Here is a 457,599-nt window from a genome sequence, read left to right on the forward strand (position 1 = left end):
GAAACTGCCCCGCTACAGCACAATTTCCTGCTACGAGTCGCATGGCACGCAGATCTTCATCTCGCTCACTCATTGCATGCGGACTTATCGCACAAACCAGCATGGCTAAGAGCTCTAAGAATCTTAGATCGACGTCCTCACCCTTCGGTGCACTCATGAGAATCATCCGGACAAGATAGCGGATCGTTTTGTCGGGATGAGGTACCAATTCCGCAGGTAGGACGGTCACCCCGTACTCTGCAGCACCATGGGCTCCCAGCCACTTCAGTCCACTCTCGATAGACGCTTTAATTTCGTTCTCGTCCGGTTCGACGATGCCCCCCTTATCGCGATCTGGCGTATGCGCCTCTTCATCAAATGTGGCAAGCCTCGCACCGTCCTCGGCGATATCCAACATCGTTGTGGCAACCATGGGAATACCGATATCTCCGCAGGAGTCCACAGAGAGCAGCCGTGAAAGTTGAGATCTTATGCTTCCGTCCTCTGGATGGAGGGCCAGGAAACGTATCGCCGCCTGCAGTGGGGCACGATAATAATCTCGGTCGTTCCGACTAACCTGTTCCTTCAGCATCAAGGAACGTACCGACCACAGTACAACCTGAGTGGCTTGGCGACCGTACAGATCAGAAGTTGTAATTTGCCTCGCAATGTCAGCCGCATACCGGGACTGGCCGATGCTCCACGCATGCACGGAACAGCAGATTGCAGCGAGTTCCAACCAGTCCGCGCCCCATTCCCTAGCCTGCTCTATGATCCGCTCGTAGTCTGGATTCTGAGACAAAACGGCGCTCAGTATTCCCAGGTGTTTTTCAGTGAAGCCAGCTGTAGTAAAGGCCAGCCCCTCTTCCTCTGTTTTTGAGGAGCAGTTCCACAGCAATCGGCGATCACGATTCTCTCGTAAGCGATCCGAACCTGGATACATCTGGGCGAGACGTGCGTCGTAACGCTCGATCAGATGGCTATCCTCAATAACCGTCGCTAACTCAAGTCCTTGCTCGATCCAAATGACGCTAGATACGAGCTCAGCATCGTCGGGCAAGAATTTCAGTGCGAGCGAGTCGTCCCCGCTCTTGTGAGCTAACCACGCCAACTGGACAAGGCTCGATGAATCCAAGGCCGAAATATGTGGCAGTAGCTGTGTGATTGCGGCGATTGCATCCTCATGTAATGCCGCCCGAGAAAACAGCTGAGCACGCACGTGGTACCGATTTATCTCAGACAACTGAAGGCTATCGATCTCAGTGATAGCTACCGAAATATCCCCGCCCAGCGCGAGGGCAAGCCACCTATGTGCACGACGACCAACCTCTTCCTTTTCATCATGATCGATTGCTAAGCAAGCGACGTAGCAACCATCAATGGCAACTAGCTGCTCAGTATTGTGCGGCCGAGTGGCAGGGGGCTCTTCAACATGAATTAAGGCATATCCGTCCATGCCCTTCACAGCAGCCACGCACCGCCGACATAGAGAAGCTACATGAGGAACCCAAAGATCCTCTGATGTCAGAACAGCTGAAAGCCCAAACGCGCCTGGGGACTCGATGTCCAGGTCTCGATAAATACTGGCTGAGGCAACCGCCACTAGCCGCCGCGCCCCCTCCCTCAGGACTAACGCTTCAAGATCGGCCGTATCAAGAGTCGGGCAATTCAGGATGCGTACTCCCCGCCTCAAGTACTCGAGTTCCTGCGCACTTGGTTCAGAACCACGCAGAGATTTAGTACCAGCAGCCAGAGCATCAAAGACAGATACGTCATTCAAGCTGGTCGCCGAGGCAGGCGGCAAAATGACAGTGACACCAGAAAACGGTCTTTTGCCGTTTGCATCGGTCAGACCCATCAAGAGAGCGATGACTGTTCTCCCAATTACCTCTGAAAACGAGCCTCCTTGTATGAGGTCTGCGGTCCCGAGTTTAAAGCCTCTGGCGAATAGCTCTCTAGGGTCATATCCCTGGACGTTTGTTGCCTGTGACATGTCCGACTCATCCATAACCTGCTTCCTTGATACGTAACCGTCTGGGCAACACATCTTCCTGATGCCATCGCTTAAGGCGATGGTGTCCACCTAAATTTAAGTGGACACCATTTTTTAGCCTTTTTAAGCGGACGCCCATGCCACAAGAACGTCGTTCCTATTCCAAATCCTTCAAGGCCCAAGTCATTGCCGAATGTGCGCAGCCTGACACCTCGATTGCCAATGTCGCTTTGACCCACAACCTCAACGCCAATCTAGTCCATAAATGGATTCGGGTGCATGCGCAGAAAACTCTGGCGCTGCAAACCGCCTTCATCCCGGTCAAGGCAGCGCCAGCGGTGCATCAAGTCCTTTCTGCCACGATTAGGATCGAAGTGCCTCATTCAAAAGGCGTAGTTGTGGTGAGTTGGCCGACAGAAAATGCAGCGTCGTGTTCCGCTTTCCTACGAGACCTGCTTCGATGATCCGCGTCGACTCCATCTGGCTCGCCACCGAGCCCATGGACATGCGCGCCGGCACTGAAACCGCGCTGGCGCGAGTTGTCGCGGTGTTCGGTGCGGCGAAGCCGCACTGTGCCTATCTGTTCGCCAACCGCCGCGCCAATCGCATGAAAGTGCTGGTGCATGACGGCGTGGGGATTTGGCTTGCCGCCCGGCGTTTGAATCAAGGACGCTTCTTCTGGCCGGGTGTGCGACACGGCTCAGAAGTTGAGTTGGATGCCGAGCAACTTCAGGCCCTGGTGCTCGGTTTACCTTGGCAGCGCGTCGGTGCAGGCGGAATCATCTCGATGCTTTAAGACCTGCCATGGCGCGCTTGCCAGCGCAATTGGCCCATCAGTCTGTCGCAGCCATGTGCCCTCTCTGGCAAAATCGGCGGTATGACTTCGCATCCGAATCTCGATCAATTAAACCCTGAAGAACTGCGAGCCTTGGCGGCGCAGTTGATCCAGCGCGTCGAGACGATGGACAAGCAAATTACTCATCACAAGTCGGTCAACGAGAAGCTGGCCCACGAGATCGCGCTGCTCAAACGCTTCAAGTTTGCCAAGCGCAGCGAGCAGCTAAGTCCGGATCAAGCCAGCTTGCTCGACGACTTGATCGACACCGATATCGCCGCCATCGAAGCTGAGCTTGAAGCACTGCAACCCGTGTCTGTCGAAGCCAAAATGCGCCAGCAGCCCAAGCGCGCTGCGCTGCCACCGCAGTTCCCTCGCACTCTGATCCATCACGAACCGGAAAACAGCCACTGCCAATGCGGCTGCGCCCTCAAGCGTATCGGCGAAGATGCCAGCGAAAAGCTCGACTACACACCGGGCGTTTTCACGGTCGAGCGCCATATCCGTGGAAAATGGGCCTGCGAGCAGTGCGAAACACTGATCCAGGCGCCGGTACCGGCGCACGTCATCGACAAAGGCATCCCGACGGCGGGCCTGCTGGCCCACGTCATGGTGGCCAAGTTTGCCGACCATCTGCCGCTGTATCGGCAGGAGAAAATCTTCGGCCGCGCCGGACTGCCTATTGCTCGCTCGACCTTGGCGCAATGGGTGGGCAACTGCGGCGTGCAATTACAGCCGCTGGTTGATGCGCTGCGCGAAGCCGTGCTGACGCACGGCGTCGTCCACGCCGACGAGACGCCGGTACAAATGCTGATGCCTGGCGCTAAGAAAACTCACCGCGCTTATGTCTGGGCCTATGCCACCAGCCAGTTCTGCGATCTGGCAGCAGTCGTTTATGACTTCAGTCCGAGCCGTGCTGGCGAACATGCCCGAGCCTTCCTTGGCCACTGGAACGGCAAGCTAGTCTGCGACGACTTCGCTGGCTACAAGGCAGGCTTTGAACTGGGCGTCACGGAGATCGGCTGCATGGCCCATGCACGCCGCAAGTTCTTCGACTTGCACGCGACCAACAAAAGCCAGATCGCCGAAAAAGCGCTGCACTACATCGGGGCCTTGTACGAAGTAGAACGAGAAGTCCGCGAGCTGGAACCGGGTGTCCGACAGCGAATACGGCAGGAAAAAGCAGCGCCTATTATCGACGCACTTCATACCTGGATGATCGCCCAGAGGCAGCTTGTGCCTGAGGGATCGGCCATCGCCAAGGCATTGGATTACAGCCTCAAACGCTGGATAGCGCTAACGCGTTATCTCGATGACGGTGCTGTACCCATCGATAATAACTGGTGCGAGAATCAAATTCGGCCGTGGGCTCTTGGTCGCTCGAACTGGCTGTTCGCGGGCTCGTTACGCAGTGGTAAACGTGCCGCAGCGATCATGAGTTTGATCCAGTCGGCGCGGCTCAACGGGCATGATCCGTATGCGTATTTGAAGGATGTTCTTACACGCCTGCCGACGCAGCGGGCGAGTGAGATTACCGAGCTGTTGCCGCACAGGTGGGTGCCCGTTTAATCACGCAAGGTGTGTTGGGCGGACGCTTACCTTGATACGACGATGCAGAGCATTAATACTGATCCCAGTTAATGCAATCAACCACATGACTTCGAGATATTTAATGGCTGCTTTTGGCCGTAAGCGGCCTCTCAGCAACGACCGCTCTCGGCCAAAAGCGGACGTTTCGAGTAGGGGATCAATTTAACCAAACGACCGTCGGCGTTTGTCAGAAGCCCGGCTTCGGCCCTATCCTAGCCGCAAGATCAGGATAAGCAGAGCATGCGCATGGAAGATAGAGAGCAGCTGTACTCACTGCTGGCCCAAAAAGACTGGGAAGCGATTGGTAAAAGCATCTACAAGCACAAGAAGGCTAGGACGCAAGATCCCTTCTTGGCGCAGGTCACTGCGTTCTTTGAGGCTGAGTTCTTTACCTTCGCAGAGCCTTTGCCGGCTGGCGAGCGCGCAAAGCAGTTTGAGTTCACTAACTTGATCATCGAGCTAGGTCAACACGGCTTTAGCCAAAATTTCGTAGATCGATTTGTGGATGAGCGTTTGAAGCTGATGCAGGAAACCAAGCACTCTGCACTCCTCAGCTACGCGCAGTCGTATCAACATCGCCCACTGGCCAAGCAGATCATCCAGTCATTTTTGCAGACAAAGCCAGAAGCGGTTGCCGCCAGTCTGCGTGAGCACATGACTATTCACGCGACAGAAGTGCGGGGCGGCGAGGCCAAAACCATTCGCCTGTTCAAGTCCAAGCAGGAAGAACACTTTTATGAGGCGGTGCGCAAGGTTTTCCCGACTTATCATCCTTACCCAAATGTTGCGTTAAGTTGTGTATTGGATTACCAAGCCATCAAAGATCAGTTGTCGGAGAAGGCCAAATCATATTTCTTCCAAGCCATCATCGACAGTGTGGTGTTTGATGTGGGAAGTGGATATGAGCCTAGATACTTCATTGAGCTAGATAGTAGCTTCCATGATGGGGCTAAAGCCCAGGCCAATGACCAGCTAAAGGACTCTATTTTCAGGGCGGCGAACACTAAACTTATTCGCATCCGCCCCTTGAATGCCAAGGCATCCTCGGTCGAAGAGTTTGTAAAAGTGGTGCGTGAGGTGATGCGCTAGCTTTAAACGCCGGACTAGCCAGCCATTACACAGGTATCCGACGAGAAGCAACGGCAAGGGGCTCTATTGTCATCCGCTCTAGCCGTAAATCGGAGGCGTCCACGAAACCAGAGGCGATCATTCAGCCCGACAAACGGGGTACTGCAGAGCATTTTGGAGGCTTAACGCTGCACTCGTTTCTATGATCGATCTCGACAACTTGGTCCCTTGAGACCCAACATATCACTCCACCGGATCTGCGCAAAAAATCGCGCAGAGCCGCTGAACAGACGTTAGGTAAACAATAAGCATGAAGCCGCCGTCCTATTCGCCACCATACGACAGCCCGCTAGAAAACGACTTCGCGTATCAAGCCGTGAAGCATCTTGACGAGTCCGTTGATTTGCAGGCTCAGTACCACGTCAAAACAATCTGCGGCTTATTTATCGTCGACTTTGTTGCGGTATCCAGGTCCGGTCGTCATGTGGGGTTCGAGTGCGATGGAAAGGAGTTTCACAACACCTCGAGGGATGAATGGCGCGATGCAATGATTCTTGGCTCGGAGGAGTTGGATGCAATTTACAGACTCCGAGGAGCGGACATCGCTTTTCAATTGGACAACATTTTGTTCCTGCTCTCTCGCTGCGAAACAGAGTTGTTTTCGGAGCGAGGCCGTCAAAACTTGATCTCTCTAGCTCATCCCGAAGTCCGGAATTTTGAGTTCAACCCCGAGGAAACAAATTTTCACGTTGCATTTGGCGATGACGATTTCAGTCCCATTAACCGAATTCACCTTGAGCTACGCCACCGTGAAATTTCAGCCGGTCGTCGGCAGTTTTGGCAAACGGCTTACCAGTTCGCTGCCAGCATCGGTGGTGGGTCGCTAGATGCGGTTATTGCGGAATATCGGCGTGACACCTAACAAACGATTGCACTCGGAGGTTCCAGCCGGCGCTTCGCAACAGTCGGGCTGCGGGTGAGCCGGGGCTTTAGTGAGCGCTTTTGGCCGCTTTTTGCCTGCCGTAACAAACCGAGATCGGCCAATAGCGGACACTGCACTAAGTCCGCTTTCGATCAAGAGTGGACGTTCGGCGGTGCCTACGAAATGGGTCGGCGATTCAATTACCTATCGGCCTGATACCGACCGAGCAACGACTGCTTACAGTCAAGTTGGAAGGCCCGGCCACGGTATCAGGGGACTCCGCATGGTTCGCCAATGTGATCAAATCACATCCTAGGATCTTCCCACGGATACTCTTCAACACCAAATTCGATGCCACCACCCAAGCCTTTTACATGCAAAACAAATTCATCATTAATGAATTCACCTTCATCGGCTTCAAAAGACAAATCTAATTCTATAGAAAATTCTTTTTCTTCTTCCTCTTGCCGCTCAATAGAATCAAACGTATAGAGGACGCCATCCTCCTTATCGTAATGACCATTCGCAGTGTCTGGGCCGCTGACATTTACTAGGAACTTCACAGTTACGTCGAATACGACCTTGCAGCTTTCATCATCCAAATGAACTATTTGAGGTTCAAAATCTTCAATTTCAGCCACTTCGAAAGTATCTACTTCAGCGTCTTCCCACGTAGACGAGTTATAGCTTTCGGCGTCTTCTAGCTGAGACTTTATTTGCTCTATGATTTCTTGCTTCTTGAGGTTCAAAAACTGCTCAACGAACTGAGATCTATCGTCGTTGTGTTTATTATATATGTCTAGTAGTCCACTAAGAGTTTCAATGTTTACGAACCTCTCATTACCCTCGCAAAATGCTTTGTGGTCAGGATCCGCCGAAATAACGTAGACCTTTTCTTGCCCTTCCAAAGCAGAGCGTATAGCAAGGAGAGAGAACGCATCACGAAATTCGTTAGGCTTTTGAGTGCTAAATGGACTGACGTGATTAAAGAACATGTCAATAATCTCATTTCCATCTACGCGACTCATGTCAACGACAGTAGCATTCGAAGCTTCAATAAAATCCTCAAATGCTTTTAGCGCTTTTGTCTCTAGATCGCCTTCATTGATTTCCGTAAAAAGGCTTTTTATACTTTCGTCATCATACTCTTTAAGGACGGCGGCTTTTCGTCGGAAATTCTTAATGCCTTTGAGTGCGTCTTTGATGTGATCAACAATCTTTCGTCGCACTTCATTAACTACGATTGTGCTAGTGATGTGGTTCAGTTGATTATCGCTGCACAATTCCTCAAAGGACTTTATTGTACTAGAGTTGAAATCAAGATTTGCTTTGATAAAGAATTCCGTATCTATAAATACCTTGCGCGTGACTAACGGCATCTTCCTGTACTCCTTCAGGTCCATTGCGCTACTTTCGCACCGGCACGAAAAAAAGTCGATAGTGACCGCTCGGCTGAGTAGGAGGTGGCTGAGGAGCCTTCACAACAAGTGGCACACCAAGGGCAGAATGTCACCAGTACCTCTGCGAGCACACCTGCTCTCTGCTGGCAGTAATCCACCAATCTCTTAGAAATGAATGACTGCTATTGGCCCAGAGCGTGTAAAAACTCTTCACCAAAAATGAAGTGTGCGCGTCTGCGCTAAATCTGAAATTTATCGGCACGTCAGCAGATGTGGATTTCGCGTAGAAGCGCGACTTCCAGTCCAGTTTTTGAGTACCTGTCGCGCTCAAAAACGTTTTTACACACCCTCGGCCGGTAGCGGCCTGTCACACCAGCGGGCTAATAGCTAATAGCTGCTGACGCCTAGCAAAGTGCTCATACCTAACTGTCAATCGTTGCTGATGGGCAAACGAGAGTTCGACAAGAGCTTCTTTCCAATTTTATGGGTCTACTTCAGACCTCTGAAGCGTTACACCAGTTGGCTTAGTAACACTCCTAAAAAGTTCATGCTCAAACACAGTGTTACGCCAATAATATCCAATAAATACAGTCAGTTATCGACAACCGTTACACCAGTAACGTTCGTAACACTGTTTTTCAGAAGGATACGTATTCCCCGCTCCCCGGAAGCCTCAATGCCACCAGCGAACGTCAGAAGCAGTTACAAATTTTGCCGGGGGCCCTGAGGTTTCTTTAAGACACGGGGTCGGAAACCCGCGTGATCGTGTTAGCGAAAAAGTGCACAGCTTAGTGAACAGGTGAACTGGTGGTTCACCTGTTCATTTGCCCTATCGCTTGGTGGCTCGCCGGGGACCCTGGGCATTTCGAATGGGTACGAGGCAAAGAACCCGCCGCATCTTGTTAGCGACTGAGTTCTCTACGTCGGTTGACAGGTTGACGTGGTTGACAGCATCCCCAAGGTTGACCGGGTTCAACCGTTCGCTATCAACAACACAATGGCTCACCTTTACCGTTGCGGTAACGATCCCCTTTTTTCGTCAGGATCCTTTCAATTTCAACGTTGAAATTTCAGTAAGCTGCAATCTCTGTCGCTACCAAGATCCCGCGGGTTTCCGACCCCGTGAGAAAAAGAAACTCTCAGGGGCCCTGGCAGATTTCTGTCGGGGTGACGTAGCTCAGCTATCGTTATTAACGATTTGGCTGATTGGCCGTTAACATGACTCACCGGGGAGGAGCAGAGTGCAAGGCAATCTTTTTCGGACGCTACAGCAGGAGGCCCACGTAATTCGTTCATGCCTGACCATAGGCCTTACGGAGCTTAGAAACGCTGACCTAAATGAAAAGGGCCGTTACTATACAGCCTTCTTTCAACTCGCCATAGGAATTGAGCGGCTGGCGAAACTCGCCCTCATCCTTGACCACATGGCACAGAACAACCTGAAAGCTCCAGGCCAAACCGTCGTCAAAGGTTATGGGCACGACCTACTAACTCTGGTTTCAAAGGTCTCAGACGTAGTCACCGCTCGTGGATACATCGTATCCAGTGACTTTCCAACCGATCCCATTTGCCTGCGCGCACTGGCATTTCTATCCGATTTTGCAAAAGGTATGCGGTACGCCAATCTCGATGCCCTAGCCTCTGGCAATCAGCAGCGCGATCCCTTGAATGAGTGGAATAAGATCCTTCAGAACGTTGCTGCTACGAAAGTTGGCGCTGCTGCGAAACGCAAAATAAATACCCTGGCGGCAGTGGCCACTCAGGTCCTTGCGGATAGGGTCGCAGTATTTGCAAGCGACCTTACGGGTAAACCGCTTACTTTGAGTAGCGCATTTTCAGAGCCGTCAATTCTGGATGCCGCCTCAAAATACATGGTGTGGGAAATTCTCACTCTGCTGGCCCCGTTGAGGGACGTTGTCATCGAGGCAGGGGACGCGGCAGACGCAATAGCATCGTCAGTAGACCCCAACGGCAACCGCGTACCAGATCTTAGCGAGTTCTTTGATTTCATTTTGCTAGATCGGACGTACGTCTTGAGAAAAAAGAGATGGCCTTAGGGTGCGACAGAATCTGACTGAGACTGGAGGCACGGTCCTTCTGGATTACTGTTATTCGTACCATTCGGCTACCAAGACAGGCGACCATGTATGCCTGCATGTATGCCCAAAAATACAATCTACAAAAAACCTTTAAAAACATATAATTAATAATCAGGTTCAAATGACTGTGTACCACCAAGTACTAAAAACGGCTTATCGAAAGATAAGCCGTTTTTTTATGCCTCGAGAAAAGTAACTGCCCGCCCGGGCCCTTTGATTCACTGTGCTGATTTGCACCGCTCGCCTCGCATCGCTACAGTCGGCCTCTATACCCCTGGCCCACGGATGGAGCGACACGTGCCTACATATCTGAAACCAAACCTGCATCGCCTGTCAGCCATTTCGCTGCTGGCTGTCGCCCTGGCTCTTGTGGCCTGTAAGGCCCCGCCCGCCTCCACCACCACTGCATTACCAGCCCCACCGGAAAATACCTCCGGCTACCGCACCGACTTGCAGACCCGTCATGCCAGCAAACATATGGCTGCCGCGGCCAATCCGTTGGCGGCCGAGGCCGGGCGGGAGATGTTGCGGCGTGGCGGCTCGGCCATCGACGCGGCAATTGCAATGCAGGCGGTGCTGACCCTGGTGGAGCCACAGTCTTCCGGCATCGGCGGCGGCGCGTTCATCGTCCTATGGGATGGCGAGGCGGTGCGCACTTATGACGGCCGCGAAACCGCACCGGCCGGCGCCACCGAGAGACTTTTCCTGCAAGCCGACGGCAAACCCATGCCATTTACTGCCGCACAGATTGGCGGCCGTTCTGTAGGCACGCCCGGCGTATTGCGTGCATTGGAGCTGGCCCACCGCAAGCACGGTCGCCTGAAATGGGCGACGCTGTTCGAACCGGCCATCGCCTTGGCGGAACAAGGCTTCGCCATCTCGCCCCGCCTGCATTCACTGATCGCGAGCGACCCGTCCCTCCCAGGCGCGCCAGACATGGCCACGTATTTCCTGAACGCTGATGGCAGCCCGAAAGCCGTTGGCACGACGCTGAAAAATCCGGCCTTGGCCGGTGTGCTCAAGCGCATCGGCGCTGAGGGCCCCGATGCGCTATACAAAGGGCCCGTGGCCGAGGAAATCGTCGCCAAGGTGCAGGGCCACACCAATGCCGGCAGCCTTTCATTGAACGACCTCAAGGGTTATGCCGCTCGGGAGCGTGCACCGTTGTGCACCGATTACAAGCGCTGGCAAGTCTGTGGCATGGCACCTCCCTCTTCGGGCGGGATCGCCGTGGCGCAGATCCTCGGCACCTTGCAGGCCTTGGAACAGCGCGACAGCCGCCTGGCCCTCGCCCCGTTGCTACCGCGCAAGACCGATAAGCCGGCGGGCATCGAACCTGCGCCTGAAGCGGCGCACCTGATCGCCGAAGCAGAACGCCTAGCTTACGCCGACCGCGCCCAATACGTCGCGGACTCGGACTTTGTCCCTGTGCCGGTCAAGGGCTTGGTCGATTCTGGTTATCTGGCCAGCCGCGCCAGCCTGATCGGCCCGCGCAGCATGGGCGTTGCCAAGCCCGGAACGCCACCTGGTATCCAGGTCGCCTACGCGCCGGACCGATCACCGCTGCGCATTTCCACCTCGCAAGTGGTGGCGGTGGATGACCAGGGTGGCGCCGTGTCCATGACCACCACAGTGGAGTCGGCATTTGGCTCGCACCTGATGGTCCAGGGATTCATGCTCAACAATCAGATGACCGATTTCTCGTTCATCCCCGAAGAGAACGGGCAGAAAGTCGCCAACCGCGTCGAACCCGGTAAACGCCCCCGTTCGTCCATGGCCCCGACGCTGATCTTCGATCGCAAGACAGGCGAGTTGCTGGCCGCTGTCGGCTCACCAGGGGGCTCACAAATCATCGAGTACGTCGCCAAGTCAGTGATCGGCCTACTCGATTGGAACCTCGACCCGCAAACCGCCATCAACCTTCCAAACTTCGGCAGCCGCAACGGCCCCACCGAACTGGAACAGGGGCAATTCAGCCCGGCGCTGATCCAGGCGTTGAAGGAAAAAGGTCATGCGGTGAGCGAGATCGATATGAACAGCGGCACCCAGGCCATCGTCCGGGTGCGTGATGCGCAAGGGAAAGCGTCACTGGCTGGTGGCGCGGACCCGCGGCGCGAAGGTCAGGCGCTAGGTGATTGATCGAGTTCACTCTGCGGTTGGTAGACCAGCAGATCGGCGGGCTGGCATTGAAAGTAGTTGCAAATGGCTTCGAGGGTCGCCAAGCGTATGCCCTTGACCTTTCCTTGCTTGAGCAGGGAAAGGTTGGCTTCGGTAATGCCTATGGCGGCGGCGAGGTCCTTGGATTTGACCTTGCGCGTCGCCAGCATCACGTCGAGTTGAATCAGGATAGGCATGGGTGTCTCAAATGAAAGTTCGGTTTTCTGAATCGACTTCACTGGCCTGGGTCAGGATCCGGGCAATGATCGCGATACAGGCGGCAAGAAACAATGCGACAAAGGACGGGGCGGTGATGCTCAGCGTCAGCAATCGCTGGCCGATTGGTGCGTTGATGGTCATCAATAGGCTGAGAAACGGCTCACATAGGAAATCCAGCAATACCCACAACGCGACCGCACGGCCGACCTTACCTAAATAAGCCGCCGCTTCGCTGGAAAAATATTGGCCCTGGGCATACCGCTTGAACAGCTGCCGCAAGTTGGCCAACCCGGCCGCTAGCGCCAGCAAAGGGATGCTCGACAGCAGGATGCCGCCGAGAGACTGCCAGCCAGTCAAGTTCATCGCCTCTCCAGACAAACTCGACAGTTGCCGGTCGGTCAGGGCGAACCCCAAACCGTATGCTGCCGTAACGTCAGGAAAGAACCAGGCGGCGGCATTGACCGTCATCATCGTAACAATGAAAACAAGCGTGATGGCAGCCATGCGCTGGCTGTACAAGGCGAGGCGATTCGTACGCATGTGGGGCTCCAGCAGAATGAAAGGAGCCCGAAACATAGCCATTAAATTATCTTAGGACAATAATTAATGTGTAAAAAACAATAATAGAAGACGCTTAGCTCGACAGCTGATTGGCAAACTGACTCACCGCATCGACCACTTTCTTCGCCCCGTCCTGAATCTCGACGATGACTGTACCCGCCTCGGCAGCCAGGGCCAGGCCTTGTTCGGCCTGGTGTTGGCCGTCGGTCATCAGGGCGACGGCGTTGCGGGCCATGTCCTGGTTCTGGCGAACCACGCCGACAATTTCGTCGGTCGCCTGGCTGGTGCGCGATGCCAGTTGCCGCACTTCGTCGGCCACCACGGCAAAGCCACGGCCCTGTTCGCCGGCGCGAGCGGCTTCGATCGCGGCGTTGAGCGCCAGCAGGTTGGTTTGTTCGGCGATGCCGCTGATGGTCTTGACGATGGTGCCGATTACCAGGGATTGCTCATTCAACGCCTCGATGCCTTGGCCGGCGGTCTGCATGTGCCGGGCGAGATCACGCATCACATCCACCGCCTGGGTCACCACCGTGGTGCCGCGCTGTGCGCTGTTATCGGTTTGCAGGGAGGTGCTGTAGGCAATGTTGGCTGCTTGTGCAACAGCCTTTTCCTGGTTGACCTGATCGGTGATGTTAGTGGCGAACTTGACCACCTTATAGAGCCGATCATTGGCATCAACCACAGGGTTGTAGGACGCCTCCAGCCAAACCTCACGGCCATTGCTATCCAGGCGCTTGAAGCGACCCGCGACGAATTCGCCACTGTTGAGGCGTTTCCAGAATTGCTGGTAGGCCGGGCTGTTGTACTCGTCAGCCTCACAGAATGTGCGGTGGTGCTTGCCCTTGATCTGCGCCAGGCTATAACCCATGGCCTGGAGGAAGCGGTCATTGGCCGTCAGCACGTGACCGCTCAAGTCGAACTCGATCACTGCCGTTGAACGCACCAACGCGCCGATGAGGTTTTCATGCTCGCGAGAGGCCTCGATGGTGCGGGTCAGGTCATTGGAGTACATCGAAAAGTAGCGGATCCGCCCGTCAGCGTTCCGTACCGGCTGAAGGACTGAGCGTAGCCAGGCTTCCTGGCCATTGCCTCGCAACAGCCGCACGGCACCGGAAAAATGCTCGCCACGGCTGATCGCCGACTTGAAACGAATCTGGAATTCGTTGGTTTTCAAGTAGCCAGGAACAAACTCTTCCAAGGTCCGACCGATCAGGTCCTGGCTCTTGTAGTGCATAGTGTCCAGGAAATTCTGGTTGACCGTTTGTATCCGCCCCTCGGCATCCAGCGTAACGGCCAGCATCTCGCGGTCCAGGCTTTCTTTTACTTGCATGAGGCTGGACAGTTCTTGGCGAAGAGCCGACAGCTCCTGCTTCAAGCGGTTGTTGAACATGGGGCATGCTCCGAAGGCAGGAGAGAAATGTGGCGTGTCTCTTAGCCATCGGCCCGGCGATTTTTTTCTAAAGAGCATGGCGGGCCGAACCTGAAAAATAATCGGCGGCACCCTCGAACCCTGATCAACCTGCCATGGTCAGTGGTTTGACCTATTGTTGGCACTGGGCCGCCGAAGCCATGCCGCCACGAATACCCATAACCATAAAAACGAGGTAATTGCCGTGACCACCGACATAGAAGACAGCCGTTCCGCTCGCTTCGCCTTGCGCTGCTCCAGTTTCGCCGAGCGCTGGTTCCCCGATTCCTGGGTTTTCGCCGCACTGGCGGTGCTGGTCGTCGCGCTGGCGACGCAATTGATCGGCGCCACGCCCACGGCCGCCGCCATGGCATTCGGCGACGGTTTCTGGAGCCTGATCCCGTTCACCATGCAAATGGCCTTCGTGGTGATCGGCGGATACGTGGTCGCCAGCTCGCCACCGGCCGTCAGGTTGATCGATCGTCTGGCACGCATTCCCAAGAACGGCCGCTCCGCGGTGGCCTGGGTGGCGTTGATTTCCATGGTCGCATCACTGCTCAATTGGGGCCTGTCGCTGGTGTTCGGCGGCTTGCTGGTACGCGCCCTCGCCCGGCGTACCGATCTGAAGATGGACTATCGCGCCGCCGGTGCCGCCGCCTATCTGGGCCTCGGCGCGGTGTGGGCCCTGGGGCTGTCCTCGTCAGCGGCGCAATTGCAGGCCAACCCGGCGAGCCTGCCGCCTTCGATCCTGTCGATCACCGGCGTCATTCCTTTCACCCAGACCATTTTCCTCTGGCAGTCCGGGGTGATGTTACTGGCGCTGATCGTGATCTCGTTGATTGTCGCCTATGCCACCGCCCCTGGGCCGAACAGCGCCCGCGATGCCGCCGCCTGCGGCATCGACCCGAGCTTCAGCATGCCGGCGTTGCAGCCACGCACCCGTCCAGGGGAATGGCTGGAGCACAGCCCGCTGCTGACCATTGCCCTGGTGCTGTTGGCAGCCGGCTGGCTGTTCCATGAGTTTTCGACGAAACCCGCGATCAGCGCCATCTCCGGGCTCAACACGTACAATTTCCTGTTCCTGATGCTCGGTGCATTGTTGCACTGGCGCCCGCGTAGTTTCCTCGACGCCGTCTCCCGGGCGGTGCCGACCACCACCGGCGTCCTGATCCAGTTTCCGCTGTACGGCTCGATCGCCGCCCTGCTGACCACCGTGAAGGGCAGCGACGCCCAGACACTGGCCCACCACATCTCGACCTTTTTCGTACAGATCGCCTCCCACGACACCTACGCGTTGTTGATGGGCGTCTATTCGGCGGTACTGGGCTTCTTCATTCCCTCGGGCGGTGGCAAATGGATTATCGAGGCGCCCTATGTCATGCAGGTGGCCAATGACCTGAACTATCACCTGGGCTGGGCCGTGCAGATCTACAACGCCGCCGAAGCGCTGCCGAACCTCATCAACCCGTTCTACATGCTCCCGTTGCTGGGTGTGCTGGGGCTGAAGGCCAGGGATCTGATCGGGTTTTCCTTCGTACAGTTGCTGGTCCACACGCCGCTGGTGCTGTTGCTGCTGTGGGCGCTGGGGACGACATTGAGTTATTTGCCGCCAGTGATGCCATAAAGCCATAAACAGGGCCGATATTTTCATCGGCCCACTTCTTCTTCGCCTCGGTCTGTTTCAGTATGGAGACACCCTGTTTCGAGGGGTCCACACGCTGAAAAGGATCTGAGCATGTCCAGACTTGCCGTATTTTCACTTGCCGCCCTAGCCTTCAGTGCCGCCGCCAACGCCGCCGACATCGACGTGCAACTTGGCAGCACTGAACGCGTCACCCGCCTCTTCGCCTTCCCCAACAACTGCAACGTCATTTGCTTTCGCAACTGGACCCTGGAACAGACTGTCGAGCATTACCTGACCCAAAGCGTCCAGCGCGACGGCTACAGCGCGGCCAAGGTCAGCGTCAAAAACAAAAAAGGCGTTATTCATGCCCACTTCAGCGGCGTGCCCAAGAGCTACGGCCAACCGCTGACCGCGCTGCTCAATGCTGGGGATTTGGCGTACAACGGGGCCAGCAAGCTCAACAGCGACAAGAAATGGTCCTATAACTGGTATTTGTTCCTGCCGCTGGGCATGGCGCTGGAAAACCGCAAGAGCGTCGAACTGCTGCACTTCCCGCCGGATTACTCCCTGACCCAGGCTCAGGATTATCTGGAATCGGCTACCACTGACCGCTGGGCCACGCTGCTGACCATCAACGGCATTGCCGCTGACCAGACGCCGGCCTACCAGACCATCATCGACATCGCACCTATCGCGGCGCCGTCCAATGCTGGCCAGACGCTGGAGGGGCTCTACGGCTACTTCAACGATTACCAGACCACCATGGTCAAGCAAGTCACCCAGGGCACCAGCGGGACCGCGCTACCGATGGTGGCCTTCGGCGCCCCAGTGCGCAATTGGATCAAGACCCAGTACGGCCAGACCGTGGGCGTGCTCGGCCTGGCGACCATCACGCCGACACCAGGGGTCAAGGTGCCGGTGCTGGGCTCCAACCACCCGAGCTATATCTGGTACGCCGCGGACAAGGAAAACTACGACGGTGACGAAGCCAAGGCGGATGCCGCAGGCCTGAAAGTCATGGGCCAGGACCTCAGCGCTGCGTGCTGGCAAGCGGGCATGGGCAGCAAGCCCGGCACCGATCCGACCACGTTGTTGAACCAGTGCACGCAGACCTGGCAGGTCACGCAGAAGGAGAAAACCTGCGAGCTGTTCTACACCTCGGTTCGCAAGCTGACGCCAGAGGAAGCGACCAAGACATGCGAGACACCCGCGATCAAGTCGCAGCTGCCGCAATTGAAAGTGCCGATGCCGTTACCGGCTGAAGCGGTGTAAACCGACGGGTGCCTCACCGCGCCAGCCGGTGCTGATGCGAGGAGGCACCCATCGATTCGCGGTTTCATTTCAGATGGGAAAAGCCGTCGCCCTGGATAAATGTCATCGCGCCTGGCTACTTGGACTCAGGGCGCGCCGACCGGACGCAGCCGATACTGCGGCGGCAGCTGTTCAAAACCGCTGATCGTGGTGTCCAGGCTTTTCCAGCGTCCGTCCTTGATGCCGTAGATGCAGCCATGGATCGACAGTTTCTGGCCGCGATGCCAGGCATTCTGGACGATGCTGGTATGGCCGACGTTCGCCACCTGCTGGATCACGTTGAGTTCGCACAAGCGATCCACACGTTCCTCTTCGGTCGGCAACTGGCCCAATGCCTCGCGATGCTCGTAGTACAGGTCGCGAATGGAGCGCAACCAGCCGTCGATCAGGCCCAGTTGGCGGTCTTGCATCGAGGCGCGCACACCGCCACAGCCGTAGTGACCGGTGACCAGGATGTGTTTGACCTTGAGCACATCCACGGCGTACTGGATCACCGAGAGGCAGTTGAGGTCGGTGTGCAGCACCACGTTGGCTACGTTGCGGTGCACAAACAGATCGCCCGGCAGCATACCGACGATCTCGTTGGCCGGCACCCGCGCATCGGAACAACCGATCCACAAGTATTCCGGGGTTTGCTGACGAGCCAGCTTGGCGAAGAAGTCAGGATCCTCCTGCTTGATCGCATCGGCCCAGCGCGCGTTGTTATCAATCAGATCTTGTAATTCGTTCATGCTGTCCAGCCTCGATAGAGAGTGCGCAACTGTGACAGACGACCCTCCGTCCAGGTCACGTCGACAATGCATTGGAATTCCTGGCTGCCCTGCCGGTCGACAACAGTAAGGCCCACAGTATGAGGAATTGCCATGAATGATTCACGACGTCCTTTCGATGCGGCGCAACCGGAACCCATCGACGACAACGAAGACCGCATGGGCTCGATGCACGAACTGGAATTCGACGAGGACCAGCCCAGCGCGAAAATCGGCGACGAATTGCCGGAAGACGAACGGGAAAAACTGATGCCGGGTGAACGGGTCCGCGAAGCAGGCATGACCGGCGCGTCCACGGATGATCATCAGCCGACCGACGACGACCTGAGCCCCGAAACCCTGATCCGCGACGACGGCGCCCGCGACGCCCACGAAGCCGGCGAGGACGAACAGGCCGACTGGGACCTGAGCGTGGTAGGTGAAAATGATATCGGCGGCGGCGACGGGCTGGATGAGGCGGAAATGGCGGACATCGATCCGCTGGATGGCAAGCGTTGATCGGAGCAGCTCAGGCACTGCTTAGCGGCTGAACGCGAAGGTCACGTACGCCACAGATCCCCTGTGGGAGCGAGCTTGCTCGCGAAGGCGGCGGTACGTTCAACATCGATGCAAGCTGAACCAACGCTTTCGCGAGCAAGCTCGCTCCCACATTGGATCTGCTGTGGATAGGAAGTTGTGTTGCGGGCTCGCAGCCGCCTCAATCAACGAGGGTGCAGGCCATGACCACCGCGTCCTCACGCCCACCGACCGCCGGGTAATAATCCCGGCGCCGGCCGATCTCGTTGAAGCCATAGCGCTCGTACAGCCGGAACGCCGTGCGATTGCTGTCGCGCACTTCCAGGAAGCACTCCCGGGCCTCAGCCTTATAGGCGATGCACATGAGGTGCTCCAGCAGGCACAAGCCCAGGCCACGGCCTTGGTTTTCCGGCTTGACGGTGATGTTGAGCAGGTGGGCTTCATCCAGGATGATCTGCACCACACCGTGGCCCACTTGCTGCTGGCCTTCGAACATCAGCCAGATCTGATACTTGCCCAACCCATCGAGAAATATGCCTCGCGTCCACGGATGGCTGTAGGCCGCGTATTCGATTTTCAGCACAGCGTCGAGGTCCGCCTCGGTCATCGGGCGGAACGATACAGCGTCACTCATTCGATTCTTTCCAGCGCGCCATCAGCCGGCGCATGGCTTGCCAGACATCAGCCTTGCGCTGTGGCGTTTCCATTAACAGTTCCAGCCCGGGCAACGCCCAGGCCGAGCCCAGGCCTTCGACCTGCAATTCGCGATTGAACGCTTCGGCATCCGCCTCGCCGGCAAACTTCACCGCCGGCAGGCCGATCAGCCAGAGGCATACACACGGCTCATCTTCGAGCCGCGCCGAGACAAAACCCTGGACGAAATCCCGTGCTGCTTCCGGTCCCTGGTCCATGGTCCCGCGGGACAACAGCGGCCAGCGCACCGGTTCGCCAATGATCTGTGGCGCATCGGGCAAGCCGGCGGCGCGGAGCATGTCCTTGAGCAGCAGGTATGCCGGATCGCGGCTCTGGAAGGGTTCGCCCGTGGGCAGCTCGACGAGTAACAGGCAACGCCCCGCCCGCAGCAACTGAAGGGCGAAGCGCGGCGGTGCGACGTAGGGTGCCTTGGCTGGGGCCGGGGTGTCATCGACCGCCTCAACCGGCTTGGCGTTGGTGCGGGTCGAGGCCAGGCTCGGACGCGGCACCTCGATTTTCGGCCGTTCGACGGCAGGTGCCACTGGCTCGGCAACCGTCTTGGCCTCAGGCGCGATCACGACCGGCGCGATGTACTCGGGCTCGGGCGCTTCCAGCAGCTCGGGCCGCGACGGGGCGGCGAACGGCAATTCGGTGCGCGGCAGCCAATTGACCACCTGCATGGCGGTCAGATAGGCGCGGCGACGGGACTCGATAAGCAAGGGTCGGCCACTTGTGGATGACGGAAAGTGGTGGGATTCTACCGCCCTTCGACGCAGATCGCTTCCCTGTTGCATCAATAGTTGCTCGATCCGAACGACAGTCCGTCTCAGGGGTGAATCGCAACCGGCCCGATGCAGTACAATCGCCGCTTTTAATTGCCAACCCGACGGCCATTGCGATGATCGAACCCAAGCGCGTCTTGCGCGCCCTCGCTGAACACTGGGCATTGCTGGAACCTTTGTGCGAGCACTTCGACCAGGGCACCCTGAGCCTCAACGAATTGCGTTCACAGCTGGCCGCCCAACAACTGGACAGCACGCCCCAGGACATCACCAGCCTGCTGGACGTGTGGATCCGCCTGGACATTCTCGTGCCGGTGGCGAAAAGCCCGAACCGCTTCGAGCTCAACGCCCAGATCCATGATTTCCTCGCCTACCTGCGCCGCGAACACCGCCTGGGCCTGTGCCTGGAAATCGAAGCCTACCTGCGCCACCTCGAGCGCCTGGCCGGCTACATCCAGGACGCTTTCGACGTGCGCGACGGCAACGACCTGGCCCGCCAGCTGCGCCTGCTGGACATGCGCGTGCGCGATGTTCTCAAGAAACTCGCCAACGACGAGCAGGCCTTGGTGGCCGTGGCCGAACGCGCCAAGACCAGCGACCGGCAGATCCCGTTGCGCCAGCGCTACGCCGAAGTACTGGCGACCTGGGACGAATATGTCGAGCCGATGATTCAACTGGTGAACGCCGACGGGGCGTTCGAGCAAGGCGTGCGCAAAGTCGAGAACGTGCTGTTGCGCATGCTCACCGAACAGCAGCGCCTCGGCCACCTGGTGGACGACGACATGCTGCTGCGCACCCACGCGCGCATCCTTGAAATGCAGACCAGCGCCCAGTTGACGCTGCGTCACGCCCGGGAACTGCTGCTGCCATTGCGTGAAGAGGCTCGCCGCCATAACGCCGTGACCCGTGGCGCGGCTCTGGCCCTGTCTGCCATTCGCCGCAAAGGCATCGATGCCGTGCCGCAAGCCGCCATGCCGCTGTTCACCCGGCCGCAAAGTACCTTCCTGGGCAGTGCGAGCCAGGTCGAAGCTTATGTCTATGCCTTGGCTCGTTTCGAACCGAAACCGGCACGCTTCCCCAAGTCCCACAAGACCCACAAGGGCGGCGAGGCACCGCGTGCGCCACGCACCGTGCGCGAGATGGTCGAGCGCTGCGAAGACGCCTTGCCGATGCCGGACCTGATGACCTGGCTGCTGGAGCAGGAGCCGGACGGCGCCACCGACGAATTGCTGTATTGGTTCTCGCGCCTGTCGCGGGAAAAACGTTTCAAGCGCGAGCGTCTGGAACGCCGCGATTACCACACTCACGAGCATCAGGTCAGCCTGCGCTCCTTCGCCCTGCTCTCGGCCCGCGACACCGCCGCCGAGGATTCTGCGAGCATTCCCCATGCATCTTGATCTATCCGAACTGTCCCAGCTGGCGCCGATCTTTCGCGAGCTGTTCAAGGGCTACCACGTCAGCCGCCGCGACCCGGAGCTGTACGCGCAACTGTCCAACTTCCAGGACCAGTACCGCACGCTGTTCAAGGCCCTGGGCTTCGAACTGGTGTGCGACACCCGTGGCTTCTATTACTTCGTGCCGGACCTGGCCGCCGCGGCAGTGAACAAGACCGCCCAGCGCCTGGCCCTGTTCACCTTCATCCTGGTCGAACATCTGGCCGACCAGGGCCGCGACCCGATCGCCGTGCTCGACGGCGGCAGCCTGGGCCGCGATGAATTGCCTTCGCTGCTGGAGAAGTACCGCGACCTGTTCATCCAGGCCGAAGTGCAGACCCAGGAAGAGCTGGAAGAAAAAATCATGCGCCGCATGACCCAACTGGGCTTTGCCGGCGAAGAAAACGGCATCTACCGCTTCCTGCCACCGATGCACCGTTTCCTCGATGTCTGCCTGTCGGTCCAGCAGGATCGCGACCTGGCGGCCAGCCTGCACAGCGTGCTGCCATTGCCCGCGCCGGTATTGATCGACGAGGACAGCGACGAAAAACTGCTACAGACCGACGATCCGCTCGACCTGAGCCCCTTTGACGGCGAAGAAAGCGAAGACGACGCACTGGCCCGCGCCATTGCCGAAGAACAGGAGACCGACGCATGAGCAAGGAACGCTACGGCATCCGCCGCTTTGCCCTATTGAACACCGCCGGCTACAGCCTCGGCCTGTTCCCGCTGGAAGAACCGTTGTCGGTGTACGGCGCGAACAACCTCGGCAAATCCGCTTCGATCAACGCCCTGCAGTTCCCGATCCTGGCGCGCATGTCGGACATGAGCTTCGGCAAGTACAGCCTGGAGCAGTCCCGGCGTTTCTACTTTGCCTCGGACACCAGCTACATCCTGGTGGAAGTCGCCCTGCCCCACGGCCCGCACGTGATCGGCGTGGTCGGTCGCGGCCCTGGCGGCGGTTTCGGTCATCAGTTTTTTGCCTACGCCGGCAAGCTGGACCTGGCTCACTACCAGAAAGACGACACCTGCCTGCGTCAGAAAGAGCTGTTCACCAACCTGGAGCGCGAAGGCCTCAAGGCCTACGAACTCAAACCGGATGAACTGCGGCGCCTGCTGGTGGGTGGGCACACATCGATCCCACTGGACCTGACGCTGATCCCGCTGCGTTCCACCAGCGAGCAAAGCCTAAAGACCTTCCGCGCGCTGTTCATCAACCTGCTGCACATGCGCGAAATCACAGCGGCCAAGCTCAAGCAACTGTTCCTCGACGCGTTCGAACACAGCCTGCGTTCCGGTAGCGTGGATTACATCGCCGCGTGCGAAGAAGCCTTCCGCGATGTACGACGCATGGAGCAGGACTACAACTCCCTGGTAGCGGCCGGCCCGTTGGTCGAAGCCCTGGCCAATGGCGTGAAGCAGCGCGACATTTTGCGCGGCAAACTGCATCGCCTCTCCCCCTTGCTCGACTCGTTGCTGGGCACTTGGTCGGACTATGCCAGCGCGCGCAAGGAAGAGCTGACGATCCAGGCCGAACATTACCGCAACGAACAGGATTCGCTGCAGAACGACCAACGCGGCGGCACTCAGGAGCTGATGCGCTTGGAGCGGGAGATCAGCGGCATCCAGCGCTGGATCGGCGAATTGTCGGTGCTCAAGAACCGCTTCGCCCTGGTGGATGACGTCAAGGTCTTGGAGCAGCAGTTGCTCGCCGCCAAGGACGCCCACGATGAACTGGCCGGCGCCCTGGCCCAGTCGCGGCAGTTCAGCGCCGAAGATTTGGAAGAGCGCCTGCGGGATCTGGAAAAACGCCTGAAATCGGTCAAGCAGCAACTCGATCACGCCGACAACAACAGCTACGCCCGCCTGCGGGAAGAGTTCTCGCAGCAGGACGTCGAGCGCCTGATGCGCCTGTTCAACAGTGCCCTTTTCAGCCTGCCGCTGGGCGAACACGGCATCGCGCTGGACGAGAACGGCGAGTGGGTCAAATCCATGGAAGTGATCCTCGACGGCTTCAAGGGTGAACGTTTCGAAGTGCCGGGCCTGTCCATCGACCTGTCCCACATCGAACCGCCAGCCCTGCAAGCCCTGGCCGACCGCGCGGCGTTGCGTGACCAGAAAGAACGCCTGGAAAAAGAACTCAAGCAGCTCAAAACCCAACAAGCCGTGGCGGCCGACCGTGCAGCGAGCAAGACCCAGACCGAAGCGTTGTATCAACAGGTCCTGGACGCGCAAAAAGCCCTGGAAGATTTCCGCCGGACCCAGACCCTGAGCGCCGAAGAAGGCGAGAAGCTTGAACAGCTGGCGCAGATGGAAGCGGCCCAGGACGAACTCAAGCGTTCCAGCGACGCCTTCACCGAGCGCGTCCAGCAGTTGTCCGCCAAGTTGCAACTGGTGGGCCGGCAGATCGCCGACATGGAAGCCAAGCAGCGCACCCTCGACGACGCCCTGCGCCGCCGTCAATTGCTGCCGGCGGACCTGCCGTTCGGCACGCCGTTCATGGACCCGGTCGACGACTCCATGGACAACCTGCTGCCGCTGCTCAACGACTATCAGGACAGCTGGCAAGGTCTGTTGCGGGTCGACGGCCAGATCGAAGCGCTGTATGCCCAAGTACGTCTCAAGGGCGTGGCCAAGTTCGACAGCGAAGACGACATGGAGCGGCGCCTGCAATTGCTGATCAACGCCTATGCCCACCGCACCGACGAGGCCCTGACCCTGGGCAAGGCGCGCCGTGCGGCCGTGACCGATATCGCCCGTACCCTGCGCAACATCCGCAGCGACTACGACAGCCTCGAACACCAACTGGCGCTGTTCAACCGCGAGATCAACAAGCGCCAGGTGTCCAACCTGCAGAGCTTCCGGATCGTGCTGGCGCCGAACAAGGAAGCGCTCAAGCACATCGACCAGATCATCCACAGCGCCGGCCAGTACGAGGAAGGCGAGACCCTGTCAGTGTTCGACCTCAGCCAGAGCGCCGAGCAGGACAACAAGAACGAAGAGGCCAAGGAATACCTCGCGCGCCTGGTGGCCGCTAACCACAACCAACTCGGGCTCAAGGACCTGTTCGAGCTGGCGTTCGAGATCACTAAGGTCAACGGCCAGCCGGTGATCCACACCGACATCGACGGCGCGGCATCCAACGGCACCACCATGACTATCAAGGCGCTGACCAACATGTACTTGTTGCTGCACTTGATGGACCGTGAACAAGCTGGTCGCGTGCGCCTGCCGTACTACTTGGACGAAGCAGCGGACATCGATGAGAAGAACCAGGCAGCGCTGCTGGAAACCAGCTTGCAGTTGGGCTTCGTGCCGATCCTGGCCAGCGTTAAGCCGCAAGTGTGCGCCAGTGTCGCCATCGACCTGGAGGGCGGCAGCGGCCCGAACGGTATCTATATCGACGAAGCGGACTGGAAATACATCCGTCGCCACGATGCCGTGAAGGCCACGGTGAATGTACAGGCCGATGAGCCGGAGCTGGATCCGGTGTGATGTGATTATCCGGATATGAAAAAGGCCGCGATCCATTGGATCGCGGCCTTTTTCATATCGCGAGCAAACTCGCTCACGCAGGGGGGGTGCGGTGTTTACGGCATCGAGATCCACCGCCCCTCCAATGGGGGCGAGCTTGCTCGCGATGGCGTCAACACAGACAACGCCGAGCTTGTTATTTGCCGAGACTGATCTTCGGCGCCCAGGACAGCCATTCATCTTCAAACTTATCGAACAGCGGGAAGGTCTGCTCCGGTCGCGCCGGGTTACCCATCTTCTCGCCGTCCGGTGTCGCGAACGCAATGCCGCCCTGTACCAATGTCTCCAGCGACTCGGTCCGCACCGTCGCGCCCTTGAACAAACCGAAGTCCAGGCCAAAGCCGCTGCTGTTCCAGAACCGCGTGCCGCTACGGACCAGTGGCGCATATTTGGGTTCGATCAGGATATGGATCAGCACGCGATCCGCCGTCTGGCCCAATTCATAACCGGTGACTTTGCCCACCGTGATCTCGCGATAGGTCACCGGCACGCCGGTTTTCAACGAACCGCGACGGGCCGCACTCAACACCAGGCTCAGGCCGGCTTCAGGTACGACGCTTTCCGGTGGATTGGCCAGCGCGACGAAGCTTTTTTGCGGCCCAACGCTTTTTGCAGAAGGCTGCACCTCAATGTATTGGCCTGTCACCAGCGTTTCCAGGTTGGACGTCTTCATCAAGCCCAACTCAGGCTTGACCACCCAAAACTGCGTACCGGTCCGGGCGATACGCTCCGGCACTTCGGTGATCCGCGCGGTGAGCAGCACCGATTGCATATCGGCACTGAGATCCACATTCTCGATCTTGCCCACGTCCAGCCCCTTGAAACGAATCGGCGTACCGATGCGCAGGCCGTCGGCACGGTCAACCTTGATCGTTACCTCGGTGCCCCGCTGTTGCGCGGCTTCATGGTCTGCAAACAGCCGGAACCGTGGGATGCGTCTTTTGAGCGGCACATTGGGTTCCGGTGTCTCGAAGGAAATCCCCCCGGCCATCAGGCTTTGCAGGGACTCACTCTTGACCTGTATCCCGCCCGTCAAACCGCCGGTGAGGGTAATGCCGCTGGCGTTCCAGAACCGTGTCGAGCCGTTGACCAGCCCTTCGTATTCCTTCTCGATGTGCACACCAATGATCAACTGCTTTTTCTTGCGGGAGAATTGATAGCTCTGTACCGATCCGACCTTCACCTGCTTGTAGAGGATCGGGCTGCCGACCTCCAGCGATCCGAGGTTTTCGGTGAGCAACACCAAGTGCAGTCCCGGTGAACGCAAGTCCAGCGGTGGCGCTTTCGCCCGGGCTTCGAATTCGCGCTGCGGCGCGCCGCCCTTGTCACCCGGTCGCACAGCAATGTAGTTACCCTTGACCAACGCTTCCAGGCCGGTAATCCCTGCCAGGGAGATCGATGGCTTGACGACCCAGAACTGAGTGCCAGTCACCAGGTAGTCTTCGGCCAACGGGTCCAGCGTCAACTCGGCGGTGGCGCTGGACAGGTCCGGATCGACTTTGAGGGTCTTCAGGCTGCCGACCTCGATGCCTTTGTACATCACCGGCGTGCGGCCAGCCTGCAAGCCCTCGAAATCGCTGAGCTTGACCTTCACCCGGATACCCGCTGCGGCGGCATCAAAATCTTCGTAGAGGCGAAACGGCAGGCTCGGATCCGTGGGCGGACTGTCCTTGCGGTTCTCAGGCGTAGCGAAGGCGATCCCCCCGGCGACGATGCTGGCCAGGCTTTCACTGCGTACCTTGACGCCCGACAGGTTGGCATCGATGCTGATGCCGCTGGCGTTCCAGAAACGCGTGTGCTTGCGCACCAGGCTGGCATAAGTCGGTTCGATGAAAACCTTGATCTCAACTTTGCTCTGGTCTTCGGACAGCAAATAACTCTTTACTTGGCCGACCTGGATTTGTTTGTAGAACACCGGGCTGCCACGATTCAACGAGCCCAACCGGTCAGCCTTGATGGTCAGGTGCAAACCCGGTTTGGTGTCGGACAATGGAGGCTCTTCGACCAACGCCTTGAATTTACGTGTCGACTCTCCTTCACCAGGGCTGATGGCGACGTAGTTACCTGATACCAAGGTTTCCAGACCAGTAATCCCGGCCAGGGTCACGCTCGGCTTGACCAGCCAGAAACGTGTTCCGGTCTTCAGGTACTGCTCGACGTCCTTGTTCATCTCGATGGTCACGATCACGCCTTTCGAGCTGCCTTCGTCATCGAGGGTCAAGGTCTTCACTTTGCCGACTGACATGCCTTTGTAGACGACTTCAGTCTTGTTGACCTGAATGCCTTCGCCACTCTCAAAGCGCACATTGATTTCGATGCCGGTGTCGTTATAGGCGCGCCAGCCGAGCCAGCCGCCGATGATCAATGCTATCAGCGGCAAGATCCAGATGGCCGACCAGTTCGAAGCCGGTCGGGTTTTAGCGGTAGGCAAATCAGTCATGGTCGTCATCCGACTCCGTGTTATCCCAAATCAGTCGGGGATCGAAAGTTACTGCGGCAATCATTGTCAAAATCACTACGCTGGCAAAGGCAATCGCGCCGAGACCGGCTTCGACACTGGCGAGCCGGCCAAAATTCACGACGGCCACCAGAATGGCGATCACGAAAATATCCAGCATCGACCAGCGGCCGATGAACTCGATGAAGCGGTACATCAGGATGCGTTGCCGGGCCGACATGGGCTGGTGCCGCTGCACGGAAAACAGCAACAAGGCGATACCGACCAATTTAAAGGTGGGGACCACGATACTGGCGATGAATACCACGGCGGCGATAGGAATCATGCCGTGATGCACCAGCTCGATGACGCCGGCCATGATAGTGCTCGGGGCTCCTTGGCCCAGCGAGTTGATCGTCATGATCGGCAACAAATTGGCCGGGATATAAAGGATCGCGGCAGTGAGCAATAAGGCCCAGGTCCGCATCAGGCTGTTTGGGCGACGGGGATGAACCCGTGCGCCGCAACGAGTACAGGTCTGGTTGTCGGCCTCGGCATCCTGCCGATTCAATTCATGGCATTCAGTACAGATCAGTATCCCTGCATCAATCGCCCGCATGGGCATCTTCTCCTGATAACGCTTGCCAGATCTGATGCGGTGACATCACCACCTCCAGCCAGACCTGGACCAGCAACAGACTGATGAAACACACCAGGCCAAGGCCTACGGTAATAGCTGCCATGTCTGCCAGCTTGACGATGGCCACCAGTACGCCCATGAGGTAGACCTCAAGCATGCCCCAGTCGCGTAAGTGGTGATAAATGCGATACAGCAACAACCCGTAGCCACGACCAACATTCAAGCGGATGGTCAGCAGCACAACCAACTGGCAAAGCAACTTGAGCAGCGGAATACCCATGCTGCATAGGAACACCACCATCGATATGCCTTGCATGCCCGTGTCGAACAGGCCGACCACGCCACTCCAAACGGTATCCTGCGCAGACTGCCCGAGCAGATTGAGTTGCATGATGGGTAAAAAGTTGGCCGGCACATATAACAGCAGCGCGGCGATCACCAAGGCAAGACTGCGTTCGACCACATTGTGTCGGTGAGCATAAAGTTCATATCCACAACGGGGGCACTCGGCTTTTTCGCCATGGGCCAATTGCGGTTTTTTCATCAAGAAGTCGCATTCATGGCACGCTACCAGATCCTCCAGGGGTAGATCTGACAACCTCTCAGTGTCTGACGGATCGGGCATAAAGAGCTCTGGCTCAGCTAAGGTGGGGCTATTCTAGTGCTCAGGCTCGAAAATAACTGTGCAAATTTATTCCGAGCTTTCCAAGACTTTTATTACGTGCAAAACAAAACCCCTACCTGCGTCAGCAGATAGGGGTTTCGGAATTTAATCTTGACGATGACCTACTCTCACATGGGGAAACCCCACACTACCATCGGCGATGCATCGTTTCACTGCTGAGTTCGGGATGGGATCAGGTGGTTCCAATGCTCTATGGTCGTCAAGAAATTCGGTAGCCAGCGCGTGCCTTGCGGTCACGTTCCAGCGAATGGGTATGTGATAGCTTTTCGGTGTTTTGTGACGTTCGAACTTTCGGTTCGTTTCGTCTTCACACACCGCAATCTGGTGCTCGTTCGCTTTTCAGCTCGAAGCAAGCAAATTGCTTGGGTGTTATATGGTCAAGCCTCACGGGCAATTAGTACAGGTTAGCTCAACGCCTCACAGCGCTTACACACCCTGCCTATCAACGTCGTAGTCTTCGACGGCCCTTCAGGGGACTCAAGGTCCCAGTGAGATCTCATCTTGAGGCAAGTTTCCCGCTTAGATGCTTTCAGCGGTTATCTTTCCCGAACATAGCTACCCGGCAATGCCACTGGCGTGACAACCGGAACACCAGAGGTTCGTCCACTCCGGTCCTCTCGTACTAGGAGCAGCCCCTCTCAAATCTCAAACGTCCACGGCAGATAGGGACCGAACTGTCTCACGACGTTCTAAACCCAGCTCGCGTACCACTTTAAATGGCGAACAGCCATACCCTTGGGACCGGCTTCAGCCCCAGGATGTGATGAGCCGACATCGAGGTGCCAAACACCGCCGTCGATATGAACTCTTGGGCGGTATCAGCCTGTTATCCCCGGAGTACCTTTTATCCGTTGAGCGATGGCCCTTCCATACAGAACCACCGGATCACTAAGACCTACTTTCGTACCTGCTCGACGTGTCTGTCTCGCAGTCAAGCGCGCTTTTGCCTTTATACTCTACGACCGATTTCCGACCGGTCTGAGCGCACCTTCGTACTCCTCCGTTACTCTTTAGGAGGAGACCGCCCCAGTCAAACTACCCACCATACACTGTCCTCGATCCGGATAACGGACCTGAGTTAGAACCTCAAAGTTGCCAGGGTGGTATTTCAAGGATGGCTCCACGCGAACTGGCGTCCACGCTTCAAAGCCTCCCACCTATCCTACACAAGCAAATTCAAAGTCCAGTGCAAAGCTATAGTAAAGGTTCACGGGGTCTTTCCGTCTAGCCGCGGATACACTGCATCTTCACAGCGATTTCAATTTCACTGAGTCTCGGGTGGAGACAGCGCCGCCATCGTTACGCCATTCGTGCAGGTCGGAACTTACCCGACAAGGAATTTCGCTACCTTAGGACCGTTATAGTTACGGCCGCCGTTTACCGGGGCTTCGATCAAGAGCTTCGCGTTAGCTAACCCCATCAATTAACCTTCCGGCACCGGGCAGGCGTCACACCCTATACGTCCACTTTCGTGTTTGCAGAGTGCTGTGTTTTTAATAAACAGTCGCAGCGGCCTGGTATCTTCGACCGGCGTGGGCTTACGCAGCAAGTGCTTCACCCTCACCGGCGCACCTTCTCCCGAAGTTACGGTGCCATTTTGCCTAGTTCCTTCACCCGAGTTCTCTCAAGCGCCTTGGTATTCTCTACCCAACCACCTGTGTCGGTTTGGGGTACGGTTCCTGGTTACCTGAAGCTTAGAAGCTTTTCTTGGAAGCATGGCATCAACCACTTCGTCACCCAAAGGGTAACTCGTCATCAGCTCTCGGCCTTAGAATCCCGGATTTACCTAAGATTCCAGCCTACCACCTTAAACTTGGACAACCAACGCCAAGCTGGCCTAGCCTTCTCCGTCCCTCCATCGCAATAACCAGAAGTACAGGAATATTAACCTGTTTTCCATCGACTACGCTTTTCAGCCTCGCCTTAGGGACCGACTAACCCTGCGTCGATTAACGTTGCGCAGGAAACCTTGGTCTTTCGGCGTGGGTGTTTTTCACACCCATTGTCGTTACTCATGTCAGCATTCGCACTTCTGATACCTCCAGCAAGCTTCTCAACTCACCTTCACAGGCTTACAGAACGCTCCTCTACCGCATCACCTAAGTGATACCCGTAGCTTCGGTGTATGGTTTGAGCCCCGTTACATCTTCCGCGCAGGCCGACTCGACTAGTGAGCTATTACGCTTTCTTTAAAGGGTGGCTGCTTCTAAGCCAACCTCCTAGCTGTCTAAGCCTTCCCACATCGTTTCCCACTTAACCATAACTTTGGGACCTTAGCTGACGGTCTGGGTTGTTTCCCTTTTCACGACGGACGTTAGCACCCGCCGTGTGTCTCCCATGCTCGGCACTTGTAGGTATTCGGAGTTTGCATCGGTTTGGTAAGTCGGGATGACCCCCTAGCCGAAACAGTGCTCTACCCCCTACAGTGATACATGAGGCGCTACCTAAATAGCTTTCGAGGAGAACCAGCTATCTCCGAGCTTGATTAGCCTTTCACTCCGATCCACAGGTCATCCGCTAACTTTTCAACGGTAGTCGGTTCGGTCCTCCAGTTAGTGTTACCCAACCTTCAACCTGCCCATGGATAGATCGCCCGGTTTCGGGTCTATTCCCAGCGACTAGACGCCCTATTAAGACTCGCTTTCGCTACGCCTCCCCTATTCGGTTAAGCTCGCCACTGAAAATAAGTCGCTGACCCATTATACAAAAGGTACGCAGTCACCCAACAAAGTGGGCTCCCACTGCTTGTACGCATACGGTTTCAGGATCTATTTCACTCCCCTCTCCGGGGTTCTTTTCGCCTTTCCCTCACGGTACTAGTTCACTATCGGTCAGTCAGTAGTATTTAGCCTTGGAGGATGGTCCCCCCATATTCAGACAAAGTTTCTCGTGCTCCGTCCTACTCGATTTCACTTCTAAGATCCTTTCGCGTACAGGGCTATCACCCACTATGGCCGCACTTTCCAGAGCGTTCCGCTAAAATCAAAGAAGCTTAAGGGCTAGTCCCCGTTCGCTCGCCACTACTAAGGGAATCTCGGTTGATTTCTTTTCCTCAGGGTACTTAGATGTTTCAGTTCCCCTGGTTCGCCTCTTGCACCTATGTATTCAGTACAAGATAACCATCTTATGATGGCTGGGTTCCCCCATTCAGACATCTCCGGATCAAAGTCTGTTTGCCGACTCCCCGAAGCTTTTCGCAGGCTACCACGTCTTTCATCGCCTCTGACTGCCAAGGCATCCACCGTATGCGCTTCTTCACTTGACCATATAACCCCAAGCAATCTGGTTATACTATGAAGACGACATTCGCCGAAAATTCGAATTTCTCAACTAAGAGAACTCACAAATTTTACCTTAGCCTGATCCGTTACCAGTGAAAGTAACGTCCAGTCTATCTTTCTATCACATACCCAAATTTTTAAAGAACGAACTAGTCAAAGACTAGAAATCAACATTCATCATCACCGTGATGGAATGCTCATTTCTAAGCTTTCAGAAGCAGTTTATGGTGGAGCCAAGCGGGATCGAACCGCTGACCTCCTGCGTGCAAGGCAGGCGCTCTCCCAGCTGAGCTATGGCCCCATAACAAAATTGGTGGGTCTGGGCAGATTCGAACTGCCGACCTCACCCTTATCAGGGGTGCGCTCTAACCAACTGAGCTACAGACCCAATTTCGAGCTTGTAACTGTTAGCGTGAGCTATCAGCTTGGAGCTTAAAGCTGCTTCTATCGTCTTCTTCAATGAATCAAGCAATTCGTGTGGGAGCTCATGAAGCAGCTGCGGTCGTCGATTAAGGAGGTGATCCAGCCGCAGGTTCCCCTACGGCTACCTTGTTACGACTTCACCCCAGTCATGAATCACACCGTGGTAACCGTCCTCCCGAAGGTTAGACTAGCTACTTCTGGTGCAACCCACTCCCATGGTGTGACGGGCGGTGTGTACAAGGCCCGGGAACGTATTCACCGCGACATTCTGATTCGCGATTACTAGCGATTCCGACTTCACGCAGTCGAGTTGCAGACTGCGATCCGGACTACGATCGGTTTTGTGGGATTAGCTCCACCTCGCGGCTTGGCAACCCTCTGTACCGACCATTGTAGCACGTGTGTAGCCCAGGCCGTAAGGGCCATGATGACTTGACGTCATCCCCACCTTCCTCCGGTTTGTCACCGGCAGTCTCCTTAGAGTGCCCACCATAACGTGCTGGTAACTAAGGACAAGGGTTGCGCTCGTTACGGGACTTAACCCAACATCTCACGACACGAGCTGACGACAGCCATGCAGCACCTGTCTCAATGTTCCCGAAGGCACCCATCCATCTCTGGAAAGTTCATTGGATGTCAAGGCCTGGTAAGGTTCTTCGCGTTGCTTCGAATTAAACCACATGCTCCACCGCTTGTGCGGGCCCCCGTCAATTCATTTGAGTTTTAACCTTGCGGCCGTACTCCCCAGGCGGTCAACTTAATGCGTTAGCTGCGCCACTAAGAGCTCAAGGCTCCCAACGGCTAGTTGACATCGTTTACGGCGTGGACTACCAGGGTATCTAATCCTGTTTGCTCCCCACGCTTTCGCACCTCAGTGTCAGTATCAGTCCAGGTGGTCGCCTTCGCCACTGGTGTTCCTTCCTATATCTACGCATTTCACCGCTACACAGGAAATTCCACCACCCTCTACCATACTCTAGCTCGACAGTTTTGAATGCAGTTCCCAGGTTGAGCCCGGGGATTTCACATCCAACTTAACGAACCACCTACGCGCGCTTTACGCCCAGTAATTCCGATTAACGCTTGCACCCTCTGTATTACCGCGGCTGCTGGCACAGAGTTAGCCGGTGCTTATTCTGTCGGTAACGTCAAAACACTAACGTATTAGGTTAATGCCCTTCCTCCCAACTTAAAGTGCTTTACAATCCGAAGACCTTCTTCACACACGCGGCATGGCTGGATCAGGCTTTCGCCCATTGTCCAATATTCCCCACTGCTGCCTCCCGTAGGAGTCTGGACCGTGTCTCAGTTCCAGTGTGACTGATCATCCTCTCAGACCAGTTACGGATCGTCGCCTTGGTGAGCCATTACCCCACCAACTAGCTAATCCGACCTAGGCTCATCTGATAGCGCAAGGCCCGAAGGTCCCCTGCTTTCTCCCGTAGGACGTATGCGGTATTAGCGTCCGTTTCCGAGCGTTATCCCCCACTACCAGGCAGATTCCTAGGCATTACTCACCCGTCCGCCGCTCTCAAGAGGTGCAAGCACCTCTCTACCGCTCGACTTGCATGTGTTAGGCCTGCCGCCAGCGTTCAATCTGAGCCATGATCAAACTCTTCAGTTCAAACATCTTTGGTTTGAGAAACCCTAACTTGGCTCAGCAATCGTTGGTTACATCTTTGATTTCTCGCGGAGTAACTTGTGATGCTGATAATCTGTTGACTAGCAGTCTGACTCCACAAGCACCCACACGAATTGCTTGATTCAGTTGTTAAAGAGCGGTGGGTTGATTCTTTCGTCTCAACCGAGGCGCGCATTCTACAGCGCCTGGTGTTGCTGTCAAGCGGTTATTTTCAGAAGTTTTCAAAGTTTCGCTTCGGAAACATCAACAACTTCAACCACTTGCGCTTCCGATCTCTCGTTAGCGGGAGGCGAATTCTACAGCGTTACTCGCTGCTGTCAACACCTCTTTTTCACCGCTTTCGACCGAGAAGATCGAACCGTCAACAGAGCCTTACAACACCGCCCCATCAACTCCTTCCGGACCTCGATGAACTGAAGCCCTGCACCTTCGAAACCTACTTAATTCATTGAATATCAAGGAGTTTTCCGTTTCGACTGCGCCGGAAGTGGGGCGAATTATAGACGTCTGAATTTTACCGTCAACCCTTAATTACGCTTTTGTTGCAGTCGAGACCTTCCGCCCCAACAAACGCGGGATTCGGCGCATAAGCGGTGGGATCCTGAGCATCAACAGAACGGCCCCTATAAAGGCGTAGATCGACCATTCCTTCAGATCCGCCCGAACAATCCAGAGCATATGCAGCAACCCAAGCCCCAGAATCAGATAAACCACGCGGTGCAGCTTCTTCCAGCGCACACCAAGACGCCGCTGACTGTAGCGATTGGAGGTAACCGCCAGAGCCAACAAACCGAGGAACCCAACCGCCCCGACAATAATGTAAGGCCGCTTGCTGAGTTCGACACCCAACTGCGACCAGTCGAAGCCCAAGATAAAAGCCGCATATCCACTCAGATGCATCACCACGTAGGCAAAACACCACAACCCCAGCTGCCGTCTGACGGCAATCCACCCCGCCCACCCCGTCAATTTCTGCAAGGGCGTCATGCTCAACGTAATCAATAGCAACACCAGCGTTCCCAGCCCGAGCCGATCCACCAGCACCTTGCCCGGGTCGGGACCCAACGAGTTCACTAACGCCTCGTAGAGCCAGAGCAGCGGCCAGAGCGCCGCCGCAACGAAAACGCTGATCCGCCACGCTGGAAAACGCATCAGTAATCCTTCCTCAGGTCCATCCCTGCATATAAAGACGCCACTTCATCTTGATAGCCGTTGAACATCAGCGTATCGCGCACATTGGGACTGAACAGGCCACTCGGCAGACGCCGCTCATGGGCTTGGGTCCAGCGTGGGTGATCGACCGTGGGATTGACGTTGGCATAGAAGCCGTATTCATCGGACGCAATACTCTGCCAGGTGGTCTTCGGCTGCTCGCTGACCAAGCTGATGCGCACAATGGACTTCACGCTTTTGAAACCGTACTTCCACGGCACCACCAGCCGCAACGGCGCGCCGTTCTGGTTAGCCAGCTCCCGCCCGTACATGCCTACCGCCAGAATCGCCAACGGATTCATCGCTTCATCCAACCGCAAGCCCTCGACATAAGGCCAATCGATCAAGGCGAAACCGGAGCGCTGCCCAGGCATGACCTTGGGATCCTGCAAGGTTTCGAAGCGAATGTACTTAGCCTTGGAAGTCGGCTCGACTTGTTTGAGCAATGCGGAGATTGGAAAACCGATCCAGGGAATGACCATCGACCAGGCCTCGACACAGCGCAGTCGGTAAATCCGCTCCTCCATCTGATAAGGCTTCATGAAGTCTTCCAACCCATAGCGCCCCGGCTTACCCACCTCCCCGTCCACGACCACACTCCAAGGCTCGGTTTTCAAAGATCCGGCATTGGCTGCCGGATCACCCTTGTCGGTGCCGAACTCATAAAAGTTGTTGTAATGAGTGGCGTCCTTGAACGGGGTAATGGACTCGTCCTTGACGGTCACTGCTCCCCATCGGGTAGAAGGCAGCTTCTCGGCAAACCAGGACGGCGCCTTGCCCGGCTCGACATCGGCATAACGCGCCGCATCGGCAGCATTGGCCCATTGTGGCAAGCTGCTCACGGCGAGGCCGGCCATGGTGGCGCCCAGCATTTGACGACGGGAGAGGTAAAGGGATTCTGGCGTGACGTCCGATTCACGGCAGTCGGACGTCTTGGGGGTCTTGATCAGCATGACAACTCCGCAGTATTGGAAGGCAGGTGCACCAATAGACTGCGGAGTATGGGCGAAATTACATTAAGGCAACGTTTAGTGTCGGCGAAGACGCAGTAAATATTGCACCGGCCCGGAAGCGGCATAAGCAAGGAACACCAGCAGCAGGATACGCGGCGGATCACTGAAGACCACCGCGAACACCAGCACCACCGCCAGAATCGCAACGAACGGGACGCGCCCCTTCAGGTCCAGCTCTTTGAAGCTGTTGTACTTGATGTTGCTGACCATCAGCATCCCCGCGGCTGCGACCAGCAATGCCACCAGGAACGACATCTTCGAACCCTGGATGCCGTAGTCGCTGAATGCCCAGACGACACCCGCCACAACACCCGCCGCCGCCGGACTGGCCAGGCCGATGAAGTAGCGCTTGTCAGCCTTGCCTACTTGCGTGTTGAAACGCGCCAGGCGCAACGCAGCACCCGCCACATAAATGAAGGCAACCATCCAGCCGACCTTGCCCATGTCTCCCAGTGCCCAGCCGAACGCCAGCAAGGCAGGGGCCACACCGAAGGCGACCATGTCGGACAGCGAATCATATTCAGCGCCGAACGCACTTTGGGTATTGGTCATGCGGGCCACACGCCCGTCCAGACCGTCGAGCACCATGGCGACAAAGATCGCAATGGCAGCGAAGGCAAAATAGCGACTCGCCCCCGCGCTATCACCGGCGCTCAACGCGGCCTGGGCACTCATGGAGTTGATGATGGAATAGAAACCGGCGAACAGGTTCGCGGTGGTGAACAGGTTCGGCAGCAGATAGATGCCACGATGCCGGACCTTACGGCCTTCAGCGTCATGGCCTTCTTCGACGTGTTCATCGATGGGCAGCAGGCTTTCGGCGTCAGGAGCCTGGTTTGGCTCGTCGGGACGTTCGCTCATGGACAGTACCTTGCAACGGTGTGAAAAAATTCGACAGGTGTCTGGGACGACGGTTCGGCCGCAAACGATGCAGCTTTATACCAGAAGCCATCGCCCAAACGAAAAAACGCGGCCAGGGCCGCGTTTTTCGATCAAGCTCGCGACTTAGTTCTTGGCTTTGTCGACGATCTTGTTGGCACCGATCCACGGCATCATCGAGCGCAGTTGCTCGCCGATGATTTCGATACCGTGAGCGGCGTTGTTGCGACGCTTGGCGGTCATCGAAGGATAGCCGGTAGCACCTTCGCTGATGAACATCTTGGCGTATTCACCGTCCTGAATACGTTTCAGGGCGTTGCGCATGGCCTGGCGGGACTCGGCGTTGATGACTTCCGGGCCGGTCACGTACTCGCCGTATTCGGCGTTGTTGGAGATCGAGTAGTTCATGTTGGCGATACCGCCTTCGTACATGAGGTCAACGATCAGCTTCAGTTCGTGCAGGCATTCGAAGTAAGCCATTTCTGGCGCGTAGCCGGCTTCAACCAGGGTTTCGAAACCGGCTTTCACCAGCTCGACGGTACCGCCGCACAGAACGGCTTGCTCGCCGAACAGGTCGGTTTCGGTCTCGTCCTTGAAGGTGGTTTCGATGATGCCGGTACGACCGCCGCCAACACCAGCAGCGTAGGACAGGGCAACGTTCTTGGCATTGCCGGACGCATCCTGGTAGATCGCGATCAGGTCAGGGATACCGCCGCCTTTCACGAACTCGGAACGCACGGTGTGGCCCGGGGCTTTCGGCGCGATCATGATCACGTCGAGGTCGGCACGCGGTACAACCTGGTTGTAGTGAATCGCGAAGCCGTGGGAGAAGGCCAGGGTGGCGCCTTTCTTGATGTTCGGCTCGATTTCGTTCTTGTACAGCGCAGACTGGAACTCGTCCGGGGTCAGGATCATGACCAGGTCGGCTGCGGCAACAGCGGAAGCCACGTCGGTAACTTTCAGGCCGTGGGCCTCGGCCTTGGCAACGGTGGCCGAGCCTTTACGCAGGCCGACGGTCACGTCAACGCCGGAGTCTTTCAGGTTGCAGGCCTGGGCGTGACCCTGGGAGCCGTAACCGATGATGGCGACTTTCTTGCCTTGGATGATCGACAGGTCGCAATCTTTATCGTAGAAAACTTTCATGAATTTCCTCTCTATCCGGCCATTCAGGCCATTCGCTAATTTGGTTTAGATGCTCAGTACTTTGTCGCCACGGGCAATCCCGGTGACGCCACTGCGTACGGTTTCCAGAATCGAGGCAGTGCCGATCGATTGAATGAAGCTGTCGAGCTTGTCGCTGGTACCGGTCAACTGAACGGTATAGACGCTGGCGCTGACATCGACGATCTGCCCACGATAAATATCGGTAGTGCGTTTGATCTCGGCGCGCTGGGCGCCGGTGGCCTTGACCTTGACCAGCATCAGCTCGCGCTCGATGTGAGCGCTTTCCGACAGATCCACCAGCTTGACCACCTCGATCAGCTTGTTCAGGTTTTTGGTGATCTGCTCGATGACTTCATCATGGCCCACGGTGGTCAGCGTCAGACGCGACAACGTCGGATCTTCGGTTGGCGCCACGGTCAGGCTTTCGATGTTGTAGTTGCGCTGCGAGAACAGGCCCACTACGCGAGACAGGGCACCCGGTTCGTTTTCCAGAAGCAAGGAAATAATGTGTCGCATGATTAGGTACGCTCCGTCTTGCTCAGCCACATATCGCGCATGGAGCCGTCTTTGATCTGCATCGGATAGACGTGCTCGCTGGTGTCGACCGCAATATCGATCACCACCAGGCGATCCTTCATGGCGAACGCTTCCTCCATCTTCGACTTCAAATCCTTCGATTCGGTGATGCGCACGCCGACGTGACCATAAGCCTCCGCCAGCTTGACGAAATCAGGCAGCGATTCCATGTAGGAATGCGAGTGACGGCTACCATAGCTCATGTCCTGCCACTGGCGAACCATGCCCAGCACACCGTTGTTCAGGATCACGATCTTCACCGGCAGGCCGTACTGCAGGCAGGTGGACAGCTCCTGGATGTTCATCTGGATGCTGCCCTCGCCCGTGACGCAGGCAACGTCAGCTTCCGGGAAGCTCAACTTGATGCCCATGGCCGCCGGAAAACCGAAGCCCATGGTGCCCAGGCCACCGGAGTTGATCCAGCGGTTGGGCTTGTCGAACTTGTAGTATTGCGCAGCAAACATCTGGTGCTGACCCACATCGGAAGTCACAAAGGCATCGCCCTTGGTCACTTCGCACAGGGTCTCGATCACCGTCTGCGGTTTGATCACGCTGCCGTCGCCCTTGTCATAAGGAAACAGGCCGCGATCGCCGCGCCATTCATCGACTTGCTTCCACCAACTGGCCACGGACTCCTTATTAGGGGTCTCGCCGATTTCCTTGAGGATGGCGACCATTTCGGTCAGCACGCTCTCTACAGGACCGACAATTGGCACGTCTGCCTTGATGGTCTTGGAGATGGACGCGGGGTCGATGTCGATGTGGATGATCTTGGCATTCGGGCAGAACTTTGCCGCACCGTTGATGACACGGTCGTCGAAGCGCGCGCCGACGGCCAGGATCACATCGGCGTGGTGCATCGCCAGGTTGGCGGTGTAGCTGCCGTGCATGCCGAGCATGCCGATGAACTGACGGTCGGAGCCCGGGTAGGCGCCCAGGCCCATCAGGGTATTGGTGACCGGCAAGTTGAGCATTTTCGCCAGTTCGGTCAACGGCGCGGAGCCATTGCCCAGGATCACGCCGCCCCCCGAGTACAACACCGGACGCTTGGCCGCCAACAGCATTTCAGCTGCCTTGCGGATTTGCCCGGAGTGACCGCGTACGGCCGGGCTGTAGGAACGCAGCTTGGCTTTTTTCGGGAAGACATATTCGAACTTCTCGGCCGGGTTGGTCATGTCTTTCGGGACATCGACCACGACCGGGCCCGGACGACCGGACTCAGCCAGGTAGAAAGCCTTCTTCATGACTTCCGGGATTTCCGACGCGTGCTTGATCATGAAGCTGTGCTTCACGATCGGCCGGGAGATACCGATCATGTCGGTTTCCTGGAACGCATCGGTGCCGACCATGGTGCTGGGCACCTGGCCGGAAATGATCACCATCGGGATGGAGTCCATGTACGCGGTGGCGATACCGGTGATGGCGTTCGTGGCGCCAGGCCCGGAAGTCACCAATACCACGCCGGCCTTACCGGTGGCGCGGGCATAGCCGTCGGCCATGTGGGTCGCCGCCTGCTCGTGACGAACCAGGATGTGGGTCACTTCCGGTTCTTTGAACAGGGCATCATAGACATGAAGAAGAGCACCACCGGGGTACCCGTAGATATATTTGACGCCTTCGTCACGCAAAAAGCGGACGAGCATCTCACCGCCAGATAAAAGCTCCACGTTGTTCACCTCTAAAACGCCAGAATACCGACCCACACAAGGGGACGGGTCTTAATAGGTTTACTTCTCGGCAGAGCATGAGCGACGGTGGTCGCCGACTACGTCAGCACTGACTGAGCAAGTATTGGGATCGTCCCAAGTGTTGCGGGCCTTTCCCACCCAGCGCGAGGTAACGCGTTGCGGGTGTAACAGGTCGGCGCGGATGTGCGCCTCATGATCTGCCGAGTGGGTCTGCTTCTGGCAGTCCCTCTACAGCGGACTTTGGATTCTTCTGTTTCGCTTCCTTCAAGTCAAGTCGTCTATGTGCTTTATTCGAAGTAAGCGCATGAGAACGCAAGAAAAAACCTTTAAACGGCAACTGTGTTAGCTTCAATTGCGCAACCCACGACAAGGAAACAGCATGCGAATGTTCTTCTTGACGGCCAGCCTGCTGGTTGGCCTGAGCCCAATGTGCATGGCCGGTCAGGTCTATAAATGGGTGGATGCCCAAGGCGTGACCCATTTCGGGGCCCAGCCGCCTCAGGACGCAGAGGCCACGACGGTGATCAAGTCCGCCCCGTCAGCCGCCAAGCCGCCAGCGCCCCCGTCCGGTGGCGTCATTGGCGATCAGAAAGCCATCGATCGACAAGTCAGGAAACAGGTTGCCGAACAGCAAGCCCAGCTCAAGGTGTTCTGCGAGCAGGCCAGGACCAACCTGGCACAACTGCAAAACAACCCGAGGGTACGCGAGGACGTGGACGGCGAAATGCGGCGCTTGACCGAAGAACAGCGCAAGGACCGCATCACCGAGTCACAGAGACAGATTGCCGAGAACTGCCAGTAGAACACTGGCAGTGGCAGTTCAGCGGGAGGCGGTGATCAGCAGGTCAAACTCTTTGAGCAGAACCTGCAATTGCCGATCCCTGCCCTGCACATCGCGGGCAGCAAAGACCATTTCGGCCATTTCCTGAATCCCGGACGCGTTCGGCAAGGGTAGATCCTGCTCGAGGATGGCTTTCATCCGTGGCAGAAAAATCCACTGCAACCACTGTTCGAAGTCCAGGGTGTCGACCGCGAACGGTTCGACACTGGCCAGCGCTTCGGGTGACGGCGAAACATCGCTCCACCAACCCTGCACCCGCAATTCCCGCTCAATAAGCAGCAATTGGTCGGCGATGCGCGGAAAACGCGTATCCATCAGAGCGAGACCTTGGCTTTCTGGCGCGCCAGTGCCGCGCCGGCGGAATCACCTTGTTTCTCACGGGCCTGGGCAATCAACTCCCACAGGCTGGCCTGGAGTGCCGGACGACCGCTGGTGAAGGTCAGGCCACGCCGGGCAAGCTGTTCGGCTTGCGGGGCATCGCCCTGGGCCATGCGCACCTGCGCCAGGCGGTAAAGCACCTGGGGTTCGCGAGGAGCGACGCGCTGGGCCCGCTCCAGGCTCGAAGACGCTCCGTTGAGGTCACCACCGGCTTGCTGCTGCTGCGCAGTGGTCAGCAGGGCGAGTACCGGGCCGTCCAGTTGCTCATCGGCGGACAAGCCGCCCGAACCGGCCGACGGGATGCTGCCGGATGTCGAAGGCATGCTGTAGCTGCCCTGGTCGATTGGCGAAGTTTCGATCGGCCCCGGCGTGATGGGACCGGGCGTGATCGGCGTGCTGCTGATCGGTGCCGAAGTCGCTGCACCACCGCCGGGCACCATCACGACGACACCGGAGTCGCCCTGCGGGATTGCCTGGGTCTGGCCTTGTGCCGGGCGCTTCACCGTCGTCTGGCGGAAACCGCCATTGGCCGAGATCCGCTCGCTGTTGGAAACAGCGGTGCCGGAGTCAACGACCGGAATCGAACCGCGCTGTACGGTAGAGCAACCACTGAGCAAAGCTACGGCCGTTACCGCTGGAATCAACCACTTGTTCACTTGAAACCCTCTTTGCTTAATTCATCCAGTCCTTGACCCAATCCATCACCGATTCGGCGGGATTCTGAGTACCGCAGCCTGCGCCGGGCGGTGGCTCGCTGCCGCGAATATACGGCATCTGCACCGCCCCCGGGCAATTGGCATCGGAGCCCTGTCCAGTACGCGAATCGACCCAGGCCTGGACGATGTTGTCCGGTTGCGGCATGTCCAGCGGCAACGGATCGGCCTTGCGCATGAAACTGGTCCAGACCTGCAACGCGCCAGTCGCACCGGTGAATGGAGTCTTGCCGTTGTCGTCACGGCCAAGCCAGACCACCGCCAGCAGATCCTGGCTGAAACCGGCGAACCAACTGTCACGCGAATCGTTGCTGGTACCGGTCTTGCCGGCCAGGGTCAGGGTCCGCGGCAGCACGTTATAGACCGAGCTGCCGGTGCCTTCACGCATGACTCGCTGCATGGCGTTCTGGATCAGATAAATGGAAGCCGGATCGAAACGCTGCTGGATCTGGAACGGGTAACGCTTGAGCGGCTCGCCATCGGCGGTCAGCACACTACGGATCCCGCGCATCGGCGTATTGAAACCGCCGTTGGCCAGCGTCTGGTACATCGCCGCGACTTCGATTGGCGTAAGGCCACCGGCACCGAGCAGCATCGACGGGAACGCCGGCAACTCGCGGCTGACACCCAGGCGCGCCACCGTCTTGAGTACGTTTGGCACCCCGACTTCCAGTCCGAGGCGAGCGGTCGACAGGTTGTAGGAATGCGCCAGCCCCTGATAAAGGAATACCGTACCGTGGGAACGGCGGTCATAGTTTTGCGGTTTCCAGACCTGGCCATCCGCGCCCTTGACCGAGAACGTCTCGTCCGACAGCCAGCTTGTAAGGGTGTACTGGCTCGGTTTTTCCAGGGCGGTGAGGTACACCGCCGGCTTGATCAGCGAGCCGATCGGGCGTACCGCATCCAGGGCCCGGTTGAAACCGGCAAAGCTGGCCTGGCGACTGCCGATCATGGCCTGGACTTCACCGGTTTCCGGATTGGTCACCACCATGGCGGCTTCGACGTCCTCGGCGCCTTTGCGCCCGCCCAGCCGCTTGAAGGTATCTTCGACCGAGGCTTCGGCCTTCATCTGCAGGATCGGGTCGAAACTGGTGAAGATGCGCAAGCCTTCTTCGGTCAAGTCTTCGTCGCGATAGTCTTCTCGCAACTGACGCTTGACCAGGTCCATGAAGCCAGGGAAAGAGCTGTCCGCCAGGCTGCCGCGCTTGGTCACGCCCAGCGGCATCTTTTTCGCCGCCTCGACTTGCTCGGCCGTCGCGACCCCTTGTTGTTGAAGCAGGTCCAGTACCAAGTTGCGCCGTTCGAGGGCGCGCTCTGGATTGCGACGCGGGTTATAAGAAGACGGTCCCTTGACCATGCCCACCAGCAAGGCCACTTGGTGCAGCTTGAGCTCGGACAACGGTTGGCTGAAGAAGAACTGGCTGGCCAGGCCGAAACCGTGCACCGCCCGCTGACCGTCCTGGCCAATGAAGACCTCGTTGAGGTACGCCTCGAGGATTTCCCGCTTGTCGTAGTGCAGCTCCAGCAACAGCGCCATCATGGCTTCGGTGAGCTTGCGCGTAAGACTGCGCTCGTTGGTCAGGTAGAAGTTCTTGACCAGTTGTTGCGTCAGGGTACTACCGCCCTGGCGCATATGGCCCGAGGAGGTGTTGACCCAGACCGCCCGGGCAATCGACTTGGGCGAGACGCCGAAGTGATGGTAGAAGTCGCGGTCTTCGACGGCGATCAGGGTATCGAGCAGGTACGGCGGAACCTGGTCGATCTTGATCAGGATCCGGTCTTCGAGGTTCTTGGGGTACAGGCCACCGATCAACAGCGGCTCGAGGCGCACCACCGACAGGCTCGCGTTGTTGGCGCCGGTCAATGCCGCCACGTAGTCGCCGGAAAAACGCACCCGCACGGCCTGCGCCTGCTCCATGCCTTCATAAAACTGGAAGCCACGGGTATTGAGGTCAACGGTATTGCCGTTGACCGAGGCCGCACCCGGGCCGTTGGCCACGCTTTCGCGGCGATAGCCCAAGGCATCGAGTTCAGTCAGGAAGTCGTCCCGGCTCAGCTTTTGTCCGACGAACAGCTCCAACGGCCGAGCATAGACCTTGGCCGGAATGGTCCAGCGCTTGCCGGAGAACTTTTCCTGGACCACGGCATCGAGATAGACCGCAAAACCGGCGAGCACGACAAGGCCAACCAGGCTGAGTTTAAGGGCCCAGCCCAGCCAGGGCCGGAGGCGGCTGGCGGGTGGTTTCTTGGGGGTACGGGGGGATCGGGTACGAGTCATGGCGGCGGATTATACGCACTTTGCTGCGGTTCAACATGAGCCCTGCTACACGGGCCATCCGGTTTGCGTTAGCGCGGCTTGCCGCCATAATGACGGCCTCGAATTTCCCAGACTCTGAAGGATCGCCCGTGAGCCAGTCCCTGATCGCCGCCCTGCAAAACCCGGCCCTTTACCCACATCCCGTCGAAGGGTTCCAGGTCATCGAAACGCACATTTCCTGGGTATTGCTCACCGGGCCCTACGCCTACAAATTGAAAAAACCGATGAATTTCGGCTTCCTCGACTTCACCACCCTCCAGGCACGCGAGCACTTTTGTGGCGAAGAGTTGCGCCTGAACCAGCGCCTGACCCAGGATCTGTACCTGGAAGTGCTGCCGATCACCGGCAGCGCCGAAGCGCCCCTGCTGGGTGGCGACGGCCCGGCCATCGAATACGCCCTCAAGATGCGCCAATTCCCGCAGAGCCAACTGCTCAGCACCCTGCAGGCCAACGGTGAGCTGACCACCGCACACGTCGACGAGATGGCCGCGCAGATCGCCCAGTTCCATCTTTCCACGCCAAAAGTACCCGCCGAAAATGACGCAGGCACTCCGACCAGCGTAATGGCGCCGGTGCTGCAGAACTTCGAACAGATCCGCCCGTTCCTCAGCGACAAGGCTGACCTGTTGCAACTCGAAGCGCTGCAAGCCTGGGCCGAAAGCAGCTTCGAACGCCTCCAGCCACTGTTCGCTCAACGCAAGGCCGAAGGCTTCATCCGCGAATGCCACGGCGACATCCACCTGGGCAACGCCACCGTGATCGACGGCAAGGTGGTGATTTTCGACTGCATCGAGTTCAACGAACCGTTCCGCTTCACCGACGTCTACGCCGACACTGCATTCCTGGCGATGGACCTCGAGGACCGTGGCCTCAAGTCGCTGGCCCGACGTTTTGTCAGCCAATACCTGGAGCTGACCGGTGACTATCAGGGCCTGCAATTGCTGAATTTCTACAAAGCCTACCGTGCGCTCGTCCGGGCCAAGGTCGCGCTGTTCAGCATGCCGGCCGAAGCCGATCCGGTGCAGCGCGCCACGACCCTGCGCCAATACCGCAACTACGCCAACCTGGCCGAAAGCTACAGCACCATACCGTCGCGATTCCTGGCCATCACCCATGGTGTTTCGGCCGTAGGGAAAAGCCACGTCGCGATGCGCCTGGTAGAAGCGTTGGGCGCGATTCGCCTGCGGTCGGACGTCGAGCGCAAGCGCCTGTTCGGTGAGCAACAGGTGCCTAACGATCCACAAGCCGGCATTTATAGCAGCGACGCCAGCAACACCACCTATGCCCGCCTGCACGAAATTGCCGACGTGATCCTGCGCGCGGGGTTCCCGGTCGTGATCGATGCCACGTACCTCAAGCGCGACCAACGCGACGCAGCGGCGAAGATCGCCGAAGCCACGGGCGCTCCGTTCCTGATCCTCGATTGCAACGCGCCCCAAGCCGTGATCGAGACCTGGCTGGCCCAGCGCCAAGCGGACCGGAACGATCCGTCCGATGCCAACTTGGCCATCATCGCAGCGCAGCAGGCCAGCCGCGAAACCCTTACGCCGACGGAAATCCTGTGCAGCAAAAGGGTCCAAACCAATGAGAGCGGCACGCTCGATATCGTGGTCGCGCAAATTCGCCAACGGCTGCCAGGCCTGTAGATAACTATTTAGGCCGTGGAGCGATGCACCGGCTTCACGGCCGCCAGGTAGTGGCACTATACTGGCGCCATAAAACCAACAGGTGATATGAAATGAGCCTTCCCAAGCTTCTCAACACCCCGCTTTATGCCTTGCTGCGCAAAGACGATATCGCCGGCTTCAACAAGGAACGCCTTCAAGGCCCGATCGACATGCGCGGCGGCGATTTCCGTGGCCTTGACCTGCGCGAGCTGAACGCCGACGACGTCGATTTCAGTGACGCCTACTTCCGCTCCGCCGATCTGCGCGGCATCGATTTTCGCAAGTCCTCATTGGAAGGCGCGAGCCTGGCCCATGCGCAGATCTCCGGCGCCTACTTTCCTGCCGAGCTGTCCGCCGACGAAATCCTCATGTCGATGAACTTCGGCACGCGACTGCGCTACCGCACCCGCTGACACTCGCCGCGCAGGCAACGACCTGCTGGCCGCGCCCGAACAGATCTCCAGCGCCCCCGCCCGCGCTGGATGATGGACCTTGCCGACTATCTTCGCCTCATCGTGCGTAATGCCTTAGAAGCTTTTGCGCCGAATCCCGCCAAACAATCACGCTTTTCCTACTGAACGCTACACTGCTCAGAAGCTTGCCCACTGCACCAGTCGGCCGTCGCAAGGAGGCTCGATGAATGATGAACTGCAACACCTGAAAAACCTGGGCAAGACCTCAGCCCAATGGTTGCATGCCGTGGGCATCCACAGCGCCTCGGACTTGCGCCGGCTTGGCGCGGTGGACGCCTATCGCGCCGTGCGTACTCGCGGCTTCCGGGCCTCCAAGGTATTGCTGTACGCGATTGAAGGCGCGTTGATGGACGTGCACTGGAACGATATTCCCCCCGAACGCAAAGAAGCCCTGAACCAACAGCTGGACGCTATTTCGGCGCGTCACAAGGCCTGAGGGCATTTCCTGCACGACGCCCAGCGCCGCCGCGAAATATTCGACTCATCGCAAAAACAATGTTTGACATGGTAATGAGAATCGCTATGATTAACACATCCGGTCGCGAGACTGGTCGATATTTGAACAGCCCTTGGTTCGGACTCTCAGATATCTCCTCATCAGGCTAATCACGGTTATTTGACCCGGCTCTTGCCGGGTCTTTTTTTGCTTGCTGTAAATCATGTCCCGGTCTGTTCACGCATTTGCGCGCAATAATCCTGCGGCGGCCTGGCTGGCGTGTACCAGACGTAATCCGCCATCGCCGAGGTCACCTCGCTGCCCTCTTCGGCCAGCAACAGGACCATCGGCACTTCGTCGGCTGCCAGATCCGATATATGCAGCGGCACACCGACATCCTTGCGGCCATGCCAGGCGCCGACCAACAACAACGCAGGCGTTGGCGCCTGCAATAGACGCTCGGCCATGCGCCGATCCCGCTGTTGCTGCACGGCCAGCATCGCTGGCATCTGGGATTCGGGTAACAGACCGCAGTGGGACTCACGGATCTGCCCCAACAGCAGCTCCTGCATGTTGGCTGCAGTGGAGTGGCTACCCGTCAGGGTCGGCGGTTGCCGATAGAAACGCTGGATCTCGGCAACGTCCAGATTGGCGGCCAGCACCGGGTAGCCTTGGGCCAAGGCAAACTTGACGACAGGTCCATACAAGCGCCAGTCCCAGCCCGGCGACCAGCCCAGGGCACCGGCCAGGTCGTCCGGCAGCACAGGGGACCGGCGGACCGCGTCGACCCGGGCCTGTTGGGAGGGCGTCAGCATTTCCAGCAGCAAGCTACCCTGGGGCCGCTGCCCGGCGAGCGCTCGCAGCAACCAGGCCTGCAGCACATGATGATCCGGATTGTCGTGTTGCTCGCCTATCACGGTCCGAGGCGCCTTCGCCAAGCGCTCGACCAACGCCTGGGGCGTCATCGCCTGGCCACTGTGCATGCCACGAATTCGTCCGGCCAACGGAGGCGGCGCAACGCTCTGACAGGCCGTCAGCACACTCAATGCCAGGATCAGGATCAGGCGCACGTCTACATCCTCACGAAACCCTCAGCGGGCAATGATCAATGGATGCCCGCGCTCCGGATGGTCTTGCACCAGCACGTCGAGGCCAAACACCGCCTTGAGCGGCTCCGGGCGCAGCACGTGCCGAGGCGTGTCCAGGGCCACCGGCCGACCGGATGCGAGCAGCAACAGGCGATCACAGTAACGCGCCGCCAGGTTCAGGTCATGCAGGATGACCAGCACCGCAGCGCCACGATCCGCAAACTCGCGCACCGCCTGCAAAATAGTGTGTTGATGCAGCGGATCGAGCATCGACGTCGGCTCGTCCAACAGCAAGGTCTGCCCCGCCTCACCCGGCCACAACTGCGCCAGCACCCGGGCAAGGTGCACCCGCTGGCGTTCACCGCCGGACAACGCCAAGTAGCTGCGCCCGTGCAGATGCGCCGCATCGGCGGCTTGCAGCGCGGCAGCGACGATTTGCTCGTCGCGCACACGGCCACTGTGGTGAGGCAGGCGGCCCATGCCGACGACCTCCTCGACACGGAAGGCAAAATCCAGCGTCGACGATTGTGGCAAGACCGCCAGGCGACGGGCGCGCTCGGCAGCGTCCCATTGCGCCAGTGGTCGGTCATCGAGCCAGACCTGTCCCTGGGCCGCGGGCATTTGCCCGCACAGGCCCCCCAGCAGAGTACTTTTACCGGCACCGTTGGGACCGAGCACCCCGAGCACTTCGCCGGGACTGAGCGCCAGATCGATGTCCGCCAACACGGTTTTCCGGCCCCGGTGGATGTGCAGGTTCTGCGCTCGCAACATCAGGTGCGTCCTCGCAGCAACAAGTAGAGGAAGAACGGCGCGCCGATGAAGGCCGTGACGATGCCAATCGGCAATTCCGCCGGAGCCAGCGCGAGGCGTGCCACCAGGTCAGCGAACAGCAACAGGCTAGCCCCCGCCAGCACGGAGGCCGGCAGCAACACGCGATGATCGGGACCGGCCATCAGTCGCACCAGATGCGGCACCACCAACCCGACGAAACCGATCATGCCGGCCGCCGCCACCGCCGCCCCAACGCCCAAGGCTGTGCAGAACACCAATTCACGCTTGAGCCGTTCGACGTCAATGCCCAGGTGGGCGGCCTCGGACTCACCCAGCAACAGCGCGTTGAGCGCCCGGGCCCGACGCGGCAACCACAGCGCCACGCCGGCGCTGACCAGCAACAGCGGCCACAACCGCGCATAGCTGGCACCGTTGAGACTGCCAAGATTCCAGAACGTCAGGGTGCGCAGGGTCGCGTCATCCGCCAGGTAGGTGAACAGGCCCACTGCCGAACCGGACAGTGCAGTCAGGGCGATACCGGCCAGGAGCATGGTCGCGACGTGGGTCTGGCCATTACGTCGACCGAGACGGTAGACCAGCGCCGTGACCCCAAGACCACCGAGAAACGCACATAACGACAATACATAGGGACCGACCGCGTCGGGCAGACCGCCCAGTGCCGAACCGCCCACGATCGCAAACGCCGCGCCCAGTGCCGCGCCGCTGGACACGCCCACCAGCCCCGGGTCTGCCAACGGGTTGCGAAACAGCCCCTGCATTGCCACGCCGGACAGCGCCAACACCCCGCCCACCGCCAAGCCCAGCAAGGTGCGTGGCAAACGGATCTGGCCAACGATCAGGTCGGCTTGCTCCAGACCATCGGCGGCCACCGGCAAGCCCAACAGGCGCAACGCGGCGCACAGGGTGTCCAGCAGCGGCAAGCTCACCGGCCCCAGCGCCAGGGACAGCCACGTCGCCAGCAGACACAGCAGGCCCAGGCCGATGAACAAGGTGCGCGGTTTGACCAATGAGGTCATGGCGCCATGGCCAACGCGGCCGGATAGAAGCCTGCCGTCAGTTTCACCAGGCTCTGCGGTAACCGCGGCCCCAGTCCGCCTACCAGCAGCGTCGGGTCCAGTTCAATGACCCGCCCGTCCTTGGCGGCGCGGGTCGAGGACAGGATCGGGTTTTCCTTGAACAACGCCGCGCGCGCTTGCTCACCGCTCAGGGCACGGTCGGCAAAGACCAATACTTGGGGATCCAGGCCGGCCAACGCTTCGACGGAAAAGGGCTTATAGCCGCTATGGGTCGCCAGGTTGCGGCCACCGGCCTGCTGCAACAGCCAATCGGCGGAAGTGCCCTTGCCAGCGACCAGTGGCTTGCCGCCGGAACTGCCCACCAGCAGCAATACGCCTGGAGCCTCCTGTTTGCGCTGGGCCTCGGTCACCCGGACGTTTTGCTGGGCGAGTTGTTTTTGGTAACTGTCAAACATCTGCTGCGCCTCCGCCTCGGCCCCCAGCAGTTGACCCAAGTGATGCAAATTGCCTTGCAGGGTCGGCAGGTCCGGCGTGGCCGAGAACAGTTCGACCTGAACACCGGCGCTGCGAATCTGCGCCAGCACGGGTGGCGGCCCCATTTCCTCGGTGCCCACCAGGATCTGCGGACGCAGGCTCAACACGCCTTCTGCGGATAATTGTCGCTGATAACCGACGCTGGGCAGGGTGCGCAAGGATTCGGGATGCTGGCTCGTGGTGTCCACGCCGACCAGTTTCGACTCGCCCCCCAATGCACTGATCCACTCCGACAAGGCGCCACCGGCGCTGACCCAACGCTGCGGCAAGTCGGCCGCGGTGGCCCCCTGACAGACCAACAGTGCGACACAGAGCGCAACAACGCGGATGTTCAAGCGCATCAGCCAGCTTCCTCAAAGAAGTTTTTCGCCGGATCGGCCAGGGCAAAGTATCCTCAGCCACCTGCGAAGGAAGCGCCATTTGATAATTGTTTTCATTTGACCGTCAAGCAGGGATCTATTGCCACATGAATCCCTGAAGGGCTTCATTCAGACCGCTATATAGAGACACACATGAAGTTTCTTTGTACCACCGCCGAACTGCCCGACAACGCCAGTCGCGGTTTCGAACTCGATGGCCGCAAGGTGCTGGCCGTGCGGCGTGCCGGCCAGGTGTATGTCTATCTCAACCGCTGCCCGCACCGTGGTGTGCCGCTGGAATGGCAACCCGATCAGTTTCTCGATGCCAGCGCGAGCCTGATCCAATGCGCCACTCACGGCGCGCTGTTTCTGATCGAGAGCGGTGAATGCGTGGCCGGCCCCTGCGCCGGTCAGTTCCTGGGCGCGCTAGACAGCCGGGAGGACAAGCAAGGCATCTGGGTCGATCTGTAGCGGTTCGAGCAGTACTGGCAACGCACGGTCCACCCACATCTGCTCGGGCGTCAGCGTAACTCCATAGGCCAGCACCTCGACCCCTGCCGTCACCGCATCACGCAGGGCAGCGGCGTACACCGGGTCGATTTCCTGCGCCGGTCGCACGGCTTCGATACCACTCAGGTTCACGCAATACAGCTGCACCGCCCGCACGCCCTCCCGGGCCAGACAGGCGAGCTCGCGCAGATGCTTGGCCCCCCGTACGGTCACCGCATCGGGAAATGCCGCCACATTCGTGCCATCGAAACCCAATGTGACGCTTTTGACTTCAACCCAGGCCGAGCGGTTTTCATAGTCCAGCCTGAAATCGATACGGCTGTTCTCCTGTCCATAAGCCACTTCGCGCTTGAGTCCGGTAAACCCGTTCAACTCGCTGATGACCCCGGCGCGCAGGGCTTCTTCGACCAAGGCGTTGGCCCGCGCCGTATTGATGCAGGCTAGCCGTCCCTGTGGGGTCTCGCCGATTTCCCACGTACCGGGCAGCTTGCGCTTGGGGTCGCTGGAACGACTGAACCAGACACGCGCGCCCGGCGCCATGCAATTGAGCATCGAGCCGGTGTTCGGACAGTGAATAGTCAGCAGTTCGCCATGAACGGTCTCGATATCGGCGAGAAAACGCTTGTAACGGCGAATCAGGCGACCTTCTTCCAACGCAGGGGAAAAAAACATCAGCCTTGCCAGCTCCGCAGCCCACGTGCGATTCGCTCTACCGCTTCCTGAAGCCGCGGCAGGCTCTGCGTATAGGCAAAACGCACATGGTGGCCGGCCTGATGGCGGCCGAAATCCAAGCCTGGGGTAAAGGCCACGTGCTCGGTTTCGAGGAAGTGCTGGCAGAACCCGAAGGCATCGCCGCCGAACGCGCTGATATCGGCATACAGGTAAAACGCCCCTTCCGGCTCCACCGCAATGCCGAAGCCCAACTCACGCAGGGCCGGCAGGAGGAAGTCGCGACGCAGCGCGAACTCGGCCCGACGCTGTTCGAAGATTTCGATGGTGGCCGGTTCGAAACAGGCCAGGGCCGCATACTGGGCCATGCTTGGCGCGCTGATGTAGAGGTTCTGCGCGAGCTTTTCCAGCTCGCTCACAGCGGCCGAAGGCGCCACCAACCAGCCAAGCCGCCAGCCGGTCATGCCGAAATACTTGGAAAAACTGTTCAAGACAAAAGCATCGTCGTCGACCTCCAGCACGCTGGCGGCGTCGGTGCCGTAGGTCAGGCCGTGATAGATCTCGTCGACCACCAAATGGCCGTTGTGCCCCTTGATCGCCTTCGACAACCCCGCCAGCTCGTCGCGGGAGAGGATCGTACCGGTAGGGTTGGCCGGCGAGGCGACCACCGCGCCGACGCTGTCCTGGTCCCAATAACGGTTCACCAGGTCCGGCGTCAGTTGGTAACGCACGTCCGGGCCCACCGGCACCAATTGCGCGGCGCCCTCCACCAGCCGCAAGAAATGGCGATTGCACGGGTAACCGGGGTCGGCCAGCAGCCAATGCTTGCCCGGGTCCACCAGCAAGGCGCTGGTCAGCAGCAACGCGCCGGACCCACCCGGGGTCACCAGGATGCGCCGGGGGTCGATGTCCACCCCGTAGCGCTGCTGGTAGAAACCGGCGATGGCTTCACGCAGCTCGGGAATGCCACGGGCCGCGGTGTAACGGGTCTTGCCCGCCGCCAGTGCCGCCTGGCCGGCCTGGATGATCGGCTCGGCGGTGGTGAAATCCGGCTCGCCGATTTCCAGATGGATGACGTCGTGCCCAGCGGCCTGCAATTCATTGGCACGGGCCAGTAGCGCCATCACATGGAAAGGTTCGATGGCGCGACTGCGCGCACTGTATGGCTGAGCCATTAGCCTTCCTTCAGGTAAAAAAGAACCGATTCTACCCAACTCGAGACACGTACGGGAACGAGCGAGAACCTGAAGCGGTCTGAGCCCGTGGATCGCTGGAAATGTCTTCGGCGATCGGCCCAGGCTTGACTAGAATCAAGCATTGAGCAGGATTGACTCTGCACCGGACCGAACCCGACCACGCCTTACAAAGCCCCGGTGGCCGCAGGCTCGACAACCGGGAGTAGCGCGGCCCGATTTGATCTGGTAAGTTCGCCCGCTTGCAGCCGCAGGGCCGGCAGGTGTCGGTGATGGAGCAATCCTGCGTAGTGGATTACAAGAGTAGAGGCGGTCCATTCATGCCCACCCAAGCAAAGCAGAATCAAAATCAGACGCTCAGCGGGTTTGAGCCTTACGTCCCGCAAGCCGGCGAAGAGTACATGGGCGCCCCCATGCGCGCGCACTTCACCAAGATCCTGAACAAGTGGAAACAGGACTTGATGCAGGAAGTCGACCGCACCGTGGATCACATGAAAGACGAAGCGGCCAACTTCCCTGACCCGGCCGACCGTGCCAGCCAGGAAGAAGAGTTCAGCCTCGAACTGCGCGCCCGTGATCGTGAGCGCAAGCTGATCAAGAAAATCGACAAGACCCTGCAACTGATCGAAGACGAAGAATACGGCTGGTGCGAGTCCTGCGGCATCGAGATCGGTATTCGTCGCCTGGAAGCCCGACCGACCGCCGACCTGTGCATCGATTGCAAGACCCTGGCGGAAATCAAGGAAAAACAGGTCGGCAAGTAATTGCACGGGCTGTAACCGAAAACGGAGCGTTCGCACGCTCCGTTTTTTTATTGCTGAAGCTTTCCCAGATCCGACGAAACCCTGTGGGAGAGGGCTTGCTCGCGAAGACGATAGATCATTCAGCTATATCGAAACTGACACACCGCCTTCGCGAGCAAGCCCGCTCCCACAAGGGACATCGTGATCGCAAGGCATGTGTTCCTGCCTGACCAGACCCAGTAACATTCGCCTATGACTGCCACCACCGCCTACATTGGCCGCTTCGCCCCCACCCCGAGCGGCCACCTGCACTTCGGCTCGCTGGTCGCCGCCCTGGCCTCGTACCTCGATGCCCGCGCCGTGGGTGGGCGCTGGTTGTTGCGCATGGAAGACCTCGACCCGCCCCGGGAAGAACCGGGCGCACAAGCGGCGATCCTGAAGGCACTGGAAAGCTACGGGTTCGAATGGGACGGCGAGATGGTTCGCCAGAGCGACCGGCACGAAGCCTACGATCTGGTCATCCAGCGCTTGTTCAGCCAAGGCCTGGCCTACGCCTGCACCTGTTCGCGCAAACAATTGGAGCAACATCAGGGCGTTTATCCGGGACTGTGCCGCAACGCCGGCCACGGCACCGAAAACGCTGCTATCCGTGTGCGCGTCCCTGAGCTTGAGTATCACTTCACCGACCGGGTCCAGGGCGAGTTCCGCCAGCACCTGGGCCGCGAGGTCGGGGATTTCGTCATTCGCCGGCGCGACGGGCTCTACGCCTATCAATTGGCCGTGGTGCTGGACGACGCCTGGCAAGGCGTGACCGATATCGTGCGCGGCGCCGACCTGCTGGATTCCACGCCGCGCCAGTTGTACCTGCAAGAGTTGCTCGGACTGCCACAGCCACGCTATTTGCACGTGCCGCTGATCACCCAGCCGGACGGACACAAGCTCGGAAAATCCTATCGCTCGCCACCCTTGGCAGCCAATCAGGCCACGCCGCTGCTGTTGCGGGCACTGCGCGCGCTGGGCCAGCCGGCGGGCGCCGAACTGGCCGATGCCAGCCCTCGGGAACTGCTGGCCTGGGGCATTCGCCACTGGGACGCAGGCCGGATCCCGCGCACACTGAGCATCCCCGAAGCGCAAATACGTTGACGGCCCTTGCAGCTTGGCGCCCATCCGTTACCATCGCCGCACGTTTTCGGGCACGCACATAAAGAGGAGAGGCTGGGATGTACATCTATCGCTTGGTCCTGCTCCTGGTAGTGGGGATCTATCTGTTCTCCCCGGCCATCATGGACTGGTGGATCGACGCCACGGGTGCCTGGTATCGGCCGTATCTACTCTGGCTGATCCTGATTGTCGTGACCTTCATCCTGCAGAGCCAAAAAGATGCCGATGAGCTTTAGCCTGACCCAGATGATCCTGATCAGCGCCGCCTACCTTGCGGTGCTGTTCAGCGTGGCCTGGATCAGCGAACGGGGCATGATCCCCCGGGCGATCATCCGCCACCCACTGACCTACACTCTGTCGCTGGGCGTCTATGCCAGCGCCTGGGCGTTTTATGGCACGGTGGGGCTGGCCTACCAGTATGGCTATGGTTTCTTGTCCAGCTACCTCGGTGTGTCGGGGGCATTCCTGCTGGCGCCGGTGTTGCTCTACCCGATCCTGAAAATCACCCGCACCTACCAGTTGTCCTCCCTGGCCGACCTGTTCGCCTTTCGGTTTCGCAGCACCTGGGCCGGCGCACTGACGACGATTTTCATGCTGGTTGGCGTTCTGCCGCTGCTGGCCCTGCAAATCCAGGCCGTGGCCGACTCCATCAGCATCCTGACGCGCGAACCGGTGCAACATCGGGTTGCCCTGAGTTTCTGCGCGCTGATCATCCTGTTCACGATTTTCTTCGGCTCCCGGCATATCGCCACGCGGGAAAAACATGAAGGCCTGGTGTTCGCTATCGCTTTCGAATCGGTGATCAAACTGATCGCCATCGGCGGCGTCGGCCTCTATGCCTTGTACGGCGTGTTCGATGGCCCGCAACAACTGGAAGTGTGGCTGCTGCAGAACCAGACCGCCCTCGCCGCCTTGCATACCCCTTTGCAGGAAGGCCCGTGGCGGACGTTGCTGCTGGTGTTCTTTGCATCGGCGATCGTCATGCCACACATGTACCACATGACGTTTACCGAAAACCTCAACCCGCGCTCGCTGGTGAGCGCCAGTTGGGGCCTGCCGTTGTTCCTGCTGCTGATGAGCCTGGCGGTGCCGCTGATCCTGTGGGCTGGCTTGAAGCTGGGGGCCAGTACCAATCCGGAATATTTCACCCTCGGCATCGGCATCGCCGCCAACAACAAGGCCTTGGCGTTGCTGGCGTACGTTGGCGGCCTGTCGGCGGCCAGCGGCCTGATTATCGTCACCACCCTGGCGCTGTCGGGGATGGCCCTCAACCACCTGGTGCTGCCGCTTTATCAGCCACCGGCTGAAGGCAACATCTACCGCTGGCTGAAATGGACGCGTCGGGCGTTAATTGTCGCAATCATCATGGCCGGCTACGGTTTCTACCTGATGCTCGGTGATGGCCAGGACCTGGCCAACCTGGGCATCGTCGCGTTCGTCGCCACGTTGCAGTTCCTGCCGGGCGTGCTGTCGGTCCTCTATTGGCCGACCGCCAACCGCCGCGGCTTCATCGCCGGGTTGCTGGCCGGGATCCTCGTGTGGCTGGTCGCGATGTTGTTGCCCCTGCTGGGCAACCTGCAGGGCTTCTATATTCCGCTGTTGAACATGATCTACGTGCTCGACGACACCAGTTGGCACATGGCAGCCATCGCCTCCCTGGCGGCGAACGTGCTGATGTTCACCCTGATTTCACTGTTCACCAACGCCAGCAGCGAAGAGGCCAGCGCCGCCGAAGCCTGCGCGGTGGACAACGTCCGCCGGCCGCAGCGCCGCGAGCTGCACGCCGCCTCCCCCCAGGAATTCGCCACGCAACTGGCCAAGCCCCTGGGCGCCAAGGCAGCGCAGAAGGAAGTTGAACAGGCCCTGCGCGACCTCTACCTGCCGTTCGATGAACGCCGCCCGTACGCCTTGCGCCGCCTGCGGGACCGGATCGAAGCCAACCTCTCCGGCCTGATGGGCCCGAGCGTGGCCCAGGACATGGTCGAGACGTTCCTGCCGTACAAGGCCGGCGGCGAAAACTATGTCACCGAAGACATCCATTTCATCGAAAGCCGCCTCGAGGACTACCACTCGCGCCTCACCGGCCTGGCAGCCGAGCTGGACGCCCTGCGTCGTTACCATCGCCAGACCCTGCAGGAACTGCCGATGGGCGTGTGCTCCCTGGCCAAGGACCAGGAAATCCTCATGTGGAACAAGGCCATGGAAGAACTCACCGGGATCGCCGCCCAGCGCGTGGTCGGCTCACGCCTGAGCACCCTGGGCGAGCCCTGGAAAGGCTTGCTCCAAGGCTTCATCGATCTGCCGGACGAACACTTGCACAAACAGCACCTGGCGCTGGACGGCCAGACCCGCTGGCTGAACCTGCACAAGGCCGCCATCGACGAGCCGCTCGCACCGGGTAACAGCGGCCTGGTGCTGCTGGTGGAAGACCTGACCGACACGCAGATGCTCGAAGACAAACTGGTCCATTCCGAGCGACTGGCCAGCATTGGCCGACTGGCCGCCGGGGTGGCTCACGAGATCGGCAACCCGATCACTGGTATTGCGTGCCTGGCGCAGAACCTGCGCGAAGAGCGCGAGGACGACAGCGAGCTGACGGAAATCAGCGGCCAGATCCTGGAGCAGACCAAGCGTGTGTCGCGCATCGTCCAGTCGCTGATGAGCTTCGCCCATGCCGGCGGTCACCAGCACAATGACGAGCCCGTCTGCCTGGCGGAAGTGGCCCAGGATGCCATTGGCCTGCTGGCCCTCAACCGGCGCAACTTCGAAGTGCAATTGTTCAACCTGTGCGATCCGGACCACTGGGTCGACGGCGATCCCCAGCGGCTCGCCCAGGTATTGATCAACCTGCTGTCCAACGCGCGCGACGCCTCACCGGCCGGCAGCGCGGTGCGGGTCAAGAGCGAAGCTTTCGAACACACGGTCGACCTGATCGTCGAGGACGAAGGCAGCGGTATCCCACAGAACATCATGGACCGATTGTTCGAACCCTTCTTCACCACCAAGGATCCTGGCGAGGGCACCGGTCTGGGCCTCGCACTGGTCTATTCCATCGTTGAAGAGCATTATGGACAAATCACCATCGACAGCCCGGCTGATGTACAGAGCCAACGCGGTACCCGTATCCGGGTGACCTTGCCGCGTCATGTCGAAGCGACGTCCGCTGTGAACTGAGACCGTCGAGAGAATCGAATCAATGCCGCACATTTTGATCGTCGAAGACGAAACAATTATCCGCTCCGCCTTGCGCCGCCTGCTGGAACGCAACCAGTACCAGGTCAGCGAAGCCGGTTCAGTGCAGGAAGCACAAGAGCGTTTCAGCATCCCGACATTTGACCTGATCGTCAGCGACCTGCGCCTGCCTGGCGCTCCCGGCACCGAGCTGATCAAGCTCGGCCAGGGCACGCCGGTGCTGATCATGACCAGCTATGCCAGCCTGCGCTCGGCAGTGGACTCCATGAAAATGGGCGCGGTGGACTACATCGCCAAACCGTTCGATCACGACGAGATGCTCCAGGCCGTGGCCCGCATCCTGCGCGACCGACAAGCGGCGACCAGCAGCCCGTCGGAGCCGGTCGGCAAGGCCAGCACTTCCGCCAAAGCCGGTGCCAGCAACAGTAACGGCGAAATCGGCATCATTGGTTCCTGCCCGCCCATGCAGGACCTGTACAGCAAGATCCGCAAAGTCGCACCGACCGATTCCAACGTCCTGATCCAGGGCGAGTCCGGTACCGGCAAGGAGCTGGTGGCTCGCGCCCTGCATAACCTGTCGCGCCGGGCCAAGGCGCCGATGATCTCGGTGAACTGCGCGGCGATTCCGGAAAGCCTGATCGAATCCGAACTGTTCGGCCACGAGAAAGGCGCGTTCACCGGTGCCAGTGCCGGGCGTGCCGGCCTGGTAGAAGCTGCCGATGGTGGCACGCTGTTCCTCGATGAAATCGGCGAACTGCCCCTCGAAGCCCAGGCGCGCTTGCTGCGGGTGCTTCAGGAGGGCGAAATCCGCCGAGTCGGGTCGGTGCAATCGCAGAAGGTCGATGTACGCCTGATCGCGGCCACTCACCGGGACCTCAAGAGCCTGGCGAAAATCGGCCAGTTCCGCGAAGACTTGTACTACCGCCTGCACGTGATTGCCTTGAAACTGCCGGCCCTGCGCGAGCGTGGCGCGGACGTCAATGAAATCGCCCAGGCTTTCCTTGCCCGGCAGAGCGCGCGGGTCAACCGCACCGATCTGAAGTTCGCCCCGGACGCCGAGCAGGCCATTCGTCATTACGCCTGGCCGGGTAACGTCCGAGAACTGGAAAATGCCGTCGAGCGTGCGGTGATCCTCTGTGAGAGCCCGGAAATTTCCGCTGATCTGCTGGGCATCGACATCGAACTGAGCGACCTGGACGATGAAGAGTTCATCGGTTTGGCCCCGCAACAGGGCGGCGCTGCCAGCAATACCAGCCATGAGCCCACCGAGGACCTGTCCTTGGAGGATTACTTCCAGCATTTCGTCCTGGAACACCAGGACCACATGACCGAGACCGAACTGGCCCGCAAGCTGGGTGTCAGCCGCAAGTGCCTGTGGGAACGTCGCCAACGCCTGGGAATCCCACGGCGCAAGACTGGGGTAGCCAGCGAAAGCTGAGTGGGGCAGGCTTGCCCCACAGAGGGCAGGCTTGATATCGAGGAATGTGAAAAAACTGTTACCTCAGTTTTTTCACGTAACAGAAGCCGGGGTTTACGGTAACGAAACCCCGGCTTTTTTTCGCCCCGAAAAAATGGGTATAAGCATAGAACCCCCGTTTTTCCTGGGCTTTGCAAAAGTTGGCACGCACCCTGCTATAGCTTTGGTACAAGAACAATAACAAGCAATGCAAAAGACAATAAAAATAAGACGAATCGACTCACGCACAATAAAAACAAGACGGCGAGAGGCGCAGCTAACTGATTCTTTTGGAGAGGCGTTGTATTTGGGGCTTGCCCCACAACCAGGCCGAGAACAATAAAACTGTCTTGAGACAGGTGCCTGAACTGGTTGGATCGATTGATCACTGCAACACAGCGACCAAAGCAATCCGTTTGCTCTTGGCTCCCGATTGGGAGGGTCACGAAGGGAAACCTCGTGACGCGGGCACTCAACAAAAACAAGAAGCCCGAAACCAATAATAAAAATAGAGCACGTAACTAATTCTGGGGGAGCTTCGGCTCCCCTTGTGGTTTCTGTCGTTCAGCCTTCTCCGCAGCCTACAAGGCTTGTCGCTTGAGCTTGCAGCTCAAAACGCCTGCGTCCTACACCATCCCTCGACTAAATGCTAGAATCCCGGCCCATCGTGCGGTCACTCTTCGTTTTTGGCCGAATATTCCTTCAAACAGTGCATCCCATGCTGAAGAAGCTGTTCCAGTCATTCCGTTCTCCCTTGCGTCGTACGCAACACATTCGCAGCACGCCTGAAGTGCTCAACAGCGGCCAGCATTCCCTGCAAAAGGCCCAGTTCAGCCGTTATGCGGTGAACATCGTCGAACGCCTGCAGAGCGCCGGCTACCAGGCTTACCTGGTCGGCGGTTGCGTGCGCGACATGCTGCTCAACATCACGCCCAAGGATTTCGACGTCGCCACCAGCGCCACGCCGGAACAGATACGGGCCGAATTTCGCAACGCACGGATCATCGGCCGGCGCTTCAAGCTGGTCCACATCCACTTCGGTCGCGAAATCATTGAAGTGGCGACATTCCGCGCCAATCACCCGCAAAACGATGAGGAAGAAGACAGCAACCAGTCTTCTCGCAACGAGAGCGGGCGCATCCTGCGCGACAACGTCTACGGCACCCTGGAAGAAGACGCGCAACGCCGTGACTTCACCATCAACGCCCTCTATTACGATCCGGTCAGCGAGCGCATTCTCGATTACGCCAACGGTGTTCACGACATCCGCAATCGGCTGATCCGCCTGATCGGCGATCCCAAGCAGCGGTACCAGGAAGACCCTGTGCGGATGCTGCGGGCCGTGCGTTTCGCCGCCAAGCTGGACTTCGGCATCGAAAAACACAGCGCCACGCCGATTCGCGAGTTGGCGCCGATGCTGCGCGAAATCCCTTCGGCGCGGTTGTTCGAGGAAGTGCTCAAGCTGTTCCTTTCAGGCAACGCAGCGGACACCTTCGAAATGCTGGTGGACCTGCAACTGTTCGATCCGCTGTTTCCAGCCAGCGCCGAAGCCTTGGAACACAACCCGACCTACACCCACACGCTGATCAGCGAAGCGCTGGCCAACACCGACCTGCGCATCAAGCAGAACAAGCCGGTGACCCCAGCGTTCCTGTTTGCCGCCCTGCTCTGGCCTGCCCTGCCCGCCCGCGTGCTGCGCCTGCAAGACCGCGGCATGCCGCCGATCCCGGCGATGCAGGAAGCAGCCCATGAGCTGATCGCCGAACAGTGCCAGCGTATCGCGATTCCAAAACGCTTCACGATGCCGATCCGAGAGATCTGGGACATGCAGGAACGCCTGCCACGGCGTAGCGGCAAACGTGCCGACCTGCTGTTGGACAATCCGCGTTTCCGCGCCGGCTACGACTTCCTGTTGCTGCGCGAAAGCGCCGGCGAACAGACCGATGGCCTGGGCGAATGGTGGACTGATTACCAGGACGCCAACGAGAGCGAGCGCCGCGACATGATTCGTGACCTCAGCGGCAAGGAAGACGGCGCCAGTGGCCCGCGCAAACGTCGTCGCAGCAGCGGCGCCAAGCGTAAACGCGCCGGTGTGCCGAGCGATTCGGGCGAATAGTCGATTGGAACGCATCTACATCGGCATGGGCAGCAACCTGGCCGAACCCGCCGGACAATTGCGCAGCGCCCTCCAGGCCCTGGCGCAATTACCGGGCACCCGGCTTGCCGGGGTCTCGGCGTTTTATCAAAGCGACTCCCTGCTGCCCGGCCAACCGCGCTATACCAATGCGGTGGCTGCATTGGACAGCAGCCTGGCGCCGCTGGAGCTGCTCGATGCGCTGCAAGCCATCGAAACCGGCCAGGGTCGCGAGCGCCTGGAGCGCTGGGGCCCGCGCACCCTCGACCTGGACATCCTGCTGTTTGGCGACCGCCTGATCGACGAGCCCCGCCTCAAAGTCCCCCATTACCATATGCAGGCCCGGGCCTTCGTGTTGTATCCGCTTGCCGAGTTGGCCCCCGCCGACCTGCGCCTGGCCGATGGCCGCCTGCTCAAGGACCTGCTTGCAGCGTGCCCGTTTATCGGCCTGGAACGCCTGCACTCCCACTGACGAAAACCATTCCTTGTGAGCGAGCTTGCTCGCGATAACGGTGTGCCCATCAACATCCATGCTGGCTGATCCGACGCTATCGCGAGCAAGCTCGCTCCAACAGGTGCCAGTACCGAACAGTCATTGCGGGACTGTCCTCCTGGCTGAAACGCATCAGTCACCGCGGTAACACCCGCCGGTAACACATCCAATTGACTTCCCGAGAGCTCCTCACGACTATAGGCGTCCCGTAGCCGCCAACGCGGCGTTTAAGGGCGCTATCCGGGCCTTACAAGCACCACGCATAGAGGGTGCGCCTGTATCGAGCGCCTAATGAGGACTTTTTTCATGCCAGCTATTACCCTGACCACGCTGCAAGGTCTCAAGCAAAAAGGTGAGAAAATCGCCATGCTGACCTGCTATGACGCAACCTTCGCCCACGCCTGCAACGAGGCCGGTATCGAAGTGCTGTTGGTGGGCGATTCCCTCGGCATGGTGTTGCAAGGTCACGACAGCACGCTGCCGGTGACCACCGCCGACATGGCCTATCACGTGGCCGCCGTTAAGCGCGGTAACACCGACGCGCTGATCCTCGCCGACCTGCCCTTCATGGCCTACGCCACCCTCGAACAAACCATGACCAACAGCGCCCAGTTGATGCAAGCCGGCGCGCACATGGTCAAGATCGAAGGTGCGTTGTGGCTGGCCGATTCGATTCGACTGCTGGCCGAGCGGGGCATTCCAGTGTGTGCGCACCTGGGCTTGACGCCACAAGCGGTGAACATCCTCGGTGGCTACAAGGTCCAGGGTCGCAATGAAAACCAGGCACGGCAGATGCGCGCCGATGCGATAGCGTTGGAGCAGGCCGGCGCGGCGATGCTGCTGCTCGAATGCGTGCCCAGCGAGCTGGCGGAAGAAATCACCCAGGCTGTGAAGATCCCGGTCATCGGGATTGGCGCCGGCAGCGCCACCGACGGCCAGGTGCTGGTACTGCACGACATGCTCGGGTTGTCGATCACTGGCCGTGTGCCCAAGTTCGTGAAGAATTTCATGGCCGGGCACACCACCATCCAGGCTGCCCTTGGCGCCTACGTGGCCGAAGTCAAGGCTGTGACCTTTCCCGGCGTCGAACACGGATTCAGCGCATGAACACCGTCAAAACCGTACGCGAACTGCGGGCCGCCGTGGCCCGAGCCCGCGGCGAAGGCAAGCGCATTGCCTTCGTGCCGACCATGGGCAACCTGCACAGCGGGCATGTGGCGCTGGTGACCAAGGCTGCACAACGAGCCGATTTCGTGGTGGCGAGCATTTTCGTCAACCCGCTGCAATTCGGTGCCGGCGAAGACCTGGACAAATATCCTCGCACCTTGGCGGCCGACCAGGAGAAACTGCTCCAGGCCGGCTGCCATCTGCTGTTCGCTCCCAACGTCGAAGAGATGTACCCCGACGGCATGGCCGGACAGACCCGGGTCAGCGTCCCGCAATTGTCCGAAGGCCTGTGCGGTGCCAGCCGTCCCGGGCACTTCGAAGGCGTCGCGACGGTGGTCAGCAAGCTGTTCAACATGGTCCAGCCCGACATCGCGGTGTTTGGCCAAAAGGATTTCCAGCAACTGGCAGTCATCCGCGCCTTGGTCCATGACCTGAACATGCCGATCCAGATCATTGGCGAGCCCACCGTGCGTGCCGAGGACGGCTTGGCGCTGTCGTCGCGCAACGGCTTCCTCAGCCCGGACCAACGCGCCGTCGCACCCGTGGTCTATCGCGGCCTGAGCCAGATTGCCGAAGCGATTCGCCAGGGGCAGCGGGATTTCCCGGCGTTGGTTGCCGAGCAGATCAAGCACCTGGAAGCCGCCGGCCTGCGTCCCGATTACCTTGAGATTCGCCAGGCCCGGACCTTGCGCCCGGCCACGAGCGAGGACCGCGACCTGGTGATACTGGCTGCGGCATTCCTGGGAACGACGCGCCTGATCGACAATCTGCACCTGGATCTCGATACCCCAGCCTGACCCCATCGATCCAGTGTGGGAGCAGGCTTGCTCGGGAAAGGGCCAGCCCGTTCAACATTAGTGGCGCAGACACACCGCATTCGCGAGCAAGCCCGCTCCCACATGAGCCCTTCAACCCGTCAGCTGTCATCACACCTCCGTCTGTCGGACCGCTCCCGCCCCTGCTGTATAAAAAAGTACCGGGGACGGGTCTGACAAAGTCAAGACAGATCGCCACGCGAGGTTTACTGTAGTCGCCCTGCGTCCGGCGATCGTGTCGATGCAGCGTCCGGACGCCCGTCTCGAGCCGCGCCGGAATATTTCGTGTACAAAAGGTCGTTCAAGTAAAAAGGAAACCCGCAGCGATGGCGTATTACCGAACCCCTCATGACGTGACCGCTCTGCCTGCCTGGCAAGCGCTGAATGACCACCGCAAAGCCATGCAGGATTTCAGCATGCGCGAAGCGTTCAATGCCGACCCGCAACGTTTCAGCCAATTCACTTTGTCGAGCTGCGGCCTGTTTCTCGACTACTCGAAAAACCTGATCAACGCCCAGACCCGCGACCTGCTGGTGGACCTGGCCAACGAAGTCGACCTCAAGGGCGCAATCAAGGCCCTGTTCGAAGGCGAGATCGTCAATTCCTCCGAAAAGCGCCCCGCCCTGCACACCGCACTGCGTCGCCCGGTTGGCGACAAGTTGCAGGTCAACGGCGTCAACGTGATGCCGGACGTGCACAAGGTGCTGAACCAGATCACTGATCTGGTCGGCCGCATCCACGACGGCCTTTGGCGTGGCTACACCGAGAAGCCGATCACCGACGTGGTGAACATCGGCATCGGTGGCTCCTTCCTCGGGCCGGAGCTGGTCTCCGAAGCACTGCTGTCCTATGCGCAGAAAGGCGTTCGCTGCCACTACCTGGCCAACATCGACGGCAGTGAATTCCACGAGCTGACCATGAAGCTGCGCGCCGAGACCACGCTGTTCATCGTCTCGTCGAAATCCTTCAACACCCTCGAAACCCTGAAGAATGCCCAGGCCGCGCGCGCCTGGTACCTGGCCCAGGGCGGCTCCGAAGCGGAGCTGTATCGCCATTTCATCGCGGTATCGAGCAACAATGCGGCCGCGGTGGCCTTTGGTATCCGCGAAGAAAACATCTTCCCGATGTGGGATTGGGTCGGCGGGCGCTACTCGCTGTGGTCGGCCATTGGCCTGCCGATTGCCCTGGCCATCGGCATGTCGAACTTCAAGGAACTGCTGTCCGGCGCCTATTCAATGGACCAGCACTTCCAGAGCGCACCGTTCGAACAGAACATGCCGGTGCTGTTGGCCCTGCTGGGCGTGTGGTACGGCAACTTCTGGGGCGCGCAAAGCCACGCGATCCTGCCGTATGACCATTACCTGCGTAACATCACCAAGCATTTGCAGCAGCTGGACATGGAATCCAACGGCAAAAGCGTCCGCCAGGACGGCACGCCGGTGTCCACCGACACGGGTCCGGTAATATGGGGCGGCGTCGGCGCCAACGGCCAGCACGCCTACCATCAGTTGCTGCACCAAGGCACCCAGTTGATCCCAGCTGATTTCATCGTGCCGATCGTCAGCTTCAACCCGGTCTCCGACCACCACCAGTGGCTGTACGCCAACTGCCTGTCCCAGAGCCAGGCGCTGATGCTGGGCAAGACCCGCGCCGAAGCCGAAGCCGAGCTGCGTGACAAGGGGGCGAGCGAAGAAGAGGTACAGAAACTGGCCGCCCACAAAGTGATCCCGGGCAACCGTCCGAGCAACACCTTGGTGGTCGAACGCATCAGCCCCCGTCGCCTCGGCGCCCTGGTGGCGCTGTATGAACACAAGGTGTTCGTGCAGAGCGTGGTGTGGGGCATCAATGCCTTTGACCAATGGGGCGTGGAGTTGGGCAAAGAGCTGGGCAAGGGCGTCTACAACCGCCTGGTGGGCAGCGAAGAAAGCCTGGCCGAAGACGCTTCGACCCAAGGCTTGATCAACTACTTCCGTGGGCGTCATCGCGGCTGATTGCATCTCGCTCCTGCGTACCCCTGTGGGAGCGAGATCGCTCGCGAAGGCGGCGTGTCAGACACATTGATGTCAACTGACACATCGCCTTCACGAGCAAGCCCGCTCCCACAGTTGTTTGTGCATGACTTGAACCCTCCGGCTACTCGGCGCATCTTTATGACTTGTCGCAAGAACAAGAATAAGGAACCGTCATGTTCGATATCAGCCAGTACCCCCAAGCCGATGCCGTCCGCCGGGCTGCGCAACTGAGTCAGGACGAGTACCAGCGGCTCTATAAAGAATCCATCGAACACCCCAGCGCCTTCTGGGCCGAGCAGGCCACGCGCTTTCTCGACTGGATGACGCCCTGGCAAACCGTCCAGCGCTATGACCTCAAGAATGGTGACGCCAGCTGGTTCGCCGGTGGCAAGCTCAACGTCAGCGCCAACTGCATCGACCGCCACCTGGACAGCCGTGGCGACCAGATAGCGATTATCTGGGAAGGCGACAACCCCGCCGAATCGGCGCAAATCACTTACCGAAAACTGCACAACCATGTTTGCCGCCTGGCCAACGTGCTGAAAAGCCGTGGCGTGAAGAAAGGCGACCGGGTCTGCATCTACATGCCGATGATCCCGGAGGCCGCCTACGCCATGCTCGCCTGTACCCGGATCGGCGCGGTGCATTCGGTGGTGTTCGGCGGCTTCTCGCCGGATTCCCTGCGCGACCGGATTCTCGACGCCGATTGCCGCACCGTGATCACCGCCGACGAAGGCGTGCGCGGCGGGCGCTTCATACCGCTCAAGCGCAACGTCGACAAGGCGCTGGAAAGCTGCCCGAACGTCAGCACCGTGCTGGTGGTCGAGCGCACCCAAGGCGAAGTGAACTGGGTCGAAGGCCGTGACCTCTGGTATCACCAGGCCATGCACGAGATGAGCGACGACTGCTCGCCCGAGCCGATGGATGCCGAGGATCCGCTGTTCATCCTCTATACCTCCGGCAGCACCGGCAAGCCCAAAGGCGTGCTGCACACCACCGGCGGCTACCTGCTGCAAGCAGCGATGACCTTCAAGTACGTGCTCGACTACCGCGACAACGAAGTGTTCTGGTGTACCGCCGACGTCGGCTGGGTCACCGGCCACAGCTACATCGTCTACGGTCCGCTGGCCAACGGCGCCACCACGCTGATTTTCGAAGGGGTGCCGAGCCATCCCAGCAGCGCGCGCTTCTGGCAGGTCATCGACAAGCATCAGGTCAATATTTTCTACACCGCGCCGACTGCCCTGCGCGCGCTGATGCGCGAAGGGGCCGGACCGTTGCAGGAGACGTCGCGCAAAAGCCTGCGCTTGCTCGGCAGTGTCGGTGAGCCGATCAACCCGGAGGCGTGGGAATGGTATTTCAACGTGGTTGGCGAACAGCGCTGCCCGATTGTCGATACTTGGTGGCAGACCGAAACCGGCGGCATCATGCTCAGCCCGCTGGTGAGTGCACCGCGGCTCAAGCCGGGCTGCGCCACGCGGCCGATGTTCGGCGTGCAGCCAGTACTGCTGGATGAAGTGGGCAAGGAAATCCACGGTGCCGGCAGCGGCGTGCTGGCGATCAAGTCCAGTTGGCCAGCGCAGATTCGCAGCGTCTATGGCGATCATCAACGCATGGTCGACACCTACTTCAAGCCCTACCCCGGTTATTACTTCACCGGCGATGGTGCCCGTCGCGACGAAGACGGCGATTACTGGATCACCGGGCGCATCGACGATGTGATCAACGTCTCCGGGCATCGCATCGGCACTGCGGAGGTGGAAAGCGCCCTGGTATTGCACGACAACATCGCCGAAGCGGCAGTGGTTGGCTACCCCCACGACCTCAAGGGCCAGGGCATCTATGCCTTCGTCACCCCAATGGACGGTGTGGAAGCCAACGATGAGTTGAAAAAGGAACTGCTTGCCCATGTCAGCAAGGAAATCGGCAGCTTCGCCAAACCGGAACTGATCCAGTGGGCTCCGGCGCTGCCCAAGACCCGTTCGGGCAAGATCATGCGGCGCATCCTGCGCAAGATCGCCTGCAACGAGCTCGACAGCCTCGGCGACACCTCGACCTTGGCCGATCCAAGTGTGGTGGAGGGGCTGATCGATAAGCGCCTGAATCGTTAGAAAGGCAACGCAATACACCCGTGGCGAGGGAGCTTGCTCCCGCTGGAGTGCGTAGCGCTCCCAAAAATGATGGGGCCGCTGCGCAGCCCAGCGGGAGCAAGCTCCCTCGCCACAGGTCGGTGCTCGGCTTCACATGCGTATGCAATCCCCAACCCGGGTTTGCATAACTGTTAAACTCCCGCGCCTCATTTCTCTAAGGCGCGCCCGGCATGTCTTCCTTGAATCAGGCGCTGCGCGCCGCCCTCGATCAGCGTCAGGACCTGCTTGGCCAATTGCACCAGCAAGGCACCGACTGCTATCGCCTGTTCCACGGTAGCCAGGAAGGCGCGCCCGGCCTGACCGTCGACCGCTACGGCCCGCAACTGCTGGTTCAAAGCTTCCACCAATCGCTGGAGCGCGAGGCCTTGTTGCAACTGCACGGCATCGTCAATGAATGCCTGGGCCTGGACACCTTGCTGGTCTACAACGACCGTGCCCGGGGCAATTCGCGCATCGACCGCCAGGACACCGTCTACCAGGCCGACGAAGCCGCCCTGCAAGACCTGGTCGGCCATGAATGGGGTTTGAACTACCGGGTACGTGGACGCCACGCCGGGCAGGACCCGCTGTTGTTTCTTGACCTGCGCAACGCTCGCGGCTGGGTCAAGCAACACAGCCGCAACAAGAGCGTCCTGAATCTGTTTGCCTACACCTGCGGCGTCGGCTTGAGCGCGGCGGCCGGCGGCGCGCGGGAAGTGTGCAACCTGGACTTCGCCGAAGGCAACCTGGCGGTGGGTCGTGAAAACGGCCTGCTCAACCCCGATTTGCCGCCCATGGCGTTCGTGCAATCGGATTACTTCCCGGCGATCTGCCAACTGGCCGGCCTGCCCATCAGCCAGCGACGCGGGCAAAAACTGCCCAGCTATGTGCGTCTGGAGCAACGCCAATACGACTTGGTGCTGCTCGATCCGCCAGCCTGGGCCAAGAGCGCTTTCGGCACTGTCGACCTGCTGCGCGATTATCAGAGCCTGCTCAAGCCGGCACTGCTCACCACGGCGCAGGACGGTGTGCTGATCTGCTGCAACAACCTGGCAAAAGTCTCCATGGACGACTGGCGCGAGCAAGTGTTGCGTTGCGCCGAAAAGGCCGGCCGCCCGGTACGCGAATGGAGCGTGTTGACACCCGGCAGTGATTTCCCCTCTTTGGACCAACAGCCGCCACTCAAGACTTTGGTGCTTCAGCTCTAAGCCAGCCTCAGAACTCCTACGCGGAAAACGGACAAATCTGTTAAATCACAGTGGCTTCGGAACCGTAAACGCGTGCCATACTCCAAGGCATTCCGAATTCACATTAGATGAAGCCGCACATGCCCAAAGGATTGATTCGCGCTTTTGCCGCCCTGTTGACCGCACTGGCCCTCTACAGCCTGCTGGGCTTTCTGATATTACCGGGCGTTGCCTTGCGGATCGCCAATCAGCAACTGGCCGAGCGTGCCAACGTGCCGGCCCACATCCAGCGCATCGAACTCAATCCGTTCAGCCTTGAAGTCACGCTCTGGGGCCTGAATATAGGCGAACCGGGCAAGGAACAGGTCGGCTTCGAACGCCTGTACGCCAACCTGCAGCTCAACAGCCTGTGGTCCGGGGCCCTGCACCTGGCCGACATCGAACTGGACAAACCCAAGACCGACGTGGTGTTCGCCAAGGACGGTCAGTTGAATCTGTTGGGCCTGTTCAAATTGCCGGCCAGCGAACCGACTCCCGCCGATCCAGAAACCAAGCCGTTCCCGCTGCGGGTCGATCGAATCAAGCTGGCCGGCGGGTATGTGCATTTCGAGGACCTGCGCCCCAGCGAGCCCATCGAATTTCTTTACGACACCCTCGATTTCGAGCTGAAGAACCTCAGCACACTGCCTGACGACAACGCCGACATGACCCTTGTGGCCGTAGGCCCTCAAGGTGGGCAGATCGACTGGACCGGCAACTTCAGCCTTTCGCCGATCGCTTCCGAGGGCAAGCTCAAGATTACCGACGGCCAGATGAAAGCCTGGTGGCCCTACGTGCGCGATGCGGTGCCGTTGGTGTTGGAGAATGGCGTGCTGAACCTCAGCACCGACTACAAGCTCAACCTGGCCAAGGGCACTGAACTGCTGCTCAGCAACGCGGCGGTCAGCGTCGCGCCTTTTGCCATGAAGGCCCCGGATGGCCGCCCCTTGGTGAAACTCGAACGCCTGGATGTGAGCGAAACCACGGTCGACCTCGCCAAGCAACAAGTGGTAGTGGGCAAGATCCGCAGCCAGAAACTTGAAACCTGGGCAGCTCTTGAGGCCGATGGGCAACTGGACTGGCAAAAGCTTTTCGCCAGCCAACCGACCAAACCGCAGGCCAAGGCCGAACCGGCATCAGCCCCGGCAGTCGCCGACTCGCCTAAAGCCAAACCCGAAACAGCCAGTAAACCGTGGCAGGTGTTGTTGAAGGATGTGCAACTGCGCAATTACCAGGTGCACCTGGCCGACCGAAAGGCGCAGCCGGCCGTGGCGTTGGAAGTGGGTCCGCTGAACCTCGACCTGCAGAACTACGACACCCTCAATGGCTCGCCCTTTACGCTCAAGCTGGATACCGGAGTGGGTAAACAGGGCAAGCTCCTGGCCGACGGCGAGGTCAACCTGAACCCGATCACCGCTCGGCTCAAGGTCAAGACCCAGGACATCGACCTGCGCGTCGCCCAGTCGTACATCAACCCGTTCATTCGCCTGGAACTGCGCTCCGGTATGCTCGGCAGCGACCTGGTGGTCGATCTCAAGAGCACCGAGCCGCTGGCCTTTGCCGTCACCGGCCGCGCCCAGGTCGATCAGTTGCACACCCTCGATACTTTAAAGACTCGCGACTTCCTCAAGTGGCAGAGCCTGGTCCTCGAGGGCCTCAATTATCAGCACGGCGACAGCCTGTCCATCGACAAGGTCAACCTGTTCCAGCCTTATGCGCGCTTCATGATCAACGACGACCGCACCACCAACGTCGATGACCTGCTGATCCCACAACCGGCCGACGCCGCCTCGAAACCCGCCGCGGCGAAACCTGCATCCCAGGAAAAACCGCTGGGTATCCACGTCGGCGGCATCGCCATCAATGACGGTTCGGCCAACTTTGCCGACTTCAGCCTGACGCCCAACTTCGCCACGGCCATCCAACAGCTCAACGGCCAGATCGGTACCATCGACAGCCGCCAGGCCAAACCGGCCACCGTCGACGTGAAGGGCAAGGTCGACCGCTACGCACCTGTCACCATCAAGGGCGCCGTGAACCCCTTCGATCCGATGGCCAGCCTCGATATCGCCACCAGTTTCAAACGGGTCGAGCTCACCACCCTGACGCCCTACTCCGGCAAATTCGCTGGCTATCGCATCCGCAAGGGCCGGCTCAACCTCGATCTGCATTACCGCATCACCAAGGGCCAGCTCCAGGCGGAAAACAAAGTCGTGGTCGAACAGCTGCAACTGGGGGAAAAGGTCGACAGCCCGGACGCCGTGAGCCTGCCCCTGAAACTGGCCGTCGCGCTGCTCAAGGATTCCGAGGGCAAGATTTCCATCGAACTGCCGGTGACCGGCAACCTCAACGACCCGCAATTCAGCGTGATGCCAATTGTCTGGCAGACCCTGCGCAACCTTTTGGTACGAGCGGCCGAGGCGCCGTTCAAACTCATCGGCGGGCTGGTGTCTGGCGGCGGTTCCGAGGATTTGGGTAGCGTGGCGTTCGCCCCGGGTTCCAGCGACCTGAGCAAGGACAACGAAGGCGTGCTGCTCAAGCTGTCCGAGGCCTTGGGCAAACGCCCCGAACTGCGCCTGGAGATCGAAGGCACCGCCGCTGCAAGTAGTGACGGTCCACTGCTCGCCGCCCAGCGCCTGGAGCGTGAGTACCAGTACAACTACTACAAAATGCTGCAGCGCCGAGGCGATAAGGTCCCGGCCAAGGCTTCGCTGCTCGAAGTACCGGAGGATGAAAAGGCTCCGCTGCTGGAAGGCATCTACCGCACTCGCTTGAAAAACCAGCCACCGGCCGAATGGACGCAACTGGATAAGAAGGCCCGTATCGAGAAACTGCGTGAAGGGGTCATCAAGTTCTGGAGCGGCAGTGATGTGCTGCTGCGCGAACTGGGCCAGGAGCGAGCCAGCAGCATCAAGGATTTCCTGGTGGACAAGGGCAAGCTGGCCGACGACCGCGTGTACTTCATCGATGCCAGCCTCGGCGAGGCCGAAAGCGACGGGCGTGTGATTACGCCACTGCATCTGGATGCGGAATAATGAAAGGCTTGTATGGGCTTTGCCTGGGCCTGACGCTCGTTGCGGGCCAGGCAGTTGCCGCCGATACCCTGCGCTGCGGCAGCCAGTTGATCAGCGTTGGTGACCGCTCCAGCGAGGTGCTGCAAAAATGCGGACAGCCCGTGGCGCGGGATGACCTGGGCTACAAGCGCAGCGTCAATCGCCGGGAAGAATACCCGGTGGAGGAATGGACCTACGGGCCCAACAGCGGCATGTACCAGTACCTGCGTTTCGAAGGGAATCGGCTGGTGCAGATCACCAGCAAGCGCGGGCGCTAATCCTCACCCAAGCCATCCGGTGACCGCAGCGCCGCCTTCGCGAGCAAGCTCGCTCCCACAGTAGACCGGGTTCATTCAGGCAGAACGCGATCAACTGTGGGAGTAGTCCGGGTTCGTTCAGGAAGAATGCGATTACTGTGGGAGCGAGCTTGCTCGCGAAAGAGGCAACTCGGTTTGCGAGCATGCCGCCGCTCAGGTCTTTGCATCCCGGAATAGAACAGGCCCCCGGCACGAATGCAGGGGGCCTGTAATGGCCACGTCCGTATGGCCTTTCGCATGAACTCCAAAGCAACGGCAAACGTATGACTCAGCCCGCTTGCCGTGCCTTCTCCCGGTCCAGGCGAGAAGTCTTGAGCCTTATTCGGCTTTCAGGCCGTCAGCCGATACGGCTTTCACGCCTTTGATCTTCTTGGCGATTGCCACGGCAGTGGTCTTTTGCGCCTGAGTCACGGCAACAGTGGACGACAAGGACACAACGCCTTTGTTGGTTTCGACTTTGATATCGGTACCTGGGATGCCTTTTTCGGTAACCAGGTCAGCCTTGACCTTGGTGGTGATCCAGGTATCGGAGGTTTCTTCCTTGGCCTTGGTCACTTCGCCCGCAGCCAGCATCATTGGCGCCTGAGTTGCTTGAGTGGTCTCGGCGAATGCGCTAGCCATGGTCAGGGTCAGTGCGGTAGCAGCGGCGGCAGTGATAGCGAACTTCTTCATACGAGTAACTCCTGTTTTTCTCAGAAACTGCCGGCAGTGCTTCCCGGCAGGGTTATCAGGAGTAGTGCGAAGGCTGTGCCAGTTTTTTAACAGGTATTAAATACTTTAAAATCAATAAGTTAAGCGAAGCGGCAATTTCCATCATCGTGCAATATGCATGAAGCGGTCATTTGGGACATGCAACTTGCGGGTTTTGGCGTCGCACTAAGCCTATGAATTTTGGTGATTTATATTAATGAGGGAGCATGCTCCCTCATTCTTATCGAATATCAGACACCGGGGCACCCGGCCGGCAAGAATTCCTTGGGTGCATTAGAGGCACACGTCCAGGCGCCATTGGCATCACGACTGAGCGTGATGGTTTTACCCGTGACGGCAGCAGGTGCATTCGCCAGGGTGCAAACGATGGTGCCTGTTCCCGCCGCAGCGGTACCCGTCACTGCTATTGCGCAGTTACTGGTGGGCGTCGTTATGTTCATATTTGCCGCTGTTGGGCTAGTTCCCTGGTTCATCATGTCCTCGTAGGGCACTTTCAACGCCGAAATTTCCCCCAGCCCCGCAGTAGCCTTCGCCCGCGCCTGATACTTGGAATACTGCGGCAACGCAAAAGTCGCCAGAATGCCAATGATCGCCACGACGATCAGCAGCTCGATCAGGGTAAAACCATTTTGCTTGCTCATAGACATCTCCATAGCATGAGGCGAAATCTCATGACTTGAAGCGAGCTTTGCATGGCATGTGCCAACCTTCTCGCCCCCTGTCGACAGGGCTTGAAGCGGCCAGGAGCCCAACGTCCTCCCCCCACAACCGCACTATCTGACACTTTTTGTCACCCCACCCCGCTGGTTTGGCGCCGATGCTTGACTAGGCTATAAGTCATGAACTGTCTGCGTCCGGTATCCACATGAATGACATCGCCCTCAGCGGCTTGGCCAAGCAATTGGTATTGGCCGAACTGATCACCGAACAAACTGCGCAACAGGCCTACCAGCAGGCTCAACGCAATCGCGTGCCCCTGGTCAGTTACTTGGTACAGAACAAAATGGTCCAGAGCCGCCGGATCGCCGAAGTCGCCTCGGAACACTTCGGCGTAGCCCTCATGGACCTCAACAGCCTGGACAAGGAAGCCCAGCCCACTGGCCTGATCAGTGAAAAACTGATGCGCCAGCATCACGCCTTGCCGTTGTGGCGACGCGGCAACAAGTTATTCGTCGGCATCTGCGACCCGTCGAACGACCAGGCCATCAAGGACATTCAATTCAGCACCGGCCTGACCACCGAAGCGATCCTGGTGGAGGCCGACAAGCTCAGCGACGCCATCGACCGGTTCTTCGAATCCAGCAGCACGGGCCTTGAAGGCATGGGCGATGTCGATCTCGACGGCCTGGACATCGAGTCCGACGACGATCGCAAGCAGGACGCCATAGGGGGCCTGGACACTGACGACGCGCCGGTGGTGCGCTTCGTCAACAAGATGCTGCTGGATGCAATCAAGGGCGGTTCCTCCGACCTGCATTTCGAGCCTTACGAAAAAAGCTACCGGGTACGGGTGCGCACTGACGGTATGCTCCGGGAAGTGGCCAAGCCGCCGATCCAGTTGGCCACCCGTATCGCGGCCCGTCTCAAAGTCATGGCCAGCCTGGATATTTCCGAACGACGCAAACCCCAGGACGGCCGGCTGAAGATGCGCCTGTCGAAAACCAAATCCATCGATTTCCGGGTCAACACTCTACCTACGTTGTGGGGCGAAAAAGTCGTGATCCGGATCCTCGACCCATCCAGCGCGCAAATGGGCATCGATGCCCTGGGTTACGAACCGGACCAGAAAGACCTGTACATGGCCGCCCTCAAACAGCCACAAGGGCTGATCCTGGTCACCGGCCCGACCGGCTCGGGCAAGACCGTCTCGCTCTACACCGGCCTGAACATCCTCAACACCGTCGACATCAATATTTCCACCGCCGAAGACCCGGTGGAAATCAATATGGAAGGGATCAACCAGGTCAACGTGAACCCGCGCCAGGGCCTGGATTTCGCCCAAGCCCTGCGCTCGTTCCTGCGCCAGGACCCGGATGTGATCATGGTCGGGGAAATCCGCGACCTGGAAACCGCCGAAATCGCCATCAAGGCTGCCCAGACCGGTCACCTGGTACTTTCCACGCTGCACACCAACAGCGCCGCCGAAACCCTGATCCGTCTGCAGAACATGGGCATCCCGGGCTTCAACATCGCCACGGCGGTGCATCTGATCATCGCCCAACGGCTGGCCCGCAAGCTGTGCACCCATTGCAAGAAGACTATCGAGGTTCCCGAGGAAACCCTGCTCAAGGAAAGTTTCCCCCGGGAACGCATCGGCACATTCACGATCTATGAGCCGGTCGGTTGTGAACAGTGCAACCACGGCTACAAAGGGCGGGTGGGCGTCTACGAAGTGGTCAAGAACACGCCTGAACTGCAACGATTGATCATGGCCGAGGGCAACTCGCTGGAGATCGACCTGCAAATGCGCAAGGACGGCTTCAATGACCTGCGCACGTCGGGGCTGGTCAAAGTGATGCAGGGCGTCACCAGCCTGGAAGAAATCAACCGAGTCACCAAGGATTGAACATGGCCGTCAAGGCAGTCAAAACCGATGTCTACACGTGGGAAGGCAAGGACCGCAAAGGCACGAAAATGACTGGCGAGCTGACGGGCCAGAGCCCGGCCCTGGTCAAGGCACAACTGCGTAAGCAAGGCATCAATCCACAAAAGGTCCGCAAGAAATCCACCTCGATATTCAGCAAGGGCAAGCGCATCAAGCCGCTGGACATCGCTCTTTTCACTCGCCAGATGGCAACGATGCTCAAGGCCGGCGTGCCGTTGCTGCAAGCGTTCGACATCATCGGCGAAGGCTTCGATAACGCCAACATGCGCAAACTGGTGGACGAAGTGAAACAGGAAGTCGCCGCCGGCAACAGTTTCGCCGCGTCGCTGCGCAAATGCCCGCAATATTTCGATGATCTCTACTGCAACCTGGTGGACGCCGGTGAGCAGGCCGGCGCCCTGGATACGCTGCTGGATCGGGTCGCGACCTACAAGGAAAAGAGCGAGGCGCTGAAGGCCAAGATCAAGAAAGCCATGACCTACCCAGCGGCCGTGGTGGTGGTCGCGGCGGTGGTCACCGGCATCCTGCTGGTCAAAGTGGTGCCCCAATTCGAATCGGTCTTTTCAGGGTTCGGTGCACAACTGCCGGCCTTCACGGTGATGGTCATCGGCCTGTCGGAGTTCTTGCAGGAGTGGTGGTGGGTGGTGCTTGGCGGATTCGTGGGTACGTTTTTTGGGGTGAGATACGCCCTCAGACGCTCCCAGGCCTTTCGTGACTGGCGCGATAAATGGTTGCTCAAGCTGCCGCTGATTGGTGCCTTGATGTACAAATCCGCCGTGGCCCGCTATGCCCGCACGCTTTCCACCACCTTCGCCGCCGGCGTGCCGCTGGTGGAGGCGCTGGATTCAGTGTCGGGGGCCACCGGCAACGTGGTATTCAAACGCGCGGTACAACGCATTCGCCAAGATGTCTCGACCGGCATGCAGTTGAATTTTTCCATGCGTGCCTCGGGCATCTTTCCGAACCTGGCGATCCAGATGACCGCCATCGGCGAGGAATCCGGCGCACTGGACGACATGCTCGACAAGGTGGCGAGCTTTTATGAGGCCGAGGTGGACAATCTGGTGGACAACCTCACCAGCCTGATGGAACCCTTCATCATGGTGGTCCTGGGGGTGGTCGTCGGCGGCCTGGTGGTTGCCATGTACCTGCCCATCTTTCAACTCGGCTCTGCGATCTGACATGCCCCTGAGCGAATTCTTCCTGCTGTATCCCCTGGCTTTCGTACTCGTTGCGGCATTGCTCGGCCTGATCATCGGCAGCTTCCTCAACGTGGTGGTGTGGCGCCTGCCTAAGATGCTCAACCGCGAATGGCGCCTGCAAGCCCAAGACCTGCTGGGCCTGCCGGCCGAGACCCCTGGCCCGGTCTATAACCTGATGCTGCCGCATTCCCAATGCCCCCACTGCAACCATCGCATCCGGGCCTGGGAGAATATCCCGGTACTCAGCTACCTGCTGCTGCGCGGCCGTTGCTCCAGCTGCGCGGCGCCTATCGGCAGACGTTACCCGCTGACCGAGCTGGCCTGCGGCGCGCTGTCGGCGTTCGTTGCCTGGCATTTCGGCTTTGGCTGGCAAGCCGCGATGGTGATGGTGCTGACCTGGGGCCTGCTGGGGATGAGCCTGATCGACGCCGAGCATCAATTGCTGCCCGACGCACTGGTACTGCCGCTGTTGTGGCTAGGCTTGATCATCAACAGCTTCGGGCTGTTCGTCTCCCTGGACCAGGCCCTGTGGGGCGCGGTGGCCGGCTACCTGGCGCTGTGGTCGGTGTTCTGGGTGTTCAAGCTGATCACCGGCAAGGAAGGCATGGGCTATGGAGATTTCAAGCTGCTGGCAATGCTGGGCGCCTGGGGCGGCTGGCAGATCCTGCCGCTGACGTTGCTGTTGTCATCGTTGGTGGGCGCCGTAGTCGGGGTCATTGTGCTGCGCCTGCGCGACGCTCCAGGGTCGACCCAAATCCCCTTCGGACCCTATCTGGCCATTGCCGGCTGGATTGCCTTGCTCTGGGGTGGTCAAATAAGCCACTTCTATTGGCAGTCTGTCGGTTTCTAATGTCGATCCTTTATGAATAACCGTGTGGAACAACCCTGGATTCTCGGTCTGACCGGTGGCATCGGCAGCGGCAAGAGCGCGGCGGCCCAGCACTTCATCGACCTGGGCGTGCACGTTGTCGACGCCGATCATGCGGCGCGCTGGGTCGTCGAGCCGGGCCGTCCGGCGTTGGCTGAAATAGCCGGACACTTCGGTCCAGGTGTGTTGCAGGCCGACGGCACGCTGGACCGAGCGGCCCTGCGTAAACTGATCTTCGAAGATGCCGAGGAGCGTCGCTGGCTCGAAGCACTGTTGCATCCGCTGATCGCCGAGGAAATCGCTCACCATCTGGCCCAGGCACAATCACCCTACGCGATCCTGGTGTCGCCGCTGTTGATCGAGTCGGGGCAGTACGCCATGGCCCAGCGGATCCTGGTGATCGATGCGCCGGAACAATTGCAGATCAAGCGCACCTTGCAGCGCGACCAGACCAGCGAGCAGCAGGTCCAGGCGATCCTCAAGGCCCAATCCAGTCGCCAGGATCGCTTGAGCCACGCCGACGATGTGGTGGTCAATGACCGCGACCTCGCCTGGCTGCACAGCGAGGTCGAGCGCCTGCATCACTTTTACCTTACTTTGCGTGGAGGCCAATCATGAGCCAAACCCCAACCGTCGATTGCCCTACCTGTGGCGCCCCTGTGGAATGGAGCCCGGAGAACAAGTTCCGGCCGTTCTGCTCCGATCGCTGCAAACTGATCGACCTGGGCGCCTGGGCGTCGGAGGAACACAAGATTCCAGTCAGTCCCGACGCCGAGGATGAGCTGTTCAGCGAAGATTTCGAGCCTCGCCATTAAGGCCGCATGAAACCGTAGTCCTGTTCATCATCGAGATTTTCCGCCAGGAAACTCAACTCATCGGCCAGGTCTTCAACACTGCGTACTGTCTTGCTCTGCTGCACGATTGCGCTGAGCAAGGCACGCAGGCTCAAGCCCGGATCGAAACCGATCTCCATTGCCGCATCGTGGCTACGCCTGATTTCTTGCCTGGCCCATTCATAAACACTCATGGCTGTGCTCCTGGAAATTTTCCAGAGCATGAAGGGCGCCTGCCCGGCCAGCCTTGACGTGAATCAAGGCTTGTCGTCATCGTTCCAGGGCGCCGACAAGTAGCGCGTGCGGTTGAAGGTCTCCAGCCATTCGGGGCTGAATACCACCAGCGCGCTGATCACCATGCCGTTGATGAACGCTTCGGGAAAAATGATCAGCCAGAGATAACCGACGAAATCCTCCAGCCAATAAGGCATGGCGAATATGCCGTCGTACCACAGCAAGCCAAGCCCCAGCAGCAGGCAGGCCAACGCCGAAAGTGCGGCGGCGAGAAACCCGGAACAGAAGATATACACAAACAGATTACGCGGCTGGGCGCGCTCTACCAGGATCGCGCAGCACTCGGTGATCAGTACCGGCAACAGGATCAGCAGCGCGCCATTGACGCCTATCGCCGCCATGTCCTGGCGCCCCAGCAACACCAACGCAAGCTGGGCACAAAATCCACCGAGGATCGCCAGCGGCCAGTCCAGCAGCAACGTCACGGCCGTCATGCCAATGAAATGATACGAGACGCCCGTGTCGAAGTCCCGTCGCACCAGCCACAACATGAACAGTGCCAGCACGGTGCCGAACAACAAGTGCTGGCGACGGCCGTCGGTGAACAACTCGACCCACGGCGCCCGCCATACGGCCCAGGCCAGCACCGGCACATAAACCAGCCAGCCGGCCGCCAGGGTCTGGGGTGAGAGCAGTTCGGCGCCGATCATGAAACAACTCCTTTCGTTTGTCGTTGCATCAACCTTCCGTGGCGAGGGAGCTTGCTCCCGTGGGGTTGCGAAGCAGCCCTAAAGAATTTGCGACCGCTTCGCGCTCGAGCGGGAGCAAGCTCCCTCGCCACGGTCACTTCAAGCCAGCAGTCTACACCCCACCCTAAAGTCTCAATAATCAACGCAATGCTTTCAGCTTGTCGCAATAGAACGCTAAGCTTGGGTTCATGGATGATTCCGACTACTTACGCCTGCTGACCATCGCGGCCGAGCAAGCCAACGCCTTTCTCTCCAATGCCCGCAAATGGGAGCGTGAGCGTTGGGTCTGCCAGCGTCTGCTGCAAGGCTTGAACGTGCCGTACCGTGCCGACGAGTTCGCCCCTGCGGGAGAGCCGCCGGACGTGTTGTTTCGCGATGCCAATTTCGAGGTGTTTTTCGTGCTTGACGAGGGCCGTCGCCTCAATGACGAATGGCGCGACGAACTGCAACGGCGTCGCAGCGCATTTTCATTGAGCCAACTGGTGCGCCGCGAAGCCAAGCCACGCCGGATCCCGGCCAATGAGTTCCTGCTCCGGCTGGCCCCGACCCTGCGCAAGAAAGCCCACAACTACACCGAACGCGGCATGGACCTGGGGGAGTTGGACATCATTGCGTTCGCCAGCCTCAAGCGTGAAGTGCTGGACCTCAACAGCCACTTTCCGCCGCCCACCGAGTACCTGCGCCAGGGTTGGCGCTCACTGTCGCTGGTGGGGCCGACGTTTGCCCGGGTGCTGTTCGCCCACCCCGACGCACCGGATTTCCTGCGAGGCAACCTGGGCCGCAGCATCGTCTTCGATGTGGGGATCAGTCTTTGAGCCCCCTGCAGGAATTGATTGGCGCAGTGCCGCAGCAGGGCTGCGTGCGCTGGATCGGCGTACGCCCCGAGGGGCACGCACCGATGATCGAACTGGACGCCGTGGAGGCGCGCCTGGAAGCAGGACTGACTGGCGATCATGCCCGTCCGGGAGTGCGCAATGCGCGACAGGTGACGTTGATCCAGTGGGAACACCTGGCCGTCATCGGCTCGCTGATGGGCCGCCCGGCGGATCGTCCCGTACTGCCGCAAGAGTTGCGCCGCAACATCGCCGTCAGCGGCATCAATCTGTTCAGCCTCAAGGGCCGACGCTTTCGCATCGGCCAGGCCATCTTCGAAACCACCGGCTGGTGCCAGCCCTGCGCACGCTTGGAGCGCAACTTGGGTGAAGGTACGTTTCAGGCCGTGCGCGGCCATGGTGGAATCACCGCACGAGTGTTAAAAAGTGGAATCATTCGCCTGGACGACCGCTTGAGCGTCGAGCCCGTCCCGGCGAGCGGCTACGCTGCTTTCAATGCCGGATAGCTGGACGCTGTAGCGTCCAAACAATTCGCAACGTCTACCTGACGAGGCCTTTATGACCAGCCGCCTGAACCCAGATGACCAGAAGCATGTCGAAGAGTACCTGCAACTGTCCCAGCACCGAGTCGAGCGCCGGCCTTTCCGGCCGTGGATGCTCCTGGTGGTGGTGCTGGCCGTGACCATCGGCCTGGGCCTGTTGAGCCGACTGATCAGTTACCTGACGCTATGAGCCGCATCGCGCTCGCTCGGGTAACGGCACCGATTTCCTTTAGCCTTGCGAGATATCCCCATGACTCATCGTATTGTCATCGTTGGCGGCGGCGCCGGCGGCCTGGAGTTGGCGACCCGCCTGGGTAAGACTCTGGGCAAGCGTGGCACGGCCAGTGTGATGCTGGTCGACGCGAACCTGACCCACATCTGGAAACCCCTGCTGCACGAAGTGGCTGCCGGTTCGCTAAACTCCTCCGAAGACGAACTCAACTATGTCGCCCAGGCAAAATGGAACCACTTCGAGTTCCAGTTGGGGCGCATGAGTGGCCTGGACCGTGAACTGAAGAAAATCCAACTGGCCGCTACCTATGACGAGGCGGGTGTGGAGCTGTTGCCGGCCCGGGAACTGGGCTACGACACTTTGGTCATCGCGGTTGGCAGCACCACCAATGACTTCGGCACCGAAGGCGCGGCGCAGCATTGCCTGTTCCTCGACACGCGCAAGCAGGCCGAGCGCTTCCACCAGCAATTGCTCAACCATTACCTGCGCGCCCATGCCGGCCAGACCGATGTGGTCGAGCGTATCAGCGTCGCCATCGTCGGCGCCGGTGCGACCGGCGTCGAACTGGCCGCCGAGCTGCACAATGCCGCCCATGAGCTGGCGGCCTACGGCCTGGACCGAATCAAGCCGGAAAACATGCACATCACCCTGATCGAAGCCGGGCCACGCGTGCTTCCAGCCTTGCCCGAGCGCATCAGCGGTCCGGTGCACAAGACCCTGGAAAAACTCGGGGTCAACGTCATGACCAACGCCGCCGTCAGCCAAGTGACCGCCGATAGCCTGATCACTGCCGATGGCAAAGTGATCGATGCCAGCCTCAAAGTCTGGGCCGCCGGCATCCGCGCGCCGGGTTTTCTCAAGGACATCGATGGACTGGAAACCAACCGGATCAATCAGCTACAAGTCCTGCCGACACTCCAGACCAGCCGCGACGAGAACATCTTTGCCTTCGGCGACTGCGCGGCCTGCCCGCAACCGGGCAGCGACCGCAACGTCCCGCCCCGCGCCCAGGCCGCGCACCAGCAGGCCTCGCTGCTGGCCAAGTCGTTGAAGCTGCGGATCGAAGGCAAGGCCCTGCCCGAATACAAATACACCGACTACGGCTCGCTGATCTCGCTGTCGCGTTTCTCGGCGGTGGGCAACCTGATGGGCAACCTGACCGGTAGCGTGATGCTCGAAGGTTGGCTGGCGCGGATGTTCTACGTGTCGCTGTACCGCATGCACCAGATGGCGCTGTACGGCATGTTCCGCACGGCGATGCTGATGCTGGGTAGCAAGATTGGGCGTGGGACGGAGCCGCGGCTCAAGTTGCACTGAGGCTAAGCTTCTTACAGCAGCGGCGAACTTTAAAACTCCGTCGTCGCAACTATAGCCTTCGCGAGCAAGCCCGCTCCCACACGAGACTCGGTACAGCATATGTACGCGATTAACTGCGGGAGCGGGCTTGCTCGCTAAGACGGTAGCGCAGTCGACACCCATCCATCTAGCGGGTGGTTGAGCGCCGACTCCGTTCTTCAATCAAACCTGAAACCGCTGCACCATCGTGCGCAACGAATTCGCCAGTTGCGACAATTCATGGCTGGACGCGCTGGTCTGGTCCGCGCCGGTGGCCGAGCGCACCGACAGGTCCCGGATATTCACCAGGTTGCGGTCAACCTCACGGGCGACCTGTGCCTGTTCTTCGGCAGCGCTGGCGATCACCAGGTTGCGTTCGTGGATTTCATTTACCGATGCGGTGATGGTCTGCAACGCCTCGCCTGCCCGCTCCGCCATCGCCAGGGTGCTGGCCGCCCGGGTGGAACTGGCTTGCATGGAATCCAGCGCTTGGGTGGCGCCGCTGCGCATGCCCTGGACCATCTGCTCGATCTCTTGGGTCGATTGCTGCGTGCGGTAAGCCAGCGCCCGTACCTCGTCGGCCACTACCGCAAAACCGCGACCGCTCTCGCCCGCACGGGCCGCTTCGATGGCAGCATTGAGGGCCAGCAGGTTGGTTTGCTCGGCAATGGCCCGGATCACATCCAGGACCTTGCCGATATCCTGCGACTGGTTGGCCAGGGACTGCACCAGGCCGCCGGTCACCTGCACATCGCTGGCGAGGGCACCAATGGCGTCCACTGTGTCACTGACCCGTTGCTGACCCATTGACGCCGACTCACTGGACTGACGCGTGGCGTCGGAAGTGGAAACCGCGTTGCGCGCGACCTCTTCCACGGCGGTGGTCATTTCGGTGACTGCAGTGGCCGCCTGTTCGATTTCATTGTTCTGCTGTTGCAGGCTCTGAGTACTGTCGAGGGTCACCGCGTTGAGTTCGTCGGCAGCCGTTGCCAACTGCGTCGCCGAGCCACTGATGTTCTGCAACGTCTCGCGCAGGTTCTGCTGCATGGTTGCCAGCGCCTTGAGCAGGCGGCTCACTTCGTCGTTGCCGTGGGTTTCAATCGGACGGGTCAGGTCACCACGGGCGACGTTTTCCGCAGCGTCCAGCGCCTCGCTCAAGGGCTTGACGATACTGCGCGTCAGCAACATGGCCAGGGCCACCGTGGCCAATGCAGCCAGCACGATGAACAGGCTGACGATCATGCGCGAATTGGCGTAGTGCTCCTGGGACTTCTGGCTCTCGATCGTCACTTGCTTGGAAAACAGCTCTGCCAGGTCGTTGAGCTGTTTGCCGGAGCCGTCCACCACGGTTTTCATGTCCACCAGCAACAGCTTGATCAAGTCGTCACGGCGCCCCTGCTCCGCCAGGGTGAAAGACTGGGCGATGCCCGCACGGTACGCGGCGAAGGTTTGCTTGAATTGTTCGTAGAGCGCCTTGCCCTCGGGCGTGACGACAAGTTTTTCGTAGCTGGCGATTTTTTCGCTCAGCTCCTTGTCACGGGTGTCCATTTGACCGCGGTATACCGAGGTGTTCTTCGGGTCCTGATCCAAGGCCATGCGCAAGGAAATGGTGCGAATACGCAGCATCAATTCGCGGATTTCGTCACCGCCGCGAATACTGGGCAACCACTGGGTTTCCACCGCCACTTCGCTGTCACGGATGCTCGACATCTGCCCCAGCGCAAACACCCCGAGCAATGCGACCAGAAAGGCGATCAAGGCGAAACCCAACGCCGCGCGGGGGGCGATATTCAGCTGACGAAGAAACATAGTGGAGTGCCTTTTTTATTGTTGGCCTGGTGTGGGGCCATGCCCCTGTCGGCGGGTTATCGGCAAGTTGTACGACAACTTGAAGGCTTGCGGTTTTTCGCACGCAAAAAAAAATCCCCGTAACTTTCGATACGAGGATTTTTAATATGGTCGGGGTAAGGGGATTCGAACTCCTGACATCCTGCTCCCAAAGCAGGCGCGCTACCGGACTGCGCTATACCCCGGTAAAAAAAAGGCGACCTTTGCAAGTCGCCTTCCTCGATCAGCGCTTTTGGCTTCTGATCTTAAGATTCGATTCCAGCGAACTGGTTTCAAAAATGGTGGGTCGTGTGGGATTCGAACCTACGACCAATTGGTTAAAAGCCAACTGCTCTACCAACTGAGCTAACGACCCAAAAATGGTCGGGGTAAGGGGATTCGAACTCCTGACATCCTGCTCCCAAAGCAGGCGCGCTACCGGACTGCGCTATACCCCGATTGAAATGGCTCCGTGACCAGGACTCGAACCTGGGACCCAATGATTAACAGTCATTTGCTCTACCGACTGAGCTATCACGGAACTGATATTTCAAGTTACTGCATTGAAGCTAGCTTCAACCTCTTCTACCCGTCTGCATCGCTGCGTTCGTGTGTCTGAGGCGCGCTATTCTACAATTTTCAGAACCTCTGTCAACCCCTTAAATTGCTTTCAAGACAATGATTTGCAACTTATTTTGGATTCCTTCTCAGGGAGAAGTCTTCCTGGGGGTGACGTACTGCGGGGCGCACTTTACAAGCCTTTTCCTTTGAGTTCAACGGCCTGATGAAAAAATGGCCTCGTCAGGCGAGGCCATTTCAACAGCGGGCTATACCGGCTTTCAGTTGAAGATGATTTCGTCGTTCTCCACCGTACCGGTCACGGTTTCGCCCGGCATGAAGCGGCCGGACAAAATCAACTGCGCCAACGGGTTTTCGATCCAGCGCTGGATTGCCCGCTTCAGCGGCCGCGCGCCGTAGACCGGGTCGTAACCCACGGCAATCAACTTATCCAAGGCTTCGTCGCTCAGTTGCAGCTTGAGCTCGCGCTCGGTGAGGCGGCTGCGCAGGCGTCCCAGCTGGATTTCGGTGATACCGGCAATCTGGTCACGTGCCAGCGGCTCGAAGATCACCACTTCGTCGACACGGTTGATGAATTCCGGGCGGAAATGGGTAGAGATCGCGTCCATCACCGCAGCGCGTTGCGCTTCGCGATCCCCTACCAATTCCTGAATCTGCGTCGAGCCCAGGTTGGAGGTCATCACGATGACAGTGTTGCGAAAGTCCACCGTGCGCCCGTGGCTGTCAGTCAAGCGACCGTCTTCCAGCACTTGCAGCAGGATGTTGAACACATCCGGGTGAGCCTTCTCGACCTCGTCGAGCAAGATGACCGAATACGGCTTGCGACGCACAGCCTCGGTCAGGTAACCGCCCTCTTCATAGCCGACATAGCCCGGAGGGGCGCCGATCAGCCGTGCCACGGAGTGTTTCTCCATGAACTCGGACATGTCGATGCGCACCATGGCCTCTTCCGTGTCGAACAGGAACTCGGCCAGCGCCTTGCACAGCTCGGTTTTACCGACACCGGTCGGGCCGAGGAACATGAACGAGCCGCTCGGCCGGTTAGGGTCCGACAACCCGGCACGGGACCGGCGCACGGCGTTGGACACCGCCACCACCGCTTCTTCCTGGCCGATCACGCGCTGGTGCAGCAGGCTTTCCATCTTCAGCAGCTTGTCGCGCTCGCCTTCAAGCATCTTCGAGACCGGAATGCCGGTCCACTTGGAGACCACTTCGGCAATCTCTTCCTCGGTGACCTTGCTGCGCAGCAGTTGGTTTTCGCTCTTGCCGTGCTGGTCGACCATTTGCAGGCTGCGCTCCAGATCCGGGATCACCCCGTACTGCAGCTCCGCCATGCGGTTGAGGTCGCCTTTGCGGCGCGCCGCCTCCAGCTCCTGACGAGACTGTTCGATCTTCTGCTGGATCTGCGCCGAACCCTGGACTTCGGCTTTCTCCGAATTCCAGATCTCCTCGAGATCGGAATACTCGCGCTCATGGCGAAGGATTTCTTCCTGCAATCTTTCCAGGCGCTTCTTCGCCGCTTCGTCGCTTTCTTTCTTCAAGGCCTGGGATTCGACTTTGAGCTGAATCAAGCGCCGCTCCAACCGATCCAGCACTTCCGGCTTGGAGTCGATCTCCATGCGGATGCGGCTGGCAGCCTCGTCGATCAGGTCGATGGCCTTGTCCGGCAATTGCCGGTCGGTGATGTAGCGATGACTGAGCTTGGCCGCCGCGATGATCGCACCATCGGTAATCGCCACTTTGTGGTGAACCTCGTAGCGCTCTTTAAGGCCACGCAGGATAGCGATGGTGTCTTCTTCGCTCGGTTCTTCAACCAATACTTTCTGGAAGCGCCGCTCCAGGGCCGCATCTTTCTCTATGTATTGGCGGTACTCGTTAAGCGTGGTCGCGCCGACGCAATGCAACTCGCCACGGGCCAGCGCAGGCTTGAGCATGTTGCCGGCATCCATCGAGCCTTCGCCCTTGCCCGCCCCGACCATGGTGTGCAATTCATCGATGAACAGGATGATCTGCCCTTCCTGCTTGGACAATTCATTGAGCAGGGATTTGAGTCGCTCTTCGAATTCGCCACGGTATTTGGCACCGGCGATCAACGCGCCCATGTCCAGGGACAACAGGCGTTTGCCCTTGAGACCGTCCGGCACCTCGCCATTGATGATGCGCTGGGCCAGCCCCTCGGCGATGGCGGTCTTACCCACGCCTGGCTCACCGATCAGCACCGGGTTGTTCTTGGTGCGGCGTTGCAGCACCTGGATCGTGCGACGGATCTCGTCGTCGCGGCCGATCACCGGGTCGAGCTTGCCTTCCTCGGCGCGCTTGGTCAGGTCGACGGTGTATTTGTCCAACGCCTGGCGCGACTCTTCGTGGTTGGCGTCGTTGACCGCTTCGCCGCCCCGCAGGTTGTTGATAGCCGTCTCCAGGGCTTTCTTGCTCACGCCCTGGCCGAGCAACAATTTACCGAGCTTGCTGTTCTCGTCCATGGCGGCGAGTAACACCAGCTCGCTGGAAATGAACTGGTCGCCCTTCTGCTGGGCCAGGCGATCGGCCTGGTTGAGCAACCGCGCCAGATCCTGGGACATATTCACGTCACCGGTCGGATTCTGGATTTTGGGCAGTTGGTCGAGTTCTTTCGCCAGCTCTTTACGCAGGCTGTTGACGTCAAAGCCGACCTGCATCAGCAGCGGCTTGATGGAACCGCCCTGCTGTTCGAGCATGGCTTGCATCAAATGCGCCGGTTCGATACCGGGATGGTCCAGGCCGACGGCCAAAGACTGGGCGTCGGACAGGGCCAATTGTAATTTGCTGGTTAAACGATCAATACGCATGGGTCACCTTCCTTTTGAGCAGGCCGGACCGGAAAACATCCTGAATGAAGAAACCTGCCAGATACCGCTATAGATGTGGTCGATTCTGGAAGATTCAAGCAGCGCACTGTTGATGCAGATCAGAGAAGTCTAGCGTTCGATCCAAACCAGGGAAGCGAAGCGACCGGTGCGTGGGTTGCGCCGGTAGGAAAAGAAGCGCGGATCGGTCACGGTGCACAAGCCGCCACCGTAGACTGCCGTAACACCGCGCGCCGCCAGGCGCAAACGCGCCAGCGCATAAATGTCGGCGAGGAATTTGCCGGGGTTGTGGCTGGGTGCAAAGGCCTGCGTCGCCTGGGGCAGTTGCGCGACAAAGGCTTCGCGCACTTCCGGCCCGACTTCGAACGCTTGCGGGCCGATGGCCGGGCCGAGCCAGGCCAGTATCTCACCAGCGGGCACTGCAAGGCTGTCGAGCGTGGCTCCCAGCACCCCGTTCGCCAGCCCGCGCCAACCGGCATGGGCCGCCGCGACGCGGCTGCCGGCACGGTTGCAGAAGAGCACCGGCAAGCAATCCGCCGTCATCGCCGTGCAGGCGATACCCGGCGTTGCGGTCCAACTGGCATCGGCGGTCGCGACCCGCGCCGGGTCAGCCTCGACCACGACAGTGCCATGGACCTGCTGCAGCCAGGCCGGTGCGATGGCGAAGTGATCGGTAAGGCGACGACGGTTCTCGGCGACGGCCGTCGGGTCGTCGTCCACATGATTGCCGAGGTTGAGGCTGTCGAACGGCGCCAGGCTGACGCCGCCCGCTCGGGTGGTGACGCAGGCCTTGACCCGGGCCGGCGCGGGCCAGTCGGGTATCAGCCAGTCACTCATCCGATGAACGCCTCGCGGTCCTGCTTGAGCAGCGTCAGCAGCCAGACGAAGTCATCCGGCAACGGCGACTCCCAGCTCATGCGCTTGCCGGTGGTCGGATGATCCAGCTCCAGAAACCGCGCATGCAGCGCCTGGCGCGGGAAGTTCTTCAGCGACTCGACCATGGTGATGCTGGCGGCCGGCGGAATGCGGAAACGACCGCCGTAGGCCGGGTCGCCCACCAATGGGAAGTTGATGTGCGCCATGTGCACGCGGATCTGGTGGGTACGGCCGGTTTCCAGCTTGACCCGCACGTGGGTGTGGGAGCGGAAGCGTTCGAGCACGCGGTAATGACTGACCGCTTGCTTGCCGCCTTCCATCACCGCCATGCGCTGGCGTTGCTGGCCATGACGACCGATCGGCGCGTTGATCTTGCCACCGGCAGTGACCACGCCGATCACGATGCATTCATAGATGCGGCTGACACTGCGGCTCTGCAGCTGTGTGACCAGCTGTGTCTGCGCCTGGATGGTCTTGGCCACGACCATCAGGCCGGTGGTGTCCTTGTCCAGGCGATGCACGATGCCGGCACGGGGCACATTGATAATGTCCGGTACGTGGTGCAGCAAGGCGTTGAGCAGGGTGCCGTCGGCATGGCCCGCAGCCGGGTGCACCACCAGGCCCGCAGGCTTGTTGATCACCAGGATGTCATCGTCTTCATAGACGATGTCCAGGGCAATGTCCTGGGCGACCCATTCTCCCTGGGCCTCCTGTTCGGCGGTCAGCTCGAGGATGGCGCCACCGTGGACGATGTCGCGCGGGCGAATGACCGCCCCATCCACAGTCAGGCGGCCGTCCTTGATCCAGGCGGAAAGGCGCGAGCGCGAGTGCTCGGCGAAGAGTTGGGCGGCGACTTGATCGAGGCGTTGGCCGCCCAAATCGGACGGCACCTCTGCGCGAAGTTCTATTTTATCGGACATGCTCGGACTAGGCGTCGGCACAGCCTTTGGTTTCGGCTGCGCGCTTGTGGTTAAATACGGCGTCTTTTGCCCCGAGGCTTTCAACGGGGCGCTCATCATAACAGGACGGCCCCGCCCAAGACAGCGGCCGTCATAGGGACGCAAGCCGCCATGCAAGTGAAACACCTGCTGCTGATCGCCATCCTCGCATTGACTGCTGCTTGCTCGTCGAAGGAAGTCGTAGACGAAAACCTGAGCGAAGTCGAACTGTACCAACAGGCGCAGAACGACCTGGACAACAACAGCTATACCAGCGCCACGGCCAAGCTCAAGGCCCTGGAATCGCGGTATCCGTTCGGTCGCTACGCCGATCAGGCCCAGTTGGAGCTGATCTACGCCAACTACAAGAACGCCGAGCCGGAAGCTGCAAAATCCGCCGCCGAGCGCTTCATTCGCCTGCACCCGCAGCACCCGAATGTCGATTACGCCTATTACCTCAAGGGGCTGACCTCCTTCGACCAGGACGTCGGCCTGCTGGCGCGCTTCCTGCCGCTGGACATGACCAAGCGTGACCCGGGCGCCGCGCGCGACTCCTATAACGAGTTCGCCCAGCTGACCAGCCGCTTCCCCAACAGCCGCTACTCGCCGGATGCCAAGCAGCGCATGATCTACCTGCGCAATCTGCTGGCATCCTACGAAATCCACGTGGCCGACTACTACCTGACCCGCCAGGCCTACGTCGCCGCCGCCAACCGTGGCCGCTACGTGGTGGAGAACTTCCAGGAAACCCCTTCGGTGGGTGACGGCCTGGCCGTGATGACCGAAGCCTACCAGCGCCTGCACCTCGATGACCTGGCAGCCACCAGCCTGGAAACCCTGAAGCTGAACTACCCGGATCACCCTTCGCTGGTCGACGGCCAGTTCACCCCACGGGTTGACGAAGCGGACAACCGTTCGTGGCTGAGCAAGGCTACCCTGGGCCTGATCGAGTCCCGTCCACCGCTGCCGCCGGGTGAAACCCGCGCCAACCAAGACGTACAGCGTCAGTTCCAGGACGCCAAGGAAGCCATTCCGAACGAGCTCAAGCCCAAGGACGAGAATGGCGATGTGATCGAAGCAGAAGAGCCTGAGAGCGAGTCCAGCGACCGCTCCTGGTTCAGCCACCTGACCTTCGGCCTGTTCGACTGAGCCCAAGGCACCTACGAAAAGGGAGACCGTACGGTCTCCCTTTTTTGTGCCTGGGTTTTATAGCGCTGTGCGCCGTTCCTGTCCTTGGCTAAACTGCCTGATCTCTAGCCAAAAAGCCGCCCATCATGCTTCGTTTACTGTTCTGGATTGCCCTGATCGCCGCCGCGGTATGGTTCTGGCGCAAGTTCAAGGGTGCCTCCTCCGCGCCGACCGCCACGCGCGAGCAGGACGCGCCGCCCATGGTTCGTTGCGCCCATTGCGGCGTGCACCTGCCCCGCGACCGAGCGCGAGCTCTCGAACAACAGTGGTATTGCAGCCAGGCTCACCTCGAGCAAGGCCCGAGCACCCGTGATCGCTGAGGCCCTAAGCCCGCACGACAAACAGGCGCAGCGCCTGCTGCGTCTTTATCATCTGTACCGTCTGAGCATCGGCATCACCCTGGTGCTGCTTATTTCCAGCAACATGGACAACCGCCTGCTGGAGTTCGCCAACGACGACCTGCTGCGCAGTGGCAGTTGGTTGTACCTGGTGTTGAATATCTTGCTGGTGGTGTTTCTTGAAAACACCCGCCGCCCCGCCCGCCTGTTCGGCCTGGCCCTGACCGATGTGTTGCTGCTCTCATGGCTGTTCTTCGTCGCGGGCGGCGCCCCCAGCGCCGTCGGCAACCTGCTCATCGTCTCGGTGGCCATCGGCAATACGCTGTTGCGGGGCCGGATCGGCCTGTTGATAGCAGCCGTTGCCACTCTCGGCATCATCGGTTCGACCTTCTTTCTCGGCCTCAGCGACTCGAACCGCCCCAGTAGCTATTTGCAGGCCGGCACCCTGGGTGCGTTGTGCTTTGCTGCGGCGCTGCTGGTACAGGGCCTGACCCGACGACTGGAAGCCAGCGAAACCCTGGCCGAGCAACGGGCCAGCGAAGTGGTGGGCCTCGAAGCGCTCAATGCATTGATCCTGCAACGCATGCGCACCGGGATCCTGGTGCTCGACCGTCAAGGCCGGGTGCAACTGGCCAACGAAAGCGCGCTGAACCTGCTGGGTATGCACGATCTGGTCGGCCAGCCAATCGAGCAGTACTCAACGGCCCTGGTCGAACGCCTGCAACTGTGGCGGAACAACCCCAGCCTGCGTCCGCAAAGCCTGACCATCAGGGGCAATGGCCTTACCCTTCAACCGAGCTTCATCGCCCTGGGGCACAACGACCAGCATCAGACCCTGGTATTTCTCGATGACCTGGCCCAGGTCGCCCAGCAAGCCCAACAGCTCAAACTCGCCTCCCTCGGACGCCTGACCGCCGGTATCGCCCATGAAATCCGCAACCCGCTGGGTGCCATCAGCCATGCGGCGCAATTGTTGCGTGAGTCAGAGGAACTGAACGACGCAGATCGGCGTCTGACGCAGATTATTCAAGACCACTCCCAACGAATGAATCGCGTCATTGAGAACGTCCTCCAATTGTCCCGCCGCCAACCCACCACGCCACAACGCCTGGATCTGCGGACCTGGCTCGAACCGTTCGTCAGGCAAACCCGCGAAAGCATGACCGAGTACCAGCAATTGCACCTGAGCATCGACCCCGGCGACTACACCACGCTGATGGACCCCGACCAGCTGACCCAAGTGCTCGGCAACCTGTTAAGCAACGCGTGGCGCCACGGCGCGATGGTCCATGACCAGGCTGAAGTCTGGCTGAAGCTGTTCATCGACCCTCACAGCCAACTGCCCACGCTGGACATCATCGACAACGGCCCCGGCGTGACGCCGGACCAGCAGGCGCACTTGTTCGAACCTTTCTTCACCACCAGCAGCCAAGGCACCGGCCTTGGGCTCTATCTGTCCCGTGAGCTGTGCGAAAGCAACCAGGCCCGCCTAGACTTCAAATCACGCCAAGGCGGCGGTTGCTTTCGCATCACTTTTGCTCACGGACGGAAACAGATTTGAATAATCGCTCACGGCAACGAATCCTGATCGTCGATGACGAACCGGACATCCGCGAACTCCTGGACATCACCCTGGGCCGGATGAAACTCGACACCCGCAGCGCCAAGAACCTCGCCCAAGCCCAGGACCTGCTGGCAGGCGAAGCCTTCGACCTGTGCCTGACCGACATGCGCCTGCCCGACGGCACCGGCCTGGAACTGGTGCAGCACATCCAGCAGCGTTACCCCCAACTGCCCGTGGCGATGATCACCGCCTACGGCAGCCTGGAGACCGCTATCGACGCCCTCAAGGCCGGAGCCTTCGATTTCCTGACCAAACCGGTCGACCTGGGGCGGCTGCGAGAACTGGTCAACAGCGCCTTGCGCCTGCCGCCAGTCGCCACCCCGGCCGTCACCCTCGAACGCTGCCTGCTGGGCGACTCTCCGCCGATGCGCAGCGTGCGTAAACAGATCGAAAAACTCGCCCGAAGCCAGGCGCCGGTATATATCAGCGGCGAGTCCGGCTGTGGCAAGGAACTGGTCGCGCGGTTGATCCACGAACAAGGCCCGCGCGCCAGCCAGGGTTTTGTGCCGGTCAACTGTGGGGCAATTCCCACCGAACTGATGGAAAGCGAGTTTTTCGGACACAGAAAAGGCAGCTTCAGCGGCGCCATCGAAGACAAGCCCGGACTGTTCCAGGTTGCCCATGGTGGCACTCTGTTTCTTGATGAAGTGGCAGACCTGCCTTTGGCGATGCAGGTCAAACTGCTGCGGGCCATCCAGGAAAAAGCCGTGCGCGCGGTCGGCGGCCAGCAGGAAGAAGTGGTGGACGTACGCATCCTCTGCGCGACCCATAAGGACCTGGACGCTGAAGTTGCCGCCGGGCGCTTCCGCCAGGATTTGTATTACCGGCTGAACGTCATCGAACTGCGCGTCCCGCCCTTGCGCGAACGTCGCGAAGACATCGAACCATTGGCCAACCATATGCTGCAGCGCCTGGCCCTGAACACCGACAGCCCTGCTGTGAAACTCCATCCCCGAGCCCTGGAGGCCCTTCGAAACTACCGCTTTCCGGGAAACGTGCGGGAATTGGAGAACATGCTCGAACGGGCCTACACCTTATGCGAACACCAACAGATCGAAGCCGACGACCTGCGCCTGGCCGAGGGCAATAGCACCACCGAGGCGGGCAAGCCGGATTTGATGCAGGTCGACAACCTGGAAGATTACCTGGAAGACGTCGAGCGCAAACTGATCCTCCAGGCCCTGGAAGAAACCCGCTGGAACCGTACGGCGGCGGCCCAGCGGTTGAAGTTGTCGTTTCGGTCGATGCGGTATCGGTTGAAGAAGCTGGGGTTGGATTGAGCCACGGCTCTCCAGCCCATGCTGCCCCTGTGTTCGCCTTGGCAGCTTTTCTAGCCCTTCGGCACCGGCACCTGCTCGTCCAGCACACGATTGGCTAGCAACTCACTCAACTCGATCAGCTGTTGCACCCCCAATGCAACATGCCGTCGCGAGCCGTCGAGTTCGAAGGCCAGGTCGCTGATTGTTGCGTTGGCTGAGGCAAGGGTTTCGCTGAGGTTGGCGAGGAGGCATTCGGTGTCGATGCCTTCCACGACGGTGTATAGCTGGTTTGAGGATGGTTTCTTTTTGGCTTCAGGCTTTGGGGCTAGGTAATAGTCGAGGGCGCGTTTGGCGGCTTCGTCGAGCTTTTGAGGATCGAGTCCGTTTTGAGCTGATGTGGAATCGGTTTCGGGGGGATTGGGTGTGACCTTGATCATCGTGCATCTCCAAGTTATGGAGCTGCCACCGATCGCCGCGACGCGATTGGAGGTGGCAGCTGTACGCAGGTTCGCGGACCGAGAACTTGAACACCCGGCATACCCGAAGGTATCCCACGCACAGCCAGCCATGACACGACAAATACCGAGGCACCGTCGTGGACTGGAATTATGCACCAAGTTAGCGGGCCGCGACGCCCGGACGCTGAATTGGCAGCGACGAGAAAGGTTAGCCAGAGCCCTTCCCACTCGGCAACCGCCAGAGATCGTCGGAAAATTCAGCTCGATTCAGAATTTTGTCCGACCTTTCTCACAAATCTGGTTTGGCTGTCAGGGCATCGGGATGTGTGTATATCCATTTCTGCGGTAAAGGCTACTTAGGGTTCCGCCCTGACGGCGGGTCACTTTCGAAAAGCGCGAAAGTAACCAAAGCGCTTCTGCCCCACCACTCGGCACCTCGCCTAGGCTCGGTGTGCCCTCACTCCGGCATTGCTCCGTGGGCCCGCCGCGAAGGGCTGCCATCCATGGCCCAGCGCGGCTAACCCGGCATCCATGCCGGGTTGCCCACTACGCAATGCCTGCGTTCGGCCAGCGTGGTTAATGGGGCGTCCGAGATCAACGTCCGACGCGAGGCGGCCTGATAGCCGACCTGGTTCTTGATGGGGACCGCATTTCTCCTGTGGGAGCGGGCTTGCTCTCGAAGGCGATGTCACTGTCGATGAGGATGTTGCGTTTGCTGACTTCATCGCGAGCAAGCTCGCTCCCACAAGGGATGGGTGGCGTATACAAATTTTGTGATTGTTGAAGGTCGAAAATGTGGGAGCGAGCTTGCTCGCGATGACTGCAGTAAATCCAACCGCTATGTCACGGAATTATCGCTACCGCGAACAGGCTGAGGCTATGAAGACGCGACCGCAGTCAACCAGGATGTCGTATATACCAGCCTCTTCGCGAGCAAGCTCGCTCCCACAATTGGGTCGGAGTACGACAAAAGAGACAGGTCGGCTATCAGGCCGCCTCGCGACGGACGTTGATCTCGGCGCCCCGTTAACCACGATGGCCGAACGTAGGTATTGCGCAGTGGGCACCTCGGCATGGATGCCGAGGTAGCCGCGCTGGGCCATGGATGGCCCTTCGCGGCGGCCCACGGAGCAATGCCTACGTTCGGGCATGCCGAGCCTAGGCGAGGCACCGAGTGGTGGGGCAAAAGCGTTTTGCTTACTTTTGCGCTTCTCAAAAGTGAGACGCCGTAAGGGCGGAACCCTAAGTAGCCGTTACCGCAGCAATGGATATGTACTCGATCAACACACAGCCGTCGCGAGCAAGCCCGCTCCACAAGAAAAACCGGACCTTACAAGCGCCCCGCCGGAGCATAAGGCACAGGATCAATCACCGCCTCCCGCCCCAACATCAGATCCGTAAACAACCGACACGAAGCCGGCGCCAGCACCAACCCATTGCGATAATGCCCACAATTCAACCATAGCCCAGCAAACCCCGGCACCTCGCCGATATACGGAATGCCTTCAGGCGACCCAGGCCGCAACCCAGCCCAATGCCCAACCACCTCGGCACCCGCCAGCTCCGGAATCAGCGCCAACGCCGAAGCCTTTAGGCTTTCCAACGCCACATCCGTAGGCGTCTTGTCGAAACCTTCACGCTCCAACGTACTGCCGATCAAAATGTGTCCATCACGACGGGGAATGGCATAGCGGCCTTTCGCAAGGACCATGCTCGATAAAAAGTCCGACGCACATTTGTACAAAATCATCTGGCCCTTGACCGGCTCGACTGGAAGTTTCAACCCCAGCGTCTTGACCAGTTCACCGCTCCAGGCGCCTGCGGCCAGCACCACATGATCGCCACGCAGCTCACCGGCAGAACAATTCACCCCCACGACACGGTCGCCGTCGCGGATAAAGCCGCTGACTTCACAATTTTCATGAACCGTGACATTGGGCATCGCCAGCAGCGCAGCCTTGAGGGATTTCACCAGGCGGGGATTACGCACGTTGGCCACATTGGCCATATAAATCGCTCGGGAAAAACCCGCGCCCAGCACCGGCACTGCATCATGTACGGCAGAGATATCCACAGCCCGCAACGGGCGCCCTTCCCGCTCGGCCCAGGCCAGTGCTTCGTCCTGGTCATCCAGGTCCAGCCAGTACAGGCCGGTGACATGCACTTGCGGATCGATTCCGGTGGCGGCGAACAAACGCTCGCCCAGTTGTGGATAAAAATCCTGCGACCAGTGGGCCAGGGCGGTCACCGCTGGGCTGTAGCGCCACGGGTACAACGGCGAAACGATACCGCCACCGGCCCAAGACGCCTCCTGGCCGACGCTCGAACGGTCCAACAGCACCACTCGCTGCCCTTCGGACGCCAGATTGAACGCCGTCAGCAGGCCGATCACTCCGCCACCGACAATCACCACTTGCTGTTGCCTGGTCATGTTCTGATTCAACTCACAAGACAGAGAGGGCGCAAGTCAGCGCCCGGATAAAGGAAACTCAGCGGCCCCAGCAATCCTTGGTGGTCAGCCCCGCAGCGGCGTTGAGCATGCCCCGTGCGCCGGTGTTGTTGATCGTGAAATCACCGCACTTGTCCGTGGCCATGGACGAGCCATTCTTGCGCACGGCAGTCAGGGTGAAGCTCTGGTCCGCCAGCGTCTGGGTAATGGTGTAGAAATCGTTACCGCCGCTCAGGCCGGTGGCATTGGTATACACGTTGTTCTTCGAGTAGTAGCGCTCGAGAATCTGCGCCTGCTCCGACAACAACCCGGCAATTTCGGTGCGTCGGCCCTTCTTCATGTACTCGGTCAGGCTCGGATAGCCAATGGTGATCACGATACCGATGATCGCAATCACGATCATGATTTCGATCAAGGTGAAACCCCGGTTGGATCTGCGCATGCCTTGCCTCTCACTGTATTTGTCGCCACATGATGCGGCGGCTGCCGCCCACGGATTTTTCAAGCAGGTCGGTGATGCCGCCACCGGAATCGTTCACGATCATGTTGGTGGCCCCGTTGGCGTTGACGATCGCACTCAAGGTCGGGATACCACCGGTGAACACGACCCCGCTGGAGAGGGCGTCGGAACTGTTGAGCGTGCCGTCACCGTTGGTATCGAGCACCGCATAGTTGAGCATCTTACCGTTGAACGCATCCACTTCGATCAGTTTGCCGGTACCGAAGCTGGCGCAAGGGTCGGTGGTGTCCACGGCTGCCGTGGTGAAGACCACACGCCCGAGCACCAGGTTGGCCGGGTTGATCACCCGTTCACCGGTCAATGCGTTGTTGTACACCAAGGGCAGGTACCAGCCCTTTTTCGAAGGATAGGTCACGTCAGTCTGGCTGGTGGTCACGAACTGCCCCGTGCTGCCGGAAAACACCCCGGTGATGGATTGGGCCTGCAGGCTCGACACCGTGATCTGCCCCGCTCCGCCAGTGGCATCCCATATCGAGTAGAACGCCTGAAGGTCCTTGTTGAGCTTGTCGGTCGTTTCGTTGAATTTACCGGTGCCGAAAAAGACCTGGGTACCGCCCTGGGGATTGTCTGCCAGTAGGGGCTGGACCGTGATCGGTTGGGTCGCCCCGCCGGGCGCCGTAAACAACGGCTGGCCGGCAAAGGCCAGGCCCCAAGCGGTGGGTGACGTGCCGCTGAGGTCGAATTTCCACATCCGCCCTTTCAGGTCGCCGCCATATGCCGCCTGGACCACGTTCTGGGAATTGACCCGAAGCTTGACCGACGACAGGCCGTTATCCGTCTCGCTGCTGTTGATTACGATCTTCTTGATCAACGAACCGTCGCGGATATCCACCACGTACAACGCCGCCACGCCGCTGTTGCTGCCGTAGCCGTTGGCAATGAACGCGGCCCAGCGCCCGTCCGCCAAGCGGGCGACTTCGGGTCGCGCGTAGGCGTAGCCCAAGTCATTGAAGCTGTTGGTTGTATTGGCTACGGCCGGTGCGCTGATTTCCCACAACACCCGAAGCGCGTTGCCCGCTGCCGCGTCGAACAGTTGGACGGCAAAGAACGTCCTGCCCCCGGCCCCTGTCCCGCCCACGGCCACCGTCTTCCAGGCGCTGCCCGACTGCGTGTCGAATACGCCGATCTGTCCATCGACCAGGAACTGGTGGCTCACGCCGTTGATGTAGTTGGTATCGGCAACGCCCTGCAATGAGGGCAGCACGCTCGAAGGCATGTAGGCGTAGCGCCGCGTACCGTTGGCACTGTTGATAACGCTGAAAAATCCGTCATTGGCGTTTACCACCAGGCTGGCGTTCATGTTCGTCGACTTGGTCGCCAGGTAATTGCTGTAGCTGGTGTCGTTGATCAGATCCGCTGCGGTCTGGTCATTGGGCGAAGCCAGTACCAGCGGCGAATTGATGATGTCCCCGAGCAAGACACTGCGCACCTTCAGGCCGGTCTTGTTGACGCCCTTGCTCCACTCCACCAGGTCGTTGCCGGTAATCCCGGTGGGCAGGTTCTGGTTGAGGCTGGTCTGTTGGGCCGGTGAAAAATTGGCGTAGGCCAGGGTTATGGGCACGTTGGTCGCGGTGTTCCACGATTGATAAATCGGCGCAGCAGCGGCAGGCACAATGGCGGTGTCGGTGGTCCACTGCACCGCTGCCATGTCTACCGTGCCCGCCGAGGTGAAGCCGAACGCCCGGATCGTGCCGCGCCAGTCCTTGGGGTCATAAGTGGTCTGGTAGAAACTGGAGGTGCTGGACAACGAGGCACCGTTGGTGGCGCCGCCGCCCCCCGATCCGGCTTTGGAGGTGATGTCGCTCAAGGCCGATGAAAGGGCCGAGCTCAAGCCTTCGCTGTCGGTCGCCTGATAATACTTGCCAGCGCCATAGCGGGCGGCATCGGACAGCATCTGGTTGGTCGCTGTGAACCCCACCGTGTAAGTGTTGAGGTATTGCCGGGGGAAATCCGCCGTATTCCAGGCTTTGCCCGTGGCATCGGTGCCGGTGGAGCGCATGTCGATGTCGAAGGCGAACTTGGCCACGTCGTCCAGGTAAAGCGTGTCGCCCTCGCCGTCACCATTGGGGTCCGCGCCATCGTTGGCGCTGATGCCATCCCAGTTCGGCAACCGGGAGCCGCCCAGCGGGTCGTTGGTGGGGAACGTCCGGTCATAAGTGGGCAAACCGTCGGTGATCACTACGCCGAAATTTTTCTGACAGCGGTATTGGATCGGGCTGATGTAGGTAGTGGGCGTGCTGTTGTAGTACGGCGCCATGCCCCTGAAATAGCGAGTGACCTCATAGTAGCTTTCGGCAAGCGGTGTATTCGCGACGGCGCCCAGCGCATTGATGGCGCTGATCAGGGCGTTGTAATTGGTATTGGCCTGGGCCTGGGTCACGCTGCCGCTGACCGGCGAAAGATCACTGACCGAACGGGCGATGTAGCCACCTGGGCCTGAATTACTGCTGTTGGGCGGATTGAACGTGGCGAGGCCAATGCGTAATGCGCGATTGCTGGTAACCAGGTCGTTGGAAACGTCCCGCGCGACGTTGATTCGATAGTCGTTGGGGATGGTGCCCGTGGTGAAGTCCCGGTTCGAACCGTTGGCCAACGCCAGCAGATACGCCAGGTATTTGGTGGTGTAGCGGGTATTGCCGCCGCCCACAGGGTCCGGCAAGCGCAGGCAGACCCGGCTAAGGTTGCCTCGGTAGAAACCATACCAGCCACTCGTACAACCGCCCCTGAACAGGCCGGCCAGCAGAACGTTGCCATCGTCTGGATCAAGCTGCACGCCGCCGAAACAGCTGGTACTGGAGTTACAGTTAATGACAGCCGGACGTGACACATCCGGATCAAACCCCGCCGCCCAGATGATGTTGTTCATACTCCCCGAGTCATCGATCAGCAGCATCACGTTCGGCGTAACGGCGGCCGCACTCAGCAGCGGTGAATCCGAGGGCGTGAACGCGTAGGCCGGGGCAGCCAGGTAAAGACTGAGCACCGCACCCCACAGCACCTGCCTCCAGTGGCGGCGCACCTCAGTACTTCGCATAGATGCTCTCCACCACGCTGCGCTGATTGTTTCCCACCACCGCCACCGCCGTGATCCGGTACAGCGTCGCCGATGTATTGCTGGGAACGTTGACCGCCGAGAGCGTGGTGCCGATGTTCTGCACGCCATAAAACCCGCTGCCGGCGGCGACCCAGGTCACGCCCGAGGATGAGTTGCGCCCGGCTGCCGTAACCGTCGCCGACTCGGCCGGCGGCGCGCATTGCGTCGCGGTGGTACAGACCGCCAGCGAATACGTCTCGGCCTGCACGGCCGTCTCGCCGAGCCTCAACGCCGCCTCGGCGATCTGGAAGGACTGGTTGCGCAACATGACGCTGCTGGTCATCTTTTCCTGGAGCGTCGCGCTCTGCATCGACGACAGCCCGATCAATGTCAGCAGCAACAGGAACACCAGGCTGACCAGCAAGGCCATGCCACGCTGAGAGTGCCCGAAGGGCGTCGAATTCATCAGTCGCCCTCCCTTACAAGAGCCGGTTGCGCAAAGCGGCAACCACGTTGAAAGTCTGCTCGCGCACGGCATTCTTCGGATCGAAGAGCGTCAGGGTCAGGCGCACGCTGCGAATCAGCGCCGGATCAGAGGGATTGCTGATATAGCTGGACGTCGCGCTGTCCGTCGCGCTGCCGGCCACGCCGAACATCACGTCGAACGCCCGCACGTTATCCACCAGCACAAACAAGGTCGGGTTGCCGACCCCGCTGCCCAGGAGCAATTGGTTGTTGTTGAAGCTGTAGACCAGCCGGCGGATCGGGAAGGCCAACTGCCCTGCCGCTGGCGCCCGTGCGTTTGTGTAGGCCGTCGCCGAGGTACGGCAGTCGGAAAGGACAGTCCAGGTCGGAGCGCTACCGCTATTACCTACGTCGGCGGTGACCAAGGTCAATTTTTTGTTGGCCTCGTCCCAGCGGATCGGGGTGATCTGGCTGGCATTGAAATCTTTAGCCGTGGAAGCATCGGTAATGGTCGCCAGACAACCGAACATACCCACCATGCGAAGCTCCTGGACCATTTTGCTCAGGACGAACCGGGCGTCTTCCTGCATGGCCGCCGCAGCACTCTGACTGACGTAGGTGTTTTTGGCCGCGATGAAAATCTGCACGACACCCAACACGACGATCAGGCTGAGCACCAGCGCGATCATCAATTCGATCAGGCCAAACCCCCGACTACGGCTGTTCATGGCGGTGTACCCACCGGGTCTGCCGCGACACGGCTGGTCAGTACGAAGCTGCGCCGTGCCTCGGCCGCGTTGGTGGTATTGGCGGCACGGGCATCGTCCCAGGAAATGGTGATGGTGTAGACCCGCTTGTTCAGCGCCACAGCGCCCGTGGCCGTGGCGCCACCGAAGGCGATGATGTTGGTCTTGAAGTCATAAAGGTCCTGGTCGCGGGCCACGTTGAGGTTCGCCGAGCTGGGCGGTGTAATGGTGTAGTCGGCGCCGGAGTTGGCGCGGATGCGGTCCATCATGTCGTAGGCGATGAAACTGGCCTGGCTGGTCATGCGCGAGCTGTCGGTGTACTTGAGGGCATTGAGCTGAATCATCGCCGCCCCCAACAAGCCCACGCCGAGAATCAGCACTGCCACTAGTACCTCGATCAGCGTCATACCCTTCTGGGCCCTTTTACTGCGATTGGTCATCCGCAACTTCCACCCAATACGATTCGTCCATTGAGACAAACATTCAGCGTCCTGGTCTGTGCTCCCCGCACATAATTGAAACTCACCGGCGTGGCCGGCGCCGACAAGCCGCCCAGGTTGTTGAAATCGATGTTGGTCACCTCTGAGGTTAGCGTCAGAGTCGCACCGCCGCTCATCGCCGGAACAACCCGCAACACATTGGCCGGTGTGCCTGTGCTGTCATACACCGTCAATTCGCCGCTCCAGACGCTGCCCTGGGCCGTGGGGCGGATCCGCGTGGTGATGCCACGGTCGATCGCCGTCATCCGGGCAAAGTTCAGCGCTCGGCGCAGATCGCCGATATCGGTGTCGGCCTTGGTGCCCTGCATCGAACCGGTGAACGCCGGCACCGCCATCGTGATAAGGATCAGCAGCACAGCCAAGGCCACCAGCACCTCGACCAGCGTGAAACCTTTTGTACGAAGATCCATCGATGCCCTCCGTTGCCGTCGGCTATACCTGCTTCTACACGCTAGAACAAACCGCCGCCGTGTGTGCAGTTGTTTCGGCTTGCGGCGCCAGGACCGCGCCATTTTCATGCTCCAGGGAGGAGACATCATGTATCAACAGGGCTTCAGCCTGATCGAACTGCTCATGGGACTGGCAATCGCCGCAATTGTTCTGTCGTGGACCGGCACGGGCTACAAAGAGCTGATCGCATCCATCGAACGCGATGACACCGCGCAATTACTGATCAGCGGGTTGCGCAGCGCCCGCAGCGAAGCCATCGCTCGCAACCGGACGGTCGTGCTCAGAGGGATAGACAACGATTGGGGCCGGGGCTGGCGCATTACCCTGGACGATAAGGAAAAAACCGTGCTGATGGAACGCAGCAACCGCGCTCGAGTAATGGGCAACCGGCACGTAAAACGTTCGGTGAGGTTCAGCAACCTGGGGGAAGCGCTGCTGCCCAGTGGCGGCTTTCAGGCCGGTACGCTGCATGTCTGCGCCAGACACGGGCCGGTCAGCCATCATCAAGTGATATTGGCGCCTTCCGGCCGTGTCCGCATGGAAAGTGTCAAAGCCGAGCAGGCCCTGTGTGAGAAAGGACTCAAAGCAAGGAGCGGACGCGCAGCTCTTTCGGCATCGAGAACGTAATGTTTTCCTCGCGACCGGCCAACTCATCGGCACCCGTTGCGCCCCAGGCCTGCAATTGCTGGATCACGCCGCGCACCAATACTTCTGGCGCGGAAGCACCGGCGGTGATGCCGATACGCTCGACGCCATCGAACCAGCTGCGTTGCATATCCTCGGCCCCATCGATCAGGTAGGCCGGCGTGGACATGCGCTCGGCCAGCTCCCGCAAACGGTTGGAATTGGAGCTGTTCGGGCTACCAACGACCAGGACCACATCGCATTCGTCGGCCAGTTGCTTGACCGCGTCCTGCCGGTTCTGGGTGGCGTAGCAGATGTCGTCCTTGCGCGGGCCGCCAATGGCCGGAAAACGAGCGCGCAGGGCGTCGATCACACGGCTGGTGTCGTCCATGGACAGAGTCGTCTGGGTCACGAAGGCCAGGCTTTCGGGGTTGCGTACCTGCAAGGCCGCAACATCTTCCTCGTCTTCGACCAGGTAGATCGCACCGCCGTTGCTGGCATCGTATTGGCCCATGGTACCTTCGACTTCCGGGTGGCCTTCATGGCCGATCAGGATGCATTCGCGACCGTCACGGCTGTAGCGGGCCACTTCGATGTGCACCTTGGTCACCAATGGGCACGTCGCGTCGAACACCTTCAGGCCACGGCCGGCGGCTTCGCTGCGCACCGCCTGGGAAACGCCATGGGCGCTGAAGATCACGATGACGTCATCCGGCACCTGGTCCAGTTCCTCGACGAAAATGGCCCCGCGGCTACGCAGGTCTTCGACAACGAATTTGTTGTGGACCACTTCGTGGCGCACGTAGATAGGCGGCCCGAAGACTTCCAGGGCGCGGTTGACGATTTCGATCGCCCGGTCCACGCCGGCGCAGAAGCCACGGGGGTTGGCGAGTTTGATTTGCATGCTGTGCCTCGTGTCTGTGGGAGCGAGCCTGCTCGCGATGCGGTGGATCAGCCAACTCGATGGCGGCTGTGACTCAGTTATCGCGAGCAGGCTCGCTCCCACAGGTATTGTTGGAGCAACCAATGCCCATTAAATCTTAAACCGCCTTGACCTCGATGATTTCCACTTCGAAGCTCAAGGTCTTGCCCGCCAGCGGGTGGTTGAAGTCCACGGTCACTTGGGCGTCGTCAAATGCCTTCACCACACCCGGCAGCTCGGTATTGGCGGCGTCGTTGAAGATCACCAGCAAACCCTCGGACAGCTCCATGTCCTGGAACTGCGAGCGTGGCATGGTCTGCACGTTTTGCGGGTTGGGCTGACCAAAGGCGTTTTCCGGCGGCACGACCACGGTGCGCTTGTCGCCGGCCTTGAAACCGAAGATCGCGGCTTCGAAGCCTGGCAACAGGTTACCGTCGCCAACCTTGAACACAGCCGGGTCCTTGTCGAAGGTGCTGTCGACGGTGTCGCCGTTTTCCAGGTGCAGGGCGAAGTGAAGCTTCACTTCGGTGTTTTGAGCGATACGCTGCTCAGTCATGGACGGCTTCTCCGGTTTTCTTGCTCTTGAACATGTCCAGGGCCAGCATCACGGCGCCCACGGTGATGGCGCTGTCGGCAAAGTTGAACGCCGGGAAATACCAGCGGTTCTGCCAATGCACCAGAATGAAATCGATGACGTGGCCCAAGGCAATACGGTCATACAGATTGCCCAGCGCGCCACCGAGCACCAGCGCCAGCGCCACGGCCAGCCAGGTTTCATCGCGCCCCAAGCGCTTGAGCCAGACCACCAGCACGCCACTGACCACCACGGCGATCAGGGCGAACAGCCAGCGCTGCCAGCCCGAACTGTCGGCCAGGAAGCTGAACGCTGCGCCAGTGTTGTAGGCCAGGGTCCAGCTGAAGTAGTCGGGAATGACCACGATCTGCTGGTACATCGTCAACGAGCTTTCGAAGTAGTACTTGCTGGCCTGGTCGATGACCAGAACCAGCACGCTCAACCATAACCAACCCAGCCGTCCGAAACGGCCCGCCACATTAGGCATAGTGGCGAACCTCACCGGTGCCGCTGATGTTGTCGACGCAACGACCGCAGATTTCCGGATGCTCGGGATTCACGCCGACATCTTCGCGGCAGTGCCAGCAACGGGCACACTTGACGAAGCTCGACTTGACTACCTTGAGCTTCAGGCCGGCCACTTCGGTGACCACGGCATCGGCGGGTGCCTGCACCAATGGCGCGACACTGGCAGCGGAGGTGATCAGCACGAAGCGCAGCTCGTTGCCCAGCTTGGCCAGGTCGGCGCTCAGGGCCTCTTCTGCGTAAAGCGTGACTTCGGCCTGCAGGTTGCCACCGACGGCCTTGGCCGCGCGCTGGATCTCCATTTCCTTGTTGACCGCAGTCTTGACCGCCATGATCCGGTCCCAATAGGCACGGTCCAGCTCGAAGCCCTGGGGCAACTCGGTCAGGCCGTCGTACCAGGTGTTGAGCATCACCGACTCGTTGCGCTCGCCCGGCAGGTATTGCCACAGCTCATCGGCGGTGAACGCCAGGATCGGCGCGATCCAGCGCACCAACGCTTCGCTGATGTGGAACAGCGCGGTCTGGCACGAACGACGGGCCTTGCTGTTGGCACCGGTGGTGTACTGGCGGTCCTTGATGATGTCGAGGTAGAAACCACCCAGTTCCTGCACGCAGAAATTGTGGATCTTGGAGTAGACGTTCCAGAAGCGATACTCGCCGTAATGCTCCTGCAATTCGCGTTGCAGCAACAGGGTACGGTCGACGGCCCAACGGTCCAGCGCGAGCATTTCCTCGGCCGGCAGCAGGTCGGTGGCCGGGTTGAAACCGGTCAGGTTCGAGAGCAGGAAGCGTGCGGTGTTACGGATCCGCCGGTAGGCGTCCGCGCTGCGCTGCAGGATCTGCTCGGAAACCGCCATCTCGCCGGAATAGTCGGTGGACGCGACCCACAGGCGCATGATGTCGGCGCCCAGGGTGTCGTTGACCTTCTGCGGCGCGATCACGTTGCCCAGGGACTTGGACATCTTGCGCCCGGACTCATCGACGGTGAAACCGTGGGTCAGCAGCTCGCGGTACGGCGCGTGGTTGTCGATGGCGCAACCGGTCAGCAACGACGAGTGGAACCAGCCGCGGTGCTGGTCGGAGCCTTCCAGGTACAGGTCGGCGCGCGGGCCGGTCTCGTGGCCCATCGGGTGCGAACCGCGCAGCACGTGCCAGTGGGTGGTGCCGGAGTCGAACCAGACGTCCAGGGTGTCGCTGATCTTGTCGTACAGCGGCGCTTCGTCGCCCAACAGTTCGGCGGCATCCATCTTGAACCAGGCTTCGATGCCTTCGACTTCAACACGCTTGGCCACGGCTTCCATCAGCTCAACGGTGCGCGGGTGCAGCTCGCCGCTTTCCTTGTTCAGGAAGAACGGGATCGGCACGCCCCAGTTGCGCTGGCGGGAGATGCACCAGTCCGGACGATTGGCGATCATCGAGTGCAGGCGCGCCTGGCCCCATGCCGGTACGAATTGGGTCTCTTCGATGGCTTTGAGCGAACGCTGGCGCAGGGTGTCGCCGGTGGTTGGCTGCTTGTCCATGCCGATGAACCACTGCGCGGTGGCGCGGTAGATCAGCGGGGTCTTGTGGCGCCAGCAATGCATGTAGCTGTGTTCGATGACGGTGGTATGCAGCAGCGCGCCGACTTCGGTCAGCTTGTCGACGATGGCCGGGTTGGCTTTCCAGATGAACTGGCCGCCGAAGAACTCCAGCGACGGCGCGTAGACGCCATTGCTCTGCACCGGGTTGAGGATGTCATCGTTGACCATGCCGTATTTCTTGCAGGTCACGAAGTCGTCGACGCCATAGGCCGGTGCGGAGTGAACCACGCCGGTCCCCGCGCCCAGTTCCACGTAGTCGGCCAGGTACACCGGCGACAAGCGGTCGTAGAACGGATGACGGAAGTTGATCAGCTCCAGGGCCGAACCCGGCGCGGTGGCCAGCACCGAGCCTTCGAGGTTGTAGCGGGCCAGGCACGATTCGACCAGTTCTTCGGCCAGCACCAGCAGCTTGTCGCCGACATCGACCAGGGCGTAGTTGAACTCCGGGTGGACGTTCAGCGCCTGGTTGGCCGGGATGGTCCACGGGGTGGTGGTCCAGATCACGATCGACGCCGGCTTGGCCAGCTTGCCCAGGCCGAACGCGGCGGCGAGCTTGTCTTCATCGGCGATCGGGAACGCGACGTCGATGGTCGAGGACTTTTTGTTCTCGTACTCGACTTCCGCCTCGGCCAGGGCCGAACCGCAATCGAAGCACCAATTCACCGGCTTGAGGCCCTTGAACACGAAGCCGCCCTCGACGATTTTCGCCAAGGCACGGATTTCGCCGGCTTCGTTCGCAAAGTCCATGGTCTTGTAGGGGTTGGCGAAGTCGCCCAGCACGCCGAGGCGGATGAATTCGGACTTCTGCCCTTCGATCTGCTCGGTGGCGTAGGCACGGCACAGTTCGCGGGTCTTGTCCGCGCCCAGGTTCTTGCCGTGGGTCACTTCGACCTTGTGCTCGATCGGCAGGCCGTGGCAGTCCCAGCCCGGGACATAAGGCGCGTCAAAACCCGAGAGGGTCTTGGAGCGGATGATCATGTCCTTGAGAATCTTGTTCAGCGCGTGACCGATGTGGATGGTGCCGTTGGCGTACGGAGGGCCGTCGTGCAGGACGAACTTCGGACGATCCTTGCCAATCTCGCGCAACTTTCCGTACAGGCCAATGCTGTCCCAACGCTGCAGAATCTGTGGTTCGCGCTGAGGCAGGCCGGCCTTCATTGGGAAGGCGGTGTCCGGAAGGTTTAGCGTGGCTTTATAGTCGGTCATTTAAGGCTCTTCATTAGCGATTGGCGCTGGTTGCGACAAGGGCACGGGCGGCGGCGATATCTGCATGGATCGCCGTCTTGAGCGCCTCCAGAGAGGCAAAACGCTGCTCTTCACGCAGCTTCTGGTGGAAAACCACCGTCAAACGCCGGTCATACAGATCGCCGGCAAAATCCAGAATGTGTACTTCGAGATGGGCCTTGCCATCCCCTTGCACCGTGGGCCGTACGCCAATATTGGCAACACCGGGCCAGGTCTTGCCGTCGATATCGACACTCACCAGGAATACGCCGGTCAGCGGCACACGACGACGCTTGAGCTGCACGTTGGCGGTTGGCGTGCCCAATTGGCGCGCCAGTTTCTGCCCGTGCAGGATCCGCCCGGCAATCCGGTACGGCCGGCCGAGCAAGCGCTCGGCCAATGCAAAATCGGCAGCCGCCAGGGCATTACGGACCTGGGTACTGCTGACGCGCAAGCCATCCATCTCGACGGTCTGCGCCGCCTCGACGGTGAAGCCTTGGGCGATACCTGCCTGTTGCAGGTAGTCGAAATCGCCTGAACGGTCGCAACCGAAACGGAAATCATCGCCGACTTCCAAGTGTTTCACATCGAGACCGTCCACCAGGATGGTATCGACGAACTCGGCGGCGCTGAGCTTGCTCAGGCGCTGGTTGAAGGCCAGGCACAAGACCCGGTCGACGCCCTCGGCGGCCAGCAGTTGCAGCTTGTCCCGCAACCGGGCCAGACGGGCCGGGGCGGTGTCCGGGGCGAAAAATTCCCGGGGCTGCGGCTCGAAGATCACCACGCAGCTGGGCACGCCCAATTCCAGCGCACGCTCGCGCAGCCGCGCCAGGATAGCCTGGTGGCCACGGTGAACACCGTCAAAGTTGCCAATAGTGGCGACACAGCCCCGATGCTGGGGGCGCAGGTTGTGGAGGCCTCGAACCAGCTGCATAACGCGCTTCTTGCTCATAAAGTGGCCGATTATAACCACACCCGGCGGCCGACGACAGGCAACACCGTAACCCAAAGTGATCGAACCGACAAAACCACTGCCCGGCCCGGGATTATCGAGCGCCCGCCCTCAGCTCAAGGCCTTGCGATTGAAGTCGCGCAAACGGAAGCCCATCAGCAGCAACATGCCGAAATAGGCCACCACGCCGGCGACGACCAGCACGCCCAGGCGCAGGAAACGCTCGAACATCTGCCCTTCGCCCCAAGCCGGCATGAAATGCATCGCCCCCAGCAGGACCGCCGACATCACCGCTACGGCGACCAGCAGCTTGAGGCCGAATTTGCCCCAGCCCGGTTGCGGCTGATACATCTTCTGCTTGCGCAGTTGATAAAACAGCAGCCCGGCATTCAGGCAAGCGCCCGCACTGATCGCCAGGGCCAGGCCGGCGTGGGCCAGCGGACCGATGAGCAACAGGTTGAACAATTGGGTCATCACCAGGGTGAAAATGGCGATTTTCACCGGCGTGCGAATGTTCTGCTGGGCGTAGAAGCCCGGCGCCAGCACCTTGATCACGATGATCCCGAGCAGGCCCACCGAATAGGCAACCAGCGCTCGTTGGGTCATCGAGGCATCGAAGGCATTGAACTGGCCGTACTGGAACAACGAAACCGTCAGCGGCTCGGCCAGGATTCCCAGCGCCAGGGAACACGGCAAGACCAGCACGAAACACAAGCGCAGGCCCCAATCGAGGATGCGCGAATATTCCTGACGGTCCTGGCTGGCGTAGGTCTTGGCCAGGGTCGGCAGCAGAATCGTGCCCAGGGCCACGCCCAGCACACCGGACGGCAACTCCATCAGGCGGTCGGCGTAGTACATCCACGACACCGAGCCGGCCACCAGGAACGAAGCGAAGATGGTGTTGATGATCAGCGAAATCTGGCTGACCGACACCCCGAGGATCGCCGGCAGCATCTGCTTCATCACCCGCCACACACCGCTATCGCGCAGATTCAGCCGTGGCAGCACCAGCATGCCGATTTTCTTCAAGTGGGGCAGTTGATACAGCAATTGCGCCAGGCCGCCCACCAGCACGGCCCAGCCGAGGGCCATCACGGGAGGGTTGAAGTACGGGGTCAGAAACACCGCGAACACAATCATGCTGACGTTGAGCAGGGTCGGCACGAAGGCCGGCACGGAAAAGCGGTTCCAGGTATTGAGGATCGCCCCGGCCAGGGACGACAGGGAAATCAGCAATATATAAGGAAAGGTAACCCGCAGCAGGTCCGAGGTGAGCTGGAATTTTTCCGGGGTATCGGTGAAACCTGGTGCCGTGGCCCAGATCACCCATGGCGCGGCGAGCATGCCGGCGGCCGTGACCAGCGCCAGCACCAGCGTCAGCAGCCCGGTAACGTAGGCAATGAAGGTGCGGGTCGCCTCTTCGCCTTTCTGGCTTTTATATTCCGCCAGGATTGGCACGAAGGCCTGGGAAAATGCGCCCTCGGCGAAGATTCGCCGCAACAGGTTAGGCAACTTGAAGGCGATGAAGAAGGCATCGGTGGCCATTCCGGCGCCGAATATCCGGGCGATCAGCGTGTCGCGAACGAACCCCAGGACGCGGGAAAGCATCGTGATAGAGCTGACGGCAGCCAACGATTTGAGCAGATTCATGAAAAGAGTTTTTGCCTGTCGATAAACAGCAGGCGAACAACGCGCCTACTTATGCGATACTCCGCGCCGCTAAACAGTGCAGAGCCAAAGCCCGCGAGTTTACAGGTCGCACGCCGGAAAGAAATCCTCCGGTGCGTCGCACCTGCCATTCAGCGGAACGCGTCACCCGCCCTTGACAAGACTTCAACTCATCGGCATGATTCGCGGCCTATTTTGTTTGCTATTTCCCAAAAAGTCTTTCGAGGAGCTCGACGGTGGCCAACACACCTTCCGCCAAAAAACGTGCAAAACAGGCTGAGAAGCGTCGCAGCCACAACGCCAGCCTGCGTTCCATGGTCCGTACCTACATCAAGAACGTAGTTAAGGCCATCGACGCAAAAGACGCTGAAAAAGCTCAAGCTGCTTACGTTCTGGCTGTGCCAGTTATCGACCGCATGGCCGATAAAGGCATCATCCACAAGAACAAGGCTGCTCGTCATAAGAGCCGCCTGAATGGCCACGTAAAGGCCCTGAACGTTGCCGCTGCTGCCTAAGCGACGCGCTCATTAAAAAACCGACCTCAGGGTCGGTTTTTATTGCCTGGGATTTAACAGGCCCATCGCAAAAAAATGTGGGAGCGGGCTTGCTCGCGAATGCTGTGCGCCAGGTGACACTTACGCCACTGACAGACCGCATTCGCGAGCAAGCCCGCTCCCACACGGGTGTTCTGCGTTGGATTATTGAGCGCGGGCCCACGGCAAGATCGGGATCGCCGTCACCGCATTCTGCGGGCTGCCCTCGATTACGCGGTCGCTGTAGACCAGGTAAACCAGTGTGTTGCGCTTCTTGTCGAGAAAACGCACCACCTGCATAGTCTTGAATACCAGCGAGGTACGCTCCCTGAACACCTCGTCACCATCCTTGAGCTCACCCTTGAAGCTGATAGGCCCAACCTGGCGACAGGCGATGGACGCCTCGGCGCGATCCTCGGCCAGGCCAAGCCCACCCTTCACACCGCCGGTCTTGGCCCGCGACAGGTAGCAAGTCACACCGTCGACCTTGGGGTCATCGAAAGCCTCGACGACGATCCGGTCGTTCGGCCCGACAAACTTGAACACCGTCGACACCTGGCCAATTTCTTCGGCCGACGCCAGCAGCGGCACTGCCAACAGCAAGCCGATCAATCCTTTAGCCAAACCCATGATTTTTCCTTAAACGAGGATCAGGTTGTCACGGTGGACCAGCTCAGGCTCCGCCATGTAACCCAACAGACCGACAATCGCATCAGACGACTGACCGATGATTTTCTGCGCTTCCAACGCGCTGTAGTTGGCCAGGCCCCGGGCAATCTCGCGACCATCGGGTGCCACGCACACAACCATCTCGCCGCGCCGGAAACTGCCCTGGACCAGCTTCACGCCCACCGGCAACAGACTTTTGTTGCCTTGGGACAAGGCCGAAACAGCCCCCGCATCCAGCACCAGCGTGCCACGGGTTTGCAGATGCCCTGCCAGCCACTGCTTGCGCGCCGCCAGCATGCCGCGCTCGGGTGATAGCAGAGTGCCGATGCGCTCGCCGGCCTTCAGGCGATCCAGCACGCGCTCCAACCGCCCGCCGACAATGATGGTATGAGCACCAGAGCGCGCGGCCAGGCGCGCCGCCCGCAGCTTGGTCTGCATGCCGCCACGGCCCAGCGCCCCACCGGTACCACCCGCGACGGCGTCCAGCGCCGGGTCATCGGCACGGGCTTCGTAGATCAGGTTGGCATCAGGGTTGTTGCGCGGATCGGCATCGAACATGCCGTCGCGATCCGTGAGAATCACCAACAGGTCCGCTTCCACCAGGTTCGCCACCAAGGCGGCCAAGGTGTCGTTGTCGCCGAAACGGATTTCGTCAGTGACCACCGTGTCGTTCTCGTTGATCACCGGAATGACTTTCAGCTCCACCAGCGCGCGCAAGGTACTGCGGGCATTGAGGTAGCGCTTGCGGTCGGACAGGTCGTCGTGGGTCAGCAGGATCTGCGCCGTATGACGGCCATGCTCGGCAAAGCTCGATTCCCAGGCTTGCACCAGGCCCATCTGGCCGATGGCGGCGGCGGCCTGCAGTTCGTGCATCGCGCTGGGTCGCGACGTCCAGCCCAGACGGCTCATGCCGGCTGCCACGGCCCCCGAGGAGACCAATACCAGCTCGACGCCAGCCTCGTGCAAGGCCACCATCTGCTCGACCCACACCGCCATTGCCTGGCGATCCAGCCCCTTGCCATCCGCTGTCAGCAGTGCGCTGCCGATCTTCACGACCCAGCGCTGCGCACCCGTCACCTTGCTCCGCATCATCTTCAACCTTTGCCAGCGAACGACGCGACCCAGCGCCGCCCATGGGATTATTCGTATTTGCGTTTTACAGATACCAAAACGCCGCTCGAATGAGCGGCGCCTTGGAAACCGGCTTGCCGGCGATGATAACACTGCGTTGAAACACTTGAACCTGCCCCCCTATGCCAGCCACCCTAAAAACCTTTGTGGGAGCGAGCAGGCTCGCTCCCACAGGTTTTAGCTCAGCTGACAGCAAGGATCAGTCGCGAACGTAGATGATCTCCGGACCGTCTTCGTCATCCACGTCTTCTTCATCCCAATCGTCATCACCGATGTCATGGACTGATTTCACGCCGCTGCGGCGCAGGGCACGCTGGTCGTCCAGGGCCTGCAACTGAGCACGAGCCTCGTCTTCAATGCGCTGGTCAAGCTCGGCGAGCTCTTCCTTGTAGGCCGGGTCGTTGGCCAGGCGATCGGCGCGATCTTCCAGGTAACGCATGATGTCGTGGCACAGGCGCTCGGTGCCTTCTTTGGCAATGGCCGAGATCACGTAGACCGGGCCTTCCCACTCCAGACGATCAACGATTTCCTTGACCCGCTCCTCATGCTCTTCTTCGAGGATCTGGTCACACTTGTTCAGCACCAGCCAACGGTCCCGATCGGCCAGGGCCGGGCTGAACTTGGTCAACTCGCTGACGATGACTTCAGCGGCATCGGCGGCACTGGTTTCATCCAGCGGTGCCATGTCCACGAGGTGCAGCAGCAGACGGGTACGGGACAAGTGCTTGAGGAAGCGAATCCCCAGGCCGGCACCGTCGGAAGCACCTTCGATCAGCCCCGGGATGTCGGCGACCACGAAGCTTTTCCAGCGATCGACACTGACCACGCCCAGGTTCGGCACCAGGGTGGTGAATGGGTAATCAGCCACTTTCGGCTTGGCTGCGGACACCGAGCGAATGAAGGTGCTCTTGCCAGCATTCGGCAAGCCCAGCAGGCCCACGTCGGCCAGCACTTTCATTTCGAGTTTCAGGTCACGCTGCTCGCCAGGCTTGCCTGGCGTGGTCTGGCGCGGCGCGCGGTTGGTACTGGATTTGAAACGGGTGTTGCCCAGGCCGTGCCAGCCACCATGAGCTACCAGCAAGCGCTGGCCGGCCTTGGTCAGGTCGCCAATGACTTCCTGGGTGGCCGAGTCGATCACTGTGGTGCCGACCGGCACGCGCAGGACCAGGTCTTCGCCCTTCTTGCCGGTGCAGTCGGTGCTGCCGCCGTTGGAACCACGCTCGGCATCGAAGTGCCGGGTGTAACGGTAATCCACCAGGGTGTTGAGGTTTTCGTCGGCGAGCATGTAGATCGAGCCGCCGTCGCCGCCATCACCACCGTTCGGACCACCGTTTTCAATGAATTTTTCCCGACGGAAACTCATGCAACCATTGCCGCCGTCGCCAGCCTTTACTCGAATCGATACTTCATCAACAAACTTCATGACACACGCCTCTCGCCATACGGACGAGCCAAAAAAACAAGACATAAGACTCTTGCAAAAATGAGCGCAGCGACCTGATGAAACGCCCCAATTGCAGCGTTGACAGCCCATACAAACAGTTTTGCAAGAGACTCACCCCACAAACGAAAAAGCCCCGTCGCAAGACAGGGCTTTTCCAGCATTCTCGCGATTAAGCCGCGACAACACTCACGTAACGGCGGTTGAACGCGCCCTTTACTTCGAACTTGATCACGCCTTCGATTTTAGCGAAGAGGGTGTGATCCTTACCCATGCCAACACCGTAACCGGCGTGGAATTGGGTGCCGCGCTGACGCACGATGATGTTGCCCGGAATGATCTTCTGGCCGCCATACATCTTCACGCCAAGGCGTTTGGCTTCTGAGTCGCGACCGTTACGGGTACTACCACCAGCTTTTTTGTGTGCCATGAGTTCAATTCTCCTAGTGAGGAATTAGGCTGAAATTAAGCCTGAATACCGGTGATTTTGATCTCGGTGTACCACTGGCGGTGGCCCATGCGCTTCATGTGGTGCTTACGACGACGGAACTTGATGATGCGGACTTTATCGTGACGACCTTGGGAGATCACTTCAGCCACAACGGTAGCGCCAGCAACAACTGGAGCGCCGATATTCACGTCATCGCCGTTGGCGACCAACAGAACGCGATCAAAAGTCACGGATTCGCCAGTGGCGATTTCCAGTTTTTCGATCTTCAGGTATTCACCTGGGGCGACCTTGTATTGCTTGCCACCAGTAACAATTACTGCGTACGACATGGTATTTCTCCGATAATCCTGCTCACCCAGCGCTTTATAAGAAGAGGTATTGGCTGGCATGGCTGCATGGGCTGGAAGGCCCGGATGCAATTGCGTAAGGCAGGTGCTGCCCAGGAAGTTCAGGGTGCGCGATTGTACGCAAGCCGCTCGAGCCTTGCAAGTAGCCGTCCGCACCATTCGAAGCGTGCGCCTTGACAGGCCTGGGTGGGGGTCCTAGCATGCCGCGCAACCCTTCTGGAGCACCTGTCGCTGATGCAACCCCAAGCTTTCCACCGCGCGGTGGCGGACGATTTTAGCGCCGTCGACGGCATCATCAAGAAGCAGCTGACTTCCCGAGTGCCGCTGGTATCGAAAATCGGCGACTACATCACTTCTGCTGGTGGCAAGCGCCTGCGTCCTTTATTAGTGCTGTTGTGCGGCAAGGCCTTGGGTCGCGAAGGCGACGACATGCGCCTGCTGGCGGCCACCATCGAATTCCTGCACACCGCGACCCTGCTACACGACGACGTGGTCGACATGTCCGGCATGCGCCGCGGCCGCTCCACCGCCAACGCCATGTGGGGCAACGCTCCGAGCGTGCTGGTGGGCGACTTCCTGTATTCGCGCTCGTTCGAAATGATGGTTGAGCTGGGCTCCATGCCAGTGATGAAGATCCTGTCCCAGGCCACGCGCATCATCGCCGAAGGCGAAGTGCTGCAACTGTCCAAGGTGCGTGACGCCAGCACTACCGAAGAGACCTACATGGAGGTCATCCGCGGCAAGACCGCGATGCTCTTCGAAGCCTCGACCCACAGCGCCGCCGCCCTGGCCGGTGCCACCGCCGAGCAGAGCGAAGCACTGCGCACCTTTGGCGATCACCTGGGCGTGGCGTTCCAACTGGTGGACGACCTGCTCGACTACAAGGGCGACGCCGAAACCCTGGGCAAGAACGTCGGCGACGACCTGGCCGAAGGCAAGCCGACCCTGCCCCTGATCTACACCATGCGCGAAGGCACGCCAGAACAGGCGGCGCTGGTACGCCAGGCGATCCAGAAAGGCGGCATCGAGGATCTGGAAAGCATTCGTGAGGCGGTGGAAGCGTCCGGCTCCCTGGCATACACCGCAAAACTGGCGCAGGACTACGTCGCCCGCGCGATCAAATGCCTCGACGCGCTGCCGGCCAGCGAATACCGCGACGCGCTGGTGGAACTGAGCGAGTTTGCGGTGGCCCGTACTCATTGATGGCATAAAGAACCTGTGGGAGCGAGCCTGCTCGCGATGGGCTGTATCAGCCAGCTTAATGCTGAATGACGCACCGCTATGGCGAGCAGGCTCGCTCCCACAGGGGTTAAGCATTGTCCCACCCTTCCCTACCTAAAACCCTATACAATGTGCGCCCTTTTGTCCTCCTGATACCCAAGGAACCTTAGTGAGCACGTTGCCTCCCTGCCCGAAATGCAATTCCGAATACACCTACGAAGACGGTACCCAACTGGTCTGCCCGGAGTGTGCCCACGAATGGTCCGCCAGTGGCGAAGCCGAGACGGTATCCGATGACGCCGTGAAGAAGGATTCGGTCGGCAACGTCCTGCAGGACGGCGACACCATCACCGTGATCAAAGATCTCAAGGTCAAGGGCACATCGCTGGTGGTCAAGGTTGGCACCAAGGTCAAGAACATCCGCTTGTGCGATGGCGACCACGACATCGACTGCAAGATCGACGGCATCGGCCCGATGAAGCTCAAATCCGAGTTCGTCAGAAAAGTCTGAATCTTCTGTATCCCGTCCCACGCCCCTGCGTGGGACGGCGCCTTGCCCTCACCGCCCCTGCCCTGCCTTCCCAAGTGCTAGCCAGACGCCGGCCGTCCTGAGCTGCCAGCACCCATCGTCAGAAAAAGAATCGGAACACCAATAGAGACTTGCTATTTAGCGAATAAGAATTATTCTCATCAAACCCATCAAGGAGATGAGAACCATGACTTATTTGATCGATGCCTGGCTGGACCGCCCACACCCCTACCTCAGGATCTTGCATCGGGAAACCGGGGAAGTCTGTGCGGTGCTTGAGGAAGAAGCATTGAACGAGCTGCAGGACCAAGGGGATCTGGACCTCAACAGTCTCAATTCCAGCGAACCGTTGGTGCTCAAGGAGCTGGTGCGTAACCTGTTCCTGTTCTGCTATGCCCGGGCGTTGCGCCCGACAAGCGAGTTCAATGGCAGGTTTCAAGGATGACCGCAGAAATAATGTGGGAGCGGGCTTGTTCGCGAAAGCGGTCTGTCAGGTAACGATAACGTCGACTGGCAGATCGCATTCGCGAGCAAGCCCGCTCCCACTGGAAACTACCGAGTCAGCAAACCTTACAGAACGTCCAGCAACTCGACGTCAAACACCAGTACGCTGTGCGGCGGAATGCTGCCGACGCCTTGAGCGCCATAGGCCAGTTCGCTCGGCACGTACAGGCGCCATTTGCTGCCGGCGCTCATCAGTTGCAACGCTTCGGTCCAGCCTGGAATAACGCCGCCCACCGGGAATTCAGCCGGCTGGCCACGATCGTAGGAACTGTCGAATACAGTACCGTCGATCAGGGTGCCGTGGTAATGGGTACGAACCTGGTCTTCACGGGTCGGCTTGGCGCCGTCGCCCTGGGTCAGCACTTCGAATTGCAGACCCGAAGCCAGGGTGGTGATGCCTTCACGCTTGGCGTTTTCGGCCAGGAACGCAAGGCCTTCGCCAGCAGCCGCTTCAGCCTTGGCAGCCGCTTCGGCCTGCATGATTTCGCGAATGACCTTGAAGCTGGCGGACATCTCGTCCTGCCCCACACGGCTTGGCTTGCCGGCAAAGGCGTCGGTCAGGCCGGCCAGGATCGCGTCCAGGCTGACGCCTGGTGGCGGGTTGTCGCGCAGTTGGTCGCCCAACTGACGGCCAATGCCGTAGCTGACGCGGGTTTCGTCGGTGGACAGGTTAACTTCGGACATGATGCTGCTCCGCTGTGCGGACGGCTCGGGAAATTGCCGTGGGTGACACAGCGCCTCCCGGAGCGCCCGGAACCAAAAGGGCGAGCAGACTAGCACAGATGCCGGGGCGGGTAACGCGCCCCTCCGTCGAAGCGCCGCGCCAGAAACGATAACGCCCGCCTGCTTTTCAACAGGCGGGCGTTGCGCCAGCACTGGTCAGGTGCCTCAGTGCTTGGTCAGTTTATCCAGATAGCCCATGGCAAACGCCGAGACCACGAAGGTCATGTGGATGATCACGTACCACTTCAAGTGCTCGGGATCGACGTTCTTGGCGTCCATGAAGATGCGCAGCAGGTGAATGGAGGAAATGGCCACGATCGAGGCGGCGACTTTCATCTTCAGCGATGAAGAGTCCATGGTGCCCAGCCAGTTGAGCTTTTCCTTGTCAGAATCGATATCCAGTTGCGAGACGAAGTTCTCGTAGCCGGAAATCATCACCATCACCAGCAGGCCGCCCACCAGCGCCATGTCGATCAGCGACAGCAGCACCAGGATCAGGTCGGATTCGGCCATGGAAAAAACGTTGGGGATGACGTGAAAGACTTCCTGGAAGAATTTCAGCGCCAGGGCCAGCAAGCCCAGGGACAACCCGAAATAAATCGGCGCCAGCAGCCAACGGGAGGCGTACATTGCATTTTCGATAAAGCGTTCCATTGAATCTCACACCAGGGCTGAAAAATCGCGGCGAGTATATCAGCCACGAACTGCCCCACAAACGCCGGGCCCATCCCTGGCCCCGCCCTGTGCAGGTTTCACTGTCAACGCCCGCTGCGTTGGCGGCCCTCAATGCAACGGACGAAATTCGAAACCGCCGACGTTGCGACAACGGCCACCGTTGATTTCCCGCAATTGGGCCTGCATGTGCAAACTCCAGATCTGCGGGTCGTCGGCCAGCTCATAGCCATGCAAGGTCAGGCTCTGGACGATGGTATTTAGGATGGTTTCGGCGGCGGTTGGACCAGGGAACGGCCCTTGGGCCTTGATAGCGGAAGGTTGCTCACCTGCCATTCCGGCGGCAAAGAGCAAGGTCCACATGCCTGTATCTCCCGCGAGGGGACGGATGGCACATTCGATACGGGTTACAAGGCCCAGGCACTGGCGAGTAAGACAAAGGTTGCGCGACATGGCGGCGCCCCTCGGTAGATCCGGTATTCAGCCCCGTGGGAGGCTGTTTCGATCCGATGATGGCTCTCGTTATCCTTGAGCTGAGGATAGAAGAAAAGTTCCTGGATGATGGCTTTTCGAGACCAGAATGCGCCGAATGGTCATAGTGTGAATATTGACGCCAAAGTGGCGGCATTTCTGACAATAATCTGCTGCAAAAACTATTGTGGGAGCGAGCTTGCTCGCGACAGCGATAAGGCAGTCAAGACATCACTGACTGACATTCCGCCATCGCGAGCAAGCTCGCTCCCACATGGGCATTGCAACGATCAGATAAGTATCAAGCCGGCTTGGCTTCCGCCAGGGCTTGCTGCGCCAATTCCTTCTCCGCTTCCTTGATATCGTCTTCGCTGATCATCTCCGCGATCACCCGCAACCGCTCCACCACTCGCGCGTTGACGCTGCCTTCGGGGAATTCGCCATTTTCATCCGGCTCGCCAGCAGGCTCACCCACCAGCAGGCTCAGGGCTTCGTCGGCCTGGCGCACGGCATACACGTGGAACTGCCCGGCGCGCACGGCGGCCAGTACTTTCTCATCGAGCATCAGGGTCGCGACGTTGGCCTGGGGAATGATCGCCCCTTGCTCACCGGTCAGCCCGCGGGCTTCGCAAAGACGGAAGAACCCTTCGATCTTCTCGTTGACCCCACCCACCGCCTGCACTTCACCGAACTGGTTGATCGAGCCGGTGATGGCGAAGCATTGCTTCAAAGGCGTTTTCGACAAGGCCGAAATCAGCGTGCAAGCCTCGCCCAAGGAGGCGCTGTCACCGTCCACGTACCCGTAGGATTGCTCCAGGGCGATACTGGCTGAAATCGCCAGTGGGAATTCCTGGGCATAACGACTGCCCAGGTAACCCGTGAGAATCATCACGCCCTTGGAGTGGATCGGCTGACCGAGGTTGACCTCCCGCTCGATGTCGACGATGCCACTGCCGCCCGGGTACACCGTGGCGGAGATCCGTGCCGGCACACCGAATGCCGAATCACCAACCTCCAGCACCGTCAGCCCGTTGCACTTGCCGACAGCCGCGCCGTCGGTGTCGATCAGGATGATCCCTGCCAGCATGTCGTCGAGAATCCGCGCCGAGACACGCCCGGTACGGGTGGCCTTGGCCTTGAGCGCGCGCTCGATGTGGCCGGCGTCGGTCATCTCGTCACCGGCCAGCTGGCGAATGAAGTCCGCCTCGCTGACCAGTTGGAACAGATCACCGATACGCGCCGACAAGCGCCCCTGGTGTTCGGCCAAACGAGCGCTGTAGGTCGCCAGGCGCGCCACCGCATCGGCGGTCAGCGGTGCCATGCCCTCCTCCGAAGTGCGGGTCTTGAGCAACTGGGCGAACTGCTCCAGGCTCTCGTCGCCCATCGGGATGTCTTCGTCAAAGTCCACGAGCACACGAAACATTTCCTGGAAGTCCGGATCCAGGTCCTGCAACGCATAGTAGAGCTGGCGCGCGCCGATGATCACCACTTTGACCTGCAACGGGATGTGCTGCGGCGTCAGGGTCACCGTGGCCAGTCGGCCCAGCTCACCCAGTGGCGACTCCATTTTCAGCTTGCGCGATTGCAGGGCGCGCTTGAGCGCATCCCACACGAACGGCTCGCCGAGCATTTTTTCCGCTTCCAGGATCAGGAAACCGCCATTGGCCCGGTGCAAGGCGCCGGGACGCAACTGCCGGTAGGTGGTGTAGAGCGCGCCTTGGTCGGTGCTGTACTCGATGCGGCCGAACAGGTTGTCGTAGGTTGGGTGCGGCTCGAACACCACCGGGGCGCCGCCGCTGAACGGATGCCCGACCACCAGGCTCGGCGCGTATTGCTCCTCCAGCAGCTTGCGGGCGATGGCGTCGGTCTTGCTGTCGTCCACCAGTTGCTCGACCACGGTCTTGAGCAGATAGACCTGCATGGCTTGCAGGTAACCGCAGACTGCGGCGTTCTCGGCGTATTTTTCCGACAGCGGCGCCAGAAGCGGTTGCAGCGCCAGGGTAATGGTTTCTTCGTTGAGCTGGCGCAGCTGGTTGCTGGACTCGCGCTTCCACTGCGGCAGGCTGGCGAGTTCTTCGTTCAAGCGCTCTTCGAGACCGGAAATGTCTTCATGGAAACGCTCGCGCTCGGCCTCCGGCAATTGGGCGAATTCCGCCTCGTCCAAGGCCTTGCCGTCACTCATCGGCGTGAAGGCGATGTTGCTGCTGTCACGGTACAACGCGACGTCTTTTTCCAGTGCCAGGCGCTCGATCACATCCAGGGCGCGGTCGTAGCGCTGGTTGAAGGCACGGTCAATGGCGCTTTTCTTCTGCTGGTAGGACGGATGCTCGAACACCGCCGGAAACGTTGCCAGCAGGTTGTCGATCAAGCCATTGATATCCGCTATGAAAGCGCCGGCGGTGCCCGATGGCAGCTCCAGGGCGCGGGGTTCGCGAGGCTCATCGAAATTGTTGACATAGACCCAGTCCGCCGGGGTCTGCAGGCGCTTGCCTTCGGCCTTGAGGTAGCGTTTTACGAACGAAAACCGGCCGGTGCCGGGCTCTCCCATGACAAATACGTTGTAGCCGGGGCGCGGCATGGCCACACCGAACTGCAGTGCCTCGACGGCACGTTCCTGGCCAAGCACACCGCGAAAGGGCTCCAGATCATTGGTGGTAGAGAAGCTGAACTGTTCAGCGGAAAACGGACGGGTCAGCGCTTCGGGCGCTAGACGCAAGCTGGCAGCAACAGGATCAGGCATCGGGCATCCTTACATCAGGCGGGGCAGATAGCGGCATTCTGGCGCTGCCTGTACCTGGCTGGCAAGGAGCGCCTCAGGCCAAAGCATAGTCAACCTGCGAATGCCGCGAAGGGCCCTGTAGATTCATGACTTGCCGGATAGTTTTTGCAAAATGCCACGGAACCCTGGGATCGTGCCTAAACTCCAAACTGCGCGGCTGGAACAATAACCGGCCCACTGGCGCCGCCAGGTGCCAGACCCTGTCCATTGGTATGCACATAAAGAGAACATAGCTATGAAACGGATTCTTCTCGGTACTCTCTTCACCGCTGTATCCATCAACGCCATGGCTCAGGCGCCGGGCGGTCCGGATTGCGGCTGGGGCAACATGCTGTTCGAAGGTCAGCGTGGCACCCCGGCTCACTTCCTGGCATCCACCACCAACGGCACGTCCGGCAACGCGACCTTCGGCATGACCTCCGGTACCAACGGCTGCTCGACCAACGCGGCACTGACCTACGGTGGCAAGTCCTGGCTGGCCATGAACGGCATGATGAACGAGCTGTCCGAAGACATGGCCAAGGGTCAGGGCGAAGCGCTGACCACCTATGCCGTGGTACTGGGCGTAGCACCGGAAGACCGCGCTCATTTCTCCGCTGTCACCCACGAGCACTTCCAGCAGATCTTCAGCAAGGCTGACGTGACCGCAGAAGACGTGCATACCAACACCCTGGCGGTACTGAAAAGCGATCCGCGCCTGGCCAAGTACGCGACTCAAGCTTAAGCTCGACACCACTCGCTCCTCTCGGGGAGCGGGTTTTCTTTTTGGGGCCCCTTCCGGTCTTTATTTTTCGACTTCCCAAGTAGCCGACTATGCTCAAACGCCTTGCCTGGCTGGCGCTCTGTGTGTGCGCCCCGCTGTCCGCCGCGCCTCATGTCGACCCTCAACGTTTGCAGCAACTGGCCAACGACCGCTTCTGGATTTCCCTGGGCCACTACGAAACCGCCAAGCTTGGCGGCTGGCGCAGCTATATCAGCGACCGCAAATTCTTCCTCGCACCCGATGGCAACGAGCACCCCGACCGAGAACTGACCGCTACGCTGCAGGCCCTGTACGCCCCAGCCAATGCCGGCGAGCGACATGCCCAGTGCGTATACCCGGCGCGTACGCGCTGGTTGAAGGCACAGCTGAACCTGACGGACCTGCCCACCGTCAATTGCAGCGAATTCACCCAGTGGTTCAAGGACGTGTCTCCCCACAGCGCGGTGATGATCTTTCCCGCGGCTTACCTGAACAGCCCTTCTTCAATGTTCGGACACACCTTGTTGCGCATCGACCAGGCGGACGTGCAAAGGGACAAGACCGCCCTGCTCAGCTACGCGATCAATTTCGGCGCCTACATCGAGGGCTCGGACAACAGCATTCTTTACGCCTGGAAAGGCCTGATGGGCGGCTATCCCGGCCTGTTCGCCCTGGTGCCCTATCAAGAAAAACTCTCCGAATACCGCAGCCTGGAGAACCGCGACCTGTGGGAATACCGCCTCAACCTGAGCCAGGCGGAAACCGAACGCATGGTCGAGCACGTCTGGGAGCTCAAGCAGATCCAATTCGACTATTTCTTTTTCGACGAGAATTGTTCCTATCGCCTGCTCGAATTACTGCAAGTGGCTCGTCCCAGCCTGCGCCTGACCGAACAATTCCCGCTGACAGCGATCCCCACCGACACCGTCAAGGCCGTGAAGGAAGCCGGCCTGGTGGAAAGTATCGAGTATCGGCCGTCCCGTGAACGGGAACTGCTCAGCCGCGCCGAACCGCTCACCGGCGACGAACAACAATGGGTACTGAAGATCAGCGCCGACCAAGAGCAACTGCAGACTCCCGCTTTCAAGGCGCTGCCACGGGCACGCCAGGCGCTGATCATCGATGCGGCCTATCGCCTGGAGCGTTATCGCGCCAATGGCCAGGAGCGTGATCCGCAACGCGCCCAGCGCAGCTTCCAATTGTTGCGAGCGATCAACCAGAACCCTGCGCCGGAGCTCGATATCCCCCGGCCGGGCCTGCCCGAGGACGGCCATGAATCGCGTACCTGGCAGGCCGGCCTCGGCACGCGAGGAGATCGGGCATTCGGCGAGTATGGCCTGCGCATGGCCTACCACGATCTCAACGACAACGCCGAGAGCTTCCCGCTAGGGGCGCAGATCGAAATCCTGCAGTTGAAACTGCGCCAGTACGAAGGCAACGATTGGCAGGTGCAACAACTGGACCTGGCGACCATACGCTCCCTGACCCCGCGCAACGAGCTGCTGCAACCGCTGTCCTGGCAGGTCACCGGCGGCCTGGAGCGGGTACCGGGCAAGCACGACGATGAGACATTGGTCAGCCACGTCAACGGCGGCGCCGGCGGTACATGGGCACTGGGGGAGGATGTCTTGGGCTTCGCCCTGGGCACGGTGCGGGTCGAGCACAACAACGACTTCGCCCAGTTCATCGCCCCAGCCACCGGTTTCAACAGCGGCGTGCTGTGGAAAAACCCATTGGGCAACCTGAGCGTGGAAGCCAAGGGCGATTATTTCGTCAACGGCGAAGTGCGTCGTAGCCTGAGCCTGAATCAACAGTGGGAAATATCCCGCAACCTCGGCCTGCGCTTGAGTGCCCAGCGCGAATTCAGCCACATGGCGTCGCCGGAAAACGAGGTGATGCTCGAGGTGAAGTGGTATCACTATTGAGTAGGGCAAGCCGTACGCATGCAGAGACGAACAGATAAATCACAGCGCTTTCACACCGGCCTGACGAATCCACTTCTAGACTTCTGGTAAGTAGGTACGTCAGGCAGGCAGAAGATGAAACGCGCGGTGGTAATGCTGGGTATGTTGATGTTGCTCGGTGGTTGCGAAACGACCCATGAAGACCTGATTTCCCGAGGTTATCCACCGGCATTCGCCGACGGCTATGACGACGGTTGCAGCAGTGGTCGGCAAGCGGCCGGTGCAATCACGGGCCAGTTCAGAAAAGATGTGCCGCGCTATCTCAAGGATGCCCGTTACGCCGAAGGCTGGAGCGACGGTTTCCGCCAGTGCCAGGCGATGCGCGAAAGCGAGGACCGCGATGCCTACCGTGAACGTCACTGGGACGAGCGCGAACGCGCCTGGCAGCAAGAGAAGGATCGGGACGCCGCCCGGGCCTATCGTTCGCAATAAGTCGCGCGTAGACATTCATCGAAACCAAAAGCCTGCGACCATGGCCCAAACTCCAATAGAGGAGAACACCATGAGTCGCGCTTTCGTCAACGAAGACACCGCAGCTGCCCAGGCCGACCAGCCGGTCGAGCGCCAGATCAGCGCGCAACCCAACTACGTCACGCCCACCGGGCTCGCCCAGCTACAGGCCCGGGTCGCCGAGTTGCAGGCTTTGCACGCCCAGCAGTCTGCCCGCAGCGATCAGGCAGACAAGCAGCGCCTCGCTGACATCGAACGGGACCTGCGATATTTCAATCAGCGTTTGCAAAGCGCGCAAGTCGTAGCGCCGAACGCATCCGAGCAAGTGCTAATCGGACATTGGGTAACGTTCGTCGATGAAGAGGATCACGAACGGCGGGTGCAATTGGTCGGCGAAGACCAGGCCGACGCGGCCAATGGGCTGGTCAACTGGGGGTCGCCTCTGGGGCGGGCATTATTGGGAACCCGGATTGGCGATGAGGTGATATGGGAGCGACCGGCGGGGAATCTCGCCATTGAAGTCGTTGCCATAGATCTCGATTAACGTGCGCCTTAATAAAAACAACGATAAAAAAATATCAAATTCAGCTCATTGCCGCCTTGCTTGTTCAATGCCTATTAGCCCTCCAGCAAACCGACAATTATCTAGATGCCTGACCGGCGTAATCGCAACATAAAGTCATAACGACAAGTTGGTGTTAGTTCAGCCGCATGCTACTGTTTTCCCGCACTTCAAAAGTGCGCAACAATCACAACGGAGGTGCATCATGAGCGAGCAACTACTGGCGATGTCCGGCAACTTCGAGTGCGACTTCAAGTCCTACCAGCACGCGAATAACCCTGGCATTGAAGCGACCGCACTGACCATTGTCGAGTGTGGCACTGTCCACTGCACCGCGCTTTTGTGCTAAACGTTACATAAGCAATACCCTGACACTCCCTAACTTCACAAACAAATTCATTAACGTCCTACAGTTCGGATGCACTTGCTGGCACCCGATCGACCTGTGGTCACTGTACTTACTGTTAATACTGATGAGGAAACTATCATGAGCGAACAGATCCTGAACATGTCCGGCGACTTCCACCTCGAATTCGACGCCTATCAAGCGCCTGCTAATAACATGACAGAAATACTGGCAACGACAATGGAATGCAACACGTTCGGGACATGCACCAATCTTGAATGCTCCACGTTGGGCTGCTGATCCCGCTCGACTGATCGCCGAAACAGGCCATCGATGAAAACATAGAGCAGGCATTGCCTGCTCTATCCATGTCAGGAGCTACGGCATGCTTATCAACTCCCTGAAGCTGAATCAGCGAGGCCAGCACAGATTCTCTTCCGCTCGCGAAATCGCCCTTTTTGAAAACAACCTGACCCGCCTGCACGCGGATGACCAGGCCTTGTTGAAGTACTTTGGGTTGGACAGGGCGCAACTGTCCGCCTACATCAAGGCCCCAGCCAACAACCAGCGCTTGCCGTTCGACGGCGAAACCGCCCTGGATGCCTTGAAGGCAAAGATTATCCAGCTAGACAGTCTTGGCACCGAGACGAAAACGACCTCGGCAGGCGAGGACAATTTTTATTGGTTCGGCTACCGTTTTTTTCTTTATTTCGTGGACATGTTCAAGGCCGACCCGCGCTACGCCACTGCATCGATGCATATCGATGAACCTGCCCTGTTCGCAAGCCTTGAACGCTATGTGCTGGCCCGGGTCGGACGCACTTCGGAACAAAGCCTGGTGCATTATCTGAACACACGGATTGCCGACGGCGATGGCATCGATCTGACCGGTTTCAATGAACAGCTGCGCACATTGCCGCTGCAAACATTTTTTGAATCCTATCCAGTGTTGGCCAGCCTGTTGCTGGATCTGTTGGAAGACACCAGCCGCTACCTTTATGCAGTCATCCTCGACTTCGCCGCCGATATTGAAGCGCTTGAGAAAGCGTTCTGTATCCCCTCCCGAAGAATCGAGGCGATCGAACTCGGCCTGGGTGATCCCCATGGCCGCGGCGAAACGGTCTGCGAAGTAAAAATCGGCGCGCTATCCCTGGTCTACAAACCCAGAGCGAGCCGGGAGGCGCTGTTCTTCAATCGTCTTCTTGGACAATTGCACGAGTGGACAGGCGCCGATTGTTTTTCTATCCATGCCCCCAAAATCCTCAGTCATGAGCGGCACAGCTGGGTAGAAAGAATCGACAACCTGCCTTGCGACAGCGAAGCGGACATCGCGCTGTTCTATAAAAGAATGGGCGCGCAGATGGCCCTTATCCACGCACTGAACGGCATCGATTTTCACTACGAAAATATCATTGCGTGTGCAAGCAGCCCGGTCATGATTGACCTCGAGTGTTTGTTCACCGCGTCTACCAGCGAGCTGCTGCACGACCTACCTGCCAACTGCGCATTGTTCAATGCATTCAAGTTGATTCAACAGTCGGTGTGCTCCAGTGGCTTCCTACCTTTTTCGCATCACTCCAAAAACGACCAGAGCGGACTCACGCGGCAAGAGCAGTTCATTTCCTCGCGCCAATCACTGGTGTTCGAAGATGGCTTCTATCATTTGCGTAAGGTTCAATTCGAACATCAGCCGCTGCAAAAACATCTACCACACTGCCACGGTGAACACAGGGGATTCGAAGCGTATAAAGCGGAACTTCTTGATGGCTTTGAATATGCCTACGACCAGTTGATGATTCATCGGCGTTCGATCATGCAGAGCCTGGAATATTCGGCAGGCGAATTGTCCACCCGGGTACTGTTCAAGAACTCCCAGCGTTATGCCGACTTCATCGGACTAAGCCGCCATCCACGTTTTATGCAAAACATGCTGGATCGAGAACTCCTGCTGGCCACCCTGTGGAAAGACTTGAAGGACGTCTATCGGGAGAAGAACATTCCCCGTTATGAAATCGCCGACTTGCGAAGATCCAGCATTCCGTGTTTCACCATGTCCCTCAACTCCAGCTACTTGACAAGCACCCAGGGCGAAACCATAGAAATGGCCCCGGTGGAGCCACCGATCAGGAGCTGCCTGCAGAAACTGGCTGACCTTTCCCAAGCAGACAAGGCACTGCAATGCACCCTGCTCGAAATCTGCCTGTTTCCAGAGCCCCACGGCCAACCGCCACTGCGCACCAGGCAGACGCACGTGAAGCCTCTAGACGCGCCCCCAACGGACCGACTCGAAGCAGTCTTGAGTATCGCCGCCCGTGTGGAGGCGCTCGCTGTCATGGGAACAGCGCCAGACGTAAGCTGGCTGTCTTTTCACTTGCACCCCACGACGCAACGAAGATACCCCACGCCCATGGACCATGGGTTGTATTCCGGTATCGCCGGGATTGGGTTGTTCTATCTGAGCCTGTTCAAAGTGAGTGGCCAGACTCGCTTTCTGAGGCTCACGGACCAGGTGCTGTACTCCCTGGAGCAACACTTCGGTTTCTTCAAGACCGATCTAAGCGTCAGTGCCTATCATGGGCTGGGGTCTTACCTCTATCTGCTCATCAACCGGCGGCATATCACGGGCGATCCAAAACATGATGAAAGAATCGCCGACCTGCTGACCCAACTGATTGAAGTGCCTCCCGAAAACTATGATTTCGACTTCCTCGCAGGTTGCTGCGGCGCGGTGACGCTATTGGCCAATATCCATGCGCTGTCCGCGCGCGAGGATGTGCTGTCGGCCATTCGACGCATGGTTGACTACATAAGGGAGCAAATCCTGGTTGAGGAAGGCCAGCTTCTACGGCGCGATGATCGCTCCGTCATCTTGACCGGGCTGTCTCACGGTCTTTCCGGCGTCATTCATGCGTTGTGCAAAGCGTATGACGTGACCGGCGATGCGGCGTTGGTGCCCCTGGCCGTCCAGGTGCTTGAGGGGGAAAATCGCTTGAGCCGGGATGGTTTCTGGCTGGACCTGCGCGACCTTGGGCCCGTGGACCATACATCCAAATGGTGCCACGGCGATGGAGGCATCCTCATCGCCAGGCGACAGCTCATGCAATCGATGGGACACGCACTGGACGAAGCGACCCGGCGGACCGTGCTCGACGACATCCAGCGGTGCGAGAACAATCTCTGGCGGCATGGGTTTGGCGAGGGCTACAACCTGTGTCATGGCGACTTCGGCAATCTGGTCTGCCTGTATGACTTGTATCGGCATGCAGATAACGCCGACGGCCTGGGCAGGGTCAGGAAGGCGCTTGAGGACGTCGCCCAGCAGTTTTTCGAAGGGCCATCGCTTGACAGCGACCGTGTGCCTGACGTCAGCCTGCTGACCGGTATTGCGGGCGCGGGTTATGCCCTGCTGTATGTGATGGATCCGAGCATTCCCAACATACTTTCGCTTGATTTTGCGATACCGGTATAAGTACGTCGGCTAAAGCAGATAAGAACGATCACACATTTTTGAGAAGAGCTCGAAACCACTGTGGGAGCGGGCTTGCTCGCGAAAGCGGTGGATCCGTCAACACAATGCTGACTGATCCGACGCCTTCGCGAGCAAGCCCGCTCCCACAGGTTTTACAGCTTACCGGATGGCCGAATCAGGCCAGTTTCTTGTGCCGCACGCGATGCGGCTGGGCCGCTGCTTCGCCGAGGCGTTTCTTGCGATCGGCTTCGTACTCGGTGTAGTTGCCTTCGAAGAACACCGCTTGCGAATCGTCTTCGTACGCCAGGATGTGGGTCGCCACACGGTCGAGGAACCACCGATCGTGGGAGATCACAATGGCGGCGCCCGGGAAGTCCAACAAGGCCTCTTCCAGGGAACGCAGGGTTTCGACGTCAAGGTCGTTGGACGGTTCGTCAAGCAGCAGGACGTTGCCGCCCTCTTTCAAGGTCAACGCCAGGTGCAAGCGGCCGCGCTCACCGCCGGACAAGTCCTTGACGAACTTCTGCTGGTCTCCGCCCTTGAAGTTGAAGCGTCCTACGTAGGTACGCGAAGGGATTTCATAGTTGCCGATGCGGATCTGGTCGGAGCCGTCGGAAATCTGCTGGAACACGGTCTTGCTGCCGTCCAGGTCCTCGCGGCTCTGGTCGACGCACGCCAACTGCACGGTTTCGCCGATTTCGATGCTGCCCGAATCCGGTGTTTCCTTGCCCATCAACATACGGAACAGCGTGGACTTACCCGCGCCGTTACCACCGATCACACCGACGATGGCGCCCTTGGGCATGGAGAACGACAGGTTGTCGATCAGCACGCGGTCGCCGTAGCCCTTGCTGACGTTCTTGAATTCGATGACCTTGTCACCCAGGCGCGGGCCGGCCGGGATATAGATCTCGTTGGTCTCGCTGCGCTTCTGGAATTCCTGGGACTGCATTTCCTCGAAGCGTTGCAGACGTGCCTTGGATTTGGACTGGCGGGCCTTGGCGCCTTTGCGCACCCACTCCAGTTCTTCCTTCATGGCTTTTTCATGGGCCGACTGCTGCTTGGATTCCTGGGCCAGACGATCGGACTTGGCTTCCAGCCAGCCCGAATAGTTGCCCTCGTACGGAATGCCTGCGCCGCGGTCCAGTTCCAGGATCCAGCCGGCGACGTTGTCCAGGAAGTAACGGTCGTGCGTGATCGCGACCACGGTGCCCGGGAAGTCGTGCAGGAAGTGTTCGAGCCAGGCGACGGAATCGGCGTCCAAGTGGTTGGTCGGTTCGTCGAGCAGCAACATGTCCGGGGCGGACAGCAGCAGGCGGCACAGGGCCACGCGGCGCTTTTCACCGCCTGACAGGTGTTCGACCTTCGCGTCCCACGCCGGCAAGCGCAACGCATCGGCGGCAACTTCCAGCTGACGCTCCAGGTTGTGGCCATCGCTGGCCTGCAGGATCGCTTCGAGCTTGGCCTGTTCGGCGGCCAGCTTGTCGAAGTCGGCATCCGGATCGGCATAGGCCGCATAGACTTCGTCCAGCCGTGCCTGGGCGTCCTTGATGACGCTGACCGCTTCCTCGACCACTTCGCGGACGGTCTTGCTTGGGTCCAGCTGCGGTTCCTGGGGCAGGTAGCCGATGTTCAGGTCCGGCATCGGGCGGGCTTCGCCGTCGAATTCGTTATCGACGCCGGCCATGATTTTCAGCAGTGTGGATTTGCCCGAACCGTTGAGGCCCAGGACGCCGATCTTGGCGCCAGGGAAGAACGACAGCGAAATGTTTTTCAGGATTTCCCGCTTCGGCGGAACAACTTTGCTCAGCCGATGCATGGTGAAGACGTATTGAGCCATGGTGAACCTAGCGTCAGTGACAGGTGAAAAAGAACGAGCCAGGCCATGCGCGGCGCCGGCATGTGATTGACATCAATGCCTGCGGGCCGATAGAGCCTGGATGTCTGGAGCTGGAGCGCTCTTGTTTGACCGGCAAAGCTACCTCAACCGTCGGTCAAGGTCCAGCCGCCAGGGGCTGGCACTTTGCCACAAGGCAAGGCATGCTAGCCGCCCTTCGGCCGTCCGGCTTATAGTGCACGTCGCGCCAGTCCAGCAAACCGCAGGATTACAGCTTGTCCAACGTCACGCCGCCCCTGTCCCCACGTGCACCGACCGTCGTGCCCGGCTCGCCCCTGCGCGGGACATTGAAGGGCGCGCTGGCTACGTTAGTGTTGCTGTTGCTCGGCTTGCTCTTCTGGCAACTGCTCGATCAATTGCGTGCAACCCAGCAGCAACAGCGCCAATACACCATCGATTACACCGCCGACCTGGCCGCGCAAGTCAGCCTGAACATGGCCTTGAACGCGCAAATCGCCCTCAACCTGCTACCGATCGTCGAACAACCGCAAAGTGTCGACGAACAGCAGGCCCTGGTCCGCAAGCTCCAGCAATCCTTGCCCCAATTGCGCAGCCTGGCCTTGCTGAGCCCTTCCGGCCGGGTGCTCAGTGACAGCGAAGCCGACAGCCAGGACGCCGATTTCCTGGGGGAACTGGTGCGGCGCAGTCGCGCCCAGGCCCACTATTTCAGCAATGCCGAAGACGGCTCCGTCGTGCATCTGTTGTTGCATCAGGCCAGCGGCAGCAGTCGCGGCTATTGGGCCCTGCGCCTGACCCCGAGTTTTTTTGCAACACTGACCAAGCAGGCCGATGTGGGGCTGCGCCCGCTATGGGTGGTGGAAAACCGCCTCAACCAGCAGATCATCAGCCGCGACGAGAGCCTGCCCTCGATCAGCCCTACCCGCTTGTCCCCGGAGGACTTGGAGAACACCGTATTGACCGTGCCGCTGAGTAGCAGCGACTGGCAATTGCGGGGTTTGTTCGACCGCAGTCAAGTGATCGAGCAACTGCTGCCGGCCTTCATCGGCAAATGCCTGCTGGGCTTGGCGTTTTCGTTGCTGCCGGTGATTGCGCTGCTGAACATGCGGCGGCGCCAACGGCAATTGCACGAAGGTCGGCGTCGCTACCAGGATATTTTCGAAGGCACTGGCGTGGCCCTTTGCGTGCTCGACCTGTCGGGGCTCAAGGCGTTTTTCGAGCGGGCCGGCCTGCGCGATGGCGATCAGTTGCGCGCTTGGCTGGAGGCTCCCGAGCAACTCGAACTGCTGCGCCAGGAAGTTCACGTCACCGAAGTCAACCGGATGGCGCTGAAACTGCTCAATGTCGATTCCTGCGAACAGGCCTGGCAGTTATTGGTCGGCAAGGCGCCGCAGGACAGCAACCCCGTTGGCTCTAAGCTGCTCGAAGCGTTGCTCGATCAACACAAGCAACTGGAACTGGAAATCCGGCTCCAGGACGCCCATGGCCGCGAACAGCATCTGTGGCTGGTGCTGCGCCTGCCAGAGAATCAGCAAGACTACAGCGCCGTTATCCTCAGCATCAACGACATTACCAGCCGCAAGCTGATCGAGCTTTCGCTGCTCGAGCGCGAGGGTTTCTGGTCCGATGTGGTGCGCACCGTACCGGATCATCTCTATGTGCAAGACGTGATCAGCCAGCGGATGATCTTCAGCAACCATCACCTGGGCCAGACCCTGGGCTACGACCGCACCGAACTGCACCAGATGGGTGAATACTTCTGGGAAATCCTGCTGCACAACGAAGACGCCGATCACTATCACGGCCTGCGTCAGGAACAACGACGGGCCGGGTACGCCCAACTGCTGCAATGCCAGTTGCGCTTTCGCCATCGCAATGGCAAATGGCGGCGCTTCGACATCCGCGAGCAGGCATTGGCTCGGGACCGGCATAACCAGGTGACACGGATCATCGGCGTGGCCAAGGACGTCACCGAGCAGATCGAGGCCAGTGAATCCCTGCGTGACAGCGAACAGCGCTACCGGATGCTCGCCGAAAGCATCAGCGATGTGATTTTTTCCACTGACAGCAAGCTTTCGCTCAACTATGTCAGCCCATCGGTACAAGCGGTGCTGGGCTACAACGCCGAATGGATCTTCCAGAACGGCTGGCAGTCGACCATTGCCAATCCGCAACAGTTGACCGGCATCTATACCCTGATGGACCGGGTCAGCAAGGCCCTCGACAAGCCCGAGCAACTGGCCGAGCTGCGCAACCAGATGCAAACCCAGCTGTACCTGTTCGACTGCCTGCGTGCCGATGGACGCAAAATCCCTATCGAACTCCGGCTGGTGCTGGTGTGGGATGACAATGGCGGGTTCGAAGGGGTGCTCGGTGTCGGCCGTGACATCAGCCAGCAGCGCCGCGCCGAAAAAGACCTGCGCATGGCCGCCACGGTATTCGAGCATTCCACTTCGGCGATCCTGATCACTGACCCGGCCGGCTACATTGTCCAGGCCAACGAAGCGTTCAGCCGCGTCAGTGGTTATGCGGTGTCGCAGGTTCTCGACCAGTTGCCGACCATGCTGACCGTGGACGAGCAGCAGGAAGCCCACCTGCGCTACGTGCTCAAGCAACTTCAGCAGCACAGCACCTGGGAAGGCGAAGTCTGGCTCAAGCGTCGCAATGGCGAACATTACCCCGCCTGGGTCGGCATCACCGCCGTGCTCGATGACGAAGGCGACCTGGCCAGCTACGTGTGTTTCTTCAGCGACATCAGTGAACGCAAGGCCAGCGAGCAGCGCATCCATCGCCTGGCCTACTATGACGCCCTGACCCACCTGCCCAACCGCACGCTGTTTCAGGATCGCCTGCACACCGCGCTGCAATCGGCCGAGCGGCAGAAATCCTGGGTCGTGCTGATGTTCCTCGACCTGGACCGCTTCAAGCCGATCAACGACTCCCTGGGCCATGCCGCTGGCGACCGGATGCTCAAGGAAATGGCCACCCGGCTGCTCGGCTGTGTCGCCGACGACGACACCGTGGCGCGCATGGGCGGCGACGAGTTCACCCTGCTGCTGCAACCGCGGGTCAGCCGCGAAATGGCGCTGAACCGGGCGATCACCGTGGCCGAGCAGATCCTCGCCAGCCTGGTTCGACCATTCGTGCTCGAAGGTCGAGAGTTCTTCGTTACTGCCAGTATCGGTATCGCCCTGAGCCCTCAGGACGGCAACGAACTGAGCCAGTTGATGAAAAACGCCGACACGGCCATGTATCACGCCAAGGAACGCGGCAAGAACAACTTCCAGTTCTATCAGGCCGACATGAACGCCAGCGCCCTGGAACGGCTGGAACTGGAAAGCGACCTGCGCCATGCCTTGGAGCAGAACGAATTCGTGTTGTATTACCAGCCGCAATTCAGCGGTGACGGCAAGCGCCTGACCGGCGCCGAGGCCCTGCTGCGCTGGCGCCATCCACGACGCGGGCTGGTGCCGCCGGGGGACTTCATCCCGGTCCTCGAGGAATTGGGGCTGGTGGTGGACGTCGGCGACTGGGTCATTACCGAAGCTTGCCGGCAGCTCAGGACCTGGCACCAGGACAAGGTCCGGGTGCCGAAGGTGTCGGTCAACATTTCGGCCCGGCAGTTCTCCGACGGCCAGCTCGGCACGCGCATCGCCAATATCCTGCGCAGCACCGGCCTGCCACCGGCGTGCCTGGAGCTGGAACTGACCGAAAGTATCCTGATGCGCGAAGTCAGCGAGGCCATGCAGATCCTGGCCGGCCTGAAGAACCTCGGCCTGAGCATCGCCGTGGACGACTTCGGCACCGGTTATTCGTCGCTCAACTACCTCAAGCAATTTCCCATCGACGTGCTGAAGATCGACCGCACCTTCGTCGATGGCTTGCCGTCCGGCGAGCAGGATGCACAGATCGCCCGGGCGATCATTGCCATGGCCCACAGCCTCAACCTGGCGGTTATCGCCGAGGGCGTCGAGACCCACGAGCAACTGGACTTCCTGCGCGAACACGGCTGCGACGAAGTCCAGGGCTACCTGTTCGGCCGGCCGATGCCGGCCAACCGGTTTGAAGCGCAGTTCAGTAATGATGCGCTGTTCATGCTCGACTGAAATCTTGTGGTGGCTGGGCGGGCCTCTTCGCGAGCAAGCCCGCCCCCACAGGGGAAACGCATTTCAAAATGTGGGAGCGAGCTTGCTCGCGAAGGGGCCCGCCCGGGCAACGCTGAGTACTGGGTGAATCCCTTTCGTCCGCCACATGACGTCCTTTCATATGCCTTCCAAAACCGGTTGGGTTAGAATGCCCCCCTTTTCTGCCCCCGATCCTTGAGGACCGCCATGTTCAGCCGTGATTTGACTATTGCCAAGTACGACGCCGATCTCTTTGCCGCCATGGAGCAAGAAGCTCAGCGCCAGGAAGAGCACATTGAGCTGATCGCTTCGGAAAACTACACCAGCCCCGCGGTGATGGAAGCTCAAGGCTCGGTACTGACCAACAAGTACGCCGAAGGCTACCCAGGCAAGCGCTACTACGGCGGCTGCGAATACGTCGACGTGGTCGAGCAACTGGCCATCGACCGTGCCAAGCAACTGTTCGGCGCCGATTACGCCAACGTCCAGCCCCACGCCGGTTCCCAAGCCAACGCTGCCGTGTACCTGGCGCTGCTGTCGGCCGGCGACACCATCCTGGGCATGAGCCTGGCCCACGGCGGCCACCTGACCCACGGCGCCAGCGTTTCCTCCTCGGGCAAGCTGTACAACGCTGTCCAGTACGGCATCGACGGCAACGGCCTGATCGACTACGACGAAGTCGAGCGCCTGGCCCTCGAGCACAAGCCGAAAATGATCGTGGCCGGTTTCTCTGCGTACTCGCAGATCCTCGACTTCCCGCGCTTCCGTGAAATCGCCGACAAAGTCGGTGCCTACCTGTTCGTGGACATGGCTCACGTGGCGGGCCTGGTCGCCGCGGGCGTCTACCCGAACCCGGTGCCGTTCGCCGACGTGGTCACTACCACTACCCACAAGACCCTGCGCGGTCCACGTGGCGGCCTGATCCTGGCTCGCGCCAACGCCGACATCGAGAAGAAGTTGAACTCCGCCGTCTTCCCGGGCGCCCAGGGCGGCCCGCTGGAGCACGTCATCGCCGCCAAGGCGATCTGCTTCAAGGAAGCGCTGCAACCTGAATTCAAGGCTTACCAGCAGCAAGTGGTGAAGAACGCCAAGGCCATGGCCGGTGTATTCATCGAGCGCGGCTTTGACGTGGTGTCCGGCGGAACTGAAAACCACCTGTTCCTGCTGTCGCTGATCAAGCAGGAAATTTCCGGCAAAGACGCCGACGCGGCGCTGGGCAAGGCGTTCATCACCGTGAACAAGAACTCGGTGCCCAACGACCCGCGTTCCCCGTTCGTCACCTCGGGCCTGCGTTTCGGCACCCCTGCCGTAACCACCCGCGGTTTCAAGGAAACCGAGTGCAAGGAGCTGGCAGGCTGGATCTGCGACATCCTGGCTGACCTGAACAACGAAGCGGTCATCGATGCCGTTCGCGAGAAGGTCAAGGCTATCTGCAAGAAGCTGCCGGTGTACGGCGCTTAATAGCCCGCAAGGCCGCAAGGCCGCAATAAAGAAAGGCCCGCTTCGAAAGATGCGGGCTTTTTTATTGATTATTAAATAGACCCTTCCAACTAACTTCTAACACTCAATACCCGCCTTCACACTTAACTTCCTGCAATACAGATAACACCCCCGACGATCAATAAACCAATAAGATCCGCTTCGCTCCATCCCACACTTCAAAACTCAATAAAGGACTGAATGATCACATGGACAGTGAACAATCTTTTCATGCGTCGCTTCGCATGTTTGACGCTCGCGTAAATCTACTTGAAACACTGCACGGTAAACCCGCGATGGCCACCGTCAGTTCCTTCAGTGGTGGATTTTTTACCGGCAAACCGCAAACCCAGGATCACTCACACTTGCTCGGCATGCGCCCCGAAGCCCAAGGCGTGGACCGCACCCAATTGATGTTGCATTTCCGGCCGACGCCCAACGGCTACATCCTGACCCTGAAAAACCCCGGGGAACACTATAACAAACTGATTAGCAGGAGCTTGCTTGAAGTGCTCGGGGCAGAAAGTTCAAACACTGTTAATCCGACGCGTTTCATCCTTGTTGACCATCAACAAAACATCATCACGCGAAAAAACATCAACACCCCACATACGCCTGTCTCGCTCATGACCACTGTGAACAAATATGTCGGTGGATTAAGAGTACGTGGCTCGCCTTATATCTATCTTGCCGAGACCGAGGAAAAATCAAAGATCACCTTTATCTTGAGCCTGCGCGAAGGCATGTAGGGCCAGCCCAAAAAACCCAGACAGCCTTGTGGCGGGGAGTTATTTCCTCGCCACAAGGTTTTACCGCAGTTAGCGGGACGTCAAAGTAGGATGGCTTCGAAGCCTGCGCGGATTTTTTCTTCGGGCAGTTCGTCGGCGATGAACACGATCACGCTTTCCCGGGCTTCGCCGGGAGCCCAATCGGTGTCCCAATCGAAACCGTACAGCTTGAGCACGCCCTGGAAAACCAACCTGCGGGGTTCGCCAGCGATGTTCAGAACGCCTTTGTAGCGCAGCAACTGCTTGCCGTGCTCTTCCAGCAACTGATTCATGAACTCGCTGAGTTTTTCGATATCCAGCGGTTTGTCGGTGCGCAGCACCAGGCTGCTGATCCGATCACCGGGGGTGGCCTTGCCGACCGGCCGCAGGCTGAACCCTGCCCCCAGGTCCGCATTGAGATTGAAGCCACGGATGTCGAGCAGTTCGGCCAAGTCGATCTTGCCGTGTTCCACCACCCTGATGGGCGCCCGCCGGTTGATGCGCGTCAGGCGCTCGCCAAGGGCCTGGACTTGCGCCGCGTCCACCAGGTCGGTCTTGCTCAGGAGCAGGCGATCGGCAAACCCGACCTGGGCTTGGGCGATGGCCTGGGTCAGGTGGACGTCGGCGTGAGCGGCATCCACCAGGGTCAGGATCCCGTCGAGGATGTAGCGCTCGCGCAAATCTTCGTCGATGAAGAATGTCTGGGCCACCGGCGCCGGGTCGGCCAGGCCGGTGCACTCGATCACCAGGCGGTCGAAAGCGATCTCGCCACTGTCCAGCCGTTCGAGCAACAGGTACAGGGCCTTGGTCAGGTCGGTGTGGATGGTGCAGCACACGCAGCCGTTGGCCAGGGTCATGACTTGCACCGGCTCATCGCCGAGCAATTGGGTGTCGATACCGGCATCGCTGAATTCGTTTTCGATCACGGCGATTTTCAAGCCGTGCCCGGCCTTGAGCAGGTGGCGCAACAGCGTGGTCTTGCCGGCGCCAAGGAAGCCGCTGAGGATGGTGACCGGAATGGGAGAGGACAAAACTGAATCTCCTTGATGCATGAAGAATGAAAGCGTTTGTGCTGTACGCCAATTTTGAAACCGCCCCAAAATAATTGTGGGAGCGAGCTTGCTCGCGAAGGCGGTCGGTCAGCCACATCAATGGCGACTGACCTGACGCCTTCGCGAGCAAGCCCGCTCCCACAGGAGGGGCTACATCAATTCAACAGCACTTGGGCCCGCCCTTGCCGCCGTAACGGGCTTCCTGGCGTTCGCGGAAGAACGCCTCGTAGTCCATCATCGGCTTGTCCGGGTGCTTGGTTTGCATGTGCTCGACGTAGTTGTCGTAGTCGGGCATGCCGACCATCAGGCGGGCGGCCTGACCGAGGTATTTACCGAGGCGACTCAAGTCATTGAACATCGTTGCAATCCTCTATCAAGCGTCCGGCAGGGCCTGGAATGGGGCTTCTTTGTCCGTGCGCTCTTTCGTGCCCCAGGCGGCGATGCCGACCTTGAGCGCGTAGAACAGGACGCTGAACACCACGAACAGGAACAACACCGTCAGCGTTGCGTTGGTGTAGGCGTTGAACACCACGTGCTGCATCTGTTCGACGCTCTTGGCCGGGGCCAGGATCTGCCGGCAGCCAGGGCGTCGTTGTATTTGCGCGCCAGGGCCAGGAAGCCGATCGCAGGGTTGGCGTCGAACAGCTTGATCAGGCCTGCGGTGGTGGTACAGATCAGCAGCCAGGCCGCCGGCAGCAACGTGACCCAGACGTAGCGTTGGCGCTTCATCTTGATCAGCACCACGGTGGCGAGCATCAGGGCGATACCGGCCAGCATCTGGTTGGAGATGCCGAACAGCGGCCACAAGGTGTTGATGCCGCCCAGCGGATCGATCACGCCCTGGTACAGCAAATAGCCCCACAGCGCCACGCAACCGGCGGTGGCAATGAGGTTGGCCGGCCAGGATTCGGTGCGCTTGAGCGAAGGCACGAACGAGCCGAGCAGATCCTGGAGCATGAACCGCCCGGCACGGGTGCCGGCGTCCACGGCCGTGAGGATGAACAGCGCTTCGAACAGGATCGCGAAGTGGTACCAGAACGCCATGGTGTTCTCACCCGGCAACACCGAGTGCAGGATCTGCGCGATACCGACCGCCAGGGTCGGCGCACCGCCGGCACGGGCCAGGACGGTGGTTTCGCCGATGTCCTTGGCCACCGCTTGCAGCGCTTCAGGGGTGATTGCAAAACCCCAGCTGCTGACAGTCTGCGCCACAGCCACCACGTCACCGCCGACGATCGCCGCCGGGCTGTTCATGGCGAAGTACACGCCGGGCTCGATCACCGATGCAGCGACCATGGCCATGATCGCCACGAAGGACTCCATCAGCATGCCGCCGTAACCGATATAGCGGGCGTTGGTTTCGTTATCCAGCAACTTGGGTGTGGTGCCCGAGGAGATCAGCGCATGGAAGCCCGAGACCGCGCCGCAGGCAATGGTGATGAACAGGAACGGGAACAGACCGCCCTTCCACACCGGGCCGGTGCCGTCGGTGAACTGGGTCAGCGCCGGCATTTTCAGCTCGGGCATGGTGACCAGGATGCCGATCGCCAGGGCGACGATGGTGCCGATCTTGAGGAACGTCGACAGGTAGTCCCGCGGCGCCAGGATCAGCCACACCGGCAACACCGCTGCGACAAAACCGTAGCCGATCAGCATCCAGGTGATCTGGATCCCGGTGAACGAGAACGCCTTGGCCCAGACCGGATCGGCGGCAATCTGCCCGCCCAGCCAGATCGAGCCCAGCAGCAACAGCACGCCGATCAGCGAGATCTCACCGATGCGGCCCGGGCGGATGTAGCGCATGTAGACGCCCATGAACATCGCGATCGGGATGGTCGCCATCACCGTGAAGATGCCCCACGGGCTCTCGGCCAGGGCCTTGACCACGATCAGCGCCAGCACCGCAAGGATGATGATCATGATCAGGAAGCAGCCGAACAGCGCGATGGTGCCGGGGATGCGGCCCATTTCCTCGCGCACCATGTCGCCCAGGGAGCGACCGTTGCGGCGGGTGGACAGGAACAGGACCATGAAGTCCTGCACCGCACCGGCCAGCACCACGCCGGCGATCAGCCAGAGCGTGCCGGGCAGGTAGCCCATCTGCGCCGCCAGCACCGGCCCGACCAGCGGCCCCGCGCCAGCGATGGCCGCGAAGTGGTGGCCGAAGAGGATGTGTTTGTTGGTCGGGACGTAGTCCAGGCCATCGTTGTTGAGCACGGCAGGCGTGGCCCGGCGCGCATCGAGTTGCATCACGTTGTTGGCGATGAAGAGGCTGTAGTAGCGGTAGGCGACCAGGTAGATGGCCACGGCTGCGACGACGATCCAGAGGGCGTTGATCGCCTCGCCTCGGCGCAAGGCCACGACGCCCAGGGCGCACGCACCGATGACGGCCAGCACTAGCCAAGGTACATGGCGCAGCAGGCTATTATTGTTTTTCATTTTTATATTCCGGCCAGGGTGGACAAGAAAGACAGCACCCCGAGTTTAGCGCTTACCGGCGCAAAGGCCATACCCGACATTGGTCTGTCACCGGTCGAACGGTGAGGACGTGTTGCCAGTTGGGTCTATAGTCAGTGAATCTTCAGAGGGAACGCGTAATGAGCGAACGCCGCCGCTTCGTGCGAATCGAATTCCATGCCAAGACCGAACTGACCCAGGGCCCGTTCACCTGGCCGGTGAAACTCCTGGACCTGTCCCTCAAGGGACTGCTGATCGAAAAACCCCAGCCCTGGCTGGGCAACGCCCAAGAACCGTTCACGGCTGATATTCACCTGAGCAACGAAGTTGAGGTGAAGATGAAGGTCCGCTTGACCCACGACGATCACGGCCACCTGGGCTTCGTCTGCAAGCATATCGACCTGGACTCCATCGCCCACCTGCGCCGGCTGGTGGAGCTGAACCTGGCCGATCATGACGAGCTGGAACGAGAATTGGCCGCGTTGATCCAGATTTGACCGCCTGTGGTGACGCAACTTGCTCCCTCACCACAGGGAAGGCGAGTTACTCGAACAACGCATCCAACGCCTGTTCCAGGCGCGTCACCGCAATGATCTGCAACCCTGGCGGAGCTTCCTTCGGCGCGTTGCCCTTGGGCACGATGGCGCGCTTGAAGCCATGCTTGGCCGCTTCCTTGAGCCGCTCTTGACCACTGGGCACCGGCCGGACCTCGCCCGACAGCCCCACTTCACCGAACACCAGCAGGTCATGGGGCAGAGGCCTATTGCGCAGGCTGGACATGACTGCTGCCATCAATGCAAGGTCGGACGCGGTTTCCAGCACCTTGACCCCGCCCACAACGTTAAGGAAAACGTCCTGGTCGTGCGTGGGAATACCACCGTGCCGATGCAGGACGGCCAACAGCATGGCCAGCCGATTCTGATCCAGGCCCAGGGTGACCCGGCGCGGGTTCGCCAGGTGGCTGTCATCGACCAGCGCTTGCACTTCCACCAGCATCGGTCGGGTGCCTTCCCACGTCGCCATGACCACGCTGCCCGGTACTTCTTCCTGGGCACGCGTCAGAAAAATCGCCGAAGGGTTCGAGACCTCTTTCAAGCCCCGGTCGGTCATGCCGAACACACCCAATTCGTTGACAGCGCCAAAGCGGTTCTTCACAGCCCGCAGCAAACGCAGGCGACCGTCGGATTCGCCTTCGAAATACAGCACGGTATCGACCATGTGCTCCAGGACGCGCGGTCCCGCCAGCGCGCCCTCCTTGGTGACGTGACCCACCAGGAAAATCGCCGTGCCGCTCTGCTTGGCATAACGCACCAGCAACGCCGCGCTTTCGCGCACTTGGGACACGCCGCCCGGGGCCGATTGGAGCTGCTCGGTGAAAATCGTCTGGATCGAGTCGATCACCATCACCTTGGGTTTTTCCAGGCGCGCCGTGGCAATGATGGTTTCGATGCAGGTCTCGGTCATGACCCGCAACTGGTCCTGGGGAAGTCCCAGGCGCCGGGCCCGCATGGCGACCTGTTGCTGGGACTCTTCGCCGGTGACGTAGAGCGCCGGCATACGGGTGGCAAGGTTGCACAAGGTTTGCAGCAGGATGGTCGACTTGCCGATGCCCGGGTCGCCGCCGATCAGCACCACCGAACCGTCCACCAGGCCGCCGCCCAGTACCCGGTCGAGTTCACCGGATGCGGTGGAGAAACGCGGAATCTCCTCGACGCTGACTTCGGCCAGGGTCTTGATCTGCGCCTGCTGGCCGGCCCAACCGGTGCGACCGGTAGGCGCGGCCGCACCGCCGCTTTCCACCATGGTTTCGGTCAGGGTATTCCAGGCACCGCACTCGCTGCACTGGCCGGCCCATTTGGGAAAGGTCGAGCCGCACTCGGTGCAGCCATACATGCGCTTTGCCTTGGCCATCTGAACTCCGGGATAAAAACCGCGATGATAGCCCAGGCGGGCTTCACTGCGGGGCCGGCATTCTGATTTCACCCTTGGCCAGGCCGGCCGCCGTATTGCCCAACGGGTCTTGCGCCTCCAGGTCGGCACCTTTGGCCCGCAAGGCGTCGAGCAACTCGGCACGCTTGAACAAACCGGCGTACATCGCGGCGGTCTGCCCGGCGCCGTTGCGCTGGTCCGGGCTGCAATCGGTCGCGAGCAAACGCCGTGCAATCTGCACCTCGCCCTTGAAAATCGCGCCCATCAGCGCCGTGTTGCCGCGCTTGTCTTGGGCGCAAGCATCGGCGCCAGCGGCCAGCGGCCGCTCGACTGCGGCGTCATGGCCGTGATAAGCGGCCAGGATCAAAGCCGTGTAACCCTTTTCGTCCTGGGTGCCCAGCGAATAACCGGCCTCGATAAAGGTATCGAGCATAGGTATATCGCCCCGGCGGGCGGCGTCGAAGTAATAGGTTTGCAGCTGCTCCTGTACCGCCGCCGGCTCGGTGGGTATTGGCTGATCGGCCAATACGCTGACCGACCAGGTCGCAAGTACCGTTAAAAAGAATTTTCCCATCGTGACGTCTCCTCATGACTCAACGCTTTGGGAGCGAACTTGCTCGTGATGCACACTGCTGCGGCCAGACCGAGTTGTCTGAATCGCGAGCAAGCTCGGCTCCCACAGACCCATCAGTCGGTCAGTTTTTCCGCCAGTGCCTTGACCCGGGCCAGATCGCCCTTAGCGACGCGGGCCACGCCGGTGCCGTACTCAGGGTCAGCCTTGTAGAGGAAGGACAGAATGATGTGCTTGCTTTCGTCATCGGTGGTCGCCAACGACCCGCCAAAACTGTCGATCAGGTCATTGCGCTCCTTCTGGTTGAACGAGCGGTACAGCTCGCCGGCCTGCTTGAAGTTCTGCTCGCGCTGGATCTTCGCCTGCTGGGTACTGCCGCTCAGCGCAGTCTGGCTGTAGCGGGCCGCTGGCGCCTCTTCACGTGGCGTCAGGCGGCTCGGCTGGTAATTCACGCCGGTGCTGGTGCTGCCCGGGTTCATCGCGCCGTCCTGGTTACCGTTGTTCACCGCCACCTTGGGGGCGTTGATTGGCAGTTGCAGGGCATTGGCGCCCAGGCGATACATCTGCGTATCGGCGTAGGAAAACACTCGCCCTTGCAACAGGCGATCCTCGGAGGGTTCGATCCCTGGCACCAGGTTGGCCGGCGCCATCGCTACTTGTTCGGTTTCCTGGAAGACGTTCGCCGGATTACGGTTCAAGACCATCTGCCCGACCTTGCGCTCAGGTACGCCCGGCCAGATTTTGGTGGCGTCCAGCGGATCGAAGTCGAAGGAGGCCAAGTCCTGTGGGTTCAAGACTTGAACGTACAAATCCCACTTGGGAAAGTCGCCCTTATTGATATGGCTGACCAAGTCGGTGGTCATATGGCTGTAATCTTGACCTTGAACTTTCACTGCTTCTTTCGGATCGAGATTTTTCAGCCCCTGCAAACTTTTCCAATGAAACTTAACGTAATGAATTTCACCCTTCGCATTAACCAACTTATAGGCATGCACTCCGTTACCGTCCATCTCACGATAACTGGCCGGCGTGCCAGCGTTGGAATACAGCTCGGTCAGGGTTCGGGTCGATTCGGGAACATGGGAGAAAAAGTCGAAACGCCGTGAATCATCGTCCAGGTTGGTCCGTGGGTCGGGTTTGAATGCGTGGACCATGTCGGGAAACTTGATGGCGTCGCGAATGAAAAAGGTCGGGAAGTTGTTACCCACCAAGTCCCAGTTGCCGTCGGCGGTATAAAACTTCGTGGCAAAGCCACGGGGGTCGCGCAGGGTTTCCGGGGAATGATTGCCATGCACCACGGCGGAAAAACGCACGAACACTGGCGTGACCTGGCCGGCGGCAAACACCTTGGCCTTGGTCAGATCGCTCAGGTCATCGGAAACCGTGAACGAGCCATGGGCACCGGTGCCGCGGGCATGCACCACGCGCTCGGGGATACGTTCGCGATCGAAACGCTGGAGCTTCTGGATCAGTTGCACGTCTTGAAGCAGGGCCGGGCCGTTGGGTCCGGCGGTCTGTGAGTTCTGGTTGTCGCCCACTGCCGCACCGTTGTCCCGGGTCAGGGTGGCCGCTTGCACGGACAAGGACAACAGGCTGGCGGTCAACACGAAAAAAGCGCGGCGGTGGCGAAAAGCCCCGTAGCCAAGGGAAGTGTTCATAGGCGTGTTCCTCTGATTTTATAGAGCGCATCCATGTGCGCCATCCAGAGGCTAGTGTTCGAAGAAGAAAAACCTAAATAGAAATCCCGTACCGCGTTGATAGAGAAAACGTTGTAAGGGATCACCTTGAAACCGCGTATCACGCGCGATTGATGGCACTTTGAAAACTTTCCTCCCTCGTCGGGGTCGATAACGGGAGCTTGTAAGCAGAGGTTTCAAGCAGGACGCGTTGGGCTGGCTTACACTGCCAACTATCCATTTCAAATGCCACAAGGAATAACTCATGGGCGTGCTAAGCGAGTTCAAGGCCTTCGCGGTCAAGGGCAATGTCGTCGACATGGCTGTCGGGATCATCATCGGTGCCGCTTTCGGCAAAATCGTCTCGTCATTTGTTGGCGATGTGATCATGCCCCCCATCGGCCTGCTGATCGGCGGGGTGGATTTCAGTAACCTGGCCATTACCTTAAAGGCCGCCCAAGGCGATGCGCCTGCCGTGGTAGTGGCCTACGGTAAATTCATCCAGAGCACCATCGACTTCATCATCGTAGCGTTTGCCATCTTCATGGGCGTCAAGGCCATCAACCGCCTCAAGCGCGAAGAAGCCGTTGCGCCAAGCGCACCGCCAGTGCCAAGCAAGGAAGAGCTGCTGCTGAGCGAAATCCGCGATCTGCTCAAGGCCCAGAACGAGCGGCCTTGACACATGCACCGTTAAAAATGGCGTCCGTTGGGCGCCATTTTTCTACCAGTAGTTTTCCACCGCCACCTGGCCTGGCCGGCGGCTGAGGCTCAGTTGCAGGCCCCTGGCCTTGAGCTGCTTGCGGGTGTCGTCGATCATTTGCGGATTGCCGCACAGCATCACTCGCGAATGCTCCGGCGTCAGCGCTACTCCGGCCGCCCGCTCCAGCTCGCCATTTTCGAGCAGCGTGGTAATGCGCCCATTGAGCGCCCCGGGATGCTGCTCACGGGTGACCGTGGCGATGAAGCGAAACTTGTGGGCGTACTCGGCCAAGTACTCGCGCTGGGGCAACGCCTGAATCAGCTCCTGATACGCCAGCTCCCGCGCCTCGCGTACGCTGTACACGAGGATGATCCGCTCGAATTTTTCCCAGGCTTCGAAATCCTGGAGGATCGAAAGAAACGGCGCAATTCCCGTTCCCGTGGACAGTAGCCACAAATCCCGGCCATCCACGAAACGGTCCAGCGTCAGATAGCCAAACGCCTGCCGATCCACCAACAGGCTGTCACCGGTACGCAGGCGGCTGAGTTCGCTGGTGAACTCGCCATCCGGCACCACGATGGAAAAGAACTCGAGATATTCATCGAACGGCGAAGACACCATGGAATACGCCCGCCAGACGGTGGTGCCGTCCGCCTTGACCACGCCCAGCCGGGCGAACTGGCCAGCCTTAAAGCGAAAGCCGCGGTCCCGGGTTGTACGCAACGTAAACAGATGGGGCGTCAGTGGCTGGACTTCGAGGAGCGATTGGCGGGTGAACTTCTCTGCGTTGTCGGTCATGAGTCACTCCAGCGGGACAAGAAACACAGTGTCCCGCAAAGTGAGCGGCGCCACCACCCAAAGACGAGTAATGGCACTTTAATCGCAACTCTGATTTATCCGCCCATATCCTTTACCAAACTTGTACAACTTTAAGCACATGTAAAAACAAATTGACTAAAAGCGTCTTTCGCAAGATAGGACAGCATTGTAAGCAGATTAAAAAAAATCACTACGAAGCAAGAATAGTCCTACACTAAAAATTCGCATCAGGGATTGGATCCGCATGGACGAATCAACCCAGGAGAGAGCGATGGACAAGTGGAAGGACTTACAGCTGAGGAAGTTAGCCTGTGAAAAAGATCTGCAGACGGCTTATCGTCTGATTTTGAATTTCTTTAACAATCAGGGATTTGAATATTGCGCATTTGCCGCCTACCACGGGAGCCCAGACAAGCACGCCAGCAAGGTGAACCTCAACAATTATCCTTATGGATGGGACAGGATATATGAACAAAACGGTTATGCTTCAAACGACCCGGTAATAGCACATTGCAATCAATCACCGCTCCCGATCCTCTGGGACGAAGATGTTTACGCCCAGGCACCGAAGTTGTGGCGCGAGCTGAATCGACAGGGGCTCAAATATGGTTGGACCCAAGCGGTCCATGATGAAAAGGGCGTCCATCACAGCCTGTTCAGCCTTGCACGGACCCACTCCCCCATCGATATAGAAGAGCACTACGGGAACCTCGGCTACGCCATTTTCGCCAGCCAGAAACTGCATGCCCTGGCCGGCAAGAAAATGTCCGAGACCGCGGCCGACCAGCAGCAGTGCCACTTGTCACCCAGGGAGATCGAGGTGCTGAGGTGGTCAGCCCAAGGCAAGACCGCGTCGGAAGTGGGCAGAATTCTTTGTCTTTCCGAGCGCACGGTGAATTTCCATGTTTGCAGCTGCATGCGAAAGCTGAACGCCAGCAATAAAATTTCAGCGGTGGCCAAAGCCGCCCAGATCCACGTGATCTGAACCCACGACGCGGCATGGCCGCCCTGAAAAACCCACGGGTAATGCGCGACAAAAAAACGTACCATTTACGGTTCCACTTGAATGATGACGCGCTAGACGCGCGACGCGGTTCATTCAGGCGGTCCCGCACAGAACCTGCCTCCAGGCAGCGGGACATCCGTCGATCCCCAGAGTCCCCAGCCATGCCCCTGCTTGATACTCCCTTCGCCCAGCTCGACCTGATCCGCCAACCCGAACAGCAGAACGAACCGCTGCAAGCCTTCGATGCGGCCGATGAATACCTGCTCGCGTACCTGGCCGAGCAACAGCCTGACGCGCAGACACGGGTGCTGGTACTCAATGATGGCTTCGGCGCCCTGGCGGCCAGCCTGGCCGGCAAAGTGGAGGTGATCAGCAGCGGTGATTCATTCCTGGCGTTGCAGGCGCTCGGCAAGAATCTGGTGCGCAACGGCCGGCCTTTCGATGCGGTGCCGACGTTGCCGGCCAGCGAGCCATTGGCCGGCCCCTTCGACCGCGTCCTGATCAAGGTCCCGAAAACCCTCGCCTTGCTGGAAGAACAACTGATTCGCCTGCAAGGCCAGCTGGCGCCAGGAGCCCAGGTGATCGCGGGCGCCATGATCAAGCATTTGCCCCGGGCGGCCGGAGAGCTGCTGGAGCGTTACATTGGATCTGTACAGGCTTGCCTGGCGGTGAAAAAAGCCCGCCTGTTGATCGCGACGCCAGAGCCCAGGTCGTCCGTTGTATCGCCCTACCCCACCCGATACTGGCTGGATGAACCCCGGATCGAATTGCTCAATCACGCCAACGTGTTTTGCCGCGAAGGGCTGGACATCGGCACTCGTGCATTCCTCCCCCACCTGCCCAAAAACCTGGGCACGGCCCGGGTCGCGGACCTGGGTTGTGGCAACGGCGTGCTGGCAATCGCCAGTGCCCTGCAGAACCCTGAAGCCCGCTATACCCTCGTGGATGAATCCTACATGGCCGTGCAATCGGCGGCCGAGAACTGGCGAGCTGCGCTGGGCGAGCGGGAGGTGACCCTGCGCGCAGGCGATGGCCTCGCCGGACAGGAAGCGCAATCACTGGACGTGGTGCTGTGTAATCCGCCGTTCCACCAGCAGCAGGTAGTAGGCGATTTCCTGGCCTGGCGAATGTTCCAGCAGGCCCGCGAAGCGCTGGTGGTAGGCGGCGCGCTGTACATCGTCGGCAATCGGCACCTGGGTTACCACAGCAAGCTGGCGCGGCTGTTCCGCGGCGTCGAGCAAGTGGCCGCCACACCGAAATTCGTGATCCTCAAAGCTCGCAAATAACTTATCCACCGCTCAAAAAAACCCTCCTGACGGAGGGTTGAAGCCGTGCCGCAAGGCAACGGGATGGGAAATCAGTGGGTGGTCAGGCCTGCCGCGTTCATGAACATGCGCATCAGGCTCGCGACGATGAACAGCGCCAGCACACTCCCAGCCCAGATCAGCGCCAGCCAGCCGAGCCGCTGCCAGAGGGGTTTTCTTTCGGCGGCTTCGATGTCTTTCAATTCAGGCTTGGCCATGCTCAACACCTCCCGGCGCAATCAATGGTAACCATCGTCATGGGTCACCTTGCCGCGGAACACGTAGTAGCTCCAGAAGGTGTACACCAGGATCAACGGAATGATGAACAGCGTGCCGACCAGCATGAAACCCTGGCTCTGGGGCGGTGACGCTGCGTCCCAAATGGTGATGGAAGGCGGCACGATGTGCGGCCACAGGCTGATGCCCAAGCCGCTGTAGCCGAGGAAAATCAACACCAGGGTAAGGATGAAAGGTGTGTAGTTGGCGTTGCGGGCTACCGCGCGGAACAATCCGTACATAGTCACCAACACCAGGATCGGCACCGGCAGGAACCAGAACAGATTCGGCAGGGTGAACCAGCGGGCCGCGATATCCGCGTGGGCCAGCGGCGTCCAGATACTGACGATACCGATCACCGCCAACACCACGAACGCCAGCGGCCTGGCCAGGTTATGCATCTGCTCTTGCAACTTGCCTTCGGTCTTCATGATCAGCCAGGTACAGCCGAGCAATGCGTAGGCCGCGATCAGCGCCAGGCCACAGAACATCGTGAACGGCGTAAACCAGTCCAGGGAGCCGCCGGCGAACTGCCGATTGACCACCTCGAAGCCGTCGATGAACGCTCCCAGCGCCACACCCTGGAAGAAGGTTGCCGTCAGCGAACCGCCAATGAACGCCTTGTCCCACAGATGCCGCTTCTCGGCCTTGGCCTTGAAGCGGAATTCGAAGGCCACGCCGCGGAAGATCAAACCGACCAGCATCAGGATCAGCGGCAGATACAACGCCGAAAGCACCACCGAATAGGCCAGGGGAAATGCCCCGAACAGGCCGGCACCGCCCAGCACCAGCCAGGTTTCGTTACCGTCCCAGACGGGCGCCACGGTGTTCATCATCACGTCCCGGTCACGCTCGCCCTTGACGAAGGGGAAGAGAATGCCGATCCCCAGGTCGAAGCCGTCCATGATCACGTACATCATGATGCCGAAGATGATGACCACGGCCCAGATCAGTGGAAGATCAATACCCATGATTCAATTCCCCTTGTTCGAGCGGTCGTTGTGGTCCACTTCGTCGTCGCCTTGGTTGGCGGCCGACAGCGGACGCGCCGGGGTGCGTTTCTGGCCTGGCCCACCACCGGTCGGCTCGGCTTCGTGGGCCTCCGGCCCTTTGCGCACCAGACGCATCATGTAGCTGAGGCCAGCACCGAACAGCGCGAAATACACCACCACAAACATGACCAGGGTGAAGCTCATCTGGGCAAAACTGTGGCCGGAAGAGGCGTCGGCGGTGCGCATCAAGCCGTAGACGACCCAGGGCTGGCGGCCGATCTCCGTGGTGAACCAGCCGGCCAGGATCGCGACCAGGCCGGACGGGCCCATCCACAGCACCAGGTGCAGGAATGGTCGGGATCGGTAGAGCCGATCGTTTCGGCGCAGCCAGAGACTGCACAGGCCGGTGAAAATCATCAGTAGCCCGAGGCCGACCATGACCCGGAACGACCAGAACACAATGGTCGAATTTGGCCGGTCTTCAGGTGGAAATTCCTTGAGGGCAGGCACCTGGTCGGTCAATGAGTGAGTCAGGATCAAGCTGCCCAGGTAGGGAATTTCCACCGCGAATTTGGTCCGTTCTTCTTTCATGTCCGGCAGGCCGAACAGGATCAGCGGCGTGGGTTCGTTGCCGACGTTCTCCCAGTGACCTTCGATGGCGGCGATTTTCGCTGGTTGATGCTTGAGGGTGTTAAGACCATGGAAGTCGCCGATGACCGCCTGTATCGGCGCCACCAACAAGGCCATCCACATGGCCATCGACAGCATGCGGCGCACAGCCGGATTATCGCGACCGCGCAACAGATGCCAGGCCGCCGACGAACCGACGAAGAACGCCGTGGCAACAAATGCCGCGACCGACATGTGCATCAGCCGATAAGGGAACGAAGGGTTGAACACCACCGCCAGCCAGTCCACCGGTATCACCCGACCGTCGATGATCTCGTAGCCCTGCGGGGTTTGCATCCAGCTATTGGAAGAGAGAATCCAGAAGGTCGAAATCAGCGTGCCGATCGCCACCATGACCGTGGAAAAGAAATGCAGGCCACGGCCGACTCGATTCCAGCCGAACAGCATCACACCGAGAAAACCCGCTTCGAGGAAGAACGCCGTGAGCACCTCGTAGGTCAGCAGCGGCCCGGTCACCGCACCGGCGAAGTCCGAGAAACGGCTCCAGTTGGTCCCGAACTGGTAAGCCATGACCAATCCGGACACCACCCCCATGCCGAAGTTGACGGCGAATATCTTCGACCAGAAATGGTACAGGTCGCGGTAGGTGTCATCGCGCGTCTTGAGCCACAGGCCCTCGAGTACTGCCAGGTAACTCGCCAGGCCAATGGTGATGGCCGGGAACAGGATGTGGAACGAGATCGTGAACGCGAACTGGATTCGGGCGAGATCGAGCGCCTCCAAACCGAACATAAGTCTTCCTCTGTCAGGTAAAACCGGCTGCGGGCGAGGCTTGCATCAGCCCCCAGGGATATGGAGTGCGATGCTTTTCAAATCGTTCTTTTTTAAACCGTCACAACGCAGGACTCTGGCCGAATGGCCGCCAGGCCGACCCACTCAAGGGTATTGACCTGGATCAAGCAATGTTCAAAGAGTAGTCGCATTATTGCCGACGGACGGCGTGGTCTTTTGTCGCGTGGCAGGTTGTCTCAGTGCCGTAAACCTACCCTGGTCATGATTTCCAAACCCACACGGACCCCGTGGCGAGGGAGCTTGCTCCCGCTCGGTTGCGCAGCGACCGCAAAGTCGGGGGGCCGCTTCGCAGCCCAGCGGGAGCAAGCTCCCTCGCCACAAGAGCCCGCACCGGTTTGAAATTGATGCTTGGCTAACTATTTTTTTCGGCAGACGTAATTTCCGGTTACAGCTCGGTGATAATCTCCGACGCCTTCCTCACCGGACCCGTCATAGATGCCCAGCCAAGCGCCGTTGCTGCTCCGTCACCATCGTCCCTTCATTGCCTTCTGGCTGGCCAGGATCTTTACGGCCAGCGGCTTCCAGATGCTCACCGTGGCCATTGGCTGGAACCTCTATCAACTGACCGGTAACGTCCTGGACCTGGGCCTGGTGGGGTTGGTGGAGTTCGCCCCTCGCGTGTTGTTCATGCTTCATACCGGGCATGTGGCTGATCGCTATGACCGCCGCAAAGTCGCGGCCATCTGCCAGTCATTGCAGGCGATGATTGCCCTGGCGCTGGTGATCGGCAGCGCCACCGACAATGTCACCCGCGAAATGATCTTTATCCTTGCCTTCCTGCTGGGTGCCGCCCGCTCCTTCGAAATGCCCACCACTCAGGCGTTGTTGCCGAGCATCGTCCCGGCGGCGCTGTTTCCCCGGGCGGTAGCCGCCGCGCAATCGGCCCAGCAATCGGCCACCATCGTCGCGCCGGCGCTCGGCGGCTTGCTCTATGCCTTCGGCAGCGTCTGGGTCTACGGCCCGACGGTACTGCTCTACATCATCGCTTGCTGCTTGATGCTCAACCTTCCCGCCCGGCAGACGCCGCTGAACAAAGGCAAGGCGACGTTGGACTCGTTGCTCGCCGGGATTCGCTTCATCCGCAGCCGCCCGGACATTCTCGGGGCGATTTCCCTGGACCTGTTCGCCGTGCTGCTGGGCGGCGCAACGGCACTGCTGCCGGTGTTCGCCAAGGACATCCTGCTCACCGGTCCGTGGGGGCTGGGCCTATTGCGCTCGGCGCCAGCGGTCGGGGCCTTGCTGATGTCGCTGTGGCTGGCGCGGTTTGCCGTGGAGCGCAACGTGGGCCGGGTGATGTTCACCGCGGTCGGTGTGTTCGGCGTCGCCACCATTGCGTTCGGCCTCTCCACCTCGTTCTGGTTTTCCTTGGCGGTGCTGGTAGTGCTGGGCGCGGCGGACATGATCAGCATGGTCATCCGCGCCTCTTTCGTGCAGTTGGAGACGCCGGATGAAATGCGCGGCCGGGTCAGCGCGGTGAACGGGTTGTTCATCGGCGCCTCGAATCAGCTCGGCGAGTTCGAATCCGGCCTCACTGCACACTGGTTCGGCACCGTGCCGGCGGTGGTCATGGGTGGCGTCGGCACGCTGCTGGTGACCGGGACCTGGATCAAACTGTTCCCGACCCTGGCCAGCCGCGACCGAATGCACGAACCGGCCGAGGAAGCGAAAGCCTAAAGCAACTTGTCCAGGGTGATGGGAAAGTCCCGCACCCGTTTGCCGGTGGCATGATAAATCGCATTCGCCACCGCCGCCGGCACCCCGACAATGCCTATTTCACCGACGCCCTTGGACCCGAGCGCGTTGACGACTTCGTCATGTTCCTCGACAAAAATCACCTCGATGTCGCCGATGTCGGCGTTGACCGGCACATGGTACTCGGCCAGGTTGTGATTCATGTGGCGGCCCAGGGCGTGGTCGGTCAGGGTTTCCTCGTGCAGGGCCATGCCGACGCCCCAGACCACGCCGCCCAGGATCTGGCTCCGTGCGGTCTTCGGGTTGATCACTCGCCCGGCGGCGATGGCGCTGACCACCCGATTGACCTTCACCGTCCCCAGGTCTTCATCCACCAACACCTCGACGAACACGGCTGAATGAGTGGCGGTGGCATAGGCTTGGCGTTTTTCGTCCGGCCCGGTGGTGACCTGGGCCTGCAACGGCGTCTCGCCACTTTTCTGTGCTAACTCGGCCAGGGCAACAGTCGCCTCGCCGAGCCGCAGTTGGCCGTCGGCGAAAGTGACTTGTTCAAGGGTCGCACCGCTGAAGGCCGGGCAGGTCTGCCGGGCCACGGCCAGCAGTTTTTCGTTCAGCGCTTCACAAGCCTTTTGCACGGCAGTGCCGACAGACGAGACGGTGAACGAACCGCCTTGCAGCGGCGCGGTAGGCAATGATGAATCCCCGAGGACAAAGGTGACGTCGTCCAGGGAAATGCCTGACGCCTCGGCGGCGATCTGGGTCATGACCGTGTAGGTGCCTGTGCCGATGTCGGTGGTGGCGCTGCTGACGGTCAACTGGCCGTCCGATCCCAACGAGGCTCGGGCACTGGCCTTTTGCTGCATGGCTTCCCACACACCGCCGGCCATGCCCCAGCCCACCAGTTGCCGGCCTTCGCGCATGCTGCGCGGCTCGGGGTTGCGCTTGTCCCAACCAAAACGGCGAGCGCCTTGGGCGTAACACTCGCGTAATTCCTTGCTGGAATACGGCTTGCCTTCGTTCTCGTTGCGCTCGGCGTAGTTGAGCAACCGCAACTGCACCGGATCGATCGCCAGGGCACAGGCCAGCTCATCCAAGGCGCATTCCAGGCCGATCAACCCCAGGGCGGCGCCGGGCGCGCGCATGTCCAGCGGCGTATAGACGTCCAGCGGCACCAGTTTGTAGGTCAAGGTCACGTTATCGCAGTGATAAAGCATGCCACTCCATTCCACCACGTGCTCGGTGAAGTCCTCGAAGCTCGAGGTCTGGCCGATGGCGGTGTGCGCCACGGCCAGCAGGCGCCCATTGGCTGCGGCCCCCAGTTGCAGGTGCTGGATGGTGCGCGGGCGATAGCCAAAGGTAAACATCTGCTGGCGCGTCAGGCTGACCCGCACGGAGCGCTTGAGGGCCAGGGCCGCCATCACCGCCAAGGGCAATTGATATTGAGGGCGCAGCCCGGAACCGAAGGCGCCGCCGACAAAAGCGGCGAACACTCGCACCTGCTCTTTTTCCAGCCCGAACACTTCTTGCACATAGGCTTGGCAGTTTTGCGTGCCTTGGGTCTTGTCGTGGATGTGCAGGCTGCCGTCGGGTTGATACAGCACTGTTGAAGCATGAGGCTCCATCGGGTTGTGGTGTTCCACCGGTGTGCTGTAGGACACGTCCACGCTGAGCGCTGCGCTGGCGTATTCACCCTGAAAATTCCCACGGGGTTTGGGCAGTTCGGCCGGTGCAGGATGGGCTTCGTTTTGCAGGGTTTTCAGATCGGTCTGATGGCCCTGGATGTCATATTCGATCTCGATGAGTGAACCGGCGTAGCGAGCCAGTTCCAGATTTTCCGCCACCACCAAGGCCAACGGTTGGCCGCTGTACAGGATCCGGTCGTTGTACAACGGTCGGAACGGCGAACCTTCTGCCGCGTCGGCATCCTGATAGGGTTCGTCGTAGCTGGCGATCCTCGGGCGGTTGGTGTGGTCGATCACCGCGACCACGCCGGGCAGGGCCAAGGCTCGGGAAGCATCGATACGCAACACCCGGCCACGGGCAATCGCGCCCGACACGACGCTGCCATGCAGCAGGCCATCCTCAGGGTATTCAGCGGCATAACGGGCCTGGCCCGTCACCTTGAGCAAGCCATCGACCCGGTCGAGTGGTTGCCCTATGGTTTTGCTCGAAGCATTCATCAGGCTTGCCCTCCCTGCGGTGCGGTACCCAGCGCGGCATCGCCCAAGGCCCGGACGATGGCCCGGCGCGCCAGTTTGATCTTGAAGCCGTTGTGCTCCAGCGGCTCGGCATTCTGCAGCAGCGCATCGGCGGCGGCCGTGAAGGTTTCGCGGCTGACGGTCTGGCCGGCCAGCCAACTCTCCACCGCCCGGTCGCGCCAGGGTTTGTGGGCCACGCCGCCCAAGGCCAGGCGCGCCTGGCGGATCACTGGCCCATCCAGCTCCAGCGCCGCCGCCACCGACACCAGCGCAAAGGCGTAGGAGGCGCGGTCGCGAATTTTCAGGTAGTGGCTATGCTCGGCGAAACCGCGCGCCGGCAGCTCAATGGCAGTGATCAATTCATCATCGGCCAGTTGATTATCCCGCTCCGGGGCATCACCGGGCAGTCGATGAAAATCGGCGAACTCGATGGTCCGCGCTCCGCCCCGGCCCAACACGTGGACCACCGCTTCCAGGGCGGCCAGGGCCACGCACATGTCCGAGGGATGGGTCGCGACACATTGATCACTGGCGCCGAAAATCGCGTGGATCCGGTTCAAGCCGTCCCGGGCCGGGCATCCGCTGCCCGGCCGGCGCTTGTTGCACGGCACGCTGGCGTCATAGAAGTAATAACAGCGGGTACGTTGCAGCAGGTTGCCGCCGGTGCTGGCCATGTTGCGCAACTGTGGCGAGGCACCGGCCAGGATCGCTTGGGACAGCAGCGGATAACGGCGCTCGATCCAGGGATGCCAGGCCAGATCGGCGTTGCTGACCAAGGCACCGATCATGACTCCGCCGGAAGGCGTTTCGCTGAGATCCGCCAAGGGCAACCCGGTGATATCGATCAGGTGCTCGGGGCGGGTGAGGTTTTCCTTCATCAAGTCCAATAGGTTGGTGCCGCCGGCGATGAAGCGCGAAACCGGGCTCGACAGGTCGATGGCCGCCTGAACAGTGTCGGGCTTGCTGTACTGGAACGGGTTCATTGATCGCCTCCCGACTGCTGGCAACGTGGCAGGGCTTCTTCGATGGCGTCACGAATGTTGGTATAGGCACCGCAGCGGCACAGGTTGCCGCTCATCAGCTCACTGATCTCGCCTGGGGTTTGCGCCCTGCCCTCGTTGACCAACCCGACTGCCGAACAGATCTGCCCGGGCGTGCAATAACCACACTGGAACGCGTCGTGCTTGATGAAAGCCTGTTGCATGGGATGAAGTTGGTCGCCGTCGGCCAAGCCTTCCACGGTGGTCAATTTGGCGCCATCGCACATCACCGCCAGGGTCAGGCAGGCATTGATCCGTTTGCCGTCACGCAGCACCGTGCAGGCGCCGCATTGGCCGTGGTCACAGCCCTTCTTGCTGCCTACCAGGTCCAGTTGTTCGCGCAGCAGATCCAGCAGCATGGTCCAGGGCAGCACGTGCAATTCACGCGACTGACCATTGAGTATCAGACGGATCGGATGACGGGCGAAGGCCGCCTGCGTCGCTTCGGACAGGGTCGCGCTCATGGAACACCTCACGGTTGGTCGTACTCGCGGCGTTTTGGGAAACCGCCGTCATAAGGGGTACGACTTCAGGTGGGGGTGAGCGTTCAAGGCAATTTAGCGATGAAAAAATGCCAGCGCCTGCTGCGCAACCCAGCGGGAGCAAGCTCCCTCGCCACGGGCCGGTGCCGCGTATCAGGCCAGCAATTCTGCCGCCACCACGCTCCTGACGCCCTTGCCACAGAGCTGCTCCACCAGCGCCAAGGCGAACGCCAGGGCGGCGGCCGAGCCTTGGGCGGTGATGCAATTGCCATCCACCACCACAGGCTGGTCGACGAAATTGCAACCGGACAATTGTTGGCTCACCGCGGGGAGGCAGGTCATGCGCCGCTGGCGCAACACGCCGAAAGCCAGCAGCGCCACGGCCGGGGCTTCGGCGATGGCGGCGAAGAAACGTCCGGTGGCGGCCTGGTTCTTGACCAATTGTTGCAGTGGCTGATGAGCCGCCAGGTGCTGAACGCCGATGATGCCGCCGGGCAGGGCGATCAGGTCGAAGTCCTGCACCAGCACGTCCACCAACATGCCATCGGCGGTCAGGCGCGTACCGCGGGCGCAGGTGAGCATCCGCCGGCCTTCGATGCTCGCCACCACCACTTCGACCTGGGCGCGGCGCAGCACGTCGATCAGCGTCACCGTTTGCAAATCATCGACACCTTCGGCGACGGCAATCAGGGCTCTGGGGATCTTGGTTCCAGGAATCATGGGCGCTCTCCGCTGGGTGATCCCTAAAGACTAGTCAGCTTTGCCGGGTCGCGTGGGCCCGGCGGCTCACTTGATGTACAGCTGGGCCGACATTCGATTGCCAGGAGCATTGATCGAGACGTTACTGAAGCTGAACGTGCCTTCCTGCTTGCCCTTCAGGTCGAAGGTGTACAAATAACCGACGACTTTGGTCCTGACGGAACAATCGTTGAGATTGCCGTTATCGAAGGCACACACCGGCGAGCGGGTGCCGTCGACTTCAAAGCCGTCCAGGGTGACCACGGGCTGGCGGCCATAGCCGACCTCCAGCACGTAGACCTTGATATTCGGGCCACTGTGATCGCAACGGGTCTGCGCCTGCCCCGGGGTAATGTCCTCGAAGCCACAGGCCGGCGACTCGACCTTGAGTACCTTGACCTCGCTCAGGGGCGGCGCCGAGGCGGCATTGACGGCCTGCCAGGGCCACCCCAGAGCCAAGGCACAACCGAACGCCGCCAGCAGTTTTTCATTCACACGATACATTGAGACCTCCCGGAACCGCGCGCAGTATGGCCCACTTGGCGCATCGGCAAAACATCGACGACGATCGCAGCCACAACGCCAAGCTGCTGGTATGATGCGCGGCTTTTTCCGACCCGCAGAAAAATCCCGGGCGCCGCTGGCGACCTGTGCTTTGCTGTTTGAGGTCGATACATTCACGGCGCTCCGGGCGCCACGGGGAGCAGACATGCTGGAAAGGCTGTTTCAACTCAAGGCACACAACACCAACGTGCGGACCGAGATCCTGGCGGGCATCACGACCTTCCTGGCCATGGCCTACATCCTGTTCGTCAACCCGAGCATCCTCGGCGAAACCGGAATGGACAAGGGCGCAGTGTTCGTCGCCACTTGCCTGGCCGCCGCCATCGGTTCCACGGTGATGGGCCTGATCGCCAACTATCCGATCGCCCTTGCGCCGGGCATGGGCCTGAACGCCTTTTTCACCTACACCGTGGTCCTGCACATGGGCCATACCTGGCAAGTGGCCCTGGGTGCGGTGTTCATTTCCGCCGTGCTGTTCTTCCTGCTGTCGATCTTTCGCATCCGTGAATGGATCATCAACAGCATCCCGCTGCCCCTGCGCTCGGCCATCGCTGCCGGTATCGGCCTGTTCCTGGCGCTGATCGCCCTGAGCAACGCCGGCATCGTCGTGAAAAACCCGGCGACCATGGTCGGCCTCGGCGACCTGAAGCAACCGGCGCCGATCCTCGCGACCCTTGGTTTCGTCCTGATCGTCGCCCTTGAAGCCTTGAAAGTGCGCGGCGCAGTGCTGATCGGCATCCTGACGGTCACCGTCGTCTCGATCCTGATGGGCTTCACCCCGTTCGGCGGCATTATGTCCGCGCCGCCATCCCTGGCCCCGACGTTCTTGCAACTGGACATCAAGGGCGCCCTGGACATCGGTCTAGTAAGCGTGATCTTCGCGTTCCTGTTCGTCGACCTGTTCGATAACTCAGGCACGTTGATTGGCGTCGCCAAGCGCGCCGGACTAATGGGCAAGGACGGCCACATGCCAAAGATGGGCCGTGCGCTGATCGCCGACAGCACCGCCGCCATGGCCGGTTCGCTGTTGGGCACTTCCACGACAACCAGCTACATCGAATCGGCGGCGGGCGTCAGCGCCGGCGGCCGCACTGGCCTGACCGCCATCGTGGTGGCGATCCTGTTCCTGCTGGCGCTGTTTTTCTCGCCACTGGCCGCCAGCGTCCCGCCCTTCGCCACCGCGCCGGCCCTGCTGTTCGTCGCCGTGCTGATGACCTCGGGCCTGGCGGAAATCGACTGGGACGACATCACCGTCGCCGCGCCAGTGGTGATTACCGCCCTGGCAATGCCGTTCACTTATTCCATCGCCAATGGCATCGCCTTCGGTTTCATCGCCTGGACCGCCATCAAGCTGGTGTCCGGCCGTGGCCGTGAGCTGAACCCGGCGCTGGTCATCCTGTCGATCCTGTTCGTGATCAAGTTGGGTTGGTTCAACGCATGACTTTTGATTCCCAGGCCTACGCCACTCAGCTCCAGGACAAGGTCACCCGTTTGCGTGACCTGCTGGCCCCGTTCGAGGCACCGGAACCTGCGGTGTTCGACTCGCCACTGGAGAATTTCCGCCTGCGCGCCGAATTCCGCCTGTGGCGCGAAGCCGGCGAGCGGCACTACGCGATGTTCTCCCAGGACGACAAGCGCACGCCGATCCTCATCGAGCAATTCCCTATCGCCAGCCTGCGCATCAACCAATTGATGCCGCAGCTCAAGGCGGCATGGCAGGCCAGCGCGCCACTGAGCCACAAGCTGTTCCAGGTGGAATTCCTGACCACCCTGGCCGGCGACGCGATGATCACCCTGTGCTACCACCGTCCGCTGGATGAACATTGGCACGCTGCGGCGTCCAAACTGGCGAGCGACCTGGGCGTCAGCATCATCGGACGCTCCAAGGGCAAACGTGAAGTGATCGGCCATGACTACGTGGTGGAGAAGCTCGACGTCGGCGGCCGCACGTTCAGCTATCGCCAACCGGAAGGCGCATTCACCCAGCCCAACGGCACGGTGAACCAGAAGATGCTCAACTGGGCCTATGAAGCCCTGGGCGATCGCAGCGACGATCTGCTGGAGCTTTACTGCGGCAACGGTAATTTCACCCTGCCCTTGGCCACCCGGGTGCGCAAAGTGCTGGCGACCGAAATCAGCAAGACTTCGGTGAACGCCGCATTGAACAACCTCAGCGAAAACGCTGTGGATAACGTGACGCTGGTGCGCCTGTCGGCCGAAGAACTGACCGAAGCCCTGAACGAGGTCCGGCCGTTCCGGCGCTTGCATGGCATCGATCTGAAAAGCTATGAGTTCGGCAGCGTCTTCGTCGACCCGCCCCGCGCCGGCATGGACCCGGACACGTGCGAACTGACCCGGCGCTTCGACAATATCCTGTACATCTCCTGCAACCCTGAAACCCTCGCCGCGAACATCGCGCAATTGCACGACACCCACCGCATTACGCGGTGCGCGCTGTTCGATCAATTCCCCTGGACCCATCACATGGAATCCGGCGTGCTGCTGACCCGGCGGTAAGCCGAGCCCCGTGGCGAGGGAACTTGCTCCCGCTGGGCTGCGCAGCCCCAAGCTTTTTGCGGTTGCTGCGCAACCGAGCGGGAGCAAGCTCCCTCGCCACAACTGCGATCTGCAAACTACCGAACCTGCGGCTCTTGTTCGATCATCGAACACTTATTGCCCAAGGACGGCGGCTTTGTTTGACCAAATTAACCATCTAGTACAATTTATCTCCACCGGCTGAAATCCCGCCGACGCCAACAATAAAAATGTGGAGAAAATTGCGATGCCTCCTATCGTTCTGGTGCTCAACGGCCCGAACCTGAACCTGCTCGGCACCCGCGAGCCGGCGACTTATGGCCATGAAACCCTGGCTGACATCTCCGCATTGTGCGGCCGGGCCGCTGAAGAGTTCGGCCTGGCGATAGAGTTTCGCCAGACCAACCAGGAAGGCGAATTGCTGGACTGGATTCATGGCGCCCGCGGACGCTGCGCCGGTATCGTCATCAACCCGGCGGCCTGGACCCACACCTCGGTGGCGATTCGCGACGCCCTGGTCGCCAGCGAAGTTCCGGTGATCGAAGTTCACCTGTCCAACGTCCACGCCCGGGAAACCTTTCGCCACCACTCCTTCGTTTCTTCCGTCGCCATCGGCGTGATGTGCGGGTTTGGCAGCCATGGTTATCGCCTGGCCCTGGAACATTTCAGTCAGCGGTTGAAGGGTTGATGAGCATGTCGAACATCACTGTGCTGGCCGGGCTGATCGGCGCGGGTATCCAGGCCTCGCGCACACCGGCACTTCATGAGCGCGAAGGCGACGCCCAAGGCATGCGTTATCTCTATCGGTTGATCGACCTCGACACGCTGAACCTCGACAGCAGCGCCCTGCCCGATCTGCTGAAGGCCGCCGAACGCATGGACTTCACCGGCCTGAACATCACCTTTCCCTGCAAGCAGGCGATTATCCCGTTGCTGGATGAGCTGTCGCCCGAGGCCCGGGGCATTGGCGCGGTCAACACCGTAGTGCTCAAGGGCGGCAAGCGCATCGGCCATAACACCGACTGCCTGGGCTTCGCCGAAGGTTTCCGTCGCGGCCTGGGGGACGTTGCCCGCCAGCGCGTGGTCCAGATGGGCGCAGGTGGCGCCGGTGCGGCCGTGGCCCATGCCTTGTTGGCAGAGGGCGTACAGTTGCTCAGCATTTTTGACGTCGAGATCAGCCGGGCCGAGGCCCTGGCGAACAACCTGAACCAGCATTTCGGCGCTGGCCGCGCCCGGGCCGGACACGATTTACCCAGCGCCATGGCCGAGGCGGACGGCCTGGTGAATACAACCCCCATGGGCATGGCGAAACTGCCGGGCCTGCCCGTGCCCGTCGAGTTGTTGCGGGGGCAATTGTGGGTCGCAGAGATCGTCTACTTCCCGCTGGAAACCGAACTGCTACGCAACGCCCGAGCCCTCGGCTGTCGCACGCTGGATGGCGGCAACATGGCGGTATTCCAGGCGGTGAAGGCATTCGAACTGTTCAGTGGCGTGGCCCCGGATGCGCAGCGGATGCTGGAGCATTTCCAAAGCATGAATCACTAAAGCCTGATGATAATCCCCTGTGGGAGCGGGCTTGCTCGCGAAGGCGGTGTGTCAGTTGGAAGATGTGTGACTGACACACCGCCTTCGCGAGCAAGCCCGCTCCCACAAGGTCCAGCGTCAGGGCTGTAGGTAGCGCAACACCGACTCGCAAACCATCGCGCGATGCCGCTGCTTAATCGCTTCCTCCGACAGGTCGATCTGAAAGATCTCACCAAACGTCTGGCGGTTGGACACGCGATAAAAACAGAACGAACTGATCAGCAGATGCACATCCAGCGGCTCCAGGCCGGCACGGAACACGCCCTCTTCAGCGCCTCGACGCAAGATCACGCCCAGGGAATCGAGGATGGTATTGGTCATCGCCTTGATCGCGCCGGATTGCTTGACGTATTCAGCGTTGTGAATGTTTTCGATACAGACGATGCGCACGAAATCCACGTTGCGGTCGTGGTGGTCGAAGGTGAATTCCACCAGGCGCCGGATCGCATCGACCGGGGCCAACTCCGCCAGGTGCAGGCGACTTTCGGTGGTACGGATATCACCATAGAGCTTTTCCAGCACCTCGACGTACAGCTGCTCCTTGCTGCCGAAGTAGTAGTAAATCATCCGCTTGGAGGTATGGATGCGCTCAGCGATGGCATCGACCCGGGCGCCGGACAGGCCCTGCTGGACGAACTCAACGATGGCTTCCTGAAGAATGTTCTCCCGGGTTTTCTCCGGGTTGTTCTTGCGACTCTTGCGCGGCGTGGCGACAGGTTCGTCGAGCGCTGCGGAAAGCTCTGGATTCATAGTCATTGCGGGCTCACGGCCATCACTGCACAGGCTGGCGATTATGGGCCGCACCGTGCAGTGAAGGAAGCCACGGTGTTGCCCTTTACCGCTACGTTTACGATTTCCCTACAACTTGGCGTGCCGCAAGCCTCCGCTGCGGGACTTGGCCATGGCCGCCAGCCGCACCGCGACGTTGGCCGCACCGTAGCCAGCGTAACCGTTCTTGCGCTGAATGATCTCAAAGAAAAACCGCCCCTCGAACGGCTCGGTGTAGACGTGGAACAGCTCGCCGCCTTGGGCATCACGGTCATACAGAACATTGAAATACGCCAGCTCGCTGAGAAACTCATCATCGAAGTCGAAGCGCGCCGCCAGGTCGTCGTAATAGTTGAGGGGAATGTCCAGCAGCGGTACGCCGGCCTCCTTGGCGCGGCTGACCTGGGTGAAAATGTCATCGCAGTCGAACGCAATGTGATGCACGCCAGAACCGCGATAACTCGACAGCGCGTGTGAGATCGCGGTGTTACGGTTCTCGGAAATGTTCAACGGCAAGCGGATCGAACTGCAGCGGCTGCGCAGGGCCCGGCTTTTGACCAGGCCATACGGGTCGGGCAGCACCACTTCGTCATCCGCCTCGAAATCCAACAGGCTCTTGTAGAACAACACCCAGCTGTCGAGGCTGTCCGCCGGCAGCGCCATCGCCATGTGATCGATGCGCTTGAGCCCCGCGCCGATGACCGCGCCGGGTTGCAGATTGAAATCGGTACCGTAGACATCGGCGTCCTGGTCCACCAGGTAGATGAGGCTGCCGTCCGGTGCTCGCACCGCCGCCAACTCCAGTTCATTGGGCCCCACCAGGCCGCGATAGGGTTGGCCTTTGTAGGCCACGGCCCGCTCCAGGGCGCTGGCGCTGTTCTTGACGCGCACGGCAGTGGCGCATAACGACGGACCGTGGGCTTCAAAAAAACTGTGGGCGAAAGAATACGGTTCGCTGTTGAGGATCAGGTTGATATCGCCCTGGCGCAGCAAGCTGACGTTCTTGGAGCGATGCTGGCCGGCCTTGACGAACCCCAGGCGCTCCAGCCAATGAGACAACTTGGCGCCGAGGTTATCGTCCACGGCGAACTCCAGGAATTCGATGCCGTTGTATTCGCTGGCCGGCGGCGTGGCGAAAAGGATATCGGCATTGCTGACAGGCGTGGCTTGCTCGGCCAAGCGCTGGCGGGTCTTTTCCTCCAGGTACAACAACGAGCGCAAACCGTCGGCGGCATTGGCCCGCGGCGGCGCCGCGCGAAAGCCGTCATTGAAGATTTCCAGCGACAGCGGCCCGGTGTAGCCGCTCTTGATGATCGGCGCCAGGAAGCCCGGCAAGTCGAATTCGCCCTGGCCCGGGAAGCAGCGGAAATGCCGGCTCCACTCCAGGACATCCATCGCCAGGATCGGCGCATCGGCCATTTGCACGAAGAAAATCTTCTCGCCTGGAATCTCGGCAATCGCGCTTGGATCGCCCTTGAGGGACAACGTGTGGAAACTGTCGAGCAAGACGCCGAGGCTTGGGTGGTCAGCCTGGCGCACGATATTCCAGACCTGTTGATAAGTATTCACGTGCCGGCCCCAGGCCAACGCCTCATAACCGATGCGCAAGCCCCGCGCACCGGCCCGTTCGGCCAGCAGGCGCAGGTCATCGACCAGGATCTGCGGGTCGCCGACGCTGTCGGCCGAGGCGTTGCTGCACACCAACACCAGATCGGTGCCCAGCTCCTGCATCAGGTCGAACTTGCGCTCGGCGCGCTCCAGGTTGCGCGCAAGGCGATCGCGACGGCAGCCTTCGAAGTCACGAAACGGCTGGAACAAGGTGATGGCGATGCCCAGGTCAGCGCACATCTGCCTGATTTCCCGCGGGCTGCCATCGTAATAGAGAAGGTCGTTCTCGAAAATCTCCACCCCGTCGAAACCGGCGGCGGCAATGGCCTCGAGTTTTTCCGGCAGGGTGCCGCTCAAGGATACGGTGGCAATGGAACGCTGCATGACGTCGGCTCCCGGGACAGGCATCGGCTACAGAAGGTGCGCCGCAATTGAAATGTTATTAAAAGAGTGAGCCGATTATTGAGCTGACGGTTTGTTTCAGCAATTTAATATGTACCGTCTGGTTAGTTTTTTGGGCGATTATCGAACACAATGCCGATTGCCGAATTGACGATTTTTTGCTCACTGCGCCACCATCGGCCCCACATTGACGCCGGCCCTGCCGGCAGCGATGGACAGACCCAGACCAACCATAAGAATTTCAAAAACGGGTACACGCTATGATTCCTTCCCAAAGCTCCCGCCTGGCTCCCGGCCTGGGCGTCACCACCGGCGGCATCGGTGACAAGATCCGCGGCGCCATGGCCGTGGGCAAGACCCGTTGGGGCATGCTCGCCCTGGTATTTTTCGCCACCACCCTGAACTACATCGACCGCGCCGCCCTGGGCGTCATGCAGCCAATCCTGGCCAAGGAGATGAGCTGGACGGCGATGGATTACGCCAACATCAATTTCTGGTTCCAGGTCGGTTATGCCATCGGCTTTGTCTTGCAGGGACGGTTGATCGACCGGATCGGCGTCAAACGCGTGTTCTTCTGCGCCGTGCTGCTCTGGAGCCTGGCGACCGGCGCCCATGGCCTGGCCACCTCGGCGATAGGTTTCATGGTCTGCCGTTTCATCCTCGGCCTGACTGAAGCGGCCAACTACCCGGCCTGCGTGAAGACCACGCGGCTATGGTTCCCCGCCGGCGAGCGGGCCGTGGCCACCGGCATATTCAACGCCGGGACCAACGTTGGCGCGATGTTCACGCCGATGCTGCTGCCTTTGATCCTGCACGTGTGGGGCTGGCAGGCGGCGTTCCTGTGCATGTCCGCCCTGGGTGGGATCTGGTTGCTGTTCTGGGGCCTGAAATACTTCAACCCCGAAGATCACCCCACGGTGAAACCGTCGGAACTGCAATACATCCAGGCCCAGGATGAGCCGGATCAGGTCCGCGTGCCCTTTACCCGCATCCTGCGCATGCGCGGCACCTGGGCGTTCGCCCTGGCCTATTCGATCACCGCGCCCGTGTTCTGGTTCTACCTCTATTGGCTGCCACCGTTCCTGAACCAGCAATACAACCTGGGCATCAACGTGACCCAGATGGGCATCCCGCTGATCATCATCTACCTCACTGCCGACTTCGGCAGCGTGGGCGGCGGGATACTGTCTTCGTTCCTGATCGGGCGCGGACTCAATCCGATCAAGGCGCGACTGGTGTCGATGCTGCTGTTCGCCTGCTGCATCATCGGCGTGATCATGGCCGCCGGCTCCAGCAGCCTGTGGATGGCGGTGTTTGCCATTTCCCTGGCCATCGGCGCGCACCAGGCCTGGACCGCCAACATCTGGAGCCTGGTGATGGATTACACGCCCAAGCACATGATGAGCACGGTGTTCGGCTTCGGCGGCATGTGCGCGGCCATCGGCGGGATGTTCATGACCCAACTGGTGGGCCACATTCTTACGATCACCCACAACAACTACACCGTGTTGTTCACCCTGATCCCGGCGATGTATTTCATCGCCCTGACATGGATGTACTTCATGGCGCCGCGCAAGGTGCCTACCCTGGAAAACTGATGAGCCATTAAGGCTGGAACGCAACTTTGTGGCGAGGGGATTTATCCCCGCTGGGCTGCGCAGCAGACCTGAAATCAGGCAACTCGGTGTGTCAGCCAAATCGAGCTGATTGTTTTGGGGCTGCTGCGCAGCCCAACGGGGATAAATCCCCTCACCACTGGGTCCACCATGTCCCGGACCAAACAAGTCTATTTACTTACGCCGCTGCTGCCACGCCGCCGCGAGCCCGCTCAAGCAGATCAGGGCGATGCCCACCACCGTCATCAGCGTCGGCGTGTGGCTGAACAACAACCAGCCCAGCAGCCCGGCAAACACGATCTGGCAATACCCGAACGGCGCGAGCAGCGCCGGGGCGGCGAAGCGGAAGGCTTGGGTCAGCATCAAATGCGCGGTCATCCCGCAGGCGCCCAGCGCCAGCATCATCAACCCATGCACCAGGCTCGGCACTTGCCAGAAGAACGGTACCAGTGCGCTCATCACCAATGTGTTGCACAGGCCGGCGAAGAAATTACTGGTGGTCGGGCTGTCGATCTCGCTGAGCTTGCGCGTGAGCAATTGATAGAAGCAGAAAAACAGCGCCGAACAGAACGGCAGCAACACCGCCGGCGTGAACAGATCGCCGCCGGGATGAACAATGATCAGCACGCCGATAAAACCGAAAATCACGGCGATCCATTGCCCGCGCGTCACACGCTCGCCGAGCAATGGCACCGACAAGGCCGTGACCAGCACCGGAGCCAGGAAGTTGACCGCCGTGGCTTCGGCCAGCGGGATATACAACAACGCCGTGGTGAAGAACAGACTGGTACCGAGCAGGCACAGCGCCCGAGCCAATTGCCACAACGGGCGCTTGGTACGCAGCACCCGCAGCCCCGAGCGCGGCAGGAAAATACCCGCCATCAACAAGGTGTGCACCACGTAACGCGCCCAGACCACCATGATGATCGGATAAAAACCGGAAAGGTATTTGGACAACGCGTCATGACTGGAGAACAGGAACGTTGCGACCAGAATAAGCACGATGCCCTTGAAAGCCTGATTGACGCCGGAGAGCGGAGTGCTGAGGGTCATGAGGAAAACCTGCGCTGCTTGATGTAAGGGCCGTGACGCACAGTGAAGTTGTTGGGCCAGCGAAAATACCGATAAGTTCTGAATCCGCAGTGTAATGAAAATTCCGGAGCCAGGCAGAATCGGCTTGTCGATGAACCAAAACCCGCGTCCGTTGCCTGACAGCTCAAGCACGCCGCGCACCTTTGGCGCCTGAAAGCTAGACTCACCCCCACAGCAGTCATTTCTCGCCGGGTCATTCAGAGGACTTCCAACATGTTATGGAAAAAAGGTCGCCGCAGTGACAACGTGGTGGACGCCCGCGGCGATGAGGGCGGCGGTGGCGGGATGCGGTTTGGCGGCGGCAAGGGATTGAGCCTGACGGCCATTCTGCTGATCGTCGGCATCGGCTGGATCACAGGCCAGGACCCGATGCAGATTCTCGGGCAACTGGCGGGGCAGATGGACTCATCTGCGCCGGCGTCCTCCCAGACTCGCCAGGCGCCACCGGCCAACGACGAGCAGGCCGAATTCGTGCGCTCGATCCTCGGCGATACCGAAGACACCTGGGGCCAGGTCTTCCAGCAGGCCGGGCGGCAATATCAGCAGCCTAAACTGGTGCTGTTCAGTGGTCGGGTCAACTCGGCCTGCGGCCTTGCCTCATCGGCGACCGGGCCGTTTTATTGCCCGGCAGACCGCCAGGTGTATCTGGACATGAGTTTCTTCAAGGAAATGTCCCAACGTTTCTCGGCCGCCGGTGACTTCGCCCAGGCCTATGTCATTGCCCATGAAGTCGGCCACCACGTGCAAACGCTGCTTGGGGTCTCGGCAAAAATCCAGGAGGCCCGCCAGCAAGGCCGGCAGATGGAAGGCGACGGTGGCCTGTTGGTGCGCCAGGAATTGCAGGCCGATTGCCTGGCCGGGGTCTGGGCCAACCACGCGCAAAAACGCCTGAACTGGCTGGAGCCGGGGGACATCGAGGAAGCCTTGAACGCCGCCAACGCGATTGGCGATGACCGGCTGCAACAACAAGGCCAGGGCCGCGTGGTGCCGGACTCCTTTACCCACGGCACCTCGGCGCAACGGGTGCGCTGGTTCAAGACCGGCTTCGCCCAGGGCCAGGTCAGCCAGTGCGACACGTTCGCGGCGAAAAACCTGTAGATGACGTGGCGCGCGCTGATCGGGCTGTTGTTGTGCTGCACCTGGGCCCAGGCGGACGAACACGGCGTGAACGTGGTCGCTCAGGGGCGATTGCAGTTCAAGGGCGGCGCCATGGCCGTCGCTGTCAGCCCGCCCCCTGCGTCCATCCAGCGCGTGGTGATCATCGTCCATGGTCGGCTGCGCAATGCCGAGACCTACCTACACAGCGCAGAACAAGCCGCCGCCCAGGCCGGACAGACGGCCACCACACTGATCATCGCCCCACAGTTTCTTAACGAACAGGACGTGACACGTCATCAATTGCCCAACGACCTGTTGCGCTGGCGCGGCAACGACTGGATGGCCGGCGATTTATCCACAGGGCCAAGCCCAGTCAGTTCATTCCAGGTTCTCGATGACATCGTGGCGCGGGTCAGTGATCGACAGCAGTTTCCCGAAGTGAAGGAAATCGTCATCGCCGGCCACTCCGGCGGCGCCCAGGTCGTGCAGCGTTATGCCCTGCTCGCCCACGGTCCCTACCGGATCAATCCGCGCTTTGTGATTGCCAACCCGTCGTCCTACGCCTACTTCGATGCCCAACGCCCCATGGCGTTCGACCCGGCCAGTTGCCCTGGCTTCAACCAATGGAAATATGGCCTGCAACAGCTTCCCGCCTATGCCGCCGGGCAATCACCCGCATGGCTGGAGGAAAACTACGTCAAGCGCGACATCGTTTATCTGCTTGGGCAGCAAGACATCGATCCGAAGCACCCAGCGCTGGACAAAGGCTGCGAAGCGCAGACCCAGGGGGCGTATCGGTTATTGCGCGGGCATTTCTTTTTCGACTACCTGTCCCGACGCCATCCCGTGGGGCTGAACCAACGGCTGATCGAAGTGCCGGGGGTTGGGCATGATGGGAATGGGATGTTCACTTCGCCTGAAGGTTTGAAGGTGTTGTTTGGGCAGTAGGCCTTATGTCGACAGGCCCGGCCTCATCGCGAGCAAGCTCGCTCCCACAAGGGCACCACGAATCCACTGTGGGAGCGAGCTTGCTCGCGAAAGCGATTAGCCGGCCAACACAGAAACTCAGGCCGAAAGCATCCGCCGCAACTCAACACAATCCCGAGCATGCCAATCGGTCAGCTCCGGCCACGGATTGTCCGGCAGGTTCACCAGCACCGTCCGCGCCCCCGCCGCACGACCACAATCCAGGTCAAAGCGATAGTCGCCGACCATTACCATGGCCCCGGGCGTCACGTTCCAGGCTTCGGCCAGCTTCAACAGACCGCCCGGGTGAGGCTTGGGTGGAGCTTCGTCGCGGCCCAGCACGTCCGCCACGGCGAAACAGTCCACCAGGCCAATGGCCTCCAGGGTCACATGGGCCAGCTCGCGGGCGTTGCGGGTCAGGATCCCCAGGCGGTAGCCACGGCTGGCCAGTTCACGCACCAGCTCAACCGCCCCCGGCGCAGGCTTGGAGCCCAGCGCCAGGTCGCGCTCGTGTTCCAGCAACCAGGCATGCTTGGCCGCCGCTTCGTCAGCCGGCAATGCCGCCAGGTGGGTGAGGATGTCATCTTCGGCCGGGATCGCCAGGGCTACGCGAATCGCGGCGAAATCATGCACGGCGATGGTCAGCGTGCCGTCCATGTCAAAGACCCAATGCCGGACCTCGGCCAGGCTCATGCCCAGTCCTTGCGATGCCGGATCAGGCCTTCCTGGGTCACCGAAGCTACCAATTGCCCGGCGCGGTTGAATACGCTGCCCCGGGAAAACCCTCGGGAATTGCCGGCCCACGGGCTGTCCATGGCGTAGAGCAACCAGTCATCGGCCCGCAGATCGGCATGGAACCACAAGGCATGGTCGAGACTGGCTACTTGCATGTCCTTGTGCCACACCGATTTGCCATGGGGCAGCAGCGACGTGGTCAACAGGCCGAAGTCCGACGCGTAGGCCAGCAGGTATTTGTGCAAGGCCGGCGAATCCGCCAGGGCGCCATCGGCGCGGAACCACACGTATTTGATCGGATCAGCGGGTTGCGGGTTGTAGGGGTCTTTCTCGGTGACCGGGCGTACTTCGATCGGCTTGGGGCACAGCAGTTTTTCCCGCATGTGCTCGGGCAGCAGGTGCGCCCGCTGCTGGGTCAGTTCCAGTTCGGACGGCAGGTTTTCCGGCCCGACCACCTGCGGCATGCTGCTTTGATGCTCAAAGCCCTGCTCGTCGTACTGGAACGACGCACTGCAGGTGAAGATCGGATTGCCTTTCTGGATCGCCGTGACACGTCGGGTGCTGAAGCTGCCGCCGTCACGCACCCGGTCGACCTGATAGACCACCGGCAACGCGGCATCACCCGGGCGCAGGAAGTAACCGTGCATCGAATGCACATGTCGAGCCTCCTCCACGGTCTGGCTGGCCGCCGACAGCGACTGGCCCAGTACCTGGCCGCCGAACAGCTGGCGGAACCCCAAGTCCTGGCTGCGACCGCGAAACAGGTTCTCTTCGATCGGTTCCAGGGTCAGCAGGTCGACCAGATCTTCCAACACGTGGCTCATTCAGATTTTCCTCACACAGCACACACCGCGCAGGCTGTGCTGCGGCGGTGGATCGATTGTTGGCCCGGGCCACTCTGGCGGGCATTGTAAACGTCCGTGTCGGCTAACCGTGCAGGGTCTGTAGCCACTGCTCACGATTGATGCGATAGAGCACATGGTGACGCAATGGATGCCCGACTGCGAGTTTTGGATGTTCGAAATCATCCGCCGGGTCATGCTGCATGCCGATGGCCTGCATGACTTTCTGTGACGGTAGGTTATCGACGGCGGCGAACGCCACCACCTCTTCCAGGGCCAACTGATCGAAGGCACAACGCAGTGCAGTCCACGCCGCTTCGCTGGCATAACCCAGGCCCCAATGTTCCCGGGCCAGGCGCCAGCCGATTTCGATGGCCGGGGTGAAATGCGCGTCGAACCCGACCACGCCCAGCCCGGTAAACCCGATGAAGGCCCCCGTGTCCTTGCGCTCCAGCGCCCACAGGCCAAAACCATGCTCGGCAAAATGCCCGCGCACGCGACCGATCAGGGCAGCGCTTTCCAGACGGCTCAGGCGCTCGGGAAAGTAACGCATCACCTGCGGGTCCGCGCACATGGCAGCGAATTCCGGCAAGTCGTCATCGCGCCACTGTCGCAATATCAACCGCGCGCTTTCCAATTCCAGTATCGGCTCCATCATCACTCCCTTTCCATGCCCAGAGTCTACATCGCTGGTAGGATCCGTCATTCAATCACCACTGAAAACACCATGCCGCTGCCGCTGATCTACCACGAAGACTACAGCCCCGAATTCCCGGCGGAACACCGCTTCCCCATGGACAAGTTCCGCCTGTTGCGCGATCACCTCGTTGACAGTGGGTTGACCCGGGACGTCGACCTGTTGCGCCCATCGCTGTGTCCGCCCGATATCCTCGCCCTGGCCCATGACCGCGCCTATATCGAACGCTACATGGGCGGCGAGTTGTCCCGTGAAGACCAACGGCGACTTGGCCTGCCTTGGAGCGAAGCCCTGGCCCGCCGAACGGTACGCGCCGTGGGCGGTTCGCTGCTGGCGGCCGAACAGGCTCTTGAACACGGGCTGGCCTGTCATTTGGCCGGGGGCACCCATCACGCCCATTACGATCACCCGGCCGGTTTTTGCATATTCAACGACCTGGCGGTGATCAGCCGGTACTTCCTGGCCAGCGGCCGAGTCTCGCGGGTGCTGATTTTCGACTGCGATGTGCATCAGGGTGACGGTACGGCCCGAATACTCCATGACACTCCCGACGCGGTGACAGTTTCCTTGCACTGCGAAAAGAATTTTCCCGCGCGCAAGGCCCAAAGCGACTGGGACATCCCGTTGCCGATGGGCATGGACGATGGCGCTTACCTCAAGGTCGTGGATGACGCGCTCAACTATCTGCTGCCGCTCTACCAGCCGGACCTGGTGCTGTATGACGCCGGTGTCGATGTGCACAAGGACGATGCCCTCGGTTACCTTAAACTGACCGACGAAGGCCTCGCAGCCCGGGACGAGAGCGTCATGCGCCATTGCCTGGGGCGCGACATCCCGGTGGTCGGCGTGATCGGCGGTGGCTACAGCAAGGACCGCAAGGCCTTGGCCCGACGCCACGGGATCCTGCACCACAGCGCGGAAAAGGTCTGGGTGTCATCAGGCTGTCATTGAATGCTGGGCGCGTTACCCACAATGCCTGTGGAGCGGCCTGTGGATAACCTGAGCGAAACGGCCTGCAGGCTATGGCGTATGGTGCGTTTACAGGAATGGTTATTTTTTGATCAGCCATATTCCCTGTGAGAGCGGGCTTGCTCGCGAATGCGGTGTGCCAGTGCAATATATATCGACTGGCACACCGCATTCGCGAGCAAGCCCGCTCCCACAGGGACCTCTACTGGTAGAATGCCCCGCCTATTCCCGCGCCCAAGTTCAAATCATGACCTCGACCGCCAAGCCCATCACCCCAAACATCGCCATCATCGGCGGCGGCCCCGCCGGCCTGATGGCGGCCGAGGTGTTGAGCCAGGCCGGCGTCCGGGTCGACTTGTACGACGGCATGCCTTCGGTCGGCAGGAAATTCCTGCTGGCCGGCGTCGGCGGCATGAACATCACCCATTCGGAAGCGTTCCCGGCCTTCCTGTCCCGTTACGCCGAACGTGCGCCGAACCTGGCGCCGCTGCTGCGAGCCTTCGGCGCGGATCAGTTGTGCGCATGGATTCATGGGCTGGGCATCGACACCTTTGTCGGCAGTTCCGGACGGGTCTTTCCGACCGACATGAAAGCCGCCCCGCTGCTGCGCGCCTGGCTCAAGCGTCTGCGTGATGCTGGCGTGGTGATTCACACACGCCATCGCTGGCTTGGCTGGAACGCCGACGGCAGTCTGAGGATCGCAGCGCCGGAGGGCGAAAAGACTCTGCAACCCGACGCGACGCTGCTGGCGCTGGGCGGCGGCAGTTGGTCGCGCCTGGGCTCCGACGGCACCTGGATGCTTGCGCTGGAGCAGCGCGGCGTCGACCTGGCGCCCTTGCAGCCGAGCAACTGTGGGTTCGACGTCCAGGCCTGGAGCGAGTTGATGGTCAATAAGTTCGCTGGCGCCCCCCTGAAGAATATCGCCATCGGCCTCAATGATGATGTGCCACGCCTCGGCGAATGCGTCATCACCGCCACCGGCATCGAAGGCAGCCTGATCTATGCGCTGTCGGCTCCCATCCGCGAAGCGATCAACCATCACGGCAGCGCGACCATTCACTTGGATCTGCTGCCAGGGCGGCCTGTGGATAAAATCGAGCAAGCCCTGAACAAGCCTCGCGGTTCACGCTCGATGGCCAAGCATTTGCACAGCCAGTTGGGGATCGATGGCATCAAGGCCGCGCTCTTGCGCGAACTCGCACCAAGCGAATGCTTCACTGATCCTGCACGGTTGGCCCAGGCGATAAAGGCACTGCCGCTCACCTTGGTGAAAACCCGGCCGCTGGATGAGGCGATCAGCAGTGCGGGTGGCGTGACATTCGAAGCCCTGGATGAACGCTTGATGCTCAAGCAACTACCCGGCGTGTTTTGCGCCGGGGAAATGCTCGACTGGGAGGCGCCGACCGGCGGCTATTTGTTGACGGCCTGCTTTGCCAGCGGCCGGGCGGCGGGGTTGGGGATGGTGGAGTTTCTGCGAAACAGCTGCAAGCTATAAGTTGCAAGCTGCAAGCAAACCGCTTCCAACTTGCAGCTTGCAGCTTAAGACTGGCAGCTGCCCCTACGGCTTCCTCTTACGCGGCCCGGTGTTGAATACCGGCACTTTTCGCACAGGCTTGACCGAAGGTTCCACTGGCGCTGCGTCGCCGCTGTCCACCCACTTGCCCAGGTTGCGCTTGCCGCCACCACCCGAAGCTTTCGGCTTCTTCGGTTTTTTCGGTTTCTTCACGACCTGGCCGCTGGCATCGGTATCCGGCACGCGGTGTTCAGGCTCGAAGTCGTATTCCATCTGCCGGGGCAAGGTCTGACGAGTCAACATCTCGATGGCTGACAGCAGATTCACTTCGTCCGCGCAAACCAGGGAAATCGCCTGCCCCGTGGCGCCCGCCCGGCCCGTACGGCCGATACGGTGGATGTAGTCTTCAGCGACGATTGGCAGGTCGAAGTTCACCACCAGCGGCAAGTCTTCGATATCCAGGCCGCGGGCGGCGACATCGGTCGCCACCAGAATCTGCACTTCGCTGGCCTTGAAGCGATCCAGCGCGCGCTGGCGAGTGGCCTGGGGCTTGTCGCCATGGATGCCGTCGGCGTTGACACCCAGGCCCTGGAGTTTTTCCACCAGCGCATCGACGCCGTTGCGGGTCTTGGCGAATACCAGCACCTGCTTCCACTTGTGCTGGCGCATCAAGTGCACGAACAGCTCCGGCTTGCGCTTCTTGTCCACCGTCACCACCCATTGCTTGACGGTGTTGGCGGCGACGTTGCGCGGGCTCACTTCAATACTCAGTGGATCGTTGAGCATTTGCCCGGCCAGCAGGCGGATCGCGTCGGAGAACGTTGCCGAGAACAGCAGCGTCTGGCGCTTTTTCGGCAAGGCCTTGTAGATATTCGCCAGCTCTTCGGAGAAGCCCAGGTCGAGCATGCGGTCGGCTTCGTCCAGCACCAGCGTTTGCAGCTGGTTGAATTTCAGCGCGTTCTGCCGGAACAGATCGAGCAAGCGGCCCGGCGTGGCGACCAGCAGATCGACGCCTTTGCGCAGTTTCATCATTTGCGGGTTGATGCTGACGCCACCGTACACCGCGTAGGTGCTCAACGGCAGGTTCTGCGCATATTCGCGCACGCTTTCATGGACCTGCTCGGCCAGTTCCCGGGTTGGCACCAGGATCAGCGCCCGCACCGAGTTGGCGGCGACTTTCGGCCCTTCTGTGGTCAGCAACTGCAACAGCGGCACGGCGAAACCGGCCGTCTTGCCCGTGCCAGTCTGGGCCGCGGCCATCAAGTCACGACCGGCCAGTACCGCCGGCATGGCTTGAGCCTGCACCGGGGTCGGGGTCTGGTAGCCGAGCGTCTCGAGGGCGCGCAGCAAGGGTTCGATCAGGCCAAGGGTGGCGAAAGTCATGGAAATACCGTAGGAAAAATCAGCGCAAGGTGTGCAATGCGCGGCAGTTTACCCTAATTCACGCGGCGGCCGGCGCAGGCTTGGGCTTACGCCACTGGGGCAAGCCAATCAACACCACGGCACTGATGATCACCAACATCGCCAAAGCCTCCTCGACACCGATGGTTTCGCCGGCAAACACGATGCCCAGCAACACCGCCACCGCCGGGTTGACGTAGGCGTAACTGGTGGCCGCCGCCGGGCGCACGTGCTTGAGCAGGTACATATAGGCGTTGAAGGCGATGATCGAACCGAAGCCGATCAGATAGAACAGCGCGAACCAGCCCTCCAGCGGTGGCACGCTGTCCAGGTGTTCACCACTGGCGAAGCTGCCAATCAGCAGAACCACACCCGCCACGAGCATTTCCACAGCGCTGGCCATTGCCCCAGCCGGTAACGGCACGTGCTTGCTCAACACCGAACCAAAGGCCCAGGACGCCGCCGCGAATACCAGCAAGGCCGCGCCCAGCGGGCTCGACTGCAAATTGGAGCCCAGATTGAGCATGGCGATACCAATCAGCCCCAGCACAATCCCCGCCCATTCCAGACGGGTATTACGCGCGCCCCAGAAATATCCGCACAGCAGGGTAAACAAAGGCACCGTCGCCACGGCCAACGCCGCCACACCGGACGCCACGCCCGTGTGCTCGGCAATACTCACAGCGCCATTGCCAAAACTGAGCAGCAGCACACCGATGAGCGCCCCAGCCTTCCATTGCGCCCAGGTCGGTGCAGGTGCCCCGCGCCAACGCAAAAAACCGTACATGAGCGATCCGGCCAACACAAAACGAATCCCGGCCAGCAACAGCGGCGGCCAATACTCCACACCGATACGAATCACCAGGTAGGTCGAACCCCAGATGACATATAAGGCGAAAAAGGCGGCGATCAACGGCAGGGGAAAACGGCGTGGGCCAGGCATGTTCAACTCGAATTAAGGACGATGAAAAGCACTATTCTAGGAAGGCGATGGGCAAAGATTAAGTTACAAAAGCTGTTTATCCCACCCATACACTTTGCGGGCGCCAGGCATTTCCAACTGTGGGAGCGGGCTTGCCCGCGAAGGCGGTGTGTCAGTCGACTGCCCTATCAACCGGTACACCGTATTCGCGAGCAAGCCCGCTCCCACAGGATTTGTCAGGTGGTGTGTCTAGAACCCGCGATGGCGCTTGAGGTGTTCATTGATCTTCGCCGCCGGCACTTTCTGCAAACTGCACAGCAAATCATGGGACAACTCCCGCAACCCATGCTTTTGTCGCAGTTCCGCAGCCAGGTGCGCGGTAAGGTTGGCGGCCATTTCGGCGTCGGCCATGGCCCGGTGAGCCTGGCCGGTGTGGGGCAGGCCGGCGAACGTATTGAGCGTGCCGAGCTTGTGGTTCGGCGCCGCTGGCATCAGGCGGCGGGCCAGCAACAGTGAACAGGCAAAGTTCTGCAGGCGGGTGCGCTTGATGCGTCCCAGCTCGAAGTCCCAGAACTTCTGGTCAAACGCGGCGTTATGGGCCAGCAACGGCGTGATGCCAACGAACTCGTTGACCTCATTCATGACCTTTTCCGCCGATGGCGCGCTGCGCAGCATGGCGTTGCTGATGCCGGTCAGTTGCTCGATGAACGCGGGCACGCGCACACCGGCATTCATCAGGCTTTGGTAGCGGTCGACGATCCGACCCTGCTCAAGGATTACCACGGCGATTTCGGTGGCCCGGCAACTGCTGCTTGGCGTGATGCCGGTGGTTTCAAAGTCGATGACTGCGATGCGTTCCAAACCTGTCTGAACTCCGTAAAAATCAATTCTTGAGCAGCAATGCGCCTTCGATCGGCACGTAGCGGCTGGCGGCGCGGATCAGCGAGTTGGCGGTCAGCCCCGGCACGCCATAGGCCACGGCCTGGACCCCATGCTTGCTGATGATGCGTTCGAGCAGCATGTCGAAATCGCCGTCACCGGAGGCCAGCACCACTTCATCGACATGATCGGCGGCGTCCATGATATCCAGCGTGATACCCACGTCCCAATCGCCCTTGGCCGAGCCGTCGCTGCGTTGGATGTAGGGCTTGAGTTTCACGACAAAGCCCAGGTTGCGCAGGATCTGCTGGAATTGCTGCTGCTTGCTGTCGCCGCGATCGATCGCATAGGCATAGGCCTCGACGATCTGTCCTTGCTTGCTGACATCGGCCCACAACGCGGCATAGTTGAAATGGCAACCATAGGCCTGGCGCACGGTGTAGTAGAGGTTCTGGACATCGGCGAACACTGCAATTTTTTTCACCGCGTTTCCTCTTGGATGCACGAGCGCACAGGCTGAACCGGGCACCGGGGCCCGAAAAGTCGCCCAGTATGCCAGCCCCGAGGATTGTTCCGCGAATAATCGGCCCGAGGCGCCAGGGCGCCCCGGACGAATGGCAACTCAGACGAAGGAGTCGTCGTCGCCGAAGGAGGATGAATCGTCGCTGTAGTCCGCGTCGCTGAAACCGTCCTGGTCGCTGCCGTAGGTATCGGTATCGGCCACACGCTGGTCATCGCCCCAGCCGTTGTCGCTGCTGCCGCTGTCGTTGACCGGTTGGGCCGGCTCCTCCTTGAGGATTTCGACAATTTCCTGGGGCTGCTGATTGCTGTGGAACAGGCTGCTGATGCCTTGGGCCAGCATCACGCCGCCGGCCACGCCCGCCGCGGTTTTCAGGGCGCCACCCAAAAAGCTGCCGGCGGCTGGGGCCTGCTGTTGCGGCGCGCCATAGTTGCCGGGCGGCGTGCCATATTGATTGGGCGGCGCGCCAAAGCCCTGCTGGGCAGGCGCGTTGGAGGCAGGCCTTGCCGGTTCGCGCCAGCCGCCACCGGATGCCGGAGCGCTGGGCGCGGGCCGTGAATCGCGGTTGCTGCTGCCACCAAAAATACTCGAGAGAAAACCACCGCTGTTGCCAGATGTCGGCGCCTGGTTGCGCGCCTGTTGCAGCTCAGCCTGCAATTGCTCGACCTGGGTGGTGAGCTGGCGGTTCTGCTCGTCGAGGCGCTTGATCGCAGCCTCTTGCACCAGAATCGCCTGGGCCATGAAATAGCCCGCCGCAGGCTGGCTCGCCAGATGTTCCTTGATCCGCGCCTCGGCCTGGGCATCGCGTGGGGCTGAGTCCTTTTCGGCCTGTTGCAGCCGTGAAAACAGTCCATCGATCAGGGTTTGTTCTTCGCTGTTCATGGCGACCTCATTAGATTGCCGGATAAAAAACCAAACCGGTCCCCAAAAGACCGGTGCCAGCCAGTAATGGGGTTCGGCGAAATGGTTTCAATAGCGTTTACCTGATGATGACGTTTGTTTCATGCAAGCGCCCGATCAGTTTAAAGTGTCGGACCGCTTTGGAACTGCGATACCGACCCATGAATCCGTTTGACGTGTTGCGCGACTCTTTGTATTTCTTCAAGCGTCATCTGGGCCGGATCGCCCAGCTGTGCCTGCCGCTGGTGATACTTGATGCCCTGCTGCAGCAAGGCGTGGACAGCGCCGTCGGCCCCGAGGGTTTCCCCGGCTACAGCGTGGTCGTCGGGCTACTGGTATATCCGCTCTACACCGCCGCGCTGATCCTGTTTCTCGACGCCCGCAGTCGCGGCGAATCACCACGCCCCCGGGACCTGCTCGCAATGGGCGTGACCCTGTGGCCACGCTTCGCCCTGTTGACCGCCCTCAATACGCTGCTGATCCTGGTCGGCCTGTCGTTGTACTTCCTGCCGGGCCTGTGGCTGATGGTGACGCTGGCCTTCAGTGAATACCTGCTGGTATTGAGGGGCCTCACGCCGCTGGCGGCGATGAAGGAAAGCCTGAACATGACCCGCGGCAATTTCTGGCGGATCCTGCTGTGCATCCTCTGCGTCATGGCCCCGCTGTGGCTGCTCAAGGGCGCCAGCATCTCGGTGTACCCTGCGCCCCAGAATCCACTGGTCAGCCTGCTGATCGACAGCGTCCACAGCTTTCTGCAATTGTTTACCAGCGTGGTGCTGTACCGTCTGTTCATGCTGATCGAAGCGACGCCCGGCAATCGCTGACGACACGGCGACGGCTCCGGGCTTGGGCCTGGGCCTGGGAACCGCTCTCGGTTATGCTCGGGGTCACTTTTGCGTATCGCCCATAAGCCGAGCCATGACCCGTCTACTGCGCTACACCTTGCTGGGCCTGCTGTTGATCCTCAGCCTGGCCGCCCTGTCGATCTACGGCCTGACCTGGCGACCCCAACCCCGGGAAGCCGTGCCAGTCAGTTGCAGCGCCAACGCGGCACCGCTGATGCCTGGCCAGGCCCTGAAGGTAATGACCTGGAACGTGCAGTTCCTGGCTGGCAAACGCTATGTGTTCTGGCATGACCTGGCCCAGGGCGACGACGAAAGCCCGACCCTTGAAGACATGGCCTTCAGCCTCGACGAAGTGGCACGGGTGATCCGTGACGAACAGCCGGACGTTGTGCTGCTCCAGGAATTGGACAACGGCGCCAAGGCCAGCGATTACCAGGACCAGCTCAAACTCTTGCACGAACGGCTGGCCGATCTCTATCCATGCACCACCAGCGCCTTCGACTGGAAGGCCGATTTCATCCCCCTCCCCCACATCTTCGGCAGCGTCGGCCGGCAGCTGGCGACGCTGAGCCGCTACCGCATCGACCACGCCGAACGGGTGCAACTGCCGGTGGCCGACGCCAACTTCGTCAGCCGGCAGTTCCAACCCAAAAATGCCCTGTTGGCGAGCACCCTGGCGCTGAGCGGCGGCGGTCAGTTGGTGGTGCTCAACACCCACCTGGAAAGGGCCACTGCACCAGACGAAACCCTGCCCAGCCAGGTCAGCGCCGTGTCCAAGGCGCTGGATAAACTCGAATCCTCCGGCACGCCATGGCTGATCGGTGGCGATTTCAACCTGCTGCCCCTGGGCCAGTATCGGCGCTTGCCTGCCGAACAGCGCACGCCCTACTCGGCCGACAGCCCGTTGCACCTGCTGTGGGACAAATACCCGATGATCCCCACCAACAACGAGGCCAGCGGCATCGACCGCGAACACTGGCTGACCCACTACCCCAACGACCCCGGCCTCAACGGCCCCGACCGCACCGTCGACTACCTGTTCTACAGCCCACGAATCAAACGGGTCGAAGCCCAGGTACGGCAGGACGATACCTTGCGCATCTCCGATCATTTGCCGGTGATTGCGCGTTTTTTGTTGCCGGCAATGCCTTGAACGGAATTTCACCGTGACCGTAATCGTCCTGATCAACCCCGAGAATGACCCGCACTTGATCGCCGACTGTTTGATCAGCGCGGACGGTCCAGACAAACGCCAGTCGTTGTCCGTATGGATTCCTTCACTGGGGTTGATACCCACTGATTGGAATGATGATGGCGGACCATTTCATATCGCGCGCATGGGGCGAAAAACCTACATCCTGCCGAACAACAGCGGCATGCTCGCCTTTGCGGGGGATTGTCGATCGGCGTATGAATTCTGGGTGGCGCTTTCAAAGTCGATTGACATCAAGCTCGGCTACCAGCCCGATGCCATGATCGATACCAACACCATCGACCAGGTTCTATTGGGCATGAGCAGGACTGCGGGGGCATTTCACATACTGGGCGTTTTACTGGATGGAAAAGGTGGAAAGCACGCCTATATTCATCGCCCCGAAGCCATGATGACCACGCAGAATTTTGGAACCTGCTACCTCGCCGGCTCAGGGACAAATCATCTAAAGAGCCAGATCGAAACGGAAGACGAACGCTTCACTTCAATCGAGCAATGGCCTTGGGCACATATCTCCCCAACTGAAGAACTGGCGGAGTCCTTGTGTTCCAACATGCTGTATTACGAATCCGACATCCACAACGGACGCAAACCCAATACGCCTATCCATGACCGGTTCGGCGGATTTTATGAATGGTACAGCATTAAATCTGCCGGGATAAAACCCACGCCTCCCAGAATCGACTTGAATATCCTGGTCAAGGACGATGCCCTGTATCTGACCCGCCTCCATTTTTCCGAAAGCACTCACCCACCTTTGGATGACGCTGACTTCAAAGGGTCGCAAATCATCTTGAAGGTTTTGACGTTCTGCCTGAAAACAGAAGAATTTGACCCACATCGGCTGTTTGACAAACTGGCGTTCACATTCGAGCAGGTCGACGGCGTACTCATCGAGCGGTTCTTCAACCACTACGATAGAGATGCAAATTCGTCGCTATCGGACCCCAGAATTTCAGGCATCGTCCCAGCGGACGTCCTGCAACAGGACTTTGGACACGGCTTGCCGGTCAAGAGAGTTCGCCTGACCGTATCGGTCAACGGATACGCCGTTGTAAAGGGCGTGACCGAAAGCGACGAATCCCTCGCACCGGCGAGAATCCATTATGCCAACGGCCAGGTATCAGTGGCCTTCTCCGAAAAAACAGCTGTTTTGATTGCAGACATCGTCTCTAGGCATCTGAACTAGTATCTGTGATACCAGGCACTAGGCCTTACGCGGCTTGACCCGCGCCGTCGCCTCCGCCACCAGCGGATCATCCGGCCAGTAATGCTTGGGATAACGCCCTTTCAGATCCTTCTTCACCTCGGCATAAGTGCTGCGCCAAAAGTTCGCCAAATCCTGGGTCACTTGCACCGGACGCCGTGCCGGTGACAGCAAGTGCAGCTTGACCACTTGCCGGCCACCGGCGATGCGCGGCGTGTCGGCCAGGCCGAAGAGCTCCTGCAAGCGCACGGCCAGGACGGGAGGATGTTCGCTGTAGTCCAGGCGAATCGACGAGCCCGAGGGCACGCTCAAATGGTGCGGCGCCAGTTCATCCAGGCGTTGCGGCAACGGCCAGGGCAGCAGGTTACGGACAATGCTCGACAAGTCCAGGTTGGCGAAATGACTAAGACGCGAGACTCGTCCCAGATACGGCATGAGCCAGTGCTCAAGGATCTTCAACAAGGCTGTGTCGCTGACGTCTGGCCATTCGCTTTCGCCCTTGGCCTCCAGGTCCAGCCGGCGCAGCAGCGCCACCCGCGCTTGCCATTGCCGCAGCTCCGGGGTCCAGGGCAGCAGCTCCAGCCCCTTGCGCCGCACCAGGTTCACCAACGCCTGGCTGCGGGCTGATTCGTCCAGGCCGGTCAGCGGTTCGCGGCTGAGGACCAGTTCGCCGACCTTGCGCTGGCGCTCGGCGCGCAGCACGCCTTCGCGCTCGTCCCAATCCAGTTGGTCCACCACGCGGACTTGCTCGGCCAGCACCGAATCGAACAGCGCCGGGTCGAAATCCGTCGCCAGGTAGATCCGCTCTTCGCGCTGGCCCTGACGGCTGCCCAGGTCAGCGATCACCAGCCAAGGCTGTTTCATCAAGCTGTCGGCCTCGGCGAACAACGCCGCTCGACCATTGGCCAGACGGTACTCCGCCCCACCGGGCCGCCGTTGCTGGGCGACGCGGTCCGGATAGGCCAGCGCCAGCAACGCGCCGAGCCAGCGCGGATGATCGGGATCGGCGACGGCTTCATCGGCCTTGCCTCGCAGGTAGCCACGATACTGCCGGGCCAATTGCCGCGCCCGCTGCACGCCGCCCTGAGTGCCGCGCGAGGCGCGCTCTTCGCCCGATAGCAGGACCAAACGACTGTGCAGGTCCGCGCCGGCACCGCGCAAAATGTCTCGCTCACCCAACAACGCGGCGACGTTGCACGCCATCTCCGCCAACCCCAGCGCCTGACCGCGCAGCAGCAGATGAGCGATGCGCGGATGCGCCGGCAGTTCGGCCATGGCCTGGCCGTGGCGGGTCAGTTGCTCACCGTCCAGCGCGCCCAGGCGTTGCAACAGATCCTGTGCCTGGGCATAGGCGGCGCTGGGCGGAACGTCGAGCCAAACCAATTGCTGCGGCGTCACGCCCCAGCGCCCCAATTGCAGGGCCAGCCCGGCCAGGTCCGCCGAAAGAATTTCCGCGCTGCCATAAGCGGCCAATTGTTCGTGTTGATCTTCGGACCACAAGCGGTAACACACCCCCGGCTCCAGGCGCCCGGCCCGACCAGCCCGCTGCGTGGCGCTGGCCCGGGAAATGCGCTGGGTGTCGAGGCGGGTCATGCCGCTGCCCGGATCGAAACGCGGCACCCGCGCCAGCCCGGCGTCGATCACCACCCGCACGCCGTTGATGGTCAAGCTGGTTTCGGCGATGTTGGTGGCCAGCACCACTTTTCGCTGACCGGGCGGCGCCGGGTCGATGGCGGCGCGCTGGGCGGCCAGATCGAGTTCGCCATGCAGCGGGCACAGCAACACGTTGCCGCCCTCGCCCAAGGCCTCGGCCAATTGTTGGTGGACGCGACGGATCTCCGCCTGCCCAGGCAGGAACACCAGCACGCTGCCGGTTTCGTCATGCAGCGCTTCCAGCACGGTCTGCACCAGCCGCGGCTCGATGAATTCACCGGGCTGGAACGGACGCCCCCAGCGCACCGTCACCGCAAACATGCGCCCTTCGCTGCGCAGGATCGGCGCATCGTCCAGCAACCCGGCCAGGCGTTCGCCTTCGAGGGTCGCCGACATCAGCAGGATTTTCAGTGGCTGGTCTTCGCGAAACAACTCCCGGCCGTTGAGGCTCAAGGCCAGGGCCAGGTCGGCGTCGAGACTGCGTTCGTGGAATTCGTCGAAGATCAGCAATCCCACGTCTTCCAGCGCCGGATCGTCCTGCAAGCGGCGGGTAAGGATGCCTTCGGTGACCACTTCGATGCGGGTCCTGGGACCGACCTTGCTGTCGAGACGAATCCGGTAGCCAACCGTCTCGCCGACTTTTTCCCCGAGCTCGCTGGCCAGGCGCTCGGCCGCTGCGCGCGCGGCCAGGCGCCGGGGTTCAAGCATCAGGATGGTCTGCCCGGCCAGCCAGGGCTCGTTCAGCAGGGCCAAGGGAACGCGGGTGGTTTTACCGGCGCCGGGCGGCGCTTCGAGCACGGCTTCATGGCGCGATGCCAAGGCCTGGCGCAGGGCGGGTAAAACTTCATCAATCGGCAAAGAAATCATGCTGGCTCCAAAACAGAGGGCCGAGTATAACGGCGAACTGTTTAGCGTGGTCTGGACTCCAACCAGCAACGCCTTTACCTGCTCAGGAGATTGTTATGCGTATTCCCTTTCGCGTGATCGGCGGCGTCCTGGTCGCCACCCTGCTGACCCAGATCAGCGCCTGCGGCTCGATCTTCTACCCTGACCGCCGCGGCCAGATCGACGGCAAGATCGACCCGGCCATCGCTGCGCTCGATGCCGTCGGCCTGCTGTTCTACATCATCCCCGGCCTGATCGCGTTCGCGGTGGACTTTGCCACCGGCGCCATCTATTTCGAACCGGGCAGAAGCGTCCAGATCGAGCCAGAGAAACTCAAGCCGGCCATCAACCCGGACGGCACCGTCAACAACCACAAGCTGCAGGCAATCCTGGAGCGCGAATTGGGCCGTAGCTTCCCGCTGGATGACCCACGCCTGATCCAGCATAAAGGCAGTGCGCAACAACTGGCTGCACTTGGGCTCAAACCAGCCGCGTGATGCGCGCCATAGAAGGAACGACCGCGCCATGACCACCGCAACCGAACATGCACGCCTGCTACGCCTGGCCACCCGGGCGTCGGTGGCCGTGGCGCTTATCCTGGTCGTTGCCAAGGCCCTGGCCTGGTGGCTGAGCGGTTCGGTGAGCATGCTCGCCGGCCTGACCGACTCGGCGCTGGATGGCGTCACCTCGCTGCTCAACCTGCTGGCGGTGCATTACGCGCTGCGCCCCGCCGACGATGATCATCGCTACGGACACGGCAAGGCCGAATCCCTGGCCGGCATGGCCCAGGCATTGTTCATCGGCGGCAGTGCCGTATTGATTGCCTTGCAGGCATTCGAGCGCCTGAAACAGCCCGTCCCAGTGGACGCGCCCTGGCTCAGCGTCGGCGTGATCGTGTTCTCCCTCGGGCTGACCCTGGCCTTGTTGGCGCTGCAACACCGGGTCGTCCAGGCCACAGGCTCCAACGCCGTGCGCGCCGACTCGCTGCACTATCGCTCCGACCTGCTGCTCAACGGCAGTATTTTGGTTGCCCTGGTGCTGGCCGGGTTTGGTTGGTATCAGCTCGACGCCTGGTTCGGCCTGGGCATCGCTGCGTACATTTTATGGAGCGCGGTGCAGATCGCCCGGGAAAGCTTCGCGGTACTGATGGACGAGGAATTGCCACCCGACGTCAGCCAGCACATGCTGGAACTGGCCTGTGCCGTGCCCGGCGTGCTGGGCGCCCACGACCTGCGCACGCGGATCTCCGGTAACCATTGGTTCGTGCAATTGCATTTGGAGTTGCCGGGCGATCTGACCCTGTCGGTCGCCCATGGCATCAGCGACCAGGCCGCCGACGCCATCCATCGCGCTTATCCAAAGGCCGAGGTGCTGGTGCATGCTGATCCAGTAAAGACAGCTGCAAGCGGCAAGCTTTAAGCGGCAAGCCGAATCGCGATCAGCTTTTACTTGCAGCTTGGAGCTTGGAGCTTGCAACTTGAAGCTGCTACTGAACCTGATACCCACGACTGCTCAAGCAACTGCCCTGGGCCTGGCGATAGGTCTGCACCACTTCCGGTGCTGGTGGGTAGGTGTAGTTGCGCGGATCGAAACCACTCTGCTGCACCGCAAAGCGATAGCAATCGTACCCGTCCTGATTGACCTGCTCGGGCGACTGGCCGTTGGCCGGGTAGGCCACTACATCATAGTTGTTGCCCTGGGGCTGGGGTTGCGGGTTGGCCACTGGCGGCTCGACCACGACGTAGTCCTGGGTATTGGCCTCGTAGATGTAATAGGCACCGGCGGCGAGGAAAAACAGCGAACTGCCGATCCATACTTCCCTGGCGTAATCCGGCAGGTAACGGGTGCGAATGCCCCGCGGCGGCTCGACCACTACATAGCGCGGACCTTGGGGGCGATACCAGTAGCCACCGGAGTAGAAATAATCCTGGCCGCGATAAGGCACGCGGTAGTTGCGATCCGGGAAGCGGTCGATCACATAACCCGGACGATACTGCGGGCCCGGACCCCAGCCATTGCCATGGCCGTCCGGCCGACCGGACCAGTGCTGGTCGGGGCGATTGTCATGACCTGGGCGCGGACCGCCATTGGGATAACCGTCGTTGCGGCGCGGAATGTCACGGTAATAACCCGGTTGCGGCTCCCGGGTCTGGTTCACGCTGTCGGGCCGGCCCTGGATCGGCAGATTGTTGCCAGGTTGCTGCGGCGGGCGGCCATAGCCATTGGGGTCTTGGGGCGAACGTTCATAATGCTGGCCCCCTCCCTGGTTTCGGGGCTGTGGCTGGACCTCGAACTGACGACTGTTGTCGCCGCGAATGATTTCGTTGCTCTGCGGCCGCTGCTGCCCCGAGTAACCCTGACCGTTGCCGCCGCGCCCTTCATGGCCGCGACCGCCGTCCGGACCACCAGGATTTTGCTGATCATCGGCCATTCCCTGCGCACTGACACTTGCCCACAACAGACCAACACCTGCCAAACGCCAGATGCGCGACTTCATGTTATTCCTCACAACGGTTCAGGGCCTGATGATAAGACTGGAGAACGCCCAGGCCGGTTCTGCAACAGGTTATCAGTCGCGGGGTTTATTTCGCAGGCATAAAAAAGGGAGACCCGTCGGCCTCCCCTTGAGAATTTCGTCCGTGCTCGACGCTTTTGACGTCGGCTCACCTCACGCCGTTTTCTGGACAGTGTGCAGCTCGGGGGTCTGCCGACACCGGTGGGTGCCGCGACCGCAGCCGGCCTGATTGGGCGGGCCGCACTGGACTGTTTGTCCGAGCAGTGATCTTGGTGATAAGGATAAGGGCCGGGCACCGACGGATGATTGCGAAGATTGCGTTAATAAACACCACTTGCGCAATTTTTAACCCCGGATAGATAATCCGCCGCAATTATCGAGATAAAGGCACGACCGATGAGCAAACTGGACCGCTATGACCTGAGCATTCTGGCGGAATTGCAGCGCGACGCGCGCATTTCCAATCAGGAGCTGGCCGAACGCATCGGCCTATCACCCTCCCCTTGTTCACGACGGGTCAAGCAGTTGGAGGACGACGGCTACATCACCCGTCAAGTCGCCCTGCTCGACCGCAAGCTGCTCGGCCTGAGCCTGACCGCCTACGTGCTGATCGGCATGGACCGCCACACCCCCGAGCGTTTCGAGAACTTCGAAGCGGCTATCCGCAACCTGCCGCAAGTGCTGGAGTGCAGCCTGGTGACGGGTATGGACGCGGACTACCAGCTCAAGGTGGTGGTGCCGGACATGGATCATTACCAGAAATTGCTGCTGGGGCACCTGACGCGTATCGATGGCGTCACCAGCGTGCGTTCGAGCTTTGTGCTGAACCAGGTGCTCAACAGCACCGAATTGCCGCTGACTCACCTGCGCAGCTGACCGCTTTTTTGTGGCGAGGGAGCTTGCTCCCGCTGGGTTGCGAAGCGACCCCAAGCTTCGGCCGTATTGCCTGTGGACCGGTTTGCGACTGCTGCGCAGTCGAGCGGGAGCAAGCTCCCTCGCCACAACGCGCCAGCCCAGCCGATGAATAGCTGCGACACACCGCCGCAGGCCAATCCCCGGCCCCCGTCCTGTGCCGTATACTCGCCCCGCCTTTTCAACCGCGCCCACGCCGGAGTGCCCGATGGATCCTGCTGTTTTCGAAGAGTGGATGATGACTGGCCTGGTCAGCATCCTGATCATTTTCATGGGTTTCATCGTCTGGGATCTGGCGAAGAAGTCCAAGGCCGGGCGTTTCGGCTCGTTCATCCTGTTTTTCGTGCTGGGCCTGGGCGTGGCCGCGTTCGTCATCAAGAGCGTGGTGATCGGCCTGATCGAGTCCGGGGCCTTATAAGCGCGCTGGCACTTCCTTCCACTGGCCTTGATCGAGCCCTTCGATTGTCCAGTCACCGATCCTGACCCGCACCAGGCGCAGTGTCGGCAAGCCCACCGCCGCAGTCATGCGCCGTACCTGGCGGTTACGCCCCTCGCGTATCACCAATTCCACCCAACTGGTGGGCACGCTTTTTCGAAAGCGCACCGGCGGGTTGCGCGGCCACAGTTGCGGTTCGTCCAGTTGGCGCGCCTCGGCTGGCAAGGTCATGCCATCGTTCAGTTCCACCCCATCACGCAAACGCTGCAACTGCTCGGCACTCGGCTCACCCTCCACCTGCACCCAATAGGTCTTGGCCAGTTTGTGCTTGGGATCGGCGATACGCGCCTGCAATTGCCCGTCATTGGTGAGCAACAGCAACCCTTCGCTGTCGCGGTCCAATCGTCCGGCCGGGTAGATACCAGGCACGTCGATAAAATCCTTGAGCGTCGCCCGCCCCTCGCCGTCACTGAATTGCGTCAGCACATCGAAAGGTTTGTTGAACAGGATCAGCTTCGGCTCGGCCGGCGGCGCCTTGGCCACCCGGCGCGGGGCGGTTGCTGGAGGCTTCACGCCAGGGCGGCGGGACATGGGGCGAGGTGGACGGGGCATGGCGGCACGAGATCCAGCGGTCAGGGCCGCTAATGCTAGTGGCCTGACCGCTAAATGACCACCGCCGAATCAGCGGAACGGCGGCTCGTCGAAGCTGCGCAGCTTGCGCGAATGCAACGAATTGAGCTCGGTGCGCAGCAGATCCAGCGCGGCGATGCCGATCTTCAGGTGCTGGTTGACCGCCCGCTCATAGAACGCGTTGGCCGAACCCGGCAGCTTGATCTCGCTGTGCAGCGGTTTGTCCGAAACGCAAAGCAAGGTGCCATACGGCACCCGCAGGCGATAGCCTTGGGCGGCGATGGTGCCGCTTTCCATGTCCACCGCCACGGCGCGGGACAGGTTGATCAACGGACGCTCCTGGGCCCAGCGCAGCTCCCAGTTGCGGTCGTCATAGGTCAGCACGGTGCCGGTGCGCAGGCGCTTTTTCAGCTCATCGCCCTTTTCACCTGTGACGTTCGCTGCCGCCTGTTGCAGCGCCATTTGCACTTCGGCCAGGGCCGGGATTGGAATGTTCGGCGGCACCACCCGGTCGAGGATCCCGTCGCGGCGCATATAGGCGTGGGCCAGCACGTAGTCGCCAATGGTCTGGGACTGCCGCAGCCCGCCGCAGTGGCCGATCATCAGCCAGCAATGCGGTCGCAGCACGGCCAGGTGGTCGGTGATGTTCTTGGCGTTGGACGGGCCGACGCCGATGTTCACCAGGGTCACCCCATGGCCATCGCTGGCTTGCAGGTGATAAGCGGGCATCTGATAGCGGTGCCAGACCACGCCAGCGGCGATGGCCGACGCTTCGCTGTGATCCATGTTCTTGTCGATGATCACGTTGCCCGGCAGGACCATGCGCACGAAGCGCGGGTCGCTGCGCAGTTGCTCCAGGCCATGGACGATGAACTGGTCGACATAGCGATGGTAGTTGGTCAGCAGGATCCATGGCTGCACGTGGCGCCAGTCGCTACCGGTGTAATGCACCAGCCGGCGCAGGGAAAAATCCACCCGGGCAGCGTCGAACAGCGCCAGGGGCAGCGGGTCGGTGTTTTCCCAGTCGTAGAGGCCGTCGGCGATGCCATCGGTGGCGGCGGACAGGTCGGTGCTGGGGAATACCCGCGCCAGCACTGCAGCGGTCACGCCGGAACCGGCCAGTTCGTCGCCCTGCTCCACCACGTATGGGTAGGGAATGTTCTGCTCGCTGACGCCCACTTCCACCGTGACGGTAAAGTCGTGCATCAGCGGGACCAACTGCTCCAGCAGGTATTTACGGAACGCGGCCGGGTGGGTGACGGTGACGCTGTAGGTGCCCGGCAGCTGGACCTTGGCGTAGGCGCGCGTGGTTTGCGGGACTTCGCCGTGGCAGTGATAGGTCAGGCGCAGGGCCGGATACCGAAACAAAGCCCGTTGCTCGGCGTCGGGCTCGACACGGTCCTTGAGGTAGCGCATCAGCGCCTGGTTCAACGCAGTGGTCGCACGCTCGTGCAGGGCCGCCAGACGATCCACGGCTTGTTCGGCGGTTTGAACGACAATAAACGCTTCGGTCACGATCAGCTTCCTGTGTTCTGACTTGCAAGCCTTCATCTTGCCTGCATCGCCGCCCGACGGGAACAGTGGCGTAGTGGGTATTCTCGGAGTCATGAAAACCTGTGGGAGCGGGCTTGCCCGCGAAGGCGTCGGCACATCCAGCCTCTTCGGCGGCTGGCACACCGCTTCGCGAGCAAGCCCGCTCCCACAGGATTCTGTGTTGGCCGTAGCCTGCCTAGAATCCGTGGGGGGTAGAGCGCGCCACGATCGCCTCGACATTCAGGCCCCGGGGCAAGGCGCCGTAGGCCCGACCAGCCGAGCCAAGGCGGCTGGCGATAAAGGCATCGCTGACATCGCTGTTGCCCGCTTCGAGCAACAGCTTGGCCTGCAAGGCCAGCGCAATGTCTTCGGTCAATTGCCGGGCGCGGTACTGGATGTCGTCGGTGTCCTTGAACGCTGCCTGCAACCGGTCGATGTGGCTGGCCAGGCGCTTGTCGCCGTGGCCATCGCCCAGTTCGCTGAACAGCACTTCCAGGACGCCGGGCTCCTTGGACAACGCCCGCAGCACATCCAGGCATTGCACGTTGCCCGAGCCTTCCCACGTCGAATTGACCGGCGCTTCGCGATACAAACGGGGCAAGATGCTGTCCTCGACGTAGCCCGCACCGCCCATGCATTCGGCGGCTTCGTTGATCATCGCGGGGGCGCGCTTGCAGATCCAGTATTTGCCGACCGCCGTCACCAGCCGGGCGAACTTGGCCTCGTGCTCGTCGCTCAAGTGATCCAACGCCCGGCCCATGCGCAGGCTCAAGGCCAGCGCGGATTCGCTTTCCAGCGCCAGGTCGGCCAAAACGTTCTGCATCAGCGGTTGCTCACTCAACAGCTTGCCGCCGACCTTGCGGTGCGCACAGTGGTGACTGGCCTGGGTCAGCGCCTGGCGCATCAGAGCGCTGGAGCCGACCATGCAATCGAAGCGGGTCATGGCGACCATCTCGATGATCGTCGGCACACCGCGCCCCTCTTCGCCGATCATCCAGGCCAGTGCGCCGCGGAACTCGACTTCGCTGGAGGCATTGGAGCAGTTGCCCAGCTTGTTTTTCAGCCGCTGGATGTAGAACTGGTTGCGCGTGTCGTCGGGGCGGTGGCGCGGCAGCAGGAAACAGGTCAGGCCCTTGTCGGTCTGGGCCAGCGTGAGGAAGGCGTCGCACATCGGCGCCGAACAGAACCACTTGTGGCCCACCAGTTCATAGGCCTGGCCCGGACCGCTGGCGCCCACCGGGAAAGCCTTGGTGGTGTTGGCCCGCACATCGGTGCCGCCCTGTTTCTCGGTCATTGCCATGCCCAGGGTGACCCCGGCCTTGTGGGCCATGCCGACATTGCGCGGATCGTACTCGGTGGCCAACACCTTCGGCAGCCAGCGCTCGGCCAGGTCAGGCTGCAAGCGCAGGGCTGGCACGCTGGCGAAGGTCATGGTCAGCGGGCAACCGGTGCCGGCCTCCGCCTGGCTGTGCAGGTACGTCATGGACGCTCGGGCAACGTGCGCCCCCGGTTGGGGATGAGCCCAAGGCAAACTGGGCAAGCCGTGCTCGACAGCGGCACGCATCAACTGGTGATAAGCGGGATGGAATTCCACCAGGTCGATGCGATGGCCGTAGCGGTCATGGCTGGAAAATACCGGCTTGTTCTGGTTGGCCAGGAACCCCGCTTCCATCAGCGGCCCGCCGGCCAGCGCGCCATACGCATCGATCCGCGCCTGCGCCCAGCCTGCACCGAAACGCTGCGACCATTGTTGCAGGGGCAGGTCGATTCGGTACAGGTTGGCGCCATCCAGGGGGGGCGGCTGATTGGTGACGTCGTGGGTTTCAGCGAACTGGTGCAGGTTCATGACGGGGCTCCTCGATCGGCCAGCAGGGATTCAGTTAAGCATCGCCTCCAGGCCGAACAAAGTGTCATATACGCCTAAATATCGGCGCTTTCACCCTGTTTCGGACACAGCACCCGCCGCTGGAGCATCACCTGCAATGCTTCGAATTTCACCGGTTTGCTCAGGTAATCGACCAAGGCGCCCGACGGGCAGCATTCCTGCCCCAGGTTCGGACTCACCACCAGCACCGGCAGGTCTTCGCAGCCGGGCAGCGCGCGGATTTGGCAGCAGACCGAGACACCGTCCAACGGCGCCGACTGACAATCGAGCAGCACCGCGTCGACGCTCTCGCAATGCAACAGCTCCAAGGCCGCGCGGACGCTGTCAGCGCTGCGCACTCGGTAGCCGAGCTTGAGCAACATGCCGCGCATGACCAACTGATCGACGCTGTTGTCATCGACTAGCAGCACCGTGCAATCCTCGGGCAGGCGCGAGTCTTGGCGGCTGCCGAAGGAAAACGTCGTGGGCACGGCCGCCGGCAAGGCAACGTCGAATTCGACATCCAGTTGGAAACGGCTGCCGCGACCGGGCTCGGAGGTATGGGTCAGACGCCCGCCCAACAGCTCCACCAGTTGTCGGCAGATCGCCAGGCCGACCCCAAGGCCGCCGTACTCGCGGGTCATCGAGCCGTCGAGCTGGAAGAAACGCTGGTACAGGGTCGCCTCCCCAAGGTCGGTGAAGCCGATACCGGTGTCGATCACCGCGAAAGACAGCGCCAGCCGATCCAGCTCCGTCGGCTTTGCGCTGACCCGCAGCGCCAGGCCGCCCACGCGGGTGAACTTGATGGCGTTGTCCAGCAGGCACTCCAGGCACTGGGCCAGTTTGCCGCTGTCGCCCAGCAACCGGTCCGCCAAGCCCGGGGCCACATCCACTTTGAAATCCAGGCCCTTCGCCGCAGCGTTGGCACCGAACTGCATCTGCAGGGCATCGATCACCCCGCGCAGGCTGAACGGTGCCGGGTGGACCTTGAGCTTGCCCGCCTGCAATTCGGTGAGGGTCAGCATGCCGTTGACCATGCGCATCATGTCCCGCGCCGAACCGGCAGCGGTCTGCTGGTACTGGGTCAGTTCGTCGTCCATCTCGACGGTTTCCATCAGCTCCAACGAACCGATCACGCCATTCATTGGCGTGCGCAGTTCGTGGGTCAGGGTGGCGAGGAATTCGTCCTTCAGCTTGTTGCCTTGGGCCAGTTGCTGGTTGAGCACTTCCAGTGTCTGTCCGGCATCGAACAAGGTCTGGGCCTGCTGCTCGCGCATGGCATTGATGCGGTCGGCCAGTGCCAGGGACAACAGCGCCACCTCGATGGCCGAGCCGATCTGGCTGGCGTACATGGTCAGGAATACGTTCGGCAGATAACCGAGCACCATCAGCGTGTTGACGATGCCCCCCAACAGAAACGCCGACCAGGCAATGATGAAATAACGCGCTACCCGCAAGCCACGCCACCAGGCAAACAGCCCGGCGGTAAAAATCACCACCGTGAACACCAGCGCCAGCAGCGTCGCCAGGCGCAGCGCCAGGGCATAGCTGGTCATCAGCGACAGCCCGACCACCACGGCGCTATAGGCGATCAACGCCAGCAACAGGCGATCCAGCCAGCGGCTATGCTGGGCCGTTTGCAGGAAGCTGCGGGCGAACTGGCTGCCAAACAGGCCCGCGCAACCGATGAAGAACGGGGTCGCGGCGTTGGCCCACCAGGGGTTGTCCGGCCAGAAATATTCCACGGCCGCGCCGTTGACCGATAACTGGTACAGGCCGAACGAGGCGATATAGACGATGTAGTAAAGGTAGCTGGTGTCCCGCACGCTCAGGTAGATGAACAGGTTATAGACCAGCATGCCCAGCAACACGCCGTAGATGATCCCCAGCACATACAGGCGCAACGGCTGTTGTTCGAGGTACGCGGTGCTCGACCACAGCGTCAACGGTGCCTGGATCGAACCCTGGCTTTGCAGGCGCAGGTACAGGGTCTGTTGCTGCTCGGGCTTGAAAGCCAGGCTGAACAGGTAATTGTTCTGGCGAATCTCGCGGCTGGCGAACGGCAGCGCATCGCCGGTCTGGCGAACCAGGCGATACGCGCCCCCGGCATCGGGCAGGTACAGGTCGAGATGGTCGAGTGGCGGATACGCCAGTTCCAGCAGCCAGGTGCGCTGGGCATCCGGATTGCCGGGGCGGTAGTGCAGGTCGATTTTCAGCCAGAACACTGACCGCGAATAACCGGCATTCAGCGTAGCTTTGTCGTGGGGCTTGAAAGCGCCCGCCGAGGCCTGAGCCAGCACATCGTCGATGGTGGCCGTGCCGTTCGCATCTTCCAGCACTTGCAGGGCATGGCCCAAGGGCAGGCTTTGGGTGAACTCATCAAATTCGAGGGCACTTGCCAGAGGGGACAAGCACAGCAGCAACATCAGCAAATAGCGCATTTAAGCCCCAGCGTGGCCTGTCCGGTTGAGTCAGGAAGCCCCCCATTCCCTGAGTAGACGTAAAACCGGCATTACCTGTTATTGGTTGGATCCATGTCTAGCATAGCCGCTGATGGCCAAATTGCACCATTGAAATTTTTCCTACAGAAGGCTCTAGAACGGGCGTTTCAGAGCAAACCATTGAGATAGAGCTGTTCCATTGGTCAGGTCGGCGACTCGCGGGTCATTGTGGCGAGGGAGCTTGCTCCCGCTGGAGTGCGAAGCGCTCCCAAAAACCGGGGCCGCTTTGAAGCCCAGCGGGAGCAAGCTCCCTCGCCACAAAAGCACTCACCAGCAAGCCACTCAGTACAAAACCCTCAGCGTCCGAGCACCGATAAAACAGGTTTGGTGGTAAGCTCGCGCACCATGAATATCTACAGCTCTCGCCCCGTTGTCCTCTGTCTCTCCGGCCACGATCCCAGTGGTGGCGCCGGCTTGCAGGCAGATATCGAAGCCCTGCTCGCCCAGGGCTGTCATGCCGCCCCTGCGGTGACCGCATTGACCGTGCAGGACACGGTCAATGTCAGTGATTTCCGCGTACTCGATCGGGAGTGGGTCCTGGCGCAAGCCAACGCCGTGCTCAACGATTCGCAGGTCGCGGCGGTCAAGCTGGGGATGCTCGGCTCGCTGGAAATGGTCGACACCGTCGTCGAACTGCTCCAGGCGCACCCGCACCTGCCCATGGTCTGCGACCCAGTGCTGCGCGCCGGTGGCGGCGGGCGACTGGGCAAGGATGAAGTCGGCTACGCCATGCGCGAACGCCTCTTGCCCCTGGCCATCATCGCCACCCCCAACCTGCCTGAAGCGCGCATTCTTGCCGAACTGCCCGAGGGCAGCGCCGATGAGTGCGCCGAAAAATTGCTGCCCTTCGTCAAGCACCTGTTGATCACCGGTGGCCACGGCGACGAACATGAAGTCCATAATCGCCTGTACAGCCGCGACGGCCGCCGCGAAACGTTTACCTGCCAACGCCTGCCCGGCAGCTACCACGGTTCCGGCTGCACCCTCGCCAGCGCCCTCGCCGGGCGGCTGGCCCAGGGCGAACAGCTCGCCAGCGCCGTCAAGACGGCACTGGATTACACCTGGCGCACCCTGCGCGACGCCGAACAACTGGGCCAAGGCCAGTTCGTACCGCGTCGCCTGCCGCTGGATTTCTGCTCGTAGCACCGGAGGCCTGTGGAATGAAATTACGTGGCCTTTACGCCATCACCGATAGCCAACTGCTGGCCGGCAAGTTCCTCGCATATGTAGAAGCCGCGCTGGAAGGTGGCGTGACCCTGTTGCAGTACCGCGATAAAAGCAGCGACGAGGCCCGGCGTCTGCGCGAAGCCGAAGCGCTGCGCAACCTGTGCGAGCGCTACAAGACCCAGTTGATCATCAACGACGATGCCGAATTGGCCGCACGCCTGGGCGTCGGCGTTCACCTGGGCCAGACCGATGGACCGTTGGCGCCGGTGCGTGCCCTGCTCGGGCGCCAGGCGATCATCGGTTCCACCTGCCACGCCAGCCTGGAATTGGCCGAGCAGGCCGCCGCCGAAGGGGCCAGCTACGTCGCGTTCGGGCGCTTCTTCACTTCAAACACCAAGCCCGGCGCGCCCAGCGCAAACCTTGAACTGCTGGAACAGGCCCATATCAAACTGCATGTGCCGGTTTGCGCCATCGGCGGTATCACCCTGGACAACGCCGCCCCGCTGGTGGCCCACGGTGTCGACCTGCTGGCCGTGGTCCACGGCCTGTTCGGCGCCGACAGCACGGGGGAAGTGACGCGCCGCGCTCGCGCCTTCAACGCCCTGTTGCAGATCAAATAGACTTTTTCCGTTTTCGAGAGCCCAACCATGTCCCGTTCCGAAACCCTGTTTGCCAACGCCCAGAAACACATCCCCGGCGGCGTGAACTCGCCCGTTCGTGCATTCAAGAGCGTCGGCGGCACCCCGCTGTTCTTCAAGCACGCCGAAGGCGCCTACGTCACCGATGAAGACGACAAGCGCTATGTGGACTACGTGGGCTCGTGGGGTCCGATGATCCTCGGCCACAGCCATCCCGACGTATTGGATGCGGTGCGCAATCAACTGCAACACGGTCTGTCCTACGGCGCCCCGACCGCCATGGAAACCGAAATGGCTGACCTCGTCTGCTCGATCGTGCCGTCGATGGAAATGGTGCGCATGGTCAGTTCCGGCACCGAGGCGACCATGAGCGCGATCCGCCTGGCGCGAGGCTTCACCGGTCGCGACAGCATCATCAAGTTCGAAGGCTGCTACCACGGCCACTCCGACAGCCTGCTGGTCAAGGCCGGCTCTGGCGCCCTGACCCAAGGTGTGCCGAGTTCGGCCGGTGTACCGGCAGCGTTCGCCAAACACACCCTGACCCTGCCGTTCAACGATCTTGAAGAAGTCGAGAAGCTGCTCGGCGAAGTCGGTCAGGAAGTGGCGTGCATCATCGTTGAGCCGGTGGCTGGCAACATGAACTGCGTGCCTCCGGCGCCGGGCTTTCTCGAAGGCCTGCGCAGCCTGTGCGACCAACATGGCGTGGTGTTGATTTTCGACGAAGTGATGACCGGTTTCCGCGTAGCCCTTGGTGGCGCCCAGGCCCACTACGGCGTAACACCGGACTTGAGCACCTTCGGCAAGATCATCGGCGGCGGCATGCCGGTCGGCTGCTTCGGCGGCAAGCGCGCCATCATGGAGTGCATCGCGCCGCTGGGCCCGGTCTACCAGGCCGGCACGCTGTCGGGTAATCCGCTGGCCATGGCCGCCGGCCTGACCACCCTGCGCCTGATCAGCCGCCCGGGCTTCCATGCCGAGCTGACCGACTACACCACCCGCCTGCTCGATGGCTTGCAGGTCCGTGCCGACGCGGCCGGCATTCCCTTCGTGACCACCCAGGCCGGTGGCATGTTCGGCCTGTATTTCAGTGGCGCCGATGACATCGTGACCTTCGAAGACGTAATGGCCAGCGACGCCGATCGCTTCAAGCGCTTCTTCCATCTGATGCTCGACGGTGGCGTTTACCTGGCACCGAGCGCATTCGAAGCCGGGTTCACCTCTATCGCCCATGGTGAGGCCGAGCTGAAAATCACCCTCGATGCGGCCGAGCGCGCCTTCGCTGCCCTGAAGTAAGCTTGTGGATAACTGACGCTGGCTGACACCGGCGTCAGTTATTACTGACAACCGTCCGCCCTTTTCCTACGTATTTATCCGTGAAGCGGTTGCTGGCGTTCCCCCGCAGCAGAAAAACGAGTAAAGACTTTGTAAGGATGGCCCCGCTTATTTCATAATGCGCGCTTATTGGATCCCCCGGAGGGTCCGCGCGCCCCTCAGAGGTAAGTCGATTCCCATGAACCGCACCGGCCGCACCCTTGCCTTGGGCTGCCTGTTGCTCCTTCAGCCCCTGCTGGCGAATGCCCAGGCAGGCGGCAACTCGTTGTTGATCCCGGCGCTGGGCCGTTGCACGCTCAATACCCAGCCACAAGATCTCGCACCGGCACTCGACGCCTGTCAAAAAGCGGCGGACGCGGGTGATGCACAAGCGCAATACGAGTTGGGTGAGTTCTACTACGAAGGCAAGGCTGCGCCGCGCGACCTCAAGCTGGCCCTCAGCTATTTCGAAAAAGCCTCGCTACAAGGCCATGCCCAAGCGCAGTTCAAGCTCGGTGGCATGTTCTTTCATGGCGAAGGTGTACCCGCCAATAACGTCCAGGCCTACATCGTGTTGAAGATGGCGGCGGTCAACGGCGCCGAAGAGGCCCTGGACACCGCCGACGAAGTCGCCGAGCAAATGCCCCGTGACGAACTGGAAGTCGCCACCCAGGTGCTAGGGCAGATCTTTCGCAAATACTTGATGGAATTGCAGAACGCCGACGGGCGCACGCCTTTTTCGCCGCTGCCCTGAATCCGGCCCACCCGAAAACTATTGTGGCGAGGGAGCTTGCTCCCGCTGGGCTGCGCAGCGGCCCCAAGATTTTTGGGAGCGCTTCGCACTCCAGCGGGAGCAAGCTCCCTCGCCACAGGGGCTACTTCTCAGGCATCGGCATCGGAAACGGCATCACATTGCCGACCGCGCCGCGGGCTTCGCTGATTTTCGGAGTGCCCAGGCGCTCGACTTCGTCGATTCGCACGATCGAGTGCATCGGCACGAAGCTGCGCACCACGCCTTCGAACTGCGCCTTGAGCTTTTCTTCGCTCGGGTCGACGACCACTTGTGTGCGCTCGCCAAAGACGAACTCTTCCACTTCCAGGAAACCCCACAGATCACTCTGATAGATCTGCTTGGCATACATTTCGAATACCTGGCCCTGGTTGAGGAAAATCACCTTGTAGATTGGAGCTTCACGTTTGGTCATGGCTGGCGAAACACATCGGCGGGTAAAAATGAGGGCGCGAACTATAGCATAGCCACTGCTCGCACAGCGGTAGGAACCGGGGGACTTGTTCCCTATAATGCGCGGTTCTTTGAATCACGTGATGATCCCGTCCATGGCCAAGAAGCTTTACATCGAAACCCACGGTTGCCAGATGAACGAGTACGACAGCTCGCGCATGGTCGACCTGCTGGGTGAACACCAGGCCCTGGAAGTCACCGCTCGCGCTGAAGACGCCGACGTGATCCTGCTCAACACCTGCTCGATCCGCGAGCGCGCCCAGGACCGGGTGTACTCGCAACTGGGCCGCTGGCGCGAACTGAAACTGGCCAACCCGGAAATGGTCATCGCCGTGGGCGGTTGCGTGGCCAGCCAGGAAGGCGCCGCCATTCGTGATCGCGCGCCCTACGTGGATGTGGTCTTCGGCCCGCAGACCTTGCACCGCCTGCCGGAGATGATCGACGCGGCGCGCATGACCAAGTTGCCGCAGGTGGACGTTTCGTTCCCGGAAATCGAGAAATTCGACCACCTGCCCGAGCCGCGCATCGACGGCCCGAGCGCCTACGTGTCGGTGATGGAAGGCTGCAGCAAGTACTGCACGTTCTGCGTGGTGCCCTACACCCGCGGCGAAGAAGTCAGCCGGCCGTTCGACGATGTGCTCGCCGAGATCATCCACCTGGCGGAAAACGGCGTGCGCGAAGTGACCCTGCTGGGGCAGAACGTCAACGGTTATCGCGGCCTGACCCATGACGGGCGCCTGGCGGACCTGGCCGAACTGATCCGTGTGGTGGCGGCAGTCGATGGCATCGACCGCATCCGCTACACCACCTCGCACCCCCTGGAGTTCTCCGACAGCCTGATCCAGGCCCACGCCGAAGTCCCCCAGTTGGTCAAGCACCTGCACCTGCCGGTGCAATCGGGTTCCGACCGGATCCTCGCGGCCATGAAGCGCAACCACACGGCCCTGGAATACAAATCCAAACTGCGCAAGCTGCGGGCAGCGGTGCCAGGTATTTGCATCAGTTCGGACTTTATCGTCGGTTTTCCCGGCGAAACCGAGAAAGATTTCCAGCAGACCATGAAGCTGATCGAAGACGTCGGCTTCGACTTTTCCTATTCCTTCGTCTACAGCCAACGCCCCGGGACTCCGGCGGCCGACCTGGCGGACGAAACACCGGAAGAAGTGAAAAAAGAACGGCTCAACGCCTTGCAGCACCGTTTGAATCAGCAAGGTTTCGAGATCAGCCGACAAATGGTCGGTTCCGTCCAGCGGATCCTGGTGACCGATTACTCGAAAAAAGACCCGGGCGAACTGCAAGGTCGCACCGAAAACAACCGCATCGTCAATTTCCGTTGCGACACCCCGGCCTTGATCGGCCAGTTCGCCGACGTGCACATCGACGCCGCGCAACCGCACTCGCTGCGCGGTTCGTTGATCCAGTAACGACACAATCCCCCTGTGGGAGCGGGCTTGCTCGCGAAGGCGGTCTATCAGCCGACACATGCGCTGAATACAAGACCGTTTTCGCGAGCAAGCCCGCTCCCACAAAAGACCGCGCCGGTCGCCGGAACCAGATTCGCCTGTTTAAGACCTTTCGCACCCAGCCTACTGGCGTTATCCTTGGTTTCATCTCAATTGCCCCTGGGCGGCTAAAAACGACCTTGAACGCACCCATCGAACCACATCGCTTTATTCTCGAGCCCTTTGAGGCTCGCCGCTTCGCCAATCTGTGCGGGCAATTCGACGAGCACTTGCGCTTGATCGAACAGCGCCTGGCCATCGAGATCCGCAACCGCGGAAACCAGTTCGAATTGATCGGCGAACCCAAGCACACCACCTCCGCGGAAAACCTCCTGCGCCGCCTCTACCGGGAAACCAAGGGGAGCGAGCTGTCGCCGGACACCGTCCATCTGTTCCTGCAGGAATCGGCTGTCGAAGAACTCGACAACCCGGCGCCGTCGGAACCGGCCGTGGCCCTGCGTACCAAAAAAGGCATGATTCGCCCTCGCGGCTTGAATCAGCAGCGCTACGTGAAGGAAATCCTCGGCAACGACATCAACTTCGGCATCGGCCCGGCCGGTACCGGCAAGACCTACCTGGCCGTGGCCTGTGCGGTCGATGCGCTGGAGCGCGAACAGGTGCGCCGCATCCTGCTGGTGCGTCCGGCGGTCGAAGCGGGTGAAAAACTCGGCTTCCTGCCCGGCGACCTGGCCCAGAAGATCGACCCATACCTGCGCCCGCTCTATGACGCGCTGTACGAAATGCTCGGCTTCGAATACGTCGCCAAACTGATCGAGCGCCAGGTCATCGAGGTCGCACCGCTGGCCTACATGCGTGGCCGGACGCTGAACAACAGCTTCATCATCCTCGACGAAAGCCAGAACACCACCGTCGAGCAGATGAAAATGTTCCTGACTCGGATCGGTTTCGGCTCCACCGCCGTCATCACCGGCGACATCACCCAGGTCGATTTGCCTCGCGGCACCAAGTCCGGGCTGAACCATGTGATCCAGGTCCTCAAGGACGTGCCGGGCATCAGCTTCACGCACTTCATGCCCAAGGACGTGGTGCGCCACCCGTTGGTGCAGCGCATCGTCGAGGCCTACGAGCGCTTCGAGAATCGTGCGGACGAAGACGCGCCCGAAGGCAAAGGCAATCGCCACAATGCTTGAACTCGACCTGCAAGTGGCCTGCGAAAACGCCGCCCCCAGCGAAGCCCAGTTCCGCCAATGGTGCGAACTGGCCCTGCGCCAGCGCAGCGCCGACTCGGAGCTGACGATCCGCCTGGTGGACGAGCCCGAAGGCCGCGAACTGAACCACACCTGGCGGCAGAAGGACTACGCCACCAACGTATTGTCGTTTCCTGCCGACGTGCCCGATGAATTGCTCGACATCCCCCTGCTGGGCGACCTGGTGATCTGTGTCCCGGTGGTGGAGCGCGAGGCGGCTGAACAAAACAAGGCGCCCGAAGCCCATTGGGCCCATCTGGTCATTCACGGCTGCTTGCATCTATTGGGTTACGACCATATAGAAGATGACGAAGCCGAGGAAATGGAAGCACTGGAACGAACGTTGCTTGCAGAGCTGGGTCACCCCGATCCCTACGCCGGCGACGAACACTGATACATCAACCTGTAACGACAAAGGATTCAGAGTAATCGCTATGAGCGAAGATCGATCGAGCAACGGGCAGAAGTCATGGCTGGGCAAGCTCACCCAGGCTTTTGCCCATGAGCCGAAAAACCGCCAGGAGCTGCTGGAGCTGCTGCGCGATGCACACCAGAACAAACTGCTGGACAGCGAAGCGCTGGCCATCGTCGAAGGCGCCATCCAGGTCGCGGACCTGCAAGTGCGGGACATCATGGTCCCGCGCTCGCAGATGGTCAGCATCAAGGCGACCCAGACCCCTCGCGAATTCCTGCCCGCCGTGGTGGACTCCGCTCACTCGCGCTATCCGGTGGTCGGCGAGAGCCATGACGACGTCATGGGCGTGCTGCTGGCCAAGGACCTGCTGCCGCTGATCCTCCAGGAAAACGGCGACAGCTTCAATATCAAGGACCTGCTGCGCCCGGCCACCTTCGTGCCCGAGTCCAAGCGCCTGAACGTGTTGCTGCGGGAATTCCGTGCCAATCACAACCACATGGCCATCGTCATCGACGAATACGGCGGCGTGGCTGGCCTGGTCACTATCGAAGACGTGCTTGAGCAGATCGTCGGCGACATCGAAGACGAACACGACGTCGAAGAAGACAGCTACATCAAGCCATTGCCCAGCGGCGACTTCCTGATCAAGGCCCTGACGCCGATCGAGAACTTCAACGAGTTCTTCGACAGCGAATTCTCCGACGATGAGTTCGACACCGTTGGCGGCCTGGTGATGAGTGCTTTCGGGCACCTGCCCAAGCGCAACGAAACCACGGAAATCGGCTCCTGGCGCTTCCGCATCTTGAACGCCGACAGCCGTCGGATTCATCTGCTGCGCCTGTCTCCTATTGCCCGATAACCCCGCGAGCCCCGCTAAGGACAAAAATGCGCTGGATAACCCGCCCCGGCTGGCCCGGTAACCTGCTGGCCGTGGTGGCCGGTGCGATCACCACCCTGGCCCTGGCGCCATTCAACGTCTGGCCGCTGGCATTGCTCGCGGTCGGCTTGTTCTACGCTGGCCTGCGCGAGCTGTCGCCGCGCCAGGCCCTGGGCCGTGGCTGGTGTTTCGGATTTGGCCTGTTTGGCGCCGGCACCAGCTGGATCTACGTCAGCATTCACAACTTCGGCGGCGCCTCAGTGTTGCTCGCCGGGTTCTTGATGCTGTTGTTTGTCGCCGCCATCGCCTGGTTCTTCGCCCTGCCCGCCTGGTTGTGGGCGCGCTGGTTACGGCGTAATGAGGCACCACTGGCCGACGCCTTGGCGTTCGCCGCGCTGTGGCTGGGCCAGGAAGCCTTTCGTGGCTGGTTCCTCACTGGTTTTCCATGGCTTTATTCCGGCTACAGCCAGCTCGACGGCCCGTTGGCCGGCCTCGCGCCAGTGGGCGGAATGTGGCTGATTTCCTTCACTCTGGCCCTGACCGCCGCGCTGCTCTGCAACGCGCCGCGGCTGATCCGCAACGGGCGCAAAGGTTTTGTCGCCGCCGGCGTGATCCTGCTGATCGGCCCTTGGGTGGCCGGGATGGCATTGAAGGGCCACGCCTGGACCAGCCCTTCGGGCGAGCCACTGAGCGTCGCGGCGATCCAGGGCAACATCGAACAAAGCATGAAGTGGGACCCGGAACAGCTCAATGCGCAGTTGGCGCTGTACCGCGACATGAGCTTTGCCTCCAAGCGCGTCGACCTGTTGGTCTGGCCGGAAACCGCCGTACCGGTGCTCAAGGAGTCGGCCCAGGGCTACATCGACATGATGGGCAGCTTTGCCGCCGAGCGGCATTCGGCGCTGATCACCGGCGTGCCGATTCGCCAACTGGTGCGCCACGAGAAACGCTACTTCAACGGCATCACCGTGACCGGCGAAGGCGACGGTACTTACCTGAAGCAAAAACTCGTGCCGTTCGGTGAGTACGTACCGCTGCAGGACATCCTGCGCGGCCTGATCGCCTTCTTCGACCTGCCAATGTCCGACTTCGCCCGAGGCCCAGCCGACCAGCCGCTGCTGCAGGCCAAGGGTTACCAGATCGCGCCGTTCATCTGCTACGAAGTGGTCTACCCGGAATTCGCCGCCAGCCTCTCGGCCCGCAGCGACCTGCTGCTGACCATCAGCAACGACACTTGGTTCGGCACGTCCATCGGCCCGTTGCAGCACCTGCAAATGGCGCAAATGCGCGCCTTGGAAGCCGGTCGCTGGATGATCCGCGCCACCAACAATGGTGTCACCGGCCTGATCAACCCCTTCGGCCAGATCACCGCGCAGATCCCGCAATTCGAGCGCGGCGTCCTTTACGGCGAAGTGGTGCCGATGCACGACCTGACACCTTATCTGCAATGGCGCTCGTGGCCGCTGATCATCCTGTGCGTGTTGCTGCTGGGCTGGGCGTTGATTGCGAGCCGGATGTCGAAGACGGTTTAAGGCCTTTTGGTCACTCTGTGGCGAGGGAGCTTGCTCCCGCTGGGGCGCGTAGCGGCCCTGTTTTTTGGGTCTGCTGCGCAGCCCAGCGGGAGCAAGCTCCCTCGCCACGACGGTGTACGTCCGGTCCTTTCGTATTTCAGCGGTAGAACAGCGAATACCCCACCAGCCCCACCGCCTCATTCAACAACTGCCCCGACTGCCAGATCGACTTGAACTCCGGCATCCAGCCGCCCAGCGGCCGGGCGTTATCTGGTCCGAGGAAACCCACCGGCGCCGGTACCACCTCGAATCCCGCTCGCTGGAAGCTCAAGACCGCCCGCGGCATGTGCCACGCCTGGGTGATCACCACGACACGCTTGATGCCCGCTGGCAGGAGTATCTCCGCGCTCATCTGGGCGTTTTCCCACGTCGTGCGGCTGCGCTCCTCCTGCCAACGAACGCTGACAGCAAAATCATCCTGCATCGAATCAGCCATCAGCCTCGCCTCGCTGGGCGGCGTGCCGTAGTGCAAGCCGCCGGAAGTCAGCACCGGCAACCCCGAGGCCTTGGCCAATCGCGCCGCGTACCGCTGGCGCTCCAAGCCGACACCGGTGGGCTGGTCGGTGCCCCAGGCCGGGTCACCCCGCTCGCGACCGGAACCCAGCACCACGATGGCATCGGCCCGTTGGGCCAGGGTCGCCCATTCACTGCGGGCCAACGGCGGCTCGCGCTCCAGGGCCTTGGCGCTCCACTGCACCACCACTGGCAGGCTCATCAGCCAGAAACCACCCAGCCCCACGACGAAACACAGGCGGGCCAGGCGCGGCCGGGAATTGCGCCACCACCAGGCAAGCGCCAGCAGCAGCAACAAAATGCCGGGGGGCAGTAATAGTTGTTTGATGAAATAGCGAAACGGCATCGGGCATCTCCATAGATGCCCGAAGCCTAAGTGGGTTGACGCAAAGCGACAACAGATTCGAAAAAGCCTTGAATCAAAAAAGTGACACGCGCGAATCCGGCGTTACTTGAACTGCAGTGACCGGACCTTGACCGCATCCTTGTCCGGCGTCCGGTCCTTGAGCCATACAACCTTGGCCGAACGGGGCGCATCGGTACGCTTTCCTGCCAGGGCCCCACTGGTGGGGGCCTGATGTCCGACCTGCTCGAGATAAGCCTCGACCAACTCGAACTCCGCGGGGGTAAGGCCTCGCAGCTCCAGCTCTGCCGGGCGTTCATCACGCAAGCGACCGGCGGTTCTTGCAGCGTCCAGGGCCACCCCGAGACGATCGATCAGTTTTTCGTACAACTCAGGTGTCGTTACTTTTCGCTGTGATTCAACCATCCCTCACCTCATTGAAGATAAGACTCACTCCCCAATGAGAAGCTTAGCTTCGCTGGGCAAACCGGCAGGACGCCGCGACAAACGGCCCTGAACGCCCGCCACCGCCATGGGTCGGCCCGGTCCGAGCGCAATCAGGGTTTCCCTCGGCAGAGCGCGGTCATGTATGCTACGGCGCTTCCTGTAACTCCACTTCCAGCTCCGCTGGGCATCGAAAACGCCGCATTCGGCGTCGTCTGCGTCCAGCATGGCAACGAAGAGGATTGGGCCACCCCATTCAGTACAAAAGTAGCCATGCACGAACTCTACCAGCCCCGTGAAATCGAAGCCGCCGCCCAGTCGTTCTGGGACGAGCAAAAGTCCTTTGAAGTCAGTGAACAGCCAGGCAAGGAGACTTACTACTGCCTGTCGATGTTCCCTTACCCCAGCGGCAAGCTACACATGGGGCACGTGCGCAACTACACCATCGGCGACGTGATCTCCCGCTACCAGCGCATGCAAGGCAAGAACGTCCTGCAACCGATGGGTTGGGATGCCTTCGGCATGCCGGCGGAAAACGCCGCGATGAAGAACAATGTGGCCCCTGCCAAGTGGACTTACGAAAACATCGCCTACATGAAGACCCAGCTGCGCAGCCTGGGCCTGGCGGTGGATTGGTCCCGCGAGGTCACCACCTGCAAGCCGGACTACTACCGCTGGGAACAATGGCTGTTCACCCGCCTGTTCGAAAAAGGCGTGATCTACCGCAAGAACGGCACCGTCAACTGGGACCCGGTGGACCAGACCGTGCTGGCCAACGAACAAGTGATCGACGGTCGCGGCTGGCGTTCCGGCGCGCTGATCGAGAAGCGCGAGATTCCGATGTACTACTTCAAGATCACCGCCTACGCGGATGAACTCCTGGAGAGCCTCGACGAGCTGACCGGCTGGCCCGAGCAGGTCAAGACCATGCAGCGCAACTGGATCGGCAAGTCCCGGGGCATGGAAGTGCAGTTTCCGTACGACGTCGCCTCCATTGGCGAAGCCGGCAACCTGAAGGTTTTCACCACCCGTCCGGACACCCTGATGGGCGCCACGTATGTCGCCGTGGCCGCTGAGCATCCGCTGGCGACCCTGGCCGCGCGCAACAACCCCGAGCTGCAGGCGTTCATCGCCGAATGCAAGGGCGGCAGCGTCGCCGAAGCCGATGTCGCCACCCAAGAGAAAAAAGGCCTGCCGACCTCGCTGTTCGTCGAGCATCCGCTCACCGGCGAGAAACTGCCGGTATGGGTCGCCAACTACGTCCTGATGCACTACGGCGACGGCGCTGTCATGGCAGTACCCGCCCACGACGAGCGTGATTTCGAGTTCGCGCAAAAGTACAACCTGCCGGTCAAGGCCGTCGTACGCACCAGCGCCGGCGACCAGACCCCGGCGCCTTGGCAGGACGCCTACGGCGAACACGGCGAGTTGATCAACTCCGGTGAGTTCAACGGCCTGGATTTCGCCGGCGCGTTCGATGCCATCGAAGTCGCCCTGATCAAGAAGAACCTCGGTGCCTCCCGCACCCAATTCCGCCTGCGGGATTGGGGCATCAGCCGCCAGCGCTACTGGGGCTGCCCGATCCCGATCGTGCATTGCGATACGTGCGGTGACGTCCCGGTGCCGGAAGACCAACTGCCCGTGGTCCTGCCGGAAGACGTCATCCCCGACGGCGCTGGTTCGCCCCTGGCGCGCATGCCCGAGTTCTATGAGTGCAGCTGCCCGAAATGCGGCGCACCGGCCAAGCGTGAAACCGACACCATGGACACCTTCGTCGAGTCCTCCTGGTATTACGCTCGTTATGCCTCGCCACGCTATGAAGGCGGCCTGGTAGAAAAGTCCGCGGCGGACCACTGGTTGCCGGTGGACCAGTACATCGGCGGCATCGAACACGCCATTCTTCACCTGCTCTATGCGCGCTTCTTCCACAAGCTGATGCGCGACGAAGGCCTGGTGAGCTCCAACGAGCCGTTCAAGAACCTGCTGACCCAAGGCATGGTGATCGCCGAGACCTACTATCGTCGCGAAGCCAACGGTGCCTATACCTGGTTCAACCCGGCGGACGTCGAACTCGAACGCGACAGCAAGGCCAAGGTCATCAGTGCCAAGCTGATCGCAGACGGCCTGCCGGTGGAAATCGGCGGCACCGAGAAGATGGCCAAGTCGAAGAACAACGGCGTCGATCCACAATCGATGATCGACCAGTTCGGCGCTGACACCTGCCGCCTGTTCATGATGTTCGCCTCGCCACCGGACATGAGCGCCGAATGGTCCGACTCCGGCGTCGAGGGCTCGCACCGCTTCCTCAAGCGCGTCTGGCGCCTGGCCCAAGGCCACGTGACTCAGGGCCTGCCAGGCAAGCTGGACGTCGCAGGCCTGAACGACGAACAGAAAGCCATCCGTCGCGCCATCCACCTGGCAATCAAGCAGGCCAGCCATGACGTGGGCCAGAACCACAAATTCAACACCGCCATCGCCCAGGTGATGACGCTGATGAACGTCCTGGAAAAAGCTGCCCAGGTGACCGAGCAGGATCGCGCACTGGTTCACGAAGGCCTCGAAGCCGTGACGCTGCTGCTGGCTCCGATTACGCCGCACATCAGCCATGAGCTGTGGAATCGCTTGGGCCATGCTGACCCGGTGATCGATGCCGGCTGGCCGGTGGTGGACGAAAGCGCGCTGGTGCAGGACAGCCTGACCCTGGTCATCCAGGTCAACGGCAAACTGCGCGGCCAGATTGAGATGCCAGCTGCGGCCACTCGCGAAGAAGTCGAGGCCGCTGCACGGGCCAACGAAAACGTGTTGCGCTTCGTCGATGGCCTGACGATCCGCAAAGTGATCGTCGTGCCCGGCAAACTGGTCAACATCGTCGCAAGCTAATTGGATCGGGCGCCAGGCCACGGGTCTGGCGCCGAATTTATCCTGCCGGGTCGCACGGTCGACCCATAGGGTTTCAAGGGGAGCAACAAGATGATCAAACGTAATCTGCTGGTAGTGGGCCTGGCGGTCCTGTTGAGCGCCTGCGGCTTCCAGCTGCGTGGCACCGGCACCACCGAGCTGGCCATCAAGGAACTGGACCTCAGCGCACGGGACGCCTACGGCGAAACCGTGAAGATGCTGCGCCAGACCCTGGAGAACAGCGGCGTGAAAGTCTATAGCGGCGCGCCGTACAAGCTGGTGCTGACCAGTGAACAGCAAAGCCAGCGCAGCCTGAGCTACGCCGGTGCCGGTCGTTCGGCCGAGTACGAGCTGACCAACGTGCTGAACTATGAGATCCGCGGCAATAACAACCTGTCGTTGCTCGACGACAAATTGCAAGTGCAGAAGGTCTACCTACACGACGGCAACAACATCACCGGTTCCGACCAGGAGTCCATCGAAGTGCGCGGCGAAATGCGCCGTGAACTGGTACAGCGCATGATGCTGCGCCTGCAACAGCTGAGCCCGGCCCAGCTGGAGCAGCTGCAACAGACGGCCAATGCCCGCGCCAAGGCTGAGGCCGACGCGCTGGAAGCGGCACGCAAGGCTGAGGCGGAAACCCCGCAACAGTCGCCGATGCAAATCCCGGCTGAATAAGCCTTGCGGGGCGCTCAAGCGCCCCGCTCGCCTGCCCTTATGAAGCTCGCCCCCGCCCAACTCGGTAAACACCTGCAAGGTGCCCTCGCGCCGGTCTACATCATCAGCGGCGATGACCTGTTGCTGTGCCAGGAAGCCGCCGACGCCATCCGCAGCGCCGCACGCCAGCAAGGCTTCGACGAACGCCAGGTATTCGCCGCCGACGCCAGTTTCGACTGGGGCACCCTGCTGCAGGCGGGGGCAAGCATGTCGTTGTTCGCCGAGAAACGCCTGCTGGAACTGCGCCTGCCCTCCGGCAAGCCCGGTGACAAAGGGGCCGCCGCGCTGATCGAATACTGCTCGCGCCCTGCCGAGGATACGGTGCTGCTCATCAGCCTGCCGAAACTCGACGGCAGTGCGCAGAAGACCAAATGGGGCAAGGCCCTGGTTGAAGGCCCACAGACCCAGTTCGTGCAGATCTGGCCGGTGGACGTCAGCCAGTTGCCGAGCTGGATCCGCCAGCGCCTGTCCCAGGCCGGTCTCTCGGCCAGCCAGGACGCAGTAGAGCTGATCGCCGCCCGGGTCGAAGGCAACCTGTTGGCCGCCGCCCAGGAAATCGAAAAGCTCAAGCTGATGGCCGAGGGCGGGCAGATCACCGTGGAAACGGTCCAGGCCGCCGTGGCCGACAGTGCGCGCTTCGATGTCTTCGGGCTGACCGATGCAATCCTCAACGGCGAAGCCGCCCACGCCCTGCGCATGCTCGAAGGCCTGCGAGGCGAAGGCGTCGAGCCACCGGTTATCCTCTGGGCCCTGGCCCGGGAGCTGCGCCTGCTGGCCAACCTGTCGCTGCAATACAGCCAAGGCGTCCCGCTGGACAAAGCCTTCAGCCAAGCCCGTCCACCGGTATGGGACAAGCGCAAGCCATTGATGAGCAAGGCCTTGCAACGCTATTCGGCGTCACGCTGGGCGCAATTGCTGCTCGAAGCCCAGCGCATCGATGCGCAGATCAAGGGCCAGGCCGCCGGTTCACCGTGGATGAGCCTCAGTCGGTTGTCGCTGTTGATGGCCGGCCAACGGCTGGCGTTGCCTGCTGAATAAACACTCTCTTCAGGCCAGAGGGCTTCTGTGCAGGGACTGGACAGCTGCCCAACTCTGCCCCATCATTTGCCCCGCAAAACCCACCCCACGAGAGAACCCAGCATGAGCAAGAAGCCATCCAAGCATGGCCCCAACAAGGCCAAGTCCATCATCGCCCAGCCCTTGTTCCGCAGCCGCCAGGAACGACCCAACAAGGGCAAAGGCAGCTACCGCCGCGAAGCCTTCCAGTCTGACAACTGGGAGGCTTCTTGCTTTGTGGCAGCTTGAAACACCCGGACAAGCCCTACACCCCTTTCGCATGATAAGGTCAGCACCTGATTTGTATTTCTGGACCCGTGCATGCCCTTTTGTCTTTCCCGTCGCTGGCCACTGCGCCAGATGATCGTTGCCGCAAGCGTCGCCCTGCTTGTCGCCTGCGCCGAAAAACCTACCGCCGCCGATGCCCAACCGCTCCAGACCGTCCCTGCCGTGACCGCGCCGGCCATCGTGCCGCCTGTGGTACCGAGCGGTGAAGACCTGGCCATTGCGCCCACCCAGACCTTCGCCGAATGGCAGGCCGGGTTTCGCAAGGAAGCATTGGCCGCCGGGATCCGCGCCGACCTCTTCGACCGCGCCTTTATCGGCGTCAGCCCGGACATGAGCGTGATCAAGGCCGACCGCAGCCAGCCGGAATTCACCCGGCCGGTGTGGGAATACCTCGACGGCGCGCTGTCACCGCTGCGCGTCAGCAAAGGCAAAGCCCTGCTGCAACAGAACGCGCAAATCCTGCAAAGCATTGAGCAGCGTTATGGCGTCGACCGCCAGGCATTGGTCGCGGTGTGGGGCATGGAAAGCAACTTCGGTCAATTCCAGGGTAACAAGTCGGTGATCAACTCCCTGGCGACCCTGGCGTATGAAGGCCGCCGCCCCGGTTTTGCCCAGGCGCAGCTGATCGCTGCGCTGCAAATCCTGCAGCAGGGCGATATCGCCCCAGAGAAAATGCTCGGCTCCTGGGCCGGCGCCATGGGCCAGACCCAATTCATTCCGACCACCTATAACACCCATGCGGTGGATTTCGACGGCGACGGGCGCCGTGACATCTGGGGCAGCTCCACCGACGCCCTGGCCTCGACCGCGCATTACCTGCAAAGCTCGGGCTGGCAACGCGGCCAACCGTGGGGGTTCGAGGTCTCGCTCAAGGAGGGCTTCGACTACACATTGGCCGATGGCACCCTCCGCAAGCCTGTGTCCGAATGGATACGACTGGGCGTTTCGGAATACGGCGGCTTACCCACAGCCCCCGATCAAGCACAGCTATCGGCGGCCCTGCTGTTGCCCGCCGGGCACCGCGGCCCCGCGTTCCTGGTGTTCGATAACTTCCGCGCCATCCTCAAGTACAACAACTCGTCCTCCTACGCCCTGGCGGTTGGCCTGTTGTCGCAACGTTTCGACGGTGGGGGGTTGGTCTACGGCCAATGGCCAAAAGACGACCTGCCCCTGAGCCGCAGCGAACGCATCGAGCTGCAAACACTCCTGGGCAAGCATAACTACGACGCCGGCAACCCGGACGGCATCATCGGCGCCAACACGCGCAAGGCGATCCGCAGCGCCCAGCAGTCGTTCGGCTGGCCGGCGGATGGCTACCCGACGCACCAGTTGCTGGAAGGGCTGCGTAACCGCTAGATCGCCTTATGGCAGCTGACATCATCGCGAGCAGGCTCGCTCCCACAGTTGGACCGTACTCCTCTGAAGGAACGCGGTTCCCTGTGGGAGCGAGCCTGCTCGCGATGACAGACTTCCAGACAACGCATCACTAGCGGCTGACCACCACATCCTGCTCCAACACCAGCAGCTTTTCCCCCGCATCGAGCTTCACCAGCGCCCCCATGGGCAAGGTCAGGTTCGGATCGCAGTGCCCGCTGCGCCAGCCGGACAGCACCGGAATGCGCAATGGCTCGAAGGTCTGCTTGAGCAACCGGTTCAACGCCTCGATATCCACCCCAGCGATATCTCCCACCAACACGCCACGCAGCTTCGCCAACGTGCCGGCCAGGCGCAGTTGCGTCAGCAAGCGGTCGATGCGATACAGCGGTTCGTTGACGTCTTCGATGAACAGGATCACGCCCTCGGCGTCGATCTGATAAGGCGTGCCCATGGTCGCGGCAATCATCGATAGATTGCCCCCCAACAGGCGACCCTGGGCGATGCCAGGTTCGACGGTGGTCAACGGGTATTCGGCGGGATGGTTCAGCGTGCTGCCGGCCTTTATTTGTCCACGCAGCATGTTGAAAAACGAGGTGACGGTGGGGGGTTCCTTGTCGCCCAGGAGATCGGCGTTGAGCAGCGGGCCGTGGAAGGTGACGAACCCGGCATAACGGCTGATGGCCAGGTGCAGGGCGGTGATGTCGCTGTAGCCAACGAAGGGCTTGGGGTTGCGTTTCAGGAGTTCGAAGTCGATGCGATCCAGCAGGCGTGGGGTGCCGTAGCCGCCGCGTAGGCAAATGATGGCTTTTATTTCTGGGTCGGCGAAGGCGGTGTGGAGATCGTTGAGGCGTGCTTCGTCGGTGCCGGCGAGATAGCCGTTTTTTTCATAGACGCCTGGGAGGATTCGTAGGCCGTGGCCTCGTGCGTGCATCCATTGGATGGCTTTTTCTGTGTCCAGGGGGGCGGGACCGGCGGGGGCTATTACGGCGATCAGGCCCTCGGGGGGGAGTGCTGGGACGGAGTGATGTGGAGATAGGGTGTGGGTGGGGCGGACGGTCATCCATGCATCTCCCGGTTTGAGTCGTGCTTATGTGTGTATATCCGTTGCTGCGGTAACGGCTTCTTATGGTTCCGCTCTTACAGCGGGTCACTTTTGAAAAGCCTGCGCGGCCCGGCGAAAAGTAACCAAAACGCTCTTGCCCCACCACTCGGTGCCTCGCTAGGGCTCGGCATGCCCGAACGCAGGCATTGCTCCGTGGGCCGCCGCGAAGGGCCATCCATGGCCCAGCGCGGCTATCCCGGCATCCATGCCGGGATGCCCACTGCGCAATGCCTGCGTTCGGCCAGCGTGGTTTAACGGGGCGCCCAGATCAAGATCAAGATCAAGATCCAAAGCAAAGCAAAGCAAAGCAAAGCAAAGCAAAGCAAAGCAAAGCAAAGCAAAGCAAAGCAAGAGCCGAGCACTTCCAGCATCTATGTGGCTGAACCACCGCCATCGAGAGCAAGCTCGCTCTCACATGGAATTGCGGCTGTTCACAACCTCTGCACACGACACAAAAACTTGTGGGAGCGGGCTTGCCCGCGAAGGCGTCGGCACATCCAACATCATCACAAACTGATACACCGCTTTCGCGAGCAAGCCCGCTCCCACAGGAGAAACGCGGTCCCCACCAAGAACCAGGTCGGCTCTAAGGCCGCCTCGCGAAGGACGTTGATCTGGGCGCCCCGTTAACCACGCTGGCCGAACGCAGGCATTGCGCAGTGGGCACCTCGGCATGGATGCCGGAGTGAGGGCATGCCGAGCCTAAGCGAGGCACCGAGTGGTGGGGCAAAGCGTTTTTGGTTACTTTTGGCGCTTTTCCAAAATTGACCCGCTGTAAGAGCGGAACCCTAAGCAGCCGTTACCGCAGCAACGGATATTCACACCACCCCAAAACCACCACCCAACAAAAATCAGGCCCCCAGCAGCTCAGCCTTAACCAACTTAGCCTGCTCATCCGCATGATACGAAGACCGCACCAACGGCCCCGAAGCCACATTCTTGAAGCCCATCTTGTACCCCTCCTCCGCAAACCAGGCAAAGGTATCCGGATGCACAAACCGCTGCACCGGCAAGTGACTACGCGAAGGCTGCAAGTACTGGCCCAAGGTCAACATGTCAATGTCATGCTCACGCATGCGCTTCATGACCTCGATAACTTCCTCATCCGTTTCACCCAAGCCCAGCATCAAACCAGACTTGGTCGGAATATGCGGCATCATCTGCTTGAAGCGCTGCAGCAAGGTCAGCGACCACTGGTAGTCCGAACCCGGACGCGCAGCCTTGTACAAACGCGGCACGGTTTCCAGGTTGTGGTTGAACACATCCGGTGGCTCGGCGGCGGTGATTTCCAGGGCGATGTCCATGCGGCCACGGTAATCGGGCACCAGGGTTTCCAACTGCACGTTCGGCGACAGCTTGCGGATCTCGCGGATGCAGTCGGCAAAGTGCTGGGCACCGCCGTCACGCAGGTCGTCGCGGTCCACCGAGGTGATGACCACGTACTTGAGCTTCAGGTCGGCAATGGCGATGGCCAGGCTTTCCGGCTCGTTGGCGTCCAGTGGCTTCGGACGGCCGTGGCCGACGTCGCAGAACGGGCAGCGACGGGTGCAGATATCGCCCATGATCATGAACGTGGCGGTGCCGCCGGAGAAGCATTCGCCCAGGTTCGGGCAGGAGGCTTCTTCACAGACGCTGTGCAGCTTGTGCTTGCGCAGCAGGGCCTTGATGCGGTCGACTTCCGGGGAAACCGGGATGCGCACGCGGATCCAGTCGGGTTTCTTCGGCAGTTCGGTGGTCGGGATAATCTTGACCGGGATGCGTGCAACCTTCTCGGCGCCGCGCAGCTTGACGCCGGCCTCTACCTTGGCACGCGGGGCCGGACGTTCGGTGACGTCCTGCGTCGGGATTATGGTTTGCACTGCATCAGTAGTCATATCAGTCGATTCCGCCCGTGAGGGTCGTCTGCTCAGCATAGTCGAGGTGTTTGACGAGCTGCGCGCGCAGCCGGGCACTTACCTCGGCAAATTCAATCGATCCTGTGTGATCGCGCAGCTGGGTCATCGCCAGCCCCGCGTAGCCACAGGGATTAATCCGTCGAAACGGCGAAAGGTCCATGTCCACGTTCAACGCCAGGCCGTGAAACGAACAGCCGTGGCGGATCCGCAACCCAAGGGAAGCGATCTTCGCCCCATCGACGTAGACGCCCGGCGCGTCCGGCTTGGCCGCCGCTGTCACGCCGTAGCTGGCCAGCAGCTCGATCAGGCACGTTTCCATGCGCGTGACCAGCTCTCGCACGCCGAAGCCCAGCTTGCGCACATCCAGCAACAGATAGGCGACCAACTGGCCGGGGCCATGGTAGGTCACTTGCCCGCCCCGGTCGACCTTCACCACCGGGATATCCCCCGGCAATAACAGGTGCTCGGCCTTGCCGGCCTGGCCCTGGGTGAACACCGACGGGTGCTCCACCAGCCAGACTTCATCGTCGGCGGTGGTGCCGCGTTCGTTCGTGAAGCGCTGCATGGCATGCCAGACCGGTTCGTAAGCCATCTGGCCCAGCTCGCGAAAGCCCAGCGTGCCCGGCATCACAACACCATGTGCACGAAACCGGTCGCTCGCAGCTCGCTGTTGATGTCGTAGAGCTGTTCCTGACCGGTGGCGATGATGTGCAGCTGGATGGTCGTGTACTTGCCGTTGGTGCTCTGGCGCTCGGCCAGGGTCTTGTGGTCAACGGTGGCATGCTTTTCAAGGATCGCGATGATCCGGTCCTTGAAGCCCACACCGGTGTCGCCGATCACCTTGATGGGGTAATCCGCGCAGGGGAACTCGATTTTTGGCGCCTTTACTTCAGAGTCTGTCATGGCGTAACGGCCTCGTAAGCCGTGGTAACGCACATGGCCCCGCTCCGGGTGGAAACGGGGCCATGCAGGTCAACACTTCGATCAGTTGAACAAGCCGTAGAAGAATAGACGGATGCTATCCCAGATGCGGCGGAAGATACCACCTTCCTCGACCGCGTCCAGAGCGATCAGGTCAGCGCTGTGCACCACTTTGTCGTCCAGCTTGACTTCGACTTTACCGATCACGTCGCCCTTGGCGATGGGAGCGGTCAGTTGTGGATTCATGGTCATGCTGGCAGCGAGCTTCTTGAGCTGGCCCTTGGGCAGCGTCATGGTCAGGTCCTGGGCCAAACCGGCCTTCACCTGATTGCTGGTGCCCTTCCAGACCTGGGCCTGGGCCAGTTCGGTGCCCTTCTGGTAGAAGGTCTGGGTTTCGAAGAAGCGGAAACCGTAAGTCAGCAACTTCTGAGTCTCGGCGGCACGGGCCACTTCACTGCTGGTGCCGAAGACCACTGCAATCAGGCGCATGCCGTCGCGCACAGCCGAAGACACCATGCAGTAGCCGGCTTCGTCGGTGTGACCGGTCTTCAGGCCATCGACGGTCTTGTCGCGCCATAGCAGCAGGTTGCGGTTAGGCTGCTTGATGCCGTTCCAGAAGAATTCCTTCTGGGAGTAGATCGCGTAGTGTGCCGGGTCTTCGTGGATGATCGCCCGCGCCAGGAGCGCCATGTCGTGCGCCGAGGAATAGTGCTCGGGGTTCGGCAGGCCGGTGGGGTTCATGAAGTGGCTGTTGGTCATGCCCAGGTCGGCGACGGTTTTGTTCATCATGTCGGCGAATGCATCTTCGCTGCCGGCGATGTGCTCGGACAGGGCAACGCTGGCGTCGTTACCGGACTGGATGATGATGCCATGCAGCAGGTCGCTGACGGTGACTTGCGAGCCGACCTTGATGAACATCCGCGAACCGCCGGTACGCCAGGCGTTTTCGCTGACGGTCACCGGATCGTTTTCACCGATCTGGCCACGACGGATCTCCAGGGTGGCGATGTACGCGGTCATCAGTTTGGTCAGGCTGGCCGGTGGCAGGCGCTGGTCACCGTTGTTCTCTACCAGCACCTCGCCGCTGCTGGCGTCCATGAGCACAAAGGATTTGGCGGCCAGTTGAGGGGGCGCTGGCATCATCTCGACCGCGAACGCGGCGGGTGAGAGCAGCAGCGGGACTAGCAGGCAAAGGCGTTTGGCAAAGGTGGTGATGTTCATCCGTCTCTCGAAATCGCTAATGGGACTGCCCGAAGGCAAAACTAACAGGCAGCTTTCTAACGAGCTGCCGCGTATTTAAGTTGCTCACTCACAACCCTTGCCGGGCTTTTGTTATTCATGGAGCCAACAACCTGACCCGCTCCGACCACAAGCGGGCCTCAATCAATTACTCGGCGGTGACCACGCTCGGCGAACCGAGATTGGCCAGTCGCACGCTGTTCTGTACCTGCTGGACTTCACCCGGAGAACCGATCGGTCCCAGGCGCACCCGATGCAGAGTCTGCTGGTTGCGCACGATCGAGCTGATGAACACCGGCGCGCTCACCATCGAGCTGAGCTTCGACCTCAGCAGCTCGGCAGCGTCCGGGTTGGCGAACGCGCCCACCTGCAGATACTGGCCAGACGCTGTTGCAGAAGCGTTTTTTTTTGCGTCCAACTGCACAGGCACTACGGCCGCGGCGTGTTGCTGCGGCGGTGGCGTCCATTGTTCGACCGTGCCGGTGGACGCCGTCACGGTCGGCGCGGCATTTTGCGCCACTTTCGGCTCGTTGAGCATCAAAGGCGCCGGACGGCCACGCTGGGCCCACCATTCCTGCGGGTCGATCCCTTCGACCTTGACCCGCGCGGTGCCGATTTCAGCGTAACCCAGCTTTTTCGCCGCCGCATACGACAGGTCGATGATGCGGTCGGAATAGAACGGCCCACGGTCATTGACCCGCAGGATCACGCTCTTGTTGTTGTCCAGGTTGGTCACCCGCACATAGCTGGGCAGCGGCAACGTCTTGTGGGCCGCGCTCATGCCATACAGGTCATACACCTCGCCGTTGGCGGTGTTCTGGCCGTGGAACTTGGTGCCATACCAGGACGCCGTCCCCGAAGCGACATAACGCTTGGAATCGGACAGCGGGAAATAGGTCTTGCCCAGTACCGTGTACGGGTTGGCCTTGTAGGGGCCGGTGTGCAGGGTCGGCGTGGCGTCAGGAATGCGCGAGACATCGACGTCCCACCACGGCGCGCCATCCTTGTGGGCCCGGTTGATGTCCAGGCCCGGCGTAGCACGCACGGCGGTGGAGTTTTTCTGGGCCGGCGCGCGGCTGGTCGTACAACTTACGACCAGCAACGACAACGCGGCCAATGCCACGAGCTTCAGGGGTTGATAGGTAGGCAATGCCCGCATTATTTGACGCCCCGTGCTTTGACCAGCTCTTCAGACAGTTGATATACAGCCATGGCGTACATCACGCTGCGGTTATAACGCGTAATCGCGTAGAAATTCTTCAGGCCCATCCAGTACTCAGGCCCTTGTTCGCCTTCCAGGCGCATCGCGGTGACCGGCATGTCGTCACGCAGCGCATCATGACTCGACCAGCCCAACGCCCGCAACTCCCCGACGGTTTTCGTCGGCTCGATGCCCTCGGTCAAACCCTCGTCCACCTGGTCGCCACGCACGTCGGCGCGGCTGACCACCGGCTCGCCGGCCACCCAGCCATGGCGCTTGAAATAGCTGGCGACGCTGCCGATGGCATCGGTCGGGTTGTTCCAGATATTGATGTGGCCGTCGCCGTCGAAGTCCACCGCATAGGCGCGAAAACTGCTGGGCATGAACTGCGGCAAGCCCATGGCTCCGGCGTAGGAGCCCTTGAGGGTCAGCGGGTCGACTTGTTCTTCGCGGGCCAGCAGCAGGAATTCACGCAGCTCCTTGCGGAAGAACTCGGCCCGTGGCGGGTAATCGAAGCCCAGGGTCGACAGCGCGTCGATCACCCGGAAATTCCCGGTGTTGCGGCCAAAAAAGGTCTCGACGCCAATGATGGACACGATGACCTGGGCCGGCACGCCATACTCCTGCTCGGCACGGGCCAGGGCGGCCTCGTGCTGGCGCCAGAAGTCCACGCCCCGGGCAATGCGCGCCTCGGTGATGAACATCGGCCGGTACTCGTTCCACTGCTTGACCCGTTCGGCCGGCCGGGAGATTGCATCAAGGATCGACTGCTTGCGCTCGGCCTCGCGGAACACCCCCATCAGCTGTTCGCCGGCGAAACCGTAGTCGCGGGTCATTTCGCCGACGAACTCGGCCACCTGCGGCGAACCTTCGTATTCGCCCGCCGAGGCATGCGGCGCACCGCCGAGGAAGCCGACCAGGCCGATCCAAGGCGCGTATCGCGTCGACCAGCCACGCATTGCTTGCATTGAACTCTTCACCTTATTCAAACCTGTGCGATCCACTTGCGATGGGTATGGATCGACATCAAGACCCCAAACGCTGACAGTAGTGTCACCAGCGAAGTTCCTCCGTAGCTAATGAAGGGCAACGGCACCCCCACCACCGGCAACAGGCCACTGACCATACCGATGTTGACGAAAACATAAACAAAAAACGTCATGGTCAGGCTGCCCGCCAGCAACTTGCCGAACAACGTCTGGGCCTGGGCGGTAATCACCAGGCCCCGGCCGATCAGCAACAGGTAGATCAGCAGCAGCACGCAAATGCCCACCAGGCCGAACTCCTCGCCCATCACCGCGATGATGAAGTCGGTGTGGCTTTCCGGCAAAAAGTCCAGGTGCGACTGGGTGCCCATCAGCCAGCCCTTGCCGAACACCCCGCCGGAACCGATGGCCGCCTTGGACTGGATGATGTTCCAGCCGGTGCCCAGCGGATCGCTCTCCGGGTCGAGGAACGTGAGGATGCGCTGCTTCTGGTAGTCGTGCATCACGAAGTACCACATGGCCACCGACACCGGTACGGCAATGGCGACTACGCTGAGAATCCAGCGCCAGCGCAACCCGCCCATGAACAGCACGAAGGCGCCGCCGGCCAGGATCAGCAGCGACGTGCCAAGGTCCGGCTGGCGCACGATCAGGATGAACGGGATGCCGATCAGCAACAGGCTGATGCACACATGCTTGAGCTGCGGCGGCAAGGTGCGCTTGGACAGGTACCAGGCGATGGTCGCCGGCATGATGATCTTGAGGAATTCCGAAGGCTGGAAGCGAATCACCCCGGGGATGTTGATCCAGCGGGTGGCGCCCATGGCGTTGTGGCCCATCACGTCCACCACCACCAGCAGGCTCACGCCCACGACATAGGCCAGCGGCACCCAGCGCGCCATGAAGCGCGGCTCGAGCTGGGCGATGACGATCATCGACACCAGGCCGATGCCGAACGAAGTGGCTTGCTTGATCAGCAAATCCCAACTCTTGCCGCTGGCCGAATACAGCACGAACAGACTGCCGGCGGCCAGGATCAGCAACAGGATCAGCAGCGGGCCGTCAATGTGCATGCGCTGCAACAGCGTGGCACGCCGACGCATCACGTCTTCGCTGGAGAGGATCCGGTCGAAATTATTCTTCACGGGCCGTAGCCTCCGCAGTGGTGGGGCTTGCGTATTCCGGCTTGAGCTGGCCGTGCTCATCCAGCAACCAGGCGTCCATGACCTGACGCACCACCGGAGCCGCAACGCCGGAACCGGACTCGCCGTTCTCGACCATCACCGCCACGACAATCTTCGGGTTGTCGGCCGGGGCGAAGCCGACGAACAAGGCGTGGTCGCGGTGGCGTTCCTGAACCTTGGAGCGGTCGTATTTCTCGCCCTGTTTGATCGCGACGACCTGGGCCGTACCGCTCTTGCCGGCAATTCGGTAGGGCGAGCCGATGGCTGCCTTGCGAGCGGTGCCTCGGGCGCCGTGCATCACTTGCTGCATGCCGTTGTTGACCTTCTGCCAGTCCGACGGGTTGCGCAGGATGATGTCCGGCATCGGGTCCGGGTCCACCGGTTTCTGCCCTTCGATGGTCTTGGCCAAGTGCGGGCGATACCACTTGCCCTTGCTCGCCACCAGCGCCGTGGCTTGGGCCAGCTGCAAAGGCGTGGCCTGCATGTAGCCCTGGCCGATCCCCAAAATCAGGGTTTCACCTGGGAACCAGGCCTGGCGCCGGGTGGCGCGCTTCCATTCCCGAGACGGCATCAGGCCGGGCGATTCTTCGAACATGTCCAGGGAGACTTTCTGGCCGATGCCGAACTTGCCCAGGTACGACGACAGTCGGTCGATTCCCAGCTTATGGGCCAGGTCATAGAAGTAGGTGTCGTTGGAACGCATGATCGCCGTTTCCAGGTCCACATAGCCGTCGCCGGTGCGGTTCCAGTTGCGGTACTTGTGGTCATAGTTCGGCAGTTGGTAGTAGCCGGGATCGAAGACCCGGCTCGACGCGGTCACCACGCCGGAGTCCAGCCCGGCAATCGCCACGGCCGGCTTGATGGTCGAGCCCGGCGGATAGAGGCCGCGCAGCACCCGGTTGAACAGCGGCCGGTCGATGGAATCGCGCAGCTCGGCGTAGGCCCTGAAGCTGATGCCGGTGACGAACAGGTTCGGGTCGAAACTCGGCTGACTGACCATCGCCAGCACCTCGCCGGTGTTCGGATCCAGCGCCACCACAGCGCCACGGCGCCCGCCCAGCGCCGCTTCGGCGGCCTCTTGCAGCTTGATGTCCAGGCTCAGGACGATGTCCTTGCCGGGAATCGGATCGGTACGCTTGAGGACCCGCAAGACGCGCCCGCGGGCGTTGGTCTCGACCTCTTCGTAACCCACCTGCCCGTGCAATTCGGGCTCGTAGAAACGCTCGATGCCGGTCTTGCCGATATGGTGGGTGCCGCTGTAATTGACCGGATCGAGAGTCTTGAGCTCTTTCTCGTTGATCCGTCCCATGTAGCCCACCGAGTGGGCGAAGTGTGGCCCCTGGGGATAATGCCGCACCAGTTGCGCCACCACCTCGACGCCGGGCAGGCGGAACTGGTTCACGGCGATCAGGGCGATCTGTTCTTCAGTCAGCTCGAACAGGATCGGCACCGGCTCGAATGGCCGGCGCCCCTGGCGCATGCGCTTCTCGAAGATCGCCCGGTCCTCGGGGGTCAGTTGCAGCACTTCGACGATCACATCGAGCACCTGCTGCCAGTCGCCGGAGCGTTCGCGGGTCATGCTCAGGCTGAAGCTGGGCCGGTTATCCGCCACCACCACGCCGTTGCGGTCGAAAATGAGCCCGCGGGTCGGCGGAATCGGTTGCACATGCACTCGATTGTTTTCCGACAGCGTCGAGTGATACTCGTACTGGATCACCTGGAGGAAATACAACCGCGCGATCAGCACGCCGATCAGCGTCACCACCGTTATAGCGCCGAACACGACGCGGCCTCGCACCAGGCGGGCGTCTTTTTCGTGGTCCTTGATGCGGATCGGCTGGGGCATGAGGGCAGGATTACTTGTGGTAAGGGTGCCCGGACAGGACTGTCCAGGCACGATACAACTGTTCGCCGATCAGGATCCGCACCAGTGGGTGCGGCAACGTCAACGGCGACAACGACCAGCGCTGATCGGCCCGGGCACAGACTTCCGGCGCCAGCCCTTCCGGGCCACCGACCATGAAATTGACCGTGCGCGAGTCCAATCGCCAGCGATCGAGCTCCACCGCCAGTTGCTCGGTGCTCCAGGGCTTGCCATGGACTTCGAGGGTGACGATCCGCTCGTTCGGCCCGACCTTGGCCAGCATGGCCTCGCCTTCCTGGCGGATAAAGCGCGCCACGTCGGCGTTCTTGCCACGGGTATTGAGCGGAATTTCCACCAGTTCCAGCGCCAGCTCGGACGGAAGACGCTTGGCATATTCATGCCAGCCTTCTTCCACCCATTTGGGCATGCGAGAACCGACGGCGATCAGGCGCAGTCGCACAGCGAACCCTTATTGCTGGTCTTTGTTGAGCTTGGTGAAATGCTCATGGGTGTTTTCCGGGCTGTGGTGCGCAGCGCTCGCCGAACGGCTCTGCTCGGCACCGGCCCACAGGCGCTCCAGGTCATAGAACTGGCGCGCCGAGGCGGTCATCATGTGGACGATGACGTCGTCCATATCCAGCAACACCCAGTCGCTGTCGCCCTTGCCTTCTTCACCCAGCGGCTTGACGCCTTGGGCCTTGACCGCTTCGCGGACCTTGTCCAGCATCGCGCCGATCTGGCGGTTGGAGGTACCGGTGGCGATGATCATGTAGTCCGTGATGCTCTGCTTTTCACGAACGTCGATCACCTGGATGTCCTGGGCCTTGACGTCTTCCAGGGCCGCTACGGCAACCTTGACCAGTTCTTCACCGACCAGTGCCACGCCGGTATGAACTTCCACGGGCAGCGGGGCGCTTTTGAACGTGCCTTTGCGCTTTACTTTGTTTACGTCTTTGTCAGTCATATAAAACTCGTTTTGCTCGTATGTTCGGGCGCTTCGCTACACGCATTCACGTGCCTTGAAGCGCACCTTTTTCAGTTCGACGCACGGTAAAGCCCGTGCGCATCGATGTAGGCCAGGACCGCGTCGGGCACCAGGAAACGTACCGACTTACCGCTGGCCAGCAGTTGACGGATCTGGGTGGCGGATACCGCGAGCGGCGTCTGCCAGACGAATGCAATCTGTCCGCTCGGCCCTTTGAGGGCCAGCGGGTCGCTCACCGAGCGTGCCGCCAGCAGGTTGCGCAAGGCATCCGGCGGCTCGCTGTCGGCATCCGGGCGTTGCAGCACCAGGATGTGGCAATGCTGGAGCAACTCTTCCCAGCGATGCCAAGTGGGCAGGCCGCAAAATGCGTCCCAGCCCAGAAGCAGAAAAACCTGGGCATCAGCGGCCAGCTCGGCACGCATCAGCTCCAGGGTATCAATGGTGTAGGACGGCTTGTCCCGCTGCAATTCGCGGGCGTCCACCACCAACGGCGCCACACCGGCCACCGCGCACTCGACCATTGCCAGGCGATCCTGCGCCGACACCTGCGGCGTGTTCCGATGCGGCGGCCTGGCGCTGGGCGTCAGGCGCAACTCATCGAGGGCCAGGGCGTCAGCGGCCTCCAGCGCACCGCGCAAGTGCCCGATATGCACCGGGTCGAACGTGCCGCCCAGGATACCGATGCGCCGGGGCGGGGTTGTCGTCACTGCGGCTGACGGGTCGAGGTCGCCCAAGTCAGGCCGGCTCCTGTCCGCGCAACTGGCCATCACCGACCACGATGTACTTCTCGCAGGTCAGGCCTTCGAGGCCCACCGGGCCGCGGGCGTGCAGCTTATCAGTAGAAATGCCGATCTCGGCACCCAATCCGTATTCAAAGCCATCGGCGAAACAGGTCGGGGTGTTGATCATCACCGACGCCGAGTCCACTTCGGCCACGAAACGCCGGGTTTCACCCTGGTGTTCGCTGACGATGGCGTCGGTGTGGTGCGAGCCATGGCGGTTGATGTGCTCGATGGCCTGGTCCAGCCCGTCGACCACGCGGATCGACAGGATCGGCGCGAGGTACTCGGTGTTCCAGTCTTCTTCAGTGGCGGTCACAGCGTCGATAATCGCCCGGGTACGCTCGCAACCACGCAGCTCGACGCCTTTTTCGCGGAACTGGGCGGCCATCGGCGGCAGGAAGTCCTGGGCGACGGCTTGGTCCACCAGCAACGTTTCCATCGCACCGCAGATGCCATAACGATAGGTCTTGGCGTTGAAGGCGATGCGCTGGGCCTTCGGCAGTTCGGCGTGGGCGCTGACATAGACGTGGCAGATGCCGTCCAAGTGCTTGATCACCGGCACGCGGGCGTCGCGGCTGACCCGTTCGATCAGGCCCTTGCCACCGCGCGGGACGATGACGTCGACGAACTCGGGCATAGTGATCAGCGCACCGACGGCGGCGCGATCAGTGGTTTCCACCACTTGCACCACGGCGGCCGGCAGGTTGGCCTCGGCCAGGCCGCGCTGGATGCAGGCGGCAATGGCGCGGTTGGAATGAATCGCCTCGGAGCCGCCACGCAGGATGGTCGCGTTGCCGGACTTCAGGCACAGGCTTGCGGCGTCGATGGTCACGTTCGGCCGTGATTCGTAGATGATCCCGACCACACCCAGGGGTACGCGCATTTTGCCAACCTGAATGCCCGACGGCCGGTAGCTCATGTCACGGATCGCGCCGATCGGATCCGGCAGCGCCGCGACCTGACGCAGACCGACGATCATGCCGTCGATACGCGCCGGGGTCAGCGCCAGGCGCTCGAGCATGGCCGGTTCCAGGCCATTGGCCCGGCCGGCGGCCAGGTCCAGTTCGTTGGCGGCGGTCAACTCGGCGCGAGCAGCGTCCAGCGCATTGGCGGCGGCTTGCAAGGCGCGGTTTTTCTGCGCGGTGCTGGCACGGCCGATGATGCGCGACGCTTCGCGAGCGGCGCGACCCAGGCGGGTCATGTAGTCAAGAACGGACTCAGTCATGGTCTGTGTGGTCTTGGCAAAGAGGAAAGCGGCAGATTATAGCTGTCGTAACCCTGGACTAACAGCATGGACTCACGGTGGTGACCGGCGGAGGAGCAAATCCTTGGGAAATTGTCACTGTTCAGCGGCGATTAAGCTTTCCATTGCTATCATCGCGCTTCCTTTGGCCGCTCCTCATCCATCGACATGACCGACTCACCTCGTCCGCCGAACGCCCTGCCCCACGCTTTTTTCGATCGCGATGCCCAAGTGCTCGCCCGGGACCTGCTGGGCAAAGTCATCCGCCACAAAGTCGGCGATTTGTGGCTGAGTGCGCGAATCATCGAGACCGAAGCGTATTACTTCGCCGAAAAGGGCAGCCACGCCTCGCTGGGCTACACAGAAAAACGCAAGGCTTTGTTTCTGGATGGCGGCCACATCTATATGTACTACGCCCGGGGCGGCGATTCGTTGAACTTCAGCGCCCAGGGCCCAGGCAACGCGGTGCTGATCAAATCGGCGTATCCGTGGGTCGATAGCATCAGCGGCCCGGCGAGCCTGGCGCAGATGCTGTTGAACAACCCCGACGCCCAAGGGCGGCCGCGCACACCGCAGAAGCTCTGCGCCGGCCAGACCTTGCTGTGCAAGGCGTTGGGGCTGAAAGTGCCAGACTGGGACGCCAAACGCTTCGACCCCGAGCGCTTGCTGGTGGAAGACGTGGACGTGCCGACAGTCAACGTGATCCAGACCACCCGCCTGGGCATCCCCCTGGGCCGGGACGAACATCTGCTCTATCGCTTCGTCGACGCGGCCTACGCACCGTGGTGCACCCGCAACCCATTACGTCGTGGGCAGGTCGAAGGGCGCGATTATTTTTTGCTGCCCTGATGAAATACCGCATCCCCCTGTGGGAGCGGGCTTGCTCGCGAATGCGGTGTGTCAGTTGACATTGATTTATCTGACACACCGCATTCGCGAGCAAGCCCGCTCCCACAGTTTGAATCTTCAGTAATCTTGAATTTTCATTCACAGCAGGCTCGCTCACACAGAAAACTGCATGCCGATCAATATTCAATGGAGTTGTCTTTATGGGCCCATGGCTCGATAGCATCACCGGCTGGCTGAGCGTCAACCCGCAATGGCTGGCGGTGGCGGTGTTCATTGTTGCCTGTGTGGAGTGCCTGGCCATTGCCGGGTTGATCGTGCCCGGCACCGTGATGCTGTTCGCCATCGCCGTGCTGGCCGGCAGCGGTGCGCTGTCCCTGGGAGAGACGTTGCTGCTCGGCCTGCTCGGCGGTCTGCTGGGGGACCTGATTTCATATTTCCTGGGCCGGAACTTCCACCAGAACATCCGCCGCCTGCCAGGCCTGCGCCAGCATCCCGAATGGATGAGCGCGGCGGAAAGCTATTTCCAGCGCTACGGTATCGCCAGCCTGCTGGTCGGCCGTTTTATCGGCCCGCTAAGACCGATGCTGCCGATGGTGGCTGGGATGTGCGACATGCCGTTCCCGCGCTTCGCCGCCGTCAGCCTGTTGGCCGCAACCGGCTGGACCGTGGCTTACCTGCTGCCGGGCTGGGCCACGGGTGCAGCGTTCCGGCTGCCGTTGCCCGAGGGTTTCTGGCCCCAGGCCGGTGTCGTCATCGGCAGTATCGCGGTGATGCTCGGCTTGAGCGTCAACAGCAGCCTACGGCGTCATCGCCATGCCTCCGCGCTGATCGCAGGCATTGGCCTGGTCATCCTGATCGGGTTGTTCATCGGCTTTCGCTACCTGACCGCCTTCGACCAAGGTTTGGTGGCCCTGGTCCAGGAGCATCGCAGCCCGACGATGGACGAAATCGCCGTGACCTTCACGCTGATCGGCGAATTCCGCAACATGCTGATCTTCAGCGCCCTGCTGACCGCCCTGCTGCTGTTGGCGCGCCAATGGCGCCAGGCAATCTTCGCCGGCGGCACGATGCTGCTCACTTCCCTGGCCAACACCGGCAGCAAGCACTTCTTCGCCCGGGTGCGCCCGGAGATCCTGACCGACCCATTGACCAGCTACAGCATGCCCAGCGGCCATGCCTCCGGGGCGTTCGCGCTGTTCCTGAGCCTCGCCATCCTGGCCGGGCGTGGACAACCGCCACGGCTGCGCCTGACCTGGCTGCTGCTGGCCTGCTTGCCGGCGCTGGCGATTGCCTCGTCGCGGGTGTATCTGGGGGCCCATTGGCCAAGCGATGTCGTCGCCGGGGCCGTGCTCGCCGCCAGCGTCTGTGCCGCCGTCCTGTGGCTGAGCCAGCGCCAGGCGCCACTGCCGGCCATGCCGCCGAAAATCTGGTGGTTGATCCTGCCGGCGCTGGTGGCGGTGTTCAGCTTCTTTGCACTGCGGCACCTGCCGCATGCGATGTTGCGGTATGCCTATTGATGCCGAAGCGTTGGCGCCCCATGTGGGAGCGGGCAAGCCCGCTCCCACAGTAGGGACGGATGGATTCAGGCGAACAGTTCGCCCTGCAACTCATCCAGCAAAGCCTGGATCGCATCCAGGCGCTGCTGGGGATCGTCGAGTTGCAGCAGGTCGATCTTGTCCAATTCATTGAACGGCAGCAGATAGGCCAGTTGATTGGCCAACGACTGCTGGCCGGTCGCTTCGGTGCCCATGTTCAGGGCTTCGACCATCGGGTGCTCGGCCAGGGCCTTGAGCAGCGCCACCAAGTCAGCGTCTTCATCCTGCAGCGGCTGTTCCGGCTCTTCCTCCAGCCACTCGACTTCAGCCACCGTCAACTGATCCGGCTGGACGCTGCTGCTGTGCACGATAAAACGCCGCCCGCCCTGCACGCGAATGCCCAGCAAGCCGTTTTCCTGCTGGGAAAAATCAGTGATACGCGCTTCACAACCGACCCGCGCATAGCCGTCGGGCGCGTTGCCGACTTCCTCGCCATCGAGAATGCACACCACGCCAAACCCTTCGCCCTTTTTCATGCAGCGACCGATCATGTCGAGGTAACGCGCCTCGAAAATCTGCAAATCAAGCGTGCAGCCAGGAAACAGCACGGTGTTCAACGGGAAAAGCGGCAAGTTCATAACCAGTTCCTTAGACCGTCATCGACACCACCAACGGCAGCAATACCGCCGTGGCCACGCCCATCAGACTCATCGCCAGCGCCGCGAAGGCACCGGACTCCTCGCTTTCCTGCAGCGCCACCGACGTGCCCACCGCATGGGCCGTCAGCCCCAGGGCCATGCCCCGGGCTTCAGGACTATGGACACCGAGCTTGTTCAGAATGCTCGGGCCCAGAATCGCCCCGAGTACGCCGGTGATCAGCACAAATACCGCTGCCATGGCCGCCACGCCGCCAATCTGCTCAGCCACCAGCATGGCAATCGGCGAAGTCACCGACTTGGGCGCCATGGTCATCAGGATCATGTGTTCGGCGCCAAACGCCCAGCCCAGCGCCACCGCAGAGCCGGTGGCAAACACCCCGCCTATCACCAGCGTAGTAAAAATCGGCCAGAACAATTGCCGGATCCGTCGCAGATTCAAATACAACGGCACCGCCAGGGCAACCGTGGCCGGGCCCAGCAGGATGCTGAGAATCTCGGTGCTCTTGCGGTACTCGGCGTAGCTGATGCCGCAACCGACCAGCACGCCGATCAGCAGCACCATGGACATCAGCACCGGTTGCAGGAACACCCAGCGGGTCTTCTCGAACGCCGCCAGCACCAGTTGGTAGGCGCCCAGGGTAATGCCGATGCCGAACAGCGGATGATGGATCACCGAACTCCATGCGCCTTGCCAGTCGAGGATCATTGGCCGTCCTCCGGCGCAGGCGCGTGACGCCTGGACAGGCGCTGCATCAACACGCCGGTAAACGCCATGGACAGCACCAGCGACAACACCAGCGCACCGACAATGGCCCAGAAGTCGGCGGCGATGGCCCGGGCGTAGACCATCACCCCCACGGCAGGCGGCACCAGCAGCAACGGCAGGTAGCGCAGCAGGCTTGCGGCGGCCAGGTTCAAGGGCTCGCCGACTTCGCCGCGAATGATCAAATAACCCAGCAACAGCAAAAGGCCGATGATCGGCCCCGGCAATACCGGCAAGAACAAATGATTGATCGCAGTGCCCAGCAATTGAAACAGCACCAGCCAGGTCAGGCCCCGTAGCAACATCCGTCCTCTCCCCTGCAACGCTTACTCAAAGAATGCGCCGGCATTATAAGCATGCCCGCGCTATGGGTCGGCATTCGTAAAAAGCATGGTCGGTGACCTTCATCGCGCGTCATGTTGATCTACAGTGGTTCTCCGGGGGCACAGATCCCCGCTTCAAAAAAAGACAAAACAGATGAACCAAGGAGAGTCTCAATGCCCTACGTTCCCGTTGCAGCGCTCAAGGATTATGTCGGCAAGGAACTTGGACGTTCCGAATGGCTGACCATCGATCAGGACCGCATCAACCTGTTCGCCGAAGCCACTGGCGACTTTCAATTCATCCATGTCGACCCGGTCAAGGCTGCACAGACCCCTTTCGGCAGCACCATCGCCCACGGTTTCCTGTCGCTGTCGCTGATGCCCAAGCTGATGGAAGACATCCTGATCCTGCCCGAAGGCGTGAAGATGGTCGTCAATTACGGGCTGGACAGCGTGCGCTTCATCCAGCCGGTGAAGGTTGATTCCAAGGTCCGGCTCAAGGTCGACCTGGTGGAAGTCACCGAGAAAAAACCCGGCCAATGGCTGCTCAAGGCCACCGCCACCCTGGAAATCGAAGGGTCGGAAAAACCCGCCTACATCGCCGAGCCCCTGTCGCTCTGCTTCGTCTAGCCCCACGCGGCGGCGAAACCGCTCAGGCAGTTTCGCACCGCTTCTGTATATCTAACGCGCATAGCTGCGGCATACTCGTCGCCTGATTAACTGGATCCTGTTATGCGCACACTTGTCCCCCTGACCCTGACTTTGTTGCTTACCGCCTGCGGTGATGGCGATTCGCTGCTGCCCCCCGACGCACGCCTGCCCGATGGCGGACGCTATCGCGGCGACCTCGTGGACGGGCTGCTGCAAGGCCTGGGGCGCATCGACTACCCCAACGGCAGCTGGTACGCCGGCCAGTTCGACAAAGGCCAGTGGCACGGCACCGGGGAGTGGCATGGCAGCAATGGCGAGGTCTATCGCGGCCAATTTCAGCAAGGCCTGTTCCACGGCCAGGGCAGCCTGACCACGCCGACCAGCAGCTACACCGGCAGCTTCAAGCAAGGCCGGCGGGACGGTGAAGGGACGCTCAAGGAAAACGGCATGACCTACCGTGGCGAGTTCAAGGCCGATCGGTACTCAGGCCTCGGGCGCCTCGAACTCGACGACGGCAGCCAATACCAAGGTCCGTTCGTCAACGGCAAGCCGAACGGCGAAGGCCAACGCTTCGATGCCAGCGGCAACCAGTTCACCGGCCACTTCGTCGATGGCCAGCTCCAGGGCAAGGGCACCTTCAACAGCGCCGATGGCGATGTTTATGTCGGTGGCTTCAAGAACAACCAGCTCAACGGTCGCGGGCGTTACGAAAACGCCGACGGCGATGTCTGGATCGGCCAGTTCAAGGATGGCGCGCTGACCGGCAAGGGCGAATTGATCGGCGCCGATGGCAGTCATTATCTTGGCCACTTCAATGAATGGCGCTTCACCGGTGAGGGACGACTCAACCTGCCCGATGGCAGCTTTTATGTCGGTCAGTTCGAAAGCGACAGCTACCATGGGCGCGGCACCCTGGTGCTGACCGACGGCACCGTCCAAAGCGGCACCTGGGCCAACGGCCAGCGGATCCGCGACGCCGACGGCAGGCTGCTGCCGGATGTGCTCGAACGCGGCATTCTGGCCCAGGGCCGCCTGCTGGACGATGCCCTGGCGAACATTCCCGCTTCCACCCCGGCGATAGAACTCTACAGCCTGACCCTGGGCGGCGACGGCAAGCAGAGCGTGTTCCTGCGCGAATCCGACTACGTCGCCAACATGCTCGCCAGCCGCTTTGGCGCGTTCGGCCAGATTCGCCTGGTCAACCATCGCGATCACCTCGGCGACCGGCCCATGGCCAGTCGCGAAAGCCTGCGCCGCGCCGCCGCCACCCTGGCCGAACGCAGCGGCCCGGAAGACCTGATCTTCATCTACCTGACCAGCCACGGCACCAGCGAGCATGAATTGGTGCTCGATCAACCGCGCATGGAACTGGCCGACCTGCCCGCCGACGAGCTGGCCGTGGTGCTGGCGCCGCTGAAGAACCGCGACAAGATCGTGGTGATCTCGGCGTGCTATTCCGGCGGTTTCATTCCGGCGCTCAAGGATGAACGCACGCTGATCATGACCGCTTCCCGGGCCGACCGGGTGTCCTTCGGCTGTTCCGAAGAGGCCAACTTCACTTACTTCGGCGACGCGCTGTTCGCCCAGGCGCTGAACCAGACCGATGACTTGGAACAAGCCTTCAAACGGGCCAAGGGCATCGTTGCCGAGCGGGAACAGGCAGACAATTTCGAAGCATCCGAGCCGCAGATATGGGCGCCCCGGACGGTGCTTTCCCACTGGGGACTGCTGCGCAAACAACAGGCGCGAAAAGCATTGCAAAGTGCTGCATTGAACGACGAGGCCAAAAAGAGCAACTAAGCTGAACCGTATCAAGGGGGAAACACTATGTACTTGACGCCTCAGCATGTTTTGCTCGCCGGTGCCACCGGGCTGACCGGGGAACACTTGCTCGATCGGCTGCTCAGCGAGCCGACGATCACGCGAGTACTGGCGCCGACCCGTCGGCCATTGGCCAGACATCCACACCTGGAAAACCCGGTTGGGGAACCGGCCGATGTACTGCCCCGCCTCGGCGGCCAGGTCGACATCGCCTTTTGCTGCCTCGGCACGACGATCAAGCAGGCCGGCTCGGAACAGGCTTTTCGCGCGGTGGACCTGGACCTGGTCGTGGCCTTTGCCAAGCGTGCCCGGGAACTGGGGGCACGGCATTTGATTGTGATCAGCGCCCTGAACGCCGACGCCAAGTCATCGATTTTCTACAATCGGGTCAAAGGCGAAATGGAGACGGCCCTCAAGGCCCAGGACTGGCCGCAGTTGACCATCTGCCGCCCTTCGCTGCTGCTGGGCGAGCGCGTCGAACCACGCCTGGCCGAGCAACTGGCCGGGCCCTTGTCGAAACTGATCCCGGGCAAATACCACGGCATCGAAGCCTGCCAACTGGCCCGCGCCATGTGGCGCCTGGCGCTGGAAGAACAGGACGGGGTGAGGGTGGTGGAGTCGGATGAGCTGCGTAAGCTCGGCAAATAGGCGTGTGGGGCCTGGCCGGGCGCCTTCGCGGGCAAGCTCGTGAAGGCCGCACCACCGATCCAAAGTCGAACATTTATTGTGGCGAGGGAGCTTGCTCCCGCTCGGCTGCGCAGCAGTCGCCTTCGGGTTTGAATCAGAGCAAAAAGCTTGGGGCCGCTGCGCAGCCCAGCGGGAGCAAGCTCCCTCGCCACGGGGGGACCGTGGTGTTTTTTATAGCCCGCCAGTGGCTTGGAACCCTACACCCATCGCCGTAAACAACGACAACGGCAGCAACAAGGTATCGAGCAACGCACTGCCCGGCAGGTCGACACCCGGGTAGCTTGGTGCTTCAGCACCAAAGCGGTCCTTGGCGCAGCAGCCGCCATTAAGCGCGTAGAGATCCAGCCGTGTCCCCGCATACACCACCGGCGCGCCGGGCTTGGCGGCGTCGAGGGTGCGGGCGGTGGCGCAGCCGGTCAGCAGCAGCGCCAGCAAGACCATCAGCAGCTTATTCATCAATGCTCAAATGATGCTCGCCCCAGCGCGGCAGCATGTCCTGGGGGATGTTCAGCAGATTGAGAATCCGCGCGACCACGAAATCGATCAGGTCATCGATGGTCTGTGGCTGGTGATAAAACCCTGGCGAGGCCGGCAGGATGGTCACGCCCATGTTCGACAGCTTGAGCATGTGCTCCAGATGAATGCTCGAATACGGCGCTTCCCGCGGCACCAGGATCAACTGGCGACGCTCCTTGAGCGTGACGTCCGCAGCCCGTTCGATCAGGTTGTTGCAGGCCCCTGTCGCAATCGCCGACAGCGTCCCCGTGGAACATGGCACTACCACCATGGCCGCCGGCGCGCCGGAGCCCGAAGCCACCGGCGACATCCAGTCTTCCTTGCCATACACACGAATTTGTCCCGTCGCCGCCCCGGTATACTCGGTGAGGAAGGCCTGCATCATTTGCGTCTTGGGCGGCAGGGTCACGTCGGTTTCGGTGGCCATCACCAACTGCGCCGCCTTGGAGATGAGGAAATGCACCTCGCGGTCTTCCCGCACCAGGCAATCAAGCAAGCGCAAGCCGTACTGGGCGCCGGAAGCACCGGTCATCGCCAGCGTGATGCGTTCGGGGCCGTTGCTTTCCAAGCGAGTGTTCATTTCAGCGCCTCGGCCAGTTTGCCGTGCAGGCCGCCGAAGCCGCCGTTGCTCATGATCACCACATGAGTGCCGGGTTGGGCCTGGCTCTTCACGCGCTCGATGATGCCTTCCAGGGAGTCGCTGACAATCGACGGCACCGTGCACAGCGCGGCGGTGGCGCCCAGGTCCCAGCCGAGGTTGGCCGGTGCGTACCAAATCACCTGGTCGGCATCGACCACGCTTTCCGGCAGGCCGTCGCGGTGGGCGCCGAGCTTCATGGAGTTGGAACGCGGCTCGATGATCGCGATCAGCGGCGCATCACCGATACGCTTGCGCAAACCGTCGAGGGTGGTGGCGATGGCGGTCGGATGGTGAGCGAAGTCGTCATAAATGGTGATGCCGCGCACTTCGGCGACTTTCTCCATGCGGCGCTTGACGCTCTTGAACGCGCTCAACGCGGCAATGCCCATGGACGGCACCACGCCAACATGGCGGGCCGCAGCCAGGGTCGCCAGGGCATTGGCGACGTTATGCTGGCCGGTCATGTCCCACTCGACCACGCCATGGGACACGCCTTCGAACATCACTTCGAACTGCGAACCATCGTCCTTGAGCAACTTCACTTGCCACTGCCCGCCCGCGCCGGTGGTTTGCACCGGGGTCCAGCAACCCATCTCGATCACCCGCTGCAACGCTGGCTCGGTGGTCGGGTGAATGACCAGGCCTTCGCTGGGGATGATGCGCACCAGATGGTGGAACTGCCGCTCGATGGCTGGCAGATCGGGGAAGATGTCGGCGTGATCGAATTCAAGGTTGTTGAGGATCGCCGTGCGTGGTCGGTAGTGGACGAATTTCGAGCGCTTGTCGAAGAACGCGCTGTCGTATTCATCAGCCTCAATCACAAAGAACGGCGTGCCACCCAGGCGCGCCGACACCGAGAAGTTCTGCGGCACGCCACCGATCAAGAAGCCCGGGCTCATGCCCGCGTGCTCAAGCACCCAGGCGAGCATGCTGCTGGTGGTGGTCTTGCCATGAGTGCCGGCCACGGCCAGGACCCAACGGCCCTGCAGCACATGATCGGCCAGCCACTGCGGCCCGGACACGTATGGCAAGCCCTTGTTGAGCACGTATTCCACCGCTGGGTTGCCACGGGACATGGCGTTGCCGATGACCACCAAGTCCGGCGCCGGCTCCAGTTGCGCCGGGTCATAGCCTTGGGTCAGCTCGATGCCCTGGGCTTCCAGCTGCGTGCTCATCGGCGGGTAGACGTTGGCGTCGGAACCGGTCACGTGATGGCCCAGCTCCTTGGCCAGGACAGCCATCGAACCCATGAAAGTGCCGCAAATACCGAGAATATGGATGTGCATAGTCGACCTCGTAAACATGGCCGCAGGTTAGCGTAGGGAGGGGGAAATCGCACCTTGTGTTTCGATTTCCCGCCGCTGCGACACCGCAAATTCCCTGTGGGAGCGAGCTTGCTCGCGATGGCAGTGGGTCAGTTGGCAGCAATGTTGAATGTACGACCCGGCTTTATGTGGCGAGGGAGCTTGCTCCCGCTCGACTGCGCAGCAGTCGCCTTCGGTTTCAGGGTGGAAAGAAACTGGGGGCTGCTTCGCAGCCCAGCGGGAGCAAGCTCCCTCGCCACATGGAGCTGGGTTGACTGGGGGATGATGGTTGTCAGCGGGCGATGGCGTGTTTGCGCAGTTTTCGGTAGAGGGTGTTGCGGCTGATGCCCAATTGTTCGGCGGTGTGGGTCATGTGCCAGCGCTGACGCTCCAGCGCGTCGATCAGCGCCAACCGTTCGGCGTCGTCCAACGGCCGCTCGGCCACCGGTTCAACCATCACCGTCGCTGGACGCTGGCGAATCATCGCCGGCAGGTCTTCCAGGCCGATTCGCCCGTCGTCACACAACGCGGCGAGGGTCCGCAGCACATTGCGCAGTTGCCGCACATTCCCGGGCCAATCGAAGCCCAGCAAGGCCTGGCGCGCCGGTTCGTCGACGGTCACCGCTTCGGTGCCCGCCTCTTCCGCCAGGAGGAAATCCAGCAACTGAGACCTGTCACTGCGCTCACGCAACGCCGGCAGCGGGATCTCCAGGCCGTTGAGCCGGTAATACAAATCTTCGCGAAAACTGCCATCTTGCACCCGGTCGAGCAGTTGCCGGTGCGTCGCACTGATGATGCGCACGTTCACCGCCTCGGGCTCGCCGCCAATGGGCACCACCTGGCGATCTTCCAGCACCCGCAGCAAACGGGTCTGCAAGGCCAGAGGCATGTCGCCGATTTCATCGAGGAACAGCGTGCCGCCATCGGCCTGTTGCAGCTTGCCGCGCATGCCTTCCTTGCGCGCTCCGGTGAAGCTGCCGCCGCGATAACCGAACAGCTCGCTCTCGATCAGGCTTTCGGGGATGGCCGCGCAGTTGAGAGCTACAAAATGTTTGCCGGCGCGCTGGCTGGCGTGGTGTACAGCCTTGGCGAAGGCTTCTTTGCCGGAGCCGGTTTCGCCGTGGATCAGCAGCGGCACGTCGCGCTCGAACACCCGCAATGCCTTGCGAAAATGCTCCTGCAACGCCGCATCTCCCAGGCAGATGCCCGGCAATCGCGCAGGCTCGATGACCTTGAGCGCCGGGGCGACCGGCACCGGGACGCTGCGGGGTTGGCCGCGCAGTACGGCGAACAGATGCCGACCGTCACGGGTGCGCAACGGCCAACTTGCGCTGGCCTGGGCGCTGGCGCGACCGAGCAACTCGTCCAAAGAACAGTCGAAAAACTCTTCCACCCGCTGGCCCAGCAGACCGCCGCGAATATGCCCCAAAAGGTTGAGCGCGCTCTGGTTGACCGCGCAAATCTGCCCTTCGCCGTCGAACGCCAGCAACCCTTCGCTGAACAGCCCCACGGACTCGGCCTGCAAATGAAAGCGCAGCAGCCACTGATTCTCGAAGCAACGGAGGAAATAGCAGCTCTCGATCATCTTCGCCGAGAGGTTGACCAGGGCCATGGTGTGGAACTGGCTCTGGCGCGACACGTCCGGCCGGGCCGAGGACACGTCGAGCACCGCCAGCAGTTCGCCCTGGGGGTCGAAGACCGGGCTGGCCGAGCAGGTCAGGCCGGTGTGGCGGCCGCGAAAATGTTCTTCCTGGTGGATGGTCAGGGCCTGGCGTTCCACCAGGCAGGTGCCGATGCCGTTGGTGCCTTCGCAGGCTTCGCTCCAGTCGGCGCCGAGCCAGAGACCGGCCCGTTCGAAAATCTTCCGTTCGCTGGGGGCGGTGACGCAGTTGAGGATCACGCCACGGGCGTCGGTCAGCAGCACGGCGTGGCCGGCGCCGGAGAGTTGTTGATGCAGGCTGTTCATTTCATTGCCGGCGATGTGCAGCACTTGTTGCAGGCGCTCGCGGCTTTCCAGCACCCGGCCATGTTCCAGCACCGTCGGCGCCAGGTTCTGGGCCGGGTCGAGGTGATAGTCCTCGAGGCAGCGCAGCCAGGAACGGGCAATCGACGGGTCGCTGCCCGGCCCCTGCAGATGGGCCTTGCCCTGGGTGACCGTCAGGACTTGCTGGGCATGGCGACTCAAGTGGTTGCTGTGCATTTCTTATTGTTCTCCCCGAAGGACCTTTTGGACCTGCCGACACATTACCCCGTGGCGAGGGAGCTTGCTCCCGCTGGGCTGCGCAGCAGCCCCAAAACCTGAGTTTGCGGTGTATCAGGCTGACCGAGTTGGCTGCCTTGGGACCGCTTCGCGCTCCAGCGGGAGCAAGCTCCCTCGCCACAACGGTGCTTGGCAGGCCAACTGGGTGTAGCCCAGCATCCTCCAGCCCAACCGCCTTTGCAATGCTGGCGCGACCTGTCAGTCACAGACTGTCTCGCATCTGGCACAAACTGTCACACCCGCTGTATCGCAAGCGTCACATCCCCCATCCGTTTGTCTGACCAACTCCTCCTAAAGTCTTGATTTACGGGCCCTGCAAGGCAATGGCCCAACCTTTGCTCTAGGCTTGGATACCAGCGCTCGATTTTGCGCGGCTCCCTTATAAGCACAAAAGCCAAGGAGAACTCATCATGCGTTACGCTCACCCCGGTACTGAAGGCGCTATCGTTTCGTTCAAGAGCAAATACGGTAACTACATCGGCGGCGAGTTCGTCGCGCCTGTCAAAGGTCAGTACTTCACCAATACGTCCCCGGTCAATGGCCAGCCCATTGCCGAATTCCCACGCTCCACCGCCGAAGACATCGACAAAGCCCTGGACGCTGCCCACGCTGCCGCTGATGCCTGGGGTGCCACCTCGGTCCAGGCCCGTTCGCTGATCCTGCTGAAAATCGCCGACCGCATCGAAGCGAACCTCGAACTGCTGGCGATCACCGAGTCCTGGGACAACGGCAAGGCTGTGCGCGAAACCCTCAACGCCGACATCCCCCTGGCCGCCGACCACTTCCGCTATTTCGCCGGTTGCCTGCGGGCCCAGGAAGGCAGCGCCGCCGAGATCGACGGCAACACCGTGGCCTATCACATCCACGAACCGCTGGGCGTGGTCGGGCAGATCATCCCGTGGAACTTCCCGCTGCTGATGGCCGCGTGGAAACTCGCTCCGGCCCTGGCCGCCGGTAACTGCGTCGTGCTCAAGCCCGCCGAACAAACCCCACTGGGCATTTGCGTGCTCATGGAACTGATCGGCGACCTGCTGCCGCCAGGCGTGCTCAACGTGGTGCAAGGTTTCGGCAAAGAAGCCGGCGAAGCCCTCGCCACCAGCAAGCGCATCGCCAAGATCGCCTTCACTGGCTCGACCCCAGTCGGTTCGCACATCATGAAATGCGCCGCCGAGAACATCATCCCGTCGACCGTGGAACTGGGCGGCAAGTCGCCGAACATCTTTTTCGAAGACATCATGCAGGCCGAGCCGAGCTTCATCGAAAAAGCCGCCGAAGGCCTGGTGCTGGCGTTCTTCAACCAGGGCGAAGTTTGCACCTGCCCATCCCGGGCGCTGGTTCAGGAATCGATCTACGACGAATTCATGCAAGTGGTGATGAAGAAAGTCCTGCAGATCAAGCGCGGCGACCCGCTGGACACCGACACCATGGTCGGCGCCCAGGCGTCCGAGCAGCAATTCGACAAGATTCTTTCGTACCTGGAAATCGCCAAGGGCGAAGGCGCCGAGCTGCTGACCGGCGGCAAGGTGGAAAAACTCGAAGGCAACCTGGCCAGCGGTTACTACATCCAGCCGACCCTGCTCAAGGGCACCAACAAGATGCGTGTGTTCCAGGAAGAAATCTTCGGCCCAGTGGTGAGCATCACCACCTTCAAGGACGAAGCCGAAGCCCTGGCGATCGCCAACGACACCGAGTTCGGCCTCGGCGCCGGCCTGTGGACCCGCGACATCAACCGCGCCTACCGCATGGGCCGGGCGATCAAGGCCGGTCGCGTGTGGACCAACTGCTACCACCTGTACCCGGCGCATGCTGCGTTTGGTGGCTACAAGAAGTCCGGCGTGGGTCGTGAGACGCACAAGATGATGCTCGATCACTACCAGCAGACCAAAAACCTGCTGGTGAGCTACGACATCAATCCGTTGGGGTTCTTCTAACTCCATAACGCCACAAAACCTGTGGGAGCGGGCTTGCCCGCGAAGACGGCGGCACATTCACCTTATCAGTGACTGACAAACCGCTTTCGCGAGCAAGCCCGCTCCCACAGGGATCTGTGGATAACTCTTTCTCCAGGGTTGGCATAGATCCACTGTGGGAGCGAGCTTGCTCGCGATGGCGTCCTCACTGACAACATCAAATTACCGCCCCACCGCTCTGGCATGAGCCTTGCGTGCCCGCTCCACAGCAAACCCGAAAGTCCAATAGATCAAACAATAAAAAAGACAGAGAGGACTTATGACTTCTACCACCCAACTCAAACCCACACTCGGCACCCTGCATTTATGGGGCATCGCCGTCGGCCTGGTGATTTCCGGCGAGTACTTCGGCTGGAGCTACGGCTGGGGCACCGCAGGGACCCTGGGCTTTCTCGTCACCGCCCTCATGGTGGCGTTGATGTACACATGCTTCATCTTCAGTTTCACCGAACTGACCACCGCGATTCCCCATGCCGGCGGGCCTTTTGCCTATAGCCGACGGGCCTTCGGCGAGAAAGGCGGATTAATCGCCGGCATCGCCACGCTGATCGAATTCGTCTTTGCGCCCCCGGCCATCGCCATGGCCATCGGCGCCTACCTCAATGTGCAATTTCCGGAACTGGACCCCAAGCTCGCGGCAGTCGGCGCGTACATCGTGTTCATGACCCTGAACATTCTCGGCGTCAGCATTGCCGCCGCGTTCGAGCTGGTGGTCACCGTGCTGGCGGTCGCCGAACTGCTGGTGTTCATGGGCGTGGTCGCGCCGGGCTTCAGTTTCAGCAATTTCGTGCTCAACGGCTGGTCCGGCTCGAATGAATTCAGCCTCGCCTCTATCCCAGGCATTTTCGCGGCGATCCCCTTCGCGATCTGGTTCTTCCTCGCCATCGAAGGCGCGGCCATGGCCGCCGAAGAAGCCAAGGACCCGAAACGCACGATTCCCCGCGCTTACGTCAGCGGCATCTTGACCCTGGTGTTCCTGGCCATCGGCGTGATGATCATGGCCGGCGGCGTGGGCGACTGGCGCACCCTGTCGAACATCAACGACCCGCTGCCCCAGGCCATGAAAGCCGTGGTCGGCAATAACTCAACGTGGATGCACATGCTGGTGTGGATCGGCCTGTTCGGCCTGGTGGCGAGTTTCCACGGGATCATCCTCGGCTACTCGCGCCAGTTCTTCGCCCTGGCCCGGGCCGGTTACCTGCCACGGGGCCTGGCGAAACTGTCGCGCTTCCAGACCCCGCACCGGGCGATCCTGGCCGGTGGCGTGATCGGCATCGCGGCGATCTACAGCGATGGCCTGGTCAACCTGCAAGGCATGACCCTGACGGCGGCGATGATCACCATGTCGGTGTTCGGTGCCATCGTGATGTACATCATCAGCATGCTCAGCCTGTTCAGGCTGCGTAAGAGCGAACCGAACCTGGAACGCACCTTCCGCGCCCCGGGCTACCCGATCGTACCGGGCATCGCGCTGTTCCTGGCGGTGGTGTGTCTGGTGGCGATGGCCTGGTTCAACACCGTGGTTGGTTTGGTGTTCCTCGGTTTCATGATTGTCGGCTACCTGTATTTCCAACTGACCGCCAAGCAACGCTCCGATGCACCGGCGGACGCTATGCTCACAGGTATCTGAAGTTGCACCGGCGCCGGGCCGAGGGCCCGGTGCCTGCCATATAGAAGTGCACGCAGTCCCGCCCTTGTGGGAGCGGGCTTGCTCGCGAATGCGGTGTGTCATTCAGCGCAGGTGTCGGATGACATACCGCATTCGCGAGCAAGCCCGCTCCCACAGGGTTGGATCTGTGGTGTTAAGTTTTTTAGAGAACCAGGAGGACACCGCCCATGGCCGCATTCGCCCATTCCGTCGGCGCCCAGACCTATCGCTTCGACAGCCTCAAAGAGCTGATGGCCAAGGCCAGCCCGGCGCGCTCGGGGGATTTCCTGGCTGAAATCGCCGCGCTCAATGACGGTGAACGGGTGGCCGCGCAAATGGCGCTGGCTGACTTGCCCCTCAGCCATTTCCTGCAAGAAATGCTGATCCCTTACGAATCCGACGAAGTCACCCGGCTGATCGTAGACACCCACGACAAACACGCCTTCGCCGCCGTCAGCCATCTCACGGTCGGCGGCTTTCGCGACTGGCTGCTCAGCGACGCCGCCGATGAACAGAGCCTGCGGGCGCTGGCCCCGGGCCTGACGCCGGAAATGGTCGCGGCCGTGTCGAAAATCATGCGCGTGCAGGACCTGGTACTGGTGGCGCAGAAAATCCGCGTGGTGACCAAGTTCCGCGGCACCCTCGGGCTGCGCGGGCGCTTGTCCACCCGCCTGCAACCCAACCACCCCACCGACGAACCCGCCGGGATCGCCGCGAGCATCCTCGACGGCCTGCTCTACGGCAACGGCGACGCCATGATCGGCATCAACCCGGCCACCGACAGCACCGCTTCGATCTGCGCCATGCTGGAAATGCTCGACGCCATCATCCAGCGCTACGACATCCCCACCCAAGGCTGCGTGCTGACCCACGTCACCACCTCCATTGAAGCGGCCAACCGTGGCGTGCCCCTGGACCTGGTGTTCCAGTCCATCGCCGGCACCGAAGCGGCCAACGCCAGTTTCGGCATCAACCTCAACGTGTTGAAAGAAGGCTACGACGCCGGACTCAGCCTGAATCGCGGCACCCTCGGCAACAACCTGATGTATTTCGAAACCGGCCAGGGCAGCGCGCTGTCGGCCAACGCCCACCACGGCGTCGATCAACAGACCTGCGAGACGCGAGCCTACGCCGTGGCACGGCATTTCAAGCCGTTTTTGGTGAACACGGTTGTAGGATTCATCGGCCCGGAATACCTGTACAACGGCAAACAGATCATCCGCGCCGGCCTCGAAGACCACTTCTGCGGCAAGCTGCTGGGCGTGCCGATGGGCTGCGACATCTGCTACACCAACCACGCCGAAGCCGACCAGGACGACATGGACACCCTGCTGACCCTGCTGGGCGTGGCCGGGATCAACTTCATCATGGGCATCCCCGGCTCCGACGACATCATGCTCAACTACCAGACCACCTCGTTCCACGACGCCCTCTACGCCCGCCAGACCCTGGGCCTGAAACCGGCACCGGAATTCGAAACCTGGCTGGCGAACATGGGCATCTTCACCCAGGCCGACGGCCGGGTGCGGTTCGGCGACAACCTGCCTCCGGCGTTTCGTCACGCCCTCGCGCATTTGGGATAAGCCACATTGGGGATGAGAGACCTGCTCATGGATAAAAAACCTGTCGATTCGCAAAACCCTTGGCTGAACCTACGCAACCTCACGCCGGCACGCATCGCCCTGGGTCGCACCGGCACCAGCCTGCCGACCTCGGCGCAACTGGACTTCCAGTACGCCCACGCCCAGGCCCGCGATGCGGTGCACCTGGCGTTCGACCATCAGGGCATTCGTGCGCAACTGACTGAACGCGGCCGCGAAAGCCTGCTGCTGCACAGCGCGGCGGCCGACCGACACAGCTATCTACAGCGCCCGGACCTGGGCCGACGGCTCGACGATGCTTCGGCGCAAATCCTCGATGACTACGCCACGGCCCATCCCGGCGGCGTGGATATGGCGATTGTGGTGGCCGACGGCCTGTCAGCGCTGGCGGTGCACCGGCATACGCTGCCGTTCCTGGCGCGGCTGGAAGAACAGACCGCCGCTGACGGTTGGTCGGTGTCGCCGGTGGTGCTGGTGGAACAGGGCCGTGTCGCGGTGGCCGATGAAGTGGCGCAGCGGCTCGGCGCAAAAATGTCGGTGATCCTGATCGGCGAACGCCCCGGCCTCAGCTCGCCCGACAGCCTGGGGCTGTATTTCACCTACGCCCCCAAGGTCGGCCTGACCGATGCCTATCGCAACTGCATCTCCAACGTGCGCCTCGAAGGCCTGAGCTACGGCATGGCGGCGCATCGCCTGATCTACCTGATGCGCGAAGCCTGTCGCCGACAGCTCTCGGGGGTGAATCTGAAGGACGAAGCCCAGCTCCACACTCTAGACGCGGAAAACGCCGCCGATATGAAAGGTAATTTCCTACTGGCGCCGCCCCCAAGCTGATCCGGAACTGCATTGCGCTTTTGATCCGCTTTCAGGCAGCATCTTGGCACGGCAGTCCGCCGTTGTTGTCAGACTTCATGTCGACCTTTCAAGCGAGACCTACCATGCGGATTATCCAAGCGACGCTGGAACACCTGGACCTGCTGACCCCATTGTTCGTCAAATACCGGGAATTCTACGGCTCGCTGCCCTACCCGGACTCGTCCCGAGCCTTCCTTGAAAAACGCCTGCGCCGCAAGGAATCGGTGATCTACCTGGCCCTGCCGGATGACGACGACAGCCGGCTGCTGGGCTTCTGCCAGCTCTACCCGAGCTACTCTTCGCTGTCGCTCAAGCGCGTGTGGATCCTCAACGACATCTACGTCGCCGAAGACGCCCGCCGCCAACTCGTCGCCGACAACCTGATCCGCACCGCAAAAAAATGGCCAAGGAAACCAACGCCGTGCGCATGCGCGTCTCCACCAGCAGCAACAACGAGGTCGCGCAGAAAACCTATGAGTCGATCGGCTTCAAGGAAGACACCGAGTTCAAGAACTACGTATTGCCGATCAGCGAAGGGCTCTGAGCCAGTACCAATACCTCTGTGGTGAGGGGATTTATCCCCTCCCCCCTGACACAACACCACACCCCGTGGCGAGGGAGCTTGCTCCCGCTGGGCTGCGCAGCAGCCCCAAAACCTGAGCATGCGGTATTTCAGATGATCGAGTCGGCTGGGTTTAGGGCCGCTCCGCGCCCCAGCGGGAGCAAGCTCCCTCGCCACAAGAGCCCTCCACCCAGCCATAACACCGCCGAAATCCCCGGCTACAAACTCAACACGCGCTTCACAATCCGCGCCGTATAATGCCGCTCTTCCCAGCTTGTAAGAAAAAGCTACACACTCTGTAGCCCTACTAAGAAGCCAGACCCAAAGCCTGCCGAGCCAGGCCGCCACCACAGGTGCCTACATGGATTTCAACCCCCTCGACCTCATCCTGCATCTGGATGTCTACCTCGACCTGCTGGTGACCAACTACGGAACCTGGGTCTACGCCATCCTGTTCCTGGTGATCTTCTGCGAAACCGGTCTGGTGGTGATGCCCTTCCTGCCCGGCGATTCCCTGCTGTTCATCGCCGGCGCCGTCGCCGCCGGTGGGGCCATGGACCCACTGCTGCTAGCCGGCCTGCTGATGCTCGCCGCCATCCTCGGCGACAGCACCAACTACCTCATCGGCCGCACCGCTGGCGAAAAACTGTTCAGCAACCCCAACTCAAAAATCTTCCGCCGCGACTACCTGCAGCAGACCCACGACTTCTACGACAAACACGGCGGCAAGACCGTAACCCTGGCGCGCTTCCTGCCCATCATCCGCACCTTCGCCCCCTTCGTCGCCGGCGTCGGCAAGATGAACTACCTGCGCTTCCTCGGCTTCAGCGTCCTCGGCACCGTCCTCTGGGTCGGCGGCCTGGTGACCCTCGGCTACTTCTTCGGCAACGTACCGTTCATCAAGCAGAACCTGTCGCTGCTGGTGGTGGGCATCATCCTCGTGTCGCTGCTGCCGATGATCATCAGCTTGGTCCGCAGCAAACTGAACCAGCGCGCCTCGAAAGCCTGATCACCATGTGGTCCCTGAGCACCTGGCGCCGCCAGCGCACCCTCGCCAAGCACCCCGTGGCCGAGGACACCTGGCAACGCGTGCGCCATCAACTGAGCTTCCTCGACGGCATCAGCGACGCCGAGGACCAGTGGCTGCGCGAAGCCTGCGTGCTGTTCCTGCATGACAAACACCTGACCGCCCTGCCCGGCGTCGAACTGCACCAGGAACAACGCCTGCTCCTCGCCGCCCAGGCCCAACTGCCGCTGATGCACCTGGGCGAGCTGAACTGGTACCAGGGCTTCCACGAAATCGTCCTCTACCCCGACGACTTCCTCAGCCCCCAGCGCCACCGCGATGCCAGCGGCATCGAGCACGAATGGGACGGCGAACACAGCGGCGAGGCCTGGCCCCAGGGCCCGATCATCTTGGCGTGGGACGGCGTGATGGCCAGCGGCGGCTGGGAAGGCTACAACCTGGTGATCCACGAACTGGCGCACAAACTCGACATGCTCAACGGCGACGCCAACGGCCTGCCGCCACTGCACGCCGACATGCGCGTCAGCGACTGGGCCGAGGCCATGCAGCAGGCCTTCAACGACCTCAACCGCCAGCTCGACCACGATCCAGACGCAGAAACCCTCATCGATCCCTACGCCGCCGAAAACCCCGCCGAGTTCTTCGCCGTCACCAGCGAATACTTCTTCAGCGCCCCGGACCTGCTGCACCAGGCCTACCCAAAGGTCTACGAACAGCTCAAGGCCTTCTACCGCCAGGATCCGCTGGCCCGGCTGCGGCAACTTCAGGCCGAAGATCCGGTCTATCAGGCGTCATACTAAGGTCTCTAAGACCCTGCTGACGTGGCATCGACGGCTGAATATGCCTATAATCGCCGCCACTTTTTGGTCAATCCGACCAGTGTTCTGGTCAACTAACGGGGGCACCGCCCAATGAGCTACAGCAAGATTCCGGCTGGCAAAGACCTGCCGAACGACATCTACGTCGCGATCGAAATCCCGGCCAACCACGCCCCGATCAAATACGAAATCGACAAAGACAGCGACTGCCTGTTCGTTGACCGTTTCATGGCCACCCCGATGTTCTACCCGGCCAACTACGGTTACATCCCCAACACCCTGGCCGACGACGGCGACCCCCTCGACGTACTGGTCGTGACCCCATACCCAGTGGCCCCAGGCTCGGTCATCCGCGCCCGTCCAGTCGGCATCCTGAACATGACCGACGACGGCGGCGGCGATGCCAAAGTCATCGCAGTGCCACACGACAAACTGTCGCAACTGTACGTCGACGTGAAGGAATACACCGACCTGCCACCGCTGCTGATCCAGCAGATCGAACACTTCTTTGCGAACTACAAAGATCTCGAAAAAGGCAAGTGGGTCAAGATCGAAGGCTGGGCCGGCGCTGATGCCGCCCGCGAAGCGATCCTCAAATCGGCCGCCGCCTACAAAGGCTGAGACTGAATTTGAAGAAGAACCCCGGTTTGCACCGGGGTTTTTTATGCCTTAATAACGGTTAATACAATCACGTATTAACAACGTTTAAGCCCGTTTACCCCGCGCCTTTCAAATCCCGCAAACGGAAAGATCGTCTTATATATTTGCACGACTTGTTTATTGCCGAAAACACAGTCGCCCCTAAACTTTCCGTTTATGAAAATACTTTCCAGTGGCGACCGCTTCAGAGCCCTTCTAAAAGAAGCCAACATTCGATCCGCTGACTTCGCGAAGTTATACGGCGTGAAGTCGCAGCACGTGAACAACTGGTTCAACCGTGGCATCCCAGCGGGACGCATCCACTCCATCGCCAGCCTGCTGACCGTCAGCCCAGAGTGGCTCGCCCGCGGCGAAGGCCCGCAAACCCCACTGGGCCTCGGCCCCGGCATCACCTATGAAGCCGCCGAAAACGATGGTGTCTACAGCGTGCCGGAACCCACGGACATCGAACTGCCCTTCTACAAGGAAGTCCCCGTCGCCCCCGGCGAAACCAAAACCCACATCGTCGAAATCCCCGACCAATCCATCCGCCTGCCCCGCAGCCACCTCGAATCCCTCGAAATCAACCCCAGCGACGCCATCTGCATCACCATGGTCGGCGACAGCATGGCCGAACGCATCGAAGACGGCTCCACCCTCGCCATCGACCGCGGCCTGACCCAAATCGTCGACGGCCAAATCTATGCCCTCGAACACGACGGCATGCTCCGCATCAAATACCTGCACCGCATCCCCGGTAATCGGCTACGGCTGCGCAGCCATAACAACGCTGCGTATCCGGACGAAGTCTTCAGTGCCGAGCAGATCGACGCGCAGAACATCCGCGTGATTGGCTGGGTGTTCTGGTGGTCAACCCTCAACAAACAGAGACCACCCGTATTCGACTGAAGCAATTGCATCCCCCCGTGGCGAGGGAGCTTGCTCCCGCTGGGCTGCGCAGCAGCCCCCCGCTTTCCCCCTGAACCACCGATAACCCAATGATTCCACACCACTTACCACTTGGATTCTAAAGAAAACCCGAGTACCCTCCGCCCCACATTTGCGAGCCCATGCCTCGCACCGACAAGGCAGATCACTTTCTGACCAAGTCCCACAGCCGGCCGCAAGAGCCGGATGTACGTTTTGAAGGCTGGTGAGGTTTGTCAAAAACGAACTGAGTTAGTCAACGAGAAGCCGGCCATAAGCCGGCTTTTTAATGCCTGAATATCCGATCACCATCCGAGCTTCGTCTGTCAGCCCAGCTACGCTCGTGCAAGAAATCCTCCTCCGTCCTCAAGGTAGAGGCCATTCGAACGCCGCATGATTCCCAAACGCCACCAGAAGAGAATATTCTTACGGCGTATTGCGCTGTTTCCTACAGCGAAACGGGAACCCTACGGATAGCCCCCCGCCATGTCTTCTTCACCCGCCAGCAATCAATCCAACCCGCCCTGGAGCCGCGACGAACTCGTCCTAGCCCTGAACCTGTATCTTCTTCACCGCAATGGTTTACCCGGCGTGAACCATCCGGAAGTCCAAGCCTTATCAGAGAGTCTTAATCTCATCGGTAATGCCACCGGAGTGAGTAAGAACCAGAGCTTTCGTAATGCCAATGGTGTTTGCATGAAGCTCAACAATTTCCGTCGCTGGGATCCGAGTTACACCAACACCGGTCGTACAGGTCTTGCGAAAGGTAATAAAGACGAAGAGTTGGTATGGCTTGAATACGCTAATAATCCCGAGCACCTTGCCGCAGTAGTAGCAGCCATTAAGGCAAACGTCGGCACAACGTCTACTACGCCAATAGATTTAAGCGCGGAAGAAGAACCGGGCTTCTTCGAGGCAGAAGAAGGAAAAGTGTTAACCCGAGTACACCGTGTACGGGAGAGAGACAAAAAACTCGTCAACCGAAAAAAAGACGAAGCGCTTAAGAAGCACGGTGCTCTCCTGTGCGAAGCCTGTGGCTTCAACTTCAGTAAAACATATGGTCCGGACGTCGAAGGCGTTATCGATGTGCACCACACCAAGCCATTGCATACGCTCCAACCTGGCGATAAAACCAAGCTCGCAGACCTGGCTTTACTATGTGCCAACTGCCATCGAGTGGTGCATTCACGCCGTAAATGGCTGAGCGTGGCCGAGGTCAAGGACCGTTACCAAGCATCCCAAACCAACGCCTGACTGAGTCAGCTGTCGAAGGGCAAATCAGCGAAAAGCCCACTACCTCAAAAGAAAACTCTTACAATCCATCTCTAGATTTCTGACGTGGCAGTTGCTCACGTTCTGGCGGCAAACGAGAGGAAAGCTTGTGAGCAAGGCAGATGGCAAACCCCAACAGTTAATCGACGTGGAAAATCTTGCAACATCGCTTCAGCACTTTGCAGATGATCGCGATTGGCAGCAATTCCACTCGCCTAAAAACCTTCTTTTGGCACTGACAGGCGAGATGGGTGAGCTATGCGAAGTTTTCCAGTGGATGAGCGAAGCCGATTCATTGGCTGCCGCTAAGAATCCCACAACCGCCCAATCCGTGAAGGACGAATTAGCCGATGTGTTCATGTACCTAGTCCGCCTGAGCAGCGTGCTCGGCGTCGACCTCAACGAAGCGGTCACGAATAAGCTTGCTCTGAACGGTCAGAAATACCCCGTCGACAAAGCCAAAAGCACCAGCAAAAAGTATGACCAACTCTGACCTTCAGTGCCCTAAGGATCTCTTGTGATCGTTTACGCTGCGACCAAACAGCAATTCCTGAAAGATAACGATAACGACGACATTGAAGAAGTGATCCTCAGGCACTTCAAGGAGGCCACGGGCAAGAAGGTTGGCGCATCAGAAATCAGGTCATGGCAGGGATCACTGACGTACATGGCCAAAGTGCTTCGAGATGATGACCTCCCCAGTAACGCTGGCTTGGCTATCGAGTTGCATATCCCACAATCGTCAAAACGCATCGACTTTTTGCTCACCGGTCGCGATGTAAACCTAGCAAAGAAAGCCGTATTGATCGAACTGAAGCAATGGAGCAAGGCGAGTGCAACCACCAAGGACGCGATTGTAAAAACCGCCTTGGGTGGCGGTCTCGTTGAAACCACTCACCCGTCCTATCAGGTATGGTCGTACGCAGCGCTGTTGGAAGGCTTCAACGAAGCGGTCTATGACAAAAGCATCGAAATACGCCCCTGCGCCTATCTACACAACTATGTCAGTGACGGCGTCATCGACTCTGCCCACTACGAAGCCCATACCAGTAAAGCTCCGTTGTTCCTCAAAGGCCCTGAGGAACTGACGAAACTACGGACATTCCTGAAAAAACACATCACCCATGGCGACAACAAGGAGGTTCTTTACGAACTCTCCAACGGAAAAATTCGGCCATCCAAAGCGTTAGCCGAGGCGCTTGGCGGGCTCATGAAAGGCAAACCTGAGTTCGTATTGATTGACGACCAAAAGGAAATATTCGAGTCAGCGCTGGTTGCTGCGAGTGAAGCGTCCATAGCAACGCCAAAGGTGCTAATCATCGAGGGCGGCCCGGGGACCGGAAAAACCGTTTTGGCAATTAACTTGCTGGTAAGACTCACCGGGTTAAAGTTGCTGAGCAAATACGTCTCGAAAAACGCCGCACCACGCAAGGTCTACGAAAGCAAACTGGTCGGTACGATCAAACGTAGTCATTTTTCTAATTTCTTTTCTGGCTCGGGTGCGTTTATCGAAACCGAGCCCAACACGTTCGACGCACTCATCGTTGACGAAGCTCACAGGCTCAACGAGAAAAGCGGCCTTTATGGAAACCTGGGCGAGAACCAAATTAAGGAATTGATTAACTCAGCGAAGTGCTCGATTTTCTTTATCGACGAAGATCAACGCGTGACCTTGAGCGACATTGGTAGCAAGCAGGAGATTCGTACCTTTGCGAAATCCAAAGGCGCAACCGTGGAGGAATACATACTATCCTCCCAGTTCCGCTGCAGCGGCTCTGACGGTTATCTAGCGTGGTTGGACGACATATTGGCTATTCGACCGACCGCCAATCCCCTACTCGACACATGCGAGTACGAGTTCAAAGTGTTCAACACCCCGCAGGCAATGCACGCTGCCATTGAGCAAAAAAACCACGGAAACAAAGCTCGCGTAGTCGCAGGTTACTGCTGGCCTTGGCTCAGCAAAAAGGATCCCCAGGCGTCCGATATCGTGATCGGCGATGATTATGCGCGCCAATGGAACCTGGATCAGGACGGCAGTTTGTGGATCATTGCGGATAACTCTATTGAACAGGTCGGTTGCATCCACACCTGCCAGGGACTGGAAGTCGACTATATAGGCGTGATCATCGGGCCAGATTTGATCGTTCGTGACGGGCAAGTACTCACATCGCCGCATAAGCGTGACAAGCACGACAAATCCATTCGGGGCTGGAAGAAACTGATGAAAGAGCAGCCTGATTTCGCGCAGAAAGAGACGGATCTGATCATCAAAAACACCTACCGAACACTGATGACCCGTGGGATGAAAGGGTGCTACCTGTACTGTACTGATCAGGAGACGGCACAGTACTTTGAGAGACGGCTTGCCGATTACCGCCCCCACTGATGTCCTGCTGACGTGCACAATTGTCCAACAGGTTGTTGGGCAATCTGAGCGCTCGTCGTTTCGGAGCTCTCGGATACGAAAAGGTCTTGCCAAGCAAGACCTTTTTTACGTTAGGAGGGCAGCCTACGCCCCGCCCCTACCTCACTTCAACAATATCCAAAGCCCGATTCGCCAGCAGCTCACTCAATTCAATCACCTGCAAAATCCCCAACGCCACGTGTCGCCGTGACCCATCCAGATCAAACGCCAAATCGCTGATCATGGCATTCGCCGAAGCCAGGTTTTCACTGAGATTGGCAAGCAGACATTCCGAGTCAACATCAGGTGCGATACGGAAAATGGTGTTGGATTTGTCGGACGCTTCCTTCTCAGGCGTAGGCTTCAGATAGAAATCCAAAGCCCGCGTGGCGGCATCATCAAGCTTCTTATCACGAGCAGACTGAACACGAGACACTGCTTCGTCGGTAGCTGGCGGGTTCGGTGTAATTTTAGCCATGGTAAAGCTCCTAGAGTCTGTTGGAGCTACCACCATTCGCTGCGAAACGAAGTTGGGGTGGCAGCTGTACGCGGGTTCGCAGACCGGGACTCTAGGACCGGCAGACCCGAGGGTCTCCCACGCACAGCTACCTCTGACGAAATCACAGACATGGGCGATCTGCTTTCGAAGGTGACGTTGTGCGCCTATAGAGTCCGGGCTGCGAAACCCGATCACTGATGAGCAGTGACGGATTCAAACTACCTAGGGGACCCAAGGCGCACAAGCCGGCGGATTCTGGCGTAGTTGTAGGCAATGGCGCAAGACGGTGTCAGCCCCTCCAAAATCCCACGCCCCCCAATAAACACCGCGTCGCCTCACCCCAACCTATTCAAACAAACCACCTTCGGCTGAGTCACCACCATCCCTATTCGGCTCAACGATAACGGACCCAGACACCCAACAGTGACAGCCCCCAGAGCAAAACTCCCGACGCCATGAAGAGGTAATTCCATAAGGTAAAACGCGAATTGCTCGACGCTTGAGGATCATTGGCGGCGAAGTTGATCATCGGTTGGCTTCGGCTCACCACATAGGCCCGCAGTGGAATCGCCAGCAGTAACCAACCGGTCAGAAATGCAAAGCCATCGACGCGCTTCGCCACTGCATTCAATAGGCTGGCACCGACCGTCAGCACCACGTATACAGTTGCCCACTGTTCATAATCCCACTCAAATGTACGACCACTGCCGCGGATTTTCTCATTCGCGCGCCGATACAATTGGTGAATGAAAAATATGCACAACAGGCCGCGCGCCCACGGCCAGATATCTGCCTGGGTGGATTGCTTGTACAGGCTCCAGTTTTTGTATGACCAGTAATAGAAATAGAAGCCAAACGTCAGAATCGCCAGTGTCAGAAGCTTTGCTGGCGACACCACATAAAACTCGGATGGCTGTTCAACAATGGTCTCCAGTTGAGCCAAAGGTGGTGCGTAAAAATTTTCGGACACGGCAACTTCCTTGATAAGGGAGGACAGATAAGGCTAACGACCTGCCGGGCGAAATATTGAGGACCATCATCACAATCGATCATGTGTCCTGGCTGGCCGCTGTCGGGCGACCGGCCACAAAAAAGGCCTTGCCATGCAAGACCTTTTTTTCATACCCGGGGTAAGCGCGGCCCCTCACTACCTCACCTCAACAATATCCAAAGCCCGATTCGCCAACAGTTCACTCACCTCAATCACCTGCAAAATCCCCAACGCCACATGCCGTCGCGATCCCTCAAGATCAAACGCCAAATCACTGATCATGGCATTAGCCGAAGCCAGGTTTTCACTGAGATTGGCAAGCAGACATTCCGAATCAACATCCGGTGCGATACGGAAGATGGTGTTGGGCTTGTCGGACGTTTCTTTCTCAGGCGTAGGCTTCAGGTAGAAATCCAAAGCACGCGTGGCAGCTTCGTCGAGTTTTTTATTTCGAGCGGATTGGGAGCGGGAGACGTGTTCGTCTGTATCTGGGGGATTTGGAGTCACTTTTGCCATTGTCTTGCTTCCTGTAGTTGGAGCCATCACCCTCTCGCGACTAAACGATGGGAGGCAGCTGTACGCAGGTTAGTCGACCGGGGAAACAAGAAACCGGCGCGTCCGAGGACGCCCTGCGCACAGCCACCATCAAGTGCAGAATGGGAATCCTGACTGGATGACGCCTTGCACAACCTGTTTCACCCTGGGCGACTAAACCCGATCACTGATGAGCAGTGACAGGTCCCAAACTACCGACGCTACCCAAGGTGCACAAGCCGGCGGATTCTGGCGTAGTTGTAGGCAATGGCGCAAGGCGGTGTCGGTCTTGGCTAGTCTCGTGGAGCCACGATAAACAACTGGCCGGAATGTTGCTGATGCACCGCTATCGCGAGCAAGCTCGCTCCCACAGAGGAGCTTGTGTGCATACGTCGAAGGGGAATGCATGCGCGACTGGCTGCATCCTTGCAGCCAGTCGCGAAGCAGTGTGACTACTCATTGTTCAATGGCGCTTGCGAACACCATCGCAACGAATCAGGCGGGATATCTCGATCATATCCACAACGGGTTTTTCATCGACCTCAAACCCGCTGCCTGCCCCCCTGTGTTGCTATTACTTAAGCGTAACGTCAAGCATCGGCGGGATGTACCCATAGTCGTACTCGGCGACCACGAACGTCTGCAGCCCTTTTATTTTCATGCCCACCGTGGGTGCCTCAGTGCCACCCACACGAATCTGCGTGCCGGTTTCGTCGGTCGGTACGCTGTCGATAAAGGAGGTCACCAGGCCGTTCGGCATCACGTAGTGCGAGTAGGTCTGGAATGGCTGGGAGGACGGGTTGCCCAGCACCAGGCCGGAACCGTTGAGCGGCACGTAGGGGCCGAACAGCGAGTCCGCTACGAAACCGTACACGCCGTCCGGGCCGGTCACGCCGTCGGCATAGGTGAAGGTGTGGCTGATCGTGAACAGGTAGTACTTGCCGTCCTGGAACACGAAGTGCGGGCGTTCGGTCTGGTCGTTGACGCCCACGGCCGTCAGCAGTGGCGGCAGCATTTCCCAGTCGTCACCGTCTGCGTCGCGGGCGACGGCGATGCCGACACAGGCGGTCTGGAAGCGCGAGTTGCCGACGTCTTCATAGCCTGGCGGCACGTCGCCGATTTCGGCCTCTCCCACTTTGTGCGAGCCTCGCTCACCGGCCACGTTGCCCTCGAACAGCATGTACAGCTTGCCGTCGTTCGGGTCGCGGAAAGGCCATGGGTCGCGGAAACCCCAGAAAGCGTTTTGAGCTTCGGTCTGATACATGTTGCCGTCAGCCTCGAACAGCGGCTTGACCTTCTCGAAGCCGACCATGCTGACACCGTGTTCAGTGGTCACTACCCGACCGCGCACTTTGACGATGGTCGCGCCTGGGGTGACGGCGGTGTAATACAGGTCCACTTCACCTCGGTCGTTCAACAGGATCGGCGTACCGGCCCATTCGCGAGCGGTCGGCGAAACGCCTTCGGCCATCACACGGCCACCGAATTCCCAGTTCTTGCCGGTACGAGAAAACCAGTAGTACATCTTTGCCCGACCGTGACGATCGTTCCAATCGCGGAGGATGTCGTAGTTACCGTCCTCGTCGAGGTACTGCGGGTCGTTTGGATGACGATCAGCCGTCAGCGTGAAGATCACCGACCAGCCATCGACGGACGTCACGTTACCGTCCAAATCGCGCAGGGGCATGGTGTCCCAGATGAACACGTCGTTGTTCAGTACCGGGAAATCCGCGCTGACCAGCGGCTGGGTGGTGGTGGGATCGTCCGCCCGGACTTTCAACGCATCGGCGCGGGTCCAGAGGCTGGGTTGATGGGGGGTTACGCCGAATTTTTCAGTGTTGGTTTTCATAAGGTAAGACCTCGTCCATGAATGGATTCAAATGAATGATGCTTGAGAAATACTGGATGCGCATACAGTGAAGCCACCTTATAGAGGCTCATGCATGCGGGTCAAGAAAAAAATGCATTTGTGCATAATTTGGTTTTTTCTTGAGGCTGACACGTTTCAGCCTTGAGCGTTCGCAGAAGCTTGTTATCGGGCAGATCGACGACGTTGCCTGCACGCTCTGCGCTCTGAGCCGCTACTCAGTAGAACGCTTGCGTAACTGGCTACAGGTGGAGGTAGTGCATAGAGGGATTGCTCGACTGAGCTTGGGCGTCGTGCGCAAAGCTCAACAAGGCGGGGAGTCAGCGGTTCTGATGGTGACGGGTGTATCGCTATCGCGATCGGGATGGTGGGTTGTTATGTCATCGTGAGTGGGCGAAGGGCATCGCGGGCAAGCCCTGCTCCCACAGGGTATGCGGTGGTTGTGTGGTTTGTGCAGAAAAGCATCGGGCAGGTGACCAAACCTGCCCAATGCCAACGACCTGAACCCATCACCCCAACGTATTCAAACAAACCACCTTCGGCTGGGTCATTTCCTCATATGCAAACCGCACCCCTTCCCGCCCTAAGCTGCCGTACTTGGAACCGCCAAACGGCATCGCATCAAAGCGAAAATCCGAGGAGTCGTTGATCATCACACCGCCCGCCTCAATCCGCCGTGCAGCGCTCATCGCCGTTGCCAAGTTGTTGGTGAAGATCCCGGCATGGAGGGCGTATTCCGGTTCGTTAGCCAACTCCACCGCTTCATCAAACGTCTCGAACGCCTGCAACACCACCACCGGCGCGAAGACTTCGTTACGCCAGAGTCGGCTGGCGTGGTTGACGTTTTCCAGGACGGTTGCGGCGTAGCAACTGCCTTGGCGGCGGTGGCCGCAGAGTAAGGTGGCGCCTTCTTGCAGGGCTTCGTTGACCACGTGCTCGGCGTTTTGCGCGGCTTGTTGGGTGATCATCGGGCCGATGTCGGTGTTGGCGAGCAGCGGGTTGCCGACCACGAGGGCCTTGGTCTGCTGGACGAAGCGTTCGCGGAAGGCTTCGTAGATCGGTGCCTGGATGAGCAGGCGTTGGGTGCCGATGCAGTTTTGGCCGGCGGCCCAGAAGGCGCCGGAGACGCAGCTTTCGACGGCGGCGTCGAGGTCGCAGTCGGCCATGACGATGACGGGGGCGTTGCCGCCCAGGTCCATGGCAAGTTTTTTCAGGCCGGCGGTGCGGGCGATTTGTTCGCCGGTGACGAAGCCGCCGGTGAAGGAGATCATCCGCACGTCACGGGCGGCGACCAGGGCCTTGCCGAGTTCGGCGCCGCCAGTGGCGACGGTGACTACGGATTCGGGCAGGCCGGCCTCGACCAGGCAGGCGACCAGTTTGAGCGCCGACAACGGGGCCAGTTCGGACGGTTTGAGGATCACCGCGTTGCCGCCGGCGATGGCGGGGCCGAGTTTGTGGGCGACCAGGTTCAGCGGGTCGTTGTACGGGGTGATGGCGACGATCAGGCCCAAGGGTTCGCGGCTGAACCAGCCCTGGCGCGACTCGGCGCCTTCGTAGGCGTCGAACGGCACCACTTCACCGGCGTTGCGCTTGGCTTCTTCGGCGGAGAGCTTGAGGGTGTTGATGCAGCGTTTGACTTCTTTTTCCGCCTGTTTGAGGGTCTTGCCGGCTTCGTCGACGATCAGCCGGGCGAAGGCTTTGGCGTCGCGTTGGATGTTCGCGGCGGCATGTTCGAGGATGCTGGCGCGGCGATGACGTGGCAGTGCGGCGCAGGCTCGCGCGCCGCTGCGTCCGGTCTCCAGCAACTGCGGCACTTGCGTGGCGCAGACGTCGGCCACGGTGCCGACGAGCGTGCCGTCGAACGGGTTGAGGACTTCGATGTGCGGCTCGGCAATCGCCAGGGCCAGACGTGAGACGTTCATTTGGCTTTACTCCTGGCTGCGCGTAGCGGATTGGTGAATGTGGATGATGTCGGAGAGGAGCGCGAAGGCGGTTTCGGTGCGGCCGGCGCCTGGGCCGGACACGGTGACGGCGCCGAGCAATTCGCTGGTGAACGACACGGCGTTGGTGGCGCCGCTGACGCTGGCCAGCGGGTGGTCGTTGTTCAGCAGGCGCGGTTCGACGCTGGCGCTGATGGCGCCGTCGGCGTTGCGGGTGGCGGCGCCGATGAGTTTCCAGCGGGCGCCGTCCTGGCGGGCTTTTTCGATGTCGTCCAAGCCCAGGGCGGAGATGCCGCTGCAGGCGACGTCGTTGATGGTGAGTTTGGCGTCGAGCAGTTCGTTGGCGAGGATGACGACTTTGAGGCGCACGTCATGGCCTTCGACATCGGCGGTTGGGTCGGCTTCGGCGTAGCCCAATTCCTGGGCTTTTTTGACCGCTTCGGCAAACCCGAGGCCGCCTTCCATGCAGGTGAGGACGAAGTTGGAGGTGCCGTTGAGGATGCCTTCGAAACCGGTGATTTCGCTGCCGGCCAGGGACTGCTTGGCGAGGCGGATTACGGGGGTGCCGCTCATCACTGAGCCTTCGTATTCGAAGGCGACGTTGTTGCGCTGGGCCAGGGCTTTGAGCTCGGCGCCGTGCAGGGCGATGGGGCCTTTGTTGGTGGTGACCACGTGCTTGCCGCGCTCCAGGGCCCAGCGGCAGAACGAGGTGGCGGGCTCGCCGTCCACCGGGTTGGTGAAGGTGGCTTCGGCGATGATGTCGGCGCCGCAGTCTTTGATCACGGCTTCGTTGAGGGCTTCAGCGTGGCCGCCCGGCCATTGGGCGAAGACGCCTTTGGTCGCTGGCAGCTTGGCCAGCAGTGCGGCGTCCAGACCTTCGCGGCCGATGATCGAGCCGAGGAACAGGTCGGTCACGCCGACGATTTTCAGGGTGAAACCCAGTTCGGTTTTCCAGCGGTCGTTGCGCTCGGCAATCAGTTGAGCCAATGCCCGGTTCACACCGCCGAAGCCGACCAGCGCCAGTTTGTATTCAGTCATTTTTGTTATGCCCTTGATCCGGGGGATGGGTTTGTTGGGATCTAGGTTAGGGCCGTGGGGTGGGCAGTGAAATATGCCAATTTGCTCTATTTTATGGGCGTTTTGACCAGGGGTTGGGCAAGCTGTCAGGCCTGGAAAAAAGTCAATGAGGGTTGGCTTTGTAGGTCAGGCTGATGAGACCTATGTGGCGAGGGAGCTTGCTCCCGCTCGGTTGCGCAGCGACCGCCTGAAAAGCGGGGGCTGCTGCGCAGCCCAGCGGGAGCAAGCTCCCTCGCCACGGGGGGATGACTGGCTTTAGACCACCGATGACAGCACGAACGAAGTCACGGTGTTTTCCACGCCCGGCAACGCGGAGATGTCCTTCCATACTTTGTGCACCCGCTCCGGACTGGCCGCGCCGACGCGCAGCATCAGGTCGAACTCGCCGCTCATCACGTCGCACTGGAGCACTTCCGGCATGGCTTGCAGGACTTGCAAGACTTCGGCGCCGCGCATGCGGTCGTAGCGGTAGACGAAGATCACCGCGTTGATGTTTGAAGACGCTTGCCCGCCCTCCCCCGTGCGCACCGTGTAGCCCTGGATCGCGCCGTCGCGTTCGAGGCGTTCGATGCGTTGGCGCACGGCGTTGCGGGACAGGTTGACCTTGGCCGCCAGCTCGGCGTGGGCGGCGCGGGCGTTGAGGCGCAGTTCGGCGATGATGCGTTCGTCGAGGGGGTCGAGAATTCGCTTCACGGGGCCTCCTTACAGCGTGCCGAGCAGTTGATGGAGGGTGTCGAGGTCGTCCGGCTGGATGCGATGGATTTGCGCCGGGCCATGCTCGGAAATTGGAGGCTGTTGCGCCGCAATGGTGATCCCCAGCTCGCCTAGCAGCGTCGCCGATTTGGCCGGGGAGATTTCCCCCAGGGTCACCATTGGCGCCACCAGGCTGCGCCGGTACAAGCGGGCCGCGAGCACGCCAGTGGCGGTGTGAGGATCGATGATGTAACCGGTGTCGCGGTACAGTGAGGTGATTTCTTCCAGGGTCTGTTCATCGCTGACCGCGTAAGAGTCGATGATCATCCGCGCCTGCAACCAGAACTCGTTGGCGATGGTCATCTCGCCGCTGGTTTCGAAGGTGGCCATCAGCGCGCTCACCGCTTGGTCATCGTGCCCGTAGAGCTCCCAGAGAAATCGCTCCAGGTTGGAAAAGATCGACAGGTCCATGGCCGGCGACAAGGTCTTGTTGGCGCGCAACCGGGAGTAGTGATTCTTCGAAAACAACTGGTGCAGTGCGTCATTCTGGTTGGTCGCCACGATCATCTGGGTGATCGGCAAGCCCATCTTCTGCGCAATGTAGCCGGCGTAGACCTCGGCAAAACTTGCCGCCGGCACGCTGAAACCAATGGGGCGCTGGCCACCGCCCAGTTGCAGCACGGCGTGAAAATAAAACACCAGTTGCGCGAGCACGCTGACCCAGTTGCTGGAGTTGAAGCTGATCGCCTCGTGTCCGGCGCAGGGCCAGTCCCGGAACAAGCGGGTGACGAGGGTCTGGCATTCGTCGAAGCTGCCATCGACGGCAAACAGATGAACCCTGGGATGGGCGGCCGCTTGCAAATGCTGGAGTTGTTCGTGGGGTACGCCGGCCTCGGGATAAATCACCACGACGGCGGTTTCTTCGCAGTGTCTGAAAGCCTCGATGGCCGCCAGGCCGGTATCGCCGTTGGTGGCGCCGATCACCACGGCGCGACGCTGGTGTTTCTGCAAGAAGTATTGCACCAGTCGCGCCTGCAATTGGGCGGCGAAATCCTTCGAGGAACGGGTCGGTCCGTGGAACAACTCCAGCACCCACTCGTTGCGATCCACCTGATGCAGCGGCGCCAGGGAGCGGTGGCTGAACTGGCTGCCGGCCTCCTTGAGCACGCGCTTGAGATCGGCCTCAGGCATGGCTTCGCCCACAAACGGGCGCATGACCCGATAGGCCAGTTCGTCGTAGGCCAGGGTCGACCAGTTGGCGATGTCCTGGGGTTCGAACAGCGGCAGTTCGAGGGGCACGAACAGCCCGCCATCCTCGGCGATGCCAGACAGCACGACCTTTTCGAAATCGACCTGCACGGCCGAATTGCGGGTACTCACATAACGCATGCTTGGCTCCGGCCATTTATTTGAAACGGTGTGCCTGTTCGACCAACCAGGTGGAAAACATCGCCGCGTCGGGGTGTTGATCGGCCCCGGAACTGCGCACGAGGTAGAACGATTCGCTGGCTTCGATGCGCAGGGTGAAGGGCTCGATCAAGCGCCCGTCGCCGAGCATCTCATCGACCATCGACGAGCGCGCCAGGGCAATGCCCTGCCCCAGCTCAGCCATGCGCAGGGTGGAAATCAGCGTGTCGAATTGCATGCCGGTGGAAGAGTCGACGGTGTCGGCGCCGACCCGGTTCAACCAATAACCCCAGCCCTCTTCGTAACCCAACACGTGCAGCAGCGGATGCCGCGCCACGTCCGCCGGCACCTTCAGCGGCGAGCTGGCCATCAGCGCCGGCGAGCACACGGGAAACAACGTGTCCCAGGTCAGTCGCTGTGAAACCAGGCCAGGCCATTGACCGTGGCCCCAGCGAATTTCCATGTCGTCTTCGCCGTCCAGTTCCTTGACCCAGATGTTGCTGATGTAGCGAATGTCGACGTGGGGATGGGCCTGGCGAAAGCCCACCAGCTTGGGCGCCAGCCAATGGACGAAGAACGCCAGGCTGCCGCGCACCTTGATCGGCCGGTGTTTATGTTGGCCAAAGATTTCGTTGGTGCCGACTGCCAAGCGGGTGATCGCATCCTGCACCACCGGCAGGTAAGCCTGGCCTTCTTCGGTCAGGCCCAGCCCTCGGGGCAAGCGCTTGAACAGCGCCACCCCGAGATGGCTTTCCAGTTGGCGGATCTGCTGGCTGACCGCACCTTGGGTCAAGAACAGTTCTTCGGCAGCGTGGGTGAAGTTCAGGCAGCGGGCCGACACTTCAAAGGCCCGCAGCCAGTTCAATGGAGGTAACGTCTTTTGCTTCATCCTACGGACCTCATTGACACCTCTTTTTGCCTGCCCCGTCGATGGCTAGAACGCATCGGACGGTTGGCCCAGGACGGCCATCGACAAGCGCCGCTCGCGGCTCCTGCGGGTAATGTAATACACGAAGTAACACCAGGCGATGAAGGGCAAGCCGAAGTACAGCGCCACGCGCTGCTCCGGGTCGAACGCGATGCCGACGCAGGCCAGGGCACAGCAAGCCAACGCTCCCAGCGGCACCCACGGATAACCGCGCACGCGGAACTTGAGGTTGCGTACATCACCGCCATTGGCGACGTAGTGGCGGCGAAACGCGATCTGGCTCGCGGCGATGCTCATCCACACCACCACCACCGCCAGGCCGGAGATCGACACCAGCGCCAGGTAAATGGTGTCGGCGGCAAACACGCTGCTGAGCAACGAGGCGGCGCCGCCGGCCATGCTGACGATGATGGCGTTGAGCGGTGTGCCCATGCGGGTCAGTGAAGAGAATTGCTTGGGCAGGTGACCTTGGTCGCTGAGGGTCCAGAGCATCCGCGAGGCGGCGTACAGACCGGAATTGGCCGCCGACAACAAGGCGCTGATGATCACGAAGTTCATGATGTCGGCCGAATACGGAATGCCGATGTAGGTGAACACAGTGACGAAGGGGCTCTCGACGATCCCGGCCTGTTCGCGGGGCAGCAAGGTCGCCAGGACAAAAATGGTCCCCACGAAGAAGATCGCCAGGCGCAGCACCGTGGTGCGAATGGCGCGCGGCACGTTGCGTTGAGGGTCCTTGGTTTCACCGGCGGCGATGCCGATCAGTTCAGTGCCCGAGAAGGCAAACGAGACCGCCAGCAGCGTCATGGCAATCGGCATGAAGCCGGTGGGAAACAATCCTTCGCGGGTGAAGTTGCTCAGTCCGATGCTGTGGGCCTGATCGATGTGCAGCAGGCCGAGGATGGCGCCACCGCCGATCAACAGGAACACCACCACGGTCATCACCTTGACCAGGGACAACCAGAACTCGGTCTCGGCGAACAAGCGCACCGACACCACGTTGGTCAGGAACACCAGGCCCGCGAACAGCGCGCTCCAGATCCAGACCGGCGTGTCGGGAAACCAGCGCGACATGAGGATGCCCGCTGCGGTGAACTCGGAGCCGATCGCGACCGTCCAGGTCAGCCAATACAACCACGCCACGGTGTAACCCGTGCCGGGCCCGAGGTATCGCGTGGCATAGGTGCTGAACGAGCCGGTTTCCGGCATCTGCACGGCCAGTTCGCCCAGGCACATCATCACCATGTACACCATGAGCGCGCCGATGATGTAGGCGATTACCGCGCCCAAGGGCCCGGCTTGGTTGACGGTGTAGCCGGAGGTGAGAAACAGCCCGGTGCCAATGACGCCGCCCAACGCGAGCATGACGATATGGCGCGTCTGCATTTCCTGTTTGAAGCCGGTGTGTTGTTGTTCTTTTATGGACATGGTTGTTCTCATGAAAGTTGTTAGGGCGCGCCGTTACGTCTGCGATAAGTCATAAGGCAGAGTCAGAACGCGTCGCCGCTAAGTTTTATTATTATTCCTATTCATGAACGCCCCACTGACAGCCTTGTCGTGGGGTATCACCGGTGAAACTTCAGTTCGCGGTCGCGGTGCGTGCGTGATGCGTGGAGGGTTGTTTGTTGGCCGGTGCCGGTTCATCCCGCAACGACCTGACGAAGGCAAATGCCTGCTTCAAGTCGTCGAGCAGATCGTCGGTGTCTTCGATGCCGACCGAGACCCGCACCAGCCCTTCGGAAATGCCCAGGGCCAGGCGTTCTTCCAGGGTGTTTTCGACGTGGCTGGTGGTGCGCGCCGGGCCGTAGATGGTTTCCACCGCACCGAGATTGCCAGCGCAGTGAGCGAAGCGCAGACGTGGCAAGAGCGCCTTGACCGTGTCCATGCCGCCGACCAACACAAAGCTGACGATGGCGCCGAAACCGGCCATTTGTGCACAGGCGACGGCGTGATTCGGGTGGTTGGGCAAGCCGGGGTAATTGACCGATTCCACCAGCGGTTCAGTGCAGAGGAATTCCGCCAGGGCCCGGGCGCTGGATTGCTGCTGACGCATGCGCAGCACCAGGGTTTTCATGCCACGGATGATCATGTAGGCCGAGAATGGATCGAGCGTCGCGCCGTTGATTTCGCGGTAGTGCCGAACCTTGGCCATCAGGGCTTCGCTGCCGCAGACCAGGCCGCCGAGCACATCGCCATGGCCGCTGAGGAACTTGGTCGCGCTGTGGATAACCACGTCCACGCCCAATGCCAGCGGGTTCTGGTTGAGCGGCGTGGCGAAAGTGTTGTCGGCCACGACCACGGCGCCGACACGCTTGGCCGCCGCCACCAGGCGTTGGATATCGAGAATTTTCAGGGTCGGGTTGGTCGGCGTTTCCAGGTAGACCAGTTGGCAGCCCTTGGCGATTTCACGCTCGATTTCTTCGTGATCGAACGTCTCGCACAACGTCACCGCCACGCCGGTGCGCGGCAGGAATTCTTCGAAAATCTTGTTGGTGCCGCCGTAGCTGTCCTTGGTCGACACCACACGGTCGCCATGGGCCAGAAAGGTGTAGAGCACGCTGCTGATCGCCGCCATGCCGCTGCTGAACGCCACCGCGGACTCGGCCATTTCCATCTCGCCGATCTTGGCTTCGAGGGTTTCGACAGTAGGGTTGCTCATGCGGCTGTAGATAAAGCCCGGGGCCTTGCCCAGGGCAACGTCGTACCAGACGTCGATGTCGTCATAACCGTATGCGGCGCTGACCACGATGGGGGTTTGCGTGGCGTTGTAGGGATGCCTGACTTGCTCCCCACCCCAAACCGCCCGGGTCCCCGCTCCTGCGTTATCAAGCCCTGCGCTGTCAGGTTTTTATTCATTGGGACTACTCGCACTGAGGAGGCGGACGTTGAGCCATCCGCCGGATCTGAGGGCCAATATAGGGAAAAGCCGCGCGGTCGAGAAACGATGTTATCGGTGCCAAAGGGGTGGGTTTTTTAATGGCTGGGTGCGAAGCAGCGACCTGCAATTCACCGATAAACCTGTGGGAGCGAGCTTGCTCGCGATGGCGGTGGGTCAGTTGCCATTGATGGTGACTGACACGCCGCTATCGCGAGCAAGCTCGCTCCCACATTTTTTGGCGCGTTGTTGATTTTGATGGCAGGCGGGCGCGAGGTGTCATGGTGTTGAAAGTCGGTAGGGAACTCTCCGCAGCCCAGCAGGAGCAAATCACGAACCAGCCTTCATAGACTGTAACCAGCGCCGATGGTAATCAGCCTGCTCATTAATATCATTGGTTAAATCTTTATCTTCATAGTCGAAAATATTAACTATATCAGCTTCATCTGCTGCCTCTCCCCAACGGACTTCATAGGCCACCACACCACCTGCCATTTGCGAACACATTCGCGACGGGAACACATTGATTTTGGCTCCTTTGCATAAAAACTTCACATCCGGAAAATCTTTTCTAACCATCCCCAAACACAAATATAAATCCGCCGCTGTGTAACTTCGCACCAATCCATCCGGCATCGTTACGGTCATAGCCATAATTTTTCGGTCACATTCAAAAACCGCGTGCTTAACGACGCCATCAATTTCAATTGCTACTGCTTTAGAAGTCATATTATCGCCTGTCAAAATTAGGTATCGAGTACCCTGCATAGGTTCCATCTTCATTCACTGGGGTTGCCCCTACTATATCTTTCCTATCAATTCCTCCGGGCACAGCTATTTCCACTTCCCTTCGATGTGGCGACATCAGACCTAGTTTTTTATTTACATCAATACCCGGCACATTTTTTAACACGTATACGTATCCGGGCTCATATCCAAAACCGGTCGCGAATTTTATTGCCTCTTTCCTTGAAGGGGTTGTACTTACATAAATACTAGGCGGACTTCGATTATCTTTAGCATGCAAAAATAGATCGGTACTCCATCCTAACGGCTCGAATCCAGTCTCAAATATTTCCCAAGGCTCTCGTGAGTCACCTCGATAGGTATAGATATCTTTTGGTTTGGTTTGAGGAAGCTTCGATTCCCCCTCATCCACCCCAACCTTCGCCGCCGGATCCTGCTCCCCAACCGCCGGCTTACACCCACCCTTTCCCGGGCAGTCCACCAACCCCAACGGATCCACCCACCCCGTCGGGTTCACCGTGTACCGATACCCGTTAAGCCCACCCGCCAACTTGCTCGGGTCAGGCGTCAAGTAACGACCGGTCTCGGGATTGTAGTAGCGGTGCCGGTTGTAGTGCAGGCCGCTTTCCGGGTCGAGGTATTGGCCTTGGAAGCGCAGCGGTTGTTCGAGTTGTTCGCCGCCGCCATGAGTCAGTTCGGTGGTTTTTCCATAGCCGTTGTAGCGCGCCGACCAGACGACCTGGCCACCATAGTTGGTCAGTTCCTGGGGCGTACCCAGGTGGTCGAGGTGGTAGTAGAACGGGCAGGCGTTGAGGCCTTTGCCGTCGAGCATGGCCAGCGGGCGGAAGGTGCCGGGTTCGTAGAGGTAGCTGCGGTGGTGGCGTGGGCTGCTTTCGGCGACGACTTGGTCGCCCTGCCAGAAAAATTCGGTGGTCAGGTCGTCCACGGTCTTGCTGATGCGTCGGCCGAAGGCGTCGTAGCGGTAGGACGTTTCGCGACCGTCCGCCGTGGTGACGCCGATCAGCCGGTGTTGGCTGTCGTAGCGGTATTCGGTGACGAGGCTGGGGGCGGTGCCGCGGCGCTCGCGGACCAGGTTGCCGTAGGCGTCGTAGTCGTAGTGGCGGTCGCCCTCCCTGAGCAGACGGTTGCCCTTGAGGGTGGTTGGGCCGGGGCGGTCCTGTATCAGCAGGTTGCCGGCCGGGTCGTTGGCGAAGTGTTCCGGTGGCTCGGTGTGGGAATAGTCGATGCGGATCAGGCGATCCAGCGGGTCGTACCGGTAATTGCGGCGGTTGCGGTTGTCGGAAAGGGTTTCAAGGTTGCCCTTGGCGCTGTAGGCATAATCGCGCCAGAACAATTGCTCCTGGTGCTGCCACACCGTCTGGGCCTTGAGCCGGCCTTGTTCGTCGTAGTCGTACCGGCTGAGCACCAGGCCCTGCTGGCGCTCCAGTTCGCGACCGCCGCGCATCTGGTGCTCGGTGAGCCGTGCGCCGTTCAGGTCGATGGCAGTCAGCGCACCGCCCTGGGCGTGGTGATAGTCGAGCTTGCTGTGGTCCGGCAGGCGCAGGTGGTTGAGCCGTCCGCAGGCGTCGTAGCCATAGCGCAGGGTGCCCCAGCCTTGGTGCTCGGTGATCAGTCGGTCGTGGGCGTCGTACTCGAAGGCCAGCGGATGGTCCGTGCCGTCATCGACATGCACCAGCCGGCCGAGCCGGTCGTAGCGGTACTCGATCGCCTGGCCGTCGGGCAAGGTCTTGAGCAGCAGGCGCCCGGTTGCGTCGCGCTGGTAGTGCGTGGCGCGCTGGGAACCGTCTTCGCCGTGCTCGGTTTTTTCCAGCAAATGGCCGTTGAGGTCATAGGCGTAGGCGGTGCGTTGGCCGTCGAAGCCGATCTGCTGTCGGATCAAACCGTTGGGCGTGTAGTCCAGCCGGTATTTTTCGCCGGATTCGTTTTCGATCTCGGTCAGCAACAGCCTTGCCGAGTCGTAGCGATACTTCAGCTCAGTGCCGTCGGGGTTGAGGCGGCGGCTGATCAGGTGCAGGTCGTCGGCGTATTCGTAACGGGTGACGCGCCCCAGTTCGTCGCGCTCGCTGGTGACCTTGCCGTAGGCGTTGTAGCTCCAGGCCCGGGTCGCGCCGGTCGGCAAGGTCACCTGAAGCATTCGCCCTACCGCGTCCCATCGGTAATGGGTAAGGGCACCGTGTTCGTCCTGGCGGGTCAGCAGCCGTCCCAGGGCGTCGTAGGAAAAACACCAGCGTCCGCCATCGGGCAGGATTTCTTCCGTCAGCTGGCCCAGGCGATTCCTGATGAAGCGGTGTTCGCCGCCGTCGGGGTAACGAATAAACAGCAATTGCCCATGGGCGTCGTAGCCATAAGCGGTACGTTGCCCATCAGGATCGACGGTTGCGGTCACATCGCCCTGGGCGTTGCGCCGGTAGGTCCACACGGCGTTGCCGCGTGAACGGCTGTGCAGGAAACCGTTGCGGTATTCGTAGGACGTGGGCTCATCGATGGGCGGAATCAGCGCCACCAGTCGCCCGACTTCGTCGTAGCGGTATTCGGTGACGGCGCCCAGCGGATCCTGCTCGGCAATCAACCGGCCCTGTTCGTCGTACGCCTTGAGGTGCTCGCCGCCATCGGGTTCGACCTGGCGCACCAGCCGCGCCCGGTCGTCGTGGACATACACTTGCTGGCTGCCGTCGAGGTGCTGGACCGTGACACGACCGTCCTCGCCCCAGGTGTAGCGGCTGTCCATCTGCGCGAACGAGGCCCAGTGCCGCACGCAACGAGCCGCCCGCCCGGCGCCCTGCCATTCCCAGTAGAAGCTGGCCCCGCCGGCCAGTTGTCGCTGGAGGATGACGTGCTGGTCGTCGTAGTCGTAGCGTTCGCTTTCACCGACGGCGTTGGTCGCTTCGATCAGTCGGGAACGTCCGTCGTAGCGGTAGGACGCCAGGGTCTGTTCGGTACGCCAGGCTTCATCCAGGCTGGCGGCTGGGTGGAAGGATTGATAATCCACGGCGATCAGCTGACGCTGCTCGTAACGCAGCCGCAGGGCGCGTCCGGCACCGTTGTCGAGGCGGCTGATGTCGCCGTGGAGGTTGCGCTGGATCGTCAGGCGGTTGTCGTACCGATCACTGAGGGCGGTCAGACGACCGTCGCGAAAATGTAGGAAAGGTGCCTGCTCGCCGGGCTGGGCGATGATCAGCTCGTCCGGCTCGGTCCCCAGGTAAATCGCGGCGCGGGCCAGGCTGTTGTGGATCGCCGGACGCCGGGTATCGGGCAGTGGAAACGGGGTGCGGCGGTTTTCCTGGTCGACCCAGATGACCTGCTGGGCCTCCAGCTCCAAGCGATGGGCCAGGGCATGGCTCCAGCCGCGTCCGAGCCCAACGTCCAGGTCCACGGCGCTGGTGCGGTACAGGCGGGTGAAGACAAACGGCAGCCGACCATCGAGCGTGCCGTCCTCGAGGGTCAGCAGTTCTTCGCCGGTGACCATCGACACCGGGCAACCGCTGGTTTGGGTCTGGGCTGCGGTGTCGGCGCTGTCGCCGTTGGGGTTTTTCGATTGGGCTGGAGCGTCGTCGTGGGGTTCGTGCCTGCTCAGCCGCGTAGAGCCTTGGGATTTTTCCCGCGCCACGGCGGCCGGATTGCTGACCGACAACGGCGGTGAATGCTCAGGGGTGATGTTCAGAGGTCCGACAGGCGTCGGCTTCAATGGCGCACGCTGGGCGCTGATCGCCACTGGCTTGAGTACGTCGGCATGTTGCTTGAGCCGATCGGCACTGAGCTGGCCCAACCTCAAACTCGATGCCAGCAGCCACTCCCGGGCCCGCTCCGAGCGCAGTTGCCGGAGCACTTTGCCGCTCATCTGCACGCCCAGGCCCAAGGGACCGGCCAGACGTATCAAGAGGAAGTTGATCAGGACTGAGGCGCGCATCTCCCCGACGACTTCGGCAACGTACTGCGGCGGCAGCATCCGCAGCCAACTGCCGAATGCCGCCATATGGACGAAGAGCAACGGCTCGTCGCTCAACACCATCAGCGCTTTGGCAATCGCCTCGGAAGAAGCTTTCAGTAATTGTTCGAGCTCGGTTTGGGTCAGGTATTCGAGCAACTTTTCGCTGTTGGCCTGTAGGTCGGCCAGCAATTCGAAGACCTGTTTAACGTCGTCCCACAGTGCGTGCAGGGCGTTTTCGAAGCCGCGCCAATCGGCTTGCTGCAATACGCCGTAGCGTTCGAGAAACCCGGCGTCGGAAAACTCCGTCCACAGCGGTTGAAATTCGTTTTCCCACTCCGCCTTGAGCCAACCTTCCAACTCGCCAATCACGTCTTGGTAGGACGCGTACAAGGCTTTGAGGTGATCGGTGGTTACATGGGGAAAAAAGGTGATGCGGTAACGCTGGCCGCGCCAGCATTTTGGGACTTCGAGGATGCCGCTGGGGCCGATTACATCGTGGACCGGCTCGCCGAAGGTTTCCTTGCCCGGCTCACCGCCGGTGACCGGCTCCAGCATCACCGGGGTGTCGCCAATTGGCACGAAGCGCGCCGCTTGGAACATGTGCACCAGCGTCAGTGGTCCGCCCGCCGGACAGGCGACCACCGTGGCGCTGACGGGTCTGTCGTGGTTTTTCGGTGCCGCGAGGGACACCTCGTTACCGACCTTGAACACTTGCTCGACATCCAGCGCCCAGCCGGTCCAGAAACCTTCGGCCCAGGCGTCGTAGTCGTTCAGGCAGTTGCGAAAGTCCTTGAAAACCGCCTCGACATCCGGCTGTTCGGGGTCCATGGCCGCCACCACCAAGTTACCGATGGTGTTGTTCAGGGCCAGGAGTTTGTCGGGGGCAAACATGCGGGAATCTCGCGGTGCGGGAACGAACGCGAGACTCTGCCGACGATGGCTGAGGAAATAAGTCAGGGAAAGAAGCGGCGGACGTAGGGCGATTCGCTAAATTCCGCGTCCACCGCAGATCCCTGTGGGAGCGAGCTTGCTCGCGAAAGCGGTGCGTCAGTCAACATCGTCGGCGGCTGTTCCACCGCCTTCGCGGGCAAGCCCGCTCCCACAGTTTTTGATTTCTGCTGCCCAAAGTTCCGCGTCCACCGCAGATCCCCTGTGGGAGCGGGCTTGCTCGCGAAAGCGGTGTGTCAGTCAACATCGTCGGCGGCTGTTCCACCGCCTTCGCGGGCAAGCCCGCTCCCACAGTTTTTGATTTCTGCTGCCCAAAATTCCGCGTCCACCGCAAATCCCCTGTGGGAGCGAGCTTGCTCCCGAAAGCGGTGTGTCAGTCAACATCGTCGGCGGCTGTTCCACCGCCTTCGCGGGTAAGCCCGCTCCCACAGTTTTGATTTCTGCTGCCCAAAATTCCGCGTCCACCGCAAATCCCTGTGGGAGTGAGCTTGCTCGCGAAAGCGGTGTGTCAGTCAACATCGTCGGCGGCTGTTCCACCGCCTTCGCGAGCAAGCCCGCTCCCACAGTTTTTGATTTCTGCTGCCCAAAATTCCGCGTCCACCGCAAATCCCCTGTGGGAGCGAGCTTGCTCCCGAAAGCGGTGCGTCAGTCAACATCGTCGTCGGCTGTTCCACCGCCTTCGCGGGCAAGCCCGCTCCCACAGTTTTTGATTTCTGCTGCCCACAATTCCGCGTCCACCGCAAATCCCCTGTGGGAGCGAGCTTGCTCGCGAAAGCGGTGCGTCAGTCAATATCGTCGGCGGCTGCTCCACCGCCTTCGCGGGCAAGCCCGCTCCCACAGTTTTTGATTTCTGCTGCCCAAAATTCCGCGTCAAACCGCAGATCCCCTGTGGGAGCGGGCTTGCTCCCGAAAGCGGTGCGTCAGTCAACATCGTCGTCGGCTGTTCCACCGCCTTCGCGGGCAAGCCCGCTCCCACAGTTTTTGATTTCTGCTGCCCAAAATTCCGCGTCCACCGCAAATCCCCTGTGGGAGCGAGCTTGCTCCCGAAAGCGGTGCGTCAGTCAACATCGTCGTCGGCTGTTCCACCGCCTTCGCGGGCAAGCCCGCTCCCACAGTTTTTGATTTCTGCTGCCCACAATTCCGCGTCAAACCGCAGATCCCTGTGGGAGCGGGCTTGCTCGCGAAAGCGGTGCGTCAATCAACATCGTCGTCGGCTGTTCCACCGCCTTCGCGAGCAAGCCCGCTCCCACAGTTTTTGATTTCTGCTGCCCAAAATTCCGCGTCAAACCGCAGATTCCTGTGGGAGCGGGCTTGCTCGCGAAAGCGGTGCGTCAGTCAACATCGTCGGCGGCTGTTACACCGCCTTCGCGAGCAAGCCCGCTCCCACAGTTTTGATTTCTGCTGCCCAAAATTCCGCGTCCACCGCTCCCGCAGTTTTTTAGCTCAGCCCCGGCATTCCATTGTCGAAAAAGGGAACCCCAAGCCTCGCGCGCGCCTCAATGCCTAAGAGACCCGTACTCTCGGAGAGTCCAGCCATGAACCCAACCCTCACCTTTGCCCAGTTGTACCCCGGCGATCGCTTCACCCTGCCCGTCGATCATCGTCTGTTCACCAAGCTCACTGCCGATACCGCCCGTGAGCACAGCGTGCATTCGATCAATCTCAAGGAGGAAGGCTTCGGCTATGCCGACGATCCCATCGAGACGCTGCCAGGGGATGCGCCCGTCGAGTATGTTCCGGTCGGTGGCCCGCTGCGTGCCGGGGGCTGAAGTCCCCGATTCAAGGTCAATTCCAGCCCGTGGAGGCCGGCGCCACGGTCAAATTGCAGCGAGAGATGCCTACCGCTGCCCAATCCCAACAAATACCCACCAGCAAACTCCGAACCTGTCGTAATCTCGTCCACCAGAAGCGTTCACACCCGCAACCGGCCGAGACCTCATCCTGATGCCCTCCATTTACCAACTCAAACCCGCCTTCCAGAACCTGCTGCGCCCCACAGTCCAACGGCTTTACGACAAGGGCGTCACCGCCAACCAGGTCACGCTGCTGGCCGGTGTCATTTCGGTGTTGGTGGGAGCGGTGATCGCCTGGTTTGCCGGTCACCCGTGGGTGTTTGTGCTGGTGCCGATCTGGATGTTCCTGCGCATGGCATTGAACGCCGTGGATGGCATGCTGGCCCGGGAGTTCGGGCAACAATCGCATCTGGGCGCCTATCTCAATGAGCTATGCGATATCATCGCCGACGCCGCCTTGATCCTGCCTTTCGCCCTGATTCCCGATGCCAGTCTGTTGCTCGTGCTGTTGGTCACGCTGTTGGCGTTGTTCAGCGAATACGCCGGCGTGCTGGGGGCGATGGTCGGGGCTTCGCGGCGGTATGACGGGCCGATGGGCAAAAGCGACCGGGCCTTTGTGTTTGGCGTGTTGGCCACCGGTATTGCCCTGGGTTGGCTCGGGGCGCTCTGGGTCAATGGTGTGATGGCGGTGGTTGCCGCCCTGCTGGTTTATACCTTGGTCAATCGGGTGCGTCATGGCCTGGACCAAGTGAAGGAAAACGCTCCCTCAGCATAAAGGATCTTGCAATGCGCGAAGCCCAACACCGGACGTTCACCACCCATGATGGCGTGGAATTGTTCTACCAACACTGGCCAGCCGTTGACGCGGCAGCAGGTGAGCCCCGCCAGGCGGTGCTGTTGTTCCACCGCGGCCATGAACACTCCGGGCGTATTGCGCACCTGGTGGATGAGCTGGATTTGCCCGGCTTCGACTTCTTTGCCTGGGATGCACGCGGCCATGGCCAGTCCCCCGGCGCTCGCGGCGACAGCCCGAGCTTCGCCACCAGTGCGCGGGATGTGCAGACGTTCTGCGACCACATCGGCGCCACGCACCAGATCGACGAACAGAACATCGCGGTAGTCGCGCAAAGCGTCGGTGCGGTGATCGCGTCCACCTGGGTCCACGATTACGCGCCGCGCATTCGTTCCCTGGTGCTGGCGTCGCCGGCGTTCAAAGTGAAGCTCTACGTGCCCTTCGCCCGCCCGGGCCTGGCATTGATGCGCAAGTTTCGCGGCAATTTTTTCGTCAACAGCTACGTCAAGGCCAAATTCCTCAGCCATGACCCGGAGCGCGTGGCGTCCTACGACAGCGACCCGCTGATCACCAAGGCCATTTCGGTGAACGTGCTGCTGGGCCTGTACGAAGCGGCAGACCGCGTGGTCGCCGATGCCCAGGCGATCCAGGTCCCGACGCAGTTGTTGATCTCCGGCTCCGACTTCGTCGTGCACCGCAAACCCCAGGAGCAGTTCTTCGAACGCCTGGGCAGTTTGCACAAGGAAAAACACATCCTGCCGGGGTTCTTCCATGACACCCTGGGCGAGAAGAATCGGGCACCGGCCATCGCCAGTGCCCGGCGCTTCATCCTGCAAAACTTCGCACGGCCGCTGGACCGCCCCTCCCTGCTGGACGCCGATCGCCTGGGCGCGACCTGCGCCGAAGCGGAAACCCTGGCCACGCCGCTGCCGCACAATTCGCTGCGTGACCTGTACTGGCGCATGACTCGCGCCAGCATGCGCTTTGGCAGCTCCTTGTCCGCCGGGGTGAAGTTGGGCTTCGACACCGGTTTCGACTCCGGCAGTACCCTGGATTATGTCTATCGCAATCGCCCTACCGGCACTTCGGCGCTGGGCCGGATGATTGACCAGAACTACCTGAACTCCATCGGCTGGCGTGGTATTCGCCAGCGCAAATTGCACGTCGAAGAGCTGCTGCGCCTGGCCATGGGCAAATTGCGCGAAGAGGACCGCGAAGTACGCATCGTCGACATCGCCGCCGGCCATGGCCGCTACATTCTCGAAGCGTTGCAGGGCGTCAGCCCGTTGCCGGAGTCGATCCTGCTGCGCGACTACAGCGACATCAACGTGCGCGACGGTAGCGCGCTGATCGTCGAAAAAGGCTTGGGCGACATCGCCCAGTTCGTCAAAGGCGACGCCTTCGACCGTCAGGATCTGGCGGCGCTGGAACCGAAACCAACCCTCGCCGTGGTGTCGGGCCTGTACGAGTTGTTTGCCGACAACCAGATGGTCGGCGGCTCCCTCGCCGGCCTGGCCGAAGCGGTGGAGCCTGGCGGTTTCCTGGTCTACACCGGCCAGCCGTGGCACCCGCAATTGGAGCTGATCGCTCGCGCCCTCACCAGCCACCGTGCTGGGCAGGCCTGGGTGATGCGTCGACGCAGCCAGGCGGAAATGGATCAACTGGTCGAGGCGGCGGGCTTCCGCAAGATCACCCTGCGTGTGGATGAATGGGGCATTTTCAGCGTTTCGCTGGCTCAGCGAGTGCGTTGATGAGCGCCGTCATTGCCCCGGCCCGTGAGCCTGCGCTGCTGAAACCGGCGGTACTGTGGTTGCTGCTGTTGGCACCGCTGTTTTTCAGCACCTATGGCTTCGCCACCTGGGTAACGGCCCAGCGTGACGACGTCGGCACGCTGGTGTTCGACTGGGAACGCCACATGCCGTTCATGGCCTGGACCATCGTGCCGTACTGGTCGATCGATCTGCTTTATGGCCTGTCCCTGCTGCTGCCCAACAGCCGCCTGGAACTCAAGCGCCACGCCTTGCGCCTGCTCACGGCCCAGGTGATTGCGGTCAGTTGCTTTCTGCTCTGGCCGTTGCGCTTCACCTTCCCCCGGCCAGAAATGGACGGGGTGTTCGGCTGGTTGTTCGAGGTGCTGGCCGGCTTCGACAAGCCCTTCAACCAGGCGCCGTCGCTGCACATTGCGTTGCTGGTGATCCTTTGGGTTTGCTACCAGCGTCATCTGCAAGGCTTCTGGCGTTGGCTGATGCACGGCTGGTTCGCGCTGATTGGCGTGTCGGTGCTGACCACCTATCAGCACCACTTCATTGACCTGCCTACCGGAGCCTTGGCCGGTTGGCTGTGTGTCTGGTTATGGCCGCTGGATCGACCGAGTCCGCTGAAAAACCCACGCCTGACCTCGGACCCTGCCCGCCTGCGGCTGGGCCTGCGTTATGCCTTGGGGGCTGCGGCGCTGTTCATTCCGGCGTTTGCCTTGGGCGGCGCGTGGCTGTGGTTGATCTGGCCGGCGGTGGCGGTGCTGGTGGTGGCGCTCAATTACTTGGTGGTCGGTGCCGATGGCTTTCAAAAACGCGCCGATGGCCGGCTGAGCCCGGCGGCGCGTTGGTTGCTGGCGCCGTATCTGGCCGCGGCGTGGATCAATTCCCGCTGGTGGACGCGCAAGCATCCGCAGCCGGTTCAAGTGGCCGATGACGTCTGGCTGGGCCGCGTCCCTACGCCGATGGAATTAAAGGACAGCTCGTTCAGCGGCGTGGTCGATCTTTGCGCTGAGCTGTCAGTGGACAGCACCGCCGTTGCCTATCGTTCGTTGCCGGTGCTTGACCTGACGGCGCCCACTGCCGAGCAATGCCTGACGGCGGCCCGATTCGTCGAGAGCCTGCGCCAGCATGGGCCGGTATTGGTCTGCTGCGCACTGGGTTATTCGCGCAGCGCCACTGCGGTGGCGGCGTGGTTGCTGCACAGTGGGCGGGCCGCCAGCGTCGATGCGGCGATCGTGCAAATCCAGCGAGCCCAGCCACGCATCGTTTTGCATGCGGCGCACCGTCGCGCGCTGGAACACTTATCCACACCCCTGGGGACTGTCCATGATCAGTGATATGGAGCTTCACACCGTGGCGAGCCTGCTCCGGCGGGGTCATTCCCTGGATCAGCTCTCCACCGGGCTGACCCTGCTGGCGGCACTGCTGGGATTCGGGCAGTGGCTGGTGGGCGTGATCGATCCATGGTTGCTGCTGTTGAGCGCTGCACTGATCGTTCTCGGCGTACTGGAAAAGTACTGGGCGCTGCGCGTGGCGTTCGATGCCGATCTGTTCCAGCGCATGGCTGACAGCACCCAATCCCTGGCCGAACGTACCTATACCCTGGACCAAGCCCTCACCTCGCTTGGCCTGCAACCGGCCGCACGCGCCGGCCGTCTCTGGACCGAACGCCGGCATGGCGCGCTATTGCTGCTGCGCCGACAATCGCGGCTGCTGGCTGCACAAGTCGTCTTGACGCTGGGCTTCATCCTGGCCAGTCCCTGGCTAGCCTTTTCAGACATTAGATAGTTTTAACGTTAACGAATAGCGGATGGCGAGCGACAATTGTGGCGAGGGAGCTTGCTCCCGCTGGGCTGCGAAGCGGCCCCTGAGCCAGGCGCTGCGGTGTGTCAGTTATAAGTGCATGCAGCATTAGATGGGGCTGCTGCGCAGCCCAGCGGGAGCAAGCTCCCTCGCCACAGTGATTTATCAGCCGTCAAGATTGTGTAACTACCCGAGCTTCTCAGGACAAGGAATCCTCATGTTCGAACCCGTGGTCGCCAACCTCATCACCTCCGCCGCCCGCATGGTCACGGGTGCTCGCAGCCTGTGGCTCGGCTGTGCGCCGCAACCGGTGCAGCGAATCTACTTTGCCAACCACAGCAGCCACGGCGACTTCGTGTTGCTCTGGGCTTCGCTGCCACCAGCGCTGCGCAAGCTCACACGGCCAGTGGCGGGCGCCGATTACTGGCAGACCAGCCCGATGCGCCGCTACATCATCAACCGGGTGTTCAACGGCGTGCTGGTGGACCGCGAGCGCAAGGACCCGTCGTACAGCCCATTGCAACCGATGCTCGAGGCGCTGGAGAACGGCGATTCGCTGATCATCTTCCCCGAGGGCACGCGCAACCCCGACGAAGGCTTGCTGCCCTTCAAGAGCGGGATCTACCACTTGATGACGGCTCATCCCGAGGTCGAGGTGATCCCGGTGTGGATCGCCAACCTCAACCGCGTCATGCCCAAGGGCCGCGTATTGCCCCTGCCACTGTTATGCACCACCAGCTTCGGTGCGCCGCTGCGCATCGAAGAAGATGAAAGCAAAGCGCAATTTCTCGAACGCAGCCGCGCCGCGCTGCTGGCACTGGCCCCGGAGCACGTCTGACATGGATCGATATACCCTGATGTTGTTTGGCGGGATCGGCGCGATTCTGCTGCTGGCTTCGCTGATCGGTTTCATTCTCAAGCTGCGGACCAAAGGCGCGCCGAATTCGGTCATCGACAACCTCAACGCGCGGATCAACGCCTGGTGGATCATGGTGCTGGTGATCGGCATCGCGTTCTGGCTTGGCAACGCAGCGGTTATCCTGCTGTTCTATGCCGTGTCGTTCTACGCCCTGCGGGAATTCCTGACCCTGACGCCGACCCGGCGCAGTGACTATCCCGCATTGGTCGCCGCGTTCTACCTGGCGCTGCCGCTGCAGTACCTGCTGATCTACTACGACTGGTACGGGCTGTTCTCGATCTTTATTCCGGTGTACGTGTTCCTGCTGCTGCCGATCCTGGCCTCGCTGGGCGGCGACAGTACGCACTTCCTGGAACGTGCTTCGAAGGTCCAGTGGGGGCTGATGATTGCGGTGTTCTGCATCTCGTTCGTGCCGGCGCTGCTGACGCTCGACATCGCCGGTTTCGAAGGACGGAACCTGTTGCTGATCGCCTACCTGGTGATCGTGGTGCAACTGTCGGATGTGCTGCAGTACGTGTGCGGCAAGTTGTTCGGCAAGCACAAGATCGCGCCGAACCTGTCGCCCTCAAAAACCGTGGAAGGTTTTGCCGGCGGTATTTTCCTCGCCTCGCTGATCGGCGGCGCGTTGTGGTGGATCACACCGTTCAACCCGTGGCAGTCGTTCCTCATCGCCCTGCTGATCAACCTGCTGGGGTTTGCCGGCGGCATCGTCATGTCGGCGATCAAGCGCGACCGCGGCGTCAAGGACTGGGGCCACATGATCGAAGGCCACGGCGGCATGCTCGATCGCCTGGACTCCGTGTGCTTCGCCGCGCCGATCTTCTTTCATTTGGTGCGGTACTGGTGGACCTGAGGTAGGTCAGCGCCCACTCAGTGCGCCAGCATATTGTGATGAACGCTGTACATGATCCACAGCGACAGCCCCACCAGCAGCGCAATGATCACCACGGAGAACACCAGCGCCGTCAGGTTCCAGCGTTGTTGCGGTGAGAAGTTGAGGTGCAGGAAATAGATCAGGTGCACGACGATCTGGATCACTGCGAATATCACCACGACCCCGGCCGTTATCGGCTTGGGCAGCGTGGGATACATCACCAGGGCGAACGGAATGACGGTGAGGATGACCGACAGAACGAACCCGGTGAGGTAGGACTTGGCGCTGCCATGGCTGGCCTCGACGCGGCTCTGAAGACTGCTCATTTACATCACTCCAAACAGATAGACCACGGTGAACACACAGATCCACACCACGTCGAGGAAGTGCCAGAACAGGCTCAGGCAGCCCATGCGCGTGGCGTTGACCGTGGTCAGGCCGTTGCGTTGAACCTGGAACATCACAACGGCCATCCATAGCAGCCCCGTGGTGACGTGCAGGCCGTGGGTGCCGACCAGCGTGAAGAAGCCGGTGAGGAATGCGCTGCGGTTGGGACCGTTGCCTTCGGCGATGAGCTTGTGGAACTCGTAGACCTCCATGCCGATGAAGGCCAGGCCGAGGACGAAAGTCAGGCCGAGCCAGGCCAGCACCTTTTGCTTCTGGCCGGCGCTCAACGCGAGCATGGCGAAGCCGTAGGTGATGCTGCTGAACAGCAGGATAAAAGTTTCCGTCAGGACGTAGGGCAATTCGAAGATGTCGGCGGCACCCGGGCCGCCGGCGACGCTCTGGCCGAGTACCGCATAGGTCGCAAACAACGTTGCGAACAGGATGCAGTCGGTCATCAAATAGACCCAGAATCCGAACAAGGTCATGGAGCCCGTGTCCGCGTGGCCGTGTTCTGATTCCGGTGCGGTGGCGTCTGGCTGAACGAGATTGGACATGGATCAGGCCTCCGCCAACGCCTTGATGCGTTGATTTTCGATCCGCGCCACCTCTTCGGCAGGGACGTAGTAATCGATATCGTCATCGGCGCTGCGCCAGATGACGCCCGCGATGGTCGCGACCAGCCCCACGATGGCCAGCCACCAGATATGCCAGACCAGGGCAAAGCACATGACCAGGCTGAACAGGCTGATGACCAGGCCCATGCTCGTGTTGCGCGGCATGTGGATGCTCTGGAAGTCGGCCTCGACGGCGGTCTTCTGGCCGCGCTCCTTCATGCCCCAGTAGGCATCGATGCCATCCACCACCGGTTGCTGGGCAAAGTTATAGAACGGCGGCGGCGAGGCGGTCGACCACTCCAGCGTCCGGCCGTCTCCCCACGAGTCGCCCGTCACGTCGCGGTTCTGATGACGATGGCGGATGCTGAAGAAGAACTGCAGGATCTGGCAGACGACGCCGCACAAGATGATGCCGACGCCGAGCAACTCCACTTCGAGCCAAGGCCGCCATTCTGGAACGTCGAAATGGTTCAGGCGCCGGGTCATGCCCATGAAGCCAAGGAAGTAGGACGGCATGAAGGCGAAGTAGAAGCCGGTGATCCAGCACCAGAACGCCGCCCGGCCCAGGCCGTCATGCAGTTTGAAGCCGAAGGCTTTCGGGAACCAGTAGGTCAGGCCGCACAGGTAGCCGAACACGGCGCCGCCGATGATCACGTTATGGAAGTGGGCGATCAGGAACAGGCTGTTGTGCAGCAGGAAATCCGCGCCCGGCACCGCCAGCAACACGCCGGTCATGCCGCCGATGCTGAAGGTGACGATAAAGCCGACCGTCCATAGCATCGGCGTTTCGAAGCGCACCCGCCCACGGTACATGGTGAACAGCCAGGTGAAGATTTTCACCCCGGTGGGCACGGCGATGATCATCGTCATGATGCCGAAGAACGCGTTGACGTTCGCCCCCGAGCCCATGGTGAAGAAGTGGTGCACCCAGACGATGAACGACAGGATGGTGATCACAATCGTCGCCCAGACCAGCGAGTGATAACCGAACAGGCGCTTGCGACTGAAGGTGGACGCCACCTCGGAGAAAACCCCGAACGCCGGCAGGATCAGGATGTACACCTCTGGATGGCCCCAGGCCCAGATGAGGTTGACGTACATCATCGGGTTGCCGCCCAGTTCGTTGGTGAAGAAGTGCATGTCCAGGTAGCGGTCGAGGCTGAGCATGAACAGCGTGGCGGTGAGGATCGGGAACGACGCGAGGATCAGCACCGACGTGCACAACACCGTCCAGGTGAACACCGGCATGCGGAACAGGGTCATGCCCGGGGTGCGCATTTTCAGGATGGTGACGAAGAAATTCACCCCCGTCAGCAAGGTGCCCACCCCTGATATCTGCAGTGACCATATGTAGTAATCCACCCCCACCCCGGGGCTATAGGACAATCCCGATAACGGCGGATAAGCGACCCAGCCGGTGCGGGCAAATTCACCGATCGCCAGGGAGACGTTGACCAGCATCGCACCGGCCACGAACAACCAGAAACTCAAGGCATTGAGGAACGGAAACGCCACGTCCCGCGCTCCGATCTGCAACGGCACGACGATGTTCATCAGCCCCACCACCAATGGCATCGCCATGAAAAAAATCATGATCACGCCGTGGGCGGTGAAGATCTGGTCGTAGTGTTCCGGTGGCAGATAACCGGCCGAACCGTCGGAGGCCATGGCCTGTTGGGTGCGCATCATGATCGCGTCGGAGAAGCCGCGCAGCAGCATCACCAGGGCGACGACGATGTACATCACGCCGATGCGCTTGTGATCCACCGAGGTAAACCACTCAGTCCACAGATAGGTCCACTTGCGGTAGTACGTAACGGCGCCGATGCCGGCCAGGGCGATCAACATCACGACCGCCAGGGTCCACATGATGATCGGCTCATCCGTCGGGATTGCCTCGAGGCTCAGTTTCCCAAACATGTCCTACTCCTTGCTCACTTGCTGCCCAGTCCCGACGGATGATTCGATGCGCCCTTGCATGTGTTCCATGCGATGCTCGACTTCACGGGAACGGTTCATGCCTTCGTATTTATCGATGATGCTTTGGAACAAGTCCGGCTGGATCGAGGCGTAGTGCTCCACTGGATGATTGAACGTGGGCCGGGCGAGTCGGGCATAACTGTCTTTGTCCAGGCGTGCCTGGCCCGCCCGGACGCCTGCGACCCACTTGTCGAAACCGGCGGCATCGGTGGCCAGTGTTTTGAAATGCATGTCGGAAAAACCCGGGCCGTTGTAGTTGGCGGCGATACCCCGGTATTCCCCGGCCTCGTTGGCGATCAGGTGCAGCTGGGTCTGCATGCCGGCCATGGCGTAGATCTGCCCACCCAAGGCTGGAATGAAAAACGAGGTCATGGCGCCGTCGGAGGTCACCCGGAAGTTCACCGGCGTGTCCAGCGGCATGGCCAATTCATTGACCGACGCGATGCCGAGTTCCGGGTAGATGAACAGCCACTTCCAGTCCGTCGCGATGACTTGGACCACCAGCGGCTTGACGTCCGAATCCAGCGGCCGGTAGGGGTCCAAGGCGTGGGTGGATTTCCAGGTGACCACACCCAGTACGATGATGATCAACAGCGGGACACCCCAGACCACCGTTTCTATCTTGCGCGAATGCGCCCACTCCGGCGTGTAGCGGGCTTTCTCGTTGGAGGCTCGGTACTTCACCGAAAAGACCAGGGCCATGACGATCACTGGCACCACCACCAGCAGCATCAATAACGTCGACAGGATGATCAAATTGCGCTGGTCCAGGCCGACTTGTCCCTTGGGATTGAATAACACCATGTCGCAACCACCCAGCAGCAATACTGCGGCGATCAGCAACGTCCTTGTCAGGTAATCAGGCAGTCTTGTACGCATGATCCGGCGCTTCGCTTATGGTTGGTTTTCAAGTTGCCGGGCAATCAGATCTTTGATCGCCAGTCGTTGCGCCTTGAGTTTGCGAATGTCGTCATCTTCGACGTTACCTGCCGAGATCGACTCCGCCGCCAATACCTGGTTGTCCACATCCACGTATTGATCCAACAAGCGGTCGAGTTCCGGATCCTGTTGTCGACGCTCCTGAATGGCTTCTTTGCTGCAATTCAAATCCTGGTAAAGGTCGTGAGAAGCAGGCATGACGCTCTCCTTTAAGAAGGAATGATGGGTCCACGATTTTTTAGAATTACGCCCTTGCCCTTAGTTGAGAGAAACATCCGGATACGGTGACGAACGGCACTGCGCCCAAAAAAAGCCCACTTAACGTGGGCAAAAGGGAAGTCTTGGACGCAAGGTTGGATCAGCTTGACTGCCTGCCGGCGGCAGAAGGCATGACGGTGGAGTCGGCGCGCACCGTGGGAGCCTGGGCCACGGCCCGCTCCCATTCCCTGGCATCGTGGCTACAGAAAACCTGCACCTTGCGCTCGTGCGCCAATGCCAGTTCACGCAAGCGACTCTGGTTAAGCACGCGAGCCGAGCGGTCGGTGTCCATCATGAACTGATAGAAGCGCATCCCCGGCGGGCAATGGCGTTCGAGTTGATGGACTTCATCGTGGAAGAAGTACGCATCGCCGGCGTGGAGCATCCAGCCGTCGGTGGTACGCAGGGCAATGCCGGCGTGACCGGCGGTGTGGCCCTGCAACGGCACCAGGAAAATATCTTCTTCCTCGGCCCCCACCAGGGCACGCACCGAATCGAAGCCGAACCAGGTGTCGCCCTCGGTGGCATAGAACTCCCAGTTATCCACGCCCTGCCACTGACGCGCCTGGAACCGCCGACGCCCAATCCAACTGCTGGCGTCGCGCGCGGCGGCCATTTCATCGCGCATGACATGTACCCGTGCCTGGGGAAAATCCTGCAGCCCGCCGGCGTGATCGAAGTCCAGATGAGTGAGCAGGATGTGCCGCACATCATGGGCGTCGAAACCCAGGCGACGTATCTGATCCAGCGCGGTGAGGCGATGCTCGAACTTGATGTTGTTGAACACCCGGAAGAATCGACTCAGCCGCTCAGGGGTCTGGATATCCCGTTGGCCGAAACCGGTGTCCACCAGGATCAAGCCGTTGGTATCGGTTTCAATCAGCAGGCAATGACACACCAGGCAGGCCGTCAGCCCCCGGCTGTAACCATCGAACAACGCCCCGCCCACCGGGCACATGCAACCGCAGTTCAGATGGTGGACGCGCATGGGTGGCCTCCTTTCGCGGGCGAGCATTTGTTTCGGTTTGTTGATCGACTCTTTGAAATCGACTGGGAGGCACCGGGGGAATTCCGCAAAGGCGACGGGCGGCGAGGCACTGGTGTGGCGGGGAGCTTGCACCCGCTGGGGCGCCAAGCGCCCCTCTGAACCAGGCGCTGCGGTGTGTCAGTTAGACATATGGGGCTGCTGCGCAGCCCATCGGGGATAAATCCCCTCACCACAAAAGAGCAGCGGTCAGTCGAGGATCAGGTGCGGCAGGAACCGGCTTGAATCTTTGGTGATCAGGCTGTTGTCTTCCCGCACGCCGATGCCGGCGGCTTGGTCGCCGATGACCCACGAACCGATCAGCGTGTAGCTGTCGTCAAAGCGGGGCAATGGGGCGAATTCCTGAAGGATGAAAGGCGCGTCGGTGTAGGGGCCGTCTTCTTTTACGATCAGGCCGTCAGCGGTCTGGAGCTCGATGTTGGCGCCCTCGCGCGAAAAGAACGGCTTGCGCACCCAGCCCTTGGGCACGGCCTTGCCCGGGTCAGTGTCCAGGTGAGCGGCGAGCAGGTTCGGGTGGCCTTTGTTGAATTCCCACAGCAGCGGCAGGATGCCTTTGTTGGAGATGATCGACTTCCAGGCCGGCTCGAAAAACTGCGTGTCGCTCTGGGCAATCGCTGCGCCAAAAGGCTCATGGAAGATGAACTCCCAGGCATGCAATTTGAACAGGTGAGGAATCCAGCGCTCCTCCAGATCAACGAAACGCCCATCGCTATTGAGGCCAATGTCTTCGACATCGATGTGCCGCGACTCGATGCCGACTTTTTCCGCGATCAGGCGCAAGTAGTCCGTGGTGCCCTTGTCTTCCACCGAGCCTTTCATCGAGGCGAAATAGAACGGTTCTTTGAGCTGCAACTGGGCAAAGGCCTGGTGCAGCTTGGTGTCGATGCTGTTGAACTGGTCGGCGTGGGCCGGCAACAAACCGCGCTCGATGCATTGTTCCAACCAGCCCCACTGGAACGCCGCCGCCTCGTAGAGGCTGGTCGGCGTGTCGTAGTTGAGCTCCAACAGCTTGGCGGGACCCGTGCCGTTGTAGGAGAAATCCATGCGCCCGTACAGATGCGGATGGCCTTCGAGCCATGAGGTACGCACCAGATCGAAGAACGGCGCGGGGATGCTCAGGCGCTCCAGCAACTCTTCGCTCTGGACCACCCGGGCCACCAGGTCCATGCACATCTCGTGGATCTCGGTGGTCGGGTCTTCCAGGTCGTCCTCGATCTGCCTGAGGGTGAATTGGTAGTACGCGCTTTCGTCCCAATAGGGTTCGTCGTCGATGGTGTGGAACAAAAAGCCGAGTTGCTCGGCCGTCTGTTTCCAGTCATGACGTTCTGCGCAATGGATCTTCTTCATGGCCCTGGTTCCTCAGCCGCCGGAGCTGCTCGAACCGCCCCAACCGCTGCGGGCGCTGGACTTGCTGCCGAAGCCACCGCGAGACGTGGAGGAAGCGACGGACATCGGCTTGCTGGTCTTGATGGAGTCGGTGTAGCTGCCGTAGCGCGCCTGGTTGGACTTGGTAAAGGTCGACCCCTTGGATACCCGCTGGCTCAGCGTCGAGGAGCCATAGTCACCGCGATCATCGCGATAGCGGTAGACCGGTTCGGAGTAATAGCTGTTGCGGTTGCCGCTGAGCATGTTGCCGATCAGCATGCCCGTCAGCAGGTTACCGAAACCTGAACCCCCCACGTTCGCTTCCGACGCCGGCAATTGCGCCCTGGCGGCGTCCACCTGGGATTGGGTGACCTCGCCATCGGCGCTCAGCTCGAAACCACCCAGCTTGGGGATGAACTTGCCGGCCGAGTCCTGCTGGCACCAATCAGCGACGAAGTCGGCATCGCAATCGGCCTGATTGTCGTACACCGGTGCAATGCGGCGATGCTCAGTCATGGCGGTCATGTAGGCGTCGGCACAAATGTCCACCGGCAGCTTTTCATCGACACATTGCTGGACAGACTGGAAGTTGTATTTCTTCTGCAGCTTGTAGGTTTTTTCCGTTGGCCCGCAGCCGGATATCACCAGGGCGACCGACGCGGCCAGCGAAAGCTGGACGTACTTGCTTCGTTTCATCGGGTTCTCCGTGGCGCAATCAGTTGGAGGAAGGCGTCATGCACGCGGCGTTCAACATGCCGACGCTGATGGCCACGGCGGCGATATAGATACCCGCCGCAAGCTCGCCCTTGCGGATGCGTTCGGAAGCGCCCTTGAGCACCAGGCTGGTGACCAGGAATGCCAACAATTGGACGAACGCGGCAATCACGGCCCAGACGATGAAATCCAGCATGTTGACCGAGTAGGCAATCACGTTGCTGGCCGGGATGGCGAAACCGATGATCGCGCCGCCCAGGGCCACAGCTGCGGCAACGTTGCCCGAACGGATCAGTTCAAACTCCTTGTGCGGGGTGATGCGCGTATAGATGAACTGGAACAGCGCAAACAGCACGGCGGCGCCAAGGATGTAGAGAACGAAGCCGAGCACGGCGGCTTTGTTCAGGGAAATGGAAAGCGCTTCAAGCATGACTTCTTCCTTTTTAAATGACGTTCAAATCGGTGGTGTACAGCGAAATGCCCAACGAAGTACTCAGGCTGACGCTGCCTTCGGCGTCTTCTTCGACCGAGAACAACAAGAACTCCCGGCGATCCGTCAGTCCGGTGTCGCGGGCATACAACATCGAGCGATGCTCGATGCTGTAGGACTCGTCCGGATTAGTCAGGCTTTCGCTCAACCCCACCAGTTCTGTCTGGCCAGGTTCGGTACCCCATTCGCGGGTGTATTCGACGCCGTTGTGGGTGTAGGTCGGCAGGCCGATCAAGCTGTCGGGGCCGGCCAGGCGACGCAGCTCCGCCTCGCTGTTGAGGGTGACGTAACTGAGGTAATTGAACAGGATCACCGACTCGACCTGCCCGGCGACGGCGCCGCTGGTGTGCACTTGCAGCCAGTAGTCCTCGTCGTTCATGTAGCAGCGGGTCAGCCAGTTCGACTGCCCGAGGTCGACGATGCCCAGGCTCCAGATTTCCTGGGCTCCCGGGATGATTACGGCGCTATTACCGTCGAGCAACAACTTCAACGTGGTATCGAACACCACGCCTTTGCCTGAGGCCAGGCCCAGCGGACCTTCGGCTGGCAGGTTTGCGCCGGCCGTCCGGTTGGAAGAGTTGTTCGCGTTCGGGGCCTCGAGCCCCATCAACTGTTTAAACCACCCCATGGGAAATTTCCTTGAGACGCGTGGAGGCGATGTAAAAGAGTTCGCCACCCTCGACGCGCGTGGCGCCGGGCGGATTGATCGAAGGTTGTCGGGCGCCTTTGGCGCGGTAGCCGATCAGCGTAGCGTTATGCTGTTCTTTCATCCGGGCGTACAGCTCGCCGAACGTTGCCTCAAAAGCCTCGGGCAGTTTCATCAAGTACTGGGTCGCGCCTTGGCCGACGCACAGCAATTCATTGATGACCACTGACGAACCCGGGTCTTGGGAAGAACGCACCAGCATTTCAATGGCCATGCTCGACGTGCATTCCAGGCTTGGCGCATAGGCGCTGGCGAGTGCGGCGATTTCGCTGTCGTTGAAGTGGGCGACCACATGCCCGGCCGGCCCCAGTTGATTGACCGCCAGCACGGTGGCCAGGGTCAAGTCGTCGGAGTGGGTTCGCACCAGCACGCGCTCGGCGCCCGGCACGCCGGCGCGCTGCAACAGGGCGACGGAGGACAGGCTGTCGCCCTTGATGAACGATGCCTTGCCGGGCATGGGGTTTTCTTCGAGGTCGCAATCGCAGATGACGATCAGGTTGTCGTTGGACGTTTCGTCCTGAAGCAACAACTCGATGACCCGCTCGCTCGAAGTATCTTCCCAGCCGATGAGGACGGTGTGGCCGGTCTGGCCGGTGAAATCGCCTTTGCCCTTCATGCCTTTTCTCCATACATCGATGACGCTGCTGGTGGTTTTACCGATGGCTGCCGTCAGCAGCGCAATACCCCCGAGCATGACCCAGGTCGCCACGAACACCCGTCCCGCCGCTGTCTGTGGCGCGAGATCGCCATAGCCGACGGTGAGTGTGGTGGTGAGATAGAAGTAGATAAACGTGGCGGCGGCGATGAGGTGTTGCTCGCCCAGCAGCACCAGCCCGATCCAGGCCGTGGAGAGGTGAACGCCCAGCGCCATGACCAGCCCCACCCAACCGAACCGATGGAAGAACGACGATGCGTAGGTGCGCAACAAAAGAAAGATCGACATTCGTCCCTGACTCCGTGGGGCTTTGTTCCTGGGCGGGATACACGCTCTGCTGCCTGCTTGCTCGAGCGTAGTGGCCGGACAGCATTAAACCTGCTGCGGGGCTTGGATAGAAGTACCTGCACCGCAATTAAATTCGTCGGGCGGCGGACACTGATGTGGCGAGGGAGCTTGCTCCCGCTGGGGCGCGAAGCGGCCCCCATAAATGGGACTGCTGCGCAGTCCAGCGGGAGCAAGCTCCCTTCCACAGGTCTTGTGTTCGGCCTGCCCTGATCAGCTCAACCAGCTCATTCAGCCGATTTTTTCTTCAGGCGCTCCAGGATCGCATTGGCACTGCCTTCGTTCGGCGTGATGCCGGCGTCGCGCAGCTTGCGCTCAAGATCAGAGCCGGTCGAAGCTTCGGCCAGCTCGTCCTGGGCTTGCAGTTCTGCCGCGCGCTGTTGCTGCTTGGCCTGCAAGCGGTTGAGCGTACCGACAGCGGTTTCCAGCTTGCCATTGGCGCCGCCGCTGGCGATCGAGGCACTGACCTGGGCTTTCTGCACGCTCTCACGGGCCTTGGCCATGTCCACCTGCTGGCGCAGGCTTTTGATGCGGCTTTCGGCCTTGGTGATGTCCTTGCGCATGTTGTCAGCGTAACCGCCGAACTCAGTCGCGTGCTTTTGCTCGGCATCGAGTTCATTGGTCAGGGTCGAAATGGCTTCGGCCACTTCCAGCGCCAGGTCTTCGCGGTTGGCCTGGATCGCGGCCAAGGCCTTGGCTTCCAGATCCTTGATCTTGGCGTTGTATTCGCCGACGCGATCGGTCGCCAGCTTGTGCTTGGCCATGATGGTGACCAGCTCGCGTTTGGCGTTGGCCAGCGCGCTGTCGGCGTCGCGGATTTCCTGGTCGAGGATGCGCAGGGCCTGTTGATCGACGATCGATTCGCCGACTTCGTTGGCACCGCCGCGCAGCGCGGTGAACAATTTGCTCCAGATGGACTGAGTCATTGGATAGTTCCTGTTCGGCGAATTAGATGAAGAAGCGTTCGAAGGCTTCGCTGGCGCGCTGGACGTTGTCGACGAGGGTTTTGACCTCGGTCACGACGTTGGTCAGGCTGGAATCGGAGCTCAGGGCACCGAACATGTTGTAGACGACTTGCCCGTTGGGCATGGACTCGATACCGATCGAGGACAGCGGGAACATTTCCCGGCTGCGCAAGACCGCATCATTGAACGCGGCGACGTCATTGATCGATTCCACGTCCACCAGAACGGTGTCGACGATGATCTGTTCGCCCACGACGGCGATGTAAATCGGCAAGCCGCCGAAATCGTTCATTTCCAGCTTGATGCTGGATTCCGAACCTTGAACGAGGGAAAGAGTGATGTCGTTCGCAACCACCTCGTCCAGGGCCTGGAGGGCGCTGTAGAGGCGATCGATGTTCCAGTTATTACCTGCGCTCATGAAATTCTCCGTCATGAATGAGCCAGCCAGGATCGGTTGGCGTAGCTGCTTCTCCATCTGCTTGAGCAGGCTTCGGTTTTCGGGAAGCACCCAAGCCTCGTGTTTCACATACCCGGCGCCACTCAATCCCGCCCGCATCTGCTTCATGTAGAAGCTGGATGGCTTTTTTGCGGAAGGTTTCGAGCGCTCTCCCTTGTGGCTCGCTGAATCGGTCACAGATCCGTCAGGCGGATCGGCTGGAGAGCTGCTTTGCATGGTGCGGACCTCACTGTGAAAAACTCACGCGTGAGCCACAGTACAGGCAAGTACTAAACCTCACAATAGCTCACGCGTGAGATTTTTTGTCACAAACAAAGGTAAACCTGTGGGAGCGGGCTTGCCCGCGAAGATGGCTGCACATTCAACATCAATGGAAGCTGACACACCGATTTCGCGAGCAAGCCCGCTCCCACAGGTTATAAATTTACCAACTGATACCCATCAGCCAGGGATTGCCGAGCACGGCTTTATGGGTAGCTAAAGCTCTTGACCAACGTCAGCTCACCCACCGCCCGCATCGGCACGACGAAGGTTTCCATCTTCTCGCTCGGCGTGCCCTCTTGCGTAATGATGGTGACCTGCGCCGTGGTCAGGGCTTGTTGTGCTTGCTCCACTTGCCCGCCGCCACCTTCGCCTTCTTCACCCTCTTCGCTGTCTTCTTGGTTGCGATAACCGCCGCCGTAGTAGTTCACGTACACCAGGTACTGGCCCTTGATCGGTGCGGGCATGGACGAGATTTCCGGGCCGTAGCCGGTGGTGACGTCGACATCGAGCGCTGCGCCGTTGGGGGCGACGCGGTCGCCGTACCAGATGTGCGCGCCGTCGGGGGTGATGAGGTGCAGGTCCAGGTCGGTCCCGTCGCTGTCCCAGGTCAGCAGGACCCGCAGCTTCGCCGGTGTCGCGCCGCCGCTGGTGTTGAGGAACTGCGTGCGGTGGCGCTGCTGGCCATCAGCGCTGCGCACCTCGACGCTGTTGCTGCCGTTGGGGAACGAGAACGGCCGGTCGAAGCGCCCTTCTTCATCCAGTTTCAACGGCAGGCTCACACCATTGACGATCAGTTTGCCCGGCTCGCCCGTGTCCTTGGGCGTGCCTTTGATCTGGCCGCTGATACGAGCGGTGCTGGCCTGGCCTGGGGGCGTATTGACCGACGAGGCCGGGTAGTTGACGGTCTGGCTGTAGTTCTCGCCTTCACCGCCCGGCGCACCACTGCGCCAGCCGCCGACCGGAGTGTCGAGCTTGAGGGTGTCGGCGGCCAGGGCCGGGGGCAACGCGGTCAGGGCGCAGAGCAACAGCAAGACCTGTGGATAACGGAGTGTCATGGTCTATTCCAGCAAAAGGTGACGGGCGAGCCCTTCGATATAGGTTTCGTCCTGGCCATTGGGATGAGCTTCGAAGGCCAGGTGCAGATATTCATGGGTCAGGTCGAGACGGTCTTGCAGCGACAACACGCCGCGCACATAGATGCGCTGGCGCTCGCGGTCGACATAGGGACGGCCAAAGGCGACGCGGCAGACGGCGAAAGCGCTGATTTCGTTGTAGCCCACTTCGTTTTCCAACCGCTCACGCCAGCCCCGCCGCTGCTTGAGCAGCCAATCCTGGGCGGCGGGCAGCGCTTCGCAGGACGCCACCGGATTGTCCCAGCGGCTGAGGCTGGCGCGCGGGTAGGCGTGCAGCAGGATGGCGTCGTAGCGTTGGCCGGCGTTGGCTTGCTCCACGGCTTGGGCCCAGGACAGCTTGTCCGGGCCAGGCTGGTCGGAGTGATAAGTGACATCGGTGCCGGCCAGGACCAGGTCGCTGGTCCAGGCCGCGACGGCACGGGTTTCAGGCGTCGCCGGGCGTGGCGCGACACGCTGGCGGTGGCTGCTGTCGTCGATGCTCAGGCAATCGCCGTTGCGCTGGGCGTTTTGCAGCAGGTAGGTGCGGATCGCCACGGCCAATGCCTTGGCCGCTTCGACAGGCTCGGCCTTGGCTTCACGCTGCAGGACCCGGGCGACGTATTCCTCCCGCTCCAGTCGCGCCACTAGTTTGCCGGGCGTGAGGAACAGCTCGCCGTCGCTGTGGATATCCAACTGGTTGCCGTTGGTGAATTCAACACGGTAGTCGCCGCGCAACTGACCCGGCGAGACCGGGCGATCGCCGGACATCACCCGCTGCAAGGGATAGCGGGCAAACAGGCCGACTTCCACGCAGCGTCCGGTTTCCGCCGGCCAGCGCGACGGCAGTGCCGCCGCCAAACCTTCGCCGTACCCCTTCAATACCTGCTGGCTGGTGCCGCGCCCACCGGCCCACACCGGGGTACCGTCGGCCAGCCAACCGGCGAAACCGCCCTGGCGGGACGAGGGACCTTGGTCCCCAAGCCAGCTCCAGGTCTTGACCCGCAGACGGCTGCCCAACTCGCCGGCCAGCCGGCCATCCGCGGCGCTGAGCACCACGTCCAGCAGCACCCGACGCGCCTGATCCTGGGCCGGCAATGTCGCCAGGGCCTGGAGCAGCTCGGTGACAGGCACCTGCGTCTGGGGTTGCAGGGCCTGCAAGTCAGAGAGCCATGCCGGCGCCTGTCGGGCTTGCCAATAGTCGCGCCAGTTCGAGGCTGAGAGGCCGAGGCGCTGCGGCTCGAAATACAAGCCGCAGGACTTCACCAACGCCTGGTCGCGAGCGATGCTCTGCCCGGCAGTGCAGCAGTAGACTTCTTCTTTGGATTCACCGCGGCATTCGTACACCGGTTCGTGGGCATTGGTGTCCACCAGCCAGGCATAGACGAACAGCTTCCATAGGCTGCCCAGCGGCGCCTGCAACGCGTCGGGCAGCGGCTGGCGGTCCAGCACCTGGGTCTGGCTGACCCGCAGCAATTGCCCGTCGAAGGCCAGGCGCAGCGGCTCGTCCTGCGCTGTCGCCAGCGCAGGGATCAAGCACAACAACCACCCAACCCACAGCCGACGCATATCAGTTGACCGTGACCTGACCAAGTGCCGGTTTCTGTTCCCGCGCCTGGTTCTGCGGAGCGTAGACCTGGGTGAAACGCGCCGGCGGCAAGGTGAACTGGCCCTTCTGGGAGAAGCGCACCAGGTGACGCAGGCGCAGCTCGCCACTGAGGGCATCGACCGGCACCGCATAGGCCATCTGGCCCGGCTCGAAACGAGCCTTTTCCAGGGACGTCGGCTCGCTGTCGGCTTTGCCCATCAACTGGATACCCCAGGTGGTGCGCTCCACATCCGCGCCCGGTGGCAGCGGCACTTCAAGCATGCCGTAGCGCATCGGCGTCGGCGCCTTGCTGTTGATGATCACTTCATCCAGGTAAAGGCTGTCGCTGGACAACGGTTTGTTGCCCACGGCTTCGAGCTTGAAGGTGAAGGCATCTTCGCCTGGCACCAGGCGCGACAGGCGACGGGTAATAGTCACCGGTATCGAGACCACGGATGGCTGTTGGCTCTGGAAGCTCAATGCAGCCTGCAGTGGGCGTTCCTGGGCGCCGTTGAGGGTCAGTTGGGTCGGCAACTGCGCGCCCTGCCACTGCCAGTAGGTTTCACCGGTAGGACCTTGCTGGGCTTTCCAGCCTTCGCCCGGAGCCAGGGCCACGGCCGGCGCAGCCTGTTCGATGCTGCGTTGCAGCCAGGTCAAGGCCAGGGCCCGTTCCAGGGTCGATTGTTGCGGCAGCACACGCTGCAGCAAGGCGCTGGCGCGGGCCTGATCGAAGGTTTGCAACGACATGAGCAAGGCTTCGACGAACGGCTGCGAGCTGACATTCAATTGCTGTTGCGCGGTCTCAGCCTGGCGACTGAAAGCGGCCGGCAGCGGCACTTTCGCCTGTTTGGCGAGGGAAGCTGTCAGTACGCGGGCGGTGGCCAAGCCAAGGGCTGAATCCGGTGCATTCATCACCAGGCTGTCTTCGCCGCTGTCGAGCACGCTTTCGCTGCTGTCTTCACTGGCTTTCGCCAGCTCGTCCATCAGGCCGCTGAGCAAGGTGTTCACCGGCAACTGCATCTGCTTGGCGAACGACAGGATCAGCGCCCGTTGCAACAGTGGCGTATCACCGGCCTGCTTGGCATAGACCTCCAGCACCCGCTGCCAGTGTTCCGGCGGCAGGCTCAGGTCCAAGGCCTTGCTGGCGTGCCAGTCGGCGTAATAGGCGTAGGCAGTGAGGAATGCATCCGGCTCACCGTCCTGGCCCCACCAGGTGAAGCTTGCCGATGGCCCGGCCATTTGCACCAGGCGCAAGCGGCTGTTCTGCATGATCAGCCGCAAACGGTCGCGGGACTGCGAATTCGACGCCAGGGTCGGGTACGCGATGCTCAATGGCAGCAGGCGACTGGCGGTCTGCTCGACGCCACCGTAGGGGTAACTCAACAGATCATCCAGGGCGGAGCGGAACAGCGCTTGCGGACTGTCGTCCAGGCGCAGGCGGATATCGCTGGCGTCAGCCGGCAGCGTCAACGGCGTGTCACCGGCGGCCACGTCGATGCGCTGGCTCTGGGTCACCAGCCAGCCATTGCCGCTGGCGTTCAAGTGCACGGCCAGGGCGTCCTGGGTTTCACCGTTCAACTGCAGCTGCACGGTCAGGTCGCCATTGCTCAGCTCAAGGGCCGGCAGCGCGACATAATTGATGCCATTTTTCAGGTCCGCCACCACCCGTTGCTCGGCACCGGCGTAACGGATCAACAGCTCGGCCTTCAGCGGTTTTTCAGACTGGCTGAACGCGAACAGGCCCAGTTGCGGTTTGTCGCCGGCACGGAAGCGGGTCGGGCCGCTCCACTTCAGGTACAGCGGTTTTTCCGAAGCGATGAACTGCTTCTTCTGCCCCACTTGACCGTCGTCGGCAATGGCCCGGGCCGTGATGCGCCAGCGGGTCAACGAGTCCGGCATCTTGAAGGTGAAGCGGGCCTTGCCGCTGGCGTCGGTGACCAGCTCCGGTTGCCATGCGGCGGTGTCCACGTCTTCGCGACGAGGCCGCTCCAGGACCTTGACGCCGCGTTCACTGCGGTTGGCCTTGCCCGGCGCGCCGGGGCTGCCTGGTAACGCCACGTCGTAGCTGATGAACGACAGGCTGGCGCTGGTGCGCACGTTGTTGCGACGCGGGTGATAGAAGAACTGGTCGATGGTCGGCGCCACTTCCGGTTGCAGGGCGTAGACCATTTCGTCGACGACGCTGACGGTCAGGTGCGCCGGAATCGCCTTGCCGGCGAACTGGGTGCTCAGGTCCACGGTCACCGTGTCGCCCGGCCGATAAGTCGGTTTGTCGGTGACGACGGCCACATCGATCTGCGGTGTCACCACTTTGATGCCGGCGTTCTGGAAGCTGTATTGGCCACCCTTGGTGTACAGCACCGAGAAGGTCAGGTTCGGCGCGAAGTTATCTTTCACCGGGATGCGCGCGCGATATTGGGTGTCGCTGAGTCTCTCCATTTTCAGCCAGTCGCCGCCCTTGGACAGCAGCGCGGTGGACTCGACCTTGTCGCGTTCCAATGACAGCAACGCATCGCTGATCGGCTCCGGAAAGGTGATCAGGGCGAGCGCTTCGTCGCCGGCCTTGTATTCGGCTTTATCGAGGACGATCTCGACGGTGCCGGGCACGGCCTTGATGCCTTCGCCGGTCACCGCGTGGGCGGCGGCGCCAATCACCCGGCCGTGGTCGTCCTTGAGCGTCAGGTTATAGGTACCGGGACGGTCGAAGGTCAGGCTGAAGCCTTTATCCTTGGCCGCCAGTTTGCCTTCGCCGGTGCTCTGGTCTTCCAGCCGCACCCACGCGTAGCTGCCCGGCGTCACGGCTTTGGCTTGTTCGTTGCCGCCTTCGTTGGCGTAGCTGAACGCTACCTTCTGGCCGACGGCGCTGAAACGCTGGGGCGCGCCGAGGCGGAAATTCGCCGCGCCACGGTCGATGAGGATTTCCTTGGTGGTCTTGACCCGGTACGCCGCGCCATCGCTGGCGAACACGGTGAGGGTATAACGGCTTGGTTTGTCGGCGGCCGGCAGGTCGAGGGTCGCGTTGCCCTTGGCATCGGTGGTCACTTCGCTGCTGGTCAGCTCGACCGGGAATTGCCCCAGGTATTGCAGCTCGTTATCGACCATCGACAATTGCTGCGCCCGCAGGCTCAGGCTCACCGTAGCGTTGACCACGGGTTTGCCATCCGGGTACAGCAGCACCAGATTGCCCTTGACCGGCTCGCCGGTGCGGTAGTCCTGCTTGGCCAGGTTCAGGGCGATTTCGAAGTGCGGCTTGATGTATTCGGCCACACGGAAAGCGCTGCTGTAGAGCTGGTCCTTGTAGCTGAAGCGCAGTTCATAGCCGCCGGCCACGGCGTTTTCCGGCAGTTGGAAACGGCCTTGGGTGCCGGCCTTGGAGTCCAGCTTCAGGGACAGGGTCTGCAACGCGGTGCCGGTGGCGTCCAGCACGCTGACGTTGACGTCGGCGGCGGTCGGTTGCACCGAATCGCGGGCATTCTTGAATTCACGCCCGACGATCTTCAGCGAGACCCAATCCCCCGGCCGATACAGCGGACGGTCGGTGAAGGCAAAAAGCTTGGTGTCGTAGATTTCGCTGTCGTAGTAGAAGTTTTCGGAGACGAATACACCGCCCTCCTCGTCTTCGCCAATGACGAACGAACGCTCCGGGCTGACGTGCTTGAGGCGCAGCAAGCCATCTTCATCGGTGGCACCGCTGCTCATCACGCCCAGCCCGTCGGTCCACAGCACGTTGACCTTGGGCACCGAACGCCCTTCATGCTTGCGCGCGGCCCAGACCAGCAACTCGTCGCCGGCAATCTTGCTCACCGCCACGGTGTTGGAGACAAAGACCATGGTCGTCGCGCGGTATTTGCCGATCAGTGCTTCCACCAGGTACAGGCCCGGTTTCAACTGGCCCAGCGGCACGTAGACGTTGCCCGGCGCGACACTGACGAATTCACTGGAGGAACCGGCCAGGTTGACGCCAGCCGGCGGCTGGATCGGCTTGGCCTGCCACAGCGGATAACGGAACTGGCTGACCACCGGCAAACCCGGGATCAAGGCAAATTGTGCCGGCGCGTCGTACGGGGTCGGCGCCACCAGGGCATCGCCGATCTTCAGCTCGGGCACTTCCTCGGTCACCTGTTGGCGGGACTCGTAGGAGAACGCCCGCTGCATCACCCGACGGGACTTGCGATACCAGTTGTCCCACAGGTACGCGAGGGTGTTCGACAGGCCTTCACCCTTGAACTGGCCGTCGCTGACTACACGATGGAGGTTTTTCTGGCGCTTGAGGAAATCCAGTGGCTTGTCGATGCGATAGACGCGGATATCGGCGCCGCCGTAGGGCTCCATGCGGAACCGGCGGTAATCGCGGCCCGGCGCTTCAAGGCGAACCATGGCCTGCTCGTCGCTGGCAAAGCTGCTGTCGGCCAGCAGGAAGAAGCTTTCACCGGCCACTGGCGTGTAGCCGCTGGGCTCCACGGTGTCTTCGGCGTTGACGACAGGCGCCAGCAACAGGGCAAACAACAGTGGCAATTTTGAACACAAGCGCAGCATGCGGGCACCGGTCATTGGGAGAGAAAGTTGAGTCGATAGACGCCGATGAAGTTGGGGTTGGCTGCGTCGGGTATCCATCGGGTGTCCTTCCAGTTCATGAGTTGTTGCAGGCTTGCGGAGCGCATGCCGTTGTCGGTAGGGGTTGTGGTGCCGGTGTGATAGGCGATGTAGCGACCCATCCAGATCATCAGGTGCTGGTCGTCGCCCTGGTCGAAGAACATCAGGTCGCCGGGGCGGGCCTGGGCGACATCGCGGCCCACCAGGCGACTGTTGAACTGGATCAGCTTGATGGCGTTGACGTAGGGCCCGACCTTGCCGCCGCCCTGCTGCCATTGCTGGGCGAGGCGCCGTTGCGCATCGCTCAGTGGCAATTCCGGCGGCAGGTAGCGATTGGACAGGCCATTGCTGCGCAGCCACTTGTCGTCGTGGATCTTCAGCGCTTCGTTGGCAGCAAAGCGCACCAGCCCGGCACAATCCTGTTGGTACCAGCGCGGGCTCGGGCCTTTGCTCAGTTGTTCCTGGGCAATGCGCACGAACCAGGCGCGAAACACCTGGGATTGCTCCACGTCCAGTGACGGCGCCTCGATGGCAAGCGCAGGCCTGCCCAGCAGCAACGCCAGCATCAGCAGCCATCGGGCGCTGCGAATCAGTCCTGTCACAGCGCTTTCCATTCCAGCGGCAGCCACTGCCAGTGGCCATCCGGCTCACTGCCTGCCGGCAAGGTCAGGGCGTACTTGCCGTAGCCGCCGAGGGTGCGCAGCTTCGGGATCAGGTAGGTTTGCGCGGCGTTGTAGAACACCGGCTCCATGTCCTGGGGCAGGCTGTCGAGGGTCTCGCGCTGCATCAGTTGCGCCATGGAATCCGGGCCGAAATAGATCGGCATCAGCAGATCCTTCGGCACCACGTCGGCCATCGGCGGGAAGCGCTTGTCGAGGGTGCCGAGGGCCTTGTCCACCAGCTTGTCATCGAGGGAGAACAGCAAGGTCGAACCGTGGCGCGCCAGGCTGACGCGCAAGAATGCCTTGCCAGTGATCGCGTCGGGTTGCTCCGCTTCCTTGGCCAGGTAAGGGCCGAAGTTGGAGCTGACCTGACGCAGCCACTGGTGCGTCGGGCCTTGCTGTTTCTCAACGACCGGGAACGCGTGCTCGGCGACATTGTTTTCGTAGGCGCCCACCATCGAACCGAACAGGCTGCCCAAGTCGCCATCGAGCTTGCCATCGTCTTCATTCAGGCTCGCCACCAGCAGCGGCGTGTACAACCGCGAGTCGGCGTACCAGCACAGGCCGGCGGCGCCAGCCATATGGTCGACCATGGCCTGGGCGGTTTTTTCATCGGCGCCGAGTTTCACCAACAGCGGTTTCTGCGGCTCGGCGGCCAGGGGCAAGGCAACGCAAGCGCTGGCGCCCATGGGCATGGCCTGCCAGATCGGCTTGAAGTCGAAATCCGCTTGGTTTTCCAGTTCGTCCATGGCCAGGAAGCTGTGCCAGCCCTTGTCATCCATGTCGAAGCGCAACCCGGCGAAATTCGGGATGAAACGTTGGTAACCCATGGCGAGCACGCTGGAGTTGACCGAAATGCGCTGCTTGAGCTCCGGCGCCTTGGGCGGCAGACCGAAGGCTTCGGGAAACAGTTTGTCGCCGTTGAGCAAGGCGGCCAATGCGGTGGTCGAGACACTGCCCGGCTCAACCGCTTGGCCGGCGGACGGGTCATACAGCTTCGTCGGGTTGGACAGCACGACCAGCTTGTCGCCATGGGACGCGAAGAGCAGGGATTTGCTGGCGTTGTAGCTCAGTTGATAGAGCGCGACGTCATCGCCGCCGACTTTCAGGTCGGTGAACTTGCTCAACTGCGTGTCGTCCAGGGCGACCTTCGCCAGCGGTTCGAGCATCTTGGCCAGGCCGCCGCGATCCATCACCAGCAGGAAATCCTTGAGGCGACCGTCGGCCCCGCGCCACAGCGCCACATCGGCCGGCTGATCGAAAAGCGCCTCGATCAGGCTGTCCTGCAACTTGAGGTCATGCTCGTAGATGATCCGGCGCAGGCTGCCGATCAACCCGAGGCGATCGGCATGGGCCTCGTAATAGAAGACGAAGTCTTCAGTGAGGGTGGCCTTGAGGAACGGCACCGCCAGCAGATCCTTGGGCAACTGGCTCAGGGAATGGGTCTCGAGCAGGCCGTCGGGGCGACTCAGGCCGAGCTTGTCCAACGCCAGCTCCATGGGCGGCGCCTTGGGCTTGAGCATGAACCAGCCCAACCCGGCGGCGACACCGACCACCAGGCACAGCCCGATCAGCAGCGCCGGCCAGCGGCGAACAGGTTTGGCGACAGGTGTCGGCGTGGTCGGGGAAGCAGTGTTGTCGCTCATATTCACTAGGGCCTGTTCATCCGTGGAGCGGATACTTAGTAGTTGAAAGTCTTGACCAGCAACAGATCGCCAATGGCGCGCAGGGGCACGACAAAGGTCTCGCGTTTTTCATTGACGGTGTTTTCGTTGAGCACCAGGTTGATCTGCGAGGTGATCACCTCGTTCTCGTTGCTGGTTTCCTCGAAGTTATAACCGCCGCTGCCGTAGTTGCCCCAATAGTTCACGTAGACCAGGTACGTGCCGTGCATCGGCGCGGTCATGGTGAACATTTCCGGGCCGGGCCCATCGACGCCATCGGGATCGAGGCCACCGCCGTTGGTCAATGCAGGCTGGCCGAAGAAGGCGTGCTGGCCGTCGGGCGTAATGATGTGCAGGTCCAGTTCGGCCTTCGGGTCGTCCCAGCCCAGCACCACACGAATCTGCGCCGGGGTGCGCAGGCTGTTGGCCTCATAGAACTGCACCCGCTTGAGGGATTGACCCTCGGAGCTGCGCACTTCGACGCTGTTGGAGCCGGCACCGAACGCATACGGCCGGGCGAAACGCCCCTCGTCGTCGGTGTAGAGATTCAGTGGATTGCCGTTGACCGCCAGGCTGTGGGGACCGCGGGCGGTGCCGATGTCCTTGAGGCGGCCTTCGATCATCGTGCGGTTGCGCTGCACGCCGCGGTCGATGGGCGGCGTGGGGTAGGCAACCTGTGGGTTTTCCGTGCGGTCGAGCAAGCCGCTGTAGCGCCACCCGCCGACCGGCTCCGAAAGCTCGGCCGAAGGCTGCGCCCAGGCCAGCGGCGCGCCCAACAGCACGATCAATAATGAAAGAAAACGCACGTATGCCTCCTGCCATGCACGACGCAACCCGGCGCCAATCCTCAGCGCTGCTTGTCATTATTCGGGTTTCGTCTGAAGGCCCCGTCGCAAGGGAGCCGTAGATGGCGCGAAGGTTAGCGATTCGGCGGGTTATTAACAATCGGGGAACACGCGATTCTGTGTGGGAAATCACGTACTGAGGGTGCCATGCGCCGAATAGAGGATTTATTCGGCTCACCAAATGAGCCGAATACGGAAGCTGACGTCACTTCTGACGCAATACCGTGGCGAGGGAGCTTGCTCCCGCTGGACTGCGAAGCAGGCCCCAAGCATTTGCGACCGCTGCGCGCTCGAGCGGGAGCAAGCTCCCTCGCCACAAAAGCAATGAATCATGGCAGGCGTTTACCCCGTCCTGATTTGCCCCAAAACCCCATGTCTGCTAGTGTCGCGCCGGTTTAACAGTCAACCGGAATAGCCGCCATGGCCCGCAAAAAAGCTGCACTGGACTTCGAACAATCCCTGGCCGACCTGCAAACGCTGGTCGAACGGCTGGAGAACGGCGAATTGTCGCTGGAAGACTCGCTGACCGCCTTCGAGCAAGGCATCGGCTTGACTCGCGACTGTCAGGCGGCGCTGGCCCAGGCCGAACAGAAGGTGCAATTGTTGCTCGAACGTGATGGCGAGCTGACCGAAGAACCTTTCGACGCGGAACAGCCTGAATGATCGGCGCGTATCAGGCCAGCAGTCAGGCCCGGGTCAATGCTGCGCTGGATACGTTGTTCACCGCCCCGAGCCCTGAGCTTTCGCGCCTGTACGAAGCCATGCGCTACAGCGTGATGAACGGCGGCAAGCGTGTGCGCCCGCTGCTCGCCTATGCCGCGTGCGAAGCCCTGGGCAGCCAGCCTGAACAGGCCAACGGTGCAGCCTGCGCGGTGGAGCTGATCCACGCGTATTCGCTGGTCCACGATGACTTGCCGGCCATGGACGACGACGATCTGCGTCGCGGCCAGCCCACCACCCATAAAAAATTCGACGAAGCCTGCGCGATCCTCGCCGGCGATGGCTTGCAGAGCCTGGCCTTCAGCGCGCTGCTGGATCCGGCCCTGAGCGATTGCCCGGTGCAGATCCGCCTGGAGATGGTCAGTGCCCTGGCGCTGGCGGCCGGCCCCGCCGGGATGGTCGGTGGCCAAGCCATCGACCTCGGTTCGGTAGGCCTGAAGCTGGATCAGAGCGCCCTGGAATACATGCATCGGCACAAGACCGGCGCCCTGATCGAAGCCAGCGTCAAACTCGGCGCCCTGGCCAGCGGCCGGGCCACGCCCGAACAGCTGCAAGCCTTGCAAACCTACGCCCGGGCCATCGGCCTGGCGTTCCAGGTGCAGGACGACATCCTCGACGTGGAAAGCGATACCCAGACCCTGGGCAAGCGCCAGGGCGCCGACATCGCCCGCGACAAGCCGACCTACCCGGCCCTGCTCGGCCTCGACGCGGCCAAGGCCTACGCCCTGGAGTTGCGTGACCAAGCGCTCGCGGTACTGCGACCCTTTGACGCGGCGGCCGAGCCGTTGCGCGACCTGGCACGCTATATCGTCGAACGACGCAGTTGATACGGGGTCAACCCTTCAGACAGCGTATCGGCCAAGTTCCGGCCAACGCGTGGGCAGCTTGCGATGCATAAGGTAAACTGCCGCCTCTTTCTATACCTATAACGATTCGCCTGATGCCCACGACGTTTCAAGAGATTCCCCGCAACCGCCCGACCACGCCCCTGCTGGACCGCGCCAACACGCCGGACGGCCTGCGTCGGTTGGGTGAAGCCGAGCTGGAAACCCTGGCCGATGAGCTGCGCCTGGAACTGCTCTACACAGTAGGCCAGACCGGCGGGCACTTCGGTGCCGGCCTGGGCGTCATCGAGCTGACGATCGCGTTGCACTACGTGTTCGACACCCCGGATGACCGGCTGGTGTGGGACGTCGGGCACCAGGCCTATCCGCACAAGATCCTCACCGGCCGCCGCGAACAGATGGGCACGCTGCGCCAGAAGGGCGGCGTGGCTGCGTTCCCGCGCCGTTCCGAGAGCGAATACGACACCTTCGGCGTCGGCCATTCCAGCACCTCCATCAGCGCCGCCCTGGGCATGGCGATTGCCGCTCGCCTGCAAAACAGCGAGCGCAAGGCCATTGCCGTGATCGGCGACGGCGCACTGACCGCAGGCATGGCCTTCGAGGCGCTGAACCATGCGCCGGAAGTCGACGCCAACATGCTGGTGATCCTCAACGATAACGACATGTCGATCTCGCGCAACGTCGGCGGGCTGTCCAATTACCTGGCGAAGATCCTTTCCAGCCGCACCTACGCCAGCATGCGCGAAGGCAGCAAGAAGGTCCTTTCGCGCTTGCCCGGCGCCTGGGAAATCGCCCGGCGCACCGAAGAATACGCCAAGGGCATGCTGGTCCCCGGCACGCTGTTCGAGGAGCTGGGCTGGAACTATATCGGCCCGATCGACGGCCATGACCTGCCCACGCTGATCGCCACCCTGCGCAACATGCGCGACCTCAAGGGCCCGCAGTTCCTGCACGTGGTCACCAAGAAAGGCAAAGGTTTCGCCCCGGCCGAAGTCGACCCGATCGGCTACCACGCCATCACCAAGCTCGAACCCCTGGATGCTCCGGCCAGCGCACCGAAAAAGGCCGGCGGCCCGAAATACTCCGGCGTCTTCGGCCAATGGCTGTGCGACATGGCCGCCGCCGACCCGCGCCTGGTGGGCATCACCCCGGCGATGAAGGAAGGCTCGGACCTGGTGGCCTTCAGCGAACGTTATCCGCAGCGCTACTTCGACGTGGCGATTGCCGAGCAGCACGCCGTGACCCTCGCCGCCGGCATGGCCTGCGAAGGTGCAAAACCGGTGGTGGCGATCTATTCGACCTTCCTCCAGCGCGGCTACGATCAGTTGATTCATGACGTCGCGGTGCAGAACCTCGACGTGCTGTTCGCCATCGACCGCGCCGGCCTGGTGGGCGAAGACGGCCCGACCCATGCCGGGAGTTTCGACCTGTCGTTCCTGCGCTGCATTCCCGGCATGCTGGTCATGACGCCGAGCGACGAAAACGAGCTGCGCAAGATGCTCACCACCGGCCACCTGTTCAACGGCCCAGCGGCGGTGCGCTACCCACGGGGCACCGGCCCGAATGCGACCATAGAGCCCGACCTCGAACCGATCGAGATCGGCAAGGGCGTGATCCGCCGCCAGGGCAAGCAAACCGCCCTGCTGGTGTTTGGCGTGCAACTGGCCGAGGCCTTGAAAGTCGCCGAAACCCTGGACGCCACCGTGGTGGACATGCGCTTCGTCAAACCCCTGGACGAAGCCCTGCTGCGCGGGATGGCCGACGGCCATGAGCTGCTGGTGACCATCGAGGAAAACGCCATCATGGGCGGCGCCGGCGCGGCGGTCAGCGAATTCCTGGCTCGGGAAAACATCCTCAAGTCGGTGCTGCACCTGGGCCTGCCGGATATCTACGTCGAACACGCCAAGCCTGCGCAGATGCTGGCTGAATGCGGGCTGGATGAGGCCGGGATCGAAGCAGCGGTGCGCCAGCGGTTGCAGGTGTTGGGCCGGTAATTTTCAAACAACACCAGAAACCTGTGGGAGCGGGCTTGCTCGCGAAAGCGGTGAATCAGTCAATATCGCAGTCGACTGACACACCGCTTTCGCGAGCAAGCCCGCTCCCACATTGCTTTGTGTGAAGCACACATGATCGGAACACCCATGAAACTGCGCCTCGCCCTCACCCTTTCCCTGTTGCCAACTCCGGAACTGCTGGCCGACACCTTCGAACGCGACCGCGCCTTGACACTCCCAGACGTGGTCATCAGCGCCAACCGCCAGGTCGAAGCCCGTAACGACAGCAGCGCCGCCAATACCGTGTTCACCCGCGACGATATCGAGCGCTTGCAACCGGCCAGCGTCACGGACCTGCTCAGCCGCGTGCCGGGCGTTCAGGTTGCGCCACTGGGCGGACGCGGCAGCCTGCCAGGGATTTACATACGCGGCACCAAGTCGGCCCAGAGCTTGGTGCTGGTGGACGGCCAGCGCATCGGCAATGCCACCTCCGGCGACAGCAATCTGCAGCGCCTGAACATCAACCAGATCGAACGGGTGGAAGTGCTGCGCGGTTCACGCTCGGTGATCTACGGCGCCGACGCGGTGGGCGGTGTGATTCAGATTTTCACGCGACGCGGCAATGAACAAGGCCTGCAACCGCGCCTGCACCTGGGCTTCGGCAGCCACCAGAGCTGGGAGCGCAGCCTCGGCCTGTCCGGCGGCGACGAGCAGACGCGCTTCAACCTTGGCGCCAGCCTGGATGATTCCCACGGAACCAACCGCACCCACGAATCCTACGCCAGCGACCGCGACGACGATGCCAATCGCAACCGCTCCTTCAGCCTGAGCCTGAGCCACATCGTCAACGATGAGCTGGAAGTCGGCATGAACGTGTTGGATAACCGCGGCAAAAACGAGTTCGACAACCCATTCGGCCGCTTCGACCCGACCACCTTCGAATCACTGCCCCAGCAGCCCTACAGCGAGTTTGCGGTGAGCAGTTTCAGCAGTTACGTGGACGGACGAATCAACGACGCCTGGAAATCCCGTCTTGAACTGGGCCACAGCGAGAACCGCGAAAAAACCTTCGACAAGCTCAGTGACGTGCGCGAAGTGTTCAACACTTATCGCGATTCGCTGACCTGGCAGAACGACGTCACCCTGGACGAGCGCAACAGCCTGATCGTCGGCGGCGACTGGTATCAGGACAGGGTCAACAGCAGCACGCCGTTCGACGAAGACAGCCGCTGGAACCGTGCGGCGTTTATCCAGCACCGCTTCCGGGCCGAAACGTTCTCCACCGAACTGGGCTTGCGTCGCGACCAGAACCAGCAATTTGGCGGCCAGAACAGCTGGAGCGGCACGTTTACGCTACCGGTGAACCCGGCCAACGACCTGTTGCTGACCTACAGCGAAAGCTTTCGCGCACCAACCTTCAATGATCTGTATTACCCGGACTACAGCAACCCTGATCTCAGCCCCGAGACCGCCAAGAGCTACGAGCTGCAATGGCGCAGCCAACTGAGCGGTAACGCCCGCCTGGAAGCCTCGTTGTATCGCACCGACCTGGAAGACGCGATCATCTTTGGCAGCAACTCGCGCCCGCAAAACGTCGCCTCGGCGCGGATCAACGGGTTCGAAGCGGCCCTGATGCAGGATCTGTTCGGCTGGCAGAGCAACCTGGGCCTGGCCATCATCGACCCTCGGGATCGCGACAGCGGCCACACCCTCGCCCGCCGCGCGCGCCGGACCATGAGCCTGGACCTGGACCGACAATTCGACCGACTGGGCCTGGGCGCCACCTGGCAAGCGGTGAGCGGCAGCTACGACGACGAGAACAACCGCAACGCCCTGGGCGGCTACGCCTTGCTCGGGTTGCGCAGCAGTTGGGCACTGACGCGGGAAGTGAAGCTGGAGATGAAGGTCGATAACCTGCTGGACAAGGGTTATAGCCGGGCGTTGTACAGCCATGACGGCGCGCAGTATGGCTATCGGGAAGAGGGGCGGTGCTGGTTGTTCGGGGTGACTTGGACGCCGTCGCTCTGATCTGGAGTTTGTGGTGCAAGAACTGGCCTCTTCGCGGGCAAGCCCGCTCCCACAGGTCATCTGTGGTGGACCGATCCTCTGTGGGAGCGGGCTTGCTCGCGAAGCAGTCACTGCGGTCTATCGATCTGGCGCGATCAGCCCACACAACCCCGCCGTTGCCTCGATCATCTGGCCACTGGGTCGCTCAAGCCCTTTATCGTTGACCCGCAACAACCGCCCCTGCGCCACCGCGGCCAACTGCGGCCAGGCTTTCCAAGCGTCGAGTTGGGCCTGGTCTGTCGCCAGGATGACTTGCGGATTACGCTGCAACACCGACTCCACGCTCACTTGCGGTGCCGGCAGGCTCAGGTCGGCGAAGACGCTACGGGCGCCGCATACGGCCAGTGCATCACTGATGATCTGCCCGCCCCCGACGGTGTACAGCGGCCGGTCCCAGACTTGATAGAACACCGGCACCGGTGTGTCACGCCGATAACGTTGACGCAACGCCTCAAGACGCTCGCGCAACTGCGCCGCCCGCTGCACACCGCGCTCAGGGCGGCCGAGCTGCGCGGCAATTTCTTCGATTTGCTGGATGAGTTGATCGAGACCGTGGGGCTCGGCGATATAAACCGGGATGTGCAGGCCCTTGAGCTGCTCACGCTGGGCCGGGCCGATACTGCCGGGCCAGAGCAGGAGCAGATCGGGCCGGAGACTGAGCAGACGCTCCATGTCCAGTTGCCCATAACGCCCGACCGAAGGCAGATCCTTCAGCGCCGATGGACGCTCACCGCCATCCAGCACGCCAACGAGCAGATCGGCGGAGTCCAGCTCAACGACGATTTCAGAGAGTGACGGCGCCAGGCTGACAACCCGAGGCGCCGCCACCGTCGAGGCACTGACGGCCAGCAGCAGGAGCGCCAGCCAGCGCCCCATCAGCCGAGCTGTCGCGGGATACGATAGAGGTAGAACAACACAGCGGTGGACAACGCCAGCAGCATCAACGGTACCGCTTCGAGGCCGACGAACACCGCCAGCGCACCGACCCAGGCAGGCAGGCCGGCGGCCAGGAAGGCAGCGCGACGGCGGGCCGCCAGGGCAATCCAGGCCTGGGGTTCTTCCGGTGTGTCGAGGGCTTTCTGGGTGGCGACCAAGGCATGTTTGTAAGGCCCGAAGAAGCGCAGGCTGACAAACATCGACGCCACGCCCGCGATGAACAGCGGCATCGCCAGCACCGGCAAAATCGCTTCGCCCTGGCCGAACACCGCGTTGATCACGAACAGCGGCAGCAAGGCCAGCGCCAGGTATTGCCACCAACTGACGGACAGCCGCCGCCGGACCTGACTGCGCGTCACGCCCGGTCGACCTCGCCCTGGTGCTCGTTGCCCATCATGTGGTCGAGCTTGCTGGCCTTGGTCGCCAGGTAGAGTTTGTTGTGCGGGTTATGGCCAGTGTGCAGCGGCACACGCTCGGCGACGACGATGCCCATGTCGGTCAGTGCCTTGACCTTGCGTGGGTTGTTGGTCATCAAGCGCAAGGATTTCACGCCCAGATGTTCCAGCATGGGCAAGCAGATGCTGTAGTCACGCAGGTCGGCAGCGAAGCCGAGGCGTTCATTGGCTTCCACGGTGTCGGCGCCGCCGTCCTGCAGCTCGTAGGCACGGATCTTGTTCAACAGGCCAATACCGCGACCTTCCTGGCGCAGGTACAGCAGCACGCCACGGCCCTCGCGGGCGATGGCCTGCAGCGCGGCCTCGAGCTGGGAACCGCAATCGCAACGCTGGCTGAACAGGGCATCGCCCGTCAGGCACTCGGAGTGCAGGCGGCCGAGCACCGGGGTACCGTCGGCGAAATCACCCAGGCTCAGCACAACGTGCTCGCGGCCGGTGGCTTCATCGAGAAAACCATGCATGGTGAATTGCGCAAACGGCGTTGGCAGCTTGGAAGCGGCAACAAAAACGACAGGCACCGGTGTGCTCCTGATCTAGTACTGGAGATTCGCAGAGGCGGGCATTGTAACAGCACGACCCGACCGGCGCTTAGGCTGAATTGTCGGCCATAACCATCGAAAAGTTTGATCAGGGCTTGGGTGGCTTGCCGTCTTCGTCGAAGGGATAGGGTTGCTTCCAGCGTTCGAAAATCGGTTTCAACTGCCCGGTTTTCACCAGATCGGCCATGCGCTTGTCAAACAGCTCGCTCAACGCACGCCCACTCTCGGTGTTGGCGAAGCCCAGGTAGAGGGGCAGGTTGATCAGCGGCGAGAGCTTGTATTGCTGGGGATTGTCCGCCTTGGCGAGCACTTGCTGGATTTCCATCAACGCATCGATATAAAAATCGGCGCGGTCATGGGCCAGCATCGGCAGGATGCCCACGGCACGGTGGATTTCATTGAAGCGCCGGATATTGGGCAGGTAGCTGTTGTATTCGTAGCCGCGCATCCATACCAGCCGATAATTGCCGATGGTCGCCAAGGTCGGCGATGGCTTGGACGCCAGCCCCAGGGCATAGATATGGTCGACGTCGTAGTGCCATTTAGGGTAGATCAGCCCCTCGGTCTCATCGCGATAGGCGCCCACCTGCGCGTCGACCTCCCCGCGCTGTACCAGCCCGATCGAGCGGGTATACGGCACGCTGCGGGTCTCCAGCTTGACGCCTTCTGGTTCGAACACCTCGCGCAGGATGTCCCACGCCATGCCCTTGCCATCAGCCTGGGTGTAGTCGGCCCACTCCTCGCTGGCCGCGCGAATCTTGGTCGGCAGCGGCGCCGACTCAGCCACTCCGGCGCCAAGGTAGCCCCCGAGACATAGCAATAACAGTAGTGCGCGGCTTACGCCCATGCCTGGTTCCCTCAGGTGAAACACCACACCAATCCTTGCATTGCCAGCCAGGCGAAGACCCCGGCCAATACATCATCGAGCATGATGCCCACACCTCCGTGCACATGCCGGTCGATCCAGCGGATCGGCCATGGCTTGAGGATATCGAAGAAGCGGAACACCAGAAAGCCCGCCAATAGCCAGTACCAGCCTTCCGGCACCAGCCACAGGGTGATCCACATGCCGACCATCTCGTCCCAGACGATACCTTCATGGTCGTGCACCCGCAGGTCATCCGCCACTTTGCCGCACAGCCAGAAGCCGAACAGCATGGTGATGCCCAGCATCAGCCAATAGCCCCAATCTGGCAACATCTGCCACAACGGTATGAAGGGTAGCGCAACCAGCGAACCCCAGGTACCCGGTGCTTTAGGCAAGGTGCCCGAGCCGAAGCCGAAGGCCATGAAATGCCAGGGATTGCGCCAGACCGAGGGCGGAACGAATTCCGCCGGGACCTGATTGGGATGATCTGTCACGGTGTCTCCCGAAAATGTTGATAACCCCGTACTTGCGGGGTGATGCCGCGCCCGACGCTGTCGACCAGCGTGACGCCGTGCCCGGCCAGTACGTTGCCGATCATGTGGATTGGCCAGCCTTCGGCCTGCAACACTGACAGCCGGGTCGGCGGCATGGCGAATAACAACACATAATCGTCACCGCCGCTCAGGGCGGCATGCTGTGCGCCCGGCCGGCCCAGGAACGTCAGTAAAGCGTTGGACAGCGGTAGCCGGTCCCGTTCAACCTTTATCGCCACACCGGAGGCCTGGGCGATATGTCCGCAATCGGCCAGCAGGCCATCGGAGATATCCATCGCCGCTGTGGCTTTGCCCCGCAACGCCAGGCCCAGGTCAAGTTGTGGCCGGGGTGACCAGTAATGGGCCAGCAAGGGCTCGGCGATGGCGGGTTCGGCGTTACGCTCGCCCAGCACCAGCGGCAACGCACCGGCGGCATTACCCAGTTCGCCGCCGACGCACAGCACATCGCCGGGCTGCGCACCGCTACGGGTCAAGGCCTGGCCGGACGGCACGCGGCCGAATACGGTCAAAGTCAGACTCAGCGGCCCGCGCGTGGTGTCCCCTCCCACCAGCGTCACGCCACAGGCCTGGGCCATCTGGTTCAAACCACGGGCATAGGCTTGCAGCCAATCGGCGGTCACCGTCGGCAAGGTCAGGGCAAGGGTAAAGGCCAAAGGGCTGGCCCCCATGGCGGCCAGGTCACTGACCGCCACGGCCAGCGAGCGCTGGCCGAGCAGAAACGGGTCGCACGGGTCTGGAAAATGCACACCCGCCACCAGCGTGTCGGTGGACACCGCCAGCTGTTCCCCAACGGGAACGGCCAGCAAGGCACAGTCGTCGCCAATTCCCAGTGCAACGCCCTCGCCGCCCTGCGCACACGGCGCGGCAGCGAAGTAGTTGCGGATCAGCTCAAACTCACCCATTGGGATAACAAGCGCCGATCAGCGCTTGAACGCCTTCACTTCAGCTTCACGCAGGCGCGGGGCCAGTTTGTCGAGCACGCCGTTGACGAACTTGTGGCCATCGGTGGAACCGAAGACTTTCGCCAGCTCGATCCCTTCGTTGATTACCACGCGGTACGGCACGTCGACGCGCTTGAGCAGTTCCCAGGTGGAAAGACGCAGGACCGCCAATTCGACCGGGTCCAGCTCTTCGATGGTCAGGTCCAGGCAAGGCGTGAGCGCGGTGTCGATTTCGGTCTTGAACTGCGGAACCCCGTGCAGGATCTCGCGGAAATACGCCCCATCGACATCACTGAAATCGTTGTCGACCCGAAATTGCGCTTCGATCTCGTTCAGCGATTGCTTGGCCATGTGCCATTGATACAGCGCCTGGGTCGCGAGCTGACGGGCTTCGCGACGCTTGACGCTTTTCGAAGGCTTGCCGGCATCGGCTGGCTTGGGATCGCGCGGGTTGAAACGATCGCTTTCGTCGCTAATCACTTGGCCTCCAACTGCGCCAGCAGGCTGACCATTTCCAGGGCGGACAGGGCAGCTTCGGCACCTTTGTTACCGGCCTTGGTGCCGGAACGTTCGATGGCTTGCTCGATGGAATCAACGGTCAGCACGCCGAAAGCGACCGGCACGCCGAATTCCATGGAGACCTGGGCCAGGCCCTTGGTGCATTCGCCGGCCACGTATTCGAAGTGCGGAGTACCGCCACGAATGACCGCACCCAAGGCGATGATCGCCGCATATTCGCCCTTTTGAGCGACTTTCTGCGCAACCAGCGGAATTTCGAAGGCGCCAGGCGCACGGATGATGGTGATGTCGCTTTCGCTCACGCCATGGCGAACCAGGGCATCGACCGCACCGCTGACCAGGCTCTCAACCACGAAGCTGTTGAAACGGCCCACTACCAGAGCGTAGCGGCCTTTGGGGGCGATGAAGGTACCTTCGATGGTCTTCAGGGTCATTCGTCAGATCTCTTAAAGAGCCAGAGCGCGTTCTATACGCGCTCCTACAGTGATATTAGCCACGAATACAGGGCCGGAAAATCCCGGGCAATTATTCGGAGGGCACGTATTCTACAACTTCCAGATCGAAACCGGATATCGCATTAAATTTCATCGGTGCGCTCATCAGGCGCATTTTCCGCACGCCCAGGTCCCGCAGGATCTGCGAGCCCGCACCGACAATGCTGTAGGTGGTCGGTTTTTTCACGGCGGCCTGGTCGGCGGTTTCACGGATATGCGCCAGCAACACGTCGCCATCGAGCGGGTGGCCGAGCAGCAAAACCACGCCGCTGCCAGCCTCGGCCACCGCGACCATGGCGGCCCGCAGGCTCCAGCGGCCGGGCTGCTTGACCATCAGCAGGTCGCGCAGCGGGTCCATGTTGTGCACGCGCACCAGGGTCGGTTCTTCGGCGCAAACGGTACCCAGGGTCAGGGCCATGTGCACGTCGCCTTCCACCGAATCGCGGTAGGTCACCAGATTGAACTGGCCCAGTTCGCTGTCCAGCGGCTGCTCGGCAATCCGCTGAACGGTACGTTCGTGGATCATCCGGTAGTGGATCAGGTCGGCGATGGTGCCGATCTTGATGTTGTGTTCGGCGGCGAAGGTTTCCAACTCAGCGCGACGGGACATGGTGCCGTCGTCGTTCATCACTTCGCAGATCACGCCGCTTGGCTCGAAACCGGCCATGCGCGCCAGGTCGCAAGCCGCCTCGGTGTGGCCGGCGCGAGCCAGGGTGCCGCCAGCCTGGGCCATCAGCGGGAAGATGTGACCGGGGCTGACGATGTCTTCAGCCTTGGCGTCTTTCGCGGCGGCCGCTTGTACGGTGCGCGCGCGGTCAGCGGCAGAGATACCCGTGGTGACGCCCTCGGCGGCCTCGATGGACACGGTGAACTTGGTGCCGAACCCGGAACCGTTGCGCGGCGCCATCAGCGGCAGCTTCAGCAGCTCGCAGCGCTCGCGGGTCATCGGCATGCAGATCAGGCCACGGGCGTGCTTGGCCATGAAGTTGATGTGTTCGGCCTTGCAGCATTCGGCGGCCATGATCAGGTCGCCTTCGTTCTCGCGGTCTTCGTCATCCATGAGGATGACCATCTTGCCTTGGCGGATGTCTTCAACCAGTTCTTCGATGCTATTGAGCGCCACGCGGCACCCCCTTGGGTCAGGATTTGAGGTAGCCGTTGGCGGCCAGAAAACTTTCAGTGATGTTACCGGCCCGCTTTTGTGAAGGGTCAGACTCTGCGGCCTTGTCTCCCAACAGCAGGCGCTCCAGGTAACGGGCAAGCAAGTCGACTTCCAGGTTGACCCGGCGACCGGGCTGGTACGAAGCCATGATGGTTTCGCTCAGGGTGTGGGGAATGATCGTCAGCAGGAACTCGGCCCCGTCCACGGCGTTGACCGTCAGGCTGGTGCCATCGACGGTGATCGAGCCTTTATGGGCGATGTACTTGGCCAGTTCCTTCGGCGCGCGAATACGAAACTCCACGGCCCGGGCGTTATCGCTACGCGAGACCACTTCGCCGACACCGTCGACATGGCCACTGACCAAGTGCCCGCCCAACCGCGTGGTGGGGGTCAGGGCTTTTTCCAGGTTGACCGGGCTGCCGCTCTTGAGATCGTTCATGGCGGTGCAGTCGAGGGTTTCGCGGCTGACGTCCGCCAGGAAACCGTTGCCCGGCAGTTCGACGGCAGTCAGGCACACGCCATTGACCGCGATGCTGTCGCCCAGCTTGACGTCGCTCAGGTCGAGCTTGCCGGTTTCGACGTGGACCCGCACATCGCCGCCCTTGGGGGTGAGTGCACGGATGCTGCCGATGGATTCGATGATGCCGGTAAACATGGAGTCCTCCTCGAGAACGGACCGCCGCTTGCGCGAAAGCCGGGAATTATACGCTCGCCAGCGGAACGGGAACGGCGATGACTCGCCAGTCATCGCCCACGGCGCGGATTTCGGTGATTTTCAGTTCCGGGGCATCTTTCATCTGCGCCAGCGGCCAATCCAGCAACGGTCGCGCCGAAGAGCCAAGGAACTTGCCGGCGATGAAAATCTGGAATTCGTCCACCAGCCCTTGCCGGGCGAAAGCCCCCGCCAGGCGCGGACCGGCTTCCACCAGCACTTCATTGACATCCCGGGCAGCCAACGCCACCAGCAGCCGACGCAGATCGACCTGACCGTCATCGCCTGCCACGATCATGCATTCGGGACCGTTGGCGTATTGTTCTTCCACCGCCATGCACGTGGCGACCAGCGCCGGGCCAGCCTTGAAGAACGGCGCATCCAGCGGCACCCGCAGGCGACCGTCCACCAGCACCCGCAGCGGCGGACGACTCATGATCAGCGCGGTCTGCTCGGCATCCAGCCCGAGTTCATCGGCGCGTACGGTCAGCCGGGCGTTGTCCGCCAGCACCGTATCGGCGCCGGTCAGCACCACACTGGCCTGGGCCCGCAAGCGTTGCACCGCCGAACGTGCGGCGGGGCCGGTGATCCACTGGCTTTCGCCGCTTTCCATGGCGGTACGGCCATCCAGGCTCATGGCGAGCTTGACCCGCACGAACGGCAGGCCGTGTTCCATGCGTTTGAGAAAACCTTCATTGAGCTTGCGCGCTTCGCCTTCCAGCACGCCACTTTCAGTGGCAATGCCGGCCTGGGCCAGCCGCTGCAGGCCGCGCCCGGCAACTTCCGGGTTCGGGTCCTGCATCGCTGCCACCACTCGCGCCACGCCAGCATTGACCAGCGCATCGGCACACGGCGGCGTGCGCCCGTGGTGGCTGCAAGGCTCCAGGGTTACGTAGGCGGTGGCGCCCCGGGCCTTCACGCCGGCGGCGCGCAAGGCATGGACTTCGGCATGGGGCTCGCCGGCGCGGATGTGCCAGCCTTCACCCACCACCTCGCCGTCACGCACGATCACGCAGCCGACCCGGGGATTGGGGTGGGTGGTGTAGTGACCGCGCCGCGCCAACTCCAGGGCGCGGGCCATATAGTGAGCATCGAGGATGGCCTGTTGCGCCGAAACGGTCATTCTTTCACCGGTTCGCGGGCCAGGCGGTCGATTTCTTCGCGAAATTCGTTCAGGTCCTGGAAGCGCCGGTACACCGAAGCGAAACGGATGTAGGCGACTTCATCGAGCTTCTGCAGTTCGGCCATCACCAGCTCTCCGACCACCAGGGATTTGACCTCGCGTTCGCCGGTCGCCCGCAGCTTGTGCTTGATGTGCACCAGTGCCGCCTCCAGGCGCTCGACGCTCACCGGGCGTTTTTCCAGGGCGCGCTGCATGCCGGCGCGCAGTTTTTCTTCGTCGAACGGCTGGCGGCTGCCGTCGGTTTTGATCAGGCGCGGCAACACCAGTTCGGCGGTCTCGAACGTCGTGAAACGCTCGCCGCAGGCCAGGCATTCGCGCCGGCGGCGGACTTGTTCGCCCTCGGCGACCAGTCGCGAGTCGATGACCTTGGTGTCGTTGGCACCGCAGAAGGGACAGTGCATGGTGGCAGGCAACAAAAAAAGGGAGGGCCATGGTAGCGCATCCCACTGGCAAGACAAGCCATAGGGTTTACGGTATACAGACGGGCTTACCGTCAGATCCATGGAATTTACCTTGCTGGAGCCACACATGCCGCTACGAACGCTCGTTTTGCTCAGTCTTTTCAGCCTGCTGATGGCGTGCAGCAGCGACGCCCCCAAACCCGCCGCACCGGCGCCAGCGCCAGCCCCGAAGCAGGCCCAGGAAAAAGCCCGCCAGGCTGCGGAGCTGGGACCATTGCCAGCGTACCAGCGTGAATTGAGCGGCACACTGCAAGGTGTACCGGCTGGGGCCGAAGTGGAACTGGCGTTGCTGGTGATCGATGACAAGGACCGTCCGCAGCAACTGCTCGCCAGCTCCAGCCTGATCGGCACCAACCAGGCCCTGCCCTTTCGCCTGCGCTTCAATCCGGAAGCCTTCCCGGTCGGTGCCCGGGTGGAACTGCGCGGCCGCGCCAGCCAGTCCGGCCAATTGATCCTGCACTTGCCGGAGCAACGCATCACGCAACCGACCACCCAGGCGTTGGGCGCCCTGCAATTTGTCAAAGCGCCATGAAGGCACCGCAGGACCTGCAACACGCGTTGAGTGAGTTGTTGGGCGATGCGCGCCTGGTGACCTGCCCGCTGCCCGAAACCGACTTGCAGTTGTGGCTGATCGATGGCGACAACATGGACCGCGCCTTCAGCCCGGAAGAGACTCGACGCATCCTTCATGAGCCGCCCTATTGGAGCTTCTGCTGGGCCAGCGGCCTGGCGATGGTGCGCTATCTGGCCGAACAGCCGCAGTGGGTCGCGGGCAAGCGGGTGCTGGATTTTGGCGCCGGCTCCGGGGTGGCGGGCATTGCGGCGGTCAAGGCTGGGGCGCTGGAGGTGGTGGCCTGCGACCTGGACCCGCTGGCGATCGCCGCGTGCCGGGCCAACGCCGCGCTCAACGGCGTGGAGCTGGGTTATTCGACGGACTTTTTCGCCGAGGCCGATCGTTTCGACCTGATCCTGGTGGCCGATGTGCTCTATGACCGGGCCAACCTGCCGCTGCTCGACCACTTTCTCAGCCGCGGCCGCGAGGCCCTGGTGGCCGATTCCCGGGTGCGGGATTTCCAGCATCCGCTGTACCGGCGCGTCGACATGCTTGAAGCCATGACCTTGCCGGACCTGGCCGAACCCGAGGAGTTTCGGCATGTGAGCCTGTACCACGCGAGCCGAACCTAAAAGCTTCGCGAGCAAGCCCGCTCCCACATTCGATCTCCGTGGATACAAAATTAGCGTTCAGGCGCAGGTCCCGTGTGGGAGCGGGCTTGCTCGCGAAGGCGTCCTATCAAACACCACAAGACGAAAACCTCACCGCTTTCAGCCACCCCCCACCAAGCCGTATAGTTGCCCCATTCAAGCGTTCTACGAGATTCCCATGACCCAGGACACGCCTTACATCTTCGACGCGACCACCGCCGATTTCGACCAGTCGGTGATCGCGAACTCCTTCCACAAACCGGTGCTGGTGGATTTCTGGGCCGAGTGGTGTGCGCCGTGCAAAGCCTTGATGCCGATGCTGCAAACCATCGCCGAGAGCTATCAGGGCGAACTGCTGCTGGCCAAGGTGAACTGCGACATCGAACAGGACATCGTCGCCCGCTTCGGCATTCGTAGCCTGCCCACGGTGGTGTTGTTCAAGGACGGCCAGCCCGTCGACGGTTTTGCCGGGGCCCAGCCGGAATCGGCGGTACGCACGATGCTCGAACCCCACGTGCAGATGCCACCGCCTGCCGCCGCCGACCCGTTCGAACAGGCCCAGGCGATGTTCGACGACGGCCGTTTCGCCGACGCCGAAGCGTTGCTCACGGTGTTGCTCGGTGAAGACAACACCAATGCCAAGGCCTTGATCCTGTATGCCCGCTGCCTGACCGAACGCGGCGAACTGGACGAAGCGCAGACCGTGCTCGACGCGGTCAAGAGCGATGAGCATAAAGCCGCACTGGCAGGCGCCAAGGCGCAGATCCAGTTCCTCGGCCTGGCCAAGCACTTGCCGGACGCCGCCGACCTCAAGGCGCGCCTGGCCAAAGATCCACAGGACGACGAAGCGGTGTATCAACTGGCGATCCAGCAACTGGCGCGCCAGCAATACGAAGCGGCTCTCGATGCGTTGCTCAAACTGTTCGTGCGCAACCGCAGCTACAGCGAAGGCCTGCCCCACAAGACCCTGCTGCAAGTATTCGAACTGCTGGGCAACGATCATCCGCTGGTGACGACCTATCGCCGCAAGCTGTTCGCGGCGTTGTACTAGAGGAGCAGCTGCAAGCGGCAAGACGGCTTTAATTTGAAGCTTGCGGCTTGTAGCTTGCAGCTTCTTCTCCCACCCAACTATAGAGCGGCGTATCGCCGCCGCTCAGCACCTTGACCTCGGCGCTGTGGCGCAGGCGCACCAATAAGCGTTTGCCCGCCGATGCGCTGCCGGTCAGGCCTTCGAGCTGTTCCAGCAGGTCCGGGCCGCTCAACTGCCCGGCCTTGCGCAGCAGTTCCTTGGCGATCTGCCACACCGCGTCGTCCTGATTCGCTGGCCTGGCCGCAGGGGCTGTCGTGGCGTCGGGCTTGACCGCCTGCAACTGCGCGCCAAGCTGCGCCCAGTCGCCTTCATCCATTTCGATCGACAAGTCCACCGGCCACTCGCCGATGGTTCCGCGTATCCGCAACATCATCGTGCTCCTGAATATTTCATGTGCGCATGCTCCCATGGGCCTTGCGCGACGCCAAGCAGGCGGTCAAACTCTCCGCACTTTCGTTATAAGATTACATAACACATTATTCATTTCCGGAGACTTGTCATGCGTCGTCTGCTTCTTGCCCTGCCGTTCGCCCTGCTGCCCCTGGCTGTCGCCCATGCGGCCGTCGAGCATGACCATGACCATGACCACGAGCATGGCAGCCTCGGCGCCCACGAACACGGCGTCGGCCGGTTGAACGCCGCCCTGGACGGCCAGACCCTGGAGCTGGAGCTGGAAAGCCCGGCGATGAACCTGGTGGGCTTCGAACACGCCGCCACCAGCGATGCCGACAAGGCCAAGGTCGCCGCCGTCCGTGCGCAGTTGGACAAGCCATTGGCATTGTTCAACCTACCCGCCGCCGCCAACTGCACCGTGGCCCAGCAGGAATTGGAAAGCCCGTTGTTTGGCGATGAACCGGAACACGACGACCACGATGAAGACGCCGATGGCGATGAACATCACGAACACAGTGAAATCCACGCCCACTACCAGTTCACCTGCGCCGCCCCTGGTACCTTGAAGAACCTGGACCTGGCGACACTGTTCAAGACCTTCCCGGCCACCCAGAAAATCCAGGTACAACTGATCAGCCCGAGCGGCCAGCAAGGTGTTGAAGTGACGGCCAAGGCGCCAACCCTGAAATTCTGATCTACTGCAAAACCCATGTGGGAGCCTGCTCCTACAGCTGATCTGCTGTGAATGCAAAATCAGGGTTCGCCACACATCCATGTGGGAGCGGGCTTGCTCGCGAAGGCGATGGAACATTCAACATTGAATGTCGACGGATATACCGCTTTCGCGAGCAAGCCCGCACCCACAGGTATTCAATCTGTGAAATCGGCAAACATGACCCAAGCACTCATCGAACTGTCCGACCTGGGCTTCAGTTGGCCCGGGCATCCACCGCTGCTGGATATCCCGGCGTTTCGCCTGGAGGCCGGCGAAACCTTGTTCCTCAAGGGCCCGAGCGGCAGCGGCAAGACCACGCTGCTGGGGCTTCTGGGCGGTGTGCAGACACCGGACCGTGGCAGCATCCGCCTGCTCGGCCAGGAACTCAGCAAACTGAGCGCCGGCAGTCGCGACCGCTTTCGTGTGGACCACACCGGCTACATCTTCCAGCAGTTCAACCTGCTGCCGTTTCTCTCGGTGCGCGAGAACGTCGAGCTGCCCTGTCACTTTTCCAAGCTGCGTGCGCAACGGGCCTTGCAACGTCACGGCAGCGTCGATCAGGCCGCCGCCACCTTGCTCGCTCACCTGGGGCTGACCGATCCGAACCTGCTGGAACGGCGCGCCGACTCGCTGTCCATCGGCCAGCAACAGCGGGTCGCGGCCGCCCGGGCGCTGATCGGCCAACCGGAACTGGTGATCGCCGACGAACCGACCTCGGCCCTGGACTACGACGCCCGGGAAAACTTCCTGCGGCTGTTGTTCGCCGAATGCCGCGAGGCCGGGTCGAGCCTGCTGTTTGTCAGCCATGACCAGAGCCTGGCGCCGCTGTTCGACCGCAACCTGTCGCTGGCCGATCTCAATCGCGCCGCCACGCCACTCGAGGTTTGAGATGTATTTGCTCCGTCTAGCCATGGCCAGCCTGGCGAACCGCCGCTTCACCGCCCTGCTCACCGCCTTCGCGATCGCCCTTTCGGTGTGTCTGCTGCTGGCGGTGGAGCGCGTGCGCACCGAGGCACGGGCCAGTTTCGCCAGCACCATCAGCGGCACCGACCTGATCGTCGGCGCGCGCTCAGGTTCGGTTAACCTGCTGCTGTACTCGGTGTTCCGTATCGGCAACGCCACCAACAACATCCGCTGGGACAGCTTCGAACATTTCGCCAGCAACCCGAAAGTGAAGTGGGCGATTCCCATGTCTCTCGGCGACTCCCATCGCGGCTACCGGGTGATGGGCACCACCGAGGCTTATTTCGAGCACTACCAGTACGGCCGCCAGCAACACTTGGAACTGGCCGAAGGCCGGGCTTTCGCCACTGACCCGTTCGAAGTGGTGCTCGGCGCCGAAGTGGCCGAGGCGCTGCACTACAAGCTCGGCGACAAACTGGTGCTGGCTCATGGCGTCGCAGTGGTCAGCCTGGTCAAGCATGACGACAAGCCTTTCACCGTGGTCGGCATCCTCAAGCGCACCGGCACCCCGGTGGACCGCACGTTGCACATCAGCCTCGGCGGCATGGAGGCGATCCACATCGACTGGAAGAACGGCGTGCCGGCCCAGGGCAACGGTCGCATCAGCGCTGATCAAGCTCGCAACATGGACCTCACGCCCCAGGCCATCACCGCGTTCATGCTCGGCCTCAACAGCAAGATTTCCACGTTCGCCCTGCAACGCGAGATCAATGAGTTCAGGGGTGAACCGCTGCTGGCGATCCTGCCCGGCGTGGCGCTGCAAGAGTTGTGGAGCCTGATGGGCACGGCGGAAAAAGCCTTGTTCGTGATTTCGCTGTTCGTGGTGCTGACGGGGTTGATCGGCATGCTCACGGCGATTCTTACCAGCCTCAACGAGCGCCGCCGGGAAATGGCCATCTTGCGTTCAGTGGGTGCGCGGCCCTGGCACATCGCAACCCTGCTGGTGCTGGAAGCCTTCGCCCTGGCCTTGGCTGGAGTGGTCGCCGGGCTGGCCTTGCTGTACATCGGCATCGCCGCCGCCCAGGGTTACGTGCAGTCGGCCTATGGCTTGTACTTGCCGCTGGGTTGGCCGAGCGAATATGAATGGACGCTGATGGCTGGCATTCTGGTCGCCGCCCTGCTGATGGGCAGCGTGCCGGCCTGGCGCGCCTATCGCCAATCGTTGGCCGACGGCCTGTCGATCCGCTTATGAGGACGTTGAAAATGCCCCGCGCCCTGCTTGCGCTGTTACTAATGGTCGCCTTGCCGCTGTGGGCGGCCGAGCCGAGGGACTTGGCCTGGTCGGAAATGATCCCCCCGGACGCGCCGCCGGAAGTGCCGAACATGACGCCGCTGCACGACCTGTCGAAAATGAGCGATGCCCTGGCCGCCGAAGCCGCACCGGCAGCCAAGCAGGATTTACCCAACGCCCCGGTGGTCAAGGCCCTCGACGGCCAGCAGATCCGTTTGCCGGGCTACATCGTGCCGCTGGAAGTCAGCGAGGAAGGTCGCACCACGGATTTCTTGCTGGTGCCATATTTCGGCGCCTGCATCCATGTGCCGCCGCCGCCCTCGAATCAGATCGTGCATGTGAAAAGCGAGGTGGGGGTCAAGCTCGACGAGTTGTACCAACCGTATTGGGTCGAAGGGGCAATGCAGGTCAAGCCGTCCACCAGCGAACTGGCCGATGCCGGGTATCAGATGGAAGCCGAGAAGATTTATGTGTATGAGTTGCCGGAGTGAATCCGGCTATTGTTTATTGCCTGTCACATAGCTTTCGCGAGCAAGCCCGCTCCCACAGTCGACCGCGTTTTTTCAGTAGGAATGCGGCCAAACTGTGGGAGCGGGCTTGCTCGCGAAAGGGCCCTCAAAGTTTACTCATCAATGATTTATTGAGCTGAGTCAATTAATCGGCCAAGACTCATTGAGCTGAGTCAAAAGACCGGGGCAGACGGCTTCGTACGATGGGACATCAAATTTAGATGCCCTTTGGAGCCCCCATGCACAAGTTCTTGCTCAGCGCTTCCCTCGTCGCCCTCGCGCTCGCCGCCCCGATCGCCCAGGCCCATACCGCTGGCGATATCATCGTTCGCGCCGGTGCCATTACCGTCAATCCTGAAGCCGACAGCTCCAGCGTCAAGGTCGACCGTGGCCCGCTGGCCGGCGCCGACCTGGGCGGCAAGGCCACCATGAGCAGCGACACGCAATTGGGCCTGAACTTCGCCTACATGATCACCAACAACTGGGGCATCGAGTTGCTGGCGGCCTCGCCGTTCGAGCATGACGTGAAAATCAAAGGCACCGCCCTGGGCGCGGCCAACAACAAGCTCGGCACCCTCAAGCACCTGCCGCCGACCCTGAGCCTGGTCTACTACCCACTGGACGCCAAATCGGCCTTCCAGCCTTATGTCGGCGCCGGTATCAACTACACCTGGATCTACGACGAACACGTCGGCAGCGAAGCCAGTGCCAACGGTTTCAGCAACTTTCGCGCAAGCAACAGCTGGGGCATGGCGTGGCAAGTGGGCGCTGACTACATGCTGACCGACAACATCATGATCAACGGCCAGATTCGCTACATCGACATCGACACCACCGCGTATGTGGATAACAACGCCGTGGCCGGCGGTACCCGGGCCAAGGTGAATGTCGATGTCGACCCGTGGATCTACATGGTGGGGTTGGGTTACAAGTTCTGACCGCGACTCGATAGCGACACAATCCATGTGGGAGCGGGCTTGCTCGCGAATGCGGTGGGTCAGTCACTTAACAGGTGACTGACAGAACGCATTCGCGAGCAAGCCCGCTCCCACAGTGGGTTTTGTGGCTGCTGGAAACTCAGCGGCCCAGCAACCGCGCCAACCCCACGTTCAGCGGCGTCTGCTGGGGGAAGCTGAAGCGCTGCACCAGCCGACGATTGTCAGCCCGCGAATGGCGAATATCCCCAGAGCGCGCCGGGCCGTAGCTGATCGGCGGCAAGTCACCCACCACTTCGGCCAGGGCCTTGAGCATTTGCTTGAGCGTCGTGGCCTGGTTCCAGCCGACGTTCACCGCTCCGACTTCCACCTCAGGCTTTTTGATGGCCTGCACCAGCAAGTCCACCAGGTCTTCGACGTAGACAAAATCCCGGGTCTGCTCGCCGTCGCCGAACACAGTGATCGGCAGGCCTTTCTGTGCCCGCTCGCTGAAGATGCTGATGACGCCGGAATACGGCGAGGACGGATCCTGACGCGGCCCGTAGATGTTGAAGAAGCGGAACACCACCGGTTCCAGGGCGTGCTGGCGGCGATAGAAATCCAGGTAGAACTCGCTGGCCAGCTTGTCCGAGGCATACGGCGTGAGCGGCGCCTTCGGGGTTTCTTCGTCGATGGACTGGCCTTCGCCATTGTTGCCGTAGACCGCTGCGCTGGAAGCGAACAGCACCCGCTTCACACCGACCTGGCGCATGGCTTCGCAGACATTCAGCGTACCAATGAAGTTGCTTTGGTGCGTGCGCACCGGGTCGTCCACCGAGGCTTGTACCGAGGCCACCGCGGCCAGGTGCGCCACGGCGCTGCAACCGGACATGACCCGGGCCACCAGCGCGGCATCGGCGACGTCGCCTTCGATCAGTTCGACAGCGGGGTTATCCAGCGGCAGGTTGCTGCGCTTGCCGGTGGACAGGTCATCGAGGATGCGTACCGAATGTCCCTTGGCAAGCAGGGCGTCGGTCAGGTGCGATCCAATGAAACCCGCACCGCCGGTGATTAAAACAGGGCCTTCAGCCATGGCGATAAAACCTATCCAGTAAGCCTGGGAGTGCCGCGCGCCAGGCGCGGGGCTTGATCCCGAAAGTGTGCAGAATTTTCTTGCAGGCCAGCACCGCGTGCTGCGGTTCTTCCGCTGCGTCCGGCCGTGCGGCGTGGGCCTGGGGCGTAGGCGCTTCTACCGCCAGGGGATGCAGCGCACGGGCTTCGGTGAGAATCGCCTGCCCCAGCGCCAGCGGCGTGGTCGCCTCGTGGCCGGCGTAATGATAAGTGCCCCACAGCGGCGCCGCGCAATCGAGTTGTTTGAGCACCGAGATGATGACCCGCGCCGCATCGTCCACCGGCGTCGGATTGCCCCGCCGGTCGTCGGCCAGCAGCAGCGCTTCGGGCAGTTCGGCCCGGGCCAGGAAACGCCCGAGGATGCCATCGGCGCTGTCGTCCAGCAGCCAGCCGAAACGCAGCAGCACATGTTGCGGACAGGTGGAACGTACGCTCTGTTCGATCCGCCACAGCGCCTGGCCACGCAGGCCCAGGGGCACGGGTTCGTCCTTTTCGCTGTAGGCGGTGGCGCGGGAACCGTCGAACACGCGATAGCTCGACGGCTGCAACAGGACGATGTTGTGGTGCTGGCACAGTTCGGCCAGACGCTCGACCGCGCGCTCCTGGCCGGCCAGGCGCTGTTCGCTCACCGCTTCGGCCTGGAACCAGTCGAAGTAGTACGCCAGGTTGATCAAGGCGTCCGGCCGGGTGTCGTCGAGCAGTTGCGTCAGGCTCGCGGCATCCCAACCGTCTTCGGGCGGGCGGGGGGCAAGAAAACCGATGTCTTCTTCTGCACCGAGGCGAATCAGCGCCTGCCCAAGGGCATTTCCGCCGCCCAGTAACATAAGGCGCATTCGCATAAAGTCAGCAGGCCCAGTCTATTGGCACAAGAATTTGGTCGACAACGCCCGCAGGCGTAGCCGGAATCGTTGCATTTTGCGGGTTTAGTGCGCAACCGTCACCCGTAAAGTGTGGATCCCGTAGTTTCGTTGTTCCTGATGGCCTCTTCGCGAGCAAGCCCGCTCCCACAGAGATCGCATGCACATTCAAGATCCTTTGTGGGAGCGGGCTTGCTCGCGAAAGGGCCCTTCCAGGCAATGGAGATCAGCCAACACTTGCATCCTCCCCACCCCGCCCGCATACACTGCCTCATGAATTTGCCCCTTGCAGCCGACCACGCCATGGCAGGCTTTCACCCCGCCGTCCGCGCCTGGTTCAGCCAGACATTCCCGGCGGTCACGGCCGCGCAGGCCCAGGCGTGGCCGTTGATCGGCCAGCGCCGTTCGACCCTGGTGGCGGCGCCCACCGGCTCGGGCAAGACCCTGACGGCGTTTCTCGCCGTGCTCGACGACCTGGTGCACCGCGGCCTGGAACAGGGCGGGTTGCCGGACCAGACCCTGGTGGTCTACGTCTCGCCGCTCAAGGCGCTGAGCAACGACATCCGGATCAACCTGCAAAACCCGCTGGCCGGCATCACCGAACAGCTGCGACAAATGCACCTGCCGCCCCTGCACATCACCACCGCGGTGCGCACCGGCGACACGCCGCAGAAAGAACGCACGGCGATGCGCAAGACCGCGCCGCACATCCTGGTGACCACGCCCGAATCGCTCTACGTGCTGCTGGGTTCGGATTCTGGCCGGCAGATGCTCGCCAGCACCCGCACGGTGATCGTCGACGAGATCCACGCCATCGCCGCCAGCAAACGCGGCAGTCACTTGGCATTGAGCCTGGAACGCCTGCAAGCGCTGTGCGCCGAACCGCTGGTACGCATCGGCCTGTCCGCCACGCAAAAACCCATCGAAGCGGTGTCACGCTTTCTTGTGGGACAAGGGCGAACCTGCGAAATCGTCGACATTGGCCATGCCCGCCCTCGGGACCTGGACATCGAAGTGCCTCCCGTGCCGCTCTCGGCGGTGATGGCCAATGACGTCTGGGAGCTGGTGTATAACCGCCTCGCCGAGCTGGCCCGGGAACATCGCACTACCTTGGTATTCGTCAACACCCGACGCCTGGCCGAACGCCTGAGCCGGCATTTGAGCGAGCGCCTGGGCAAGGATGCCGTCGCAGCCCACCACGGCAGCCTGGCGAAGGAGTTTCGCCTCGACGCCGAGCAACGCCTCAAGCGCGGCGAGTTGCAGGTGTTGATCGCCACCGCCTCCCTGGAGCTGGGCATCGATATCGGCGACGTCGACCTGGTGTGCCAGATCGCCTCGCCCCGTTCGATCTCGGCGTTTCTGCAACGGGTCGGCCGCTCCGGGCACCAGGTCGGCGGCACGCCCAAGGGCCGCCTGTTCGCCACCACCCGCGACGATCTGATCGAGTGCGCCGCCCTGCTCGACTGCGTGCGCCGTGGCGAGCTGGACATCTTGCACATCCCCAACGCGCCGCTGGACGTGCTGGCCCAGCAAATTGTCGCCGAGGTCAGTTGCCAGGAATGGCAGGAACAGGCGCTGCTGGAAACCTTCCGCCGCGCGTCCCCCTACGCGGAATTGGATGAAGGGCATTACCAGGCGTTGTTGCAGATGCTCGCCGAAGGTCTCAACGGCCGTCAGGGCGTGCGCAGTGCCTACCTGCACCGGGACGCCGTGACCCGCACCTTGCGCGGGCGCCGGGGCAGCAAACTGACGGCGGTGACCAGCGGCGGCACCATCCCGGACAACGCCGACTACAGCGTGTTGCTCGAGCCCCAGGGCCTGAACATCGGCAGCGTCAACGAAGACTTCGCGGTGGAGAGCATTGCCGGCGACGTGTTCCAGTTGGGCAATACCTCGTATCGCATCATTCGCGTCGAGACCGGTCGCGTGCGGGTCGAGGACGCCCAAGGGCAGCCGCCGACCATCCCGTTCTGGCTCGGTGAAGCCCCGGGACGCAGCGCCGAATTGTCCCTGGCCGTGGCGCGCCTGCAAGCCCAGCTCGATCAACTGCTCGGCGCCACGCCAGGCAATCTGCAACCGGCCCTGGATTGGCTGACCGGCACCTTGCAACTGAACCTGGCCAGTGCCGAACAACTGGTGGATTACCTCGCGCCAGCACGCCTGTCCTTTGGCGCTTTGCCGTCCCAGGACACGTTGTTGATGGAGCGGTTTTTCGACGAGTCCGGCGGCACGCAACTGATCATCCACACACCCTTCGGCAGCCGCATCAATCGCGCCTGGGGCCTGGCCTTGCGCAAGCGCTTCTGCCGCACCTTCAATTTCGAATTGCAGGCCGCCGCCAGCGAAGACGCCATCGTGTTGTCACTGTCCACCAGCCACAGCTTCGAGCTGGACGAAGTCTGGCGTTACCTCAACAGCCGCAGCGCCGAGCAGATCCTGGTCCAGGCGGTGCTGGATGCGCCGCTGTTTGGCGTGCGCTGGCGCTGGAACGCCGGCGTGGCCCTGGCGTTGCCGCGTTATACCGGCGGGCGCAAAGTGGCGCCGCAGATCCAACGGATGAAAAGCGAAGACCTGATCGCCAGCGTGTTTCCCGATCAGATCGCCTGCCTGGAAAACCTCGCCGGCGAACGCGAGATTCCCGACCATCCCTTAGTGGAGCAGACCCTCGACGACTGCCTGCACGAGGCCATGGACAGCGAGGGCTGGCTGGCGCTGTTGCGGCGCATGGAAGCGGGCGAGATCCGCCTGATCAGCCGCGACCTGCCGGCACCCTCGCCGCTGGCGGCAGAAATCCTCAGCGCCCGGCCCTATACCTTTCTCGACGACGCACCGCTGGAAGAACGCCGCACCCAGGCAGTGATCAACCGGCGCTGGAGCGATCCACAGTCCACCGATGACCTGGGTGCACTGGACGCCGAAGCCATCCAGTCGGTTCGCGATGAGGCCTGGCCGAGCCCCACCAATCTCGATGAAATGCACGAAGCGCTGATGAGCCTGGCGTGCATCGCCGACAGCGAGGCCAGCGCCCACGAGCCGTGGCTCGATTGGTTACAGACCCTGGCCGAAGGCGGTCGCGCCAGCCATGTGCAAATCAGCGCCGAGCGTGGCCTGTGGGTAGCGCTGGAGCGCCTGACCTGCCTGCAAGGGATTTATCCACAAGCCCAATGGCAACCGCCCTTGACGCCTTTGGCCGGTTTCGATGAAACCTGGAGCAGCGACGAAGCTGTGGTGGAAGTGCTGCGCGCACGGCTCAGCGCCTTTGGCCCGCTGCCGTTGATGGCCATCGCCTATCCGCTGGGGTTATCGACGTCACAAGTGACCCAGGCCTTGGCGCAACTCGAACAGCAAGGCTACGTGCTGCGCGGCCGCTTCACGCCGGGTACCGGCCAGGAAGAGTGGTGCGAGCGGCATTTGCTGGCGCGCATCCATCGCTACACGGTCAAGCGCCTGCGTCGAGAGATCGAGCCGGTGATGTTGCAGGACTTCATGCGTTTCCTGTTCGACTGGCAGCATCTGTCGCCCTCCTCCCAAGGCCGAGGCAACGCCGTGCTGCCGTCGATCATCAGCCAGTTCGAGGGCTATCCCGCCGCCGCTTCGGCCTGGGACAGCGACTTGCTACCCGCACGGATCAAGGATTATTCGTCAAGCTGGCTCGATGAGTTGTGTCGCAGCGGCAAGTGGGTCTGGACACGCCTGAGCGCCCGGCAGAAGCTTTCGGCCAGCGCCCTGCGCAGCACGCCGGTGGTGTTGCTGCCGCGCAACCAGGTTGCGCTGTGGAGCAGCCTGGCCGAGCAAGTGCCGGTCAGCGAACTCTCGCCCAAGACGCAAAAAGTCCACCAGGCCCTCAGCGAGCACGGGGCGCTGTTTTTCGATGAGCTGTTGCACGAAGCCCATCTGCTGCGCAGCGAACTGGAAATCGCCTTGCAGGAACTGGTGGGCGCCGGCTTGGTGAATGCTGACAGTTTCGCCGGCCTGCGGGCGCTGATCACTCCCGCCAGCAAACGCCAGGCCCGCAGCAGCCGGAGCGGGCGCGGGGCGTTTGTCGGTGGCATGGACGACGCCGGGCGCTGGGCCTTGCTACGCCGCAGCCAACCTGCGCCCATGGAAGGCAACCGCCCCGCGCCGACACCGCCAGAGACTCTGGAACACATTGCCATGACCCTGCTGCGCCGTTACGGCGTGGTGTTCTGGCGCTTGCTGGAACGCGAAGCCGATTGGCTGCCGAGCTGGCGCGAGTTGCTGCGCACCTTTCATCGTTTGGAGGCCCGGGGCGAAATCCGTGGCGGGCGTTTTGTCAGCGGCCTCGCAGGCGAGCAATTCGCCCTGCCCGAAGCCATCCCGGTGCTGCGCGAAGTACGTCGCCGCCCCACCGATGGCAGCCTGGTCGTGGTGTGCGGCGTCGATCCGCTGAACCTGGCCGGCACCCTGTTGCCGGGGGCGAAGGTGCCGGCGTTGGCGAGCAATCGGCTGGTTTATCGGGATGGGTTGCCGGTGGCGGCGCAGATTGCTGGCAAGCAGCATTTCTGGATGGAGTTGGATGCTCAAGGGATGGCTGAGGTCCGGAACAAGCTGATCCAGAAAGGTTGAGGGTGTCTGGGCTGGCCCTTTCGCGAGCAAGCCCGCTCCCACAATTGATTTGCGGTGGATGGAGTTCCAGTGTGGGAGCGGGCTTGCTCGCGAAGGGGACATAAGCCTCACTACTAAGCTCAGCAACTATTAAGGTTGCTCAGGCACCTCTCCTCCTTCTTCTTTTGGCTCTTCCACTAACCGCTTGGGCAACACCACCTGCTGTGGATAAGTCTGCGCGAAGTGCACCGCCGGATGGTTATCCACAAGCTTTTTCAAACGCTGGTTGAACGCCCGGCTCACCGCATATTGGCCACCGGACACGGTGCGGAACTGGGCGGTGAGCACCACGCCATTGAGGTCCATGCGGTCCACGCCAAACACATCCAACGGCCCTTGCAGGTTGAACTTGAGGAACGGGTCTTCGGAAATCGAGCGGCCGGCTTCGCGGATCAGCTCGATGGCCTGGTCCACGTCAGTGTCGTAGGTGAACTGCACGGAGAAGAACGCAAAGGCAAATTGCCGCGACTGGTTGGTCACGGCTTTGATCTGGCCGAACGGCACCGAATGCACGAAGCCCTTGCCGTCACGCAGGCGCAAGGTGCGGATGGTCAGCCCCTCGACGGTGCCGGCGTGGCCGGAGTCGAGCACCACCCAGTCGCCGATCGACAGCGTGTCTTCGATGATGATGAACAGCCCGGTAATCACGTCTTGCACCAATTGCTGCGAGCCGAAACCGATCGCCAGCCCCACCACCCCGGCGCCGGCCAGCAACGGCGCGACGTTGATGCCGAGGTTGGCCATGGTGGTGATCGCACAAATCACCACCAGGATGATTTTTGCCGCGTTACGTAAAAGCGGCAGGATGGTCTTGATCCGGGTACTGGGCTGACGGGCGCCGCGCTTGTTCAGCGGCGGCTTCAAGGCTTCCTGGATGGCCGTGTCGAGCACCACCCAGGTGAGCCAGGTCATCAGGAAGATCAGGCCGATGCGGCTCAGGGAATCACTGATTGCCCGGCCCACGGCATTGCGCGAGGCAAATTCGAACAGCGAAATCCCCCAGATCCGTCCGAGGATCTCGATGAACGCCACCGCCATGACAATCCGCAGCAAGGCATGCAAAAGGCTCAACAGACGCCCCTTGTAGGCGCTGTTGCGCTGGATCTTCTCAGCCTTGGGCGACTTGAATATGTGCTGGAACACCGTGCTCAGGAACACCATGGCAATCAGCAGGATCGTGGTGAACAACGCGCAACGCAGGGCCTTCTGGTTGTCTTCGCCGACGCCAATCAGGCTCACCGCCGACACCAGCACCATCAACAGGATCGGCCAGTACCAGAGCCCGGAAAAAATCCGCAGCGACTCTTGCAGGGCCGGCTGTTTCAAGCGCTGGGCCAACGGTCGGTTGCGGATCAGGTGGGCCACGGGCCGGCGCAAGCGAATCACCAGCCAGCCGAAAATCACCGACGCGAACAGACCGGTGAACACGGCGATGCTGCTGGTGATGTTGCCGCCCAGTTGCCGGGCAATCTGTGGGCTGGTCAACGCATCACTGAGGGCGGCGAGGAAGCCGATCAGGAACAGCGGCCTGGGGCTCAAGCGACGAATCATCGCCACGGCCCGGCGCTTGTGGCCGGCGTTGAACATCACGATCACGCAGAGCAGCACCGACGTGGAGAAAATACCGCTGCTGGTGGCATAGGCGAAGCACAGCGCCAGCGCTCGGCCCACCGAGACCTGCAGGAAGTGGCTGATGTACAGGGTCAACGGCAGGCAGACCAGCGCCGGCACGGTATAGGGCAGCAGGTAACCGAGCAGGTCCCGCACGCGCTGGCGGGTACGCAGCCAGCGACGACGGTTCAAATGTCGGATCAACAGCCGGGCCGTCGTCCACATCACCGCAAATGCCCCGATCCATACGCCGGACAGCAGCAGGAAATCCCCCGCCACGCGCCAGGACGAACGGGACGTCTGGTCCACCAGCCGATCCACTTCATCCGCCGCCCGGTCCGCCCGCAGGCGCCAGGCATCTACCAGGCTCTGGTTCAGGTCGAGTTTGTCCTGGACGTCGTCGATGCTCGAACTGATGGCGCCCAGCAACCCGCCCTGCACCAGCGGCTCGGGCTCGGCGGGGGCCTCGCTGGGTTTCGAGGTGCCGGGGACGGCGGCGGTCCCGTAGGCGCCAGTGCCGCTCAATGTCAGCAAGATCAGCAGCAATACGGTGGTCAATCGAGACAAAACACGGGGCTCCTCTACACAGGATCGGTAAGGAACTGATCAATAACGGGCGGGCAAGTTCGCTCGAAAGGTCAATACACCCCCCTGTGGCGAGGGAGCTTGCTCCCGCTGGGGCGCGCAGCGGCCCTGTTTTTGAGGTTGATGCTTTGGCGCTACTTTGGGGCTACTGCGCAGCCCAGCGGGAGCAAGCTCCCTCGCCACGGCGAAGTGCAGCTGGTCTCCCCACCACCGGTAAGACCATCGAAACTTTCCAGCTCGCCCGACAGTCATCACAAGACACAGGCAGTACGAGGTCATTGGCACGGGAGGACACATGACGGCGATCCACATTGGCATTTCCGGTTGGCGCTACACGCCCTGGCGGGGGGATTTCTACCCCAAGGGGCTGACCCAGAAACGGGAATTGCAATTTGCTTCGCGAGCGGTCAACAGCATCGAAATCAATGGATCGTTCTACGCCCTGCAACGCCCCGAACGGTATGCCCAGTGGTATGCCGAGACGCCGCCCGGCTTTGTGTTCAGCGTCAAGGCCCCGCGTTTCATCACCCACATCAAGCGCCTGCGGGACATCCACAAGCCGCTGGCCAATTTCTTTGCCTCCGGCGTGCTGGAGCTCAAGGAAAAACTCGGCGTGATCCTCTGGCAGTTTCCCCCCAGTTTCAAATTCGACCCCGAACTGTTCGAAGACTTCCTCAAGCAATTGCCCCACGACACCAAAAATGCCGCGGCCTTGGCCCGGGAGCATGAGCCGCGCCTGGACGGCCATGCCAGCACCGAGACCGATAAAAAACGGCCGCTGCGCCACGCCGTCGAGATCCGCCATGAGAGCTTCATCGACCCGCGCTTTGTCACCCTGCTCAAGCGCTACGATGTCGCCTTGGTGATCGCCGACACGGCCGGCAAATGGCCTTATCGCGAAGACGTCACCAGCGATTTCGTCTACCTGCGCCTGCACGGTGCCGAAGAGCTGTATGCCAGCGGCTACACCGACGAGGCGTTGAAACGCTGGGGTGACCGGATCGAAGCCTGGAGCCATGGCACGCAGCCGGGTGATGCGCACCTGATCGACCCGAAAAAGAAACCCCGGGCCCGCAAGAGCCGCGAGGTGTTCTGCTACTTCGACAATGACATCAAAGTCCGCGCGCCCTATGACGCACGCCACCTGCTGGAGCGCTTCGAGCTGGACAAAGGCCTCGCCACCGCACCCGGTGTGCGCCCGGCCGAGGGAGTCTTGCCATGAGCATTCCAGAATCCACCGAAGCCGCCCGCGACCCGACCCAACGCCCGGCCCAGAGTCTTGAGCGGGTCAGCCGTTTCACCGTTCTGACGGTCAACACCCATAAAGGCTTCACTGCCCTGAATCGGCGTTTCATCCTGCCGGAACTGCGCGAAGCGGTGCGCAGCGTGTCCGCCGACGTGGTGTTTTTGCAGGAGGTCCACGGTACCCACGAGCAGCATCCCCAGCGCTACAGCAACTGGCCGAGCATGCCGCAATACGAATTTTTAGCCGACACCCTCTGGCCGCAATTCGCCTACGGGCGCAACGCCGTGTACCCGGCGGGCGACCACGGCAACGCGCTGCTGTCGAAATTCCAGATCATTCGCCACGACAACCTGGACGTGTCCATCAGCGGCCATGAAAGCCGCGGCATGCTCCACAGCGTCCTGCGCCTGCCGGGTGAAGAAGGGCTGCAAGTCCACGCCATTTGCGTCCACCTGGGGCTGCGCGAAGTCCATCGCGTCGAGCAACTCAAGTTGCTTTGCCAACGCCTGAGCGAGTTACCGCCCGAGGCGCCGGTGATCGTTGCCGGCGACTTCAACGACTGGCTCGGCAAGGCCAGCGCCCTGCTCGAACCTTGCGGCTTGCGCGAGGTGTTCGCCGAGCACGGGGGCAAACCGGCCCGCAGCTTTCCGGCACGCCTGCCGATCCTGCGCCTGGACCGCATCTACGTGCGCAACCTCAAGGCCCATCACCCCAAAGTATTAAGTGTCAGGCCTTGGTCGCACCTTTCCGACCACGCCCCGTTGTCGGTGGAGATCGAATTATGAGCGCGACGATGAACAAGGCGACCGTGGAGCAGGTCGAGGTGCCGCCCTCCGAGCGCAATCCAGCGCTGGCTGATATTGAATATGGCTGGCACGGCAACAACCGCGTCACGCTCCTGGAAAACGGCGAGGAATATTTCCCCCGGGTATTCGAGGCCATTCGCCGGGCAGAAACAGAAATTCTGCTGGAGACTTTCATTCTGTTCGAGGACAAGGTCGGCTACGAACTGCGGGATCTGTTGGTGGACGCCGCCCACCGAGGCGTGCGCATCACCGTGAGCCTCGACGGTTTTGGCTGCGGCGAGCTGACCACCGAATTCCTGGAATCCCTGAGCGAAGCCGGGGTGCGCCTGCAAATGTTCGACCCCGCGCCCCGGCACTTGGGGATCCGAACCAACTGGTTCCGTCGCCTGCACCGCAAGATCGTGGTAGTGGACGGGGTGATTGCGTTCATCGGCGGGATCAACTTTTCCGCTGACCACCTGGGCGATTTCGGCCCCGAGGCCAAGCAGGATTATTCAGTAGAGGTCAAAGGCCCGGCGGTGGTCGACATCCACCATTTCGCGCTGTTGCAAAGCGGTCGCCCCGCCCGGGCCAAGTATTGGTGGCAACGGCGCCGCAGCCGACGCTCCGAGTTGGCCTTCAATGATCACGACGGCCAGGTGCGCCTGGTCTATCGGGACAATCACGAACATCAGACCGACATCGAAGAGGTCTACCTGCAAGTGCTGCGCAGCGCCCAGCGGCGGGTGGTGATTGCCAACGCCTACTTTTTCCCTGGTTATCGGCTGCTGCGCGAGATCCGCAATGCAGCGCGGCGCGGCGTGGAGGTGCGGCTGATCCTGCAAGGCCAGCCGGACATGATGATCGCCAAGCTCGCGGCGCGGATGCTCTACAGCTATCTGCTCAAGGCCGGTGTGGTGATTTACGAATATTGCGAGCGACCGTTGCACGGCAAAGTCGCGCTGGTGGACGAGGACTGGAGCACCGTCGGTTCGAGCAATCTCGACCCGCTGAGTTTGTCCCTGAACCTGGAAGCCAACGTGCTGATCCGTGACCGGGCGTTCAACCGTGAGCTGTTCGAACGCCTCGACTACCTGGGCCGCAACCATTGCACCGTCATGCCCGAAAACCATGCCCCGCGGGGCCTGCTGTGGCGCATGACCATCGGGTTCATGGTGTTCCACTTCTTGCGCCACTTCCCCTCATGGGCCGGTTGGCTGCCGGCCCATAAACCACGTTTGAAACCTTTTTCGCCGCCAACGGCGGTGCGGAGCGAACCCCATGAACCACTCTGACGCGCGCACCGCGCCGAGAGACGCCCACGCGCCGGAGCAGACCAAGCCCGCGTCGCGCTGGAGCCGTTGGAAACGACCGCTGACCCTGGCTTTCTTCCTCCTGCTGATCGCGCTGTTCACCACCCTGGCCCGGCGCATCGACTGGTCCGAAGTGTTCGCCACCCTCGCCGATTTCAAGCTGCGCACCCTGATCATCGCTGCGGCGCTGACCCTCGCCAGCTTCATCACTTACGCCGGTTTCGACCTGATTGGCCGTACCTACATCCGTCAGAAACTGGGCTGGCGGCAGATCTTGCCGGTGGGGGTGATCAGTTATGCCTTCAACCTCAACCTCAGTGCCTGGGTCGGCGGCATCGCCATGCGCTATCGGCTGTATTCGCGATTGGGGGTCAGCACCGGAAATATCGCCAAGATCCTCGGGCTGAGCCTGGCCACGAACTGGTTCGGCTACATGACCCTGGCGGGTGTAGTGTTCAGCAGCGGCCTGGTGACGATGCCGCCGGGCTGGAAGTTGAGCAGCAATGCGCTGCAAGGCGTGGGCGTGCTGTTGCTGCTGGTGAGTGCCGGGTATCTGTTGGCGTGCCGGTTCTCCAAGCGTCGGGCCTGGACGGTTCGCGGCATGGAAATCAACCTGCCGTCGCTGCGCATGGCCGTGCTGCAACTGGCGCTGGGGGCGCTGAACTGGTCGCTGATGGCCGCAGTGATTTTCACTTTGCTGCCAAGCAAGCTGGATTATCCGGTGGTGCTCGGGGTGTTGCTGATCAGCAGTATCGCCGGGGTCATCACCCACATTCCGGCGGGGCTTGGGGTATTGGAAGCGGTGTTCATCGCCCTGCTGCAGCATGAGGTGTCGCGGGGCAGCCTGCTGGCGGGGCTGATTGCCTACCGGGCGATCTATTTCATCCTGCCGTTGCTGATCACAGTGGTGATATATCTGGTGATCGAGGCGAAGGCGAAGGCGTTGCGGGTCAAGCCGGGGCTCAAGCGGTGAATACTTGAGAGACAAATTGCCAGTGCCGCCCTCTTCGCGAGCAAGCCCGCTCCCACACACGATCGCCGGTTAACGCACTTTTATGGCACTTGCACAAAATTTGTGGGAGCGGGCTTGCTCGCGAAGGGGCCGGCACGGACGACACAAAATTTCGGATCACCGCGCCTGGATGATACTCAACCGCTCTCCCACCACCATTTCCGTGATCCAGTCCACGAGGATCGAGGTGTAGGCCTGTTGTGACACGGGGTCACTCAAGGCATGGTCGGCGCCGTCGATGATCCGGTGAGTCAGCGAATGGGTCTGCTGGCAGGCGGCCCGGTAGCTCATGATGGTGGCGTGGGGCACATGATCGTCGGTCTCCGACTCCACCAGCAGCACATCCCCGGTAAATTGCGAGCAGGCATGCAAGGCGCGGTTGGTGTCGGCGTGCACCAAGGTGCTGCGGTAATCCAGCAGATCGCTTTTATCCAGGTCGCGCTTGGCCGTGTGCCATTGCTCGTCGCGGTACAGCGCCGGCACGCGCAGCGCCAGCCAGCGCACCGGTCGCAGCGATGTCAGGATCGAGGCCAGGTAGCCGCCGTAGCTGGTGCCCACCACGGCGATTGCCGAAGTGTCCAGGGCTGGATGGGCCAGCAGCCGATCATAGGCCGCCAGCAGGTCGCGCAAATTGTCTTCCCGGGTGACCCGGGACAAGGGAATTCCCGCCCCGCCCGTGTGCCCGCGCAAGTCGAACGTCAGGCACACGCAGCCCAGGCCGGCGATGCCCTTGGCCCGCTCCAGGTCGCGCTGTTGGCTGCCGCCCCAGCCGTGCACGAACAACACGCCGGGGACCTTGGATTTGGGACTCAGGAAAGTCCCGTTCATGTGCTCGTCATCAATGGGAATCTGAATGGTCTCGCTTCTAGCCGTCATGGGAATGAACCGTTACGTATTTGAGTAAAAAGTCACCGTGTTCCGCTGGGCCTCGATACACCTCCTTGGCCCCGGCCGGCAGCGGCTGGTCGAGGTAGGTTTCCACTGAAGAGACGCGTACCGCGCCGATGGAGGGGTCCTCGACAAACGCTTGCAGAGCCGCCAGCTCAGCACTGCTGGCCCCGCCCATGCGCCACGATTGTTCCAGCACACCGCCACGGGGCTGCCCGCCGGCATCGATGCCTTGGGCGATGTCGTAATTGCGCCGGGAAGCAAAAAAACCCGGGTAGGCCTGGCTGGCGGCGTCGTCGAACACTTGGGCCAGGCGCACCGCCTCGCGCACGTCGTCTGGCAGCTCAAGCCTGAGCAACTCGATGTAGCCGCCCTGCGCCACCAACAGGTCCGAACCGCCGTATACCTCCAACCCTTCGTTGTCGTGGGTCAGATGCTGCACACCGCAATAGCTCAGGACCTGGCCATTGATGAAGCTCTGGCCGACGCTCTGGGTCTTGACCTCGCTGAGGTTCTGCTCCAGCACCACACCCTCGCGAAACAGCGCCTGGGCATCAGGCCGGGCGGCAACTTCGTCGAACTGCCCCAGGCTCTTGATCACGCGTTGGTCGCGTCCGGCGCTGGCATGGATCGGCTTGAGACGGATCGGCCCGGTGTAGAGCAAATGCTCGGCGGCCGGGCGCGCATCCTTGAGGGAAAAAACCGTCACACCATCCAGCACCGCGCCCCGGATCAACTTGGAAAACAACGGCGACCAGCCGATCGGCGCGACCGCCTGCTTATTCAGCAGACCGTGGGCGATTGCCTTGGTGCAAATGAAATCATGCTCGACGAAACCGCCCCACAGGTCCTCCGGTCCCTTGATCCCCAACCGTCGCGCGGCCTCGGCGCCGATCAGGGTCTGGGTGGGCAGCAGATACACATCCTGCCCGGCAGGTTGTTGCCCGTCATGGCTGCCGCCGTACTCCAGTCCCAGGATCTGCGCCAGCCAACGGGCCAGCGCACGATTGGTTTCGACTTCATGGAGCGGCGCGTGAGGGTTGACCGAATAGGCCATTACCGTTTTGCTGCGATTGACTGGCGTCATGCGTTGCCTATCTCCTGCTCTCGATGGCTGTAGAGAAAGGGGTGCAGAGATCAGGCCAACGGTGGATCGGACCGGGACGGTCCAGCAAGCGGGCGTTATCGCGGAAGTTGATAGCCAGTGGCCTGCGACATTCTGCACGACCTGGCCTGAACATCTGGCAAATTGCACGATGGGGTGGGCGCCCAAGCATCACGGGGCACAAATCGTACCCTCAGACTTTGGACACGCTCGGTGGGCTCACCCCAAACCTCGTCCGGTAATCACTTGGCGCCAGCCCGGTGATTTTCTTGAACAGAGCCCGAAAAGCGCTGGGGTCCTGATAACCGACGGTCCAGGCGATATGGTCAATGGTGCCATTGGTGAATTCGAGCATTTCCCGGGCCTTGCCGACGCGCAGGTGCTGGCAATACTCGGTGGGCTTGAGCCCGGTGGCGGCGCGGAATCGACGCAGGAACGTGCGCTCCTCCAACCCGGCACGCTCGGCCATCGTACTCAAGGATACGTCCACCGCACCGCTGCCTTGCAGCCAGTGCTGGACCTTGAGGATGGCTGAATCGCCGTGCCCGAGGATCGGCGCGAAATTGCTGCCGCACTGGCTCGCGCTGTCGCTGTGCTCGATCACCAAAAACCGCGCCGTAAGCGTAGCAATGCTCGGGCCGAGCAGGCGGTCCACCAACCGCAGCCCAAGCTCCGACCAGGCCATCAGCCCGGCAGTGGTGATCAGGTCACCGTCGTCGACGATGGGTTTGTCGGCGTTGAGCTTGATCCTTGGATAACGCGCGGCGAAGCTCTTGGCCGAAGTCCAGTGGGTAGTGGCGCTGCGTCCGTCGAGCAAGCCGCTTTCGGCCAGCAGAATCGAACCTACGCAGACCCCGCCCAACACGGTGCCACCGGCGTGCTGCGCGCGCAGCCAATCCATCAAGCCCCGGGAGGCCTGGCCTTCGTTAAAACCGCCCAGGGAAGGTGGAATGAGCAACGCGACCAGCTTGCCCGCCGGGCCGGTTTCGCTGTCGAACACCCGCTGCGGGGCCTCGCCGTTTTCCGCCCGCCAGTGACTCACCCGCAGCCTCGGCAACTGGGCGCTGGCCTGCTCGGCGGCGATCCTCTGCGCCACGGCAAACAGGTCGGTCAAGCCGTGCACTGCCGCCAATTGCACGCCGGGATAAAGCAGCACCCCAAGTTCGGCAATTGCCCTTTCCTGCGTCATTGTCAGTTTTCCCTCGCTTATTGTCGTTGCGGCCAATCCTCGAACTGCCGGCAAAAGCCAATACTGGCTCCACTCCAACCTGATCAAGGAAGCCCCCATGTCCAAGCAAGCGCTCATCGTAGTCGATATCCAGAACGACTACTTCCCTAACGGAAAATGGCCACTGGTCGGTGCCGAAACCGCCGCCGACAACGCTGCGAAGCTGATCGAAGCCTTTCGGCAGGCCGGGGATCACGTGGTGCATATCCGCCACGAATTCACATCCGATTCCGCGCCATTCTTCACACCGGGTTCCGAAGGCGCCAAGTTGCATCCCAAGGTGCTCAACCGCGCCGAAGAACCGGTGGTGCTCAAACATTTCGTCAATTCGTTTCGCGAGACCGAGCTGCAAGCCATCCTCGACCAGCACGGCATCGAGCAATTGGTAATCGTCGGCAGCATGAGCCACATGTGCGTCGATGGCGTCACCCGGGCCGCAGCTGACCTGGGCTATAGCGTCACGGTCATTCATGACGCCTGCGCCACCCTCGATCTGGAATTCAACGGTGTCGTTGTCCCGGCCGCCCAGGTGCACGCGGCGTTCATGGCGGCGCTGGGGTTTGCTTATGCGAGTGTGGTGAGCACGGAGGCGTTTTTGGCTGGCACTCTATAAATACCCGGAAAATCCAATAAACCGCGCTTCGTCGCCGAAGTGCGGTTTTGTCTCAAGCAATAGCGGTGTGCCTGGAAGCGATCAAATCTCCAGTATTGGCAACAACCTCGGCATGGTCGCTACGAACCCCATCTGCTGCGCTCCGCGCACAAGCCCTTTCAATTTCTCGCCGCTCGCCTGGTCAGCATCCCGCAGCCACTGCCCCGCCACACCGATCAACCGCACATGATGATAGATCCAGGCACACGAGGCCGACTCGGGCAATGCCGCCATTTGCTGGCCATGCCAGATCGCCTGTTCGATATTGCCCGCCAACAAGCAGGTTTCAGCGGCAGCCACGCGAAAGCGCAAGGCATTGTGGGCCAGACAGGCTTGAGCGAGCTGGGCTTCGCCCTTCGACAAGGCCTGCTGGCTGAGCTGCTCGTCGTCGCTGATCATCGCCAGGCTGCCGTAGACCCAGGGTCCGATGTAACGCTGAATCTCGAAGCGTTCCACCAGGCTCGCCGCTTCCATGATCAATGTCTGTGCCAGCCCACGCTCACCCTGGCGCAACGCCACCCGCGCCAACCCTTCCAGCAGGATCGCCTCGAAACGGCTGGCGCCAAGGCTGCGCGCCAGCACCAGGGCGCAGCTCAGCTCTTGCTCTGCCAACGAATCCTGGCCGCCCGCCACCAGTACCCAGGCCGCAGTCAATCGCGAAAAGATCTGCGCTCGATGATTGCCCTGCCGGACGCTGTGTTCGATGGCCTCCATGGCATCACGCAAGGCTGGTTCCGGCTGGCCCAAGTAGAGTCGCGCCGATCCCCGGGCACTGCGATTGCCCGCTTCCACGAGTGCCAGCCCATTGCGCTCGCACAGGCGCACGCACTGGTCGAAGACTTCATAGGCGGTCTGCATGCGTCCTTGCGCGTAGTAGGAATCGCCAATGCCACTCAAGGCCTTGGCCTCGGTCTCCAGATCTCGACCGATGCGGGCGAAGGACAAGGCCTGTTCATGAAGCCGGCGACACTCGACGTAATCGCCCCGTGGAAAGTAGATGTTTCCACGCAAGTGGTTCAACCGGGCCAATGCTGTATGGGCCTGCATGGCCCGGGCGATGGGCAGCATGTCCTCGATCAGGCGCTCCTCCTCGTCCAGGCAATCGAGGGTATTGAGTGCTGCCGCCAGCCCCAACGCGGAGTCGATCTGATCCTGCGGCTGGTTGGCCAATCTCAATGCCCGCTGAAAATGCGCCCGGGCATCCACGGTCTGGCCCAGGCCCGAACATGCCTGGCCGCACAACAACGCGAAGGTAAAATCGTTCTGCGCGCGCTCGGCAAACACCGAACACTGCCGCGCCAGCGCAAGTACGCTGTCGTACTGGCAGGCCAGCCGTTTTTCGCCCATGGCGACCAACAGCGCATCGAACGCCGCCGGATCGCTGGCCCGTAGCAGATGCTGGGCATAAAGCATGCGGTCGCGCGTGCGGTAGAGATTCGCCACCTCACCGTGCAACTGCTCGCGAAGCAACGTTGGCATTGCATCGTAGAGGCAGTGCATGACCAGATCGTGGACAAACAGAAAGCTGCCTGGCTCGACCTCCCGCAGCAGGCCCAGGCGCATGTCCGCCGTTGGCAGATAAGCGGGCTGTCCCAGCGCTTGGCGCCACAGCGTCAGTTCGAAGCGACTCCCCAGCACGGCGGCGTAATGCAGGGCGCGACGCTGCTCGGCGGCCAGTTTGTCAACGCGGGTCTGGACCAGATGTCGCAGGCTGTCGGGGAAAACACCCTGCGGGCTCGACAGCAGTTGCGTCAGATACAGCGGATTGCCTTGGGCACGAGCGACGCATTCAGACCGGTAGCGCGGATCGACTTCGGTGAATTGCTCCGCCAGGACCGTGGCCTCCCGCACCCGGATCGGCGCAATGTCGAGCAGACTCATCGGGCGGGAAGAATGCGCACGGATTTCGCCCTCCAGCGGGTCACCTTCGGGACGGGACGTCAGCAGCCAGACGACCGGCGCTTCGTCAGTGGCATCGAGCAGCCTGCCGAGCAACGTAAACAGCGTGGCATCGCCCCAATGCAGGTCTTCGAGGCAGATCAACAAAGGCTGCTGCACCGCAATGCGCAGCAACACGTCGAGCAAGGCCTGGAAAAGCCCTTGGGTACGGGCCTGGTTGCTCATCTCGCCATAAAGGATGGGGGGTCGATAGACGCCACGCCCGCCAGCACTTGCAAGAACATTCGATGCTCGGCAGCCACTTTCAGGAGAGACATCGCGGCGTCCAACTGCGACACGCTAACGGGCGACGCTTCACCCAGCTCGAGCAGACTGGTCACCAGTTGTCCCAAGGGCCAGAGACTGTTGTCCATGCCGAAATCCAGCACATCGCCGCGATGGCAGGCAAAGCCACGCTGCCGGGCCATTTCAGAAAACTCGCTGACCAGCCGGGTCTTACCGATGCCCGCCGTGCCACGCAAATAAACGATGTGTCCGTCCTGGCACTCCTGGGTGGCCTCGATCACCACCTTGAACTGCAGTAGCTCGATAGCCCGCCCCACCAACGGACGTGATGCATTTTCATCAAGGCTGCGCGGACGCAGGCATTTGCGATAGGCCTGAAACTCATCATCGGTAGAGGAAAATTCAAACCGTGCAGTGAGCTGTTCCAGCAGGTTCTGCGCAACATACACCGGCGCATGCCCATGACGATCCAGCAGTGACTTTTGCGCAAACAAGACAGGCTCGGCCTCCTGCCCCGTGGTTTCGACACTCAGTCGCACAAGCCGCAGCAACAAGGCATGCCCGGGCGCTACGAACTGTTCCCGACTCAGCGCCAGCGCACAAAGCAGCCCCCGCTCACTATCGCTGCGATACGCCTGTGGAGAACCGAACTGGGCGATCACCACATCCTGGGTCAACCCCACTGGCACTCCGCCGAACTGACGCACCAGTCGCTCGATTTCATCCAAGAACGCCTTGGCTGGCAGCCCATCGATCCGAAAGGACAGCTCAAGCACATAGCGGATGACGCTGTCATCGACCTGTTTGCGCGCCTGTTGCACAAAAGCCGTCTGGTGCAGCTCGCTCATCGTTTGTTGGATATGCACCAAAGCCGCCGAGGCGGGATCGCCCAACAGCGCACTCACATCGACCCCGAAGGCCGTCGCCAGGTGCCGAGCGGTACGGTAAAGCACCAGCTTGCCGGTTTCGGCGCGCTTGATGGAGGCGATCGAGACGCATAAATGCCGGTTCAGGCAGGCTTCTGCCAGGGTTTCCTGGCTCAGGCCATGCTGTTTACGCAGCCCTTTCAACGACACAGCGTCCAGCAGGACACGACCGTCGGATATCGAGGCATCGCGCTTGGGCAGGACCGCAAAGGTGTTGTGTCGCAAGTCCATGGCGATAGCCCTTCCATCCTGGGACGACGGCAGCCGATCGAGTGTACTCCTGCGGCTCTCTCCGGGTTACTGAAAGATGGCATTTGGCCTGATACCAAACTGATACCGGACTGACACCGCTCTGGACTGTCCGGTTATCACGAGCCTCCAGATACTCAATCCCATCAATTGGCACCCAATTGATACAACCTGAGTATGGGAGAAAGGCGATGAGCGATGGACTGATGGGCAACTCGAGCAACGACCCGCGAGACATCGGCGGCTCGCAACTACTGGGGCGAGGGCTGAATCGGCTCGATTGGGCCCATGAAAGCAAGGAATGCCAAAAGGTCGGTGATACCGAGTCGGGCAAACGGGCCGTGGCGTACAAACAGACGTCTTATAACGTGGGCAAGAACGTCACCATGAGCACCGTGGTCGCCCAGGACAACTTCGTGACGGAGACGTTTACCTCCCGCGACGAGTACGAACGTCACACCCAGTCGAGTGTCGAGGCGGCCGGCAAGTACGGTGCCTTTTCCGCCGGTTTCAAGGTCACCTTCGGCAGCGACATCAAAACCTTCGAAGAACGTGAGGCAGCGCTGTACAGCCACACAGCACGATTGTGGAAACTGACTCTGGCGGTCAACCCAGAGAATGCCACCGAGACCTTCAAGGCACGCATTACCGATCTGCCCAAAACCTTTGAGGCAAGCGCTCCGAAGCCATTCTTCGATTTCTTCGTTGATTTCGGTGTCGATATTGTCAGCGAGGTGACCGTCGGTGGCTCGCTGAACTATGCAATGACTGCACTCAAGACCTACCTCAGCCAGACCAACACCCTCGATGCGATGGTCAAGGCTGAGTACGGCGCATTCGTCAGCGGCAGCGCATCGACCTCGATTTCGGAAACGGTCAAGAAAAACCTGGCCCATCGCAACGCGAACCTGACCACCCAGGGCGGTGCGCATTCGATCCGTTTCAATGGGGTTGACCCTAGCAACTGCAACGCAGATTTCGCCAAATGGCGTGAGTCGCTGGCCGATGATCCCAAGGTCGTGGAGTTGAAACTTTCACCGGTCTACCTCTTCGTCAAGGGCGGCGAGACGCGTACGGCGCTGGAGCAGGCCTACCAGTGGTACACCAGCTATAAGGCGGAAATCGACGCGAACTGGCAGGAGTCGGTGATCGTTCTAGGCCGCTCCGACCAACTCATGACCTCCGTCGCCACGGCGACCGGCCCCGCCCTGCGGATGGTATTCGTCAATAACAAGAGCAAGGAAACCAGCGAAACGTTTCACACCCCACCGGCAACAACTGCATCCACCGAGGACTTTGAAAAGTTCTGGGATGCGCTGGCTCTGATGCTGAAACAGAAAACCGGACACAAATTGTTGATGGCCACTGAACGCTGGCCCCGCGACAACCGCTACTACCCGACACGTGCCATGCGTGAGGCCCTGCGGCTCAACGGTGCCAGCGACCAGGCGCTCAAGCGCTGGGAGTCCCTGACCAAGCACATGCAGCCTAACCCTTTGGCCGGCCTCACTTACGTGTTGGCGGGGAATAACCTGGAAGTGCCGGGCGTCGACGGGCTCATCGCCGGTTTCGGCCAGGCGGGCAAGGACCTCAACCCGACGGTGAGAGTCAAGGCGCGCCTTTCCCATGACTCCTTCGGCAACGTCAAGCTGGTGCAAACGGAGAAGACCGATGAAGACCCCTGCACCGTGCTGTACATCGTGCGCAACAACACCGACACCAAACCGGCGCTGGCCTGCGACCCGCAGAACAAGACCCGCATTGCCATGCAAACGCCAGACAGGCACAACCCGGGGCAATTCTGGTACATCCCCGAACTGGAAAAACCTTATCCGGAAATCAACCATCCGGTCCTGTTGATCAATTATGAGACCGGAACGTGTCTGCAAGGCATGCACGACCGGAGCGACTGCCGTCTCAAGCCCATTGAACCGGGTCGCCAGCAAGACGACGTGATCTGGGACCGGCGCGGCGATGAGGTGTTCCATCTGTTGATGGTCTACTACTGGATGGACGCCTTGTGCCTGACCCAGGTGGAAAAGCGCGCCGCAGTCCGGCCTTGGCGCGAACCGCACGGCATGGATTGGTTGCGCGAGCAGCATCGTCCGTACAGTTGATACCCAATAGCTACATCCCTGTGGGAGCGAGCTTGCTCCCGCAGGTTCGTTGGGCGATTGAACACCCTCCCTTTAGCCCTCTTGCGTGCGTGGTCCCATACGATGCAAGTCTTCAACAGCGTTCCCTTTATCGGCGACGGCGTGGAAACAGCGCTCGATCCCCGTCGATTCCCCTACCTATTCAACGACCATGGCTTGGCGCAGCCGAGTGCCCAAGTGCGCGGCAACCTGATTCCGCTCAGCCCCGAGAACCCGGCCCTGTCCCTGGGCACTCGCTACACCGGCATCAGTTGGAGCGACCGTGAGGTTCCCACGAGCGCCGGCCCCTACTGGATCAAGACGTTCGATTTCCACGCCAGCGAAGTGCATTACGCACCGATCCGGGCAACCAAGGAAACGGCGCAAGCCTTCGGCATGACTCTGCTCGGCAACGGCGAATGCCTGCGTTTCGAGTATGACCAGTTGATCCTCGGCCAATATACCTACGGCAAATGGGCAGGCCATCAATCGCCCTACCTGGGCCCTGCGCACCAACGCGAGTTGCTGACCTACAACCCGACCGACCTCGAATACCACAACTTTCCCCACGCGTTTTTTCCCGCTACGGGCGCTTGCCGCTGGTAATCAGCGTCGCCCGCTGGCGGCCTGGGTCGAGGGAGATTTATCTGGCTGACCTGTGGGTCCAGCCGGGCGATGCATTGGTCTTGCCGCCCAAGCATTACCCCGACATTGCCCCCAGTGACGCCCACGGCATCGAAAACTGGCCGGTCGTCGTGGACATGCATGGCAACCGAAACTCGGCGCTGGCCTGCTGGTTCGGGGAAGGTGAGGACTGCTTGCTGACGGAGACGATCCTGGCCAATTCGACCTTGATGGCCTCTCCGCAAGGCAAACCGCACTACCACGAGGAGACGACGCCGACGCGGCATGAAATACCAGCCAATTATCGGCCGTGAGGCGACTGCACGGCAGGCAGGCAGGCACGAAAAATCTGGATGATGTAGCCCAGGAAGAACCGCTGGACCGGGTCTGTGCCAAAAAAAAACCCAAGCGCAAGACGCTTGGGTTTTTAGAGAGGCTAGCTGAGGCAGGTATCAGAACGGAATATCGTCATCAAAGCTGTCGAAATCCGGAGCCGGTTGCGGCGCGGCCTGCTGCGGAGCTGGGCGTTCGCGTTGTGGCTGTGGAGCCGACGACTGCTGCGGACGTGGCGCCTGCTGGCGTGGAGCCGACTGCTGGTAGTTGTTGCCACCTTGCTGCTGGTCACCCTGTGGACGGCCGCCCAGCAGTTGCATGGTGCCTTGCATGTCGACCACGATTTCAGTGGTGTAGCGCTTGATGCCGTCTTTTTCCCATTCGCGGGTCTGCAGTTTGCCCTCGATGTACACCTGCGAACCCTTGCGCAGGTATTCGCCAGCGATCTCGGCCACCTTGCCGAACATCGACACGCGGTGCCATTCGGTCTTCTCGACCTTCTGGCCGGTCTGCTTGTCGGTCCACTGTTCGCTGGTCGCCAGACTCAGGTTGGTCACGGCGTTGCCGTTCGGCAGGTAGCGAACTTCGGGATCCTGGCCGCAAGTACCGACCAATATGACTTTGTTAACCCCACGGGCCATAACGTTCTCCTAGGCTTCGCACGCGTTCGGGGCCGGGTTGTTCACCAGGCGCTCAAGCGTCGCACGATCCAATAATTCGGTGTCCAGTTTGATATATACGGCCGCCTCGTCGGCGACCACCACTGCATCGGTTACTCCAACGACGGCCTTCAGGCGCTCGGTCAGGCCAGCCTCACGAATCGCCTCGGGCGATAAGGGCAAGCGCAGGCTCGTCACATAGGGAGGTTCGCGCATGGTAACAGCAAAGAGCAGCCAAAGTGCAGCCAGCGCGGCGCAACCCAGGAACACAACCGACAAACCGCCATGCTGGAACAGCCAACCGCCGAGGATCCCGCCCAACGCCGAGCCCAGGAATTGGCTGGTGGAATAAACCCCCATTGCCGTGCCCTTGCCGCCCGCCGGAGAAACCTTGCTGATCAGCGACGGCAGCGATGCCTCCAGGAGATTGAACGCGGTGAAGAACACCACCGTGCCGATCACCAAGGCTCGCAAGCTATCGCCGAACTGCCAGAAGAATAGCTCAGTGAGCATCAGCGTCACGACGGCGCCGAGCAAAACTCGTTTCATTTTGCGTCGTTTCTCGCCATAGATGATGAACGGGATCATCGCGAAAAACGAAATCAGCAATGCGGTCAGATAGACCCACCAGTGCTGTTCCTTGGGCAGGCCGGCCTTCTCCACCAGCGCCAGCGGCAAGGCCACGAAGCTGGACATCAGCATGGCGTGGAGCACGAAAATGCCCAGGTCCAGGCGCAACAGGTCCGGGTGCTTGAGCGTCGGGATCAGCGCCTGGCGAGCCACCCCGGATTCACGGTGCTGCAACGGCCCGGTGGAGCGCGGCACCATGAATGCGACGATCAGGATGCCTACCAGCGCCATCGCACCCGTCGCCAGGAACAATCCCGACAAGCCAAAGGCACGGGTCAGCAGCGGTCCTACGACCATGGCGACAGCGAACGACAGACCTATCGTCATGCCGATCATGGCCATGGCCTTGGTCCGATGCTGTTCGCGGGTCAGGTCCGACAGCAACGCCATGACCGCTGCGGAAATAGCGCCCGCGCCTTGCAGGACGCGTCCGGCGATCACGCCCCAGATCGAGTCGGCATTGGCCGCCAGCATGCTGCCCAGGGCGAAGACGATCAGCCCCAGGTAAATCACGGGACGCCGCCCGATACGGTCGGAAATGACCCCGAACGGAATCTGGAAAATCGCCTGGGTCAGGCCATAGGCGCCAATCGCCAGCCCGATCAGGGCCGGGGTCGCACCCGCCAGGTCCATGCCATAGGTCGCCAGCACCGGCAACACCATGAACATGCCCAGCATACGGAAGGCGAACACCAGGGCCAGACCGCTTGCCGCGCGTGTCTCGCCACTACTCATGCGTTCGCTGTGGGGATCGTGCATGGAAAAACCTCATGTGAACCGGCGGCGATTCTACCAGTCCCATCGATTGAGGGGGTATATGGCGACCGTTTGCCGCGCAGTCTTCATGTATGGCTGCAATCGCACCTTCAATAGTGTGCATCCATCCAGTATTTGCCCGTATACTCCTACGTTTTCGACGCCCGCCGAGCGAGGCCACTTTGGACAAGATCCTGATTCGTGGGGCCCGTACCCACAACCTGAAGAACATCGACCTGACCCTGCCACGGGACAAACTGATCGTCATCACCGGCCTGTCCGGATCCGGCAAATCATCGCTGGCTTTCGACACCTTGTACGCCGAAGGCCAGCGACGCTATGTCGAGTCGCTGTCGGCCTACGCCCGGCAGTTCCTGTCGATGATGGAAAAACCCGACGTCGACACCATCGAAGGCCTGTCGCCGGCGATCTCCATCGAACAGAAGTCCACGTCCCACAACCCACGGTCGACGGTCGGCACCATCACCGAGATCTACGACTACCTGCGTCTGCTGTATGCGCGAGTCGGCATCCCCCGTTGCCCCGATCACGACATCCCCCTGGAAGCCCAGACCGTCAGCCAGATGGTCGACCTGGTGCTGGCCCAGCCGGAAGGCAGCAAGCTGATGTTGCTGGCGCCGGTGATTCGCGAGCGCAAGGGCGAGCACCTGATGGTTTTCGAAGAGCTGCGCGCCCAAGGCTTCGTCCGGGCCCGGGTCAACGGCAAGCTCTGCGAGCTGGACGAACTGCCGAAGCTGGACAAACAGAAGAAGCATTCGATCGATGTGGTGGTCGACCGTTTCAAGGTTCGCGCCGACCTGCAGCAGCGGCTGGCCGAGTCCTTCGAGACGGCGCTGAAACTGGCCGACGGCATCGCCCTGGTGGCGCCGATGGAAGACGAACCTGGCGAAGAGATCATCTTCTCCGCGCGCTTCGCCTGCCCGATCTGCGGCCACGCCATCAGCGAGCTGGAACCCAAGCTGTTCTCCTTCAACAACCCGGCCGGCGCCTGCCCGACCTGCGATGGCCTGGGGGTCAAGCAGTTCTTCGACACCAAGCGCCTGGTGAACGGGGAACTCACCCTGGCCGAAGGCGCGATTCGCGGCTGGGACAGGCGCAACGTCTATTACTTCCAGATGCTTGGCTCCCTGGCAGCCCACTACAAGTTCAGCCTGGACAAGCCGTTCAACGAGTTGCCCGCCGACCAGCAGAAGTCCATCCTGCATGGCAGCGGCTCGCAGAATGTCGACTTCAAATACCTGAACGACCGCGGCGATATCGTCAAGCGCTCCCACCCGTTCGAAGGCATCGTGCCGAACCTGGAACGGCGTTACCGCGAGACCGAATCTGCCAGCGTGCGCGAAGAATTGGCCAAGTTCCTCAGCACCCAGCCTTGCCCCGATTGCCGTGGCACGCGCTTGCGTCGTGAGGCGCGGCACGTATGGGTCGGTGAGAAAACCCTGCCGGCGGTGACCAACCTGCCGATCGGCGACGCCACCGATTATTTCGGCGGACTGAAGCTCACCGGTCGTCGTGGCGAAATTGCCGACAAGATCCTCAAGGAAATCCGCGAGCGCCTGCAGTTCCTGGTGAATGTCGGCCTGGATTACCTGACCCTCGACCGCAGCGCAGACACCCTGTCCGGCGGCGAAGCCCAGCGTATCCGCCTGGCCAGCCAGATCGGCGCCGGCCTGGTGGGCGTGATGTACATCCTCGACGAGCCGTCCATCGGCCTGCACCAGCGCGACAACGATCGGCTGCTCGGGACCCTGAAGCACCTGCGGGACATCGGCAACACGGTGATCGTGGTCGAGCACGACGAAGACGCGATTCGCCTGGCAGATTACGTGGTGGACATCGGCCCGGGCGCGGGCGTGCACGGCGGGCATATCGTTGCCCAAGGCACCGCCGCCGAAGTCATGGCCCACCCTGACTCCCTGACCGGCAAATACTTGTCGGGCCGGGTGAAAATCAAGGTTCCGGCCAAGCGCACACCGCGCAACAAGAAATTATCCCTGACCCTCAAGGGTGCCCGCGGCAACAACCTGCGCAACGTCGACCTGGAAATCCCCATCGGCCTGCTGACCTGCGTCACCGGCGTATCCGGCTCCGGCAAGTCGACGCTGATCAACAACACCTTGTTCCCCCTCAGCGCCACGGCCCTGAACGGTGCCACGACCCTGGAAGCTGCCGCCCACGATAGCATCAAGGGCCTGGAGCACCTGGACAAGGTCGTTGACATCGACCAGAGCCCGATCGGCCGCACACCGCGCTCCAACCCGGCGACCTACACCGGTTTGTTCACGCCGATCCGCGAATTGTTCGCCGGCGTGCCGGAGTCTCGCTCCCGGGGTTACGGCCCGGGGCGGTTCTCCTTCAACGTCAAGGGCGGGCGCTGCGAGGCCTGCCAGGGCGACGGCTTGATCAAGGTGGAAATGCACTTCCTGCCGGACATTTATGTGCCCTGCGACGTGTGCAAGAGCAAGCGTTACAACCGCGAAACCCTGGAGATCAAGTACAAGGGCAAGAACATCCATGAGACCCTCGAGATGACCATCGAGGAAGCCCGGGTGTTCTTCGACGCGGTGCCGGCACTGGCGCGCAAGCTCCAGACGCTCATGGATGTGGGTTTGTCGTATATCAAGCTCGGGCAGTCGGCGACGACCTTGTCCGGCGGTGAAGCCCAGCGGGTCAAATTGTCCCGCGAGCTGTCCAAGCGCGACACCGGCAAGACCCTGTACATCCTCGACGAGCCGACCACGGGCCTCCATTTCGCCGATATCCAGCAATTGCTCGACGTGCTGCATCGCCTGCGCGACCACGGCAACACCGTGGTAGTGATCGAGCACAACCTGGACGTCATCAAGACCGCTGACTGGCTAGTGGACCTGGGACCGGAAGGCGGATCCAAAGGGGGCCAGATCATCGCCGTAGGGACGCCTGAGCAAGTGGCCGACATGAAGCAGTCCTACACCGGTCATTACCTCAAGCCGTTGCTGGAGCGTGATCGGGACTGATTCCACCTGCACATAAAAAAGCCCCTGCCATCTCATCAATGGCAGGGGCTTTTTTATGTTTTGTGGTCGCAGGTCAGAACTGCGATTGCAGGTAATTCTCCAAGCCGATCAGTTTGATCAGACCTAGTTGCTTCTCCAGCCAGTAGGTGTGGTCTTCTTCGGTGTCGTTGAGCTGGATGCGCAATATCTCGCGAGTCACGTAGTCGTTATGCTGCTCGCAGAGCTCGATGCCTTTGCACAGCGCCGCGCGAACTTTGTACTCCAGGCGCAAATCGGCGGCGAGCATGTCAGGGACCGTGGTGCCGACGTCCAAATCGTCCGGACGCATGCGCGGTGTGCCTTCGAGCATCAGAATCCGACGCATCAGTGCATCGGCATGCTGCGCCTCTTCTTCCATTTCATGGTTGATTCGCTCGTAGAGCTCGGTGAAACCCCAGTCCTCATACATCCGCGAATGGATGAAATATTGATCACGGGCCGCCAGCTCGCCGGTCAGCAACGTGTTGAGGTAATCGATTACGTCTGGGTGGCCTTGCATCGCCCTGCACCTTCACAAGCTTTCAAAGGTTGTAGTTTGAACCATGAAGCCCGCAAGGTCACTCGCCCATCGCAACAAAAGCGAAGAAAATCAGAGAAAACCAGCCTAAATAACGCAAAAACCGCCCTAATGAGGGCGGTTCTGCTTCTCGTTTAGACTTAGTTAAGCTGTACGCCCAACGCCTTTGCAATGCCTTCCCCATACGCGGCGTCTGCCTTGAAGAAGTGCTGCAATTGACGGTCGACGACATCCGGCGATACACCGCCCATCGCACCGGCAATGTTGCTGATCAACAGCGCCTTCTGCTCATCGTTCATCAAACGGAAGAGCGCACCGGCGTGACTGTAATAATCGGTGTCTTCGCGATGATCGTAACGATCCGCCGCGCCACTGAGGGCCAACGCCGGCTCGGCATAACGTGGAGCCTGTTTCGGTGCTTCCACGTAACTGTTGGGCTCATAGTTCGGCGCAGCGCCACCATTGCTGCCGAACGCCATGGCTCCGTCACGCTGGTAGGAGTTGACCGGGCTAAGCGGCGCATTCACCGGCAACTGCTGGTGATTGGTGCCAACACGGTAGCGATGCGCATCGGCGTAGGCGAATACGCGACCCTGTAGCATACGGTCTGGAGAGAGGCCGACGCCGGGAACCATATTGCTCGGTCCGAAGGCTGCCTGCTCGACTTCAGCAAAGTAGTTCAGCGGGTTACGGTTGAGCTCGAGCTCGCCCACTTCGATCAACGGAAACTCTTTCTGCGACCAGGTCTTGGTTACGTCGAAGGGGTTTTCGTAATGCGCAGCAGCCTGGGCCTCGGTCATGATCTGGATGCAGACGCTCCATTTCGGAAAGTCACCGCCCTCAATGGCATTGAACAGATCCCGTTGGGCGTAATCCGGATCGGTACCCGCCAGCCGTGCAGCCTCGGCCGGTGCAAGATTCTTGATCCCTTGCTTGGTCTTGTAGTGCCACTTCACCCAGTGACGCTCACCCAGGGCATTGATCAGACTGTAGGTATGGCTGCCGAAACCGTGCATATGACGGTAGCCATCAGGAATACCACGGTCAGAGAACAGGATGGTGATCTGGTGCAGCGCCTCGGGCGAGTGCGACCAGAAATCCCACATCATCTGGGCGCTCTTCAGATTGCTTTGAGGCAGACGCTTCTGGGTGTGGATGAAATCCGGAAATTTCAGCGGGTCACGAATGAAGAATACAGGGGTGTTGTTGCCAACGATGTCCCAGTTGCCTTCTTCGGTGTAGAACTTCAAGGCGAAACCGCGCGGATCACGCTCAGTGTCTGCAGAACCACGCTCGCCACCCACGGTAGAGAACCGCAGAAAGGTTGGCGTCTGCTTGCCGACCGACTCGAACAGCTTGGCACTGGTGAATCGGGTAATGTCTTGGGTTACGGTGAATGTGCCGTAGGCACCCGACCCTTTGGCGTGCACGCGACGTTCAGGAATGTTTTCGCGGTTGAAGTGAGCCAGCTTCTCGATCAGATGAAAATCGTCGAGCAAAAGCGGCCCCCGCGGGCCAGCGGAGCGAGAGTTCTGGTTATCGGCGACTGGAGCGCCGCTGGCGGTCGTAAGCGTTTTGGTCTGGCTCATGCTCAATCTTCCTGGGTCGGGTCTTCGAACTGCCGGCTAATCGGCTGGAAAGGAGTATTGACCATGTTAGTGACAGTATCCAAATTCATTAAATTATGGACATCGATAGTCATTATCTAACGCTTAGGACTTGCCCATAGCGGAGCCAGCCGAAACGCCTTTTCCGCTTTTCTATCGGGCACAAAAAACCGGGCACATGGCCCGGTTCTTTGTATGTTGCCGACTTACTCAGCGGATACAGCTTCACCGCTGGTAGCACGATCAACCAACTCGACGTACGCCATAGGCGCGTTGTCGCCAGCACGGAAACCGCACTTGAGGATGCGCAGGTAGCCACCCTCACGGGTAGCGTAACGCTTGCCCAGGTCGTTGAAGAGCTTACCAACGATAGCTTTCGAACGAGTACGGTCGAAAGCCAGACGGCGGTTAGCCAGGCTATCTGTCTTGGCCAGAGTGATCAGCGGCTCAGCAACGCGGCGCAGTTCTTTGGCTTTCGGCAGTGTAGTTTTGATCAGCTCGTGCTCGAACAGCGACACCGCCATGTTTTGGAACATGGCCTTGCGGTGCGAGCTGGTGCGGCTCAGGTGACGACCACTTTTACGATGACGCATGGTTCATTCCTTACCAAACACAACGTTCGGTGATTACGACGATCAGGCAGTCGCCTTGTCGTCCTTCTTAAGACTTGCAGGCGGCCAGTTGTCGAGGCGCATGCCGAGGGACAGACCGCGGGAGGCCAGAACGTCCTTGATTTCAGTCAAGGATTTCTTGCCAAGGTTCGGAGTCTTCAACAGCTCTACTTCGGTGCGCTGGATCAGGTCACCAATGTAGTAGATGTTTTCCGCCTTAAGGCAGTTAGCCGAACGTACAGTCAGTTCCAGATCGTCAACCGGGCGAAGCAGGATCGGATCGATCTCGTCTTCCTGCTCAACAACCACTGGCTCACTGTCACCTTTGAGGTCGACGAACGCAGCCAACTGCTGTTGCAGGATGGTTGCAGCGCGGCGGATAGCCTCTTCAGGATCCAGGGTACCGTTGGTTTCCAGATCAATAACCAGCTTGTCCAGGTTGGTACGCTGCTCGACACGGGCGTTTTCCACCACGTATGCGATACGGCGAACCGGGCTGAACGAAGAGTCAAGCTGCAAGCGACCGATGCTGCGGCTTTCGTCTTCATCGCTCTGACGCGAGTCTGCCGGTTCATAACCACGACCACGAGCTACGGTGAGCTTCATGTTCAGGGCGCCGTTAGACGCCAGGTTAGCGATTACGTGATCGGGGTTAACGATCTCGACATCATGATCCAGCTGAATATCGGCAGCGGTAACCACCCCCGAACCCTTCTTCGACAAGGTCAGCGTAACTTCGTCACGACCGTGCAGCTTGATAGCCAGGCCTTTAAGGTTCAACAGGATTTCAATTACGTCTTCCTGTACACCTTCGATGGCGCTGTACTCATGGAGCACACCGTCAATCTCGGCCTCGACTACTGCACAGCCGGGCATTGAGGACAACAAGATGCGGCGCAGCGCGTTGCCCAGGGTGTGGCCGAAACCACGCTCGAGAGGCTCGAGTGTGATCTTGGCGCGGGTTGGACTGACAACCTGCACATCAATATGGCGGGGTGTCAGGAACTCATTTACCGAAATCTGCATGGATGCACCTATTTTCTAGCCCTTACTTGGAGTAGAGCTCGACAATCAGGCTTTCGTTGATGTCGGCGGACAGATCACTGCGAGCAGGAACGTTCTTGAAAACGCCCGACTTCTTCTCAGTGTCTACTTCTACCCATTCTACGCGGCCACGTTGGGCACACAGATCGAGAGCTTGGACAATGCGAAGTTGGTTCTTTGCTTTCTCGCGAACAGCAACCACGTCACCAGCACGAACCTGGTAGGACGGAACGTTTACGGTTTGACCGTTAACGCTGATCGACTTGTGCGATACCAGCTGACGGGATTCGGCACGAGTAGAACCGAAACCCATACGGTATACAACGTTGTCCAGACGGCATTCGAGCAGCTGCAACAGGTTTTCGCCAGTTGCGCCTTTCTTGCCAGCAGCTTCTTTGTAGTAGCCGCTGAATTGACGCTCGAGAACGCCGTAGATACGACGGACCTTCTGCTTTTCACGCAGTTGGGTGCCGTAGTCGGACTGGCGACCGCGGCGTTGGCCGTGGATACCAGGTGCTGCTTCAATGTTGCACTTCGATTCGATCGCGCGCACGCCGCTCTTCAGAAAAAGATCGGTGCCTTCGCGACGAGCGAGTTTGCATTTTGGACCAATGTAACGAGCCATTCTTTACAATCTCCTGGATTACACGCGGCGCTTCTTCGGCGGACGGCACCCGTTGTGCGGGATTGGCGTCACGTCGGTGATGCTGGCGATCTTGTAGCCACAGCCGTTCAAAGCGCGGACTGCGGATTCACGACCTGGACCTGGACCTTTGACGTTGACGTCGAGGTTTTTCAGGCCGTATTCCAGCGCAGCTTGACCAGCACGCTCAGCAGCTACTTGAGCAGCGAACGGGGTGGACTTGCGGGAACCGCGGAAACCCGAACCACCGGAGGTAGCCCAGGAAAGAGCGTTACCTTGACGGTCGGTAATGGTCACGATGGTGTTGTTAAAAGAAGCATGGATGTGGGCGATGCCATCAACCACTGTCTTTTTAACTTTTTTACGAGGACGAGCAGCAGGTTTTGCCATGATTAAATTCCTGTCGATTCGCTGGGGCGATTACTTGCGGATCGGCTTACGCGGACCTTTACGGGTACGCGCGTTGGTCTTGGTACGCTGACCGCGCACTGGAAGACCACGACGATGACGCAGACCGCGATAGCAACCGAGGTCCATCAAGCGCTTGATTTTCATGTTGATTTCGCGACGCAGGTCACCTTCAGTGGTGAACTTCGCCACTTCGCCACGCAGCTGTTCAATCTGCTCGTCGCTCAGATCTTTGATCTTTGCCGCTGGGTTGACCCCAGTCACTGCACAAATTTTCTGTGCAGTAGTGCGACCAACACCATAGATGTAGGTCAGCGAGATAACAGTATGCTTGTTATCTGGAATGTTGACGCCTGCAATACGGGCCATTCAGTGGGACTCCAATTGACAGCTACCTACGCCCCGGAAGCCAAGAAATAGGGCGCGAGATAATATCGCTGTAATAACAAATAATCAACCCGGCAGCGCACTAGCTGCCGGGCTTAAAGCACAATCACACTCAGCCTTGGCGCTGTTTGTGACGCGGTTCCGCGCTGCAAATTACCCGAACAACACCTTCGCGGCGAATAATCTTGCAGTTACGGCACAGCTTTTTCACCGATGCACGAACTTTCATCACCAACTCCTCGAACCTTATGGACGCTACTCAGCGCAACATGCCGCTGCCGTAGCCCTTCAGGTTGGCTTTCTTCATCAGGGATTCGTACTGGTGCGAAACGAGGTGCGATTGTACTTGGGACATGAAGTCCATCACAACCACGACCACGATCAGCAACGAGGTCCCGCCAAGGTAGAACGGTACGTTTGCCGCAACCACCAGGAACTGGGGCAACAGACAGACGGCCGTCATGTAAAGAGCACCGAACATGGTCAAGCGAGTCAGAACGCCATCAATGTAGCGCGCAGACTGCTCACCTGGACGGATGCCCGGAATAAAGGCACCGGACTTCTTCAGGTTTTCCGCTACGTCTTTCGGATTGAACATCAACGCCGTATAGAAGAAGCAGAAGAAAATAATCCCTGCACTAAACAGCAGAATATTCAACGGCTGACCAGGAGCGATCGACTGCGAGATGTCCTGCAACCAGCCCATACCTTCAGACTGGCCGAACCAGGCACCCAACGAAGCCGGGAACAGCAGGATGCTGCTCGCGAAAATAGCCGGAATAACGCCGGCCATGTTCACCTTCAACGGCAAGTGGCTGGTCTGCGCAGCAAATACCTTGCGGCCCTGCTGACGCTTGGCGTAGTGAACAGCGATACGCCGCTGACCACGCTCAATGAACACCACGAAACCGATAATCGCTACTGCCAGCAGACCGATGGCAACCAGGGCGAAAATGTTGATATCACCCTGACGCGCAGACTCGAAAGACTGCCCGATCGCTCTCGGAAGACCGGCGACGATACCTGCGAAGATCAACATCGAGATACCGTTGCCAACACCACGCTCAGTGATCTGCTCACCCAGCCACATCATGAACATCGCGCCCGCCACAAAAGTGGTTACCGCAACGAAATGAAAGCTGAAGTCAGCAGTGAACGAAACGCCCTGCCCCGCCAGGCCAATGGACATGCCAATGGCCTGAACGAGAGCGAGAACGACAGTGCCGTAGCGGGTGTACTGGCTGATCTTGCGACGGCCAGCTTCACCTTCCTTCTTCAACTGCTCCAGCTGCGGGCTGACGGCGCTCATCAGCTGCATGATGATCGATGCCGAAATGTACGGCATGATCCCCAGTGCAAAGATGCTCATCCGCTCCAGCGCGCCGCCGGAAAACATGTTGAACAAGCTAAGAATGGTCCCCTCATTCTGTCGAAACAGGTCCGCGAGTCGGTCCGGGTTGATACCTGGAACCGGGATGTGTGCGCCTATTCGGTAGACGATAATCGCCAAGAACAGAAAACGCAGACGAGCCCAGAGTTCAGACATACCGCCTTTGCCGAGCGCAGAGAGAGCACCTTGCTTAGCCATTTATTCCTCGAACTTGCCGCCAGCTGCTTCGATAGCCGCACGCGCACCTTTGGTGGCGCCGATTCCCTTTCCGATGGTGACAGCACGAGCAACTTCGCCCGACAGCATGATTTTCACACGCTGAACGTTCTGGTTGATCACGTTGGCATCCTTCAGGGACTGCACGGTGACGATGTCGCCATCCACTTTGGCCAACTCGGACAGACGCACTTCTGCGCGATCCATGGCTTTCAGGGACACGAAACCGAACTTCGGCAGGCGACGATGCAGCGGCTGTTGACCGCCTTCAAAGCCTGGAGCAATGGTGCCACCGGAGCGGGAGGTCTGACCTTTGTGGCCACGGCCACCGGTCTTGCCCAAACCACTACCGATACCACGGCCCGGACGATGCTTTTCGCGACGGGAACCCGGCGCTGGACTCAGATCATTGAGTTTCATCGATTAACCCTCGACACGCAGCATGTAGTAAGCCTTGTTGATCATCCCGCGATTCTCGGGAGTATCCAGGACTTCTACAGTGTGACCGATGCGACGCAGACCCAGACCCTTAACGCACAGTTTGTGGTTAGGGATGCGGCCGGTCATGCTTTTGATCAGCGTAACTTTAACGGTAGCCATGATCAGAAGATCTCCTTGACGCTTTTGCCACGCTTGGCGGCAATGGATTCAGGAGACTGCATTGCTTTCAAACCCTTGAAAGTGGCGTGAACCACGTTTACTGGGTTAGTCGAGCCGTAGCACTTGGCCAGAACGTTCTGAACGCCAGCAACTTCGAGGACAGCACGCATAGCGCCGCCAGCGATGATACCGGTACCTTCAGAAGCAGGCTGCATGTACACCTTCGAAGCGCCATGGGCAGACTTCATTGCGTACTGCAGGGTAGTGCCGTTCAGATCAACCTGGATCATGTTGCGGCGAGCAGCTTCCATTGCCTTCTGGATCGCAGCAGGCACTTCACGCGACTTGCCACGGCCGAAGCCAACACGGCCTTTACCATCACCAACCACGGTCAACGCGGTGAAAGTGAAGATACGGCCGCCTTTAACGGTTTTGGCTACGCGGTTAACTTGAACCAGCTTCTCGATGTAGCCTTCGTCGCGCTTTTGGTCGTTATTTGACATAACTTAGAACTCCAGCCCAGCTTCACGAGCAGCATCAGCCAGCGCCTTGACGCGGCCGTGATACTTGAAGCCAGAGCGGTCGAAAGCCACCTGCGAGACGCCAGCGGCTTTAGCACGCGTAGCGACCAGCTGGCCAACCTTAGTGGCCGCGTCGATGTTGCCAGTGGCGCCATCACGCAGTTCTTTATCCAAAGTCGAGGCACTTGCCAGGACTTTGTTGCCGTCGGCCGAAATGACCTGGGCGTAGATGTGCTGCGACGAGCGGAACACGCAGAGACGCACGACTTCGAGTTCGTGCATTTTCAGGCGTGCTTTGCGAGCGCGACGCAGTCGAGTAACTTTTTTGTCGGTCATTTGCTATGCCCTACTTCTTCTTGGCTTCTTTACGACGGACGACTTCGTCCGCGTAGCGCACACCTTTGCCTTTGTACGGCTCTGGTGGACGGAAGTCGCGGATCTCGGCGGCCACTTGACCTACCAGCTGCTTGTCGATGCCCTTGATCAGGATATCGGTCTGGCTAGGAGTCTCAGCGGTGATGCCTTCCGGCAGTTCATAATCCACTGGGTGCGAGAAGCCAAGAGCCAGGTTCAGCACTGTGCCTTTTGCTTGCGCTTTGTAACCAACACCGACCAGCTGGAGCTTGCGCTCGAAGCCTTGGCTTACGCCTTGGACCATATTGTTTACCAACGCACGAGTGGTACCAGCCATTGCGCGAGTTTGTTGATCGCCATTGCGAGCAGCGAAACGCAGCTCACCAGCTTCTTCAACGATCTCAACGGACGAATGGATGTTCAGTTGCAGAGTGCCCTTGGCACCCTTCACCGAAAGCTGTTGGCCTGCGAATTTGACTTCGACACCGGCTGGCAGCTTAACGGGGTTCTTAGCGACGCGTGACATGCTTATCCCCCCTTAGAACACAGTGCAAAGAACTTCGCCGCCGACACCGGCAGCGCGCGCAGCACGATCCGTCATCACACCTTTGTTGGTGGAGACGATAGACACACCGAGACCGCCACGAACTTTTGGCAGATCATCGACGGACTTGTACTGACGCAGGCCTGGACGGCTAACGCGCTTCACTTCCTCGATGACCGGACGGCCTTCGAAGTACTTCAGCTCGATGGACAGCAGAGGCTTGATTTCGCTGCTGATCTGATAACCCGCAATGTAACCTTCGTCCTTCAGGACTTTGGCAACAGCTACCTTCAAAGTAGAAGATGGCATGCTTACGACGGACTTTTCAGCCATCTGGGCATTACGGATACGAGTTAGCATGTCCGCTAACGGGTCCTGCATACTCATGGGCTAGACGCTCCTAATACACAAAAAATTAGCCTTGCGGCTAGTACGTGTCGCCGAGCGCATCCATGCAAAAAAAGCACGGGCTCAGGCGAGCCGGGTATTCTAGACACACCCCACAAATGAATCAAGCCCCATGAGGGGCTTGATTCAAGTTCTAGGTCACCGGTGGTCAGGATCTTGCGACCCCGAGCACCAAGACTTAGATCGTGCTTACCAGCTGGCTTTGACCAGACCTGGAACGTCACCACGCATTGCAGCTTGACGCAGCATGTTACGGCCGAGGCCGAACTTGCGGTACACGCCGTGCGGACGACCAGTCAGGCGGCAGCGGTTACGCATGCGCGAGGCGCTTGCGTCACGTGGCTGCTTCTGCAGTGCTACGGTAGCTTCCCAACGCGCTTCTGGACTTGCGTTCAGATCCACGATGATAGCTTTCAGCGCTGCACGCTTGGTGGCGTACTTGGCAACGGTGAGCTGACGCTTCAGCTCACGGTTTTTCATGCTCTTCTTGGCCATTTTCCTACTCCAATCAGTTGCGGAACGGGAATTTGAAAGCGCGCAGCAGTGCGCGACCTTCGTCATCCGTCCGAGCAGTGGTGGTCAGGGTAATGTCCAGACCGCGGAGAGCGTCGATCTTGTCGTAATCGATTTCCGGGAAAATGATCTGCTCTTTCACGCCCATGCTGTAGTTGCCACGACCATCGAAGGACTTGGCATTCAGGCCGCGGAAGTCGCGAACCCGAGGCAGGGAGATCGACAGCAGACGATCCAGGAATTCATACATACGCTCACGGCGCAGAGTCACTTTGACGCCGATCGGCCAACCTTCACGGACTTTGAAGCCAGCGATGGATTTCCGAGCGTAAGTCACAACGACTTTCTGACCGGTGATCTTTTCCAGGTCAGCAACAGCGTGCTCGATGACTTTTTTGTCGCCGATCGCTTCGCCCAGACCCATGTTCAGGGTGATTTTGGTAACGCGCGGAACTTCCATCACGTTCGAAAGCTTAAGTTCTTCCTTAAGTTTCGGTGCGATTTCCTTCCGGTAAATCTCTTTTAGTCGTGCCATGGTCTTCTACCTAGCAGTGTTCAAGCATCAACCGCTTTTTGGGTCGACTTGAAGACACGAATTTTCTTACCGTCTTCTACTTTGAAACCAACGCGGTCAGCCTTGTTGGTTTCGCCGTTGAAGATGGCGACGTTGGAAGCGTGCAGTGGCGCTTCTTTCTCGACGATACCGCCCTGTACGCCCGACATCGGGTTAGGCTTGGTATGACGCTTGACCAGGTTCAGACCGCCTACAACCAAACGGTTGTCAGCAAGAACCTTCAGCACCTTACCGCGCTTACCTTTGTCTTTGCCGGCGATCACGATGATCTCGTCGTCACGACGAATCTTTTGCATGTCGGATCTCCTTACAGCACTTCTGGGGCGAGCGAGACGATCTTCATGAACTTCTCAGTACGAAGTTCACGGGTCACTGGCCCAAAGATACGGGTGCCGATCGGCTCTTGCTTGTTGTTCAACAGAACAGCAGCGTTGCCATCAAAGCGGATGATGGAGCCGTCAGCACGACGGACGCCATGGCGAGTGCGGACTACGACAGCAGTCATCACTTGGCCTTTTTTCACCTTACCGCGAGGAATTGCTTCCTTGACGGTAACTTTGATGATGTCACCGATACCAGCGTAACGACGATGGGAGCCACCCAGCACCTTGATGCACATAACGCGGCGAGCGCCGCTGTTATCGGCCACATCGAGCATGGATTGAGTCTGAATCATATAATTTCTCCGACCCCTAGTCCTTAGACTTCCACAGCGCGTTCGAGAACATCAACCAGCGCCCAAGACTTGGTCTTGGCCAAAGGACGAGTTTCACGAATAGTGACTTTGTCGCCGATGTGGCACTGATTGGTTTCGTCGTGCGCGTGCAGCTTAGTCGAACGCTTAACGTATTTACCGTAGATCGGGTGCTTAACGCGACGCTCGATCAGAACGGTGATGGTTTTGTCCATCTTGTCGCTGACAACACGGCCAGTCAGCGTACGGACAGTTTTTTCGGCTTCAGCCATGATTACTTACCTGCCTGCTGGTTGAGCACAGTTTTCACGCGAGCGATGTCACGCTTAACTTGCGAGAGCAGATGAGACTGCCCCAACTGGCCAGTTGCTTTCTGCATACGCAGATTGAACTGGTCGCGCAGCAGGCCGAGCAGTTGCTCGTTCAGCTGCTGTGCTGATTTTTCACGAAGTTCATTCGCTTTCATCACATCACCGTCCGTTTAACAAAGGAGGTGGCGAGCGGCAGCTTTGCAGCAGCCAGGGCGAAAGCCTCACGCGCCAGCTCTTCAGAAACACCCTCGATTTCATACAGGACTTTACCTGGCTGAATCTGGGCAACCCAGTACTCCACGTTACCCTTACCTTTACCCATCCGAACTTCGAGTGGCTTCTTGGTGACAGGCTTGTCCGGGAATACACGGATCCAGATCTTGCCGCCACGTTTTACGTGACGGGTCAGCGCACGACGCGCTGATTCGATCTGACGAGCGGTGAGACGACCACGAGCAACAGACTTCAGCGCGAACTCGCCGAAGCTGACTTTGCTACCGCGCAATGCCAGGCCACGGTTGTGACCGGTCATCTGCTTGCGGAACTTCGTACGCTTTGGTTGCAACATTTGGCGTACCCCTTACTTAGCAGCTTTTTTACGAGGCGCTGGTGCTTGTGGTTTCAGTTCTTCTTGGCGACCACCAATTACTTCGCCTTTGAAGATCCAAACCTTTACACCGATCACACCGTAAGTGGTGTGAGCTTCGTAGTTGGCATAGTCGATGTCGGCACGCAGGGTGTGCAGTGGCACACGACCTTCGCGATACCATTCAGTACGTGCGATTTCAGCACCGCCGAGACGACCGCTCACTTGGATTTTGATGCCTTTGGCACCAATGCGCATTGCGTTCTGTACAGCGCGCTTCATAGCGCGACGGAACATTACGCGACGCTCCAGCTGCTGAGCTACGCTCTGCGCAACCAGCATACCGTCGAGCTCCGGCTTGCGGATCTCTTCGATATTGATGTGCACAGGCACACCCATTTGCTTGGTCAGGTCCTGACGCAGTTTCTCAACATCTTCACCTTTCTTCCCGATAACGATACCTGGACGAGCGGTGTGGATGGTGATACGTGCAGTCTGAGCCGGACGATGGATATCGATACGGCTTACGGACGCGCTTTTTAGTTTGTCTTGGAGATACTCACGCACCTTCAGATCAGCGAACAAGTAGTCCGCATAAGTCCGACCGTCTGCGTACCAGACGGAGGTGTGCTCCTTGACGATTCCCAGGCGAATGCCAATGGGATGTACTTTCTGACCCATCTCTTCGACTCCGTTACTTGTCAGCAACCTTGACAGTGATATGGCAAGACCGCTTGACGATGCGATCAGCACGGCCTTTGGCACGTGGCATGATGCGCTTCAGCGAACGCCCTTCGTTGACGAAAACGGTGCTGACCTTCAGGTCATCAACGTCTGCGCCTTCGTTATGCTCGGCGTTGGCTACGGCCGACTCCAGCAATTTCTTCATGATCTCGGCGGCTTTCTTACTGCTGAAAGCCAACAGGTTGAGCGCTTCGCCCACCTTCTTCCCGCGGATCTGGTCGGCGACCAAGCGGGCTTTCTGGGCGGAGATTCGAGCGCCCGACAACTTAGCGGCTACTTCCATTTCCTTACCCCTTAACGCTTGGCTTTCTTGTCAGCCACGTGCCCACGGTATGTGCGGGTACCGGCGAACTCGCCCAGTTTGTGGCCGACCATGTCTTCGTTCACGAGAACTGGGACGTGCTGGCGACCGTTGTGTACTGCGATGGTCAAACCGACCATTTGTGGCAGGATCATCGAACGACGCGACCAGGTCTTAACTGGTTTGCGATCGTTCTTTTCCGCCGCCACTTCGATCTTCTTCAGTAGGTGAAGATCAATAAAAGGACCTTTTTTCAGAGAACGTGGCACTGTCGTATCCCTCTATTTACTTGCGACGACGGACGATCATTTTGTCGGTACGCTTATTACCACGAGTCTTCGCGCCCTTAGTCGGGAAGCCCCATGGCGATACCGGATGACGACCACCAGAGGTACGACCTTCACCACCACCATGTGGGTGGTCAACCGGGTTCATGGCAACACCACGAACGGTTGGGCGAACGCCACGCCAGCGCTTGGCACCAGCTTTACCCAACGAACGCAGGCTGTGCTCGGAGTTCGAGACTTCACCCAGGGTCGCACGGCATTCAGCCAGGACTTTACGCATCTCACCAGAACGCAGACGCAGGGTCACGTAGACACCTTCACGAGCGATCAGCTGAGCCGAAGCACCAGCGGAACGAGCGATTTGCGCGCCTTTACCTGGCTTCAATTCGATGCCGTGTACGGTGCTACCAACTGGAATGTTGCGCAGTTGCAGAGCGTTGCCCGGCTTGATCGGTGCCAAAGCACCTGCGATCAGCTGGTCGCCAGCGCTCACGCCTTTAGGGGCGATGATGTAGCGACGCTCGCCATCTGCGTACAGCAGCAGAGCGATGTGAGCAGTACGGTTTGGATCGTATTCGATACGCTCGACGGTGGCAGCGATGCCATCCTTGTCGTTGCGACGGAAGTCGACCAGACGATAATGCTGCTTATGACCACCACCGATGTGACGAGTGGTAATACGGCCATTGTTGTTACGACCACCAGACTTCGATTTTTTCTCGAGCAGCGGTGCGTGAGGAGCGCCTTTATGCAGCTCCTGGTTGACCACCTTGACCACAAAACGGCGGCCAGGGGAAGTCGGTTTGCATTTAACGATTGCCATGATGCACCCCTTCCTTACTCAGCACTGCTGCTGAAATCGAGATCTTGGCCTGGCTGAAGGGAGATAACTGCCTTCTTCCAGTCATTACGCTTGCCCAGACCGCGAGCAGTGCGCTTGCTTTTACCCAGAACGTTCAGGGTAGTCACGCGCTCTACTTTCACGCTGAACAGGCTTTCGACGGCCTTCTTGATTTCCAGCTTGGTTGCGTCAGTCGCAACCTTGAAAACGAACTGGCCTTTCTTGTCTGCCAGAACCGTAGCCTTCTCGGAAACGTGCGGGCCAAGCAGAACTTTAAATACGCGTTCCTGGTTCATCCCAGCAGCTCCTCGAATTTCTTCACGGCCGACACGGTGATCAACACCTTGTCGTATGCGATCAGACTGACCGGATCGGAACCTTGCACGTCACGCACATCAACGTGTGGCAGGTTACGAGCAGCCAGGTACAGGTTCTGATCAACAGCGTCAGACACGATCAGGACGTCAGTCAGGCCCATGCCGTTCAGCTTGTTCAGCAGATCTTTGGTTTTCGGTGCTTCAACAGCGAAGTCCTGAACCACGACCAGACGATCAGTACGCACCAGCTCAGCAAGGATGGAACGCATTGCTGCGCGATACATCTTCTTGTTCAGCTTCTGGGAGTGATCCTGAGGACGAGCTGCGAAAGTGGTACCGCCGCCACGCCAGATTGGGCTACGGATAGTACCGGCACGAGCACGGCCAGTACCTTTCTGACGCCATGGGCGCTTGCCGCCACCGGAAACGTCGGAACGGGTCTTTTGCTGCTTGCTACCTTGACGGCCGCCGGCCATGTAGGCCACGACTGCTTGGTGAACCAGCGTCTCGTTGAATTCGCCGCCAAATGTCAGTTCGGAAACTTCGATCGCTTGAGCGTCATTTACATTTAATTGCATGTCAGCTTCCCCTTAACCGCGAGCCTTGGCTGCTGGACGTACAACCAAGTTGCCGCCAGTAGCGCCAGGAACAGCGCCCTTGACCAACAACAGATTGCGTTCAGCGTCCACGCGCACTACTTCGAGGGACTGCACGGTCACGCGCTCGGCGCCCATATGACCGGACATTTTTTTGCCCTTGAATACACGACCAGGAGTCTGGCACTGGCCGATAGAGCCTGGAACGCGGTGGGATACGGAGTTACCGTGGGTGTTATCTTGCCCGCGGAAGTTCCAACGCTTGATCGTACCCTGGAAGCCTTTACCTTTGGACTGACCGGTTACATCAACCAGTTGACCAGCAGCGAAGATTTCAGCGTTGATCAGATCGCCGGCCTGGTACTCGCCTTCTTCAAGACGGAATTCCATTACGGTACGACCAGCGGCAACGTTCGCCTTGGCGAAGTGGCCAGCCTGAGCAGCTGTTACACGCGAAGCACGACGCTCGCCGACAGTGACTTGCACTGCACGATAGCCATCGGTCTCTTCAGTTTTGAACTGGGTGACGCGATTCGGCTCGATCTCAATGACCGTGACCGGAATGGAGACACCTTCTTCGGTGAAAATACGGGTCATACCGCATTTACGACCGACTACACCAATAGTCATGTTGTAAACCTCATGAGTGTACGGGGCTTTCACCCGCTATGGCCGCCCATTTCAGAGCGTTACACGACTAAGACCGAGTCTTAGCCGAGGCTGATCTGCACTTCCACACCGGCCGCAAGATCAAGCTTCATAAGTGCATCAACGGTTTTATCCGTTGGCTGGACGATGTCCAGAACGCGCTTATGAGTACGGATCTCGTACTGGTCACGCGCGTCTTTGTTGACGTGCGGGGAGACCAGAACGGTGAACCGCTCTTTACGGGTAGGCAGTGGAATTGGACCACGCACTTGAGCACCAGTACGTTTCGCGGTTTCCACGATTTCCTGGGTGGATTGGTCGATCAGGCGATGGTCAAAAGCCTTCAACCTGATACGGATTTGCTGATTTTGCATTGGATTTCAGACTCCGGCTGCTATTCCCACCGGGCGCAATACGCCCGTTAAAAGGAGGCGCAATTCTATAGACGCCCCTGATAGGTGTCAACCCAATAAAAAAGCCCCCGCTAGGCGGGGGCTCTTTCAATTCATCAAAGCTTACTCAAAAAGAGCTTACTCGATGATTTTGGCTACGACGCCAGCGCCGACGGTACGACCGCCTTCACGGATAGCGAAACGCAGACCGTCTTCCATTGCGATGGTCTTGATCAGGGTGACAACCATTTTGATGTTGTCGCCTGGCATTACCATTTCAACGCCTTCCGGCAGCTCGCAGTTACCGGTCACGTCAGTGGTCCGGAAGTAGAACTGTGGACGGTAGCCTTTGAAGAACGGAGTGTGACGACCGCCTTCTTCTTTGCTCAGGACGTACACTTCAGCTTCGAACTTGGTGTGCGGCTTAACCGAACCTGGCTTGACCAGAACCTGGCCACGCTCAACGTCGTCACGCTTGGTACCACGCAGCAGGACGCCGCAGTTCTCGCCAGCACGACCTTCGTCGAGCAGCTTACGGAACATTTCAACACCGGTGCAGGTGGTGACGGTAGTGTCACGCAGACCAACGATTTCCAGTGGATCCTGAACCTTGACGATACCGCGCTCGATACGACCGGTTACAACAGTACCGCGACCCGAGATCGAGAATACGTCTTCGATTGGCATCAGGAATGGCTTGTCGATAACACGAACTGGCTCTGGGATGTAGCTGTCCAGAGTTTCTACCAGACGCTTGACAGCGGTGGTACCCATTTCGTTGTCGTCTTGGCCGTTCAGGGCCATCAGAGCCGAACCGATGATGATCGGAGTGTCGTCACCTGGGAAGTCGTAAGTGCTCAGCAGATCGCGCACTTCCATCTCAACCAGTTCCAGCAGCTCAGCGTCGTCAACCATGTCAGCCTTGTTCAGGAAGACAACGATGTACGGAACGCCTACCTGACGGGACAGCAGGATGTGTTCACGGGTCTGAGGCATCGGACCATCGGCAGCCGAGCAAACCAGGATAGCGCCGTCCATCTGGGCAGCACCAGTGATCATGTTCTTCACATAGTCAGCGTGACCTGGGCAGTCAACGTGAGCGTAGTGACGAATCGAAGAGTTGTACTCAACGTGCGCGGTGTTGATGGTGATACCACGAGCCTTTTCTTCCGGAGCGCTGTCGATTTTGTCGAAAGCAACAACGGCCGAACCGAAAACTTCGGAGCAGACGCGAGTCAGAGCAGCGGTCAGAGTGGTTTTACCGTGGTCAACGTGACCAATGGTGCCAACGTTGACGTGCGGTAGGGAACGATCAAATTTTTCTTTAGCCACGACAATTAACTCCTTGCCTAAAGGACTGAATCAGCCTTGTTTTTTGGTAACAGTTTCGACGATATGCGACGGAGCTGTATTGTATTTTTTGAATTCCATAGAGTAGCTCGCGCGACCCTGAGACATGGAACGAACGTCGGTTGCGTAACCGAACATTTCACCCAACGGAACCTCGGCACGAATGACCTTGCCGGAAACCGTATCTTCCATACCCAGAATCATGCCACGACGACGGTTAAGGTCGCCCATGACATCACCCATGTAGTCTTCAGGCGTAACGACTTCTACTGCCATGATCGGCTCCAGCAACTCACCACCGCCCTTCTGGGCCAGTTGCTTGGTCGCCATGGAAGCAGCCACCTTGAACGCCATCTCGTTGGAGTCGACGTCGTGGTAAGAACCATCGAACACAGTAGCCTTCAGGCCGATCAGCGGATAACCGGCAACAACGCCGTTCTTCATCTGCTCTTCGATACCCTTCTGGATCGCCGGGATGTATTCCTTCGGAACCACACCACCCACGACCTCGTTCACGAATTGCAGACCTTCCTGACCTTCGTCAGCCGGTGCAAAACGGATCCAGCAGTGACCGAACTGGCCACGACCGCCGGATTGACGAACGAACTTACCTTCGATTTCACAGCTCTTCGTGATGCGCTCACGATAGGAAACCTGAGGCTTACCGATGTTGGCTTCGACGTTGAACTCACGGCGCATCCGGTCAACCAGGATGTCCAGGTGCAATTCGCCCATGCCGGAGATGATCGTCTGACCAGTCTCTTCATCAGTCTTGACGCGGAAAGATGGATCTTCCTGAGCAAGCTTGCCCAGAGCGATACCCATTTTTTCCTGGTCATCCTTGGTCTTTGGCTCAACGGCAACCGAAATAACCGGCTCCGGGAAGTCCATGCGAACCAGGATGATCGGCTTGTCGCCGTTGCACAAAGTCTCACCCGTGGTGACGTCCTTCATGCCGATCAAGGCCGCGATGTCACCAGCGCGTACTTCCTTGATCTCTTCGCGGGCGTTTGCGTGCATTTGCACCATACGACCCACGCGCTCTTTCTTGCCTTTTACCGAGTTGATAACACCGTCGCCGGAGTTCAACACGCCCGAATAAACACGGACAAAGGTCAAGGTACCCACGAATGGGTCGGTAGCGATCTTGAACGCCAGAGCCGAGAACGGCTCGTTGTCGTCTGCATGACGCTCCAGCTCGACGCTCTCGTCATCCGGGTCGGTACCCTTGATGGCCGGAATGTCGGTTGGCGCAGGCAGGAAGTCGATAACGGCGTCGAGAACCAGGGGAACACCCTTGTTCTTGAAGGAAGAACCGCAAACAGCCAGAACGATTTCGCCAGCGATAGTACGCTGACGCAGAGCGGCCTTGATTTCCTCGTTGGTGAGTTCTTCACCCTCGAGATACTTGTTCATCAGCTCTTCGTTGGCTTCAGCTGCTGCTTCAACCATGTTACCGCGCCATTTTTCGGCTTCTTCCAGCAACTCAGCAGGAATGTCCTTGCGAACAGGGACCATGCCCTTGTCGGCATCGTTCCAGTAGACAGCTTGCATGTTGATCAGATCGATCTGACCCTGGAAGTTGTCTTCGGAACCGATGGCCAACTGGATTGGCACCGGAGTGTGACCCAGACGCTGCTTGATCTGACCGATCACGCGCAGGAAGTTGGCACCAGCACGGTCCATCTTGTTTACGTAAACAAGACGTGGAACACCGTATTTGTTGGCCTGACGCCATACGGTTTCCGACTGAGGCTCAACACCCGAGGTGCCGCAGAACACAACGACCGCGCCGTCGAGTACGCGCAGGGAACGCTCTACTTCAATGGTGAAGTCCACGTGACCTGGGGTATCGATGACGTTGAAGCGGTGCTCATCCTTGTACTGCTTCTCAGAACCCTTCCAGAAGGCGGTAATGGCAGCGGAAGTAATGGTGATACCACGCTCCTGCTCCTGCACCATCCAGTCGGTGGTCGCGGCGCCATCATGCACCTCGCCCATCTTGTGACTTTTGCCGGTGTAAAAAAGGACGCGCTCAGTGGTGGTGGTTTTACCAGCATCCACGTGAGCAACGATACCGATGTTACGGTAGCGGTTAATCGGTGTAGTACGAGCCATAAAGCCCTCGCAAATTGAGTGACGCTAAAATTAGAAGCGGTAGTGCGAGAAAGCCTTGTTGGCTTCAGCCATACGGTGCACGTCTTCACGCTTCTTAACTGCAGCACCTTTACCTTCAGCAGCGTCCAACAGTTCGCCAGCCAAACGCAGAGCCATGGACTTCTCGCCGCGCTTGCGGGCGAAGTCTACCAACCAGCGCATTGCCAGGGCGTTACGACGGGACGGACGAACTTCGACCGGAACCTGGTAAGTAGCACCGCCTACACGGCGCGACTTCACTTCGACCAGCGGAGCGATGGCGTCGAGAGCTTTCTCGAAGATTTCCAGGGGATCGCTGTTCTTGCGTTCCTTAACTTTGTCCAGTGCGCCATAAACGATACGCTCGGCAACGGCTTTCTTGCCGCTTTCCATTACGTGGTTCATGAACTTGGCGAGAATCTGGCTTCCGTATTTCGGATCGTCCAGAATCTCACGTTTGGCTGCTACGCGACGTCTTGGCATTGATAAGCCCTCAAACGGTCTTCAGGTTAGCCCGGGACAGCAAATGCGTGCCCGACCTTACTCTTATCGACTCAATAAAATTAAAATCTGCTAAACGGCCGATTATTTCGGACGCTTGGTACCGTACTTCGAACGACCTTGGTTACGACCTTTAACGCCGGAAGTATCCAAAGAGCCGCGAACGGTGTGATAACGAACACCTGGCAAGTCTTTTACACGACCGCCGCGGATCAGTACCACGCTGTGCTCTTGCAGGTTGTGGCCTTCACCGCCGATGTACGAGGAAACCTCGAAACCGTTGGTCAGACGCACACGGCATACTTTACGCAGTGCCGAGTTAGGTTTTTTCGGCGTGGTGGTATACACACGGGTGCATACGCCACGACGTTGCGGGCAGTTCTGCAGCGCAGGCACGTCGGATTTCTCGACGATACGCTTACGCGGCTGACGTACCAGCTGGTTGATAGTTGCCATCTACTAGCTCCACTGTTGTCTTGCGACGCTATTGTCTTACAAGAAAAGCAAAATGGCAGGAACGAATTCCCGCCAAATTTAGGGGATCAAGAGTCTAAAGAGGATCTTGTCCCCAGTCAAGGCAAGGCCCCGACCTCCCCGCCCGCCGTATCTCGACAATTTGTCTCGATCCGCCGGACGGAGTGACCAGGGCCAGGCACTTATCTACCGCAGAACTCAGTTACCGCTCGAGTTCAGTGCTTCGGTCAGTGCAGCTTCCACTTCACTGGCGCTTACGCGCAACGGCTTGTCTGCATCACGACGGCGCTTACGCTCGCTGTGATAGGCCAAACCGGTACCGGCCGGGATCAGACGACCCACGACCACGTTTTCTTTCAGGCCGCGCAGGTAATCGCGCTTGCCGGTTACCGCCGCCTCGGTCAGTACACGGGTGGTTTCCTGGAAGGAAGCCGCCGAGATGAACGATTCGGTGGACAAGGACGCCTTGGTGATACCCAGCAGCACGCGAGTGAACTTGGAGACGAACTTGTCTTCGGTCGCCAGGCGCTCGTTTTCCACCAGCACGTGAGTCAGTTCCATCTGGTCGCCCTTGATGAAACTCGAGTCGCCGGATTCAGCGATCTCGACCTTACGCAGCATCTGACGCAGGATGGTCTCGATGTGCTTGTCGTTGATCTTCACGCCTTGCAGGCGGTAAACGTCCTGGATTTCGTTCACGATGTACTTGGCCAGCGCACTCACACCCAGCAGACGCAGGATGTCGTGTGGATCGCTTGGACCGTCGGAGATAACTTCGCCGCGATTTACCTGTTCGCCTTCGAAGACGTTCAGGTGACGCCACTTCGGAATCAGCTCTTCGTACGGATCGCTACCGTCGTTCGGGGTGATGACCAGACGGCGCTTGCCCTTGGTCTCTTTACCGAACGCGATGGTGCCGCTGACTTCAGCCAGAATCGAGGCTTCTTTCGGACGACGGGCTTCGAACAAGTCGGCAACACGCGGCAGACCACCGGTGATGTCGCGGGTTTTCGAAGTTTCCTGCGGGATCCGGGCGATAACATCACCGATCGCGATCCGCGCACCGTCCGCAACACCGACCAAGGCGTTGGCTGGCAGGAAGTACTGAGCGATTACGTCAGTGCCTGGCAGCAACAGGTCCTTGCCGTTGTCGTCGACCATCTTAACGGCTGGACGAATGTCCTTGCCGGCAGCTGGACGATCTTTGGCGTCGAGTACTTCAATGTTGGTCATACCGGTCAATTCGTCAGTCTGACGCTTGATCGTGATGCCTTCTTCCATGCCCACGTAGGTCACGGTACCTTTCATTTCGGTCACGATCGGGTGGGTGTGCGGATCCCACTTGGCCACGATGGCACCAGCGTCGACCTTGTCACCTTCCTTGACCGAAATCACAGCACCGTAAGGCAGCTTGTAGCGCTCGCGCTCACGACCGAAGTCATCAGCGATCGCCAGCTCACCGGAACGGGATACAGCCACCAGGTGACCGTCCACGCGTTCTACGTGCTTGAGGTTGTGCAGACGGACAGTACCGCCGTTCTTCACCTGGACGCTGTCGGCTGCCGAGGTCCGGCTTGCCGCACCACCGATGTGGAACGTACGCATCGTCAGCTGGGTACCCGGCTCACCGATGGACTGGGCAGCGATAACGCCGACCGCTTCACCGATGTTCACCTGGTGACCACGAGCCAGGTCGCGACCGTAACACTTGGCGCAGATGCCGTAGCGGGTTTCGCAGCTGATCGGCGAGCGTACGATCACTTCGTCGATGCTGTTGAGTTCGATGAACTCGACCCACTTCTCGTCAACCAAGGTGCCAGCAGGAACGATCACGTCCTCGGTACCTGGCTTGAATACATCACGGGCAATGACACGACCCAATACGCGCTCACCCAGTGGCTCTACAACGTCACCGCCTTCAATGTGCGGAGTCATCAGCAGGCCATGCTCGGTGCCGCAATCGATCTCGGTCACGACCAGATCCTGGGCAACGTCTACCAGACGACGAGTCAGGTAACCGGAGTTCGCGGTTTTCAACGCGGTATCCGCAAGACCCTTACGAGCACCGTGAGTGGAGATGAAGTACTGAAGTACGCTCAAGCCTTCACGGAAGTTCGCAGTAATCGGGGTCTCGATGATGGAGCCGTCCGGCTTGGCCATCAGGCCACGCATACCGGCGAGCTGACGGATCTGCGCAGCAGAACCCCGTGCGCCCGAGTCGGCCATCATGTACATCGAGTTGAAGGATTCCTGGTCGACTTCATTGCCATGACGGTCGATGACTTTCTCTTTCGAGAGGTTGGCCATCATCGCCTTGGAAACTTCGTCGTTCGCCTTGGACCAGAGGTCGATCACCTTGTTGTACTTCTCGCCCTGGGTTACCAGGCCGGAAGCGTATTGGCTTTCGATCTCTTTCACTTCTTCGGTGGCAGCACCGATGATGCGGGCTTTTTCATCCGGGATAACGAAGTCGTTAACGCCGATGGAAACGCCGGAGATGGTCGAATAGGCAAAACCGGTGTACATCAACTGGTCAGCGAAGATAACGGTCTCTTTCAGACCCACCACGCGGTAGCACTGGTTGATCAGCTTGGAGATCGCCTTTTTCTTCATCGGCAGGTTGACGACGTCGTAGGACAGGCCTTTTGGCACAACCTGGAACAACAGCGCACGGCCGACGGTGGTGTCGACGATACGGGTGTTGGTCACGCTGCCACCATCACGATCGTTAACGGTTTCGTTGATCCGCACCTTGACCTTGGCGTGCAGTGCGGCTTCGCCGGCACGGAACACACGGTCAACTTCTTGCAGATCCGCGAACACACGACCTTCGCCCTTGGCGTTGATCGCTTCACGAGTCATGTAGTACAGACCCAATACAACGTCCTGCGACGGAACGATGATTGGCTCACCGTTGGCTGGCGACAGGATGTTGTTGGTCGACATCATCAACGCACGCGCTTCGAGCTGGGCTTCCAGCGTCAGCGGTACGTGCACGGCCATTTGGTCGCCGTCGAAGTCGGCGTTGTACGCAGCACAGACCAACGGGTGCAGCTGGATAGCCTTACCTTCGATCAGTACCGGTTCAAACGCCTGGATACCCAGACGGTGAAGGGTCGGTGCACGGTTGAGCAATACGGGGTGTTCGCGAATCACTTCAGCGAGAACGTCCCAGACCTCTGGCAGCTCGCGCTCGACCATCTTCTTGGCGGCTTTGATGGTGGTAGCGAGACCACGCATTTCCAGCTTGCCGAAAATGAACGGCTTGAACAGCTCCAAGGCCATTTTCTTAGGCAGACCGCACTGATGCAGACGCAGGGTCGGGCCTACGGTAATTACCGAACGACCAGAGTAGTCAACACGCTTACCGAGCAAGTTCTGACGGAAACGACCCTGCTTACCCTTGATCATGTCAGCCAGGGATTTCAGAGGACGCTTGTTGGAACCGGTGATAGCGCGGCCACGACGACCGTTGTCGAGCAGTGCATCGACAGCTTCCTGCAACATACGCTTTTCGTTGCGCACGATGATGTCCGGAGCGGACAAGTCGAGCAGGCGCTTCAAGCGGTTGTTACGGTTGATCACCCGACGATACAGATCGTTGAGGTCGGAGGTCGCAAAACGACCGCCATCAAGCGGAACCAGTGGACGCAGGTCTGGCGGCAGAACCGGCAGAACGGTCAGCACCATCCACTCTGGCAGGTTGCCGGAACCCTGGAAGGCTTCCATCAACTTCAGACGCTTGGACAGCTTCTTGATCTTGGTTTCGGAGTTGGTTTGCGGAATCTCTTCGCGCAGACGGCCAATCTCGTGCTCCAGGTCGATCGCGTGCAGCAGCTCGCGGACAGCTTCGGCACCCATGCGGGCATCGAAATCGTCGCCGAACTCTTCCAGCGCTTCGAAGTACTGCTCGTCGTTCAGCAGCTGACCTTTTTCAAGGGTGGTCATGCCTGGATCGATAACGACATAGCTCTCGAAGTAGAGAACGCGTTCGATATCACGCAGGGTCATATCCATCAGCAGGCCGATACGGGACGGCAGCGATTTCAGGAACCAGATGTGGGCAACTGGCGAGGCCAGTTCGATGTGCGCCATGCGCTCACGACGAACTTTTGCCAGCGCGACTTCAACGCCGCACTTCTCGCAGATCACACCACGGTGCTTCAAGCGCTTGTACTTACCGCACAGGCACTCGTAATCCTTGACCGGGCCAAAGATCTTGGCGCAGAACAGGCCGTCACGCTCAGGTTTGAACGTACGGTAGTTGATGGTTTCCGGCTTTTTAACTTCACCGAACGACCACGAACGGATCATCTCAGGCGAGGCCAATCCGATACGGATGGCGTCGAACTCTTCGACTTGACCCTGGTTTTTCAGCAAATTCAGTAGGTCTTTCAAGGCCTTTCCTCCTGGCGGAGCAGAGAGCGGGCCAAACAGCCCCGCTCTCGATTCGCGTCACGTGTTATTCGGTTTCCAGATCGATATCGATGCCGAGGGAACGAATTTCCTTGATCAACACGTTGAAGGACTCGGGCATGCCCGGCTCCATACGGTGATCGCCATCCACGATGTTCTTGTACATCTTGGTCCGGCCGTTCACATCGTCCGACTTCACTGTGAGCATTTCTTGCAGAGTGTATGCAGCACCGTACGCTTCCAGTGCCCAGACCTCCATCTCCCCGAAACGCTGACCACCGAACTGCGCCTTACCACCCAGCGGCTGCTGGGTAACCAGGCTGTAAGAACCGGTAGAACGAGCGTGCATCTTGTCGTCTACCAAGTGGTTCAGCTTCAGCATGTACATGTAGCCAACGGTAACCGGACGCTCGAACTTGTTGCCGGTACGGCCGTCGAACAGCTGCATCTGGCCGCTTTCCGGCAGGTCTGCCAGTTTCAGCATGGCCTTGATTTCGCTTTCCTTGGCACCGTCGAACACCGGAGTAGCCATTGGAACGCCACCGCGCAGGTTCTTCGCCAGATCCAGGATTTCCTGGTCGGAGAAGGTGTCCAGCTCTTCGTTGCGTCCGCCGATCTCGTTGTAGATCTCGTGCAGGAACTTACGCAGGTCAGCAACCTTGCGCTGCTCTTCGATCATACGGTTGATCTTCTCGCCCAGCCCCTTGGCCGCGAGGCCCAGGTGGGTTTCAAGGATCTGACCGACGTTCATACGCGAAGGTACGCCCAACGGGTTGAGGACTACATCGACCGGGGTGCCATTGGCATCGTGCGGCATGTCTTCAACCGGCATGATCACGGAGACCACACCCTTGTTACCGTGACGACCGGCCATCTTGTCGCCCGGCTGGATGCGACGACGGATTGCCAGGTAAACCTTGACGATTTTCAGCACGCCTGGAGCCAGGTCATCGCCCTGCTGCAGTTTGCGCTTCTTATCTTCGAACTTGTCGTCCAGCAGACGGCGGCGATCAACGATATAGGCCTGCGCCTTCTCGAGCTGCTCGTTGAGAGCATCTTCAGCCATGCGCAGTTTGAACCACTGACCATGCTCAAGACCGTCGAGAACTTCGTCGGTGATTTCCTGACCTTTCTTAAGGCCGGCGCCGCCTTCGGCTTTGTGGCCGACCAGAGCGGAGCGCAGACGCTCGAAAGTTGCGCCTTCGACGATACGGAACTCTTCGTTCAGGTCCTTGCGGATCTCGTCGAGTTGAGTCTTCTCGATGGACAGTGCACGAGCGTCACGCTCTACGCCGTCACGGGTGAAGACTTGTACGTCGATGACAGTACCCTTGGTGCCGGTAGGCACGCGCAGGGAGGTGTCTTTAACGTCGCTGGCTTTTTCACCGAAGATGGCACGCAGCAGTTTTTCTTCCGGAGTCAGCTGGGTCTCGCCTTTCGGAGTGACCTTGCCCACCAGGATGTCGCCTGCGCCTACTTCAGCACCTACGTAAACGATACCGGCTTCGTCCAGCTTGTTCAGTGCGGCTTCGCCCACGTTCGGGATGTCCGCAGTGATTTCTTCTGGGCCAAGCTTGGTGTCACGGGCCACACAGGTCAGTTCCTGGATGTGGATCGTGGTGAAGCGGTCTTCCTGAACCACACGCTCGGACAGGCAGATGGAGTCTTCGAAGTTGAAGCCGTTCCATGCCATGAACGCGATGCGCATGTTCTGACCCAGCGCCAGTTCACCCATATCGGTGGACGGGCCGTCGGCCATGATGTCGCTGCGCTGAACCCGATCACCCTTGCTTACCAGCGGACGCTGGTTGATGCAGGTGTTCTGGTTGGAGCGGGTGTATTTGGTCAGGTTGTAGATGTCGACACCGGCTTCGCCAGTTTCAACTTCGTCATCGGCAACACGAACCACGATACGGCTGGCGTCGACGGAATCGATCACACCACCACGACGAGCCACGACGCAAACGCCGGAGTCACGGGCAACGTTACGCTCCATGCCGGTACCTACCAGCGGCTTGTCGGCACGCAGGGTCGGTACAGCTTGACGCTGCATGTTCGAACCCATCAAGGCACGGTTGGCGTCGTCGTGTTCGAGGAACGGGATCAACGACGCTGCAACCGAAACTACCTGCTTCGGCGATACGTCCATCAAGGTGACGTCTTCCGGCGCCTTGACGGTGAACTCGTTCAAGTGACGAACAGCCACCAACTCGTCGATCAGGACTTTCTTGTCGTTCATCGTGGCCGAAGCCTGGGCGATCACGTGATCAGCTTCTTCGATGGCAGACAGGAATACGATCTCGTCGGTGACCAAGGCGTCTTTCACCACGCGGTACGGGCTTTCGAGGAAGCCGTACTGGTTGGTGCGCGCATAGGCAGCCAGGGAGTTGATCAGACCGATGTTCGGACCTTCCGGCGTTTCAATCGGGCATACACGACCGTAGTGAGTCGGGTGTACGTCACGGACTTCGAAGCCTGCACGCTCACGGGTCAAACCACCTGGGCCGAGTGCGGAGACACGACGCTTGTGGGTGATCTCGGACAACGGGTTGTTCTGGTCCATGAACTGGGACAGCTGGCTCGAACCGAAGAACTCCTTCACCGCCGCAGCCACAGGCTTGGCGTTGATCAAGTCTTGCGGCATCAGGCCTTCGCTTTCAGCCATCGACAGACGTTCCTTGACCGCACGCTCTACGCGCACCAGACCAACACGGAACTGGTTCTCGGCCATTTCGCCTACGCAACGAACACGACGGTTACCAAGGTGGTCGATGTCATCGACGATGCCCTTGCCGTTACGGATGTCGACCAGGGTCTTGAGGACCGCAACGATGTCATCCTTGTTCAGTACGCCCGAACCTTCGATCTCGGTACGACCGATACGACGGTTGAACTTCATCCGGCCGACCGCAGACAGGTCATAGCGCTCAGGGCTGAAGAACAGGTTGTTGAACAGCGTCTCGGCTGCATCCTTGGTTGGCGGCTCGCCAGGACGCATCATGCGATAGATTTCGACCAAGGCTTCCAGTTGGTTGCCGGTGGAGTCGATCTTCAGCGTGTCGGAGATGAACGGACCGCAGTCGATATCATTGGTGTACAGGGTTTCAATACGCACAACCTGAGCCTTGACGATTTTCGCCAGGATCTCGGTGGTCAGTTCGGTATTGCACTCTGCAAGGATTTCACCGGTGGCTGGGTGCACGATGACCTTCGCGGTGGTACGACCCAACACGTAGTCAATCGGTACCTGCAGTTCCTTGATACCGGCTTTTTCCAGCTGGTTGATATGGCGGGCAGTGATACGACGACCCTGCTCGACAATAACCTTGCCTTTGTCATCCTGGATATCGAGGACAGCGATTTCACCGCGCAGGCGCTGAGGCACCAGCTCCAGGCTGAGGCTCTCGCCCTGCACATGGAATACGTTGGTGGTGTAGAACGCGTCCAGCACTTCCTCGGTGGTATAGCCGAGCGCGCGAAGCAGTACCGATGCTGGCAGCTTGCGGCGACGGTCGATACGCACGAACACGCAGTCTTTCGGGTCGAACTCGAAGTCCAACCACGAACCGCGGTAAGGAATGATGCGCGCGGAGTAAAGCAGTTTGCCGGAGCTGTGCGTCTTGCCACGGTCGTGGTCGAAGAACACGCCCGGAGAACGGTGCAGCTGGGAAACGATTACACGCTCGGTACCGTTGATTACGAAGGTACCGTTTTCAGTCATCAGGGGGATTTCACCCATGTAGACTTCTTGCTCTTTGATGTCCTTGATCGCTTTGTTCGACGATTCTTTGTCGAAAATGATCAGGCGCACTTTCACCCGCAAAGGTACGGCGTAAGTTACACCGCGCAATACGCATTCTTTGACATCAAATGCCGGCTCGCCCAGGCGATAACCGACGTACTCCAGCGCAGCATTGCCGGAGTAGCTGATGATCGGGAAAACGGATTTGAAGGCCGCATGCAGGCCCACGTCGCGGAACTGATCTTTAGTCGCTCCCGCTTGCAAGAATTCACGATACGAATCCAGCTGGATGGCCAGGAGGTACGGCACATCCATGACGTCCGGCAACTTGCTAAAGTCCTTGCGGATACGTTTTTTCTCAGTATATGAGTAAGCCATCAGCGTTCCCCAGCTTGGTCACCTGCTTGTTTGGCCCCTCCCGACGGGAGCAGCCAGAAAATCGTGCAAACCCCATGGTTTGCGCCACCGCATCGGGTGGTTACAGCTCGTTATCGGCACCGACCCAGTCGGCTGGCAATAACGGAAAAAGGCCGGTGGCAAGAGCCACCAGCCATCAGCCTTTCGCTTAACGCTCGGGCTGGAGACGCAAAGTCGATGCTTACTTCAGCTCGACTTTAGCGCCTGCTTCTTCCAGAACAGCTTTGGCTTTGTCAGCTGCGTCTTTGGCAACAGCTTCCAGAACCATGGCAGGAGCGCCGTCAACTACAGCCTTGGCTTCTTTCAGGCCCAGACCGGTCAGTTCACGTACTGCCTTGATCACGTTAACTTTCTTCTCGCCAGCTTCGGTCAGCATGACGTTGAATTCAGTTTGCTCTTCAGCAACGGCAGCAACAGCAGCTGGACCAGCGGAAGCGGCAGCAGCGGTAACACCGAATTTTTCTTCGAAAGCTTTGATCAGCTCAACAACTTCCATTACGGACATGTTGCCAACGGCTTCGAGGATATCGTTTTGAGAGATAGACATGACTCTAAATTCCTGGATTGGGGGACGGCCTACGCGACCATCGAAATAAACAAAAAACGCGAAAAGGAGTGACGAGCCTTAGGCTGCGGCAGCTTCTTTCTGGTCGCGCAGTGCCGCCAGAGTACGAGCCAATTTGCTGGTTGCGCCTTGAATCACGCTCATCAGCTGAGAAATTGCTTCGTCACGGGTCGGCAGAGTTGCCAATACGTCGATCTGGTTAGCTGCGAGGTACTTGCCCTCGAACGCAGCTGCCTTAATCTCGAACTTGTCCTGACCTTTGGCGAATTCCTTGAACAAACGGGCAGCAGCGCCAGGATGTTGGGTGGAGAACGCGATCAAGGTCGGGCCGGTGAACACGTCGTTGAGGACACTGTATTCAGTGTCAGCAACAGCGCGCTTGAGCAAGGTGTTACGTACAACACGTACGTAAACGCCAGCTTCACGAGCCTCTTTACGGAGTCCGGTCATTGCGCCTACTGTTACGCCACGGGCATCAGCCACGACAGCGGACAGAGCAGCTTTGGCAGCCTCGTTGACTTCAGCGACGATGGCCTTCTTGTCTTCGAGTTTAATTGCCACGGGTTTAACTCCTGCTTGTTACCGTTTCATCCGGTCGAAACCGAATGTCGTTTTGGTGTCTGATTCGGTAAGGAACCGGGAGCACCATCTGCGTAGGCTTGTGGTTTAAGACTTGCGTCGCCTACGGTCTTGGACAGCCCCCGCCAGGCAGGGACCCCAATTTTTCGATTGGCACAATTGCTTGCGCCAACCTGAGTCTTACGCGTCGAGCGAGCTCTGATCGATGACCAGACCTGGGCCCATAGTGGTGCTCAGGGTAACGCGCTTGACGTAGATGCCTTTCGAAGAAGCTGGTTTGATACGCTTCAGATCAGCGATCAGGGCTTCAACGTTTTCTTTCAGCTTGACGGCGTCGAAGCCAATCTTGCCTACGGAAGTGTGGATGATGCCGTTTTTGTCGGTGCGATAACGAACCTGACCAGCTTTGGCGTTTTTAACCGCGGTAGCTACGTCTGGCGTTACGGTGCCAACCTTAGGGTTAGGCATCAGGCCACGTGGACCGAGGATCTGACCCAACTGACCCACAACGCGCATGGCATCCGGGGATGCGATTACTACGTCATAGTTCAGGTCGCCGCCTTTCATTTCAGCAGCCAGGTCGTCCATGCCTACGCGGTCAGCGCCGGCAGCCAAAGCTGCTTCAGCAGCCGGGCCTTGGGTGAAGACGGCAACACGTACGGTCTTGCCAGTGCCGTGAGGCAGCACGGTGGCGCTACGAACGACCTGGTCGGATTTACGTGGGTCAACGCCCAGGTTTACAGCAACGTCGAACGACTCGCTGAACTTGACAGTCGACAGCTCAGCCAGCAGAGCGGCGGCGTCTACAAAGTTGTAGGCCTTGCCTGCTTCGATTTTGCCGGCGATAGCCTTTTGACGCTTGGTCAGCTTAGCCATTACACACCCTCCACGTTAAGGCCCATGCTACGAGCAGAACCGGCGATAGTACGCACGGCTGCATCCATATCAGCTGCAGTCAGATCCGCGTTTTTGGTTTTCGCGATTTCTTCCAGCTGAGCACGGGTAACGGTGCCAACCTTAACGGTGTTTGGACGAGCGGAACCGCTGGTCAAACCTGCAGCCTTCTTCAGCAGAACCGAAGCAGGGGTGCTTTTTGTTTCGAAGGTGAAGCTACGGTCGCTGTAGACAGTGATGATCACTGGAGTCGGCAGACCTGGCTCAAGACCCTGAGTACGGGCGTTGAAGGCCTTGCAGAATTCCATGATGTTCACGCCGTGCTGACCCAGTGCAGGACCAACGGGTGGGCTTGGGTTAGCCTGAGCGGCCTTCACTTGCAGCTTGATGTAAGCGGTAATTTTCTTGGCCATGAGGCACTCCAATTACGGGTTCGAACGCCTCGAAAGGCTCCCCGGTTACTTGCGCGTTTATCCCAGTGACGACAAAACCCCACAGCCTAGGGCTGCGGGGTTGGGATGCCTGCTCAATCAGACCTTTTCGACCTGACTGAACTCTAGCTCTACCGGAGTAGAGCGACCGAAAATGAGCACTGCCACTTGGATCCGGCTCTTTTCGTAGTTAACTTCTTCAACCGTGCCATTGAAATCAGCGAATGGACCGTCGGTGACACGTACCACTTCACCCGGCTCAAACAATGTCTTAGGCTTCGGCTTGTCGCTACCATCAGCAACACGACGCAGAATCGCTTCTGCCTCTTTATCCGTAATCGGCGCAGGCTTATCGGCGGTACCGCCAATGAAACCCATCACCCGAGGGGTATCCTTGACCAAGTGCCAAGTCCCTTCGTTCATGTCCATCTGTACCAGCACGTAGCCCGGAAAGAACTTGCGTTCACTTTTGCGCTTCTGGCCATTACGCATCTCAACCACTTCTTCAGTGGGGACCAGAATCTCGCCAAAGCCATCTTCCATGCCAGCCAGCTTTACGCGCTCTACCAGCGAGCGCATGACATGCTTCTCGTAACCCGAGTAAGCATGCACAACGTACCAACGCTTAGCCACGGGACACCCTTAGCCAACAATCAAGGAAACAAGCCAGCCGAGCAGGGAATCGAGCCCCCACAACAGCAACGCCATTACCAGAACAACAGCCACAACGATCAACGTGGTCTGCGTGGTTTCTTGGCGAGTCGGCCATACGACTTTACGAATCTCGGTGCGAGCTTCCTTAGCGAGTACAAAGAAAGACTTGCCCTTCGCCGTTTGCAAGCCTACAAAGGCAGCAACGGCAGCAATGGCGAGCAATGCAAGCACGCGGTACAGGATCGGCGAAGCAGAGTAATACTGATTGCCAACAACGCCAACAACCACCAAAGCGACTACCACTAGCCACTTGAGCAGATCGAAGCGAGAGCCTTGAGCTTCAGCTTTAGGAGTCATCTATGAAGATCCTGTGAAAAGAAAGCCAGACACACCGAGTGAATCTGGCAGGTCAGGAGGGAATCGAACCCCCAACCTACGGTTTTGGAGACCGTCGCTCTGCCAATTGAGCTACTGACCTAAAACAAAATCAGGCCGACCATTATGCCGGCCCGAAAAAGACATTACAACTGTTTACTCGATGACTTTGGCCACGACGCCAGCGCCGACGGTACGACCGCCTTCACGGATAGCGAAACGCAGGCCATCTTCCATCGCAATAGTCTTGATCAGGGTAACAGTCATCTGAATGTTATCACCTGGCATTACCATTTCTACGCCTTCTGGCAACTCGCAGTTACCGGTCACGTCAGTCGTACGGAAGTAGAACTGTGGACGGTAGCCTTTGAAGAACGGAGTGTGACGACCGCCCTCTTCCTTGCTCAGAACGTAAACTTCTGCGGTGAACTTGGTGTGCGGCTTGACAGTGCCCGGCTTGACCAGGACCTGACCACGCTCAACATCGTCACGCTTGGTACCACGCAGCAACACGCCGCAGTTCTCGCCAGCACGACCTTCGTCGAGCAGCTTGCGGAACATCTCAACGCCAGTGCAGGTCGTTTTCTGAGTATCACGCAGGCCAACGATTTCAACTTCTTCCTGGATACGAACGATGCCACGCTCAACACGACCAGTCACAACAGTCCCACGACCAGAGATCGAGAATACATCTTCGATTGGCATCAGGAACGGCTTGTCGATAGCACGCTCCGGCTCTGGAATGTAGCTATCCAGAGTTTCCACCAACTTTTTGACAGCAGTGGTACCCATCTCGTTGTCGTCTTGGCCATTCAGAGCCATCAGAGCCGAACCGATGATGATCGGAGTGTCGTCACCTGGGAAGTCGTAAGTGCTCAGCAGATCGCGCACTTCCATCTCAACCAGCTCCAGCAGCTCGGCGTCATCAACCATGTCAGCCTTGTTCAGGAAGACAACGATGTACGGAACGCCTACCTGACGGGACAGCAGGATGTGTTCACGGGTCTGAGGCATCGGACCATCGGCAGCCGAGCAAACCAGGATAGCGCCGTCCATCTGGGCAGCACCGGTAATCATGTTCTTCACGTAGTCAGCGTGACCCGGGCAGTCAACGTGTGCGTAGTGACGCACGGCCGAATCATACTCAACGTGAGCTGTGTTAATGGTGATACCGCGAGCTTTCTCTTCCGGGGCGCTGTCGATCTTGTCGAAGTCAACCTTGGCCGAACCGAACACCTCGGAGCAGACGCGGGTCAGAGCAGCAGTCAGCGTGGTTTTACCATGATCTACGTGACCAATGGTGCCTACGTTGACGTGCGGCTTGTTACGTTCGAACTTTTCCTTAGCCATCGAAATCACCCCCAGGAGAAGAATTTAGCGAGTCATATCAGCCATTAAAACAAAGGCAGATATTTGCATATCTGCCTTGTTATATGGAGCTCTTGAGCGGATTTGAACCGCTGACCTCACCCTTACCAAGGGTGTGCTCTACCAACTGAGCTACAAGAGCGAAACACCTTGCACAACCTGCAAACTTGGAGCGGGTAGCGGGAATCGAACCCGCATCATCAGCTTGGAAGGCTGAGGTTCTACCACTAAACTATACCCGCGGAGCTTGCAGCTCACGCTAAAAATGGTGGAGGGGGAAGGATTCGAACCTTCGAAGTCGTAGACGTCAGATTTACAGTCTGATCCCTTTGGCCGCTCGGGAACCCCTCCTAAGCGAGCCGGCATTCTATATTATGCCAGCCTTCTGTCAAGCATTTTCTCATTAAAAACCTGAGGTTAGCTGCGTTGACTACGCTTTGCACCGTTAGCCCTTTAAGGCCTTCGCTGCGAAGCGGGCGCCATTCTATGCAAACTACCCCGTAGGCGCAACCCCTTCACACGGCATTATTTTATGTTTTAACTCATTGAATTCTTTAGAAAGGTTTTGAAGCAGTGTTTCACTCACCTTTCCTGCGCTATCGGGGGATATCTGCAACCAGAATCCTCCAGCATCTGAAGAACCCGAGGAGCTCGATGGAGCGGCACGACTCACAACACCCGAAGCAGCAAGTCGCTGCTCCAACTGCCGAGCCACCTCCAGACGAGTGAAGCCGCCGACATAAAGACAGCCTTTTTGCGCATCACTAGACGTACCGGAATCGCGCCTGACAAGTGCGTCTGCTGTTTCGCTCAACAGATGGATGTCCTGCTGGGAGCCGCGATACAAGTTCAGTGGAGTGACATCCTTGGCTCGAAGCGGAGCCTCCTGCTGATGCCAGACGTAATAGAAGACATTCAAGACCAGCAACAACAGGAACAGCCAGCGCATAAAAAACCTCAAGACAAAGGACAGGCCATCGCCAGACCGACAAAAACCAGGTCAGGCACTACCCTGGCATCCGGAACGACGCCTGATACCAGGTCAGCATCCCCTCCCGTGAGAAACACCACGAAATCCTTTCCCCAGTATTGCTGCGCCAATTCAAGCTGAGTCAGTACAAATCCCCTGAGCATCAGCATGCAACCGCGCTCCACCGCCTCGACGGTGGTACGACCAGGAGCGAGACTCTCATGAGCCCGCTCAGCCGCCGTATCGTCATAGCGAATCCGTCGGGTGTGGGTACGTAGCTGATTTCGCATCAAAGGCATGCCTGGGCATATGAACCCTCCGAGGTGATCACCATTGGCAGCCACAAAATCGGCCGTAATGGCAGTACCGAAATCGAGCACCAGGCACGCACCCGAAGCAAGATGAAAGCCACCGAGCAGAGCCAACCAACGGTCCAGACCCAATCGTTCATACTCTTCGTACCCGTTCTTCACCCCAGCCATTTCCCGCATGGGTAGGGCACGAGTTACGGAGACGCCAAACACCTCAACCAATGAGGCGACTAATGAATCCGTTTCTTCAGCCGTTCTGACACTGACGAGCCGACATTTTTTCAGCTGAAACTTGCCGGCATCGTCCAGACACGTCAACAGATCATCATCGGAACCGACAATCCCCCCCTGGACAGGTGTTACACCATCGGAGCGAAGAACCCGCCACTTGATGAAGCTATTGCCGCAATCGAGCTCAAGAATCATCGCGCAACCTCAAACTGAGCTCACCACCGCTAAAGACTTTTTCCACTCCATCCACCTTCAACCGCAGCGCACCCTGCAGATCAACGCCCATCACAACGCCGTGAATTTGGTTGGCGCCCGCAATCAGCGAAACAGATTGCCCCTGCCACAGATGGTATTTTTCCCACTCTGACTGAATTGCGGCAAAACCAGATGCATGATGAAGCTTCAAATACTGCTGAAGCTTCGCACTCATTCTGGCCACAAGCTCATTTCGATCAAAACCCTTGCCCGCCTCCAGGCACATCGACGTCCACTCCTGGTCGACCTCATCATTCATTTGCATATTCACGTTAATCCCTACGCCCAGGACAACATGGCAAACATCCGCCGGATCTCCCACCAACTCAAGCAGAATGCCTGCAATTTTTTTCGCACCCACCAAAACATCGTTAGGCCATTTCAGCCCCGCCTCCGAAATCCCCATGTCACGCAACGTATGCATGACAGCAAGCCCGACGACAAGGCTGAGCCCCTCGATCTGTCGCATGCCGCCCTCAATGCGCAATACCAAGCTGTAATAGAGATTGTCGGCAAATGGACTGACCCATTTACGACCGCGCCGTCCTCGACCCGCCACCTGCCGCTCAGACAAGACCACAAATGGTGCTTGCGCGCCACGCTCTATGGCGCGCAACGCTTCAGCATTTGTGGAATCAATAGAGTCAAATATATGGACGGGCCACTCATGGAGACCCTTCGCGCAGATATCCGTCGCATCCAGAAGCAACAGGGGCTTGGCCAACTGGTAGCCTTTGCCGCGAACCTTATGCACAGACAAACCCAGCTCCGCTTCCAGGTGTTGCAACTGCTTCCATACAGCGCTGCGACTGATACCCAGCGCGACACCCAGCGCTTGGCCCGAGTGAAAGCGACCATCCTTCAGAAGTTTTAGCAACGTGAGCATGCGGAGTGCGCCCTGATAATGAGGCCCGCATGATAGCCATGCGTAAGGCGATTGCATAGAAACGCAAAATGACTTTCCCGCGGGCAAAACAAAACCCCTACCTGCGTCAGCAGATAGGGGTTTCGGAATTTAATCTTGACGATGACCTACTCTCACATGGGGAAACCCCACACTACCATCGGCGATGCATCGTTTCACTGCTGAGTTCGGGATGGGATCAGGTGGTTCCAATGCTCTATGGTCGTCAAGAAATTCGGTAGCCAGCGCGTGCCTTGCGGTCACGTTCCAGCGAATGGGTATGTGATAGGTTTCGGTGTTTTGTGACGTTCGAACTTTCGGTTCGTTTCGTCTTCACACACCGCAATCTGGTGCTCGTTCGCTTTTCAGCTCGAAGCAAGCAAATTGCTTGGGTGTTATATGGTCAAGCCTCACGGGCAATTAGTACAGGTTAGCTCAACGCCTCACAGCGCTTACACACCCTGCCTATCAACGTCGTAGTCTTCGACGGCCCTTCAGGGGACTCAAGGTCCCAGTGAGATCTCATCTTGAGGCAAGTTTCCCGCTTAGATGCTTTCAGCGGTTATCTTTCCCGAACATAGCTACCCGGCAATGCCACTGGCGTGACAACCGGAACACCAGAGGTTCGTCCACTCCGGTCCTCTCGTACTAGGAGCAGCCCCTCTCAAATCTCAAACGTCCACGGCAGATAGGGACCGAACTGTCTCACGACGTTCTAAACCCAGCTCGCGTACCACTTTAAATGGCGAACAGCCATACCCTTGGGACCGGCTTCAGCCCCAGGATGTGATGAGCCGACATCGAGGTGCCAAACACCGCCGTCGATATGAACTCTTGGGCGGTATCAGCCTGTTATCCCCGGAGTACCTTTTATCCGTTGAGCGATGGCCCCTCCATACAGAACCACCGGATCACTAAGACCTACTTTCGTACCTGCTCGACGTGTCTGTCTCGCTGTCAAGCGCGCTTTTGCCTTTATACTCTACGACCGATTTCCGACCGGTCTGAGCGCACCTTCGTACTCCTCCGTTACTCTTTAGGAGGAGACCGCCCCAGTCAAACTACCCACCATACACTGTCCTCGATCCGGATAACGGACCTGAGTTAGAACCTCAAAGTTGCCAGGGTGGTATTTCAAGGATGGCTCCACGCGAACTGGCGTCCACGCTTCAAAGCCTCCCACCTATCCTACACAAGCAAATTCAAAGTCCAGTGCAAAGCTATAGTAAAGGTTCACGGGGTCTTTCCGTCTAGCCGCGGATACACTGCATCTTCACAGCGATTTCAATTTCACCGAGTCTCGGGTGGAGACAGCGCCGCCATCGTTACGCCATTCGTGCAGGTCGGAACTTACCCGACAAGGAATTTCGCTACCTTAGGACCGTTATAGTTACGGCCGCCGTTTACCGGGGCTTCGATCAAGAGCTTCGCGTTAGCTAACCCCATCAATTAACCTTCCGGCACCGGGCAGGCGTCACACCCTATACGTCCACTTTCGTGTTTGCAGAGTGCTGTGTTTTTAATAAACAGTCGCAGCGGCCTGGTATCTTCGACCGGCGTGGGCTTACGCAGCAAGTGCTTCACCCTCACCGGCGCACCTTCTCCCGAAGTTACGGTGCCATTTTGCCTAGTTCCTTCACCCGAGTTCTCTCAAGCGCCTTGGTATTCTCTACCCAACCACCTGTGTCGGTTTGGGGTACGGTTCCTGGTTACCTGAAGCTTAGAAGCTTTTCTTGGAAGCATGGCATCAACCACTTCGTCACCCAAAGGGTAACTCGTCATCAGCTCTCGGCCTTGGAATCCCGGATTTACCTAAGATTCCAGCCTACCACCTTAAACTTGGACAACCAACGCCAAGCTGGCCTAGCCTTCTCCGTCCCTCCATCGCAATAACCAGAAGTACAGGAATATTAACCTGTTTTCCATCGACTACGCTTTTCAGCCTCGCCTTAGGGACCGACTAACCCTGCGTCGATTAACGTTGCGCAGGAAACCTTGGTCTTTCGGCGTGGGTGTTTTTCACACCCATTGTCGTTACTCATGTCAGCATTCGCACTTCTGATACCTCCAGCAAGCTTCTCAACTCACCTTCACAGGCTTACAGAACGCTCCTCTACCGCATCACCTAAGTGATACCCGTAGCTTCGGTGTATGGTTTGAGCCCCGTTACATCTTCCGCGCAGGCCGACTCGACTAGTGAGCTATTACGCTTTCTTTAAAGGGTGGCTGCTTCTAAGCCAACCTCCTAGCTGTCTAAGCCTTCCCACATCGTTTCCCACTTAACCATAACTTTGGGACCTTAGCTGACGGTCTGGGTTGTTTCCCTTTTCACGACGGACGTTAGCACCCGCCGTGTGTCTCCCATGCTCGGCACTTGTAGGTATTCGGAGTTTGCATCGGTTTGGTAAGTCGGGATGACCCCCTAGCCGAAACAGTGCTCTACCCCCTACAGTGATACATGAGGCGCTACCTAAATAGCTTTCGAGGAGAACCAGCTATCTCCGAGCTTGATTAGCCTTTCACTCCGATCCACAGGTCATCCGCTAACTTTTCAACGGTAGTCGGTTCGGTCCTCCAGTTAGTGTTACCCAACCTTCAACCTGCCCATGGATAGATCGCCCGGTTTCGGGTCTATTCCCAGCGACTAGACGCCCTATTAAGACTCGCTTTCGCTACGCCTCCCCTATTCGGTTAAGCTCGCCACTGAAAATAAGTCGCTGACCCATTATACAAAAGGTACGCAGTCACCCAACAAAGTGGGCTCCCACTGCTTGTACGCATACGGTTTCAGGATCTATTTCACTCCCCTCTCCGGGGTTCTTTTCGCCTTTCCCTCACGGTACTAGTTCACTATCGGTCAGTCAGTAGTATTTAGCCTTGGAGGATGGTCCCCCCATATTCAGACAAAGTTTCTCGTGCTCCGTCCTACTCGATTTCACTTCTAAGATCCTTTCGCGTACAGGGCTATCACCCACTATGGCCGCACTTTCCAGAGCGTTCCGCTAAAATCAAAGAAGCTTAAGGGCTAGTCCCCGTTCGCTCGCCACTACTAAGGGAATCTCGGTTGATTTCTTTTCCTCAGGGTACTTAGATGTTTCAGTTCCCCTGGTTCGCCTCTTGCACCTATGTATTCAGTACAAGATAACCATCTTATGATGGCTGGGTTCCCCCATTCAGACATCTCCGGATCAAAGTCTGTTTGCCGACTCCCCGAAGCTTTTCGCAGGCTACCACGTCTTTCATCGCCTCTGACTGCCAAGGCATCCACCGTATGCGCTTCTTCACTTGACCATATAACCCCAAGCAATCTGGTTATACTGTGAAGACGACATTCGCCGAAAATTCGAATTTCTCAACTAAGAGAACTCACAAATTTTACCTTAGCCTGATCCGTTACCAGTGAAAGTAACGTCCAGTCTATCTTTCTATCACATACCCAAATTTTTAAAGAACGATCTAATCAAAAGACTAGAAATCAACATTCATCATCACCGTGATGGAATGCTCATTTCTAAGCTTTCAGAAGCAGTTTATGGTGGAGCCAAGCGGGATCGAACCGCTGACCTCCTGCGTGCAAGGCAGGCGCTCTCCCAGCTGAGCTATGGCCCCATAACAAAATTGGTGGGTCTGGGCAGATTCGAACTGCCGACCTCACCCTTATCAGGGGTGCGCTCTAACCAACTGAGCTACAGACCCAATTTCGAGCTTGTAACTGTTAGCGTGAGCTATCAGCTTGGAGCTTAAAGCTGCTTCTATCGTCTTCTTCAATGAATCAAGCAATTCGTGTGGGAGCTCATGAAGCAGCTGCGGTCGTCGATTAAGGAGGTGATCCAGCCGCAGGTTCCCCTACGGCTACCTTGTTACGACTTCACCCCAGTCATGAATCACACCGTGGTAACCGTCCTCCCGAAGGTTAGACTAGCTACTTCTGGTGCAACCCACTCCCATGGTGTGACGGGCGGTGTGTACAAGGCCCGGGAACGTATTCACCGCGACATTCTGATTCGCGATTACTAGCGATTCCGACTTCACGCAGTCGAGTTGCAGACTGCGATCCGGACTACGATCGGTTTTGTGGGATTAGCTCCACCTCGCGGCTTGGCAACCCTCTGTACCGACCATTGTAGCACGTGTGTAGCCCAGGCCGTAAGGGCCATGATGACTTGACGTCATCCCCACCTTCCTCCGGTTTGTCACCGGCAGTCTCCTTAGAGTGCCCACCATAACGTGCTGGTAACTAAGGACAAGGGTTGCGCTCGTTACGGGACTTAACCCAACATCTCACGACACGAGCTGACGACAGCCATGCAGCACCTGTCTCAATGTTCCCGAAGGCACCCATCCATCTCTGGAAAGTTCATTGGATGTCAAGGCCTGGTAAGGTTCTTCGCGTTGCTTCGAATTAAACCACATGCTCCACCGCTTGTGCGGGCCCCCGTCAATTCATTTGAGTTTTAACCTTGCGGCCGTACTCCCCAGGCGGTCAACTTAATGCGTTAGCTGCGCCACTAAGAGCTCAAGGCTCCCAACGGCTAGTTGACATCGTTTACGGCGTGGACTACCAGGGTATCTAATCCTGTTTGCTCCCCACGCTTTCGCACCTCAGTGTCAGTATCAGTCCAGGTGGTCGCCTTCGCCACTGGTGTTCCTTCCTATATCTACGCATTTCACCGCTACACAGGAAATTCCACCACCCTCTACCATACTCTAGCTCGACAGTTTTGAATGCAGTTCCCAGGTTGAGCCCGGGGATTTCACATCCAACTTAACGAACCACCTACGCGCGCTTTACGCCCAGTAATTCCGATTAACGCTTGCACCCTCTGTATTACCGCGGCTGCTGGCACAGAGTTAGCCGGTGCTTATTCTGTCGGTAACGTCAAAACACTAACGTATTAGGTTAATGCCCTTCCTCCCAACTTAAAGTGCTTTACAATCCGAAGACCTTCTTCACACACGCGGCATGGCTGGATCAGGCTTTCGCCCATTGTCCAATATTCCCCACTGCTGCCTCCCGTAGGAGTCTGGACCGTGTCTCAGTTCCAGTGTGACTGATCATCCTCTCAGACCAGTTACGGATCGTCGCCTTGGTGAGCCATTACCCCACCAACTAGCTAATCCGACCTAGGCTCATCTGATAGCGCAAGGCCCGAAGGTCCCCTGCTTTCTCCCGTAGGACGTATGCGGTATTAGCGTCCGTTTCCGAGCGTTATCCCCCACTACCAGGCAGATTCCTAGGCATTACTCACCCGTCCGCCGCTCTCAAGAGGTGCAAGCACCTCTCTACCGCTCGACTTGCATGTGTTAGGCCTGCCGCCAGCGTTCAATCTGAGCCATGATCAAACTCTTCAGTTCAAACATCTTTGGGTTTTGAGAAAACCCTAAACTTGGCTCAGCAATCGTTGGTTACATCTTTGATTTCTCGCGGAGTAACTTGTGATGCTGATAATCTGTTGACTAGCAGTCTGACCCCACAAGCACCCACACGAATTGCTTGATTCAGTTGTTAAAGAGCGGCGGGTTGATTCTTTCGTCTCAACCGAGGCGCGCATTCTACAGCGCCTGGTGTTGCTGTCAAGCGGTTATTTTCAGAAGTTTTTAAAGTTTCGCTTGGGAAACATCAACAACTTCAACCACTTGCGCTTCCGATCTCTCGTTAGCGGGAGGCGAATTCTACAGCGTTACTCGCTGCTGTCAACACCTCTTTTTCACCGCTTTCGACCGAGAAGATCGAATCGTCAACAGAGCCTTACAACACCGCCCCATCAACTCCTTCCGGACCTCGATGAACTGAAGCCCTGCACCTTCGAAACCTACTTAACTCGTTGAATCTCAAGGAGTTTTCCGTTTCGACTGCGCCGGAAGTGGGGCGAATTATAGACGTCTGGATTTTGCCGTCAACCTTTAATTTCATAATTCTGTCATATGGATCAAAACGCCCCACAAACAAAGAGGCCGGCGCCTAACGGCGCCGGCCTCTTCCCTAATAAGTTACAAGCTAGGGAAAGCGAACTGAGAAGCTTCATGGCTGGCCCGCTGCGGCCAACGCTGGGTAATAGCCTTGCGGCGAGTATAGAAACGCACCCCATCCGGGCCGTAGGCATGCAGGTCGCCGAACAGCGAACGCTTCCAGCCGCCAAAGCTGTGGTACGCAACAGGAACAGGCAAAGGAACGTTGACGCCGACCATGCCGACTTCAATCTCATCGCAGAACAACCGCGCCGCTTCACCATCACGGGTGAAGATACAGGTGCCATTGCCATATTCATGATCGTTGATCAGTTGCATCGCCTCTTCCAGGCTGTTGACCCGAACGATGCACAGGACCGGCCCGAAGATCTCTTCTTTATAGATGCGCATCTCAGGCGTCACGCGATCAAACAGGCAGCCACCAAGGAAGAAGCCCTCTTCATGCCCGGCCACGCTCAAACCGCGACCATCGACGATCAGCGAAGCACCCGCCGACACACCGTCTTCTATATAGCCACTGACTTTGTCGCGATGCTGCCCCGTCACGAGCGGCCCCATGTCCAGCCCGCAAGAAGTCCCCGCGCCAATCTTCAGTGCCTGAATCTGTGGAACCAGCTTGGACACCAGCGCATCCGCCACCTGATCGCCGACACATACCGCCACCGAAATCGCCATGCAACGCTCGCCGCACGAACCGTACGCCGCGCCCATCAAGGCGCTGACGGCGTTGTCCAGGTCCGCATCCGGCATCAGCACTGCATGGTTCTTTGCGCCACCCAGCGCCTGGACGCGCTTGCCGCGTCGGGTGCCCTCGGCATAGATGTATTCGGCAATCGGCGTCGAACCGACAAAACTCAGCGCCTTCACTTCTGGCGCTTCGATCAGCGCATCCACGGCCGCCTTGTCGCCATGCACCACGCTCAACACGCCCTTGGGCATGCCGGCTTCCATTAATAGTTGGGCAATCAGCAATGTCGAACTCGGGTCTCGCTCGGACGGCTTGAGGATAAAACAGTTGCCACAGACGATCGCCAGCGGATACATCCACAACGGCACCATCGCCGGGAAGTTGAACGGCGTGATGCCCGCGACCACACCCAGCGGCTGGAAGTCTGACCAGGCGTCGATGTTCGGTCCTACGTTACGGCTGTATTCGCCCTTCAGGATCTCCGGCGCAGCGCAGGCAAATTCGACGTTTTCAATGCCGCGCTTGAGCTCACCAGCGGCGTCTTCCAATGTCTTGCCGTGTTCTTCGCTGATCAACTGGGCGATACGCGACTCGTTCTGTTCCAGCAATTGCTTGAAACGAAACATGACTTGGGCACGCTTGGCTGGCGGCGTGTTGCGCCAGGCGGGGAACGCCGCCTTGGCCGCGTCGATGGCTTGCTGGATAGTTGCGCGATCCGCCAAAGGCACCTTGTGGATGGCCTGGCCGGTAGACGGGTTGAACACGTCGGCCGTGCGAGCGCTGTCGCTCAGCAGTTCGCCGTTGATCAAATGCGGAATGAGGCTCATGGGGACTCCAGAATTTATCCACAGGCGCCCGTGACCGGACGCCCATTATCGAAAGCTATATAGAAGGATGCGTCAGTCGAGCTTGTTCAGCACTTCACCGACCGCGTCGAACAGCCGATCCAGGTCCTGCGGCTTGCTGTTGAACGTTGGCCCGAACTGCAGGGTGTCGCCGCCAAACCGCACATAGAATCCGGCTTTCCATAACGCCATGCCGGCCTCGAAGGGACGCACGATTGCATCGCCATCGCGCCCGGCGATCTGGATCGCGCCGGCCAAGCCATAGTTGCGAATGTCGATGACATTCTTCGCGCCCTTCAAGCCGTGCAGTGCATTCTCGAAATGCGGGGCAACCTCGGCCACGCTCTGCACCAGGTTTTCCTTCTGCAGCAAGTCCAGCGCCGCCAGGCCCGCCGCGCACGCCACTGGATGCGCCGAGTACGTGTAGCCATGGGGAAATTCCACCGCGTATTCGGGTGTCGGCTGGTTCATGAACGTCTGGTAGATCTCGGAGCTGGCAATCACCGCGCCCATGGGGATCGCGCCGTTGGTGACTTGCTTGGCGATGCACATCAGGTCCGGGGTCACGCCAAAGCTGTCCGCGCCGAACATCGAACCGGTGCGGCCGAAGCCGGTGATCACTTCGTCAAACACCAAGAGAATGCTGTGCTGGTCGCAGATCTCCCGCAGGCGCTTGAGGTAACCCTCCGGCGGCACCAATACGCCGGCCGATCCGGCCATCGGCTCGACGAATACCGCAGCGATGTTGGAGGCGTCGTGCAGTTCGATCAGTTTCAATAACTCATCGGCCAGGGCAATGCCACCTTCCTTCGGCATGCCACGGGAATAGGCGTTGCTGGCCAACAAGGTGTGGGGCAAATGATCGACATCCATCATGGCCTGGCCGAACAATTTGCGGTTGCCGCTGACACCGCCCAGGCTGGTACCGGCGATGTTCACGCCGTGATAGCCCCGGGCACGACCGATCATTTTGGTCTTGGTCGCCTGGCCCTTGAGGCGCCAATAGGCGCGAACCATCTTCACTGCCGTATCGGCGCACTCGGAACCTGAGTCGGTAAAGAACACATGGTTGAGATTGCCCGGTGTCAGGCTAGTGATTTTTTCCGCCAGTTGGAACGACAAGGGGTGGCCGTACTGAAAGCCGGGCGAGTAGTCGAGCGTGCCCAGTTGTTTGGCCACCGCTTCCTGGATTTCCTTGCGGGTGTGTCCGGCGCCGCATGTCCAAAGGCCCGACAGCGAGTCATACACCTTGCGGCCCTTGTCATCCACCAGCCAACTGCCTTCGGCGGCGACGATCAGGCGCGGGTCACGCTGAAAATTGCGGTTGGCCGTGTAAGGCATCCAGTGGGCGTCAAGCTTGAGCTGGCTAGCCAGGGAACCGACGGCGTGTTCGGGCATGTTCATCGACAAAACCTCGCAGAATAGGGGCGACAGGAATCGAAAGCGTTCTTGCAGCTAAATTGCCACGGCTATAAAGTCGGTGAAACCCAACTTTTCTAACCTTCAGTTAGCGGATCACTAAACCATGAGCGCTCGCCGTCCCGATCCACTGGCCCAGGTCAGCGACTTTGATATCCGCTTGCTGCGCATTTTCCGCAGCGTGGTCGAGTGCGGTGGTTTCTCCGCCGCCGAAACCGTGCTCGCCATCGGTCGTTCGGCCATCAGCCAGCAGATGAGCGATCTGGAACAACGCCTCGGCCTGCGTTTATGCCAGCGTGGACGTGCGGGATTTTCCCTGACCGAAGAAGGCCGCGAGGTGTATCAATCGGCCTTGCAGCTATTAAGTGCACTGGAAAGCTTTCGCACTGAGGTCAATGGCCTGCACCAGCATCTGCGAGGTGAACTGATCATCGGCCTGACCGACAATCTGGTCACCCTGCCCCATATGCGTATCACCCACGCGTTGGCGCAATTGAAGGAGCGCGGGCCAGACGTGCAGATCCAGATCCGCATGATCGCCCCCAACGAAGTCGAGCAAGGCGTCCTCGACGGTCGCCTGCATGTCGGCGTGGTCCCCCAGGCCAGTGCGCTTTCCGGGCTGGAATATCAGCCGCTCTACAGCGAACGGTCACTGCTTTACTGCGCGGTCGGGCATCCGTTGTTTTACGTGGATGACCAGCAGCTCGATGACGCGCGCCTCAATAGCCAGGACGCTATCGCGCCAACCTTCCGCCTGCCGGCCGAAATCCAGGCCCATTATCAAGCCCTCAATTGCACCGCCAGCGCGTCGGATCGCGAGGGCATGGCGTTCCTGATTCTCACGGGGCGCTACATCGGTTACTTGCCGGACCATTACGCCAGCCTTTGGGTTCAACAAGGCCGGTTGCGGGCGCTGAAACCAGCGGCACGTTTCTACGATTTGAGCCTGGCCTCGGTTACGCGCAAAGGGCGCAGGCCCCACTTGGTGCTGGAAAGTTTTCTCGAGAGCCTGGCGGCGACTCGCTGAGCCTGTTTGTTCCAGCAGATGTTCAGTCAGCTTTTTAGTGTGATGGCACTTGTCGGATCGATGCCGGTGCGCTATCAACGCAGTTGCTTGTCCCACAGACCCGGAAACGCCCATGACCTTTGAAGTCCCTGCCCACAGTGGCAAGCCCACCAGTCGCATTCGTCAAAAGAACGAAGAGACCATCCTCAAGGCCGCCGAGGATGAATTCGCTCGTCACGGGTTCAAAGGCACCAGCATGAATGCCATCGCGCTGAAGGCTGGGTTGCCCAAGGCGAATCTGCATTATTACTTCACCAACAAGCTCGGGTTGTATGTCGCGGTGCTGAGCAACATCATCGAGTTGTGGGACAGCACCTTCAATACCCTCACCGCCGAGGATGATCCGGCCGAAGCCTTGACCCGCTACATCCGCGCGAAGATGGAATTTTCTCGGCGCCAGCCCCAGGCCTCGCGGCTCTTTGCGATGGAAGTCATCAGCGGCGGCGAATGCCTGACCGAATATTTCAACCAGGATTATCGTGCCTGGTTCAGTGGTCGGGCCGCCGTTTTCCAGGCCTGGATCGATGCCGGCAAGATGGACCCGATCGACCCGGTGCACCTGATTTTCCTGTTGTGGGGCAGCACTCAGCATTACGCCGACTTCGCCACTCAGATCTGTCGAGTGACCGGACGCAGCAAGTTGACCAAGCAAGACATGGTCGATGCGGGCGACAACCTGATCCGCATCATTCTCAAGGGCTGCGGCCTGACACCAGCCCTCTGAGTTCGCCATGCCTTTTACCCTTGCCGGCTTTTGCGAATACCGTGAAGAGATTCGCAAAAGCCGCTTCATTACCGTCGCCGCGCCCATCACCAGCCCCGCCGAAGCCCAGGCCTTCATTGAACAGCAGAGCGACCTGAACGCCTCGCATAACTGCTGGGCCTGGAAACTCGGCGATCAATACCGCAGCAACGACGATGGCGAGCCCGGTGGTACCGCCGGGCGACCGATCCTGGCCGCCATTGAAGCCCAGGCTTGCGATCAGGTCGCAGTGCTGGTGATTCGCTGGTATGGCGGAATTCAATTGGGCACGGGCGGGCTGGCCCGGGCTTATGGAGGCGGTGCCAACAAATGCCTGCAAAACGCCGAAAAAATCGAGCTGATCAGCCGCGTCGCACTGCGCTGTACCTGTGGCTTCGCAGAGCTGGCCTTGGTGAAATTGCGCGTCCTCGAATCCGGCGGGCTGGTAATCGAGGAATGCTTTACGGCCAATGGCGTGGACTTACAGTTGGCGGTAGGCGAAGCGCAAATCGAAACACTGCAAACGCAACTGGCCGACCTGAGCCGCGGAAGAATCTTGTTGGCGCGTTGAGATCCAGGCCTGCGACTTTTCAGGGCGCCCCGCCACCGTCAACTTGCCCACATCCACTGTGCACCCGGCTGTGGATAACCTGAGCACATCCCCTTGTAACCCTTCTGTCATGCGGGTTTGAGGGGGTTGTTCATTTTTCATCCAAACGCCTGCCGCACCCACAAATCCATCCAGAAAACAGACGCTTGCGGCGGTTTATCACCTTTAGAAGAAAGCTTCGCAGTGCTTATGCCGGAGTTTGCGGCTTGCGCACAATAACTGTGGAGCAACCTGTGGATAACCCGTTCATGGCTCCCGCCGCCCCAAGAAGGACATGGCCCGTAGCCGCTTGTTCATTTTTTAACCATCCCCTAGCGGACAAAGCCAGTGCATGGCCAGTCCCACGCGCCCCAATACAGTGCCAAGCGACATTGATGACAGGCGCCCCGACGCCTCAGCAAGGGCGCAAATTCCGGGGTCAGCTAAAAATCCTGACCTGATGGCCAGGAAATTGCTTTGTCCACAGGTATTCATCTCCATCGACCCGAGCCTGTCATGCCCAACCCCGATTCTGTCCCGCGCCTGCAATTGCGCAGTATCAGCAAACGCTACCCCGGCTGCCTGGCCAACGATGCCATTGACTTGAGTATCGAGCCCGGCGAGATCCATGCGCTGCTCGGGGAAAACGGTGCGGGCAAAAGCACGTTGATGAAGATTATCTACGGCGTCACTCCAGCCGATTCGGGCGAGGTGATCTGGCAAGGCCGGCGAGTCAGCCTGCGTAACCCGGCCCAAGCCCGCAGTCTGGGAATCGGCATGGTCTTCCAGCATTTTTCGCTGTTCGAAACCCTCACCGTTGCGCAGAACATCGCCTTGGCGATGGGCGCGCAGGCCGGCACTCCAGCGCAACTGGAGCCCAGGATCCGCGAAGTCTCGCAGCGCTACGGCATGGCGCTGGAGCCGCAGCGGCTGGTTCACGACCTGTCGATTGGCGAGCGGCAACGGGTGGAAATCATTCGCTGCCTGATGCAGGACATCCGGCTACTGATCCTCGATGAACCGACGTCAGTGCTCACGCCAAAGGAGGCCGAGGAGCTGTTCGTAACCCTGCGTCGCCTGGCAAGCGAAGGCTGCAGCATTTTGTTCATCAGCCACAAGCTGGGCGAAGTCCGGGCTTTGTGCCACAGCGCCACGGTACTGCGCGGCGGACGGGTGTCGGGGCATTGCACGCCGGCGCAGTGTACGGACCGAGAACTGGCGCAACTGATGGTCGGCGAGGCGGCTGGGCTCATCACGGATTATCCGAAGGTCAATGCAGACAAAGCGTTTCTGCAGATCCGCGGGTTGTCGTGGCACAACCCTGACCCGTTCGGTTGCTCGCTGCACAACATTGACCTTGAAGTGTGCAGCGGCGAAATCGTCGGCATCGCCGGCGTGGCGGGCAATGGCCAGGACGAATGGCTGGCACTGCTCAGCGGGGAAACGCCGTTGCCCCACGCCGACAGCGAGCGCATCCGTTTCAGCGGGCAACCGGTGGCTCATCTGCGTCCCGACGCCCGTCGCCGGCTCGGCCTGGCGTTTGTCCCCGCTGAACGTTTGGGCCATGGCGCCGTGCCGCAACTGAGCCTGGCGGATAACGCATTGCTCAGCGCTTTCCAGCAGGGCCTGGTCAGCCATGGGCTGATTCGCCGAAGCAAAGTCGAACGCCTCGCCGAGGAGATCATCCACCGCTTTGGCGTAAAGACACCCAACACCAAGACCCCGGCACGCAGCCTTTCGGGCGGCAACCTGCAAAAATTCATCCTCGGCAGGGAGATCCTTCAGCAACCGAAGCTGCTGGTCGCTGCCCATCCGACCTGGGGCGTGGACGTTGGCGCGGCAGCGACTATCCATCGCGCCCTGATCGCCCTGCGCGATGCCGGCGCGGCGATCCTGGTGATCTCCGAAGACCTCGACGAACTGTTCCAGATCAGCGACCGCCTCGCAGCCTTGTGCGGCGGACGTTTGTCGGCCTTGAGACCTACGGTCCAGACCCAACTCAGCGATGTCGGCGGCTGGATGGCTGGCCAGTTCGACACGCTCCAATCCCCTGTTCCCGCACCGGTTTAACGGAGTTCTTCAATGCTGCTTTCTCTCGAACCCCGCGGCCAGCAATCGCGCCTGATGCTTTGGTGTTCGCCGCTGCTTGCCGCCGTATTGACCCTGGGCAGCGGTTCGCTGCTGTTCATCGCCTTGGGCCATGATCCGTTGGAAACCTTGTTCACCTTGTTGATTGCGCCGATCAGCGACCTGTACGGGGTGTCCGAATGGCTGGTCAAGACCTTGCCAATCCTGCTCTGCGCCCTAGGCCTGGCAGTGGCCTATCAGGCGCGAATCTGGAACATCGGCGCCGAAGGCCAACTGCTCTTGGGCGCCCTGGCCGGCAGTGCCTTGGCGGTGAATATCATCGGCATGCAAAGCCGCTGGGCACTGGTGCTGATCCTGCTGACCGGAACCCTGGCCGGTGCGGCCTGGGCCGGGCTCACGGCATGGCTGCGCACACGCTTCAACGCCAACGAAATCCTTACCAGCATCATGCTCAATTACATCGCGCTGAACCTGCTGTTGTTCTGCGTGCACGGGCCGTTGAAGGACCCTGCGGGTTTCAATTTTCCCGAATCGGCGATGTTCGGCGAGGCCAGTCGCCTACCGTTACTGCTGGAGGATGGGCGGGTCCATGCCGGGTTGTATTTCGCCCTGCTGGCGCTGGTGGCGGTGTGGGTCTTGCTGCAGAAAAGTTTTGTCGGGTTTCAAATCAAGGTGCTGGGGCTCGACGCCCGTGCTGCCGGTTTCGCCGGGTTTCGCCAGAAGCCGCTGGTGTGGCTGGCATTGTTGATCAGCGGGGCGTTGGCCGGGTTGGCCGGGGTCTGCGAAGTGACGGGGCCGATCGGCCAACTGGTCCCACAGGTGTCGCCGGGCTATGGCTATGCGGCGATTACCGTGGCGTTCCTGGGCCGTCTCAATCCCATCGGCATTCTGTTTTCCAGCCTGTTGATGGCGTTGCTGTACATCGGCGGCGAGAGCGCACAAATGTCCCTGAACCTGCCCCAGGCGGTCACCCAATTGTTCCAAGGGATGATGCTGTTTTTCCTGCTGGCCTGTGACGTATTGATCCTGTACCGGCCGCGCCTGGACCTGCGCTGGACCCGACGCCCCCAGACCACCACCGTACAGGCAGGAGCGCTGTGATGGATATCGACCTGTTGAGCAATATTCTCTACGCCACCGTCCGCTGCGGGACCCCGTTGCTACTGGTGGCCCTGGGTGAGCTGGTCTGCGAAAAAAGCGGCGTCCTGAACCTCGGCCAGGAAGGCATGATGCTGTTCGGCGCGGTGATCGGTTTTATCGTCGCGTTCAATAGCGGCAACTTGTGGCTCGGCGTGCTGCTGGCGATGGCCGCCGGCATGCTGTTATCGGCGCTGTTTGCGTGGGTGGCACTGGTGTTCAACGCCAATCAGGTGGCCACCGGACTGGCGCTGACGATTTTCGGCGTGGGCCTGTCGAGCTTTGTCGGCGCGGCCTGGGTCGGCAAACCACTGGTGGGATTCGAACCACTGACGATTCCTTATCTGAGCGACATTCCGCTGATCGGGCGGATGCTGTTTGCCCAGGATCTGCTGGTTTACCTGTCCTTCGCCCTGTTTGCCCTGGTGGCGTGGGTGATCGTGAAAAGCCGCGTCGGCTTGATCATCCAGGCCGTTGGCGAAAATCCCGACGCCGCCAGTGCCATGGGCCTGCCGGTGTTGCGCGTGCGGACCCTGGCCGTGCTGTTCGGCGGCGCCATGGCCGGGTTGGCCGGCGCCTACCTGTCGCTGGCCTACACGCCGATGTGGGCCGAGAACATGAGCGCCGGGCGCGGCTGGATCGCCCTGGCGCTGGTGGTGTTTGCCAGCTGGCGGGTGTGGCGGTTGTTGCTGGGCGCCTACCTGTTCGGCCTCGCCAGCATCCTGCATCTGGTGGCCCAGGGGTTGGGGCTGGCGATTCCATCGAGCTTGCTGGCGATGCTGCCCTATGTAGCGACCATCGTGGTGCTGGTGCTGCTGTCCCGGGATGCGCTGCGCACCCGACTGTATGCACCGGTGTCGCTGGGCCAGCCTTGGCGAGCGGGGCACTGACAAAGCCTGTGCCGAGGGTGCTGGCTCCCGCTCGACTGCGTAGCAGTCGCCTGCTATGCGGGGCGCTGCGCACCCCAGCGGGAGCAAGCGCCCTCACCACGGACAGGCAGTGCCTGCAGGACGCCCCACACCAACTCGAAAAACAGGAACCCCCACAACAGCGCACTTGCTCCGTGAAGCAGGGCGTAAAGCAGCCAGGCCGCAAACAAAAACCGCCCAGCCGCGTCATAACGCCCATACACCGGCTGCGGATCGCGAATCCTCAGGACCGCCCAGACACAGACAATCGAGCCCAGCAGATTCGCCATCAACAGGTGCATGGAGGCAAATTCCGGCAACTCACCGGGCAGGCCGAAGCGTTGGGTGAAGCTCACCAGCAAGCCATGCACCACCGCAAAGCTCCACGGCGTGGCAAATGCCGCCGTCACGAGCAGGTCGTACCAGGCGCTGCCGCGCACCAGCCGGCGGTATTGGGTAGAAGTCCACATCAGTATTGCTCCAGATAATCGGGGAGCAAAAAGCCTAAAGCCTGGGGTATGCTCCAAGGTCAAGCCCTACGGAGAGAACCATGCGCATCGGCGAATTAGCCCAGGCCTGCGCCGTCAGTCGAGACACGCTGCGCTTCTACGAGCAACGCGGCCTGATCGCGGCGGGACGCAGCGCCAATGGTTACCGCGATTACCCCGCCGACATGGTGCAACTTGTGCTCTATATCAAGACGGCCCAGCGCCTGGGCTTTACGCTTGGTGAGATCAGCGCCAGCGTCGCCGCCCTGTGGCAAGCCCCTGATCCGGACTGCGCCGTGACGCAACTGCTGCAAGACAAACTGAACCTGATCGAAACCCGCATGACCGAACTCGACGCGTTGCGCCACGAGCTGAAACAACGGCTGGGGCAACGTTGTCCATTAAATCCGTGACCTTTCCATTCAAGGATGCCTTCATGAATTCGGCAAAAAACGCATTGATCATCGGCGCCTCCCGGGGCTTGGGCCTTGGTCTGGTGAAAACGCTGCTCAGCGATGGCTGGAACGTGACCGCCACCGTGCGCAACCCGCAGAACGCAGAGGCGTTGAAGGCACTGGGCCCGGTGCGAATCGAAAAGCTCGACATGGACGACCAGCAAGCCGTCATCGCCCTGAGCCAACAGCTCAAGGGCGAAACCTTCGACCTGCTGTTCGTCAACGCGGGCGTCAAAGGCCCTGACAACCAAGGCCCGGGCGGCGCGACACTGGCTGAAGTCGGCCAGTTGTTCTTCACCAACGCAGTGGCCCCCATCAACCTGGCCCAGCGCTTCGTCGGACAGATCCGCAACGGCAGCGGCGTATTGGCGTTCATGAGTTCGGTACTGGGCAGCGTGACCATGCCCGACGCACCGGAGCTCGCCCTCTACAAGGCAAGCAAGGCGGCGCTCAACTCCATGACCAACAGCTTTGTCAGCCAACTGGGCAAGCAAGCCTTGACCGTGCTGTCGCTGCACCCGGGCTGGGTCAAGACGGACATGGGCGGCGAAGGCGCGGACATCGATGTCGACACCAGCACCCGTGGCTTGATCGATCAGGTCAACGCCTTCGCCAGCAAGGGCGGGCACCACTTCGTCAACTACAAGGGCGAAACGATTCCCTGGTAAAACGCCATAGCTCCTGTGGGAGCGGGCTTGCTCGCGAAGGCGGACTATCAGTCGACATCTACGTGGAATGACAGTCCGCATTCGCGAGCAAGCCCGCTCCCACATCTGGATCTCGGCAGGCTCTGGATATGCGCCGCACAACCTGAGTAAACTCCACCCCTCGCCCCCAAGGGCGACCCTGGATCAGCAGACAGGGCATCACTGAGCTGGCTAACCTGAACCCATTTTCAGAGGAGCCGGCCACCATGCCTGCGACCCGTACCTGGTTAAAAAAACCCCTCGCCATTTTCACCGCCAACGACCTCGATGCCCGTGGCGGTCTCGTCCTGCAGGACGGTGCCATCGTCGAACTGCTGAGCCCCGGCCAACATCCGACCCTGCCTTGCGATCATGTTTTCGATGCCCGTGAACACGTGATCCTGCCGGGACTGATCAACACCCATCACCATTTCTATCAAACCCTGACCCGGGCCTGGGCGCCGGTGGTCAACCAGCCGCTGTTCCCGTGGCTGAAAACGCTTTACCCGGTGTGGGCACGACTGACCCCGGAGAAACTCGCCCTGGCGAGCAAAGTCGCACTGGCCGAGTTGCTGTTGTCGGGCTGCACCACCGCCGCAGATCATCACTATCTGTTTCCCGAAGGTCTGGAAAACGCCATCGATGTGCAGGTGCAAACGGTCCGTGAGCTGGGCATGCGTGCGATGCTGACCCGTGGCTCCATGAGCCTGGGCGAAGCCGATGGCGGCTTGCCGCCGCAGCAGACCGTGCAGCAGGGCCAGGTCATTCTCGACGACAGCCAGCGGTTGATCAGCCAATACCACGAGCGCGGCGACGGCGCGCAGATCCAGATTGCCCTGGCGCCCTGCTCGCCATTTTCGGTCACGCCCCAGATCATGAGGGCCAGCGCCGAGCTGGCGGAACAACTCGACGTACGCCTGCACACGCACCTGGCCGAAACCCTCGACGAAGAAGATTTCTGCCTGCAACGTTTCGGCCTGCGCACCGTGGATTACCTGGACAGCGTCGGCTGGCTCGGCCCGCGTACCTGGCTGGCCCACGGCATCCATTTCAACCCGGACGAAATCGCCCGCCTCGGCGCCGCCGGCACCGGCATCTGTCACTGCCCCAGCTCCAACATGCGCCTGGCCTCGGGCATTTGCCCGACCCTTGACCTGACCTCCGCCGGCGCGCCAGTGGGCCTGGGAGTGGACGGTTCGGCCTCCAACGATGCCTCGAACATGATCCTCGAAACCCGCCAGGCCCTGTATATCCAGCGCCTGCGCTATGGCGCGCAGGCGATCACGCCGGAGCGCGTGCTGGGCTGGGCAACCCGCGGCTCGGCGCAACTGCTCGGGCGTAACGACATTGGCGAACTGGCCGTGGGCAAGCAGGCCGACCTGGCGCTGTTCAAGCTCGATGAGTTGCGCTTCTCCGGCAGCCACGATCCGATCTCGGCGTTGCTGCTGTGCGGCGCGGACCGGGCGGACCGGGTGATGATCGGTGGGCAGTGGCGAGTGATCGACGGACAGGTCGAAGGGTTGGACCTCAAGGGTTTGATTGCCGATCACAGCCAGGCGGCGCGGGAATTGATTGCCGGCGCCTGATCCAGCCGAGGCCCTGTGAGCGAGCTTGCTCGCTCCCACAATGGGTGCTGTGCTGGGCTTATAGACCCAGCATCGACAACATGATGAACGTCGCAAACAACACAAAATGAGTCATGCCTTCGATGGCATTGGTTTCGCCATCGTTGAGGTTGATGGCGCTGACAATCAGCGTGATGAAGATCATCACCGTTTGCACCGGAGTCATTGCCATCTGGAAGGGCTGGCCGGTGTAGAGCGCCATGGCTTCCATGACCGGCACGGTCAGGATCACGGTGGACAGCGAAGCCCCCAGCGCGATGTTCACCACCGACTGCATGCGGTTCGCCAACGCGGCGCGCAGGGCGGTGAGGATTTCCGGTGCGGCGGAGATCGCGGCTACTAGGATCGCCGTCACCACCGGCGGCGCGCCCGAGCCTTCCAGCCCGACGTCGAGGGCCTTGGACATGACCTCGGCCAAGGCACCGATCACCACCACCCCAAACACCAGCGCGCCAATGGAGAACGCCAGGCTGATGGGCTTCGGCTCGTTTTCCACCGGCTCTTTCTTGCGGCGTTTTTCCGGGTAGCTGTAGCTGAAGAAGTAACTGTGGGGCCCGACCTGCATGCGCAGGAACAGCGTGTACAGCACGATCATCGCGCCGATGGTAAAGGCCGAATAGGTTTTCCAACTTTCCTGGGGAATGAACTCCGGCACCACCATCGATACCCCCATGGCGGTGAGGATCATCACGCTGTAGGTGCGCGCCGAGTCATCGTTGTAGACCTGCTCGCCATGCTTGATCCCGCCCATCAACGCCGCCAACCCCAGGATGCCGTTGATATCGAGCATTACCGCCGAGTAGATCGTGTCTCGCACCAGGGTCGACGACGCTTCGTTGCTCATCATGATCGCCAGGATCACCACTTCTACCAGCACCGCTGACAGGGTCAGGATCATCGTGCCGTAAGGGTCGCCGACCTTTTCCGCCAACAGCTCGGCGTGATGGGCCACGCGCATGGAGGCCGCGACGATGAAGCCGATCAGCACCAGGCCGCTGATCAACGCCGCCAGTTGCCCATTGCCTAATATCCAGTGTTCCAACGGATAAGCCACAAACGCGGCGATGAGCGCCAGCAACAGCAGTTTTTCTTGCTTGATCAAAATGAGCATCGCGATGCCTGTCACGAGGATGGGGTCATGAGCTACAGACTGTAGTGGGCGGTGAACGTTTCGTCCGCAGTGGCGCACCAGTGGGTGGCGAGTGGCTGGCGGCGCGCACCTTTATCGCCCGGCCGATCTTATTGTGGCGAGGGAGCTTGCTCCCGCTCGGTTGCGCAGCGACCGTAAAAACCGGGGGCCGCTACGCGCCCCAGCGGGAGCAAGCTCCCTCGCCACAACAGGACTGTGTCGATTAGTTGTCCTTTTGGTCAGCATTTTGCATTGGTGCGGTATAGCCAACCTCACAACAAAATGGAGTTCGATTTCATGCATAAACGCCCGTTGAAGCAGTTGCTTTGCGCCGTCATCGCAGCCGCCGGCCTGAGCATCGGCCTGAATGCCAGCGCTGCCGACCCGCTGAAGGTCGGCTTCGTCTACATCGGCCCGATTGGCGACCATGGCTGGACGTATCAGCATGAACAGGGGCGCAAGGAACTGGCGGCGAAATTCGGCGAACAAATCACCACCCACTACGTCGAAAACGTGCCGGAAGGGGCCGACGCCGAGCGGGTGATCCGCAACATGGCCAAGGACAATTACGACCTGATTTTCACCACCTCCTTCGGCTACATGAACCCGACGCTGAAGGTTGCCAAGCAATTTCCCAAGGTGACGTTCGAGCACGCCACCGGCTACAAGCAGGACAAGAACCTCGGCACATACCTGGCTCGCACCTACGAGGGCCGCTACGTTGGCGGGTTCCTCGCGGCCAAGATGACCAAGAGCAAAAAAATCGGCTACGTCGCCTCCTTCCCGATCCCGGAAGTCATCCGCGACATCAACGCCATCCAACTGGCTTTGAACAAGTACAACCCCGGCACCGAGATCAAAGTGGTGTGGGTCAATTCCTGGTTCGACCCGGGCAAGGAAGCCGACGCCGCCAACGCGCTGATCGACCAGGGCGTGGACGTGGTGTTCCAGCACACCGACAGCCCGGCACCGATCCAGGCTGCCGAACGACGTGGCGTTTACGCGGTGGGCTACGCTTCGGACATGGCTCACTTCGGGCCCAAGGCCGTGTTGACGTCCATCGTCAATGACTGGGGCCCGCATTACATCCAGGCCACCCAGAGCGTGCTCGATCACAACTGGAAATCCCAGGATTACTGGGGCGGCCTGAAGGAAGGCACGGTGAAACTGCCAATCAGCGACCTGGTCCCAGCCGCGGTCAAGGGCGAAGCCGAGCAGATCATCGCCGACATCGAGAGCGGCGCCTTCCACCCCTTCACTGGCCCGATCAAGGACCAGGCCGGCGTCGAGAAAATCCCCGCAGGCACGAGCGCCACCAACGCGGAACTGGCGTCGATGAACTACTACGTCGAAGGGATGAAGGCCGAAATTCCAAAATAACCTTCAAGTCCAATGTAAATACCCTGTGGGAGCGGGCTTGCTCGCGAAGGCGGAGTGTCAGTCAACATTAATGCGAATGTCCCGCCGTCTTCGCGAGCAAGCCCGCTCCCACAATGGAATCTTCATTCCACTTCAGGAAACCGCATGAACAGCCTGCCCATCATCGACATCAGCCCGCTCTACGGCGATGAGCCCGACGCCTGGCAAGCCGTCGCCGGGCAAATCGACCATGCCTGCCGCCAATGGGGCTTTTTCTACATCAAAGGCCACCCCATCAGCCCGGCGCGCATCGCCCAGGTACTGGACAATGCCCAACGCTTCTTCGCCCTGCCCGTCGAAGAGAAACTCAACATCGACATCACCCAGACCCGCCACCACCGTGGCTACGGCGCTGTCGCCACTGAACAACTGGACCCGGCCAAACCCAGCGACTTGAAGGAAACCTTCGACATGGGCCTGCGTCTGCCGGCCGATCATCCCGAAGTGCTCGCGGAAAAACCGCTGCGCGGCCCCAACCGACACCCGGACCTGAGCGGCTGGGAAACCTTGATGGAGCAGCATTACCGTGACATGCAGGCCCTGGCACAAACGCTGCTGCGGGCCATGACCCTGGCCCTCGGCATTGAACGGGATTTTTTCGACACCCGCTTCAACGAGCCGGTCAGCGTGCTGCGCCTGATTCATTACCCGCCACGCCACACCGCCAGCAGTACCGAGCAGCAGGGAGCGGGTGCCCACACCGATTATGGCTGCATCACCCTGCTCTATCAGGACGCCGCTGGTGGCTTGCAAGTGCGCAACGTCGACGGGCAATGGATCGATGCGCCGCCCATCGACGGCACTTTCGTGGTCAACCTCGGCGATATGATGGCGCGCTGGAGCAACGACCGTTACCTGTCCACGCCACATCGGGTGATCAGCCCGCTGGGGATGGACCGCTATTCGATGCCGTTTTTTGCCGAACCGCACCCCGACACGCTGATCCAGTGCCTGCCCGGTTGCCAGGATGACCTGCACCCGCCGAAGTACCCGACCACCACCTGCGCCGAATTCCTGCTGTCGCGCTTCGCCGACACCTATGCTTACCGGCGGGAGCCGCAAGCGTTGTAGTGGATCAGCCGGTCAGGTTTTACCCGACAGCGCGGTCAGCCCTGTAGAATGCCCGCCATCGATTCGCTGATGAGAAAAGACCATGTACGACTGGCTGAACGCCCTGCCCAAGGCTGAACTGCATTTGCACCTGGAGGGTTCGCTGGAGCCCGAACTGCTGTTCGCCCTGGCCGAGCGCAACAAGATCGCCCTGCCGTGGAGCGACGTCGACACCTTGCGCAAGGCCTATGCCTTCAATAATTTGCAGGAATTCCTCGACCTGTATTACCAGGGCGCGGATGTGTTGCGCACCTCCCAGGATTTCTACGACCTGACCTGGGCCTACCTGCTGCGTTGCAAGGCGCAGAACGTGATCCACACCGAACCATTCTTCGATCCGCAGACCCACACCGACCGTGGCGTTCCGTTCGAAGTGGTGCTCAACGGCATCGCCGCCGCCCTCAAGGACGGTGAGCAGCAACTGGGCATCAGCAGTGGCCTGATCCTGAGTTTCCTGCGTCACCTGAGCGAAGAGCAAGCCGAGAAAACCCTCGACCAGGCGCTGCCGTTCCGCGATGCCTTCGTGGCCGTGGGCCTGGACAGTTCGGAAATGGGCCACCCGCCGAGCAAGTTCCAGCGGGTATTCGACCGGGCGCGCAACGAGGGCTTCCTGACCGTCGCCCACGCCGGGGAAGAAGGTCCACCCGAGTACATCTGGGAAGCCCTGGACCTGCTGAAGATCCAGCGCATCGACCATGGCGTGCGGGCCATCGAAGACGAGCGGCTGATGCAGCGGATCATCGACGAACAGATCCCGCTGACGGTATGCCCGTTGTCCAACACCAAGCTGTGCGTGTTCGATGACATGTCGCAACACAACATCCTCGACATGCTCGAACGCGGGGTGAAGGTGACGGTGAACTCCGATGACCCGGCGTACTTCGGCGGCTACGTGACCGAGAACTTCCACGCGCTGTACACGCACCTGGGCATGACCCAGGACCAGGCCAAGCGTTTGGCGCAGAACAGCCTGGATGCGCGGTTGGTGAAACCTTAAGCCTTGTGGCAATGAGCTGCCCCCAACCACAGGGGTTATGAACAACCCGTGGCGAGGGAGCTTGCTCCCGCTCGGTTGCGCAGCAACCGCAAAACCGGGGCCGCTGCGCAGCCCAGCGGGAGCAAGCTCCCTCGCCACGGGCGATCTTCATCAATTCGTCGCTTCGCTCAACTCCTCCAGCGTCTTGCCCCGCGTCTCCATCCCGAATAACCAGACCACCCCCGCCGCCACGGCGAAGCACAGCGCGCCCAGGGCAAATACGCCGCCCTGACCGGTGATGGGAAACACCAGCCCAGTCACCAGTGGCCCGAGCAAAGAACCGACGCGCCCGATCGCCGAGGCAAAGCCCGAGCCAGTGGCCCGAGCCGAGGTGGGGTACAGCTCCGGTGTGTAGGTGTAGAGCACCGCCCACATGCCAAACAAGAAAAACTGCATGAGCAAACCGCTGCCGATCAGCAAGCCGACGTTGCCACCAAACACCGCGCTCTGCCCGTAAAGAAATGCCATCAGCCCGCCGCCCAACAGCGTAATGACGCACACCGGCTTGCGCCCCCAGCGCTCTACCAACCAGGCCGCCATCAGGAAACCGGGAATCCCGCCCAGGGAAATCAGCACGGTGTAGTACACCGACTGGGTCACCGCGAATCCAGACTGCTGCAACAACGCGCTGAGCCAGGACGTCAAGCCATAGAACCCGAGCAAGGCAAAGAACCAGACGCACCAGATCATCATCGTGCGCTGGCGATACAGCGGGGACCAGATCTGCGCCAACGCCGAAAAGAAACCGCCCGGTGTGCTCGCCAACCTTGGCAGGCGGATTGGCTCGGGCAGATCCCCACACCCGAGCGAGGCGCGGACCTTGTCTTCGATCCGCGTGAGCACTGCGTCCGCCTCATCGCCTCGCCCGGCCTGTTCCAACCAGCGCGGCGACTCGGGAATGAAGAAGCGAATCGCCAGGACAAACACCGCCGGCACCGCCAGCACCAGGAAGATGTCGCGCCAGCCGATCACCGGCAGCAGGAGATACGACAACACCCCCGCCGCCACGAAGCCCAACGGCCAGAAGCCGTCCATCAGCGCAATGTAGCGGCCTCGGCGCTTGGCCGGGATCAGCTCCGAGAGCATCGACTGGGCGATCGGAAATTCCATGCCCATGCCAATGCCCAGCAAGATACGAAACAGCGTCAACGTCTCGACGTCTTGGGCGGTGGAGCACAGGTAACTGGCGAGGCCCCACAACACGATGCTCCACTGGAACACCGGCTTGCGCCCGAAGCGGTCCGCCAGCATGCCCGACAGCGAAGCCCCCAGCACCATGCCGAAAAAGCTCGAGCTGGCGAGCAATCCGGCCTGGGCCGTGCTCAGGCCGAACTCGGTTTTGATCGACCCCAGCAGGAACGTCATCATCGCCAGGTCCATGGAGTCGAAGAAAAACGCCAGGGCAATGATGATGAAGATAACCCGGTGATAACCGCTGATGGGCAGCCGCTCAAGGCGTTCCGCCGCGCTGTAGCCGTAAGTGTTCATGTCGCCTCCCCAATCCGATGATTCCCCGGACCGAGTGTGCGCGAACCTTGCAGCTGACCATTGCTGAATACGACCTGCCAACAGCCCTGAGCGACGCGGAGAAGCGCTCTAGAGCGCCATTTCCAACGTGTCCTCCCGGGCGAACCGATGAATTTCCTCCTGGCCGAGTACCGTGACCTGCAAGGCTCGCGAATCGTTGGGCAGGCTCAGCCAGCCGGACTGCATGAACAGCTGCAGCACCGCCGCTCCCAACGCGCCGCCCAGGTGCGGGCGACGTTCGCTCCAATCCGGGCAGGGGCATGCGATGCGGGCGTTGCGATGGGCCAGTGCCTGGATGAACAGGCCATGCCCGGCCAATTGATTAGCCCCCTTGTGGGTGACGATCACCCGCTGGTCATATTGTTCGATCCACCCTGCGTCCAGCAGGCGCTGGTACAAGTCGGCTGCCAGGGTTCCGCCCAAGTGGTCGTCGCAGAGCCTGGCGCGCATCAGCGACGCAGGGGCTGAAGGGGCTTTGGTCGGCATGACGCCACGCTTGAAGATTTCCGGGATCTGCCGCGGCTGGCTGACCAGCGTGGCGCTGGCCAATGCTTCGACGGCCGCGCCGATTTCAGGCGCGGCCAGGCGAAAAAACCGTTTGCGGCCACGGAGCTCGATTTTCAACAGGCCACCGCTGCACAGTCGCCCCAGATGGGCGCTGGCCGAGGACGGCGACAGCCCGGCGAGCAAGGCCAGCTCTTCGGCCTGGCGGGCCGTGCCGTCCATCAAGGCCCACATCATTGCGCTGCGCTTGGGGTCGGCCAGCAACGTGGCGATCTGGCTGATGCAAGGTGCATGTTCCATGTATTCACTCCCTGTTGAATCATTCGTCTACTGCTCTGGCGCAGGCGGTCGCTAGTATAAGCGCGGCGATCGAGGTTTCCTGTCCTCCGGAAACCTTTGGAGGCGATTGTTCGTGAGGGAAAAGTCTCTTTTTGTGAGCGACTAATGACCGCCCCCCGTTGAACACGGAAATTGAGCGGTCAACTGGGCGCAACGGGCCCGGAGCATGTCCCGCAAAAGATTGATCGGTTTACTCAATTGTGCGCGATGGGCACACAGCAGATTGAGCGGTGCCCGTTCGCATTGCAGGTGTGGCAACAGGACCTTCAAGCGTCCGGCCAGCACATCGGCGCCAACATCCAGCCACGACTTGTAGGCGATACCCGCGCCGGCCACCGCCCAGCGCCGCACCACATCGGCATCATCGCTGAAGCGGTCGCCGCTGACGGTGAGGCTCACCTCCCGCTTGCCGTCATGAAAACACCAGCGGTCGTGAACCCGAGAGCCAAGCATGTACAGCAGGCAGTTGTGCTGGGCCAATTGCTCCAACTGGAGGGGATCACCATGAAGCGCCAGGTAAGCCGGCGATGCGCACAACACCCGGTAGTTATCCGGCGCGACAGGCAAGGCCACCAGGCTGGAATCTTCCGGCTCGCCATATCGCAGCGCGATGTCCACCGGCTGCTTGAACAGATCGGCGATGCGATCCCCCAGCAACAGCCGCACCGTCAGCCCGGGATGTTCGCGCTGGAACTCATCCAGCCAGGGCAACAGTACGTTGCGCCCCAGGTCCGACGGTGCGGACAGCTGCAGCACCCCGCTCACCTGATCCTGGCCGCTGGTCAATAACCGACGGCCCTCATCAAGACTGCCCAAGGCGGCACGGGCATATTCGAGAAAACCTTCGCCCTCGACCGTCAGCCGCAGGCTACGGGTGGAGCGAGCCAGCAGACGGGCGCCGAGGTGTTGCTCGATCCTTTTCAACGCGGCACTGGCCACCGCCGGCGACAGGTCCATGACCCTGGCGGCTGCCGAGAGACTGCCCAGATCCGCCGCCCGGACAAACAGTTGCAAGTCATCGAATCGGAGCATGACGCTTCCATTATCAAAAAGTTATTGAAAGAGCCTGTTCTTTTAGCCGGTTTTATCTCGCCGATAAATAGCTAAACATTGGCTTCATTGCACTTACCCTCTCGGAGACGCCTCATGAAAGCCATTGCCTACTACCATTCGTTGCCCATCACCGACCCGCAATCGTTGCAGGACATCGAGCTGCCAGAGCCCGTGGCCGGTCCGCGAGACTTGCTGGTGGAGGTCAAGGCCATCTCGGTCAACCCCGTGGACACCAAGGTCCGTCAGAACGTCCAGCCCGAAGGCGGCGCCGCTAAAGTGTTGGGCTGGGACGTGGCTGGCGTAGTCAAGGCCGTGGGCAGCGAAGTCACGCTGTTCAAGGCTGGGGACAAGGTATTCTACGCCGGCTCAATTGCCCGGGCCGGTGGCAACAGCGAGTTGCATGTGGTGGATGAACGCATCGTCGGCCATATGCCCAAGACCCTCGGTTTCGCCGAAGCGGCAGCGCTGCCGCTGACGGCCATTACGGCGTGGGAGTTGCTGTTCGAGCGGCTGCACATCAAGGAAGACCCACTTGATCAAGGCCAGAGCCTGCTGATCGTCGGCGCTGCGGGCGGCGTCGGGTCGATCCTGACGCAACTGGCCAGCCAGCTCACCGGACTGAAAGTGATTGGCACTGCCTCCCGTGCCCAGACCCAGGAATGGGTCCGCAGCCTGGGCGCCGACCTGGTGATCGACCACAGCCGGCCATTGAGCGAAGTGTTGAAAGAAGCAGGCCAGCCCCAGGTGACCCACGTCGCCAGCCTGACCCAGACCGACCAGCATCTTGATCAACTGGTCGAAGCGCTGGCGCCCCAAGGCAAACTGGCGCTGATCGACGATCCCAAGACGCTGGACGTGACCAAACTCAAGCGCAAGAGCCTGTCGCTGCATTGGGAGTTCATGTATACCCGCTCGCTGTTCGAAACGGCCGACATGATCGAGCAGCACAACCTGCTCAACCGCGTGGCCCAACTGATCGACGCCGGCACGCTGAAAACCACGGTCGGCGAACATTTCGGCACGATCAATGCCGAAAACCTGCGCCGGGCCCATGCGCTGCTGGAGAGCGGCAAGTCCAAGGGCAAGATAGTGCTCGAAGGTTTCTGACTATTTTGTGGCAGCCAAAACCCTTGGCCTGTCAACCCACTGTGGCGAGGGAGCTTGCTCCCGCTCGGTTGCGCAGCAACCGCAAAAACCAAGGGCCGCTGCGCAGCCCAGCGGGAGCAAGCTCCCTCGCCACAACAGCTGGTGCATCAACGATGGGCTGCACCGTCAGTCCGAGAATTGACCCTTGTCACAATTGCGATCGTATTCGGGTCTACACTCGAGGCCTTTGCAACGCAGTCTTTTACGTGAGGAGGTCAGCAATGAAGATCCTGATAAAAGAAGTGGCAAAATCCCAATGGCAAGTGCGCCTCGACCAACACGTCGTGACCTTTCGCACCGAGGCCGAAGCCCAAGCCTTCGCCACGACGCTTCAAGCGCGGATTCACGCGCCGCATCACTTCCCTGAACAGCAGCAGCGCGCCGTCGGCTGAGTCAGCCCTCGCGACTGGCCTGGGCCAGCGCACGGGCATTTTGCAGGCGACGGGTCAGCATCGCGGCGCCCACCACACATAACCCACAGAGGCTGATGACCAACGCCATCGGCACCGCCGTGCCGTCATGCAACGCAGCCACCAGCGCTGCGGCCCCCGCCGCCACGGAAAACTGCAGGCACCCCAGCATCGCTGACGCACTGCCGGCGCGGGCGCCCTGCCCGTTCATCGCACAGGCAGACGCGTTGGGAATGATGCACCCCAGGCTGGCGATACAGATAAACAGCGGAACCAGCAACGGCCACAGATGCTCAGGGTGCAGGGAACTGACGGCCAACAGGCTCAACCCGGCGGCGAGGTAGACCCATACTGCGCGGGTCAGCAGGAATGCAGGGCCGCGTTTGGACAGTAACCGGGCGTTGACTTGGGCAACCAGGATGAAGCCCGCCGCGTTGGTTCCGAACAACCAACCGAAGTGCTCGGCCGGCACGCCGTAGAGTTTGATGAAGACGAAAGGCGAACCGGCGATGTAGGCAAACATCCCGGCGATAGCGATACCTCCTGTCAATGCATGACCGAGAAACACCGAGTCAGTCAATAACCGGCCGTATTGGCGCAAGGCGCCCGACAATGGCGCCCGAGGCACGTGGTCCGGCAAGCTCTCCGGTAGCCACACGGCCACGGCCGTCGCCGCCAGCGCGCTGAACAGGGTCAGGGCAATGAAGATCGACTGCCAGCCGTGCAAATTCACCAGCAACCCACCCAGCATCGGCGCGAGGATCGGCGCCAGGCCCATCACCAGCATCAATTGCGAAAACACCTTGGCCGAGCCCACTGCGTCGCATTTGTCGCTGACGATCGCCCGGGAGATGACCATCCCCGCGCATCCACCCAGGGCCTGTACGAAACGGGCACCGATCAACCATTCCAGGCTCGGCGCGTAGGCGCAGGCCAGGGACGCCACGGTGAACAAGCCGACGCCGGTGAGCAACGGAATGCGCCGCCCAAAGCGATCCGCCACCGGCCCATAGGCCAATTGCCCGATGGAAAGGCCGAGAAAATACGCGGCCAGGGTCAGTTGGATGTGTTTTTCATCGGTCCCGAAGGCCGTGGCCATCGCCGGAAAAGCGGGCAAGTAAAAATCGATCGCCAAGGGACCGAAGGCGCTCAAGGCGCCGAGAATCAGAATGGTACGAAAGTTCATCGGGCGTCCAGGTCAGGCGTCAGTCGGCAGCCCGACAGTCTAGCTCTGCCGGGCGCTCTTGAACATTCCGATAGGTCGCTAACGATTAAAAATCTTCAGGCCAGACTGACCTCGTAGCCTTCCTCCTTGATGACTTCGGCCACCGCATCGGCCGGCAGTGAGCTCTGGACCCGAACGGTCCGGCTACCCAGGTCGACCTGCACGTCCGCTGCCGGATCCTTGGCTTGTACTGCCTGGGTGATGGCCCTGACACAGTGACCGCAGGACATGCCTTGAACGTTGAATATCTGCATGAGATGACTCCTAGGGATTGAGGTTGCCGAGAGTTTCAAGCTTGCCATCATGGCAAGGTCAAGTTCTGGCAAAAACTGCCGGGCTGGCAATCGGCCCCGCGCTCAGCCAAGCTGCACCTATCAAGGATTTCACACCGGAGGTTCAGCCATGCGCTGGTCAGCGTTCAGCCTGTTTTGCATGCTCGGTTTTTTTGCAGTAGCCCCCCAGGCGTCGGCCGCTGGCGAAGACTTTGGCGTGTTGATCATTTCCCGCGAGCGCCTGGAAGTGTCGACCAATTGCGAAATCGGCATCTACATCCAGGATCAACTCTCCGCCCGGCTTTTCCAGGAGCAGAGCACCTCCTTCAACTTGCCGCCCGGCACGGTCTCCCTGCGTTTGAAGCTGCTGCCAGGCCAGGCACCGGGATGCAACCCGGGCATGCTGGCGCCCAGCTCGCAGGAAATCACCCTCAGGGCCGGCGATATCCTTAAATTCCGCATCGCCATGGGTCAGCAAGGGATGTACCTCAAGCAGGCTGCGCTCGGTTACTGACCGAATCACATCATGGTGGGAGCGGGCTTGCTCTCGAAGGCGGTGGGTCAATTGACGCTTTAATCGACTGACACACCCCTTTCGCGAGCAAGCCCGCTCCCACATGGTTTAGGAAACCTTTTGGATTGGCGCTTGACCTTGCCAGCATGGCAAGGTTGATCCTGTGGTCACTCACTACAGGGAGCCTAGCGATGTCCGAACCCACCACCTTCGACCTACCGATAGCCGGCATGACCTGCGCCAGTTGCGCCGGGCGGGTTGAACGGGCCTTGAGCAAGGTCGCCGGCGCCCGCGCCGTCAGCGTGAACCTGGCGACCGAACAGGCACGGATCGAGGCACCCGAGGGCAGCCTGCCGGCCTTGATGCAGGCCGTCGAACAAGCGGGATATAGCGTTCCCGTGCAAACCCTGGAACTCAAGATAGATGGGATGACCTGTGCCTCCTGTGTCGGTCGGATCGAGCGCGCCTTGGGCAAAATCGGCGGCGTCAACCGTGTCAGCGTGAACCTGGCCAACGAGCGGGCGCATGTTGAATGGCTCGGTCAGGTCGATACGCAAACGTTGATCGAGGCGGTCAGGCATGCCGGTTATGACGCCCATGTCTGGCAGGCCGAGCAACCCTCTGATGCGCAGCCCCGTCGCCTGAGTCGCGAACGCCTGGCGCTGGTACTGGCAATCTTGCTGTCCGTGCCGCTGGTGTTGCCCATGCTGTTGCAGCCGTTTGGTGTGCACTGGATGCTGCCGGCCTGGGTGCAGTTCGCCCTGGCGACACCGGTGCAGTTCATTTTCGGTGCGCGCTTTTATGTGGCGGCCTTCAAAGCCGTGCGCGCCGGGGCCGGGAACATGGACTTGTTGGTGGCCCTGGGCACCAGCGCAGGTTACGGCTTGAGCCTCTATGAATGGGCCATCGCGCGTCCCGGCAGCATGCCGCACCTGTATTTCGAAGCTTCGGCCGTGGTGATTGCCCTGGTATTGCTGGGTAAATACCTCGAAAGCCGCGCCAAGCGACAGACCGCCAGTGCCATTCGTGCCCTGGAAGCCTTGCGGCCTGAGCGGGCGATTCAGGTAATCGACGGCCAGGAACGGGATGTCGCCATCAGTGCCTTGCGCTTGAACGACCTGGTGCTGGTCAAGCCCGGCGAACGTTTCCCGGTGGATGGTGAAGTGCTCGAAGGCCAGAGCCACGCCGACGAAGCGCTGATCAGCGGCGAAAGCCTGCCAGTGCCCAAACAGCCCGGTGACAAGGTCACCGGCGGCGCCATCAACGGTGAAGGCCGGCTGTTGGTGCGCACCCAGGCGCTGGGCGCTGAAACCGTCCTGGCGCGCATCATTCGCCTGGTGGAAGACGCCCAGGCAGCCAAGGCACCGATACAGAAGCTGGTGGATAAAGTCAGCCAGGTCTTCGTGCCGGTGGTACTGGTGCTGGCCCTGGCAACGCTGCTCGGCTGGTGGCTGTACGGTGCGCCGCTGGAAACCGCACTGATCAACGCCGTCGCCGTGCTGGTGATTGCCTGCCCATGCGCCCTGGGTTTGGCGACGCCCACGGCGATCATGGCCGGCACCGGCGTGGCCGCGCGCCACGGGATTTTGATCAAGGATGCCGAGGCCCTGGAGCGCGCCCATGAAGTCGATACGGTGGTGTTCGACAAAACCGGCACCCTGACCTCCGGCACGCCGCGCATCGCCCACATGACAGCCCTCGTGGGTGACGAAGACACGCTGCTGAAAATGGCCGGCGCGCTGCAACGCGGCAGTGAACATCCTCTCGCCAAAGCGGTGTTGGACGCCTGCGCCGAGCGCGGCCTGGACGTTCCGGATGTCAGCGACAGCCAATCCCTGGCCGGACGCGGCATTGCCGGCAGCCTCGCCGGTCGCCGCCTGGCCCTGGGTAATCGACGTCTGTTGGACGAACTCGGCCTGAGCCCCGGCGCACTGGCCGAGTCGGCACAGGCGTGGGAAACCGAAGGCCGGACCCTGTCCTGGCTGATCGATCAAGACGCGACGCCTCGGGTATTGGGCCTGTTCGCCTTCGGTGACACCCTCAAGCCCGGCGCCCTCGCCGCCGTACAGGCCTTGAATGAGCGCCACATCGCCAGTCACTTGCTCACGGGCGACAACCGGGGCAGCGCCAAGGTGGTGGCCGAGGCGCTGGGAATCACCCAGGTCCATGCCGAAGTGCTGCCCGCGGATAAGTCCGCCATCGTTCAGCAGTTGAAAACGCATTCCATGGTGGCGATGGTCGGCGACGGCATCAACGACGCCCCGGCCCTGGCCGCCGCCGACATCGGCATCGCCATGGGCGGCGGCACCGACGTGGCGATGCACGCTGCCGGGATCACCCTCATGCGTGGCGATCCACGGCTGGTGCCGGCGGCCCTGGACATCAGCCGCAAGACTTACGCCAAGATTCGCCAGAATCTGTTCTGGGCGTTCGTCTATAACCTGATCGGCATCCCGCTGGCCGCGTTCGGCTTCCTCAACCCGGTACTGGCCGGCGCGGCCATGGCGCTGTCGAGCGTCAGCGTGGTGAGCAATGCGTTACTGTTGAAATTCTGGACACCCAAGCGGTTGGAGGACAAGCGATGAACATCGGCCAAGCGGCCCGCCAGAGCGGCCTGAGCGCGAAGATGATTCGCTATTACGAATCCATCGGCCTGCTCAAGGCAGCCCATCGCACCGACAGCGGCTACCGGATCTACGGTGCCGACGACCTGCATACGCTGGCCTTTATCAAGCGCTCCCGGGACCTTGGGTTTTCATTGGAGGAAGTCGGAAAGCTGCTGACCCTCTGGCAGGATCGCCAACGGGCTAGCGCTGACGTCAAGGCTCTGGCTCGGCAACACATCGATGAGCTGAATCAGAAAATCCGTGAACTGGGTGAATTGCGGGACACTCTTCAAGATCTGGTGGAGCACTGCCATGGGGATCATCGTCCGGATTGTCCGATTCTCAAGGAGTTGGCTTCGGGGTGTTGTCAGGAGGCTGTAGCCGGCTGATAGGCACCCTTGCTGAGTTTTTTGGGGGGCCGTAGTTCGTGTGTATATCCGTTTCTTCGGTAACGGCGGCTGGTGGTTCCGCCCTTACGGCGGGTCACTTTCGAAAAGCCGGAATGCCGGCCCAGGCGAAAGTAACCAAAGCGCTCTTGCCCCACCACTTGGCACCTCGCCTAGGCTCGGTGTGCCCTCACTCCGGCATTGCTCCGTGGGCCCGCTGCGAAGGGCCATCCATGGCCCAGCGCAGCTATCCCGGCATCCATGCCGGGATGCCCACTCCACAATGCCTGCGTTCGGCCAGCGTGGTTAACGGGGCGCCGAAATCAACGTCCACCGCGAGGCGGCCTGATAGCCGGCCTGATTCAGGTGGGATCGCGTTCCTCCTGTGGGAGCGGGCTTGCTCGCGATAGCAGTGGTTCAGCCACATAGATGCTGGACATACCCCCGCTCTTGCTTTGCTTTAGATCTTGATCTGGACGCCCCATTAACCACGCTGGCCGAACGCAGGCATTGCGTAGTGGGCACCTCGGCATGGATGCCGAGGTAGCCGTGCTGGGCCATGGATGGCCCTTCGCGGCGGGCCCACGGAGCAATGCCGGAGAGAGGGCATGCCGAGCCTAGGCGAGGCACCAAGTGGTGGGGCAAAGCGTTTTTGGTTACTTTTGGCGCTCTTCCAAAAGTGACCCGCTGTAAGAGCGGAACCGCCAGCCGCCGTCACAAAAAAAACGGATATACACACCAACCACACCAATCACTGCATCCAAGGCGGAGGCGGCTCTTCAGCTTTACCAGGTGGAGCATCGTCAGCAGCCCGTAAAGCCTGACGTCGCTCCTCATCCAAGCGAGCAGCCTCGATCTCACGCATGATCCCACCGACATCCGCCAGCTCTTCCGGCTCGTCGAACTCCCCGGTCAACACACTGGCAGGATGCAAGGTGCCGGCTTCATAAAGCGCCCACATCTCCTTCGCATACTTGGTGCGCTTGAGCTCCGGGGCAAACCGGCCGAAGTAGGACGCCATGTTGCCCACGTCCCGCTCCAGCATGCTGAAGGCATGGTTGTTACCGGCAGCGTCCACCGCTTGCGGCAGATCGATGATCACCGGCCCCGTCGGCGTCAGCAGTACGTTGAACTCCGACAGGTCACCATGCACCAGACCGGTACACAGCATCAGCACGATCTGGGAAATCAGGAACGCGTGATATTCACGGGCCTGATCCGGTTCCAACACCACATCGTTCAGACGCGGCGCCGCATCACCGTACTCGTCGGCCACCAGCTCCATCAGCAGCACGCCTTCAAGGAAGTCGTACGGCTTGGGCACGCGCACACCGGCACTGGCCAAGCGGAACAATGCCGCCACTTCGGCGTTCTGCCAGGCGTCCTCGGTTTCCTTGCGTCCGAACTTCGAGCCCTTGGCCATGGCTCGGGCCTGGCGGCTGTTACGGACCTTACGGCCTTCCTGATACTCGGCCGCCTGACGAAAACTTCGCTTGTTCGCCTCCTTGTAGACCTTGGCGCAACGTAGCTCATTGCCGCAGCGCACCACATAAACAGCTGCTTCTTTACCACTCATGAGTGGGCGCAGCACCTCGTCGACCAGACCGTCCTCGATCAGGGGTTCAATGCGTTTTGGAGTCTTCATCAGCTTTTATTGTGGGTCCTTTATTACCAAACACGCGAATGACAGTCGTTATACGTCAATCCTTCCTTCACGGGGAGGGGTTGCCGACCTATGAACTTGCGATGCACACAATGTGCCGGAGTATCGACCGAGCCGAATCATAGCCGAGACAGGGCATGGCATTGGCAACTCGATGCGCAGGTATTTGCGACAAGAGCTGACAGATATACCGACAGCCCACGCTCAAGATTTAAACAGCTCCCCTGGCGTATACCCAAACATTCCCTTGAAGGCCGCGATAAAAGCGGACGTTGAATCATACCCACAAGACAGCGCCGCGCTGGTCACACTGTCGCCCTTCTCCAACGAGCCCAGGGACGACAACAACCGCATGCGCTGGCGCCAGGCGCGAAAGCTCAGGCCGGTTTCGCGCTGGAACAAGCGCATCAGGGTTTTTTCCGAGGTGCCCAGGCGTTCGGCCCAGGCTTGCAGAGTGACGTTTTGCTCAGGCTGTTCGATCAGCTCGTTGCACAGCGCCAGGAGTCGAGCATGGCGGGGCAAGGGCAGGGAAAATCCTACCTCTGGCAGCGTCGCCAACTGGTCCAGCAGCACCTGAACCAATCGCTCTTGTGGGGTATCGCCCTGCGGGTACTCGGCCGGAAGCTGGCAGAACACCTTGATCAACTCGCGGGCCAGCGGCGTAACCTCCAACACCCGGCAACGCGCATCCGCCCGGGGACAGGCCTGGCGATGCACATAAAGGCTGCGCATTTCCGCGCGGGTTGAGGTCACCACGTGATGCTCCAGATTCGCCGGGATCCAGATACCCCGTTGTGGCGGGGCGAAGAAACTGCCCTCAGCGGTATGCACGCCAAGAACGCCACTGATGGCGTAGGAAAACTGCACCCAGTCATGCCGATGGGCTTGCGTCCACGAGCCGGCGTTCAAGCTTTCGACACGGGCATAGAGCGGCCGGGGCAGGTGCGTCAGGTCGGGAATGCGTCGTTCGAGCTGTTGGTGTCCGTTAGTCGGCATTGATTGGCCTTATGTCGCAAGACGACTGTTTGGGACGACGTTAGGCTAAGTCGACTTTTCTTACAACTTGCGGTGCCCCATGGCTATTTTCAGACACCTCAAACGCATGGTGACCGACTGGTTCCTGTGCGGCATGCTGCTCGCCACGCTGCTGGCCTACCTGTTTCCATCCTTCGGTGCCACCGGTGGCGCCATGCATGCCGAGTGGGTCGTGAATATCGGCATCTTCGTGGTGTTCTTCCTGCACGGGGTCAACCTGTCCGGCGAGCAGATCCGCCACGGCTTGAAGAACACCCGGCTGCACGTGATGGTGCAAGGCTTCACCTTTGGGGTGTTTCCGTTGATCTGGCTGCTCTGCAACGGGTTACTGGGCAGTCATGTACCGTCGTTATTGATGCTGGGGTTCTTTTATCTGTGCGCCCTGCCCTCGACCATTTCCTCCTCGGTGGCCCTGACCGGCAGCGCCGGCGGCAACGTGCCGGCGGCCATTCTCAATGCGAGCCTGTCCAGCGTACTGGGGATCTTTCTTACGCCGCTGCTGGTCAGCCTGGTGGTCGGCAGCGGCGCCGGTGGCATCGACCTGGGCTCGACGTTGCTCGACCTGTGCCTGATGTTGCTGCTGCCGCTCGTGCTCGGGCAATTCTTGCGGCGCTGGGTGGCTGGTTTCTTCGGTCGATACAAACGCTACACCAGCGTCATCGACAAGCTGGTGATTCTGCTGCTGGTCTACGCTGCGTTCTGCAATTCCATGGTTTCCGGCATCTGGCGGCAGCAAGGCAACGGTGTGCTGCTCAGTGCAGTGATAGGCAGCTCAGTGCTGTTGGCGATTATCCTGTGGACAACCACCCGCACCGCTCGGGCCTTGAAATTCAGCAGCGCCGACGAGGTCGCCGCAGTGTTCTGTGCCAGCAAGAAATCCCTCGCTGCCGGGGTACCGATGGCCGCATTGATTTTTGGCGACCACCCCGGCCTCGGCCTGATTCTGCTGCCGATCATGATCTATCACCCGTTGCAGTTGATCGTCTGCTCGATCCTGGCCGAGCGCTATTCCAACCACCATCGGGCGCTGGCTGCACAACGGAGTGACTCGATCCTCAACGCTCGATAATCGCCGTCACACCCTGGCCGGCGGCTGCGCAGATGGAGATCAGGCCGCGGCCTCGTCCCGCAGCGTCCAGCAACTTGGCCAGGTTGGCGACAATGCGCCCGCCTGTGGCGGCAAATGGATGGCCGGCGGCCAGGGAGCTGCCCTTCACGTTCAAGCGGCTGCGGTCTATGGCGCCCAGCGCCGCATCGAGGCCCAGGCGGGTCTTGCAGTAGTCCGGGTCTTCCCAAGCCTTCAATGTACACAACACTTGGGCGGCAAACGCTTCATGGATTTCGTAGTAATCGAAGTCCTGCAAGGTCAGGCCGTTGCGCGCCAGCAGCCGGGGCACGGCGTAGACCGGGGCCATCAACAGCCCTTCGGCACCATTGACGAAATCCACCGCCGCGGTTTCACCGTCGCGCAAGTACGCCAGGATCGGCAGGCCGCGGGCCTTGGCCCATTCTTCGCTGCCCAGCAACACCAGCGAGGCGCCGTCGGTCAGGGGCGTGGAGTTACCCGCCGTCATTGTGCCTTTGGCGCTTCTTTCGAAGGCCGGTTTGAGGGACGCGAGTTTTTCCAGGGTCAGGTCCGGGCGCAGGTTATTGTCCCGGGTCAGGCCGAGAAACGGCGTCATCAAATCGTTCTGCCACCCTTCGGCGTAGGCCGCCGCCATTTTCTGATGGCTTTCCAGGGCCAACAGATCCTGTTCTTCCCGAGGGATCTGCCAGGTCTGGGCCATCAGTTCACAGTGCTGGCCCATGTTCAGCCCGGTGCGGGGCTCGTTGATGCGCGGCAGGTCGGGCATCAAGTGCTGAGGCCGCAACTGCAGGAAGGTCTTGATCTTATCGGCGGTGGTCTTGGCGCGATTGGCTTGCAGCAGGATCCTGCGCAGCCCTTCATTGACGGCAATCGGCGCATCCGAGGTGGTGTCCACGCCGCCAGCGATGCCACTGTCGATCTGGCCCAGGGCGATCTTGTTGGCGACCAGCAGCACCGTCTCCAGCCCGGTGCCACAGGCCTGTTGCACGTCATAGGCCGGCGTCGTGGGTGAGAGCCGCGAACCGAGCACGCATTCGCGGCTCAGGTTCAGATCCCGGGACAGCTTGAGCACCGCACCGGCGGCGACTTCACCAATGTGCAGGCCATGCAGGTTGTAGCGCTCGATCAGCCCCTCGAGGGCGGCCGTCAGCATCGCCTTGTTGCTCGCGGTGGCATAGGGCCCGTTGGAACGGGCAAAGGGAATGCGGTTACCACCGATAATCGCGACGCGGCGTAGCTGTGTCATGGAGAATCCCCGTGTGTGCGCTGGAATGCCGAATGGGCTGGAAAAACGCCTCTGCCGCACAAGCTTAGGCTTTATCTCGCCGATCGAACGACTGATTGCCAATCATGGTCCACACTTGGAACCTCACAGCCGGAGTGTGTTCCATGTCTGACCGTTATATCGACTTCGCCAATTCGCCCGTTGGCCTGCGTCTGGTCGGGGCCCTCGGCCTGCCATCGCCGGCTCGCCTGGAACGCTGGCAGGCCGGGCGGTTGCGGCCGATCGAGGGCGCGCTGCTGCTGGGCGGCGGGCCACTGACCGAACAGGTCGGCACGTTCGCCAAGCGCCTGACCGACAGCATTTTCGGCTACGGCGGCGAACCGACCCTGGCCACCGAGTGGATTCCCGGCCATGGCCCGAAAATCAAGGCTGTGGTGTACGACGCCAGCCACCTGACGCAGGTTGATCAGCTCAAGCACTTGCGCGAGTTTTTCCAGCCATTGATGAAAAATCTCGACCGCAGCGCCCATGTCGTCATCCTCGGTCGCGCCCCGGAAAGCCTGACCGAACCGTTCGCCGCCAGCGCCCAGCGGGCATTGGAAGGTTTCAGCCGCTCCCTGGCCAAAGAGTTGCGCCATGGCGGGACGCTGCAGTTGTTGTATGTCGGCAACGGCGCCGAGAGCCAGTTGGAAGGCGCGCTGCGTTTTTTCCTGTCGCCCAAGAGCGCCTTCGTTTCTGGGCAGGTGATTCGCCTCAATGCCTGCGATACCCAGGTCCAGGACTGGACCCGACCGCTGACGGGGCTCAAGGCCCTGGTCACTGGCGCTGCCCGCGGGATCGGCGCCTCCATCGCCGAAACCCTGGCCCGCGATGGCGCCGATGTGATCCTGCTGGACGTGCCGCAGGCCAAGACTGATCTCGATGCCCTGGCTGCACGCTTGAGCGGGCGCAGCGTGACGCTGGACATCTGCGCCGAAGACGCCGCCACACAGTTGATCGAGCACCTGCCCGACGGCATCGACATCGTGGTGCACAACGCCGGCATCACCCGGGACAAGACCCTTGCCAACATGACCCCGGAGTTCTGGGACGCGGTGTTGGCGGTCAACCTCAACGCGCCACAAGTGCTGACCAAGGCCCTGCTCGACCACGGCACCCTGCGGGACAATGGCCGGGTGATTTTGCTGGCCTCCATCAGCGGCATCGCCGGCAACCGCGGACAGACCAACTACGCCGCGAGCAAGGCCGGGTTGATTGGCCTCGCCCAGGCCTGGGCACCATTGCTGCAAGCGCGCGGGATCAGCATCAACGCCGTGGCGCCGGGGTTTATTGAAACCCGCATGACCGCCGAAATCCCCTTCGCCCTGCGCGAAGCCGGGCGGCGCATGAGTTCCCTGGGCCAGGGCGGCCTGCCTCAGGATGTCGCCGAAGCCGTGGCGTGGCTCGCACAACCGGGCACGGGCGCGGTGACCGGGCAGGCACTACGGGTGTGTGGGCAAAGCCTGCTGGGAGCATGACCATGACAATCCAATGGCATGAGATCAGCGCCGCGCCCTCGATGTCGGGGCTCTATTCAAAAGCGGCGACCCGGCGCAAGGTCACCGGCAAGACCTTGCCGGAACAAGGGCTGCGTCAAGTGCTTCAGGTCGACCCTCAGCGCCTGGCAGCCTATCGCAAGGTCTGCGGTTTCACCGATAACGGGCTGCTGCCGCCGACTTATCCCCACGTCCTGGCGTTCGCCCTGCAAATGCAGTTGCTCACCGCGCGGGACTTTCCGTTTCCGCTGCTGGGGCTGATCCACCTGAGTAATCGCATCCGCGTATTGCGGCCCATGGGCGGGGTCGGCCAGGTGCGGGCCAGCGTCAACGTGCAGAACCTGCAAGCCCATCCGAAGGGCGCGGTGTTCGATCTGGTGACCCGCATCGATGATCAACTGGGGCCCCTGTGGGAAGCGCAGAGCCAGATGCTGTGCAAGGGCGTCCAGATTGACGGCGCGTTGGTGGAGGACCGGCCGGAAACCAGCCTGCCATTGGTGGAAGTGGCGCACTGGACGGCGCCAGCCGACATTGGCCGGCAGTACGCCAAGGTATCGGGCGACTACAACCCGATTCACCTCAGCGGCATCAGCGCCAAGCTGTTCGGCTTCCCCACCGCCATCGCCCATGGCCTGTGGAACAAGGCCAGGACCCTGGCAGCCTTGGACAACCACCTGCCGGAGGCCAACATCGAAATAGTAGTGGCCTTCAAGAAGCCGGTACGCCTGCCCAGCGAAGTAACCCTGCTGGCAAGCGCAGCGGGATCCAGCGGGGATTTGCGTTTGATCGGGGCGGGGGAATTGGAGCACATGGTGGGGAGCTGGCGGCCGACGGCTTGAGTGACGACAGAAATCATCCCCTGTGGGAGCGAGCTTGCTCGCGATAGCGGTGGGTCAGCTTGCCTTGATGGTGAATGTGCCGCCGTCTTCGCGAGCAAGCTCGCTCCCACATTTGTTCTCGGGTGTTCACAGATTCAGTGTCCACCACCAATCCCTGTGGGAGCGAGCTTGCTCGCGAAAGCGGTGGCTCAGCTTGCATTGATGTTGGATGTGCCGCCGTCTTCGCGAGCAAGCTCGCACAGTTTATTCAGTTGCCTGTCAGCGCGGTGGGTAGTTGGACAAGATCCGCCCTACCGTCTCACGTAGCGCCAAGCTGCGGTCAGTTGGAGTGGGTGAGTTGCTGAGCATTCGCTCATCGCTGCCACGCCACACCAGTTTTCCGTCCTTGCCATCGAGCAGGTCGATCTGCACCGTGGCGACCTTGTAGCTGATGTTGCGGGTTTCGTTGTACATCGGCCCGCCCCAATAACCATTCCAGGGGCTGCCCCAACCGCCACCGTAATTGGTGGTGACCTGTTGCTGGCGATCTTCGACGATCAAATAAGCCTGGACCTGCACATCGCCTCGCCCGCCGGCCGGAGCCTGGCGCAGGCCGCGTTGGTCGAGTTGATCGACAATGGCCTGGCGAATCCGCTGTTCGGTCAGGTCGCTCTTGATCCGTGGGGCATCGGGCCGATATTGCAGCGCCGGCTCTTTCCAGCTCCAACTGCGATACGCCGCGAAATCACGGCCAGGGTCAAAGTCATGGTTAACCTGGTTGGAGGCGCAGGCGCTGAGCAGCAGAGCGAAGGCCAATAGAGCAAGGCGGCGAAACATGGTTTTTCTCCGTTGCGTAATCAACTCGGTGGATAAGCCGACATGGCTTTCTCCACCGCCTCACGAATGGCGTCGGTGCGCGCGCCCTGGCTGCCGCGCTGGCCCGTCTCGGCGCTGGCGCTCCACACTGGCTGGCCATTGCGGGCATCGAACAGGTCCACCCGCACCACCACGACCTGCTCCTGGTACGTGCGCACCATCGGCACCGAGTGATACGCCCCATAGCCGGGGCCGTAACGGTTATAGCCGCCGTAGTAGCCAGGGTCATAATCATCGCGAACCTGACGCACGCGGGTTTCCAGGCGCAGGTCGGCGCTGACGAACAGGTCGGCCGGCCGGTTGTCCTGCAGCGGGCGCAAGCCACGCTGGTCCAGGGCATTGGTTACCGCTTCGGCCACCTGGGCCGAGTCCGCCCAAGCGGTGCCTGACGGCAATCGTCCGTTGAGCCAGGCCCAACTGCGATAGCGCCCATAGTCACGGGGCGGCGCGGGGTAAGCGCTGCGGTCGAACACCGTGGCAGCTTCGGGCGGCGCCGGCGGCAATGGATTGGACGTGGCGACATACGGGTTGCTGCCTTGGCAGGCCACCAATCCCAGGCACAGCACCAACAACCCTGAACGACCTTTCATTTCACTCTCCGATCAGACGGGACGGCAGACCCAATGCAAATAACGTCCCAATCCGGCAAAGGCAGGATGGCGACGGTGGGCCAGCTCCATTTCCAGCAACTGCGCAAGCTCCACGCGTGCCTGGAACTCCACGGGCATGTAGTCATGAAAAACCCGCACGCCACTCTGGATTTCGACCTGCCATAGACCTTCAAGTTGCGCTGCCAATTCTCGCGGATCAAGGGGTTGCTGCGGCGTCAGGCTTTGTTTTTCACCGGCCATGTCGTTTTTGCGCAACTTACGGAAATGGCCCTTGAGCAGGTTGCGATAGACCAGCGCGTCGCGGTTGTAGAACGCCAAGGATAACCAGCCACCCGCGGCGGTGAGCTGATGCAACACCGGCAGGATCGCGTGGGACTCGGCCAACCACTCCAGCACCGCATGGCACAGCACCAGGTCGTAAGGCTCGGTGAGCTGGCCAAGCAAATCCTGCCACGGCGCCTGGATGAACGTGGCGCTCTGGCCGGCCTCGGCAAACCGCTGGCGGGCGCCTTCGAGCATGGGCTCGGCCGGCTCGGCCAGGGTCACCTGATGGCCGCGTTCGGCCAGCCACAACGACATGTGGCCCAAGCCCGCACCGATGTCCAGCACGCGTAACGGGCGGTCCGGCAAGGTTTCCAGCAGATCGGCCTGGAGCACCGCCAGGCGGATCGCCCCCTTCGCCCCGCCATAGATTTTCTCGGCGAAGCGTGTGGCCAATTGGTCGAAATGACGATCGCTCATTGGCCAAACCGCCGTTCGCTGTCGGCCAGTTTGCTGCGCACCACGGCGTCCATGTCCAGGCCCAACTCGCTGCACAACAGCAGCAGGTACAACACGATGTCACCGACCTCTTGCCCGGCATGGGCGAGTTTGTCCGCCGGCAGCTGGCGCGACTGGTCTTCGGTCAGCCATTGGAAAATTTCCACCAGCTCAGCCATTTCCACGCTGGCGGCCATGGCCAGGTTTTTCGGGCTGTGAAATTGCCGCCAGTCGTTACGGTCGCGAATGGCATGCAGGCGTTCGGTCAGTTCAACAAGGTTCATCGGGCTCTCCTGAATGCGCATAGCTTCGGGGGGATGACGGGGGAAGGCAAGAGTCTCGGTACGAAGCGCCGGTTTGCCCCATAATCGAACGATCGCGGCCGTCGCAGCTCCTACAATCAGGGCCAACGGCTCAACGCAGATTCCCCTCACACCAGGAAGCACATATGCAGGTAGAAAGCTTTTTCGAATGGCTCGGCCAAGCGCTCGGTTCGGTGATCCGTTTCATCGTCGACCTGCTCAGCGGCCTGTTCAACATGCTGGCCAATGCCGGTGGCAACTTCGTCGACGGACTGTCACGCACCTTGGGCATGGACACCTCGATCATCAGCATCATCGCGCTGATCCTTGGGCTGATGCTGCTGTACTCGGCGATCCGCGCCTTCATGCGCGCGTCGATCGTCATGGGCATCATCTGGCTGGTGCTGGGGTTGTGGTTGTTGAGTTGGATTATTCACTGATACTCCAAGAACCACACCGAACACAGCTCCCGTGGCGAGGGAGCTTGCTCCCGCTGGGTGGCGAAGCCGCCCAAAATGGGTTGATGCAATTTTCCAGACAGACCGCACCGGCCGGTTTTACGGCTGCTTTGCAGCCGAGCGGGAGCAAGCTCCCTCGCCACAATGAGTCCGAGGTCGGTTTGGAGAACTGCGGCCCCCCTCGGCACAGACACGACCAGTCCCGGAACCCGCTACAATCTCGCTCCATCAAGGAGCCTGCATGTCCCACCTGATCACCGACTGGCGCGACCGCCTGACCCATCGCCGGGTCTGGGCGCTGGCTGCGCCGATGATACTTTCGAACATTTCCGTACCGCTGGTGGCGTTGGTGGACAGCACGGTCATCGGCCATTTGCCCCATGCCCATCAGTTGGGCGCCGTGGCGGTCGGGGCGAGCTTGTATACGGTGTTGGCGTGGGCCATGGGTTTCTTGCGCATGGGCTCCACCGGGTTCGCCGCCCAGGCCGCCGGGCGCGGGGATGGAGCGGCGTTGCGGCAAGTGTTGTTGCAAGGCCTGCTGCTGGCGATGGGGCTGGCCGTGGTGCTCGGTGCCGTCGGCGTGCCGTTGAGTGGCGTGGCCTTGCACTTCATGCAGCCGTCCACCGAGCTCAACCAACTGACCCAGGATTTCTTTCACACCCGGTTATTCGGTCTGCCGGCGGCGTTGGCCAGTTATGCGCTGGTGGGCTGGTTTCTCGGTGCCCAGAACGCCAGGGCACCCTTGGCGATCCTGCTGGTAACCAATCTGGTGAACATCGCCCTGAACCTATGGTTCGTGCTTGGCCTGGACTGGGGCGTGACCGGTTCGGCCCGGGCCTCGGTGATTGCCGAGTGGACCGGTGCCCTCGTCGGCCTGGCCCTCGCTCGCCAGACATTGCGCGCCTGGCCGGGGCATATCGCCTGGGCCGCCCTGGGGCTGTGGCAGAGCTGGCGTCCGCTGCTGGCGGTGAACCGGGACATTTTCATTCGCAGCCTGGCGCTGCAAGCCGTGTTTTTCCTGATCACCGTGCAAGGCGCCCGCCTGGGGGACGCGACCGTGGCCGCCAACGCCTTGTTGCTCAACGGCCTGCTGCTGACGGCCCACGCCCTGGATGGATTGGCCCATGCCGTCGAGGCGCTATGCGGCCACGCCATTGGCGCCCACGACCGCCTGGCCCTGCGCCGGTCGTTGGTGGTGGCCTGCGGCTGGTCACTGGTTGCAAGCGTTGGCTTCGCGCTGCTGTTCCTGCTCGCGGGCCACCTGTTCGTCGATATGCAGACCGACATACCCGAGGTACGCGACACGGCCTACCGCTACCTGCCTTATCTCGCCGCGCTGCCGCTGATCGCGGTCTGGAGCTATCTGCTCGACGGGCTGTTCATCGGCGCCACCCGCGCCCGGGAAATGCGCAACGGCATGCTGCTGACGCTGATACTGGTGTTGCCAGTCGCCTGGGCGCTGCGCGACCTGGGCAACCATGGGCTGTGGATCACCTTCCTCTTGTTCATGGCGTTGCGCAGCCTGACCTTGGGCGCCTTCGCCTGGCACTTGCAGCGGCGTGACCGCTGGCTCGGCCGCCCCGCGCCGTAACGATCAACCTTAGTCGTCCTGCCACAGCCGTCGCAACTGATCGAGATGCTCGCGTTGCGAACCGCCCACTCGCCCCGGCACCGGCCGAGCATCGGGATATTGCAGACGCAACCACAGCCAGTCGTCAAGCACGGCCCGCTCGGTAAACCCCAGCGCCAGCCCCTGCTGCAAGGCCTTCCAGAGTTGACGGTAGTCATTCCCGGTGGCGCGGGACCATCGCCAGGCGTGATGCTCCAGCACACACTGCTGCAGCTGACTCTGTTGCCGATCGCTGAGACCCTGCTCTTTTTCCAGCGGCGCCACCGACAGCCCGGGATTGGACAGCTGCTGCCAGCCTTGGCTGCCAATCGCCCGGTCGGCCCAGGTGCCGCCGAACCACCGCAACAGGCTGATCGGGCCCAGCCAGCAACTGAGTTCCAGCGGGTCGCAACCGTCGAAGAAATAACTGGCGGTGTGTGGGTTGTAGAAATTCAACAAGGCCTTGTGATGCAGGCCGAGCGTCACCGTCAGCATGCGACGCAGATGGGCCAGCACGTGCTCAACGGGCGACGGGCTGATCAACAAAAGCCCCGGCCACGAACGTGCATCCAGATGGCAGAGGCTGGTCAGCGCTGGTGCTTGGCGCAAATCCACCAACAACGGACCGTGTTCGCTCAGCCCATGCAATTCGGTGCCCTCGAACAAGGCAAAGGACCGTGCCTCAGGGAATTGCTCCCGGACAAGCCGCGCGGCCCCCGGCGCACCCGGCACGTCGAGCAGCAACCATTGGGGCGCCGATCCAGGCAGGCCGACAGCACTCACAGAGCCGCGCCCGAGCCACGACGGGTCAGCATGCGGCACGTACAAACGGTTTGAGAACAAGGGCTGAAACGTCCGCCACCGGGTAACAGGCATAACAGCACCAGCGGCTCGGCGCTCCGGATCGCAGCCAACAGAACCGGGTCGGCTGCGCATGACTCGGGCGTGTCGTGCAGAGCCACGCTCGCGAGCGGCTCCTCCGTATCCAGGGCGGGGGCGTCAAGGAATGCACTGATCAACGGCCGATCCGGATCACCCTCGATATAACTCACCAGCACCTCGGTACCGTCACGGATGTCGCCGGCCCCGCCAGCAGCGAGTTCGGGGGCCAGTGGCAGCCAGCAGTGACTGGGGCTGGCCCCCTCGCCCTGATAGGCCCAGTCGAACTGCACCGCCACGCGCCCCGCTTCCTGCCTCTCAGGTTCGCCCACCGCCACCACCCAGCCGCGCTGCCGGCTCACCATGCGCGGCTTGGCAGGTACGTCAGCAGCCATGAATGGAATGCCCCATGCGATGGCCTCGAAGTGGTTGCCATACACGCCCGCCTGTCCGCGATGCTCGACCTTGGTCAGCAGCCAGCGCTGGTTGCAGCCTTCGAAAGGATGGGCCGTCAGCGCCAGCACCTGGCCGCAATGCAGGCTCATCAAATCGCTGCCACCGTGGGCGACACGCTCGCCCGCCTCGGCACGCACGCTGAAGGTGCGTACACCGGGAACCGACCTGTCTTGCCCGTAAGCCGCCGCTTCGGCTGGAGGAAAATTGTCCGTACTGTCAGCGAACACCAGGCAATGCTCGCGCCGGGTGTGTTCGAAATGAAAGTGAATGCCGGCACGGGCACACACGCGCTGGAGAAATTGCAGGTCCGATTCCCGGTACTGGGTACACAAGTCCCGCGCCGGATAGTCACCGCTCAAGTCCAGGCACACGCTGCGCCCGCTGATGCCATGTGCCTTGAGTACCTGGCGGATGATCTGCGGCACCGAGCAGCCGCTGAACACCCGCTGGTTGAAACGCTGCGCCAGGCAGGCCAGCTTCGGCCCGATACGCACCCGGCAGGCAGCGCCATGATGAGGCTGGACAAGTTCGTGAAGCTGTCCGTGAACGCCCATGCCCGAGGCGCCGAAACTCAACCAGACGCTGCGGTACAGCAGAGCCGCCAAGTCCAGGGTGACGTCGTGGAGCAATAGCTCCACTTCATAGAAGAAGGGTTCGCTGATGGCTTCGCTACCACTGAACGCCAGGACGGCGAAGGGATCGGGCAGACCGGCTATCTCCAGACGGAATAATGGCTCGCTGGCTGGATTGGACATCGGCGTTTCTCTACAGGAGGGGCGGTCGGGGATTCTCGCCGAGAGCCATGGCCTAGTAGAGGGGTGAAGTACAAGTTAGGAAAGGGACTACACGAAATAAGGACATCGCCGGTTAAACGCACCGAGATTCGGAAATAACGGCGGTACGAACAAAAATGCCCTTCAGGACTGCCCGAAAAATCCCGCAACATGCGGCGTAGTTTCTGACAGCCCTGGAGGGCGGTGTTAATCAGTAGGGAGAACAGATACGGTCCCGTGGCGAGGGAGCTTGCTCCCGCTTGAGTGCGAAGCGCTCATAAAGAGGGGAGCTGCTGCGCAGCCCAGCGGGAGCAAGCTCCCTCGCCACAGGTCCGGTGGGCCTTCAGACTCTCCTCACGACGACAGGTACGACGAACGCGTCAGCCCCAGGCGCAAGGCATCCAGGAACTGGGTGCGCTCGGCGGCGCTGATGCGGGCGCTGGCGCACTTGTCGCGGTAGTGAGTCATCAACTCCTCCGGCGACAAGTGCACGTAGCGCAGCATGTCTTCGATGGTGTCGTGGGTTTCGATACCGGCGTGGTACACGCTGCCGTCGGCGTTCTGGTAGATGTTCACCGAGTCGGTGTCACCGAACAGGTTGTGCATGTCGCCAAGGATTTCCTGGTAGGCGCCCACCAGGAAGATGCCCAGCAGGTAATCTTCACCTGGGTTGAGGGAGTGGACCGGCAGGCTGGTCTCGATGCTCTGCTCGTCGACGTACTGCTTGATCTTGCCGTCGGAGTCACAGGTCAGGTCTTGAAGCACGGCGCGGCGCAGCGGCTCTTCATCGAGACGGTGCAGCGGCAGGATCGGCAACACCTGGCCGATGGCCCAGGTGTCCGGCAGGCTCTGGAACACCGAGAAATTGCAGATGTACTTGTCGGCGAGCTTGTCGTTGAGTTCATCGAGCACCTGGCGATGGGAGCGCTGACGGGCTTTCAACGAGTTGTGCAGGCGACGGCACACGGCGAAGTAGCACTGCTCGGCCAAGGCTTTTTCGGCCAGGGTCAGCTTGCCATCGGCATACTGGGCCGCCACGTCGCTCATGTAGTGGGTGGCGCGCCAGTAGGTCTCGGTGACCATCTCGATATCGGTCGGCCCCAGCAGGTCAACCAGCCATTGCACGGTTTCCGGTAGTTCCTGATTGCTGTCAATCACCGGCACGTCGTCGTGATGTTTCTCGACGTCGGTCACCTGCACCACCAGCATCGCGTGGTGGGCGGTCAGGGAGCGGCCGCTTTCGGAGAAGATGTGCGGATGCGGCAGGCTCTGGGCATCGCAGAACTCCTTGAGCATGCCCACCACGACACCGGCATAGTCGTCCATGTCGTAGTTGATCGAACTGGCATTGCGCGAATGCGTACCGTCGTAGTCCACACCCAGGCCACCGCCAACGTCGATGTGATCCACCGGCAGGCCGAGGTTGCGCAATTCGCCGTAGTAACGGATCGCTTCCTTGAAGCCGTGCTGGTAGTCCGCCAGGTTGGCGATCTGCGAGCCCATGTGGAAGTGCAGCAGGCGAATGCCCTGGTCCAGGCCGGCGGCGCGGAAACGCTCGACCACCGAGAGCAGTTGTGCGGCGGACAAGCCGAACTTGGATTTCTCGCCACCGGTATCGGCCCATTTGCTCGATGCCAGGGATGACAGGCGCACCCGCAGGCCAACCTGTGGCTTGACCTTCAGGGAGGCGGCCTCTTCGATCACCAGGCCGACTTCGGATTCTTTCTCGATGACGATGAAAACGTTGTGCCCCAGCTTCTGGCCCATCAGCGCCAGCCGGATGAATTCACGATCCTTGTAGCCGTTGCAGACGATGGTCCCGCCCTTTGGCGCCAGCGCCAGCACGGCCAACAGTTCAGGCTTGGAGCCGGCTTCCAGGCCGATGGAGACGTTCTGGGTGGCGATGATGTTTTCGATCACCGCTTCCTGCTGGTTCACCTTGATCGGATAGAGTGCGGTGTACTGGCTCTGGTATTCCAGACGCGCGATGTTGCTGTCGAACGCGCCGGTGAGTTGGCGCACACGGTCTTGCAGGATGTCGGGGAAGCGCACCAGCAAGGGCAGCGACAAGCCGCTCTGGCGCAGTTGGTCGACTTGCTCGAACAGGTCGATGGGCGAGCTGTCGGGACCGTTCGGACGGACTTCGACGCGACCGGCGTCATTGATCGCGAAATACCCGGCCCCCCAATGGCGAATCCCGTAAACACTGCGGCTGTCCGCAACTGTCCATTGGCTGCCATCGTCTTTGCGTGTGCGTCGTACGGACATCGAAGTCCCCTATAAGAAGTCGAAAAAGCACCATCCGATCGGAGGCTGGCGCAGTCTAGAAAATGGAAATGACGATTTGCCTGTTAGCAAGGTAGACCCTGCTCCCAGCGCTGAGTTTAGAATCCCGTTCAGAACAGGCTCTGTGAAAACCATGTAGGCGACCTCGAACACCGGGTTCGGATCAAGCCGGGGGTGGTTTTCACAGAGGCTGCTAGCCGCCGGATTTTTTTGCCTTGAAACCGTGCCTGGTCAGTTCCGCCAGCAACAGCTCGACGTGATCGCCCTGGATCTCGATGATGCCGTCTTTCAACGCACCGCCGGTGCCACAGCGTTTCTTCAACGTAGTGGCCAGTTCCTTGAGCGCGTCTTCGGCCAACGGCACGCCGGTGATGGTGGTCACCGTCTTGCCGCCGCGGCCTTTGCTTTCACGGCGCACGCGAGCGATGCCGTCACCTTCCGGGATGGCGGTCTGTTTGCAGATGCAGGCATCCACCGGTTGACGGCAATCAGGGCAATGACGACCAGCGTCGGTAGAAAATACCAGGCCGCCCAGGGCGGCGAAGGATGCGGCTTTTTTGGCCACCGGCAATCCTCTTGGGAGGACAAAGACTGGTCGAGGGGCTGAACGTGCCTCGACCGCGAAGCCCCACTCAGGCAGGGGCAGCGCTACTGGACCGCAGACGCGGTTCAGCTTGAAAAGTCGCGCAGTGTAACGGCAAAAAGCCGACTTGCTAAGGGCCAATCGGCGCCAATTTATAGCTTCTTTGCGACGCCATCGCCATGGGCGTGCAAATAGCGCCCAAGCGCCGCCAGAGAGTCCGGGCAATACGGCTTGCGCTGGATTTCATCCAGCACCTGTTCGATGGGCAGGAAACAGGCTTCCAGGACTTCCTCGGGCTGCAGGACCAACGGCCCGTCCCACACGGCCGAAAACGCCGAGCACCACAAGCGGCTGCCGGTGTCCTCGAAATAGAAATGGTCATGGGGCGTCAGTTCGACACCGCTTACGCCCAGTTCTTCCGCCAGTTCACGGGCGGCCGACTCGGCGTAAGTCTCGTGCGCCTGCACCATGCCGCCGGCCGCCACATCCCAGAAACCAGGATAGATCGCCTTGCTCAGGGTGCGCCGATGAACGCACAGTTCGCCAGCCGAGTTGAACAGCATGATGTAGGTGCCGCGCCCGATCAGGCCACGCTCACGCAGGTCCGAACGCACCAGGCTGCCAAGCAGGTTGTCGTGCTCATCGACCCAAGCGATCAGTTCGGCATCCGAGGCCGCTCGATGGGCGACCTCCCGGGTGCTTTCGTCCATGGATCAGCCCTGGTTCAGCAATTGCCGCAAGTCGATGACCGCCGCGTTGGCCCGGGAAATGTAGTTGGCCATTACCAACGAGTGGTTCGCCAATACGCCGAAGCCGCTGCCATTGAGGATCATCGGGCTCCAGACTGGCTCCTGGGAGGCCTCGAGTTCACGAATGATCTGCCGCACGCTGACCGTCGCGTTCTTTTTCGCCAATACGTCGGCGAAGTCCACTTCGATGGCACGCAGCAGGTGCGACAGCGCCCAAGCCTGGCCGCGTGCCTCATAGAACACGTTGTCGATTTGCAGCCACGGGGTCTCGACCACTTCCTCGTCCACCTGCGGCACCTGGCCCGGGGCCGGGACTTCGGTTTTCAATGAGGTGTTCAGTTTGACCCGGCCAACGCTGGCGGATAAGCGCTGGGACAGCGACCCCAGGCGAGTGCCGACATCCCCCAGCCAGTTGTTCAGGTTGTCGGCGCGGGCGTAGAACAGCGCGCTTTTCTGGGCGGGATCGGACAGGCGCGCCTGATAGCGGCTCAGGGAGTTGATGCCTTCCTGGTATTCCGACTCGCTGGAGGGCAGCACCCAACTGCGGTTATCAAAGTTGAAACGCGGCTCGGCCTTGGCCAGGTCGGCGTCTTCGGCGGACTGGGACTGCGAGCGGGCGAAGTCCTTGCGCAGGGCACGGCTCAGGTCGCGGACTTGCACCAGCACGCCGTATTCCCAGCTCGGCATGTTGTCCATCCACAAGCCTGGCGGGAAACGGTCGTTGGAGATGTAGCCGCCCGGCTTGGTCAGCAAGGTGCCGGCCACGCTCTTGAGGGTTTCGACGGTGGTGTAGCCCACCACCATTTGCCGGCCGTCCCGCTCGGCGGCTGCCTGGGCGTTCTGCTGCACCGGAAACAAGGCGGGCTCCTGGCTCCAATACCAGCCGACGGCGATGGTCACCAGTAGATACAAGCCGATCAGCGTGGCCAGTGCCCGGCTGAAAAACAGCCCACCCAGGTAGCTGCGGGTGTCCGATTTCGGCTCGGCGGCACGTTCAGGCGCGCTGCCCGCGCGGTTTTTCCAGTCCAGCATGGCGATATCCCTTCAATCACTTGAGTTCACGGTTCGACCACAACCCTACGCCAACGTGCCTGGGATGAAACGCCAAAATGCGGCGTCAGGCATGTCGGCCGCGACAGACAGTCGAACAGGCACTATAAAGGAAGCGCTGCCATCGGCCTACGAGACTGACAAGTCATAAACTGAATTTGCTGCCAAGACAGATTATTGACGTATGACACTCATGTAGAGGAAAAGAGGTGCTAGCATAGAGCCACCAGTCGACCTCAGCATGCACCCTAACTAGTAGTCAGGATATGACCGAGCCAGAAGACCCCAGCCGTGAGCGCCTCAAGCACCACTTTGCCCAGCGGGTAATTCATCAGGCTCGTCAGATCCTGGAGATTTGGCAGCGCCTGCAACGCAGTGAGTGGTCAAGCACTGATCTGTCGGAGCTCAGCGAAGCCAATCTGCGCTTGCTGCGCTTCGCCGAGCGCTTCGAACAGCCCGAGCACTCCCAACTGGCCCAGGGCATCAGCCAGTCGCTGCAAGCGGTGGACGCCAATCGCGGGCGCCTGAGCAGCCAGTTGATCACCGAAATCAACCGCCTGATGCAGCGCTTGTCGCGCACCGGCCTGCGTCACGGCGACCACCTCGAACAGACTTTCCTGCCGCCACTGCGCAAACCCATCTATGTGATGCTGCAGGACCATGACCGTGCCGAGCGCCTGGCCAAACAGCTGGAGTTCTTCGGCCTCAGCGCCCAGGCGCTGGGCAGCGTCGCAGCGTTCCGGGCCTCGATGATCGAGCGCCTGCCCGCAGCCATCGTCATGGACGTGGATTTCAGCGGTCCCGGCGCAGGCCTGAAGCTGGCCGCCGAAGCCCAGGAAGGCCTGGAGCAACCGTTGCCGTTGCTGTTTTTCAGTTTGCTGGAAACCGACACCCCGACCCGCCTGGCGGCCGTACGCGCCGGCGGCCAGGAATTCCTCACCGGCACCCTGGAAGCCTCGAGCCTGCTGGAAAAAATCGAAGTACTGACCTGTGTCGCCCAGTACGAACCCTACAAAGTGCTGATCATCGATGATTCCCGCGCACAGGCTTTGCACACCGAACGCCTGCTCAACAGCGCCGGGATCGTCACCCGCACACTGATCGAGCCAATCCAGGCCATGGCCGAGCTGGCGGATTTCCAGCCCGACCTGATCATCCTCGACATGTACATGCCTGCCTGCACCGGCACGGAACTGGCAAAAGTGATCCGCCACAACGACCGCTACGTCAGCGTACCGATCATCTACCTGTCCGCCGAAGACGACCTGGACAAGCAACTCGACGCCATGAGCGAAGGCGGCGACGATTTCCTGACCAAGCCGATCAAGCCCCGGCATCTGATCACCACCGTGCGCAACCGCGCGGCCCGGGCCCGCAACCTCAAGGCGCGGATGGTGCGCGACAGCCTCACCGGCCTGTACAACCATACCCATATCCTGCAATTGCTCGAGGACTGCAGCTTCCGCGCCCGCCGCGAAGGCAAGCCCCTGAGCTTCGCCATGCTCGACATCGACCATTTCAAACGGGTCAATGACAGCCACGGCCACCCCATGGGCGACCGGGTAATCAAGAGCCTGGCGCTGTTTCTCAAGCAGCGCCTGCGCAAGACCGACTTCATCGGCCGTTACGGCGGTGAAGAGTTCGCCATCGTCATGCCCGACACCGATATCGAGGCTGCCTGCAAGGTGTTGGATGAGATTCGCCAACGCTTTGCCGAGATTCACTACCCGGCCCAGCCCCAAGATTTGTGGTGCACGTTCAGCGCCGGCGTGGTGGAGATGAGCGACGGTTGTGACAGCCTGATGATGGCGAGCCAGGCGGACGAAGCGCTGTACCGTGCCAAGCATGCCGGACGCAACCGAGTGCAGAGCGCGCGGCAATCAAAGCAAAGTGCCACCTTTTCATCGGAATCGACCGATTCGGTCATAAACGTGTAACACAAACGCAATAACTTCAGGCACTTACGATTCTGCCCCCGGTAGACCCTTGATGCGCCTGAAGCTGCTGACCAATCTCAATACTGTTCTTTTAGTTGCCGTGTGCCTGGGCCTGGGCGCCACGTTGTGGTGGTCGCAGATCGCCCTGGAGCGGCCCTATCTGCTGATGGAGCGCTACCTGGGCCTGTCGCGGCAGTTCCAGGGCGAAGCGGCACGCAATATCGAGGACTACCTGGCCAGCGGCGACGCCTTGCGCCTGAGCGCTGCCAGCCAGGCGTTGGAAACCCTGCAAAAAGAACTGGATCAATTCCCACCGGAACTGGCCAAGACCCTGCGCCCGAGCCTGTCGAACCTCGATGGCTTCAGCAAAACCGATCTGCTGGCCGCCGGCAAACTGGCTGGCGACCCGCAGGCGCTGTTGCTGCAGGCCGAGCGCGAACTGAGCGCCAGCCTCGACCAGCTCGCTCAATACGCCAATGGCGTCCCGGCCTACCTGCCACCGCTGTTTGCCGCTTCGCAGCACCTGGGACGGCTGTCCCTTACCCGGGACAAACTGGTCAGCAGTGGCCGCAGCGAATTGGCCGCCGATGTCGAACGGGAGCTGGCGAGTATCCATGTCGAGGCCGAACACCTCGACGCCCTGCCGCTGTTGGGCGTTACCGCCAGCAGTGAATCGGGCAGCGATGACTTCGCCGCGTTGATGGGGCTGCAAACCCAGGAAACAACCGCGACCGAAGATGCAGGCATCGCCCTCAAGCGCGAACTCAACAGCCTGCTCGGCCGTTACCCTGCTGAGCTGGCCCGCACCCGTGAACTGATCCAGAAACGCACCGAGCTGAGCAACGCCACGCACCTTAAAATCGCCGATGTGCAGCAGGCGATCGATGCCATGGAGCCGGCGGTGCGGGCCCAGCATGGGCAGATCCAGGCAGAGGTCCGGTTGATCCAGGGCGTGATGATCGGCCTGATCCTGCTGATCGCACTGCTCATCGACACGTTGCAGCGGCGCCTTGCCCGGACCTTGACCCACTTGGCCCCGGCCCTGTCGACCTGGGCCGAAGGGGACTTCAGCCGCGACATCCGGGTCGGCGCGAGCAACCGTGAGCTGCAAGACATCGAGGCCTCGCTCAATCGTCTTCGCGCTTATCTGGTGGACTTGGTGGGCACCATTCGCGTGAACGCCGAACAGGTCGCCGGCAGCAGCCGAGCCCTGGCCGAACTGAGTGGCGAGCTGCACAGCGGCGCCGAGCACCAGGCCGGCGATACGGCGCTGATCCGCGATTCCCTCAGCGAGCTTGAGGCCACGATCCAGCAGGTGGCCGGCGATGCCAGTCAGGCCGCCGAGGCCAGCCGCGGTGCCGGGCACGCCGTGGAGCATGGGCAGAAAGTCATCGGCATGAGCCTCACGGGCCTGCACGCACTGGTGGGCGAAGTGCAGGGCAACGCGCAGATGATCGAGCAACTGGCTGAGGAGTCCGCCACCATTGGCGGTGTGCTGACGGTAATTCGCTCGATCGCCGACCAGACCAACCTGCTGGCCTTGAACGCCGCCATCGAAGCCGCCCGTGCCGGGGAAATGGGCCGAGGCTTTGCCGTGGTGGCCGAGGAAGTCCGCTCACTGGCCCAGCGCACCGCGGGCGCCACGGCCGAGATCCAGGCGCTAATCGCCCGCCTGCAACTGGCCGCGCGCCAGTCGGTGGAAGGCATGCGTGCCCAGGTCGAACACGCCGAAGCCACCGCCAGCCAGGCACAAGCCGCCGACGGCGCGCTGGATAAAATCGTCGAGGCCATCCAGACCATTTCCGACACCGCCGTACGCATCGCCGATGTCACCGCCCAACAAAGCGGCGCCGTCAGCGAAATCCGCGATCACAGTGAACGTATCCACCAATTGGGCGGGGATAACCTGGTGCGCATCGGCCAGGGCCGGGAACAGGGCGACAACCTGTTGGTGCTGGGCGGAAGGCTGCACACGGCGGTGCAGGCGTTTCGAGTTTAAGCACCACAGACCCATTGTGGGAGCGGGCTTGCTCGCGAAAGCGGTCGCTCAGCTGCATTGATGTTGAAGGTGCCGCCCTCTTCGCGAGCAAGCCCACTCCCACACTGGATCTCGGGTGCCCACAAGTCCGGCGGTCACCACAACTTCCCTGTGGGAGCGAGCCTGCTCGCGATAGCGGCGGGTCAGCTTGCGATGATATTGAATGTGTCATTGTCATCGCGAGCAGGCTCGCTCCCACAGGGTTCAGCGCAAGCCTCGCAGCCATGGGTGACCGAATCCAGGCGCATGGTCACAAATTTCGCGCAAACATCGGGCATCGTGCCGGCTATTGCCGAGAACTGGACAGTCATTAAGGCTTTGCGGCATAGTCGCCGGGTTCTGACACCTGCTCACAAATAACAAGGAACAGCAGATGGCGACTCTACTGGTCCTCCACGGACCCAACCTGAACCTGCTAGGCACACGCGAACCGGGCGTCTACGGGGCCGTCACCCTGGACCAGATCAACCAGGACCTGGAACAGCGAGCCCGCACCGCCGGCCATCATTTGCTTTATCTGCAAAGCAACGCCGAATATGAATTGATCGACCGCATCCATGCCGCGCGTGGCGAAGGCGTGGACTTCATTCTGATCAATCCCGCAGCTTTTACGCATACAAGTGTCGCATTACGTGACGCGCTGCTGGCGGTGAGCATCCCATTCATCGAAGTGCACTTATCCAACGTGCACAAACGCGAACCTTTCCGCCATCACTCCTACTTCTCCGATGTAGCGGTGGGAGTGATCTGCGGCCTTGGCGCCAGCGGTTACCGACTGGCCCTGGAGGCCGCCCTAGAGCAGCTTGAAAGACAGGCAACGGCTTGAACAACAAGCGTAAACGCCCCTGACCGACCCTTGGGAGTTGATGATTCATGGATATCCGTAAAGTTAAGAAATTGATCGAATTGCTGGAAGAGTCCGGCATCGACGAGCTCGAGATCAAGGAAGGCGAAGAGTCCGTACGTATCAGCCGCCACAGCAAGACCCCGGCCCAGCAGTTCTACGCACCGGCACCGATGCAGGCACCAGCTGCCGCACCAGCTCCGGCCGCGCCTGCAGCTGCCGCCGCACCAGCAGCGCCAGCCGCACCAACGCTGAACGGCACCGTGGCCCGCTCGCCAATGGTCGGTACGTTCTATCGCAAGTCTTCGCCATCCTCGCCTTCCTTCGTTGAAGTGGGCCAGACCGTGAAGAAAGGCGACACCCTGTGCATCGTCGAAGCCATGAAGATGATGAACCACATCGAAGCTGAAACCAGCGGTGTGATCGAATCCATCCTCGTTGAAGACGGCCAGCCGGTTGAGTACGACCAACCGCTGTTCACCATCGTTTGAACCGCGGAGAGCTTTCGATGTTGAAACCTGCGAAGTTGGAAAAAGTACTGATCGCCAACCGCGGTGAAATTGCCCTGCGGATCCTGCGCGCCTGCAAAGAGATGGGCATCAAGACTGTCGCCGTCTACTCCAAGGCCGACAAGGAACTGATGCACCTGGGCCTGGCGGATGAATCCGTCTGCATCGGTCCGGCGTCGGCTGCGCATTCCTACCTGCACATCCCGGCGATCATCGCCGCTGCCGAAGTGACCGGTGCCACCGCCATTCACCCGGGCTACGGTTTCCTGGCGGAAAACGCCGACTTCGCCGAACAGGTCGAAAACTCCGGTTTTGCCTTCATTGGTCCGAAAGCCGACACCATCCGCCTGATGGGCGACAAGGTGTCGGCCAAGCACGCCATGATTGCTGCCGGCGTGCCTACCGTCCCGGGTTCCGACGGCCCGCTGCCTGAAGACGAAGAAACCGCCTTGCGCATTGGTCGCGAAGTCGGTTACCCGGTGATCATCAAGGCCGCTGGAGGCGGCGGTGGTCGCGGCATGCGCGTGGTACACAAGGAAGAAGACCTGATTTCCTCGGCGAAACTGACCCGCTCCGAAGCAGGCGCGGCATTCGGCAACCCGATGGTCTACCTGGAAAAATTCCTGACCAACCCACGTCACGTCGAAGTCCAGGTGCTGTCCGACGGCCAAGGCCAGGCCATCCACCTCGGTGACCGCGACTGCTCGCTGCAACGTCGTCACCAGAAGGTCCTCGAAGAAGCGCCGGCACCGGGCATCGACGAGAAGGCTCGCCAGGAAGTCCTGGCGCGCTGCGTCAAGGCCTGCATCGACATCGGCTACCGTGGCGCCGGCACCTTTGAGTTCCTGTACGAGAACGGTAGCTTCTACTTCATCGAAATGAACACCCGTGTTCAGGTGGAGCACCCGGTTTCGGAAATGGTCACCGGTATCGACATCGTCAAGGAGATGCTCAGCATCGCCGCTGGCAACAAGCTGTCGTTCACCCAGGACGATGTGGTCATTCGCGGTCACTCGCTGGAATGCCGTATCAACGCCGAAGACCCGAAAACCTTCATGCCAAGCCCAGGCACGGTCAAGCATTTCCATGCTCCGGGCGGCAATGGCGTTCGCGTCGACTCGCACCTGTACAGCGGTTATGCAGTTCCGCCGAACTACGATTCGCTGATCGGCAAGCTGATCACCTACGGGGCGACCCGCGAGGAAGCCATGGCGCGCATGCGCAATGCACTGGACGAAATCGTGGTGGACGGGATCAAGACCAATATCCCGCTGCACCGCGACTTGGTCCGTGACGAAGGCTTCTGCAAAGGCGGCGTCAACATCCATTACCTGGAACACAAGCTGGGCAACCAGCACTGATGCTCCAAGTGATGTAAAAAAACCCCGGTCATTTGGCCGGGGTCTTTTTTTGCCTGGCGTTCAGGCTCCCCACGATTGAATCAGCTCAGCGTCACCGTGGGAAATGCGTGGGCTTCGATCTGCGCCGCCGTCGCGGGCCTGCCCTGCAGCGTGCTGACGGTGCCCTGGGCATTGGCGACAAGGGGATCGCTGCGCAAGCGCGTCATGAACCCGCGTGCACGTACCGACACCGGGTCAGTGCTTTTTTTCGCCCGCGCCAACACCGGTATGTAGTAGCGCTCGACCTGGCTGCGCGATGTCTTGAACACCGACGTGACGCCACTGCGCAAATCCAGTGCGACCCCGAAGGTATTGCCGAAGCAGGACGAATACGACCAGTGATCCCATGTCGGTCGAAGGCCCTGGCGCCTCATCACCGACCTGACCCGTCCGCCGATATCGGCACCTGTCAGCCAGTCCCCGCCCACCAATGTGGCGCGAATATCCTTGGTAGCGCCCCCCAAGCGCTGCGTCACGTCCCGGACACTGCGCTCGATCAGCGTGCGAATATTGTGATCGAAATGAATGACGGCCCCTACCCGGGTGGTCGGGTTGTACAACGAAGCGATCACGCATGTCTGGGCATTGAGGGAGAACACGTAGTTATCCGCCACTGCCTCGCTGAACCTCGCCACCACCGCCTCGCCCTGCAACGCCCCTCTTGCGACATCTGGATAGGCATGGCCGGGAAATGCCTCGCGCAGGTCGCTCACTCGGCCCAGGACGAGTATTTGATCGTTGCCTCCGCGCAAGCCGACTTCATTGTGTGTCCACTTGCCATTTCCCAGCCTGCGGATTGGCAATTTGTATAAAGCCGTGGGGCGACTGGCATCCACCAGACACAAACCGCCAAAGTAAGGATCCTCCTTGACTTGGTAGTACTTGCCCCTACTGCGGATGTAATACGTGCTGCGCGGCTGTAATGCACTGGGCGGGCTGCGATAGGTGCCCTGGAAAAGGCCTTTCTCGGCCACCCGTTCAAGGTTCTCGGGCGTCTTGCCGACTGCCTGTTTCGGCTTGAGGCGTATGGGGCGGACAATCGGCCCGGCTTCCCTGGCAATCAGCGGCGCCGCGCTTCTCAAGCGCTGCCCCGACAAGGACAGCGGCGCCATGACAAGTTTCAGGCTTCTGGCCGCCCGCCCTAGCAACGTCGCGATGGCGCCCGTCCCCAACGCTGCGAACAGGACACCCCACGAGGCAGCCAGCCAGTGGCCCAGCGCGCGCTCCGTCTCGCCTTGTCGATGCGCCTCGGCGGCGTCCTTGACGCTAGCGGCCATCAAGGCGACATCCAGCAACAGCGCAAAGGGTGGATAAACCAGGCATACCGGAGCGGACGCAAACAGCAACCCTTTGACGACTTGCTGCCTGATCACCTCGGCACGGCTTTTGGTGATGTCCTCCACATCGCCAATAGCACGTTCGACGATGGCATCGAACTCTGCCCGGACATCGATCACTCGATTGAACTCACGCAATGTATCGACACCCAGGGCCGACGCCGCCAGGGCCGTCAGCGAGCGCCTGACCGCTGCACGGGCGCCGAGCGCCACCCGTTCCAGCACGTAGTCATGCAAGCGCGAGGCGACCGTTCCGGGGAAGTCATGGTACTGGCGAAACATGACGCCATCCGCCGCGTCAGGCGTATACAACCAGTAGCGCCCCTTCGGATTGAAATAGGCAAAGACGTAGACGCCCATGACGACATGACCGCCAATGGAAAATTTGATCACGCCCTCGCGCTGCACGGCAGTTCCCAGATACACCGGGCCGGACAACGGCACCGACTCGCTCAACAGCGTGACTTGTCGGGTCAACCACCAGAACTCATCGGCGCTCAACTGCGACTTGCCTGCGGCGACGCGCAGGTCGCGGTCCATCCTGGTCAACAACAGGTTGCGGTAGGCATTGCGGCGCGTGGCGTATTCGGGCGCGCCGGCATCGAGGAACCTGGCACGAATCTCCCGCGTATATCGCTCGCCCACGTATGCCCGCCGGATATACGTGGCCAGCTCGGCACTGCGAACCTGCCCCAGCGCCTGCCCCACCGATGAGCGCACGCCTTTGCCGGGGTTGTCGATACCCGAGTTGTCGTCATACCCGAAGATCACCAGATCCAACAGGCTGGCGACCTTCGTCCTGCCATCCGACAGCTGCGGGTTGTAGTCGATGAGCACCGTCGCAGGATCGACCGGCTCGTCCACGCCCTTGCTGCGCATATACGGAGCGATTGCCTGGGTGACGATCCGCCTGGCGAAGTCCACGAAGACTTCATAGCCGGCAATTTCCTGGCTGAAGACCTCCTGATGAACCAGCAGCTCTTGATTCAAAGTGCTGAGGGTTCGTCGCGAATCCAACGGCAGCGCGCTGTACCAGCCGGGCGATTCGTCGCGCTCCACCTGTGCCAGATTACGCTCCAAGCCCATCGCAACAATGTCTTCAAGACAATCCTGCAAGCCTGTCACCGCCGCCCTGGGATCCTTGCTTGAATCCCACAATGCCGGCTTGTCCGCCACGTTGGCAAAATACTCCCGGGCCCTGTCGCGGTCGGCTGGGGCAATCCGCTGCAGCAGGTATTCGCGACCGGCTTCACTGCGGGTCCAGCCTCCTACTTCCACACTCACGGCCCAAAGCGAGGGCAGCTCGACCCATTCCTGGCCATCCGGTTTGTCGGGGGCGTACAGCAGCAAGTCGCCTTGCAGGTCTGCACGGTAGAACAACAGGCAATCGGCGCACTTCAACGCGTTCGGCAGTACCAGGCCGGCGACCCGCACGCTGGCAGGGACGACTTGCGCCGAAACCTCGGCCTCCCAGAGGGTCTTGATGGCTGCATGGTTACTCATTTTCAAATGACCGGCACACCGCGCAATGAACGCACTTTGCCGCAGCCGTGCCTTGAACCAATCGAGCATGGCGTCTTTCAGGTCGCCACGACCATAGAGAGCGGCCAGCGCCTGCGAATACCCGGCGGGGGCATCGACGTCCGCCAGCAACTGGCTGACGTAGGCGGGTGAAAGAGGCTGGTTACGCAGCATGGCGCCGTTCTCCACCAGATACACCGACACCGCATCCGACCTCAGTGGACCGGCCACCAGCAGTTCGCTGAGGTTGCGGGTTTGCACGGGCTGGCCGAGGACGCTTCGCCAGCGCAGCTGCACACGAATGCTGTCCGGCTCGACCTCCATGTCCAACTCATGCCTGACGTGCTCCTTGGCCAAGGACCGGGCAAAGGACCGCAGCGAGCCCATGCCGTTGAGCAACGAGTCCACCAGCGCCTGCGCCTGGGACGTCTGCGCCTGGAGAGTCTCCAATTGCTGGCGATCAGCTTCGCCAAGCCAACGCAGCCAATCGGGCAATTGCAAACGGGCTATCGCTTCAAGCGCCTGGTGCTCCGCAGGGGCCGCCAGTGCGGTCAATCGACTTGTCAGCTGCCAGTTATCCTGCAGGGCTTCAATCTTTTCTTGCAGCGCATCGACATCCAGGCCCGCCAATTGCTCAGGCTGGAAAATCGCGTCGAACCGGGCCAGATGATTGTCGAGCCTGTCGTTGATCAGCGCCGCCAAGGAGATATCGTGCCCGAACACGCTCCAATGACGGCGCAGGTAGTCCTTGTAGTGATGAACCAAGCCAGAAGCCATGCCTTCCACCGCCTGGACGATGACTTCCTGGCGCTCGGCCGAAAAACCAGTATCCGGCCCATCCGGCCAACGGTAGGGCGAATTCTCTTCGGCATCGGGGACGACAGGCACCTGGTCGATCAGGCGTTGCAGCACGGCATCGAGCAGGGTGCCGATGAAATGTGGATCGATGTTGCCATGGTGATAGTGGGTGCGCAGCTCGACCAACAGGCGTTCCTCCAGTACCTCCAGCAAGGTCATCTGGGCTTTCAGCCGCGAGTCGATTACGGCCTGCCATCGGGTCAGTCTTCCAAGGACGGCCTGCGCCGTTGTCGCCTGCGGGGAAGGTTCCGGCCCCGCGCCGTTCGCTTTGCTTTGCCGCTCGGCAGAGTTGTCCATCACATTCCTCCCTGTTGTGTGGACCCGCACCTTATCCGCTGTTCAACATGCCCATGTCATACATATATATATCGAAACTACCGCCTGACGGCGCGAGACTCGCTTATCCACTTTGATGGCCAGCTGGCGTACACTGCGCGCCTTTGCAGCCCCGCGCTGCCCCCTGTAGATTTTTCAAAGGTGCCCGCCATGCCTTGGCTGCAAGTACGTCTGGCCATCAGCCCGGAACAAGCCGAAACCTATGAAGACGCGTTTCTTGAAGTGGGCGCGGTGTCGGTCACTTTCATGGACGCCGAGGACCAGCCGATCTTCGAGCCGGAACTCAACACCACGCCGCTGTGGTCCCACACTCATCTGCTGGCCCTGTTCGAAGGCGGCACCGAGGCAGCCAGCGTACTGGCTCATCTCGAACTGCTGACCGGCAGCCCGCTGCCCGAGCACCACAGCGAAGTGATCGAAGACCAGGACTGGGAACGCAGTTGGATGGACAACTTCCAGCCGATGCGCTTCGGCCAGCGCCTGTGGATCGTACCGAGCTGGCACGCGGCGCCGGAGCCGGACGCGGTCAACCTGCTGCTGGATCCGGGCCTGGCGTTCGGCACCGGCACCCATCCGACCACCGCGCTGTGCCTGGAATGGCTCGACGGCCAGGACCTCAAGGGCTGCAACGTACTCGACTTCGGCTGCGGCTCGGGGATCCTGGCCATCGCGGCGCTCCTGCTGGGCGCCAAGGAAGCGGTCGGCACCGACATCGACGTCCAGGCCCTGGAAGCGTCCCGTGACAACGCCGGGCGCAACAATATTGCCGAAGCGTCATTCCCGCTGTACCTGCCGCAGGATTTGCCACAGGTCCGGGCCGACGTGCTGGTGGCCAATATTCTCGCCGGGCCGCTGGTGTCCCTGGCACCGCAACTGTCGAGCCTGGTCAAGCCGGGCGGGCGCCTGGCGCTGTCGGGCATCCTCGCTGAACAGGGCGAAGAAGTGGCCGCCGCTTATGCCACCGACTTTGACCTCGACCCGATCGCCAATCGCGATGGCTGGGTGCGCATCACCGGACGTCGGCGCTAGAATGGCCGCCTGTATCCACCGGATTGCCGCATGACTGACAGCTTCGTCACCCAGTGCCCGCATTGCCATACCAGTTTCCGCGTCAGCCACGCTCAATTGAGCGTGGCCCGCGGGGTGGTTCGTTGCGGCTCCTGCCTGCAAGTCTTCAATGCCGCACGACAACTGCTGGAACAGCGCACGGCCAGGCAGGACGCGCCCCCCGCCGCCGCGCCCGCCAAACCCGCCGCCGAAGCGCCGCCCCGGGCCATCAGCCAGAAGCAATGGTCAGCCGCGGAACTCGATCTCGATGATCTGGACAAGGAACTGGCGCGCCTGGAGCGGCGCGACCGGACAAGCGGCAGTACGGGCCGGCGTCGCGAAGACAACCTCAGCGCACAGCGCAGCCCTTCGTCGGATGAGCAGGATACCTGGCCAGACAGCCTGTACAGCGAATCGTCCAGCGAACGCGCCGAAGCCGTCCTCCTGACGCCTGCCGAACCGTTCGAGCCCCATGAGCCGGCCCGGCCACCACGCACCGAACCCTCCCTGTCCCTGGCCCTCGAACCGCTGGAGCCGGACGATGAGCCTGTCGTCCCGCTGCGCCTGGCGCCGGACGACGAGCCCGAGGAACATCTCGAGCGCCTGTCCGCCACCGACGACCACGATCACGACGAAGAACCCGAGCCAGCGCCGCCGCTGCGCAAGGCTCGCGAACGACATGAACCCGGGATCCGCGCCGAGGCCCTTCATGACCTGGACGATGACCCGCTGCAACTGGACTGGCGCAAACGCCGCTCGCCCTGGGGCCGTCGCTTGCTGTGGGGGTTGTTGATCCTGCTTGCCGCCGCAGCCCTGGGCGGCCAGTACATTGCCTACCATTTCGAAGAGCTGGCCCGCCAGGACCAGTATCGCCCGTGGTTCCTGCAAGTCTGCCCGACCCTGGGCTGCGACGTACCGTCCAAGGTCGACATCGCCAAGATCAAGAGCAGCAACCTGGTGGTGCGCAGCCATCCGGAATTCAGCGGCGCCCTGGTAGTGGACGCGATCATCTACAACCGTGCGCCCTTCTCCCAGCCTTTTCCGCTGCTGGAGCTGCGTTTTGCCGACCTCAACGGGCACCTGATCGCCAGCCGTCGCTTCAAGCCCGGGGAATACCTGGGCGGCGATCTCGAAGGCCGCGGCGAAATGCCGCCGCAGACGCCTATCCACATCGCGCTGGACATCCTCGACCCAGGGCCCAAAGCGGTGAACTACAGTCTGAGCTTCCATTCCCCCGAGTGAAGCCGGCCAGGGTCGGCCGATTGACGACAGCTTTCTGACTCACCACGCCCGGACCAAACCGCTGGCAATAACAAAATAGCTGTTCAGATTTTATCCAATTCGACCTTTATCCGGTCATCGAGAGCGGGTATCATGCCAACCCTTTTTCGAAGTCTCATGATCCGGCCCCACTTCAGGGAAGTCCTATGTCGGCGGTACGCATCGGCCCATATACATTGCAGAACGGCCTGGTTCTCGCCCCCATGGCGGGCGTCACCGACCAGCCCTTTCGTCAGCTTTGCAAGCGGCTGGGCGCAGGTCTTGTTGTTTCGGAAATGGTCACCAGCGACATGAGCTTGTGGAACACCCGAAAATCGCGCCTGCGCATGATCCATGAAGGCGATCCCGAGCCTCGCTCGGTGCAGATCGCAGGTGGCGACGCGCAGATGCTGGCGCAAGCCGCCCGGGCCAATGTGGCGATGGGTGCGCAGATCATCGACATCAACATGGGCTGCCCGGCGAAGAAGGTCTGCAACAAGGCCGCAGGCTCGGCACTGTTGAAAGATGAAGCACTGGTGACAGAGATCCTGCAGGCAGTTGTCGCCGCGGTCGATGTGCCGGTGACCCTGAAGATCCGCACCGGGTGGGACCGGGAGAACAAGAACGGCCTGACGGTGGCGAAGATCGCCGAGCAGGCAGGCATCACGGCGCTGGCGGTCCACGGTCGCACCCGCGCCGACCTGTACACCGGCGAGGCCGAGTACGACACTATCGCCGCGATCAAGCAGGCGGTGTCGATCCCGGTCTTTGCCAATGGCGATATCGATTCGCCCGAGAAGGCCCGGCACGTGCTCAATGCAACCGGTGCCGACGGGCTGTTGATCGGCCGGGCCGCCCAGGGGCGGCCATGGATTTTTCGTGAGATAGAACATTACCTGCGCACCGGCGAACAGCTCGCTGCGCCGCCGTTGGCCGAGGTGGAACGTATTCTGCTAGAGCATCTGGCCGCGCTGCATGGCTTCTACGGAGATGTCATGGGCGTACGCATTGCTCGCAAGCATGTGGGCTGGTATCTCGCAACCCTGCCGGGCGCCAGGGAGTTTCGCGCCCGCTTCAATCGTTTGGATGGTACGCAAGCACAATGCGCCGACGTTCAGGCGTTCTTCGCTGAGCGTTACAAGAGCCTGACAGGGGACGAAGGGGTGGCCGCATGACGATGATGACCGAGACTTTAGTGAGTGGAACAACACCCGTGAGCGACAACGTGAATTTGAAACAGCACCTCAATACGCCCAGCGAAGAAGGCCAGACCCTTCGCGGGAGTGTCGAGAAGGCGCTGCACAATTATTTCGCCCACCTTGAGGGCGCTGCCGTCACGGATGTGTACAACCTGGTGCTTTCCGAAGTCGAGGCGCCTCTGCTCGAAAGCGTAATGAACTACGTCAAGGGCAACCAGACCAAGGCCAGTGAGCTGCTGGGCCTGAACCGCGGCACCCTGCGCAAGAAACTCAAGCAGTACGATCTGCTGTAAGCATTCAATCAAACCAGAAAGGCGCCCGCGTAAAAAACGGTCGCCTTTTTTGCTGACTTCCCTTGCTTTTGATGGAAATTGAAATGACCGACCAGACCACCCGCCTGCCGATCCGCCGCGCCTTGATCAGCGTTTCCGACAAGACCGGGATCCTCGAATTCGCCCGCGAGCTGCAACAGCTGGGCGTCGAGATTCTTTCCACCGGCGGGACCTTCAAGTTGCTGCAGGACAACGGCGTCGCCGCAGTGGAAGTCGCGGACTACACCGGTTTTGCAGAAATGATGGACGGTCGGGTCAAGACCCTGCATCCGAAAATCCACGGCGGGATCCTGGGCCGTCGCGGCATCGACGACGCCATCATGAACGAACACGGCATCAAGCCGATCGACCTGGTGGCGGTCAACCTCTACCCGTTCGAAGCTACCATCAGCAAGCCCGGCTGCGACCTGCCGACCGCCGTCGAGAACATCGACATCGGTGGCCCGACCATGGTCCGCTCGGCGGCCAAGAACCACAAGGACGTGGCCATCGTGGTCAATGCCAGCGATTACGCCGGCGTGCTCGAAAGCCTCAAGGCCGGTGGCCTCACCTACGCCCAGCGTTTCGACTTGATGCTCAAGGCGTTCGAACACACCGCCGCCTACGACGGCATGATCGCCAACTACATGGGCACCGTGAACCAGGCTGCCGAAACCCTGTCGACCGAAGGCCGCAGCGAGTTCCCGCGCACCTTCAACACCCAGTTCGTCAAGGCCCAGGAAATGCGCTACGGCGAGAACCCGCACCAGAGCGCGGCGTTCTACGTGGAAGCCAAGCCTGCCGAAGTCGGCATCGCCACCGCCACCCAGCTGCAAGGCAAGGAGCTGTCGTTCAACAACGTGGCCGACACCGACGCCGCGCTGGAATGCGTGAAGAGCTTCGTCAAGCCAGCCTGCGTGATCGTCAAGCATGCCAACCCATGTGGCGTGGCCGTGAGCCCGGACGCCGAGGGCGGCATCCGCCAGGCCTACGAACTGGCCTACGCCACCGACACCGAGTCGGCCTTCGGCGGCATCATCGCCTTCAACCGTGAGCTGGACGCCGAGACCGCCAAGGCCATCGTCGAGCGTCAGTTCGTCGAAGTGATCATCGCCCCGTCGGTCAGCGAAGAGGCCCGCGCCATCGTCGCCGCCAAGGCCAACGTGCGCCTGTTGGCCTGCGGCCAATGGTCGGCCGACCGTGCACCGGCCTGGGACTACAAGCGAGTCAACGGCGGCCTGCTGGTACAGAGCCGCGACATCGGCATGATCGGCAGCGAAGACCTCAAGGTGGTGACCAAGCGCGCGCCGAGCGAGCAGGAAATCCACGACCTGATCTTTGCTTGGAAAGTCGCCAAATACGTCAAGTCCAACGCCATCGTCTACGCCAAGAACCGCCAGACCATCGGCGTCGGCGCCGGCCAGATGAGCCGCGTCAACTCGGCCCGCATCGCCGCCATCAAGGCCGAACACGCCGGTTTGCAGGTACAAGGCGCAGTCATGGCCTCCGATGCGTTCTTCCCGTTCCGCGACGGCATCGACAATGCGGCCAAGGTCGGTATCACCGCGGTGATCCAGCCGGGTGGTTCGATGCGTGACAACGAAGTCATCGCCGCCGCCGACGAAGCCGGCATCGCCATGGTATTCACCGGCATGCGCCACTTCCGTCACTGATACACCCCGATCGAAATGTGGGAGCGAGCCTGCTCGCGAATGCAATCTGCCAGCGACGTTGATGGTGGCTGATACACCGCTTTCGCGAGCAGGCTCGCTCCCACATAAAGCGCCCCAGCAGCGCCTTACAGAATTTGAGGTTTTTGAAATGAATGTTTTGATCATTGGCAGCGGTGGCCGTGAACACGCCCTGGCCTGGAAAGTGGCCCAGGATCCGCGTGTGCAGAAGGTTTTCGTGGCTCCGGGCAATGCCGGTACCGCCATTGAAGCCAAGTGCGAAAACGTCGCCATCGACGTACTGGCCCTGGAACAATTGGCCGACTTCGCCGAGAAGAACGTCGCGCTGACCATCGTCGGCCCGGAAGTACCGCTGGTTGCCGGCGTAGTCGATCTGTTCCGCTCCCGTGGCCTGGACTGCTTCGGTCCGACCGCCGGCGCCGCGCAGTTGGAAGGCTCGAAAGCGTTCACCAAGGATTTCCTGGCGCGCCACAAGATCCCGACTGCCGACTACCAGAACTTCACCGAAATCGAACCGGCCCTGGCCTACCTGCGCGAGAAAGGCGCTCCGATCGTCATCAAGGCCGATGGCCT

The 457,599-nt window shown here is 60.6% G+C and carries 409 protein-coding genes, 12 tRNA genes, 6 rRNA genes and 5 pseudogenes (2 of these 432 cut by a window edge); 175 read left to right on the forward strand and 257 right to left on the reverse strand.

Annotated features, from left to right (window positions below):
• Positions 1-1,987 carry the 5' portion of a CHAT domain-containing protein gene (locus PFLQ2_RS05210; protein ID WP_003185413.1) on the reverse strand. 1,832 nt of this gene lie to the left of the window's left edge, so only the first 1,987 of its 3,819 coding nucleotides appear in the window; it begins with the start codon at positions 1,985-1,987; the stop codon falls past the left edge of the window.
• A gap of 122 nt (positions 1,988-2,109) precedes the next feature.
• Between PFLQ2_RS05210 and tnpA the strand changes: the two genes are divergently transcribed.
• The 5 genes from tnpA to PFLQ2_RS05190 all read left to right on the forward strand — a co-directional run bounded on the left by tnpA (position 2,110) and on the right by PFLQ2_RS05190 (position 6,387).
• Entirely contained in the window at positions 2,110-2,436 is a 327-nt protein-coding gene (gene tnpA / locus PFLQ2_RS29100) for an IS66-like element accessory protein TnpA (protein ID WP_003177792.1), read from the forward strand.
• Positions 2,433-2,768: an IS66 family insertion sequence element accessory protein TnpB gene (tnpB, locus tag PFLQ2_RS30135; RefSeq protein WP_003177794.1), complete on the forward strand. Its 336-nt coding sequence runs from the start codon at positions 2,433-2,435 to the stop codon at positions 2,766-2,768. Before tnpA ends, tnpB begins: the two co-directional genes overlap by 4 nt.
• An 81-nt stretch (positions 2,769-2,849) precedes the next feature.
• Positions 2,850-4,376: an IS66 family transposase gene (gene tnpC, locus PFLQ2_RS05200; RefSeq protein ID WP_003177796.1), complete on the forward strand. Its 1,527-nt coding sequence runs from the start codon at positions 2,850-2,852 to the stop codon at positions 4,374-4,376.
• A gap of 261 nt (positions 4,377-4,637) precedes the next feature.
• Complete coding sequence (locus tag PFLQ2_RS05195) at positions 4,638-5,486, forward strand: DUF2726 domain-containing protein (RefSeq protein ID WP_003185415.1); 849 nt, start codon at positions 4,638-4,640, stop codon at positions 5,484-5,486.
• 289 nt (positions 5,487-5,775) lie between these two features.
• The gene (locus tag PFLQ2_RS05190) at positions 5,776-6,387 is read left to right on the forward strand and encodes a hypothetical protein (protein WP_003185417.1); all 612 of its coding nucleotides are present in this window, start codon (positions 5,776-5,778) and stop codon (positions 6,385-6,387) included.
• 305 nt (positions 6,388-6,692) lie between these two features.
• Here the strand turns inward: PFLQ2_RS05190 and PFLQ2_RS05185 are convergent, their stop codons facing one another.
• On the reverse strand, positions 6,693-7,766 hold the full coding sequence (locus PFLQ2_RS05185; RefSeq protein ID WP_003185419.1) for a PIN domain-containing protein: 1,074 nt from the start codon (positions 7,764-7,766) through the stop codon (positions 6,693-6,695).
• A gap of 1,262 nt (positions 7,767-9,028) precedes the next feature.
• On the opposite strand from PFLQ2_RS05185, the gene PFLQ2_RS05180 reads away from it, so the two are divergent.
• Together PFLQ2_RS05180 and ggt are read left to right on the forward strand one after the other, a co-directional pair.
• Positions 9,029-9,844: a hypothetical protein gene (locus PFLQ2_RS05180; protein ID WP_003185420.1), complete on the forward strand. Its 816-nt coding sequence runs from the start codon at positions 9,029-9,031 to the stop codon at positions 9,842-9,844.
• A 327-nt stretch (positions 9,845-10,171) separates the two neighbouring features.
• Complete coding sequence (ggt, locus tag PFLQ2_RS05175) at positions 10,172-12,025, forward strand: gamma-glutamyltransferase (protein WP_050551585.1); 1,854 nt, start codon at positions 10,172-10,174, stop codon at positions 12,023-12,025.
• Here the strand turns inward: ggt and PFLQ2_RS05170 are convergent.
• From PFLQ2_RS05170 to PFLQ2_RS31085, 4 genes and pseudogenes are all read right to left on the reverse strand, one after another.
• Positions 12,007-12,240, reverse strand: coding sequence for a helix-turn-helix domain-containing protein (locus tag PFLQ2_RS05170; RefSeq protein WP_003185424.1), 234 nt, complete (start codon positions 12,238-12,240; stop codon positions 12,007-12,009). The two genes, ggt and PFLQ2_RS05170, sit on opposite strands and share 19 nt — an antisense overlap.
• A gap of 7 nt (positions 12,241-12,247) precedes the next feature.
• Positions 12,248-12,802, reverse strand: coding sequence for a DUF2975 domain-containing protein (locus PFLQ2_RS05165; RefSeq protein WP_003185425.1), 555 nt, complete (start codon positions 12,800-12,802; stop codon positions 12,248-12,250).
• A gap of 94 nt (positions 12,803-12,896) precedes the next feature.
• Positions 12,897-13,328 (reverse strand): methyl-accepting chemotaxis protein, encoded by a 432-nt coding sequence (locus tag PFLQ2_RS31080; protein WP_371261232.1) that lies wholly within the window; start codon positions 13,326-13,328, stop codon positions 12,897-12,899.
• Positions 13,329-13,436: 108 nt separating this feature from the next.
• Positions 13,437-14,291: pseudogene (locus tag PFLQ2_RS31085) on the reverse strand (PAS domain-containing protein); the annotation flags it as partial.
• Positions 14,292-14,436: 145 nt separating this feature from the next.
• On the opposite strand from PFLQ2_RS31085, the gene PFLQ2_RS05155 reads away from it, so the two are divergent.
• Together PFLQ2_RS05155 and PFLQ2_RS05150 are read left to right on the forward strand one after the other, a co-directional pair.
• Positions 14,437-15,855: a short-chain fatty acid transporter gene (locus tag PFLQ2_RS05155; RefSeq protein ID WP_003185429.1), complete on the forward strand. Its 1,419-nt coding sequence runs from the start codon at positions 14,437-14,439 to the stop codon at positions 15,853-15,855.
• A gap of 111 nt (positions 15,856-15,966) precedes the next feature.
• Complete coding sequence (locus PFLQ2_RS05150) at positions 15,967-17,127, forward strand: hypothetical protein (RefSeq protein ID WP_003185431.1); 1,161 nt, start codon at positions 15,967-15,969, stop codon at positions 17,125-17,127.
• A gap of 125 nt (positions 17,128-17,252) precedes the next feature.
• On the opposite strand, the gene can is transcribed toward PFLQ2_RS05150, so the two are convergent.
• A complete protein-coding gene (can, locus tag PFLQ2_RS05145; protein WP_003185433.1) occupies positions 17,253-17,897 on the reverse strand; it encodes a carbonate dehydratase in 645 nt (214 codons plus the stop codon).
• Between the two features lie 132 nt (positions 17,898-18,029).
• Between can and PFLQ2_RS05140 the strand changes: the two genes are divergently transcribed.
• Positions 18,030-18,434, forward strand: coding sequence for a hypothetical protein (locus tag PFLQ2_RS05140; RefSeq protein WP_003185434.1), 405 nt, complete (start codon positions 18,030-18,032; stop codon positions 18,432-18,434).
• 199 nt (positions 18,435-18,633) lie between these two features.
• Here PFLQ2_RS05140 and rimI read toward each other — a convergent pair whose 3' ends face one another.
• Both rimI and PFLQ2_RS05130 read right to left on the reverse strand, forming a co-directional pair.
• Entirely contained in the window at positions 18,634-19,086 is a 453-nt protein-coding gene (gene rimI, locus PFLQ2_RS05135; RefSeq protein WP_003185436.1) for a ribosomal protein S18-alanine N-acetyltransferase, read from the reverse strand.
• A complete protein-coding gene (locus tag PFLQ2_RS05130; RefSeq protein WP_003185438.1) occupies positions 19,079-19,864 on the reverse strand; it encodes a hypothetical protein in 786 nt (261 codons plus the stop codon). Before PFLQ2_RS05130 ends, rimI begins: the two co-directional genes overlap by 8 nt.
• Positions 19,865-20,043: 179 nt before the next feature.
• On the opposite strand from PFLQ2_RS05130, the gene mksB reads away from it, so the two are divergent.
• Genes mksB through mksF form a run of 3 tightly spaced genes read left to right on the forward strand, consistent with a single transcriptional unit; the run spans position 20,044 to position 24,855 of the window.
• Complete coding sequence (gene mksB, locus PFLQ2_RS05125) at positions 20,044-21,324, forward strand: Mks condensin complex protein MksB (RefSeq protein ID WP_033046284.1); 1,281 nt, start codon at positions 20,044-20,046, stop codon at positions 21,322-21,324.
• A complete protein-coding gene (gene mksE / locus PFLQ2_RS05120; RefSeq protein ID WP_003185441.1) occupies positions 21,314-22,018 on the forward strand; it encodes an Mks condensin complex protein MksE in 705 nt (234 codons plus the stop codon). Before mksB ends, mksE begins: the two co-directional genes overlap by 11 nt.
• Entirely contained in the window at positions 22,015-24,855 is a 2,841-nt protein-coding gene (gene mksF / locus PFLQ2_RS05115) for an Mks condensin complex protein MksF (protein ID WP_003185443.1), read from the forward strand. Before mksE ends, mksF begins: the two co-directional genes overlap by 4 nt.
• Before the next feature lie 175 nt (positions 24,856-25,030).
• Here mksF and PFLQ2_RS05110 read toward each other — a convergent pair whose 3' ends face one another.
• The 14 genes from PFLQ2_RS05110 to PFLQ2_RS05045 all read right to left on the reverse strand — a co-directional run bounded on the left by PFLQ2_RS05110 (position 25,031) and on the right by PFLQ2_RS05045 (position 40,513).
• Positions 25,031-27,334: a PqiB family protein gene (locus PFLQ2_RS05110; protein ID WP_003185445.1), complete on the reverse strand. Its 2,304-nt coding sequence runs from the start codon at positions 27,332-27,334 to the stop codon at positions 25,031-25,033.
• Positions 27,327-27,950, reverse strand: a complete 624-nt coding sequence (locus PFLQ2_RS05105) for a paraquat-inducible protein A (protein ID WP_033046286.1) — start codon at positions 27,948-27,950, stop codon at positions 27,327-27,329. Before PFLQ2_RS05105 ends, PFLQ2_RS05110 begins: the two co-directional genes overlap by 8 nt.
• A complete protein-coding gene (locus PFLQ2_RS05100; protein WP_003185451.1) occupies positions 27,937-28,596 on the reverse strand; it encodes a paraquat-inducible protein A in 660 nt (219 codons plus the stop codon). The genes PFLQ2_RS05105 and PFLQ2_RS05100 overlap by 14 nt, the downstream gene beginning before the upstream one ends.
• 148 nt (positions 28,597-28,744) lie before the next feature.
• Positions 28,745-28,860: ribosomal RNA gene (rrf, locus tag PFLQ2_RS05095) — 5S ribosomal RNA — on the reverse strand.
• A gap of 169 nt (positions 28,861-29,029) precedes the next feature.
• Positions 29,030-31,921, reverse strand: a 23S ribosomal RNA gene (locus PFLQ2_RS05090).
• A 241-nt stretch (positions 31,922-32,162) separates the two neighbouring features.
• Positions 32,163-32,238 (reverse strand) — tRNA-Ala (locus tag PFLQ2_RS05085).
• 10 nt (positions 32,239-32,248) lie between these two features.
• Positions 32,249-32,325 (reverse strand) — tRNA-Ile (locus PFLQ2_RS05080).
• 122 nt (positions 32,326-32,447) lie between these two features.
• Positions 32,448-33,984: ribosomal RNA gene (locus PFLQ2_RS05075) — 16S ribosomal RNA — on the reverse strand.
• The 16S, 23S and 5S rRNA genes sit together here with 2 tRNA genes alongside, the layout of an rRNA operon.
• Positions 33,985-34,533: 549 nt before the next feature.
• Complete coding sequence (msrQ, locus tag PFLQ2_RS05070) at positions 34,534-35,154, reverse strand: protein-methionine-sulfoxide reductase heme-binding subunit MsrQ (RefSeq protein WP_003185453.1); 621 nt, start codon at positions 35,152-35,154, stop codon at positions 34,534-34,536.
• Positions 35,154-36,167: a protein-methionine-sulfoxide reductase catalytic subunit MsrP gene (msrP, locus tag PFLQ2_RS05065; RefSeq protein ID WP_003185455.1), complete on the reverse strand. Its 1,014-nt coding sequence runs from the start codon at positions 36,165-36,167 to the stop codon at positions 35,154-35,156. The genes msrQ and msrP overlap by 1 nt, the downstream gene beginning before the upstream one ends.
• Positions 36,168-36,242: 75 nt before the next feature.
• On the reverse strand, positions 36,243-37,088 hold the full coding sequence (pssA, locus tag PFLQ2_RS05060) for a CDP-diacylglycerol--serine O-phosphatidyltransferase (protein ID WP_003185457.1): 846 nt from the start codon (positions 37,086-37,088) through the stop codon (positions 36,243-36,245).
• 144 nt (positions 37,089-37,232) lie between these two features.
• Complete coding sequence (gene ilvC / locus PFLQ2_RS05055) at positions 37,233-38,249, reverse strand: ketol-acid reductoisomerase (RefSeq protein ID WP_003185459.1); 1,017 nt, start codon at positions 38,247-38,249, stop codon at positions 37,233-37,235.
• Positions 38,250-38,294: 45 nt separating this feature from the next.
• On the reverse strand, positions 38,295-38,786 hold the full coding sequence (ilvN, locus tag PFLQ2_RS05050; protein ID WP_003176102.1) for an acetolactate synthase small subunit: 492 nt from the start codon (positions 38,784-38,786) through the stop codon (positions 38,295-38,297).
• Between the two features lie 2 nt (positions 38,787-38,788).
• Positions 38,789-40,513, reverse strand: coding sequence for an acetolactate synthase 3 large subunit (locus PFLQ2_RS05045; RefSeq protein WP_003185461.1), 1,725 nt, complete (start codon positions 40,511-40,513; stop codon positions 38,789-38,791).
• Positions 40,514-40,913: 400 nt separating this feature from the next.
• On the opposite strand from PFLQ2_RS05045, the gene PFLQ2_RS05040 reads away from it, so the two are divergent.
• Positions 40,914-41,336, forward strand: coding sequence for a DUF4124 domain-containing protein (locus PFLQ2_RS05040; RefSeq protein ID WP_033046289.1), 423 nt, complete (start codon positions 40,914-40,916; stop codon positions 41,334-41,336).
• Between the two features lie 18 nt (positions 41,337-41,354).
• Here the strand turns inward: PFLQ2_RS05040 and PFLQ2_RS05035 are convergent, their stop codons facing one another.
• Genes PFLQ2_RS05035 through mrcB form a run of 3 tightly spaced genes read right to left on the reverse strand, consistent with a single transcriptional unit; the run spans position 41,355 to position 44,744 of the window.
• Positions 41,355-41,690, reverse strand: a complete 336-nt coding sequence (locus PFLQ2_RS05035) for a YqcC family protein (RefSeq protein ID WP_003185467.1) — start codon at positions 41,688-41,690, stop codon at positions 41,355-41,357.
• Positions 41,690-42,409, reverse strand: a complete 720-nt coding sequence (locus tag PFLQ2_RS05030) for a hypothetical protein (RefSeq protein ID WP_003185469.1) — start codon at positions 42,407-42,409, stop codon at positions 41,690-41,692. The genes PFLQ2_RS05035 and PFLQ2_RS05030 overlap by 1 nt, the downstream gene beginning before the upstream one ends.
• A 16-nt stretch (positions 42,410-42,425) precedes the next feature.
• A complete protein-coding gene (mrcB, locus tag PFLQ2_RS05025; RefSeq protein WP_003185471.1) occupies positions 42,426-44,744 on the reverse strand; it encodes a penicillin-binding protein 1B in 2,319 nt (772 codons plus the stop codon).
• A 128-nt stretch (positions 44,745-44,872) separates the two neighbouring features.
• Between mrcB and PFLQ2_RS05020 the strand changes: the two genes are divergently transcribed.
• The 3 genes from PFLQ2_RS05020 to PFLQ2_RS05010 all read left to right on the forward strand — a co-directional run bounded on the left by PFLQ2_RS05020 (position 44,873) and on the right by PFLQ2_RS05010 (position 47,359).
• Positions 44,873-46,429, forward strand: a complete 1,557-nt coding sequence (locus PFLQ2_RS05020) for an AAA family ATPase (protein WP_003185473.1) — start codon at positions 44,873-44,875, stop codon at positions 46,427-46,429.
• Positions 46,430-46,521: 92 nt separating this feature from the next.
• Positions 46,522-46,863 (forward strand): pentapeptide repeat-containing protein, encoded by a 342-nt coding sequence (locus PFLQ2_RS05015; protein ID WP_003185475.1) that lies wholly within the window; start codon positions 46,522-46,524, stop codon positions 46,861-46,863.
• Positions 46,864-47,086: 223 nt separating this feature from the next.
• Complete coding sequence (locus PFLQ2_RS05010; protein WP_003185477.1) at positions 47,087-47,359, forward strand: TfoX/Sxy family protein; 273 nt, start codon at positions 47,087-47,089, stop codon at positions 47,357-47,359.
• A 221-nt stretch (positions 47,360-47,580) separates the two neighbouring features.
• On the opposite strand, the gene PFLQ2_RS05005 is transcribed toward PFLQ2_RS05010, so the two are convergent.
• From PFLQ2_RS05005 to PFLQ2_RS04990, 4 genes are read right to left on the reverse strand one after another with little or no spacing between them, the layout of a single operon-like run.
• Positions 47,581-48,429, reverse strand: a complete 849-nt coding sequence (locus tag PFLQ2_RS05005; protein ID WP_003185479.1) for a ChaN family lipoprotein — start codon at positions 48,427-48,429, stop codon at positions 47,581-47,583.
• 21 nt (positions 48,430-48,450) lie between these two features.
• Complete coding sequence (locus tag PFLQ2_RS05000) at positions 48,451-49,218, reverse strand: heme ABC transporter ATP-binding protein (protein ID WP_003185482.1); 768 nt, start codon at positions 49,216-49,218, stop codon at positions 48,451-48,453.
• Positions 49,218-50,201, reverse strand: coding sequence for a FecCD family ABC transporter permease (locus PFLQ2_RS04995; RefSeq protein ID WP_192814270.1), 984 nt, complete (start codon positions 50,199-50,201; stop codon positions 49,218-49,220). The genes PFLQ2_RS05000 and PFLQ2_RS04995 overlap by 1 nt, the downstream gene beginning before the upstream one ends.
• A gap of 50 nt (positions 50,202-50,251) precedes the next feature.
• Positions 50,252-51,130 carry a heme/hemin ABC transporter substrate-binding protein gene (locus PFLQ2_RS04990; protein WP_003185486.1) on the reverse strand — a complete coding sequence of 293 codons (879 nt, stop codon included), beginning with the start codon at positions 51,128-51,130 and terminating at the stop codon, positions 50,252-50,254.
• 171 nt (positions 51,131-51,301) lie between these two features.
• On the opposite strand from PFLQ2_RS04990, the gene PFLQ2_RS04985 reads away from it, so the two are divergent.
• Positions 51,302-51,619, forward strand: a complete 318-nt coding sequence (locus tag PFLQ2_RS04985) for a Rieske (2Fe-2S) protein (RefSeq protein WP_003185488.1) — start codon at positions 51,302-51,304, stop codon at positions 51,617-51,619.
• Here the strand turns inward: PFLQ2_RS04985 and sfsA are convergent.
• Entirely contained in the window at positions 51,575-52,330 is a 756-nt protein-coding gene (sfsA, locus tag PFLQ2_RS04980) for a DNA/RNA nuclease SfsA (protein ID WP_003185490.1), read from the reverse strand. The genes PFLQ2_RS04985 and sfsA overlap by 45 nt on opposite strands.
• Positions 52,330-53,502 (reverse strand): pyridoxal phosphate-dependent aminotransferase, encoded by a 1,173-nt coding sequence (locus PFLQ2_RS04975; protein ID WP_003185492.1) that lies wholly within the window; start codon positions 53,500-53,502, stop codon positions 52,330-52,332. Before PFLQ2_RS04975 ends, sfsA begins: the two co-directional genes overlap by 1 nt.
• 338 nt (positions 53,503-53,840) lie before the next feature.
• On the opposite strand from PFLQ2_RS04975, the gene dksA reads away from it, so the two are divergent.
• The 14 genes from dksA to PFLQ2_RS04905 all read left to right on the forward strand — a co-directional run bounded on the left by dksA (position 53,841) and on the right by PFLQ2_RS04905 (position 73,379).
• Positions 53,841-54,284, forward strand: a complete 444-nt coding sequence (gene dksA / locus PFLQ2_RS04970) for an RNA polymerase-binding protein DksA (protein ID WP_003185494.1) — start codon at positions 53,841-53,843, stop codon at positions 54,282-54,284.
• Positions 54,285-54,515: 231 nt separating this feature from the next.
• A complete protein-coding gene (gene gluQRS, locus PFLQ2_RS04965) occupies positions 54,516-55,406 on the forward strand; it encodes a tRNA glutamyl-Q(34) synthetase GluQRS (RefSeq protein WP_003185496.1) in 891 nt (296 codons plus the stop codon).
• Positions 55,407-55,483: 77 nt separating this feature from the next.
• Entirely contained in the window at positions 55,484-55,660 is a 177-nt protein-coding gene (locus PFLQ2_RS04960; RefSeq protein WP_003176118.1) for a hypothetical protein, read from the forward strand.
• Positions 55,644-58,598, forward strand: coding sequence for a sensor histidine kinase (locus PFLQ2_RS04955; protein ID WP_003185498.1), 2,955 nt, complete (start codon positions 55,644-55,646; stop codon positions 58,596-58,598). The genes PFLQ2_RS04960 and PFLQ2_RS04955 overlap by 17 nt, the downstream gene beginning before the upstream one ends.
• Positions 58,599-58,620: 22 nt before the next feature.
• On the forward strand, positions 58,621-60,054 hold the full coding sequence (locus PFLQ2_RS04950) for a sigma-54-dependent transcriptional regulator (protein WP_003185500.1): 1,434 nt from the start codon (positions 58,621-58,623) through the stop codon (positions 60,052-60,054).
• A gap of 736 nt (positions 60,055-60,790) precedes the next feature.
• A complete protein-coding gene (locus PFLQ2_RS04945) occupies positions 60,791-62,188 on the forward strand; it encodes a polynucleotide adenylyltransferase PcnB (protein WP_003185502.1) in 1,398 nt (465 codons plus the stop codon).
• A 4-nt stretch (positions 62,189-62,192) separates the two neighbouring features.
• On the forward strand, positions 62,193-62,678 hold the full coding sequence (gene folK / locus PFLQ2_RS04940; protein ID WP_003185504.1) for a 2-amino-4-hydroxy-6-hydroxymethyldihydropteridine diphosphokinase: 486 nt from the start codon (positions 62,193-62,195) through the stop codon (positions 62,676-62,678).
• 327 nt (positions 62,679-63,005) lie between these two features.
• On the forward strand, positions 63,006-63,806 hold the full coding sequence (gene panB, locus PFLQ2_RS04935; RefSeq protein ID WP_003185506.1) for a 3-methyl-2-oxobutanoate hydroxymethyltransferase: 801 nt from the start codon (positions 63,006-63,008) through the stop codon (positions 63,804-63,806).
• A complete protein-coding gene (gene panC, locus PFLQ2_RS04930) occupies positions 63,803-64,663 on the forward strand; it encodes a pantoate--beta-alanine ligase (RefSeq protein WP_003185508.1) in 861 nt (286 codons plus the stop codon). The genes panB and panC overlap by 4 nt, the downstream gene beginning before the upstream one ends.
• 344 nt (positions 64,664-65,007) lie before the next feature.
• Positions 65,008-66,672, forward strand: coding sequence for a glucose-6-phosphate isomerase (gene pgi / locus PFLQ2_RS04925; RefSeq protein ID WP_003185510.1), 1,665 nt, complete (start codon positions 65,008-65,010; stop codon positions 66,670-66,672).
• Positions 66,673-66,866: 194 nt separating this feature from the next.
• Positions 66,867-68,804 (forward strand): acetate--CoA ligase, encoded by a 1,938-nt coding sequence (acs, locus tag PFLQ2_RS04920; RefSeq protein WP_003185512.1) that lies wholly within the window; start codon positions 66,867-66,869, stop codon positions 68,802-68,804.
• A gap of 209 nt (positions 68,805-69,013) precedes the next feature.
• Positions 69,014-70,030, forward strand: a complete 1,017-nt coding sequence (locus PFLQ2_RS04915) for a class I SAM-dependent rRNA methyltransferase (RefSeq protein WP_003185514.1) — start codon at positions 69,014-69,016, stop codon at positions 70,028-70,030.
• Between the two features lie 119 nt (positions 70,031-70,149).
• Positions 70,150-73,083 carry a DUF748 domain-containing protein gene (locus PFLQ2_RS04910; RefSeq protein ID WP_003185516.1) on the forward strand — a complete coding sequence of 978 codons (2,934 nt, stop codon included), beginning with the start codon at positions 70,150-70,152 and terminating at the stop codon, positions 73,081-73,083.
• On the forward strand, positions 73,083-73,379 hold the full coding sequence (locus PFLQ2_RS04905) for a DUF2845 domain-containing protein (RefSeq protein ID WP_003185517.1): 297 nt from the start codon (positions 73,083-73,085) through the stop codon (positions 73,377-73,379). The genes PFLQ2_RS04910 and PFLQ2_RS04905 overlap by 1 nt, the downstream gene beginning before the upstream one ends.
• Before the next feature lie 357 nt (positions 73,380-73,736).
• On the opposite strand, the gene PFLQ2_RS04900 is transcribed toward PFLQ2_RS04905, so the two are convergent.
• Both PFLQ2_RS04900 and PFLQ2_RS04895 read right to left on the reverse strand, forming a co-directional pair.
• Positions 73,737-74,090 (reverse strand): BON domain-containing protein, encoded by a 354-nt coding sequence (locus PFLQ2_RS04900; protein WP_003185519.1) that lies wholly within the window; start codon positions 74,088-74,090, stop codon positions 73,737-73,739.
• 269 nt (positions 74,091-74,359) lie between these two features.
• The gene (locus PFLQ2_RS04895; protein WP_003185521.1) at positions 74,360-74,770 is read right to left on the reverse strand and encodes a pilin; all 411 of its coding nucleotides are present in this window, start codon (positions 74,768-74,770) and stop codon (positions 74,360-74,362) included.
• 224 nt (positions 74,771-74,994) lie between these two features.
• On the opposite strand from PFLQ2_RS04895, the gene pilB reads away from it, so the two are divergent.
• From pilB to yacG, 5 genes are read left to right on the forward strand one after another with little or no spacing between them, the layout of a single operon-like run.
• Positions 74,995-76,695 carry a type IV-A pilus assembly ATPase PilB gene (gene pilB / locus PFLQ2_RS04890; RefSeq protein ID WP_003185524.1) on the forward strand — a complete coding sequence of 567 codons (1,701 nt, stop codon included), beginning with the start codon at positions 74,995-74,997 and terminating at the stop codon, positions 76,693-76,695.
• A gap of 2 nt (positions 76,696-76,697) precedes the next feature.
• Positions 76,698-77,915: a type II secretion system F family protein gene (locus PFLQ2_RS04885; RefSeq protein ID WP_003185526.1), complete on the forward strand. Its 1,218-nt coding sequence runs from the start codon at positions 76,698-76,700 to the stop codon at positions 77,913-77,915.
• A gap of 1 nt (position 77,916) precedes the next feature.
• Positions 77,917-78,786, forward strand: coding sequence for a prepilin peptidase (locus tag PFLQ2_RS04880; protein WP_003185528.1), 870 nt, complete (start codon positions 77,917-77,919; stop codon positions 78,784-78,786).
• Positions 78,787-78,798: 12 nt separating this feature from the next.
• On the forward strand, positions 78,799-79,422 hold the full coding sequence (gene coaE, locus PFLQ2_RS04875; protein WP_003185529.1) for a dephospho-CoA kinase: 624 nt from the start codon (positions 78,799-78,801) through the stop codon (positions 79,420-79,422).
• Positions 79,419-79,619 carry a DNA gyrase inhibitor YacG gene (gene yacG, locus PFLQ2_RS04870; RefSeq protein ID WP_003185531.1) on the forward strand — a complete coding sequence of 67 codons (201 nt, stop codon included), beginning with the start codon at positions 79,419-79,421 and terminating at the stop codon, positions 79,617-79,619. The genes coaE and yacG overlap by 4 nt, the downstream gene beginning before the upstream one ends.
• On the opposite strand, the gene PFLQ2_RS04865 is transcribed toward yacG, so the two are convergent.
• Both PFLQ2_RS04865 and PFLQ2_RS04860 read right to left on the reverse strand, forming a co-directional pair.
• Positions 79,616-79,831 (reverse strand): hypothetical protein, encoded by a 216-nt coding sequence (locus PFLQ2_RS04865; protein ID WP_003185533.1) that lies wholly within the window; start codon positions 79,829-79,831, stop codon positions 79,616-79,618. The two genes, yacG and PFLQ2_RS04865, sit on opposite strands and share 4 nt — an antisense overlap.
• Before the next feature lie 63 nt (positions 79,832-79,894).
• Positions 79,895-80,581: an energy-coupling factor ABC transporter permease gene (locus PFLQ2_RS04860; protein ID WP_003185535.1), complete on the reverse strand. Its 687-nt coding sequence runs from the start codon at positions 80,579-80,581 to the stop codon at positions 79,895-79,897.
• 227 nt (positions 80,582-80,808) lie between these two features.
• On the opposite strand from PFLQ2_RS04860, the gene PFLQ2_RS04855 reads away from it, so the two are divergent.
• From PFLQ2_RS04855 to PFLQ2_RS04840, 4 genes are read left to right on the forward strand one after another with little or no spacing between them, the layout of a single operon-like run.
• Complete coding sequence (locus PFLQ2_RS04855; protein WP_003185538.1) at positions 80,809-81,435, forward strand: DUF1780 domain-containing protein; 627 nt, start codon at positions 80,809-80,811, stop codon at positions 81,433-81,435.
• Complete coding sequence (locus PFLQ2_RS04850; protein ID WP_003185541.1) at positions 81,432-81,959, forward strand: MOSC domain-containing protein; 528 nt, start codon at positions 81,432-81,434, stop codon at positions 81,957-81,959. The genes PFLQ2_RS04855 and PFLQ2_RS04850 overlap by 4 nt, the downstream gene beginning before the upstream one ends.
• Positions 81,960-82,011: 52 nt before the next feature.
• Positions 82,012-82,185, forward strand: coding sequence for a DUF3094 domain-containing protein (locus tag PFLQ2_RS04845; RefSeq protein WP_003185543.1), 174 nt, complete (start codon positions 82,012-82,014; stop codon positions 82,183-82,185).
• A gap of 60 nt (positions 82,186-82,245) precedes the next feature.
• The gene (locus tag PFLQ2_RS04840; protein WP_003185544.1) at positions 82,246-83,544 is read left to right on the forward strand and encodes an NAD(P)/FAD-dependent oxidoreductase; all 1,299 of its coding nucleotides are present in this window, start codon (positions 82,246-82,248) and stop codon (positions 83,542-83,544) included.
• 201 nt (positions 83,545-83,745) lie between these two features.
• Here PFLQ2_RS04840 and PFLQ2_RS31090 read toward each other — a convergent pair whose 3' ends face one another.
• From PFLQ2_RS31090 to rluD, 9 genes and pseudogenes are all read right to left on the reverse strand, one after another.
• Positions 83,746-84,609, reverse strand: a complete 864-nt coding sequence (locus tag PFLQ2_RS31090) for a methyl-accepting chemotaxis protein (RefSeq protein WP_371261235.1) — start codon at positions 84,607-84,609, stop codon at positions 83,746-83,748.
• Positions 84,601-85,371: pseudogene (locus PFLQ2_RS31095) on the reverse strand (MCP four helix bundle domain-containing protein); the annotation flags it as partial. The pseudogene PFLQ2_RS31095 and the gene PFLQ2_RS31090, both read right to left, overlap by 9 nt.
• Positions 85,372-85,518: 147 nt before the next feature.
• Positions 85,519-85,595, reverse strand: a tRNA-Pro gene (locus PFLQ2_RS04830).
• Positions 85,596-85,689: 94 nt separating this feature from the next.
• Positions 85,690-85,765: transfer RNA gene (locus PFLQ2_RS04825), tRNA-Lys, on the reverse strand.
• A 5-nt stretch (positions 85,766-85,770) separates the two neighbouring features.
• Positions 85,771-85,847: transfer RNA gene (locus tag PFLQ2_RS04820), tRNA-Pro, on the reverse strand.
• Between the two features lie 7 nt (positions 85,848-85,854).
• Positions 85,855-85,930 (reverse strand) — tRNA-Asn (locus tag PFLQ2_RS04815).
• A 298-nt stretch (positions 85,931-86,228) separates the two neighbouring features.
• The gene (clpB, locus tag PFLQ2_RS04810; protein ID WP_003185548.1) at positions 86,229-88,793 is read right to left on the reverse strand and encodes an ATP-dependent chaperone ClpB; all 2,565 of its coding nucleotides are present in this window, start codon (positions 88,791-88,793) and stop codon (positions 86,229-86,231) included.
• A 129-nt stretch (positions 88,794-88,922) separates the two neighbouring features.
• A complete protein-coding gene (gene pgeF, locus PFLQ2_RS04805; protein WP_003185551.1) occupies positions 88,923-89,648 on the reverse strand; it encodes a peptidoglycan editing factor PgeF in 726 nt (241 codons plus the stop codon).
• A complete protein-coding gene (gene rluD / locus PFLQ2_RS04800) occupies positions 89,645-90,607 on the reverse strand; it encodes a 23S rRNA pseudouridine(1911/1915/1917) synthase RluD (RefSeq protein WP_003185553.1) in 963 nt (320 codons plus the stop codon). Before rluD ends, pgeF begins: the two co-directional genes overlap by 4 nt.
• 150 nt (positions 90,608-90,757) lie before the next feature.
• On the opposite strand from rluD, the gene PFLQ2_RS04795 reads away from it, so the two are divergent.
• From PFLQ2_RS04795 to PFLQ2_RS04780, 4 genes are all read left to right on the forward strand, one after another.
• The gene (locus tag PFLQ2_RS04795) at positions 90,758-91,774 is read left to right on the forward strand and encodes an outer membrane protein assembly factor BamD (protein WP_003185555.1); all 1,017 of its coding nucleotides are present in this window, start codon (positions 90,758-90,760) and stop codon (positions 91,772-91,774) included.
• Between the two features lie 125 nt (positions 91,775-91,899).
• The gene (locus PFLQ2_RS04790; protein WP_003185557.1) at positions 91,900-92,133 is read left to right on the forward strand and encodes a PP0621 family protein; all 234 of its coding nucleotides are present in this window, start codon (positions 91,900-91,902) and stop codon (positions 92,131-92,133) included.
• A complete protein-coding gene (locus tag PFLQ2_RS04785) occupies positions 92,123-93,712 on the forward strand; it encodes a sensor histidine kinase (protein ID WP_003185559.1) in 1,590 nt (529 codons plus the stop codon). The genes PFLQ2_RS04790 and PFLQ2_RS04785 overlap by 11 nt, the downstream gene beginning before the upstream one ends.
• A complete protein-coding gene (locus tag PFLQ2_RS04780) occupies positions 93,709-95,055 on the forward strand; it encodes a sigma-54-dependent transcriptional regulator (protein ID WP_003185561.1) in 1,347 nt (448 codons plus the stop codon). The genes PFLQ2_RS04785 and PFLQ2_RS04780 overlap by 4 nt, the downstream gene beginning before the upstream one ends.
• Before the next feature lie 50 nt (positions 95,056-95,105).
• Here the strand turns inward: PFLQ2_RS04780 and PFLQ2_RS04775 are convergent, their stop codons facing one another.
• The 8 genes from PFLQ2_RS04775 to PFLQ2_RS04740 form a co-directional block, all read right to left on the reverse strand.
• Positions 95,106-95,471 carry a DUF6124 family protein gene (locus PFLQ2_RS04775; RefSeq protein WP_003185563.1) on the reverse strand — a complete coding sequence of 122 codons (366 nt, stop codon included), beginning with the start codon at positions 95,469-95,471 and terminating at the stop codon, positions 95,106-95,108.
• A 1,351-nt stretch (positions 95,472-96,822) separates the two neighbouring features.
• Positions 96,823-97,923, reverse strand: coding sequence for a glycine oxidase ThiO (thiO, locus tag PFLQ2_RS04770; RefSeq protein ID WP_003185565.1), 1,101 nt, complete (start codon positions 97,921-97,923; stop codon positions 96,823-96,825).
• 58 nt (positions 97,924-97,981) lie between these two features.
• On the reverse strand, positions 97,982-98,383 hold the full coding sequence (locus PFLQ2_RS04765) for a type IV pilin protein (RefSeq protein WP_003185567.1): 402 nt from the start codon (positions 98,381-98,383) through the stop codon (positions 97,982-97,984).
• 10 nt (positions 98,384-98,393) lie between these two features.
• Positions 98,394-101,495 carry a pilus assembly protein gene (locus tag PFLQ2_RS04760; RefSeq protein WP_003185569.1) on the reverse strand — a complete coding sequence of 1,034 codons (3,102 nt, stop codon included), beginning with the start codon at positions 101,493-101,495 and terminating at the stop codon, positions 98,394-98,396.
• Positions 101,482-101,961, reverse strand: coding sequence for a pilus assembly PilX family protein (locus tag PFLQ2_RS04755; protein WP_033046294.1), 480 nt, complete (start codon positions 101,959-101,961; stop codon positions 101,482-101,484). Before PFLQ2_RS04755 ends, PFLQ2_RS04760 begins: the two co-directional genes overlap by 14 nt.
• A 13-nt stretch (positions 101,962-101,974) precedes the next feature.
• Complete coding sequence (locus PFLQ2_RS04750) at positions 101,975-102,688, reverse strand: PilW family protein (protein WP_003185573.1); 714 nt, start codon at positions 102,686-102,688, stop codon at positions 101,975-101,977.
• Positions 102,685-103,146: a type IV pilus modification protein PilV gene (gene pilV, locus PFLQ2_RS04745; RefSeq protein WP_003185575.1), complete on the reverse strand. Its 462-nt coding sequence runs from the start codon at positions 103,144-103,146 to the stop codon at positions 102,685-102,687. The genes PFLQ2_RS04750 and pilV overlap by 4 nt, the downstream gene beginning before the upstream one ends.
• Entirely contained in the window at positions 103,143-103,616 is a 474-nt protein-coding gene (locus PFLQ2_RS04740; protein WP_003185578.1) for a GspH/FimT family pseudopilin, read from the reverse strand. The genes pilV and PFLQ2_RS04740 overlap by 4 nt, the downstream gene beginning before the upstream one ends.
• A 127-nt stretch (positions 103,617-103,743) precedes the next feature.
• On the opposite strand from PFLQ2_RS04740, the gene PFLQ2_RS04735 reads away from it, so the two are divergent.
• A complete protein-coding gene (locus tag PFLQ2_RS04735) occupies positions 103,744-104,283 on the forward strand; it encodes a GspH/FimT family pseudopilin (protein WP_003185580.1) in 540 nt (179 codons plus the stop codon).
• On the opposite strand, the gene ispH is transcribed toward PFLQ2_RS04735, so the two are convergent.
• From ispH to murJ, 6 genes are all read right to left on the reverse strand, one after another.
• On the reverse strand, positions 104,237-105,184 hold the full coding sequence (ispH, locus tag PFLQ2_RS04730) for a 4-hydroxy-3-methylbut-2-enyl diphosphate reductase (RefSeq protein WP_003185582.1): 948 nt from the start codon (positions 105,182-105,184) through the stop codon (positions 104,237-104,239). The two genes, PFLQ2_RS04735 and ispH, sit on opposite strands and share 47 nt — an antisense overlap.
• Positions 105,185-105,320: 136 nt before the next feature.
• Entirely contained in the window at positions 105,321-105,758 is a 438-nt protein-coding gene (gene fkpB, locus PFLQ2_RS04725) for an FKBP-type peptidyl-prolyl cis-trans isomerase (protein WP_003185584.1), read from the reverse strand.
• Entirely contained in the window at positions 105,751-106,263 is a 513-nt protein-coding gene (gene lspA, locus PFLQ2_RS04720; protein WP_003185585.1) for a signal peptidase II, read from the reverse strand. The genes fkpB and lspA overlap by 8 nt, the downstream gene beginning before the upstream one ends.
• Complete coding sequence (gene ileS / locus PFLQ2_RS04715) at positions 106,256-109,087, reverse strand: isoleucine--tRNA ligase (protein ID WP_003185587.1); 2,832 nt, start codon at positions 109,085-109,087, stop codon at positions 106,256-106,258. Before ileS ends, lspA begins: the two co-directional genes overlap by 8 nt.
• Positions 109,088-109,100: 13 nt before the next feature.
• Complete coding sequence (ribF, locus tag PFLQ2_RS04710) at positions 109,101-110,039, reverse strand: bifunctional riboflavin kinase/FAD synthetase (RefSeq protein ID WP_003185589.1); 939 nt, start codon at positions 110,037-110,039, stop codon at positions 109,101-109,103.
• A 129-nt stretch (positions 110,040-110,168) separates the two neighbouring features.
• Positions 110,169-111,707: a murein biosynthesis integral membrane protein MurJ gene (gene murJ / locus PFLQ2_RS04705; RefSeq protein ID WP_003185591.1), complete on the reverse strand. Its 1,539-nt coding sequence runs from the start codon at positions 111,705-111,707 to the stop codon at positions 110,169-110,171.
• A 254-nt stretch (positions 111,708-111,961) separates the two neighbouring features.
• Here murJ and rpsT point away from each other — a divergent pair, with 254 nt between their 5' ends.
• Positions 111,962-112,240, forward strand: coding sequence for a 30S ribosomal protein S20 (gene rpsT / locus PFLQ2_RS04700; RefSeq protein ID WP_003185593.1), 279 nt, complete (start codon positions 111,962-111,964; stop codon positions 112,238-112,240).
• A 183-nt stretch (positions 112,241-112,423) separates the two neighbouring features.
• On the opposite strand, the gene PFLQ2_RS04695 is transcribed toward rpsT, so the two are convergent.
• The 5 genes from PFLQ2_RS04695 to rplU form a co-directional block, all read right to left on the reverse strand.
• Positions 112,424-112,888: a CreA family protein gene (locus tag PFLQ2_RS04695; protein ID WP_003185595.1), complete on the reverse strand. Its 465-nt coding sequence runs from the start codon at positions 112,886-112,888 to the stop codon at positions 112,424-112,426.
• A 9-nt stretch (positions 112,889-112,897) separates the two neighbouring features.
• Positions 112,898-114,016 carry a glutamate 5-kinase gene (gene proB, locus PFLQ2_RS04690; RefSeq protein ID WP_003185596.1) on the reverse strand — a complete coding sequence of 373 codons (1,119 nt, stop codon included), beginning with the start codon at positions 114,014-114,016 and terminating at the stop codon, positions 112,898-112,900.
• A 241-nt stretch (positions 114,017-114,257) separates the two neighbouring features.
• Positions 114,258-115,481 carry an Obg family GTPase CgtA gene (gene cgtA, locus PFLQ2_RS04685; protein ID WP_003185598.1) on the reverse strand — a complete coding sequence of 408 codons (1,224 nt, stop codon included), beginning with the start codon at positions 115,479-115,481 and terminating at the stop codon, positions 114,258-114,260.
• A gap of 190 nt (positions 115,482-115,671) precedes the next feature.
• Entirely contained in the window at positions 115,672-115,929 is a 258-nt protein-coding gene (gene rpmA / locus PFLQ2_RS04680; RefSeq protein WP_003176049.1) for a 50S ribosomal protein L27, read from the reverse strand.
• A 35-nt stretch (positions 115,930-115,964) separates the two neighbouring features.
• On the reverse strand, positions 115,965-116,279 hold the full coding sequence (gene rplU / locus PFLQ2_RS04675; RefSeq protein WP_003176051.1) for a 50S ribosomal protein L21: 315 nt from the start codon (positions 116,277-116,279) through the stop codon (positions 115,965-115,967).
• 252 nt (positions 116,280-116,531) lie between these two features.
• Here rplU and PFLQ2_RS04670 point away from each other — a divergent pair, with 252 nt between their 5' ends.
• The 3 genes from PFLQ2_RS04670 to PFLQ2_RS04660 all read left to right on the forward strand — a co-directional run bounded on the left by PFLQ2_RS04670 (position 116,532) and on the right by PFLQ2_RS04660 (position 118,492).
• On the forward strand, positions 116,532-117,500 hold the full coding sequence (locus PFLQ2_RS04670) for a polyprenyl synthetase family protein (protein WP_003185602.1): 969 nt from the start codon (positions 116,532-116,534) through the stop codon (positions 117,498-117,500).
• A 187-nt stretch (positions 117,501-117,687) separates the two neighbouring features.
• On the forward strand, positions 117,688-118,029 hold the full coding sequence (locus PFLQ2_RS04665) for a zinc ribbon domain-containing protein YjdM (RefSeq protein WP_003185603.1): 342 nt from the start codon (positions 117,688-117,690) through the stop codon (positions 118,027-118,029).
• Positions 118,030-118,234: 205 nt separating this feature from the next.
• Positions 118,235-118,492, forward strand: a complete 258-nt coding sequence (locus PFLQ2_RS04660) for a PA4570 family protein (protein ID WP_003185606.1) — start codon at positions 118,235-118,237, stop codon at positions 118,490-118,492.
• Positions 118,493-118,617: 125 nt separating this feature from the next.
• Here PFLQ2_RS04660 and PFLQ2_RS04655 read toward each other — a convergent pair whose 3' ends face one another.
• The 4 genes from PFLQ2_RS04655 to PFLQ2_RS04645 form a co-directional block, all read right to left on the reverse strand.
• The gene (locus tag PFLQ2_RS04655) at positions 118,618-119,235 is read right to left on the reverse strand and encodes an FKBP-type peptidyl-prolyl cis-trans isomerase (RefSeq protein WP_003185609.1); all 618 of its coding nucleotides are present in this window, start codon (positions 119,233-119,235) and stop codon (positions 118,618-118,620) included.
• Positions 119,236-119,439: 204 nt separating this feature from the next.
• The gene (locus PFLQ2_RS04650; protein ID WP_003185611.1) at positions 119,440-119,928 is read right to left on the reverse strand and encodes a TIGR00645 family protein; all 489 of its coding nucleotides are present in this window, start codon (positions 119,926-119,928) and stop codon (positions 119,440-119,442) included.
• Positions 119,929-120,057: 129 nt separating this feature from the next.
• Complete coding sequence (locus tag PFLQ2_RS28200; RefSeq protein ID WP_033046296.1) at positions 120,058-120,399, reverse strand: hypothetical protein; 342 nt, start codon at positions 120,397-120,399, stop codon at positions 120,058-120,060.
• Positions 120,400-120,718: 319 nt separating this feature from the next.
• The gene (locus PFLQ2_RS04645; RefSeq protein WP_003185614.1) at positions 120,719-123,157 is read right to left on the reverse strand and encodes a Lon protease family protein; all 2,439 of its coding nucleotides are present in this window, start codon (positions 123,155-123,157) and stop codon (positions 120,719-120,721) included.
• Positions 123,158-123,431: 274 nt separating this feature from the next.
• On the opposite strand from PFLQ2_RS04645, the gene PFLQ2_RS04640 reads away from it, so the two are divergent.
• From PFLQ2_RS04640 to lanM, 7 genes are all read left to right on the forward strand, one after another.
• Positions 123,432-123,920 carry a DUF3015 domain-containing protein gene (locus PFLQ2_RS04640; protein WP_003185616.1) on the forward strand — a complete coding sequence of 163 codons (489 nt, stop codon included), beginning with the start codon at positions 123,432-123,434 and terminating at the stop codon, positions 123,918-123,920.
• An 89-nt stretch (positions 123,921-124,009) separates the two neighbouring features.
• Complete coding sequence (locus PFLQ2_RS04635; RefSeq protein WP_003185618.1) at positions 124,010-125,863, forward strand: DUF4105 domain-containing protein; 1,854 nt, start codon at positions 124,010-124,012, stop codon at positions 125,861-125,863.
• 114 nt (positions 125,864-125,977) lie between these two features.
• Positions 125,978-126,334, forward strand: coding sequence for a hypothetical protein (locus PFLQ2_RS04630; RefSeq protein ID WP_003185620.1), 357 nt, complete (start codon positions 125,978-125,980; stop codon positions 126,332-126,334).
• 70 nt (positions 126,335-126,404) lie between these two features.
• Entirely contained in the window at positions 126,405-126,896 is a 492-nt protein-coding gene (locus tag PFLQ2_RS04625; protein ID WP_003185622.1) for a GreA/GreB family elongation factor, read from the forward strand.
• A 223-nt stretch (positions 126,897-127,119) separates the two neighbouring features.
• Entirely contained in the window at positions 127,120-127,263 is a 144-nt protein-coding gene (locus PFLQ2_RS30505) for a hypothetical protein (RefSeq protein WP_003185624.1), read from the forward strand.
• A 138-nt stretch (positions 127,264-127,401) separates the two neighbouring features.
• Positions 127,402-127,560 (forward strand): hypothetical protein, encoded by a 159-nt coding sequence (locus tag PFLQ2_RS30510; RefSeq protein WP_003185626.1) that lies wholly within the window; start codon positions 127,402-127,404, stop codon positions 127,558-127,560.
• A gap of 85 nt (positions 127,561-127,645) precedes the next feature.
• Positions 127,646-130,729: a type 2 lanthipeptide synthetase LanM gene (lanM, locus tag PFLQ2_RS04620; RefSeq protein WP_003185628.1), complete on the forward strand. Its 3,084-nt coding sequence runs from the start codon at positions 127,646-127,648 to the stop codon at positions 130,727-130,729.
• 175 nt (positions 130,730-130,904) lie between these two features.
• Here the strand turns inward: lanM and ettA are convergent, their stop codons facing one another.
• Positions 130,905-132,569 carry an energy-dependent translational throttle protein EttA gene (gene ettA, locus PFLQ2_RS04615; protein WP_003185630.1) on the reverse strand — a complete coding sequence of 555 codons (1,665 nt, stop codon included), beginning with the start codon at positions 132,567-132,569 and terminating at the stop codon, positions 130,905-130,907.
• Positions 132,570-132,841: 272 nt separating this feature from the next.
• Here ettA and PFLQ2_RS04610 point away from each other — a divergent pair, with 272 nt between their 5' ends.
• The 3 genes from PFLQ2_RS04610 to PFLQ2_RS04600 all read left to right on the forward strand — a co-directional run bounded on the left by PFLQ2_RS04610 (position 132,842) and on the right by PFLQ2_RS04600 (position 138,936).
• Positions 132,842-136,690 (forward strand): sensor domain-containing protein, encoded by a 3,849-nt coding sequence (locus tag PFLQ2_RS04610; protein WP_003185631.1) that lies wholly within the window; start codon positions 132,842-132,844, stop codon positions 136,688-136,690.
• A gap of 225 nt (positions 136,691-136,915) precedes the next feature.
• Positions 136,916-138,169 carry a serine hydroxymethyltransferase gene (gene glyA / locus PFLQ2_RS04605; protein ID WP_003185634.1) on the forward strand — a complete coding sequence of 418 codons (1,254 nt, stop codon included), beginning with the start codon at positions 136,916-136,918 and terminating at the stop codon, positions 138,167-138,169.
• A gap of 227 nt (positions 138,170-138,396) precedes the next feature.
• The gene (locus PFLQ2_RS04600) at positions 138,397-138,936 is read left to right on the forward strand and encodes a hypothetical protein (protein WP_003185636.1); all 540 of its coding nucleotides are present in this window, start codon (positions 138,397-138,399) and stop codon (positions 138,934-138,936) included.
• Between the two features lie 80 nt (positions 138,937-139,016).
• Here PFLQ2_RS04600 and yjiA read toward each other — a convergent pair whose 3' ends face one another.
• From yjiA to PFLQ2_RS04590, 3 genes and pseudogenes are all read right to left on the reverse strand, one after another.
• A complete protein-coding gene (gene yjiA, locus PFLQ2_RS04595; RefSeq protein WP_003185638.1) occupies positions 139,017-139,985 on the reverse strand; it encodes a GTPase in 969 nt (322 codons plus the stop codon).
• A gap of 181 nt (positions 139,986-140,166) precedes the next feature.
• On the reverse strand, positions 140,167-140,364 hold the full coding sequence (locus PFLQ2_RS28205) for a YbdD/YjiX family protein (protein WP_003182142.1): 198 nt from the start codon (positions 140,362-140,364) through the stop codon (positions 140,167-140,169).
• Between the two features lie 15 nt (positions 140,365-140,379).
• Positions 140,380-142,445: pseudogene (locus tag PFLQ2_RS04590) on the reverse strand (carbon starvation CstA family protein).
• Positions 142,446-142,603: 158 nt separating this feature from the next.
• Here PFLQ2_RS04590 and PFLQ2_RS04585 point away from each other — a divergent pair.
• The gene (locus tag PFLQ2_RS04585) at positions 142,604-142,960 is read left to right on the forward strand and encodes a PilZ domain-containing protein (protein WP_003185643.1); all 357 of its coding nucleotides are present in this window, start codon (positions 142,604-142,606) and stop codon (positions 142,958-142,960) included.
• Between the two features lie 46 nt (positions 142,961-143,006).
• On the opposite strand, the gene radA is transcribed toward PFLQ2_RS04585, so the two are convergent.
• The 3 genes from radA to katB form a co-directional block, all read right to left on the reverse strand.
• Complete coding sequence (radA, locus tag PFLQ2_RS04580) at positions 143,007-144,374, reverse strand: DNA repair protein RadA (protein ID WP_003185644.1); 1,368 nt, start codon at positions 144,372-144,374, stop codon at positions 143,007-143,009.
• A gap of 43 nt (positions 144,375-144,417) precedes the next feature.
• Positions 144,418-144,966, reverse strand: coding sequence for an ankyrin repeat domain-containing protein (locus PFLQ2_RS04575; RefSeq protein WP_003185645.1), 549 nt, complete (start codon positions 144,964-144,966; stop codon positions 144,418-144,420).
• Between the two features lie 113 nt (positions 144,967-145,079).
• Entirely contained in the window at positions 145,080-146,621 is a 1,542-nt protein-coding gene (gene katB, locus PFLQ2_RS04570; RefSeq protein ID WP_003185646.1) for a catalase KatB, read from the reverse strand.
• Positions 146,622-146,904: 283 nt separating this feature from the next.
• On the opposite strand from katB, the gene mscL reads away from it, so the two are divergent.
• A complete protein-coding gene (mscL, locus tag PFLQ2_RS04565; protein WP_003185647.1) occupies positions 146,905-147,318 on the forward strand; it encodes a large-conductance mechanosensitive channel protein MscL in 414 nt (137 codons plus the stop codon).
• A 42-nt stretch (positions 147,319-147,360) separates the two neighbouring features.
• Here the strand turns inward: mscL and PFLQ2_RS04560 are convergent, their stop codons facing one another.
• Positions 147,361-148,137 carry a ferredoxin--NADP reductase gene (locus PFLQ2_RS04560; protein ID WP_003185649.1) on the reverse strand — a complete coding sequence of 259 codons (777 nt, stop codon included), beginning with the start codon at positions 148,135-148,137 and terminating at the stop codon, positions 147,361-147,363.
• A 265-nt stretch (positions 148,138-148,402) separates the two neighbouring features.
• Here PFLQ2_RS04560 and PFLQ2_RS04555 point away from each other — a divergent pair, with 265 nt between their 5' ends.
• Both PFLQ2_RS04555 and PFLQ2_RS04550 read left to right on the forward strand, forming a co-directional pair.
• Positions 148,403-149,143: an autoinducer binding domain-containing protein gene (locus PFLQ2_RS04555; RefSeq protein ID WP_172680634.1), complete on the forward strand. Its 741-nt coding sequence runs from the start codon at positions 148,403-148,405 to the stop codon at positions 149,141-149,143.
• A 182-nt stretch (positions 149,144-149,325) separates the two neighbouring features.
• Entirely contained in the window at positions 149,326-150,450 is a 1,125-nt protein-coding gene (locus PFLQ2_RS04550) for a methyltransferase (protein WP_003185652.1), read from the forward strand.
• A gap of 71 nt (positions 150,451-150,521) precedes the next feature.
• Here the strand turns inward: PFLQ2_RS04550 and PFLQ2_RS29115 are convergent, their stop codons facing one another.
• The 3 genes from PFLQ2_RS29115 to PFLQ2_RS04540 are packed head-to-tail and all read right to left on the reverse strand — an operon-like array spanning position 150,522 to position 153,158.
• On the reverse strand, positions 150,522-150,686 hold the full coding sequence (locus PFLQ2_RS29115) for a DUF2474 domain-containing protein (protein WP_003185653.1): 165 nt from the start codon (positions 150,684-150,686) through the stop codon (positions 150,522-150,524).
• Between the two features lie 21 nt (positions 150,687-150,707).
• The gene (gene cydB, locus PFLQ2_RS04545; RefSeq protein WP_003185655.1) at positions 150,708-151,715 is read right to left on the reverse strand and encodes a cytochrome d ubiquinol oxidase subunit II; all 1,008 of its coding nucleotides are present in this window, start codon (positions 151,713-151,715) and stop codon (positions 150,708-150,710) included.
• A gap of 3 nt (positions 151,716-151,718) precedes the next feature.
• Complete coding sequence (locus tag PFLQ2_RS04540) at positions 151,719-153,158, reverse strand: cytochrome ubiquinol oxidase subunit I (RefSeq protein ID WP_003185657.1); 1,440 nt, start codon at positions 153,156-153,158, stop codon at positions 151,719-151,721.
• 495 nt (positions 153,159-153,653) lie between these two features.
• Between PFLQ2_RS04540 and PFLQ2_RS04535 the strand changes: the two genes are divergently transcribed.
• Positions 153,654-154,892, forward strand: coding sequence for an MFS transporter (locus PFLQ2_RS04535; RefSeq protein WP_003185660.1), 1,239 nt, complete (start codon positions 153,654-153,656; stop codon positions 154,890-154,892).
• On the opposite strand, the gene PFLQ2_RS04530 is transcribed toward PFLQ2_RS04535, so the two are convergent.
• The 5 genes from PFLQ2_RS04530 to PFLQ2_RS04510 form a co-directional block, all read right to left on the reverse strand.
• Positions 154,889-157,090: a xanthine dehydrogenase family protein molybdopterin-binding subunit gene (locus PFLQ2_RS04530; protein WP_003185661.1), complete on the reverse strand. Its 2,202-nt coding sequence runs from the start codon at positions 157,088-157,090 to the stop codon at positions 154,889-154,891. The genes PFLQ2_RS04535 and PFLQ2_RS04530 overlap by 4 nt on opposite strands.
• Positions 157,090-158,091 (reverse strand): FAD binding domain-containing protein, encoded by a 1,002-nt coding sequence (locus tag PFLQ2_RS04525; protein ID WP_003185663.1) that lies wholly within the window; start codon positions 158,089-158,091, stop codon positions 157,090-157,092. Before PFLQ2_RS04525 ends, PFLQ2_RS04530 begins: the two co-directional genes overlap by 1 nt.
• Positions 158,088-158,612: a (2Fe-2S)-binding protein gene (locus tag PFLQ2_RS04520; RefSeq protein WP_003185666.1), complete on the reverse strand. Its 525-nt coding sequence runs from the start codon at positions 158,610-158,612 to the stop codon at positions 158,088-158,090. The genes PFLQ2_RS04525 and PFLQ2_RS04520 overlap by 4 nt, the downstream gene beginning before the upstream one ends.
• 171 nt (positions 158,613-158,783) lie before the next feature.
• Entirely contained in the window at positions 158,784-159,350 is a 567-nt protein-coding gene (locus PFLQ2_RS04515; protein ID WP_003185669.1) for a DJ-1 family glyoxalase III, read from the reverse strand.
• A 66-nt stretch (positions 159,351-159,416) separates the two neighbouring features.
• Positions 159,417-159,872: a DUF4879 domain-containing protein gene (locus PFLQ2_RS04510; RefSeq protein WP_003185672.1), complete on the reverse strand. Its 456-nt coding sequence runs from the start codon at positions 159,870-159,872 to the stop codon at positions 159,417-159,419.
• A gap of 205 nt (positions 159,873-160,077) precedes the next feature.
• Here PFLQ2_RS04510 and PFLQ2_RS04505 point away from each other — a divergent pair, with 205 nt between their 5' ends.
• From PFLQ2_RS04505 to PFLQ2_RS04490, 4 genes are all read left to right on the forward strand, one after another.
• Positions 160,078-161,373 (forward strand): NCS2 family permease, encoded by a 1,296-nt coding sequence (locus PFLQ2_RS04505; protein ID WP_003185674.1) that lies wholly within the window; start codon positions 160,078-160,080, stop codon positions 161,371-161,373.
• A complete protein-coding gene (trmA, locus tag PFLQ2_RS04500; RefSeq protein WP_003185676.1) occupies positions 161,370-162,449 on the forward strand; it encodes a tRNA (uridine(54)-C5)-methyltransferase TrmA in 1,080 nt (359 codons plus the stop codon). Before PFLQ2_RS04505 ends, trmA begins: the two co-directional genes overlap by 4 nt.
• A 265-nt stretch (positions 162,450-162,714) precedes the next feature.
• The gene (gene aroQ, locus PFLQ2_RS04495; protein ID WP_003185678.1) at positions 162,715-163,155 is read left to right on the forward strand and encodes a type II 3-dehydroquinate dehydratase; all 441 of its coding nucleotides are present in this window, start codon (positions 162,715-162,717) and stop codon (positions 163,153-163,155) included.
• A gap of 5 nt (positions 163,156-163,160) precedes the next feature.
• Positions 163,161-164,012 (forward strand): shikimate dehydrogenase, encoded by an 852-nt coding sequence (locus tag PFLQ2_RS04490; protein ID WP_430452010.1) that lies wholly within the window; start codon positions 163,161-163,163, stop codon positions 164,010-164,012.
• Between the two features lie 117 nt (positions 164,013-164,129).
• On the opposite strand, the gene PFLQ2_RS04485 is transcribed toward PFLQ2_RS04490, so the two are convergent.
• Positions 164,130-164,807, reverse strand: coding sequence for a TetR/AcrR family transcriptional regulator (locus PFLQ2_RS04485; protein ID WP_003185680.1), 678 nt, complete (start codon positions 164,805-164,807; stop codon positions 164,130-164,132).
• 102 nt (positions 164,808-164,909) lie between these two features.
• Positions 164,910-166,811 (reverse strand): 3-dehydroshikimate dehydratase QuiC, encoded by a 1,902-nt coding sequence (quiC, locus tag PFLQ2_RS04480; protein ID WP_003185683.1) that lies wholly within the window; start codon positions 166,809-166,811, stop codon positions 164,910-164,912.
• A gap of 278 nt (positions 166,812-167,089) precedes the next feature.
• Between quiC and PFLQ2_RS04475 the strand changes: the two genes are divergently transcribed.
• Positions 167,090-168,427: an MFS transporter gene (locus tag PFLQ2_RS04475; RefSeq protein ID WP_003185685.1), complete on the forward strand. Its 1,338-nt coding sequence runs from the start codon at positions 167,090-167,092 to the stop codon at positions 168,425-168,427.
• A gap of 192 nt (positions 168,428-168,619) precedes the next feature.
• Here PFLQ2_RS04475 and PFLQ2_RS04470 read toward each other — a convergent pair whose 3' ends face one another.
• Positions 168,620-169,498, reverse strand: coding sequence for a DMT family transporter (locus PFLQ2_RS04470; protein ID WP_033046618.1), 879 nt, complete (start codon positions 169,496-169,498; stop codon positions 168,620-168,622).
• A 252-nt stretch (positions 169,499-169,750) separates the two neighbouring features.
• On the opposite strand from PFLQ2_RS04470, the gene ypfJ reads away from it, so the two are divergent.
• On the forward strand, positions 169,751-170,635 hold the full coding sequence (gene ypfJ / locus PFLQ2_RS04465; RefSeq protein WP_003185689.1) for a KPN_02809 family neutral zinc metallopeptidase: 885 nt from the start codon (positions 169,751-169,753) through the stop codon (positions 170,633-170,635).
• Positions 170,636-171,583 (forward strand): hypothetical protein, encoded by a 948-nt coding sequence (locus PFLQ2_RS04460; protein WP_003185692.1) that lies wholly within the window; start codon positions 170,636-170,638, stop codon positions 171,581-171,583.
• A 117-nt stretch (positions 171,584-171,700) separates the two neighbouring features.
• Here PFLQ2_RS04460 and PFLQ2_RS04455 read toward each other — a convergent pair whose 3' ends face one another.
• From PFLQ2_RS04455 to PFLQ2_RS04445, 3 genes are all read right to left on the reverse strand, one after another.
• Positions 171,701-172,294 carry an HAD family hydrolase gene (locus tag PFLQ2_RS04455; protein WP_003185694.1) on the reverse strand — a complete coding sequence of 198 codons (594 nt, stop codon included), beginning with the start codon at positions 172,292-172,294 and terminating at the stop codon, positions 171,701-171,703.
• Positions 172,291-173,160: an acyl-CoA thioesterase II gene (gene tesB / locus PFLQ2_RS04450; RefSeq protein WP_003185696.1), complete on the reverse strand. Its 870-nt coding sequence runs from the start codon at positions 173,158-173,160 to the stop codon at positions 172,291-172,293. Before tesB ends, PFLQ2_RS04455 begins: the two co-directional genes overlap by 4 nt.
• A gap of 103 nt (positions 173,161-173,263) precedes the next feature.
• A complete protein-coding gene (locus PFLQ2_RS04445) occupies positions 173,264-173,833 on the reverse strand; it encodes a GNAT family N-acetyltransferase (protein ID WP_003185698.1) in 570 nt (189 codons plus the stop codon).
• A 72-nt stretch (positions 173,834-173,905) separates the two neighbouring features.
• Here PFLQ2_RS04445 and PFLQ2_RS04440 point away from each other — a divergent pair, with 72 nt between their 5' ends.
• Together PFLQ2_RS04440 and PFLQ2_RS04435 are read left to right on the forward strand one after the other, a co-directional pair.
• Entirely contained in the window at positions 173,906-174,826 is a 921-nt protein-coding gene (locus PFLQ2_RS04440) for a histone deacetylase family protein (RefSeq protein ID WP_003185700.1), read from the forward strand.
• Positions 174,827-175,091: 265 nt separating this feature from the next.
• Entirely contained in the window at positions 175,092-176,339 is a 1,248-nt protein-coding gene (locus tag PFLQ2_RS04435; protein WP_003185701.1) for a TIGR03862 family flavoprotein, read from the forward strand.
• Positions 176,340-176,402: 63 nt separating this feature from the next.
• Here PFLQ2_RS04435 and PFLQ2_RS04430 read toward each other — a convergent pair whose 3' ends face one another.
• The 5 genes from PFLQ2_RS04430 to PFLQ2_RS04410 all read right to left on the reverse strand — a co-directional run bounded on the left by PFLQ2_RS04430 (position 176,403) and on the right by PFLQ2_RS04410 (position 180,961).
• A complete protein-coding gene (locus PFLQ2_RS04430; RefSeq protein ID WP_003185703.1) occupies positions 176,403-177,740 on the reverse strand; it encodes a DEAD/DEAH box helicase in 1,338 nt (445 codons plus the stop codon).
• Between the two features lie 58 nt (positions 177,741-177,798).
• Complete coding sequence (gene yedA / locus PFLQ2_RS04425; RefSeq protein ID WP_003185704.1) at positions 177,799-178,701, reverse strand: drug/metabolite exporter YedA; 903 nt, start codon at positions 178,699-178,701, stop codon at positions 177,799-177,801.
• A gap of 228 nt (positions 178,702-178,929) precedes the next feature.
• Positions 178,930-179,541 (reverse strand): 3'-5' exonuclease, encoded by a 612-nt coding sequence (locus PFLQ2_RS04420; protein WP_003185706.1) that lies wholly within the window; start codon positions 179,539-179,541, stop codon positions 178,930-178,932.
• A gap of 22 nt (positions 179,542-179,563) precedes the next feature.
• On the reverse strand, positions 179,564-180,043 hold the full coding sequence (locus PFLQ2_RS04415; RefSeq protein WP_003185707.1) for an NYN domain-containing protein: 480 nt from the start codon (positions 180,041-180,043) through the stop codon (positions 179,564-179,566).
• Between the two features lie 138 nt (positions 180,044-180,181).
• On the reverse strand, positions 180,182-180,961 hold the full coding sequence (locus PFLQ2_RS04410; protein ID WP_003185708.1) for a DUF2076 domain-containing protein: 780 nt from the start codon (positions 180,959-180,961) through the stop codon (positions 180,182-180,184).
• 179 nt (positions 180,962-181,140) lie between these two features.
• On the opposite strand from PFLQ2_RS04410, the gene PFLQ2_RS04405 reads away from it, so the two are divergent.
• The 3 genes from PFLQ2_RS04405 to PFLQ2_RS04395 all read left to right on the forward strand — a co-directional run bounded on the left by PFLQ2_RS04405 (position 181,141) and on the right by PFLQ2_RS04395 (position 184,226).
• Entirely contained in the window at positions 181,141-181,803 is a 663-nt protein-coding gene (locus PFLQ2_RS04405) for a YciC family protein (RefSeq protein WP_003185710.1), read from the forward strand.
• Positions 181,804-181,897: 94 nt separating this feature from the next.
• The gene (locus PFLQ2_RS04400) at positions 181,898-182,977 is read left to right on the forward strand and encodes an endonuclease/exonuclease/phosphatase family protein (RefSeq protein WP_033046297.1); all 1,080 of its coding nucleotides are present in this window, start codon (positions 181,898-181,900) and stop codon (positions 182,975-182,977) included.
• Positions 182,978-182,990: 13 nt separating this feature from the next.
• Positions 182,991-184,226, forward strand: coding sequence for a hypothetical protein (locus PFLQ2_RS04395; RefSeq protein ID WP_003185714.1), 1,236 nt, complete (start codon positions 182,991-182,993; stop codon positions 184,224-184,226).
• Between the two features lie 18 nt (positions 184,227-184,244).
• Here the strand turns inward: PFLQ2_RS04395 and hrpB are convergent, their stop codons facing one another.
• Positions 184,245-186,764, reverse strand: a complete 2,520-nt coding sequence (gene hrpB, locus PFLQ2_RS04390; RefSeq protein ID WP_003185717.1) for an ATP-dependent helicase HrpB — start codon at positions 186,762-186,764, stop codon at positions 184,245-184,247.
• 95 nt (positions 186,765-186,859) lie between these two features.
• On the opposite strand from hrpB, the gene PFLQ2_RS04385 reads away from it, so the two are divergent.
• Positions 186,860-187,279, forward strand: coding sequence for a hypothetical protein (locus tag PFLQ2_RS04385; RefSeq protein WP_003185719.1), 420 nt, complete (start codon positions 186,860-186,862; stop codon positions 187,277-187,279).
• Between the two features lie 28 nt (positions 187,280-187,307).
• Positions 187,308-188,201: a cation diffusion facilitator family transporter gene (locus PFLQ2_RS04380; protein ID WP_003185721.1), complete on the forward strand. Its 894-nt coding sequence runs from the start codon at positions 187,308-187,310 to the stop codon at positions 188,199-188,201.
• 67 nt (positions 188,202-188,268) lie between these two features.
• Here the strand turns inward: PFLQ2_RS04380 and PFLQ2_RS04375 are convergent, their stop codons facing one another.
• Positions 188,269-189,279, reverse strand: coding sequence for a DUF6515 family protein (locus tag PFLQ2_RS04375; protein WP_003185722.1), 1,011 nt, complete (start codon positions 189,277-189,279; stop codon positions 188,269-188,271).
• 414 nt (positions 189,280-189,693) lie between these two features.
• On the opposite strand from PFLQ2_RS04375, the gene PFLQ2_RS04370 reads away from it, so the two are divergent.
• Positions 189,694-190,173 carry an Lrp/AsnC family transcriptional regulator gene (locus PFLQ2_RS04370; protein WP_003185723.1) on the forward strand — a complete coding sequence of 160 codons (480 nt, stop codon included), beginning with the start codon at positions 189,694-189,696 and terminating at the stop codon, positions 190,171-190,173.
• A 244-nt stretch (positions 190,174-190,417) separates the two neighbouring features.
• A complete protein-coding gene (locus PFLQ2_RS04365; protein WP_003185724.1) occupies positions 190,418-190,627 on the forward strand; it encodes a DUF2788 domain-containing protein in 210 nt (69 codons plus the stop codon).
• Here PFLQ2_RS04365 and PFLQ2_RS04360 read toward each other — a convergent pair.
• The 4 genes from PFLQ2_RS04360 to PFLQ2_RS04345 all read right to left on the reverse strand — a co-directional run bounded on the left by PFLQ2_RS04360 (position 190,622) and on the right by PFLQ2_RS04345 (position 197,113).
• Complete coding sequence (locus PFLQ2_RS04360) at positions 190,622-191,188, reverse strand: pseudouridine synthase (protein ID WP_172680635.1); 567 nt, start codon at positions 191,186-191,188, stop codon at positions 190,622-190,624. The genes PFLQ2_RS04365 and PFLQ2_RS04360 overlap by 6 nt on opposite strands.
• 138 nt (positions 191,189-191,326) lie before the next feature.
• Positions 191,327-192,826, reverse strand: coding sequence for an AMP nucleosidase (gene amn / locus PFLQ2_RS04355; protein ID WP_172680636.1), 1,500 nt, complete (start codon positions 192,824-192,826; stop codon positions 191,327-191,329).
• A 178-nt stretch (positions 192,827-193,004) separates the two neighbouring features.
• The gene (locus tag PFLQ2_RS04350) at positions 193,005-194,654 is read right to left on the reverse strand and encodes an acyl-CoA dehydrogenase family protein (protein WP_003185728.1); all 1,650 of its coding nucleotides are present in this window, start codon (positions 194,652-194,654) and stop codon (positions 193,005-193,007) included.
• A gap of 74 nt (positions 194,655-194,728) precedes the next feature.
• Positions 194,729-197,113: a hybrid sensor histidine kinase/response regulator gene (locus PFLQ2_RS04345; protein WP_003185729.1), complete on the reverse strand. Its 2,385-nt coding sequence runs from the start codon at positions 197,111-197,113 to the stop codon at positions 194,729-194,731.
• 405 nt (positions 197,114-197,518) lie between these two features.
• Between PFLQ2_RS04345 and PFLQ2_RS04340 the strand changes: the two genes are divergently transcribed.
• The 4 genes from PFLQ2_RS04340 (at position 197,519) to PFLQ2_RS04325 (ending at position 201,043) form a co-directional block, all read left to right on the forward strand.
• Positions 197,519-198,316 carry a hydroxymethylpyrimidine/phosphomethylpyrimidine kinase gene (locus PFLQ2_RS04340; protein ID WP_003185731.1) on the forward strand — a complete coding sequence of 266 codons (798 nt, stop codon included), beginning with the start codon at positions 197,519-197,521 and terminating at the stop codon, positions 198,314-198,316.
• Positions 198,317-198,333: 17 nt separating this feature from the next.
• A complete protein-coding gene (gene thiE, locus PFLQ2_RS04335) occupies positions 198,334-198,960 on the forward strand; it encodes a thiamine phosphate synthase (RefSeq protein WP_003185732.1) in 627 nt (208 codons plus the stop codon).
• A 27-nt stretch (positions 198,961-198,987) separates the two neighbouring features.
• Positions 198,988-200,271, forward strand: coding sequence for a glutamate-1-semialdehyde 2,1-aminomutase (hemL, locus tag PFLQ2_RS04330; RefSeq protein ID WP_003185734.1), 1,284 nt, complete (start codon positions 198,988-198,990; stop codon positions 200,269-200,271).
• 217 nt (positions 200,272-200,488) lie between these two features.
• On the forward strand, positions 200,489-201,043 hold the full coding sequence (locus tag PFLQ2_RS04325) for a tetratricopeptide repeat protein (RefSeq protein WP_003185735.1): 555 nt from the start codon (positions 200,489-200,491) through the stop codon (positions 201,041-201,043).
• Positions 201,044-201,164: 121 nt separating this feature from the next.
• On the opposite strand, the gene PFLQ2_RS04320 is transcribed toward PFLQ2_RS04325, so the two are convergent.
• The gene (locus tag PFLQ2_RS04320) at positions 201,165-201,494 is read right to left on the reverse strand and encodes a DUF1820 family protein (RefSeq protein ID WP_003185742.1); all 330 of its coding nucleotides are present in this window, start codon (positions 201,492-201,494) and stop codon (positions 201,165-201,167) included.
• Positions 201,495-201,627: 133 nt separating this feature from the next.
• On the opposite strand from PFLQ2_RS04320, the gene miaB reads away from it, so the two are divergent.
• From miaB to lnt, 5 genes are all read left to right on the forward strand, one after another.
• The gene (miaB, locus tag PFLQ2_RS04315) at positions 201,628-202,956 is read left to right on the forward strand and encodes a tRNA (N6-isopentenyl adenosine(37)-C2)-methylthiotransferase MiaB (protein ID WP_003185744.1); all 1,329 of its coding nucleotides are present in this window, start codon (positions 201,628-201,630) and stop codon (positions 202,954-202,956) included.
• 218 nt (positions 202,957-203,174) lie between these two features.
• Entirely contained in the window at positions 203,175-204,185 is a 1,011-nt protein-coding gene (locus PFLQ2_RS04310; RefSeq protein WP_003185746.1) for a PhoH family protein, read from the forward strand.
• A complete protein-coding gene (gene ybeY, locus PFLQ2_RS04305) occupies positions 204,178-204,636 on the forward strand; it encodes an rRNA maturation RNase YbeY (RefSeq protein WP_003185749.1) in 459 nt (152 codons plus the stop codon). The genes PFLQ2_RS04310 and ybeY overlap by 8 nt, the downstream gene beginning before the upstream one ends.
• 40 nt (positions 204,637-204,676) lie before the next feature.
• Positions 204,677-205,516, forward strand: coding sequence for an HlyC/CorC family transporter (locus PFLQ2_RS04300; RefSeq protein ID WP_003185751.1), 840 nt, complete (start codon positions 204,677-204,679; stop codon positions 205,514-205,516).
• Between the two features lie 26 nt (positions 205,517-205,542).
• Positions 205,543-207,066 (forward strand): apolipoprotein N-acyltransferase, encoded by a 1,524-nt coding sequence (gene lnt, locus PFLQ2_RS04295; RefSeq protein WP_003185753.1) that lies wholly within the window; start codon positions 205,543-205,545, stop codon positions 207,064-207,066.
• A gap of 136 nt (positions 207,067-207,202) precedes the next feature.
• Here the strand turns inward: lnt and PFLQ2_RS04290 are convergent, their stop codons facing one another.
• Both PFLQ2_RS04290 and PFLQ2_RS04285 read right to left on the reverse strand, forming a co-directional pair.
• Positions 207,203-207,964 carry a YdcF family protein gene (locus PFLQ2_RS04290; protein WP_003185755.1) on the reverse strand — a complete coding sequence of 254 codons (762 nt, stop codon included), beginning with the start codon at positions 207,962-207,964 and terminating at the stop codon, positions 207,203-207,205.
• 102 nt (positions 207,965-208,066) lie between these two features.
• A complete protein-coding gene (locus PFLQ2_RS04285) occupies positions 208,067-208,387 on the reverse strand; it encodes a hypothetical protein (RefSeq protein WP_003185756.1) in 321 nt (106 codons plus the stop codon).
• A gap of 291 nt (positions 208,388-208,678) precedes the next feature.
• Between PFLQ2_RS04285 and leuS the strand changes: the two genes are divergently transcribed.
• The 5 genes from leuS to PFLQ2_RS04260 all read left to right on the forward strand — a co-directional run bounded on the left by leuS (position 208,679) and on the right by PFLQ2_RS04260 (position 214,720).
• Positions 208,679-211,285: a leucine--tRNA ligase gene (gene leuS, locus PFLQ2_RS04280; protein ID WP_003185758.1), complete on the forward strand. Its 2,607-nt coding sequence runs from the start codon at positions 208,679-208,681 to the stop codon at positions 211,283-211,285.
• A gap of 90 nt (positions 211,286-211,375) precedes the next feature.
• Positions 211,376-211,981 (forward strand): LPS assembly lipoprotein LptE, encoded by a 606-nt coding sequence (gene lptE, locus PFLQ2_RS04275; protein ID WP_003185759.1) that lies wholly within the window; start codon positions 211,376-211,378, stop codon positions 211,979-211,981.
• A 39-nt stretch (positions 211,982-212,020) separates the two neighbouring features.
• Positions 212,021-213,058 (forward strand): DNA polymerase III subunit delta, encoded by a 1,038-nt coding sequence (holA, locus tag PFLQ2_RS04270; RefSeq protein WP_003185761.1) that lies wholly within the window; start codon positions 212,021-212,023, stop codon positions 213,056-213,058.
• A gap of 102 nt (positions 213,059-213,160) precedes the next feature.
• Entirely contained in the window at positions 213,161-213,325 is a 165-nt protein-coding gene (gene arfA / locus PFLQ2_RS04265) for an alternative ribosome rescue factor ArfA (protein WP_003185764.1), read from the forward strand.
• 72 nt (positions 213,326-213,397) lie between these two features.
• Complete coding sequence (locus PFLQ2_RS04260) at positions 213,398-214,720, forward strand: lytic murein transglycosylase (RefSeq protein WP_003185767.1); 1,323 nt, start codon at positions 213,398-213,400, stop codon at positions 214,718-214,720.
• A gap of 130 nt (positions 214,721-214,850) precedes the next feature.
• Here the strand turns inward: PFLQ2_RS04260 and PFLQ2_RS04255 are convergent, their stop codons facing one another.
• Entirely contained in the window at positions 214,851-215,801 is a 951-nt protein-coding gene (locus tag PFLQ2_RS04255) for a S66 peptidase family protein (protein WP_003185769.1), read from the reverse strand.
• A 171-nt stretch (positions 215,802-215,972) separates the two neighbouring features.
• Between PFLQ2_RS04255 and PFLQ2_RS30865 the strand changes: the two genes are divergently transcribed.
• A complete protein-coding gene (locus PFLQ2_RS30865) occupies positions 215,973-216,098 on the forward strand; it encodes a hypothetical protein (protein WP_256572709.1) in 126 nt (41 codons plus the stop codon).
• Between the two features lie 596 nt (positions 216,099-216,694).
• On the opposite strand, the gene lipA is transcribed toward PFLQ2_RS30865, so the two are convergent.
• The 12 genes from lipA to PFLQ2_RS04195 all read right to left on the reverse strand — a co-directional run bounded on the left by lipA (position 216,695) and on the right by PFLQ2_RS04195 (position 228,125).
• Complete coding sequence (lipA, locus tag PFLQ2_RS04250) at positions 216,695-217,717, reverse strand: lipoyl synthase (RefSeq protein ID WP_003185770.1); 1,023 nt, start codon at positions 217,715-217,717, stop codon at positions 216,695-216,697.
• Position 217,718: 1 nt separating this feature from the next.
• Entirely contained in the window at positions 217,719-218,366 is a 648-nt protein-coding gene (lipB, locus tag PFLQ2_RS04245; RefSeq protein WP_003185771.1) for a lipoyl(octanoyl) transferase LipB, read from the reverse strand.
• Positions 218,366-218,641, reverse strand: a complete 276-nt coding sequence (locus PFLQ2_RS04240) for a DUF493 domain-containing protein (protein ID WP_003185772.1) — start codon at positions 218,639-218,641, stop codon at positions 218,366-218,368. The genes lipB and PFLQ2_RS04240 overlap by 1 nt, the downstream gene beginning before the upstream one ends.
• 81 nt (positions 218,642-218,722) lie before the next feature.
• Positions 218,723-219,880: a D-alanyl-D-alanine carboxypeptidase family protein gene (locus PFLQ2_RS04235; RefSeq protein WP_003185773.1), complete on the reverse strand. Its 1,158-nt coding sequence runs from the start codon at positions 219,878-219,880 to the stop codon at positions 218,723-218,725.
• Between the two features lie 166 nt (positions 219,881-220,046).
• The gene (locus PFLQ2_RS04230) at positions 220,047-221,057 is read right to left on the reverse strand and encodes a septal ring lytic transglycosylase RlpA family protein (RefSeq protein ID WP_003185774.1); all 1,011 of its coding nucleotides are present in this window, start codon (positions 221,055-221,057) and stop codon (positions 220,047-220,049) included.
• Positions 221,057-222,067, reverse strand: coding sequence for a lytic murein transglycosylase B (gene mltB / locus PFLQ2_RS04225; protein WP_003185776.1), 1,011 nt, complete (start codon positions 222,065-222,067; stop codon positions 221,057-221,059). The genes PFLQ2_RS04230 and mltB overlap by 1 nt, the downstream gene beginning before the upstream one ends.
• A 17-nt stretch (positions 222,068-222,084) precedes the next feature.
• Complete coding sequence (gene rodA, locus PFLQ2_RS04220) at positions 222,085-223,188, reverse strand: rod shape-determining protein RodA (RefSeq protein ID WP_050551607.1); 1,104 nt, start codon at positions 223,186-223,188, stop codon at positions 222,085-222,087.
• A 31-nt stretch (positions 223,189-223,219) separates the two neighbouring features.
• On the reverse strand, positions 223,220-225,115 hold the full coding sequence (mrdA, locus tag PFLQ2_RS04215) for a penicillin-binding protein 2 (protein ID WP_003185779.1): 1,896 nt from the start codon (positions 225,113-225,115) through the stop codon (positions 223,220-223,222).
• 10 nt (positions 225,116-225,125) lie between these two features.
• Positions 225,126-225,593: a 23S rRNA (pseudouridine(1915)-N(3))-methyltransferase RlmH gene (rlmH, locus tag PFLQ2_RS04210; RefSeq protein ID WP_003185785.1), complete on the reverse strand. Its 468-nt coding sequence runs from the start codon at positions 225,591-225,593 to the stop codon at positions 225,126-225,128.
• Between the two features lie 9 nt (positions 225,594-225,602).
• Complete coding sequence (gene rsfS / locus PFLQ2_RS04205; protein WP_003185787.1) at positions 225,603-226,097, reverse strand: ribosome silencing factor; 495 nt, start codon at positions 226,095-226,097, stop codon at positions 225,603-225,605.
• Positions 226,098-226,168: 71 nt separating this feature from the next.
• Positions 226,169-226,885 (reverse strand): nicotinate-nucleotide adenylyltransferase, encoded by a 717-nt coding sequence (gene nadD, locus PFLQ2_RS04200; RefSeq protein WP_033046300.1) that lies wholly within the window; start codon positions 226,883-226,885, stop codon positions 226,169-226,171.
• The gene (locus tag PFLQ2_RS04195; RefSeq protein WP_003185790.1) at positions 226,854-228,125 is read right to left on the reverse strand and encodes a glutamate-5-semialdehyde dehydrogenase; all 1,272 of its coding nucleotides are present in this window, start codon (positions 228,123-228,125) and stop codon (positions 226,854-226,856) included. The genes nadD and PFLQ2_RS04195 overlap by 32 nt, the downstream gene beginning before the upstream one ends.
• Positions 228,126-228,311: 186 nt before the next feature.
• On the opposite strand from PFLQ2_RS04195, the gene PFLQ2_RS04190 reads away from it, so the two are divergent.
• Together PFLQ2_RS04190 and PFLQ2_RS04185 are read left to right on the forward strand one after the other, a co-directional pair.
• Positions 228,312-228,992 (forward strand): DNA-3-methyladenine glycosylase, encoded by a 681-nt coding sequence (locus PFLQ2_RS04190; RefSeq protein ID WP_003185793.1) that lies wholly within the window; start codon positions 228,312-228,314, stop codon positions 228,990-228,992.
• Positions 228,993-229,192: 200 nt separating this feature from the next.
• Positions 229,193-230,509, forward strand: coding sequence for a bifunctional DedA family/phosphatase PAP2 family protein (locus tag PFLQ2_RS04185; protein WP_003185795.1), 1,317 nt, complete (start codon positions 229,193-229,195; stop codon positions 230,507-230,509).
• A 65-nt stretch (positions 230,510-230,574) separates the two neighbouring features.
• Here the strand turns inward: PFLQ2_RS04185 and PFLQ2_RS04180 are convergent, their stop codons facing one another.
• Genes PFLQ2_RS04180 through PFLQ2_RS04170 form a run of 3 tightly spaced genes read right to left on the reverse strand, consistent with a single transcriptional unit; the run spans position 230,575 to position 232,254 of the window.
• Positions 230,575-231,165 (reverse strand): LON peptidase substrate-binding domain-containing protein, encoded by a 591-nt coding sequence (locus PFLQ2_RS04180; protein ID WP_003185797.1) that lies wholly within the window; start codon positions 231,163-231,165, stop codon positions 230,575-230,577.
• Positions 231,166-231,175: 10 nt separating this feature from the next.
• A complete protein-coding gene (locus PFLQ2_RS04175) occupies positions 231,176-231,892 on the reverse strand; it encodes an LrgB family protein (RefSeq protein ID WP_003185800.1) in 717 nt (238 codons plus the stop codon).
• Complete coding sequence (locus PFLQ2_RS04170) at positions 231,889-232,254, reverse strand: CidA/LrgA family protein (protein ID WP_003185802.1); 366 nt, start codon at positions 232,252-232,254, stop codon at positions 231,889-231,891. Before PFLQ2_RS04170 ends, PFLQ2_RS04175 begins: the two co-directional genes overlap by 4 nt.
• A 192-nt stretch (positions 232,255-232,446) precedes the next feature.
• On the opposite strand from PFLQ2_RS04170, the gene PFLQ2_RS04165 reads away from it, so the two are divergent.
• The 3 genes from PFLQ2_RS04165 (at position 232,447) to PFLQ2_RS04155 (ending at position 235,392) form a co-directional block, all read left to right on the forward strand.
• Positions 232,447-232,902, forward strand: coding sequence for a MaoC family dehydratase (locus tag PFLQ2_RS04165; RefSeq protein WP_003185804.1), 456 nt, complete (start codon positions 232,447-232,449; stop codon positions 232,900-232,902).
• Positions 232,903-233,004: 102 nt separating this feature from the next.
• Positions 233,005-234,723, forward strand: a complete 1,719-nt coding sequence (locus PFLQ2_RS04160) for a C13 family peptidase (RefSeq protein WP_003185806.1) — start codon at positions 233,005-233,007, stop codon at positions 234,721-234,723.
• A 27-nt stretch (positions 234,724-234,750) separates the two neighbouring features.
• Positions 234,751-235,392 (forward strand): oxidoreductase, encoded by a 642-nt coding sequence (locus tag PFLQ2_RS04155; RefSeq protein ID WP_003185808.1) that lies wholly within the window; start codon positions 234,751-234,753, stop codon positions 235,390-235,392.
• Positions 235,393-235,602: 210 nt separating this feature from the next.
• Here the strand turns inward: PFLQ2_RS04155 and PFLQ2_RS04150 are convergent, their stop codons facing one another.
• From PFLQ2_RS04150 to PFLQ2_RS04135, 4 genes are all read right to left on the reverse strand, one after another.
• Positions 235,603-235,887: a YceK/YidQ family lipoprotein gene (locus tag PFLQ2_RS04150; protein WP_003185810.1), complete on the reverse strand. Its 285-nt coding sequence runs from the start codon at positions 235,885-235,887 to the stop codon at positions 235,603-235,605.
• Positions 235,880-236,527, reverse strand: a complete 648-nt coding sequence (gene ubiX / locus PFLQ2_RS04145; RefSeq protein WP_003185813.1) for a flavin prenyltransferase UbiX — start codon at positions 236,525-236,527, stop codon at positions 235,880-235,882. The genes PFLQ2_RS04150 and ubiX overlap by 8 nt, the downstream gene beginning before the upstream one ends.
• Complete coding sequence (mpl, locus tag PFLQ2_RS04140) at positions 236,524-237,873, reverse strand: UDP-N-acetylmuramate:L-alanyl-gamma-D-glutamyl-meso-diaminopimelate ligase (protein WP_003185815.1); 1,350 nt, start codon at positions 237,871-237,873, stop codon at positions 236,524-236,526. Before mpl ends, ubiX begins: the two co-directional genes overlap by 4 nt.
• A gap of 310 nt (positions 237,874-238,183) precedes the next feature.
• The gene (locus PFLQ2_RS04135; protein ID WP_003185818.1) at positions 238,184-240,091 is read right to left on the reverse strand and encodes a sigma-54-dependent Fis family transcriptional regulator; all 1,908 of its coding nucleotides are present in this window, start codon (positions 240,089-240,091) and stop codon (positions 238,184-238,186) included.
• A 470-nt stretch (positions 240,092-240,561) separates the two neighbouring features.
• On the opposite strand from PFLQ2_RS04135, the gene exaC reads away from it, so the two are divergent.
• The 12 genes and pseudogenes from exaC (at position 240,562) to PFLQ2_RS04080 (ending at position 253,859) form a co-directional block, all read left to right on the forward strand.
• Complete coding sequence (gene exaC, locus PFLQ2_RS04130) at positions 240,562-242,082, forward strand: acetaldehyde dehydrogenase ExaC (RefSeq protein WP_003185819.1); 1,521 nt, start codon at positions 240,562-240,564, stop codon at positions 242,080-242,082.
• A 298-nt stretch (positions 242,083-242,380) separates the two neighbouring features.
• On the forward strand, positions 242,381-243,751 hold the full coding sequence (gene eat / locus PFLQ2_RS04125) for an ethanolamine permease (RefSeq protein ID WP_003185820.1): 1,371 nt from the start codon (positions 242,381-242,383) through the stop codon (positions 243,749-243,751).
• A gap of 206 nt (positions 243,752-243,957) precedes the next feature.
• Positions 243,958-245,352, forward strand: coding sequence for an ethanolamine ammonia-lyase subunit EutB (locus tag PFLQ2_RS04120; RefSeq protein ID WP_003185821.1), 1,395 nt, complete (start codon positions 243,958-243,960; stop codon positions 245,350-245,352).
• A 27-nt stretch (positions 245,353-245,379) separates the two neighbouring features.
• On the forward strand, positions 245,380-246,204 hold the full coding sequence (eutC, locus tag PFLQ2_RS04115) for an ethanolamine ammonia-lyase subunit EutC (RefSeq protein ID WP_003185822.1): 825 nt from the start codon (positions 245,380-245,382) through the stop codon (positions 246,202-246,204).
• Between the two features lie 104 nt (positions 246,205-246,308).
• A pseudogene (locus tag PFLQ2_RS04110) lies at positions 246,309-246,769 on the forward strand (GNAT family N-acetyltransferase).
• A gap of 379 nt (positions 246,770-247,148) precedes the next feature.
• Complete coding sequence (locus PFLQ2_RS04105; protein ID WP_003185825.1) at positions 247,149-247,796, forward strand: DedA family protein; 648 nt, start codon at positions 247,149-247,151, stop codon at positions 247,794-247,796.
• Between the two features lie 5 nt (positions 247,797-247,801).
• Positions 247,802-248,614: a zinc-dependent peptidase gene (locus tag PFLQ2_RS04100; RefSeq protein WP_003185827.1), complete on the forward strand. Its 813-nt coding sequence runs from the start codon at positions 247,802-247,804 to the stop codon at positions 248,612-248,614.
• A 111-nt stretch (positions 248,615-248,725) separates the two neighbouring features.
• A complete protein-coding gene (ppa, locus tag PFLQ2_RS04095) occupies positions 248,726-249,253 on the forward strand; it encodes an inorganic diphosphatase (RefSeq protein ID WP_003185828.1) in 528 nt (175 codons plus the stop codon).
• Positions 249,254-249,448: 195 nt separating this feature from the next.
• Entirely contained in the window at positions 249,449-250,180 is a 732-nt protein-coding gene (locus PFLQ2_RS04090; RefSeq protein ID WP_003185830.1) for a LexA family transcriptional regulator, read from the forward strand.
• Positions 250,181-250,684: 504 nt separating this feature from the next.
• Positions 250,685-251,452 carry an HNH endonuclease gene (locus PFLQ2_RS29130; RefSeq protein ID WP_003185832.1) on the forward strand — a complete coding sequence of 256 codons (768 nt, stop codon included), beginning with the start codon at positions 250,685-250,687 and terminating at the stop codon, positions 251,450-251,452.
• A 127-nt stretch (positions 251,453-251,579) separates the two neighbouring features.
• Positions 251,580-251,963 (forward strand): nucleotide pyrophosphohydrolase, encoded by a 384-nt coding sequence (locus PFLQ2_RS04085; RefSeq protein ID WP_003185834.1) that lies wholly within the window; start codon positions 251,580-251,582, stop codon positions 251,961-251,963.
• A 24-nt stretch (positions 251,964-251,987) separates the two neighbouring features.
• Positions 251,988-253,859, forward strand: coding sequence for a DUF2075 domain-containing protein (locus PFLQ2_RS04080; protein ID WP_003185837.1), 1,872 nt, complete (start codon positions 251,988-251,990; stop codon positions 253,857-253,859).
• A gap of 136 nt (positions 253,860-253,995) precedes the next feature.
• On the opposite strand, the gene PFLQ2_RS28215 is transcribed toward PFLQ2_RS04080, so the two are convergent.
• From PFLQ2_RS28215 to PFLQ2_RS04030, 13 genes and pseudogenes are all read right to left on the reverse strand, one after another.
• Positions 253,996-254,355 (reverse strand): DUF6124 family protein, encoded by a 360-nt coding sequence (locus PFLQ2_RS28215; protein WP_033046301.1) that lies wholly within the window; start codon positions 254,353-254,355, stop codon positions 253,996-253,998.
• 415 nt (positions 254,356-254,770) lie between these two features.
• On the reverse strand, positions 254,771-255,346 hold the full coding sequence (locus tag PFLQ2_RS04075) for a hypothetical protein (RefSeq protein WP_003185841.1): 576 nt from the start codon (positions 255,344-255,346) through the stop codon (positions 254,771-254,773).
• A 177-nt stretch (positions 255,347-255,523) separates the two neighbouring features.
• On the reverse strand, positions 255,524-255,883 hold the full coding sequence (locus PFLQ2_RS28220) for a DUF6124 family protein (protein ID WP_033046302.1): 360 nt from the start codon (positions 255,881-255,883) through the stop codon (positions 255,524-255,526).
• A 592-nt stretch (positions 255,884-256,475) separates the two neighbouring features.
• Positions 256,476-257,750, reverse strand: coding sequence for a glycoside hydrolase family 68 protein (locus tag PFLQ2_RS04070; protein ID WP_003185845.1), 1,275 nt, complete (start codon positions 257,748-257,750; stop codon positions 256,476-256,478).
• A gap of 527 nt (positions 257,751-258,277) precedes the next feature.
• Positions 258,278-259,690, reverse strand: coding sequence for an aldehyde dehydrogenase family protein (locus PFLQ2_RS04065; protein WP_003185846.1), 1,413 nt, complete (start codon positions 259,688-259,690; stop codon positions 258,278-258,280).
• Positions 259,691-259,696: 6 nt separating this feature from the next.
• The gene (locus tag PFLQ2_RS04060; RefSeq protein WP_003185848.1) at positions 259,697-260,746 is read right to left on the reverse strand and encodes a homoserine dehydrogenase; all 1,050 of its coding nucleotides are present in this window, start codon (positions 260,744-260,746) and stop codon (positions 259,697-259,699) included.
• Positions 260,747-261,040: 294 nt separating this feature from the next.
• Positions 261,041-261,478: an Lrp/AsnC family transcriptional regulator gene (locus tag PFLQ2_RS04055; protein ID WP_003185850.1), complete on the reverse strand. Its 438-nt coding sequence runs from the start codon at positions 261,476-261,478 to the stop codon at positions 261,041-261,043.
• A gap of 9 nt (positions 261,479-261,487) precedes the next feature.
• Positions 261,488-262,867, reverse strand: coding sequence for a threonine synthase (gene thrC / locus PFLQ2_RS04050; protein WP_003185853.1), 1,380 nt, complete (start codon positions 262,865-262,867; stop codon positions 261,488-261,490).
• 16 nt (positions 262,868-262,883) lie between these two features.
• On the reverse strand, positions 262,884-263,774 hold the full coding sequence (locus tag PFLQ2_RS04045) for a LysR substrate-binding domain-containing protein (protein ID WP_003185854.1): 891 nt from the start codon (positions 263,772-263,774) through the stop codon (positions 262,884-262,886).
• Between the two features lie 45 nt (positions 263,775-263,819).
• Positions 263,820-265,241, reverse strand: a complete 1,422-nt coding sequence (locus tag PFLQ2_RS04040) for an amino acid permease (protein WP_003185858.1) — start codon at positions 265,239-265,241, stop codon at positions 263,820-263,822.
• Between the two features lie 151 nt (positions 265,242-265,392).
• Positions 265,393-266,661: pseudogene (locus PFLQ2_RS04035) on the reverse strand (cystathionine gamma-synthase family protein); the annotation flags it as partial.
• 357 nt (positions 266,662-267,018) lie between these two features.
• Positions 267,019-267,417, reverse strand: coding sequence for a hypothetical protein (locus PFLQ2_RS28225; RefSeq protein WP_033046303.1), 399 nt, complete (start codon positions 267,415-267,417; stop codon positions 267,019-267,021).
• A gap of 1 nt (position 267,418) precedes the next feature.
• The gene (locus tag PFLQ2_RS04030) at positions 267,419-272,275 is read right to left on the reverse strand and encodes an RHS repeat-associated core domain-containing protein (RefSeq protein WP_003185863.1); all 4,857 of its coding nucleotides are present in this window, start codon (positions 272,273-272,275) and stop codon (positions 267,419-267,421) included.
• Between the two features lie 1,592 nt (positions 272,276-273,867).
• Here PFLQ2_RS04030 and PFLQ2_RS04025 point away from each other — a divergent pair.
• The 7 genes from PFLQ2_RS04025 to PFLQ2_RS03995 all read left to right on the forward strand — a co-directional run bounded on the left by PFLQ2_RS04025 (position 273,868) and on the right by PFLQ2_RS03995 (position 280,250).
• On the forward strand, positions 273,868-274,101 hold the full coding sequence (locus PFLQ2_RS04025; protein ID WP_003185865.1) for a hypothetical protein: 234 nt from the start codon (positions 273,868-273,870) through the stop codon (positions 274,099-274,101).
• A gap of 175 nt (positions 274,102-274,276) precedes the next feature.
• A complete protein-coding gene (locus PFLQ2_RS04020) occupies positions 274,277-274,900 on the forward strand; it encodes a CDP-alcohol phosphatidyltransferase family protein (RefSeq protein ID WP_003185867.1) in 624 nt (207 codons plus the stop codon).
• An 11-nt stretch (positions 274,901-274,911) separates the two neighbouring features.
• A complete protein-coding gene (locus PFLQ2_RS04015; protein ID WP_003185869.1) occupies positions 274,912-276,669 on the forward strand; it encodes a bifunctional alpha/beta hydrolase/class I SAM-dependent methyltransferase in 1,758 nt (585 codons plus the stop codon).
• On the forward strand, positions 276,669-278,012 hold the full coding sequence (locus PFLQ2_RS04010) for a phosphatase PAP2/dual specificity phosphatase family protein (RefSeq protein ID WP_003185870.1): 1,344 nt from the start codon (positions 276,669-276,671) through the stop codon (positions 278,010-278,012). Before PFLQ2_RS04015 ends, PFLQ2_RS04010 begins: the two co-directional genes overlap by 1 nt.
• Entirely contained in the window at positions 278,002-278,463 is a 462-nt protein-coding gene (locus PFLQ2_RS04005) for a hypothetical protein (RefSeq protein WP_033046304.1), read from the forward strand. The genes PFLQ2_RS04010 and PFLQ2_RS04005 overlap by 11 nt, the downstream gene beginning before the upstream one ends.
• 232 nt (positions 278,464-278,695) lie before the next feature.
• On the forward strand, positions 278,696-279,316 hold the full coding sequence (locus PFLQ2_RS04000; RefSeq protein ID WP_003185874.1) for a lysophospholipid acyltransferase family protein: 621 nt from the start codon (positions 278,696-278,698) through the stop codon (positions 279,314-279,316).
• Between the two features lies 1 nt (position 279,317).
• On the forward strand, positions 279,318-280,250 hold the full coding sequence (locus PFLQ2_RS03995; protein WP_003185876.1) for a phosphatidate cytidylyltransferase: 933 nt from the start codon (positions 279,318-279,320) through the stop codon (positions 280,248-280,250).
• A gap of 17 nt (positions 280,251-280,267) precedes the next feature.
• On the opposite strand, the gene cyoD is transcribed toward PFLQ2_RS03995, so the two are convergent.
• The 19 genes from cyoD to PFLQ2_RS03900 all read right to left on the reverse strand — a co-directional run bounded on the left by cyoD (position 280,268) and on the right by PFLQ2_RS03900 (position 301,877).
• Positions 280,268-280,597: a cytochrome o ubiquinol oxidase subunit IV gene (gene cyoD, locus PFLQ2_RS03990; protein ID WP_003185878.1), complete on the reverse strand. Its 330-nt coding sequence runs from the start codon at positions 280,595-280,597 to the stop codon at positions 280,268-280,270.
• Positions 280,598-281,212 carry a cytochrome o ubiquinol oxidase subunit III gene (gene cyoC / locus PFLQ2_RS03985; protein WP_003185880.1) on the reverse strand — a complete coding sequence of 205 codons (615 nt, stop codon included), beginning with the start codon at positions 281,210-281,212 and terminating at the stop codon, positions 280,598-280,600.
• Between the two features lie 3 nt (positions 281,213-281,215).
• Complete coding sequence (gene cyoB / locus PFLQ2_RS03980; RefSeq protein ID WP_003185883.1) at positions 281,216-283,192, reverse strand: cytochrome o ubiquinol oxidase subunit I; 1,977 nt, start codon at positions 283,190-283,192, stop codon at positions 281,216-281,218.
• Positions 283,193-283,195: 3 nt separating this feature from the next.
• Complete coding sequence (gene cyoA / locus PFLQ2_RS03975) at positions 283,196-284,134, reverse strand: ubiquinol oxidase subunit II (RefSeq protein WP_430452995.1); 939 nt, start codon at positions 284,132-284,134, stop codon at positions 283,196-283,198.
• Positions 284,135-284,146: 12 nt separating this feature from the next.
• Complete coding sequence (locus tag PFLQ2_RS03970) at positions 284,147-284,389, reverse strand: YdcH family protein (RefSeq protein WP_003185887.1); 243 nt, start codon at positions 284,387-284,389, stop codon at positions 284,147-284,149.
• 160 nt (positions 284,390-284,549) lie between these two features.
• Positions 284,550-285,437, reverse strand: coding sequence for an MBL fold metallo-hydrolase (locus PFLQ2_RS03965; protein WP_003185889.1), 888 nt, complete (start codon positions 285,435-285,437; stop codon positions 284,550-284,552).
• Positions 285,438-285,683: 246 nt separating this feature from the next.
• Positions 285,684-286,841 carry a glutathionylspermidine synthase family protein gene (locus tag PFLQ2_RS03960; protein WP_003185890.1) on the reverse strand — a complete coding sequence of 386 codons (1,158 nt, stop codon included), beginning with the start codon at positions 286,839-286,841 and terminating at the stop codon, positions 285,684-285,686.
• A gap of 12 nt (positions 286,842-286,853) precedes the next feature.
• A complete protein-coding gene (locus PFLQ2_RS03955; protein ID WP_003185892.1) occupies positions 286,854-287,555 on the reverse strand; it encodes a DUF1190 domain-containing protein in 702 nt (233 codons plus the stop codon).
• A 19-nt stretch (positions 287,556-287,574) separates the two neighbouring features.
• Entirely contained in the window at positions 287,575-288,003 is a 429-nt protein-coding gene (locus PFLQ2_RS03950; RefSeq protein WP_003185894.1) for a DUF350 domain-containing protein, read from the reverse strand.
• Between the two features lie 13 nt (positions 288,004-288,016).
• Positions 288,017-288,691: a DUF2491 family protein gene (locus PFLQ2_RS03945; RefSeq protein WP_003185896.1), complete on the reverse strand. Its 675-nt coding sequence runs from the start codon at positions 288,689-288,691 to the stop codon at positions 288,017-288,019.
• A complete protein-coding gene (locus tag PFLQ2_RS03940) occupies positions 288,678-289,712 on the reverse strand; it encodes an ion channel (RefSeq protein ID WP_003185897.1) in 1,035 nt (344 codons plus the stop codon). Before PFLQ2_RS03940 ends, PFLQ2_RS03945 begins: the two co-directional genes overlap by 14 nt.
• A 284-nt stretch (positions 289,713-289,996) precedes the next feature.
• Complete coding sequence (locus tag PFLQ2_RS03935; RefSeq protein WP_003185899.1) at positions 289,997-290,695, reverse strand: PspA/IM30 family protein; 699 nt, start codon at positions 290,693-290,695, stop codon at positions 289,997-289,999.
• A gap of 22 nt (positions 290,696-290,717) precedes the next feature.
• Positions 290,718-291,299 carry a YjfI family protein gene (locus PFLQ2_RS03930; RefSeq protein ID WP_088021799.1) on the reverse strand — a complete coding sequence of 194 codons (582 nt, stop codon included), beginning with the start codon at positions 291,297-291,299 and terminating at the stop codon, positions 290,718-290,720.
• A gap of 359 nt (positions 291,300-291,658) precedes the next feature.
• On the reverse strand, positions 291,659-292,510 hold the full coding sequence (locus tag PFLQ2_RS03925; protein ID WP_003185903.1) for a YfaP family protein: 852 nt from the start codon (positions 292,508-292,510) through the stop codon (positions 291,659-291,661).
• Between the two features lie 3 nt (positions 292,511-292,513).
• Entirely contained in the window at positions 292,514-294,133 is a 1,620-nt protein-coding gene (locus PFLQ2_RS03920; RefSeq protein WP_003185906.1) for a DUF2300 domain-containing protein, read from the reverse strand.
• Position 294,134: 1 nt separating this feature from the next.
• Entirely contained in the window at positions 294,135-298,703 is a 4,569-nt protein-coding gene (locus tag PFLQ2_RS03915) for an alpha-2-macroglobulin family protein (protein ID WP_003185908.1), read from the reverse strand.
• Positions 298,700-299,311 (reverse strand): DUF1175 domain-containing protein, encoded by a 612-nt coding sequence (locus PFLQ2_RS03910; protein WP_225970886.1) that lies wholly within the window; start codon positions 299,309-299,311, stop codon positions 298,700-298,702. The genes PFLQ2_RS03915 and PFLQ2_RS03910 overlap by 4 nt, the downstream gene beginning before the upstream one ends.
• A gap of 32 nt (positions 299,312-299,343) precedes the next feature.
• Positions 299,344-301,053, reverse strand: a complete 1,710-nt coding sequence (locus PFLQ2_RS03905; protein ID WP_003185912.1) for a DUF2138 domain-containing protein — start codon at positions 301,051-301,053, stop codon at positions 299,344-299,346.
• Positions 301,054-301,088: 35 nt separating this feature from the next.
• Positions 301,089-301,877 carry a YfaP family protein gene (locus tag PFLQ2_RS03900; protein ID WP_003185915.1) on the reverse strand — a complete coding sequence of 263 codons (789 nt, stop codon included), beginning with the start codon at positions 301,875-301,877 and terminating at the stop codon, positions 301,089-301,091.
• Positions 301,878-302,336: 459 nt separating this feature from the next.
• On the opposite strand from PFLQ2_RS03900, the gene PFLQ2_RS03895 reads away from it, so the two are divergent.
• From PFLQ2_RS03895 to PFLQ2_RS03880, 4 genes are all read left to right on the forward strand, one after another.
• On the forward strand, positions 302,337-302,579 hold the full coding sequence (locus PFLQ2_RS03895; RefSeq protein ID WP_003185917.1) for an exodeoxyribonuclease VII small subunit: 243 nt from the start codon (positions 302,337-302,339) through the stop codon (positions 302,577-302,579).
• Positions 302,576-303,463 carry a (2E,6E)-farnesyl diphosphate synthase gene (gene ispA, locus PFLQ2_RS03890; RefSeq protein ID WP_003185919.1) on the forward strand — a complete coding sequence of 296 codons (888 nt, stop codon included), beginning with the start codon at positions 302,576-302,578 and terminating at the stop codon, positions 303,461-303,463. Before PFLQ2_RS03895 ends, ispA begins: the two co-directional genes overlap by 4 nt.
• A gap of 113 nt (positions 303,464-303,576) precedes the next feature.
• Positions 303,577-305,475, forward strand: a complete 1,899-nt coding sequence (dxs, locus tag PFLQ2_RS03885; RefSeq protein WP_003185921.1) for a 1-deoxy-D-xylulose-5-phosphate synthase — start codon at positions 303,577-303,579, stop codon at positions 305,473-305,475.
• 147 nt (positions 305,476-305,622) lie between these two features.
• Positions 305,623-307,503: a TonB-dependent receptor domain-containing protein gene (locus PFLQ2_RS03880; protein ID WP_003185923.1), complete on the forward strand. Its 1,881-nt coding sequence runs from the start codon at positions 305,623-305,625 to the stop codon at positions 307,501-307,503.
• Between the two features lie 117 nt (positions 307,504-307,620).
• Here PFLQ2_RS03880 and PFLQ2_RS03875 read toward each other — a convergent pair whose 3' ends face one another.
• The 12 genes from PFLQ2_RS03875 to nrdR all read right to left on the reverse strand — a co-directional run bounded on the left by PFLQ2_RS03875 (position 307,621) and on the right by nrdR (position 316,306).
• Positions 307,621-308,418 (reverse strand): cobalamin-binding protein, encoded by a 798-nt coding sequence (locus tag PFLQ2_RS03875; protein WP_003185924.1) that lies wholly within the window; start codon positions 308,416-308,418, stop codon positions 307,621-307,623.
• Positions 308,418-308,837 (reverse strand): hypothetical protein, encoded by a 420-nt coding sequence (locus PFLQ2_RS03870; protein WP_003185926.1) that lies wholly within the window; start codon positions 308,835-308,837, stop codon positions 308,418-308,420. Before PFLQ2_RS03870 ends, PFLQ2_RS03875 begins: the two co-directional genes overlap by 1 nt.
• Positions 308,834-309,451: a GTP cyclohydrolase II gene (gene ribA, locus PFLQ2_RS03865; protein WP_003185928.1), complete on the reverse strand. Its 618-nt coding sequence runs from the start codon at positions 309,449-309,451 to the stop codon at positions 308,834-308,836. Before ribA ends, PFLQ2_RS03870 begins: the two co-directional genes overlap by 4 nt.
• Positions 309,452-309,560: 109 nt before the next feature.
• Positions 309,561-310,319: a substrate-binding periplasmic protein gene (locus PFLQ2_RS03860; protein ID WP_033046307.1), complete on the reverse strand. Its 759-nt coding sequence runs from the start codon at positions 310,317-310,319 to the stop codon at positions 309,561-309,563.
• A gap of 11 nt (positions 310,320-310,330) precedes the next feature.
• A complete protein-coding gene (locus PFLQ2_RS03855; protein ID WP_003185932.1) occupies positions 310,331-310,834 on the reverse strand; it encodes a phosphatidylglycerophosphatase A family protein in 504 nt (167 codons plus the stop codon).
• The gene (gene thiL / locus PFLQ2_RS03850; protein ID WP_003185934.1) at positions 310,831-311,796 is read right to left on the reverse strand and encodes a thiamine-phosphate kinase; all 966 of its coding nucleotides are present in this window, start codon (positions 311,794-311,796) and stop codon (positions 310,831-310,833) included. Before thiL ends, PFLQ2_RS03855 begins: the two co-directional genes overlap by 4 nt.
• Positions 311,797-311,814: 18 nt before the next feature.
• Positions 311,815-312,315, reverse strand: coding sequence for a transcription antitermination factor NusB (gene nusB / locus PFLQ2_RS03845; protein ID WP_003185935.1), 501 nt, complete (start codon positions 312,313-312,315; stop codon positions 311,815-311,817).
• Positions 312,312-312,788 carry a 6,7-dimethyl-8-ribityllumazine synthase gene (ribH, locus tag PFLQ2_RS03840; RefSeq protein ID WP_003185938.1) on the reverse strand — a complete coding sequence of 159 codons (477 nt, stop codon included), beginning with the start codon at positions 312,786-312,788 and terminating at the stop codon, positions 312,312-312,314. The genes nusB and ribH overlap by 4 nt, the downstream gene beginning before the upstream one ends.
• Before the next feature lie 91 nt (positions 312,789-312,879).
• The gene (gene ribBA, locus PFLQ2_RS03835) at positions 312,880-313,971 is read right to left on the reverse strand and encodes a bifunctional 3,4-dihydroxy-2-butanone-4-phosphate synthase/GTP cyclohydrolase II (RefSeq protein WP_003185940.1); all 1,092 of its coding nucleotides are present in this window, start codon (positions 313,969-313,971) and stop codon (positions 312,880-312,882) included.
• A 16-nt stretch (positions 313,972-313,987) separates the two neighbouring features.
• Positions 313,988-314,665 (reverse strand): riboflavin synthase, encoded by a 678-nt coding sequence (locus tag PFLQ2_RS03830; protein ID WP_003185942.1) that lies wholly within the window; start codon positions 314,663-314,665, stop codon positions 313,988-313,990.
• Between the two features lie 46 nt (positions 314,666-314,711).
• The gene (gene ribD, locus PFLQ2_RS03825) at positions 314,712-315,845 is read right to left on the reverse strand and encodes a bifunctional diaminohydroxyphosphoribosylaminopyrimidine deaminase/5-amino-6-(5-phosphoribosylamino)uracil reductase RibD (protein WP_003185945.1); all 1,134 of its coding nucleotides are present in this window, start codon (positions 315,843-315,845) and stop codon (positions 314,712-314,714) included.
• Positions 315,842-316,306, reverse strand: a complete 465-nt coding sequence (gene nrdR / locus PFLQ2_RS03820) for a transcriptional regulator NrdR (protein WP_013694316.1) — start codon at positions 316,304-316,306, stop codon at positions 315,842-315,844. The genes ribD and nrdR overlap by 4 nt, the downstream gene beginning before the upstream one ends.
• Before the next feature lie 127 nt (positions 316,307-316,433).
• On the opposite strand from nrdR, the gene PFLQ2_RS28230 reads away from it, so the two are divergent.
• From PFLQ2_RS28230 to trxA, 3 genes are all read left to right on the forward strand, one after another.
• Positions 316,434-316,898 (forward strand): YbaY family lipoprotein, encoded by a 465-nt coding sequence (locus PFLQ2_RS28230; protein ID WP_033046308.1) that lies wholly within the window; start codon positions 316,434-316,436, stop codon positions 316,896-316,898.
• Complete coding sequence (locus PFLQ2_RS03815) at positions 316,895-317,551, forward strand: class I SAM-dependent methyltransferase (RefSeq protein ID WP_003185950.1); 657 nt, start codon at positions 316,895-316,897, stop codon at positions 317,549-317,551. Before PFLQ2_RS28230 ends, PFLQ2_RS03815 begins: the two co-directional genes overlap by 4 nt.
• A 196-nt stretch (positions 317,552-317,747) precedes the next feature.
• On the forward strand, positions 317,748-318,620 hold the full coding sequence (gene trxA / locus PFLQ2_RS03810; RefSeq protein ID WP_003185953.1) for a thioredoxin: 873 nt from the start codon (positions 317,748-317,750) through the stop codon (positions 318,618-318,620).
• Between the two features lie 28 nt (positions 318,621-318,648).
• On the opposite strand, the gene PFLQ2_RS03805 is transcribed toward trxA, so the two are convergent.
• Positions 318,649-319,029 (reverse strand): hypothetical protein, encoded by a 381-nt coding sequence (locus PFLQ2_RS03805; protein WP_033046310.1) that lies wholly within the window; start codon positions 319,027-319,029, stop codon positions 318,649-318,651.
• Positions 319,030-319,158: 129 nt separating this feature from the next.
• Here PFLQ2_RS03805 and PFLQ2_RS03800 point away from each other — a divergent pair, with 129 nt between their 5' ends.
• The 5 genes from PFLQ2_RS03800 to PFLQ2_RS03780 all read left to right on the forward strand — a co-directional run bounded on the left by PFLQ2_RS03800 (position 319,159) and on the right by PFLQ2_RS03780 (position 323,408).
• A complete protein-coding gene (locus PFLQ2_RS03800; RefSeq protein WP_003185957.1) occupies positions 319,159-319,746 on the forward strand; it encodes a DUF2796 domain-containing protein in 588 nt (195 codons plus the stop codon).
• 198 nt (positions 319,747-319,944) lie between these two features.
• On the forward strand, positions 319,945-320,655 hold the full coding sequence (locus PFLQ2_RS03795) for an ABC transporter ATP-binding protein (RefSeq protein WP_033046311.1): 711 nt from the start codon (positions 319,945-319,947) through the stop codon (positions 320,653-320,655).
• A gap of 1 nt (position 320,656) precedes the next feature.
• A complete protein-coding gene (locus tag PFLQ2_RS03790) occupies positions 320,657-321,922 on the forward strand; it encodes an ABC transporter permease (RefSeq protein WP_003185960.1) in 1,266 nt (421 codons plus the stop codon).
• Positions 321,923-321,933: 11 nt separating this feature from the next.
• A complete protein-coding gene (locus PFLQ2_RS03785; RefSeq protein WP_033046312.1) occupies positions 321,934-322,452 on the forward strand; it encodes a DUF3299 domain-containing protein in 519 nt (172 codons plus the stop codon).
• A gap of 257 nt (positions 322,453-322,709) precedes the next feature.
• Positions 322,710-323,408: an OmpW/AlkL family protein gene (locus PFLQ2_RS03780; protein WP_003185965.1), complete on the forward strand. Its 699-nt coding sequence runs from the start codon at positions 322,710-322,712 to the stop codon at positions 323,406-323,408.
• Positions 323,409-323,547: 139 nt separating this feature from the next.
• On the opposite strand, the gene PFLQ2_RS03775 is transcribed toward PFLQ2_RS03780, so the two are convergent.
• Together PFLQ2_RS03775 and PFLQ2_RS03770 are read right to left on the reverse strand one after the other, a co-directional pair.
• The gene (locus PFLQ2_RS03775) at positions 323,548-324,477 is read right to left on the reverse strand and encodes an NAD-dependent epimerase/dehydratase family protein (protein ID WP_003185967.1); all 930 of its coding nucleotides are present in this window, start codon (positions 324,475-324,477) and stop codon (positions 323,548-323,550) included.
• The gene (locus tag PFLQ2_RS03770) at positions 324,470-325,354 is read right to left on the reverse strand and encodes a sugar nucleotide-binding protein (RefSeq protein ID WP_003185968.1); all 885 of its coding nucleotides are present in this window, start codon (positions 325,352-325,354) and stop codon (positions 324,470-324,472) included. The genes PFLQ2_RS03775 and PFLQ2_RS03770 overlap by 8 nt, the downstream gene beginning before the upstream one ends.
• A 291-nt stretch (positions 325,355-325,645) precedes the next feature.
• Between PFLQ2_RS03770 and PFLQ2_RS03765 the strand changes: the two genes are divergently transcribed.
• Positions 325,646-329,959: a DEAD/DEAH box helicase gene (locus tag PFLQ2_RS03765; protein WP_003185970.1), complete on the forward strand. Its 4,314-nt coding sequence runs from the start codon at positions 325,646-325,648 to the stop codon at positions 329,957-329,959.
• Positions 329,960-330,088: 129 nt separating this feature from the next.
• Here PFLQ2_RS03765 and PFLQ2_RS03760 read toward each other — a convergent pair whose 3' ends face one another.
• On the reverse strand, positions 330,089-332,176 hold the full coding sequence (locus PFLQ2_RS03760; RefSeq protein WP_003185973.1) for a mechanosensitive ion channel family protein: 2,088 nt from the start codon (positions 332,174-332,176) through the stop codon (positions 330,089-330,091).
• A gap of 313 nt (positions 332,177-332,489) precedes the next feature.
• Here PFLQ2_RS03760 and PFLQ2_RS03755 point away from each other — a divergent pair, with 313 nt between their 5' ends.
• From PFLQ2_RS03755 to PFLQ2_RS03740, 4 genes are read left to right on the forward strand one after another with little or no spacing between them, the layout of a single operon-like run.
• Positions 332,490-333,416: a DUF72 domain-containing protein gene (locus PFLQ2_RS03755; RefSeq protein WP_003185974.1), complete on the forward strand. Its 927-nt coding sequence runs from the start codon at positions 332,490-332,492 to the stop codon at positions 333,414-333,416.
• A complete protein-coding gene (locus PFLQ2_RS03750) occupies positions 333,413-334,225 on the forward strand; it encodes an endonuclease/exonuclease/phosphatase family protein (protein WP_003185977.1) in 813 nt (270 codons plus the stop codon). Before PFLQ2_RS03755 ends, PFLQ2_RS03750 begins: the two co-directional genes overlap by 4 nt.
• Positions 334,222-335,520: a cardiolipin synthase ClsB gene (clsB, locus tag PFLQ2_RS03745; RefSeq protein WP_003185979.1), complete on the forward strand. Its 1,299-nt coding sequence runs from the start codon at positions 334,222-334,224 to the stop codon at positions 335,518-335,520. The genes PFLQ2_RS03750 and clsB overlap by 4 nt, the downstream gene beginning before the upstream one ends.
• Positions 335,507-336,511 (forward strand): lysylphosphatidylglycerol synthase domain-containing protein, encoded by a 1,005-nt coding sequence (locus PFLQ2_RS03740; protein ID WP_003185981.1) that lies wholly within the window; start codon positions 335,507-335,509, stop codon positions 336,509-336,511. Before clsB ends, PFLQ2_RS03740 begins: the two co-directional genes overlap by 14 nt.
• 156 nt (positions 336,512-336,667) lie before the next feature.
• Here PFLQ2_RS03740 and PFLQ2_RS03735 read toward each other — a convergent pair whose 3' ends face one another.
• From PFLQ2_RS03735 to PFLQ2_RS03725, 3 genes are all read right to left on the reverse strand, one after another.
• Positions 336,668-337,426, reverse strand: coding sequence for an alpha/beta hydrolase family protein (locus PFLQ2_RS03735; protein ID WP_003185984.1), 759 nt, complete (start codon positions 337,424-337,426; stop codon positions 336,668-336,670).
• The gene (locus PFLQ2_RS03730; protein ID WP_003185986.1) at positions 337,416-338,525 is read right to left on the reverse strand and encodes a DUF3182 family protein; all 1,110 of its coding nucleotides are present in this window, start codon (positions 338,523-338,525) and stop codon (positions 337,416-337,418) included. Before PFLQ2_RS03730 ends, PFLQ2_RS03735 begins: the two co-directional genes overlap by 11 nt.
• 211 nt (positions 338,526-338,736) lie before the next feature.
• Entirely contained in the window at positions 338,737-339,732 is a 996-nt protein-coding gene (locus PFLQ2_RS03725) for a GlxA family transcriptional regulator (protein WP_003185988.1), read from the reverse strand.
• Positions 339,733-339,829: 97 nt separating this feature from the next.
• On the opposite strand from PFLQ2_RS03725, the gene PFLQ2_RS03720 reads away from it, so the two are divergent.
• Positions 339,830-340,384, forward strand: a complete 555-nt coding sequence (locus tag PFLQ2_RS03720) for a cysteine hydrolase family protein (RefSeq protein ID WP_003185990.1) — start codon at positions 339,830-339,832, stop codon at positions 340,382-340,384.
• An 81-nt stretch (positions 340,385-340,465) separates the two neighbouring features.
• Here the strand turns inward: PFLQ2_RS03720 and PFLQ2_RS30750 are convergent, their stop codons facing one another.
• Complete coding sequence (locus PFLQ2_RS30750) at positions 340,466-342,547, reverse strand: tetratricopeptide repeat protein (protein ID WP_003185991.1); 2,082 nt, start codon at positions 342,545-342,547, stop codon at positions 340,466-340,468.
• Entirely contained in the window at positions 342,544-343,764 is a 1,221-nt protein-coding gene (locus tag PFLQ2_RS30755) for a helix-turn-helix domain-containing protein (protein ID WP_003185992.1), read from the reverse strand. The genes PFLQ2_RS30750 and PFLQ2_RS30755 overlap by 4 nt, the downstream gene beginning before the upstream one ends.
• Positions 343,765-343,973: 209 nt before the next feature.
• Here PFLQ2_RS30755 and PFLQ2_RS03715 point away from each other — a divergent pair, with 209 nt between their 5' ends.
• The 3 genes from PFLQ2_RS03715 (at position 343,974) to PFLQ2_RS30765 (ending at position 346,855) form a co-directional block, all read left to right on the forward strand.
• Positions 343,974-345,899: an MAC/perforin domain-containing protein gene (locus tag PFLQ2_RS03715; RefSeq protein WP_003185994.1), complete on the forward strand. Its 1,926-nt coding sequence runs from the start codon at positions 343,974-343,976 to the stop codon at positions 345,897-345,899.
• A gap of 102 nt (positions 345,900-346,001) precedes the next feature.
• Entirely contained in the window at positions 346,002-346,523 is a 522-nt protein-coding gene (locus PFLQ2_RS30760; protein ID WP_003185996.1) for a hypothetical protein, read from the forward strand.
• Positions 346,511-346,855: a hypothetical protein gene (locus tag PFLQ2_RS30765; protein WP_225970848.1), complete on the forward strand. Its 345-nt coding sequence runs from the start codon at positions 346,511-346,513 to the stop codon at positions 346,853-346,855. Before PFLQ2_RS30760 ends, PFLQ2_RS30765 begins: the two co-directional genes overlap by 13 nt.
• Positions 346,856-346,993: 138 nt before the next feature.
• On the opposite strand, the gene PFLQ2_RS03710 is transcribed toward PFLQ2_RS30765, so the two are convergent.
• The gene (locus PFLQ2_RS03710) at positions 346,994-347,515 is read right to left on the reverse strand and encodes a single-stranded DNA-binding protein (protein WP_003186000.1); all 522 of its coding nucleotides are present in this window, start codon (positions 347,513-347,515) and stop codon (positions 346,994-346,996) included.
• Positions 347,516-347,524: 9 nt separating this feature from the next.
• The gene (locus PFLQ2_RS03705) at positions 347,525-348,922 is read right to left on the reverse strand and encodes an MFS transporter (protein ID WP_003186002.1); all 1,398 of its coding nucleotides are present in this window, start codon (positions 348,920-348,922) and stop codon (positions 347,525-347,527) included.
• Between the two features lie 179 nt (positions 348,923-349,101).
• Here PFLQ2_RS03705 and uvrA point away from each other — a divergent pair, with 179 nt between their 5' ends.
• Entirely contained in the window at positions 349,102-351,936 is a 2,835-nt protein-coding gene (uvrA, locus tag PFLQ2_RS03700; RefSeq protein WP_003186003.1) for an excinuclease ABC subunit UvrA, read from the forward strand.
• 73 nt (positions 351,937-352,009) lie between these two features.
• Here the strand turns inward: uvrA and bfr are convergent, their stop codons facing one another.
• The 57 genes from bfr to PFLQ2_RS03420 all read right to left on the reverse strand — a co-directional run bounded on the left by bfr (position 352,010) and on the right by PFLQ2_RS03420 (position 397,509).
• Entirely contained in the window at positions 352,010-352,474 is a 465-nt protein-coding gene (bfr, locus tag PFLQ2_RS03695) for a bacterioferritin (RefSeq protein WP_003186005.1), read from the reverse strand.
• Between the two features lie 158 nt (positions 352,475-352,632).
• A complete protein-coding gene (locus PFLQ2_RS03690) occupies positions 352,633-354,081 on the reverse strand; it encodes a catalase (protein WP_003186007.1) in 1,449 nt (482 codons plus the stop codon).
• A 224-nt stretch (positions 354,082-354,305) separates the two neighbouring features.
• Positions 354,306-354,692: a 50S ribosomal protein L17 gene (gene rplQ, locus PFLQ2_RS03685; RefSeq protein ID WP_003186009.1), complete on the reverse strand. Its 387-nt coding sequence runs from the start codon at positions 354,690-354,692 to the stop codon at positions 354,306-354,308.
• Between the two features lie 42 nt (positions 354,693-354,734).
• Positions 354,735-355,736 carry a DNA-directed RNA polymerase subunit alpha gene (locus PFLQ2_RS03680; protein WP_003186012.1) on the reverse strand — a complete coding sequence of 334 codons (1,002 nt, stop codon included), beginning with the start codon at positions 355,734-355,736 and terminating at the stop codon, positions 354,735-354,737.
• 22 nt (positions 355,737-355,758) lie between these two features.
• The gene (gene rpsD, locus PFLQ2_RS03675) at positions 355,759-356,379 is read right to left on the reverse strand and encodes a 30S ribosomal protein S4 (RefSeq protein ID WP_003176404.1); all 621 of its coding nucleotides are present in this window, start codon (positions 356,377-356,379) and stop codon (positions 355,759-355,761) included.
• Between the two features lie 18 nt (positions 356,380-356,397).
• Positions 356,398-356,787, reverse strand: a complete 390-nt coding sequence (gene rpsK / locus PFLQ2_RS03670; RefSeq protein WP_002555466.1) for a 30S ribosomal protein S11 — start codon at positions 356,785-356,787, stop codon at positions 356,398-356,400.
• A 30-nt stretch (positions 356,788-356,817) separates the two neighbouring features.
• Positions 356,818-357,174 (reverse strand): 30S ribosomal protein S13, encoded by a 357-nt coding sequence (gene rpsM / locus PFLQ2_RS03665; protein ID WP_003186020.1) that lies wholly within the window; start codon positions 357,172-357,174, stop codon positions 356,818-356,820.
• 130 nt (positions 357,175-357,304) lie between these two features.
• Complete coding sequence (rpmJ, locus tag PFLQ2_RS29135; RefSeq protein WP_002555468.1) at positions 357,305-357,421, reverse strand: 50S ribosomal protein L36; 117 nt, start codon at positions 357,419-357,421, stop codon at positions 357,305-357,307.
• Positions 357,422-357,451: 30 nt separating this feature from the next.
• On the reverse strand, positions 357,452-358,780 hold the full coding sequence (gene secY / locus PFLQ2_RS03660; RefSeq protein WP_003186029.1) for a preprotein translocase subunit SecY: 1,329 nt from the start codon (positions 358,778-358,780) through the stop codon (positions 357,452-357,454).
• Entirely contained in the window at positions 358,781-359,218 is a 438-nt protein-coding gene (rplO, locus tag PFLQ2_RS03655) for a 50S ribosomal protein L15 (RefSeq protein WP_003186032.1), read from the reverse strand.
• Positions 359,219-359,221: 3 nt separating this feature from the next.
• Complete coding sequence (rpmD, locus tag PFLQ2_RS03650; RefSeq protein WP_003186033.1) at positions 359,222-359,398, reverse strand: 50S ribosomal protein L30; 177 nt, start codon at positions 359,396-359,398, stop codon at positions 359,222-359,224.
• A gap of 2 nt (positions 359,399-359,400) precedes the next feature.
• Positions 359,401-359,901: a 30S ribosomal protein S5 gene (rpsE, locus tag PFLQ2_RS03645; RefSeq protein WP_003186035.1), complete on the reverse strand. Its 501-nt coding sequence runs from the start codon at positions 359,899-359,901 to the stop codon at positions 359,401-359,403.
• Positions 359,902-359,904: 3 nt separating this feature from the next.
• Positions 359,905-360,255: a 50S ribosomal protein L18 gene (rplR, locus tag PFLQ2_RS03640; protein ID WP_003186037.1), complete on the reverse strand. Its 351-nt coding sequence runs from the start codon at positions 360,253-360,255 to the stop codon at positions 359,905-359,907.
• A 10-nt stretch (positions 360,256-360,265) separates the two neighbouring features.
• Entirely contained in the window at positions 360,266-360,799 is a 534-nt protein-coding gene (gene rplF / locus PFLQ2_RS03635; protein WP_003186039.1) for a 50S ribosomal protein L6, read from the reverse strand.
• A gap of 12 nt (positions 360,800-360,811) precedes the next feature.
• Positions 360,812-361,204 (reverse strand): 30S ribosomal protein S8, encoded by a 393-nt coding sequence (gene rpsH, locus PFLQ2_RS03630; protein ID WP_003186040.1) that lies wholly within the window; start codon positions 361,202-361,204, stop codon positions 360,812-360,814.
• A gap of 210 nt (positions 361,205-361,414) precedes the next feature.
• Positions 361,415-361,720: a 30S ribosomal protein S14 gene (gene rpsN / locus PFLQ2_RS03625; protein ID WP_003186042.1), complete on the reverse strand. Its 306-nt coding sequence runs from the start codon at positions 361,718-361,720 to the stop codon at positions 361,415-361,417.
• Between the two features lie 13 nt (positions 361,721-361,733).
• Positions 361,734-362,273, reverse strand: coding sequence for a 50S ribosomal protein L5 (gene rplE, locus PFLQ2_RS03620; protein ID WP_003186044.1), 540 nt, complete (start codon positions 362,271-362,273; stop codon positions 361,734-361,736).
• A 20-nt stretch (positions 362,274-362,293) separates the two neighbouring features.
• Positions 362,294-362,608 carry a 50S ribosomal protein L24 gene (gene rplX, locus PFLQ2_RS03615; RefSeq protein ID WP_003186046.1) on the reverse strand — a complete coding sequence of 105 codons (315 nt, stop codon included), beginning with the start codon at positions 362,606-362,608 and terminating at the stop codon, positions 362,294-362,296.
• 11 nt (positions 362,609-362,619) lie between these two features.
• Positions 362,620-362,988 carry a 50S ribosomal protein L14 gene (gene rplN, locus PFLQ2_RS03610; RefSeq protein WP_002555479.1) on the reverse strand — a complete coding sequence of 123 codons (369 nt, stop codon included), beginning with the start codon at positions 362,986-362,988 and terminating at the stop codon, positions 362,620-362,622.
• Between the two features lie 23 nt (positions 362,989-363,011).
• Complete coding sequence (rpsQ, locus tag PFLQ2_RS03605; RefSeq protein ID WP_003176419.1) at positions 363,012-363,278, reverse strand: 30S ribosomal protein S17; 267 nt, start codon at positions 363,276-363,278, stop codon at positions 363,012-363,014.
• Between the two features lie 2 nt (positions 363,279-363,280).
• Positions 363,281-363,472 carry a 50S ribosomal protein L29 gene (gene rpmC / locus PFLQ2_RS03600; protein ID WP_002555481.1) on the reverse strand — a complete coding sequence of 64 codons (192 nt, stop codon included), beginning with the start codon at positions 363,470-363,472 and terminating at the stop codon, positions 363,281-363,283.
• Complete coding sequence (rplP, locus tag PFLQ2_RS03595; protein ID WP_003186052.1) at positions 363,472-363,885, reverse strand: 50S ribosomal protein L16; 414 nt, start codon at positions 363,883-363,885, stop codon at positions 363,472-363,474. Before rplP ends, rpmC begins: the two co-directional genes overlap by 1 nt.
• A 12-nt stretch (positions 363,886-363,897) precedes the next feature.
• Positions 363,898-364,584, reverse strand: coding sequence for a 30S ribosomal protein S3 (rpsC, locus tag PFLQ2_RS03590; protein ID WP_003176422.1), 687 nt, complete (start codon positions 364,582-364,584; stop codon positions 363,898-363,900).
• 13 nt (positions 364,585-364,597) lie between these two features.
• Complete coding sequence (gene rplV, locus PFLQ2_RS03585) at positions 364,598-364,930, reverse strand: 50S ribosomal protein L22 (RefSeq protein WP_003186054.1); 333 nt, start codon at positions 364,928-364,930, stop codon at positions 364,598-364,600.
• 11 nt (positions 364,931-364,941) lie between these two features.
• Entirely contained in the window at positions 364,942-365,217 is a 276-nt protein-coding gene (gene rpsS, locus PFLQ2_RS03580) for a 30S ribosomal protein S19 (RefSeq protein ID WP_002555486.1), read from the reverse strand.
• A gap of 16 nt (positions 365,218-365,233) precedes the next feature.
• Positions 365,234-366,058, reverse strand: a complete 825-nt coding sequence (gene rplB, locus PFLQ2_RS03575; protein ID WP_003186055.1) for a 50S ribosomal protein L2 — start codon at positions 366,056-366,058, stop codon at positions 365,234-365,236.
• Positions 366,059-366,072: 14 nt separating this feature from the next.
• A complete protein-coding gene (gene rplW / locus PFLQ2_RS03570; protein WP_002555488.1) occupies positions 366,073-366,372 on the reverse strand; it encodes a 50S ribosomal protein L23 in 300 nt (99 codons plus the stop codon).
• Positions 366,369-366,971: a 50S ribosomal protein L4 gene (gene rplD / locus PFLQ2_RS03565; protein ID WP_003186057.1), complete on the reverse strand. Its 603-nt coding sequence runs from the start codon at positions 366,969-366,971 to the stop codon at positions 366,369-366,371. The genes rplW and rplD overlap by 4 nt, the downstream gene beginning before the upstream one ends.
• Positions 366,972-366,983: 12 nt before the next feature.
• The gene (gene rplC, locus PFLQ2_RS03560) at positions 366,984-367,619 is read right to left on the reverse strand and encodes a 50S ribosomal protein L3 (protein ID WP_003186059.1); all 636 of its coding nucleotides are present in this window, start codon (positions 367,617-367,619) and stop codon (positions 366,984-366,986) included.
• An 80-nt stretch (positions 367,620-367,699) separates the two neighbouring features.
• The gene (gene rpsJ, locus PFLQ2_RS03555) at positions 367,700-368,011 is read right to left on the reverse strand and encodes a 30S ribosomal protein S10 (RefSeq protein ID WP_003186070.1); all 312 of its coding nucleotides are present in this window, start codon (positions 368,009-368,011) and stop codon (positions 367,700-367,702) included.
• A 156-nt stretch (positions 368,012-368,167) separates the two neighbouring features.
• On the reverse strand, positions 368,168-369,361 hold the full coding sequence (tuf, locus tag PFLQ2_RS03550) for an elongation factor Tu (protein WP_003186071.1): 1,194 nt from the start codon (positions 369,359-369,361) through the stop codon (positions 368,168-368,170).
• Positions 369,362-369,391: 30 nt separating this feature from the next.
• Complete coding sequence (gene fusA / locus PFLQ2_RS03545) at positions 369,392-371,497, reverse strand: elongation factor G (protein ID WP_003186073.1); 2,106 nt, start codon at positions 371,495-371,497, stop codon at positions 369,392-369,394.
• Positions 371,498-371,527: 30 nt separating this feature from the next.
• The gene (gene rpsG / locus PFLQ2_RS03540) at positions 371,528-371,998 is read right to left on the reverse strand and encodes a 30S ribosomal protein S7 (protein ID WP_003186074.1); all 471 of its coding nucleotides are present in this window, start codon (positions 371,996-371,998) and stop codon (positions 371,528-371,530) included.
• Positions 371,999-372,100: 102 nt separating this feature from the next.
• A complete protein-coding gene (rpsL, locus tag PFLQ2_RS03535; RefSeq protein ID WP_003186084.1) occupies positions 372,101-372,472 on the reverse strand; it encodes a 30S ribosomal protein S12 in 372 nt (123 codons plus the stop codon).
• Between the two features lie 216 nt (positions 372,473-372,688).
• Positions 372,689-376,888: a DNA-directed RNA polymerase subunit beta' gene (gene rpoC, locus PFLQ2_RS03530; protein WP_003186086.1), complete on the reverse strand. Its 4,200-nt coding sequence runs from the start codon at positions 376,886-376,888 to the stop codon at positions 372,689-372,691.
• Positions 376,889-376,952: 64 nt separating this feature from the next.
• Complete coding sequence (rpoB, locus tag PFLQ2_RS03525; protein WP_003186088.1) at positions 376,953-381,026, reverse strand: DNA-directed RNA polymerase subunit beta; 4,074 nt, start codon at positions 381,024-381,026, stop codon at positions 376,953-376,955.
• A 220-nt stretch (positions 381,027-381,246) separates the two neighbouring features.
• Positions 381,247-381,612 carry a 50S ribosomal protein L7/L12 gene (rplL, locus tag PFLQ2_RS03520; RefSeq protein WP_003186090.1) on the reverse strand — a complete coding sequence of 122 codons (366 nt, stop codon included), beginning with the start codon at positions 381,610-381,612 and terminating at the stop codon, positions 381,247-381,249.
• A gap of 78 nt (positions 381,613-381,690) precedes the next feature.
• The gene (gene rplJ, locus PFLQ2_RS03515; protein WP_003186092.1) at positions 381,691-382,191 is read right to left on the reverse strand and encodes a 50S ribosomal protein L10; all 501 of its coding nucleotides are present in this window, start codon (positions 382,189-382,191) and stop codon (positions 381,691-381,693) included.
• 198 nt (positions 382,192-382,389) lie between these two features.
• Positions 382,390-383,085: a 50S ribosomal protein L1 gene (gene rplA, locus PFLQ2_RS03510; RefSeq protein ID WP_003186095.1), complete on the reverse strand. Its 696-nt coding sequence runs from the start codon at positions 383,083-383,085 to the stop codon at positions 382,390-382,392.
• On the reverse strand, positions 383,085-383,516 hold the full coding sequence (gene rplK, locus PFLQ2_RS03505; RefSeq protein WP_003176435.1) for a 50S ribosomal protein L11: 432 nt from the start codon (positions 383,514-383,516) through the stop codon (positions 383,085-383,087). The genes rplA and rplK overlap by 1 nt, the downstream gene beginning before the upstream one ends.
• Positions 383,517-383,633: 117 nt before the next feature.
• Entirely contained in the window at positions 383,634-384,167 is a 534-nt protein-coding gene (gene nusG / locus PFLQ2_RS03500) for a transcription termination/antitermination protein NusG (protein ID WP_003186097.1), read from the reverse strand.
• 9 nt (positions 384,168-384,176) lie between these two features.
• Positions 384,177-384,545, reverse strand: coding sequence for a preprotein translocase subunit SecE (secE, locus tag PFLQ2_RS03495; RefSeq protein ID WP_003186101.1), 369 nt, complete (start codon positions 384,543-384,545; stop codon positions 384,177-384,179).
• A 45-nt stretch (positions 384,546-384,590) separates the two neighbouring features.
• Positions 384,591-384,666, reverse strand: a tRNA-Trp gene (locus tag PFLQ2_RS03490).
• Positions 384,667-384,719: 53 nt separating this feature from the next.
• Complete coding sequence (tuf, locus tag PFLQ2_RS03485) at positions 384,720-385,913, reverse strand: elongation factor Tu (protein ID WP_003186103.1); 1,194 nt, start codon at positions 385,911-385,913, stop codon at positions 384,720-384,722.
• Positions 385,914-385,997: 84 nt separating this feature from the next.
• Positions 385,998-386,073, reverse strand: a tRNA-Thr gene (locus PFLQ2_RS03480).
• A gap of 26 nt (positions 386,074-386,099) precedes the next feature.
• A tRNA-Gly gene (locus PFLQ2_RS03475) sits at positions 386,100-386,173 on the reverse strand.
• A 24-nt stretch (positions 386,174-386,197) separates the two neighbouring features.
• Positions 386,198-386,282: transfer RNA gene (locus PFLQ2_RS03470), tRNA-Tyr, on the reverse strand.
• 142 nt (positions 386,283-386,424) lie between these two features.
• Positions 386,425-386,880 (reverse strand): hypothetical protein, encoded by a 456-nt coding sequence (locus tag PFLQ2_RS03465; protein WP_003186105.1) that lies wholly within the window; start codon positions 386,878-386,880, stop codon positions 386,425-386,427.
• An 8-nt stretch (positions 386,881-386,888) separates the two neighbouring features.
• A complete protein-coding gene (locus PFLQ2_RS03460; protein ID WP_003186108.1) occupies positions 386,889-387,638 on the reverse strand; it encodes a pantothenate kinase in 750 nt (249 codons plus the stop codon).
• Complete coding sequence (birA, locus tag PFLQ2_RS03455; RefSeq protein ID WP_003186111.1) at positions 387,628-388,584, reverse strand: bifunctional biotin--[acetyl-CoA-carboxylase] ligase/biotin operon repressor BirA; 957 nt, start codon at positions 388,582-388,584, stop codon at positions 387,628-387,630. Before birA ends, PFLQ2_RS03460 begins: the two co-directional genes overlap by 11 nt.
• Positions 388,585-388,717: 133 nt before the next feature.
• Positions 388,718-388,833 (reverse strand): 5S ribosomal RNA (gene rrf, locus PFLQ2_RS03450).
• Between the two features lie 168 nt (positions 388,834-389,001).
• A 23S ribosomal RNA gene (locus tag PFLQ2_RS03445) occupies positions 389,002-391,893 on the reverse strand.
• Between the two features lie 242 nt (positions 391,894-392,135).
• Positions 392,136-392,211: transfer RNA gene (locus PFLQ2_RS03440), tRNA-Ala, on the reverse strand.
• 10 nt (positions 392,212-392,221) lie between these two features.
• Positions 392,222-392,298 (reverse strand) — tRNA-Ile (locus PFLQ2_RS03435).
• Positions 392,299-392,420: 122 nt separating this feature from the next.
• A 16S ribosomal RNA gene (locus PFLQ2_RS03430) occupies positions 392,421-393,957 on the reverse strand.
• Positions 393,958-394,593: 636 nt separating this feature from the next.
• Positions 394,594-396,087: a CoA-acylating methylmalonate-semialdehyde dehydrogenase gene (locus PFLQ2_RS03425; protein WP_003186113.1), complete on the reverse strand. Its 1,494-nt coding sequence runs from the start codon at positions 396,085-396,087 to the stop codon at positions 394,594-394,596.
• Positions 396,088-396,159: 72 nt separating this feature from the next.
• Positions 396,160-397,509: an aspartate aminotransferase family protein gene (locus tag PFLQ2_RS03420; RefSeq protein ID WP_003186116.1), complete on the reverse strand. Its 1,350-nt coding sequence runs from the start codon at positions 397,507-397,509 to the stop codon at positions 396,160-396,162.
• 121 nt (positions 397,510-397,630) lie between these two features.
• Between PFLQ2_RS03420 and PFLQ2_RS03415 the strand changes: the two genes are divergently transcribed.
• The 6 genes from PFLQ2_RS03415 to PFLQ2_RS03390 all read left to right on the forward strand — a co-directional run bounded on the left by PFLQ2_RS03415 (position 397,631) and on the right by PFLQ2_RS03390 (position 404,036).
• Positions 397,631-398,551 (forward strand): LysR family transcriptional regulator, encoded by a 921-nt coding sequence (locus PFLQ2_RS03415; RefSeq protein ID WP_003186118.1) that lies wholly within the window; start codon positions 397,631-397,633, stop codon positions 398,549-398,551.
• Positions 398,552-398,663: 112 nt separating this feature from the next.
• Positions 398,664-399,314: a TetR/AcrR family transcriptional regulator gene (locus PFLQ2_RS03410; protein ID WP_003186120.1), complete on the forward strand. Its 651-nt coding sequence runs from the start codon at positions 398,664-398,666 to the stop codon at positions 399,312-399,314.
• A 7-nt stretch (positions 399,315-399,321) separates the two neighbouring features.
• A complete protein-coding gene (locus PFLQ2_RS03405) occupies positions 399,322-399,903 on the forward strand; it encodes an IMPACT family protein (protein WP_003186122.1) in 582 nt (193 codons plus the stop codon).
• Positions 399,904-400,437: 534 nt separating this feature from the next.
• Complete coding sequence (locus tag PFLQ2_RS03400; RefSeq protein ID WP_003186124.1) at positions 400,438-401,991, forward strand: ABC transporter ATP-binding protein; 1,554 nt, start codon at positions 400,438-400,440, stop codon at positions 401,989-401,991.
• A 12-nt stretch (positions 401,992-402,003) separates the two neighbouring features.
• On the forward strand, positions 402,004-403,110 hold the full coding sequence (locus PFLQ2_RS03395) for an ABC transporter permease (protein WP_003186126.1): 1,107 nt from the start codon (positions 402,004-402,006) through the stop codon (positions 403,108-403,110).
• Positions 403,110-404,036, forward strand: coding sequence for an ABC transporter permease (locus tag PFLQ2_RS03390; RefSeq protein WP_003186128.1), 927 nt, complete (start codon positions 403,110-403,112; stop codon positions 404,034-404,036). The genes PFLQ2_RS03395 and PFLQ2_RS03390 overlap by 1 nt, the downstream gene beginning before the upstream one ends.
• Positions 404,037-404,089: 53 nt before the next feature.
• Here the strand turns inward: PFLQ2_RS03390 and PFLQ2_RS03385 are convergent, their stop codons facing one another.
• A complete protein-coding gene (locus tag PFLQ2_RS03385) occupies positions 404,090-404,524 on the reverse strand; it encodes a hypothetical protein (protein WP_003186130.1) in 435 nt (144 codons plus the stop codon).
• 80 nt (positions 404,525-404,604) lie between these two features.
• On the opposite strand from PFLQ2_RS03385, the gene PFLQ2_RS03380 reads away from it, so the two are divergent.
• The 3 genes from PFLQ2_RS03380 (at position 404,605) to PFLQ2_RS03370 (ending at position 407,269) form a co-directional block, all read left to right on the forward strand.
• Positions 404,605-404,955 (forward strand): MerR family transcriptional regulator, encoded by a 351-nt coding sequence (locus PFLQ2_RS03380; RefSeq protein ID WP_003186133.1) that lies wholly within the window; start codon positions 404,605-404,607, stop codon positions 404,953-404,955.
• Positions 404,956-404,978: 23 nt separating this feature from the next.
• Positions 404,979-405,665 carry an SDR family oxidoreductase gene (locus PFLQ2_RS03375; RefSeq protein WP_003186135.1) on the forward strand — a complete coding sequence of 229 codons (687 nt, stop codon included), beginning with the start codon at positions 404,979-404,981 and terminating at the stop codon, positions 405,663-405,665.
• Between the two features lie 245 nt (positions 405,666-405,910).
• The gene (locus tag PFLQ2_RS03370; RefSeq protein WP_003186137.1) at positions 405,911-407,269 is read left to right on the forward strand and encodes an 8-oxoguanine deaminase; all 1,359 of its coding nucleotides are present in this window, start codon (positions 405,911-405,913) and stop codon (positions 407,267-407,269) included.
• A 58-nt stretch (positions 407,270-407,327) separates the two neighbouring features.
• Here PFLQ2_RS03370 and PFLQ2_RS03365 read toward each other — a convergent pair whose 3' ends face one another.
• Complete coding sequence (locus PFLQ2_RS03365; RefSeq protein WP_003186139.1) at positions 407,328-408,419, reverse strand: calcium:proton antiporter; 1,092 nt, start codon at positions 408,417-408,419, stop codon at positions 407,328-407,330.
• A 315-nt stretch (positions 408,420-408,734) separates the two neighbouring features.
• Between PFLQ2_RS03365 and PFLQ2_RS03360 the strand changes: the two genes are divergently transcribed.
• From PFLQ2_RS03360 to PFLQ2_RS03350, 3 genes are all read left to right on the forward strand, one after another.
• A complete protein-coding gene (locus tag PFLQ2_RS03360) occupies positions 408,735-409,817 on the forward strand; it encodes a BMP family ABC transporter substrate-binding protein (protein ID WP_003186141.1) in 1,083 nt (360 codons plus the stop codon).
• A 144-nt stretch (positions 409,818-409,961) separates the two neighbouring features.
• Complete coding sequence (locus tag PFLQ2_RS03355; RefSeq protein WP_003186143.1) at positions 409,962-410,927, forward strand: 2-oxoglutarate and iron-dependent oxygenase domain-containing protein; 966 nt, start codon at positions 409,962-409,964, stop codon at positions 410,925-410,927.
• 82 nt (positions 410,928-411,009) lie between these two features.
• Complete coding sequence (locus PFLQ2_RS03350; protein WP_003186147.1) at positions 411,010-411,963, forward strand: adenosine deaminase; 954 nt, start codon at positions 411,010-411,012, stop codon at positions 411,961-411,963.
• Between the two features lie 150 nt (positions 411,964-412,113).
• Here the strand turns inward: PFLQ2_RS03350 and PFLQ2_RS03345 are convergent, their stop codons facing one another.
• The 3 genes from PFLQ2_RS03345 to PFLQ2_RS03335 all read right to left on the reverse strand — a co-directional run bounded on the left by PFLQ2_RS03345 (position 412,114) and on the right by PFLQ2_RS03335 (position 415,404).
• Positions 412,114-413,490: an MFS transporter gene (locus PFLQ2_RS03345; RefSeq protein WP_003186149.1), complete on the reverse strand. Its 1,377-nt coding sequence runs from the start codon at positions 413,488-413,490 to the stop codon at positions 412,114-412,116.
• Positions 413,491-413,598: 108 nt separating this feature from the next.
• On the reverse strand, positions 413,599-414,333 hold the full coding sequence (locus PFLQ2_RS03340) for an ArsR/SmtB family transcription factor (protein WP_003186151.1): 735 nt from the start codon (positions 414,331-414,333) through the stop codon (positions 413,599-413,601).
• A 141-nt stretch (positions 414,334-414,474) separates the two neighbouring features.
• A complete protein-coding gene (locus PFLQ2_RS03335; RefSeq protein ID WP_003186154.1) occupies positions 414,475-415,404 on the reverse strand; it encodes a LysR family transcriptional regulator in 930 nt (309 codons plus the stop codon).
• Positions 415,405-415,518: 114 nt separating this feature from the next.
• Between PFLQ2_RS03335 and PFLQ2_RS03330 the strand changes: the two genes are divergently transcribed.
• Together PFLQ2_RS03330 and PFLQ2_RS30515 are read left to right on the forward strand one after the other, a co-directional pair.
• Positions 415,519-416,532: a zinc-binding alcohol dehydrogenase family protein gene (locus tag PFLQ2_RS03330; RefSeq protein WP_003186156.1), complete on the forward strand. Its 1,014-nt coding sequence runs from the start codon at positions 415,519-415,521 to the stop codon at positions 416,530-416,532.
• A 260-nt stretch (positions 416,533-416,792) separates the two neighbouring features.
• The gene (locus PFLQ2_RS30515; RefSeq protein ID WP_003186158.1) at positions 416,793-416,963 is read left to right on the forward strand and encodes a hypothetical protein; all 171 of its coding nucleotides are present in this window, start codon (positions 416,793-416,795) and stop codon (positions 416,961-416,963) included.
• 1 nt (position 416,964) lies between these two features.
• Here PFLQ2_RS30515 and PFLQ2_RS03325 read toward each other — a convergent pair whose 3' ends face one another.
• The gene (locus PFLQ2_RS03325; RefSeq protein ID WP_003186160.1) at positions 416,965-418,167 is read right to left on the reverse strand and encodes a multidrug effflux MFS transporter; all 1,203 of its coding nucleotides are present in this window, start codon (positions 418,165-418,167) and stop codon (positions 416,965-416,967) included.
• Positions 418,168-418,262: 95 nt separating this feature from the next.
• The gene (locus PFLQ2_RS03320; RefSeq protein WP_003186162.1) at positions 418,263-418,460 is read right to left on the reverse strand and encodes a heavy-metal-associated domain-containing protein; all 198 of its coding nucleotides are present in this window, start codon (positions 418,458-418,460) and stop codon (positions 418,263-418,265) included.
• 148 nt (positions 418,461-418,608) lie between these two features.
• Here PFLQ2_RS03320 and PFLQ2_RS03315 point away from each other — a divergent pair, with 148 nt between their 5' ends.
• From PFLQ2_RS03315 to cueR, 3 genes are all read left to right on the forward strand, one after another.
• Positions 418,609-418,992 carry a hypothetical protein gene (locus PFLQ2_RS03315; protein WP_003186164.1) on the forward strand — a complete coding sequence of 128 codons (384 nt, stop codon included), beginning with the start codon at positions 418,609-418,611 and terminating at the stop codon, positions 418,990-418,992.
• A gap of 191 nt (positions 418,993-419,183) precedes the next feature.
• Positions 419,184-421,577 (forward strand): heavy metal translocating P-type ATPase, encoded by a 2,394-nt coding sequence (locus PFLQ2_RS03310; RefSeq protein ID WP_003186167.1) that lies wholly within the window; start codon positions 419,184-419,186, stop codon positions 421,575-421,577.
• Positions 421,574-421,987, forward strand: coding sequence for a Cu(I)-responsive transcriptional regulator (gene cueR, locus PFLQ2_RS03305; RefSeq protein WP_003186171.1), 414 nt, complete (start codon positions 421,574-421,576; stop codon positions 421,985-421,987). Before PFLQ2_RS03310 ends, cueR begins: the two co-directional genes overlap by 4 nt.
• 748 nt (positions 421,988-422,735) lie before the next feature.
• Here the strand turns inward: cueR and PFLQ2_RS03300 are convergent.
• Together PFLQ2_RS03300 and PFLQ2_RS03295 are read right to left on the reverse strand one after the other, a co-directional pair.
• The gene (locus tag PFLQ2_RS03300; RefSeq protein ID WP_003186173.1) at positions 422,736-423,629 is read right to left on the reverse strand and encodes a PA4780 family RIO1-like protein kinase; all 894 of its coding nucleotides are present in this window, start codon (positions 423,627-423,629) and stop codon (positions 422,736-422,738) included.
• 222 nt (positions 423,630-423,851) lie between these two features.
• On the reverse strand, positions 423,852-424,643 hold the full coding sequence (locus PFLQ2_RS03295) for an AraC family transcriptional regulator (protein ID WP_003186175.1): 792 nt from the start codon (positions 424,641-424,643) through the stop codon (positions 423,852-423,854).
• A 79-nt stretch (positions 424,644-424,722) separates the two neighbouring features.
• Here PFLQ2_RS03295 and PFLQ2_RS03290 point away from each other — a divergent pair, with 79 nt between their 5' ends.
• Entirely contained in the window at positions 424,723-425,751 is a 1,029-nt protein-coding gene (locus PFLQ2_RS03290; protein WP_003186177.1) for a bile acid:sodium symporter family protein, read from the forward strand.
• On the opposite strand, the gene PFLQ2_RS03285 is transcribed toward PFLQ2_RS03290, so the two are convergent.
• Positions 425,738-427,015: an acetyl-CoA C-acetyltransferase gene (locus PFLQ2_RS03285; RefSeq protein WP_003186179.1), complete on the reverse strand. Its 1,278-nt coding sequence runs from the start codon at positions 427,013-427,015 to the stop codon at positions 425,738-425,740. The genes PFLQ2_RS03290 and PFLQ2_RS03285 overlap by 14 nt on opposite strands.
• Before the next feature lie 143 nt (positions 427,016-427,158).
• Here PFLQ2_RS03285 and PFLQ2_RS03280 point away from each other — a divergent pair, with 143 nt between their 5' ends.
• Positions 427,159-428,511: a 3-oxoacyl-ACP reductase gene (locus PFLQ2_RS03280; protein ID WP_003186180.1), complete on the forward strand. Its 1,353-nt coding sequence runs from the start codon at positions 427,159-427,161 to the stop codon at positions 428,509-428,511.
• A gap of 2 nt (positions 428,512-428,513) precedes the next feature.
• Complete coding sequence (locus PFLQ2_RS03275; protein WP_003186182.1) at positions 428,514-429,368, forward strand: MaoC family dehydratase; 855 nt, start codon at positions 428,514-428,516, stop codon at positions 429,366-429,368.
• 258 nt (positions 429,369-429,626) lie between these two features.
• Here the strand turns inward: PFLQ2_RS03275 and PFLQ2_RS03270 are convergent, their stop codons facing one another.
• The 4 genes from PFLQ2_RS03270 to PFLQ2_RS03255 are packed head-to-tail and all read right to left on the reverse strand — an operon-like array spanning position 429,627 to position 431,877.
• Positions 429,627-430,184, reverse strand: coding sequence for a DUF4136 domain-containing protein (locus tag PFLQ2_RS03270; RefSeq protein ID WP_003186186.1), 558 nt, complete (start codon positions 430,182-430,184; stop codon positions 429,627-429,629).
• Positions 430,185-430,204: 20 nt separating this feature from the next.
• Complete coding sequence (locus PFLQ2_RS03265; RefSeq protein ID WP_003186188.1) at positions 430,205-430,813, reverse strand: DUF4136 domain-containing protein; 609 nt, start codon at positions 430,811-430,813, stop codon at positions 430,205-430,207.
• A gap of 12 nt (positions 430,814-430,825) precedes the next feature.
• Entirely contained in the window at positions 430,826-431,575 is a 750-nt protein-coding gene (locus tag PFLQ2_RS03260) for a methyltransferase (RefSeq protein ID WP_003186190.1), read from the reverse strand.
• The gene (locus tag PFLQ2_RS03255) at positions 431,572-431,877 is read right to left on the reverse strand and encodes a MazG-like family protein (RefSeq protein WP_003186192.1); all 306 of its coding nucleotides are present in this window, start codon (positions 431,875-431,877) and stop codon (positions 431,572-431,574) included. Before PFLQ2_RS03255 ends, PFLQ2_RS03260 begins: the two co-directional genes overlap by 4 nt.
• Before the next feature lie 164 nt (positions 431,878-432,041).
• On the opposite strand from PFLQ2_RS03255, the gene PFLQ2_RS03250 reads away from it, so the two are divergent.
• A complete protein-coding gene (locus tag PFLQ2_RS03250) occupies positions 432,042-432,335 on the forward strand; it encodes a hypothetical protein (RefSeq protein WP_003186194.1) in 294 nt (97 codons plus the stop codon).
• 259 nt (positions 432,336-432,594) lie between these two features.
• Positions 432,595-433,944, forward strand: a complete 1,350-nt coding sequence (locus PFLQ2_RS03245) for an MATE family efflux transporter (protein WP_003186196.1) — start codon at positions 432,595-432,597, stop codon at positions 433,942-433,944.
• A 9-nt stretch (positions 433,945-433,953) separates the two neighbouring features.
• Here the strand turns inward: PFLQ2_RS03245 and PFLQ2_RS03240 are convergent, their stop codons facing one another.
• The 6 genes from PFLQ2_RS03240 to PFLQ2_RS03215 all read right to left on the reverse strand — a co-directional run bounded on the left by PFLQ2_RS03240 (position 433,954) and on the right by PFLQ2_RS03215 (position 440,720).
• Positions 433,954-434,745, reverse strand: a complete 792-nt coding sequence (locus tag PFLQ2_RS03240; protein WP_003186198.1) for a DUF4123 domain-containing protein — start codon at positions 434,743-434,745, stop codon at positions 433,954-433,956.
• A complete protein-coding gene (locus PFLQ2_RS03235; RefSeq protein WP_003186200.1) occupies positions 434,742-436,052 on the reverse strand; it encodes a type VI secretion system Vgr family protein in 1,311 nt (436 codons plus the stop codon). Before PFLQ2_RS03235 ends, PFLQ2_RS03240 begins: the two co-directional genes overlap by 4 nt.
• A gap of 372 nt (positions 436,053-436,424) precedes the next feature.
• Positions 436,425-438,338: an arginine decarboxylase gene (gene speA, locus PFLQ2_RS03230; RefSeq protein WP_003186202.1), complete on the reverse strand. Its 1,914-nt coding sequence runs from the start codon at positions 438,336-438,338 to the stop codon at positions 436,425-436,427.
• Between the two features lie 211 nt (positions 438,339-438,549).
• Positions 438,550-438,921 carry a translation initiation factor Sui1 gene (locus PFLQ2_RS03225; protein ID WP_003186205.1) on the reverse strand — a complete coding sequence of 124 codons (372 nt, stop codon included), beginning with the start codon at positions 438,919-438,921 and terminating at the stop codon, positions 438,550-438,552.
• A 170-nt stretch (positions 438,922-439,091) separates the two neighbouring features.
• Entirely contained in the window at positions 439,092-439,649 is a 558-nt protein-coding gene (locus PFLQ2_RS03220) for an NUDIX hydrolase (protein WP_003186206.1), read from the reverse strand.
• Positions 439,650-439,652: 3 nt separating this feature from the next.
• The gene (locus PFLQ2_RS03215) at positions 439,653-440,720 is read right to left on the reverse strand and encodes a DUF2333 family protein (protein ID WP_003186208.1); all 1,068 of its coding nucleotides are present in this window, start codon (positions 440,718-440,720) and stop codon (positions 439,653-439,655) included.
• Between the two features lie 284 nt (positions 440,721-441,004).
• On the opposite strand from PFLQ2_RS03215, the gene gcbA reads away from it, so the two are divergent.
• From gcbA to accC, 5 genes are all read left to right on the forward strand, one after another.
• Entirely contained in the window at positions 441,005-442,675 is a 1,671-nt protein-coding gene (gcbA, locus tag PFLQ2_RS03210) for a diguanylate cyclase GcbA (RefSeq protein ID WP_003186209.1), read from the forward strand.
• A 52-nt stretch (positions 442,676-442,727) separates the two neighbouring features.
• Complete coding sequence (locus tag PFLQ2_RS03205; RefSeq protein ID WP_003186211.1) at positions 442,728-444,674, forward strand: methyl-accepting chemotaxis protein; 1,947 nt, start codon at positions 442,728-442,730, stop codon at positions 444,672-444,674.
• Between the two features lie 412 nt (positions 444,675-445,086).
• Positions 445,087-445,539 carry a type II 3-dehydroquinate dehydratase gene (gene aroQ / locus PFLQ2_RS03200; RefSeq protein WP_003186214.1) on the forward strand — a complete coding sequence of 151 codons (453 nt, stop codon included), beginning with the start codon at positions 445,087-445,089 and terminating at the stop codon, positions 445,537-445,539.
• A gap of 47 nt (positions 445,540-445,586) precedes the next feature.
• The gene (gene accB, locus PFLQ2_RS03195; protein WP_003186217.1) at positions 445,587-446,048 is read left to right on the forward strand and encodes an acetyl-CoA carboxylase biotin carboxyl carrier protein; all 462 of its coding nucleotides are present in this window, start codon (positions 445,587-445,589) and stop codon (positions 446,046-446,048) included.
• Between the two features lie 17 nt (positions 446,049-446,065).
• A complete protein-coding gene (accC, locus tag PFLQ2_RS03190) occupies positions 446,066-447,427 on the forward strand; it encodes an acetyl-CoA carboxylase biotin carboxylase subunit (RefSeq protein WP_003186219.1) in 1,362 nt (453 codons plus the stop codon).
• 80 nt (positions 447,428-447,507) lie between these two features.
• Here accC and PFLQ2_RS03185 read toward each other — a convergent pair whose 3' ends face one another.
• Positions 447,508-451,479 carry a dermonecrotic toxin domain-containing protein gene (locus PFLQ2_RS03185; protein ID WP_003186221.1) on the reverse strand — a complete coding sequence of 1,324 codons (3,972 nt, stop codon included), beginning with the start codon at positions 451,477-451,479 and terminating at the stop codon, positions 447,508-447,510.
• Between the two features lie 189 nt (positions 451,480-451,668).
• Here PFLQ2_RS03185 and prmA point away from each other — a divergent pair, with 189 nt between their 5' ends.
• From prmA to purD, 6 genes are all read left to right on the forward strand, one after another.
• The gene (prmA, locus tag PFLQ2_RS03180; protein WP_003186223.1) at positions 451,669-452,547 is read left to right on the forward strand and encodes a 50S ribosomal protein L11 methyltransferase; all 879 of its coding nucleotides are present in this window, start codon (positions 451,669-451,671) and stop codon (positions 452,545-452,547) included.
• A gap of 30 nt (positions 452,548-452,577) precedes the next feature.
• On the forward strand, positions 452,578-453,807 hold the full coding sequence (locus PFLQ2_RS03175; protein ID WP_003186225.1) for a DUF3426 domain-containing protein: 1,230 nt from the start codon (positions 452,578-452,580) through the stop codon (positions 453,805-453,807).
• 185 nt (positions 453,808-453,992) lie between these two features.
• Positions 453,993-455,000 carry a tRNA dihydrouridine synthase DusB gene (gene dusB, locus PFLQ2_RS03170; RefSeq protein WP_003186227.1) on the forward strand — a complete coding sequence of 336 codons (1,008 nt, stop codon included), beginning with the start codon at positions 453,993-453,995 and terminating at the stop codon, positions 454,998-455,000.
• On the forward strand, positions 454,997-455,317 hold the full coding sequence (gene fis, locus PFLQ2_RS03165; RefSeq protein ID WP_003186237.1) for a DNA-binding transcriptional regulator Fis: 321 nt from the start codon (positions 454,997-454,999) through the stop codon (positions 455,315-455,317). Before dusB ends, fis begins: the two co-directional genes overlap by 4 nt.
• Before the next feature lie 83 nt (positions 455,318-455,400).
• Positions 455,401-457,008, forward strand: a complete 1,608-nt coding sequence (gene purH / locus PFLQ2_RS03160) for a bifunctional phosphoribosylaminoimidazolecarboxamide formyltransferase/IMP cyclohydrolase (protein WP_003186239.1) — start codon at positions 455,401-455,403, stop codon at positions 457,006-457,008.
• 148 nt (positions 457,009-457,156) lie between these two features.
• A protein-coding gene (gene purD, locus PFLQ2_RS03155; protein ID WP_003186241.1) for a phosphoribosylamine--glycine ligase crosses the window boundary here: on the forward strand, positions 457,157-457,599 show its 5' portion. 853 nt of this gene lie beyond the right edge of the window; the window shows 443 of its 1,296 coding nt (coding positions 1-443); it begins with the start codon at positions 457,157-457,159; its stop codon lies off the right edge, out of view.

Origin of the sequence: Pseudomonas fluorescens Q2-87 (assembly GCF_000281895.1) — a bacterium.
Taxonomy (GTDB): domain Bacteria; phylum Pseudomonadota; class Gammaproteobacteria; order Pseudomonadales; family Pseudomonadaceae; genus Aquipseudomonas; species Aquipseudomonas fluorescens_S.

Excerpts from the sequence above, each read along its gene's own strand:
- tnpA (WP_003177792.1), top strand. The coding sequence starts at position 2,110 with ATGCCACAAGAACGTCGTTCCTATTCCAAATCCTTCAAGGCCCAAGTC.
- tnpB (WP_003177794.1), top strand. The coding sequence starts at position 2,433 with ATGATCCGCGTCGACTCCATCTGGCTCGCCACCGAGCCCATGGACATG.
- tnpC (WP_003177796.1), top strand. The coding sequence starts at position 2,850 with ATGACTTCGCATCCGAATCTCGATCAATTAAACCCTGAAGAACTGCGA.
- PFLQ2_RS05195 (WP_003185415.1), top strand. The coding sequence starts at position 4,638 with ATGCGCATGGAAGATAGAGAGCAGCTGTACTCACTGCTGGCCCAAAAA.
- PFLQ2_RS05190 (WP_003185417.1), top strand. The coding sequence starts at position 5,776 with ATGAAGCCGCCGTCCTATTCGCCACCATACGACAGCCCGCTAGAAAAC.
- PFLQ2_RS05185 (WP_003185419.1), bottom strand. The coding sequence starts at position 7,766 with ATGCCGTTAGTCACGCGCAAGGTATTTATAGATACGGAATTCTTTATC.
- ggt (WP_050551585.1), top strand. The coding sequence starts at position 10,172 with ATGGAGCGACACGTGCCTACATATCTGAAACCAAACCTGCATCGCCTG.
- PFLQ2_RS05170 (WP_003185424.1), bottom strand. The coding sequence starts at position 12,240 with ATGCCTATCCTGATTCAACTCGACGTGATGCTGGCGACGCGCAAGGTC.
- PFLQ2_RS05165 (WP_003185425.1), bottom strand. The coding sequence starts at position 12,802 with ATGCGTACGAATCGCCTCGCCTTGTACAGCCAGCGCATGGCTGCCATC.
- PFLQ2_RS31080 (WP_371261232.1), bottom strand. The coding sequence starts at position 13,328 with ATGCGTGATCTCGCCCGGCACATGCAGACCGCCGGCCAAGGCATCGAG.
- PFLQ2_RS05150 (WP_003185431.1), top strand. The coding sequence starts at position 15,967 with ATGTCCAGACTTGCCGTATTTTCACTTGCCGCCCTAGCCTTCAGTGCC.
- can (WP_003185433.1), bottom strand. The coding sequence starts at position 17,897 with ATGAACGAATTACAAGATCTGATTGATAACAACGCGCGCTGGGCCGAT.
- PFLQ2_RS05140 (WP_003185434.1), top strand. The coding sequence starts at position 18,030 with ATGAATGATTCACGACGTCCTTTCGATGCGGCGCAACCGGAACCCATC.
- rimI (WP_003185436.1), bottom strand. The coding sequence starts at position 19,086 with ATGAGTGACGCTGTATCGTTCCGCCCGATGACCGAGGCGGACCTCGAC.
- mksB (WP_033046284.1), top strand. The coding sequence starts at position 20,044 with ATGATCGAACCCAAGCGCGTCTTGCGCGCCCTCGCTGAACACTGGGCA.
- mksE (WP_003185441.1), top strand. The coding sequence starts at position 21,314 with ATGCATCTTGATCTATCCGAACTGTCCCAGCTGGCGCCGATCTTTCGC.
- mksF (WP_003185443.1), top strand. The coding sequence starts at position 22,015 with ATGAGCAAGGAACGCTACGGCATCCGCCGCTTTGCCCTATTGAACACC.
- PFLQ2_RS05110 (WP_003185445.1), bottom strand. The coding sequence starts at position 27,334 with ATGACTGATTTGCCTACCGCTAAAACCCGACCGGCTTCGAACTGGTCG.
- PFLQ2_RS05105 (WP_033046286.1), bottom strand. The coding sequence starts at position 27,950 with ATGCGGGCGATTGATGCAGGGATACTGATCTGTACTGAATGCCATGAA.
- PFLQ2_RS05100 (WP_003185451.1), bottom strand. The coding sequence starts at position 28,596 with ATGCCCGATCCGTCAGACACTGAGAGGTTGTCAGATCTACCCCTGGAG.
- msrQ (WP_003185453.1), bottom strand. The coding sequence starts at position 35,154 with ATGCGTTTTCCAGCGTGGCGGATCAGCGTTTTCGTTGCGGCGGCGCTC.
- msrP (WP_003185455.1), bottom strand. The coding sequence starts at position 36,167 with ATGCTGATCAAGACCCCCAAGACGTCCGACTGCCGTGAATCGGACGTC.
- pssA (WP_003185457.1), bottom strand. The coding sequence starts at position 37,088 with ATGAGCGAACGTCCCGACGAGCCAAACCAGGCTCCTGACGCCGAAAGC.
- ilvC (WP_003185459.1), bottom strand. The coding sequence starts at position 38,249 with ATGAAAGTTTTCTACGATAAAGATTGCGACCTGTCGATCATCCAAGGC.
- ilvN (WP_003176102.1), bottom strand. The coding sequence starts at position 38,786 with ATGCGACACATTATTTCCTTGCTTCTGGAAAACGAACCGGGTGCCCTG.
- PFLQ2_RS05040 (WP_033046289.1), top strand. The coding sequence starts at position 40,914 with ATGCGAATGTTCTTCTTGACGGCCAGCCTGCTGGTTGGCCTGAGCCCA.
- PFLQ2_RS05035 (WP_003185467.1), bottom strand. The coding sequence starts at position 41,690 with ATGGATACGCGTTTTCCGCGCATCGCCGACCAATTGCTGCTTATTGAG.
- mrcB (WP_003185471.1), bottom strand. The coding sequence starts at position 44,744 with ATGACTCGTACCCGATCCCCCCGTACCCCCAAGAAACCACCCGCCAGC.
- PFLQ2_RS05015 (WP_003185475.1), top strand. The coding sequence starts at position 46,522 with ATGAGCCTTCCCAAGCTTCTCAACACCCCGCTTTATGCCTTGCTGCGC.
- PFLQ2_RS05010 (WP_003185477.1), top strand. The coding sequence starts at position 47,087 with ATGAATGATGAACTGCAACACCTGAAAAACCTGGGCAAGACCTCAGCC.
- PFLQ2_RS05000 (WP_003185482.1), bottom strand. The coding sequence starts at position 49,218 with ATGTTGCGAGCGCAGAACCTGCACATCCACCGGGGCCGGAAAACCGTG.
- PFLQ2_RS04990 (WP_003185486.1), bottom strand. The coding sequence starts at position 51,130 with ATGCGCTTGAACATCCGCGTTGTTGCGCTCTGTGTCGCACTGTTGGTC.
- PFLQ2_RS04985 (WP_003185488.1), top strand. The coding sequence starts at position 51,302 with ATGAAGTTTCTTTGTACCACCGCCGAACTGCCCGACAACGCCAGTCGC.
- sfsA (WP_003185490.1), bottom strand. The coding sequence starts at position 52,330 with ATGTTTTTTTCCCCTGCGTTGGAAGAAGGTCGCCTGATTCGCCGTTAC.
- PFLQ2_RS04975 (WP_003185492.1), bottom strand. The coding sequence starts at position 53,502 with ATGGCTCAGCCATACAGTGCGCGCAGTCGCGCCATCGAACCTTTCCAT.
- dksA (WP_003185494.1), top strand. The coding sequence starts at position 53,841 with ATGCCCACCCAAGCAAAGCAGAATCAAAATCAGACGCTCAGCGGGTTT.
- gluQRS (WP_003185496.1), top strand. The coding sequence starts at position 54,516 with ATGACTGCCACCACCGCCTACATTGGCCGCTTCGCCCCCACCCCGAGC.
- PFLQ2_RS04960 (WP_003176118.1), top strand. The coding sequence starts at position 55,484 with ATGTACATCTATCGCTTGGTCCTGCTCCTGGTAGTGGGGATCTATCTG.
- PFLQ2_RS04955 (WP_003185498.1), top strand. The coding sequence starts at position 55,644 with ATGCCGATGAGCTTTAGCCTGACCCAGATGATCCTGATCAGCGCCGCC.
- PFLQ2_RS04950 (WP_003185500.1), top strand. The coding sequence starts at position 58,621 with ATGCCGCACATTTTGATCGTCGAAGACGAAACAATTATCCGCTCCGCC.
- PFLQ2_RS04945 (WP_003185502.1), top strand. The coding sequence starts at position 60,791 with ATGCTGAAGAAGCTGTTCCAGTCATTCCGTTCTCCCTTGCGTCGTACG.
- panB (WP_003185506.1), top strand. The coding sequence starts at position 63,006 with ATGCCAGCTATTACCCTGACCACGCTGCAAGGTCTCAAGCAAAAAGGT.
- panC (WP_003185508.1), top strand. The coding sequence starts at position 63,803 with ATGAACACCGTCAAAACCGTACGCGAACTGCGGGCCGCCGTGGCCCGA.
- pgi (WP_003185510.1), top strand. The coding sequence starts at position 65,008 with ATGGCGTATTACCGAACCCCTCATGACGTGACCGCTCTGCCTGCCTGG.
- acs (WP_003185512.1), top strand. The coding sequence starts at position 66,867 with ATGTTCGATATCAGCCAGTACCCCCAAGCCGATGCCGTCCGCCGGGCT.
- PFLQ2_RS04915 (WP_003185514.1), top strand. The coding sequence starts at position 69,014 with ATGTCTTCCTTGAATCAGGCGCTGCGCGCCGCCCTCGATCAGCGTCAG.
- PFLQ2_RS04910 (WP_003185516.1), top strand. The coding sequence starts at position 70,150 with ATGCCCAAAGGATTGATTCGCGCTTTTGCCGCCCTGTTGACCGCACTG.
- PFLQ2_RS04905 (WP_003185517.1), top strand. The coding sequence starts at position 73,083 with ATGAAAGGCTTGTATGGGCTTTGCCTGGGCCTGACGCTCGTTGCGGGC.
- PFLQ2_RS04900 (WP_003185519.1), bottom strand. The coding sequence starts at position 74,090 with ATGAAGAAGTTCGCTATCACTGCCGCCGCTGCTACCGCACTGACCCTG.
- PFLQ2_RS04895 (WP_003185521.1), bottom strand. The coding sequence starts at position 74,770 with ATGAGCAAGCAAAATGGTTTTACCCTGATCGAGCTGCTGATCGTCGTG.
- pilB (WP_003185524.1), top strand. The coding sequence starts at position 74,995 with ATGAATGACATCGCCCTCAGCGGCTTGGCCAAGCAATTGGTATTGGCC.
- PFLQ2_RS04885 (WP_003185526.1), top strand. The coding sequence starts at position 76,698 with ATGGCCGTCAAGGCAGTCAAAACCGATGTCTACACGTGGGAAGGCAAG.
- PFLQ2_RS04880 (WP_003185528.1), top strand. The coding sequence starts at position 77,917 with ATGCCCCTGAGCGAATTCTTCCTGCTGTATCCCCTGGCTTTCGTACTC.
- coaE (WP_003185529.1), top strand. The coding sequence starts at position 78,799 with ATGAATAACCGTGTGGAACAACCCTGGATTCTCGGTCTGACCGGTGGC.
- yacG (WP_003185531.1), top strand. The coding sequence starts at position 79,419 with ATGAGCCAAACCCCAACCGTCGATTGCCCTACCTGTGGCGCCCCTGTG.
- PFLQ2_RS04865 (WP_003185533.1), bottom strand. The coding sequence starts at position 79,831 with ATGAGTGTTTATGAATGGGCCAGGCAAGAAATCAGGCGTAGCCACGAT.
- PFLQ2_RS04860 (WP_003185535.1), bottom strand. The coding sequence starts at position 80,581 with ATGATCGGCGCCGAACTGCTCTCACCCCAGACCCTGGCGGCCGGCTGG.
- PFLQ2_RS04855 (WP_003185538.1), top strand. The coding sequence starts at position 80,809 with ATGGATGATTCCGACTACTTACGCCTGCTGACCATCGCGGCCGAGCAA.
- PFLQ2_RS04845 (WP_003185543.1), top strand. The coding sequence starts at position 82,012 with ATGACCAGCCGCCTGAACCCAGATGACCAGAAGCATGTCGAAGAGTAC.
- PFLQ2_RS04840 (WP_003185544.1), top strand. The coding sequence starts at position 82,246 with ATGACTCATCGTATTGTCATCGTTGGCGGCGGCGCCGGCGGCCTGGAG.
- PFLQ2_RS31090 (WP_371261235.1), bottom strand. The coding sequence starts at position 84,609 with ATGCAGCAGAACCTGCGCGAGACGTTGCAGAACATCAGTGGCTCGGCG.
- clpB (WP_003185548.1), bottom strand. The coding sequence starts at position 88,793 with ATGCGTATTGATCGTTTAACCAGCAAATTACAATTGGCCCTGTCCGAC.
- pgeF (WP_003185551.1), bottom strand. The coding sequence starts at position 89,648 with ATGAGTGACTGGCTGATACCCGACTGGCCCGCGCCGGCCCGGGTCAAG.
- rluD (WP_003185553.1), bottom strand. The coding sequence starts at position 90,607 with ATGTCCGATAAAATAGAACTTCGCGCAGAGGTGCCGTCCGATTTGGGC.
- PFLQ2_RS04795 (WP_003185555.1), top strand. The coding sequence starts at position 90,758 with ATGCAAGTGAAACACCTGCTGCTGATCGCCATCCTCGCATTGACTGCT.
- PFLQ2_RS04790 (WP_003185557.1), top strand. The coding sequence starts at position 91,900 with ATGCTTCGTTTACTGTTCTGGATTGCCCTGATCGCCGCCGCGGTATGG.
- PFLQ2_RS04775 (WP_003185563.1), bottom strand. The coding sequence starts at position 95,471 with ATGATCAAGGTCACACCCAATCCCCCCGAAACCGATTCCACATCAGCT.
- thiO (WP_003185565.1), bottom strand. The coding sequence starts at position 97,923 with ATGACCAGGCAACAGCAAGTGGTGATTGTCGGTGGCGGAGTGATCGGC.
- PFLQ2_RS04765 (WP_003185567.1), bottom strand. The coding sequence starts at position 98,383 with ATGCGCAGATCCAACCGGGGTTTCACCTTGATCGAAATCATGATCGTG.
- PFLQ2_RS04760 (WP_003185569.1), bottom strand. The coding sequence starts at position 101,495 with ATGCGAAGTACTGAGGTGCGCCGCCACTGGAGGCAGGTGCTGTGGGGT.
- PFLQ2_RS04755 (WP_033046294.1), bottom strand. The coding sequence starts at position 101,961 with ATGAATTCGACGCCCTTCGGGCACTCTCAGCGTGGCATGGCCTTGCTG.
- PFLQ2_RS04750 (WP_003185573.1), bottom strand. The coding sequence starts at position 102,688 with ATGAACAGCCGTAGTCGGGGGTTTGGCCTGATCGAATTGATGATCGCG.
- pilV (WP_003185575.1), bottom strand. The coding sequence starts at position 103,146 with ATGACCAATCGCAGTAAAAGGGCCCAGAAGGGTATGACGCTGATCGAG.
- PFLQ2_RS04740 (WP_003185578.1), bottom strand. The coding sequence starts at position 103,616 with ATGGATCTTCGTACAAAAGGTTTCACGCTGGTCGAGGTGCTGGTGGCC.
- PFLQ2_RS04735 (WP_003185580.1), top strand. The coding sequence starts at position 103,744 with ATGTATCAACAGGGCTTCAGCCTGATCGAACTGCTCATGGGACTGGCA.
- ispH (WP_003185582.1), bottom strand. The coding sequence starts at position 105,184 with ATGCAAATCAAACTCGCCAACCCCCGTGGCTTCTGCGCCGGCGTGGAC.
- fkpB (WP_003185584.1), bottom strand. The coding sequence starts at position 105,758 with ATGACTGAGCAGCGTATCGCTCAAAACACCGAAGTGAAGCTTCACTTC.
- lspA (WP_003185585.1), bottom strand. The coding sequence starts at position 106,263 with ATGCCTAATGTGGCGGGCCGTTTCGGACGGCTGGGTTGGTTATGGTTG.
- ileS (WP_003185587.1), bottom strand. The coding sequence starts at position 109,087 with ATGACCGACTATAAAGCCACGCTAAACCTTCCGGACACCGCCTTCCCA.
- ribF (WP_003185589.1), bottom strand. The coding sequence starts at position 110,039 with ATGCAGCTGGTTCGAGGCCTCCACAACCTGCGCCCCCAGCATCGGGGC.
- murJ (WP_003185591.1), bottom strand. The coding sequence starts at position 111,707 with ATGAATCTGCTCAAATCGTTGGCTGCCGTCAGCTCTATCACGATGCTT.
- PFLQ2_RS04695 (WP_003185595.1), bottom strand. The coding sequence starts at position 112,888 with ATGGGTTTGGCTAAAGGATTGATCGGCTTGCTGTTGGCAGTGCCGCTG.
- proB (WP_003185596.1), bottom strand. The coding sequence starts at position 114,016 with ATGCGGAGCAAGGTGACGGGTGCGCAGCGCTGGGTCGTGAAGATCGGC.
- cgtA (WP_003185598.1), bottom strand. The coding sequence starts at position 115,481 with ATGAAGTTTGTTGATGAAGTATCGATTCGAGTAAAGGCTGGCGACGGC.
- rpmA (WP_003176049.1), bottom strand. The coding sequence starts at position 115,929 with ATGGCACACAAAAAAGCTGGTGGTAGTACCCGTAACGGTCGCGACTCA.
- rplU (WP_003176051.1), bottom strand. The coding sequence starts at position 116,279 with ATGTCGTACGCAGTAATTGTTACTGGTGGCAAGCAATACAAGGTCGCC.
- PFLQ2_RS04670 (WP_003185602.1), top strand. The coding sequence starts at position 116,532 with ATGCAACCCCAAGCTTTCCACCGCGCGGTGGCGGACGATTTTAGCGCC.
- PFLQ2_RS04660 (WP_003185606.1), top strand. The coding sequence starts at position 118,235 with ATGACTTATTTGATCGATGCCTGGCTGGACCGCCCACACCCCTACCTC.
- PFLQ2_RS04655 (WP_003185609.1), bottom strand. The coding sequence starts at position 119,235 with ATGTCCGAAGTTAACCTGTCCACCGACGAAACCCGCGTCAGCTACGGC.
- PFLQ2_RS04650 (WP_003185611.1), bottom strand. The coding sequence starts at position 119,928 with ATGGAACGCTTTATCGAAAATGCAATGTACGCCTCCCGTTGGCTGCTG.
- PFLQ2_RS28200 (WP_033046296.1), bottom strand. The coding sequence starts at position 120,399 with ATGTCGCGCAACCTTTGTCTTACTCGCCAGTGCCTGGGCCTTGTAACC.
- PFLQ2_RS04645 (WP_003185614.1), bottom strand. The coding sequence starts at position 123,157 with ATGCCTGATCCTGTTGCTGCCAGCTTGCGTCTAGCGCCCGAAGCGCTG.
- PFLQ2_RS04640 (WP_003185616.1), top strand. The coding sequence starts at position 123,432 with ATGAAACGGATTCTTCTCGGTACTCTCTTCACCGCTGTATCCATCAAC.
- PFLQ2_RS04635 (WP_003185618.1), top strand. The coding sequence starts at position 124,010 with ATGCTCAAACGCCTTGCCTGGCTGGCGCTCTGTGTGTGCGCCCCGCTG.
- PFLQ2_RS04630 (WP_003185620.1), top strand. The coding sequence starts at position 125,978 with ATGAAACGCGCGGTGGTAATGCTGGGTATGTTGATGTTGCTCGGTGGT.
- PFLQ2_RS04625 (WP_003185622.1), top strand. The coding sequence starts at position 126,405 with ATGAGTCGCGCTTTCGTCAACGAAGACACCGCAGCTGCCCAGGCCGAC.
- PFLQ2_RS30505 (WP_003185624.1), top strand. The coding sequence starts at position 127,120 with ATGAGCGAGCAACTACTGGCGATGTCCGGCAACTTCGAGTGCGACTTC.
- PFLQ2_RS30510 (WP_003185626.1), top strand. The coding sequence starts at position 127,402 with ATGAGCGAACAGATCCTGAACATGTCCGGCGACTTCCACCTCGAATTC.
- lanM (WP_003185628.1), top strand. The coding sequence starts at position 127,646 with ATGCTTATCAACTCCCTGAAGCTGAATCAGCGAGGCCAGCACAGATTC.
- ettA (WP_003185630.1), bottom strand. The coding sequence starts at position 132,569 with ATGGCTCAATACGTCTTCACCATGCATCGGCTGAGCAAAGTTGTTCCG.
- glyA (WP_003185634.1), top strand. The coding sequence starts at position 136,916 with ATGTTCAGCCGTGATTTGACTATTGCCAAGTACGACGCCGATCTCTTT.
- PFLQ2_RS04600 (WP_003185636.1), top strand. The coding sequence starts at position 138,397 with ATGGACAGTGAACAATCTTTTCATGCGTCGCTTCGCATGTTTGACGCT.
- PFLQ2_RS28205 (WP_003182142.1), bottom strand. The coding sequence starts at position 140,364 with ATGTTCAATGACTTGAGTCGCCTCGGTAAATACCTCGGTCAGGCCGCC.
- PFLQ2_RS04585 (WP_003185643.1), top strand. The coding sequence starts at position 142,604 with ATGAGCGAACGCCGCCGCTTCGTGCGAATCGAATTCCATGCCAAGACC.
- radA (WP_003185644.1), bottom strand. The coding sequence starts at position 144,374 with ATGGCCAAGGCAAAGCGCATGTATGGCTGCACCGAGTGCGGCTCGACC.
- PFLQ2_RS04575 (WP_003185645.1), bottom strand. The coding sequence starts at position 144,966 with ATGGGAAAATTCTTTTTAACGGTACTTGCGACCTGGTCGGTCAGCGTA.
- katB (WP_003185646.1), bottom strand. The coding sequence starts at position 146,621 with ATGAACACTTCCCTTGGCTACGGGGCTTTTCGCCACCGCCGCGCTTTT.
- mscL (WP_003185647.1), top strand. The coding sequence starts at position 146,905 with ATGGGCGTGCTAAGCGAGTTCAAGGCCTTCGCGGTCAAGGGCAATGTC.
- PFLQ2_RS04560 (WP_003185649.1), bottom strand. The coding sequence starts at position 148,137 with ATGACCGACAACGCAGAGAAGTTCACCCGCCAATCGCTCCTCGAAGTC.
- PFLQ2_RS04555 (WP_172680634.1), top strand. The coding sequence starts at position 148,403 with ATGGACGAATCAACCCAGGAGAGAGCGATGGACAAGTGGAAGGACTTA.
- PFLQ2_RS04550 (WP_003185652.1), top strand. The coding sequence starts at position 149,326 with ATGCCCCTGCTTGATACTCCCTTCGCCCAGCTCGACCTGATCCGCCAA.
- PFLQ2_RS29115 (WP_003185653.1), bottom strand. The coding sequence starts at position 150,686 with ATGGCCAAGCCTGAATTGAAAGACATCGAAGCCGCCGAAAGAAAACCC.
- cydB (WP_003185655.1), bottom strand. The coding sequence starts at position 151,715 with ATGGGTATTGATCTTCCACTGATCTGGGCCGTGGTCATCATCTTCGGC.
- PFLQ2_RS04540 (WP_003185657.1), bottom strand. The coding sequence starts at position 153,158 with ATGTTCGGTTTGGAGGCGCTCGATCTCGCCCGAATCCAGTTCGCGTTC.
- PFLQ2_RS04535 (WP_003185660.1), top strand. The coding sequence starts at position 153,654 with ATGCCCAGCCAAGCGCCGTTGCTGCTCCGTCACCATCGTCCCTTCATT.
- PFLQ2_RS04530 (WP_003185661.1), bottom strand. The coding sequence starts at position 157,090 with ATGAATGCTTCGAGCAAAACCATAGGGCAACCACTCGACCGGGTCGAT.
- PFLQ2_RS04525 (WP_003185663.1), bottom strand. The coding sequence starts at position 158,091 with ATGAACCCGTTCCAGTACAGCAAGCCCGACACTGTTCAGGCGGCCATC.
- PFLQ2_RS04520 (WP_003185666.1), bottom strand. The coding sequence starts at position 158,612 with ATGAGCGCGACCCTGTCCGAAGCGACGCAGGCGGCCTTCGCCCGTCAT.
- PFLQ2_RS04515 (WP_003185669.1), bottom strand. The coding sequence starts at position 159,350 with ATGATTCCTGGAACCAAGATCCCCAGAGCCCTGATTGCCGTCGCCGAA.
- PFLQ2_RS04510 (WP_003185672.1), bottom strand. The coding sequence starts at position 159,872 with ATGTATCGTGTGAATGAAAAACTGCTGGCGGCGTTCGGTTGTGCCTTG.
- PFLQ2_RS04505 (WP_003185674.1), top strand. The coding sequence starts at position 160,078 with ATGCTGGAAAGGCTGTTTCAACTCAAGGCACACAACACCAACGTGCGG.
- trmA (WP_003185676.1), top strand. The coding sequence starts at position 161,370 with ATGACTTTTGATTCCCAGGCCTACGCCACTCAGCTCCAGGACAAGGTC.
- aroQ (WP_003185678.1), top strand. The coding sequence starts at position 162,715 with ATGCCTCCTATCGTTCTGGTGCTCAACGGCCCGAACCTGAACCTGCTC.
- PFLQ2_RS04490 (WP_430452010.1), top strand. The coding sequence starts at position 163,161 with ATGTCGAACATCACTGTGCTGGCCGGGCTGATCGGCGCGGGTATCCAG.
- PFLQ2_RS04485 (WP_003185680.1), bottom strand. The coding sequence starts at position 164,807 with ATGACTATGAATCCAGAGCTTTCCGCAGCGCTCGACGAACCTGTCGCC.
- quiC (WP_003185683.1), bottom strand. The coding sequence starts at position 166,811 with ATGCAGCGTTCCATTGCCACCGTATCCTTGAGCGGCACCCTGCCGGAA.
- PFLQ2_RS04475 (WP_003185685.1), top strand. The coding sequence starts at position 167,090 with ATGATTCCTTCCCAAAGCTCCCGCCTGGCTCCCGGCCTGGGCGTCACC.
- PFLQ2_RS04470 (WP_033046618.1), bottom strand. The coding sequence starts at position 169,498 with ATGACCCTCAGCACTCCGCTCTCCGGCGTCAATCAGGCTTTCAAGGGC.
- ypfJ (WP_003185689.1), top strand. The coding sequence starts at position 169,751 with ATGTTATGGAAAAAAGGTCGCCGCAGTGACAACGTGGTGGACGCCCGC.
- PFLQ2_RS04460 (WP_003185692.1), top strand. The coding sequence starts at position 170,636 with ATGACGTGGCGCGCGCTGATCGGGCTGTTGTTGTGCTGCACCTGGGCC.
- PFLQ2_RS04455 (WP_003185694.1), bottom strand. The coding sequence starts at position 172,294 with ATGAGCCTGGCCGAGGTCCGGCATTGGGTCTTTGACATGGACGGCACG.
- tesB (WP_003185696.1), bottom strand. The coding sequence starts at position 173,160 with ATGAGCCACGTGTTGGAAGATCTGGTCGACCTGCTGACCCTGGAACCG.
- PFLQ2_RS04445 (WP_003185698.1), bottom strand. The coding sequence starts at position 173,833 with ATGGAGCCGATACTGGAATTGGAAAGCGCGCGGTTGATATTGCGACAG.
- PFLQ2_RS04440 (WP_003185700.1), top strand. The coding sequence starts at position 173,906 with ATGCCGCTGCCGCTGATCTACCACGAAGACTACAGCCCCGAATTCCCG.
- PFLQ2_RS04435 (WP_003185701.1), top strand. The coding sequence starts at position 175,092 with ATGACCTCGACCGCCAAGCCCATCACCCCAAACATCGCCATCATCGGC.
- PFLQ2_RS04430 (WP_003185703.1), bottom strand. The coding sequence starts at position 177,740 with ATGACTTTCGCCACCCTTGGCCTGATCGAACCCTTGCTGCGCGCCCTC.
- yedA (WP_003185704.1), bottom strand. The coding sequence starts at position 178,701 with ATGCCTGGCCCACGCCGTTTTCCCCTGCCGTTGATCGCCGCCTTTTTC.
- PFLQ2_RS04410 (WP_003185708.1), bottom strand. The coding sequence starts at position 180,961 with ATGAACAGCGAAGAACAAACCCTGATCGATGGACTGTTTTCACGGCTG.
- PFLQ2_RS04405 (WP_003185710.1), top strand. The coding sequence starts at position 181,141 with ATGAATCCGTTTGACGTGTTGCGCGACTCTTTGTATTTCTTCAAGCGT.
- PFLQ2_RS04400 (WP_033046297.1), top strand. The coding sequence starts at position 181,898 with ATGACCCGTCTACTGCGCTACACCTTGCTGGGCCTGCTGTTGATCCTC.
- hrpB (WP_003185717.1), bottom strand. The coding sequence starts at position 186,764 with ATGATTTCTTTGCCGATTGATGAAGTTTTACCCGCCCTGCGCCAGGCC.
- PFLQ2_RS04385 (WP_003185719.1), top strand. The coding sequence starts at position 186,860 with ATGCGTATTCCCTTTCGCGTGATCGGCGGCGTCCTGGTCGCCACCCTG.
- PFLQ2_RS04380 (WP_003185721.1), top strand. The coding sequence starts at position 187,308 with ATGACCACCGCAACCGAACATGCACGCCTGCTACGCCTGGCCACCCGG.
- PFLQ2_RS04375 (WP_003185722.1), bottom strand. The coding sequence starts at position 189,279 with ATGAAGTCGCGCATCTGGCGTTTGGCAGGTGTTGGTCTGTTGTGGGCA.
- PFLQ2_RS04370 (WP_003185723.1), top strand. The coding sequence starts at position 189,694 with ATGAGCAAACTGGACCGCTATGACCTGAGCATTCTGGCGGAATTGCAG.
- PFLQ2_RS04365 (WP_003185724.1), top strand. The coding sequence starts at position 190,418 with ATGGATCCTGCTGTTTTCGAAGAGTGGATGATGACTGGCCTGGTCAGC.
- amn (WP_172680636.1), bottom strand. The coding sequence starts at position 192,826 with ATGAAGGCTTGCAAGTCAGAACACAGGAAGCTGATCGTGACCGAAGCG.
- PFLQ2_RS04350 (WP_003185728.1), bottom strand. The coding sequence starts at position 194,654 with ATGAACCTGCACCAGTTCGCTGAAACCCACGACGTCACCAATCAGCCG.
- PFLQ2_RS04345 (WP_003185729.1), bottom strand. The coding sequence starts at position 197,113 with ATGCGCTATTTGCTGATGTTGCTGCTGTGCTTGTCCCCTCTGGCAAGT.
- PFLQ2_RS04340 (WP_003185731.1), top strand. The coding sequence starts at position 197,519 with ATGAATATCTACAGCTCTCGCCCCGTTGTCCTCTGTCTCTCCGGCCAC.
- thiE (WP_003185732.1), top strand. The coding sequence starts at position 198,334 with ATGAAATTACGTGGCCTTTACGCCATCACCGATAGCCAACTGCTGGCC.
- hemL (WP_003185734.1), top strand. The coding sequence starts at position 198,988 with ATGTCCCGTTCCGAAACCCTGTTTGCCAACGCCCAGAAACACATCCCC.
- PFLQ2_RS04325 (WP_003185735.1), top strand. The coding sequence starts at position 200,489 with ATGAACCGCACCGGCCGCACCCTTGCCTTGGGCTGCCTGTTGCTCCTT.
- PFLQ2_RS04320 (WP_003185742.1), bottom strand. The coding sequence starts at position 201,494 with ATGACCAAACGTGAAGCTCCAATCTACAAGGTGATTTTCCTCAACCAG.
- miaB (WP_003185744.1), top strand. The coding sequence starts at position 201,628 with ATGGCCAAGAAGCTTTACATCGAAACCCACGGTTGCCAGATGAACGAG.
- ybeY (WP_003185749.1), top strand. The coding sequence starts at position 204,178 with ATGCTTGAACTCGACCTGCAAGTGGCCTGCGAAAACGCCGCCCCCAGC.
- PFLQ2_RS04300 (WP_003185751.1), top strand. The coding sequence starts at position 204,677 with ATGAGCGAAGATCGATCGAGCAACGGGCAGAAGTCATGGCTGGGCAAG.
- lnt (WP_003185753.1), top strand. The coding sequence starts at position 205,543 with ATGCGCTGGATAACCCGCCCCGGCTGGCCCGGTAACCTGCTGGCCGTG.
- PFLQ2_RS04290 (WP_003185755.1), bottom strand. The coding sequence starts at position 207,964 with ATGCCGTTTCGCTATTTCATCAAACAACTATTACTGCCCCCCGGCATT.
- PFLQ2_RS04285 (WP_003185756.1), bottom strand. The coding sequence starts at position 208,387 with ATGGTTGAATCACAGCGAAAAGTAACGACACCTGAGTTGTACGAAAAA.
- leuS (WP_003185758.1), top strand. The coding sequence starts at position 208,679 with ATGCACGAACTCTACCAGCCCCGTGAAATCGAAGCCGCCGCCCAGTCG.
- lptE (WP_003185759.1), top strand. The coding sequence starts at position 211,376 with ATGATCAAACGTAATCTGCTGGTAGTGGGCCTGGCGGTCCTGTTGAGC.
- holA (WP_003185761.1), top strand. The coding sequence starts at position 212,021 with ATGAAGCTCGCCCCCGCCCAACTCGGTAAACACCTGCAAGGTGCCCTC.
- arfA (WP_003185764.1), top strand. The coding sequence starts at position 213,161 with ATGAGCAAGAAGCCATCCAAGCATGGCCCCAACAAGGCCAAGTCCATC.
- PFLQ2_RS04260 (WP_003185767.1), top strand. The coding sequence starts at position 213,398 with ATGCCCTTTTGTCTTTCCCGTCGCTGGCCACTGCGCCAGATGATCGTT.
- PFLQ2_RS04255 (WP_003185769.1), bottom strand. The coding sequence starts at position 215,801 with ATGACCGTCCGCCCCACCCACACCCTATCTCCACATCACTCCGTCCCA.
- PFLQ2_RS30865 (WP_256572709.1), top strand. The coding sequence starts at position 215,973 with ATGCCCGAACGCAGGCATTGCTCCGTGGGCCGCCGCGAAGGGCCATCC.
- lipA (WP_003185770.1), bottom strand. The coding sequence starts at position 217,717 with ATGACTACTGATGCAGTGCAAACCATAATCCCGACGCAGGACGTCACC.
- lipB (WP_003185771.1), bottom strand. The coding sequence starts at position 218,366 with ATGCCGGGCACGCTGGGCTTTCGCGAGCTGGGCCAGATGGCTTACGAA.
- PFLQ2_RS04240 (WP_003185772.1), bottom strand. The coding sequence starts at position 218,641 with ATGACAGACTCTGAAGTAAAGGCGCCAAAAATCGAGTTCCCCTGCGCG.
- PFLQ2_RS04235 (WP_003185773.1), bottom strand. The coding sequence starts at position 219,880 with ATGAACATCACCACCTTTGCCAAACGCCTTTGCCTGCTAGTCCCGCTG.
- PFLQ2_RS04230 (WP_003185774.1), bottom strand. The coding sequence starts at position 221,057 with ATGCGGGCATTGCCTACCTATCAACCCCTGAAGCTCGTGGCATTGGCC.
- mltB (WP_003185776.1), bottom strand. The coding sequence starts at position 222,067 with ATGCAAGCAATGCGTGGCTGGTCGACGCGATACGCGCCTTGGATCGGC.
- rodA (WP_050551607.1), bottom strand. The coding sequence starts at position 223,188 with ATGCGTCGGCGTGCCACGCTGTTGCAGCGCATGCACATTGACGGCCCG.
- mrdA (WP_003185779.1), bottom strand. The coding sequence starts at position 225,115 with ATGCCCCAGCCGATCCGCATCAAGGACCACGAAAAAGACGCCCGCCTG.
- rsfS (WP_003185787.1), bottom strand. The coding sequence starts at position 226,097 with ATGACTGACAAAGACGTAAACAAAGTAAAGCGCAAAGGCACGTTCAAA.
- nadD (WP_033046300.1), bottom strand. The coding sequence starts at position 226,885 with ATGGCCAGTTGCGCGGACAGGAGCCGGCCTGACTTGGGCGACCTCGAC.
- PFLQ2_RS04195 (WP_003185790.1), bottom strand. The coding sequence starts at position 228,125 with ATGACTGAGTCCGTTCTTGACTACATGACCCGCCTGGGTCGCGCCGCT.
- PFLQ2_RS04190 (WP_003185793.1), top strand. The coding sequence starts at position 228,312 with ATGACCGACTCACCTCGTCCGCCGAACGCCCTGCCCCACGCTTTTTTC.
- PFLQ2_RS04185 (WP_003185795.1), top strand. The coding sequence starts at position 229,193 with ATGGGCCCATGGCTCGATAGCATCACCGGCTGGCTGAGCGTCAACCCG.
- PFLQ2_RS04180 (WP_003185797.1), bottom strand. The coding sequence starts at position 231,165 with ATGAACTTGCCGCTTTTCCCGTTGAACACCGTGCTGTTTCCTGGCTGC.
- PFLQ2_RS04175 (WP_003185800.1), bottom strand. The coding sequence starts at position 231,892 with ATGATCCTCGACTGGCAAGGCGCATGGAGTTCGGTGATCCATCATCCG.
- PFLQ2_RS04170 (WP_003185802.1), bottom strand. The coding sequence starts at position 232,254 with ATGTTGCTACGGGGCCTGACCTGGCTGGTGCTGTTTCAATTGCTGGGC.
- PFLQ2_RS04165 (WP_003185804.1), top strand. The coding sequence starts at position 232,447 with ATGCCCTACGTTCCCGTTGCAGCGCTCAAGGATTATGTCGGCAAGGAA.
- PFLQ2_RS04160 (WP_003185806.1), top strand. The coding sequence starts at position 233,005 with ATGCGCACACTTGTCCCCCTGACCCTGACTTTGTTGCTTACCGCCTGC.
- PFLQ2_RS04155 (WP_003185808.1), top strand. The coding sequence starts at position 234,751 with ATGTACTTGACGCCTCAGCATGTTTTGCTCGCCGGTGCCACCGGGCTG.
- PFLQ2_RS04150 (WP_003185810.1), bottom strand. The coding sequence starts at position 235,887 with ATGAATAAGCTGCTGATGGTCTTGCTGGCGCTGCTGCTGACCGGCTGC.
- ubiX (WP_003185813.1), bottom strand. The coding sequence starts at position 236,527 with ATGAACACTCGCTTGGAAAGCAACGGCCCCGAACGCATCACGCTGGCG.
- mpl (WP_003185815.1), bottom strand. The coding sequence starts at position 237,873 with ATGCACATCCATATTCTCGGTATTTGCGGCACTTTCATGGGTTCGATG.
- PFLQ2_RS04135 (WP_003185818.1), bottom strand. The coding sequence starts at position 240,091 with ATGCACAGCAACCACTTGAGTCGCCATGCCCAGCAAGTCCTGACGGTC.
- exaC (WP_003185819.1), top strand. The coding sequence starts at position 240,562 with ATGCGTTACGCTCACCCCGGTACTGAAGGCGCTATCGTTTCGTTCAAG.
- eat (WP_003185820.1), top strand. The coding sequence starts at position 242,381 with ATGACTTCTACCACCCAACTCAAACCCACACTCGGCACCCTGCATTTA.
- PFLQ2_RS04120 (WP_003185821.1), top strand. The coding sequence starts at position 243,958 with ATGGCCGCATTCGCCCATTCCGTCGGCGCCCAGACCTATCGCTTCGAC.
- eutC (WP_003185822.1), top strand. The coding sequence starts at position 245,380 with ATGGATAAAAAACCTGTCGATTCGCAAAACCCTTGGCTGAACCTACGC.
- PFLQ2_RS04105 (WP_003185825.1), top strand. The coding sequence starts at position 247,149 with ATGGATTTCAACCCCCTCGACCTCATCCTGCATCTGGATGTCTACCTC.
- PFLQ2_RS04100 (WP_003185827.1), top strand. The coding sequence starts at position 247,802 with ATGTGGTCCCTGAGCACCTGGCGCCGCCAGCGCACCCTCGCCAAGCAC.
- ppa (WP_003185828.1), top strand. The coding sequence starts at position 248,726 with ATGAGCTACAGCAAGATTCCGGCTGGCAAAGACCTGCCGAACGACATC.
- PFLQ2_RS04090 (WP_003185830.1), top strand. The coding sequence starts at position 249,449 with ATGAAAATACTTTCCAGTGGCGACCGCTTCAGAGCCCTTCTAAAAGAA.
- PFLQ2_RS29130 (WP_003185832.1), top strand. The coding sequence starts at position 250,685 with ATGTCTTCTTCACCCGCCAGCAATCAATCCAACCCGCCCTGGAGCCGC.
- PFLQ2_RS28215 (WP_033046301.1), bottom strand. The coding sequence starts at position 254,355 with ATGGCTAAAATTACACCGAACCCGCCAGCTACCGACGAAGCAGTGTCT.
- PFLQ2_RS28220 (WP_033046302.1), bottom strand. The coding sequence starts at position 255,883 with ATGGCAAAAGTGACTCCAAATCCCCCAGATACAGACGAACACGTCTCC.
- PFLQ2_RS04070 (WP_003185845.1), bottom strand. The coding sequence starts at position 257,750 with ATGAAAACCAACACTGAAAAATTCGGCGTAACCCCCCATCAACCCAGC.
- PFLQ2_RS04065 (WP_003185846.1), bottom strand. The coding sequence starts at position 259,690 with ATGAACGTCTCACGTCTGGCCCTGGCGATTGCCGAGCCGCACATCGAA.
- PFLQ2_RS04060 (WP_003185848.1), bottom strand. The coding sequence starts at position 260,746 with ATGACTGAATACAAACTGGCGCTGGTCGGCTTCGGCGGTGTGAACCGG.
- thrC (WP_003185853.1), bottom strand. The coding sequence starts at position 262,867 with ATGCGTTATGTGAGTACCCGCAATTCGGCCGTGCAGGTCGATTTCGAA.
- PFLQ2_RS04045 (WP_003185854.1), bottom strand. The coding sequence starts at position 263,774 with ATGAAGCAAAAGACGTTACCTCCATTGAACTGGCTGCGGGCCTTTGAA.
- PFLQ2_RS04040 (WP_003185858.1), bottom strand. The coding sequence starts at position 265,241 with ATGTCCATAAAAGAACAACAACACACCGGCTTCAAACAGGAAATGCAG.
- PFLQ2_RS28225 (WP_033046303.1), bottom strand. The coding sequence starts at position 267,417 with ATGACTTCTAAAGCAGTAGCAATTGAAATTGATGGCGTCGTTAAGCAC.
- PFLQ2_RS04030 (WP_003185863.1), bottom strand. The coding sequence starts at position 272,275 with ATGTTTGCCCCCGACAAACTCCTGGCCCTGAACAACACCATCGGTAAC.
- PFLQ2_RS04025 (WP_003185865.1), top strand. The coding sequence starts at position 273,868 with ATGAACCCAACCCTCACCTTTGCCCAGTTGTACCCCGGCGATCGCTTC.
- PFLQ2_RS04020 (WP_003185867.1), top strand. The coding sequence starts at position 274,277 with ATGCCCTCCATTTACCAACTCAAACCCGCCTTCCAGAACCTGCTGCGC.
- PFLQ2_RS04015 (WP_003185869.1), top strand. The coding sequence starts at position 274,912 with ATGCGCGAAGCCCAACACCGGACGTTCACCACCCATGATGGCGTGGAA.
- PFLQ2_RS04010 (WP_003185870.1), top strand. The coding sequence starts at position 276,669 with ATGAGCGCCGTCATTGCCCCGGCCCGTGAGCCTGCGCTGCTGAAACCG.
- PFLQ2_RS04005 (WP_033046304.1), top strand. The coding sequence starts at position 278,002 with ATGATCAGTGATATGGAGCTTCACACCGTGGCGAGCCTGCTCCGGCGG.
- PFLQ2_RS04000 (WP_003185874.1), top strand. The coding sequence starts at position 278,696 with ATGTTCGAACCCGTGGTCGCCAACCTCATCACCTCCGCCGCCCGCATG.
- PFLQ2_RS03995 (WP_003185876.1), top strand. The coding sequence starts at position 279,318 with ATGGATCGATATACCCTGATGTTGTTTGGCGGGATCGGCGCGATTCTG.
- cyoD (WP_003185878.1), bottom strand. The coding sequence starts at position 280,597 with ATGAGCAGTCTTCAGAGCCGCGTCGAGGCCAGCCATGGCAGCGCCAAG.
- cyoC (WP_003185880.1), bottom strand. The coding sequence starts at position 281,212 with ATGTCCAATCTCGTTCAGCCAGACGCCACCGCACCGGAATCAGAACAC.
- cyoB (WP_003185883.1), bottom strand. The coding sequence starts at position 283,192 with ATGTTTGGGAAACTGAGCCTCGAGGCAATCCCGACGGATGAGCCGATC.
- PFLQ2_RS03970 (WP_003185887.1), bottom strand. The coding sequence starts at position 284,389 with ATGCCTGCTTCTCACGACCTTTACCAGGATTTGAATTGCAGCAAAGAA.
- PFLQ2_RS03965 (WP_003185889.1), bottom strand. The coding sequence starts at position 285,437 with ATGCGCGTCCACCATCTGAACTGCGGTTGCATGTGCCCGGTGGGCGGG.
- PFLQ2_RS03960 (WP_003185890.1), bottom strand. The coding sequence starts at position 286,841 with ATGAAGAAGATCCATTGCGCAGAACGTCATGACTGGAAACAGACGGCC.
- PFLQ2_RS03955 (WP_003185892.1), bottom strand. The coding sequence starts at position 287,555 with ATGAAACGAAGCAAGTACGTCCAGCTTTCGCTGGCCGCGTCGGTCGCC.
- PFLQ2_RS03950 (WP_003185894.1), bottom strand. The coding sequence starts at position 288,003 with ATGCTTGAAGCGCTTTCCATTTCCCTGAACAAAGCCGCCGTGCTCGGC.
- PFLQ2_RS03945 (WP_003185896.1), bottom strand. The coding sequence starts at position 288,691 with ATGGGGTGGTTTAAACAGTTGATGGGGCTCGAGGCCCCGAACGCGAAC.
- PFLQ2_RS03940 (WP_003185897.1), bottom strand. The coding sequence starts at position 289,712 with ATGTCGATCTTTCTTTTGTTGCGCACCTACGCATCGTCGTTCTTCCAT.
- PFLQ2_RS03935 (WP_003185899.1), bottom strand. The coding sequence starts at position 290,695 with ATGACTCAGTCCATCTGGAGCAAATTGTTCACCGCGCTGCGCGGCGGT.
- PFLQ2_RS03930 (WP_088021799.1), bottom strand. The coding sequence starts at position 291,299 with ATGAAGCAGATGCGGGCGGGATTGAGTGGCGCCGGGTATGTGAAACAC.
- PFLQ2_RS03925 (WP_003185903.1), bottom strand. The coding sequence starts at position 292,510 with ATGACACTCCGTTATCCACAGGTCTTGCTGTTGCTCTGCGCCCTGACC.
- PFLQ2_RS03920 (WP_003185906.1), bottom strand. The coding sequence starts at position 294,133 with ATGCGTCGGCTGTGGGTTGGGTGGTTGTTGTGCTTGATCCCTGCGCTG.
- PFLQ2_RS03915 (WP_003185908.1), bottom strand. The coding sequence starts at position 298,703 with ATGACCGGTGCCCGCATGCTGCGCTTGTGTTCAAAATTGCCACTGTTG.
- PFLQ2_RS03910 (WP_225970886.1), bottom strand. The coding sequence starts at position 299,311 with ATGCTGGCGTTGCTGCTGGGCAGGCCTGCGCTTGCCATCGAGGCGCCG.
- PFLQ2_RS03905 (WP_003185912.1), bottom strand. The coding sequence starts at position 301,053 with ATGAGCGACAACACTGCTTCCCCGACCACGCCGACACCTGTCGCCAAA.
- PFLQ2_RS03895 (WP_003185917.1), top strand. The coding sequence starts at position 302,337 with ATGGCCCGCAAAAAAGCTGCACTGGACTTCGAACAATCCCTGGCCGAC.
- ispA (WP_003185919.1), top strand. The coding sequence starts at position 302,576 with ATGATCGGCGCGTATCAGGCCAGCAGTCAGGCCCGGGTCAATGCTGCG.
- dxs (WP_003185921.1), top strand. The coding sequence starts at position 303,577 with ATGCCCACGACGTTTCAAGAGATTCCCCGCAACCGCCCGACCACGCCC.
- PFLQ2_RS03880 (WP_003185923.1), top strand. The coding sequence starts at position 305,623 with ATGAAACTGCGCCTCGCCCTCACCCTTTCCCTGTTGCCAACTCCGGAA.
- PFLQ2_RS03875 (WP_003185924.1), bottom strand. The coding sequence starts at position 308,418 with ATGGGGCGCTGGCTGGCGCTCCTGCTGCTGGCCGTCAGTGCCTCGACG.
- PFLQ2_RS03860 (WP_033046307.1), bottom strand. The coding sequence starts at position 310,319 with ATGGGCGTAAGCCGCGCACTACTGTTATTGCTATGTCTCGGGGGCTAC.
- thiL (WP_003185934.1), bottom strand. The coding sequence starts at position 311,796 with ATGGGTGAGTTTGAGCTGATCCGCAACTACTTCGCTGCCGCGCCGTGT.
- ribH (WP_003185938.1), bottom strand. The coding sequence starts at position 312,788 with ATGACCCTGAAGACCATCGAAGGTACCTTCATCGCCCCCAAAGGCCGC.
- PFLQ2_RS03830 (WP_003185942.1), bottom strand. The coding sequence starts at position 314,665 with ATGTTTACCGGCATCATCGAATCCATCGGCAGCATCCGTGCACTCACC.
- ribD (WP_003185945.1), bottom strand. The coding sequence starts at position 315,845 with ATGACCGTTTCGGCGCAACAGGCCATCCTCGATGCTCACTATATGGCC.
- nrdR (WP_013694316.1), bottom strand. The coding sequence starts at position 316,306 with ATGCACTGTCCCTTCTGCGGTGCCAACGACACCAAGGTCATCGACTCG.
- PFLQ2_RS28230 (WP_033046308.1), top strand. The coding sequence starts at position 316,434 with ATGCCGCTACGAACGCTCGTTTTGCTCAGTCTTTTCAGCCTGCTGATG.
- PFLQ2_RS03815 (WP_003185950.1), top strand. The coding sequence starts at position 316,895 with ATGAAGGCACCGCAGGACCTGCAACACGCGTTGAGTGAGTTGTTGGGC.
- trxA (WP_003185953.1), top strand. The coding sequence starts at position 317,748 with ATGACCCAGGACACGCCTTACATCTTCGACGCGACCACCGCCGATTTC.
- PFLQ2_RS03805 (WP_033046310.1), bottom strand. The coding sequence starts at position 319,029 with ATGTTGCGGATACGCGGAACCATCGGCGAGTGGCCGGTGGACTTGTCG.
- PFLQ2_RS03800 (WP_003185957.1), top strand. The coding sequence starts at position 319,159 with ATGCGTCGTCTGCTTCTTGCCCTGCCGTTCGCCCTGCTGCCCCTGGCT.
- PFLQ2_RS03795 (WP_033046311.1), top strand. The coding sequence starts at position 319,945 with ATGACCCAAGCACTCATCGAACTGTCCGACCTGGGCTTCAGTTGGCCC.
- PFLQ2_RS03790 (WP_003185960.1), top strand. The coding sequence starts at position 320,657 with ATGTATTTGCTCCGTCTAGCCATGGCCAGCCTGGCGAACCGCCGCTTC.
- PFLQ2_RS03785 (WP_033046312.1), top strand. The coding sequence starts at position 321,934 with ATGCCCCGCGCCCTGCTTGCGCTGTTACTAATGGTCGCCTTGCCGCTG.
- PFLQ2_RS03780 (WP_003185965.1), top strand. The coding sequence starts at position 322,710 with ATGCACAAGTTCTTGCTCAGCGCTTCCCTCGTCGCCCTCGCGCTCGCC.
- PFLQ2_RS03775 (WP_003185967.1), bottom strand. The coding sequence starts at position 324,477 with ATGGCTGAAGGCCCTGTTTTAATCACCGGCGGTGCGGGTTTCATTGGA.
- PFLQ2_RS03770 (WP_003185968.1), bottom strand. The coding sequence starts at position 325,354 with ATGCGAATGCGCCTTATGTTACTGGGCGGCGGAAATGCCCTTGGGCAG.
- PFLQ2_RS03765 (WP_003185970.1), top strand. The coding sequence starts at position 325,646 with ATGAATTTGCCCCTTGCAGCCGACCACGCCATGGCAGGCTTTCACCCC.
- PFLQ2_RS03755 (WP_003185974.1), top strand. The coding sequence starts at position 332,490 with ATGACGGCGATCCACATTGGCATTTCCGGTTGGCGCTACACGCCCTGG.
- PFLQ2_RS03750 (WP_003185977.1), top strand. The coding sequence starts at position 333,413 with ATGAGCATTCCAGAATCCACCGAAGCCGCCCGCGACCCGACCCAACGC.
- clsB (WP_003185979.1), top strand. The coding sequence starts at position 334,222 with ATGAGCGCGACGATGAACAAGGCGACCGTGGAGCAGGTCGAGGTGCCG.
- PFLQ2_RS03740 (WP_003185981.1), top strand. The coding sequence starts at position 335,507 with ATGAACCACTCTGACGCGCGCACCGCGCCGAGAGACGCCCACGCGCCG.
- PFLQ2_RS03735 (WP_003185984.1), bottom strand. The coding sequence starts at position 337,426 with ATGACGGCTAGAAGCGAGACCATTCAGATTCCCATTGATGACGAGCAC.
- PFLQ2_RS03730 (WP_003185986.1), bottom strand. The coding sequence starts at position 338,525 with ATGACGCCAGTCAATCGCAGCAAAACGGTAATGGCCTATTCGGTCAAC.
- PFLQ2_RS03725 (WP_003185988.1), bottom strand. The coding sequence starts at position 339,732 with ATGACGCAGGAAAGGGCAATTGCCGAACTTGGGGTGCTGCTTTATCCC.
- PFLQ2_RS03720 (WP_003185990.1), top strand. The coding sequence starts at position 339,830 with ATGTCCAAGCAAGCGCTCATCGTAGTCGATATCCAGAACGACTACTTC.
- PFLQ2_RS30750 (WP_003185991.1), bottom strand. The coding sequence starts at position 342,547 with ATGAGCAACCAGGCCCGTACCCAAGGGCTTTTCCAGGCCTTGCTCGAC.
- PFLQ2_RS30755 (WP_003185992.1), bottom strand. The coding sequence starts at position 343,764 with ATGGACTTGCGACACAACACCTTTGCGGTCCTGCCCAAGCGCGATGCC.
- PFLQ2_RS03715 (WP_003185994.1), top strand. The coding sequence starts at position 343,974 with ATGAGCGATGGACTGATGGGCAACTCGAGCAACGACCCGCGAGACATC.
- PFLQ2_RS30760 (WP_003185996.1), top strand. The coding sequence starts at position 346,002 with ATGCAAGTCTTCAACAGCGTTCCCTTTATCGGCGACGGCGTGGAAACA.
- PFLQ2_RS03710 (WP_003186000.1), bottom strand. The coding sequence starts at position 347,515 with ATGGCCCGTGGGGTTAACAAAGTCATATTGGTCGGTACTTGCGGCCAG.
- PFLQ2_RS03705 (WP_003186002.1), bottom strand. The coding sequence starts at position 348,922 with ATGCACGATCCCCACAGCGAACGCATGAGTAGTGGCGAGACACGCGCG.
- bfr (WP_003186005.1), bottom strand. The coding sequence starts at position 352,474 with ATGCAAGGCCACCCAGACGTAATCGATTACCTCAACACGTTGCTGACC.
- PFLQ2_RS03690 (WP_003186007.1), bottom strand. The coding sequence starts at position 354,081 with ATGAGCCAGACCAAAACGCTTACGACCGCCAGCGGCGCTCCAGTCGCC.
- rplQ (WP_003186009.1), bottom strand. The coding sequence starts at position 354,692 with ATGCGTCATCGTAAAAGTGGTCGTCACCTGAGCCGCACCAGCTCGCAC.
- PFLQ2_RS03680 (WP_003186012.1), bottom strand. The coding sequence starts at position 355,736 with ATGCAGATTTCGGTAAATGAGTTCCTGACACCCCGCCATATTGATGTG.
- rpsD (WP_003176404.1), bottom strand. The coding sequence starts at position 356,379 with ATGGCTCGTTACATTGGTCCAAAATGCAAACTCGCTCGTCGCGAAGGC.
- rpsK (WP_002555466.1), bottom strand. The coding sequence starts at position 356,787 with ATGGCAAAACCTGCTGCTCGTCCTCGTAAAAAAGTTAAAAAGACAGTG.
- rpsM (WP_003186020.1), bottom strand. The coding sequence starts at position 357,174 with ATGGCCCGTATTGCAGGCGTCAACATTCCAGATAACAAGCATACTGTT.
- rpmJ (WP_002555468.1), bottom strand. The coding sequence starts at position 357,421 with ATGAAAGTTCGTGCATCGGTGAAAAAGCTGTGCCGTAACTGCAAGATT.
- secY (WP_003186029.1), bottom strand. The coding sequence starts at position 358,780 with ATGGCTAAGCAAGGTGCTCTCTCTGCGCTCGGCAAAGGCGGTATGTCT.
- rplO (WP_003186032.1), bottom strand. The coding sequence starts at position 359,218 with ATGAAACTCAATGATCTGAGTCCAGCGCCGGGTTCCCGTCGCGAAAAG.
- rpmD (WP_003186033.1), bottom strand. The coding sequence starts at position 359,398 with ATGGCTACCGTTAAAGTTACGCTGATCAAAAGCATGACCGGCCGCATC.
- rpsE (WP_003186035.1), bottom strand. The coding sequence starts at position 359,901 with ATGTCAAATAACGACCAAAAGCGCGACGAAGGCTACATCGAGAAGCTG.
- rplR (WP_003186037.1), bottom strand. The coding sequence starts at position 360,255 with ATGACCGACAAAAAAGTTACTCGACTGCGTCGCGCTCGCAAAGCACGC.
- rplF (WP_003186039.1), bottom strand. The coding sequence starts at position 360,799 with ATGTCACGCGTCGCTAAGAACCCCGTTAAGCTGCCAGCCGGTGTCGAA.
- rpsH (WP_003186040.1), bottom strand. The coding sequence starts at position 361,204 with ATGAGTATGCAGGACCCGTTAGCGGACATGCTAACTCGTATCCGTAAT.
- rpsN (WP_003186042.1), bottom strand. The coding sequence starts at position 361,720 with ATGGCCAAGAAGAGCATGAAAAACCGTGAGCTGAAGCGTCAGCTCACC.
- rplE (WP_003186044.1), bottom strand. The coding sequence starts at position 362,273 with ATGGCACGACTAAAAGAGATTTACCGGAAGGAAATCGCACCGAAACTT.
- rplX (WP_003186046.1), bottom strand. The coding sequence starts at position 362,608 with ATGCAAAAGATTCGTCGTGACGACGAGATCATCGTGATCGCCGGCAAA.
- rplN (WP_002555479.1), bottom strand. The coding sequence starts at position 362,988 with ATGATTCAGACTCAATCCATGCTCGATGTGGCCGATAACAGCGGCGCT.
- rpsQ (WP_003176419.1), bottom strand. The coding sequence starts at position 363,278 with ATGGCTGAAGCCGAAAAAACTGTCCGTACGCTGACTGGCCGTGTTGTC.
- rpmC (WP_002555481.1), bottom strand. The coding sequence starts at position 363,472 with ATGAAAGCGAATGAACTTCGTGAAAAATCAGCACAGCAGCTGAACGAG.
- rplP (WP_003186052.1), bottom strand. The coding sequence starts at position 363,885 with ATGTTGCAACCAAAGCGTACGAAGTTCCGCAAGCAGATGACCGGTCAC.
- rpsC (WP_003176422.1), bottom strand. The coding sequence starts at position 364,584 with ATGGGTCAGAAAGTACATCCCATTGGCATTCGCCTGGGAATCGTCAAG.
- rplV (WP_003186054.1), bottom strand. The coding sequence starts at position 364,930 with ATGGAAGTAGCCGCTAAGTTGTCGGGCGCTCGAATCTCCGCCCAGAAA.
- rplB (WP_003186055.1), bottom strand. The coding sequence starts at position 366,058 with ATGGCAATCGTTAAATGCAAACCGACTTCCCCTGGCCGCCGTTTTGTG.
- rplW (WP_002555488.1), bottom strand. The coding sequence starts at position 366,372 with ATGAACCAGGAACGCGTATTTAAAGTTCTGCTTGGCCCGCACGTTTCC.
- rplD (WP_003186057.1), bottom strand. The coding sequence starts at position 366,971 with ATGCAATTAAATGTAAATGACGCTCAAGCGATCGAAGTTTCCGAACTG.
- rplC (WP_003186059.1), bottom strand. The coding sequence starts at position 367,619 with ATGACTATTGGTGTAGTCGGTCGTAAATGCGGTATGACCCGTATTTTC.
- rpsJ (WP_003186070.1), bottom strand. The coding sequence starts at position 368,011 with ATGCAAAATCAGCAAATCCGTATCAGGTTGAAGGCTTTTGACCATCGC.
- fusA (WP_003186073.1), bottom strand. The coding sequence starts at position 371,497 with ATGGCTCGTACTACACCGATTAACCGCTACCGTAACATCGGTATCGTT.
- rpsG (WP_003186074.1), bottom strand. The coding sequence starts at position 371,998 with ATGCCAAGACGTCGCGTAGCAGCCAAACGTGAGATTCTGGACGATCCG.
- rpsL (WP_003186084.1), bottom strand. The coding sequence starts at position 372,472 with ATGGCAACTATCAACCAGCTGGTACGTCAGCCGCGTAAGCGTATCGTC.
- rpoB (WP_003186088.1), bottom strand. The coding sequence starts at position 381,026 with ATGGCTTACTCATATACTGAGAAAAAACGTATCCGCAAGGACTTTAGC.
- rplL (WP_003186090.1), bottom strand. The coding sequence starts at position 381,612 with ATGTCTATCTCTCAAAACGATATCCTCGAAGCCGTTGGCAACATGTCC.
- rplA (WP_003186095.1), bottom strand. The coding sequence starts at position 383,085 with ATGGCTAAGCTGACCAAGCGTCAAAAGGCTATCGCCGGCAAAATCGAA.
- rplK (WP_003176435.1), bottom strand. The coding sequence starts at position 383,516 with ATGGCCAAGAAAATTACCGCTTACATCAAGCTGCAAGTGAAGGCCGCT.
- secE (WP_003186101.1), bottom strand. The coding sequence starts at position 384,545 with ATGACTCCTAAAGCTGAAGCTCAAGGCTCTCGCTTCGATCTGCTCAAG.
- tuf (WP_003186103.1), bottom strand. The coding sequence starts at position 385,913 with ATGGCTAAGGAAAAGTTCGAACGTAACAAGCCGCACGTCAACGTAGGC.
- PFLQ2_RS03465 (WP_003186105.1), bottom strand. The coding sequence starts at position 386,880 with ATGCGCTGGCTGTTCCTGTTGTTGCTGGTCTTGAATGTCTTCTATTAC.
- PFLQ2_RS03460 (WP_003186108.1), bottom strand. The coding sequence starts at position 387,638 with ATGATTCTTGAGCTCGATTGCGGCAATAGCTTCATCAAGTGGCGGGTT.
- birA (WP_003186111.1), bottom strand. The coding sequence starts at position 388,584 with ATGCTCACGTTGCTAAAACTTCTGAAGGATGGTCGCTTTCACTCGGGC.
- PFLQ2_RS03425 (WP_003186113.1), bottom strand. The coding sequence starts at position 396,087 with ATGAGCCTCATTCCGCATTTGATCAACGGCGAACTGCTGAGCGACAGC.
- PFLQ2_RS03420 (WP_003186116.1), bottom strand. The coding sequence starts at position 397,509 with ATGAACATGCCCGAACACGCCGTCGGTTCCCTGGCTAGCCAGCTCAAG.
- PFLQ2_RS03415 (WP_003186118.1), top strand. The coding sequence starts at position 397,631 with ATGAGCGCTCGCCGTCCCGATCCACTGGCCCAGGTCAGCGACTTTGAT.
- PFLQ2_RS03410 (WP_003186120.1), top strand. The coding sequence starts at position 398,664 with ATGACCTTTGAAGTCCCTGCCCACAGTGGCAAGCCCACCAGTCGCATT.
- PFLQ2_RS03405 (WP_003186122.1), top strand. The coding sequence starts at position 399,322 with ATGCCTTTTACCCTTGCCGGCTTTTGCGAATACCGTGAAGAGATTCGC.
- PFLQ2_RS03400 (WP_003186124.1), top strand. The coding sequence starts at position 400,438 with ATGCCCAACCCCGATTCTGTCCCGCGCCTGCAATTGCGCAGTATCAGC.
- PFLQ2_RS03395 (WP_003186126.1), top strand. The coding sequence starts at position 402,004 with ATGCTGCTTTCTCTCGAACCCCGCGGCCAGCAATCGCGCCTGATGCTT.
- PFLQ2_RS03390 (WP_003186128.1), top strand. The coding sequence starts at position 403,110 with ATGGATATCGACCTGTTGAGCAATATTCTCTACGCCACCGTCCGCTGC.
- PFLQ2_RS03385 (WP_003186130.1), bottom strand. The coding sequence starts at position 404,524 with ATGTGGACTTCTACCCAATACCGCCGGCTGGTGCGCGGCAGCGCCTGG.
- PFLQ2_RS03380 (WP_003186133.1), top strand. The coding sequence starts at position 404,605 with ATGCGCATCGGCGAATTAGCCCAGGCCTGCGCCGTCAGTCGAGACACG.
- PFLQ2_RS03375 (WP_003186135.1), top strand. The coding sequence starts at position 404,979 with ATGAATTCGGCAAAAAACGCATTGATCATCGGCGCCTCCCGGGGCTTG.
- PFLQ2_RS03370 (WP_003186137.1), top strand. The coding sequence starts at position 405,911 with ATGCCTGCGACCCGTACCTGGTTAAAAAAACCCCTCGCCATTTTCACC.
- PFLQ2_RS03365 (WP_003186139.1), bottom strand. The coding sequence starts at position 408,419 with ATGCTCATTTTGATCAAGCAAGAAAAACTGCTGTTGCTGGCGCTCATC.
- PFLQ2_RS03360 (WP_003186141.1), top strand. The coding sequence starts at position 408,735 with ATGCATAAACGCCCGTTGAAGCAGTTGCTTTGCGCCGTCATCGCAGCC.
- PFLQ2_RS03355 (WP_003186143.1), top strand. The coding sequence starts at position 409,962 with ATGAACAGCCTGCCCATCATCGACATCAGCCCGCTCTACGGCGATGAG.
- PFLQ2_RS03350 (WP_003186147.1), top strand. The coding sequence starts at position 411,010 with ATGTACGACTGGCTGAACGCCCTGCCCAAGGCTGAACTGCATTTGCAC.
- PFLQ2_RS03345 (WP_003186149.1), bottom strand. The coding sequence starts at position 413,490 with ATGAACACTTACGGCTACAGCGCGGCGGAACGCCTTGAGCGGCTGCCC.
- PFLQ2_RS03340 (WP_003186151.1), bottom strand. The coding sequence starts at position 414,333 with ATGGAACATGCACCTTGCATCAGCCAGATCGCCACGTTGCTGGCCGAC.
- PFLQ2_RS03335 (WP_003186154.1), bottom strand. The coding sequence starts at position 415,404 with ATGCTCCGATTCGATGACTTGCAACTGTTTGTCCGGGCGGCGGATCTG.
- PFLQ2_RS03330 (WP_003186156.1), top strand. The coding sequence starts at position 415,519 with ATGAAAGCCATTGCCTACTACCATTCGTTGCCCATCACCGACCCGCAA.
- PFLQ2_RS30515 (WP_003186158.1), top strand. The coding sequence starts at position 416,793 with ATGAAGATCCTGATAAAAGAAGTGGCAAAATCCCAATGGCAAGTGCGC.
- PFLQ2_RS03325 (WP_003186160.1), bottom strand. The coding sequence starts at position 418,167 with ATGAACTTTCGTACCATTCTGATTCTCGGCGCCTTGAGCGCCTTCGGT.
- PFLQ2_RS03320 (WP_003186162.1), bottom strand. The coding sequence starts at position 418,460 with ATGCAGATATTCAACGTTCAAGGCATGTCCTGCGGTCACTGTGTCAGG.
- PFLQ2_RS03315 (WP_003186164.1), top strand. The coding sequence starts at position 418,609 with ATGCGCTGGTCAGCGTTCAGCCTGTTTTGCATGCTCGGTTTTTTTGCA.
- PFLQ2_RS03310 (WP_003186167.1), top strand. The coding sequence starts at position 419,184 with ATGTCCGAACCCACCACCTTCGACCTACCGATAGCCGGCATGACCTGC.
- cueR (WP_003186171.1), top strand. The coding sequence starts at position 421,574 with ATGAACATCGGCCAAGCGGCCCGCCAGAGCGGCCTGAGCGCGAAGATG.
- PFLQ2_RS03300 (WP_003186173.1), bottom strand. The coding sequence starts at position 423,629 with ATGAAGACTCCAAAACGCATTGAACCCCTGATCGAGGACGGTCTGGTC.
- PFLQ2_RS03295 (WP_003186175.1), bottom strand. The coding sequence starts at position 424,643 with ATGCCGACTAACGGACACCAACAGCTCGAACGACGCATTCCCGACCTG.
- PFLQ2_RS03290 (WP_003186177.1), top strand. The coding sequence starts at position 424,723 with ATGGCTATTTTCAGACACCTCAAACGCATGGTGACCGACTGGTTCCTG.
- PFLQ2_RS03285 (WP_003186179.1), bottom strand. The coding sequence starts at position 427,015 with ATGACACAGCTACGCCGCGTCGCGATTATCGGTGGTAACCGCATTCCC.
- PFLQ2_RS03280 (WP_003186180.1), top strand. The coding sequence starts at position 427,159 with ATGTCTGACCGTTATATCGACTTCGCCAATTCGCCCGTTGGCCTGCGT.
- PFLQ2_RS03275 (WP_003186182.1), top strand. The coding sequence starts at position 428,514 with ATGACAATCCAATGGCATGAGATCAGCGCCGCGCCCTCGATGTCGGGG.
- PFLQ2_RS03270 (WP_003186186.1), bottom strand. The coding sequence starts at position 430,184 with ATGTTTCGCCGCCTTGCTCTATTGGCCTTCGCTCTGCTGCTCAGCGCC.
- PFLQ2_RS03265 (WP_003186188.1), bottom strand. The coding sequence starts at position 430,813 with ATGAAAGGTCGTTCAGGGTTGTTGGTGCTGTGCCTGGGATTGGTGGCC.
- PFLQ2_RS03260 (WP_003186190.1), bottom strand. The coding sequence starts at position 431,575 with ATGAGCGATCGTCATTTCGACCAATTGGCCACACGCTTCGCCGAGAAA.
- PFLQ2_RS03255 (WP_003186192.1), bottom strand. The coding sequence starts at position 431,877 with ATGAACCTTGTTGAACTGACCGAACGCCTGCATGCCATTCGCGACCGT.
- PFLQ2_RS03250 (WP_003186194.1), top strand. The coding sequence starts at position 432,042 with ATGCAGGTAGAAAGCTTTTTCGAATGGCTCGGCCAAGCGCTCGGTTCG.
- PFLQ2_RS03245 (WP_003186196.1), top strand. The coding sequence starts at position 432,595 with ATGTCCCACCTGATCACCGACTGGCGCGACCGCCTGACCCATCGCCGG.
- PFLQ2_RS03235 (WP_003186200.1), bottom strand. The coding sequence starts at position 436,052 with ATGTCCAATCCAGCCAGCGAGCCATTATTCCGTCTGGAGATAGCCGGT.
- speA (WP_003186202.1), bottom strand. The coding sequence starts at position 438,338 with ATGTCCGTACGACGCACACGCAAAGACGATGGCAGCCAATGGACAGTT.
- PFLQ2_RS03220 (WP_003186206.1), bottom strand. The coding sequence starts at position 439,649 with ATGGACGAAAGCACCCGGGAGGTCGCCCATCGAGCGGCCTCGGATGCC.
- PFLQ2_RS03215 (WP_003186208.1), bottom strand. The coding sequence starts at position 440,720 with ATGCTGGACTGGAAAAACCGCGCGGGCAGCGCGCCTGAACGTGCCGCC.
- gcbA (WP_003186209.1), top strand. The coding sequence starts at position 441,005 with ATGACCGAGCCAGAAGACCCCAGCCGTGAGCGCCTCAAGCACCACTTT.
- PFLQ2_RS03205 (WP_003186211.1), top strand. The coding sequence starts at position 442,728 with ATGCGCCTGAAGCTGCTGACCAATCTCAATACTGTTCTTTTAGTTGCC.
- aroQ (WP_003186214.1), top strand. The coding sequence starts at position 445,087 with ATGGCGACTCTACTGGTCCTCCACGGACCCAACCTGAACCTGCTAGGC.
- accB (WP_003186217.1), top strand. The coding sequence starts at position 445,587 with ATGGATATCCGTAAAGTTAAGAAATTGATCGAATTGCTGGAAGAGTCC.
- accC (WP_003186219.1), top strand. The coding sequence starts at position 446,066 with ATGTTGAAACCTGCGAAGTTGGAAAAAGTACTGATCGCCAACCGCGGT.
- PFLQ2_RS03185 (WP_003186221.1), bottom strand. The coding sequence starts at position 451,479 with ATGGACAACTCTGCCGAGCGGCAAAGCAAAGCGAACGGCGCGGGGCCG.
- prmA (WP_003186223.1), top strand. The coding sequence starts at position 451,669 with ATGCCTTGGCTGCAAGTACGTCTGGCCATCAGCCCGGAACAAGCCGAA.
- PFLQ2_RS03175 (WP_003186225.1), top strand. The coding sequence starts at position 452,578 with ATGACTGACAGCTTCGTCACCCAGTGCCCGCATTGCCATACCAGTTTC.
- dusB (WP_003186227.1), top strand. The coding sequence starts at position 453,993 with ATGTCGGCGGTACGCATCGGCCCATATACATTGCAGAACGGCCTGGTT.
- fis (WP_003186237.1), top strand. The coding sequence starts at position 454,997 with ATGACGATGATGACCGAGACTTTAGTGAGTGGAACAACACCCGTGAGC.
- purH (WP_003186239.1), top strand. The coding sequence starts at position 455,401 with ATGACCGACCAGACCACCCGCCTGCCGATCCGCCGCGCCTTGATCAGC.